This window comes from Acuticoccus sediminis, from assembly GCF_003258595.1.
Taxonomy (GTDB): domain Bacteria; phylum Pseudomonadota; class Alphaproteobacteria; order Rhizobiales; family Amorphaceae; genus Acuticoccus; species Acuticoccus sediminis.
In genome coordinates, this window is sequence record NZ_QHHQ01000001.1 from 230686 (window position 1) to 683637 (window position 452952).

Sequence of the window (452952 nt, forward strand, 5' to 3'; positions counted from 1 at the left end):
TACTACCCCGTGAACGCGTCCGGGACGCCCATCTACGTCCACGCCAAGATCATGTTCGCGGACGACCGGGCGCTGAAGGTCGGCTCGGCCAACATCAACAACCGGTCGATGGGCTACGACTCGGAGTGCGACCTCGTGATCGACGCCGAGCATCACCCCGAACGACGCGCCTCGGTGGTGCGGGTGCGCGACGGGCTTCTGGCGGAGCATCTCGGCTGCAGCCCGGCCGAGGTGGCGGACGCGCTGGAACGCTCCGGCGGCTCGCTGATGGGCGCGATCGACGAGCTGAACCGGCCCGACCGCAAGCATCTGGTGCCGCTGCGGGCGCGCGAGCTGACGCTGGCGGAGGAACTCTTCGCGGAGTCGGACGCTGCGGACCCGATCCGTCCCGTCGGCATCCGGCGGATCGTGTACAGCCTGATGCGCCGCGCGCCGGTCCGGCAGATCCGCCAGTTCCGTCGCCGCCGCATCGAGGCGCGCAACGCCAGGACGCGGACGATCGAGTAACGCGCCCCGCGCCGCCGCCCTGATCGAAGCGACCAGTCGATCGGGCCCGGCCGCCCCCTGCGACGACATCGGCGAAGCGCCGGCTCACGGGCCGGCGAGCGCATCGATCGATCCGCCCGGTGCTGGCGTGGCGCGGCAAGGCCCGTCGCGGACCGCCGCGCGGCGCCGACGGGGACCGCGCACCGTCGGCTGGGGCGCGGGGATCCGAGGTGGGCCGGCGAGGGATGCCTCGCCGGCAACCGCCGCTTACTGGGCGGCGCGGCTCGGGTTGACGATCTCGACGCGAGCGGGCTCGGCGTCGGTCACCGTCACGTGCGACTCCTCGGCGGCGGGCGCCGCCTCGGTGGTGGCCGGAGCCGCCTCAGCGGCCGGAGCCGCCTCGGTGGCGAGGGAGGCCGTCTGCTTCTCCTCGGCGGGGGCCGGCGCCGCGGTCTCGGCCGCGGCGGTGTCGGTCGTCGCCGGCTCGGTCGCGCTGTTGTCGGTGCGCTTCTCGTCGCCGGCCGGCTCCTCGGTCTGCGCGGGCTGCTCGGCTGGCGCAGGCTCCTCGGTCGCGGCCGGGGTCTCGGTCTCGGCCGGCGCGCTCTCGGACGGCGCCTCGGCTGCGGGCGTCTCGCCCTCGGCCGGAGCGGCTTCGCTCTGCGCCGGCGCCGCGGCGGCCGGAGCCTCCCCGGAGGTCTCGGTCGCAGCCGGCTCCTCGGCGGGAGCGGCGCTCTCCCCGGCCGGGGCCGCTTCGCCACCCTCGGCCGGCGCGGCGGCGGCATCACCGCCCTCGGCCGGAGCCGCTTCGCCGCCCTCGGCGGGTGCGGCGGCGGCATCACCGCCCTCGGCCGGGGCCGCTTCGCCACCCTCGGCAGGCGCGGCGGCGGCATCGCCGCCCTCGGCGGAAGCCTCCTCGGCGGGCGGCGCGGGGAAGTCCGGCGCGTCCGGCGACTGCGACTTCAGGTACGCCAGGACGTTGGCCCGGTCTTCCGGCTTGCGCAGGCCCGCGAAGCTCATGATCGTGCCCGGGACGGCGTCACGCGGGCCGGCGATGAAGTGGTCCAGCTTCTCGTAGGTCCACGGCTCGCCTGCGCCGTATTCCTTCAGCGCGCCGGAGTAGCTGAAGCCCTCGTGCGAGGCGATCACGCGGCCCACGACGCCGTGCAGGTTCGGGCCGATGCCGTTGGCACCGCCGTCGTCGAACGTGTGGCAGGACTGGCACTGGCGGGCGACCTTGGCGCCGGCGTCCACATCCGCGCTGGCGAGGAGCACCGCGAGCGGCACCTCCTCCTTGGCTTCGCCTGCACCGCTGCTCTCTTCGATGGCGATCTCGTAGCCGGGCTTTTCCGGCGCCTCTTCGTCGAAGATGATTTCGGACAGCACGCTGAGGCCCATGATGAACACCAGCGCGGCGAGCAAAGCGCCGATGTATTTGTTCAGTTCGAAAGAGTTCATTCGCGTTCCAGACCTTTGCTCGTTCGCCGCCTACTCATCATGCCGTTTCCCCGCTTCGTGCGCTCTCAGACCGTTCGTGACGCCCCGCCACGACGGTATGTAGAATCGGTCGAAGTCGCGCCAGCTATAGAGCGACCCGCACGCTGTATCAAATCGAAGGGGTTCCCGCATAGGTTGCTGCGGGGATCGCGACCGAAATGCCGCAAATTCGGGCATTCCGACCAATGAAAACAGGATACCTCACGCATCAGGCGAGCCGTATCGAGCACAAAACGCCTTCCCGACGGCAGCCTTGAATTGCAATCGGCGCCGAGCATAGTAACCGTTCCGCAACAATTCGACGCCGTTGGTTCATCGAACCCTCGTTGGATTCGCTCAAAGGTACCTTTACCGAGGCCGAATGTCAGACTGAAAACGGACTTCCGCCTTGACCTGGGTCCGATCGTCGGCAATCGAGCGACGGTCGGATGCAGGCTTCGGGCCGCCTGGACGCAACGCGTTGAGGGGCCGCGGATCTGCACCGGCGTTTCAATGCCCAAAGCCGCACTGGCCCACCACCGATGACCGAGACAAACACTGTCGTCTACCAGGGAGAACCTGGCGCCAACTCGCACATCGCGGCCCGCGATATGTTTCCGCAGATGGAGGCGGTGGCGATGCCGACCTTCGAGGACTGCTTCGCCGCCGTCGAGAGCGGAGCCGCCCGCTACGCCATGATCCCGATCGAGAACTCGACCGCGGGACGCGTCGCCGACATCCACTCCCTCCTGCCGGACTCGAAGGTGCATTTCGTCGGCGAGTACTTTCTGCCGATCCGGCACCAGCTGATGGTGCTGCCGGGGGCCGACATGGCGAAGGTCAACCGGGTGTACAGCCACGTCCAGGCGCTCGGCCAGTGCCGCAGCACCCTGCGCCGTCTCGGCCTCACGCCCGTGGTGGCGGCCGACACGGCCGGTTCGGCGCGTCAGGTCGCCGCAGACAAGGACCCGACCGCCGCCGCCATCGCCTCCCGCCTCGCCGCCGAGATCTACGGCCTCGACATTGTTCACAGCGACGTCGAGGACGAGGCGCACAACACCACCCGCTTCGTCGTGATGTCGGCCGAGCCGGAGCCGGCCCGCCGCGACGGTCCGGTGATGACCTCGTTCCTGTTCCGCGTACGCAACGTGCCCGCCGCGCTCTACAAGGCGCTCGGCGGCTTCGCGACGAACAGCGTCAACATGGTCAAGCTGGAGAGCTACCAGACCGGCGGGCAGTTCTTCGTGTCGATGTTCTACGCCGACATCGAGGGACACCCCGAGGACGAGCCGGTCGCGCTGGCGCTCGAGGAGCTGGAGTTCTTCTCCGCCAACGTGCGCATCCTCGGCACCTACGCCGCGTCGCCGTTCCGGGAGTCGATCCGCGAGCCGGCGGAGAACCGCTCGCTGCGCCCCGGCAAGGCCGTCGCCCCGGGCGAATAGGGACCAGGGTCGGGGCCGCGAGGCCCCGCCTCCCCGCCCTCAGCGTCCGTTCACGAGCACCTCGGAGCCGCGCTCGGCGTAGGTCTTGATGAGATAGTGGGCGATCGAATAGGCGCCCGGCACCGCGAGCGGCGGGTTGCGCCCCTCCAGCATGGAAGGGAGGTCCTTCCGGTCGAACCAGCGCACGTCCTCGAGCTCCTTGTCGCGCGGGTCGATCTCGAACGACGTCGCCTCGGCGAAGCAGCCGATCATCAGGTTGGCAGGGAAGGGCCAGGGCTGGCTCGCGTGGTAGACGACGCGCCCCGTGGCGACGCCCGCCTCCTCCCAGATCTCGCGCCGGACGGCCGCCTCGATCGTCTCGCCCGGCTCCATGAAGCCGGCGAGGCTCGAATAGAACGACATGTTGGCGCGGCGGCCGAGGACGCAGCGCTCCCCGTCGATCGCCAGCATGATGACGACCGGGTCGGTGCGGGGGAAATGCTGCGCGCCGCAGTTGGGGCATTCGCGCCGGTAGCCGGCCTCGCCAAGGGTCGTGCGGTGGCCGCAGCGGCCGCAGAACTCGTGCGTGCGGTGCCAGACGAGGAGCGCGGAAGCCTGCGCCGCGGGGCCGAGCAGGTCGAGCGGCAGCTCCGCCTCCAGCGCGACGCTACGCAGGCTCTTCGTCTCCAGCCCGTCGGCCTCCGGGATCGACGCGCCGAAGAGCGGGCCGTCCTCGCTCTGGCCGAGGAAGGTCGTCGTCGCCCAGTCGGCGCCGAGCGCCTCCGCCTCCGACTTGCTGAAGAGGAAGCCGCCGTCCTTCGTCACGATCTGCGCGCCGGCGTAGAGGAAGGCGCGCGCCTGCGGGTCGCGGCGGAGGGAGCTGAGGAGCAGGGCGTCGTCGCGCCGCTCGCTCATGCGGTCGAGCCGGTTCACGCCGAACGCCATCTGCGCGGATACATCGACGAGGGGATAGCTGAGGGTCATAAGGTCTCGGGTGTTGATGATCGGATGCAATACGGCAGGCGCGCCGGGAAAGACGGAAGCCCGGACCGGCGTCAGGACGGCGATGGGGAGGCCGCCCGGGGAACGCTGGCGCGGGGGCCGGCGAGCGTGTCGCGGCTCTCAGCGCCCGGCCTCTCGCGCTCCGGCGGCGGCGGCGCGGCGGCGGCAGGGACGGTGCCCGGCGTCTCCGCGGGCGGGGCGATCGCCGCCGGCTCCGGCGCCGGAGGCAGCACCCGCGTCAGCGCCGTGAGGTCGATCGACGGGCCGGCGGGCGTGTCCGCCCCGTCCGGAAGGCGCCAGGCGAAGGCGTCGAGCGTGCCGGTCACCGGGCTGATCGCGTCCCACTCCTCGTAGGCGACGCCGTCGGCGACCCAGGCCGGGTCGCGCGGCGCCCGCACGGCGCGGGCGAGCCACTCGCGCACGGTGCCCTCGCTGCCGTCAGCCGCCTCGATCTCGGCCATCGCGACGCACACCCGCTGAGGCGGGCGCTCGCTCAGGAACGGCGCCAGCATGCGGCGGGCTTCGCCGAACTCGCGCGCGGCGAGGGCGGCGGAGGCGACGCCGAGGGCGCTCTCGATATGCTCGGGCCGGAGCGCGGCGAGGGCCTGGGCCCGCTTCAGGCGCGCCGCCGCCCCTCGCGCGTCGCCGATGGCGAGCGCCGCCGCGAATAGCTCCGGATGCGGCGCCAGCCGGTAGGTGGACTGGACCACCGCCTGGGCGCGGCGCGCGTTCTGGGGCGCGAGGACGCGGGCCGCGAGGACGGCGGCCGGGACGAGGTCCTTGGCGAGGCCGTGCGCCTCCACGGCGCGGCGCCTCGCCTCCTTGTCGCCGTCCGCCCGGCCGGCGAGCGCCGTCAGGAGCACGGCCTTGCGCCGCTTCCAGGTGGACCTGTCGACGAGCCTGTGGCGCAGTGCCTCGTCGTTGAGGCGCAGGGCCTCGGCGAAGTCGCGCTCCGCGGTGGCGGCGTGGAACGCCGCGATCGCGGCCCAGGGGATGTCCGGCGCGGCGGCGTTGGCGGCGCGGGCATGGGCGTGCTCGACGGCGGTGTCCCCGGCCCGGGCGGCCTCCATCGCGAGCCCCCGAAGCCCGACGATGAGGGTCTCCGGCTGCTGGGCCATCGCCATGAAGCGAGCCTCGGCCCCGGCACGGTCGCCGCGCATCTGCGCCGCCTGCGCGGCGAGGAGCGAGGCGAGCGGCGCGCCGGGCGCGGCACGCTCGGCCTCCTGCGCGGCGCGGGTCGCGGCGGCGAGGTCGCCGGCCGCGACGGCGAGAAACCCGTCGCCGAGTGCCTGCAGCGCCCGGCCTGTGCGGCGTTCCTCGGCGCGGCGCGCCATCCGCCGCGGCGCCGAGACCAGCATCCGGCCGATCTCGATCACCACGTAGAGGACGACGAACCCGCCCCCCAGCAGCCCCAGCGCCTCCCCGGCGGAGAGGTAGAGGGCGTGGTCCATCCACTGGACCTCGACCCGGCCGGGCCGGTCGGTGATCCAGGCTGCGCCGGCGGCCGCGACGCCGAGGACGACGATGATGGCGAGGAGGCGGATCATGGCGCACCCCGCAGGGTCTCGGTGAGCGGCAGCGCGGCGGCGAGCGCCTCCAGCATGGCCGCCTCGGTCGGCGCCGCAGCGACGGTCGCGGCGCGCCCCGGGAGCGCCTCGGCGACGTTCTGCGACATCGCGATGCAGGCCGCCGCCGACCACGGCGGCGCCATCGCGCGCTCGGCGAAGAGCCGGGCCGTGCGGGGCGAATAGAGCAGCACCCCGTCGACCGCCGCCGTCGCCGGGAGTGCGCGCGGCTCCATCGCATAGACGATCCGCCGCTCCGCCGTGCGTCCGGCGGCCGCGAGCCGCTCGACGAGGTCGCCGGTATGCTCGCGCCCCGCCATGTGCACCACGGGACCGGGCACCGCCAGCAGCCGGGCGAAGAGGTCGTCGACCGTCCCCGCCGCGTCGGCGACCGCGGTGAAGCCGGCGCGGCGCGCCTCGCCGGCCGTCGCCGTGCCGACCGCATAGACCGGGATCGCGTGGAAGCGCGGATGCGCGGCGAGGACCAGCGCGGCGGTGCGGCTCGTCAGCGCCAGCGCGCCGATGCCGTCCGCCGCGCCCGGGTCCCCGGCGGGCACGGCCTCGAGGAGCGGAGCGAGCAGCGGCGTGTAGCCACGCTCGGCGAGGCGGGTTGCAGTGCCGGAGGCCTGCGGCTCGGGCCGTGTGACGGCGACGACCAGGGTCATGGCGCCGCCCATCCCGTCACGCCACCGGCTCGAAGAAGGCTTCGCCGACCCGCGCCCTGAGGCGCCGCCCGGCGTCGTAGCCCATCTCCGCCGCCTCCCCGACGGCGGCGCGGCCGGTGATCTCCTCGACCCGCGTCCCGTCCGGCGAGGCGACGAGGCCCGTCAGCTCGATGTCCTCCCCGACGATGGTCGCGAGCCCCGCGATCGGAGTGCGGCAGGAGCCGTCGAGTGCGGCGAGGAAGCCGCGCTCGGCCTGGACGGTACGCTCGGTCGCCCGGTCGTCCATCCCGGCGCAGGCGGCGATCATGCGGTCGTCGTTGCGGCGGATCTCCACGGCGATGGCGCCCTGCGCGCAGGCCGGGAGGAAGACCGCTGGGTCGAGGATCTCCGTCGCGACCTCGGCGATGCCGAGCCGGTTGAGCCCGGCGAGCGCGAGGAGCGTTCCGTCGCACTCCCCGGCCTCGAGCTTCCTGAGGCGCGTCTGCACGTTGCCGCGCAGCACCTCGCAGCGCAGGTCCGGCCGGGCGCGCCTCACGAGGGCCTGGCGGCGCAGCGACGCGGTGCCGACGACCGACCCCGGCGCGAGGTCCGCGAGGCGCATGCCGTCGCGACCGATGAAGACGTCCCGCACGTCCTCGCGCGGCAGGAACGCGCCGAGCGTGAGGTCCGCCGGGAGGATGGTCTCGAGGTCCTTTGCGGAGTGGACGGCGCAGTCGATCCGGCCCTCGGTGAGGGCGGCCTCGATCTCCTTGGTGAAGAGGCCCTTGCCGCCGATCTCCGACAGGGGACGGTCGAGCACCTTGTCACCGGTGGTCTTGATCACCACGATCTCGCTCGTCTCGCCCAGACTTGCTAGAGCAGCGGCGACCATTTCGGCTTGTGCGACCGCGAGGAGGCTCCCGCGGGTGCCGATGCGGATGGGCGAAGAGGATTCGAGCGTGGACATGTGTGCCAAGAATAGGGGACCGGCCGGGCCGGCGGAACCCCACGTCATAGGCATTGAGACGAGTTGTGACGAATGTGCCGTCGCGATCGTGGCCGGTCGGCCCGGAAAGGCGCGGATCCTGTCCAACGTGGTCCTCAGCCAGATCGACCTCCACCAGGCCTATGGCGGCGTCGTCCCGGAGATCGCCGCCCGCGCGCACGGCGAGACGATCGACCGCGTCACCCGCGAGGCGCTGGCCGGCGCCGGGGTCGATCTCGGCGCCGTCACCCATGTCGCGGCGACCGCCGGCCCGGGCCTCCTCGGCGGCCTGCTGGTGGGCGCGACGTTCGGCCGGGCGCTGGCGGCGGCGGCCGACCGGCCGTTCGTGCCGGTGAACCACCTCGAGGCTCACGTTCTCTCGCCGCGCCTGTCGGACGGCGTCGCCTTCCCCTACTGCGTGGCGCTCCTGTCGGGCGGCCACGCGCAGTTCGTGGCGGCGCTGGAGCCCGGGGTCTACCGCCGTCTCGGCGGAACGATCGACGACGCGGCGGGCGAGGCGTTCGACAAGACGGCCAAGCTCCTCGGCCTCGGCTACCCCGGCGGCCCCGCGGTGGAGGCGGCGGCCCGCGAGGGCGACCCGAAGCGCTACGCCTTCCCGACGCCGCTGGCGCGCCGGGAGGGTTGCGACCTCTCGTTCGCGGGGCTGAAGACCGCGGTGCGGCTCGCCGCCGAGGCCGCGGCGCCGCTCACCGACCGGGACGTCGCCGACATCTGCGCCTCGTTCCAGGACGCGGTCGCCCGCCTCCTGGTGCTGAAGTCCGCCCGCGCGCTGGAGGCCTTCCGGGCCATCGCCCCCGCCCCGACCGCCCTCGTCGCGGTCGGAGGCGTCGCCGCGAACGGCACCTTGCGCGCCGCGCTCGCCGAGGTCGCGGCGAGGGACGGCCTCCCGTTCGTCGCCCCGCCCCTGTCGCTGTGCGGGGACAACGGCGCGATGATCGCCTACACGGCGATCGAGCGCGTTGCGGCGGGCCTTCCGGCGGGGGACCCGCGGGTCCGTTCGCGCTGGCCGCTCGACGCCACGGCCGCGCCGATGATCGGTGCCGGCAAGCGCGGCGCGAAGGCCTGACCCCTCGTCGCGCAGTCCCGACAAAGCAGCCTACCGCCCGCACGCCCCGAATTCACGCTTGCAGCGGCCCCTCTCGCGCCCCCGGGCAAGGCCCCAGCCTGTTTTTCGGAGCCAGCCGTCGCTGAAGCCCGGCAGGAGCCGGGACGGAGCGGCGTGCAAGGCCGGAGAGCGAAGCGTGCCTTGCGCGCCGCTCCGTCCCGGCTCAGGGCTTCATCAGCGATGGCTGGCTCCGGAAAACAGGCGACCCGCCCTGTTTTTTGGTGAAGCCCGAGCGACGCGGCGCCGACCGCAGGGCCCGGGCGCCCGGATCCCCGAGGGCGCGGACGATCCGGCGCGGCGCGGCGCTAGCGGGTCCGCCGGCGGATGAGCCCTTCCTGCGCCGTCGAGGCGACCAGTGTCCCGTCGCGGGTGAAGAAGAACCCGCGGGTGAAGCCCCGCGCGCCGGAGGTGGACGGGGCGTCGGTCGCGTAGAGGAGCCAGTCGTCGGCGCGGAAGGGCCGGTGGAACCACATCGCGTGGTCGAGGCTCGCCGACATCACCTCGTCCGACAGCACCGACTGGCCGTGCGGGAAGAGCGAGGTGTCGAGCAGTGTCATGTCCGACATGTAGGCGAGGGCGGCCTGGTGGATCAGAACGTCGTCGGGGAGCTGGTCGGTCGCGCGGATCCAGAGGTACTGCTCGGGCGGCAGCTTGTCGTGGGTGAGGTAGTGGCGGAAGTCGGTCGGGCGCATCTCGATCGGGCGCGGCCGGTTGAAGTAGCGCTTGATCTCCTCCGGGGCGCGCTCGTCGACGAGCTTGCGCAGCTCCTCCTCGGCGGGGAGCTCGTCCGGGCCCGGAACGTCCGGCATCTCGAAGGCGTACTCGTAGCCCGTCTCCTCGACCTGGTAGGACGCCAGGAGGGTGAAGATCGCCTCGCCGTGCTGGATCGCGTTGACGAGGCGCGTCGTGAACGAACGCCCGTCGCGCAGCCGCTGGACCTGGTAGATGATCGGCACGGCCGGGTCGCCCGGCCGCATGAAATAGCCGTGCAGGGAGTGGCAGTAGCGCCCCTCCACCGTGCGGTTCGCGGCGACGAGGGACTGGCCGATCACCTGACCGCCGAACACGCGCTGCCACCCGATCTGGGGACTGCGACCGCGGAACAGGTTGTGCTCCAGCGGTTCGAGGTCGAGGAGGGTCAGGAGTTCTTCGATCGCGGCGCGCATCGTATCGGGTCCGGTGCGGTGGTCTGGGGGAGCGGAAGCTGTCACGAGGACCGGGGCGGCGCAATGCATTGCACCGTTGCGCTATTGTCGGACCTCGCCGGACATGGGACACCGCCCCTCCCGCATGGCGCCATCGGCGCCGTCCGGGACGCCGGCGGACCGGCAAACGGCGCGGCCGGAACGGAAAGACCGCTCCTTCGGGGGCTGGAGGCGGGAGACTGACATGGGACGCACGATCGCGATCGCGGGTGGTGGCATCGTGGGACGGACACTGGCGGTGGCGCTGGCGAGCCAGTCCCATCTCACCGTGCACCTCATCGCCGGCCCGGCTCCGGGACGGGACGAGCGTTCCAGCGCGATCGCCGCCTCGGCGCGGCGGATGCTGGCGCGGACCGGCGTCTGGCCGGCGGTGGCCGCCGACGCGGAGCCGATGCGCGGCATGGTGATCACCGACAGTGCCGACGGCGATCTGGTGCGCCCGGAAGTGCTCACCTTCGAGGGCGACACCGACGGCCATCCCTTCGCGCACATGGTGCCGAACGAGACGCTCTACCGCTCGCTCGTGGCGCGCTGCGCCGCGCTCGGCATCCGGGAGACGTCCGCCGTCGCCACCTTCTACGAGGAGGACGAGCGCAGTGTGACGGTGGAGCTCTCCGACGGCACCATGGTGACCGCGGACGTCCTCGTCGCCGCCGACGGGCGGAACTCGAAGATGCGGCAGATCACGGGGATCGAGGTGGTGCGCAAGGACTACCACCAGTCCGGCGTCACCGGCACGGTCAGCCACGAGCTGGACCACGGCGGGATCGCGACGCAGCATTTCCTGCCCGCCGGTCCGTTCGCGATGCTGCCGCTGACCGGTCGCCGCTCGTCGATCGTGTGGAGCGAGCGCCCCGCGTTCGCGGCCAGTCTCGCCGAGATGGACCCGCTGCTCGCCGCGCTCGAGATCGAACGCGTCTTCGGCCTCTCCCTCGGCCGCATCACGCTGGAGGGGCCGCTTCAGGCCTATCCGCTGGTGGCGCAGATGGCCCGCGACCTGGTGGCCGGGCGCGTCGTCCTCGCCGGCGACGCGGCGCACGTGATCCACCCGCTCGCCGGCCAGGGGCTGAACCTCGGCCTGCGCGACGCCGCGGTGCTCGCCGAGGAGCTGATCGATGCGGCGCGGATCGGCGCCGATCCGATGGAGGGCCTGCCGCGCTATTCCAAGCGCCGCCGGGCCGACACGGTGCAGATGGCACTGGTCACCGACGGCCTGAACGCCATCTTTTCGAGGAAGTCGGATCTATTGCGGGCGGCCCGGTCCGTGGCGCTCGGCGTCGTCGAAGAGCGGAACAAGCTCAAGTCGCTGTTCATGCGCGAGGCCGCCGGGCTCGAGGGCGAGCTGCCCCGCCTCATGCGCGGCGAAGCGATTTGACGCGGCCCTGCCGCCTGCCAGGCTGAAATGCGAGAACCGATATGCCTACCTTCGTCACCTTCCTCACAGTGGTCGCCGCCTGCGCAGTGGCGTTCGTCCTGCTGGCGGGCCTCTGGAACATGATGCGCGGCGGGTCGCCGAACCGGTCGCAGGCGTTGATGCGGATGCGCATCGTCTTACAGTTCATCGCGATCGTCATCGCGATGACGGCGCTCTACTTCACCTCCGGGTAATTTTTGCGGGCAGGCTTTGATGGTCACGCTGAACAAGATCTACACGCGCACCGGGGATGACGGCTCGACCGGGCTCGGCTCGGGCGAGCGGCGGTCGAAGTACGACCTTCGCGTCGCCGCCTACGGCACCGTGGACGAGACGAACGCCGTCATCGGCTGTGCCCGCGCGGCGTGTTCGGACAAGCTGCTCGGCGAGATCCTGATCCGGGTGCAGAACGATCTCTTCGACCTCGGTGCGGATCTCGCGACGCCGGCGGGCACGGACCTGCCGTACGATCCCCTGCGCATCGTCCCGGCCCAGGTGACGCGCCTCGAGCAGGAGATCGACCTCCTGAACGCGCGCCTCAAGCCCTTGAAATCGTTCGTCCTGCCGGGCGGATCGATGCTCGCGGCACAGCTTCATCTGGCGCGCACGGTCTGCCGCCGGGCGGAACGGCTGATCGTCGAGCTGGCGCAGACTGAAACTGTCGGCGATGCGGCATTGCGCTATATCAATCGCCTATCGGACCTATTGTTCGTCGCTGCACGCGTTGCCAACGACGACGGAAAAGCCGATGTGCTGTGGGTTCCCGGCCAGAGCCGGAACACTTAACCTGCTGTTTGACTTCACGCGAGGCCAGGACTAGCGTCCCGGCCCTGCCCTAAGAACGAGAAAGGCGAGCGGAGGCGATGAAGGTTCTTGTCCCCGTCAAACGGGTCGTCGACTACAACGTCAAGATCCGAGTGAAGCCCGATGGCTCCGGGGTCGATCTGGCCAATGTGAAAATGAGCATGAACCCGTTCGACGAAATTGCCGTCGAAGAGGCGCTTCGGCTCAGGGAAGCGGGTACCGCGACCGAGGTCGTGGCAGTGTCGGTCGGCCCGCAGAAGGCCCAGGAGACCCTGCGCACGGCGCTCGCGATGGGTGCGGATCGCGCAATCCTCATCGAGACGGACGAGATCGTCGAGCCGCTGGACGTCGCCAAGATCCTGAAGGGCGTGGTCGACGAGGAGGCTCCGGGCCTCGTCATCCTCGGCAAGCAGGCAATCGACGACGACTGCAACCAGACGGGCCAGATGCTGGCCGCGCTGCTGGGCTGGTCGCAGGGCACCTTCGCCTCGAAGGTCGAGATCGCCGGCGACAGCGTGAAGGTGACGCGCGAGATCGACGGCGGCCTGCAGACCATCGACCTCAAGGCGCCGACCATCGTGACGACGGACCTGCGCCTGAACGAGCCGCGCTACGCGTCGCTGCCGAACATCATGAAGGCGAAGAAGAAGCCGCTCGATTCCAAGAAGCCCGGCGACTACGGCGTCGAGGTGAAGGCCCGCCTGGTGGTGGAGAAGACCGAGCCGCCGGCGCAGCGCCAGGCCGGTGTGAAGGTCGGCTCCGTTGCCGAACTCGTCGACAAGCTGAAGAACGAGGCCGGGGTCATCTGACCCCCGCGGGAGAAGAAGAATGACGACGCTACTGATCGCCGAATCCGCCGGCGGCAAGCTCGATGATTCCGCCAGGAAGGCGCTGTCCGCGGCTGCCCAGCTCGGGGCCCCGGTCCATGTCCTCCTGGCCGGCTCCGATGTCTCCGCCGCGGCCGAGACGGCTGCCAAGCTCGACGGCGTGGAAACAGTCCTGACCGTCACGGGCGAGCCCTACGCCCACGGTCTCGCCGAGCCGCTGGCCGCCCTCGTGGTCTCGCTGGCGGGCGACTACGACGCCATCGTCGCGCCATCCACGACCTACGGCAAGAACGTCCTGCCGCGCATCGCCGCGCTGCTCGACGTGATGCAGATCTCGGACGTGATGGAAGTCGTGTCGGCCGACACCTTCAAGCGCCCGATCTACGCCGGCAACGCCATCCAGACCGTGAAGTCGCTCGACCCGACCAAGGTCATGACCATCCGCACCGCGTCCTTCCAGGCGGCGGGCGAGGGTGGCTCGGCCACGGTGAAGTCGCTCGACGCGGTCGCCGATCCGGGCCTGTCCAGCTTCGTCGGCGAGGAAGTCGCCGCGTCCGACCGTCCCGAGCTCGCCTCGGCGAAGCGGATCGTCTCGGGCGGCCGCGCGCTCGGCTCGGACGCGAAGTTCAAGGAAGTGATGGAGCCGCTCGCGGACGCGCTCGGCGCGGCCATCGGCGCCTCGCGCGCCGCGGTCGACGCGGGCTACGCGCCGAATGACTGGCAGGTCGGGCAGACCGGCAAGGTCGTGGCCCCCGAGCTGTACATCGCCTGCGGAATTTCAGGTGCCATTCAGCATTTGGCCGGTATGAAGGACTCCAAAGTCATTGTTGCGATCAACAAGGACGAGGAGGCTCCGATCTTCCAGGTGGCGGACTACGGCCTTGTGGGTGATCTCTTTACCATCGTGCCCGAGCTGAAAGCCGAGCTCGAGAAGAAGGCCTCTTGACTACGAGCCGCCGCGATCGGTCCCTGTCCGGCGCAAGGCGACTTGACGTGCCGGGCAAGTCCGGTTTCATCGACGATAGATACCGGCGGTCAGCGGCGGCTTTCATGAGCGACATCACCAGCATCGGCGTCATCGGCGCCGGGCAAATGGGAAACGGCATCGCCCACGTCGCGGCGCTGGCGGGTTACGACGTCTTCCTGCATGACGTCGCCAAGGACCGAATCCAGTCGGGCCTTGCCACGATCACCGGCAACATGTCGCGACAGGTCTCCTCGGGCCGGATCGACGATGCGGCCCGCAAGGCCGCGATCGAGCACATCCACGCCGCCGAGAACCTCGACGAGCTCGCGGACGTCGACCTCGTGATCGAGGCGGTGACGGAGAACGAGCAGGTCAAGCGCAAGATCTACGCGCAGGTCTGCCCGCTCCTGAAGCCGGAAGCGGTCCTCGCCACCAACACCTCCTCGATCTCGATCACCCGCCTCGCCGCCGCGACGGACCGTCCGGAGCGGTTCATCGGCATCCACTTCATGAACCCCGTCCCGGTGATGGAATTCGTGGAGCTGGTGCGCGGCATCGCGACCGCCGACGAGACGTTCAAGCTCGCCGCCCGCTTCGTGGAACGGCTCGGCAAGGTCTCGGCGACGGCGGAGGACTTCCCCGCCTTCATCGTCAACCGCATCCTGCTGCCGATGATCAACGAGGCGATCTACACCCTCTACGAGGGCGTCGGCACCGTCGAGGCGATCGACACCGCGATGCGGCTCGGCGCCAATCACAAGATGGGTCCGCTGCAGCTCGCCGACTTCATCGGCCTCGACACGTGCCTGTCGATCATGCAGGTCCTGCACGACGGCCTCGCCGACTCGAAGTACCGCCCCTGCCCGCTCCTCGTGAAGTACGTCGAGGCGGGGTGGCTCGGCCGCAAGGCCGGCCGGGGCTTCTACGACTACCGGGGCGAGATCCCCGTCCCCACCCGGTAGGGCGCGGGTGGCGTCGCGGTGCCCCACTGCGATGCTCCCCCGAAAGCCGGACCACACCGCGCTACTTAACTCCCGCATTGAGAAACTGAACCGTTTGTCACAGGACGGCCGCCGCATGCTGTCGCGGCAGCGGACCCGGGGCGTCGTCCTCTGGCTGGCGAGCGTCGCCCTCTTCATTCTCGCCGGCACCGCGAGCGCCGCGCGGGCGCAGACGGCGGACCCGTGCTTCGGCCCGGCCGAGCCCGTCACGATCGCCGGACCGGCCGGCCCGATGACGCTGGCCCTCGACGATGGCCGCCTCGTGCGCCTCGCCGACATCGCCGCCGCCGATCCGGCGGCCGATCGACGGCTCGAGGCGATGGCCGGACAGGCGGCTGGCCTGCGACGGGTCGCCGCGTTCGAGGGAGCCGACCGGCATGGCCGGATCGTCGGCGACGTTGTTCCGAAAGACACAACCGAAGGGCTTCGTATCGAACTGCTTTCAGGCGGCCTTGCGCTCGTCGATCCCGCTGTTATTTCGGAAGAGTGCCTTGAGACGTCGTTCGCCGCCGAGCGGCGTGCGGAGGGAGCTGCGAAGGGAGTTTGGTCGCAACACCATCCCGTCTTGTCAGCCAATGCGTCGAATCGGCTCGAGCGTGTTGGACAGAACGTCCTCGTCGAGGGGACGGTCATGGACGTCGGGCGGTCGAGGCGAACGATCTTTCTGAATTTCGGCGCGGACTGGCGGTCCGATTTCACCGCCATGGTCGCGCAGAGGACTGCGGGTAAGTGGGTCGATGCCCCTGTGACGCTGACCGGCGCGCGGGTGCGGATAAGGGGTGTGCTGGAAGCGTGGAACGGCGGCTTGATCAAGGTCGAGCATCCCGCGCAGATCGAGCGCTTGGACGCGTCGTCGCGGCCACGCTTGCGCTCGGACTCGCGCTGACTCTCGTCTCGTGCGGCGGGTCGATCAGCGAACAACCCCTCATCACCAGCCGGCAGTCCGCGCAACTGCCGGCCTCCCCGGCGCCGACCCAGTCGTCGCGGGCGAACGCGCCACGCACCCAGGAACACCTCAAGCTCATCGGTGCGTACGGCGGCATCTACCGCAACGAGGTCATCGAGCGGACGGTGGGCGACATCGTCGACCGGCTGCTGGCCGCCGGCAGCGGCGGCGGCCGCTCGGTCAACGTCACAATTCTCAACTCCCCTGCGGTCAACGCCTTCGCGCTGCCGACCGGCGACGTCTACGTCACACGCGGCCTCATCGCGCTGGCGACGGACGAGAGCGAGCTCGCCGCCGTCATCGCCCACGAGATCGCCCACGTCACCGCCGATCACGCCCGCGCCCGCGCCCGTCAGGCCGAGGCGGCCGCGCTCGCCCGGCGCGTCAGCGAGGTCGTGGTGGACCCGGGCATCGCCAAGGATTCGCGCGAGACGGCCGACGTCAGCCTCGCCACATTCAGCCAGCAGCAGGAGCTGGAAGCCGACAAGATCGGCGTCGAGACGCTCGCCAAGGCCGGCTTCGACCCGTTCGCGGCGGCGCGCTTCCTGCACTCCATGGCCCAGTTCGCCGCCCTCCCCTCGCTCAACGCCGCGACCGAGACGAAGCCCGGCTTCCTCTCCTCGCATCCGTCGACGCCGGCCCGCGTCGACCATGCCAAGCGCGTGGCGCGCCAGTTCGGGGCGCCGGGGATCGGCCAGCAGCAGCGCTCGCGCTACCTGCGCTCCCTCAACGGCATCCTCTACGGCGACGACCCGAGCGAGGGCTTCGTGCGCGGGCGCGAGTTCGCCCACGTCGACCTCGGCATCGCCTTCACCGTGCCCGAGGGCTACGTCCTCAAGAACACCTCGCAGGCGGTGCTGGCCACCGACGGCGAGCACACCGCGATCCGCTTCGACGCGGTCGGCCTCCCGGAGAGCACGTCGCTCGAGGAGTACCTGAAGTCGGGCTGGATCAAGGGTCTGGTGGACGATTCGGTGCGCTTCGACACGGTCGGCGGGCTCGAGGCGGCGACCGCCTCCGCGCTGGTGGAGGGATGGTCCTTCCGCATCGGCGTCGTGCGGGACCGCAACCGCGTGTTCCGGTTCATCTTCGCCTCCTCCAAGCCCGCCTCGGCCTACGAGGGCGCCTTCCGCAAGACGCTCGCCTCCTTCCGCCTGCTCTCGCCGTCGCAGCGGGCGGCGATGCGGCCGCTGCGGGTGCGCATCGTCGCGGTGCGGCCGAACGAGAGCGCGGCGACGCTGGCGCAGCGCATGACGGGCGTGGAAGCGGCGATGAAGCTGCCGCTCTTCAACGTGCTGAACGGGCTCGGCGAGCACGAGCTGGCGGCGGGCGACCTCGTCAAGCTGATCACCGAATAGCTGCCGTCCGGTGGCGCCGGGGAGCCGGAACGACCACATCTGGGGCCTATGGTTGAGTTGAACCCCGACGCCGCCGGCCCCTCCCGCCCCGGCGGTACCGCCGAAGCCCCCGCGGACCTTCCGACATCCGAGACGCTCCGCCGTCTGGTGGCGGAGATCGAGGGGGACGACGTCAGCGTCGACTGGCTGCTCGGCCGTCTGCGGCAGCGCGCGTTCGGCTACGCCCTCGTCCTCTTCGCATTGCCGAGCTGCCTGCCCATGCCGCCGGGGATCCCGACCGCGTGCGGCTTCGTCATCGCGCTCGTCAGCCTGCAGATGATCATCGGCACCGACGGGCTCTGGCTGCCGCAGTTTCTGGACCGGCGGCGCATCGGCAAGGCGACGCTGGAGCGGATGGTGGAGCGCGCGTCGCCGTGGCTGAAGCGGCTGGAGAGCGTCACGCGACCGCGCCTCAGGGTGATGACGGGGCCGGTCGGAAGCCGCCTCGTGGGGCTCCTGGCGCTGCTGCTGGCGATCATCGTGATGCTGCCGATCCCGTTCGTCGGCAACATTCCGCCGGCGATCGCGACGGTTGTGATCGGCATGGGGCTGACCGAGCGCGACGGGCTCGTCGTCCTCGTCGGCCTCGCGGTCTCGGCCATCGCGCTGGCTCTCTGCGCGACGTTCACGGTGGAGCTGGTGCAGCTCGCGTGGGCCTGGGCCTTCCGGTAGGTCCGGACGCGGGCGCCGCTGGAGCGCCCGCGCACCGGCGGCTTACTTGTCGCGGTCGGCGAGGATCCGCAGGCGCAGCCCGTTGAGGCGGATGAAGCCCGCCGCGTCCTTCTGGTCGTACGCGCCGGCGTCGTCCTCGAACGTGACGATCTTCTCCTGGTAGAGCGACTTGGGGCTCGACCGGCCGGAGACGATGACGTTGCCCTTGTAGAGCGTCAGCGTCACACGCCCCTCGACGTCCTTCTGGGACTGGTCGATGGCGGCCTGCAGCATCTGCCGCTCCGGCGAGAACCAGAAGCCGTTGTAGATGAGCTCCGCGTAGCGCGGCATGAGCTCGTCCTTGAGGTGCGCGGCGCCGCGGTCGAGCGTCAGGCTCTCCATCGCGCGGTGGGCGACGTGATAGATCGTGCCGCCGGGGGTCTCGTAGACGCCGCGCGACTTCATGCCGACGAAGCGGTTCTCGACGAGGTCCAGGCGGCCGATGCCGTTGTCGTGGCCGAGCTTGTTGAGCGCGGTGAGGAGGGTCGCCGGGCTCATCGCCTCGCCGTTCAGCGCGACGCCGTCGCCTTCCTTGAAGTCGATGGAGATCTCGGTCGCCTTGTCCGGCGCGTCCATCGGGCTGATGGTGCGCTGGTAGACGATGCTCGGCGGGGCGACCGCAGGATCCTCGAGCACCTTGCCCTCGGAGGAGGAGTGCAGGAGGTTGGCGTCGACGGAGAACGGCGCCTCGCCCTCCTTGTCCTTCGTCACCGGGATCTGGTTCAGCCGCGCGAACTCGATGAGGTCGGTGCGGGACTTGAACTCCCAGTCGCGCCAGGGGGCGATGACCTTGATCTTCGGGTCGAGCGCCGCGTAGCCGAGCTCGAAGCGGACCTGGTCGTTGCCCTTGCCGGTGGCGCCGTGGCAGACGGCGTCGGCGCCGGTCTCGTGCGCGATCTCGATCTGCCGCTTGGCGATCAGCGGGCGGGCGATGGAGGTGCCGAGGAGGTAGACGCCTTCGTAGAGCGCGTTGGCGCGCATCATCGGGAAGACGTAGTCCTTCACGAAGGTCTCGCGCAGGTCCTCGACGTAGATTTCCTTACAGCCGAGCATCTCCGCCTTTTTGCGGGCGGGCTCGAGCTCTTCGCCTTGGCCGAGGTCGGCGGTGAAGGTCACGACCTCCGCGCCATACGTGTTCTGCAGCCACTTCAGGATGATCGAGGTATCCAGTCCGCCCGAGTAGGCGAGGACGATCTTTTTCAGGTCGGTCATGGGTTTTGTCTGTCCGCGGGTGGCGGCGGTGTGCCACGGCAACGCCTGTGGGCGCAAGCCGTGCGGTCTGCAACCCGGCTTTGAGCGCAAGAGTCCGGACGCATTCCGGCCCCCTTCGGTGCTGTGCTGACGCCACAGCGGAGGGACGTCGATGCGGCAGGACGGCAAGGTCTTCATCATCACCGGCGCCAGCAGCGGGATCGGCGAGGCGGCCGCCCGGCTGGCGGCCGCCCGAGGCGCCCGCCTCGTGCTCGGCGCGCGGCGGGGCGGGCGGCTCGACGCGCTGGTGGCCGAGATCGAGGCGGCGGGCGGCGCGGCCGTCGCCGTCCCCGGCGATGTCGCCGAGGAGGATGTCGCGGCCGAGCTCGTCGCGGTCGCGGCCCGCACGTTCGGCGGACTCGACGGCGCGTTCAACAACGCCGGCACCCTCGGCGCGATGGGCCCTGTGCCGGAGATGGCGCCGGCCGACTGGCACGCGGTGATCGCCACCAACCTCACCGCGGCGTTCCACGCCGCCAGGCATCAGGTGCCGGCGATGGCGGCGCGCGGCGGCGGGTCGATCGTCTTCACATCGTCGTTCGTGGGTCACACCATCGGGCTGCCGGGGATGGGGGCGTACGCGGCGGCGAAGGCCGGGGTGATCGGCCTGATGCAGGTTCTGGCGGTGGAGCATGCGGCGCAGGGCATCCGCGTCAACGCGCTGCTGCCGGGCGGCACGCGCACCGGGATGATGAGCGACCCGGCCGCGCAGGCCTGGGCGGCCGGCCTCCACCCGGTCAAGCGCCTCGCCGAGCCGGAGGAGATCGCCGAGGCCGCGCTCTTCCTGCTGGGCGGCGCATCGAGCTTCGTCACCGGCTCGGCGATGCTCGTCGACGGCGGCAACTCGATCTTCAAGCCGTGAGACCGGCGTCAGAGCCAGCGGCGCCAGCGGAAGATCGATCCGGTCCGCCGAGCGCGCCACGACGCGCTCGAGGAGCTTCAGGACGAGCGCGAGCGGCGAGCGGGCGACGATGTCGGTGACGGAGCCGAAGCCGGTGTCGAAGGTCTCCCGCAGCGTCGCGACGTGCCGCTGGTCGAGGACGAAGGTCAGCGGGCTCAGCCGCTCGAAGTGACCGGTCGCCGGGACGCTGACCGTCAGCAGCAGCACCTCGTTCTCATGACGATGCCGCTTGGAGGGCTCGAGCTCCTGGCGCTCGAGATAGCCGGGAAGCTCGATTCCGAAGAGGCGCTCGAGGCGCCGCATGGTCGCCTCGTCCGGCGGGGCGAGGTCGAACCAAAGTGGCTGCTCCGGCGGGTGATCCTTCCCCGCCGTGGGCGTCAGTCCGCGTGGCGTGACCTCGTAGATGGCGTACATGCTCGCTCCGCGCCCCTGTCACCCGGAGGGTGCCAGATGCGCGCAACGTTCATGCGACGGTGCCGCCGTCCCGGCCGCCGGTCAGCGCTTCTGGAGCACGAAGCGGGCGAGCGAGTTCTTGCGGCGCGTGAACGCGAGGCGGCTGTAGCGCAGGTAGTCGTAGAAGAAGTTGTACTTCTCCTCGCCCCACTCGGCGATGATGTCGTCCTGCCGCGCCTTGATGTTGTTGATCCAGTGCTGAAGCGTCGTGGCGTAGTGCTTCGGATCGTTCTCGAGGTAGACGAGGCGGAAGGTCGGCGCCGAGGCCTCGACCACCTCCTCGATGTAGGGGATCGAGGATTCGGGGAAGACGGTCTCGGGCAGCGACGTGTTGGAATGCTCGAAGTCGACGTCTTCCCAGACGATCGTCTGCAGCGAGAAGCGGGCGCCGGTGGTGAGCGCGGCGGCCATCGTCTCGAAGAACCTGGCGTAGATCTCGATCTTCTCCGGCCGCGTCATGTTCGGCTTGGCGAAGTGCTCGAAGGCGCCGATCGAGATCGCGGCGGTGAAGGGCTCGTCGGTCGTGAACGTGTAGGCGTCCTGGAGCCGCGCCTCGACGTTCGGCCAGCCCTGCGACTCGATGTGCGAGAGCTGGTCGTTGGAAAGTGTGAGGCCGAGCGCGTAGGCGGCACCGCGGTCCTGCGACGCGCCGCGCAAGGTCGCCCCCCAGCCGCAGCCGATGTCGATGAGGCGCGTGCCGGCTTCGACCTTAGCCGCGTCGAGGTGGAAGCGGAGCTTCTCGTCCTGGGCGGCGGTGAGGTCGGCGGCGAGGTCGGCGCCGGTGATCGGGTCGAACCAGCGGCCCGAGGAGTAGGTCAGGGACGGGTCGAGCCACAGCGAGAAGAAGCGCGTGTCGTTGTCGTAGTGATGCTGTATGGCTTCGCTCTGGGTCATCGACCCGGCAGGACGATCCTCGGCCTTGAGCTTGAACTGCCGTGCTGGGGTCGTTGGTGTCGCCGTCGTCATAGGGGTCGCTTCTCCAGGGTCCGGTCGCGTTGGAGTCCGGCTGCGTCGTGCCACTCCGGTCACTCACACGAGCGTGCACGGTGATAGACTCGTGTCGCAAGAAAGAAAGAGGTGCACGATGAATGTGATCTCGTCCATCGAACAGCTAGAGACCCACTATGGCGAGGTTTCGGCACCGGCGCGGGTCAAGGTGGCAAAAACCATCACCCCCTACTACGCGAGGTGGATCACCGCGTCGCCGTTCTGCGCGCTGGCGAGCGTGGGGCCGGAGGGGCTCGACTGCTCGCCCCGCGGCGACAGGGGCACGGTGGTCGAGATCGTCGACGAGACCCGGCTCGCGATGCCGGACCGTCGCGGCAACAACCGGATCGACACGCTGCGCAACATCGTGCGCGACCCGCGCGTGGCGCTGATGTTCCTCATCCCCGGCTCGCCGACGGTCATGCGCGTCAACGGCCGCGCGTTCATCACCGCGGACCCGGACGTCCTCGAGACGTACGCGATGGAGGGCAAGCCGCCGCGCACGGTGACGTTCGTTGACGTGGACGAGGTCTACTTCCAGTGCGCCCGCGCCGTGAACCGGGCGGGGCTGTGGAGCGGCGCGCTTCCCGACCTCGACGCGCTCCCCACGGTCGGCCAGATGCTGGAGGCCGCCTCCTCGGAGATCGACGGCAAGTTCTACGACGAGGAGTGGCCCAAGCGCGCGAAGGAATCGCTCTGGTAGGCTGCCTCAGGGCCGGAGTGACGGGTCCCTCCCCGCCGGCCGGGCCGCTTGGACGTGGCGCGCCATCGGGCACGGAGCGGCCCGGACGCGGCCGTCGGGGCCCGGATCTGCCGGCCGCCGGGTGCGGCCGGGTCGTGGCGCGGGGCGGTGGCTCAGACCGGCACGTAGTAGACCGGCCACATCGGCCGGCGGCTCGAGGCCTTCATCATGCCGCGCACGGAGCGCCAGATCGTCCAGATCGCCAGGAAGAACAGGATCGGGAATCCGATCAGGATCCAGGTCAGAATTCCACCGATGAAGCCGAGAATCAGCGTGACCCAGAAGGTCGTGATCGCGGCGTCATAATGCGTACGCAAACCGGGGTCAGAGTTCCGCCGGTTGATGTATGCGAAGACCACGCCGATGAACGGCGTGATCGGCACGAAGAATCCCACGAGGAACGACGACCAGACCAACATCGCGTTGAAGGACGATGCGCCGAACAAATCGTCTGTCGCCTGATCCAGGGACGAGGTTTGTTTGGGTCGAGACGTGTGTGTTTCCATACGGCAGGAAATGGGTGCTTTGCCGCAGTTTGACAAGGATTTGAACGCGCAGAGCTGCCACCGTGCGCTCCGCAGCCCCGACGCTCGTGCAGGGCTGTGAGACGCGCAAAGTCAAGTCCTTGTTCGCTGATAGCCACCTCACCATAATCGGCGCCATGGACTTCTCGGGTAAAGAATACGACCGCATTCGCGCATCGCGCCGGAAGGGCTCCGGGCGCGGGAGCGGGCGCGATGGCGGCGGTGCGGCCGACGCGTCGGTCATCGGGCGCGAGTGCGCGGTCCCGGGCTGCACCGAGGAGGGCGCCTACCGCGCCCCCAAGGGTCGCGGCAAGGAAGGCCAGTACTTCTGGTTCTGCCTCGACCACGTGCGCGAGTACAACAAGACCTACAACTACTTTGACGGGATGACCGACGACGACGTCCTCGCCTACCAGCGGGACGCGATCACCGGCCACCGGCCGACGCAGCCGATCGGCGTGCGCGGCCGCAAGGCGCGTGCCGCCCGCAACACCTGGTCAGGGATGATCGACGACCCCTTCGGCCTCTTCGGCCAGGGGGATCCGCACGCTGCGCCGCAGCCCGAACAGGAGACCCGCCGGATCTCCGCCGCCGACCGCCATGCCTTCGAAGTGATGGGCCTGGAACCCGGCGCCTCCAGGGAAGCGATCAAGTCGCGATACAAAACGCTTGTAAAGCGTCACCATCCTGACGCAAACCAAGGGGATCGCAGCTCCGAGGATCGGCTGCGCAGTATCATCAATGCCTATAACGTTCTGAGACGCGCAGGGTATTGCTGATCGCGGCCGCAAGCCCTTAAGTTTTGTATACCGTTCGCGTGCACCGCGGACACCCCCGCGAGGATGACTATGTCAGAGACGCCCGCCGCGGCGACCAAAACGCCGGACATGACCGTGTCTGCGGCCCAGACGTTTGGGATCGACAGCAACATGGAGGTTCCGGCGTTCTCCGAACGCACCGAACACGTGCCCGATGTCGACCCGTCCTATGTGTTCGACCCGCCCACGACCAAGGCGATTCTCGCCGGCTTCAAGCACAATCGCCGCGTGATGATCGCCGGGTACCACGGCACGGGCAAGTCGACCCACATCGAGCAGGTGGCCGCACGCCTCAACTGGCCGTGCATCCGCGTGAACCTCGACAGCCACATCAGCCGTATCGACCTCGTCGGCAAGGACGCCATCGTGGTGCGGGACGGCGCCCAGGTGACCGAGTTCCGCGACGGCATCCTGCCCTGGGCGCTGCAGACCAACACCGCGCTCGTCTTCGACGAGTACGACGCCGGTCGTCCGGACGTGATGTTCGTGATCCAGCGCGTCCTCGAGGTCTCGGGCCGCCTGACGCTGCTCGACCAGAACCGCGTGATCCGCCCGCACCCGGCCTTCCGCCTGTTCGCGACGGCGAACACCATCGGCCTCGGCGACACGTCGGGCCTCTACCACGGCACGCAGCAGATCAACCAGGGCCAGATGGACCGCTGGTCGATCGTCACGACGCTGAACTACCTGCCGCACGACGTCGAGGTCGAGATCGTCCTCGCCAAGAGCCCGCACTACCAGGGCAACGGCGGGCAGAGCATCGTCTCGAAGATGGTGCGCGTCGCCGACATGACGCGCAACGCGTTCATCAACGGCGACCTGTCGACCGTGATGAGCCCGCGGACGGTGATCACCTGGGCCGAGAACTCCGAGATCTTCGGCGACATCGGCTTCGCGTTCGAGGTCTCGTTCCTCAACAAGTGCGACGAGACCGAGCGCGGCCTGGTCGCCGAGTTCTACCAGCGCTGCTTCGGCAAGGAGCTGTCGCAGGGCCACAACGTGGTGATGAACTAACGAGAACCGCACCGGGCGGCCGGAGCCGCCGGAGCGGGTCGCCGACGGGCGGCCGCTCCTCGGCCTGCGGCGCCGGGCCGTTCCTGACGGGAACGATCGGGTCCGGAAAGACGTCCGGCGTGTCCGGGACCGTCGCGGACGCCCTCTCCGGGGCGATCTCGGCGGAGGACCGGGCACTGAGGCTGCGGCAGGACCGGGCACGGGGGGCGCCGCGCCCCGCAAGGCGGCCGCGCAACGGGCGACGCGCCGCATCGGCCGGATGGCGGCCGGGAAGGGAGAGAGACGATGATCGATCAGGCGACCCTCCTCACCTACGTCGCCATCGTCCTCGGCTTCGTCTTCATCCCCGGTCCCGCGGTGCTGCTCGCCTCGGCGCGGGCGACCACCTCCGGCGTGAAGGTCGGCGTCGCCACGGCGGCGGGGATCGCGGTCGGCGACCTCGTCCATACGACGATGGCCATCGTCGGCATCTCGGCGATCATCGCGGCCTCGGCCATGCTTTTCACCGCGATCAAGATTTTGGGCGCGGTGTACCTTATCTATCTCGGTATCCAGGCGCTGCGGTCGGGGGGCGAGACCGGGACCGGCGCGGCGGTCATCCGCCTCACCGCCGGCCAGGCCTTCCGCCAGGCGATCCTCGCCGAGGTGCTGAACCCGAAGACGGCCATGTTCTTCCTGGCCTTCCTGCCGCAGTTCGTCCAGCCGGCGAACGGGGCGCCCGCGCTCCAGCTCATGGTGCTGGGGATCGTGTTCGTCGCCCTCGGCCTCATCGCGACCGTCGCCTTCGCCGTATGCGCCGGCCATGTGGGGTCGGTGATGCGCAAGAATCCCGCGATGGTGCGGTGGCAGCGCAGAATTGTCGGCTCGATCTATTGCGCCCTGGGAGCCCGGCTTGCTTTCATGGACCGTTAGGCGTCGCAAGGAGTTAGGTTATGGCCGGTCCCGGCGATAACGCAAAACGAAACAAACCCGGTGACACGCGTCACGACGCGTTCCGGACGGCGATCACCGGCACAATGCGGGCGATCGCCGCCAACCCGGACCTCGAAGTGAACTTCTCGTCCGACAAGCCCGCGCTCGTCGGCAACGTCGCACGCCTGCCCGAGCCGCCCCGCCGTCTCACCCAGAAGGAGATCTCGGTCACGCGCGGCCTCGGCGACTCCATGGCGCTGAAGCTCGCCGCGCACGACCAGAACGTCCACACCCGCTACGCCCCCGCCGGCCCCGACGCCCGCGCCATCTACGACGCGGTGGAGAGCGCGCGGTGCGACGCCCTCGGCGCCAAGGCCATGGACGGCGTCGCCCAGAACCTCTCGGCGATGCTCGAGGACAAGTATTTCCGCGGCAACTATCACGAGATCACCGATCAGGCCGACGCCCCGATCGAGGACGCCCTGGCGCTTCTCGTGCGCGAGAAGCTGACCGGCGCCAAGCCGCCGGAGAGCGCACAGAAGATCGTCGACCTGTGGCGGCCGTGGCTGGAGGAGAAGTGCGGCGAGAACCTCTCCGCGCTGCCCGACCAGATCACCGACCAGAAGGGGTTCGCCACCTCAATTCGCGACATCCTCGCCGCGCTCGACATGGCCGAGTCCATGTCCGAGGAGCAGGGCGAGGAGCAGGAGAGCGAGGAGGGTCAGGCCGAGGTCGACTCGCCCGACGAGGGCGACGGCGAGGTCGGCGACGACGAATCCGACGAGAACGCCGCCCCGCAGGACTCCGAGCGCTCCGGCGAGGAGGAGACGGCCGAGGACGTCGACGTCTCCGAGTTCACCGCCGACGACGTGCGCGACGACGAGATGGGCGACGCCGAGGAAACCACCGACGGCATGCGCGTCGACGAGCCGCAGTCGAGCGGGCCTCCGGGTTCGGACTACCGCGTCTACACGCGCCAGTTCGACGAGATCGTGCACGCCGAGGAGCTGTGCGACACCGCCGAGCTCGACCGTCTGCGCGGCTTCCTCGACCGGCAGCTCCAGCACCTGCAGGGCGCCGTGGCGCGGCTCGCCAACCGCCTGCAGCGGCGGCTGATGGCGCAGCAGAGCCGCTCCTGGGATTTCGACCAGGAGGAAGGCTTCCTCGACACCGCGCGGCTCAGCCGCGTCGTCATCGACCCGATGCAGCCTCTCGCCTTCAAGATCGAGCGCGAGAGCGACTTCCGCGACACGGTCGTGACGCTCCTCCTCGACAACTCCGGCTCGATGCGCGGGCGGCCGATCTCGGTCGCGGCGACATGCGCGGACATCCTCGCCCGCACGCTGGAGCGCTGCCACGTGAAGGTGGAGATCCTGGGCTTCACCACGAAGGCGTGGAAGGGCGGGCAGTCCCGCGATCACTGGGTGCAGCACGGCAAGAAGCCGTCCCCCGGGCGCCTGAACGACCTGCGGCACATCATCTACAAGGCGGCGGACGCACCCTGGCGGCGCGCCAGGCGCAACCTCGGCCTCATGATGCGCGAGGGGCTCCTCAAGGAGAACATCGACGGCGAGGCGCTGATGTGGGCGCACGAGCGCCTGCTCGCCCGCCCGGAGCAGCGGCGCATCCTGATGATGATCTCCGACGGGGCGCCGGTCGACGATTCGACCCTCTCGGTCAACGCCGGCAACTACCTCGAGAAGCACATGCGCGCGGTCATCGACGAGATCGAGAACCGCTCGCCGGTGGAGCTGATCGCGATCGGCATCGGCCACGACGTGACGCGCCACTATCGCCGCGCGGTCACCATTGTCGACGCGGAGGAACTGGCGGGCGCGATGGTCGACCAGCTCGCCGCGCTGTTCGACGACGAGACCGAGGCCTCGCCGCGGCGGCGGGGACGCCGTCCCGGCCGCCGGGCCGCGTGAGGCGACCTCCACTGGCGGTGGCCGCAATCTGCGTCGCGGCCGCCATCACCGCGGGCCCCGGCGCCCTCGCCGGGCCGATCGACGTGCGGACCCGTGTCATCGAGACGTTCGGCGGCAACGCCGAGGCGGACGGGCGCCTCGCCTTCCTCGGCGGGCTCGTCCTGTCCGGTCCTCGCGATTTCGGCGCCTGGTCGGGGATGCTGGTCGATGGCGACCGCTTTCTCGCGGTCAACGACACCGGCCTCTGGCTGACCGGGCGGATGCTGATCGAGGACGGCCGCCTCGCCGGCGTCGCCGACCTGGAGCTCTACCCGCGTCGCGACGAGCTCGGCCGGCCCATCACCTCCAAGCGGAACGGCGACGCGGAATCGCTCACCCGGGTCCCGGGCGGGGTGCTTGTCGCGGTGGAGACCAAGCCGCGCATCTATTTCTACCCGGCCGACGGCATCGACGTCGACTTCGAGGCGCGGGCGGAGCGGCGTGACCTCCTCGGTCAGGCCGCCATCGGCCAGCTCCGCCGCTTCGGCTTCGAGGCGCTGGCGACGACGGCCGACGGCACGGTCATCGCGATGGCCGAGGGCGGTCCGTCGCGGGCCAAGCTGCTCCCGGCCTATCGCCTGCCGGGCAAGGGATTTTCGCTGAAGCGGGAGGCGGACTGGTCCATCACCGGGGCCGACATGCTGCCGGGCGGCGACATGATCCTTCTGGAGCGGCGGTACGGCGGCGGCATCGACATCGGCATGCGCGTGCGCCGGATCGGGTCCGATGCGGTGGATAACGCGACGGGAACTGTGGATGGCCCGGTGCTGATCGAGGCCGGATTCGCCTCCGAGATCGACAACATGGAGGCGATCGCCGCCACCGTGGAGGACGGAAGGCTCGTCCTCACCATGATGTCTGACGACAATCACGCCTTCCTTCAGCGCACGGTCATGCTGCGCTTTGCGGTCCGCGACCCGTTGCCGCGCCCCAACCCGCTGAGAGACGGGTCGCAGAGCGGCTGACGGGGTCGTCCGGCGTTACTGGAAGGTGGTGCGGCGCGCGGTGATGGCGCGGTAGGGGCCGAGCGCGAAGCTCGCCACCATCACCTTCACGACGAAGTCGGCTATGGCCCAGGAGACCCAGCGCGGCGCGTCGGGTGCGCCGGCGATGCCGAACAGCGAGTCCACGGACGTCGCGAACGCGTCCTGGCCGAATGGGATGAAGGCGGCGAAGGCCAGCGAGAAGAAGACGACCGTGTCGAGCACCGACGCCGCGAACGAGGAGACGAGCGGCGCCCGCCACCACTTGCCGTAGCGCAGGCGGTTGAACATCGACACGTCGTACATCTGCGCCAGCAGGAAGGCCGTGCCGGACGCGAGCGCGATGCGCGGCGTCGCGAGCGCGATGGACATCACCACCGCGATACAGAAGCCGACGAACGCGACGATGCGGGCGTGCGACGGGCCGAAGGTGCGGTTGATGACATCCGTCACGAGGAACGCGAACGGGTAGGTGAACGCGCCCCAGGTCAGCACATCGGCGAGGTTGAGCCCGCCGATATGAGCCATGACCGGGTATTGCACCAGGATGTTCGACGTGACGACGACCGCGGTCATCGCCGCGACGCCGGCCGTGATTGCGATGCGGGACATCGTCAGCCGCGGGTAGGCGGCGTGGCCTTACGCGGCCGGGGTCTCGGGCGCCGAAGCGGCCGTGACCTCACGCTTCAGGCGCAGCATGCGCTCGGAGAGCTCGCCGTCCTTCGCAACCATGAGGAACTTGTCGAGACCGCCGCGGTGCTCGACGGTGCGCAGGGCAGCCGCCGCGCAACGGACACGCACGCCGCGGCCGAGGGCCTCCGACTGGAGCGTCACGTCCACGAGGTTCGGCAGGAACCGCCGCTTCGTCTTGTTGTTGGCGTGGCTGACGTTGTTGCCAACCAGCACGCCCTTGCCTGTCAGTTCGCAGCGCCGAGCCATGATCCATTCGCCGGCCAGAACCGGCGCCCTTAAAAACTCAATCCGAAGGTGAACGGGGTGAATAGGCATCCCGCAGGCCGACGTCAAGCGATTAGGCGACATTGCCGCCACGCACATTGACGTCGTCGCGCTCACCGCCTGCGGACCATGCCGCTGGCCGCTTGCGCGAGCCCATCTGTTCAGGTGCAATTCATTAGGTGAAGCGATTTGATCTTGCAACTGGCATCTCATACACCGTGTGTGATGGGCCGGATGCCGAGCGGGCTGGAGAGTGCCATGAACCGGGTTGGAACGTCGATTTTCGCGGCAACGCTCGCGGCCGTTCCGCTGGCGGCGACGCCCGCGGCCGCCGATATCAAGGTCGACGCCACCTACGAGATCTCCATCGCCGGCTGGGGCATCGCCCGCGCCAACATGAACTTCACGCTCGACAAGAGCGGCTACAAGGCCGACATCTTCATGCGGCCGAAGGGCGTCGCCACCATCGTGACCGCGGTGCGCACCTCCGTGAGCGTCGACGGTCAGGCCACCTCGCGGGGCGAGGTCTACCCCTCCAACTACAGCGTCAGCGCCGAGGAGATCGCCCGTCCGGTCCGCGTCACCATGAAGATGCGATCCGGCAACGTGACCTCGCTGCGCGCGCAGCCGCCGCTGAAGGACCGTCCGGGCCGCGTGCCGGTGACCGACGCCCACCGCCGCGGCGTCGTCGACCCGCTGTCGTCCGGCCTCATCCCGGCCAAGGCGCCGGACGCGCGGGACGCCTGCAACCACGTCATGAAGATCTTCGACGGCTGGACCCGCTACGACGTCAAGCTCTACTACAAGGGCCGCCGCAAGGTGGAGACGCAGGGCTATTCGGGGACCGGCACGGTCTGCGGCGCGCGCTGGGTGCCGGTCGCCGGCCACCGCCCCGCCAAGCCGGAGGTGCAGTACCTGGAGCGCAACAAGGCCCTCGAGGTCACGGTGGTGCCGCTGCCGGGCGCCGGCTACGCGATTCCGTACCAGGTGCGCATCGGCACACCCAACGGCGAGATCCTGATCGAGCCGAGCGCCTTCTCCATCAGCGGCACGGGCGTTTAATTTCGCGCCTTCCTCCTCTTCGCGGCGAGGCGTTGCTCGATTATATGACAACGCACAGTTGGCTACACACCGGCGCCTTGCGCGCCTGACGCTCACCGCGCCGGCGGGACCCTGCCTGCGCTCTCTCGGGAAGACCCCTCAAGTGACTGCCCCCAGCCCCCTCCTCCATCGTGCCGAGCGTTCGCGCAACGTCACGGCGGTGCTGGGCCCGACCAACACGGGCAAGACCCACCTCGCCATCGACAGGATGCTGGCGCGGCGCAGCGGGCTCATCGGCCTGCCGCTGCGGCTTCTGGCGCGCGAGGTGTACGGCCGCATCGTCGGCCGGATCGGCCCGGACGCCGTCTCGCTCATCACCGGCGAAGAGAAGATCATCCCGCCCGGCGCGCGCTATCACGTGGCGACCGTGGAGGCGATGCCGCTCGACCTCAATCCGGAGTTCGTCGCGATCGACGAGGTGCAGCTCGCCTCGGACCTCGAGCGCGGCCGCGTCTTCACCGACCGGATCCTGCGCGTGCGGGGCCAGTACGAGACGCTGCTGCTCGGTGCGCTGACCGCCCGCAACCTTCTCGAGAAGCTGCTCCCCGGCATCAGCGTCGTGACGCGCCCGCGCATGTCGATGCTGACCTATGCGGGCGAGAAGAAGCTCACCCGCCTGCCGCCGCGCTCGGCCGTCGTCGCCTTCTCCGCCAACGAGGTGTACGCGATCGCCGAGCTGATCCGCCGGCAGCGGGGCGGCGCGGCCATCGTCATGGGCGCTCTCTCGCCGCGCACCCGCAACGCCCAGGTCGAGCTCTTCCAGACGGGCGACGTCGACTTCCTGATCGCCACCGACGCCATCGGCATGGGGCTCAACCTCGACGTCGACCACGTCTCGTTCGCCTCGAACCGGAAATTCGACGGCTACCAGTACCGGACGCTGACGGCCGCCGAGCTCGGCCAGATCGCCGGTCGCGCCGGGCGCCACACCCGCGACGGCACGTTCGGCGTGACCGGCCGGGTCGCCCCGTTCGAGGACAGCCTCGTCGAGGCGCTGGAGACGCACGCCTTCCAGCCCGCCAAGGTCTTCCAGTGGCGCAATGCCGCGCTCGACTTCGCGTCGGTGCCGGCCCTGCGGGCCTCGCTGGACGAGCCGGCCCGGGAGGAAGGGCTCGCCAAGGCCCCGCCCGCGGACGACCAGAAGGCCCTCGAGCACGCAGCGAAAGTGCCGGATATCATGGACCTCGCCGACACGCCGGAACGCGTGGAACGGCTCTGGGAGGTCTGTCAGGTTCCGGACTACCGCAAAATCGCACCGGCGAACCATGCGGACCTCTTGCTGACGCTGTACAATTTCCTGATCGTCGAGGGGCGTATCCCCGATGACTGGATCGCGCGCCAGGTGCGCTACGCAGACAAGACGGACGGTGATATCGACACCCTGTCGAATCGGATCGCGCATATTCGGACTTGGACCTTCGTCGCCAATCGCAATGATTGGCTTGCTGATCCAGCCGAGTGGCGCGAAACGACACGAAATGTAGAGGATCGCTTGTCGGACGCTCTTCATGAGCGTTTGATGCAGCGGTTCGTCGATCGGCGCACCAGCGTCCTGATGAAGCGGTTACGAGAGAATGCGATGCTGGAATCCGAAGTAAACGACGCCGGCGACGTCATGGTCGAGGGCCAGCACGTCGGCTCGCTACACGGGTTCCGTTTCCAGGCCGACGCCTCGGCGGACGACCCGCGTGACGCGAAAGCGCTGCGGGCGGCTGCCAGCAAGGCGCTTGCCAAGGAGATGGAGCGCCGGGCTGACAAGGTGGCGGCAGCGCCCGACACCGCGCTGACCCTCGGGTCGGACGCTGCGATCCGGTGGCAGGGTGCCGTCATCGCCAGGATCACGGCGAGCGACGACACGCTGAAGCCGAACGCGGTGCTCCTCGCCGACGACAGCCTGCCGGCGCCGTCGCGCGACAAGGTGCAGGCCCGGTTGAGCCAGTGGCTCGCCGCGCACGTCACCGGCCTCTTGAAGCCGCTGTTCGACCTGCGCAACGCCGAAGGGCTGGACGGCGGCGCCCGCGGGCTCGCCTACCGCCTGTCCGAGCAGCTCGGCAGCGTCGAGCGGGCGAACGTCGCCGAGGAGGCGAAGGCGCTCGACCAGACGGCGCGTGCCGGTCTGCGGGCGCTGGGCGTCCGGTTCGGCGCCTACCACATCTTCGTGCCCGCGCTGCTCAAGCCCGCGCCGAGCCAGCTGATGGCCCTCCTCTGGGCGCTGAAGAACGCCGATCTGGACGTGCCGGGCCTCGCCGAAGTGCCGCAGCTCTCGGCGTCCGGCCGCACCTCGATCACCCTCGACCCCGAGGTCCCGAAACCGCTCTACCAGGTCGTCGGCTTCCGCCCGTGCGGCCCGCGCGCGGTGCGGATCGACATTCTGGAGCGCCTTGCCGACCAGATCCGCCCCCTCGTGGCCTGGCGGCCGGGACCGGACGCCGGTGATCCGCCTCCGGGCGCGGTCCCCCAGGGCGGCGGCTTCCTCGTCACGGTGGCGATGACGTCGCTGCTCGGCTGCTCGGGCGAGGACTTCGCCGCGATCCTGACGTCGCTCGGCTACCGGGTCGACCGCCACGAGGCGAGCCCCGCCGAGCGCGAGGCGCTGCGCGCGGCCAACGAGATCCGCTCCAAGGCCTCCCGCCAGGCCGAGCGCGGCGGCCGCGTCCCGGTTCCGGTGCGCGCGGCGCCGCAGCCCGCGGCGACCGAGGCTCCCGGCAGCGACGCCCTCCACGACGAGACGGCCGGCGACGCCGATGTCGGCGAGGACACGTCGGTCCTCAGCGACGAGGCGGCATTCGACACCTCCCCCGCGGAGGACACGCCGGAATACGCCGAGCCGACCGCCGACGCCGTCGAACCGGACGACGCCGCCGGACTGGCGCCGGCGGACGCGGAGGCCCAGACCGACTGGTCGCCGAGCGAGGCCGTGGCCGACGCGACGGACACCCCGAGCGGGGCCGAGGCCGAACCCGCGAGCGAGACCGGCGAGGCCGCCGAGGCCGCGCCCGAAGCCACGGAGCCTGCGGCCGAAGTCACCGAACCTGCGACTGAAGTGACCGAGCCTGCGACCGACATCACGGAGCCGGCGGCCGACGAGACGCCGGGCGAGGACACCGTCGCGGCAGCCGATACGGCGGTCACCCAGGACGCGCCCGCGGAGGATGCCGTCGCCGCCGAGGCGGACGACGCGAGCGCCGAGGCGGGCGAGCCGGAGGTCGTCACCGTCGAGGTGTGGCGCGTCCCGCGGCACCATCGCGGCGACCAGCCCCGCCGCCGCCGCAAGCCCTCGCAGCAGGACGGCCGGGGGCGTGGCGCACAGGGTGGCGACCGTCGCCGCGGTCCCGGCGAGGGCCGTGGCCAGGGCGATCGCGCACCGCACGAGCGCCCCGCGGCAGCGGGCGGGCCGGACGCTCCGGCAGTCGCGGGCGGCAGCGCTCCGGCGCCGTCGGCCGGCGGTGCGCCGCACGGCGGGTCCCATGAGGGCCGGCCGCGCGACGAGCATCGCGGCGGCAAGGGCAAGAAGCGCGGCGGCAAGCCGCAACAGCGCCCCGAGCCGCAAAAACCCCAGAAGCGCGAGCGCGAGGCGGACCCCGATTCGCCCTTCGCCAAGCTGGCCGCGCTGAAGGAGCAGATGGAGAAGCGCGATCGCTGAACAGGCGGTAGACGCTCAGCGACTGGACAAGTGGCTGTGCTACGCGCGGTTCGCCAAGACCCGCACCGTGGCACAGTCCCTCGTCGAAGGCGGCAAGGTGCGGATCAACCGCGAGACGGTCAAGTCGTCGAGCCGCATGGTCCGGGCCGACGACGTGCTCACCATACGCCTGTCCCGGGACGTGAAGGTGGTTCGCGTGATCGGGTTCGCCGATCGGCGGGTGTCGCCGCCGGAAACCGCCACTCTCTACGAGGCTGTCACAGGCTGAGCGGGAAGCTGGTGTCGTGCGGCAAGGCACGGTTGCTGTATTGCGCTTGTGCCGGACACACGAACGCCCTAATCCAGCCCCTGAAAAAGGAGTGTGTGAAGTGACTTACATCGTCGGCGACGCGTGCATCAAGTGCAAGTACACCGACTGCGTGGAAGTGTGCCCGGTGGACTGCTTCTACGAAGGTGAGAACATGCTGGTGATCCACCCCGACGAATGCATCGACTGCGGGGTGTGCGAACCGGAGTGCCCGGTGGACGCGATCAAGCCCGACACGGAGCCCGGCACGGAGAAGTGGGTCGAGCTCAATGGCAAATATGCAGCGGAGTGGCCCAACATCACCGTAAAGAAAGATCCGTATCCGGATCATGAGAAGTGGAGCGAGGTCCAGGACAAGCTGGAGACCCACTTCAACCCGGAGCCGGGTACCGGAGACTGAGACTCGGGGCCATGGGAATGCCGAGCGGGACAGTCAAGCCCTCGAGGGCCTAACAAACGGTTTCAATCCGTCGAGGTTTGGCGCGCGTCGGCGCGCCCTCTTCAATTTCGTCGCGAGCTGTGCTATATTGACATAATGCCGCGCACGTCATGATGCGCCGTATTCGCGCGAAGGTGTGGCTAGGTTGCAGCAACAACAGGAGCGGAGAGTCCGGCCCGGTCGACCCTTGGCGTCGTCGGGGCCCAGCACGTCGAGTTGTAAGCCGCATTTGGTGCCCATGGCAGCTGAGCCGGGCACGATCCACAAGAACTAGGCACGTCGGTCCGGCCGGGCCCGTGTTTCTCGAGGAGTACTCAGACCATATGGCAACGGTGAAGAAGAGCGCCGCTCCCAAGTCGGCGTTCAAGCCGAACGAGCACGTCGTGTATCCGGCGCATGGCGTCGGGCAGGTACAGGCCATCGAGAAGACCGAGTTCGCGGGTCACCCGCTGGAACTCATCGTGGTCACCTTCCCGAAGGATAAGATGACGCTGCGTGTTCCGGTTGGTAAAGCCAAAACGGTCGGCATGCGCAAGCTCGCCGACGGCGATACCATGAAAAAGGCGCTCGAGACCGTTGCCGGGCGCGCTCGCGTCAAACGCACCATGTGGAGCCGCCGCGCTCAGGAATACGAGGCGAAGATCAACTCGGGCGATCTCATCGCCATCTCGGAAGTCGTGCGCGACCTCTACCGCGCGGACAGCCAGCCCGAGCAGTCCTACTCCGAGCGCCAGCTCTACGAAGCCGCCCTTGACCGCATGGCCCGCGAGATCGCCGCCATCAACAAGAGCGAGGAAGACGAGGCGATCAAGCTGATCGAGACTCAGCTCGCCAAGAGCCCGAAGCGCGCCACCAAGGCGGAAGCCGAGGCCGACGCGGACGCCGACGAGACGGACGACGACGAACTGCACGACAAGGCAGCCTGATCTGTCGCGACCGCAGCGGGCCAGGGCCCGCTGCGCCCCTTGCACGACCCACTCGAGACGACCATGGAAAACCTCCCCGAGTTCCAACCCGCGGCCTACATCATCGCGGGGCTGGTTGTTTTGATATTCCCCCGTATTCTCAACTACATCGTTGCCGGGTACCTGATCTTCCTCGGTGCCTCGGAGCTGTGGCCGAACCTGCTGTCGTAACGCGGGCCGCGTCCGCGCGACCGGGCCACTGATTCTTCAGCCGACAGTGCCCGCGGTCTTCGCGGCTGCTGCAATTTCGTGCAGTATGAGACGTTTCGTGCAGACCACCATGTCATGCACAGGCGCATATCAGCCCTGCGACAAATAAATCGGCACTATATCGCGGCGGACCGCGACTATATCGCACTCCAGAAAACCTGTGCGGGCGCTCTCGGCGCGAAACCACTCCACGTAGTTCTCCGCCGGCCGGGCCTTCGGCCACCCCTTGTAGCGCAGCTCCCCCTTCGACGATTCCCGCCGCTCGACGATGTCCCAGACCTCCGGATCAGGCTCCGCCGCACCGCGCGGACTGATGACATATTGGCTATCGAACAGGTCGAAATGCTCGGCGAGCGCGGCCAGGACATCCTCCTCCCCGCCGAACTCGACGAACATCGCCGCAACCCGTCCTGCCGACAGCGCGCCGCTGAGCCCCCGCAGGACCTGAAGCTCCGCCCCCTGGACATCGATCTTCACGAACGTCACCTCGCGCTCGCCGAGGAGCGCGTCGAGGACGACCGTCTCCACCTCGTAGGTCTCGCCGGCCCTCGGAACGGGACCGGCCGAAGCGAGCCGGCCCACCGATGAGTAGCCGACGAATTTTCCCCAGTTCCCCGCCCGCCCAGGCTCGACCTTCGAGCCGACGTGAAACGCTTCGTGGCCCGCCCGGTCGCTCACGGCGGCCTTGAACAGACGGACACGGGGGTCGTCGCCGATCAGGTCCTCGAAGTGCGGCCAGTTGCCGGGATAGGGCTCGAACGCCCAGACCTCGCCCTTTGGGCAGGCGCGCAGCATCAGCTTGGTCCGGCGTCCGAGCGCCGCGCCGATGTCGAGCATGAGCCCGTCCCCCAGCCGGGCGATGCGGTCAAACACCGCAAAGTGGTCGGGAAAGGCCGAGCGGCCGTCACGCACGATCATCCTGTGCCTCCGAGGTCAGCGCCGGCCGACCCTTAGCACAGCGGGCCATCGGGCGGACCCGACCGGGGGCATCCCCGGCCGAACCGCCTCGCGGCTAGACCGAGACCGCCTTGAGGAGCTCGGCCTCCGTCAGCTCGGACTTGCGCCCCTCCAGGGCCACCGCGCCGCGCTCCATCACCACGAAGGTGTCCGCGAGGCGATAGGCGAACTGGAAATATTGCTCCACCAGGACGATCGCCATCGACTTCTGCTCGCGCAGATATTCGATCACGTCGCCGATCTGGTCGATGATGTTGGGCTGGATCCCCTCGGTCGGCTCGTCGAGCAGGAGGAGCTTCGGTTTGGTGATCAGCGCCCGCGCGATGGCGAGCTGCTGCTGCTGGCCGCCCGACAGGTCGCCGCCGCGCCGCCCGATCATCTGCTTCAGCACCGGGAAGAGCTCGAAGATCTCGTCCGGTACCTTGTGCTCCGCCTTCGGCAGGCACGCGTACCCGGTCTCGAGGTTCTCCTTCACGGTGAGGAGCGGAAAGATATCGCGCCCCTGCGGCACGACCCCGACGCCGCGCTTGGCGAGTGCGTGCGGCGGCGGCTTGGCGATGTCCTCCCCGTTCAGGCGATAGGCACCGCCCGAGCGGTGGTGGACGCCGGCAATCGCCTTCAGGAGGCTGGTCTTCCCGACGCCGTTGGTCCCCATCACGCAGGTCACCTCCCCCACGTTGGCGGCCATCGAGACGCCGTAGAGGATCTGCGACTGCCCGTAGTGGAGCGTGAGGTTCGACAGCTGCAGCATCAGCGCTCCCCCGAGCGGCCGAGGTAGACCTCGATCACGCGCTGGTCGTTGGTCACATGGTCGAGCGAGCCCTCGGCCAGCACCGAGCCCTCGTGCAGCACCGTCACGCGGCAGTTGAGCTGGCGCACGAACTCCATGTCGTGCTCGACGACGATGACGGAGCGGGTCTTGGCGACCTCGCGCAGGAGGCGCGTCGTGTGCTCGCGCTCGCCCACCGTCATCCCGGCGGCCGGCTCGTCGACCAGCAGCAGCTGCGGGTCCTGGGCGAGCAGCATGCCGATCTCGAGCCACTGCTTCTGCCCGTGCGAAAGTTCGCCCGAGCGGCGCCGCAGCTCGCTGATGAGGCCGATCTCGCGGGCGAGGCCCTCGACACGCTCGATGTCCGGCTCGGTGCGCTTGTAGAACAGGGTCGACCAGGTGTTGCGCGGGTTCTTCAGCGCCATGATGAGGTTCTCGAACACCGTCTGGTCCTCGAACACCGTCGGGCGCTGGAACTTGCGGCCGATGCCGAGGCGGGCGATCTCCGCCTCGCTCTTCCTGAGCAGCGAGATGTTGTGCTCGCCCCAAGTGACGCGGCCCTTGTCCGGCCGGGTCTTGCCGGTGACGATGTCCATGAACGTCGTCTTGCCGGCCCCGTTCGGGCCGATGATCGCCCGCAGCGAGGCGGGGTCGATCTCGAACGAGAGGTCGTTGATCGCCTTGAAACCGTCGAAGGAGACGGAAACGCCGGCGACTTCCAGGAGCGCGCTCACTTCACCTCCTTCGGCTCGCCCTTGTAGGGACGGACCGCCGTGGGGAGCCTCAGATAATCGAACAGCCCCGCGAGACCCTTCGGCGCGAACAGCGTGACCAGCACGAAGGAGACGCCGAGCAGGACCTGCCACCAGTCGACCCAGAGGATCTTGGTGAAGCCGAGGTCGATGTCGGGCACGCGCCCGCCGGTGAACCAGGTGGACAGCAGCGACACCGTCGCCGCGCCGAGGATCGCCCCGTAGAGCCGGCCCCGCCCGCCGATCGCCACCCAGACCGCGAGATAGATCGAGGCGATGGGCGCGATCTCGGCCGGGTTGATGATGCCGGCCTGCGGGTAGTAGAGCGCGCCGGCGATGGCGCAGATGATCGCCGTCAGCACGAAGACGAAGAGCTTGAAGTGCGTCACCTGGTAGCCGAGGAAGCGCACGCGGCTCTCGTCGTCGCGGATGCCGCGGATGACCGAGCCGAACTTGCCCGACACCACCCAGGCGCACACCAGGTAGCCGACGCCGAGCGCGACCGCCGATGCGACGAAGAACCAGATCGAGATGACGCTCTGCGGCGTATCGGAGAAGCCGGGGATGTTCTGGAGGCCGGACAGGCCGTTGTTGCCGCGCAGCCCCGAGTCGTTCTGGAAGAGATAGAGCGCCAGCGCGAGCGTCATCGCCTGCGTCAGGATCGACAGGTACACACCGGTGACCCGCGAGCGGAAGGCGAGCCAGCCGAACACCAGCGCGAGGACCCCCGGCACCAGCACCACCAGCGCGAGCTGGATGATCAGCGAGTGCGCGCCCGCCCAGATCAGCGGGATCTCCGACCCGCCGACCACGCCGAAGATCTGCGTGCCGATGGCGGACTTGATCTCCTCCGGCGTCGGCGGCAGGGCGGCCGACGCCTGGGCCGCGACCACGATCGCCTCGGTGCGGGCGTACATGATCCACATGCCGATGCAGTACCCGCCGATGCCGAAGAAGGCGAAGTGGCCGAGCGACAGGATACCCGTGTAGCCCCAGACGAGGTCCATCGCGACGGCGGCGAGGCACAGGCACAAGGTCATGCCAAGCACCTTGAGGAAGCTCGTCGAGATATCGCCGTTGCCGGCCATCACCACCACCGTGCCCGTGAAGACGGCGAGCAGCAGGAGCACGACGATGGTCGAGGGTTGAGCCAGGACCGAGCGTTGGTTCATCGCACCGCCTCCGGGGTTTCGAGGGTCTTGGTGTAGAAGATGCTGTGGGGGTCGAGCCGGTAGTCGCCGAACGGCTCGCAGACCGCGAAGCCGTAGCGCTCATAGAGCCGGCGGGCGGCGCCGAAGGCCTCGATCGTGCCGGTTTCGAGCCACAGCGAGTGGTAGCCGCGGCGCTCCGCCTCGGCGAGGATGGTCTCGAGGATCACCTTGCCGACGCCCTTGCCGCGCTGGGCGGCCGCGGTGTGCATCGACTTGATCTCGCCCGCCTCGTCCGGGAGCGCCTTGAGCGCGCCGACCCCGGCGAGCTCCGTTCCGTCCCACGCCGCCCAGACCGTGACCTCCGGAACGTCGAGCCCGTCGGCGGTGAGGAAGTGGCAGCTCTCCGGCGGACTGAGCGAGGAGCAGTGCGCGGCGTGCGCGGCGAGGAGCGTCAGCACCTCGGGCGCGGCAAGGTCGGCGCGTGTGACCGTCAGCGTCATCGTCACGCCTCCGCCGCGCGGCCCTTGAGGGCGAAGATGCCCCGCGGCCTGAACTGGATGAAGATGATGATGAAGATGATCATGTAGGTCTGCGCCGCCAGCGTGTTGGACGGGTTGAACCACTCGATCCCCTTCTGCAGGAAGCCGATGAGCGTGGCGCCCGTCAGCGTCCCCCAGACATTGCCGACACCGCCGACGACCACGGTCATGAACGACTGGACGATGTACTGCTGGCCGAGCTCGGAGGTGACCTGCGCGTAGAGGCCGATCGCGACGCCGGCGATCCCGGCGATGCCGGAGCCGAGACCGAACGTCAGCATGTTGATGCGCTCGGGGTTGATGCCCATCGAGGACGCCATGCGCCGGTTCTGGGTCACCGAGCGGACCTCGAGGCCGAGGCGCGTGCGGTTGAGCACCAGGAGCAGCGCCGCGAAGAAGATCAGCGCCAGCACGAAGATCGCGATGCGGATGTAGGAGATCGAGGCGATGGAGTTGATCTCCCACGACCCTGCCAGCCAGTCCGGCGAGGTGAGCGGGCGCGCCTGCGTGCCGAAGATGTTCTTGGCGAGCTGCTGCAGCGCGATCGACACGCCGAAGGTCGCGAGCAGCGTCTCCAGCGGCCGGTGGTAGAGCCAGCGGATGACCAGCCGCTCCAGGATGACGCCGGCGGCGAAGCCGACCGCGAAGGCGAGCGGCAGCGAGACGACGATCGACAGCGTCTTGTCCGGCACGTACTGCTGGACGACGTAGCCGGTGTAGGCGCCCATCATGATGAACTCGCCGTGCGCCATGTTGATGACGCCCATGACGCCGAACGTGATGGCGAGGCCGATGGCGGCGAGGAAGTAGATCGAGGCGAGCGACAGGGCGTCCATCGCCAGGTCGAGGAACTGGTAGAGGCTCACCTTCGTCTCGATCGAGCCGAGCGTGTCGAGCGCCGCGTCGGTGATGACCTTCGGCTGGACATAGGCCTCGTAGAAGGTGTGGCCGTCGACGAGGTCCTCGCGCTGCTCCTCGGTGAGCGTCGGGTCGACGACGCCCTCGGCGGCGAGCGCGGCGTAGGCGTCGTCACGTGCGTCCCGGGTGTCGAGCGATGCGACCTCGACACCGGCGACCTTGCCGTCGACGATATGACTGATCAGGGAGGCGTCGCGCTGCGCGGCGTCGATCACCTTCGGCGCCAGCCCCTTCTGGACCAGGAACTGGTAGGCCGCCTCGAAGGGGAAGGCTTCCGAACCCGGCGTCAGGGTCCGCGCGACGTTGACGTCATCGCCCGGCTCCTCGTCGCTGACCTCCATCTGGGTGGCCAGCAGCGGGTTCAGCGCGGCGCGGGCGGTGACGGACATGTCGCCGGCGAAACTCTCGATGGCGGCCACGCGCGCGGCGGCGTCCTCGTCGAATTTCAGCGTCAGCAGGCGCTCGGCGAGCCGCATCTCGCGAATGACCGTCGGCGTCTCCTCCTTCTCGAGCGCCTCGCGCAGCAGCGGGAGCTGCTCGGCGGAGGGGTCGGCGAGGATCGCGGCGACGGCGGTCTTGCGGACGTCCGGGTCCGGGTTGTTGAGCTGGAAGCGCACCAGGGCGGAGGCCATCACCACCTGGACGCCACGGTTGGGCCGGATCTGGTCCAGGTCCCGGCGACCGGCGGTGCCGAGCTCGTCACCCGTGACGATGTGGCGCAATGTGTAGTTGTCGCCGTCACGGTCGGCCAGGAAGAAGCGTCCGTCGTCCTTCCGCACGAAGAGTTCGCGGTCCATCCAGCGCTGCAGCACGACGTTGGCGCCTTCGAGGCCGCTGTTGGCCAGTGCGTCGATGGCCGGGCCGATGGTCTGGCGCGAGCTCTTCTGGATGACGTCGGTGTTGTCGAGCATGAGCTGCTCGATCGGCGTGGGGGCGGGCTGGGCCTTGGCGATCGCCGTCAGGGCGATCAGAGCGACGGCCAGGCTGCCCAATAAAAAGGCAAGCCGGATGAAGGCGGGGGCGAGGCCCCGAGCGGCGGCATTGATCGGCAAGAGATTGCCCCTCGGACGCGGATGGAGGGAGCCGTCGCCCGGGACTGGGCGACGGATCTTGGACTCGCGAGCGACCCGGCGGGCCGTCCATCGCGCAACGGCCGCGCAGCCCTGGTGGCGACGGCGCGGCGCGTGCGTCAGGCGAACTCTAGTAGTTCGACTTGATCTGCACGCAGGTCTCGGTCTGCGTGTTGTACATGCCGCACTTGAGGTCCTTCCAGTCGGACTTCAGCACCGCGGACTCGGGGAGGAAGTCGGTCCAGGCGTCGCCATCGACCTCTTCGGTCTGCGAGATGATGTCGAACTGGCCGTCCTCGGTGATCTCGCCGATGAGGACCGGCTTGGCGAGGTGGTGGTTCGGCAGCATGACCGCCGTGCCGCCCGTCAGGTTCGGGAACTCCTGGCCGATCATCGCCTGCTCGACGGCGTCGACGTCGGTGGTGCCGGCCTGCTCGACGGCGTTCACCCACATGTTGAAGCCGATGTAGTGGGCCTCCATCGGGTCGTTGGTGACGCGGTCGTCGCCCATGCGGGCCTTCCAGGTCGCGACGAACTCCTCGTTCTCCGGCGTGTCGGCGGACTGGAAGTAGTTCCAGGCGGCGAGGTGGCCGACGAGGTTGGAGGTGTCGAGGCCGGAGAGCTCCTCCTCGCCGACGGAGAAGGCGACGACGGGGATGTCGTCGGCGGTCACGCCCTGCGCGGCGAGCTCCTTGTAGAAGCCGACGTTGGCGTCACCGTTGATGGTGGAGATGACGCCGACCTTGGAGCCGTCCGAGGCGAGGTCGGTGACCTGCGACACGATCGTCGACCAGTCGGAGTGGCCGAAGGGGGTGTAGTTCACGAAGATGTTCTCTTCGGCGATCCCCTTGGACTTCAGGTAGGCCTCGAGGATCTTGTTGGTCGTGCGCGGGTACACGTAGTCGGTGCCCAGCAGCGCGAACTTCTCGACCCCGAGTTCCTCGAGGAAGTAGTCGACGGCCGGGATCGCCTGCTGGTTCGGCGCGGCGCCGGTGTAGAACACGTTCTTGGAGGATTCCTCGCCCTCGTACTGGACGGGGTAGAACAGGAGGCCGTTCAGCTCCTCGATGACCGGAAGCACGGATTTGCGCGACACGGACGTCCAGTTGCCGAAAATTACGTCAACCTTGTCGACGGTGAGCAACTGGCGGGCAAGTTCGGCGAAGCGGGGCCAATCCGACGCGGGATCGACGACGACGGCTTCGAGCTGGCATCCGAGGAGGCCACCCTTTTCGTTCTGCTGATCGACCAGCATCAGAATGGTGTCTTTGAGGGTGGTCTCAGAGATCGCCATCGTGCCGGAGAGGGAGTGCAGGACGCCAACCTTGATGGGGCACTCGACATCCTGCGCGGCGGCCGGCAGCACGCCTGCGGCCAGAACAGCGGCCGCGACGATTGTTCTTTTCATTCTCTTGCTCCTTCGACTGCGACTTGTGCGCGTCTAGGTCGAAGCAAGAGTCTTGCCACAATTTCGGCCCATAGGTTTTGCCTTCAGGCAATACCCATCTGCGTCGATCGCGGCAAGCGAACCGCCGAAAACCAAAAACGTTCGAGCGAGTCTATGACTTCACGATAGGCCCCCAGCTCGAGCGGCTTTTGCATATATGAGTTTGCGCCGAGCTCATACGTCTCATCCACGTCGGCGCTGGCACGGGAGCTGGAAAACACGACGACGGGGATGGTCCGCGTGCCGATGGAGGACTTCATCGTCGCCAGCACGTCCTTGCCGTTCATGTCCGGCAGGTTGAGGTCGAGAACGATCAGGTCGGGACGCTGCGCTCCCTCGAACGGTCGCTGCCCGTTCACGTAGGCGCAGGCGTCGACGCCGCCCTCCACCACGACGAGCTGGATGCCGCTGCCGGAGATGGCCTCTTCCATCAGAATTGCGTCGGCCGGATTGTCCTCGACCAGCAGCATCAGGGCGGACCGCTCTGTCATCGTACGTCTCCGCGCCCCGAACGAGGCGCCCAAGCCCGAGTCTGCACTGCCTCCATACTATGTCCGGGGTGGGCGAATTCGCCTCACCCCGCGGAAACACTGCCTCGGTCCCCATCGTACAGCAGATGGATACTCAACGCTTGCGCCATTACAACTTCATCGATTTTCAATTAGTAGCTGCGGCGGTGAAATTAAGTCGAGCTTCCTAAAGCACTGGTTTTGGGAGGGGAATTATACCAGAAGTTCAGGGGGGACTGGCCGCAACCTCAAATCAATTGTAAAACCTCAGATGGATTCGACACATGAGGTTCGAACGTGGACGCGGGAAACGGCAACGGACGGATCGACAGTGCCAGCGGCGCGACCCATCCGCTCGTGCTGGTGGTCGAGGACGAGATCCAGGTTCAGGAACTCGTCGCCCAGATCCTGAAGCGCGAGAAGTTCCGCGTCGCGACCGCCGACAGCGTCCGCGCCGCCGAAGCCGTGCTCGAAGACCAGGACGTCATGATCGCGCTCGTCGACCTCACCCTGCGGGACGGGAACGGCCTCGACCTGGTGCGCCGCCTCTCGCTGGACCCGATGGTCGGCACCATCATCATGTCCGGCGCGTCGGAGGACATGGACCGGATCATCGGCCTCGAAGTCGGCGCCGACGACTATGTCACCAAGCCGTTCAACAACCGCGAGCTGGCTGCACGCCTGCGCCGCCACGCCGCCCGCATCCAGTTCATCCGCGACCAGTCCGTCCCAACGCCACCGACGAGCGAGCCCGACGCAAGGCCCGGCCCCGCCCTCGGCGACTGGACCATCGACGAGCCGCGGCGCTCCGTCTACGACGGCGCCGGCCGTCGCGCCCTCCTCTCGGACGCCGAGTTCCGCACCCTCGTCTGCCTCTTCCGCAACCAGGGCCAGGTGCTGAGCCGCGACGGCCTCTACCGCGAGGTCGTCGGCCCCGGCAGCCGCGACCCGCTCGACCGCCGGATCGACGTCTACGTCTCCGGCCTGCGGAAGAAGCTCAAGCTGACCGACCCCCACCGCATCCGCACCGTCCACGGCGTCGGCTACATTCTCGACTGACCCCTCGGCGCCCACCGGCCGGCCGGCGCGCCAGCCCGGAGGCGTCCGCGAACCATGCCCCCGCGCTGGCCGGTTTTCACCGCGCCCCGTCGCGCACAAGCCACGGGCAATCTCCACAAGAGACAGTTCGCGTGTCGCCCCAGTCAGTAACCAAGGTGCTGAGAGCCTCCGATGCCAGACGCGTCTGATGAAGTGAACCGCGAGCGCGAAGGCGAACTCGAAGACCTGGCACGTGACGAAGTGTCACTGCTGTCCGTCCTGCTTGCCCCCAACCGCCAGGGCGAGGCCCTGCGTCAGAGCCTCATGCTGGCCCTGGGTCTGGACGAGAGGTCCGGCCCCGACACGGATGCGACCCCGCCGTCCGAACCGTCCCCCTGCCCCCCACCCGCCGAGGCCACCGTGACCGCGCCTGCCCCCCAGCCCGCCGATGGCGTACCGACATCCACCGCCGCAACGGCCGCCGCCCCGTTCGTGTCCACCGCCTCGAACGACGTGACGCGGACGGCGTGGCCCATGGCCCGCCTCGGCCTCGGTGCCGCCGCCAACAATCCGCACGCCCTCGTCGTCGACGACACCGTCATGGTGCGCGAGCACACCGTGAAGCTGCTGGAGCGGCTCGGCTACACCGTCACCGCGGCCGAGAACGGGCCGATGGCGCTCCGCCTGCTGAAAGGCATCCCGCGGCTCGACCTCCTCGTGACCGACGTCGTCATGCCGCTCGCGATGAACGGGCGCGAGCTCGCCGAGAAGGTGAAGGAACAGCACCCCGAAACCGCGATCGTCTTCGTCTCGGGATTTGCCGACCTCGGCGTGGAGGAGCGCGTCGGCCTGCCCGCCTCGGTGAACCTCCTCGCCAAGCCCTTCACCCGCGACGAGTTCAACGACGCGATCAACAGCGCGGTGCGCGAGGCGCAGGCCAGCCCGGATACCCCAGCGATCCACTGAGGCTTAGCGGGCGACCGCGCTATGACGCGCGGCCGAGCCCGTGGCCTCCGGCGTCGCGCCGCCGCCCGATCAGCAGCGAGAAGAGCCGGCCGATGTCCCGGCCGACGCCCAGCAGGCTCGGCACCAGCACCAGGACGAGCACCGTCGCCGAGGCCAGGCCGAACACGATCGTCACCGCCATCGGTTTCAGGAACTCCGCCGAGATCGACGTCTCGAACAGGAGCGGCACCAGCCCGCCGATCGTCGTCAGCGAGGTCAGGAGCACCGCCCGCAGCCGGTCCGCGCTCGCCCCCACCGCCGCGCCGTCGAATCCCGCGCCCTCCTCAAGCCGCTCGTCGAACCGCTTCACCAGGATGATGGAGTCGTTGACGAGGATGCCGGCGAGGCCGAGCAGGCCGACGAGCGAGACGATGGTGAGGTTCATCCCCATCACCCAGTGGCCGAGGATCGCCCCCACCGCGCCGAAGGGGATGATCAGCATGATCACCACCGGCCGCCAGTAGGACCCGAACACCAGGGCGAGCGTCACGTAGATCACGAAGAGCGCCAGGTAGGCACCGTTCTGCAGGTCCTCGAAGGACCGCCGCCGCTCCCGGTCGCGGCCGCCGAACTCGCCCCGCACCCCATGCCGCGCCTCGACGATCGGAAGGACCTCGGACGCGACGCGCTCGGTCACCGCCTGGGGCGTCGTCACGTCCGGGTCCACGTCCGCCGTCACGGCGATCGTCACGTCCCCGTCGCGCCGCAGGATCATCGCGAAGGTATTGCGCTCCTCGATCTCCACCACCTCGGACGCCGGGACGAACGTGCCCGTCGCCGAGCGCAGGAAGAGGTCGTCGATGGTCATCTCCCGGCCGGCGGTGCGCTGGCGCACGCGCACAGGCACCTCCTCGGCGTCCGGACCGAGCGTCAGGCGGCGCGCGATCTCGCCCTCGAAGGCACCGCGGACCTGTGTGCCGACCGACTCCAGCGTGAAGCCCAGCGCCTCGCCGCGCGGCGTCAGGCGCATCGCGATCTCGGGCTTGCCGTAGGGCAGGTCGTCCGCGACGCCCGACACCCCGTCCCACGGCTCGATCGCCGACATCACCTCCGTCGCCGCCGCCTTCAGCGCCGAGGGCGACGCCCCGGTGAGGCGCAGGTCGAGGTCGCGGCCCGGCGGTCCGCCCCGACGCTCGGCGATGGAGGCCGCCTTCACGCCGGCAAGGTCCGGCAGCGCCTCGCGCCAGGCGCGCACGAGATCGGGCGTCCTGACCTCGCGCCGCTCCGACGGGGTGAGCTGCACCGACAGCGTCGCGAGGTTGTCCCCCCGGTCGCGGCCGGCCCGGCCGATCAGCGCGTAGGCGTCGGCGACGAGGTCGCCCCTTTCGGCGAGGCGCGCCTCGGTCTCGAGCAGCGACGCCTCGATCGCCTCGATCCCGGCGATGGCGCGCTCGCGTGGGGTCCCGGGGTGGAACTCCACCCGCGCCGTGATGAACTCCGATTCCGGCGACGGGAAGAAGATGAACTTGATGTGCCCGCCGCCGATGTAGAGGCCGTAGACCACCACCATGACGCTGCCGACAGCGAAGGCGAGCGTGGCGTAGCGGAAGGTGTAGGCGGCACGCACGATCCGGGTGAACGCCCCGTCGCGCAGGCGGTTGAACGTCCGGTCGAACCCGGCCCGGAAGCGGGTCAGCGGATCGCGCGGCGCCCTGTGCCGGCGGCGGGCGAGGCGGCGCTCCACGAAGGCGGCGAAGGCGAGCCCGGCGAGGATCGCCACCACCGCGAGGAGCGCCGGCGGCAGCTCGATGAGCGGGCGCAGCACGGCCAGCCCCTGCGCTGCCGTGGTCCCGTTGGTCAGCAGCCAGGACGAGGCCTGGACCAGCCCGCCGATGAACGCCGCGCCGAGCCCCGCGAGGACCGTGAGGCGCAGGAGGCGGCCGAGCGCGAGCTGCGAGCCGCCCTGGTGCGCGAGGTGCCCCGGCAGCACGAGGAAGCACTCGATGAGCGACGCGACGATGATCGCGATGCCCACCAGCGGGATCGCCGACATCATCTGCCCCATCACGTCGCGCATCAGGAAGATCGGCGCGAACGAGGCGACCGTCGTCAGCGAGGAGGCGAGCACCGGCACCAGCATCTCGGTCGCGCCCCGGACGGCCGCGTCCGTCTGCGGCACTCCGCGCGCGGCGAGCGTGTCGGCGTGCTCGCCCACCACGATGGCGTCGTCGACGATGACGCCGAGCATCATGATGAGCGCGAACAGCGACACCATGTTGAGCGACTGACCGGTCGCCAGCATCACCGCCAGCGTGCCCGCGAACGCCACCGGAATGCCGAGCGCGACCCAGAAGGCGATGCGCGCGTTGAGGAAGATGAAGAGGACGACGAGAACGACCGCGAGCCCCTGCCAGCCGTTGGTGACGAGGAGCGAGATGCGCTCCCACAGCATCTCGGTGCGCACGTCGTAGAGCTTGACGTGCAGAGTCGGCGGCAACGTCGCGCGCAGCTCGTCGAGGTAGGCGCGCACGGTACGGTCGGCGGCGAGCGCGTCGGCGGTCGGCGCGCGCTCGATGGTGAGCTCGATCGCCGGATCGCCGTCACGAAGGCCGGACACCGAGGCGCGCTCGAACCCCTCCGCGACGTTGGCGACGTCGCGCACGGTCACGACCTCGCCCGTCGGCAGCGTCTTGACCGGGAAGGCAGCGATCTCCTCCGGCGTCTTCCCGGCGGCGAGGACGCGAACCTGCCGCTCCACCACGCCCTCGACCACGCCGGACGGGCGGTCCAGCGTGTTGTTGCGCACCGCCGTCGCGACGTCCTCCACCGTGAGGCCGAGGCGCAGCAGGTCGTGCTCGCGCGCATCCACCACGATCTCCCGGTCCCGCGCGCCGCCGAGGGACACCTGGTCCAGACCGCGCGCCATGAGGTCGTCGCGGATGCGGCGCGCGAACGTCTGCAGCGCCGGCTCGGAGAACGGGCCGGAGACGGAGACCTTGGCGACCGGGTCGCGCAACCGGTCGAAGCGCACCTTCGGGCGCTCGGCGTCGTCGGGAAGCGTGGTGATCGCGTCGACGGCCTGCTCCACGTCGGAGTAGGCCTTCTGCATGTCCGTCCCGGCCTCGAACTCGATCGAGGTGAAGGCCGAGCCCTCGCGGGCGATGGAGCGGATGCTGTCGACGCCGGTGAGGTAGCGCACCGCCGGCTCCACGGCGGTCAGGATGTTGTCGGACACGTCCTCCGCGCTGGCGCCCGGCCAGGGGATGCGCACCTCCACCTCGTTGAGGTTCGCAGGCGGCCAGAACCGGGTCGTCAGCCCGGTCAGGGCGTAGACGCCCACCGCGAGCATCAGCGCCATCAGGAGGTTGGCGGCGTTGGGGTGGCGGGCGAACCCCGCGATGAGCCGCATCAGGACGGCTCGCGCCGGGCTTCGCCGGTGTCGTCCAGATCGACGCGGCGCACCTTGAGGCCGTCGCCCGCCTCGGCGAGGCGCGTCGTCACGATCTGGTCGCCCGGTTTCAGCGGGCCGCGCACGATCGCCTCCGACCCGTCCCGGGCAAGGACGGTCACGGGGATGCGCTCCAGCCGGTCGTCGTCGCCGATGACGAAGACGTGGTCGCCGTAGAGGGCGGTCGTCGGCACGCGGGCGGACTGCGGGTGCGGCCGGTCCGGCACCGCGACCTCGACGAAGGCACCCGGACGCGGCAGCGCCCCCGGCGGCAGCTCCAGCCGGGCGTAGACGTCGACGCCGCCGGTGTCGCTCGCCACCTTGGCGCCGATGCGGTTGACGACGGCGGTGTAGGTCAGCGGCTCGTCGCCGATCAGCCAGGCGACGGCGATTTTCGCGCCGATCAGCGACTTGCCGGCGATGAGGCGGCCGTAGCGCTCGTCGGACAGCACGAACCGCACCTCCAGCCCGTCGGCGCGGACCAGCGTCACGGCGACGTCGTTGGCCTGGAAGATCCGGCCGAGCGCCGCCGTCTCGTTGAGGACGATGCCGCGAAAGGGGGCGGCGAGGACGGTATCCTCCAGCGCGCGCTCCGCCTCCTCGACGGTCCACTCCAGGCGGTCGATCTGGGCGCGCTGCTGGTCGAGGCGCGCCTCCTCCCCCTCGAGGCTGTAGCGCGCCTGATCGACCGACTGCTGCCGCTGGCTGACGAGGAGGCGCCGCTCGTCGACGGCGCGGTCGGTGATGGTGCCGCTGCGCAGCGTGGTCGCGCGGTCGAGGTCCCGGGTGGCGAGGGTGAGCTGCTCCTCGGCGCGGGCGAGGTCGCTGCGGCCCATGGCGATGCGGCTCTCCGCCTCGCGAGCGGCGGCCTCGGCTTCCTTCAGCTGGGCACGGGCCTCGCGCAGCGCGCCGGAGTAGGCGAACGGGTCGATGCGCACCAGCGTCGCCCCCTCGTCCACCATGCCGCCGACGGCAAGGTCCGGGTGAACCTCGACGACGCGGCCGGGCGAGGCGACGCGCAGCTCCGCGCTCTCGAGCGCCACCACCTCGCCGAAGGCGCGCAAGGTGGCGCGGTTGGTGGCGATCTCGGCGTCGACGGCGGTAACGGAATAGACGGTCTCTGCAGGCCGGGTGCGGGCCGCGTGGTCCGCCGCCCCCCCGTCGACGAGGCGGTCGGTCCAGGCCCAGGCCGCGAACAGGATGACGGCCGGCAGGATCGCCTGCGCGGCCAGACGCAACAGCCGGACGAGAGCGCGCCTCACAGCGCGGCCCTCGTCCGGCGGGGCGTCAGTGCGCTGCCCCGCGCTCGTCCAGTGTGTCCGGGTCGAACACGTACTGTGTGTTGCAGAACTCGCATGTCACCTTTATCGCGCCGTCCTCGACCATCGAGGTCCGATCGTCGTGGCTGAACTGGTCAAGCATCGTCTTGATCTTGTCAGTTGAGCAGCGACAGTCTGCACTCAAGCTGAACGGGTCGAACACCCGCACGTCCCGCTCGTTAAACAGACGCAGCAACAAACGCTCGGCCGAGATGTCCGGGTCGACCAGCTCGTAGTCCTGCGCGCTCTGGGTCCGGGCGGCAGCCTCGACCCAGGCGTCGTCCTCCTCCCGCTCGTCGCGGGCGGCACCGTCCGGCGCGTCGCCAGGCGCGATGTCGCGAACGACGATGCGGTCGGACGCGTCGGGCAGGAACTGCACCGTCACGCCGCCGCCGCGCCAGCTCCGGCGGGGCTCCTCGCCGGGGCGACGCTCCATCGTCTCGGCAACCGCCAGGCGCACCATGGTCGGGATCTGCTCGGACTGCGTGAAGTAGGTGTGCGCCACCTCCTCCAGGCTGTCGCCCGTCATCGCCACAATCCCCTGGTAACGGCGCACCGTATCCTTCGGGTCGATGGTGAGCGCCATCGTCCCTTCGCCGACGATGTCACGCAGGGTGTGGTCGTCGGCGAGCGCGGCGACGGCCTCGGGGTCGAAGCGGGCATAGCCGCGCAGCCCCTCGGGCGTGGTGAAGTCGGTGACGAGCAGCGACACGGGTCCGTCCGACTGGATCTGGAGGACGACGCGGCCCTCCATCTTCAGCGCGGTGGCGAAAAGGACGTTGAGGATCACGGCCTCGCCCAGCAGGCGGGACACGGCGGGCGGATAGTCGTGCCGGCGCAGAATCGAATCGAGCGACGACCCGAGCCGCGCGACGCGGCCACGCACGTCGAGCTCCTCGACGGAGAACGGTAGGACACAATCGTCGGCAGTGGCGGTCACAACAAGAACCTTATTTTCAGCGTGATGATACGGCCGCCGGCCCTGGTCGGGCGCGACGCGCGGACGTCTCCTGCGGTAAGGCAGGCCCACTATATAGGAATTTCAAACCAGCCCGCCACACGGCGGCCGATGCACTACTCGTGCCGGTCGTCCCGGTGCTTCTTGCCCGACAGGCCGAGCCCGCGCTCCAGCCGGGCGACGGCGATCAGCACGACGAGGCCCACCCCCGTGACCACCACGGCGAGGAGCCACTGCCCGACCCCGACGGCCAGCCCCACCGCCGCCGACAACCACACGCTGGCGCCCGTCGTCAGCCCCCGGACATGACCGCGCGTCAGGACGATGAGCCCGGCCGCGAGGAAGGCGACGCCCGACGTCACCGCCTCGATCAGGCGCAGCGGGTCGAAGCGCATGTCGTCGCCCTTGACGTCGGCAATGAGACCGAGGGCGATCACCGCGAACGTCGCCGAGGCGATGCCGACGAGCATGTTGGTCCGCAGTCCCGCCGGGTGGGCGCTGACCTCGCGCTCCATGCCGATTGCGCCGCACAGCACCGCGGCTCCGACGATGCGCAGCACGATCACGACCGCCCCCGGCCCGGGGACGTGGCCGAACTCGGTCGCGAGGATGTCGGAGAGCGCGTCCATACCGGGGAGAATGCATCCGTCGGCGGTCGGTTCGGAATTGCACCGATCGTCTCAGAGAGAGACCGGACCTACTTCCGGGTCGCCGCCCTGCCCGCCGGCCGGAGGTCCGTCCCGGCACGCGCCGCGGACGGGCCGAGCACCGGCGGCCGCGAGGGCCGCCGGCAGCCACCTCAGCCGAGGCGGTCGAACACGTAGGCGAGGATCGCCTTCTGCGCGTGGACGCGGTTCTCGGCCTCGTCGAACACCGCCGACTGCGGGCCGTCCATCACCGCGTTGGTCACCTCCTCGCCGCGGTGGGCGGGGAGGCAGTGCATGAAGATCGCGGACGGTCCCGCCACCTTCATCAGCTCCTCGTTCACCTGGTAGGGGCGGAAGACGTGGCGCCGCTCCTCCTCGTCCTCGTCCCCCATGGAGGCCCAGGAGTCGGTGATGACGACGTCGGCGCCGCGCACCGCGCCCTGCGGCTCGGTGCCGACCTCGATCTCGGCGCCGAGACGGCGCGCGGTGTCGATCAGCATCGGGCGCATGGCGAACTCCGGCGGCGTCGCGATCCTCATCCTGAAGCCGAGCTTGGGGGCGGCCTCCAGAAGCGTGGCGAGCACGTTGTTGCCGTCGCCCACCCAGGCGAGCGTCTGCTTCTCGAGGGCACCGACGCGCTCCTCGATGGTGATGAGGTCGGCGATGATCTGGCACGGATGCGACTTGCGCGTCAGGCCGTTGATCACCGGCACCTGCGCCGCCTCGGCGAAGGTGGTGAGGCCCCCGTGGTCGAGCATGCGGATCATCACCGCCGAGACGTAGCGCGACAGCACCGTCGCCGTGTCGGCCAGCGACTCGCCGCGGCCGAGCTGCATTTCGCTGCCGGAGGCGACGATGGTGTCGCCGCCCAGCTCACGCATGGCGAGGTCGAACGAGAAGCGCGTCCGCGTCGACGGCTTCTCGAACAGCATGGCGAGCGTCTTGCCGCGCAGGCGGTCGGTGCGGATGCGCCCCTCCGCCTTGACCCGGTGGCCTTCGTCCAAAATGGCGCGGAGCGCCTCAGGGGTCTGAGACGCGATGTCCAGAAAGTGCTTGGGGGTCATACGACCGCGGTATCCTTCTTCGCCTTTTCGACGGCCACGCCTGCCGCTTCGAGCCGCTGCGCCGCCTCGCGCAGATCCTCCTGCGTGGCCACGAGGCCGGGGAGGAAGCGCACCACATTGTCGCCCGCCGGAATGACGAGCAGGCCGGCATCGCGCGCCGCCGTCGCGACGTCGGCCGCCGCGACGCGGCATTTGACGCCGATCATCAGCCCTTCTCCGCGCACGCCCTCGAACACCTCGGGGTGCGAGTCGACGACGCTCGACAGCGACTGCATGAGGAAGGCCCCCTTGCGCTTCACCTCGTCGAGGAAGCCATCGGCGAGGATCACGTCGAGCACGCCGTTGGCGACGGCGCAGGCGAGCGGGGTGCCGCCGAAGGTGGTGCCGTGGGTGCCCGGCGTCATCGCATCGCCCACCGCGGCGGTGGCGAGGCACGCGCCGATCGGGAAACCGCCGCCGAGACCCTTGGCGGAGGTCAGGACGTCCGGCGTCACGCCCAGCGCCTCGTAGGCGAAGAGAGTGCCGAAGCGGCCGACGCCGGTCTGGATCTCGTCGAAGATCAGGACCAGTCCGTTGTCGTCGCAGATCTGCCGCAGCGCCTGCAGGAAGCCGCGGTCGACCATCTGGATCCCGCCCTCGCCCTGCACGGGCTCGACCATGATCGCGGCGGTCTCCGGGCCGACGGCGGCCTTCACCGCGTCGATGTCGCCGAGCGGCAGCTTGTCGAATCCGGGCGCGGGCTCGCCGAAGCCCTCCATGTACTTGGCGACGCCCGTGGCCGCGAGCGCGCCCAGCGTGCGGCCGTGGAAGGCGCCCGTGAAGGTGATGATGCGCGTCCGCTCGGGGTGCCCGCTCACATATTGATAGCGGCGCGCGGTCTTGATCGCGGCCTCGTTCGCCTCGGCGCCCGAGTTGCAGAAGAAGACGCGCTCGGCGAACGTCGCGGCGGTCAGCCGGTCGGCGAGGCGCTCCTGCTCGGGAATGCGGTAGAGGTTGGACGTGTGCCAGACCTTCGTGGCCGCCTCCTGCAGCACGGCGACGAGGTGCGGGTGCGCGTGGCCGACGCCCGTGACGGCGATGCCCGACCCCATGTCGAGGTATCGTCGCCCGTCGGAGCCCACGAGCCACACGCCCTCACCCTTCTCGAAGGAGATGTCAGCGCGGTTGTAGGTCGGGAACAGGCTGTTCGTCGTCATGGGTTCACTCGCGATGTATGCGAAGGTCGTTCCGAGCGCCCCCAACGGGCTACTGCGGAACAGGCGGGCTTTCTTTCCGATGGTTGGGGAAAAAGCAAGGTTTGAGTCGCCGTGGACTCGCCGACTCTAGACCGTGAATCCTCAAATCTCTTACGATTCCGCGGGTAAAGGCAAGACATCGCCCGACTCCATAGTGCCCCGCACCCACCGGTTTGGGCTGTGGACCGCGTGTGGATCGGCCGTGAGCAAAGGGATTCGCGATGAGCTGGACCGACGAGCGGATCGAGGTTTTGCGCAAGATGTGGGCAGAAGGCATGTCCGCCTCGCAAATCGCCAGTTCGCTGGGCGGCGTGACCCGTAACGCGGTGATCGGCAAAATCCACCGGCTCGGCCTCTCCGGCCGGGTCAAAGCCCCCCAGGCGCGGGCGACCCGCGCCCGCAGTGCGCCGCCGCCGGTGGCAAAGCCCGCCGCGGCGCCGCGTGTAATGGCCGCCGGCGCGGTGGCCGTCAAAGTGGTCGAGGAGCCGGAAATGGAGACCGCGCCCCGGCCGGTCGCAGAGGTCGTGCACCTGACCGACGGCATCACCCTCATGGAGCTCTCCTCCGCGCACTGCCGCTGGCCGGTGGGCGATCCGTCGAGCGCGGACTTCCGTTTCTGCGGCGCCCGCGTCGCGGTGGGCGAGACGTACTGCAGCGCGCACTGCGAGCAGGCCTTCCCGTCGCGCCGCTCGACCAAGTCGAACTGACGCGGCCGACACGGCCGGCCCGCCGATCGGGCGGGGCCGGCAGGCGCGCCGAGGCGCGCCCCACGCCGGATGCCGGCGACGCCCCTCCGCTCAGCGGATGTGGAACTGGTCGTTGAAGGCGTAGCCCGCGCCGCGCACGGTGCGGATCGGATCCTTGGCCTTGCCGCGATTGATCGCCTTGCGCAGTCGGCCGATGTGCACGTCCACCGTGCGCTCGTCCACGTAGACGTCCCGCCCCCACACCCCGTCGAGGAGCTGCTCGCGCGTGAAGACGCGGCCGGGGGACTGCATCAGGAACTCCAGCAGGCGGAACTCGGTCGGGCCGAGGTGCACCTCGCGCGTCGCGCGGCGCACGCGGTGGGTCGTGCGGTCGAGCTCGATGTCGCCGGCCTTCAGCAGCGTGGAGACCACCGCCGGCTTGGTGCGCCGCAGAATGGCGCGGACCCGGGCCATCAGCTCCGGCGTCGAGAAGGGCTTCACCACGTAGTCGTCCGCGCCCGTCGCGAGGCCGCGGATGCGCTCGGTCTCCTCGCCGCGCGCCGTCAGCATGATGATCGGCAGGTTCTCCGACTGCGGCCGCGAGCGCAGGCGCCGGCACAGCTCGATCCCGGACAGGCCCGGCAGCATCCAGTCGAGGATCAGAAGGTCCGGCAGGCCCTCCAGGAGCTTCAGCTCCGCCTCGTCGCCGCGGCTGGCGCTCTCGACGTCGTAGCCTTCCGCCTCGAGGTTGTAGCGCAGGACGAGGACCAGCGGCTCCTCGTCCTCGACGATCATGACCTGCGGCAAGTCAGTGGCCTCCGCGACCGTTCTCGGGCTCGGCCCAGTCGGCGGACAGGTACGACGAGGAGTCCCCCTTGGCCCGCGCCTCGACCGGCTGCTCGCCCGTGATGAGATAGTGGATGTTCTCGGCGATGTTGGTGGCGTGGTCGCCGATCCGCTCGATGTTCTTGGCGCAGAACAGGAGGTGCGTGCAGAACGTGATGTTGCGCGGATCCTCCATCATGTACGTCAGCAGCTCGCGGAAGATCGACGTGTAGATGGCGTCGATCTCGTCGTCGCGGCTGCGCACGTCGAGCGCCGCCGAGAGGTCCTGCGAGGTGAACGCGTCGAGCACCGACTTCATCTGCTCGAGCGCGATGTCGGACATGTGCTCGACGCCGAGCGCCACGCGCGGCGGGTAGGCCCGCCCCTCGATCGCGAGAACGCGCTTGGCGTTGTTCTTGGCGAGATCGCCGACGCGTTCGAGGTCGGAGGAGATGCGCATCGCCGCGACCAGCTCGCGCAGCGGCTTGCCTTGCGGACGGTGCGCCGCGATCAGGTCGACGGCATGGTTCTCGACGCTGCGCTGCATCGCGTCGAGGCGCTGGTCCGCCTCGATGACGGCGCGCGCACGCTGCGTGTCGATGCGCGTCAGCGCGGTCACCGAGTCCATCACCAAATGTTCAGCGAGGCCGCCCATCTCGGCGACCTCCGCCGCGAGACTGACAAGCTCGCGGTCCCGATCACGTGCCAGCACCAACGCGCTGCTCCTCACTCGAACCAAAGGCGGTTGCTTAAACTTATCCGAAAACGCCGGAGATGTAGTCGCGCGTACGCGGCTCCTGCGGGTCGTTGAAGATGCTCGACGTCGGGCCTTCCTCGATGAGGTCGCCGAGGTGGAAGTAGGCCGTCCGGTCGGAGACGCGCTGCGCCTGGCTCATCGAGTGCGTCACGATGATGATCGTGTAGTTCTCGCGCAGCTCCTTGATGAGGCCCTCGACGGTCGCGGTGGCGATCGGGTCGAGCGCCGAGCACGGCTCGTCCATCAGGATGACTTCCGGCTCCACCGCGATCGCACGGGCGATGCACAGGCGCTGCTGCTGGCCGCCGGAGAGGCCGGTGCCAGGCTCGTGCAGGCGGTCCTTCACCTCGTTCCAGAGACCGGCGCGGACCAGCGACCGTTCGACGATGACGTCGAGGTCCGCCTTCTTGTGCGCGAGGCCGTGGATGCGCGGGCCGTAGCAGATGTTCTCGTAGATCGACTTCGGGAACGGGTTCGGCTTCTGGAACACCATGCCGACACGCGCGCGCAGCAGCACCACGTCCAGCGAATGGTCGTTGAGGTCCTCGCCGTCCATCATGATCTCACCGAGCACGCGGCAGCCGGGGATCGTGTCGTTCATGCGGTTGAAGCAGCGCAGGAACGTCGACTTGCCGCAGCCGGACGGGCCGATGAACGCGGTCACCGCCTGGGCCGGAATGTCGATCGAGATGCCGTGCACGGCCTCCTTGGAGCCGTAGATCACCGAGACGTCCCGCGCCTCGATCTTCACCGGGCGCGGCGCGGGATCGGGAATGCGGATCGTCTGGAAGCGGTTGTGGGCGTGCGGATTGTTGGTCTTGGGCGCTTCGGCCATGACTTGAGCAGCGGTCATGTGATCGGTCCTTGATTACCAGCGGCGCTCGAAGCGGTGGCGCATGAAAATGGCGAACGCGTTCAGCGTGATCATCACGCCGAGCAGGACGAGGATGGCCGCGGACGTGCGCGACTCGAAGAAGTTGCGGTTCTCGTTGCCCTGCCAGAGATAGATCTGCACCGGAAGCGCGGAAGACTGGTCGAGCGGGGTCGACGGCACCGACGCGACGAAGGCGTTCATGCCGATGAGGAGCAGCGGCGCCGTCTCGCCCAGCGCCTGGGCGACGCCGATGATGGCGCCGGTCAGCATGCCGGGAACGGCGAGCGGCAGCGTGTGGTGGAACATCGCCTGCGTCGGCGAGGCGCCGATGCCGAGCGCGGCCTGGCGGATCGACGGCGGGACCGCACGCAGCGCGGCGCGCGAGGCGATGATCACCGTCGGCAGCGTCATCAGCGAGAGGACGAGGCCGCCCACCAGCGGCGCCGACAGCGGCAGACCGAAGAAGTTGATGAACACCGCCGCGCCGAGCAGGCCGAACACGATCGAGGGCACCGCCGCGAGGTTGTTGATGTTCACCTCGATGAGGTCGGTCACCCGGTTCTTGGGCGCGAACTCCTCGAGGTAGATCGCCGCCATCACGCCGACGGGCACCGCCACCACCATGACGATGAGCATCATCATGACAGAGCCGACGATGGCGCCCAGCAGACCCGCCGTCGCGCCCGAGGAACGCGAGTCGACGTTGGTGAACAGGGACGAGGCGAAGTCCATCCGGATGACGCCGTCCTTGTAGAGCTCGTCCGACCACTTCTGCTGCTCCTCCGAGAGCTGCTGGAAGCGCTGCGGCAGGTCGCGGTCGATGTTGCCCTTCAGCCAGACGTCGACGTTCTCCGACGCCACCAGCGCGACCGGGACGGTCTGGCCGATGATGCCGGGATCCTTCTCGACCATCTCCCAGAGCTTCACGCGCTCGTTGGAGGCGACGAGGCCGAACGCCGTGCGGCGCATGTCCGGCGCGCCGGCGGCCGGGACGTCCTTGGCGATCGCGGCCTGGATCAGGCTGTCCCACTTGGCCCGGCGAAGGGCGCGCTGCCAGGAGAGCAGCTCGTCGTGGAAGTCGGCCGCCGACTGGCCGGGCTGCTGCGTCGGCCGGGGGTCGATGTCGATGATCTCGGGATCGAAGGTGAGGTTCAGGTGAAGCGTCGCCTGCCAGAAGGCGGGGATGCCCTTGTAGAGGATCGACCCGAACAGGATTCCGACCAGCGATATGCCGATCAGGATCGCGCCCAGCCCCATCGACTTGAACATCGTTTCGGAACGATGCCGCTTGCCGAGCTTCGAGGCGACGAGCTCGCGGTTCGATTTGCTCTGCGGCATGGCGGGCAGAGCATCCGTCGTTGTCGTGGCCATCGGTTCTATTCGTATTGCTCGCGATATTTCCGGACGATGTAGATGGCCACCACGTTGAGGCACAGCGTGATGACGAAGAGCGTGAGACCCAGCGCGAAGGCAACCAGGGACTGCGGCGAGGCGAAGTCGGTGTCGCCGGTCAGCTGATTGACGATCGTGACGGTCACGGTCGAGACCGCGTCGAAGGGGTTGGCCGTCAGCACCGGCGAGTTGCCCGCCGCCAGCACCACGATCATCGTCTCGCCGATGGCGCGCGACACGGCCAGCAGGAAGGCGCCGACGATGCCCGGCAGCGCTGCCGGCAGGATGACCTTGCGGATGGTCTCGGACTGCGTCGCGCCGAGGCCGTAGGAGCCGTCCCGCATCGCCTGCGGCACCTGGCTGATGATGTCGTCCGACAGCGAGGAGACGAACGGGATGATCATGATGCCCATCACGATGCCCGCCGTGAACGCGGACGTGGCGTTGATGGACAACCCGACCATGCTGCCGAACTCGGACAGGAAGGGGCCGACCGTGAAGGCGGCGAAGATGCCGTAGACGATGGTCGGGATGCCGGCGAGGATCTCGAGCAGCGGCTTGGCGAAGAAGCGGAACTTCGGCCCGGCATATTCCGACAGGTAGACCGCCGCGAGGAGGCCGACCGGCACCGCGACGCACATCGCGATGATGGTGATCATCATCGTGCCCCACAGCAGCGGGAGCAGGCCGAACTCGCCCTGGCCGGACGAGCCGGTGGTCGAGAAGCGCGGGTTCCAGGTGGTGCCGAAGAAGAAGTCGACCGGGCTGACGTAGGTGAAGAAGCGCACGGCCTCGCCCAGCACCGACAGCACGATGCCGACCGTCGTCAGGATGGCGATGCCGGAGCAGACGATGAGGACCATCTCGATCGCCGTCTCGATCCGGTTGCGGGCCCGGAAGTGCGGGGAGATCCTGCGCCGCGCGACCAGCGTGCCGGCGAAGGCGGCGACCGCTGCGAGCGCGAGGAGCGCCAGACGGCCGATCCACTCGAACGAGCGCAGGGTCCGGACGGCCTCGAGCTGATAGGGCTCGGGCGTGCCGATGACGCTGACGCCGTTGAGGATGTTCTCGATCTGGCGGGTCTGGCTCGACAGCTCCGCCGGGTCGTTCAGCACGGCCTGCGGAAGGTACGAGTCGATGATGGCCGCCTGGAACTGCGGAAACAGCAGCGTATAGGCGATGAAGACGATGACCGCCGGGATGGCGCACCACAGAACGAGGTACAGCCCATAGTACGGCGGCCGGGAATGGAGGCGCTGCCCGGTCTTCGCGGCGATCCGGCGACTGGCGCTGGCCCCCCACGTGTAGACGAAGCTCAGAACGATCAGAATGATCGCTAGGGATATCATTGTGTTCACGTCTGGGCCAAACCTTCGCTCGGCGTTGCTACGGACACGGCCCCGAGAGGTAGCCGTCGTCGGCGTCGTGAGTGTGGCAAAGCGCGCCATGCAAACGCCGACCGCATCGTGCGGTCGGCGTCGGTAGTCATGCGGGGTTCCGTGACGGCCCCCCGCGACCGTCAGCCCTTAGAGCTCGACGTTGGTCTTGTTCTCGATCTTGTCGATCTGGGCGTCGCGCTCGTCGGCCGAGAGCGGGATCAGGCCCATGTCGGAGAGCGGCGAGCCGTCGCCCGAGATGTCCTCGGAGACGAAGAACAGGGCGTAGTCGGCGAGGCCCGGGATGGCGTCCATGTGCTGACCCTTGATGTAGAAGTACAGCGGACGGGACACGGGGTACTCGCCGGTGGCGATCGTCTCCATGGACGGCTCGACACCGTCGATGGTGGCAACCTGCAGGCGGTCACGGTTCTGGTCGTAGAAGGACAGACCGAAGACGCCGACGGCGTTCGGCTGGGCGTCGAGACGGCCGAGCGTCTCGGTGTAGTCGCCGGCGACCTCGATCACGCGACCGTCCTGACGCAGGGCCAGGCACTTCTCCTCGGCGGCGTCGCCAAGGGCCTCGATCGCCTCGAAGGACTCGCAGCCCGGCAGGACGACCTTCTCTTCGAACACTTCGCGGGTGCCGTGGTTGGTGCCCGGGATCACGAGGGTGATCTCCTGGTCCGGCAGCGCGGCGTCGATCTGGTTCCAGTTGGTGTACGGGTTGGCGGCGAGCTTGCCGTCGACCGGAACCTCGGCGGCGAGCGCCTGGTAGAGCTGCGCCGGGGTCAGCTGGAAGTGACCGGTGCTGATGTCGGACGCGAAGACGATGCCGTCGTAGCCGATCTTGATCTCGACGATCGAGTCGACGCCGGCTTCGTTGCACGCGTCCACTTCCTTCTGGCGGATGCGGCGCGACGCATTGGCGATGTCGATCGTGTTCTCACCAACGCCCTGGCAGAACTGGCGCAGACCGCCCGAGGAGCCACCCGAACCCACGACCGGGGTGTTGAACTCGGGATAGGCGTTGCCGAACTCTTCGGCGACCACCGACGCGAACGGCAGAACCGTGGAGGAGCCGGCAATCTGGATCGTGTCACGGGACTGGGCGGCCGCGCCGGTGGCGACGAGCGCGCCGGCCGCCGCGAGCGCGGCGATGCTGGTGAATTTCACAGGGATGCTCCCTCGAGTTGAACTCGTTTTTCCAAGGGCACGGCGCGCGAACCACGTGTGTTCGTCCCGCCCCGTGTCTGGGCCCCGAGGTAGAGAGCGGACAAAACGTTACTGTGTCAGTCCGGTGAAGTTTATATGACGGCGTAAGTTACTGAAATTAATATCAAACTCGGGGCTCAGCCGAACCTTATCCGAAGTTGTGTGACGATTGCTCACATCCTAGCGTCGCAATCCGCACGTTCGCAACCCTGCGGTTCGGCCCCAAACGGGTCGGCAAGGCGGGATCCGGGCGAGGAATGGCCTGCTGCTCCCGGTCGACTCCGGCCCGTCAGCGTTAACTTATTGGAGTGCGGGCCTTTATGGAAAAACCTTGTCTGCAGAGTATCCGCCGGGGCCCTGCGCGCGTCAGTCGGGCCGGGACACGGGCTCCGGCACCTCTGCCAGCGGGATGCGCACGGTGAAGGTCGAGCCGGCGCCGAGCTGGCTCCTCACCGTCAGCCGGCCGCGGTGGCGGTTGATGATGTGCTTCACGATCGCCAGCCCCAGCCCGGTCCCGCGCCGCGCCCGCGACTCCTCGATGTCGACGCGATAGAAGCGCTCGGTCAGCCGCGGAACATGCTCCGGCGGGACGCCCTTGCCGAAGTCCTGCACCGACATCGCCACCACCGGGCCGGACACGGTGTCCTCCCGCGCCGCACCGATCAGCACGCGCCCGCCCTCGCTGCCGTACTTCACCGCGTTCTCGATGAGGTTGTTCAGCACCTGCACCATCTCGTCGGAATCGCCGCGGATCGGCAGCGTCTCCTCCGCCACGGCGAGCTCCAGCGTGACGTTCGCCTCGTCGGCGATGCCGCGCGTCATCTCCACCGCGTAACGGGTGATCTCGGCGCAGTCGATGATCTCCGTCGGGCGCACGTGGCTGCGCATCTCGATCCGCGACAGCGACAGGAGCGAGTCGGTGAGGCGCTTCATGCGGTCCGCCTGCTCGCGCATCAGGGCGAGGAACTGGTCCCGCGTCTTGGCGTCCTCGCGCGCCGGGCCCTGCAGGGTCTCGATCATGCCGGTCAGCGAGGCGAGCGGGGTGCGCAGCTCGTGGCTGGCGTTGGCGACGAAGTCCTCGCGCATGCGCTCGAGACGCTGCTGCTCGGAGAGGTCGTGGACGTAGACGGCCATCGCCTGCACCGGCTCGCCCCCCTCCCCCGTCAGCTCCAGCGGCGAGATGAACGCCTCGTAGTAGCGCCGGGTCGGCACCTTCTCGGCCCAGCGGGCACGCTCGGACAGGCCGGAGCGGCCCGCCCGCTCCACGGCGCGCACCAGCTCGGGCACGCGCAGCGCAAAGGAGATGGGGCTGCCGATGCTGACGATGCCCATCTGCTCGCGCGCGGCGCGATTGACCCACAGGATGGTCGCGTCCTGCGAGATGACGATGCACGCATCGGGCGAAGTGTCGAGCAGCGCCTTGGCGTCGGAGGACAGCGGCGCGCCCGCCTCGTCCTCCACTTGCGCGACGATTCCGGCGTGCGCGGCGCGAGGTCGCAGCACGAACGCTCCCGCCACGAGCAGAATCACGAGACTGGCTGCGCTGGAAAGCACCGCACACACGATTATAGCGACCGCGGCCAGCAGCACCGCGAAAATCTTGGCTGTTCGACGCAACACGCCCGTATCATCCTTCAGGTCGACCCTCACGTAAGCTTCATTTGAGGGTTCACCACTCGACCCTAGTTTGAGCACACTTTGCGAAGCCAATGTGAAGGGGCGCAACATGCCGAATTTCATCAAGCCTAGATGGGCGCTCCCCGAGCGTGCGGCGACGCCTGAATCGATCTTCCTTGCTCGTCGCTCGCTCATCAAGTCGGCCGGCCTCGGCGTGATCGGCGCGGCGCTCGCCGCACCGTCCGCACACGCCGGACTGCTGGACAACCTGTTCGGCGCCAACACCCCGCCGACCGACACCGAGCCCGACCCGACCACCGACCTCTACCCCGTCCAGAGGAACGAGGCGTACACCGGCGGCCGGCCGCTGACCGACGAAGGTCTCGCCACAACCTACAACAATTTTTACGAGTTCGGGTCCCATAAACGCATCTACGACGGCGCCCAGAAGCTCCCCCTCCGTCCCTGGACCGTCATCCTCGACGGCATGGTCGAGGAGGAGCAGACGGTCGACATCGACACCCTGATCCGCCAGATGCCGCTCGAGGAGCGGATCTACCGCCACCGCTGCGTCGAGGCGTGGTCGATGGTGGTGCCGTGGTCGGGCTTCGCGATGGCCGAGCTCGTCAAGCTCGCCCGTCCGAAGGCCGGCGCCAAGTACGTCCTGATGCAGACGTTCGAGAACCCGCAGGTGGCGAGCGGCCAGCGTCAGTCCTGGTACCCCTGGCCCTACACCGAGGGCGTCACCATCGAGGAGGCGACCAACCCGCTCGCCTTCATGGTCACCGGCGTCTACGGCAAGCCGGTGCCGAAGCAGAACGGTGCTCCGCTCCGCCTGGCGCTGCCGTGGAAGTACGGCTTCAAGTCGATCAAGTCGCTGGTGCGCTTCACGTTCACCGACCAGCGCCCGGTCTCGTTCTGGGAGAAGCTCGCCGCCAACGAGTACGGCTTCTGGGCCAACGTGAACCCCGAGGTGCCGCACCCCCGCTGGAGCCAGGCGACGGAGATGCCCCTCGGCTCGGAGGAACGCATCCCCACCCAGCTCTTCAACGGCTACGCCGACGAGGTCGCCGGTCTCTACAAGGGCCTCGAGGGCGAACGGCTCTACACCTGAGCCGCCGGGCACGATCCGGCGCCGGCGCCAAGGGCGCCACCCGGGGCCGCTCGCGGCGACCTCGGCCGTTGCCTCAGGCGCCGAAGCCGCCCGAGGCCAGGTAGGCCTTCTCCGCCTCGGTCGTCTCGCGCCCGAGGACGGCGTTGCGATGCGGGAAGCGGCCGAACCGGCGGATCGCATCGGCGTGGACCAGCGCATAGTAGTAGATGTCCTGCGGCGCGCCGTGGCGGTAGAGGTCGAGCCCCTCCTCCTGCGCGGCCACGTCCTCCGCGTGCTGGAACGGCAGGTAGAAGAAGTTGCGCATCGGCCAGGTCTGCGTCCGGTCGTGGCCCTTCGCCACCGCCCGCCGCGCCACCGCCAGCGCCTTGCCGTCGGCCGCGAACTGGCGCGGGTCGCCACGGAACACGTTGCGCGGAATCTGGTCGAGCAGGATGATCAGCGCGAGGCTGCCCGCCGCCGTCGCTGTCCACGCGTCGAACGCACCCTCCCGCGCCTTTTCCCACATCGCGAGGTAGTCGCCGCACGACGTGTCGAACGGGTCGGAGCGGTCGAACCAGCGCTCCGGTCCTGCATCGATCCAAAAGCGCAACAGCCCCAGGGCGGCCTGATCCTCTGAATTTGTTGCCTCGATGCCACCCTCGAACGCCATGCCGTCCTCCGTCTTCGCAGAAAAGAAAACCTCTTTGACTCAGATGAAAAGCATGGAACGCTGGCCGGTGCCAAAGGGACGCGAAGCGAAAGCGGCGACCGTGGGCGGAGAGACAAAGGGAAGTGGCCGATGACGACCCACACCACATCACCCCATGCGCCGGGCGCGGCGACGTCCGGCGATGAACTCGTCGCATCGGTCGACACCGGCGCCCGCAACCCGGTGGGCTGGCAGGCCTGGCTGATCCCGGGGATCGCGTTCATCTGGTCGCTGTTCCAGCTCTACGTGATCTCGCCGCTGCCGTTCATCCTGCAGAAGGCCGTCCCCTTCCACGTCATCTTCAACAACACGGAAATCCGCGCCATCCACCTCGCCTTCGCGCTGGTGCTGGTGGCGATGGCCTTCCCCCTCTTCCCGAAGGCGCGGCTCGACCGCATTCCCTGGTACGACTTCCTCCTCGCCGCGCTCGGCGCCTTCGTCTGCCTCTACCTCGTCATCTTCGCCGACCAGATCGCCCGCCGCTCCGGACTTCCGACCACCACGGACCTCATCGTGTCGACAACGGGCATGGTGCTGGTCGGCGTCGCGGTCTACCGCGCGCTCGGCCTGCCGCTCCTCATCGTGGTGTCGGTCTTCCTCGCCTACGTCTTCTTCGGCTCGTCGGACATCTTCCCCGACGTGATGCGCTGGGCCGGCGCCTCCTACGGCAAGGCGATGTGGCACTTCTGGATGCAGACCGAAGGCGTCTTCGGCGTCGCGCTGGGCGTCTCGGCGACGCTCATCTTCCTCTTCGTGCTGTTCGGGGCGATCCTCGAGCGGGCGGGCGCGGGCAACTTCTTCATCCAGATCGCGTTCGGCCTCCTCGGCCACCTGCGCGGCGGTCCGGCGAAGGCCGCGGTGGTCGCCTCGGGCCTCTCCGGCATCTACTCCGGCTCGTCGATCGCCAACGTGGTGACGACCGGCACCTTCACGATCCCGCTGATGAAGAAGACCGGATTCCCGGCCGAGAAGGCGGGCGCGGTCGAGGTGGCCTCGTCCACCAACGGCCAGCTCACTCCGCCGGTGATGGGCGCGGCGGCCTTCCTGATCGCCGAGTTCACCGGCACGCCCTACACCGACCTCATCGTCTACGCCTTCCTGCCGGCGGTCGTCTCCTACATCGCCCTCCTCTACATCGTGCACCTCGAGGCCCTGAAGCTCGGCCTCAAGGGCCTGCCGCCCCATGCCGACACCAAGGCCCGGTCGACCGCGCGCAAGTTCGGCGGCTTCCTGGTCGGCTTCATCGCGATCGCGGCGCTGGGCTTCTTCGTGCACTACGCGCTCGGCTTCCTGCGGGCGCAGTTCCCCGGGGCGGGGCTGCTGACGGCCTCGCTGATGTTCCTCGCCTTCTACCTCTTGTGCCTGATCATCGCGGCCGCCCGTCCGGACCTCCACATCGACGATCCGGACGCCCCGCTGCACGAGATGCCGCGGGCCGGCGCGGTGGTTCTGACCGGGCTCCACTTCATCCTGCCGATCATCATCCTGCTCTACCTCGTGATGGTGGAGCGGCTGTCGCCGGGGCTCTCCGCCTTCTGGGCGACTGCCGCGATGATCTTCATCGCCCTCACGCAGCATCCGATCAAAGCCGTCCTGCGCGGCGGCAAGGGCATCGGCGCCGGCTTCATGCGCGGGCTCGACGAGTTCTTCCACGGCATGGTCGGCGGCGCGCGCAACATGATCCCGATCGCGGTCGCCACGGGCGCCGCCGGCATCATCGTCGGCACCATCTCGCTGACCGGCGCGCACCAGGTCGTCGGCGCGCTGATCGAGCAGCTCGCGGGCGGCTCGCTGATGGCGATGCTCGTCCTCGTCGCGATCATGAGCCTCGTCCTCGGCATGGGTCTGCCGACGACGGCGAACTACATCGTCGTGTCGTCCCTGATGGCGCCCGTGATCATCTCGCTGGCGGCGTCGGAAGGGCTGATCATCCCGGCCGTCGCGGCGCACCTCTTCGTCTTCTACTTCGGCATCCTGGCCGACGACACGCCACCCGTCGGCCTCGCGGCCTACGCCGCGGCGGGCATATCCGGCGGCGACCCGATCAAGACCGGCTTCCAGGGCTTCGGGTACGACATCCGCACCGCGCTCCTGCCGTTCCTGTTCATCTTCAACACCGAGCTGCTGCTGATGCACGTGGTGTTCGTCGACGGGAAGCCGGTCGCCCAGTTCGTCGACGTCTTCACCGGGATCAAGGCGTTCATCATCGCCACGGTCGCGATGCTCGCCTTCGCCGCCGCCACGCAGCGCTATTTCTTCACCAAGAACAACATCTTCGAGACGGTGCTGCTCCTCCTCGCCGCGGGGCTCCTGTTCCGGCCGGGCCTCGCGCTCGACATGGTCCAGCCGCCCTACGCGATCCATCCCGGCAGCGAGGTCTACAAGGTGGCCGAGCAGGTCGAGCCCGGGACCATCATGCGCCTCCAGCTCGAGGGGACGGACTTCAACAACCCGGACCAGCGGCCATCGATCTACCTCGTGGTGCGGCCGGGCGAAGGCGCGACCGGGCAGGACCGCCTCGCCGACATCGGCCTCGAGTTCATGGAGGACGGCGACCGGGTCACAGTGGAGGAGCCGTTCCCCGCCACCCCGTTCGCCTACCTGTCGCAGGACTTCGACTTCTATGCCGACGAGCCGGTGATCCTGGAGTCGGTGCAGACGCCGACCGAGCGGCTTCCGAAGGAGCTCTTCTACATCCCGGCCTTCCTGATCATCGCGCTGGTGATCGCGATGCAGAAGCGCCGCCAGACGGTGCCGGCCTTCTAGGCCCGGTTCCCGCAGGCGCCGCCGGGCTCCGGACCCGGCGGCGCCCGGCCGGACGCGGTCAGCCCGCGACGAGACGGGCCAGGCGCGCCCCCTTCGTCCAATGGATCGCCCTCCAGCCGGCCTCGCGCGCCGCATCGACGTTGCGGGCCGTATCGTCGACCAGGACGAGGTCGCCCGGGTCCGCACCGACGCGCACCGCCGCCGCATCGAAGAACGCACGGTCCGGCTTTCGCGCGCCGAGGGCGGCGGAATGGACCATGGCATCGACGTGCCGGCCGAGGCCGAGGCGGTCCATCAGGTAGGCGGCCCTCCTGTGGTCCTGGTTGGTGGCCAGCGCGATGCGCGTGCCGCCGGCGCGCAGGGCGTCGCAGTCGGCGAGGACAGCCTCGTCCACCGCCGAATCCCGGGCGAACCAGTAGTCGATGACGTCCACGGCGGTGACCGAGCGCGACAGCGCGGGCAGGCAGGCCTCCAGAACGTCGCCGAGGTCGGCACGGCCGGTCACGATCGCGTCCCAGTGCGCGGCGAAGAAGACGCTCTGGAGGGCGTCCGGCGAAATGCCGAGATCGCGTTCGATGTCCGTGGCCCACGACCCGCCGTCCCCGGGGCGCCCGTTCACGACGACCCCGTCGACGTCCAGCATCAACCACCGCGCCATCGCCCTCTCCACCGTCCCCGTCACCCTGTCCCTGGCCTGCGGCTCGCGTAGTGCGGAGCCGCCCCGGTCCCACCGGAATCCGGCCACTTCGCCTTTAAAATCAGACTGAAGGATATGCGCCGTCCCTCCGGCACACGCTCACCGTGCCGGACCCGATTTCCACACCCTGCGCCGGCTGCTTTAACATTCCGGCCAAATGAGCGGCGTTCGAACGCTCAAACGAAAACGACCTCGAATGTCGAAAACGGGAGGAAACACGATGCCCATCAAGCGGATGATGGCGTGCGCCACGATGGCGAGCGCCCTCGTTTTGGCCGCCACCGCGGCCGACGCGCGCCCCAAGACCGTCGACGGCCCCGGCTACATGCCCGAATGCTTCGCCCCGTGGGCGGAGGACACGGCCCACTTCCAGTGGCCGGCCAAGGAAGGCCCCTTCAAGGTCGCGGTCGTGAACGGCTTCGTCGGCAACATCTGGCGCATCCAGATGATCAAGACCGCCAAGGCCTTCGTCGAGCAGGAGGAGATCGCCCCGCTGGTCTCCGACCTCAAGGTCGTCTCGGTCGGGACGGACGCCGCGGCGCAGATGGGCGCCATCGAGGACTTCATCAATCAGGGCTACAACGCGATCATCACCATCGCCAACAGCCCGACCGGCTTCGAGCGCGTCATCCGCCTCGCCAACCGCAACGACGTCGTCCTCGTCCCCTTCGACGGCCTCCTCGACTCGAAGGACGTCATGCAGGTCAACGAGGACCAGTACGCCATGGGCGTGATGTCCGCGAACTGGCTGATCGACCACGTCGGCAAGTCGGGCAAGATCCTCGAGGTGCGCGGCGTCCCCGGCAACTCGGTCGACCGGGACCGACACGAGGGCTTCCGCTCCGTGATGGAGGCGGACGGCAACGACTTCGAGATCGTCGAGGTCGTCGGCAACTGGGCGCCGGGCGACTCCCAGCGCGTCACCGCCGACGCGATCGCCGTCCACGGCCACTTCGACGGCGTCTTCTCCCAGGGCGGCACCAACGGCACGGTGCAGGCGATGATGGCCGCCGGCCACCCGTTCGTGCCGATCGCCGGCGAGGCCGAGAACGGCTTCCGCAAGCAGATCGCCGAGCACTCGGGCGAGGGCCTGATCGGCCTGTCCTACGGCCAGTCGCCCGGCCTCGTCGCCATCTCCATCAAGGCCGCCCTCGAGGCGTTGCAGGGCAACGTCATGCCGCAGATGATCTCGGTGCCGATCCCCTCCGTCGATTTCGAGACGGTCGAGGACGGCGTGAACTACTGGTCCAACCTCCCCGACGACTTCTTCACGCCGAACGAGTTCCCGCCGTGCAACGTCAACATCACGGCGCCGGAGATCATGGCCGAGTCCGAGAAAGACAACTGAGACCGGCCCCGTCGATGAGCGAGCCTCAAACCCCGTTCCTTGAGATGCGCGGCATCTCCAAGGCCTACGGTGGCGTGAAAGCCCTCACGGACGTGGATTTCGTCGCCCGCCGCGGCGAGATCCATGCCGTGCTGGGCGAGAACGGCGCCGGCAAATCCACCCTCATCAAGATCGCCTCGGGGGTCGTGACGCCGGATACCGGCACGCTCGTCGTCGACGGCACGCCACGCGCCTTCGCCTCCCCGCAGGAGGCGACGGCCGCCGGCATCGTCTGCATGTTCCAGGAGCTGTCGCTGTTGCCGGACCTCACGGTGGCCGACAACATCTTCATCACCGACCCGCCCCGCACCCGGCTCGGCCTGATCGACCGGCGCGCCCAGCGCCGCGGCGCCGAGGCGCTCCTCGCGCGCGTCGGCTGCGAGGACATCAACCCGTCGACCCGCATCCGCGACCTGCCGCTGTCGCGCCGGCAGATGGTCGAGATCGCCAAGGCGCTGGGCCGCGACCCGACCCTCCTCATCCTCGACGAGGCGACCTCGGCGCTGACCGCGGCGGATGTCGAAAAGGTCTACGAGATCCTTCACAAGCTGCGGGCCGACGGGCTCGCCCTCCTCTACATCTCCCACCGCATGCACGAGATCGAGGAGCTGGCCGACACGCTGTCGGTCTTCCGCAACGGCCAGCGCGTCGACACCTTCGCCAAGGGCACGCACTCGGACGACGCGATCGTGCAGATGATGATCGGCCGCGAGTGGGCCAACGTCTACCCGGCGAAGCCCAGACGCATCGCCCCGCCGCCGCTGATCCTCGAGGCGGAGAACCTCACCTTCCCGCCCGCCCTCAACGGCGTGTCGCTGTCGGTCGGACGGGGCGAGATCGTCGGCATCGGCGGGCTCGACGGACAGGGCCAGCGCGAGCTGCTGCTGGCGCTCTTCGGCGTCCTCGCCTCGGTCGGCGGGACGGTGAAGATCGACGGCGCGCCGCAGCGCATCGGCTCGCCGTCCGCGGCCAAGCGCCCCGAGATCGGCATGGCGCTCATCCCCGAGGACCGCAAGACGGAGGGGTTGATGCTGCCGATGAGCGTCGGCGAGAACATCACCGCCGCCTCGCTGGGGAGCGTCACGAAGGGCGTCGTCATCGACCGCGCGGCGGAGGCCGAGAACATCCGCCGCATGGTGGCGGAGATGCAGATCAAGGTGGGCGACCTCGGCTCGCCCGTGGCGACGCTGTCCGGCGGCAACCAGCAGAAGGTCGTCATCGCCAAGTGGCTGCTGACGAACCCGCGCATCATCCTCCTCAACGACCCGACGCGCGGCATCGACGTCGGCACCAAGGAGGAGATCTACGCCCTCCTGCGCCGCCTCGCCGACCAGGGCGCGGCCGTCGTCCTCTACACCACCGACTATGCCGAGCTGATCGGCTGCTGCGACCGGGTGCTCGTCATGTACGAGGGCCGCGTCGTCAGCGAGCTCGCGGGTGACGACATCACCGAGACCAACATCGTCTCCGCCGCCCTCAACTTGTCGGGAGCGGCCGCATGAGCGCCCTCGACCGTTTCGTGCGCTACAACGCCGGCATCCTCCTCGCGATCGCGCTGTTCGGCGTCCTCTACGGCACATACGCGGTGCTGCACCCGAACTGGGGCATCAACGTCGTCCTGCAGAACGCCAACGAGACGCTGGCGCTTATCTTCGTCGGCATGGCGCAGACGATGGCCGTCCTCGTCGGCGGCCTCGACCTCTCGGTCGGCCCCCTCATGACCTTCACCAACTGTTTCGGCTCGGTGGTGATGGCAGAGAGCGGCGGGTCGGTCCTCGCCGGGGTCGTCGGCGCGCTGGCGCTCGGCGCGGCGTGCGGCTTCTTCAACGGCTGCGTCATCGTCTACGGCCGCATCCAGCCGATCATCGCGACGCTCGCCACCGGTGCGATCTACCTCGGCGCGGCGCTGATCCTGCGGCCGACGCCCGGCGGCAACGTCAACGCCGACATCGCCTGGGCGCTCACCAACGACATCAACGAGCTCGGCTACACCTTCGGCCTCTGGGAAGACGTCGGCCCCATCGGCCTCCTGCCGATGCAGGCGATCTTCCTCGCCCTCATCGTCTTCCTGGTGTGGCTGCCGTTCCGCGCCACCGTGCTCGGCCGCGGCTGCTACGCGGTCGGCTCCAACGAGCAGGCGGCGTACATGTCCGGCCTCAACGTCGACCGCTCCAAGATCGCCGCCTTCACGCTCGCCGGCTTCTTCGCCGGTTGCGCCGGAGTCTACCTGACGCTGCAGATGGGATCCGGCAACGCCGACGCGCCCCAGGCGGCGGAGTACACTCTCCGCTCCATCGCGGCGGTGGTGATCGGCGGAACGTCGCTCTACGGCGGGACCGGCGGGGTGATCGGCACCATCTTCGGGGCGCTGGTGCTGCGTTCGATCACGTTCATCTTCCGCGTGATCCCGGAAGGCGCCGCGATCGGCTTCGTCGCCGATCCGCTGCTCCAGCCCCTCTTCGAGGGTCTCATCCTCCTCCTTGCGGTCAGCCTCGGCGCGGCGCGCGTCCTGCGCGTCAAGAACCGCCTCTCGCTCTTTACCTGAGGTCCGGACCGATGAGCTCTCCGTCCATGCCGTCCCGCCGCCCGGGCTTCCGGCTCGACCTGCCGATCGTCATCGGCCTCGTCTTCATCGTGCTGATCCTGGCGGTCGGCACCGCCTACACGCTGAAGACGCAGGGCACCGCGACCTTCCTGTCGCCCAACTACCTCGTCCTGCAGCTCCACTCCGGCGCGTTCCTTGGGATCACCGCGGCCGGCATGATGATGGTCATCCTGCTCGGCCACATCGACCTCTCGGTGCCCTGGACGATGACCTCCGGGGCGATGATCGCCACCGCCATCGGCGGCGTGATGGGCGACCTCGCCGGGCTCGCGCTCGGCCTGGCGGTGGGGCTCGTCAACGGATTCGGCGTCGCGTTCCTGCGGGTGCCGTCGATGATCTTCACCCTCGGCATGAACACCGTGCTCCTCGGCCTGATGGTCATGCTGACGGGCGGGCACGCGCCGCAGAGCGCGGCGACGGACGTGATGGTCTTCCTCGGCGCCGACCGCACCCTCGGGGTGCCGCACTCGGTGGTCCTCTGGGCGCTGGTCTCGGCGGCGCTCGTCTTCGTGCTGACCCGCACAGCCCTCGGCCGGTACATGTACGCGATCGGCAACCAGGAGGCCGCCGCCTACCTGTCGGGCGTGAAGACGCGGCTCGTCATCATGGCGGCGTTCCTGATGTGCTCGCTGTGCGCGGTGATCGCGGGGATGTCCCTCGCCGGCTATTCGGCGCGCGCCTTCCAGGCGATGGGCGACCAATACTTATTGCCGTCCATCGCCGCGGTCGTCCTGGGCGGGACGACAATCCTCGGCGGGCAAGGACGCTATTCCGGCACCGTCATCGGCGTGATCCTGATCGTCCTCCTGCAGAGCGTTCTGAACGTGATGCAGATGGAAGAGGCGTACCGCCAGATCATCTACGGTACCGTCATCATCACGATGCTGCTCATCTACGGCCGCCAGCGCTCCGTCGCGCGCTGACCGCGGTTGGCCCGGCGCGCCGTCAGGGGCGCGCCGCCGCCGGGACGATGGCGGCAAGATGTTTCACCTCCGCGCACACTGAACGCAAAAACAATGTCGAGTTGGCGCGGCATGTTGCGCCGATCTAGAAATATACTTTAAGTTCACACCCTGCGCCCTACATACAGGATACGCTCAAATTCTATCCACAATCACTTATTCTTGATCTGTAAATTCTGCCATACTGCATTTAGGCCACCGAGTGCCTGTAACAGCCCTGGCCTGACCGAATGTTGCTCCGCAGCCTTCGTCACGGCAAAATTACGGTAACAATCGGGCAATATTCTTGCCGCGCCACGCGACAGTGAATGCATTCGTGCCGCGAACGGCGGCGCCCAGGGCGTTCCGACGCGGCGGCGGACCGGACTGCGAAGGGGCGGCGCGCCTCCCGCCGGCAACCACACGTTCGCCTCGCCCGAACCCGCCGACCTGCACCGGGACCGGCCGGTTCCGGCCCACCGATGCCCGCGGGACCGCCGCGAGCGGCCGGATGTTCCGACCCATCCGGGAATGGCCCGGCGGTCCGCCGTGGCCCTATCATCCGATCAATACTTTGATCCCGCCGGAGCTTTTTGCCCTCGCCGCAAGCACGGCCCGCCCGGCAGGGCGGCAACGCCGGGCGCCATGAAGGGCACCGCGGCGGCGTTTTCTGACGAAACAGGGCGGGAGGTGGCCATGCCGGCACGCCCTCCTGCGGCACCAACGATGCGGATGCGAGGAACCGGAAGGAGGGTTGCAGATCCGCCCGGATCGTCCCGAGCGGGCTCCCGAGACGGTAGCGCCGAGCCGTGCGCGACCGGCAGGAGGAGGTGTGTCGTCCCGGCGACAGCGCACTCGCGAAGTATGGCCGGATCGCCTCATTTCGAGGTCGTCTCCGCTCCCCACACGGTCGGTACAACCGTGTGTAGCGGCCCTCGCGACCGGGTCGGAACCACCGGGAACTGCCTAAAAGCACGACGGAATCGCGCCATTGCCGCAAATGTGACCCGGGCGCGCCGCCGGCGCAGCCTTCGATCACGGGAAGTTGTTCCAGAAGAATCAGTGGCTTGCCGGCATTAATCGGGCATCAACCAACGGCGTGGCGTGATGAACGGGGCATTGAGAAACTCGTGTGATTTCAAACACAGTTCCCCAAAAACTCCGGGACTATATCTGGCAAAGCTTTCCTAAGTGGCAAGGCTGTCGCATTCTAGGCGTGATAAGGGCAACCTTGAGGCGCCGGAAAGATAGGCTCGGCAGAGGCTGGGGAGAGGCTGGGTCACACCGCGCGGCCCTATGTGTGCGCAGTTTAAACGGGGCTGGATGACGATGAAGTTTCGTCCGTCGATCTGGGCGTCACGATTAACCGAAGGGCAAAGCGTCCTGGCTGCGGCCGGGACGGCGGCGATTATGGCGGTCGTACTCCACCTCCTCCTCGTCGATGCCCCCGGCGCGATGTTCTCCGGCCTCTCGTATCTCTCCACCTGGGCCGGCACGGCCATGGCGATCACGTGGGGCGTCGGCCTTTCGGTCCTGCCGCTCCTATACGCCTTCGGCCGGGCTCATCCGAAGCTGCGGCAGCCGCTGCGCCGTCCCGGCAAGACTCCGGTCTCCGGCATGCGCGGGTTCTGGGGCCTTCTGTCCGCCTACTGGACGTCCGAGCGCTGGGCCGAGGCCTGGTCGCTGACGATCGCCGTCTTCGCCATCACTACGCTGATCTCCAAGTCCAGCGTCTGGGCTGCCACGGCGAGCGCCGACTTCCTCAACTCCATCGTCTCGTTCCACACCCCGACCGAGGGGACGGACCCGGTCGCCGTGCTGATGATGGCGGTCGCCGCCTTCGGCGGCATCTACCTCGCCCGCTACGGCGCCATCGGCTTCCGCCACTTCGTCTCGGCATCGCTGCACCGCAAGGCGCGCGGCTGGACCCAGGCGCAGTTCTCCTCCGCGATGCTCGGCCGCAACCACATCGCGATGAACCTGATGTCGAACCGCGACGCGGCGCCGGGCGCGGTCGGCCGCATGCCTGACAACGTCGACCAGCGCGTCGACGAGTGCACGAACAACATGTTCGGCGGCATCATCGGCCTCGCCATGGGCGTCTGGGGCTCGGTCACGTCGATCTACTTCGTCTCCTCGGCGATCATCTCCCGCTCGGTCGAGGTGCCGTTCCTGGAGCGCTGGTTCGCCGCGGCCGGCGCCGCCGCCACCGACGCGTTCGGCGCGACCGTCGGCGCCGCGCTGACCTTCTCGCCCGGCGAGTACGGCTCGGCCCTGCTGGTCGCGGTCGTCATCGCCCTCTACGTCCCGCTGGGCACCTTCTGCGCCTGGCTCCTCGGCCGCGTCCTGGAGCGCCAGACGCTGGAGCGGCAGGCCCGCGACGGCACGTGGCGCGGCGAGCTGAACGAGATGCTGGGCCGCTCCGGCCAGCTCGCGATCTCGGGCGGCCAGCGCGTCCAGGAGCAGACCAACGGCAAGCTGTACCGCGGCATCGACGAGGTCTGGCACCGGATGAACATCACCCAGGCCGGGTTCATGATGTTCACCAACAGCTACAACTTCCTGTCGAAGCGGCTGGTCTCGTACCTGCCAGCGCTGCCGGGCTACCTCTCCGGCGCGCTGACCTTCCGCGCCTACTCGGCGACGTCCGAGCTGGCCGCGGAGCTGATCGAGGACTGCTCCTGGTTCATCCAGGTCATGCCCGCAATCGCCACCCTGAAGGCCAACGCCGTCCGCCTCTCGGAGGTCGCCGAGGCCATCGAGGTCGCGTCCGACCAGACCGAATTCTACAGCCAGACCGGCGTCCACAAGTTCCGCCACCTGTCGCAGGACCCCCACTTCGGCCTGACGCTGAAGAACGTCGCCCTGCACCACCGCGGCAAGGACAGCGCGCCGTTCCTGACCGTGCCGCAGATCAACATCCGTCCCGGTCACTGGGCCTACGTCCGTGGCCAGAACGGGTGCGGCAAATCGAGCCTGATGAAGGCGATCGCCGGCCTGTGGCCCTACGGCACGGGCGACATCGTCCTGCCGACCGGCGCGAAGATGTTCTTCGCCGGCCAGGACCCGGACCTGCCGACCCGCCTGACGCTGAAGGAGCTCGTCACCTACCCCGACTTCCCCTCGCGCTTCAGCGACATCCAGGTCGCGGCAGCGCTGGCGGAAGTCGGCCTCGGCAAGTTCATCGCCAACCTCGACGACGACCTGCACCACGGCAAGCCCTGGAACAACGTCTTTTCCGGCGGCCAGCGCCAGCGGCTCGTCCTGGCACGGATCATCCTGCAGAAGCCCGACGTGCTGCTGCTCGACGAGGCCTGTGCGGCGCTCGATCCGCTCGCCACCCTGGAGTTCCACCGGCTGCTGGCGGAGAACCTGCCGAAGGCCATCGTCATCTCGATCATGCACACCCCGGAGCCGCCCGTGGCCCCCGGCGGCAAGGCCTACTACGACAAGATTCTCTACATCGAGGATGGCATCGCGGACATTCACGCACTAGGTCACGCGGCACCAGCGGTCGATCAGATCGCAGCCGAATAGGGCTTAGCGAACCAACCCATGTCCGACCATGACTTTGTCGCTGCGCTGCTGCAGCGGATGACGCTGGCCGAGAAGATCGGCCAGCTCAACCTCCTGAGCGCCGGCGAGGGTCCGGAGACCGGAAGCCCCGCCGTCCGCAACGTTCAGGGCCGCCTCGAAGCCGGTCAGCTCGGCGGCCTCTTCGGCACGAAGTCGGTCCGGTCCGTCCGCGCCTGGCAGGAGATCGCCCTGGCCGGCTCCGCCCACGGGATCCCCCTCTTCTTCGCCGAGGACGTGATCCACGGCCACCGGACGATCTTCCCGCTGCCCATCGCGCTCGGCTGCGCGTTCAACCCGCAGCTCTGGCACGACGTCGCACGCGTCGCCGCCATCGAGGCCTCGGCAGAAGGCATCAACCACGTCTACGCGCCGATGATCGACATCGCGCGCGACCCGCGCTGGGGCCGCATCGCCGAAAGCCCCGGCGAGGACCCCTACCTCGCCTCCCGCTACGCCGAGGCGATGGTGAAGGGCTTCGAGGGCGACGACCCGACCGCGCTCGACACGGTCGTCTCCTGCCTGAAGCACTTCATCGCCTACGGCGCCGCCGTCGGCGGGCGCGACTACGACAACGCCAGCCTCTCCCCCGAGGACACCATCGGCGTCTACGCCGAGCCGTTCCGCGCCGGCATCGCGGCGGGCGCGGGCTCGGTGATGGGTTCGTTCAATGCGCTCAACAAGCGCCCCATGCATGCGCATCGCGAGATGATCCGCGGCTGGCTGCGCGGCAAGGCCGGCTTCGAGGGGCTCATGGTGGCCGACTATACCGGCATCATGGAGCTCTCCGCCCACGGCCTCGGCGACCGCGAGACGGTGTCGGGGCTCGCCCTGATCGCCGGCATCGACATGGACATGATGGGCGAGGACTACCTCAACCACCTCCCCAGACTGGCCAAAGAGGGCCTGTCGCGACCCGAAAGCGGGATCGAGATCTCCGCCGCGGAGATCTGTTCGGCCGTCGACGAGGCGTGCGGGCGCGTCCTCCTGCTGAAGAAGCGCATCGGCCTCTTCGACGATCCGTTCCGCTACTGCGACGACGATCGTGCCGCCAAGGCGACGCTCGCCCCGGCCCATCGCCGGCTGGCGCGCACGTCCATCACCGAGAGCTCCGTCCTCCTCAAGAACGACGGCGTGCTGCCGCTGGAGCCGGGCTCGCGCATCGCGATGGTCGGCGCCGCGGCCGACGACCGGACCAACCTCCTCGGCACCTGGTCCGTTTCCGGCGACCACCGCCAGGCGGTGACCCTGCTGGAAGGGCTGCACGCCGCGCACGACGGGCCGATCACCTGTGTGAAGGGGTCGGACATCGTCGAGGACCCGATCCTCGCCGACCGCCTCAACGTGCACGGCCAGACCGTCTTCCTCGACACCCGCAGCGCCACCATGATGATCGACGAGGCGGTCGCTGCCGCCCGGGCGGCGCATGTCACCGTGGCCGTGGTCGGCGAGGCGCGGGAGGCGTCGGGCGAGTGCTCGTCGTTGACCGACATCACCCTGCCGCATCCCCAGCGCGTCCTCATCGAGGCCCTGGCCGCCACCGGCACACCGCTCGTCCTGGTGGTGAAGGCCGGACGGCCGTTGGCGCTCGAACAGGAGATGAAGCTCGCCGACGCGGTGCTCTTCGTGTGGTTCACCGGAACCGAGGCGGGGCACGGCGTCGCCGACATCCTGACCGGAGAGGCGGACCCGTCCGGCCGGCTCGCCGCCTCCTTCCCCGCCCGCACCGGGCAGGTCCCGGTCCACTACCAGGCCGAATCCACGGGGCGGCCCTATCCCGGCCGGTTCGAGAAGTTCAAGACCGGCTATCTCGACCTGCCGGACACGATCCCGGCGGCGACCGGCCTCTTCCCCTTCGGCTTCGGCCTCTCCTACACCCGCTTCTCCTACAGCAAGCCCACCGTCGATGAGGCACGCCTCAAGGGGCCGGACGCGGTGGCCGTGCTGCGCGTGACCGTCACCAACGAGGGTGAGCGGACCGGCACCGAGGTCGTGCAGCTCTACATCTCCGACCCGATCGCGCGGATCACCCGGCCGATGATCGAGCTGCGGGGCTTCGAGAAGATCACCCTGCAGCCGGGGATGAGCCGGGAGGTGGTCTTCCACGTCACCCGGCGGGATCTCGCCTACGCCATGGGCGAGTCGCTGCTCGACGTCGAATGGGTCTGGGACCCGGGCGTCTTCGTCCTGCGCGTCGGCCGCAACTCGCGCGACCTGCAGGGCATCCCGATCCACTGGGACGCGTGAGCCGGACGTGAGCGAGCTTAACCCCGGCCGCCCCGAAAAGGGCCTCTCCGACGACGCGCTGCGCGACGCCACCGCCCGCGCCGCGCTCGGCTATTTCTGGGACTTCGCCCACCCGGCGAGCGGCATGGCGCGCGAGCGGAGCGCCGGCAGCTTCGGCTACGACACGAGCGCGATCGTCACCACCGGCGGCACCGGCTTCGGCATCATGGCGCTGATCGTCGGCGCCGCGCGGGAGTGGCTGCCGCGTGACGCCGTGGCGGACCGCATCGCCCGCATCGCCGCCTTCCTGGAGGGCGCCGAGGCGCACCACGGGATCTTCCCGCACTTCATGGACGGGGCGACGGGCGCCACCGTCCCCTTCACCCCCACCGACGACGGGGGCGACCTCGTCGAGACCGCGTTCCTGATGGCGGGCCTCCTCACCGCACGCCAGGCCTTCCCCGACCGTGACGACATCGTCGACCCGGTGAACCGGCTCTACCGTGCGGCGGACTGGGCGGCGCATGTCAGGGAGACCGACCACGGCCTGATGTGGCACCGCAGCGACCACCACCCGTGGACCCCGAAGAGCCTGCCGATCCGCGGCTGGAACGAATGCCTGATCACGTTCGTGCTCGCGGCGGGATCGCCCACCCACCCGATCGACCCGGCGATCTACCACGACTCCTGGGCGCGCGCGGAGCAGTTCCGCAACGGGCACAGCTACTACGGTGTCCGCCTGCCGCTCGGGCCGGAGCTGGGCGGCCCCCTCTTCATGGCCCAGTATTCGTTTCTGGGTCTCGACCCGAACGACCTGACGGACGAGTACGCCGACTATGGCGAGCAGGTGCGCGCGCACGCCCTGGTGAACCGCGCGCACTGCATCGCCAACCCCGGCGGCTTCGAGGGCTATGGCCCCAACTGCTGGGGTCTCACGGCGAGCGACAGCACCATCGGCTACTCGGCCCACTCGCCCACAAACGACATCGGCGTCATCACGCCCACCGCCGCCGTCGCCTCGATGCCCTACGTCCCGGCGGAATCGACGGCGGCACTGCGCCATTTCGTCGACGACCTCGGCGACCGCCTGTGGGGCCCCTACGGTCTCGTCGACGCCTTCGAGCCGGGCGGCGACTGGATCGCGCCCGGAACGCTCGCCATCGACCAGGCCCCGATCGTCGTCATGCTGGAGAACTATCGCAGCCGGCTGATCTGGGACCTCTTCATGTCAGCCCCGGAGGTGCAGACCGGTCTGGTCCGCCTCGGCTTCCACAGCCCGCGGCTCCCGGTCGCCTAGCACTCATCCGGGCCCCCTGCGCCTGCGGGCGCCGCCTCGGCCTCCGGCAGGCTCGGGACCCACCAACGATCAGGCTCCCGCCCCGATTGCGTGAGCGCCGGCAGGGGAACGCTGTGCCCGCTTCAGCCCGCTGCGCGGCGGGCGTGGGCGGCGGCGATCAGCGCGGCGTGGCTCCAGGTGAGGTTGCGGCAGGAGGCCGGGGCGCCGGTCGTCCCGTCCAACTGCTCCGGCAGCGCGCCCGGCTCCGGGAACGCGGCGCGGACGGCGTCCAGGATGAGGTCGCCGCGGGCCCGGCAGCGGTCGCGCTCCGCCTGCGGCAGCGCCGAAGCGGCGGCGCGGCGGTAGTAGAACTCCGCGAAGCCGAAGCTCGTCGGCAGCCACGGGTGCCCGCCGAAGTAGACGTCGCGCGGCCACCGGCCGACGAGCGGCGCGGTCTCGGTGGCGATCGGGAAGCGCATGCGCGACCAGGCTTCGACGTGATCGGCGGTCGCGATCATCCACGGGTCGCAGACGCCGAACGGGGCCGCGTCGTCCGCCTCCAGCAGGGCGCCGAGGACGATGTTGGCGTCGCTCTCCCCCCGCGGCGCGATGGACGAGGCCCGCATGTGTCCCGCCTCCCCGTCCCAAAGGTCGGAGAGCGCGGCGTCGATCCGGGCGATGGCCGCGTCGGCCGCACCGGTGTCCAGCCGGTCGCGGCCCGCCCGCAGGGCGGCACGCTGGGCGAGCAGGGTGAAGGCGTGGCGGGCGGGGGGCGGATCCTCCCACGGGCCGATCGCCGGCTCGGCCGCGTGGGCGAGGACGTGCGCGAGATCGAGGCCGAGGAGGACGTGCGCCTCCGCCGGCGGAACGCCAGGCCAGGCGAGGCAGGAGAGCACGCGGAGCGGCGGCCCGTCGAACTGCGGGCGGCTCCAGTCCTCGAAGTCCGGCGTGCCGTCGGCGTTCACGCGGGGCTCGCCCAGCAGCCGGTCGCCGGAGAGCGCGAGGTCGGCGTCGGCGCGCAGGAACCTCACGTGCGCCGCGTCGGTCGTCGGCCGCAGCGGGTTCGGCCCCGTCCATGGGCGCGTCGCGGTCCGGAGGCTGAAGGCGGCGTAGTCGGCGAAGCGGCGGTCCCAGGCGGTCGGGTCCGCGTCCCGCACCAGCGCGGCGGCCGTCATCACCACACCCGCGTCGCGCGTCCAATGGTAGAAGTAGTCCGGCTCCGGGTCCCAGTGGGCATCCTCGGGCGAGGCGAGGACGGAGCCGGCCGCCGGGACGACCGACTGGCCGAAGCCGGGCCGGCGATGCGTCAGCCCCGTTGCGGAGATCGCCGCGGCCATCGCCCCGGCGGAGGCGGTCTCCTGTGCGGCGAGCCAGTCGTCGAGCGCGCCCATCAGGCGGCCGCGAGCAGCCGGTCGAAGGCTGTCCCCATGCTGCGCATGTAGTCCGGGCCGACGGGGCAGTGGTGCTCGCCCGGCAGCACGTCGCGCCAGACGCAGCGGGGCAGCGCGTTGGCGAGCTTCGCCGCGTCGGCCGGCGGCGTCACCGTATCGTCGGCCCCGACGACCACGGCGGCCGGAATGCGCACGTTGCCGGCGCCGGGGATGACGTCGTGGGTGCGCCACTCGTCGAGCGCCCCGGGCAGCTCGCGCGAGAGGGCGGCGAGGGCGTCGCCGCCCTGCGCCTTGCGCGCCGCGATCAGCGCCGCACCGGAGATCACTGGCGAGACGGCGACGACGCCGGTCGGCTCCCACCGATGCCCCTCGGCGGCGATGCGCACGGCCGCGTAGGCGCCCATGGAATGGCCCACGAGGACGCGTGCCTGGCCGGGCTCGCCCGGCTCCTCCGCCGCGACGAAGTCGACCACGCGGCAGAGGTCGGCGTGATGGGCCGCCATGGTGAAGTCCCCGGCGTCGCCGGCGCTGGCATTGTGGGCGGAGCAGCAGAGATCCGGCGCGACGACGGTGAAGCCGCGCTTCAGCGCCGCGCCGATCATCGGCGTCATGTGCGGTGCCCCGGCCGCGCCGTTGCGGCCGTGAGCGATGACGGCGCACCCCACATGCGTCTCCGACGGGCGGTAGACGTGCACCCACATCGGACCGGCGCTGCCGTCCAGCGGAACGACCTCCGCCGGGCGCTCGGCGTGCAGGTGGGGCGCGACGGTCACTTCGTCGCCTTGGTGATCATCCGGCTGGGCAGGATCTGGCCGATCCAGGTTTCGCTGAGCGCCTTGCCGTCCTTGCGCATGAAGGCGCGGACCTCGGCCGGTTCGTTGCCCTCCAGCTCGAAGCCGAAGGAGAGGCGCCAGTACGGGGTCCCGACGACGGGCCACGCCTCCGCCTCGGAGACGATCTTGCCGCGCGCGATGGAGACGACCGCCTCCACGTCGCCGCGCCCGAGGCCGTCGAACTCGCCGCCCTCGAAGTCGATCACCATCTTGTCGGCGTTCGGGATGACGGGCTGCCCGGGCGCCCCGGCGAGACCCTGGCGCGTCGAGATCACCCGCGCCACCACCGCTTCCGGATCCTGGTCGACCCAGTGGAGGCGGTAGTCGAAGGTCATCTCGGCGCCCTCGCCGCCGTGGTTGGCGGGCGCCCAGTAGGCGACGATGTTGTCCTTCGTCTCGTCGTCCGCCGGCAGCTCGACGAGCTGGACCGCTCCCTCGCCCCAGTCGCCGATCGGCTCGACCCACACCGTCGGGCGGCGGTCGTAGAAGACGCCGTCGTCCTGGTAGTGCAGGAACTCGCGGTCGCGCTGCACGAGGCCGAAGCCGCGCGGGTTGTTGTCCGCGAACGAGGAGGTGCGTGGGATCAACGGGTTGTTCAGCGGGCGCCACAGCCGCTCGCCCGAACCGGTCGCGAGGGCGAGGCCATCGCTGTCGTGGATCTCCGGGCGCCAGTCGGTGCCGAAGCGCTCGTCGCGCTCGGAGTACCAGTACATGCTCGTCAGCGGCGCGATGCCGAGCCGCTCCACCGCACGGCGGAAGAAGAGGTGAGCCGAGACGCTGGTGGTGTGGCCGCCGTCAGGTGCGTCGCGGCGCAGGCCGAAACGGTAGGCGCCGGTGATTGAGCGGCTGTCGAGCAGGGCGTAGACGGTCAGGTCGTCCCCCTCCTCCTGCGGCGCGGCGAGGTAGAAGTGGCTGAACCGGGGGAACTCTTCGGGCCGGGACAGGCCGGTGTCGATGGCGAGGCCACGCGCGGAGAGGCCGTACTGGCCGAACGGTCCGTCGGTGCGGAAGTAGGACGCGCCGAGGAAGGACACCCAGTCGGGCTTCAGGCCGGGGCGCATGACGCGGAAGCCGGCGAAGCCGATGTTGCTGGGGAGCTCCTGCGCCGGGCTGTCGTCCGGCATGTCGAAGTAGGTCTTGCTGTAGAGGATCTCGCGGGCCTCGACGCCGTCGACGACGAAGAGGTGCACCGGCTCCTTGAAGTAGCGGCCCTGGTGGAAGAGCTGGACCTCGGCGTTCGTGCCCGGGGGGCTGAACGTCGCGTCGTCGCGATAGCGGATCTTCCAGTGGGCATCGTAGTCGATGCGCTCGAGCACGTCGCCGGCGATGATGTGCGGCGGCTCGTAGGGCCGTTGGGCGGCTTCGCGAGCACGCTGGATCAGGGTCTCGAACCGAAAGGTCTGCGGCTCACCCAGCTTGAGGTCGTGGCTGCCGTCTTGTGCCGAGACCCTCAAAGGGAACATGCCCAGGAGCGAGATCGATCCTGCAACCACCGTCCGCCGTGTCGGCATACTGTGACCTTCCGTGCTTCGATGCGACATTCGCCGGTCCAAGTAGGTCGTCTTTTCGATTCGGGAATTACCATCCGACTGAATGATTATGTCGCGGCAGCGAAGCGTCCCGATCCTGAGGTGTTCGCGTCCTCGTCACGGATCATCGGAAAGACGTGGCCCGGCAACCCCCTAGGCACCGTGTTTCTGCGTTATGGTGCATGTCGCTGATTATCCCGAGGCGCGGACGCGCGCAACGCCATCGCGCAAGGCCGCGCCGACGCGGTTAATTCCGGCCCGGAACCGCCCTGTCCGGCCGGGGCGCGCCGGGATCGGTGCCATGCGCCACAATCGCATCGAGGTGCGCGAGGGCGCTCCCGCCGGAGCGACGGATCATCGCACCGAAGCCGGGGCGGCGTCGCCCGTTGGTATCGAAGATCGAACCCGTCCCGGCGCTGGAAATGAAATCCCGGTATCGCCCTCTGCGATCAGGCCGGAACCGGACCCGGCGAGGCGACGTCCCCGTGCCGGAAGGCGAGGCTCGGCGGAACAGGCCGGCGGCCGGGCCGGAGGTGCCGCCTACGCGGCGGTTTCGCTGGCGAGGCAGTCCTCGAAGATGGCGCTCAGGGCGGCGGGGTCGATGGACTCGTGCCGGCCGATGGCGACGAGGGTGCTGACGGCGGGCGCCTCGTGCTCCTCGAATGCCATCTCGCGGCGCTTGCCGACGAGGTGGAAGACGAGGCGGCGGCTGTCCCCGTCCGTGCGCAGGACGCCCTTGGCACGCAGGAGCCCGGCCGGGAGCTGGTTGATAGCGCGCCGGAACTTGCGCATGTCGACCGGCCTGTCGGTCCGCCACTGCCAGGTGGCGAATTCCGCGGTGTGGTCGTGGTGGTCGTGGTCGTGGTGATCATGGCCATGTCCGGGATGTTCGTGGCCGGCGTGATCGTGTGTCGCCTCGCGTTCCGCCGGCTCACGCGGGCCGAACAGCACACCCGGCGGGACGTCCGCGTGGCTGGCGTGGACGGTGCGCACGCGCGGCATGGCACCGCGAAGGGTCTCCTCGATGGTGGCGATCCGCGCCGCGTCGACGAGGTCGACCTTGTTGAGGATGACGATGTCCGAGCCCGCGACCTGGTCGAGGGCGAGTTCGGTGGAGGCGAAGTCGAGGTCGGTGAAGCCGTCGGTGTCGACGAGGCAGAAGATCCCGTCGAGGACGACGCGCGGGGCGAGCGTGTCGGTCTCCAGGGCATCGGCGATGGCGAGGGGGCGGGAGACGCCGCTCGCCTCGATGATGAGCCGGTCGGGCGCGCCGTCGCCGGCGAGGAGCTCGCCGATCGCCTCGACGAGATCGTCGCGGATGGAACAGCAGACGCAGCCGTTCTCGAGCGAGACGCGGTCGGCGGTGCGCTCCACCACCAGTTCGGCGTCGATGTTGAGGGCGCCGAAGTCGTTGATGAGGACGGCGTAGCGCACGCCGCCGGCGTTGCCGAGGATGCGGCGCAGGAGCGTCGTCTTCCCGGCGCCGAGGAAGCCGGTGAGGATGGTGACGGGGATCCGCTCGTCGGAACTCGGGGTATCGGCCATCGGGCGCTCACTACTCGCGGTCTGGGGCGCGCTCGCGGCGCGCGGGGTCTGGGCGCACGGCCACGGGCTGGCCGACGCGCGGGCCGCCACCGGGCCGCCCATCCCGCTGTGGTAGCCAAAACCGCCCCCACAGCACAACGGTCGGTAAGTCCCGTGCCCGCCTCTCGGCCCCTCACCGCCTGCCCGGCGTGCCGAACACCTCTCCCGGCGGTCGCAGAACGCGGGAAGGCGGAGCCGCCGCCCCCCGGGCCGGACCCGGCCGGTGCGACAAGCCACACCTCAATCCAGCGCGCTCCCCTTCTCGGCGCGCACGCAATCCGGGGCGGGAGCCTGATCGTCGGAGCCGCCGTCGCGCCCCCTGAAAGGCGGCAGGCGGGCTCCGCTGCAAGGGGCCGAAGGCCGGCGAAGCCGCTTGCCCTTGCAGGGGAGCCCGCCTGCTGCCAGGGGGCAAGCGCGACGGCGGCTCCGGCGATCAGGCGGGACTGATCGTTGGTGGGACCCGAGCCCGCCGGAGGCTGCGGCCTCGCCGAGCTGCACCGTCGTCCCGGATCCTGACGGTCAGTGCATGCGGTAGGCGAGGTCGCTGAGGATCCAGATCGTTCCGCCGCCCATCAGGGCCAGGAGGAGGACGGTGAAGAGGATGAGCTGCAGGTCCTCCCGCTTCTGGCGCGACAGGTCGACGTGGAGGAAATAGCGCAGGTGGACGACGATCTGCACCAGTGCCGCGACGGCGATCACCCAGAGCGTCGTCCCGCGCGGGAGCACCCCGGTCCAGGCGAGGACGAACGGCGGCACGGTCAGCAGGACCGCAAGGGCGAAGCCGGTGAGATAGGCCCGGGTATCGCGGCCGCGCTCTCCGTTGGCGGCGGCGGCCGCCGCCTCCTCCCGGCTGAGGAAATCGTCGCTCATAGGGCCCCCGCGAGAAAGACGCCGGACATGATCCCGACCCAGACGATGTCGAGGAAGTGCCAGTAGAGGGCGAGGCGCAGGAGCCGCGACTTCACCCGGCTCGTCATGCCGAGCAGATAGATCTGCAGCACCATCACGCCGACGAAGACGATTCCCATCGAGACGTGGAGGCCGTGGAGCCCGACGAGGGACCAGAAGGCGGAGAGGTAGCCGGAGCGCTGCGGTACCGCGCCGATCTCCGCCATGTGGATGAAGTCCTTGACCTCGAGCGCGACGAAGCCGGCGCCGAGCAGGGCCGTCACGCCGAGCCACATGGCGATGCGGCCGGGCGCGTCGTGGTACTTCATCGCGATGCTGGCGAAGCCGAACGTCAACGTGCTCGCGAGAAGCAGCGTCGTCTGCCCGGCGATGCTGCCGAGGTTGACGATCTCGTCCGGTCCCGGGCCGCCCGCCGTCGAGCCCCACATCGTCGCGAAGGTCGCGAAGAAGAGGCCGAAGGTGACGAGGTCGCTCATCAGGAAGACCCAGAAGCCGAACGTGACGACCTCGGCCTCCTCGTGCGCCTCGCCGTGCGAGGGGCCGAGGTTGAGGCCCGGGTGGAGGTTGGTCGCGGCGTCGGTCATGCGGCTTCCTTGAGGTCGGTGCGCGCGAAGCCGCGGTTGGCGGACGTCAGCTCCTCGCCCCGGTCGACGCCGCTGGCGGCGTCGATGGCGCGCAGCCACGCCTCGGTGTCGCGGCGGACCTCGTCGGCGGGGATGGTGACCATCCGGTCGGGGAAGAAGCTCCGGACGACGAGGACGGTGGGAATGGCGACGAGCGAGATCGCCGCGAGCCACCAGATCCACCACGTCATCGCGAAGCCGAAGACGCCGGCGCAGACGCAAAGGACGAAGCCGACGCCGGACGGGGCCGGGAGGCGGATGTCCTCGTACTCGTCGGGCCGCACGTAGGGGCGCCCGGACGCCTTCTCGACCGCGAAGGGCTCGCGCGTCCCGATGACCGGGATGACGGCGAAGTTGTATTCCGGGACCGGGGCGGGCGTCGCCCATTCGAGCGTGCGGCCGTCCCAGGGATCGCCGAGCGGGACGGCGAGCGCCGCGCGGTTCCTCCACGACACCCAGAAGACCCAGGCGAAGGTGGCGAAGGCGGCGAGGATGAGCAGCGAGCCGAGTGCGGTGAAGATCATGTACGGCTCGAACACCGGGTCGGTGTAGCTCGCGGAGCGGCGCGGATAGCCGAGCAGGCCGACGACGTAGAGCGGCAGGAAGGTCGCCGAGAAGCCGACGATCCAGAGGATCGCGCTCAGCCTGGCCGGCCCCTCTTCCAGCCGGTAGCCGAAGGCCTTGGGGAACCACATGTGGATCCCGGCGAGGGTCGCGAAGACGACGCCCGGCAGGATCACGTTGTGGAAGTGCGCGACGATGAACTGCGTGTTGTGGACCTGATAGTTGATCGTCGGGTTGGCCAGGATGATCCCCGAGAGGCCGCCGAGGACGAAGAGGACCATGAAGCCGCCGAGGTAGATCATCGGCACCGTCATGCGGATGCGGCCGCGGTAGAGGGTGGCCAGCCAGACGTACATCTTCACGCCTGTCGGGATCGCGATCAGCATCGTGGCGATGCCGAAGGCGACGTTGACGGTGGCGCTGTTGCCCATCGTGAAGAAGTGGTGGACCCACACCGTGAAGGACATCACCGCGATGCACATCGTGGCGAGCACCAGCGAGGTGTAGCCGTAGAGGGTCTTGGCCGAATAGGTGGCCGTCAGCTCCGAATAGATGCCGTATGCGGGCAAGATGAGGATGTAGACCTCGGGATGGCCGAACATCCAGAAGAGGTTGGCGTAGTTCATCATGTTGCCGCCGAGGTCGTTCGTGAAGAAGTGGAAGTCGAGGTACCGGTCGAGCGCCTGCATCAGGGCGGCGACGGTCAGCGGCGGCATGGCGAAGGCGAGGAGGATGGCGGTGCAGAGCGCCGTCCAGCAGAAGACGGGCATGCGCATGTAGGTCATGCCGGGCGCCCGCATCTTGTAGATCGTGACGGCGAAGTTGATCCCCGACAGCATCGAGCCGAAGCCCGATACGACGATCGCCCAGATCCAGTAGTCCGGCCCGACGCCCGGCTGGAAGGCGGCACCGGTGAAGGGCGGATAGGCCGCCCATCCGCCGGTCTCGAACTGGCCGACGACAAGGGACACGAGGAGGAGCATCGCCCCGGCGGCCGTCATCCCGAGGCTGATCTGGTTCATCAGCGGGAAGGCCATGTCGCGCGAGCCGATCTGCAGCGGGATCAGGAAGTTCATGAACCCGGTGATGAACGGCATCGCCACGAAGAAGATCATGATGGTGCCGTGGGTCGAGAAGAGCTCGGCGAAGTGCTCCGGCGCGAGGATGCCCCCGTCCAGCGCGGTGGCAAGATGGCCGCGCATGATGACGCCCTCGGCGACGCCGCGGGCCATCATGACGAAGCCGAGCACCATGTACATGATGCCGATCTTCTTGTGGTCCTGGCTGGTCAGCCACTCGCGCCAGAGCGGGCCCCAGAGGCGGAAATAGGTGAGCGCGGCGACGACGCCGACCGCGGCGAACACCTCCAGCCAGCCGGCGCCGGAGGCTACCAGCTCGTTGAGGCTGAAGTTGCGGAAGACGGCGAGCGGGGCGATGTCGTCGAACGTCAACCGGCCGAAGATTGGGCTATCCATCATGCTTACCCGCGTGGTGGCTGGCGTGCGTGCCGGGATGGGGGATGCAGTGCTCCGCCTGCGGGGCGGAAGCGCCGGGCTCACCCGCGCGGAAGGCGGGGCTTCCGGGCTGGATGTCCGGCGTCACGGGAGTCCCGCGGTGGTAACGGGCCATCACGCAGTCGAAGAGATCGCCGATTTCGAGGGCGAAATGAATCGGCCCCGCGCCGGACAGGCCGAGGTCGGTGCGCAGGTCTGTGAGGATGCTGGGCCTGGAGAGCGTCGTGTAGGTCGCCTCGCCGAGCGGGGTGCCGGCGGTCTTGGCCGCCTCCACCCAGGCATCGAAGCCCTCCTGCGGGAGGGCGCGCACGGTGAAGCGCTGGTGCGGGAAGCCGTCACCGCTGTACTGCGAGTTCTGGCCGCGCGTCTCGCCCGGCTCGTCGGCGATGAGGTTGAGCTCGGTGCGCATGCCCGGCATGGCGTAGATCTGCCCGGCGAGGGCGGGGATGAAGAAGCTCTGCATCACCGTGTCGGTGGTGATGCGCAGCGCGATCGGCCGCCCGGCGGGGACGACGAATTCGCCGACGCTCGCCACCTCTTCGTCGGGGTAGACGAAGAGCCATTTCCAATCGAGGCCGATGACGTCGATCCTCAGCGGGTCGGGGCCGACGGGGTCGTAGGGATTGAGGCGCTGCGTCGCCACGATCAGCGCCCAGGCGAGGGCGATGACGACGAGGATCGGCACGCCCCACATCGCCATTTCCAGCCAGCGGTTGAACTCCCAGTCCGGGGAGTAGACCCGTCCCGAGGACTGCCGCCGGCGGTAGCGCCACATGATGACGGGCGTCAGCACGAGCACCGGCAGGATGGGCAGCAGGATGATGAGCGTCGCGATCGTGAAGTGGTGGCGCTGCCGCGCCGCGATCTCGCCCAGCGGGGACAGGAAGCTCTCGCTGGCGAGCGCGGGCCCGGCGATCAGCACACCCGCCGCGAGACCGGCGAGGGCGAGGACGGCTCCTGCGGGGATCGGCGGCTCGGCGGGCGCGCGGCTCATGGCGTCGCTGCGGGGGGAGCGGCGTCGGAAGCGTCGGAGCATCGTATCCCTCGGGCCGGACCGGGCGGGGTGCGACCCGGGGAACCGGGCTCCGCTCGGCCGGCCCCGGTCGACACGTGCCGCACCGCGTCAACGTGCCGTACCACAGGCTACATAAATGAATGGCGCAAGTTATAATTGGGATAAGCACCGCAATCGGCGTGCGGACCCCACATTGGTGCGACTTTATCGCCGCTCCGTCGCCAGGTAGGCGAGCGTCGCCGCCGGCATGGCCGCCCCGATGACGCAGATGCCGGGCCAGCCGAAGAGCTCCAGCACCGGGCTCGCCACCGCCGAGCCGATGGCGCCGCCGACGAAGAAGGTCGTCATGTAGACCGCATTGAGGCGGTTCCGGATCGAGGCGTCGAGGCGGAAGATCTCCCGCTGTCCGATCACCAGATTGAGCTGCACGCCGAGGTCGATGAGGATCGCCGCGGCGGTCAGCGCGATGAGGCTCGACGCGGCGACGCCCGCCAGGACGAACGAGAGCGCGACCAGCGCCATGGCGCCGGCCGTGCCGGCCCGGATCAGGCCGCGATCGGCGATCCGGCCGGAGATCGGCGCGCCGACGACGCCGAGGACGCCCGCGAGCGCGAAGATCGCGACCTCGCCGGGGCTGAGGCCGAAGGGCTGGCGCATCAGGACGATGGGCGCCGCGGTCCAGAAGAGCGAGAAGCCGCCGAACAACGCGGCGTGATAGAGCGCCCGGCGACGCAGCACCTGCTCATGGAGGAAGAGGCGGCCGAGCGAGGCGATCAGCGCGCCGTAGCGCGGCGGGTCCTGCGGTCGCCGCTCCGGGAAGGTCAGCAGGCCGAGGCCCGTGAGGACCGCGATGAGCCCGGCGGAGAACACGAACGGGGCGTGCCAGCCCGCGAACTCGGCGAGGAAGCTCGCGATCGGCCGGGCCAGCAGGATGCCGCCGAGAAGCCCGGTCATGACGTTGCCGACAACCTCGCCGCGCACGTCGGCGTGGGCGAGGGAGGCGGCGAGCGGGATGATCATCTGCGCCGCGCATGAGGTGAGGCCGACGAGGAGCATCGCCGCGAAGGCGGTGGTGGCGTTGGTCGAGACGGCCATGCCGATGAGCGCGACGACGTTGAGCGCCATCGTCGCGAGGATGACCTTTCGGTTCTCGAGGAGGTCGCCGAGCGGCACGAGGAAGAGGAGGCCGACCGCGTAGCCGAGCTGGGCGACGGTGACGAGCGAGCTCTCCGCCGCCGGGCTGAGGCCGATGTCGGCGCCGATCAGCGAGACGAGCGGCTGGTTGTAGTAGAGGTTGCCGGCCAGCGCGCCCGAAGCCAGGGCGAACATGAAGGTCCGCGCCGCACCGGGACGCCGCAGGTCGGTGGCCGCGTCGAGCGAGGCGATGTCGTCGAGGGCGAGGCGCTGTCCCATCCGGTGTCTCCGCCATGGATTGTTCGATGGCGAAGCTGGGTGGGCGCACCGTGCCGCTGTACCCGGGCGAGCGGGCACCAGAGCTGCGCCCGGCGCGCCTTCACGGCCGGGCCGGCCCGTCCCATCGCGCGCAGGCGCGGTCGGAACGGGGCCACCAACATACTGATTTTCATTGGCTTTACGGAGAGCGCCGAGGCAGGCGAACCGGCGCGTGACCGGGGATCCGGGTGCCCCGCCGCGATGCGCTTGCCGCGCTGCAGGGGCGCGCGACCGTGCGTTTGGGACACCAGCGGCCCCAGCCCGGCGGGCGCGGCCACGACGCGAAGACGGCCCGCCCCCGAAGGAGCGGGCCGGCTCGCGATGTTGGTCCGTCCGGGCCGGCGGGGCGGACGCCGTCCCCGCCCGGCGCGGGATTATTCGCCGAGGACGGTCTTGACGGCCTTCGCCATGCGGTCGGCGATGATGCCGGCCTCGGGCAGCGTCAGGCAGAGCGGCGGGGCGAAGCCGATGACGTCCGCTTCCGGCATGGCGCGGGCGATCACCCCCTCGGAGAGGAGCGCGGCGGCGACCTGCGCGCCGACCTTGCGGGCCGGGTCGTAGTAGCGCCGGCTGTCGCGGTCCTCGACGAACTCCACCGCGCACAGGAGACCCTCGCCGCGGATGTCGCCGACGTGCGGGTGGTTGCCGAGGCGGTCGATCAGCGCCTGCTTGAAGGCCGCACCGACGGTGCCGGCGTTCTGCACGAGGCCCATCTCGTCGATGAGCTGGAGGTTCGCCACGCCCGCGGCGGCGCAGATCGGGTGCGCGGAGTAGGTCCAGCCGTGGCCGATCGGGCCGAACTGGTCCGTCCCCTCCTCCAGCACCTTCCACACCTTGTCCGATACGATGGAGCCCGACAGCGGCGCGTAGGCCGAGGTGAGCCCCTTGGCGATCGTGATGATGTCCGGCTTGATGCCGTAGTGGTCGGACCCGAACATCGAGCCGAGCCGGCCGAACCCGGTCACCACCTCGTCGGCGATCAGGAGGATGTCGTACTTGCCGAGCACCTCCTGGATGGCCGCCCAGTAGCCGGCCGGCGGCGGGACGAGACCGCCGGTGCCGAGCGCCGGCTCGCCGATGAAGGCGGCGATGGTGTCCGGCCCCTCGCGCTTGATCAGCTCCTCGAGCTCAGCCGCGCAGTAGGCGACGAACTCCGCCTCGCTCATGCCGAGGTCCTTGCGGCGGTAGAAGTAGGGCGCCTCGGTGTGGACGACCTGCGGCAGCGGCAGGCCGAACTTGTTGTGGAACGTGGCGAGGCCCGTCAGCGAACCGGTGATGAGGCCCGACCCGTGGTAGCCGCGCCAGCGCGAGATGATCTTGCGCTTCTCCGGCATCCCGCGGACGTTGTTGTAGTACCAGACGAGCTTGACGTTGGTCTCGTTGGCGTCCGAGCCGGAGAGGCCGAAGTAGACCTTCGACATGTGCGCCGGCGCCCGCTCCATGATCATGTGGGCGAGCGTGATCGACGCCTCGGTCCCGTGGCCGACGTATGCGTGGTAGTAGGCGAGCTTGCCGGCCTGCTCGGCGATCGCGTCGGCGATCTGCTTGCGGCCGTAGCCGACGTTGACGCAGTAGAGGCCCGCGAAGGCGTCGATCAGGCGGTTGCCGTCGCGGTCCTCCACGTAGATGCCCTCGCCGCCGGTCATGATCCGGCTCATCGTCTCGCCGCGGGCGTGCTGCGCGAGGTGGGTCGAGGGGTGGAAGAACGCTTCGCGGTCCCAGGCGGCGAGCTGGTCATTGGTGAGCATGGTGGTCTCCTTTCTCGCGCCGGTTCAGGCCCAGTCGCGGCAGACGTACTTGATATCGGTGAAGGCTTCGAGGCCGAAGCGGGCGCCTTCGCGGCCGAGGCCGGACTGCTTCATGCCCCCGAAAGGGATCGGCGCCCCCGTCACCTTCGTCCGGTTCACCGCGACCATCCCGAACGACAACGCGCGGCTGACGCGGTAGATCCGGCGCGGGTCCTGGGTGTGGACGTATCCGACCAGGCCGAACTCAGTGTTGTTGGCGATCCGGACCGCCTCGTCCTCGCTGTCGAACGGGGCGATGGCGGCGACGGGGCCGAAAGTCTCCTCGTGGAAGACCGCGGCTTCCAGGGGCACGTCCGCCAGCACCGTCGCCTCGTAGAAGAGCGGGCCGAGCGGGGAGACCCTGCCGCCGGTCATCAGCCGCGCACCGCGCTTCACGGCGTCGGCGACGTGCGCCTCCTGCTTGGCGACGGCCTTGGCGTTCATCAGCGGGCCGAGGTCCGGGTCGTCCATGCCGTGGCCCAGCGTGAGCGCCCTGGTGGCGGCGGTGAACTTCTCGACGAACGCGTCGTACACGGGCCGCTCGACGAGGAAGCGGTTGGCGCCGAGGCAGTCCTGGCCGGTGGTCGCGAACTTCGCCTTGATCGCCTCCTCGACCGCCTGGTCGAGGTCGGCGTCGGCGAAGACGATGAACGGGGCGTGGCCGCCGAGCTCCAGCACGAGCCGCTTGATGGTGTCGGCGGAGCGGCGGTAGAGCAGCCGGCCGATCTCGGTCGAGCCGGTAAAGGAGAGCGCGCGGACGCGGGTGTCGGTCAGCCAGGGCTCGACGATCTCGGGCGCCTCGCCGGTCACCACGTTGACGACGCCGGCCGGGAAGCCGACCCGGTCGGCGAGCTCGGCAAGGGCCAGCGCCGACAGCGGCGTCTCGGCGGACGGGTGGATGACGATCGTGCAACCCGCCGCCAGCGCCGCGGCGGCCTTGCGGGTGATCATCGCGGACGGGAAGTTCCAGGGCGTGACGAGGGCGGCGACGCCGACCGGCTCGCGCCACAGCTCCACCTCGGCGTCGGGCAGGTGCGAGGTGACGCTCTCGATGTTCGGGCGCTTGGCCTCCTCGGCGTAGAACTCGACGAACGCGGCGCCGTAGGCGATCTCGCCACGCGCCTCGGAGAGCGGCTTGCCCTGTTCCGCGGTCATGATGCGGGCGAGGTCCTCGGCGTTGTCCTCGATGGCCTCGAACCAGCGGCGCAGGACGGCGCAGCGATCCTGCGGCAGCATCGCGGCCCAGGCCGGGAAGGCGGCGTGCGCGGCGTCGACGGCCGTGGCCGAGTCGGCGGCGGAGAGGCGCGCGACGGCGGCGACGCAGGACGCGTCGGCCGGGTTCTCGACGGCAAAGACCTCGCCGGTCTCGCCCGCGGTCCAGCGACCGTTGATGTAGGCGAAGGAGCGCAGGAGCCGGCGGTCGGCGAGCGGGAGGGAAGGAGCCTCGCTTTTCAGGGCGGCGGCGGTCGTCATCATGATCGCCTCGTTCGTTTGGGGTGGCGAGGCGTATGTAATCCCGGGGTGAACGACGGTTCTTCGGCAATCAGGACGGCGCGCAGACGATCCTTCTGTCTTCTCCGCCGCGCGCCATCAGATCGTTGGCCGGCCCGTGAGCAGGGCCGCGAGCGGCGGGGATCCGGCTTTCACTTCCTTGGTGACGATGTAGGTGAAGTAGCGCTTGAGGCCGATGTTGCACTCCAGCAGCTGGTCGATCAGCCGCTGGTAGCTGTCGATCGAGGCGGTGACGACGCTCATCAGGTAGTCGAACCCGCCGCCGAGCGCCCAGCAGCCGACGATCTCCTCGTGCCGGGCGACGGTGCGCTCGAAGACCTGGAAGCTTTCGGCGCGGTGGTGCTCCAGCTCGACCATGACGAAGACGGTGACGGACGGGGCGATCCTGGCGAGCGCGATCTCCGCCCGGTAGCGGCGGATCACGCCGGCCGCCTCCAGCCGGTTGAGCCGCTCCCAGCACGGCGCGGCCGACAGGTTCACGCGGCGCGCGAGCTCGGCTTTGGCGATCCGGCCTTCGGTCGACAGGATCGAGAGGATCTTGATGTCGCGGTCGTCGAGTGCGATCGCGGGCGGCTTCTCCGGCATGAGAGAGCGTTGTACGGCGCGAGAAGTGTTGTCAAATGGATCATGACGATCCAAGACTAAATCATGCCAATTTGGCCGCCTGCTCCCGGGTCGCTCAAGCGCCCGGCCTACCGCTCCCTGGCACAGACCGTGATCGACGCGGTCTCGGCGGGGGAGCTGTCGCCCGGCACGAAGCTGCCGCCGCACCGGACGCTCGCCTACGAACTCGGCGTCAGCGTCCAGACCGTGAGCCGCGCCTACGAGGAACTCGCGCGCCTCGGCGTGGTGTCGGGCGAAGTCGGCCGCGGCAGCTTCGTTCGCGCCGCGAGCGGTGATCCGCGCACCCCGTGGCACCGGATCGACGGATCCGAGCACGTCATCGACCTGTCGATGCTGTCCCCGTCGCTGAGCAAGACTCATGCCAGGCGCTTCGCCGCGACCCTCACCGAGATCGCCGGCGACATGCCCGATCCCGTCGCCTTCTCGTTCCGCCCGACGGCGACGCTGCAGACGCACATCCGCCACGCCGTGCGCTGGCTCGCCCACTGCGGGGTCGACGCCGAGCCCGACCGCGTCATCCCCACCAACGGCAACACCAGCGCGATGACGGTCGCGCTGATGGCGGCGGCCGCGCCCGGCGACCTCGTCGTCACCGAGGAGATGGGCCACCACACGCTGAAGGCGCTGACGGGTAGCCTCGGCATGCGCCTCATGGGCCTCGCGGTGGACGGCGAGGGCCTTCGGCCGGACGCGCTGGAGCGGGCCTGCCGGATCGGCCCGGTGAAGGCGGTGTTCCTGATGCCGGAGGGGCTGGGCCCCCTCGCGCTTCGCATGGGTGAGGAGCGGCGCCGGGCGATCGCCGCGGTCTGCCGGCGCTTCGACGTAACGATCATCGAGAGCGATGCCTGGGGCCCGCTGCAGGCGGACCGCGCGCCACCGCTCGCCTCATTCGCCCCGGAGCGGACCTTCTACCTGACCGGCCTCACCAAGTGCTGCCTCCCGGGGCTGCGGATCGGCTGGCTGGTGGCGCCGGAGCGGATGGCGACCGGCGCCCGCACGCGCCACCTCGTCACGAGCTGGATGGCGACCGCGCTGATGGCGGAGATCGCCTCGCGCTGGCTGGCCGACGGCACGGCGAGCGAGCTGGTGCGCTGGCAGCGCGCGGCCATGGGCGCCCGCAACCACGTCGCGCGGCAGATCCTCGGCCCCCACGGCATCAGCACGACGCCGAACGGGCTGCACGTCTGGCTGCCGCTGCGCGCGCCCTGGCAGGAGGACGCCTTCGTCGCCCTCGCCCGCCACCACGGCGTCGCCGTCGCCGGCGGCTCGGCCTTCGCAATCGACGAGACGACCCGCCATCGCGGCGTACGCATCTGCCTCGGCCCGTCGGACAGCAAGAGCCTGGAGCGGGGACTGCAGATCGTCGCCCGCCTCGCAATCAGCGAGCCCGAATTGGCTCACTTGGCGTACTAATGATTTCAGCACTATCGCGATTGTCATGGTTCAATAAAGCATTTGACATGAATTGGACTGTGTTAAACGCTCACGCCAATTCGATGTGACGGATTTGTCACGTCCTGCGGCGGCCCGCGTCTCGACGCCGGTGTCGCCGTCCGCGTGTGCGTAACCGCGAAGTTCAAAGAAGGATGACGACGATGACCAAGCTGTTCAGCCGAGCCATCGGCGGAGCGAGCGTGCTCGCCATCATGTTGGTGGCCCAGTCCGCCAACGCCGCCACCTGGCGCTACGCCTTCGAGGAGGCGCTCGAGGAGGTGCAGGGCAAGTTCGCCCAGAAGTTCAAGGAAGAGATCGAGGCGAACACCGATCACACGGTGCAGCTCTTCCCCTTCGGCACGCTCGGCGAATCCGACGACATCATGGAACAGGCGCAGTCCGGCATCCTGAACTTCGTCGACCAGTCGCCGGGCTTCACGGGCGCGCTCATCCCCGAGGCGCAGGTCTTCTTCGTCCCCTACCTCCTGCCGCAGGACCAGGACACGCTGAACGAGTTCTTCCGCTCGTCGGTCGCCATCAACGAGATGTTCCCCAAGCTCTACGCCGAGCAGGGCCTGCAGCTCCTGACGATGTTCCCGGAAGGCGAGGTCTGCATGACCACGCAGGACCCGGTCCACTCGCCGGACGACCTCAACGAGGTGAAGTTCCGCGTGATGACCAACCCGCTGCTGGTCGAGAGCTACAAGGCCTTCGGCGCGACGCCGACGCCGCTCCCCTGGGGCGAAGTCTACGGCGCGCTGCAGACCGGCATCATCCAGGGCCAGGAGAACCCGGGCTTCTTCCTCGAGTCCACGAAGATGTACGAGGTGACGGACGTCATCACCTGCATCGGCCACAACAACTTCACCACCGCGGTGATGGCCAACAAGGACTTCTACGACGGCCTCTCCGAGGATGACCAGAAGGCCATCGACGCCGCCATCGAGGCCTCCTTCGACTACATCCTCGACTACCAGCAGGGTCTTCAGGACGAGTCGCTCGAGAAGATCAAGGAAGCCAAGCCGGAGATGCAGATCAACATCCTCTCCGAAGACGAGCGCAAGCCCTTCATGGAGACCGCCGGCGACGTCGAGGACGCCTTCATCGAGATGACCGGCGACGGGGGCGAGGAGATCCTGAACCAGATGAAGAAGGACCTCGCGACCGCCGAACAGGCGACCCAGTAGCGCGAGCCGGCCGGGCACGTCATCCGCCCGGCCCCCCGCCACGGTGCGGTCCGGGGTCGGACCCGCCGCCCCGCCACCGCCAACCGATCTGGAGCGTTGCCTATGAGTGAGACGCCGGTAGCCACGGACAATGCGCCCGCGCCGAAGACGAAGGACCTGGGCGACGACGTCTCGGCCCTGCCCGGCGTCCTCGGCATCGTCGACCTCGCGATCGCCAGGATGGAGGCCGTATTCCTCGCCCTCGGCGTGCTGCTGATGGCGCTCAACACCGTGTCGAACGTCGTCAGCCGTTACGTCTTCAACGAGAGCCTCTACTTCTCCGAAGAGCTCAACCAGATCCTCATCATCCTGATCACCTTCGCCGGCATCTCCTACGCCGCGCGGCACGGTCGGCACATCCGCATGTCGGCGATCTACGACCAGCTTCCGCCGCCCGCGCGCAAGTGGCTGATGGTGCTGATCGCCAGCGTCACGGCCGTCTTCATGTTCGGCCTCTGCTATTTCGCCTTCAGCTACCTGCAGACGCAGATGAGCCGCGGCCGCGTGCTGCCCGCCCTGCAGATCCCGATCTGGTGGACCGTCGTCTGGCTCCCCCTCGGGTTCTTCATGACGGGCGTCCAATACCTGCTGACGGCCATCAAGAACATCATCGAACCCGACGTCTACCTCTCCACATCGGTGCTGGAAGGGTACGGCGACGACGAGCTGGAGATCTGAGCCATGGCCCTCACGATCTTTTCCGTCATGATCGGCCTCCTCCTCATCGGCTTCCCGATGATGATCCCGTTGATCTCCGGCGCCACGCTGGGTTTCGTGCTGATCTTCGGCGGCCTCGGGCAGATGGAGACGATGGTGCAGCAGATGCTCGCCGGCATCCGCCCGGCGTCGCTGATCGCGGTGCCGATGTTCATCTTCGCCGCCGACATCATGACGCGCGGGCGCTCCGCCAACCGGCTGATCGACATGGTGATGGCGTTCGTCGGCCACATCCGCGGCGGCCTCGCGGTCTCGACGGCGGCGGCGTGCACCATGTTCGGCGCCGTCTCCGGCTCGACACAGGCGACCGTCGTCGCCGTCGGCTCGCCGCTGCGGCCGCGGATGCTGGAGGCCGGCTACAAGGACTCGTTCGTCCTCGCCCTCATCGTCAACGCGTCGGACATCGCATTCCTGATCCCCCCGTCCATCGGCATGATCATCTACGGCGTGGTGTCGAACACCTCGATCGCCGAGCTCTTCATCGCCGGCGTCGGGCCGGGCCTCCTCATCCTGGTGCTCTTCTCGGCCTACTCCATCATCTACGCGAAGCTGCAGGACGTGCCGACGGAGCGGCCCGCCACGTGGGGCGAGCGGGCCCGCGCCGTGCAGGCGGCGCTCTGGCCGCTCGGCTTCCCGGTGATCATCATCGGGGGCATCTACGGCGGCGTCTTCTCGCCGACCGAGGCGGCGGCGGCCTGCGTCCTCTACGCGCTGATCCTGGAGCTGCTGATCTTCCGGTCCATCGACGTGGCCGAGGTGTGGGAGACGGCGAAGTCCACCGGGCTGATCACCGCCGTCGTCTTCATCCTCATCGGCGCGGGCGCGGCCTTCTCCTACGTGATCTCCTTCGCGCAGATCCCCCAGGCGATCCTCGGCTCGATCGGGATCGACGGGATGAGCGGGATCGGCGTCCTCTTCGTGATCTCGATCGCCTTCTTCATCGGCTGCATGTTCGTCGACCCGATCGTGGTGATCCTCATCCTGGTGCCGATCTTCGCGCCGGTGGTGAAGTCGGCCGGCCTCGACCCGGTGCTGGTCGGCACGATCGTGACGCTGCAGGTGGCGATCGGCTCGGCGACGCCACCGTTCGGATGCGACATCTTCACCGCCATCGCGGTCTTCAAGCGGCCGTACATGGAGGTGATCCGGGGGACGCCGCCGTTCATCATGATCCTGCTCGGCGTCTCCGTCGCGCTGATCTTCTTCCCGCAGATCGCGCTCTTCCTGCGTGACCTGGCGTTCGCGGACTGACAACGACAAGAAGCCGGAGGTCCCGTGTTCAAACGCATCCTGGTTCCGTGCGACGGATCCACCCACGCGAGCCAGGCCTTGGAGAAGGCCGTGGAGCTGCAAAAGCTGACGGGAAGCGAACTGCTGCTGCTCACCGTCTACCGCCACTACAGCTACCTCGAGAGCACCTTCTCGATGGTGCGTCCGAGCGAACCGGAATCGATGGACGACGTGATGCGCGAGTACGCCGAGGACATCGGCCGCAAGACCAAGGAGCGGGCGATCGCTCTCGGCGCCGACCGTCCGCGCGGGTTCGTCAAGAACGGCCCCGTCGCGCGGTCGATCGTCGCCTTCGCGGAGGAGCACGGCTGCGACCTCGTCGTGATCGGCAAGCGGGGCCTCGGCTCCATCGAGGAGTATCTGCTGGGCAGCGTCTCCCACAAGGTCACCGGCCTCGCCCGTTGCCCGGTTCTCGTGGTCTGACATGACCGCCGTCGCCCCCTCACCCGTTGCCGTGCGGCTCGACCCGGAGCCGGTGCGCCGCATCGGCCTCATCGCCCTCTCGACCGACCTCACCAGCGAGCGCGACGCCGCGCGCCTCCTGCCGCCCGGCGTCGCGATGCACACGACGCGGGTGCCGTTCGAGAACCCGACGACGCCGGCGACGCTGCGCCGCCTCGCCGATGGTCTGACCGACGCTGCGGACCTTCTCGTGCCGGGCCTCGCGCTGGAGGCGATCATCTTCAGCTGTACCGCCGCCTCGGCCACCATCGGCGACGGCGAGGTCGCCCGGCGCATCGGCGTCGCGCGGCCGGACGTCCCCGTGGTGACGCCGCCCGACGCGGCCGTCGACGCCTTCGCCGCGCTGGGCGTGTCGCGCATCGCCATGCTGACGCCCTACCTTCCCGAGACCACCGAGCCGATGGTCGCGTACTTCGAGGGGCGCGGCATCGCCGTCGCCACCGCCCACTGCCTCGGCCTCGCGGACGACCGGGAGATGGGCCGGGTCGACCACGCCACCATCCTCGCCGCGGGCGAGGCGGCCGACTGCGTCGGCGCCGAGGCGCTGTTCGTGTCCTGCACCGCGCTCCCGGCGATCGGTGTCATCGACCAGCTCGAGGCACGGCTCGGCAAGCCCGTCGTCTCCTCGAACCAGGCGAGCTTCTGGCGCGCGCTCGGCCACGCCGGCGTCACGGTGCGCGGTCCCGGCCGCCTCTTCGACACGCCGGTCGCGGTCCCGGCATGAGCATCACCGTCGACGACGTGCTGGCGGCGCGCGCGCGGATCGCCGGCACGATCCGCGCCACGCCGGTCGAGCCTTCGCCCAGCCTCACCGAGAGGGCCGGGCAGCCGGTGAACCTCAAGCTGGAGCACCATCAGCGCTCCGGCTCCTTCAAGCTGCGCGGTGCGGCGAACGCGATCCTGAAGCTGTCCGACGCGGAGAAGGCGCGCGGCGTCGTCGCCGTCTCCACCGGAAACCACGGACGCGGCGTCGCGCGGGCCGCGCGCGAGAACGGGGTGCGCGCGGTGGTCTGCATGTCGCGGCTGGTGCCGCGGAACAAGCTGGACGCGATCCGCGCAGAGGGCGCCGAGGTCGTCATCACCGGCCGCAGCCAGGACGAGGCGCAGGTCGAGGCCGACCGCCTCGCCGCCGGGGGCATGGTGATGATCCCGCCCTTCGACCACGCCGACATCATCGCCGGTCAGGCGACGCTGGGCCTCGAGATCGTGGAGGCGATGCCGGAGGTCGAGACGGTCCTGGTCCAGCTCTCCGGCGGCGGCCTCATCGCGGGCGTCGCGCTCGCCGCGAAGGCGCGGCGGCCCGGGGTTCGGGTCGTCGGCATCTCCATGGAGCGCGGCGCGGCGATGCACGCGAGCCTCGCCGCCGGCCATCCCGTCGAGGTGGAAGAAATGCCGACGCTCGCCGACAGCCTCGGCGGCGGCATCGGCCTCCGGAACCGCTACACGTTCCGGATGGTGCGCGACCTCGTCGACGAGGTGGTGCTCCTCACCGAGGACGAGATCGCCGCCGGCATCCGCCACGCCTATTTCGCCGAACGGCAGATCGTGGAGGGGTCCGGCGCGGTCGGCATCGCCGCCCTGCTGGCGGACAAGGTGCGGCTCGCCGGCCCGGCGATGGTGGTACTGTCCGGTGGCAACATCGACATGACGCTCCACCACCGCGTCGTCTCCGGCGAGACGGTGGACGTCGCCGCGGCCGCCGCCTGATGCCGACCGTCACCCTCCTCAGCCAGGCCGAACTGAAGTCGCTCGTCCCGCTGGACGCCGACGCGGTGACGTGCGTCGAGGAGGCCTTCGCGACGCTCGCCCGCGGCGGTGTCGCGATGCCGCCGATCCTCTCCATGGCGATCCCCGAGCATAACGGCGAGATCGACGTGAAGACCGCCTACGTGCCGGGCCTGCCCGCCTTCGCGGTGAAGATGTCGCCGGGCTTCTTCGACAATCCCGCCAGGGGACTGCCCTCGACGTCGGGCCTGATGGTGGTCTTCTCGTCCGAGACCGGCGAGGTCCGGGCCATGCTGCTCGACAACGGGTACCTCACGGATGTGCGCACCGCCGCCGCCGGGGCCGTCGCCGCACGCCACCTCGCGCGCGAGGACGCCTCGACGGCGGCCATCATCGGCACCGGCCTCCAGGCGGAGTTGCAGCTGCGGGCGCTGACCCTGGTCCGGCCGATCCGCACGGCCCGGATCTGGGGCCGCTCGGCGGAGAAGGCGGAGCGCCTCGCCGCGGCCGCCGCCGCGCTCGGCCTCGAGGCCGAAGCGGCGCCTTCCGCCGAGGCGGCGATCCGCGGGGCCGACATCGTCGTGACCACGACGCCCGCCACGGAACCGCTCGTCGCCGCGGCATGGCTGGAGCCGGGCCAGCACCTGACCGCGATGGGCTCGGACCAGCACCACAAGTGCGAGATCGAGCCGGCCTGCCTCGCCCGCGCGACCTACGTCCCCGACCGCCTCGCCCAGACCCGCATCCTCGGCGAGCTGCGCAGCGCCATCGCCGCCGGCGTGGTCGACGCCGACGCCACGTTCCCGGAACTCGGCGACGTCATCATCGGCCGCGCGCCCGGCCGGCGCCATGCCGGGGACATCACCATCGCGGACCTCACCGGAACCGGTGTACAGGACACCGCCATCGCGACCCTCGCCCTGGAGCGCGCGGCGCTCCACAAGACCGGTACCCGTCTTGCCACCTGAAGCCGAATCCATGACCAAGGACCCGACCACCATCGTCCCCCGGCTCCACTTCGAGCCCGCCGAATTCGAAGCGCGGATCGCCAAGACCCGCGCCGCGATGGAGCGGGCCGGCGTCGACGCCATCGTCGTTTCCGATCCCTCCAACATGGCCTGGCTGACCGGTTACGACGGCTGGTCCTTCTACGTGCACCAGTGCGTCGTCCTGGGCCTCGCCTTCGACCCCTTCTGGTTCGGCCGCGAGCAGGACGCGCAGGGCGCCTACCGCACCGTCTTCATGGGCGCCGACAACGTGATCGGCTACGCCGACCACTACGTGCAGTCCGAGGTGCGCCACCCGATGGAGGTGCTGGCCGCCGACCTCGCGACGCGCGGCCTCTCGGCCGGCACCGTCGGCGTCGAGATGGACAATTACTGGTTCTCCGCCCGCGCCTTCGCGACATTGCAGAAGGGCCTGCCCGACGCGACGTTCACGGACACGACCGGCCTCGTGAACTGGCAGCGCGCGGTGAAGAGCCCGCAGGAGCTCGCCTACATGCGCACCGCCGCGCGGATCGTCGAGCGGATGCACAAGCGCATCGCCGAGGTCATCGAGCCGGGGATGCGCAAGTGCGACCTCGTCGCCGACATCTACGACGCGGCGCTGCGCTACGACCCGGAGATCGGTGCCGGCGGCGACTACCCCGCCATCGTGCCGCTGCTGCCGTCCGGCTCGGACGCGGCGGCGCCGCACCTCACCTGGGACGACCGGCCCATGAAGTCCGGCGAGGCGACGTTCTTCGAGATCGCCGGCGTCTACAACCGGTACCACTGCCCGCTGAGCCGCACCGTGTCGCTGGGCGCGCCGAGCGAGGCGCTGAAGCGCACCGAGGAGGCGGTGCTGGAGGGCATGGAGAAGGGCCTCGCCGCCGCCAGGGCCGGCAACCTGTGCGAGGATGTCGCCAACGCCTTCTTCGCTGTCCTGCGAAAGTACGGGATCGAGAAGAACAACCGCACCGGCTACCCCATCGGGATCTCCTATCCCCCCGACTGGGGCGAGCGCACGATGAGCCTGCGCCCCGGCGACAAGACCGTCCTCGAGCCGAACATGACGTTCCACTTCATGACCGGCATCTGGGCCGGCGACTACGGCCTCGAGATCACCGAGAGCATCGTCATCGGCGAGGGCGGGCCGGAGTGCCTCGCCAACGTCGAGCGCGCGCTGGTGGTGAAATGAGCCTCGCGCACAATCCCATCGTGCCCAGCGTGCCGTTCGACGAGGACGGCAAGCACCACGGCTACCTGCGCCTGCCCTACAGCCGCAACGACTCGGCCTGGGGCTCGGTGATGATCCCGATCACCGTGATCAAGAACGGCCACGGCCCGACCGCCCTCCTCACCGGCGGCAACCACGGCGACGAGTACGAGGGGCCGATCGCCCTGCAGGCGCTGTGTCACGAGCTCGAGACCGAGGACGTGACGGGCCGCGTGATCATTGTCCCGTTCATGAACCACCCGGCCTTCCTGGCGGGGACGCGCGTGTCGCCGCTCGACAACGGCAATCTCAACCGCCTCTTCCCCGGCCGGCCGGACGGGACGCCGACGGAGAAGATCGCCGACTACTTCATCCGCACGCTCGTGCCGATGGCCGACATCGTCCTCGACTTCCACTCGGGCGGCAAGACGCTCGAGTTCGTGCCCTTCGCGGCCGCGCACGTGCTCGACGATGCCGAGCATCAGACCCGCTGCGTGGCCGCCATGATGGCCTTCAACGCCCCCTACTCGATGACGCTGCGCGAGATCGACGCCGTCGGCATGTTCGACACCTCTGTCGAGGGTCTCGGCAAGACGTTCATCTCGACCGAGATCTACGGCGGCGGCACCGCTTCGGCCCGGTCCGCGCGGATCGCCCGCAAGGGGACGGTCAACACGCTGAAGCACGCCGGCATCCTGAAGGGCGAGCCGGACATGGCGCCCTCGATGGCGATCGATACCACGCCGGCCGGCTGCTACCACTTCGCCGAACTGACCGGGATGATGGAGCCCCTCCTCGATCTCGGCGAGACAGTGAGCGAGGGGGACGCGCTGATGCGCATCTGGCTTACCACGATCACCGGCGAGCCGCCGCTCACCGTGCGTTCGAAGCGCGACGGCATCCTCGCCGGCCGGCACTTCCCGGGCCTCGTCAAGCTCGGCGACTGCCTCGCGGTCGTGGCGAGCCCGGTGGAGGCCTGACGCCCCGATCGCGGCAACCGCAGGGGCGACGAGTGGCTGCCCCTGCGACAACGCAGCTTTGATATTGCCGAAGGGGGGTGTGGAGCGATATTCCGTCCTGGCGCGCGTTTGCCGCGTCCAGTCGAGCCGTGAGGCTCCTGTGCAATCGATCGGTCGTTGGGCCGTTTCGCCGGCCCGTTTTCAGGACGATGCCATGAAGAAGACCCTTCCCGCCGCGCTGGTGGCGCTGGCGATGACGACACCCGCAGCCTTGGCGAGCGAGACGCCCTCCGTAGCCCCCGACGTCGCCGACATGCCGCAGGTGCTGCGCGACATCGGCCTCCAGGTCGAAGGCCGGCGCAACGACGATGACGGCATCGTCGAGGTCTGGGGCACGCTTCCCGACGGCACCCGCGTCGAGGTCCACTACAGCCAGCGCGGCGTGGAGGACATCGAGGTGCGTGGCCGCCACGCGACGCTCCCGCTGGAGATCATCGACAATTTCGTCACCGAGGCGGCGGAGATCTACCCGGTCCTGTCGCACATCACCCGGCTCACCCAGATCGACCAGGACGACGACGGCGAGGTCGAGATGGAGGGCTGGACCGTCGACGGGCGCAAGGTGAAGGCCGAGTTCGACCGCTCCGGCCGCCTCCTCGACTTCGAGCGCAACTGACACCCGGGCCGGACGGCCGCGTGCCGCATGCGAGGCGGCGCGCGCCCCTTCGCCCGCCCCACCGCCGGCGCCGCCTCGGCCCCGGCGGCCAACGAAGCCGCAAGCACTTGATCTTGCCCGCTGCAGGCCCACCTCTAGGGCGTCGGCGGTGCGTGGCACCGTCACCGTAAGCGTTAACGTGAACCAACGCACGGAACCGACAGCCCGAGGCTGGCCGGCCCCCGTGCGTCTGCATGCGTGCTTGCGTCCAGGGGCTGGTCGGCCGGAACAATACGGATGACCTCGATGGACAGCCCCACGCCCCTCCCCGCGACCGCCCCCACCATCCGCCGCGTGCGCCACGAGCTGGAACGCCGCGACCTCACCGTCAGCGCGGTCGAGCGAATCACGCCCGCGATGATCCGCGTGACGCTGGAGGGCGACGCGCTCGCGACCTTCGCCAGCGCCTCGCCCGACGACCACGTGAAGGTCTTCGTCCCCGGCGACGACGGCGCACCCGTCGGCCGCGACTACACCCCCCGCAGCTTCGACACCGAGGCGCGCTCGCTGGTGATCGACTTCGTGGATCACGACGCGGGTCCCGCCGCGCTCTGGGCGCGGCAGGCGAGGACGGGCGACGCCCTTCAGGTCGGCGGCCCACGCGGCTCCGGCGTCGTCGAAGGCGTCTCCTCCTGGCTCCTCATCGGCGACGAGACCGCGCTGCCGGCGATCGGCCGGCGCATCGAGGAGCTTCCGGCCGGGACGCCGGTGACGAGCCTCGTCGCGGTCGACGGCCCCGCGGAGGAGCAGACCTTCGCCACCGCCGCCGCGCTCGACGCGCGCTGGATCCACCGGCCCGCGGCCGAGGCGGCCGATCCCGCGCCCTATCTCGCCGCCCTGAAGGCGATCGACATCGCGCCCGGCACCTACGTCTGGGTCGCTGCGGAGGCGGGCGTCGCGCGCGCCATCCGCACCGTGCTGCTGGAGGAGCGGGGCCTTCCGAAGCCCTGGCTGAAGGCCGCGGGCTACTGGGCCGCCGGCCGCGCCGACGGATCCGTGAAGTCCATCGACGAGTGACGCGCAGGACGGGCGCCGGTCACGCGGCGCCGGACCGCCGTCCGATCCGCCTTTTGGGGCGGATCGGACGGGGCGTCATTCGCGGAAGCGCTGACGCGTCGCGATGCTCGCGGCGATCGTCAGGAGGAGCGTCGTGCCCATGAGGACGAACGCCACCGCCGCCGCGGAGGGCCAGTTGTTGAGCTGGAACTGGCTGTAGACCACGGGCGCCATCATCCGGAACTCCGGTCCGCCGAGGAGGACGGGCGTCGCGTACGCGTTCATGGCCAGGATGAACGTCAGGATGGAGCCCGCGGCGATGCCGGGGAGCGCCATCGGCCACAGCACGCGGCGGAACATCGTCACCGGCGCCGCACCGAGGCTGAACGCCGCCTCCTCGAGATTGCGGTTGATGCCTTCCAGCACGCTCTGCAGCGTCAGAACCATGTACGGCAGGTTCACCGCGATGATGCCGATGATCACCGCCGCCTCGGTGAACATGACCTCGGTCGGCTTGGTCGTGATCCCGAGGTCCATCAGCGTGATGGAGAGAAAGCCGCGGCTGCCGAACAGCGTCATCCAGCCGGCCGCACGCACCGCGTTGCCGACGAACAGCGGGATCACCACCGCAATCAGCAGGAGGTTCTTGTAGCGCGTCTGCGTGCGGGCGAGCACGTACGCGAGCGGGAAGCCGAGGACGAGGCAGATCACCGTCGTCAACAGCGCCACGCGGATCGTGACGAAGAAGACCGACAGGAAATATTTGTCCGTGAAGAACTCGATGTAGTTCTTCGGCGTGAGCGCATCGACCATCAGGAGGCGCGGGTCGAAGTCGTTCAGGCTGTAGCGGAACAGGATGAGCAGCGGCCCGACGACGCCGAGGGCGACGATGAACGTCGCCGGGCCGATCAGCGAGGACGCGCTGAGGACGAGACGTCCCCCGCGCGGCCCGGTATCGGAGAAGGTCGCGGCCACTTAAGCCGCTCCCCCGTCTGTGGCCGCAGCCAGGATCAAGCCTTGAACTCCCGGTCCCACCAGGTCTTCAGCTCGACGTCGTGCTCCAGGATCGCGCCGTAGTCCATGTTGTTCAGCTTCTCGACCTCTTCGGGCTTGAAGCCGATGCGCTCGTTGAGGTCGGGCGCGACGTTGGCGTTGGTGACGGTCGGGTTGTAGCCCATGTCGATGGCGAAGTTCTCCTGCGCGGCGGGCTCCAGCATCGCGTTGATGTAGGCCCACGCTCCCTCCGGGTGCGGCGCGTTCTTCGGCACCACGAAGCCGGAGACGTACGAGATGGCGCCCTCGCTCGGCCACGCGGCCTTCACCGGGATGCCGGCGTTCTGCCACTGCACGACGCGGGCCTTCCACATGATGCCGACGCCGATCTCGCCCGCCTTGAGGCCCTGCGCGAAGGCTTCGTTGGTCGGGTAGATGCGGCAGCCCGCCTCGCGGACCTTCATCAGCAGCTCTTCGCCTTCCTTGAAGCCCGTGACACCCGCGCCGGCCGCCAGCGCCGCGGCGACGATGGTGTACTGGTACTGGATGTCGATGATGCCGAGCTTGTCGCCCCACTTCGGGTCGAAGACGTCCTTGTAGCTCGTCGGCGCCTCGGCCTCGGGGATGACGTCCGGATTGTAGACCGGGACCATGGCCGAATAGATGTGGCCGACGCCGTACTCGTACTTCATCGACGGAAGCATGTTCTTGGCGTTCGGGATCTTGTCGTACTGGATCGGCTGGGTGAGGCCGAGCTCGTAGACCTGGTACATGTTGGGACCGTTGAGGCCCTGCACGTCCGTGGTGCCGGTGGGCAGGCGGCGCTCGGCCATCATCTTGGCGCGGCGCTCGGGATCGCCGGCCTGGTCCTGGATGACGTCCCAGCCCTTATCGATCAGGAACGGCTGCTCGATGTTCTTGTTGAGGAGGCGGGCATAGTCGCCGCCCCAGGTTCCCATGACCACGGTGCCGGCCGACTGGGCGCGCACGATGGAGGGCATGCCCAGCGTCGAGAGGCCCGCAGTCGCCGCCATGCCCTTGAGCACGCTGCGCCGGCCGATGCCCTTGTCAAACTTCGTCATTGCTCACTCTCCTCTCTTGTCGTGCCCGGCCCAACGGCTGGGCGCTCATTCTCGAAGATCCGCATCGGCGGGGAAGACGGCCGATGTCGCCGCCCAGCCGACGTGCACGGTGTCGCCCACCTCGGGGAGGGCGGTGTCATGGTTGGGCACCTGCGCGATGACGTGGTCGTCGGGCGACAGGCGCACGTGGATGTCGATCATGCCGCCGAGGTAGGAGACGAACTCCACCTCGCCCTGGAACGCGTTGTCCGTTCCGCCGATGGGCTCGGAGCCGACGAAGACACGCTCCGGACGGAGCGCGACCACCGCCGGGCCGCTGATCGACTTCGCACAGCGGATGGTGAGGCCGCCGGGCGTCTTCAGGTCCTCCCCGGTCATGGTGCCGGAGAGGAAGCTCGAGCGGCCCACGAAGTCCGCAACGAAGTGGTCGGCCGGGCGCTCGTAGAGGTCCTGCTGGGAGCCGATCTGCCGGATCCCGCCGTCGCGCATGACGACGAGGCGGTCGGCCATGGTGAGCGCCTCCTCCTGATCGTGCGTCACCATGACGGCGGTGATGCCGAGGCGCTGCTGCAGGCTGCGGATCTCGACCCGCACCTCGTTGCGGAGCTTTGCGTCGAGGTTGGACAGCGGCTCGTCCAGCAGCAGGACGTCCGGCCGGAAGGCGAGCGCGCGGGCGAGCGCGACGCGCTGCTGCTGGCCGCCGGAGAGCTGGCGCGGCAGACGGTCGATCAGGTGATCGAGGCGCACGAGCTTCAGCGCCTCGACGACCTTTTCGTCGATCTCGGCCTTGCCGACCTTTCGCATCTCGAGGCCGAAGGCGACATTCTGGCCGACCGTCAGGTGCGGGAACAGCGCGTAGTTCTGGAAGACGAGGCCGGTGTTGCGCTTCCACGGCGGGAGCATCGTGACGTCCCGGCCGCCGATCTTCACGGAACCGGCCGTCGGCTCCACGAAGCCGGCGATCATGCGCAGGGTCGTCGTCTTGCCGCAGCCCGAGGGGCCGAGCAGGACGAGGAATTCACCCTGCTCCACGTCGAGCGACACGTCGCGGGCCGCGTAGAATTCACCGTAGCGCTTGGTGAGCTTGTTCAGTTCAAGGCGCGCCATCAGACCACCCGGGACAGTTTGACGAAGCGGTCGGTGATCAGCATGGCGACCGCGATGATGAGGATTTGCAGCACGGAGATCGCCGCGATGGTCGGGTCGATCTTCCACTGCAGGTACTGCAGGATCGCGATGGGCAGCGTGGTGCGGCCCGGCCCGACGAGGAACAGCGAGAGCTCCAGGTTGCCGAACGAGGCGACGAAGCCGAACATCGAGCCTGCGACCACGCCGGGGAGGATGCCGGGCATCGTCACGCGGCGGAACGTGGTCAGGCGGTTAGCGCCGAGGTTCTGCGCCGCCTCCTCGAGCGTGCGGTCGAAGCCAGCGAGGCTCGCCATGATCAGGCGCACCATCCACGGAATGACGAGCAGCACGTGGCCGAGGACGAGGCCGGCGAAGGAGCCCAGCACCGGAAGCTGCGTGCGGATCGCGATCTCCACCAGGAAGACATAGATCGCGAAGCCGAGGACGATGCCCGGCACGATCAGCGGCATCAGCAGGAGATTGTTGGTGAATCCACGGCCCGGGAACTTGAGGCGCGAGAGGCCGATCGAGGCCGGCAGCGCGACCGCGAGGCCGATGATCGTCGCCAGCACACCCACCTCGGCGCTGATGATGAAGGCGTCGATGAAGCGCGCGTTGCGGATCGCCTCGCCGTACCATTTCAGCGAGTAGCCTTCCGGCGGGTAGGACGGGATCTCCTGGGAGTAGAACGAGAGCCACGTGATGAAGATCAGCGGCGTGAGGATATAGAGGAACGCGACGAGCGCTGCGGCCCTCAGGGCCCAGCGGCCCGGCCGTAGGCGAACCCACGGCCGGCGCATGGCGGAAGCGGAGGGCGCTGTGGCGCTCAAGCCGGCACTCCGAGGCGGTTCTTGTAGAACTGGCCGCCCTTGACGATGGCGGCGAGGTTCGCGCCCTGCCCTTCCAGGAGCGTGATGTCCTTCGTCGGATCGCCGTCGACGACGATGAGGTCGGCCCACGCCTCCGGCGCGACGGTGCCGAGACGGCCCGGACGGCGCACGACCTCGGCGGCGATGCTCGTCGCGGCGCGGATCACGGTGATGGGCTTCTGCACCTCGGCCCGGATCGAGAACTCGCGGCTCTGGTCCTCGGCGAGGGCGCCCAGGAGGTCGGAGCCGTAGGCGACCTTGACGCCCGCCTTCTCGCAGATCTCCAGCGACTTGTAGCCGCCTTCGAGCACCATGTCGTTCTTCTCGAGCATGTTGGCCGGCATGCCGAAGCTCGCCGCCCGCTCCTTCATCGCAACGTAGGCGACGAGGTTTGCGACGAGGTAGGCGCCCTTCTCGGCCATCAGCCTGGCGGCGTCCTCGTCGATGAGGTTGCCGTGCTCGATGGTCCGGACGCCGTGGCCGACCGCGCGGGTGATCGCCTCGGCCGAGTAGGCGTGGGCGCACACGTAGCGGCCGAAGGCCTCGGCCTCCTCCACCGCGGCCTCGATCTCCTCGATCGAGAACTGCAGCGATTCCAGCGGGTCGTTCGGGGAGGCGACGCCGCCCGAGGCCATGATCTTCACCTGGTCGCAGCCCTGGCGCATCTGCTCGCGCACCACCTTGCGGACCTCTTCCTCGCCGTCGCAGACGATGCGCAGGTACGCCGCGGTGTTGCAGCAGGGGCAGGCGAAGCCCGGATTGGTGCGGCCGCGGCCGTCCGAGTGGCCGCCCGTCGGGCCGATGGAGCGGCCGGCGATGAAGAGACGCGGTCCGGGGATGAGGCCCTTCTCGACGGCCGTCTTCATGCCCCAGTCGGTGCCGCCGGTGTCGCGCACGGTGGTGAAGCCGCGGTCGAGCATGGCCTTGATGCGCTTGGCGCCGCGCGCGGCGGCGAGCGTCAGCGGCACGTCCTCCATCCGGCGCATGTAGACTTCGTCGTGCATGCAGTGGACGTGGCAGTCGATGAGGCCGGGCATCAGCACCTTGCCGCCGCAGTCGACGACGGTGGCGGTGCCCGACGAGATCGGCGTGTCGGAGACTTCGCGGATCTTCTCGCCTTCGACGAGGACCTCGTAGCCCTCGCGCGGCTCGTCGAACGCGGGGTCGAGAAGCTTGAGGTTCTTGAACAGGTACATCGTCATGGCCGGTGCTCCACCGCGCTGGGCGTCAGGACGCGGGTCAATGGAGGGTCCTCTTGTGGAAGGCGCCGTCCTTCATGATGACGCTCATGTGCTGACCCTGGCCGCCGAAGAGGGACAGGTCCTTCAGGGGGTTGCCGTCGATCACCAGGAGGTCGGCGAAGGCGCCGGGCTCCAGGCAGCCGAGCTTGCCCTCCTGCCGGAGGACCCTGGCGGCGATCGTGGTCGCCGAGCGCACGATGTCGAGCGCGGGGACGACGTTGGAGCGCAGCTCGAACTCGCGGCTCTGGTCCACCTGGAGCTGGCCGAGGAGGTCCGAGCCGTAGGCCACCGGCACCCCGGCGCGCTTGCAGATCTCGAGCGACTTCAGGCCGCCCTCGATGACGACGTCGTTCTTCTCCAGCATTTCGCCGGACATGCCGTACTCGGCCGCCCGCTCCTTCATCGCGTAGTAGGCGACGAGGTTGGCGACGAGGAACATGTCCTTCCCGGCCATCAGCTGGGCGGACGCGTCATCGATGAGGTTGCCGTGCTCGATCGTGCGGACGCCGGCGTGGGCGGCGCGGGTGATCGCCTCCGGCGAGTAGGCGTGGGCGCAGGTGTAGCGGCCGAAGGCGTTCGCCTCCTCCACCGCCGCTGCGACCTCGCCGACCGAGAACTGCATCGAATCCAGCGGGTCGAACGGCGAGGCGACGCCGCCCGACATCATGATCTTCACGTGGTCGCAGCCCTGGCGCATCTCCTCGCGCACGGCCTTGCGGACCTCGGTCTTGCCGTCGGCGACGCCCATCACGAAGGCGAGCGCGTTGCAACACGGGCAGAGCGCGCCGGGGTCGGTGCGGCGGCGCATGTCCGAGTGGCCGCCCGTCGGCCCGAGGGCACGCCCGGCGATGAAGAGCCGCGGCCCGGGGCAGTAGCCCTGCTCGACCGCCTGCTTGATGCCCCAGTCGGCCCCGCCGGTGTCCCGCACGGTGGTGAAGCCGCGGTCCAGCATGCCGCGCAGCGCGGCCATTGCGTTCGCGGTCATGAGCGTCAGCGGCATCGTCTCGAGGCGGCTGATGAACACCTCCGCCAGCATGATGTGCACGTGGCAGTCGATCAGGCCCGGCATCAGTGTGCCACCGGCACAGTCGACGACGGCGGCGTCCGGGGCCGTGATCGGCTTGTCCGAGACTTCGCGGATGAGATTGCCTTCGACCAAGAGCTGGTGCCCGGGAAGGATTTCATCCTTCGTCGGGTCGAGCATGGCGAAGTTCTTAAAGAGGATCTGCCCCAAGGAGCGGTCTCCAATCAGAAGTGAGCGCCGGTATGGCCTGCCGCGGCCGGATCATGTGCCAGCGATGACGCGTGATCAAGACTTTGGCATGCCATTCTTTTGTGCGCGATTATGCCTCGTATCCGAACGGATCGTCGACTGTGTGACTAGGACCCGAAAACCAGCGAGGCCCATCTTCGGTGACGGTCGCGCAATCTTCCAATCGAATGCCAAACTCGCCGTAGATGCAAATCGTCGGTTCGATCGAGAAGCAGTTGCCGACCTTCAGCGGAGCAGTGTTGCCGCGCACGATGTAGCTGTCCTCGTGCACCTCGATTCCGATGCCGTGGCCAGTGCGATGCGGCAGTCCCGGCAAAGCATAATCCTTGCCAAAACCGGCCGATTCGATGACGCCGCGTGCGGCATCGTCGACCGCATGGTGCGGCGCGCCCTTCTGCGCGGCGTTGAAGCCCGCCTCCTGCGCCCTCTTCTCGATGTCCCAGACCTCGCGCTGGCGCGGGTTCGGCTCGCCGAAGACGTAGGTACGCGTCAGGTCCGAGCGGTAGCCGCCGACCCAGCCGCCGATGTCCATCAGCACCATGTCGCCGTCCTCGAGCGTCTGCGGGTAGTCGACGCCGTGCGGGTAGGCGGTCGCCTCGCCGAACAGGATCAGCGGCGGGTACGGCGTCGGCACCGCGCCCAGCCGGCGATGCGCCTCCTGCACGAACGCCTGCACCTCGGTGGTGGTGATGCCCTCGTGGAGGATCCGCGCCGAGGCCTTGTGGACCTCCTCGGTGACCTTGGCGGCGATGTCGAGGAGCGCCACCTCCGCCGCGGTCTTCTGCGAGCGCAGCGCGGCGGTGACCACCGCGCCGTTCTGGAAGTCGTAGCGGTTGCCGGCCTTCCTCATGCCGTCGAAGTTGAAGAAGGGCGTCGCCGGGTCGACCGCCACGACGCCGCTCTCGTAGCCGAGGGAGGCGATGGTGTCGGCCACCAGCGCCGTCGGGTCCTCGTGCTCCTGCCAGACGCGGATGTCGTCGCCGAACTTCAGCATGGAGCGCGTCTTCGGCTCCTCGAAGGCGGGGCTGAGGTAGGTGACGGGGCCCTCGGCCGGGATGATCGCCCCGTGCAGCCGCTCCGTCAGCTTCAGGCTGATGCCGGTGAAGTAGAAGAGGTTCGCCGACGTATCGAGGTAGAGGGCGGAGATCCCCTCCTTCTTCATCAGCGCCTGGGCCCGCTTCACGCGCTCCAAGTGCTCGTCGATGCCGATCGGGGTGATCCCGCCGGTCATCTTCGTCATCTTCTCCAGTTCGGCGGCCGCTGTCGAACCACCAACGCCGAGGGTCATTGCGCGTCCCCCGATGCGGTCTGGGCGGGTCTCATCTTAGGCTCCATTGCTGACGAAAGTTTCGGCACATAAGCGCCTGGATTCGGGTAAGGATTCGGATCGGCCCCGCCCCGGCGACCGAGGCTCGGCCGCCTGAGACGAGAGGACGATCCATGGATTTCGATGCCTTCACCCGCGCCGTCGCCGCGCCCGGCCAGCCGGCCGCCGCCTTCGGGGCGCTCGCCGAGATGGCCGCGGCCGGGCCGGGCGTGAAGCTCTTCACGGCGCTCACCATCGACCAGACGGCGGGGCTCCTGCGCCGCAGCTTCTCCAACATGCCGGACGCCTACCCCGCGAAGGGCACCAAGAAGATCGCCGACACGACGATCACCGGGCACCTCCTCGCCGACGCCGGGCCGGTGCTCAGCGACGGGCGCGAGGCGGTCGAGGCGAACTTCTACGACCACGAGCTGATCTTCTCGCTCGGGTGCGAGAGCTGCCTCAACGTTCCGATCACCGTCGCGGGCGAGGTGATCGGGTCGATCAACCTGCTGCATGCCGCCGGCCACTACACGCCCGAGCGCATCGAGGCGGCGAAGGCGCTGCGCCTGCCGGCGGTCGCGGCCTTCCTGATCGAGCGCCAGTGGGGCGACGCGCTCACGGTGTGAGGAGAGGCTCACGCGGCGGCCCCCGCGGGCGCCTGCGAGGCCATCAGCGCGGGCGTCGCGGGCAGGACCAGAACCTCGGCCCCCTCGACGCTCGCGACCACGCTGCGGCGCACCTGTTCGCACCGGGCGACGACGGTGCGCCACTCCCGGTTCATGGCGAAACCGAGCGCGATCTCGATGATCGGGACCCCGCCGGAGCGGCGGGTGCGGATGTCGAGGATGTCGTCGAACGCGTCGAAGCTGTCCGCCAGCCCGCGCAGGATGAGGAGCTGGACCTTCTCCTCCAGCGCCCGGTCGGCGAGCTCCCAGAAGGCGTTCCGGAAGGTCTGGTAGGCGGTGTAGAGCATCGCTGACGCGATCACGCAGCCGGCGATCGGATCGCCGATCGCGAACCGCGGATCGAACGCGGCCGCCGACACCAGGACGATGGTGAGGCCGAGGCCGCACACGTCGATGAGCTGGGCCCGCCGCCACGCCTTGACGACGCCGGACGGCTCCTTCGCCAGCGGCGCGGAGAGCGCATAGAGCGCGGCCGACTGGGCGAGCAGGATCGTCGTGATGACCAGCGGAGCGGCGACGCTCTCCGGCGGCGACGGCTCGAGGACGCGGTAGAGGCTCGCCGAGGCGATGCCGAGCCCCGAAAGCGTGAAGGAGACGGCGAGAATCGAGCTCGCGATCGCCTCCAGCTTGCCGGTCCCGTACGGGAAGACCAGCGCGCAGGAGTGGCGCGCCGCCCGCGTCGTCAGGAAGACGAGCAGCGAGAACAGGATGTAGATGACGGTGAAGACCGCGTCTCCGATCAGTCCGATGGACGTCGACCCGAGCGCCGCGACGAGCTGCGGTCCGGCGATCACCGTCGAAAGGGTGATCGAGACGAGCTGAAGCTGCTGGAAGTTCAGCCGGCGGGGGGCCCGGACCGCGTCCCTCAAGTTCGCCTCCGTGCCGAACCCGTCGTGCCCGGCTGGACCGGCATTCGCGGTGGCCGCTCGGCGAGAAGGCCCGACGGCTTCAGCCGCATGATGACGATGAGAAGGCTGCCGATCACCATTTCGCGCAGCGCCGCGCCCTGCGCGCCGGAGAGGCCGGGGATCACGCCCTCGAGGAAGCGGCTCCCCTCCAGGATCCCCATCACGATGACCGCGCCGACGACCGCGCCGGTGGCGTTGCCGGTGCCGCCCGCCGTGAGGGAGAGGAAGATGTAGATGGTCAGGAGCGGGCGGAAGATATCCGGCGCGATGTAGCTCGTGAAGTGCGCGTAGAGGACCCCGCCGAGGCCAAGGAGCGCCGCGCCCAGCGCGAACGCCTCAACCTTCATGCGGCGCACGGGCTTGCCGGCGACGGCCGCCGCGGTCTCGTCCTCCCGGAGTGCGCGGAGCGCGCGGCCGTAGGGGCTGATCCTGAGGCGCCGCGACAGGAACCAGGCGACCGCGACGCACACGACGGTGATCGCCGCGAAGAGGGCGTTGAACTCGAACGGCGTCAGCTCGGCGCGGAACGGGCCGGGAATCCCGGAGATGCCGTCCGACCCGTTGGTCAGCCAGATCTCGTTGGCCGCGATCAGCCGCACGAACTCGCCGAAGCCGAGGGTGACGATGGCGAGGTAGTCACCGCGCAGCTTGAGCGTCAGGCGCGACAGGAGCCCGCCGACGAGGGCCGCCGCCGCCATCGCGGCGATCGCGGCGAGCGGGATCGGCAGCCCCAGGATGGAGAGGAGCGCGGAGACGTAGGCGCCCACCGCGAAGAACCCCGCGAGGCCGAGGTTGATCATCCCCGTCATGCCCCAGATGACGTTCAGGCCCAGCGCCAGCATCGCGTAGATGCCGGCGAAGGTGAGCGTGGCGAGGAGGTAGCTCAGCATGCGCGAGCCTCCGGACGGCGGGTGAGACGGCGAGGACGGACCGGGGCCATCAGTATGCGCGCTCCCCGAGAAGGCCGCGGGGGCGGAAGGTCAGGACGATGACGATGGCAAGGAAGCCGACCGCGCTCCGGTAGGACGGCGACAGCACGATGAGCGACAGCTCCTCGCCGAGCCCCACCACCATGGCCCCCAGCACCGCGCCGGGGATCGAGCCCAGCCCGCCCACGACGGCCGCGGCGAAGATCGGCAGGATGAAGCGGAATCCGGTCAGGGGATCGATGGACGTCCCGACGCCGAGCAGCATGCCGCCCGCCCCGACGAGCCCCATGCCGAAGAACACCGTGAGGCGCCCGATCATGATCGGGTCGATGCCCTTCAGCTCGGCGAGCGCGGGGTTGTCGGCGACGGCGCGCATGGACTTGCCGATCCGCGTGTAGCGCAGCGCCAGGAAGACGGCGCTCATGAGGGCGAGCGCGAGGAGGAGGTTCTCCACCTGCTGCGGGCCGATCCGCACGCCCCAGATGCGCCAGTCGCGCACCAGCGGCAGGTCGTAGCCGCGCAGGTCGTTGCCGAAGATGAAGCGGACCGCGTTCTCCAGCACGATGGTGAGCGCGATGGAGGCGATCGCCGTCGTCAGTGCCCCGTGCGGACGGAGCGGACGCAGCGCGATCTCGTCGGACAGGACGCCGACGACGGCGGCGACGAGGAACGCCGCCACCAGCGAGACCTCCACCGGCAGCCCCAGGCCCACGTTGGCGGCGTAGCCCGCGAACGCGCCGATCGTGGCGTGCGAGGCGACCGCGAAGTTCGGGAAGCGCAGCACGGCGAAGATCGCCGTGAAGCCGATGGCGGGGATCGCGAGAAGCGTCCCCATCACGATCCCGTTGACGATGAGCTGGGGCAGAAGGTCGAGCATCAGGTCCGCGCGAACTCGACCGCTGCGCCGTCTTCGATCCGCTTGAAGAGGAACTGCGTGCCGGTGATGTCACCGATCTCGTTGAAGTCGCACGGCCCGCTGGCGCCGTCGTAGTTGACGCCATCGGCGATGATCGGCAGCCCCTCCACGGCGCTGGAAACGACCGTCCCCTCGCCCTGGCTGATGGTGCGAAGGCTGTCCCTGATGGTGGCGCCCGTCGCCTCGCCGCCGGCCGCGATCGACAGGATCGCGAGGTTGGCGTGGTCGTAGCACTGCGCCGAGTAGGGATCGACCGTCTCGACGCCGAGGATCTTCTGCACGTTGGCGTAGGCAGGCGAGCCGATGGCAGGCGCCGGTTCCCAGGTGAAGATGCCCTCGAGGACGTCCGCGGGCAGCGCGTCGAGGACCGTCTGGTTCACCGCGTAGGCGGGGCCGATCAGCTTGCCCTCGTAGCCGGCCTGCCAGAGGTCGCGCAGCAGGACGGTCGTGTCCGCCGTGTAGCCGCCGAGGAGGATGAAGTCCGGCCCGGCACGCATGATGGTGTCGACCTCGGAGCGGTAGGTGGACTTGTCCGCCTCGTAGATGAGGCTGTCCATCTCCATGCCGTTCTCGCCGGCGATGCGGGTCATGTTGTCGATGTTGCCCTGGGCGAACGGCGTTTGCGGGCCGATCCAGCCGAGGTGCGTCGCGCCCTGGTCGACCATGAAGGCGGTGGCGACGTCGTTCTGCAGCTTCGAGTTCGGCTGCGTGCGGGCGATGAAGCCCCGGTGCGGCAGCAGCGTGATCGAGTCGGCGCCCGACACGCAGAAGAGCATCGTCTGATTCTCCCAGCAGAGCGGCGCGACGGCGGTGGTCACCGAGGAGGCCCACGTGCCCATGATCGCCGCGACGCCGTCGACGTCGATCAGCTTGCGCGCGGCGCGCACCGCCGCTTCGGGCGAGGTCTGCGTGTCCTCCGAGACGAGGACGATCTCGCGGCCGAGGACGCCGCCCGCCTCGTTGACCGCGCCGATCACGCCGGCGATCGCGTCGCGCATGAAGGGGCCGTAGTTGCCGCCGACGCCGGTCAGCGGCGTCAGGGAGCCGAGCTTGATCGGCCCGCCCTGCGCGAAGGCGGCCTGTGCCCGCAGGACCGCCGGGGCGGCAAGGCTCGCCGTCATACCGGCGAGGACGCTGCGACGTGTGGGACGGAACGTGGCCATCTTGGGCTCCTTCAGTGCATTCCGAGGAAGGTGCGGCGAATGTCGGGATCGGCGGAGAGGGCGGCGCCCGTCCCCTCGGCGTGGTTGAGGCCGGCGGCGAGGATGTACGCGCGGTCGGCGATCTGCAGCGCGTCGAACGCGTTCTGCTCGACGAGGACGATGGCGACGCCCGACGCGGCGATCTCGCGGATAACCGCGAACATCTCGTGCGCCGCCTTCGGCGAGAGACCGGCGGACGGCTCGTCCAGCAGCATCACCTGCGGCTCCACCATCATGCCGATCGCCATCGCGAGGAGCTGGCGCTGGCCGCCCGACAGCGTGCGCGCCGCGTCGTGCCGCTTCTCGGCGAGGACGGGGAAGCGGGCGAACAGGCCGTCGATGCGCGGGCGCACGTTGGCGCGGTCGACGGTGCCGCCGATCTCGAGGTTCTCGCGCACGCTCATCGTGGCGAAAACGTTCGACTCCTGCGGCACGTAGGCGACGCCGTTGGCGACGACCTCGCGCGGCTTCATGCCGGTCAGTTCCCTGCCGGCGAGGGTGACGTGGCCCTCGCGGACGGCGATCTGCCCCGTCACGGCCTTCAGCATCGTCGACTTGCCGGCCCCGTTGGGGCCGAGGACGGCGACGATCTCGCCGGCGTCCGCCGTCATCGAGACGCCCTTCAGGATCATGTCCGCCCTGGTGTAGCCAGCGACCACGTTGTCGATCACGAGCGTCGTCATGCGCGCCGTCCGAGGTAGGCGTCCTGCACGCGCGCGTCGGAGGTCACCTCCTCGAAGGTGCCCTCCACCAGCGTCGTCCCGTCCGCCATCACGATGACCGTGTCGCAGAGCTCGGAGACGAGCGCCATGTCGTGCTCGACGATGAGGAAGGTGAGGCCGGTGGCGGCGAGTTCGCGGATGCGCTCGGCGATCTCCCGCCCCAGCGTGGGGTTCACGCCGGCGACCGGCTCGTCGAGCAGGATGAGCTTCGGCCCGCCCATCAGCGCGCGGCCGATCTCCAGCAGCTTCTTCTGTCCGCCGGAGAGATCGGCCGACATGTTCGCCAGGACGTGGTCGAGCCTGAGGCGCCGGGCGATCTCGAACGCACGCTCGGCGAGCTCGCTCTCGCGCTTCAGCCAGCGGGACGGATTGAAGAGCGCCGTGCCGAGCCGCTCGCCCGGCTGGTCGGCGCCATGAAGCAGCAGCGTCTCGAAGACGCTGAGCTTGGGAAAGCCGCGCGCGATCTGGAAGGTGCGCACCAGACCGCGCAGGCTGATCTCGTCCGGCCGCCACCCGGTGATGTCCGTCCCGTCGAAGGTGACGCGGCCGGACTGGGGCGGAATGACGCCGGAGATGCAGTTGAAGGCGGTCGTCTTGCCTGCCCCGTTGGGGCCGATGAGACCGGTGATGCTCCCGGTGGCGACGGTGAACCCCGCGCCGTTGAGGGCACGGACGCCGTAGAAGTTCCGTGTCAGCCCCTCGACCGAGAGCAGGTCCGCCATCCGTACACCTTCGCGCCCCCGCGGCTTAGGGCCGCGGTCATTTTATCTTTCGGCGAAGCAATCACCGTGCCACCGGACCGCAGGGCGGACAAGTGATCCGCGTGTTTTCAACGTGTGAAATTTCTGAAACCTGCCAAGGGCGGCTACTTTCCGAATGCGTCGTCGCGCAGGGTCGAGACGGCGTTGGCGTGGGCGTCGAAGCCCTCGTAACGGGCAAACCGCTCCGCATGCGGGGCGAGGCGCGCATAGCCGGCCTTCGTGACGTGGCCGATGGAGGTGAGCTTCAGGTAGTCGTGCACGCCGAGCGGCGAGCGCGTCAGGGCCGCCAGGTTGGTGGGCAGCACCGCGTTCGGGCCGAGCATGAAGTTGCCGATGGCGATGGGAGTGTGCTCGCCGAGCAGGATCTCGCCGGCGTTCCGGAGCGCGCCGAGATAGTCGAACGGTGCCTTGGAATGAACCTGCAGGTGCTCCGGCGCATAGTCGTTCACGAAGGCGATCGCCTCGTCCATCGTTTCGGTCAGGACGATGCCGCCGCGCGGGCCGCACAGCACCGCCTGGGAAAAGCCGACGCGCTCCTCACCCATCTGCGCCCAGTAGCCGGGGATCGCGGCGAGCGCCTCCTCGACGACACGCTTCGAGGGGGTGACGAGGTAGGCCGAGGAATCGGGGCCGTGCTCGGCCTCGTTGAGGAGATCGAGGGCGGCGACGCGGCCGTTCGCCGTCTCGTCGGCGATGACGATGGCCTCGGACGGGCCGGCCGGCGGCCCCGGATCGATCCTGTCCGCCAGGAGGCGCTTGGCGGCGACGATCCACGGGCTCCCGGGCCCGACCACCTTGACGCACTTCGGCACCGTCGCCGTCCCGTAGGCGACGGCCGCGATCCCCTGCGAGCCGCCGGCCTTGTAGACCTTCTCGACCCCGGCGAGGCGGGCGGCGACGAGAGTCGCGGCATCGACGCCGCCGTCCGGGCCCGGCGGGGTGATGATGACCAGCTGCGGCACGCCGGCGACGACCGCCGGCACCGCCGTCATCATCACCACCGACGGGAACGAGCCCTTGCCGCGCGGCACGTAGCAGGCGACCGACGGGATCGGCGTGACGCGCTCGCCAGCGAAGACGCCGGGCGACATCTCCTTCAGCCACATCTCCTCGGGCATCTGCGCCTCGTGGAAGCGGCGGACGTTGTCGATGGCGGTCTCGAGCGTCTCGATCATCTCCGGCTCGACGGCCTTGAAGGCGGCGTCGAAGTCCTCGGGCGTCGCGGCGATCGCGTCGGCGGTCACGGCGGCCCTGTCGAACTCGCGGCCGAACCGGGCGAGCGCCTCGTCGCCCTCCTCCCGGACGGCCGCGATGATCGGCGCGACCTTGTCGAGGAACGGGCCGAGGTCGCTCTCGGCTCGGCGCAACAGGGCGGCCCGCGCCTCGGCGGACAGTTCGGAGAGGGTGTGGACGCTGATCTGGGGCATCATTTGGACTTCAGGAAAATGTCGAGACCGACGAGCCAGTCCAGCAGCGCCACCGCGACGAGCGCGATGACGATGTAGACGACCGACACGGCCGCGAGGTCCGGTGTGATCACGCTGCGGATGGAGTTGTAGATCTCCACCGGCAGCGTGACGGTGCGCGAGTCCGTCAGGAAGAGGCTGACCAGGAACTCGTTGAAGGCGAGGATGAACATGAGGAGCGCGCCGGTGATGACGCCGGGCGTCACCGCGGGCAGCGTGACGGTGAAGAACGCCTGCACCGGCGGCGCGCCGCAGCTCGCGGCGGCGTTCTCCAGCTCCGGGTCCATCGCGTTCACGGACGCCGCGACGGACCAGATCATGAAGGGCAGGTTGATGACGCAGAGCGCGAGGCCCACCGGCCAGAGCTGGCCGAGGATGCGCACCTCGCCGAACATCATCATCATCGAGAGGCCGGAGACGACGAGCGGGATCGTGAACGGGAGCAGCAGGATCACCTGCAGTGCCGTGCGGGCGCGCAGTCGGTAGCGCGACAGGGCGATCGCCGCCAGCGTCCCCACCGGGATCGCGATGACGGTGCAGATGAGCGACACGTAGAGGCTGCGCCAGAACGCGGCCTTGAACGAGGCGAGCTGCCAGAGCTCGGAGTACCAGCGCAGCGAGAAGCCCTGCGGCGGGAAGGCGATGATGTCGCCCGACGTGAACGAGGCGCCCACCACGATGACGGTCGGCAGGCTCAGCATCAGCACGCAGAACCCCGTCACGCCCCAGAGGAAGACGCCCTTGCTGCCGGAGAGCTTCATCGCCGCCCCCCGCGGAAGCCGAGCGTTCCGGTGCCGGCCATCATGAAGACCGCGGCGACGATCACGCTGCCGATGAGCGTCAGCAGGATGGAGAGCGCCGCGCCGAGGCCCGCATTGGAGATCTGGAAGAACGAGTCGTAGATGGCGCTGGCGAAGAAGTCCTGCGTGCCGCCGCCCAGGATCTCCGGCATCGCGAAGTCCGTCAGCGTCAGCGTGAAGACCACCACCGACGCGCCGATGAGGCCCGGCGCGGCCATCGGCAGGACGACGTGGCGGAAGGTCGACGGCCAGCGGGCGCCCAGCGACTCGGAGGCGAGTTCCACCTCCTCGCCGATCGCCGAGAGAGCGGGGATGATGAGGAGCACCGCGAACGGCAGCATGTACTGGACGAGGCCGAAGAGCACCGTCGGGTACGCGAAGAGGAAGTCCTGCGCCGGCAGGCCCACCGCCTTCAGCGCCGAATTCAGGAGCCCCTCGCGCCCCAGGATGATGAGCCATCCGTAGGCGCGCACCACCTGGCCGATGAAGAACGGCAGGAACAGCGCCACCAGCAGGAACTTGCGCGCCCACGCCGAGCCGGTGCGCACCAGGAGGTACGCGTAGGGGAAGGCGAGCAGCAGCGTCACCAGCGTAACGATGCCCGCCCCGCCCAGGGTGCGGGCGAGCACCCGCCACGTCACCGGGCGCTCCAGCGCCGTGGCGTAGTTGGCGAGGGTGTACGCGTCGCCGAGGCGGTAGGTCGCGAGGTTCAGCTCGTGGAGACTCGTCTCCAGCATCTGGCCGAGGCCGATGACGAGGATTCCGACGAGGATCAGCGCCGGGGCGAGGAAGGCCCACCCCAGCGCGCCGCGCAGGGGCGCCGGCCACACGATGCGCGCCAGCATCTCGACGGCGTCGAGAAGCGCCCAGCGCGCCTTTTGGACGGCACCCGCCATCGAACCGTCAGCCCTGGAAGATCTCGTTGAACTTGGCGAACCAGATCGGCTGGTTCTCCACGAGCACCGGCGAGGGCACCGATACGAGCTTCTCGAAGTCCTCCGGCCTGGTCGGGTAGGACGGATCGCCGACGAGGTCGGCCGGCGGCTCGATCCCCGGACGCACCGGCGGCAGGCCGAGCGCGCCGCACCACGCCTTCTGCGCCTCCTCGGAGAGGGCGAAGTTGACGAAGTCCTTCGCGGCCTGCTCCTCGTTCGCGGGCAGGCCCTTGGGGACCCAGAGCCCGTCGGTGTCGACCTTGCAGCCCTCCTTCGGGACGGTCCAGGCGACGTCGATGCCGGACTGCTTGGCCGCGCGCGCGTTCACCGAGATGGTGCAGGCGAGGTCGATCTCGCTGTTCTGGAACCAGGAGGTGAAGTCCGGGTCCTCGCCGAGCAGCGGCTCGTTCGCCTTCAGCTTGCGGTAGAACTCGTAGCCCGGCTCCATGTTGTCCGGGATGTCCTCGAACGTGCCGCCGCCGGCGATCACCGCAATCGGGTTGAAGCCGATGCCGTCGTCGTAGAGCGCGACGCGGCCCTTGAACTTCGGGTCGAGCATGACCGTCCAGCTCTCCGGCGCACCGTCCGGGAACGCCTCGGGCCGGTACGCGCAGACGTAGACGTAGGCGTAGGTGTTGACGAGCGGCCAGCCCTCGAGCCCGACCGGCTTGGCGGACGGGAGCAGGCCCTCGAGGTTGGGAAGGTCCGAGAGGTCGACCGTCACGCCGCGCAGCGCCGAGATCGTGGCGTTGGTGGTCGTGTCCCAGTTGACGTGGATGGGCGGCACGCGGCCCTGGTCCACGGCGGCCCAGATCTTCGGCTTGATCTCGTTGTCCTCGGTGAAGTCGAGGCGCACCGGGATGCCGGTCTTCTCGGTGAAGGGGTCGGCGACGCCCGACTTCAGCGCATCGCCCCACGCACCGCCCCAGGCGCGCACGATGAGCTCCGACGGCTTGTCCTGCGCTCTGAGGATCGACGGCATCGCGAGGGTCGCGCCGAGCGCGGCACCTCCCTTGAGGGCAGTCCGGCGGGAGAAGGTCATGAAGGCAGCTCCTTGTGTCCGGTGGTGGTGGTGGTCTCGGCGTCCGGGAAGGTGAAGAGGTCGCGTGCGGCGAAGCCGAGGGTGACGGCCGCCCCCTCGGGTATCGACCGGTGCACGGCCGGGTCGTGGTCGAAGACGAAGATCGTCGCGCCGCCGAGCCCCTCGACAGTGACGGCGTAGACCATCCGGTCGCCCTCGAAGATCTGCTGCGCCACGGTGCCTGTCACGGTGTTCTCGTGCCCGAGCGGGCCTTCGGAGATCGCCACCTGCTCGGCGCGCAGGGTGCACTCGACGCGGTCGCCGGGCGACAGCGTGCCGGTGCCGCGCGCGGTGAGCCGCGTTCCCCCGGCCTCGACGGTCACCGCCGCCCCGTCCGCCTCGACGACGCGCGCGGGGAAGATCGAGGTCACCCCAACGAAGGTCGCGACGAACCGGTTCTGCGGCGCCCGGTAGATGGCCTGCGGCTCGTCCGCCTGCTGCACCACGCCGTGGTTCATGACGACGATCTGGTCGCTCATGACGAGCGCCTCGCGCTGGTCGTGGGTGACGTTGATGGTGGTGACGCCGAGGTCCTGCTGGATGCGGCGGAACTCGAGCTGCATCTCCTCGCGCAGCTTGCGGTCGAGCGCGGAGAGGGGCTCGTCGAGGAGCAGCAGATCCGGGTCGAACACCAGGGCGCGGGCGATGGCGACGCGCTGCTGCTGGCCGCCAGAGAGCTCGTGCGGGCGCCGGTCGCCGAGCCCGTCGAGCCGCACCAGCGACAGGAAGCGCTCCACCCGCTCGGGAATCGACGCCGGGTCGAAGCGGCGCATCTTGAGCGGATAGGCGACGTTCTGCGCCGCCGTCATGTGCGGGAAAAGGGCGAGCCGCTGGAACACCATGCCGATGGAGCGGCGGTAGGCGGGCATGCGCTTCACGTCCGCGCCGTTGATCCGGATGGCCCCGGCGGTCGGCCGCTCGAACCCGGCGATCATGCGCAACAGCGTGGTCTTGCCGCAGCCGGAGGGGCCGACGATCGTCAGGAAGGCGCCGCGCTCGACCGAGAAGGTCGCCTCGCGCACGGCGAGCGAGTCGCCGAAGGCCTTCGAGACGCCGTCGATCTCGACCATTCGCTCCATCACGTCCGCCATCGCCTACAGCGCCGCCAGGGTGCCGCCGTCGACGTAGACGATCTGACCCGTCATGTACGCCGACGCCTCGCTGGCGAGGAAGACGGACACGCCGACGAGGTCGTCGAGTTCGCCGAAGCGGCGCATCGGGATCTTGCCGAGCATCGCCGCCTGCCAGTTCCGGCTCTTGTAGAACCCCTCCGTCATCGCCGTGCGGAAGTAGCCGGGGCCGATGGCGTTGACGCGGATCGTCGGCGCCCACTCCGCCGCCAGCGCCCGCGTCATGCCGAGGATCCCGGACTTCGACGCGGTGTAGGGCGTCGCGGTCGGGATGCCGACCGCCGAGGTGAGGGAGCCGAGGTTGATGATGGCGCCGGGCCGCTCGTCCGCGAGCAGCGGCCGGGCAAATGCCTGCGCCACGAAGAACGCGGCCTTGAGGTTGGTGCCGACGATCTTCTCCCACAGCGCCTCGGAGACGTCCGTCGACGGCGCAACCTCCTCCACCCCGGCATTGTTGACGAGGATCGTCGGGACGATGCCGGTGACCGCGAGCGCCTCCAGATGGGCGGCGAACGCGTCCGGCCGGGTCACGTCGGCAGCGATCGCGTGGCAGGTGCGGTGGAGCTTTTCGATGCGCGCGCGGGTCTCGGCGAGACCGTCCGCCGAACGGGCGACCGCGACCACGTCGGCGCCCGCCTCGGCAAGGCCGATGGCGATCGCCTGTCCGATGCCGCGGCTGGCGCCGGTCACCAGCGCGGTGCGGCCCGCCAGACTGAATCGTTCTGTCCCTCTCATCGCGGCACGTTTGCATCCCATTCCGCAAAAAGGAAAGGGCGCGCGCGGTCTCCGCCCCTGCGGCGATCCGGTGCGATCGTCATGCATTGGCGCGAATGCGCGCCGGCCCGCCCCCTAAACCCTAAATTTGTAGCAAATGAATACCCGATTACTGTACTCCCCTCGCAAATAGGCGGGAGACTTCTGTGAGCCGGCTCAACGTTTTTCCCAATACACTGCCCCATCCGGTTCGCGATACGATGTCCATTGGCAGCATTCTGCCGACCGACATCGGAACAGCCGGCGCCGCCGCGTCCCAAACCTCGGCGCAGCCCATCGATGACACGACGGACGGGCCGGATCTCTTCGAGGACCTCTTCACGCGGATCGGTGATTTCCGCGACGGACCGCGCCTTCTGGATGCGATCCCGCCGCTCGGGATCTTCGGCGAAGGCGGCCTCGTGGACGACATCGCCAACGGCCTCGACGCCGCGCTCGACACGCTCCCGGTGGTCAGCCGCATCTTCGGCGACGGCGGCCCGCTGGGCGACCTTTCGCTGGGCGACATCGCCGAGACCGTCTCGAACGCGATCACCGACCGACCCCTCCTCGGCCCGCTGCTCGACGGCGGCGACGCCGGGGTCCTCGGCGGCGCCGCGGACGGCTTCGCCGAGCGGTTCGGCGCCCCGTCCGGCGCCGGCGACCACAGCCTCGCGAACCCTGACGAGAAGTACTCGGTCATCGTCTTCCCCGACACGCAGTACTACAGCAACGGCGCCCTTCTCAGCGCCTCGCCCGGCGGCTCGCCGACGATGTTCACGGCGATGACCCGGTGGGTCGTCGACAACGCGGCCGCGGAGAACATCGTCTTCGTGACCCACCTCGGCGACGTCGTCGACAACGGCACGTCCGAGGTGCAGTACGCCCGGGCCGACGCGGCGATGTCGCTCCTCGACGGCGAGGTCGCCTACTCGATCCTGCCGGGCAACCACGACTTCGTGGACGTCAACCAGTACGACGTGCTGGACGAGAAGCCCGGAAACCGCGGCGCGCAGCTCTACCTGGAGACGTTCGGCCCCGACCGCTTCCTCGCGGCGGATGCCGACTGGTACGGCGGCGCCTCCCCCAACGGCCTGTCGAGCTACCAGTACGTGACGATGGGCGACGTCACGATGCTGCACATCGCGCTCGAGTGGAACAACCTCAAGTACTCGCTGCCTTGGGCGAAGGAGGTGATCGAGCGGAATCCCGGCATGCCGACCTTCATCTCCACCCACGCCAACGTGGGCGACGAAGGCGGCGACATCGGCGTCCTCGACCCGACGCCGGACATCGGCGGCCGCGACCTCGAGAACGGCTCGTTCCTGTGGGACTATCTGGTCGAGGACAGCGACCAGGTCTTCATGGTCCTCAACGGCCACTTTTCGCGCTACGGCGCGCTCGACGAGGCTGGCGAGTACACCCAGGTCTCGACCAACGCGGCCGGCCACTCCGTCTACGAGATGCTGTACGACCCGCAGGCGCAGGCCTACGGCGGCGCCGCCTATTTCCGCCAGCTCGAGTTCGAGTTCCGCGACGGCAACGACCTCATCGGCGTGCGGACCCGCTCCGCGCTCGGCCTTGCAGAGGAGACCGACGCCAACAGCCGCTTCACCATCGAGGACATCGACTTCGCCGACCCCGCCCGCTTCGGCAGCACCGAGCGGGTCGAGACCAGCACCCTCACCCTGACCCGCTCGTTGAGCGCGACGCTCGCCAGCGACGGCTCGCTCCTCGAGGACGGCTCGGTCTTCCGCGACGTGACGGCGGGCGAGGAGCACCAGACGCTGCTGCGCTTCAAGGGCCTCGACGACCTGCCGGCGGGGGCGGAGATCGTCTCGGCCGTGCTGGTCCTATCCAACCTCGACGAGGGGGACGGCGCGCAGCTCTACCGGATGGATGCGCGGTGGACGCAGTTCGCCACGTGGGACAGCCTCGGCGACGGCGTCACCGTCGGGGAGGAGGCCGTCGCGCGTCAGCCGGACGTCCGCTTCTTCGACGGCCGGGCCGCGTTGGCTGACGGCGCGTTGCAGCAGCTCGACGGCGACCCGTTCGTCGGCGACTATCCCTATGGTTTCCTGAGCGAGTGGGACGCGACCATCCAGCCGCAGGCCGACGCCGACGGCAATGCCTACGCGGACGTCACCGAGAGCGTGCGCGCCTGGGTCGAGGACGGCGAGGACAACCTCGGCTGGGCGCTGATCGCGCCGCAATCGTCGGGCTACGGCGGACTGGAGCGGGAGCCCATCGCAAGGGAGGACGCGTGGTCCTTCGCCACCAGCGGCGCCGCCCGCCCCGAGCTGATCATCGAATACGTGGAGGACACCGCCCTGGTCGCCTGACGAGCGGCGCGCGGGCGAACCGTCCGCACGCCTCCGACGCGGCGGCACCCGGGACCGGCCGCGGGGCACGGCGCGGCCGAACCCCGCGGCGCGACCGTCAGACCGGCTCTTCGGCGGGCCGGCGGGTCCAGAGGGCGGTCAGACGCCGCACCATCACGTAGGCCGCCGGAACCATGAAGATGCCGATGAAGGTCGAGGCGATCATGCCGCCGATGACGCCGATGCCGATGGCGTTCTGCGCCGCCGCGCCCGCCCCGGTCGCCACCGCCAGCGGCGCGACGCCGAGGATGAAGGTCAGCGCCGTCATCATGATCGGCCGCAGGCGCAGCCGGGCCGCCCGGACGGCGGCGTCGAGAAGCTCCTCCCCCTCCGCCCTCAGGTGCTCGGCGAACTCCACGATCAGGATGGCGTTGCGCGCGGCGAGACCGATCGTCGTCAGCATGCCGACCTTGAAGTAGACGTCGTTGTTCTGGCCCATGAGCCAAGCCGCCGCGAGGGCGCCGAGGATGCCGACGGGCACGCCCAGCATCACCGCGAACGGGATGGACCAGCTCTCGTAGAGCGCGGCGAGGGACAGGAAGACGACCAGCGCCGACATCGCGTAGAGGAGCGGCGCCTGGCTGCCCGACTGGCGCTCCTGATAGGAGAGCCCGGTCCAGGCGGCGCCGTATCCGCCCGGCAGATCGGCGACGAGCTCCTCCATCGCCTCCATCGCCACGCCGGAGGATGCGCCCGGCCCCGCGTCGCCCTGGATCTCGATGGCGGACGACCCGTCGAAGCGGGTGAGGCTCGGCGCCACCGGTTCCCACTTCGTCGTCATGAAGGCGCTGAAGGGCACCATCTCGCCGTCCGCGTTCCGGGCGTACCACTCGTCGATGTCCTCCGGCTGCATCCGGAACCGCGCGGCGCCCTGGACGATCACGGGGCGCAGGCTCGCCCCGAGCAGGAAGTCGTTGACGTTGCTGCTGGCGAAGATCGTCGTCAGCATCGCGTTGATGTCCGACAGGGTGAGCCCGAAGCTCTCCGCCTTGCGCTGGTCGATGATGAGGCGCAGGGCGCTCTCCTCGTTGGTCCCGTCGGTGCGCACGTTCTGGAGCCGCTGATCGCCGCGTGCCGCCTCGACGAGGCTCTCGGCCGCCGCCGTCAGCGACTCGGACCCGGCGCCGGACTGGTCGACCAGGTACATCGAGAAGCCGCCCATGTTGCCGAGCCCGGGCACCGCCGGCGGCTGCATGACGAACACCTGCCCGGAGCGGATCCCGGCGAGCGCCTTGTTGGCGCGCAGCGCCACCGCGGACGCCGCCATGTCGGACCCGCTGCGCTCGTCGAAGTCCTTGAGGCTGACGAAGAGCATCGCCCTGTTCTGCCCGGAACCCCCGAAGGAGAAGCCGAGGGAGGCGAAGGCCGACTGCACCGCGTCGTCGGCGAGGAGCGTCTCCTCCACCTTGGAGACGACCGCCGCGGTCTGCTGCGTCGTCGCCCCCTCGGGGAGCGTCACCATCGCCATCAGCATGCCCTGGTCCTCGGTCGGCAGGAACGAGGACGTCATCCGCTCGAAGATCGTGTAGGCGCCGAGAAGGATGCCGGCGAGCACGAGGAGCGCGAGGAAGGGCCGCCCGGCGGTGCGGCGAACCAGCCCCGCGTAGCCCTCCGCCGCCGCGTCGAAGCCGCGGTTGAAGAGGCGCGCCGGCAGGATCTCGCGGCCGTTCTTTTTGCGCAGGATGCTCGCGCACATCGCCGGCGTCAGAATGATGGCGACGAGCAGCGACAGGACCATCGCCGTCACCATCGTCAGCGAGAACTGACGGTAGATGACGCCGGTGGAGCCGCCGAAGAACGCCATCGGCAGGAACACCGCCGAGAGCACCACCGCGATGCCGATCAGCGCCGAGGCGATCTCGCCCATCGACTGGCGCGTCGCCTCGACGGGCGACAGCCCCTTCTCGCGCATCAGCCGCTCGACGTTCTCCACGACGACGATCGCGTCGTCGACGAGGAGGCCGATGGCGAGAACCATCGCGAACATCGTCAGCGTGTTGATGGAGTAGCCCGCCACCGACAGCACCGCGAAGGTGCCGAGGAGGACGACGGGCACCGCGATCAGCGGGATCAGCGTCGCCCGCCAGGACTGCAGGAAGACGACCAGCACCAGCACCACCAGCACCACCGCCTCGATCAGCGTGTGGTAGACCTGATTGATCGACCGCTCGACGAAGGGCGAGGTGTCGTAGGCGACGCGGAACTCCACCCCGGTCGGCAGCGTCGACTCGAGCCGGTCCATCGTGGCGCGCACGCGGGCGGCCGTGTCGGTGGCGTTCGCCCCGGTCGCGAGGTTCACGCCGAAGCCCGCCGCCGGCAGCCCGTTGAAACGGGATGATCCGCCGTAGTCCTCCTGGCCGATCTCGATATCGGCGACGTCGGCGAGGTAGACGGCGCCGCCGCCCTCGTCGGACTTCAGGAGGATCGCCTCGAACTCGGCCACGCCGGTGAGCTGGCTCTGCGCCGTGACGGTCGCGGTGAACTGCTGGCCGCGGGTCGTCGGCTGGCTGCCGAGCGACCCCACCGAGACGGTGGTGTTCTGCGCCTGGACCGCCTGCACGACGTCGGTCGGCGTCAGCTGGTAGCGCGCGAGCGCCAGCGGCTTCAGCCAGATGCGCATCGCGTAGCCGGAACCGAAGACGTTGAGGTCGCCGACGCCTTCCGTGCGCAGGATCTCGTTCTCGACCGTGGTCTCGACGATGTTGCCGAGGGCGGCCGTCGTATAGTCCCCGTCGGTCGCGACCAGCGCGCCGACCATCAGGATCGACGAGGTGGAGCGGGAGACGTTGACGCCCTGCTGCTGCACCGCGTCCGGAAGCTGCGACTCGGCCTGCCGGACCAGGGTCTGGACGTCGTTCTCCGCCTCCGACCCGCTGACGCTGTCGTCGAAGGTGAGCGTGATGGAGGAGGAGCCCTCGCGCGAGTTGGACACCATGTACAGGAGCCCGTCGAGGCCGGTCAGCCGGTCCTCGATCTCACGCGTGACCGAGTTCTCCACCGCCGAGGCCGTCGCCCCCGGGTAGGTGGCACTGATGCGCACGGTGGTCGGCGCGATCTCCGGATATTGCGACACCGGGAGCGAGGTGAGCGCGAACGCCCCCGCCAGCATCGTGACGATGGCGATGACCCACGCGAAGACGGGCCGGCCGACGAAGAACTGGCCCATGCCTCAGCGCCCCGACCGCGTTGCCGACGCGCCGGCCGCGCCGGGCCCGGCCACGGGCGAGGACGCGCCCTCGCCCGTGGCCGGCAGCGCGTCGCTGACGACCCCGTCGTCCGAGATCGTCACGGGGACCGTCGTCACCTCGGCGCCGGGCAGCAGGTTGGTGAGCCCGTCGACGATCAGCTCGTCGCCGACCGCGATGCCGTCGGTCACGATCCAGGCGTTCTTGTAGGAGCCGGTGGTGGTCAGCGTGACGCGGGCAGCCTTGCCGTCGCGCGCCACGAAGGCGGTGAGCAGGCCCTCGGCGGTGCGCGACGTCGCGCCCTGCGGGACGAGGTTGGCCTCGGTGGTTCCGAGCACGGCGTCCACGCGCAGGAACTGGCCGGGCATGATCAGCCGGTCCGGATTGGGGAAGCGCACGCGGATGTCGGTCGTGCCGGTGGTGGTCGAGACGAGGACGCCGGGGGAGACGATCTCGCCGACCCGGTCGTAGGCCTCTCCGTTCTCCAGCGTGAGATGCAGGTCGAGGTGCTCGCCCATCGTCAGCGTGCCAGAATCGATGCTGGCGCGGACCCGGCCGATGCGGGCGCTCGACTCGGCGACGTCGACGTAGATCGGGTCGATCCGCGTCACCGTCGTCAGCGCGTCGCTCTGGTTCGCGGTGACGACCGCGCCGACGGAGACGTTGGGGACCGAGGGAACGCCCTCGATCGGGCTGGTGATCTCGGTGCGCTCGAGGTTGAGGCGCGACAGGCGCAGGTCCGCCCTGGCCGTGCCGAGGGTCGCCTCGGCCTCCGCGACCTCGACCTCGGCGGTCTGCACGTCCGCGCGCGTGACGCCGGTACCTTCGAGGCGGGTGTAACGCTCGACCTGCGCCTTCTTGGCCGAGAGCTGCGCCTCGGCGCTCTTCACGGCGGCCTCGTCCGCGGCGACCTCGGCGGCGTAGGTCTCGTCCTCGATGCGGAACAGGAGGTCGCCGACCTTCACCGGCCGGCCGGCGGTATAGACCACCTCCGAGACGATGCCGCCGACGCGCGGGCGGATGTCCACCTGCTCGTAGGCGACCGCGCGACCGGGGACGGTGACGACGTAGGGCACCTCCTCACGCTTCATCTCGATGACACCCACTTCGCGCGGCCCAGGCGCCCCCATGCCGCCAGGCGGCATCGGCTGGGCGCGGACGTCGCCGGGATCCATGGCGCATGGCAGAAGCGTAAGAAGTCCCACCGTCAGGGCGGTGAGCCGCTGGCGTCGACGCGTCGGAGTCATGCACCTCGATCCTTGTGACTGCGTGGCGCTCCGGTGAGGCAGCGGAGGAGAACCACGAACGGCCGGCACTTTCGCGCGAGGCGCGAAAGACGCACCGACCCAACACACCCCGCCCGCGACCGTTCCGTCGCGTGAGGCTTCACCACAGCTAGATCAAATTATCTGACTAGCAAGATAGTTTCGTGTGAAACGACGCCACGGTTGGGACGGCGGCGCGTCCCGCTGGCGGACCGCAACGTCATTCGTGGCGGGGACGCCGGTCCTCGGCGCAGGCGAGGAGGTTCGTGAGCGAGCCGACGAACCGGTCGAACTCGCCGTCACCGCCGAGGCCGTCCCGCAGAAGCCGCGCATCGGCGGCCTGAACGGCGCGCATCGCGGCCTCGACGGTGACGATTCCCTTCGCCGTCAGCTCCACCGGGCGGAGGCGCCCGTCGCCCTCGGCCAGCGGGCGGTGGATCAGCCCGCGGGTCTCGAGGCCTTTCAGGACCTTGGTGAGCCCGCCGGAAGTGATCAGCAGCGTGTCGTAGAGTGCGGACGGCATGACGCGGTGGGGCGCCGGGTGGCTGCGGAGCGCGGCCATGGCCTCGAATTCGGTCAGCGAGATGTCGAAGGGCTCGAGAGAGGCGCGCGCACTCTCGCGGATGAGGCGGGCGAGGCGTTGGATCATGATGGCGAGCGCCATGGCGGGCGTTCGCATTTCCGGCCAGTTCTGCTGAAATCGCTCGAACACCAAGGCGGTGGGGTTCTTCCGCTCGCCCCAAATGTCTTCCAACGGAAACGGCCTCCACTCACAAATAATTGACCACCATAATATATGGGCTGACATAACTGCCATAGCACGCGGATCGGCGTCCGCCCTTCCGCCCGCGCGGCGGCGGAGGACGGCGATACCGCTGCCATCGACTGGAACTGCCAGCGGTCCGCGACGCTCCCGGGTCGGATCGCCCGCGAGGCCCGACCATGACACGTCTGCCCGCCGTTGGCGCGAACCTCACCAGCGGATGCCCATCATCCCGCCTTGAAGCCCGTCCGGCGACGGCGTTCTGTATGCGAAACTCGTGAATCGCCCCATTGATCCCGCCCTCGCAGACGATCTCGCGCGCCGCCGCCGCGGGCACCGTGTCAAAGCGCCACACGCCGGCCCATGCCCGGCTCCCGTGGCGGCCCGACGGCCGGCGAACCGACGAATGAACCGCCCATGACCCTCTCCCAACGCCGGACGCTCGCCCTCGTGGTGACGGGGTTCGGCGCGATGCTGAACCTCTACGCGCCGCAGCCGGTGCTGCCGCTCCTGCGCGATGCGTTCGGGGTGAGCGCCGCCGTCGCCGCGACGACCGTCACCGCGACGGCGCTCGCGGTCGCACTGGTCGGCCCCTTCGCCGGCGCGGCATCCGACGCTTGGGGGCGGCGGCCGGTGATCCTGGTGGCGCTCGCCGGCGTCGCGCTGCCGACGCTCCTGTGCGCCTTCGCCGATTCCATCTCGATGCTGATCGTATTGCGGTTCGCACAGGGGCTCTTCATCCCGGCGGCGTTCGCCGCGGCCCTCGCCTACGCCTCGGAGGAGTGGCCGCCCGGCCAACGCGGCCGCGCGACGACCTACTACATCAGCTCCAACATCGTCGGCGGGTTCATCGGCCGGGTGATCGGCGGCGTCGCGGCCGAGTTCGGGGACTGGCACATGGCCTTCCTCGTGCTCGGCGCGGCGAACGTGGTCTGTGCCGTCGTCGTGGCGCTGACGCTGCCGGCCTCGCGCCAGAGCGCGACGGACACGCGCCTCGGCCGCGCCATCGCGCAGATGCCGCGCCACCTCGCCGACCCGATGCTGCTGTCGGCCTTCGTCGTCGGCTTCTGCATCCTCTTCGCGATGGTGACGGCGTTCACCTACGTCAACTTCCACCTCGCCGAACCGCCCTGGAGTCTCGGGCCGGGCGCGCTGTCCTGGCTGTTCTGCTCCTACCTCGTCGGCGTGATCCTGCTCGCGGTGTCGGGGCGGCTGATCGACACGCTGGGCCCGCGCATCGCGGTGATGATCGCGGCGGGGATCGCGGTGATCGGTGGGCTGTGCCTGCTGGCGACGCCGCTGTGGGTCATCGCGCTGGGGCTCGTGCTCCTGTGCCTCGGCACCTTCGTGTGCCAGTCGGCCACGACGCGGTTCGTCGGCGCGAACGCGGTCGAGGGTCGCTCCGCCGCTGCGGGCCTCTACCTTGCATTCTACTACGGCGGCGGTGCCCTCGGTGCCGTTCTGCCGGGCTTCGCGTTTCAGCGGTGGGGGTGGACCTCCAGCGTCGCCATCATGCTGTGCGCGGAGTTCCTGATCATCACGATCGCCGCCATCGCCTGGCGGCGCGCCGAGGGCAGACCCGCCGTCGCCACCTGAGCGGCGCAAGCCTGCCCGCCAGCCGGGGCGGGTATTGCGTCGGGCGGCGACAATTGTGAGAAGGACACGCGCTCGGCCGGCGACGGCCTGATACTGAGGGACGATCGACACGGCTTCGGGGCTTTTTTAACAAATCATGGAAACGTCTCCATGGCGGCGAACGCTCCGGCGGCCGCGGACGATCTGACAATGCAATTCGGTCGCGAACACTGGCGCCGCGCGAGCGGCATCGACTGTCGATGCCGCTCGAACGAGGCAGCCGGAGGACCGCGCCGGGCCAACATTTGAGGGAAGGGACTTGGTTAAAACGCTTTTGAAGTTCGCCCGCGACGAGGTGCTGCTTCCGCTCGTCAAGCGTCCCCGCCGCCTGCAGGTCGCGGCCCTCTGTCTGCGCAACGGTGATGGCGGGCGCGAGGTCCTGCTGATCACCAGCCGCGGCACCGGGCGCTGGATCCTGCCCAAGGGTTGGCCCGAGAAGGGGACCGACGCGGCGGGAACGGCGCTGCGCGAAGCCTGGGAAGAGGCGGGCGTGAAGCGCGCCACGACCCACCCGTCCCCCGTCGGCCAATATACCAGCGAGAAGCATAATGACGGCGGGCTGGTCCTGCCGTGCGACGTGCTGGTCTTCCGTGTCGACGTGCACGAGATGACCAGGGACTACCCCGAACGCGGCCAGCGCAAGCTGGTCTGGGTCGCGCCCGGCGATGCCGCCGACATGGTGGCGGAACACGGCCTCAAGACGATCCTGCGCGCCCAGAAACCAGCCTGACGCAGCCACGGGCCGCCAGCCTCGGGGCTGGCGCCCGCATCGGCCCCAGCTCCAGAACAAGACGAAAAGGTACCCCCGTGGCCCTCGAGGACAGCCGGACGCGTTGGAAGAATCTCGACAAAGACCTGAAGCGCATCGGGTCGGTCGAGTACGCGACGCAGTCGGTCGGTCGCCCCCTCCTGGCGCCGACCGTCGCGCTCGCCTTCATCGTGCTCGCCGCAACGGGCGCCGCCCTCTTCGTCCAGCTCGACCAGACGCCGATCATGATCGTCCTCGCCGCGGGGCTCGGCGCCTACATGGCGCTGAACATCGGGGCGAACGACGTCGCCAACAACATGGGCCCCGCGGTCGGCGCGCGCGTCCTCACCATGGGCGGAGCGCTCCTGGTGGCGGCGGTGTTCGAGAGCGCCGGCGCGCTGCTCGCGGGCGGCGACGTGATCGGCACCATCTCCAAGGGCATCGTCGACCCGTCCGCCGCCGCCTCGCCGCAGGTGTTCGTCTGGGCGATGATGGCCGCGCTGCTGTCGTCGGCGGTGTGGGTCAACATCGCGACGGTCATCGGCGCGCCGGTGTCGACCACCCACGCCGTCGTCGGCGGAGTCGTCGGGGCGGGGATCGTCGCGGCCGGCTTCTCGGCGGTCGACTGGCCGATGATGGGCACCATCGCCGCGAGCTGGGTCATCTCCCCCTTCCTCGGCGGGACGATCGCCGCGCTCTTCCTCGCCTTCATCGACTGGCGGATCGTCAAGCGGCGCGACCTCATCGGCGCGGCGAAGGTCTGGGTGCCGGTGCTGGTCGGGGTCATGGCCGGCACCTTCGCGGCCTACATCGCCCTCAAGGGACTGAAGCGCGTCGTCCACATCGACCTCGGCGGCGCCGTCCTGATCGGCCTCGCAGTCGGCCTCGCCTGTTACGCCATCAGCGTGCCGGTGATCCGCCGCCGCGCGGTCGGGCTGGAGAACCGCAAGCGATCGCTGAAGGCGCTGTTCGGCCTGCCGCTCGTCGTCTCCGCGGCGCTCCTGTCGTTCGCGCACGGTGCGAACGACGTCGCCAACGCGGTCGGGCCGCTCGCCGCGATCGTCCACGTGTCGCTCGCCGGCGACGTCGCCGACAAGGTGGCGATCCCGCCGTGGGTGATGGTGATCGGCGCGTTCGGCATCTCGCTCGGCCTCTTCCTGTTCGGGCCGAAGCTGATCCGGATGGTGGGCGACCAGATCACCAAGCTGAATCCGATGCGGGCCTACTGCGTTGCCCTGTCCGCTGCGATCACGGTGATCGTCGCCTCGTGGCTCGGGCTGCCGGTCAGTTCCACGCACATCGCCGTCGGCGGCGTCTTCGGCGTCGGCTTCTTCCGCGAGTGGGACGAGGGCCGCCGCACCCGCCGCGCCGACAAGCACAAGAGGTCCAAGGACCACGCCGCCGAGGAGCGGCGCCGCCGCAAGCTCGTCCGGCGCTCCCATTTCATGACCATCATCGCCGCCTGGGTGATCACCGTTCCGGCGACCGCGCTCCTCTCGGCGCTGGTGTTCGTCGTCCTCCGCGCCCTCCTCGGCTGACCTGCGCCGGGGCGGCCGCGGATCAGGGGACCTCGCGGAAGAGCGAACGGCGCCAGTCGCGCAGGAACCGCTCCTTCTTCAGCTTGTCGAGGAAGGTGAGGAGGCCGGGGCTCATCCTGATGGGCGACAGCGACGTGTTCGGCTCACCCGCGGCCCCGCCGCCCGACACCGCCGACAGCGGCAGGAGCTGGGAGCCCTCGGCGATCTTCCCCTGCCCGGCGGGCGAGATCAGGTAGTCGACGAAGCGGGTCGCCGCCTGCGGCGCCCCGGTCCAGTGCGGCACGAAGGCCGAGCGGGCGAAGACCAGCGTGTAGTCGGACAGGAAGTGCAGCGCGAGGCGCGGGTCGTCCTGGACCAGCGCCTGCGCATAGGAGCCGATCACGTTGTAGGCGAGCCGCGCCTGACCCGACGCGACGGCGGCGATCATCTCGCCGGTGCAGCAGAACGTCTGCGAGCGGGCCCGGCCCAGGGTCTCGACAAGGCGGGTGGACTGGTAGCCGCGCACTGCGTCCTGCGTCGCGAACATATAGCCGACGCCCGAGCGGGTGATGTCGTAGGTGGCGACGCGCCCGTCGAAGAAGGCAGGGTCGTCGCGGATCATGCTGGCAAGCTCGGAGCGGCTCTGCGGCAGCGCGCGCCCCTCGAACGCTGCGACGTTGTAGACCACGGCGACCGGCTCGGCGGTGAAGCCGAAGAGCTCGCCGCGCCAGTTCGCCCAGTCCGGCCCCTTGGTGGAGACGTCGATCGGCTCGGCGAGCCCGTGGTTCACGAGGTCGACCTGCAGGTCCATCGCAGAAGAGATGACGACGTCCGGGCGCGGCACGTCCGACCGTGCCTCCGCCGCCAGCACGGCCGCGTGCAGCTCGCTGGTGTTGAACTCGGTGTACTGGATCGTGATGTCCGGGTTCCGCCTGCCGAAGTCGTCGAGGAGGTCCTGCATCGCCACGGCGTCGGTGGCGCTCCAGATCTTCAGGATCCGGCGCTCCTCCCGGCATCCGGCGAGTCCGATCACCGCCGCGAGCACGGCAAGGACGAGAAGGCGCCCCATCGCTCAGGCCTTCGCCCGGGCCGTCGCGGGCGCGGTGCGCGGCACGACCAGCGCCGCCTCGAGCCCGCCGCCCCCGGCGTCGCGCAGGACGAGCCGCCCGCCATGGCTGCGCGCCACCGCCGCCACGATCGCGAGGCCCAGCCCGGACCCGCCCCGGTCGTCGCGCGTCACGAAGCGCTCGGTGACGACCGCCTTGTCGGCCTCCGGAATGCCCGGCCCCTGATCGGCGACGATGAGCTCCAGCGCCGGACGGCCGCCGATCTCGGCCGTCGCGAGGCGCAGGACGATGGTGTTGTCCGCCGGCCCGTGGCGCACGGCATTGTCGACGAGGTTGCGCAGCGCCTCGCGCAGCGCCACCGGATCCCCGGCGATGCACACGCCCTCGGTGCCCGGCTCGGTCTCGACGCCGAGCGTGATCGTGTCCGGAATGCCACCGCGCAGCGTGTCCTCAAGCACGCGGCGGAAGAGGGCCGCGACGTCCACCTCGGCCTCGACGGGGCTGTCGGCGCGGTGGATCACCATGGCGTGGGACAGGAGCTGGTTGGTGAGGTGGATCGTCCGGCGCACCCGCTCGCGTCCGCGCTCGAGCTGCTCGTCCGACGACACCGAACGCTGCAGCGCCAGCGCGCCCTCCACGCCGAAGAGCGCGGTGCGGAGCTGGTGGGCGACGTCGGCGATGAAGCTCTGCGCGTTGTCGCGGCTCGCGCCGAGGCGCCGCATGAAGTCGTTGATCGCGCCGACCAGAGCGTCCGACTCGCGCGGCGGCGCGATGGTGAGGGGCGAGAGGTCGTTGGGCGCCCGCGCGCGGATGTCCCGCTCGATGTCGACCAGCGGGCGGATGGCGAGCGAGACGCCCGTGCGCACCGCGAAAAGCCCGGCCGCCGCCACCGCCGCCAGCGGGATGAGCCCCTTCAGGAAGAGGTCGTTGCGCATCGCCCGCCGCGCCAGGGTCGTCTGGCCGACCGCGACGCCGATCAGCGTCCGCTCGGTGAGGCCCGGCAGCTCCAGCCAGCTCGTCGCGAGGCGGACCGGCTCGCCGTCGTAGCGGCCGTCGCTGAGCGCGATGGCGCCGCGCGTCCCGTCCTCCGGCGGCTGGTCGAGGCCCGGGAGGTCGGCGTCGCCCGTCAGCGTCACGCCGCCCTCGCCGACGATCCGGTAGAAGACGCGGTCGTTGGGCGCGAGCGCCAGGATCTCGAACGCGGAGGTCGGCAGGTCGATCTCCAGTCCTTCCGGCGTCAGCGCGATCCGCTCGCCGATGGAGATCGCCGCGCCGGAGAGGATGAGGTCGTAGGTCCGGTCGGCCGCGCTCTGCGAATAGCGCCACAGCCCGATCGACAGCACCGCGATGATGAGCGCGAAGAGGGTCGACGCCCCCACCGCGAGCCGGCGCTTCAGCGAATAGGGGCGCGGCTCTGGCGGGACCTGGGCGGGGCGGTCCGGCGCGGGAGCCGCGCTAGCCATCGGCGATGCTCGCGATATAGCCGAGGCCGCGGATGGTGCGGATCCTCACCGGCGTGTCGGTCAGCTTGCGGCGCAGGCGCGTCAGGGTCTGCTCGACCGCGTTGAGGCTCGGCGCCTCGTCGAAGGTGTAGATGCGGTCGGCCACCTCCTCCTTCGTCATCACTCGGTCGAGGTTGGCGAGGAAGAGCTCCAGCGCCTGGATCTCGCGCGGGCGGAGTTCCAGGTCGCGGTCCTCGATGCTGGCGCGGCGGGCCGAGCGGTCGAACACGAAGTTGCCGGCGCTGAAGCGGTTCGAGGCCGCGCCCGACCGCCGCCGCACGATCGCCCTGCAGCGCGCCGCCAGCTCGCGGAAGTCGACGGGCTTCACCATGTAGTCGTCGGCACCGACGTCGAGCCCGGTGACGCGGTCGTCCACCTCCGAGCGGGCGGTGAGGATGAGGACCGGCGTCGTGTTTCCCCGAACCCGCATCCGCGACAGCACGTCGAAGCCGGAGAGGCCCGGCAGGTGGACGTCGAGGATGACGAGGTCGAACACGGCGTGCGTCAGCAGCGAGTCGGCGCTGGAGCCGTCACCCTCCACGTCCACCGCGTGCCCCTCGGCGGTCAGCCGCTCGCGGATGCTCTCGGCGAGCTCGGCGGTGTCCTCGACCAGCAGGATACGCATCAGTCTCGCCCCCCGCCGGTGGGCGGCCGGGAGCCTACGCGTCTAACGTGTCGTATCGCGACTCTTCCTCCTGAGGGTGCTGAACGCTGTCAGCTTGGTGTCAGGCCCCGGTCAACGTCGTGTCAGCCCTGTGATATACGAATACCAGCGATGCATCGACAGCGGTCTCGGCATCCGCGCCGAGCCCCCGGCTGCTCGCTTCACAAGAAACGCGCCGGTTCCGTGGAACCACTGGAGGAAAACCTTACCATGCGCATGATAACACTGACATCCGCGGCCGTCGTGTCCCTGATGTTCGCCGGTTCCGGTTTCGCGCAAGAGATCGCGATCGATAAGCCCGAGTGCGTGGCGCCCGCCAAGCCCGGCGGCGGCTTCGACCTCACCTGCCGCATCGCCCAGTCCGGCCTCAAGGGCATCATCGAGCAGCCGGTGCAGGTGACCTTCATGCCCGGCGGCATCGGCGCCGTGGCGATCAACCAGTTCAACACCAACCGCACCGACGACCCGAACGCCATCGTCGCGTTCTCGTCCGGCTCGCTCCTCAACATGGCGATCGGCAAGTACGGCCAGTGGAACGAGGACGACGTGAAGTTCACGGCGACCGCCGGCCAGGACTACGGCGCGATCATCGTGAAGGCCGACAGCCCGTTCAAGTCCCTCGGCGACGTGCTCGCCGCCCTCAAGGAGAATCCGGCGGGCGTGGTGCTCGGCGCCGGCGGCTCGGTCGGCTCGCAGGACTGGATGAAGGCCGCCCTCCTCGTTCGCGCCGAAGGGATCGACCCGCGCAAGATGCGCTACGTCGCGTTCGACGGCGGCGGTGACGCCATGGCCGGCCTCCTCGGCGGCTCCATCCAGGTCTACACCGGCGACGTCGGCGAGATCGTCTCGATGATGGACGCCGGCACGATCCGAGTTCTCGCCGTGATGAACGACGAGCGTCTCCCCGCCCCCTTCGCCGACACGCCGACCACGGTCGAGCTCGGCTACAAGGAGGCCGTGTGGCCGATCATCCGCGGCTACTACATGGGCAAGAACGTCTCCGACGAGGCGTACAACGCCTGGGTCTCCGCCTTCGAGAAGGCCTACGGGACCGACGAGTGGAAGAAGACGGTGACGGGCCAGGGCCTGCAGCCGGTCGCCCTCGCCGGCGAGGAGATGAGCGCCGAGATGCTGAAGCGCGTGGAGCGGATGCGCAACATCGCGAAGGAGGCCGGGCTCATCAACTGACCGCCCGGTCCCGCCCTGGCGGCACCTGATAGAGCGCCGGCGGCCTGCCCGCCGGCGCTCTAGGCGTCGCCTCATCCGCCCCGGGGCCGCGCCGCGTCCGCCGCGTCCGCCCCGGCCCTCTCACGCGAAGGCATCACCGTTATGGTCGACAGGCTGTTCGCCGGCGTCCTCTTCCTGGTCGCGCTCGGTTACACCTACATCGCATTCACGGCCATCAAGGCCCCGTTCCAATACGATCCGCTCGGACCGGAGTCCTGGCCGCAGCTCCTCGGCATCGTGGCACTCCTGTGCTCCGGCTACCTGTTCGCGCGCCCCGAAGTCGCCAGCTTCGGCCTCAAGCTGCCGACCTGGGGCCGTCTCGCCATCCTCGTCGTGCTGCTGTTCGGCTATGCCGAGCTGTTCCGCCCCGCGGGGTTCATCGTCGCGACCTTCGCCTTCTGCAGCCTGCTCTCGCTGATGCTGGGCGCACGCATCCTCCCGGCGCTCGGCTTCGGCGCGGCGACCGGCGTCGTCGGCTTCTTCCTCTGCACGCGCGTGCTCGAGCTCAACCTGCCCGCCGGCGTCTTCGCCGCGTACCTGTAACGAGGCCGCATCCATGGACGCGATCATCACGGGCCTCGGCCAAGGCTTCGCCACCGCCCTCGCCCCGCTCAACCTCTTCCTCGTGCTGGCGGGCTGCTTCTGCGGCACGCTGATCGGCGCCTTGCCGGGCATCGGCCCGATCAACGGCGTCGCCATCCTGCTGCCGATCGCCTACGGCTTCGGCCTGCCGCCGGAGTCGGCGATCATCCTGCTCGCCGGCATCTACTACGGCGCCGAGTACGGCGGCCGCATCTCCTCGATCCTCCTCAACGTGCCGGGCGACGCGGGCGCCGTCATGACCACGCTCGACGGCAACCCGATGGCCAAGAAGGGCGAGGCGGGCCGCGCCCTCTCGCTCTCGGCCATCGCCTCGTTCGTCGGAGGAACATTCGCGGTGGTGCTGCTGACGGCCTTCGGTCCGGCGCTCGCCTCCTACGCGGTCACCTTCTCGCCGTCCGACTACGTCGCGCTGATGGTGTTCGCGTTCGCCTCGCTCGCCTCGCTGGTGGGCTCGAACCCGGTGAAGACGCTGTTCGGCGCCGTGATCGGCCTGATCCTCGCCTCCGTCGGCATCGACGCCAACACCGGCGTCGAGCGCTACACGTTCGGCGTCCCGGACATACTCGCCGGCATCGACTTCCTGGTCGTCGTCATCGGCCTCTTCGGCATGGCCGAGCTCATCACGCTGGTCGAGCATCAGGCCGCCGGCACGCTGAAGGCGCTGAAGATCGACAAGAGCTTCGTGTCGATGTCCGACCTCATGCGCGTGAAGTGGACGATCCTGCGCTCGGCCATCATCGGCTTCTTCATCGGCATCCTGCCGGGGACGGGCGCGTCCGTCGCGTCGGCCGTCGCCTACGGCACCGAGAAGCGCGTCGCGAAGGACGGGCACCTGCTCGGTACCGGCGACATCCGCGGCCTCGCCGCGCCGGAGGCGGCCAACAACGCGGCGGCCGGCGGCGCCATGGTGCCGATGCTGACGCTCGGCATCCCGGGCTCGGGCACGACGGCGATCCTGCTCGGCGCGCTGCTCCTCTTCAACGTGACGCCGGGCCCGCTGATGTTCACCCAGCGGCCGGAGATCGCGTGGGGCCTCATCGCCTCGATGTACATCGGCAACATCGCGCTGATCATCATCAACCTGCCGCTGGTGGGCCTCTTCGCCCGGATGCTGACCATCCCGCAGCAGTACCTGACCCCGCTGATCGGCGTGCTGGCGTTCATCGGCGTCTACTCGGTCGTGTCCAACCCGCACGATCTGTTCATGATCACGGCTCTGGGTGTATTCGGCTGGATCATGCGCAAACTGAACTACTCCCTTGCCCCGGTGATCCTGGGCTTCGTCCTCGGCTCGCTGTTCGAGGACAACCTGCGGCGGGCGCTGTCGATCTCCGGCGGCGACTGGCTGATCCTGGTGGAATCGTGGAACGCGGTCGTTCTCTACGTCCTCGCGATCCTGGTCGTGGTTCTGCCGATCCTCGCCTCGCGGCGCCGGGCCTCGGCCCTCGCCGAGGGGGATAGCCCCGCCACCCAGGCGTAGGGAATGCGGGGCATCCTCGTCGCGCTCGTGCCCGCTCTGGCGGGCGCGGCGCTCTGCCTGGTGCTCGGCGTCCCGGCCGGGGCGCTGATCGGCTCGACCCTGGCGGTGACGGCGGTCGCCCTCGCCAAGCTCGGCCCCCGTGTCCCGCAGACGCTGCGGGACACGGCCTTCGCGACCATCGGCGTGACGCTCGGGTCCGGCGTGACGCCGCATCTGCTGTCGGACCTCGCCCGCTTCCCCCTCAGCCTCGCGGCGCTCACGGTGACGATCGTCATCGTCATGACCGTGTCCGGATACATCCTGCGCCGCGGCTTCGGGATCGACCGGCCGACGGCGATCCTCGCCACCTCCCCGGGGGCCATGTCCTACGCGCTGTCGCTGTCGGTGAGCGGCGGCTCGGCCAGGCCCGACACGCAGACGGTGATGACGCTGCAGAGCCTGCGGCTCCTCCTCATCACCATCGTCCTGCCGCCCCTGATCGCCGAGATCGACGCCACCACCGGGATGCCTCACCCCGCGGTCGCCGCCATGCCGGTGCTGACGCTGCTGCCGAGCATCCTCCTGATCGCGCTGGCCTTCGGCGTCGGCATCCTGTTCGGCCGCATCAGGGTGCCGGCGGCGTTCCTGCTCGCGGGGGTCGTCACCAGCGGCATCGCGCACGGGGTCGGGCTGGTGGAGGGGCGCCCGTCGGCGATCCTCACCTTCATCGGCTTCTCGCTGGCGGGCGCCGTCATCGGCGAGCGGTTCGGGCGGCTGGACCGCCAGACGCTGCGGCACCTCCTGCTCGCCGGACTCATCTCGGCCGGCATCGCGGTCGGCCTGTCGGGGGTCGTCAGCATCGGCGTCGCGGAGGTGCTGGGGCTGCCGTTCGGGCAGGTCTGGGTCTCTTTCGCGCCCGGCGGTGTCGAGGGGATGGGCGCGATGGCCCTGGCGCTCGGCTACGACCCCGTCTACGTGGCGACGCACCACATCTTCCGCCTGCTGCTGCTGATCGCGGTCCTCCCGGTCATGCTGCGGCGGGCCTGACACGAAAAAGGGCGCCCCTACGGGCGCCCTTCCCTCCTTCTCTCCTTCCGGGCCGACGCGTCAGTCGGCGAAGCGGGCGGCGAGCCAGTCGCCCGCCTGTGCCACCGCGGCACGGACCGCGGGCGTCTGCGCGATCGGGTTCAGCAGCATGAAGTCGTGGATCGTGCCGTTGTAGCGCACCGCGCTGACGGTCACCCCGGCGGCGGCGAGATTGCGGGCGTAGGCCTCGCCCTCGTCCCGCAGGACGTCGTTCTCGTCGACGATCACCAGCGCCTGCGGCAGGCCCGAGAGCTCCTCCGACGTGGCGTTGAGGGGCGAGACGTGCCGGTCGGCGCGGGCGTCGACGTCGGGAAGGTACTGGTCCCAGAACCAGGCCATGGCGTTCTTCGTCAGCCACGGACCGTCGGCGAACTCGGTGTAGGACCCGGTCTGCATGGAGGCGTCGGTGACCGGGTAGAAGAGGGCCTGGGCGACGAGGTCCGGACCGCCGCGCTCCTTGGCGAGGAGGGCGAGGACGGCGGCCATGTTGCCGCCGACGCTGTCGCCCGCGACCGCGATGCGGCTGCCGTCGGCCCCGAATTCGCCCGGATGCTCGGCGACGTACCGGAGCACCGCGTAGCCCTGCTCGATCGCCACCGGGTAGCGCACCTCGGGCGAGCGCTCGTAGTCGACGAAGACGAAGACCGCGCCGGAGCCGAGGGCGAGTTCCCGGACGAGCCGTTCGTGGGTGTCGGCGTCGCCGAGGACCCAGCCGCCGCCGTGCATGTAGACGACGACCGGGAGCGTTCCCTCGGCCGCCTCGGGCCGGGTGACGCGGATCTTCGTCTCGCCCGTGGGGCCGAGGGCGAGGGTGCGGTCCTCGCTGATCGTGCCGGGGACGGCGATCGGCGTGCCGGACTGGGCGCCGGCGAGCACGGCGCGGGCGTCGTCGGGCGCGAGGGTGTAGATGCCGGGTGCGCCGGCGAGGCTGTCGATGAAGGCCTGCGTCTGGGGCTCCAGCGGACCGGCCACGGCCTGGGCCGTGCCGAGGGCGACGGCGGAGATGGCGGCGGCACGGGTGATCTTGGCGAAGGAGGTCGACATGGCTCTTGCCTTTCATTAGTGCGCGATTTGATCGTGCACGATATAATCGTGATGCGTAGAAAATCTTCCAGCCCTCATCACGCGTTCGTGAATGGCCGATGCGGGCGCTGACGACGTCCCGGCGTGCATGCGCGTGCCTCCGGGCGAGCGGCGGCGTCTGCCGGCCCGAAGGCCGCAACGAACGCCGCCAGCGCGGCCGTCCGGCCGGACGATCGGTGAGACGACAATCTATGGGATGAAGCGGATCGCGGGGAAACGGCCGACTTTGGCGCAGGCGGGATGCCTGCCGGCCGTGTTCGGCCCTCGCAGGGCGCCGGGATCAGCCGGCGGGCAAGAGCGGGATGCGCCGGCCATCCGGCGGGACGCCCGAAGCCGGTCGTACCGGGCCGGGGCGTCGGATACTCGGCGGCGGACGGTCGGCGGGCGTTACGCCCCTTCGTGGGCGGTGAGGTTCTCGCGCACGCGCTCCAGCGCCCTGGAGAGAGTGTCGATCTCCTCGGCGGAGAGGCCCATGGCCTTCAGCATCGTCTCCGGAACGCAGGCCGCCTCCCCGGCGCGCGCCCGGCCGATGTCGGTCAGCGCCACGCGCACCACGCGCTCGTCACCCGTGTCGCGGTGGCGCGTGACGAAGCCCGCGGCCTCGAGGCGCTTGACCAGCGGGGTGAGCGTGTTCGACTCCAGCGAGAGCGACTGGGCGAGCTGCCCCATCGTCTGCGGCCCGCCCTGGAGCAGCAGCATGACGAGATACTGCGGGTAGGTCAGCCCGAGCTTGTCAAGCAGCGGCTTGTAGGCTCGGTTCAGCGCGAGCCCCGTCGCGTAGACGGAGTAGCACAGCAGCCCCTCGAGCGCCGGCGGCACCGCCGGAGCGGAGGAGGTCGTGGGATGAGGGGTCGGCTTGGTCATGATCCCATATGTGATCGCGTGCGATTGAATCGCAAGCGGCCCGGAACACAAACTCTCGCGCAAGAATATTAGACGAAACGCTTAATTGTCTGCGATTTTGCCGCAATCTACTGCTTGCCTGTATGTCGGCACATGGCATGCCGTCGATACAGAACAATAAGTCTCCGCCACATAGAGCGGGACGGGAGGATAGTTGAGAATGGTTCGGTCGATTTTCACAACCGTTGCAGCAACTCTTTTCGCGACGACCGCCCTCGCCCAGGCGCCCGTGCCTGACAATTTGGAAAAACTGTCGAATTTCCAGAGCACTGGCGTGACCGACTTTACGGTCATCGAGCAGGGCGGCAAGAAAGCGGACAACCTGCGCGCGATTCTGGAGAACATCACCCTCCCCGAGGGCTTCAAGATCGAGCTCTACGCCATCGTCCCCGACGCGCGCCACATGACCGTCGGTCCGCAGGGCATCGTCACCTTCGTCGGCACCCGCAAGACCAAGGTCTGGGCGGTGACGGACCGTGACAAGGACCGCGTCGCCGACGAGGTGAAGGACTTCGCCCCGTCGCTCGCCTTCACGATCCCCAATGGCCCGTGCTTCTCGCCGGATGGGTTCCTCTACATCGCCGAGCAGAACCGCGTGCTGGTCTTCCCCGCGGCGGAGTTCTTCTATGAGAGCCCCGACGTCGCGGCGTTCAACGTCGTGAAGCAGGGCGACCTCATCCCCGCATCCGAGGAGAGCTTCAACCACACCGCCCGTGTCTGCAAGATCGGTCCGGACGGCAAGCTCTACATCACGCTCGGCCAGCCCTTCAACGTGCCGGCGGAGGACAAGCTCGACCTCTACAAGAAGTACGGGATCGGCGGGATCGTCCGCCTCAACACCGACGGCACCGGCCGCGAGGTCTACACCACCGGCGTGCGCAATTCCGTCGGCATGGACTTCGACCCCGACACCGGCGACCTCTGGTTCACCGACAACCAGGTCGACGGCATGGGCGACGACATCCCGCCGGGCGAGCTCAACCACCAGACGGCGGCGGGCCAGAACTTCGGCTTCCCGTGGTACGGGGGCGGGTCGATCCGCACCAACGAGTACAAGGGCGAGGAGCCGCCGGCGGACGCCGTGATGCCGGCCGTCGAGATGACCGCGCACGCGGCCGACCTCGGTATGGAGTTCTACAACGGCAGCATGTTCCCCAACGAGTACAAGGGCGCGATCTTCTCCGCGCAGCACGGCTCGTGGAACCGCACGACGCCGGTCGGCGCGCGCATCATGGTGACGACCATCGACGAGGAGGGCACGGCCGTCTCCAAGCCGTTCGCGGAGGGCTGGCTGACGAAGAGCGGCGAGTATCTCGGCCGTCCGGTCGACATCGCCGAGCTGCGTGACGGCTCGATCCTCGTCTCGGACGACCTCGCCGGCGCGATCTACCGCATCTCCTACGGCGAATAGGCGACGACGGCCGCGTCCGACCGGGCGCGGCCGCTCACAGAGGCGAACCCCATGAAACGTGTTGCAACCGCCGCGGCGATCGCCGCGGTGTCGATCTGGGCGGCGGGCGCGGCGTCGGCGGATCCGGCGGCCGGGCGGGAGAAGGCCGCGATGTGCCAGGTCTGTCACGGTCTCGACGGCATCGGGAAGAACCCGGAGGTGCCGCACATCGCCGGCGAGAGCGAGATCTACCTGATGGCGCAGCTTCGCGCCTTCCGCTCCGGCGAGCGGCAGCATCAGCAGATGTCGATCATCGCCCAGTCCCTCAGCGACGAGGACATCCGCGACCTCGCCGACTACTACGCCTCGATCAAGTTCGAGGTGACGGTGCCGGACTACTGAGCGTCAGGCCTCGACAAGCTTGCCGGCTGATACGAGCTGCGCCTCGATCTGGCCGGCGAGGTGGCGGCTGTCCTCCTCGATGCCGAGGAAGCGGCCGGAGCCCCAGGTGTTGAGCCAGCCGAGGCCCAGGAAGTGGATCCCCGGCACGTCCGTAACGCCACGGAAGTGCCGCGGCTTGCCCCGCTCGTCGAGGACGTCGACGTGGAGCCACGAATAGTCGGGGCGGAAGCCGATCGCCCAGAGGACGGAGGTGATGCCGGTCTCGGCGAGGTCGATCCCGGTGCGCTCCTCGCCCGGCTCCCACACCTTCGCGAACGGCGGTTCGACCGGCGCGTCGATCCCTTCCCGGGCGATGTAGGCGTCGATCTGGTCCCGGATGCCGACATAGCTGCGGTCGGCGTCGTCGAGGTTCTTCGCAAGGTCCGGCAGGAAGCTGACCGTGGTGCCGTCCATTCCGGCGAGGGAGCCGTAGAGCTCCACCCCGTGCTCCACGTGGAACCTGCGCAGGTCGATCTCCTTGCCCCCGTCGCGGCCGGACATGTAGTGGTTGGTCTGGCCGAGCGCCTTGGCGGGGTCGGGATGCCTGTCGATGGTGACCGCGTAGTGGCCGGCGTCGTAGAGCCAGTCGGTCGCGTCCCGGCCGCGGTACTTGCGCGGGCTCCGCGGCGCCGGGCCGACAGCGAGGTGGACCGGCCGCCCCGCCCGCACGAAGTCCTCCATGAGCTGCACGCCGGACTGGCCGGTGCCGACGATGAGGACGCCGCCGTCCGGGAACTGCTCCGGGTTGCGGTACTCGCGCGAGTGCATCTGCATGACCCTCGGGTCGAGCGCTCTGGCGTAGGCGGGCTCGATCGGCGTGTCGTAGCCGCCGGTGGCGACGACGACCTGGTCCGCCGTCCAGTCCCCGTCGGTCGTCTCGACGAGATAGCCGCCCTCGGTACGCGGGGTGACCCCGGTCACCTCGACGTGCTCGCGGATGTTCGGCGCGACGCGGGCGGCGAAGGCGTCGAGGTAGGCGACGATCTCGTCCCGCAGCATGAAGCCGTCCGGGTCCGTTCCGCCGTACTCGCCCGAGTAGGAGAACCCCGGCAGGCGGCACTGCCAGTTCGGCGTCACGAGGCAGAAGCTGTCCCAGCGGTTGACGCGCCAGGAGTGGAACTTCGCTTCCCGTTCGAGGACGACGTAGTCGATGCCCTTCTCGCTGAGGCAGGCGGCGAGGGAGAGGCCGGCCTGTCCGCCGCCGACGATCACGACGGGGACGTGGGGCGGCACCGGCTCGAGGGTGGGCGTCAGCTTCATTGCGTGATCTCCAGGCAAGTGACCGATGCCCCGTCCTGGCCGTCGAAGGCCTGGGCGCGGGTCTCGATCCGGTGGAGCTGGGCCATGGCGTTGGAGCAGGGGTGGCCGTACTTGGCCTTCACGCGGTCGGACGCGCGCTGCATGGCCGTGCGAGAACGGGCGAGGAAGTCCTCCAGCGGGTAGGTCACGCCGGGGGTGAAGATTTCGCAGACGACGCTGGAGGGCGAGTAGCACCGCTCCTTGGCGCCATCCGGCCAGCGGACGGTCCAGAAGGTCTCAGGCATGGGCTGGCTCCTTGGCGCGGAGGCCGAGGTAGGGTGTGTCGCGGTAGTCCCAGAAGAGCGCCGCATCCTCCCCGTCGACGAGGCGGACCGTCGAACCCTCGGTGACGCGGCCGATCACATCGGCGCGGATGTCGCGGACGGCGAAGCGCGCGAGCGTCGTCTCCACCATGTCGGGGGCCACCGAAAGCAGGAAGCCGAAGCTCGGAAAGGTGCGGAGCCAGCGCGCCGGCGCCGTGCCGGCCGGCGGGTCGAGGGCTGCGACGTCGATGTCGAGCCCGACGCCGGAGCATTCGGCGAGCATCAGGCCGGTGCCGACGATGCCGCCCTGGCTGATGTCCTTTCCGGCGGTGACGAGTTCCGCCTCCGCAAGCTCGGGCAGGATCTCGAGGTCGGCGCGCAGCCGCTCGGCCGGCGCGCCGAGGAAGGCGCCGAAGTTGTCGAACCCGCTGTACTCGCCGCGCCGGTCGATGGCGGCGACCAGCAGATCGCCGGGCAGCGCGTCGAAGCTCGTGATGAGCGCGTTCGCGCGGCCGAAGATGGAGGCCGCGAGCGACAGTTCGGACGCGGCGAAGTTGGTGTGGCCGCCGACGAGCGGCACGCCGTAGGCCTCGGCGGCGGCCCTCATGCCCTCCATCACCGGGCGGGCCGCCTCCGGATCGGGCGCCCAGATCTGGTCGACGACGGCGACCGCGCGCCCGCCCATCGCGGCGATATCCGAGACGTTCACCATCACGGCGCACCATCCGGCGAACCAGGGCGCGGAATTCACGAAGGCGGGGATGAAGCCCTCGCCGGCGAATAGGTCGTAGCCGCCGTCGCGCGGCAACACCGCGGCGTCGTCGCCCGGTCGCCCGTCGGAGTGCACCGACAGGCCGAGCGCCGCGGCCGCGCGTCCGATGGCGAGCTTGCCGCGGATGGAGGGGTGCCCGCGCAGTTCGGCGGCGATCGCCGCGAGGCCGGATGGTCCGGGGTCCGCGCTCATGCCGCTCTCCGCACGGGGCGGAACCAGCCTTCCTCCGGGTTGGCGCAGGCGGGGTAGCGGGAGAGGTCGACCTGCATCCTGGCGTGCGGGACGCCGTGAAGGTCGGCCTCCTCCAGGACGCGCCAGTGCATCCGCTCGAAGAGGGGGACGTTCTGCATCTGCACGTGCGCCAGGAAGGTATCGGCGCCACGCCCGTTCGCGGTCGAGACCGCGAGACGGATGAGCTCGGTACCGAGGCGGTGGACGTGGCGGAAATCGCGGTCGACGGCGAGCCGCGATCCCCACCAGAGGCCCGGCTCCTCCTCGTGGATGCGCACGGTGCCGACGATCTGGTCCGCCTCCCCCGCGTAGGTGGAGAGGGCGACGAGGTGGGTCGCGATGAGGTCGATCTCGTCGCGGTCGTGCTCGGCGAAGATCTTCTGCTCCTCCACGAACACGCGGTGGCGGAGGGCCGCCGCGCCCCGCGCCTCGAACGGCTGCGAGGCGGCGCGGATGTAGTAGCCGGGCGAGCGGAACTGGTAGTCGTCCTCCCGCATCGAGACGAGGTCGATGATCATGCCGGCACCTTCAGCTTCTCGAAGACGGAGAGCGCCGAGCACGCGCCGCACTTGCCGCAGCCGGCCTTGATGTCCTCCGAGCGCATCCCGGCATCGACGACCATCTCGCCGAGGGGGCGCAGGATCGACGCCATGAATTCCGCCGTCGGCGTCGGGTGGCTCTCGAGCGGCGTTCCTGAGATCGGCACGAACGGCACCACGAAGGGGTAGACGCCGATCGCGGTGAGGCGGGCGGACATGTCGAGGATCGCCTCGCGCGTGTCGCCGAGGCCGGCGAGGATGTAGGTCGAGACCTGCCCCCAGCCGAACACCTTCACCGCCGCCTCGAAGCTGGCGAAGTACTTCTCCAGCGGCACCGACGCCTTGCCGGGCATGATCCGCTGCCGCACCGCCGGGGTGACCACCTCGAGGTGCATGCCGAGCGTGTCGATGCCGGCGTCGGCCATGCGCTGGTGCCAGGCGTCGTCGTCCGGCGGCTCGCACTGGCCCTGGATGGGGATGTCGACGGCGGCCTTGATGGCGCGGGCCGACTCGGCGAGTACCCGGGCGCCGCGGTCCTTTCCGGGGGGCGTGCCGGTGGTGAGGACCATGTGCTTCACGCCGTCGAGCCGGACGGCGGCCTCGGCCACCTCGGCGAGCTGCCCGGGCGTCTTGTGCGCCACGGTGCGACCGGCTGCGAGCGACTGGCCGATGGCGCAGAACTGGCAGGTCTTCTTGCGGCTCTCGTATCGGATGCAGGTCTGCAGCACCGTCGTCGCCAGGACGTCGCGGCTGTGGAGCGTCGCGATGTGGCTGTAGGGGACGCCGTCGGCGGTGGCGAGCTCGTAGAAGCGCGGCCGCAGCGGAAAGCGGACCCTGGCGACCTCGACGCCGTCCCGGGTGACGACGGCATCCCCCGCCGCGTCCGGCCGCTCCACGAGGTACGGCGAGGCGAACGCCGGGGCGGTGTGCACCGGGACCATCACGGTCGTCCCGTTGATGGTGATCGCCTTGTGGTCCGAGGGACCGGCACCGCCGCGGCGCGCCTCGTGCCCGGCGCGCGGGTCGACCAGGCGCATCCCGTGGGTCTGCAACTCGTTGATCAGGTCGCCGTCACGCATGTTCGCCCTCCTCGCTGGGCTGGTGGGTCCGGGTCGGCTCGCTCGCCGGTTGCAGGGACGGGGCCATTTCGACCGCCTCGCGCGGGACCGCGGGACGCACGTCGTGGACGAGATGCAGGAGCTCGGGCCGGGCGTAGTGGCCGACCGAATCCATCATCCGCTTGCGCTTGGTGATGAGGCGCATGTCGAGGTCGGCAATCAGGATGCCTTCGCCCTCGGTCAGCGGCGGGGCGAGATGCCTGCCCTCCGGCGAGACGATGCAGGTCATGCAGCCGTCCCGGATCCCCTTCTGCAGCTTCGGGTCGGGGTGGATGGACCGGATCTGCTCTTCGGTCAGCCATCCGGTGGCGTTGACGACGAAGCAGCCCGATTCCAGCGCGTGGTGGCGCATCGTCACCTCGATCTGCTCGGCGAAGATCGGCCCGACCAGGCTGCCGGGGAAGTGCGAGGCGTGGATCTCCTCGTGCTGCGCCATGAGGGCGTAGCGGGCGAGCGGGTTGTAGTGCTCCCAGCAGGCGAGCGCGCCGACGCGGCCGACCCTCGTCTCGGCCACCTTGAGGCCGGCGCCGTCGCCCTGCCCCCAGATCATCCGCTCGTGGTAGGTCGGCGTGATCTTGCGCCGCTTGAGGGCGAGGGAGCCGTCCGCGTCGAAGACGAGCTGGGTGTTGTAGAGGGAGCCGTGGTCGCGCTCGTTGACGCCCAGCACAACGATGACGCCGCGCTTGCGGGCCGCCTCCGCCACCGCGTCCGTCTCCGGCGAGGGGACGACCACGGCCTCCTGGTAGAGCTCGAGATGCGGGGCACCCTGCTGCACCGGCGGCAGGATGAACGAGAAATAGGGGTAGTAGGGCACGAACGTCTCGGGAAAGACGATGAAGTCCGCACCCTTCTCCGCGGCTTCGGCGATGGCGTTGAGCACCCGCTCGATGGTGCCGGCGCGGCCCGAGAGGTCCGGCGCGATCTGTACGGCCGCAGCGCGGATGGTATCGGTTCGCATGGGGCGTCTCCCGTCCTGGTGCGCGGTGGTGGCTTCGGCACTCGTCGTGGTTGGGCTCGGGCGCCGGGCGCCCTTGCGGCGGCCGGAGCGGCCGCCGCGGCGGGGAGGCCGAGCCGCCCCGGGAAGTTGCAGGCCGCCCGCCTCAGACGGTCCAGGTGTCGAGGATGACGGCGTTGGCCTTCTTGTGGATCAGGACGCAGTCGAGCACGTCCTGCGGGGCGATCGGGACGATGCCGGGGAGCAGCGACGGCTCGCCGTGGCCGTAGAGGGCCTGGAGGGCGAAACGGCAGGCGTAGACCTTGCCCCCCTCGCCCATGAACTTCTTGAGGTTGGCGGCGAAGTTCTGGTGGCCGGGGAAGGCCTCGTCGCCGAGCGTCGGGAAGCCGCGCTGGATGCCGAGCGTGACACCCGGGCCGTAGAGGAGGATCGAGGTCTCGTAGCCCTTCCGGTTGAGGCGGATGGCGTTGAGGATGTTGACGAGCCCGATCGAGCCCTCGAACGCGACGGTGTGGAAGGTGACGAGCGCCTTCTCACCGGGATCGGCTTTGACGTCCTCGAAGACCTTCTGCTCGTAGTCGACGAAGTAGTCGCCGTCCTTGTGGGCTTCCTGGGTGACTGCGGGCATCTCGTGCTCCTTGCTGTGTCCGGACGGGAGGAGACGCCCTCCATTCAATCAAGTCAATCACCATTCAATGTACAGACAATAAATTCAGCACAGATCCACCTGTTTGCGGCAGATCTGGGCATGAAATCTCGCCATAAGCTTAACTTTTCAGCGTTGATTGGCGCATGAATGATCGGATTCCTGCGCCCGCAATGAGGGGCTTGCGCCAGATCCATACAATGTGCTTCAATGTCCCGGTCGGCAACGCGTCGGCGCGTGGCGGAGACCCTGATGATCGACTGGACCCCTGACCTCGGGACGAGCAGCCGCCCGCGCTACATCTCCATCGCCGAGGCGATCGAGCGGGACGTGCGCGCCGGCACCCTGTCCCCGGGGGACCGCCTGCCGCCGCAGCGCAAGCTGGCCCAGCGCCTCGGGATCGACTTCACGACGGTCTCCCGCGCCTATGCCGAGGCGCAGGCCCGGGGCCTCGTCGACAGCCACGTCGGCCGCGGCACGTTCGTGACGGCCGGCGCGCCCGGGCGCGGCAGTGCCGCCGGCGACGCGGCCGGCCCGGTCCCGGCCGGCATCCCGCTCAACGGCGCGAACGGCACAGCGGCCCCGCCGCCGGCGGCCCCCGTCCCCGGCGCGCCGGATCCCGCGCGCGTCGTCGCCACCGACCTCTCGATGAACATGCCGCCGGAGCCGGCCGACCCGGCGCTCCTGTCCCGCATGCAGGAGGGGCTGAGCGCAGTGTCGGCGAACCTCGTCCACCTGCTGCGGTACCAGTCCGCCACCGGTTCGGAGAAGGACCGCATCGCCGCGTCCACGTGGCTGTCGCTCCGCGGCATGGTCCCGCGGCTGGAGCGCATCGCGGTGACGCCCGGCGCGCACCCGACCATGACGGCGATCCTGTCGATCCTCACCCGCCCGGGCGACACGGTGCTGTGCGAGCGGATCACCTATCCCGGGTTCCGCAGCATCGCCGGACGCATGGGCCTCAACCTCGTCGGACTGGAGATGGACGGGGACGGCATCCTCCCCGACGCGCTGGAGAGGGCGATCGCGAGGGTTCGCCCGAAGGCGCTCTACCTGAACCCGACGCTGCAGAACCCGACCACGATCACGATGCCGGTCGAGCGGCGCCTTGCGGTATCTGAGGTCCTCAACCATCACGGCCTGCCGCTGATCGAGGACGACGCCTACGGCTTCATCCCGCCCAAGGCGCCCGCCCCGCTCGCGGTCTCGGCGCCGGACCTCACGTGGCACATCGGCGGGCTCGCCAAGTGCATCGGGGCGGGCCTGCGCCTCGCCTACACGGTGGCGCCGTCGGGCCGCGACGCGTTCGCGCTGGGCCAGGCCGTGCGGTCGTTCGCGGTGATGCCCTCCCCGCTGTCGATGGCGCTGGCGACGCAGTGGATCGAGGACGGGACGGCCGACCACATCCGCCGCTTCATCCGCTCGGAGTCGGCCGCGCGGCAGCGCATCGCCGCGGAGGCGCTCGACGGGTTCGAGTTCCGCGCGGCGGACAATGCCTTCAACATCTGGCTGAGCCTGCCGGAGGGGGTAGGCCGGTCCGACATCATGGCGCGGATGGCCGGCCGCGAGATCGGCATCATGCCGTCCGACGCCTTCACGGTGGACGGCCCGCCCGACGAGCGGCTGCGCGTCTGCCTCGGCGGCTCCATCACCCGCGAGGCCCTGCACACCGGCCTCTACCACCTCGCCGACGCGATGGTCCCCGCCCCCTACATGGGATGACCCCAGGCCCGCCGCGCACCACGGACCCAACCACCCGCGCGGACACGGCAAGGCCTCAGCCTGTTCCCCGGAGCCAACCATCGCTGAAGCCCGACAGGAACCGGAGCGGGGTGCAGGGCAAGGCCGAAGAACGAAGTGTGCCTTGCCCTGCACCCCGCTCCGGTTCAGGGCTTCATCAGCGATGGTTGGCTTCGGGGAACAGGCGACCGCCCCTGTTCCCTGGTGAATCCGGAGCGGCCCTGCGGTCCCGCACGCAGACGACCGTCGAGTCCGCCTACTCCTTCACGGCCCCGGTCATCGACGCGACGTAGTGCTCGACGAAGAACGAGTAGAGGATCGCGACGGGGAGCGAGCCCATCAGGGCGCCCGCCATCAGCGAGCCCCAGTGGTAGACGTCTCCCTCGACGAGCTCCGTGATCACGCCCACCGGCACGGTCTTGTTCTCCGACGAGGAGATGAACGTGAGCGCGTAGATGAACTCGTTCCACGACAGCGTGAAGGCGAAGATGCCGGCCGAGATGAGCCCCGGCACCGCGAGCGGCAGCAGGATCTTGACGAGGATCTGCAGCCGCGAGGCCCCGTCGATGAGGGCGCATTCCTCGAGTTCGTAGGGGATGGAGCGGAAGTAGCCCATCAGGAGCCAGGTGCAGAACGGGATGAGGAACGTCGGGTAGGTGAGGATCAGGGCCAACGGCGAATCGAACAGCCCGTACTGGAAGACGATGACGGCCAGCGGGATGAAGAGGATCGACGGCGGCACCAGGTAGGCGAGGAAGATCCCCATGCCGACGAGGCGCGAGCCCTGGAAGCGCAGCCGCTCGATCGCGTAGGCCGCGCACACCGCGCAGAACAGCGAGATGAACGTCGCGACGACCGACACCAGCATCGTGTTCCAGAGCCAGACCGGATAGCTCGTCTCGAAGAACAGCTTGTGGATGTTGGCGAAGGTCGGGTGAGCCACCCAGAACGGACTGTAGTCGGTGTAGTTGTAGAGCTCCTCGTTCGATTTGAACGTCGTGATCGCCATCCAGTAGAACGGGAAGAGCAGCACGAACAGGAAGATGACCATCGGGATGTAGACGGTCACCACCCGCCGCGGCAGCGACACGAGGTAGTCCGTGCTCGCGCCCTCGGGCTCGTCCTTCGGGTTCTGCCGGCCCCACTTCCAGAAGCGGGCGGACGTCTCGGTGAGCTTTTCCTCTTCGCTGACAGCCATGGTCGCCCCCTTAGTCCCCGCCGCCCTGCTGCCAGCGCCGGCGTTGCAGTCCGAAGTAGCTGAAGAGGATCGCGCCCAGGAGGAACGGGATCATCGACACCGCGATCGCCGCGCCCTCGCCGAGGTAGCCGCCGGGAATCGCGCGCTGGAAGGACAGCGTCGCCATGAGGTGCGTCGCGTTCAGCGGGCCGCCGCGGGTCAGCACGTAGATCAGCTGGAAGTCGGTGAACGTGAAGAGCACCGAGAAGGTCATCACCACCGCGATGATCGGCGTCAGCATCGGGAAGGTGACGTAGCGGAAGCGCTGCCAGGGCGACGCGCCGTCGATCAGCGCCGCCTCGTAGAGCGACTGCGGGATCGTCTGCAGGCCGGCGAGCAGCGTGATCGCCACGAACGGGATGCCGCGCCAGATGTTGGCCGCGATCACCGAGGCGCGCGCGTTGGCCGGGTCGCCCAGGAAGTCGATGTAGTGGTCGATGAGGCCGAGCTTCACCAGCGACCACGAGATGATCGAGAACTGCGCGTCGTAGATCCACCAGAAGGCGATGGCCGACAGAACCGTCGGCACGATCCACGGCAGCAGGACGATGGCGCGCAGCAGCGCCTTGAACGGCAGGTGGTGGTTGAGGAGCAGCGCCAGCCAGAGGCCGAGGCCGAATTTGATGATGCTCGCGACCACCGTGTAGAGGAACGTGTTGAATACCGCGAGCCAGAAGACCGGGTCTTCCATCAGCCATTCGTAGTTCTCGAGGCCGATGAAGGTGCCCGCCTGGCCGATGCGCGCGTCGGTGAAGCCGAGCCAGACGCCGAGCGCCAGCGGATAGGCGAGGAACAGCAGCAGCAGCGCCGCCGCGGGCAGCATGAACCAGAAGCTGAGGAAGCCCTTGCTCTGCCCGATGCGCGAGATCCTGCTCGGCGCATGCGCGGCGGCCCGTGCGCTGGGCTGTTGAACGTCTACGGCCATCAAGGCGCCCTTCGGTCAGATCGGCGGGCGGTGTCGCCCCGTCGGTCACGGTCCGCGAGCGTCAGTCCGCCCGCGCGTCCATCCGTGCGGACGGCCCGTAGGCCGCCAGCACCTCGAGCGTGACGGCGGCCGCACGGGCCGCCGGTGCCGCGCTTCGGGCGCCTCGGCGCCCGGAGCGTCGGCGGAGCGAGCGCGTCAGCGGTACGAGCGCTCGGCGCGGCGCGCGGCGTACTTGGCCGCGTCCTTCGGGGAGCGCTCGCCGGAGGCGGCCTGCGCGAACATGTCGACGATGATGTAGTCGGCCATCGTCGCGGCGGACGCGGGGCCGAGCTCGCCGGAATAGCCGTTCCAGAGCATGTTCTTGACGCAGTCGCGGTACGGCTCGGACTTCGGGATCTCGGTCCAGACCGAGTTCTCGGCGTAGGCCGCGAGCGGGTGCGAGATGTAGCCGTTGGCCGCGAGCTGCCAGGGCTCGTACTGCTCCTTCTCCCACATGAAGCGGAGGTACTCTTTCGCCGCATTGGGGTACTTCGTGTAGCCGAACACCATCGCCTGGGTGAACAGGTGCAGCTCGGTCGGCTTGCCGACGGGGCCGACGGGCATCTGCGCGTGGTAGATGTCCTTGGCCATCTCCTGCAGCGCCGGGTCGTCCGAATTCTTCGCGGCATACCAGATCGAGATGCCGTTGATGGTGGCGCCGAGCTCGCCGGCGAGGAACACCTTGTTATTGTTCGGATCGAGCCAGGAGAGCGTGCCGGGGATGAAGTACTGGTAGAGCTCCTTCACGTACTCCAGCGCCGCGACGGTCTCGGGGCTGTCGAGGACGACGGCGTTCTCCTCGTCGACCATCTTGCCGCCGAAGCCCCACAGGATGGTGTGCAGCCAGCCGTTGGCGTCGCCGACGCCGTGGCCGAGCGCCATGCCCATCGGATGGCCGTTCTCCTTGAGCTTCTTCGCGACGTCGAGGAAGCCCTGGGTGTCGGTCGGGAAGGTCTCGAAGCCGGCCTCCTGCACCCACTTCTGGCGGTAGACGACGCGCGCGCCGGAGGCGCCCAGCGGCAGGCCGATCCACTCGTCACCCTTCTTGCCGTAGCGCTGCGCGGCGTCGTACCAGCCGCCGTACTTGTTGCCGAGGTACTCGGCGAGGTCGGTCAGCGGGACGAGCTTGTCCGGGTACTGGTGCGGGTCGTCGAACCAGCCGAGGATGATGTCGGGTCCCGAGCCGACGTTCGCGGCGACGGCGGCCTTCGGGCGCACGTCCTCCCACGACTCGTTGTCGACGCGGACCGGCACGCCCGTCGCCTCGGTGAACTTCTTCGTGTTCTCCATCCAGAGGGTCTCGTCGCCCTGGACGAACTTCGACCACCTGAGGAGCCGCAGCTCCGCGCCGTCCTCCGGCTTGAAGTTCATCGTGTCCTGGGCGAAGGGTTGCCGGATGCCGAGAAGCTGGCTGCTGGCCGCCCCCGCGGCCACGGCGGAGGACGTCTGCAGGAAGCGGCGTCTCGTAAAGCTCATGGTCTTCCTCCCGATCTATGGCCGGTCTTCGCCGGCTCTCTCGTTGTTCCCGCCGCGCGGGCGGGACGTGATCAAAGCCGGCGCCCGCTCTCGGCGTCGAAGACGTGCACGAGCTCGGTGCGCGGGGCGAGGTCGATGCGCTGGCCCGGCTGGAAGGCGTGCCGCTCGTCGAACATCGCGCACACCTCAGCCCCGGCCATCTTGGCGAAGGCGAGCGTGTAGGCGCCGGTGGGCTCGATGACGTCGATCTCCGCGGGGACACCGCCGCCGCTCCCGTTGGCGAGCGAAATGTGCTCGGGGCGCACGCCGTAAATGACCTTGTGACCGTCGGCCGCCTGCAGGTTCGGCGGGGTCGGCAGGCGGATGTCGCCGCCCGCGACGACCGCCGGCACGCCACCCTCGCGCGATACGCGGCCTTCGATGAAATTCATGGCGGGAGAACCGATGAACCCGGCGACGAAGGTGTTGGCCGGGTTGTCGTAGAGGTCGAGCGGGGTGCCGATCTGCTCGACGATGCCGTCGTGCATCACGACGATCCGGTCGGCCATCGTCATCGCCTCGATCTGGTCGTGCGTGACATAGACGGACGTGGTCCTGAGGCGCTGGTGGAGCGCCTTGATCTCGGTGCGCATCGCCACGCGCAGCTTGGCGTCGAGGTTGGACAGCGGCTCGTCGAACAGGAAGACCTGAGGGTTGCGCACGATCGCCCGGCCCATGGCGACGCGCTGGCGCTGGCCGCCCGAGAGCTGGCGCGGGTAGCGGTCGAGCAGCGCGCCGAGACCCAGCACGTCCGCCGCGACGCCCACGCGCTCTTCGATCTCCGACTTCGGCGCGCCCTTCAGCTTCAGGCTGAAGGCCATGTTGTCGTAGACCTTCATGTGCGGGTACAGCGCGTAGTTCTGGAACACCATCGCGATGTCCCGCTCCTTCGGCGGGACCATGTTCACCACCCGGTCGCCGATCGCGATTTCGCCGCCGGTAATCTGCTCGAGGCCGGCGATCATCCGCAGCAGGGTCGACTTTCCGCAGCCCGACGGGCCGACGAGGACGACGAACTCGCCGTCGGAAATCGAGATATCGACTCCGTGGATGACCTCATGCGAGCCAAACGCCTTACGAACGGCTCGTACGTCGACGGACGCCATGCGCGCCCTCCCTCTATCGTTTTCGCCCGGATCTGACGCCCGTGGTCGTGATCATCCCAAGCGAGGCTGACCTCCGGATGGAATGCGAGCGCAGCATGCGGCCGCGCATAAGGAAAGGTCAAGCCTCTAAATAAGTTAGAGTTTAAGTAGCTGATTTTCGGGAGGAACGCCTGCGGCGGGTGCCCAAAGTGTCGAGATTTACTGAGAATTCGTCCAGTCCGGTGTCGCAGGACCTTGGTCGGGGTTTCCTTGCGCGAGCCTGGCCCCAGCGCCTCAGCTCACCGCCAGCAGCGCGGGGTCGAGGCGCGGCAGGCGCGCGGGCGCGAAGGCCGCGATGTCGACGTGGCGGGTGGACCCGGTCTCGATCAGCTCCGCCATCGCCTCGCCCGTCGCCGGGGCGTTGAGGATGCCCCAGACGCTGTGCCCGGTGGCGACGAAGGCGCCGGGGACACCCGGCACCGGGCCGATGACGGGCCAGCCGTCGGCCGTAACCGGACGGAAGCAGGCGCCCCGGGCGACGACGGGGCTGTCGGCGAGGACGGGGGAGAGACGCGCGCACATCGCCTCCAGCCGCGCGAAGGCCCCCTCGTCCGGACCGACCGCGGCAGGGTCGACCGGCAGCGGCGTCTGGCTTGAGATGGCGCAGACGTAGGTCGTGCCGTCACTGCGGGGAAAGACCTCCGGCGTCGCCGTGCCCGCCGCATCCTTGCATTCGAGGAATAGCGCCTCGGCCGGGAGGCGGTCGCCGGTGCGGTAGACGAGGCTGTGCCCCTTCATCCCGTAGACCGCCGGCAGCGGCAGCCACCGCGCCGCCAGGATCGACCACGGCCCCATCGCCACCACCACGGCCTCGGCCGGGTGGACCGCGCCGTCGACGACGAGGCCCGTCACGGCACTGTCTGGCCCCGTCTCGACGCCCTCCACCGCGCCGGCGAGGAGCCTCGCGCCCCGCGCGACTGCGGCGTCCATCAGCGCCCCGGTGTAGCGGGCGGGGTGGACCTGCGCGGTGGTGCGGGGTCCGCCGAGCTTCTGGGTGATCGCGACCCGGCCGACCCAGTCGACCGGACCGGTCTGGTCGCCCGTCGCCTCGTAGCCGGCGTAGGTGGTCATGCGGCGGTAGCACCAGTCGGCGCCGAGGCTGCCGGCGAGTTGCTCATGCAGGGCGAAGCTGCGCCGCGCGAGGCGCTCCACCGGCTGCCCGTCGCACCAGTCGAGGGCGAGGAAGCCGCCGGACTTGCCCGACGCCGCGCACGCGACGCCGGCCCGCTCCACGACGGTCACGTCCGCCCCCGCGCTGGCGAGGTAGTACGCGATCGACGCCCCGATGGCTCCCGCCCCGCACACCATGACCTGCATCGCGCATCCTCCGCTTGGCATCCTCGCCATATGAAGCGCCGGGCCGCCGGGGCCAGTGGCGTCAGCGGGCGAGGTTCTGGGTCACCTCCGCCCGCACGAAGGCGACGTGCATCCTGAGGCGGTAGAGGTCGTCCCGGAAGGCGAGCGGGACGCGGATGACGCTCACCTGCCGCTCGACCTCGTGGAGCCCGTCGAGGACCGTCTTCAGCTCCGTCTCGGTCGAGGCGTCGAGGGCGGCCCCCTCGAGGTCCTTCAGGTCGCGGTACCACCGGTAGATGCGCCGGCGGATGCTCCACTGCAGCGTCGTCGGGCCGAAACGCAGGATCGGGATGAGGAGGGTCGCGATCGGGATCATCAGCACCCAGAACCGCTCGAAGAGATTGGCGGCCCAGTACGGCAGGTACCGCCGCGCAGGCGTCGGCCCGTAACGGAAATAGCGCTCCGCCTCCGTGTCCAGCGGATATTCCACCAGGTCGGCGCTCGGGAACTGGCCGCGCGTGCCGAGCACGGGGTCGCCGCGGGCGAGCATCGTCGAGATCTGCAGCATGAGCTGCTTGACCGCCGGATGGAGGCTCTCGCGCACCAGAAGGACGGTGGCGACGCCGAGGATCGAAGTGTCCTCCGCCGGCACCTTGTCGACGATGTCGATCGCGCGGGCGGGGAGGTCCACCCGCGAGGCGAACGGCAGGCGGCGGGTCAGCGCGTCGGCATAGTCCATCTCGACGAGGCGGATCGCCGGGTCGCGCAGGAGGTCGTGCACCCAAAGCGTCTGCGGGCTGGTCACGAAGGCCGCGAGGTCCACCGTCCCGTCGCGCAGCGCCGCGGCCGCGGCCGCGCCGTCGAGTGCCTCCGTCGCCATCCCGCCGGCGAGGCCGGTCAGGGCGAGGACGTGCATCATGAGCTGGCGCGTGCCGCTGCCGCCAGAGCCGATGGCGATGCGCAGGTCCTCCCGCCCGTCCAGCCCGGACAGGGTGTCGACCCCGCGCGAAAAGATCCACAGCGGCTCGATCGCGAGCGCGGCGAGGGAGCGCAGATGCGTATCGCGCGGCGGCGGCGAGCCGACACCGCCCTGCACGAACGCCGCGTCCACGTCCGAGGCCCGCAGCAGGTCGATGTTCTCGGCCGATCCGGCGGTCGGGACGAGGTCGACCTCGACCCGCTCCTGGCGCAGACGCAGGGCGAAGCGGCGGCCGAGGCGGTCGTAGAAGCCGTCCTCGATGCCGGTCGCGATCTTGATCCGGGCCGGCGGGGCGGGATCGACGAGGAACCACGCCACCGCCGCAATGGCGAACCCGGTCAGCACGAGAGTCGACCAGAAAACGACACGAACCGACGTCACCGACGCCGGGATGCGCGGCCGGTCGGAGGCTTGCTTCACCACGCTCAGCCACGAGAATCGCCGGGCGGGGGGCGGGTCTATCGGCGCCTTTGAGTCCAATCGTCTAACCTAATTCCAGCAATTCGGCATTTACAAACCAGTTCTTCAATTGGCAAAACCATACAGTAGACGCCCTACCAGCGCCAAAATCCTTCGACACTTACGACTTCTTCTGGGTTTTCATCGCGTAGTTTCCCGGAAGGTTAATCAGAATTCGAGGCATTGTTCGCCGACATTCCGGGAGACGCCCATGCGCTTCATGGCCCTTGCGTTCGCCGTTGTCCTGTTCATCGTTCCCGCCGCCGCCCAGGAGAACGCGCCCCCGGCCGCCGAGGCGGCCGCGCCCGCAGGCGACGCCGCGCCGGAGACGCAGCTCCCCGCCGCCATCACCAACCCCGACATCCCGGACAGCGAGCTGAAGCTCCGACTCGTTCCATTGACCAAGCAGGAGCTCGCGGAAGCCGCCGCCGCCTGGCTCGGCATCGTGAAGAGCAAGACCGAGGCGGTCTCGGAGGCGATGATCGCCGTCGCCGCCGCCGACGGCAGCCCCACCGATGCCCAGCGCGAGCGGGTCACGACGCTGACCGCCGAGCGCAAGGCCCTCTTCGACAACTACGCCGACGTGATCCGCGCGTGGGAGCTGAAGGGCGGCGATCCGGATGCGGTCGCCGAGTACAAGGCATATCAGAGCGCGATCTTCATCGACGAGGTGCGCACGTCCGACTTCAAGACCCTCCTCAACCGCGCGCTGGAGTGGCTGACCTCGGCGGACGGCGGTGTCGAGCTCGGCCTCGACATCATCATCATCGTCATCGCGATCGCCGCGCTCCTCGTCGTGGCGCAGATGGTGCGCCGCACCGCGGGCCGGGCGATCGGGCGCGTGCCGAACCTGTCCAAGCTGCTACAGGCCTTCCTGCTGGTGGTGGTCTACTGGGCGACGATCGCCATCGGCCTGATGGTGGTGCTTTCCGCACTCGGGGTCGACATCTCGCCGCTCTTCGCCGTCGTCGGCGGCGCCTCCTTCATCCTCGCCTTCGCGCTGCAGGACACGCTCGGCAACCTCGCCGCGGGGCTGATGATCATGATCAACCGCCCGTTCGACGAGGGCGACTACGTCGACATCGGCGGCACCGCGGGCACCGTGCAGAAGATGAACATCGTCTCCACCACGGTCACGACGCCCGACAACCAGATCATCCTGGTCCCGAACGGGAAGGTGTGGGGCAACATCATCACCAACGTCACCGGCAGCACGACGCGGCGCGTCGACTTCGTGTTCGGCATCTCCTACTCGGACAGCGTGGAGAAAGCGCAGGCGTTGCTGGAGACGATCGTCGCCGAGCACCCGCTCATCCTTTCCGAGCCCGCCCCCGTGGTCCGGGTGAACGCGCTCAACGAATCCTCGGTCGACTTCATCGTCCGGCCCTGGACGCGGGGCGAGGACTACTGGACTGTCTACTGGGACATCACCCGCGCCGTGAAGGAACGCTTCGACGAGGCGGGGATCTCGATCCCCTTCCCGCAGCGGGACATCCACGTCCACCAGGCGAGCGCCTCCAACAGCCTCGCCGCGGAATAGCCCGGGGCTGACCACCTATTCCGGCACGGAACTTCTGATCCTCCGTGCCGGCGGCTAGAACTGCATCTGCCGAACGATTTGCGGGAGATGCTGGTGGAAGCGATCAAACAACTGGACCCGATTTCCCGCGCGGTGATCCAGCACCGGCTCTCCGCCATCGTCGAGGAGATGGGCGAGGCGATGCTGCGCACCGCCTTCTCGCAGATCCTCAACGCGAGCCGCGACTTCTCGATGGGCATCGTCGACCGGGACTGCCGGCTCGTCGCCCAGGCCGACCACATTCCCGTCCACGTCGGCGCCCTCCCCTGGGCCGTCCGCGCGCTGGAGGCGCGGTTCGGCGACGACGTGAACCCGGGCGACGTCTTCGTCCTCAACGACCCCTACGCGGGCGGGTCGCACCTGCCGGACGTCACGGTCTTCGCGCCGGTCTTCGCCGAGGGCGAGCGGCGGCTCTGGGCCGTGGTGCGCGCGCACATGGGCGAGATCGGCGGTGCCAGCCACGGCGGCTACAACCCGAGCGCCACGGAGATCTGGCAGGAGGGGCTGCGCATCCCGCCCATGCGCCTCGCCGAACGCGGCCGGATGCGCGAGGACGTCCTCGAGATGATGCTGATGAACGTGCGCCTGCCGCGCGAGGTCCGGGGCGACCTCGACGCGATGATCGGCGCCGCGCACCTCGGCGAACGCTCCCTCGACACGCTGTACGACGAGTTCGGCCGCGCCACGGTGGACGCCGCGATCGACGAGATCCTCGACGGCGCGGAGGCGCGCGCCCGCTCCATCGTCGCCGAGTGGCCGGACGGGACCTACCACGGCACCGCCTACCTCGACGACGACGGGCGCGAGCGCAGGGACCTCGCGATCCGCGCGGCGGTCACGATCCGCGGCAGCGACATCACCGTGGACCTCACCGGGACGGACGACGAGACGAACAGCTTCGTCAACTCCGCCTTCGCCAACACGCAGGCCGCCGTCGCCATGGCCCTCGCCTACCTGATCGACGCGGACATCCCGAAGAACGACGGCGTCTTCCGCCTGCTCGACGTTCGCCTGCGGCGCGGCTCGCTGGTCCACCCGCACGAGAACATGCCGGTGACGCTCTCCACCTCGCACCCCTCCAACGAGATCGTCGAGGCGATCATCCGCGCGCTGCAGCACGCCTGTCCGGAACGGTGCATGGGCGGCTGGTCACGGCGTTTCCGCATGTCGATCACCGGGCAGAACCCGCGCAACGGGCGCAAGTTCATCTGGCACCTGTTCCACGCGCGGCCGGGCGGTGGAGCCTCGCCGCAGGGCGACGGATGGCCGGGCGCGGGCGAGTGGCACTCCGTCGGCGGCATCAAGTTCGGCTCCGTCGAGGTCTCCGAGGCACGCTTCCCGCTGGTCTTCGAGCGGCATGAGTTCCGGCCCGGCTCGGGCGGGGACGGGCAGTATCGCGGCGGCGTCGGCTGCGACCTCGACCTGCGCGTCGAGGTTCCCGCCTACGCGCACACCGCGGGCGAGGGCATCCGCCACGGCTCGGCCGGCATCGCCGGCGGGCTGGACGGCGCGCCGCACGACTACCGCCTGGTGACGGACGCGGGCGTGCAGCACCTCGCGACCAAGCAGTTCGGCATCGAGATCGCGTCCGGGAGCCTCCTCGAGATCCACTCGGCGGGCGGCGGAGGCTGGGGCGACCCGGCGAACCGCACCCCGGAGGCGCGCGCCCGCGACACCGCCGAAGGCTTCACCGAGTAGCGGTCCCGCCCGCACCGAGACCGCCCCCGATTCCGAAGACCCCGAAGATTTCCGAAGACCCCATGACCGACACCTTCAAAATCGGCATCGACGTCGGTGGAACGTTCACCGACCTCGTCGCCATCGACGCGAGCGGCGCGACGGTCGCCTGCAAGACGCCCTCGACGCCGCAGGACCAGTCGGTGGGCGTGCTCACCGGGCTCGGCAACCTCGCCGGGCGCCTCGGCCTCCCGCTGGCCGACCTTCTGGCGCGGACCGAGCGGATCGTCCACGGCACCACCGTCGCGACCAACGCGCTGCTGGAGCGCAAGGGCGCCAAGGTCGGCCTCCTCACCACCGAGGGGCACCGCGACATCATCGAAATGCGCGAAGGGCTGAAGCCCGAGCGCTACAACCTGATGATGCCGCCGCCGGAGCCGCTTGTCCCGCGCAGCCGCCGGCGCGGCGTGCCGGAGCGCATCGCCTACGACGGCTCGGTGATGATCCCGCTCGACGAGGAGGCGCTGCGCCGCGAGGTCGCGGAACTCGCGGCCGAGGGCGTCACCTCCGTCGCGATCTGCTACCTCCACGCCTACCGCAACGGCGCGCACGAGGCGCGTACCGCCGAGATCGTCGCCGAGATGATGCCGGACGCCTACGTCTCGGTGTCCTCGCGCGTGCTGCCGCAGATCAAGGAGTACGAGCGGCTCTCGACGACGGTCGTCAACGCCTACATCGGCCCCGTCGTCCGGCGGTACATGGAGCGGCTGACCGGGCGGCTGGTCGAGGCGGGCTTCGCCGGACCGCTGTTCATCATCCTCTCCCACGGCGGCATCACGCTGGTGCAGGACGCCGTCGCGCTCGCGGCCGGCACCTGCCTCTCCGGTCCGGCCGGCGGCATCGCCGGGGCGGAGGCGTGCGCGGCGCTGCTGGGCGCGCAGAACGTCATCCCGTTCGACATGGGCGGCACCTCGACCGAGATCTCGCTCATCGCCGGCGGCCGCGTTGCGCTGACCTCCGAGCGCGGGCTCGCGGGCGAGCGGATCGCGCTGCGCAGCTACGACATCCTGTCGATCGGCGCGGGTGGCGGCTCGCTCGCGGTTCCGGACGCGACCGGGAGCTTCACCGTCGGCCCGCAGTCGGCCGGCGCGGTGCCGGGGCCGGCCTGCTACGGCCAGGGCGGCACGATCGCGACCGTCACGGACAGCAACCTCGTCCTCGGCCTCCTCGACGAGGGCGCGCTCGCGGGCCGCGCCGGGCGACTCGACAGGGCCGATGCGGAGGCGGCAGTCGACGCGCTCGCCGGGGAGATCGGCCTCTCCCGAATGGACGCCGCCGCCGGCATCCACCGGCTCATCAACGTCAAGATGGCCGACGGCATCCGCCTCATGACGCTGCGGCGCGGTGTCGATCCGCGGAACTTCACCCTCCTCTCGTTCGGCGGTGCGGCCGGACTGCACGCGGCCGAAGTGGCGCGCGAGATGGGAATCCCGCGGGTCGTCGTGCCGACGGTCGCCTCGGTGCTCTCCGCCTGGGGGATGCTGGCAAGCCACCTGCGCTACGAAGTCGCCCGCTCGCAGGTCGGCAACACCGCCGTCATGGACGACGAGCCGCTCCGGGCCCTCTACGCGGCGCTGGAGGCGGAGGCGCGGGAGCGTCTGCCCGAGCGCTTCGCCGAGCGGCGCCGCATCGAACGGTCGGCGGAGATGCGCTACGGCGAGCAGATCTTCGAGGTGAACGTGCCGCTCGACGGCATCGACTTCGACGCGCCGGGTCTCACGGCCGCCGTCGTCGACCGCTTCCACCGCCGGCACGAGGAGCTCTACACGTACGCCTCGCCCGGCCAGGAGGTGGACCTCGTCAACGCCCGCGTCGCCGTGATCGGCGAGGTCGAGCGGGGCGAGGTGGCGCGGGCGCTGCCGGACGCCACGGGACCGATCGCGCCCTCGGGCCGGCGGTCGATCTATCTCGACGGGGCATTCGCCGACGTCCCGGTCTATCCGCTCGATGCCCTCGCCCACGGCCACACGCTCGCCGGGCCCGCGCTGGTGGCCGGCGAGACGACCACCGTCGCACTGCACCCCGGCGACACGGCGGCGGTGACGCGGCAGGGCTGGCTCGACATCGCCGTCGCGCCGAAGCGGACACGGGCCTGACCCCCGCGTCGCCGCGCGGCGGACGCGGGTCACCGCCGGGCGAAGGCGGCACGGGCGCTCGGCGTATTGAGGGCGCGCGCCACCGTCGGCGAGGACGCGCTCCCGACCTCAACCGTCGCGTCGGGCCTCGCTTAAATAAATCTTGAATCGACAACAATTGCGGGGCACGACCATCGTCATCCGACGTTCGGAAAGGCCCCCATGGACACGCGAAAGACGCTGCACATCGGCCTCTCGCTCGCCCCCACGTGGCTGAGCGGCGCGGCCTGGCGCCGGCCGGACAGTGACGTCGAGGGGATCTACGGTCCCGCCTTCGCGATCGACGTCGCCAGGCGAGCGGAGGCGGCAAAGCTCGACTTCGTGTTCCGGCCCGACACGCTCTACCTCAACACCGAGATGCTCGGCACCGGGCCCGGTTTTTCGAGCCTCGACCCGACGATGCTGCTGGCCGCTGTCGCCGGGGCGACCGAGGCGATCGGCCTCCTGACGACGGTCTCGACCACCTTCTGGCCGCCCTACGTCGTCGCCCGGCAGCTCCTGTCGCTGGACTGGATCAGCAAGGGCCGGGCCGGCTGGAACATCGTGACCGCGCTCGACGGGCACGAGAACTTCGGCCTCTACGCGATGCCCTCCTCGGAAGCGCGGTACGACCGGGCGGCGGAGTTCACCGACGTCGTGCGCGGCCTGTGGGAGAGCTTCCCGAACCAGGCGCTGGTGCGCGACCGCCGCACGGGGCGCTACGCCGACACCACGCGCATCACCCCCATCGACCACGAGGGCCTGCATTTCCGCGTGAAGGGGCCCATGAGCCTGCCGTCGTTCGGGACCGGTCGCATCCCGCTGTTTCAGGCGGGGGCGTCCGAGGACGGGCGCAACTTCGCCGCGGACGTCGCCGACGCGATCTTCGCCTCGACGCCCGACAAGGCGGCGGCGATCGAGCTGCGCGGCGACCTCCGCCGCCGGGCCGAGCGCTACGGGCGCGTGGCGGGCGACATCCGTGTCCTGCCGGGCCTCAGCCTGACGCTGGCCGCGAGCCGCGCCGAGGCGGCCGAGCTCTTCGCCGCGACGCACCGCGGCGCGGACAGGTCGCGCGCGCTCGCATCGGTCAAGGCGATGACGGGGCTGGACCTGACGGGCTGGCCGTCCGACCGCCGCGTCCGGCCGGAGGACCTGCCCGAGGCGCCGGAGACCGTGCGAAGCCGCACCCACGCCGACCTCCTGCGCCGCCTCATCGCCATCGAAACGCCGACGGCGGGCGATCTGCTGACCCGGCCCGAAGTCGTCGGCTCGGCCCATTGGCGCATCATCGGCACACCGGACGACGCGGCCGACGAGATCGAGGACTGGGCGGCCGCCGGCGCGATCGACGGCTTCGTCGCGCTGCCGGCGGGGTCCACGACCTCGATGCACCTCTTTCTGGAGGAGGTGGTGCCGCGGCTCACCCAGCGCGGGCTGTTCCGCTCCGAGTACCGCGGCACGACGTTCGCCGACCACCTGCTGGATTGAGCCAGCGAGAACCCTCGCCGCAGTGAGGGTGCCACCGGTCGTTCCGGGGGCCGGAACGCCGGACGCGCGGGCCGGTGGGCGGGACGGCGCTCAGAAGGTCGCCGAAAGCTCGCCCCAGATGGCACGCGGCTGGCCGTAGAAGTTGAACGTGCCGGTCGTGCCGATCCGCTCGTAGTACTTCTCGTTGAAGATGTTGGTGACCGTCAGCGTGGCGCTGAACCGCTCGCGGAAGGTGTAGCCGACCTGCCCGTCGACGGTGACGTAGCCGTCCTCCTCGATCCGCACGCCGTTGTAGATGTTGTGGAAGGGACCGGTGACGTTGACGCCGCCCGCGACGTGCGCCCCGTCGAGCGGCCCTTGATGGACGGTGTACTTGGTCCACAGGTTGAACTGGTGCTGCGGCAGGTAATAGCGGTAGCTGAGGTCGGCCGAGTCCTCGACGTACTGCATGTCCTGGTAGGTGTAGGCGGCGAAGATGTCCCAGCCCGGCAGGGGTGAGCCGTTGACGCTCGCCTCGATGCCGTTGACCTCGATCGCGCCGCTCGCGGTGTAGGTGCCCGGCAGGTCCGGGTTGGCGATGGCGCGATTCCGGTCCTTCAGGTGATAGGCGGACAGCGAGGCGCCGAGCTTGTCGTCGAGCCACTGCGTCTTGATGCCGACCTCGTACTGCTCCGCCTCGCGCGGGCCGAGCGGGTCGCCGCCGGCGTCGAGTTCGGTCTGCGGCTGGAACGTCGTGGTGTAGCTCGCGTAGAGCGAGATGTTGTCGGTGACGTCGTATACCGCGCCGACGTAAGGGGAGGCGTGCGCCTCGCCGATGTGTGTCTTCGTGTCGGTGAGGAGGTTCTTCACGTCCGCGTCGTAGCCCGAAGCGCGCACGCCGGCGATGAGGGTCAGCGGCTCCCACGGCTTGATGCGCACCTGCCCGTAGGCGCCGACCTCGGTGCTGGTGGTGTCCGTGCGCGAGCGCCAGGCGATGTCCGGCCGAGCGAAGTCCGGGTCCGGATTGTAGATGTTGTTGTTCGGCAGCGCGGACGCGCCGGACCCGCGATAGAAGCGCTCGTTCAGGTACTTGAGGTCGGTGCCGACGAGGATGTTCTGCTCCAGCCCCATCACCTCGAACGCCTTGTCGATGTGGGCGTCCACGTGCAGCGCCTTGTCGTAGACGTCGATCGCCGCGGACGTCATCGACACGTCGCCGGTGACCGGGTCGGCGGGCCCCGAGGTGTAGGCGTAGAAGCCGTCGCCCTGCTGGTCGGTGTAGCGGGCGGAGAGGCGCATGTGGCCGCTGCCGTCCTCGAAACGGTGCTCCAGTTCGCCGATGACGCTGGTCTGCTGGGTGTCGAACTCGTTCCAGTCGGCGCCGAGGAAGGTGTCGCGCGAGACGTCGAGGAGCTCGCCGTCCGGATAGGTCGGCAGGGCGTTCGAGGGCGCATAGGACCGGCGCTGGTGCCACGCCCCGATCGACAGGGTCGTGTTGTCGGTGAGGTCCACGTCGACGGCCGCGTAACCGACCCCGCCGTCCCACTCGTTGTCGTCGACGAAGCCGTCGGACGACTCGCCCGCCAGTACGGCGCGGGCGCGGACGGTCTTGGCCGCGTTGAGCGGGCCGCCGGCGTCGATCATGCCGCGCCAGTGGTCCCAGGAGCCGTAGCCGGCCCTGCCCTCCACCCGGTACTCCTCGAGGCCGCGCTTGCGCACGAGGTTGACGATACCGCCGGGGTTGCCGGCGCCGGCGTAGAGCGCGCTCGGCCCCTTGAGGAACTCGACCGCCGAGAACGGGGCAAGGTCCGGGTTGGAGCCGGCGATGCTGGAGAGCGGCGACCAGAGACCGTCGACGAAGTAGGAGTCGAACTCGAACCCCCGGGAGAAGAGGGAGGAGCGGCCGGGGTCGTTGCGGAAGGCACGCAGGCCCGGCGTGACGGCGACGGCGTCGTCGAGGACGGTGATGTTCTGGTCGTTGAGCCGCTCCTCGGTGAGGACGGTGACGGTCTGCGGGATCTCGCGGACGGGCTGGTTGAGAAGTCCGCCGAAGCTCATGCCCCGGGGGTCGTAGCCGGTGCTGGCGACGGTCCCCGATCCGCTGTCCGACGCGGCGGCCTGCCCGTCGACGGTGATCGGGTCGAGGACGATGGAGGGGCCCTCCACCGTGGACTGCGCCCAGGCGGCGGCCGGCAGGCCGAGGGCCGTGCCCGAGAGGAGAGCTGACAGGACAGCAACCCGCATCGGCCGCACGCCGGGACGGTCATGACAAGGGTTGGTCTTCATTCCCCACTCCATCGCAAGAACAATTGATCACGCACGATGGTGGTAGGTTTTGTGCTCTTTTGAAGTCAAGTTTAGACACCATATGAGCATGAAATCTAACGTTACAGAATCGGCCTATATTTCATTCGTTCTAAACTTTGAGAGATTTAGACGAAATCAATACTGTGATCGACGCGCCGACCAAACGGCGGAGTATAGATCGAAGGCGATCGTTCAGCGATGCATCATTCTTTTTGAAACGATCGGCGGCCTTTGTCGGAGAGGCAATCGGGCCCGGCGACGGTCCTTTCGGCGGGCGCCGGGAAGGTTACAATCGTGGCAAATCCCGGCGGACTCTAGACCGGATACAGAGTGTTGCCGCCGCGCACCAAGGGGTCGAAAAGTGCCGGCGGCCCGCCCGGAGCGTCCGCACGGCGCTCCACGGCCCGCCGAATCAGCCCTTCGGCCGTTCCGATCCCACCTCGGACCACATTCCGCATGCTGATGTATCCGCAAGAATATACGTTGGCATGATCGCTCCGCCGGTCCGGGCGCGCCATCCTCAGCGCACCCAAGGGACCGGCGGCGACACCCGCTCCTCGGCGGAAACCCGCCGCATCCGGCCCGACCTTGCACCCCGACATGCTGGACCAGGAGCCAGAACCATGAGCACGTTCACCACCCGCGACGGCACCGAGATCTACTACAACGACTGGGGCACCGGGCAGCCCGTCGTCTTCAGCCACGGCTGGCCCCTCAGCGCCGACGCCTTCGAGGACCAGATGGTTTTCCTGGCCGAACGCGGCTACCGCTGCATCGCGCACGACCGGCGCGGGCATGGCCGCTCCAGCCAGCCCTGGACCGGTAACGACATGGACACCTACGCGTCCGACCTCGCCGAGCTGATGACCGCGCTCGACATCCGGGACGCGGTCCACGTCGGCCACTCCACCGGCGGCGGCGAGGCGGCGCGCTACGTGGCCCGGCACGGCAAGGGCCGCGTCGCCCGGCTGGTGCTGATCTCCTCCGTGCCGCCGATCATGCTGAAGACCGACGCCTACCCCGGCGGCCTGCCGATGTCGGTGTTCGACGAGATCCGCGCCGGCGTCGCGGCCGACCGCTCGCAGTTCTTCATGGACCTGTCGATGCCGTTCTACGGCTACAACCGCGAGGGCGCGAAGGTGTCCGAAGGGGTGCGCGCCTCGTTCCGCCGCCAGGGCATCCAGGCGGGCCTGCCGGCCGCATACTTCTGCATCAAGGCGTTCTCGGAGACCGACCAGACCGAGGACCTCAAGGCCATCGACGTGCCGACCCTGGTGCTCCAGGGCGACGACGACCAGATCGTGCCCTTCGCGCAGGCCGGCAAGCTCCAGGCGGAGATGATCGCGGGCGCGACGCTGAAGGTCTACGAGGGCGCCCCGCACGGCCTCTGCACCACGCTCAAGGACCGGGTGAATCAGGAATTGCTGGCGTTCCTGAAGGGATGACGCAATCTGACCCGACCGCGATCCCGGCCGCGCCGGACGGCACCGGCCAGGATCGGCGACCCGCGTCCACCGCCCTATCTGCGGATCTCGACCATGGGAGTGCGTCGATGACTGAGACCCTCTACCCCGCGTCGGACACACGATACGCCCAGCGGTGGCCGGTGCTCGGCGCCGAGGAGATCGCGCGGCTCGAACGCTTCGGCACGAAGGAGCGGTATGCCGAAGGGGCGATGCTCGTCGAAGGGGGAGGCCGGGCGCCCGGCCTCGCCGTCATCCTCTCCGGCGAGGTGAAGGTGACCCAGCCCGGCGCGCTCGAACCGCGCCTCATCACCGTCCACCGCGCCGGGCAGTTCATGGGCGAGCTCGGCCAGCTCTCCGGCCGGCCGTCGCTCTACAACGCGCAGGCGGCCGCCCCGGTCGAGGCGCTCGTCATCGCCCCGGAGCGGCTGCGCGCCGTCTTCGTCGCCGAGGCCGAGATCGGCGAGATCATCATGCGCGCGCTCATCCTGCGCCGTGTCGGCCTGATCGCCGGCGGCGTCGGCGGGCCCATCATCATCGGCCGCGCCGACAGCAGCGACGTGCTGCGGCTCGCCGGCTTCCTGCGCCGCAACGGCCACCCGCACCGCGAGCTCGACCCCGAGGCCGATCCGGAGGCGTCCTGCCTCATGACCCGCTTCGACATCGCCACCGGGGACCGCCCCATCGTCGTGTGCCCGGGCGGGCAGATCCTGCGCAATCCGAGCGAGTACGAGCTCGCGCGGTGCCTCGGCATGGTCGAGACCATCGACCCCGACCGCCAGTACGATGTCGCGATCATCGGCGCCGGCCCCGCCGGCCTCGCCGCCGCGGTCTACGCGGGGTCGGAGGGGCTGGCTGCGGTCGTCCTCGACTGCCGCTCGTTCGGCGGGCAGGCCGGCGCGTCGAGCCGCATCGAGAACTACCTCGGCTTCCCGACCGGGATCAGCGGCCTCGCCCTCATGGCCCGGGCCTTCAACCAGGCGACCAAGTTCGGCGTCGAGTTCGCGATTCCCGAGGAGGTCGTCGCGCTCGACGGCACGCAGGGGGAGCACCGCCTGACCCTCGCGAGCGGCGGGTCGGTGAAGGCCCGGGCCGTGGTCATCGCCAACGGCGTCGACTACCGCCACCTCGCCGCCGACGGGATGGAGGCGTTCGAGGGCGGCGGCTGCATCCACTACTGGGCCTCGCCGCTGGAGGCGAAGCTCTGCACCGGGAGCGACGTCGTCCTCGTCGGCGCGGGCAACTCCGCCGGGCAGGCGATCGTCTACCTCGCCAGCAGGGCCAGGCACATCGTCGTGCTGGTGCGCGGCGAGAGCCTCTCGGCCTCGATGTCGAGCTATCTCGTCGACCGCATCGAGGGTCTGCCGAACGTGACGATCGCGACCCGCTCGGAGGTGAGCGGCCTCGAGGGATCGGACGGAGTCCTTTCGGCGGTCCGCTGGCGCAGCCGCGGCGACGGCGAGGAGCATGTGACGCAGACGCGCCACCTCTTCCTCTTCATCGGCGCCGAGCCGCGCACGAGCTGGCTGGCCGGCACCGGAGTGGCGCTCGACCGCCACGGTTTCGTCCTCACCGGGACGAACGCCGGCGACGGCCGCGGCATACTGGAGACGAGCCGCCCGGGGATCTTCGCGATCGGCGACGTCAGGTCGGCGTCGGTGAAGCGCGTCGCGTCGGCCGTCGGCGAGGGGGCGCAGGTTGTGGCGGCGCTCCACCAGCACATCCAGCCCCTCAGGACCGCCGCCCCCGCGCCGGCTCTCTGACAGATCCACCACTCGAACCCTTCGACCACAAGGACGGCGCGCCACCCCCGGCGCGCCGTTCTTCCTTGCGGGCGCCTGCGACCGGCTCACCGCCGGCACGATCCGAAGCGGCCGGCAGCCGGTCGCCCGTCGGCAAAACGAGGAGGATTTCGAAGGGCGCGGGCGCTTCGGGCCGGCCGGCGGGTCGTCTGGACGGGGCGCGCCACGCCGCGTCGACGTGGTCAGGCGGCGGAGAACGTCGGGTGGGTCACATTCGACGTCAGGACGCGCCACGACGTCGCGACACGCCCGGGCCGTCGGCATCCGGCCCCGCCCGTGCGGGCGGCGCCGAGCGGCCTGCGCGTCAGGCGTCGCCCTGGTGGCTGGCCAACGCTTCTTCCAGGCAGCGGATGATCACACGGTCCTGGACCGGCTTCTCGAGCACGTAGAGCGCCCCGCCCCGCATCGCGCGGCGGCGAACGTTGTCGTCCCCGTAGGAGGTCACGAAGATGATCGGCGGGGCCGCGTTGGCCTCGACCAGCTGCGTCTGAAGGTCCAAGCCGTTGGTCCCCGGCATCTGCACGTCGAGGATCATGCAGCCGACGTCCACCTCGCCCTTCGAGCGCAGGTAGTCGTCCGCCGACGCGAAGGTTCGCGCACGATAGCCCAGTGAGTCGATCAGCGCTTCCAGCGCGTCGCGCATGGATTCGTCGTCGTCGACAACGGCTACGATTGGGGGGACTGACACGGCGGTACGCTTTCGGTTTTCATCGTTGGTCACAATGATGTGCGCCGATCCGTCGGCTCTCACCATCGACCTTGCGTATAGGGGGCGGTATCTCTGCGCGCCTTCTCGTCCTCGTGGGACTTCACCAGGTCGGCCTTGCGGACCAGCTCGGCGACGGACGTCGCCTCCATCTTCTGCATGACGTTGCGGCGGTGGATCTTCACCGTGATCTCGGCGATCCCGAGCTCGTAGGCGATCTGCTTGTTCATGAGCCCCTTCCAGACGAGGTTCATCACCTCCCGCTCACGCGGCGTCAGCGACTCGGCGAGCTTCACCACCGCGTCCGCCGCGCCGGTAGTGCGGCGCTGCTCCGCGTCCTTGCGCAGGGCCTCGTTGACGGCGTCGATGAGCTCCTGGTTGCGGAAGGGCTTCGTCAGGAAATCCACCGCGCCGCCCTTCATCGCGCGCACGCCCATCGGGACGTCGCCGAAGCCTGTCACGAAGATCACCGGAACGCGGCTTCCCATCTGATGCAGCCGCTCCTGCAGCTCGAGCCCGCTCTGCCCCGGCAGGCGCACGTCGAGGATCATGCAGTTCACCCCCTCGACGCCGACGGCGAAGAGTTCGTCGACCGAAGTGTAGCAGCGCACGTTCATCTCCACCGACTTCAGTAGGTCGGCGAGCGCCATCTGCATGCCCTCGTCGTCGTCGACGACGACCACGAGGGGACCGCTCGCTCCCTGAGGCGTCCTCATGCGTCTTCCCCTCCCGCTGCGGGAAGTACGAACTCGAACGTGGCGCCCTTCCCCTCGTTGTTCCTGGCCGACATGTCGCCCCCGAAGGACTGGATCGTCGCCCGGCAGATCTGGAGGCCCATGCCCATCCCCTCCGGCTTGGTCGTGAAGAACGGCTCGAAGAGGCGGTCGATGTGCTCCTGGTCGATACCGGTCCCGGTGTCGCTCACCCTGACGCGCACCTTGTCCTCCCCGTCCGCGTCGACGGTGATGTCGAGGATGCGCTGCCCGGCCGGCGACTGCCGCATGGCCTGAACGGCGTTCACGACGAGGTTCACCATCACCTGCTGCAGTTCGATCCGGTCCGCCTCGATGGGCGGCAGGCCGTCGGCGACGCGAAGGTGAACCCGCGTCCGGCCGACACGGATCTCGCGTTCCAGCAGCGACAGGGACGAGCTTACCACGTCCGCGACGTCCAGCGCGCCCACCACGCGGCGCCCCTTGATGAGCTGTTCGCGGGTCCGGCGCAGGATGCCGCTGGCGCGCTCGGCGTTGCCGGCGACACGGCTGAGCGCCCGGCGCGCCGACTCGAGGTCCGGCGGATCGCGCTCGAGCCAGCGCGCGGCCGTCTGCGCGTCCATCATCACCGCACCGATGGGCTGGTTCAGCTCGTGCGCGATGGAGGCGGACAGGGCCCCCAGAGTCGCCGCGCGGTTGGCGCGGGCGAGTTCCTCCTGCGCGGCCAGCAGCAGCTCCTGCGCCCGTTCGCGCTCGGTGACGTCGATCATGCCGACGAGGATGTGGAAGCGGTCGTCCGGCGCATCGATGCGCGAGGTGCCGAACAGGACTTTGACGATTTTCCCGTTCGACGCCATCACCTCCGACGCCCCCTCGACCCGCTGGTTGTGCTCCACCAGGGCGCAGTAGAGGTCGACGGTCTCGCGCGAGCGGTCGCGCATGAAGGTGCCTTCGTGGGCGATCAGCTCCTCCCGCCGCTCGGCGCCGAGGAGCCGCACGGCGGCGTCGTTCGCATCGAGGACGCGCACCGAGTGGAGGCACTCCTCCAGGATGTCCTGATGCTCGAAGAGGTAGGCCGCGGCGCTTTCGACCCCGGAGTCCTTCAGGCCGAAGATCCGGTCGCGGGCGTCGGAGATGTCCATCTCGAAGAGGGCGACGTGCGACTGCTCGAAGGCGGAACGGTAGCGCCGCTCGCTCCGGGCGAGCTCGGCCGTGCGCTCGGCGACGCGCTGCTCCAGCGTCTGGTTGAGGTCGCGGATGGTCAGCTGCGCGCGCATCTCCGCGTCGATGTCGGTGGAGACGCCGTACCAGCGCAGCACATGCCCGCTCTCCTCGGAGCGGATCGGCCGCGCGCTGATCTGCAGCCAGCGGTAGCTGCCGTCCTGGACCTTGAGGCGGCGATAGGATTCGAACGCGGCCTCGCCGGCGATCGCGGCGCCCCAGTCGTCGAGCAGCGGCCCGCGATCCTCCGGATGGAACCAGTCGAGCCAGCCGCGGCCATCCTTGGAGAGCCCCTCCTCCACGGACGCGCCGGTCATCTCGGTCCAGCGGTGGCTGAGGTAGGTGATGCGTCCGTACGGCAGCGCCTGCCACAGGATCTGCGGCACCGAGTCGGCGACCGCCCGCAGGTTCGCCTCGCTCTCCTGCAGCGCAAGGCGGGTCTTCTGCACCGTGAGGCGGCTCGACAGGAGGGCCGCCGTGAGCGCGATGGCAACGAGCGAGACCACCATGCGCCCGATGTTGCCGGTGTCGACGTCGCCGAGGTGGGTGGCGGAGAAGGAGATCACCACGAGGACCGAGCACACAGCCGAGACGCCGAGGATGACCGATCGCCCCTGCCCCTGGGCGCCGATCACCACGACCAGCGCGTAGAGCACCGCGATCGCGCTCTCGAACCCGCTCAGCGTGTCCGCGACGAAGACGGCTCCGCCGAGGATCCCGGCAGTGGCCATCCAGAAGAGGCGCCCGTCGACCCTGCGGGGCGCGGCGGCGGGCGCCGCATCGGCGGCGGTCTCCCGGGGGCGCGGGTCGACGGCGCGCTGCACTAGCGTCCCGCCTCGTGGCGCCACATGGCGCGGCGCCTCAGGTGCGCGGGATGCCCGCCCGCCGGAGACCGGGCCGCGGCCTCATGCAGGGACGCGCCGTCGTGCTGCAGCACAGGTGTTCTCCTTCGCGCTCGCCGCGGGAATTGTACGCGGCGGGGCCACGGCCCCGTATCCAGCCCGACAAGAAAACAACTCGGCGCCCGGCAAAACCATACATTCGTTTACCTTGCCCCCGCCCCGGAGGACCGATCCGTTCGCGCCAAGGGGGGCATACCCCCGTATGGGCCGACCACCCCGCTGGATGGCTATCGGGAAACCACCCTTCCGGGCGAGGCTCCGGGTGTCGGCGGAGAGGCCGGCCCAGAGAGAACGAGGTGGGTGATGAAGACGATGCCGCGCGAAGAGATCGCCAAGCTGAGCGTGACCATGCCGCGTCTGCGGTCCGACGAGCTGCTGCTCCAGAACCTCACGCGGGTGTTCAACGAGCCGTCGGCCGAGCGGCGCGAGGCGGCGATGGCCGAGCTCTACACCGACGACGCCGAACTGCTCGACGCCCGCCACACCTTCGTCGGCCGCGCGGCGATGTCGTTCGCCGTCGCCGGGTTGCGCGCCCGTATGCCGGAGGGTGGCGTGTTCGCCCCGGCGGGCCTGACGCTCGGACACCATGGCGCGACGCTGCTGCGCTGGACCGCCGGCGTCCCGCACCGCATGCCCCGCCTCACCGGCACGACGATGGCGATGACGCGCGAGGACCGGATCGAGCGCCTCTACATCTTCGTCGACGCCTGGTCCTGACGCCGTCGCCCGCCCGGGCGGGGGAGCGCGGCTCCGTCGCCGGCCTTCGCGACGTCCCCCGCGCAATGACATTCCAGCCCCGCATTTCCGGCTTTCCGGCCTTCCGGGCGGCCCGATGCATCGCTGGCCTGCGGTGGGGGCAAGGCGCCGATGCCTCGAAGCCCGGTCGGGGTCAGGCTCGTGTCAGTACCGTGTCAGAACAGCGTCAGTCGCCACGCAGCTCGCCGACCAGCCGCGTCACAAGATGCCGCATCCAGGTGTGGCCCGGATCGTGAGTCCGGGAGGCGTGCCACAGGAGCGAAACGGCGACGTCGTCGATCTCGATCGGCGGCGGGCTGAGGTCGAGCCGATACCGGTCGGCGAACAGCCGGGCGATGCGGGCGTGCATCGTCACGAGCACCGGCGCCTCGGCCACGAGCGACGGCACGCCCAGGAACCGGGGCGTCGTCAGCACCACCGTGCGCTTCAGCCCCAGCGCCTCCAGCGCGTCGTCCACCACCCCCCGCACCCCCTCGCCGTGGCGCAGGCTGGTGAGGATGTGCGGCACGCGGATATAGTCCTCCAGCGTGAGCGGCGCGGTCAGCCCCGTCTGCGCGGCGGAGAACATGCACACGTAGCTCTCCGAGCACAGGAGCCGCCATTTGTGGTGGGTACGGCCTTGAGGGAAATCGCCGAATCCGACCGCGAGCTCCATCCGGTCGGCGTCGAGATCCTCCAGCACCTCGGCCGAATCGATGTTGTAGAAGCGCAGCCGCACGCCCGGCGCGTGGGCCCGCAGATGCGTCAGCAGCGCCGGGCCGATGAGCATCTCCATGCTGTCCGGCAGCCCGAGGCGGAAGGTGCGCTCGGCGGTGCCGGGGTCGAACGGCTCCTCGCGCGCCAGGATGTTGCGCACCTCGGCCAGCGCGGTGTCGACCGGCCCGACCAGCGCCATGGCCCGGGGGGTCAGACGCATCCCCTCCGGCCCGCGCGTCAGCAGGTCGTCGTCGAGCAGCGTGCGCAGCCGGGCGAGGTTGTGGCTCATCGCCGACTGGCTGAGCCCGACGCGGGCCGCGGCACGGGTGACGCTTCGTTCCGAGAGCAGCGCTTCGAGATGCACCAGCAGGTTCAGATCGACCCGGGAGAGATCGACGCCATCGATACTCACAATGCACCCCATCCGATTGATGGATGAGGGTATCCATACGATCTCCTGGCTCAAGTCGAGCGGCCCCGCCCCTCGACAAAAGTATTAGGAGAGTTTCATGTCCATCCGCCGCCCCATTGTTGCAGCCACCCTCGCCCTTGCCACCCTCAGCGGCGCCGCCTACGCGGGCGATGCCGTGCCGAACGAGGCGCACTCGCTGGACCTCGGGACCGTCTCCGGCGTCGCCTACTACACGGTCGAGCCGGAGGGCTACCGGGTCGTCGCCACCCTCGCCGAGAACGCCGACGGTACGCCGCTGCGCGTGACCAGCGTCCTCGCCCCGGGCCAGAGCGTCACGTTCTCGACGCCGCGCGCCGCCGGCATCGATCCCGTCGAGGTCGAGATCACCCGCGAGGCCGACATCCTGCGCGTCCGCGACACCGCGACCCTCACCAACTGACCCCGTCGCCGGACCGTCCGGCGCCCGCCACGACACCAGACGCCCCGCATGGCCCGGCCGCCGTGCGGGGCGTTCGTCGTTCCGGCCCGCCCCCTCCCGGAGGCACGGCGCGCGGGCGGACCGACCGGCGCTTCCGTCGCCCGATTTCCTCGCCGGCCTTGACGGGCGGCGACGGCGCCACTACCCGCCTCGGCTCCAGGGGGCGCCACGCGTGTTCGCCTCGGGACGGGCACGAATTTCCGCGGCCTGTCATCGAAGCGTCAAGGACAGCCGCCATGAGGGGGAGTCGTTGTGGCGGCTATCAGGGTCGCCAGTGACCGCGACAGAAGGATGAATTCCATGCGTTTCGCTCTCGCCGTTGCTGCGACTCTCGTCGCCGGCTCCGCGCTCGCCGAGCCGTCCGGCACCCTCACCCTCTACACCTCGCAGCCGAACGCGGACGCACAGGCGACCGTCGACGCCTTCCAGAAGGCCTATCCGGGCGTGACCGTCGACTTCTTCCGCGACGGCACCACCAAGGTGATGGCCAAGCTCGAGGGCGAGTTCGCCGCAGGCCAGCCGCAGGCCGACGTGCTGCTGATCGCCGACACGGTCACCATGCAGGCCCTCAAGGAAGGTGGCCGCCTGATGGCCTACCCCGAGGCCGACACCGCCGCCTACCCGGACGGCCTGATGGACAAGGAGGGGTTCTATTTCTCCACCAAGCTCATCACGACCGGCATCGTCTACAACAAGAACGCGCCCCTGAAGCCGACCAGCTACGCCGACCTCCTCTCGGACGAGGCGGCCGGGAAGATCATGATCCCCTCGCCGCTCACCTCCGGCGCCGCCACGATCACGATGGAGACGCTGACCTCCGACCCGGCCCTCGGCTGGGACTTCTACGAGGGTCTCGCCGACCAGGACACGCTGGCGTCCGGTGGCAACGGCGGCGTCTACAAGGCGGTCGCGGGCGGTGAGAAGCTCTACGGCTTCCTCGTCGACTATCTCGCGATCCGCAGCCGAGAAGAGGGCGCCCCGATCGACTTCGTGTTCCCGACGGAGGGCGTCTCCTACGTGACCGAGCCGGTGGCAATCCTGTCGACCACCGACAACGCCGAGGCCGCCAGGGCCTTCGTCGACTTCCTCCTCTCGGAGGACGGCCAGACGCTCGCCGCCGACCAGGGCTATCTCCCGGCGGATCCCGCGGTGCAGGCGCCCGCCGGCTTCCCCGCCCGCGACGAGATCAAGCTGATGCAGTTCGACCCGGCGGCCGCGCTGAAGAACTCCGACGCCGACAAGATGCGCTTCTCGGAGCTCTTCGGCGGCTGATCGGCCGGTGTCGCTGTCCAACCCGCCGTTGCGCGTCGCGGACCGCCGAGGTCCGCGCTGGCGCCTGGCGTGGCGACCGCGCGGCGAGGGCCTCGCCCTCGCCGTCGCCATCCTCCTCGCGACGGTGCTGATCGCGCTGCCGCTCGGCCTGCTTCTGGTGAAGGGGCTGGCGGCCGGCGACGGCCTCTCCCTCGGCCCCGTCGCAGAGGCGCTCGGCAGCCGCTCGGTCCAGCGCGCCCTCCTCAACAGCCTCGATTCCTCGTTCTTCTCGGCGCTGGCGGCGACGGCGGTCGGCACGCTGCTCGCGCTCGTCCTCGGCCTGACCGACGTTCGCGCCAAGGGCCTCTTCGTCTTCCTCCTGCTGATCCCGATGATGATCCCGCCCCACGTGACGGCGATCTCGTGGATCCAGGCCGCCGGACCGTCGAGCCCGCTCCTGCGCACGCTGGGCCTCGCGCCGGAGCCCGGCACGACACACCCCCTCTATTCCCGCTGGGGCGTCATCCTGCTGCTCGCGGTCCAGCACACGCCGCTCGTCTTCCTCGTGGTGCGCGCCGCGCTCCGGGCGCAGCCGCGCGAGCTCGCAGACGCGGCGCGGACCGCCGGCGCCCCGCCCTCGCGGGTGCTGAGGCGCATCGTCCTGCCGCTGCTGGCGCCGGCGATCGTCGCGGGCTTCGGCCTCGCCTTCGTCTCCGCGCTGAAGAACTTCGGCATCCCCGCGCTACTCGGCATCCCCGCCCGCTACACCACGTTGCCGGTCCTGATGTGGCAGCGGATGGCGAGCTTCGGGGTCTCGATCCTGGAGAACGTCGCCGTCATCGCCACCATCATGGCCGGCGTCGCGGTGATGGCGGTCATCGTCGTGGCCCTGCTGCAGCGCTACGGACGCGCGGCGCTGACGGGACCGCCGCGCCCGCCGCTGTCCTTCAGGCTCGGCGCGAAACGGCCGCTGGTGGAAGGCGCGCTCCTCATCTTCGTGGCGCTTGTCGTGGTGTTGCCGCTGTCGGCGCTCCTCGCGACGGCGCTGGTGCGCACGTACGGTCTCCCCCTCAACGCGGCCACCGCCACGCTGGACAACTTCGCCGAGGTCCTCGTGCGCCAGGGCGTGACGGTGCGTGCCTTCCTCAACTCCTCGGTCGCGGCGGGCGGGGCGGCGCTGGCGCTCGCGGCCTTCGCCATCGTCGTCGCCCATCTCGGCACACGGCACGGCGCGGTCCGCCGGCTCGCCGGCGCGGTCGACGGGCTCGGCGACATCGCCTACGCGATCCCCGGCATCGTCATCTCCATCGCCTTCATCGTCGCGTTCATCGCGCCGCTGCCGGTGATCGGCGTTTCGCTCTACAACACGCTGTTGATCATCACGCTCGCCTACGGCGCCGCCTTCCTCACCATCGCCATCAAGCCGGTCGCAACGGCGTTCGCCCAGCTCGACCCGGCTCTGGAGGACGCCGCCCGGGTCGCCGGCGCGGGCTACGCGATGCGCATGCGCCGGATCTTCGCGCCGCTGGTGGCGCCGGCAGCCGCGTCCGCCGCGATCCTGGTCTTCCTGACGGCCTACAACGAGATCACCGTCTCGGCCCTCCTCTGGTCGTCGGGCAACGAGACCATCGGCACCACGATCTTCAACTACGAGGACGGCGGCTACACCACGCTCGCGGCGGCGATGAGCACCGTCACGGTCGGGGCGACGGTGGTGTTGATGCTGATCCTGGACCGCATGGGGCGGCATCTCCCCGCCGGCGCCGTCCCCTGGCGCTGAGCGCTCCGGTCAGGCCGGCAGCACCCAGCCGCCGTCGACGGCGAAGCGCACGGTCTCGCCCACCGCCGGTGCCGTGGCGGCGTGAAGCTGCACCTCCCCGAGCGCCTCGTGCGCGACGACCAGCTCGAACACGCCGCCGCGCCAGGTGACGCGGGTGACGCGACCCGACAGCGGTCCGTCACCGGCGAGGCGCACGTCCGCGGGACGCAGGAGGACCCGCACCGTGCCCGCTCGGGGCCGGTCGGCGGCGACGGCGATGTCCAGCGCGCCGCAGCGGACCAGCGCCCCGTCGCCGTCGTGGCGCATCATCGTGCCGTCCACGATCGCGCCGCGGCCGATGAAGCGCGCCACCGCCTCGTTGGCGGGGCGGCGGTAGAGCGTCACGGGGTCGGCCACCTGAAGGACGCGGCCGGCGTCCATCACGGCGATGCGGCTCGCCAGCGCCATCGCCTCGCGCTGGTCGTGGGTGATGTAGAGCGTCGTCGCGCCGGACGCGCGGTGAACGCGGGCGAGCTCGGTCTCCATCACGTCGCGCAGGTGCGGGTCGAGGTTGGCGAGCGGCTCGTCCATCAGCAGAACCCGCGCGTTGGACGCGAGGCAGCGCGCGAGCGCCACGCGCTGCTGCTGCCCGCCCGAGAGCGCAGCCGGCTTTCGCTCGGCGAAGGGGGTGAGGGCGACGGCCTCGAGCGCGGCGGCGGTGGCGGCCGCAGCGTCCTGCCGGGAGCGCCCGCCCGCCTCGGCAACGAAGGCGACGTTCTGGAAGACGCTCATGTGCGGCCAGAGTGCGTACGACTGGAACACCATCGCGACGCCGCGATGCTCCGGCGGGATCGAGCGGCCGCGCCCGGCCACCTCCTGCCCACCGATGGTGATCGCGCCCGCATCGGGCGTCTCGAGCCCGGCGACGAGGCGCAGCAACGTGCTCTTGCCGCAGCCGGACGGGCCGAGGACGCAGAAGAACTCGCCGGGCGCGACGCTGAGGTCGATATCGTCGACGGCGGCCTTTCCGGCGAAGCGCTTGGTGAGGCCGGCGACGCTGACGCCGTGGGTATGTCGCGCCTCGACGGAGGTTCCGTCCGCCGCACGCGCGGTGGCATTGGTCACAGCGGCGCCTCTCCTCTCGGCCCTACCGCCACCGGTCTAGGCAAGCGCCCCGCATGGCGCAAGGCGAGCCGTCCCTCCGCGGCGCGCAGCCGCTATGCCCTTGCGTGAACAGCGGCGACGGGCCGGCGTCGGGCCCCGCCGGCATCCCGTCGCCGCGCAGGGGCCGATGCACGCCGCGCAGGGGAACGACGTCGCGAGGGCGTGGCGGTGGAAGCAGAGCCCCGGCGGCGCGCTAGTCGTTCGCGCGCATCGCCAGGTGGATCGTCCGCCCCTCGAGGCGGACGTCGAAGGTGCAGGTGGCGCCGTCGTCGGCACCGGTCGCGCGGCCCGACTGCAGCGAGATCACCCAGTTGTGCAGCGGGCAGGTCACGCACCCGTCGTGCACGATCCCCTGCGACAGCGGGCCGCCACGGTGGGGACACCTGTCCTCCAGGGCGAAGATCCGGTCGTCCGCCGTGCGGAAGACGGCCACCCTCGTCTCCCCCATCGTGACGCAGCGCGCGCCCTGGGCGGGGATGTCGTCGATGGTGCCAACGATGGCGTAGGCGGCGCGGGTGTCGGTGTGCGCGGTCATCAGACGAGCTCCGGCTGAAGGGCGGCGAGCGGCTTGAACTCGTGCTTGTCCTTGCCGGACACACGCTCCGACCACGGGTCCGACTGAGCGAATGTCTGGGAGAGGACGAAGCGGTCGTAGTACTCGCGCCGCTTCCCGGCGTCCTCGAGGATCTGCTCGCGCACCACCTGGTAGCCGACGCGCCGGGCCCACTTGTAGATACGCTCGAGGTAGTAGCCCTGCTCGCGGTACATCTGGATCAGCGCGGCCGTCACCTCGATGGCCTCCTCCTCCGTCTTCACGAGGCCGAGGACCTCGGTGCCCTTGATGTCGAGGCCGGCGGCGCCGGCGTAGTGGATCTCGTAGCCGCTGTCGACGCACACGATACCGACGTCCTTGCAGGTCGCCTCGGCGCAGTTGCGCGGGCAGCCCGACACGGCGAGCTTCACCTTCGCCGGCGTCCAGGACCCCCACAGGAACCGCTCGAGCTTCACGCCGAGCCCGGTGGAATCCTGCGTGCCGAAGCGGCACCATTGCGAACCCACGCAGGTCTTCACCGTGCGCAGGCCCTTCGCATAGGCGTGGCCGGACACGAACCCCGCCTGGCCGAGGTCGGCCCAGACCGCCGGCAGGTCCTCCTTCTTCACGCCCAGCATGTCGATGCGCTGGCCACCGGTGACCTTCACGGTCGGAATGTCGAACTTCTCCACCACGTCGGCGATGGCGCGCAGCTCCTGCGCCGAGGTGAGCCCGCCCCACATCCGCGGCACCACGGAATAGGTGCCGTCCTTCTGGATGTTGGCGTGAACGCGCTCGTTGATAAAGCGCGACTGGCCGTCGTCCTCGTACTCGCCCGGCCAGTCGGCGACGAGGTAGTAGTTCAGCGCGGGACGGCACTTGGCGCAGCCGCCCGAGGTCGACCACTCCAGCTCCTGCATCACCGCCGGGATCGACTTCAGGCCCTTCGCCTTGATGAGGCGGCGCACCTCGCCATGGCCGAGCGGCGTGCAGCCGCACATCGACTTCACCGCGTTCGCGTTGAAGGCGTCGCCGAGGGTGGCGGACATCAGGTTCTCGACGAGGCCGGTGCAGGACCCGCAGGAAGCCGAGGCCTTCGTATGAGCGCGCACGTCGTCGAGGCTGGTGAGCCCCTTTTCCGTGATGGCGGCGACGACCCTGCCCTTGCAGACACCGTTGCAGCCGCAGATTTCCGTGTCGTCCGGCAGGGCCGCGACGGCGGCGACCGGATCCATCTGCCCGCCGCCCTGGAAGGCCTGACCGAAGATCAGCGTCTCGCGCATCCCGGAGACGTCGACGCCCTTCTTCAGGAGGTCGTTGAACCAGGCGCCGTCGGCGGTGTCGCCGTAGAGCACGGCGCCGATGATCCGGTTGTCCTTCAGGACGACGCGCCTGTAGGCGCCGCGGGCCGCGTCGCGCAGGACGATCTCCTCGCGGTCCGGCCCGTCGGCGAAGTCGCCCACCGAATAGAGGTCGCAGCCCGTGACCTTCAGCTTGGTGGGAACCTCGGAATGCCTGAACGCCGCGTCGCCGCCAGTCAGCCGGTCGGCCGCGACCCGCGCCATGTCGTAGAGCGGCGCGACGAGGCCGTAGACGCGCCCGCCCACCTCCGCGCACTCGCCCAGCGAGAGGATCGCGGGGTCGGAGGTCACCATGCCGTCGTCGACCACGATGCCGCGGTTCACCTCGAGCCCGGCGGCCCTGGCGAGGAGCGTGTTCGGGCGGATGCCGACCGCCATCACCACCAGCGAGGCGTCGATGACGGTGCCGTCCTTCAGCTCGACGCCCGTCACCCGTGTGTCGCCGAGGATCGCCTTCGTGTCGGCGCCGCAGCGGATCTCGATGCCACGCGCAGTGAGCGCCTTTTCGAGGAGGTAGCCGGCGGCCGGGTCGAGCTGGCGGTCCATCAGCGTCGGCGTCAGGTGCAGCACGGTGACGTCCATGCCGCGCGCTCTCAGCCCCGCCGCCGCCTCGAGGCCGAGGAGGCCGCCGCCGATGACCACGGCGCGGCCGCCCCTGTCGGCGGCGGCGAGCATCGCCTCCACGTCGTCGAGGTCGCGGTAGGCCCGCACGCCCGGCAGGTCGCGGCCCGGGACCGGGATGATGAAGGGGTCGGACCCGGTGGCGATGACGAGGGTGTCGTAGGCGGCGGACACCCCCGCGTCGGAGGTCACGGTCCGCGCGACGCGGTCGATCCCGGTCACGCGCTGGCCCTTGTGGAGGGTCACGCCGTGGCGGGCGTACCAGTCGTCGCCGTGGATGACGATGCTGTCGTATGTCTTCTCGCCCGACAGGACCGGAGAGAGCATGATGCGGTCGTAGTTGACCCGCGGCTCCGCATTGAAAATGGTGACGTCGAAGGCCTCGGGCGCCGCCTCGAAGAGGTGCTCCAGCATCCGGCCGGGGGCCATACCGTTACCAACGATGACAAGCCTGGTCTTCGCCATGGGCGCGCGCTCCTGGTTTCTCGGGGAAGAACCGGAACGCGAACAGGCGCCGCGCTCCGGAGGGCGATAAGCCGAAACGGAGTGAGGCAGCGCCTTTGCTGCACATGCCCTTCCACGACCGAAGGTCCCGGAAGGTCAGCTGTCTGGAAATGCCGCATCTTTGCGGTGGCGCCCGGGCGATGGTCTACGCAAGACCTTCAACACCGAACGTAACGTGTATCGCCGAACGTCCCGCGGCCTTCAAGCCACCATTTTTATGCAATCTGCTCAAATTTTCTGCAGGCTTCTGTTGACGGCGGCCGCGCCACCGGGGCGGTTTTTCCTCGGCTCAGGTCACATCCCGCCGACCCATCACCCTTCGCCGCAAAATCCGTCTACACTCCGCCGACCACGGGGCGCCCGGCGCGACATGACACAGACCCCCCATCCCTGTGCGACCGGCCTGCCGGTGCGGGACCGGCGGTCCCGCGGACCGCGGCCCGGGTGCTGCGGCCGTGCTCGCCCCGCGCGACCGGCCATCGGACGGGTCCTCCTCGCGGTCCTTTCGGTCTGGCTCGGCTGGGTGGCGGCGGCAACGGCCCACGAGGTGCGTCCCGCGTACCTGCAGATCGACCAGACGGCACCCCGGTCCTATAACGTCCTCTGGAAGGTGCCGAGGACGGGCGACACCTTCCCCGACATCGAACCGCAGTTCGATCCCGCCTTTACCCGGACGACGATCGGCGGCGATACGGTCCTCGACGGGTTCGCGGTCCGCCGCTTCCGCCTGACCGGCACGGCGGACCTCGCCGGGACCCGGATCGCGATCGGCAACCTCGCGCGCACCGCCATCGATGTCCTCGCCAACGTCACCCTGCTCGACGGCGCCCGGCACACGCTCCTCCTCCAGCCCGCGGCCCCCTCGGCGTCCGTGCCGCAGGCTCCCACGGGGTGGAGCGTTCTGTCCTCGTACGTCCGGCTCGGCGTCGAGCACATCCTGCTGGGGTTCGACCACCTTCTCTTCGTGCTCGCGCTGATCCTGCTGACGAAGGGGGTCGGCAGGCTGGTCAAGACGATCACCGCCTTCACCGTCGCCCACAGCATCACCCTGAGCCTCGCGGTGCTCGGCATCGTGCGGGTGCCCGGACCGCCGGTCGAGGCGGCCATCGCGCTCAGCATCATGTTCCTCGCGCTCGAGGTCCTGCGGACCCTCGACGGGGAGGCGACGCTCACCGCCCGCAAGCCGTGGCTCGTCGCCTTCACCTTCGGCCTCCTCCACGGGCTGGGGTTCGCCGGGGCGCTGTCGCGGATCGGTCTGCCGCCCTCCGACATTCCCCTCGCCCTCGCCGCATTCAACATCGGCGTCGAGCTCGGCCAGCTCCTCTTCGTGGCCGCCGCGCTTCTCGCGATCCGCGCGCTCGGGCTCTACCGGGCCTGGCCGCTCGCAGCACGCAGGGTGCCGCCGTACGCGATCGGCGCCGTGAGCGCGTTCTGGGTCATCGAACGGATCTGGGGCTTCGCCGCCTGACGTAACATGCGGCCCCGCCCGTCACCGCGGGCGGCGCACCGTGCGGATCGTCGCGCTGCGGGCCCCGCCGCAGAAGAATAGGTCCGCCCCGTCGGACTCCAGGCCCGACACGTTGACCCCTGCCGGCATCTCCAGCACCTCCAGCACCTCGCCGGTCCCGGCATCGATATGCCTGAGGTCGCAGGTGTCGTCCTCCCACGTCGCATGCCACAGCTCCCCGCCGGCCCAGGTCACGCCGGTGACGAAACGGTTCGAGGCGAGCGTGCGCAGGACGGCGCCGGTCTCCGGGTCCACCTGATGGATGCAGCGCGCACGGGCCTCGCCGACCCACAGCGATCCCTCGGCCCACGCCATCCCCGAATCGGCGCCGCCGCCGGGCGCCGGGATCGACGACAGGACATCGCCCGAGCCCGGATCGATCTTCTGGATGCGGTCTCCGGCGATCTGGTAGAGGTGAGTGCCGTCGAACGCGGTCCCGGCGCTCGCCGGAACGTCGAGCGCGCGCCGGAGTGCGCCGTCCGCCGGCGCGATGGCGTTCAGCCGTCCGTCGGACGCGAACCAGACCGACGTTCCGTCGTACGTCACCCCGTGCACGGCATCGACGCCGTCGAACGGTCCGAATTCCGCGATGATCTCCGCTGCCGCTCGTCGCATGCCGTCACTCCCTGTGTTCCGTCCCCCCTACCTGCCGAGCAGCAGGGCGGGGAGTAACAAGCTTGTCGGGAAACCGGGCGTCGGCGGCGTCATCCAGCGGCGCGCCCGGGCGCGCCCGACGGACTGAACCTTGCCCGCGGAGGCGAGCGTGTCGAGCGCGCGCTGCGCCGTGCGCTGGCTCACCCCGAGCGCCAGGGCCAGCGCCGAGCTCGACCACAGCTCCCCGTCCGCCAACAGGGCGAGAACCGCCGCGTGCTCGTCGTCGGCGGGTGGCGCCAGCACCACCACCTCGGCGGCGCCCGGCGCCGACAGCCGGAAGCCGCGCCTTGTCGCGGTAATGTCGGCGATCCCCTCCAGCGCCTTGCGCAGGCGGCCGATCTCGACCCGCAACCGCGCGCGATGCGACTCGTCGGCGTGCCGCGCATGGAAGGCCTCGGCGAGCAGCGCCTCGCGCGGGGCGTCGCCCGGCCACGCGGTCGCGAGCGACCGCGCCAGGGCGAACAGCACCGGGCGCGATGCGAGCACCACAGCGCGGCCCTCGTGGCGTACCGCATACCGCGAGGCGTCGACGATGACGGCGTCCGTCGCCATCACCCGCTCGACCTCGTCCAGCTTCAGAAGCCGCTCCCCGCCGCGCGCGACCAGCCGCGCGGCCGGTGTCTCGAGGACGAGCGCCGCGGCCTCCACCTCCGCGAGGAGCGCCGGGACCCCCGCCCGCCTCGCGTCGCGCTGGGCGAGCGCCAGCGCCGCGCGCGCCTCCCCCGCCCGCAGGCGCCGCACGGCGATGCCGGCGACCACCAGTCCGTGCGCCGCCCGGAACGCCGCGGGAAGCGCCGCGGCGTCGAGCACGCCGGCCGCGCGCGCCGCATCCTCGACCCGGCCGATCAGCAGCAGCCGCCGCGCGGCGAGATAGCGCGCGTACGCGGCGTTCAGCCGGTCGCCGCCGCGATCCAGTGCGTCCGCCGCCGTGTCGAGCGGCAGCGTCGGGTGGGTGAGGTCGCGCAGGGCGAGCGCGATTTCCGCCTCGGCGACCGCGCAGCGTGCCCGCTCCACCCCGGCCTCGGGGCCGAAGGCGCGGGCCGCCGCCCTGACGAGGCTCCGGGCGCGGGGGAGATCGCCGATCTGCGCCATGGCGATGCCCCGCAGCGCGAGCGCCGCCGCATCGTTGCGCAGGGCGACGCGGTTGAGCGCGCCGAGCGGATCGCCGGACGCCAGCGCGCCGGCCGCGGCGTCGATCACCGGGTCCATGAAAATCGCGCCACACTTGTCACTCACGCCGCTCCGGCACCGATCCCTACCTTCCCGCTGTGACCAGCAGACCGAGGCCGGAGACATTCCGGCCGCGACGTCGAACCGACGGGAGACCCCCGATGCTTCATCGCCCCCACCCCCCGGACGCCGCGCGCGACCGCCATTGCGCCCCCGCCGGCACGGTCGCGCAAGACATGGCCGACGGGCTCGGCCTCGTCGCCGCGCCCGCCTTCGCCGCGCTCGCGCTGCTGACGGCGGCATTCGACGCGCCCGGCGCCCTCTGCGGTCCGGGCCAGAGCGCCTCCCCCATCGGCGGCATGGTGACGATGTACCTCGCGATGAGCGCCGTCCACCTCGCGCCGTGGCTGCGGCTCGCGTCCGCCCGGTCGGGCCCCCGACGCGACTGACCGCCACTGCAACCGAATTCCGAGACACCTGAAGGAGCACACGATGGACATGCACCACCCCAAGGGGACACGCGAAGAATGGCTGACGGCACGCCTCGCGCTGCTCGACGCCGAGAAGGACCTCACGCGTCGCAGCGACCAGGTCGCCCTCCAGCGCCGGAGCCTGCCCTGGGTCCGGGTCGACAGGGACTACCGGTTCGAGACGGAGGACGGCAGTCTCTCGCTGCGCGACCTCTTCGGCGGGCGCTCGCAGCTCCTCGTCTACCATTTCATGTTCGGGCCGGACTACGCCGCGGGCTGCCCGTCCTGCTCGGCGATCGCGGACGGGTTCAACGGCATCGTCGTCCACCTCCAGCACCACGACGTCGCCTTCTGGGCGGTGTCGAGCGCACCGCTGGCGAAGCTGGAAGGCTTCAGGCGGCGGATGGGGTGGACCTTCCCGTGGGCGTCGTCCGGCGGAAGCGCCTTCAACACCGACTTCCAGGTGACGTTCACCGAGGAGGAGCAGCGGGACGGCATCCGCTACAACTACCGGGACGAGCCGCCCGTCGTGGCGTCTGCCCCGTCGATACCGACGCGCACGACACCGACCGTGCCGGCGACCAACGCCGAGATCAGCGGCACCGATCCGGCAACCTACGCCCGCGAACGGCCGGGCACGAGCGCCTTCGTCCTGGAGGACGGGGACGTCTACCACACCTATTCGACGTACGCGCGCGGCGTCGACAGCCTGTGGGCGGTGTACCAGTGGCTCGACCGGGCCCCGCTCGGCCGCAACGAGCCGGGCGGCTGGCTGCGCCACCGCGACGCCTACGGCGGCTGAGACGCCACCGGCGGACGCGCGTCGGATGTCAGCGGTCGGGCAGGGCGAACACGGCGCACGGGGTGGCGACACCGCGAAGCGGGTGCTCGCCGAGCGGGACGAGCGGCGCTGCGATCTCGGCCGCGACGGCGCCCGAGACCAGCACCGGCCGCCCCAGCACGCGGCAGAGCCCCTCGAGCCGGCTGACGAGGTTCACGGCGGGTCCGATGGCGGTGAAGTCGAGCCGGTTCGCCGCGCCGACGTTGCCCCAAAGCACCTCGCCGAGGTGGAGCGCCATGCCGTACCGCAGGGGCGGCGCGCCTTGGGCCCGCCGTGCCGCGTCGAGGTGGGCCATGCCGGCGCGGGCGGCCGCCGCTGCGCGCAGCGCCGCCTCGCACGCCTCGCCCGGAGTGCCGACGACCGGGAAGATCGCCAGCACCCCGTCGCCGATGAACTTCAGCACCTCGCCGCCAAAGGCATGCACCGCCCCGGCGACACGGTCGAACCAGGCGTCGAGCGCGGCGATCATCACCGCGGGCTCGGTCGCCTCGGACATGACCGTGAAGTCGCGAAGGTCGGCGTAGAGCAGGGCCGCCCGGATCGTCTCACCGGTGCCCCGGCCGTGCGCCCCGGCCTCGACACGGGCGGCGCTGCGCCGCCCGAGGTAGGCCTCGAGGAGGCCCGTCAGCGCCGCCCGCGCGGCAAGGGCCGCGAGCGGGGCGGCGGCAAACCGCGACGCCTCGTCCACCCGGCGCGTCTCGCCGGGGTCGAGCGGCCGCGCCGCCGCCCAGCCGAGGAGAGTGGCCCCGGGGGCCCGGCCCAGCACGGCCTCGTGGACCGGGCCGGACCCGGCGAGCCAGTCGCGCGCCGCCTGAAAGCCCGGGCCGGCGGAGAACCCGAACGCCTCGACCACGGCGCCGGTGTCCCCCCGCCAGAGGAAGGTGCGGTGGGAGATGATCGGGTGCGGCACAGCGATCGCCACCGCGCCGCGTGCGAGCGGTACACCGTCCCCCGTCAGCCGGGCGGCGAGATCGGCGAGGAAGCGGTCGGGGCCGCTGACGGCGCTCGCCTCGTCCACGAGCCAGGCGACGGTTGGTGGCAGGTCCATGCGGCGATCATGCCGCGACGGCACGACCCCTGTCATCCGCGCCGGTCATGGACGGCCCGGCGGAAGGACCTATTTTCGCCGTCTGGCCGTGGAACGGGCCACCCGCCGGATCCGGCGCGTGCCGCCGCGCCCCGACCGGCACGGGAACCCGGCACGAAAACATGGAGGAAACCCGATGCAGGACGGCTTCGTCGTTCGCCGCGAGCAGCACATCCCGGCGCCGCCCGCCGCCGTCTTCGCCCTCCTCACCGATCCGGAGAAGATCCTGAGCTGGATGGGGACGGAGGCGGACGTCGAGCCCCGTGTGGACGGCGCCTATATCGTCAACGTCACCGGGGCGCGGTGCGCCCGCGGCGCCTTCCGCGAGGTCGTCCCGGTGCACCGCCTCGCCTACAGCTTCGGCTGGGACGGCAGCGATGCCGTGCCGCCGGGGTCGAGCCTCGTCGAGATCGACCTGATCGAGCAGCCGGACGGCACCCTGCTGCGCCTCACCCATACCGGTCTGCCGAGCGAGGCCCAATGCGCCGGCCACGAGGAGGGCTGGACGCACTACCTCGGCCGCCTCGCCGTCGCCGCCGGCGGACGCGATCCTGGCCCCGACCCCTTCGAAGGCCGCACCGGCTAGGACGCCGCCGCCGGATCCGGCCCCGGCGCGGACCCTGCGTCCGTGGCGGCCCCGCAGGCGCCGGGGGCCTTACCGGGTCGTCCGGCGCGAGAGCAGGACGAAGAAGGTTTCGGCGTAGAGGTCGAGCGCCGCCGCGCTGCGCTCCAGCTTGGCGCGGAGCACGGCGCCCTCCCAGCCGATCCAGAAGACCTGCGCGAGGTGGCGGCAGTCCACGTCCGGGGCGATCTCCCCGGCGGCCTTCGCGGCTTCGAGACAGCGCGCGGTGCGAATCTCCCAGTCCTCGAACACCGCCGACAGGCGGGCGCGGAACGGCTCCGGCAGGGCGCCGATCTCCTGCCCGAGATTGCCGACGAGGCAACCCCTGGCAAAGTCGAAGCGCTCCATGCCGGCCCGGGCGTCCGCCACGAAGGCGCGCAGCCGGTCGAGCGGGGCGAGCCGCTCGTCCAGGAACCAGCGGTCGAGCTTGCGGGCGAAATAGGCGGCGTACGAGTCGATCAGCGCGAGGCCGAAGTCCGCCTTGGAGCCGAAGTAGTGGTAGAATGAGCCCTTCGGCACGCCCACCGTGCCGAGGATCTCGTCCAGCCCCACGGCGCCGAACCCCCGCTCGGTGAGCATCGCGACACCGGTGCGCAGGAGATTCTCGCGCGCCTCCACCAGGCGGGCCGCGTCGCGCGGCGGCCGCCCGCGGCGCCGCGGACGGGGCGCGTCGTCCGGCGACACGAAGACGGGGCCGACGGAGTCTTGGCTCAACGCTGGACCTCCTGCACGGCCATCCCGGCCGGACCCGCCGGGACGCACCGGCACGACGTTACCGGACAGGCCCGTCGACGGGTCAATAGGTTAACGACGCCATGAAATAGAACGGCATCCCGCCGCCTCAAGCCCCGGCGACGCGGGACGAAGGTCGGAGCCCGGCACGGCGGCGGGCCGATGGCGCATCCTCAGCCGCGGCCGAGGGTGTAGAACTCGGCGTTCGGGCGCATGCCGGTGACATTCGCCATTCGGTTCGACAGCGCGAAGAAGGCGGCGATCGCGGCGATGTCCCAGACGTCGTCCTCGTCGAACCCGTGCGCCTTCAGCGCCTCGATCTCGGCCTCGCCCACCGTCTCGGCCGACTGGCTGACCTTCACCGCGAAGTCGAGCATCGCCTTCTGGCGCGGCGTGATGTCGGCCTTGCGGTAGTTCACCGCCACCTGATCGGCGAGCAGCGGGTTCTTCGCCCGGATCCGCAGGATCGCGCCGTGGGCGATCACGCAGTACTGGCACTGGTTGAGGTTGGAGGTCGCGACCACGATCATCTCGCGCTCGGCCTTCGTCAGGTTGCCGGGCTTGTCCATCAGCGCGTCGTGGTAGGCGAAGAAGGCGCGGAACTCGTCCGGCCGGTGGGCGAGGACGAGGAAGACGTTCGGGATGAAGCCCGACTTCTCCTGCACCGCCTCGATGCGGGCGCGGATATCGTCCGGCATCTCGGCGAGCGGCGGGACGGGGAAGCGGCTGATCGGCAGATCGACGGCGGTCATGTGTCCACTCTTCGGCAGGGGAACCGGCTCCAGCGTCCGGTCCTGATGGGGTGCGCGACGGAAGCGCCGGCCCGGCGGCTGCGCCGCATCGCGGCACGCCGCGGGGCCGACGCCGTGACGGTTCAGGCGACGGACGGGTCGATCGGCACGACGATGCGGCCGCGCACCTTGCCGGCGATCAGGCGGTCCGCGGCGGGGATCGCCTCGGCGAGGGAGAGCCGCTGCACAATCCCGGCGAGCAGCTTCGGGTCGAGATCCTCCCCGAGGCGCCGCCAGGCCTCGATCCGATCCTCGCGCGGACACATGACGCTGTCGACGCCCGCGAGGGTCACGCCGCGCAGGATGAAGGGCGCCACGGTGGCCGGGAGGGACATGCCCCCGGCGAGGCCGCACGCCGCCACGGTCCCGCGATAGCGCATCTGCGCGCAGACGTTGGCGAGCACCTGTCCGCCGACGACGTCCACCGCGCCCGCCCAGCGCTCCTTGCCGAGAGGGCGGCCCGGCTCGGTGAAGTCCGCCCTGGGCAGGATCTCGGACGCGCCGAGCGCCGTCAGGTAGTCCGCCTCCTCGGCGCGGCCTGTCACCGCGTGGACCTCGTGCCCCAGTTTGGCGAGGAGGGCCACCGCGACGCTGCCGACGCCGCCGGCCGCACCCGTCACCAGCACCGGGCCGGCGGACCGCGTCACGCCGTTCCGCTCCAGCGCCATCACGCACAACATCGCCGTGTAGCCGGCGGTGCCGATCGCCATCGCCTCCTCCATGGAGAAGGCCGGGACGAGCGGGACCAGCCACTCCCCCTTCACGCGGGCCTTGCCGGCGAGACCGCCCCAGTGCCGCTCGCCGACGCCCCAGCCATTGAGCACAACCCGGTCGCCGGCCTTCCAGTCCGCGCTGGAGGACGCCTCCACCACGCCGGAAAAGTCGATGCCCGGCACCATGGGGAAGCTGCGCACCACCGGGCTCTTGCCGGTGATCGCCAGCGCATCCTTGTAGTTGAGCGTCGAGCACGCGACGCGGACGGTGACGTCGCCCTCGGGCAGCCGGTCGTCGTCCAGCTTGGTCACCGAGACGGTCTGCCCGGAATCGTCCTTGTCGATGAGGATGGCGTCGAACACTGCAGTCTCCTCCCCTGGCGGAGCGGCCCTCGCGATGTGGCGGCGCGCCCTGCGGGTCCTGTTCATCGTCACCACGGGAAATAGACCGAACGTCTATTTAAATCAACACGGCGTCCCCGGTCGTCGTCGTCCGGCCGAAATCGCGTTGCCATCCCTCTGATTTTTTTCAGGCGGCCCTCGCGGCCATAACAAAAGCCTGTTGAGTGGCGGACGCGAACATCATAGGCTCGCGAACAAAGAGCGGTGTTAACCGTCCATCATCAGGGGGGAAACGGATTCCATGATCATCCGTACGATTCTGGCGGCCTCCGCCGCCGCGCTGGCGCTCGCGCCTGTGGCCGCGTCGGCTCAGACGATGCTGAAGTTTGCGCACGTCTACGAGTCGAGCGAGCCGTACCACACCTGCGCCGTTGCAGCGTCCGACAAGCTCCTCGCCGCCACCGACAATCGCTACGGGATCGAGGTTTTCCCGGCCTCGTCGCTGGGCAAGGAAGTCGACATCAACGAGGGCCTCGGCCTCGGCACCGTCGACATCATCTACACCGGCCAGCTCTTCGCAGGCCGCGCTTATGGGCCGATCGCCATCGGCGGCGCGCCCTTCATGTTCCGCGACTACGCGCACTGGGACGCCTACCGGCACTCCGACCTCTTCAAGGAGCTCAGCGAGGGCTACGAGAAGGCGACCGGCAACCACATCGTCTCGCTCACCTACTACGGCAACCGGCACGTCACCTCGAACAAGCCGATCCTGAAGCCCGAGGACATGAAGGGCCTCAAGATCCGCGTGCCGAACGCGCCGCTCTACATGATGTTCCCCAAGGCCGTCGGCGCGAACCCGACGCCGATCGCTTTCGCCGAGGTGTACCTGGCGTTGCAGCAGGGCACGGTGGACGCGCAGGAGAACCCGCTCCCGACCATCCAGGCGAAGAAGTTCTACGAGGTCCAGAAGGACATCAACCTCACCGCCCACATCACCGACGCGCTCCTGACCATCCTCGGCGGTCCGACCTGGAACCAGCTGTCCGACGCCGACAAGGAGGCGCTGTCGACGGTCCTGCAGGAAACGGCCGAATGCGCCACCCAGCAGATCATCGACAAGGAGAAGGAACTCGCCGCCTGGTTCGAGGAGCAGGGCGTGACGGTCAACGAGGTGGACCGCGGCCCATTCATCGAAGCCACCAAGAAGATGCACAACGGCGACATGGCGACCTGGGACCAGGAGACCTACGACCGCCTGCAGGCGATCCAGTAGGTCGGAGGCCATGGCAGCGTGGCCTCCCCTTCCCTGGCTCGGCGGCTGCGCTTGCGATGCGGTGCGCTACATCGTGACCGGCGATCCGGTCGCGATCTACGCGTGCCACTGCCGGGACTGCCAGAAGCAGACCGGCTCCGCCTACGCGCTGGTGCTGCGCCTCGCCACCGACGACTTCTCCGTCGACTGGGAGACGCTTGCCGCATACGAGCGCACCGCCGCGTCCGGCGCGCGCATGATGTGCCACTTCTGCCCCGACTGCGGGACGCGCATCGTCCACACGCGGCCCGACCGCGGCGTCGTCAACCTGCGCGCCGGGACGCTGGACGACCCGTCCTTCATCGTTCCCACCGCCCACATCTGGACGTCACGGGCGCTGCCCGGCGTGGAGTTCCCCGCGTCGGTCTACACGCACCCCGGACAACCCGAGGATCCTGACGCCTTGGTCAAAGCCTTTCGCGACGCGGTCCCTGCATGACCGACAAATCCCCGGCTGAATCGACCCTCGATCTGGCCTCCGACGACGAGCACATCGACCTTTCCGACATCCAGTGGGACGACGCGCCCGTGCTGGTGGTCTTCTGGACGCTCGCGTTCGTCGTCTTCCTGCAGTTCTTCACCCGCTACGTGCTGAACAACTCGCTCGGCTGGACCGAGGAGATCGCCCGCTTTCTCCTGATCGCCGTGACCTTCATCGGCGCCATCATGGCGGTGCGCAAGGGCAGCCACATCGCGGTGGAGATCCTCTACCGCTGGTTCCCGCGGCCGCTGCGGCGCGTCCTGCAGACCGTCGTCGACGTGGCGGCCGTCGTCTTCTACGGCGCGCTGACCTGGTACACCTACCAGCTCGCCGGCCGCACCTTCCAGATGATGGTGTCGATCGATGTGCCGAAGTCCTGGCTCTACTACGGCATCGCCGTCTGCTTCGCGCTGATGACGGTCTACGCCGTGATCGTCGCCCTGCGCCACCTCGTCTCCGGGTCCAGCCGCCTCATCGACCCGGCGCTTCACGAAGCCACACCCTCGATGGAGTGAGCGATGACTATCGAAATCACGACCCCCGACGAAGAGACCGCCGACGTCTTCGCTCCCCCGCCGCTGATCCTGCTGGCCTCCCTCGGGATCGGCCTCAGCGCGGACCGGGTGATCGGCCTCACCTTCGAGGGATGGGTGCTGCCGCGCATCATTCTCGGCGGTGCGCTCGTCGCCGGCGCCATCGTGCTGGGCCTTGCCGGCCTGACCCGCTTCCGCCGCGCCGGAACCGCGGTCGAGCCGTGGCACCCCTCCACCCAGCTCGTGACCGACGGCGTCTTCGCCCGCACGCGCAATCCGATGTACGTCGCGCTGGTCATGCTGCAGCTCGGCATCGGCTTCGCGTTCGGCGGGCCGGTGACGCTCCTCCTGGTGATTCCCCTCGCGATGATCCTCCACTCGGGCGTGGTGCTCGCGGAGGAACGTTATCTCGACCGCAAGTTCGGCGCGCCCTACCGGGCCTACCGCGACCGCGTGCGCCGCTACCTCTGAGCGTATATGGACCTCGTACTTCTCTTCGGAATCCTCTTCGGGGCCATCGCGCTCGGCTTTCCCGTGGCCATCGCGCTCGCGGGCTCCTCGGCGATCTTCATCATCGTCACCGGGCAGGTGCCGCCGATGGTCGTCGCGCACCGGATGATCAACGGCGTGGACAGCTTCCCGCTGCTCGCCGTGCCGTTCTTCATCCTCGCCGGCAACCTGATGAACACCGCCGGCATCACCGAGCGGATCTTCGAGTTCGCCAAGGCCCTCGTCGGCTGGATGCGCGGCGGGCTCGGCCACGTGAACGTCGGCGCCTCGGTGATCTTCGCCGGGATGTCCGGCGCGGCGGTGGCGGATGCGGGCGGCCTCGGCGCCATCGAGATCAAGGCGATGCGGGACGCCGGCTACGACCCCGGCTTCTCGGTCGGCGTGACGGCGGCGTCGTCCACCATCGGGCCGATCATCCCGCCGTCGCTGCCGATGGTGATCTACGGCGTCGTGGCGGGCGCCTCCATCGGCCAGCTCTTCGCCGCGGGCTTCATCCCCGGGCTGATCATGGCCGTGTCGCTGATGATCATGGTCTTCTACTACGCCCGGGTGCGGAACTACCCGCGCGACGCCCGCTTCTCGATCCGCCGGCTGGGCTCGACGTCGCAGCGCGCCTTCCTCTCGCTGCTGACGCCGGTCATCATCGTCGGCGGCATCCTCACCGGCGCGTTCACGCCGACGGAGGCGGCGATCGCGGCGTGCGTCTGGGCGCTGTTCCTCGGCCTCATAGTCTACCGCACGCTGACCTGGCGGCGCTTCCTGCGGGTCTCCTACGACACCATCGAGACCACCGCCGTCGTGCTCTTCATCGTCGCCGCGGCCTCGATCTTCGCCTGGGTGCTGACCTCCAACCGCGTGCCGGAGCACTTCGCCGCGCTGCTTCTCTCGGCGTCGGACAACCCGATCGTCATTCTCATCCTGATCAACCTGATCCTCCTCATCGTCGGCTGCTTCCTGGAGACGGTGGCGGCGATCACCATTCTCGTCCCGGTGCTGCTGCCGATCGCGACGCAGGTGGGGATCGACCCGGTTCACTTCGGGGTGATCATGGTGCTCAACCTGATGATCGGGCTCCTGACACCGCCGATCGGCATGGTGCTCTACGTCCTCTCGCGGGTTTCGAACGTGCCGTTCGAGCGCTGCGTGGTGGCGACGGCACCGTTCCTCATCCCGCTCGGCATCGTGCTGGCGCTGATCACGTTCGTCCCCGCCCTCACCATGTGGCTGCCGACGCTGATCTACCGCTGATCTCGGTTGACTGTGCTGCCCGTCCGGTCCGAACCTAGAGGGCCGCACCGGACGGGATCGAAGGACCATGGCAGGAACGGGCGAGGCGTCGCTGGAGCGACTTCGCGACTTTGTCGCGAAGGGCCCCACCGTCGTGGCCGCAATCACCAGAAAGGCCGGCTCCACCCCGCGTGACCGCGGCGCGTGGCTGATCGTCTCGCCGGAGCGCTTCGTCGGCACCATCGGCGGCGGGGAGGCGGAGCGGCGGACCGTCGAGGCCGCCCGCCGGATGCTGCAGGACGGCGCCGCGACGCTGACGCTCGACCTGCCGCTCGGCCCCGCGCTCGACCAGTGCTGCGGCGGCCACCTCATCGTCGCGCTGAAGCGGATCGAGACGCCGCCCGAGGGTCCCTTCACCATCGAGGAGGACGGCCCCCTCCTCACCGACCCGCCCCGGCGCTCCATCAGCGTCTACGGCGCCGGCCACGTCGGCCAGGCGCTGGTGCGCGCCCTCGCCCCGCTCCCGTTCGACGTCACCTGGATCGACGCGCGCCACGAAAGCGCCTTCCCGGTCGACGGTCCCATCCCGTGCCGCCGCATCGCCCTGCCCGAGACGGTCGCCGTCGAGGCGCCGGACGACGCCTTTCACCTCGTCATGACCCACAGCCACGCCGTCGACCTCGAGATCGTCGCGGCGGTGCTGGGCCGTCCCTTCGGCTTCCTCGGGCTCATCGGCTCGGCCTCGAAGAAGGCCGCGTTCCTGCACCGCCTGCACGAGCGCGGCCTCGACACCTCGCGCCTCGTCTGCCCGATCGGGCTCGACATTCCCGGCAAGGAGCCCGCGGTGATCGCGGCCTCCGTCGCGGCGCAGCTCCTCAAGGTGGATCGCGGATGCTGATCAAGCGCGGGCGTCTCAGGCCGTTCAGCGGGGCGATCACCGGCGTCGACCCCTTCGCCATCATCAGGAACGGCGCACTGGTCGTCGACGACGGCGAGGTCCTCGACTACGGCACCGCGAGCGAGATGATCGCGGAGTACCCGGACGCGCCCATCGTCGACAGCCCGGGCCTGCTGACGCCGGGCCACTACGACGCGCACGTCCACTACAGCCAGACCCGCATCATGGGCACCTTCGGCGGCGGCCTTCTCGAGTGGCTGGAGTCGGTGACCTTCCCGGAGGAGGCGCGCTTCGACGACCCGGCCTACGCCCGCTCCGTCGCACGCGAGTTCTGCGACGCGCTGGAGGCCGTCGGCACCACCTCGGCGACGGTCTTTTGTGCCTCCAGCCCGGTCTCGGTCGATGCGCTGTTCGAAGAGGCGCGGCACCGCTCGCTGCGCATCTGCGCCGGCCTCGTGATGATGGACCGCAACGCGCCGTCCGCGCTGCTCACGCCGGCGATGGAGGCCTACGACCAGAGCCGCGCCCTGATCGAGCGCTGGCACGGCGCCGAGAACGGTCGCCTCACCTACGCGATCACGCCCCGCTTCGCGCCGACGTCCACGCCCGCGCTGCTGGAGGCGGCCGCCACGCTGTGGGAGGAGTTCCCGACCTGCACCCTGCAGACCCACCTCGCCGAAAGCACCGACGAGGTGGAATGGGTGCGCCGCCTCTTCCCCGACGCACCCGACTATCTCGGCGTCTACGAGTCGTTCGGCCTCGTCGGCCCTGGCGCGATCTTTGCTCACGCCATCCACCTGTCGGACCGCGAGGTGGGGCTGTTGGCCGAGTCGGGGGCAGTCGTCGCCCACTGCCCGACCGCCAACCGGTTCCTCGGGTCCGGACGCTGCAACGTCACGCGGCTGCTGAAGGCCGGGGTGACCGTTCAGCTCGGCAGTGACGTCGGCGCGGGAACGACGTTCGACATGTTGGAAGTCGCGGCGGAGGCCGAAGGCGTCCCGCAACGCAGGAGACCAGTTGATGAAAGTTGATCGTGATGCCTTCGTTGCATGCTATGGTGGCGTGTACGAGCACAGCCCCTGGGTCGCCGAGCGAGCCTGGGACGGAGGCATCGCGGAGGCGGGCGATCTGGCGCCGGTGTTCCGCCGCATCGTCGACCGCACGGGGCACGAGGCGCAGCTGGCACTCCTGCGCGCCCACCCCGACCTCGCCGGCCGCCTCGCCGTCGGCGGCCTGACGGCGGAGTCCGCAGCGGAGCAGGCCGGCGCCGGCCTCGACCAGTGTACCGAGGCGGAGTTCGCCGAGTTCAGCGCCCTCAACGCGCGCTACGTCGAGAAATTCGGGTTTCCCTTCATCGTCGCGGTGCGCGGTCTCGACCGAGCGGCCATCCTCGAGGCCTTCCGCAAACGCGTCGAGGGGACGCCGGAGGAGGAGTTCCGGACCGCGCTCGCCCAGGTCCACCGCATCGCCGCGCTGCGCATCTCGGAGAAGAACGTCCATCCCGAGGTGCCGCGCACCCCGGTCGAGCGGGACGACCTGCTGCGCCTCATCGGCACCGCGCTCGCCCGCAACGGCGCCAGCGCGGCCTGCGCGACCGCCGTCGCGGAGATGACCCTGGTGGCCGAGGGGGACGGCGCGCACTCGCATGGCGTCTTCCGCATCCCCGGCTACATCGCGGCGATGAAGGCCGGCGCCATCGACGGGCACGCCGCGCCGCGCTTCATCTCCCGCCAGGGCGCGGTGCTGCGCTACGACGCGATGCGGTGCGCGGCGCCCTACGCCTACGACGTCACCCTGCCCGAGCTCGCCAGACTGACGCAGGAGCTCGGCGTCGGCGTCCTGTCGCTCGCCAACGTCGCCCACTTCCAGGCGATGTGGCCGGAGACCGAGTGGCTCGCCGAGCAGGGCCTCGTCGGCTTCGCCTGCACCGCGAACCTTCCCTACCTCGCTCCCGCGGGCGGCACCCGGCCGGTCTTCGGCACCAACCCGCTCGCCTTCGCGGTACCCGGCAACCCACCCGTCGCCATCGACATGGCTTCCTCGACCATGGCGCGCGGCGACATCATGCTGGCCGCGCGCGAGGGCCGCTCGGTGGCGGACGGCGTCGGCCTCGGCCCGGACGGACTGCCGACCTCCGACCCGGCAGAGATCCTGAAGGGCGCGCAGCTCCCCTTCGGCGGGCACAAGGGCTCGGCCATCGCTCTCATGGTGGAGCTCCTCGCCGGCCTCTGCGGCGGCCCCTACAGTGACGTCGCCGAGGACACGTCGAAGGTCGGGCTGCCGGTGGGCGCCGTCTTCGTCATGGCGCTGTCGCCGGAGGCGCTCGGCGGCGAGGGCGCGCTGGCCGAGGCGCAGGCCTTCGTCGAGCGGCTGCGCAAGGTGCCGGGCGTGCGCCTCCCCGGCGCCCGGCGCCACATCAACCGCCGCAAGCCCGGCCCCCTCATGGTCGAGAACAAGATCCTCGCCGAAGTCCGCGCCCTCGCCGGCCTCGACTGAGCGGGAACCGACGCCACGACGCCCTCAGGCGGCGTCGTGGAAGATGACGCCGAGGGTGTAGCGCTCGCCCGAGCGCAGGCGGCTGACGCCGTGGCGCAGCATCACGCGGTGGTCGCCCTTGGTGCCGCGGCGGGGACGGATGGAGGTGGTGAAGAGCGCCCCCTCCCCCTGCCCGAGGGTCACCACCTCGGCGCGCGACTGCATGCGCGGCCGCTGCTCCGTCAGGACCAGTTCGCCCCCCTCGAACGATGCCGGGTCGCTCAAGAGCACCACGAGCTGCAGCGGGAAGGCGACGGCGCCATAAAGGTCCTGGTGGAGGCAGTTGTAGTCGCCGGGGCCGTACTTCAGCACCAGCGGCGTCGGCTTGGTCTGCCCCTCGGCGTGACAGCGCTCCAGCATCGCCTCCAGCGTGTCGGGGTAGGCCTCCATGCCGAGCCGCTCCGCCCAGCCGTTGGCGACCTTCGCGGCGTGGGGGTAGACCGCCGCGCGCAGCGCCGCCACTGGGTCCGGCAACGGGTTCGCGAAGTACTTGTACTCGCCCGAGCCGAAGCCGTGCCGCTTCATCACCACGCGGCTGCGGAAGCGGTCCTCGTCGTAGAGTCCGGTGATCGCGGCGCACGTCTCCGGCGCGATCACCGGCCCGGTCCGCGCGACGCCGTACTCGTCGAGCTCGGCGCCGATGCGGTCCCAGTCGAGATTGGCGACCGTGGTCGCGACGTCATCCGTCATAGGCTGCCTCCTTCGCCAGGAGTGTCTTCTTGCGCTCGACGCCCCAGCGGTATCCGGCGAGCGATCCGTCCGCCCGCACGACGCGGTGGCACGGCACCAGCACGGCGATCCTGTTGGCCCCGCACGCCCGCGCCACCGCACGGTGGGAGGTAGGCGCCCCGATGGCCGCGGCCACCTCGGCGTAGCTCGCGGTGGTGCCGATCGGGATGTCCCTGAGCGCCCCCCAGACCCGCTCCTCGAAAGCGGTGCCGCGGATGTCGACCGGCAGCTCCGCGGCGAGCGACGGCTCCTCGACCGCCGCCAGCACGTCCCCGAGCAGGGCCTCGAACGGCTCGCCGCCGTCGACCACGAGCGCGTCGCGGAAGATCCCGTCGATCTCCTGTCGCCCCTCCGCCTCGGTGTCGGTGAGGCGGACGGCCGCGATGCCCTGGCGCGAGAAGGCGACCGTGACGATCCCGAGCGCCGAGGCGCCCGAGGTGACGACGATGACCTCCCCCCGCCCGCCGCGGGCGAGCGCTGACGGGTGGACGGTGAAGCGCGCCGCCGCCTCGTCGTAGAAGCGCGACAGGCTGGCGAAACCTGCGGCGAAGGCCGCCCCCGCCGGACGATCCCCCGCGGCGAGCGCCTCGGCCGCCCGGCGGGCCCGGCATGCCCGGGCGAACTGCGCCGGGGTGGTGCCGGTGTGGGCCTTGAAGGTGCGGTGGAAGTGATGCGCGCTGACGCCCGCCGCCTCCGCAAGCTCGGCGAGCGGCACCGGACCGGCGGCGAGGGACCGGCAGGCCGCCTCCACCATCAGCGCGTTGCGCTGCGCCGGCGACATCTCCGTCGGCCGGCAGCGGCGGCAGGGTCGGTAGCCTGCAGCCTCCGCATCGCCGGTGAGCGCGAAGAAGCTGACGTTGCGGCGCAGCGGGCGGCGCGACGGGCAGCTCGGCCGGCAATAGACCCCGGTCGTCGCCACCGCGTAGACGAACGCGCCGTCCTGCTCCGCGTCGCGGTCGCACACGGCGATCCACCGCGGATCCTCGGGCACCGGGTCAACCTCATGGGTCATCTGGTCCAACATGGTCATCGTGCGACTCCGCGCATGGTGGTCGGGTTCTGCGGGCCGGTCATGACAGCCTCGGCCTTGCGGCACGGGCCCGGGAATCCGCCCTGCAACCTCTCGTGCCCCTCAGATGGCCCTTCCGCGCCGCGGCGTCGTCTCGACAGTTGATCGCAAACTCTTCCCCGCCGCCAACGCTCCGTCTACGGTCGCGACAAACAACAAAATGATCGGGAGGTTAAGTATGGCCGACAGCCAGCGCCTGAAGGGGAAAACCGCGCTCGTGACCGGAGCCGCGTCGGGCTTCGGCCGCGGCATCGCCGAGCGCTACGTCGCCGAAGGGGCGCGCGTTGCGGTTCTCGACATCAACGAGGAGGGTGCGAAGGCGGTCGCGAGCTCGCTCGGCAACGCCGCGACGCCCCTCATCTGCGACATCACCGACGGAGCCGCCGTGAATGGCGCGGTCGACGCGGCGATCTCCGCCTTCGGCGAGATCGACATCCTCGTGAACAACGCCGGCTGGTCGAACCGCAACACGCCGGTGATGGACACCGACGAGGAGACGTTCGACAAGCTGTTCGCGATCAACGTGAAATCGATCTTCCACTTCACCAAGGCGATCCTGCCGCACTGGCGCTCGATCGGCCGGGGCGTGATGATCAACGTCGGTTCGACCGCCGGTGTGCGGCCGCGTCCGGGCCTCGTCTGGTACAACGCGACCAAGGCGACGGTGAACAACATCACCAAGTCGCTGGCGATCGAGCTGGCGCCGGAGAAGATCCGCGTCTGCGGCATCGCCCCGGTGATGGGCGAGACGGGACTGCTGGAGACATTCATGGGCGTCCCCGACACGCCGGAGAACCGCGCGAAGTTCATCGCGACGATCCCGCTGGGCCGGCTGTCGAAGCCGTCGGACATCGCCGGCGCCGCGGTCTACCTCGCCTCGGACGATGCCGAGCTGGTGACGGGCGTGAACCTCGAGATCGACGGCGGGCGCTGCATCTAGCGGCCGGCCGGACCCGGATCGGGCGGGGCCCCTCGCCCCGCTCGAACGCCCACCCGCACGGGTGCGGTCCTCCCGGTCATCGCGGCGGCGCGGTCTCAGCCCTTTGGCAGGGGAAAGGGGACGTCGCCGAGGCTCGGCGGGATCACCAGCGGGGCCGTCAGGCTCAGGGCGACGCCGGGGCCGGACGTGTCGAACACGAGCTCGCCCGCGATCTGGTTCGCGGCGGCATCCATGATGCGCATGCCGATCCCCTGACTCTCCAGCGCCCCGTCGCAGCCGACGCCGTCGTCCGCCATCCGGACTTCTAGGACGCCGTCCCGGACCCGCCCGATCACGGTGATCCGCCCGGGCCGTCCGTCGGGAAAACCGTGCTTGAAGGCGTTGGTGACGAACTCGTTGACGATGGCCGCCACCGCCGACGCCTGTGTTGCGGAGACCCGGACGGGATCGATGGCGACGTCGACTGCCACGCCTTCCGGGCCGGATGCGGCGACGAGGCGGCCGAGCTTGTCGAGGTAGCGATCGAGCGCGATCTCGTCGCCGGTCGGCAGCGAGTGCATCTCCTCGTGGAGCAGCGCGGCGGCGGAGACGCGGTAGGACACGGCCTCGAGCGCGCGCCGGGTCGGCATGTCCCGCGCGCGGGTCGCCTTCAGCCGCACGAACGAGGCGACCGACTGGAGCTGGTTCTTGACCCGGTGGTCGATCTCGCGGCGCAGGGTGTCCTGCAGTCGCAGTGCGACGCGCAGCTCCAGCTCCCGCATGACCTGCCGGGCGAGGACCCTGAGGGTCTGGCGCTGCAGCTCCGTCAGCCTGCGGACCTCGTTGTCGAGGACGCACAGGGTGCCGATGGCGACGCCTTCCGCCGTACGCAGGACCGCCCCGGCGTAGAACCGCACGTGCGGCTCTCCCGCAACCAGAGGGTTAAAGCTGGAGCGGGGGTCGAGGCGGGTGTCCGGGATCTCCAGAATATCGTCCTCGGCCAGCGCGTAGGCACAGATGGACTGGTCGAGCGGCGTCTCGCGGCGGCCGAACCCGACCTCCGCCTTGAACCACTGGCGGTCGGAATCGACGAAGCTGACGAGCGCGACGGGCGCCTCGCAGATGGCCGCGGCGAGTTCGGCGATCTCGTCGAACTCGGACTCTCGCGGTGTGTCGAGGATCGCAAACTGGTCGAGCGCCTTGCGTCGGCACAGGGTCGCCAGATCGGACTGGGCTGTCACTTCGGATGTACTCGTGTTCACCGGGGGAACATCGCACCCCGCCGTCGCCAAAGCCAGCATGCGCCCTCGACCGCTCGATTGCCGCTCTCCGGCGGACCGCCGCAAAGGACTATCAACTCCAGGGAATGGCGACGGTTCCGTCCGCTCGACCCGCACCCGCGCGCCCTCCGCCGGGACGACGGCGCCTCGGGCATGGCACCGCTGTCCGGTCAGTCCCCGAAGGCCGGGGCCTCGTTGCACGCATGGGCCGCGCACTCGAGCTCCAGCGTCGACTGGTGGATCTCGAAGCGTTCCGCGAGGGCGGCCTTCACGCGCGCCTTGATGGCGTCCGCCTCGGTCCATGAGCCGCCGTCAATTACCACATGGGCGTCGAACGCGTAGGCCTCCTCGTGGACCTGCCAGAAGCGGGCGCGATGGACCTCGTTCACCCCGTCGACACCGCGCACCGCATCGAGCACGTCCTCGGTCGCGATGCCGGGAGGGCTGCCCAACATGAGGATCCGAATCACACCGCCGATCTCGTTGAACGACATCCAGAGGATGTAGCCGGAGATGAGGAGGGTGACGATCGGATCGACGATCCACCAGCCGAACAGGATGACGAAGATGCCGGCGATGATGACGCCGACGGAGCCGAGCGCGTCGGCGATATTGTGCAGGAAGGCGGCGCGGATGTTCATGCTCTCCTTGGAGAGCGCGAAGGTCAGGAACGCGGTGACGAGGTCGACCACGAGGGCGATCGTGGCGATCCAGACGACCATCCAGCCGTCGACGTGCTCCGGCTCGAAGAATCGCCCAACCGCTTCCGCCGCAAGGTAAAGTCCGAGAACGATGAGCGTCGTGTAGTTGACGAGGGCGGCGACGATCTCGATGCGCCGGTAGCCGAAGGTCATCACCGAATCCGACCCTCGCCGGCCGATCTTGCGCGCGGCGAAGGCGATGATCAGCGAGGCGGCGTCGGACAGATTGTGCAGGCCGTCGGCGATGAGGGCGAGGCTGCCCGAGGCGATCCCGCCGACGACCTGGACGATGGTCAGGAGGACGTTGACGGCGATGGCTCCCGTCATTCGCACGTCCCCATCGCCGGAACCGTGGGAATGGTGATGGTGGTGGTTGTGCGCCATGGGTCTGGGGATCTCGCGTGGCAGGGGCGGGCGGCCGAATTCGGAGCCTTGCACAGGCAGATGGCATTCACACGATGCGTGTGTCGATGCTGCGCCACCCCTGACTGCGTCAGAATGCCGCATTCGATTTTGGGATTATGCTGCGTGCGGATCCGCAAGCGCACCATGGAGATGAATGCCCCATTATAGTGTGGCTGCGGCGTCTCAGCCGTGCACTGGGACGGTTGCCGGGATGCAATATTCACTTCAGGATCCCGTTAAGCGAGGGGCAGCCATGCTATTCAGATCAAACGAGCCACATCTGCCCCTTGCGCATAGCTTGGCAGATATGCCACACAGCAAATCAACGGTCGTCAGAACCGCCTAGGGAGGAAGCCCCGTTCAAACGGACACGCCGGCGCAGCCAAAGGCGCGTAGGCGTAAATAGAAACGAAATGTACGTTTGGCGCGATCGGCCCCCCGGCCGGTCGCGCCTTTTTGAGCATTGGTCCAATGCTCGCATGCGCCACGCCCGCACTTTTCTTCCTGTACAGTGACCCCGCCGCCACACCCGCCCGACGGTGCGATCCGGCAATTTCGACACCCTCCGGACCGGCGGTTCATTGCCGAGATCGCGGTGGATAAAGTCGGGAGGGCCGGACCGGTCTTCCGCGCGCCGCTGAAAGTCTGAGCGCCCCCGGCCCAATTCTTCGTCACACGGTGACGCGCCCCGGCGGCCCGTGCGAAAAGCCCCTCATGCCCCTCCCGGACGACCTCGCCCCCGCCATCTGGCTCGCCGTCATCGCCGTCACGACCCTCGCCGGGTTCGTCAAAGGCACGGTCGGGTTCGCAATGCCGATGGTGATGGTCTCGGGCATCGGCTCCTTCCTCTCGCCCGAGCTTGCGCTCGCCGCGCTGATCCTGCCGACCCTCACCGCCAACCTGGCGCAGGCGTTCCGCAACGGGGTCGCCGCGGCGCTCGAGTCGGTGAAGGCGCACTGGCGCTACGTCGGGATCGTGTCGCTCTTCATCCTGATTTCGGCCCAGCTCGTCAGCGTTCTTCCGGCGGAGGCCCTGTACCTGACGATCGGCATCTGCGTCGCCGCCTTCGCCCTCTACCAGCTCACCGGGCGCCCGATCGTCTTCAGCGCGCGCCACCGCAACGCGATCAGCGTCGGGCTCGGCACCGTCGCCGGCCTCATCGGCGGCGTGTCCGGCATCTGGGGCCCGCCGACGGTGATCTACCTCGCCTCCCTCGACACGGAGAAGACCGAGCAGCTTCGCGTGCAGGGGATCGTCTACGGCATCGGCGCGGTAGTGCTCACGGCCGCGCACATCGGCTCCGGCGTCCTCGACGCCCGCACCGCGCCGCTGTCGGCGCTGCTCATAATTCCGGCAATGACCGGGCTTCTGCTCGGAATGCGTGTGTCGGCACGGATGGACCAGCGGCGCTTCCGGCTGGCGACGATGGCGGTGCTGGTGGTCGCGGGACTCAACCTCATCCGGCGCGGCGCGCTCGGTTGAGTATTTCACGCGCTATCAACTATGCGTATGGCGGGAATGCTCTGGTTGGATTGCACCCTGCAATCCGCTGGTATAGGCGTCAGGTCAAACTGGAAGCACCCATGACGTCACCCCTTTCAGGCCACGCCCTCGTGTCGATCGCGATCGAAGCCGGCGCGGCGATCATGCCGTTTTACGACCCCAACGGGCAGGATGCGCGCACCAAAGGCGACGGCTCGCCCGTCACCGCGGCCGACGAAGCGGCCGAGGCGATCATCCTGAAGCGCCTCGCGGAGCACGGCATCACCGCCGTCCTCGCCGAGGAGGCGGTAGCGGCAGGCCGCATCCCGGACGTCGGTCAGGAATTCTGGCTCGTCGACCCGCTCGACGGGACGAAGGATTTCATCTCCGGCAGCGGCGAGTTCACGGTGAACATCGCCCGCATCGTCGACGGCGTCCCGGTCGAAGGCGTCGTCCTCTGCCCCGCCCTCGACGAGGTGTACTGGTCCGACGAGACCGGCGCCTACCACGGCAGGATCGAGAACGGCGCGCTCGCGGGCGAGACGAAGATCGGCGTCGCCACCCCCGGCGGGGCGCTGAAGGTCGTCGCCTCCAAGTCGCACCTGACGGACGAGACCAAGGACTTCATCGCCCGCTTCGACGTCGACAGCTTCCTCTCCTTCGGATCGTCGCTGAAGTTCTGCCGCGTGGCCGACGGCACCGCCCACCTCTATCCCCGCATGGGCCGGACGATGGAGTGGGACACGGCGGCCGGTCACGCCGTCCTCAAGGCGGCCGGCGGCGAGGTCTACACCATGGACGGCAAGCCGCTCGCCTACGGCAAGGCCGACCACCCCTCCGGCGCCTACGCCAATCCTCACTTCGTGGCCGCCGGTGCCTTCGATCCTTTCGCTTTGGCGAAAGTGTCATAGTTCTTGCACAAGACCTCCCATAACTCTTGCTAGAGACCTCGGGGCCGTCCCCCGATTCGCTGAACGCAAGCTGAACGAAGATGGAGTAGCGTTATGGCCGTTGATCGCGGCTCGCACTTGAAGCGACTCGAGGACGAGTCGATCCATATCATCCGCGAGGTCGCGGCCGAGTTCCGCAATCCGGTGATGCTGTACTCGATCGGCAAGGATTCTGCAGTGATGCTGCACCTTGCCATGAAGGCCTTCTACCCCTCCACGCCGCCCTTCCCGCTGATGCACGTCGACACGACGTGGAAGTTCCGCGAGATGATCGAGTTCCGCGACCGCAAGGCGAAGGAACTCGGGCTGGACCTGATCGTGCACATCAACGAGGCGGGCGTTCGCGAGGGCGTCGGCCCGTTCACGCACGGGTCGTCCTACCACACGCAGGTCATGAAGACCGACGCGCTGAAAGAGGCGCTGACCAAGTACGGCTTCGACGCCGCATTCGGTGGCGCCCGCCGCGACGAGGAGAAGAGCCGCGCCAAGGAGCGCGTCTTCTCGTTCCGCACGGCCAACCACGGCTGGGACCCGAAGAACCAGCGCCCCGAGCTCTGGCACCTCTACAATTGCCGCGTCGCCAAGGGCGAGTCGATCCGCGTCTTCCCGCTGTCGAACTGGACCGAGCTCGACATCTGGCAGTACATCATGCTCGAGAACATCGAGATCGTGCCGCTCTACTACGCCAAGGAGCGCCCGGTCCTGGAACAGGACGGCCAGCTCCTGATGGTCGACGACGACCGCTTCCCGCTCGACGGCCGCACGCCCGAGATGAAGATGGTCCGCTTCCGCACGCTCGGCTGCTACCCGCTGACCGGCGCCGTCGAGAGCCCGGCCGCCACGCTGGAAGAGATCGTCGCCGAGATGCTGATCGCCCGCACGTCCGAACGGTCCGGCCGCCTCATCGACCGCGACGAGGAAGCGTCGATGGAGAAGAAGAAGCGCGAGGGGTACTTCTGATGTCCGTTGCCGAGAATCTCACCCCGGAAGCCTTCACCGAATACCTGGCGAGCCAGGAGCGGAAGTCCTTCCTGCGCTTCATCACCTGCGGCTCGGTGGACGACGGCAAGTCGACCCTCATCGGCCGCCTGCTGTTCGAGACGAAGCTGATCTTCGAGGACCAGCTCGCCGCCGTCGAGCGCGACTCCCGCCGCCACGGCACGACCGGTGAGGACATCGACCTCGCCCTCCTCGTCGACGGCCTCGAGGCCGAGCGGCAGCAGGGCATCACGATCGACGTCGCCTACCGCTTCTTCACGACGGACAAGCGCAAGTTCATCGTCGCCGACACGCCCGGCCACGAGCAGTACACGCGCAACATGGCGACCGGCGCCTCCACCGCCGACCTCGCCGTGCTGCTGGTGGACGCCCGCCACGGCATCCAGATCCAGACCAAGCGGCACGCCTTCCTCGTGTCGCTGCTCGGCATCCGGCACGTCGTCCTGGCGATCAACAAGATCGACCTCGTCGACTTCTCCGAAGACCGCTTCAAGGAGATCAAGGCCGAGTTCGAGAAGTTCGCCCACGGCTTCGACTTCGACACCATGACCGCCGTGCCGATCTCGGCCCGCTATGGTGACAACGTCGTCGCCCAGTCGGAGCGGATGCCCTGGTATACGGGCCCGACGCTGCTCGACTACCTGGAGTCGGTCGAGGTTCAGTCGAACCTCCAGGAACGCCCCTTCCGCATGTCGGTGCAGTGGGTGAACCGTCCGAACCTCAACTTCCGCGGCTTCTCCGGCACCATCGCCTCCGGCAAGCTGCGCCCGGGCGATCCGGTCGTGGTCGCGAGCTCCGGCCGCGACGCCGTCGTGCGCCGCATCGTCACCATGGACGGCGACCTGCCGGAGGCCGTCGCCTCCGAGGCCGTCACCGTCGTGCTCGACCGCGAGGTCGACATCTCGCGCGGCGACGTCCTGGTGCCGCCGTCGCACCGGCCGGAAGTCGCCGACCAGTTTGCCGCGCACATCGTCTGGATGGCCGAGGAGCCGCTCTACCCGGGCCGCCCCTACATCCTGAAGATCGGCAACAAGGTGATCTCGGCGACGATCACCGAGATCAAGCACCGGATCGACGTCAACACGTTCGACCATCTCGCCGCCAAGGAGCTCGGCCTCAACGAGGTCGGCTTCTGCAACGTCTCGCTGTCGGCCGACATCGCGTTCGACCCGTACGAGGCGAACCGCGAGACCGGCTCGTTCATCCTGATCGACCGCCTGACCAACGCGACGGTCGGCGCGGGCATGGTCTGGTTCGCGCTGCGCCGTGCGACCAACATCCACTGGCAGGCGACGGACGTCACCAAGGAAAGCCGCGCGGCCATGAAGGGCCAGAAGCCGGCGGTCCTGTGGTTCACCGGCCTCTCCGGTTCGGGCAAGTCGACGATCGGCAACCTCGTCGAGAAGAAGCTCTCGGCGATGGGCCGCCACACCTACATCCTGGACGGCGACAACGTCCGCCACGGCCTCAACCGCGACCTCGGCTTCACCGACGCCGATCGCGTCGAGAACATCCGCCGTGTCGCGGAGACCGCGAAGCTCTTCGTCGACGCGGGCCTCCTGGTCGTGGTGACCTTCATCTCGCCCTTCCGCTCCGAACGCCGCATGGCCCGCGAGCTGGTGGAGGACGGCGAGTTCCTGGAGGTCTACATCGACACACCGATCGAGGAGTGCCGCCGGCGCGACCCGAAGGGCCTCTACAAGAAGGCCGACTCCGGCCAGCTCAAGAACTTCACCGGCGTCGACTCGCCGTACGAGTCGCCGGAGAACGCCGAGATCGCCATCGACACGACCTCCGGCGAGCCCGAGGCTCACGCCGAGCGCATCGTGGCGCTTCTCAAGGAGCGCGGCATCATCGATTGATGCCGCAACCCCATCACGGACCGCAAAAAGGCAACCTTCGGGTTGCCTTTTTTGTTGGAGCGAGCTACCCAAACAGGCAACCAGGAGGTTGCCTGTGACAGACGCCATCGAAAAAACCATCCTGCTCGACGCGCCGGTCGAGAGGGTCTGGCGGGCGGTGACCGACGCGCGCGAATTCGGGACGTGGTTCCGTGTCGCGCTGGAGGGGCCGTTCGTGCCCGGCCGCTCGGTCGCCGGGCAGATCACCTATCCCGGCTACGAGCACCACCGCCTCGTCGCGACCGTCGAGACGATGGAGGAGCCCCGCTACTTCGCGTTCCGCTGGGAGCCGGAACCGGATACCGCCGGCGGCGGCGGCGGCGATCCGGCCACGCTAGTGGAGTTCACGCTGGCGCCCGAGGGCACCGGCACGCGCCTCACCCTGCGCGAGTCCGGGTTCAACGCCCTCCCCGCCCACAAGCGCGACGAAGCGCTCCGCCGCAACGACGGCGGTTGGGACATCCAGATGCAGAACATCGCCGATCACCTGAGCGGGTCCGCCGCCGCCCCCCGGGCCTGATGCCGGCCGCGACGACGCCCGAACTCTCCGGCCGCGCCGCGAAGTTCGCCGCCCTCGGCGATCCGACACGGCTGTCGCTCGTCGCCATGCTCTCGGACGGCGGCCCGCGCTCGATCGTCAGCCTGGCGGAGGGCGTCGGCCTCACCCGCCAGGGCACCACCAAGCATCTGAAGGTGATGCAGGACGCCGGCCTCGTCGCGAGCCGCCGCGAGGGCCGCGAGACGCGCTTCACGCTGCGGCGCGACGCGCTGGCCGAGCTGCGTGAGCACCTCGACCTCGTCTCGGCCCAGTGGGACGACGCGCTGGACCGCCTCAAGGCGTTCGTGGAGCGCCCCGGATAGGGCTCGTTCAGCCGTGGCGTCAGCCGAGGTCGGCCAGCGTCCCCGTCCGCTCCCACGAGAACGCGTCGCGGAGCTGCGCGTCGCCCCAGAAGCGGCTGCCGTCGCCGGTGATGAACGTCGGCGCGCCGAAGACACCCGCCGCCTTCGCCGCCTCGACGTTGGCGAACAGCGCGGCCTTGACCGCCTCGTTCCTGATCCCCTCGGCGATTCGCGCCGGGTCGATGCCGGCGGCCTCGGCAGCCTCCGACAAAGTCTCGGCCTGGGCGATGTCCATCCCCTTGCCGTACTCGCAGTGGAACACCGCCCGGCTGAAGGCGGCCCGTTCCGCGCCCTCCAGCGACAGCGCGGCACGCGCGGCCGACACGCTGCGCGACGGGAACACCTCCGGCATCACGAACGGGATGCCGCGATGGGCCGCGCGGCGGGAAAGATCCTCCCACATGAACGACGCCTTCGCCTCCGACGACAGGTTGGGCGTCGCCTTGAACCCCGCGTCGGCGAAGATCGGTCCGAGCAGGAAGGGCGTCCATTCCACCTCGATGCCTTCCGCGTCGGCGAGCGGCTCGATCCGCATCGCGGTGAGGTAGGAGTAGGTGGAGGAGAAGTCGAAGAAGAATCGGATGGCCATGGCGCTTCCCTTGGCGCCGCATTCGCGCGGCGCATTCTGGCTGGATGTGGACCGCGGGGCCGCAGTCGCGCGCACGTTCGGCGTTATGAACGAATCGATCAAGCATGCCGCGCCGGAGACATCCCGGGACCGGTGGTCACGGTTCGTTGATGCCGCGCCCGCCCGTCCTTGACGCGCCGAAGGCCGGACGGCATCGTCCGCCCGTGCAAAATCGCTTCGGAACACTCTGGCGGTCCGCATTCGGTGCGGCAGCCCTCGCTCTGGGCCTCGCCGCCCATGCCACTCCCAGCATGGCCGAGGATACCCGCGCCGCCATCATCGACGCCGCATGGGACACGCGGGACTACATTCCGCAGCTTCGCGCCAACGGCATCCAGGTCATCGGCCGCTATCTCGCGCGCTGCCCTCAGCCGGAACGGAATATCCCGTCCAAACGGCTGATCGACCAGGGCACGATCAAGGACCGCAACAGCGAGGTGCGCCGCATCCTCGACAACGGAATGGCGATCCTCTCGATCTACCAGTACAACAACGACTCGAAGAACAAGTTCTTCGGCCGCGACCGGAACGGCAATCCCCTGCCCGACGGCAACTGCCGCACCACCAGCCGGGAGCGCACCCCCAGCGACGAGGGCGAGCTCGACGCCAAGGCCGCCGTCGAGCAGGCCAAGGCACTCGGCCAGCCGCGCGGGTCGACGATCTTCTTCGGCGTCGACATCGCCTTCAGCAAGTCCGACGTCGCGACGCAGCGCGCGATGGTCCAGTACTTCGAGATGGTGAAACGCATCGTCGGGCGCGGCGGCTACGAACTCGGCGCCTACGGCAACGGCGACGCGCTCGACGTGCTGATGGACAAGCGGCTGATCCGCGTCGCCTGGCTGTCCGCCTCCCGCGCCTACCCGGGGACGACCGAGTTCCACAATTCCGGCCGCTGGCACCTCTTCCAGAGCGGCGTCAACCTGGAATGGTTCGGCGGCAAGCCCGGCCAGTGCACGCCCGGGCTGCCGCTCGACGTCAACGTCAAGAACGCCCGGTTCGCCGACCAGGCGCTCGGATTCTGGACCACGCGCGGCGTCGTGCGGCTCGACCCGTCCCGCACACGCTCGGTCTATGCCACGCGTCGGTTCGCCTGCGACGGCGACTCGCGCATCCGAAAGGACGCGAACTCCGGCGCGCGCGACCTCATCTCCTCGCAGTCGCGCTGCCGCGGCGGACGGACCGTCCGCCATCCGGACACCGTGGACTACGCCAACGCCACCCGCATCGGCCGCCAGAGCGGCGATGTGGTCGAGGTCGACTACGACGACGACGGCAACTTCGACGGCTGGACCGCGGCCTCGAACCTGACCTCGAGCTTCAACGTCAAGCCGCACTGGATCCACGGCAAGGGCCAGCGCCAGTCCGCCCGCTGCAACTGAGCGCGCCCACGCGTGTGCCTCGGCGGATGACCCGCGCGGCGCTGCGTTCCTGACATCCCGACGCGAGCAGGGGACGCTGCGAATGCGACCGGAGCACCGTGCCGACCGGCAAGACCGTCAGGGTCCTCGCGGCTAAGCCGGCAGGGCGTCCCGCCCTTTCCGGGCAACATGGCGCGGGCGATGCATCAGGGACGCCCGAAGGGAGCTTCACGATGCTGCAAACCTGGCAACTCTGGGCGGTCATGGCCGCCGTCTTCGCCGCGCTCACCGCGATCTTCGCCAAGGTCGGCGTCGAGGCGATCAACTCCGACCTCGCGACCATGGTCCGCACCGTGGTCATACTCGTCATCGTCGTGGGGATCGTGGCGGCGAGCGGCCAGTTCGGCGGGCTCGCGACGATCTCGACGCGCAGCTACGTCTTCCTGGCCCTCTCGGGCGCTGCGACCGGCGCGTCCTGGCTCTGCTACTTCCGCGCGCTCAAGATGGGCGACGCGGCGCGGGTCGCGCCGATCGACAAGCTGAGCGTGGTGCTGGTCGCCGTGTTCGGCGTCCTCTTCCTCGGCGAGCAGCTCTCGGCGCTGAACTGGGTCGGCGTGGCGCTGATCGGCGCCGGCGCGATCCTCGTCGCCTACAAGGGCTGAAACGCGAAAGGCGCCGGCCCGCGAACGGACCGGCGCCTCGTAACCGTGTGCTGGGGCGCCGCAGCGCCGGGATGGCCGCCTTACAGCGGGCAGCGACGGACCTCTCCGCCGTAGGTCACGTACGTATCCGTGCTCGGATCGTACGAACGGTAGTTGGCTGCGCAGCGCTGGACGTGGGAGCTGGTGGCCGGCACCGTGCCGACGACGGTCGTCCGCGAGCTCGACAGCGCGCTGCCGGCGATCACGCCCGCCGCGGCGCCGATCACACCGGCCGTGGCAGCCGCGGCACCCCAGTTGTCGTTGTCGTTGTCCCAGCCGCCGTAGCGGTGGCGGTAGTAACGATCACTGTGGCCGCGGTGATGGTTCCCGCGATGATTATAGTGCCGCTCGTGCTTCATTCGCCCAACACCCCGGTCACCGGGATCGGCCGAAGCAGTCGTCATGGTCGCAGCACTCGAGATGAGAAGCGTCGCGGCGGCGACGCCAGCCATAAGCTTACGCATAATACCTCACTTTCACTTCGTCCGATGGCCCATCAGGGGCGGGGGTCTGGCCCCTGCACGGCTCGAAGTCCTGTTTGGTACTATTCAATGCGTAGCGAACGACTTGGTTTCACTCTACCGCGTCAGAGCGGGCAGCGACGGACCTCGCCCGTCGCCGTCGTATAGCTGTCAGTCTGCGGATTATAGGTGGGATACCGGGCCTTGCAGAGCTGCATGTGCCCGCCCGTCGGCGTCCCGGGACCGTCGTAGCGCTGCGACGGAATCACGCTGCGGATGACGACACCCGCCGTCGCGCCCATGAGGTTGGCGCCGAGGGGGCCGAAGAGGGAGAAGTCGCCGTCCGTCGGCAGCTCCATCCCCTCCACCGAGCGGGTGCTGCCGCGTGGCGCGAGCTGCGGATCCGGCGCGGGATAGCCGGAGTAGTTCTGCCAGAACGGCCGGCCGCGGACCCAGGACTTGACCGACTGGTCCGAGTTCGCGGGATCCGCCGCCGCCGGGGCGACGTGCGCGGCAGCCGCGGTCAGGAGGGCCGCCGCGGCGACGGTCAGGGTGAGCGCTCGCATGCCGATCCTCCTTGGTGTCGACCTCTGGCGAATGCGTCGGGCGCCGCAGCGGCTGCGGCGCCCGGATATCGTGGCGGCGAGGCGGCGCGGAGCCGCCCTCCCACGTGGCGCGCCGGTGGCCCGGCGCCCGGTCTCAGTAGACGCGCTTCGCCGGCGCGATGTACTCGATCGCGTTCGACAGCGTGTAGGCGTGCACCGGACGGTCCTCGAGGCGGACCTTGTAGTTGTCGTCGAGGAAGGCGAGCGTGTGGATCATCCACTTCTCGTCGTCCCGCTCCGGGTAGTCCTCGCGGGCGTGGGCGCCGCGGCTCTCGGTGCGGTTCAGCGCCGAGTCCATGGTCACGACCGCCTGGCCGATGAGGTTGTCGAACTCCAGCGTCTCCAGGAGGTCCGTGTTCCAGACCATGGTCTTGTCCTTGACCTGGATGTCGCCGAGGCCGCCCGCCACGTCGTGGATGAGCGTGTGCCCTTCCTCGAGGACCTCGCCGGTGCGGAACACGGCGCAGTTGTTCTGCATCGTGCGCTGCATCTTGTCGCGAAGCTCGGCCGTCGGCGTGCCGCCGCTCGCGTGGCGGAAGTGGTCGAGGCGCGACAGCGCGGGCTCGGACGCGCGGTCCGGGCACGGCGGCAGCGACTCGCCCGCCTTCACCGTCTCGGCGCAGCGCAGCGCCGTGGCACGGCCGAAGACCACGAGGTCGATCAGCGAGTTGGAGCCGAGGCGGTTGGCGCCGTGAACCGACACGCAGGCCGCCTCGCCGATCGCCATCAGGCCCGGCACGACCCGGTCAGGATCGCCGTCGACCTTGGTCAGAACCTCGCCGTGGAAGTTCGTCGGGATGCCGCCCATGTTGTAGTGCACGGTCGGCAGAACCGGGATCGGCTCCTTGGTGACGTCGACGCCGGCGAAGATCTTCGCCGACTCGGAGATGCCCGGCAGGCGCTCGGCGAGGATCGCCGGGTCGAGATGCTCGAGGTGCAGGTGGATGTGGTCGGAATTCTTGCCGACGCCGCGGCCCTCGCGGATCTCCACCGTCATCGAGCGCGAGACGACGTCGCGCGAGGCGAGGTCCTTCGCGGACGGGGCGTAGCGCTCCATGAAGCGCTCGCCGTCGGAGTTGGTGAGGTAGCCGCCTTCGCCGCGCGAGCCTTCCGTGATGAGGCAGCCCGAGCCGTAGATGCCGGTCGGGTGGAACTGCACGAACTCCATGTCCTGCAGCGGCAGGCCGGCGCGCAGCACCATCGCGTTGCCGTCGCCCGTGCAGGTGTGCGCGGACGTGCAGGAGAAGTACGCGCGGCCGTAGCCGCCGGTCGCGAGGATGGTCTTGTGCGCGCGGAAGCGGTGAATGGTGCCGTCGTCCTGGCACATCGCCATCACGCCGCGGCACTCGCCCTCGTCCATGATGAGGTCGAGCGCGAAGTACTCGATGAAGAACTCGGCCGAGTGGCGCAGGGACTGGCCGTAGAGCGTGTGCAGGATGGCGTGGCCGGTGCGGTCCGCGGCGGCGCAGGTGCGCTGCGCGGTGCCCTTGCCGAAGTTCGTCGTCATGCCGCCGAACGGGCGCTGGTAGATCTTGCCCTCTTCGGTCCGCGAGAACGGAACGCCCCAGTGCTCCAGCTCGTAGACCGCCGCGGGGGCGTTGCGGACCATGTACTCGATCGCGTCCTGGTCGCCGAGCCAGTCCGACCCCTTCACGGTGTCGTACATGTGCCAGCGCCAGTCGTCCTGGCCCATGTTGCCGAGCGCGGCGGAGATGCCGCCCTGCGCCGCCACGGTGTGCGAGCGCGTCGGAAAGACCTTGGTGATGCAGGCGGTGCGCAGGCCGGCCTCGGCGCAGCCCACGACGGCGCGCAGGCCCGAACCGCCGGCTCCCACCACCACCACGTCGTATTCGTGATCGATGATCTTGTAGGCGGGACCCGTGGTCCCGTTGCCGTTCGTCGCCATACTCAGGCCCCCGTTCCGACGCTGCCGCCGGTGAGGACGGCGAGCATGATTTTCACGATCGCAAAGATGGCCGTCGCGGCGATCGCAACCGCGAAGAAGGTGTTCAGGAGGAGCAGCAGGATGCGCGCGCCTTCCGCGTGCACATAGTCCTCGATCACCACCTGGATGCCGAGTTTCATATGGACCGCGACGGAGACGATCGCGAGGGCGAGCGGCACCGCGACCCAGGGCGAGCCGACGAGCGACACCGCGTCCGCGTAGGAGCGGCCGGACAGCATGATGGCGACGACGGCGAGCACGATGACCAGGATCGCGTTGGCGAAGCCGGTGATGCGCTGCTGGATGAAGTGCTCGGTCCCGGACTTGGACGAGCCGAGATGGCGGATCGTCTTCAGCGGGGTGCGGTCGTTGCCGAAGGCATCGCCGGACTTGTGGAGCGGGCTGCGCATCAGATGTTCTCCAGAACGACGACGAAGGCCCACAGGGCGGTCGTGATCAGGATCGAACCCGTGACCGTCATCCAGGCGAGGTTGTAGCGCTCCTCGCCGAAGCCCTTGCCGGCGTCCCAGATGAAGTGGCGCAGGCCGCCGAGCAGGTGGTGAATCAGCGACCAGGTGAAGGCCACCAGGATGATCCGTCCGAGGAAGGACGAGTAGATGCCGTTGGCGGTCGCATACGCCTCGGGGCCTGCGGCCAATGCCAGCAGATAGGCCACGACGAGGACGAGGCCGGCGACGTTCATCATGCCCGTCACGCGGTGCATGATGGACATGACCATCGTCACGATGGGCCGATAGATCGAAAGGTGCGGCGAAAGTGGCCGTGGCCGACGGCTCACCTCGGTATCTGCGCTCGCCATGAAGGTCCCCCTGGAATTCCGCGACCTGAACTAGCCTCGAATGGTTCTAGGGTCAAAGCAAACCCTTGGCCCATTTCATCGAAGCGCTTGCCGCGGTCGTCGCGAGCCGCCACCTTTAGCACAACCCCCATCCAGCGAGGCAGCACGATGAGTGACAATTTGTTCGAGCGCCACGGCCTGGATCCAGCCCGCACGGAGGCGATCGTCGCCGACGCGCTGTCGGGTGCGGACGACGGCGAGCTCTTCCTCGAGCATCGCACCAGCGAGAGCCTGGTGTTCGACGACGGGCGCATGAAATCCGCCGCGTTCGACATCTCGGACGGCTTCGGCCTTCGCGCCGTCGCGGGCGAAGCGGTCGCGGTCGCCCACTCCTCGGACGTGTCGGAGGCCGCCCTGCGGCGCGCCGCGGCCACCGTCGGCACCGTCGGCCGCAACCACGCCGGGACGCTGGACGTCGCGCCGACGGGCACCAACCGCCGGCTCTACGCCGACCTCGACCCCATCGGCGCGCCGGACTTCGCCGAGAAGGCCGCCCTCCTCTCCACGATCGACGCCTATGCCCGCGGCCGCGATCCGCGCGTGCGGCAGGTCTCCATCTCGCTGGCGGCGGAGCGGCAGGTGGTCAACATCCTGCGCGCCGACGGCATGCAGCTTGCCGACCACCGCCCGCTGGTGCGGTTCTCCGTGACGGTGATGGTGGGCGACGGCAACCGCCTGGAGACCGGCAACTACGGCACCGGCGGGCGCGAGCCCTACGCGCGGTTCATCGCCGAGGGCTCCTGGCAGCGCGCCGTCGACGAGGCGCTGCGCCGCGCGCTCGTCAACCTCGACGCGGTGCCAGCCCCCGCCGGAACGTTCGACGTGGTGCTCGGCCCCGGCTGGCCCGGCATCCTGCTGCACGAGGCGGTGGGCCACGGCCTCGAGGGTGACTTCAACCGCCGCAGGACCAGCGCCTTCGCCGGGCTGATGGGCGAGAAGGTCGCCGCTCCGGGCGTCACGGTGGTCGACGACGGCACCCATCCGGACCGCCGCGGCTCGCTCACGATCGACGACGAGGGCACCCCCTCGTCCGAAACGGTTCTGATCGAGGACGGCCGCCTCGTCGGCTACATGCAGGACCGGCAGAACGCGCGGCTGATGGGCATGCTCCCCACCGGCAACGGGCGCCGCCAGTCCTACGCACACACCATCATGCCGCGCATGACGAACACGATCATGAAGGGCGGCGACACCGACCCCGAGGAGATCCGCGCCGGCGTCAGGGACGGGCTCTACATGGTCTCCTTCGGCGGCGGGCAGGTGGACATCACGTCCGGCAAGTTCGTCTTCTCCTGCACCGAGGGCTACCGCCTGCGGGACGGCAGGATCTGCGAGCCGGTGAAGGGCGCCATGCTGATCGGCAACGGGCCCGACGCGCTGACCCGCATCGCAGCCGTCGGCAACGACATGGCGCTCGACGACGGGATCGGCACCTGCGGCAAGGCCGGCCAGTGGGTCCCCGTCGGCGTCGGCCAGCCCTCGATCCGCATCAACGCCATGACGGTCGGCGGCACGGAGGCCTGACCGCCGCCCGCAAGCCGGAGCGAACGCGGACCGCCCGGGACCGGAGCCGCCCGCCGGCGCGGGGCAGCGCCCGGCCGCCGCCCCGAAGTCCCCTCCCGAGGCCGGGGCGCGGCGCGATGGCGCAATCGGGCCTCGCTTGACCGGCGCGGCGTCGATACCGACCTATCGGCGACCGCCACGCGTGTGTGCCGCGGACGGCCCTTGCTCCTGCACAATGGTCCCCACCATGGTCGATCCGTCGTCCATCCCGTCCGCCCTTCCGGAGCGGTCGCGGCGCTTCATCATCTGGTTCAACGCCCTCGTCGGCATCGTCTTCATCGCGGTGATGGTGCTGCCGCTCGAGGCGTCCGCCGCTTGGATCTCCGGCGCCTTCCTCCACTCGGCGACGATCGGCTGGATCGTCGCCGCCGTGACGCTGCTGCCGACGCTCTTCTGGCTCTTCGGCCGCGGCCTCAGCCAGGCCGTCTCCGCCGAGGCCGAGATCCTCGACGAGGTGCGCCGGCCGGACTGACAGGCGCCGCACGCCGCCCACAGGCCGACAGCGCAGATCAGGGACGCGCCGATCCGGCGCGCACGGCATTGCGCGACACGCGCGGCACGTGAAAAGTAAGGCCGCCGGCGCGGTTGCCGGCGGTCGACAAGAAACGAGGAGGGCGCCGTGATCGATGCGTTGCGCGAGGATCTGGCTACTGCATTTCGCGTTGCCGCGGCGATGGACCTGAACGAAGGCATCTGCAACCACTTCTCGGTCACGGTGCCGGGGAGCGAGGAGCGCTACCTCATCAACCCCTACGGCATCCACTGGTCCGAGATGCAGCCGGGCGACCTCCTCCTCATCGACGGCGACGGGCAGGTGATCGAGGGCGACGGCGAGGTCGAGGCGACGGCCCGCTACATCCACGTCGCCGCGCACCGCGCCAACCCGCGCCACGGCGCCGTCCTCCACACCCACATGCCGCACTGCACCGCGCTGACGATGGTGGATGGCGGCAAGCTGGAGATGGCGCACCAGACCGCCTGCCGGTTCCACGACCGCATCGTCTACGTCACCGAGTTCGGCGGCCTGGCGCTCGACGAGGGCGAGGGCGAGGCGATCGCCGGCTCGGCCCGCCACGACAGCGCGGCCGACGTCTTCTTCCTGGCCCACCACGGCGTGACCGTCTGTGGCGGATCCGTGGCGGAAGCGTTCGACGATCTCTATTATCTGGAGAGGGCGGCCCGGCAGCAGGTGCTGGCCATGTCCACCGGACTGCCGCTAAGGTTGATGTCGCACGAGATGGTGGTCCATACCGCCCGGCAGATGCGGCAGGTGATGAAGGTGCAGGCGGAAGAGCATTTTCGCGTCTTGAAGCGACTCTATCCGCCCTCTGGCACGGCGTGAGCGAATGAACAGGCATGAGATGATGGCGGGGCGTCCCGGCGCCGAAGCGAAGCTGAGATATCTGGACGGCGACTTTCAGGTCCTGTCGCCGGGCGCCTTCGTGCGCTGCGCGGTGACCGGCCGGCCGATCCCCCTCGCCGAGCTCCGCTACTGGAGCGTCGACGACCAGGAGGCCTACGCCGACGCATACGCGGCCAACCAGGCCTTCATGACGCGCCGGATGCGCTGACGCGGCGTCGGGACAGGCGACGCGGCCCGAAGGCCGGACGGGCCGCGCACCGGCTCGTTCAGCGGCGCAGCAGGTTGCCGAGCGCCCCGCGGGCGATGGACTTGCCGATCTTCGCCCCGGTCGCCCCGGCGACGGCGCGGCCGATCCGCTCGCCCGCCTCCGCCGCCGCGGTCCGCGCGGCACCGCGCGCCGCCTTCTGCGCCGACGTCAGCCGCCGGCGCGACGGCCCGCCGAAGAGGAACCACCAGAGCCTGCGGACCGCGCCGGGATCCTCCTCCGGCTCGCTCCGGGGGCCGGGCTTCGGCGCCTCCGGAGGGGCGGGATCGCCCGCCTCGGCGGCCTCGGCGGCCTCGGTCGCCCGCGCGGCGAGGATCTCGTAGGCGCTCTCCCGGTCGATCTCCGTGTCGTAGACGCCGGCGACCGGCGACCTTGCCATCAGCGCCGTCCGTTCCTCCGTCGTGATGGGCCCCATCCGCCCGGATGGCGGGCGGATCAGCGTCCGCTCCACGATCGACGGGACGCCCTTCGGCCCCAGGGTCGAGACCAGCGCCTCGCCCACGCCGAGCTCGGTGATGACGCGCTCGGTGTCGAGCGCCGGGTTGGGCCGGAACGTCGTCGCCGCCGCCCGCACCGCCTTCTGGTCGCGCGGCGTGTAAGCCCGCAGCGCGTGCTGCACGCGGTTGCCGAGCTGCCCCAGCACCACGTCCGGCACGTCGAGCGGGTTCTGCGTGACGAAGATGATCCCGACGCCCTTCGAGCGGATCAGCCGCGCCACCCGCTCGATCGTGTCGATCAGCGCCGGCGGGGCGTCGTCGAACAGCAGGTGCGCCTCGTCGAAGAAGAAGACGAGCTTCGGCTTCTCCGGATCGCCCACCTCCGGCAGCGTTTCGAATAGTTCGGACAAAAGCCAGAGGAGGAACGTCGCGTAGAGCTGCGGGCGCAGCATGAGCTGGTCGGCGGCGAGGATGTTGACCACCCCGCGCCCGTCCCGGACCTGCATCAGGTCGGTGATCTTCAGCGCCGGCTCGCCGAAGAAGCGGTTGCCGCCCTGCTGCTCCAGCGTCAGCAGCGCCCGCTGGATCGCGCCGATGGAGCGCTCCGAGACGAGCCCGTAGTCGCGCGACAGCGTCGACGCCTGGTCGGCGACGTGCACCATGAGCGCGCGCAGGTCCTTCAGATCGAGGATCGGCAGGCCCTGGTCGTCGGCGAGCTTGAAGGCGATGGCGAGGACGCCCTCCTGCACCTCCGTCAGCTCCAGGAGGCGGGCGAGCATGAGCGGCCCCATCTCCGTCACCGTGGTGCGGATCGGGTGCCCCGCCGCGCCGAAGAGGTCCCAGAAGACCGTCGGGCTGGCCTCGAACGCGTAGTCGTCGCCGAGCCCGATCGCCGCCGCCCGCTTGAGGAGGAAGTCCTTGGGATCGCCCTGCATGGAGAGCCCCGCGAGGTCGCCCTTCACGTCGGCGCAGAAGCACGGGACCCCGGCGCGGGAGAAGCCCTCGGCGAGGATCTGCAGCGTCACGGTCTTGCCGGTGCCGGTGGCGCCAGTGATCAGCCCGTGCCGGTTCGCCATGTCGAGCCGCAGATACTGCGGCGTCTCGGCCGTGCCGACATAAACCTCGGTATCGTTCAGGATGCTCATGCGCCTCGGCCCGCTCGCGGTGACGCAGCTTGAGGGGCGAACCGCGCCGGGTGCAACCCTTGTTACACCGCGACCGTAATCTGTGGCTGCGGGTCCTCCAGCTCGTGGAGCCGCCGCGCCGCCGTCTGCGCCACCCGGAGGTGGATCGCCCGGCGCACTGTCGCGGTGAGGCGTTGGGGGACCGCCTCTCGCACCAGAGCGGCGTCGAACCCGTCGGTCATGATGAGCCCCTCGTCGGCCGGGAAGATGTCCCCGACCTCGGGCAGCGAGGCGAAGAAGAAGCGGTCGCAGGCACGCTTGTAGCTCGGCCACTTGTCGTCGGCGCGATAGTCGGCGAGCGAGGACTTGATCTCGACGATGACCACCTCCCCGTCGACCCCGATGCCGACCAGATCGGCCCGGCGCCCGTCGGCGAGCGTCAGCTCCGGCACCACCGCGAAGCCGAGGTCGCGCAGGAGCCGTGCCGCGCCGCGACGCACCTTGATCGCGGACGGCGACTGGCGGCCGTCCACCATGGGCGCGACATCGAAGACGGAAAGTAGCGGCATACGACAGACCCGGGTGCAGCGATGTTCATGAAACACCCCCATCCTGCCGCATGCAACCCTACAGCAGGGCGCCCCCGACGGCCCCAGCGGCGGCGACGACCGCCCAGGGCGGCACGGCGAGGTGCCGCAGCGCGACGAACGCCGCCACCGCTAGCGCCAGCGCCGCATGCGTCGGGACGCCCTGGACGATCACCGGATCGTAGAACGCGGCCGCCAGCAGACCCACGACCGCCGCGTTGACCCCCGCGAGCGCGCGCCGCGCGACCGTCGCCCGCCGCACCCGGTCCCAGAACGGCATGATCCCCACGACGAGCAGCACCGACGGCAGGAAGATGCCGACGAGCGCCACGATGGCCCCCGCGACGCCCCCGAACGGCTCGGCCACCGCGCCGAGATAGGCGGCGAAGGTGAAGAGCGGCCCCGGCACCGCCTGCGCCGCCCCGTACCCGGCGAGGAAGGCGTCCGGCGGCACCAGGCCCGCCATCTCGCCCTGGAGCAGCGGCAGGACCACGTGTCCGCCCCCGAACACCAGCGCACCGGACCGGTACGTCCGGTCGAGCAGGTCGAGCGCCGGGCTCCACGCCGCGGCGAGGGGCAGGAGCAACAGCAACGCGAAAAACCCGGCGAGCGTCGCGATGCCGACCCGCCGCCCGACGGGTGCGCGCGGCGCGTGGTCGTCCGGCGCCGCATCCGGCACCGCGAGCCAGAGGCCCGCGATCGCCCCGACGGCGATCACCACGAGCTGCATCACCGCCGGATCAGGCGCCAGCAGCATCGCGACAGTCGCGGCCCCGGCGATGGCCGCCCGCGCCCGCGTCGCCGCGAGGCTCGCCGCCATCCCGAGGAGCGCATTGGCGACGACCGCCGCGGCCGACGCCTTCAGGCCGAGGATCCACCCCGCCCCGGCGCCGAAGCCGACCCCCGTGACGAGGAGCCCGAACGCCGCCAGCGCGATCGCGGAAGGCAGGGTAAACGCCGTCCATGCGGCGAGGAGGCCCGGGAATCCGGCGCGCTGCAGGCCGATCGCCATGCCCACCTGGCTCGACGCGGGACCCGGAAGGAACTGGCAGAGCGCGACGAGATCGGCGTATGCCGCATCGCTCATCCACCCCCGGCGCTCGACGAACGCGGTCCGGAAGAACCCCAGATGCGCGACGGGTCCGCCGAAGGAGGTGAATCCCAGCGGCAGGAACGCCGAGAAGACTTCGGCCGCGGTTCCAGGTCTGTCGCGATGGGTCATCCGGCTCCTCCCCCGCCTCCGCATCGCCATCTACGATGACAGGGCGATGACACGAGCCAACACGCCGGTGGCGCCGGACGCCGGTACTCCCCGCAATCCGTACGGCCCGTCGGCCGCCGAACCGCCGGTCGCATCCCCGGAGTCCCGGCGCATTTATGGTTCCGGTTCAGGGAGGCCAGTTCGCCCGGAGCACGCGGTATCGGGGCTGACCACGGGCCTGATACGACAACGCCCGCAGCATCGGGCGATGCGCGGGCGGAATGGGTGGGGGCCCCGGTCGTTCATGTGCGCCGCGCTAGGGATGCCCCCGGCGGCGCGGTCGACCCTGTCGTCCCGGCGGCGTGCGGGCCTGCCCCGTGTGGGGCGACCGGCCGGCCGGCTTGGTCAGCGCGGAGCGCGCTTGGCGAGGATCCGCTGCAGCGTGCGGCGGTGCATGTTGAGGCGGCGTGCCGTCTCGGAGACGTTCCGGTCGCACATCTCGTAGACGCGCTGGATGTGCTCCCAGCGGACGCGGTCCGCCGACATCGGGTTCTCCGGCGGCTCCGGCCGTTCGCCGACTTCGCGGGTCAGCGCCGAGAACACCTCGTCGGCATCGGCCGGCTTCGCGAGATAGTCGACGGCGCCGAGCTTCACCGCGGTCACGGCCGTGGCGATGTTGCCGTACCCGGTCAGGATCACCGCCCGCGCGTCGGGCTTGCGGCGGCGGATGCGCTCGACGACCTCGAGGCCGTTGCCGTCGCCCAGACGCATGTCCACCACGGCGTAGTCGGGCGGATTGCGCTCGGCCATGTGGCCCGCGTCCTGTGCGCTCTCGGCGACGTCGGTGACGAAGCCGCGCTTTTCCATGGCCCGTGCCAGGCGCTGGCCGAAAGCGGCATCGTCATCCACGATCAGGAGCCGGCTTCCATCGACGGCCTTGGCCGGAGCGGCCTGCGGCATGGCGTCCATGTTGATCCCCTCGGTTATATACTCTTACCTGCACAAATAGTGCGTTCGAGGGCTTTGCATTACAAAATGGCCAAAATTTAATGACCTGACGGCAGAGTCGGCCAAAGAGTGCGCCTCGGCCACGCGACCGTCACAGTCGCGCCGTCCCTCGCCTCGAACTTCACCGTCGCCCCCGTCCGCTCCAGCAGCGTCTTCGCGATGAAGATGCCGAGGCCCATGCCGCCGCCCCGCTGGTCCTCCCGCCGCCGTGAGACGTAGGGGTCGCCGATCCTGTCGAGCACGTCGTCGGCGAAGCCCGGTCCGTCGTCGGCGATGACGATGGTGAGCCGCTCGCTCGTCCACGTCGCGGTGATGCGGACCAGCGTCTCGGCGAAATCCACCGCGTTCTCCACAAGATTCCCGAGCCCGTAGTGAATGGCCGGGTTGCGCGCCACGAGCGGCTGATCGCTGAGGTCGCCGTTGAGCTCCACCTGGATCTCCACGCCCGCTCCGCGGTGCGGCTCGGCCACCTCCTCGATCAGCGTGCGCACGTTGAGGCGCACCAGCGGGCTGTCCGAGTCGTCACCCAGGTTCTTGAGACGGCCCAGGATTTCCCGGCACCGCTCGGTCTGGGAGCGCAGCAGCGCCACGTCTTCGGCGAGGGGGCTGTCCGGCGGAAGCTCCCGCTCCATCTCCTTGGAGACGACGAGGATGGTGGCGAGCGGGGTGCCCAGCTCATGCGCGGCGGCGGCGGCGAGACCGTCGAGCGCGTGCAGGTTCATTTCGCGCTGCAGGATCACCTCCGTTGCGCCAAGTGCATCCGCGAGCTGGCGATTTTCCTCCGACACGCGGAAGGCGTAGCTGCCCATGAAGATCAGGCTGCACACCAGTGACAGCCAGATACCGCCGATGAACAGGAACGGCGGGCTATAATGCTCGCCGCTGTACCAGGGGAGCGGCTCGTGCGCGACGACCAGCATGGTCGCCGACAGCAGGACGAAAGCTCCCAGGGTCATGGTGCGGCTGGCGGACAAGGTCGTCGCCGACACCATCACCGGCGCGATCAGCAACAGCGCGAAGGGATTGGTTAAGCCACCAGTTAATCCGAGCTGAAGGGCGAGCTGGGCGATGTCGAATGCCATGACACCCGCCGTCCAGCTCTCGGACATCTGGCGGTTATCGGCAAATTTGACGCGCAGGAACACGTTCGACCACGCCGAAAGCGCCACGAGCCCGAGGCAGGCGGACAACGGCATGTCGAAATCGAGAAAGACGCCGACGAAAAGGATCGCGGTAAGCTGACCCAAAATGGCGAGCCATCGCAAAAGCAGCAGCGTCCGAACGCGCACCACGCGTTCACGAACGCTCAGGACGGCAGTTCCTTCAGTCACTCTGCGGCTGACCTCCCGATTGAACGCAGCACACTTTGGTCAAACTTGCCAAAACGCCTCATGAGGGCGATATGTTGCGGTGCAGCATGCGCGGTGGCTGGTCGCGGCGCCACAACACGTTCGAGGTTCTATGTATTACCAACTCTATGAGCTGAACCACGCTATCCTCAGTCCCGCCCGCGCGCTCAACGACGCCGTTCGGCTCTACTACAAGAACCCGCTCAACCCCCTCACGTATACCCAGTTCGGCCGGCAGATTGCCGCGGCGACCGACGTGTTCGAGCGGATCACCCGCCGGTACGCCAAACCCGAATTCGGCCTTACCCACACCGACGTCAACGGGATGCGCTGCAGCGTCACCGAGGAGATCGTCTGGGAGCGGGCGTTCTGCAAGCTCATTCACTTCAGGCGCGAGCTCCCCGAGGGCACGCCGCAACAGCCCCACGTCGTCATCGTCGCGCCGATGTCGGGTCACTACGCCACGCTCCTGCGCGGCACCGTCGAGGCGCTGCTGCCGCACTTCGACGTCTACATCACCGACTGGGCCGACGCGCGCATGGTCCCCCTCTCGGCCGGCACCTTCGACTTCGCCGACTACGTCGACTACGTCTCCGAGATCACTCAGCATTTCGGCGGTAACGTGCACCTCGTCGCGGTCTGCCAGCCGACCGTGCCGGTGTTCGTCGCCGTCTCGCTGATGGAGCAGGACGGCAGTCCGAGCCCGAAGTCCGTCACCATGATGGGCGGCCCGCTCGACACGCGAGAGAGCCCGACCGAGGTCAACACCTACGCCGCCAACCACGATCTCGACTGGTTCCGCCGCAACGTCGTCATGACGGTGCCGCTGCCGCATCCGGGCTTCATGCGGCCGGTCTACCCGGGCTTCCTGCAGCTCACCGGGTTCATGACCATGAACCTCGACCGGCACCTCGCCGCCCACTACGACTATTTCGACCACCTCGTCGAAGGCGACGGCGACAGCGCCGACAAGCACCGCGACTTCTACGACGAGTACCTCTCCGTCATGGATCTCACCGCCGAGTTCTACCTCGAGACGGTGGACTACGTGTTCCTGCGCCAGCTCCTGCCGCGCGGCGAGATGGAGCACCGCGGCCGCAAGGTCGAGCCGAACGTGATCGCGAGGACCCCGCTCTTCACCGTCGAGGGCGAGAAGGACGACATCTCCGGCATCGGCCAGACCCGCGCCGCGCACCGGATGACGCCGAACCTCCCGGCCGAGCGCCACCAGCACCACGAGCAGCCGAGCGTCGGCCACTACGGCGTCTTCAACGGCTCGCGCTTCCGCAAGGATATCGCGCCCCGGATCGTCGAGTTCGTCTACCGCTGGAACGGCCCCGACGCGGGCGCCTTCCCGGCGTACAACGCCGGCATCACCCCGGATCTCGTCGAGGCGATGATCCAGGAGGCGAAGGTCGACGTGAGGCAGCCGGCGCGCCGCAAGGTAAAGCTGCCCGCGCACGCCCCGGTGGCCGCGCAGGCCGCCGCGCGCAGCTTCGGCGTCGGCTCGGACCACATGGAGGTCAACTCCGACCTCACCCATCTGCCGGCCACGATGGACAAGGCCACGCGGATGCTGCACCGCCCGTTCGAGCAGTCCGCCGGCGTCGCGGCCGATACCGCCGACGCGATGTCCGCCGCCGTCGAGGCGACGATCTCCAGCACCACCGCCGCATTTGAGGCGGCCGTGGACGCGACGGAGCGCGCCAGCAACGTCAGCCAGGGCATGGCCGAGACGCTCGCCGGTTCGATCATGCAGGCGACCGAGGCACTGGCCCGGTCCGCGCATGACATGACACGGCTGACCCCGTCCGACATCGCGAACGTCACCGAGTTCGCCGACATCGTCGCCGCCACAGCCGAGGAGGCCGCCGAGGCCCTCGAGGAATCGGCCGAGACGCTCGCCGAAACCGCCGCGGCGGTCACCGAGGCTCCGGCCGAGGCTGTCGCGGCTCCGGCGAGCGACACGATCGCGGCCCCGGCCGGCGAAACCGTCGTGGACGCGGCCGAGGTCGTCGCGGAGACGGAAGAAAAGGCCGCCGACGCTGCGGCGGACGTGACCGAGGCCACGGCCGAGACGGCCAAGGCCGCGGCGGACACCGCCGCCACGCCCGCCGAGGACCTCGTGGACGCCGCGCCGGAAACCGCCGAGGCAGTGGCCGCGCCCGGGACCGGGACCGGGACCGCGACCGGAGAAGCGACCGCTCCGGGCAGCGCCGAGAGCAAGGCGAAGCCCGCCGAGCCGGTGGCCCAGACCCCCGACGTTCCCGCCGAAGCCGCGAAGCCGGTCGAAGCGGCTCCGGAAGCGGCGCTGACCCCGAAGCCGGCCGCCCCCAAGGGACCCCGCGCGAAGGCCGCCCCGGCGGCAGCGGCGGTGTCGAAGTCGGTCCCCGCCCCGACGCCGGCCAAAAGCGCTCCGGCCAAGCCCGCTAACCAGAAGGCGGCCGCCAAGCCCGCAGCCGATAGCACCGCCGTGACGGCCGCCCCGGCCACGGCGCCGGCACCTGCGGCACCCGAGGCAGCAAAAGCCGAACCTGCGCCGGACGCGACGGCACCGGCGGCATCGCAGCCGCGGGCCGCCGAGCCGGCACCCACGCCGGCCCCCGAGGCCGAAGCGGCGACACCGGTTCCGGCGGTCGCGAAGGCCCCTCCCGCCAAGGCGAAGCCCGTGAAGGCGGCGGCACCCAAGCTCGCCCAACCCAAACCCGCTCAGGCCAAGCCCGGTCAGTCCAAACCCGTGCCCGCCAAGGCGCCCGCAGCCAGTGCGGCCCCGGCCAAGGCCCCTGCGCCGAAGGCGACGCCGGCGGCCCCTGCCGCCGCGGCACCGGCCCCGGCGAAGGCGGGAGTGGCGAAGCCCGCCCAGCCGAAGGCCGCGCCCGCAAAGCGCAACGCGAAGCCTGCGGCCGTGAAGCGCGCGCCGGCGAAGGGAACCGACACCGCGGGCCCGAAAACGCCGCCGCGCAAGGACAAGTAGCCGCGCCCCGCCGCGCCCCCGAACCGCACGACAACCCCGGCGCGCCCAAGCCCGCCGGGCACCCGGCATGGCGTGCCCCGCGCGCCGGGCTGACCGCGTGACGCTTCCCGATGAGCCGGATACCCGGCGTGGCGCGCCGATGGGAGCTGGTCTCCCGGCAAGGCGCGTCGGGTCAGCCGGAGCGGTCGGGGGTCAGGCTGTGCCGGCCAACTCGCTGCGGAACGCGCGGCGGATGACCTTGCCGGACGTCGTCAGCGGGATGTCGTCCACGAACATGATCTCGCGTGGGTAGAAGTGCGCCGAGAGGCGACCACGGACGAACGCCTTGAGCGCCTTCTCCTGCGCCGCGTCACGGGCTGCCCCCGGGCGCAGCTTCACGAATGCGACCACGATCTCCCCGCGCAGCGCGTCGGGCCGACCGACCACGGCCGAGAGCTCCACGTCGGGATGGCCGGCGAGGCAGTCCTCGATCTCGCCCGGGCCGATGCGGTAGCCGGCCGAGTTGATGAGGTCGTCGTCGCGGCCGACGAACGTCACGCCGTCGGGCCCCGCGATGCCCTGGTCCCCGGTCATCAGCCACTCCCCGCGGAACTTCGCCGCGGTCGCTTCCTCGTCGTTCCAGTAGCCGAGGAACATCACCGGATCGGGCGCGGCGACCGCGATGGTACCCTGCACGCCGTCGGGGAGCGGGATGCCGTCCTCGTCGACGATGGCCACCGTGTGCCCCGGGACCGGACGGCCGATCACGCCGGGCGCGGCGACGCCCCAGCCGGCGCAACTCGCCAGCACCAGATTGCACTCGGTCTGCCCGTAGGCCTCATTGATGGTGACGCCGAGATGCTCGCGCGCCCACAGGAAGGTCTCTGCGCCGAGCGGCTCGCCGGCCGACCCGGCGGAGCGAAGCGTGAGCCCGGGCCGCGTGTCGCGCATCATCCGGAGCGCCGTCGGCGGGATGAAGGCGTTTCGCACGCCGGCCGACGCCGCCCAGTCGAGCGACTCCTGCGGGTCGAACCGCGCCGCACGCTGCGCCACCACCGGCACGCCCATGGCGAGCGAGGGGAGGAGCACGTTGAGGAGCCCGCCGGCCCACGCCCAGTCCGCCGGCGTCCAGAAGCAGTCGCCGGGCCGGGGCAGGAGGTCCTGGTACATCTGCACCCCCGGCATGTGGCCGAGGAGCACGCGGTGCCCGTGGACCGCGCCCTTCGGCGGACCGGTCGTGCCCGAGGTGAAGATGATGAGGGCCGGATCGTCCGGCCCCGTCGCCGCGGGATCGCAGCGGTCGCTGGCGCGGGCCATCAGCGCGGCGAGGTCCGCTTCGCCCGATGGCCCGTCGACCGTCGCGACGACAGCCTGCGTCGGCGGCGCCTTCGCCGCGCCTTCTTCCGTCGTGACGAGCAGCCTGGCACCGGAGGCGGTCAATCGGTAGCCGAGCGCCTCGGTGCCGAACAGCATCGCCATCGGCACCGCGATCGCACCCAGCTTGTAGGCCGCGAGGTGCGCCGCCACCGTCTCGATCCGCTGGCCGAGCTGGATCGCGACCCGGTCGCCGCGCCCCACGCCGAGGTGGACGAACGCGTTCGCCATCCGGTTCACCGCGCGCGCCAGCTCCTTGTAGCTCACGGGGCTCGGGGCGCCGCGCGCGTCGGCAAAGACGAGCGCGGTGCGCTCGGGCGCGCTCCCGGCCCAGACGTCGCAGGCGACGGTCGCGATATTGTACCGGTCAGGCGTCGGCCACCGGAAGCCGGCACGCGCGGACGCATAGGTGTCGAAGCTGGTCAGGTTCGTCACGGATACTCTCCTACTCCGGTCCGGCGGAACAGTCCGCGTCGTCCCGTTTCCCGTTTGAACCGCGGGATTCGTATTAGATCTGAGCGTATTGCTCAATCGAATAACATCACCATCCGCTTTATCAATGAGAACTGGAAAATACATTGACACGGCATCGTGTTTCAAAGCTTGGACACATCGTACCGAAGATGGAATAAGTCTTTGAGATCAACGGCTCGGCGACGGGCGCGCACTTCGGGAGGTTATGGCCGGTGAGGCGGATGATTATGGCGCTGGCCGCGCTCGGCTTCGCCTGGAGCGCGGCGACGGCCCATGCGCAGGACACCTGCGGGACCGAGCAGTACGACCATAACGGCTCGGTCATGGACGTCACGGTGTGCCGCGGCGAGATGACGATCACCTACGCCGGGCCGAGGCCGGGACTGCGCCAGGCCGGCGTGGCGCCGGGGACGGTCCTGTTCCGTGGGCGCTTCCAGCCGGGCCGGCCGGGCGAGGAGGCGACCCCTCTGGCCGGCACCGCCTACGTCTTCCGCGGCGGCTGCCCGCCGGCCGGATACCCGGTGGAGGGCGAGCTCCACGCGGAGATCATCCTGTGGGGCAAGGCGCCGGTGCGCGACTCGGGCTGCCGCGTCACCGGCTACCGGGACGACACGCTCCGCTTCAACTGAGCCGCTTCGACCGAGCGGGCGCGGCGGCGGCCGAGGCGAAGCGAGGCGCCGGCGGTCAGCCTTCGAGCTTCTCCTTCTCGGGCAGCGTGCCCGCCTCGCCCACGGCGCGGCCGGCCGGCGTCGGCTCCCCGGTGTCGTTCGCGGGCTCCGCAGGCGACGGCGACTTCGGCGGCGTCAGGGCCGAGGACATCTCGCTCGGCGAGACGATGCCCATGAGCTTGCCCTCCTCGTCGACCACCGGGAGCGGGTAGACGGCCTCGAGGGCGGCCGGGAGCGCGGCCTCCAGCGCGTCGGCGGCGGACAGGGTCGGCCCCTCCTCGGCGATTTCGTAGAGGTTGCGGTTGTCCTGCGAGGACAGCGCGGCCTCCAGGCTCTCCTGCGTGGCGACGCCGCGGAACCGCTCGTCCTCGACGACGTAGCCGTACGTGACGCCGGTGCGCCGCATCTCCTCCAGCGCGTGGTCGATGTTCTCGCCGGTGAGGCGCATCTTCGGCGGCTTCATCACCGTCTCGACGGTGAGGACGCGGGCGCGGTTCACGTCGCGCACGAAGTCCGTCACGTAGTCGTCGGCCGGGCGCAGCAGGATCTCCGGCGGGGTCCCGACCTGGCTGAGGCGGCCGTCCTTGAGGATCGCGATGTGGTCGCCGATGCGGAGCGCCTCGTCGAGGTCGTGGGTGATGAAGACGATTGTCTTGCCGAGCTCGGACTGCAGCTCGATCAGCTGGTCCTGCATCTGGCTGCGGATCAGGGGGTCGAGGGCGGAGAACGCCTCGTCCATCAGCAGGATCTCGGCGTCGGTCGCGAGCGCGCGGGCGAGGCCGACGCGCTGCTGCATGCCGCCGGAGAGCTGCGTCGGGTACTGCGCCTCGTAGCCCGCGAGGCCGACGCGCTCGATCCACTCCATCGCCTTCTCCTCGCGCTCGGCGCGCGAGACGCCGCGGACGCGCAGGCCGTAGGCAACGTTCTGCAGGACGGTGCGGTGCGGCATCAGGCCGAAGCGCTGGAAGACCATCGACATCTTGGTGCGGCGGAACTGCTCGAGCTCGCGCCCGGACATCGTGACGACGTCCTCGCCGTTCACGAGGATATGCCCGTCCGTCGGGTCGATGAGGCGGTTGAAATGGCGGATCAGGGTGGACTTGCCGGACCCCGACAGGCCCATGATGACGAAGATCTCGCCCTTCTCGATGGTGAGCGACACGTCCGAGAGGCCGAGCGTGTGCCCGGTCTGCGCCAGCAGCTCCTCCTTGGACAGGCCGGCGCGGTACTGCTCCAGCGCCTCCTTGGGGTGCGGGCCGAAGATCTTGGTGACGTTCTTGACTTCGATCAGAGACATTCGGTGATCCTCAGCGCGCGGGGGCGCACCGCACCGCCGGGGCGGGTCGCGGCGGGGTGGGCGTCGTGCGGCGGGCGCATCGCGGTCTCAGTGCGCAACGGTGCGGTGCTTCTGGGCGCGCGCGCCGGCCGCCTGGCTGATGCGGTCGAACACGATGGCGAGCATCACGATGGCGATGCCACCGATCAGTCCCTGCCCGGCGTCGTTGCGCTGCAGGCCGACGAGGACGGTCTGGCCGACGCCGCGCGCGCCGATCATCGAGCCGATCACCACCATGGCAAGGGCCATCATGACGGTCTGGTTGATACCCTGCATGATGGAGGGCATGGCGAGCGGGATCTGCACGCCCGTCAGCATCTGCCAGCGGGTGGCACCGAAGGCGCGGCTCGCCTCCACCACCTCGCGGTCCACGTAACGGATGCCGAGGTCGGTCAGGCGGATCAGCGGCGGCGTCGCGTAGATCACGGTGGCGAGCACCGCGGAGACGTTGCCGAGGCCGAACAGCATCAGCGCCGGGATCAGGTAGACGAAGCTCGGGATCGTCTGCATCAGGTCGAGCACCGGGTTGATGAACGACCGTGCGGTGTCCGACCGGGCGTTGAGGACGCCGACGGGGATGCCGATGATGATCGCGATCGCGACGGAGACGAGCATGATCGCGACCGTCTGCATCGCCTGCTCCCAGAGGCCGAGCATGCCGACGAACCACAGCGCCACCGCCATGCCGACGGCGAGGGTGAGGCGGTGCGAGGCGACGTAGCCGAGGATGCCGACGACGAAGAGGACCACGGGAACCGGCGCGTCGCGGAGCAGGTGCTCGAGCCAGACGAGGGCCTTGAGCACCGGGTCGGAGATGGCCTCGAACACGTTGCCGTAGTTGATGACGAGCCACTCGATGAAGTCGTTCGTGGCACCGCGGATGCTGCGGCCGACGTCGCCGTCGAAGAAGAGGGTGTCGAGCGACAGCGAGCCGAGGAGCTGGATGACGATGAACGTGCCGGCACCGGCGGCGACGGCCGTGGCGCGGTTGGCCGTCGCCCGGTCCACGAAGACGCCGACGACGACCGCGATGAGGAGGATCAGAATTTCTGTCGGCCAGCCCAGCCAGAGATCAGACATGCGGTTCCGTCATGTTGTGGCAGCTTGTGCGTCGGAACCGCCCGGTGGCCGGCGCGGGGCCAGGCTCCGGGCGGACGAGGCGGACGGGGGAGACGACCCGTCCGCCGCCGGACGTCAGGAGCTCAGCGAGGACTCGACCTTGGCGGCGATTTCCTCGGGAACCCAGGCCTTCCAGGTCTCGACGTTGTTCTTCATCCACCACTCGGCCGCCTCGTCGGCGGTCGCGGACTCGTCCTGCATGTAGGCGAGGCCCTTGGAGATGGTCTGCGCGTCGAGCTCGTACTTGCTGAGGAAGTCGACCAGCGACGGCGCGGCCTCCTGGAAGTCGGTGTTGACGGCGATCGAGACGGAGATGGTCGGGTAGGCGGTCGCCGGGGTGTCGGCGGTCACGTCCTCGACGGCGAGGTCGCCGAGCGCGGTCCACTCGGCCTCGTCGTAGGCCGGCTCGTCCAGCTGGACGACCTGATCGCCCACCTTGCCGAGCACCCAGGTCGGGCCCCAGTAGTAGAACAGGATCGGCTTCTTGCGCAGGACCGCCGACTCGATGGCGCTCGCGAGGGCGCCGCCCGTGCCGGGACGGAAGTTGGTGTAGTCCTCGGTCAGGCCGTAGGCGCGCAGCTTCTTGGTGTTGAGCACCTCGCAGCCCCAGCCGAGGATGCAGTTGTAGAAGCGGCCCTTGCCCGGCTCCTCGGGATCCTCGAACTCGTCCTTGAACTTCGGCAGGTCGGCGACCGACTTGAGGCCGGCGGCGGGGGCGTCGTCACCCTCGACCATGAACTTCGGCACGTACCAGGCCTGGGTGGCGTCCGGGTAGCTGGTGCCGACCTCGGCGACAGCGCCGTCGGCGGCGGCCTTGTCCCACGCGTCCTTCACGTTGGGGATCCACATCTCCATCGTGACGTCGATGTCGCCGCGGATCATGCCGTTGAGCAACGGGATCGTCGACCCGGGGATCGACTCGGTGTCGCAGCCGTACCCGTTCTCCAGGATGTAGGCGGCGATGCCGTTGTTGAAGGAGTTGGAGTCCCAGTCGAGGCCGGCGAAGACCACCGGACGGCCGAGCCCGTCGCAGTCGTCCTGCGCCATGGCCGCGGTGGGTGTCACCAGCGCGAGCGCAGGCGCCGCCAGAAGGCCCGCCGCGAGCACAAAATTCTTCAAAGCCGTTGTCTCCCTCGTTTGGCGTCCGTCATCCGGACGGCCCGAGCCGACCTCGAGCCTGCGCCATCCTCCCGGCGCCCAAACTCACTCCGAACAGACGGACATATTCCATGCGTCAACACGACCCCGGCGGATCAAAACGCGGGGTCGGTGCAAGCTCTGTTGCTCAAACTATAGGGTGGGCGTCAGTTCTGTAAAGTCGCAATTCCGCCAAATTCGTTCACGGGCGGATAATGCCGGCGATACATGGCTATAGCCGTGAGGCTGAAGATTGCGAAAAGGGGATCAAATCGTTCCCAATGCACGCCGCATGAGGTCCCGCCGCAAGCAATAGAAACCATCTCCGCATCGGACTGGCTTAATTCTACAGAAATACAAGGATTAGGTGAAACGGGATCTCTGGAGGACGCCGCACGGCGCCGCGGCGGCAGACTTCGGACCGATCGGCCAAGAACTGAGGTCCGGCCGGCGGACGACCCTGCGCGCGCTCACGGGAGCGGCCGCCCGCACACGGCGAGCGCCGGCCCCGGTGGCATGCCAGATCAGGGGAGGAATCGGGAGCTTCGGCCGAGTGCGGCCGTCACGGCTCGGCGAGCGGCGGCCCGGCCGACGTCGGGCCGACCGGCGCGAAGGCCGGGCGATTGTGCCGGGCGCGGTCGGCCCGACGGCCGCGATCAGTGCCCGTAGAGGTGGCCGTAATTGTCGAAGTCGACCTTGTAGGTGTCGCGGATGATCGGCTGCGTGCGCTCGTTGATGAACACCTTCGACGACGGGAACTTGCCGTTGGCGAACGCGCCGCGCTCGATCGGGATCGTCTCGGCGTTCTCGGCGAACATCTTCGTGCGCCGCTCCGTCACCTGGTGGTGGTGGCGGGACTCGCCGAGGGCGTTCATGTCCACGTCCTTGATGCCGTCGGTCCCGGCGATCCCGGTCGCCCAGTCGGCGAACCGCTCGATCGGGATGACCTCGTTCAGGAACTCCTCCTCCCCGGCGACATACTGCGGCGAGATGTGCTGGTTGATGGAGTGCGCCTCCTTCGCCTCGAACTCCCTCACCATCTCCAGATGGTCGAGGAAGGTGAGTCCGGGCTCGACCGGTCTGCCGCGCTCGGCGAGCCAGTCGTTGACGAGGGTCCAGTGGTCCTGGGCCCAGTGGTGCCGCCGCTCGAGGATGGCGCCGCGCTCGGCGAGGACGAGGAACGAGCTCGGCGCCCGGGCCATCGGATCGCGCACGACCTTGACGGCCTTGTGCGTGCCGGACCTCAGCGCTTCCGCCACCTCCCGCTTGTAGAACTTGCGCTTCTTGAAAACCTGACCTTCGTAGTCATGAATCCAGTTGGAATAGGCCAGGGCCTCGTCCAGGAGGCCGAGCTGGGCGAAGAACCACTTTACGACGGTGGTACAGCCCGACTTCTGGCTCCAGAAAACGATATACGGAAACGAAGGGTCGTAGAGCGGCGGACGGATACGAACACTGTCCGGCAGTTTGGATGGCCTGAAGAGCATGAACCCACTGACTTTGACGCGCTGACTTGTGTAGTGCGATGGCAGACGCACATTGTCCATGCTCGGCCCCTCCCGCAAGCCCGCATCAGGTTTGCCGCGGATTCGCCTTGACGATCAAACGAGGCTGCCTCGCACGTGAACTTCTTCGACCCCTTCATCGCCCTGGCCCGGGTGGATTCCCTCGTCGGCCTGCCGTTCGCCATAGCGATCGCCTCGATCGCGCTGTGGCGGCGCCGCCGCCCGCTCACGTTCAACCGGATCGTCGAGGTGGGCCTGCCGGCGCTGCTGCTGGTGATGATGGCGATCCGCTACGCCTTGCTGGCGCCCTTCGTCGCAGCCTTCCCGGGGCCGATCCTCGGCGCGGGGGCGGGCGGCGGCGTCGGACTGGCGGGCGTCTTCGTCGCGACCTCCGTGGTCGGGTTCATGTCGTGGGACGCCGGCGTGCTGCGCAAGCTGGTGGCGTCGCTCCTCCTCCTCGCACTGGCGATCGGGGAAATGGTGCTGAACGAGTCGCTGTTCGACCCGCGCTGGATCACCGAGTTCGACACCTATGTCGGCATCGGCGTCGCGGCGATCGCGGTCATCTTCGCGGTGTTCAACTGGGCTCACCGTTCGGCGACGCCGAGCCCCCTCGGCGGAGCCCACGAGCCACCGCTCGACTACTGAGGCTCCCCCGCTCGACGACTGCGGCGCATGCGGCTCCCGGCCCGGGCCACCGGGCCGGCCGGCGGTCGCGCCGCCGGTTTGCGGGAGGTCGTCGTCATAGCGCCCGCCGGGCGGGCCGTCTGGTCGAGGGCCGGCGGCGTCCTTCGGCACCTGGACGGCACCGCCATCCAGGTTCGGTCGTCGGCCGCCGGTCCTTCGCTTCGCGCCGCCTCGGCGCTTAGTGGAGGCTCACCGTGGTGAGGTTGTTCTCGACCGCGTTGGCGATCACCGCCTGGGCGGTGTCCGCGAGGACGATCGGGGTGCCGTCCGCCGACAGAAGCGCCCACAGCCTCTGACCCGGCGCCATGGACGGCGCTTGAGGGAAGATCTCGTTCACTTCCTCCGACAGGAAGCTCCGAACGTAGGCCACGTGGCCTGTACCGAGCGACGCCAGCGTTTGCGGGCTGATGTTGCGCGCCTGGTTCTCATGGGTGTCACGCATCGTACTCAACTCCTGGGTTCAAGCGCTTGCTCGCTAGCGCTGATCTCGATGGTCCGAACGGTCCGCTCCGGTTCCGGCCGTACGAGGTCGATGGCGAGGAGGCCATCGGCCAACGCGGCGCTGAGGATTTCGATCCCCTCCGCAAGCACGAACGCCCGTTGGAATTGCCGGGCCGCTATGCCGCGGTGAAGGAAGTGCCGGTCCCGATCCGCCTCGGGCGACTGCGCCCCGCGGATCACCAGCTGGTTGTCCTCCACCGTCACCGAGAGCTGATCGCGCGTAAACCCGGCCACAGCCAGCGTGATCCGCAGAAGATCGCCCTTATTGCTTTTGATTCGCTCGATATTGTACGGCGGGTAGCCATCGCTCCCGCTCTTCGTCACGCGATCCAAGACGCGCTCGATATCTTCAAACCCGAGCAACAACGGGCTCGACAGCGGTGTCATACGTGTCATCCATCAGTCCTTGCGACAAGCGACCGGCGAAGGAACCCGTGCGGCGTTCCTTCAGTGTGGATATTTGGCGTTAAAACGTGCATACGCAAGGAGGCGGGAGGCTTGCGCGCCGCGACATCGCGGCGTCTTGAAGCGGCTTCGCGTCAGCCCCGGACATCCGGAACGCACCCCGCGCCGCGTTTTTGGATGACGGTTGATTGCAATCATCCCTCGACAAAGCCATTTGGAGTCACTATTGACGCCCTCTGGCAATCCTTCGGGCGATATGAATTTCAGCGCGCCGCCTCCGCGGCGCGACGGGAACACGACGACATGAACATCATCGACGAGCTCAATCGCGAGCAGATGGCCGCCATCGAGGAGAAGCGCAAGCTTCCCCCGTTCCAGGCCGGCGACACCGTCCGCGTCAACGTGCGCGTGACTGAGGGCACCCGCACCCGCGTGCAGGCTTACGAAGGCGTGTGCATCGCGCGTTCCGGCGCGGGCCTCAACGAGAGCTTCACCGTGCGCAAGCTGTCCTACGGTGAGGGCGTGGAGCGTGTCTTCCCGATCTTCTCGCCGATGCTGGAGTCGGTCGAGGTCGTGCGCCGCGGCAAGGTCCGCCGCGCGAAGCTCTACTACCTGCGTGGCCGCACGGGTAAGGCTGCCCGTATCGCCGAGCGCAAAGAGAAGCGCGCCGCGAACGCCTGAAGCCCGGCTCCGAGGTGCGACGGGATTTCCCACCGCCCCCGGCTCCGCGCTACAGGTCCCGCCGCAGCCAGCGCAGTGCCCGCTCCACCCGCGGGCTCATCCTGCCCCTCGGCGTTTTTGTCGCCGCCGTACTGATGTGCGGCGGCTTTTGGCTGTTCGCGATGGAATCGCTGGAGGATCTCCCCGGCCGCGCCTCCATCCGCGAGGCGACGTCGGCGGCTGCGGACTCGGCTGACCGGCGGGGCGAGGACGGCCCGATCGTCGTCGCCCCGCGCGTCACCGTGCCCGACGCCCCGGTCGACAGGTCGACGGCGCCCGCAGCGCCGACGGCGGAGGCCGCCGCACGCAACGCCGGCGGCGGCGTGAGGTACGTGGAGGGCGCAGGCATAGCCGCGCCCCGCCCGACCGGCCCACTGGTGCGCGAGGAGCGGCCGGACGTGATGCCGCCGCAGGCCAAGCGCGGCCCCGGCCCCGAGCGCTTCAAGCTCGTCGTCATCGAGAGCGCGGGCGTGGTCGACGCGCGCACCCACAAGATCACCCTCCCCTACGTCGATGCCCCGTCCGCCGACGCGACGTGCCAGAGTGCGAGCGGCGGGACCTGGCCGTGCGGCGCCCGGGCGCGTACCGCGATGCGCCGCCTCGTGCAGCGCCGCGCGCTGGACTGCGTCCCGCTGGACCGGAACTCGGACGAGCCGGTCCGGGCCGCCGACTGCGAGGTCGCCGGCATCAACCTGTCGCAATGGCTGATCGAGCAGGGCTGGGCCGCCCCGACGCCGGAGGCGCCGGAAGCCTACGTCGCGCTCCACAAGGCCGCCGTCGAGGCGCAGCGCGGCCTCTACCGCGCCGACGGACGCTGACGCCGCGTCCGCGGCGCACGCCTTCCCTCGATTTTCCGGAATATCGCCCGGCAGCCGTGAGGGGCCGGGCCTGCGCGGTCAGCCGTTGATCGGCTCCGGGTCGCGCGTGTAGACGCCGTCGCCGAGCATCCCGGTCCAGTCGACCTCGTAGGGGCCCGTCATGACGATGCGGCCGCCCTCCAGGCCGATGGTGAGCGGCCCGCCGGGAAGCTCCACCGTCACCTCCCCGGCGAGGCGGCCCATGTGGTGGCCGACCGCGGCGATGGCGCAGGCGGCCGTGCCGCAGGCCCGCGTCGGCCCCACCCCGCGCTCGTGCACCACCGCCCGCACGTGTCCCGGCGACAGCACCTCCACGAAGGAGATGTTGGCGCGGGCCGGGAAGACGGGATGATGCTCCAGCATCGGCCCGACCGTGGCGAGGTCGACCGCCGCGATCGACGGCACGAAGAAGACCGCGTGCGGGTTGCCGACGTTGGCGCACGCCGCCGGGCCGAGGCCGGCGAGCTCCGGCTCGGAAAAGGCGAGCGCCTGCGGGTCGCCAGCACCTTCGGCGAGCGGAATGTCGGCCGCGCCGAAGCGGGGCGTTCCCATGTCGACCGAGATGCGGCCGCCGCCGGCGCGCCACGCGCGCATCGGACCCCCGGCGGAGGCGATGGTCACTTCCGGCTCGGAGCGCTCGTCGAGCAGGATCGCCGCGACGCAGCGGGCCGCGTTGCCGCAGGACTCCACCTCTCCACCGTCGGCGTTGATGATGCGCATCAGCGCCGTCTCGCCCGCCGGCGGCTCGGCGATGATGATGAACTGGTCGAAGCCGATGCCGGTCGCGCGGTCCCCCAGCGCCTTCACCTCCTCGGAGGTGGGCGTGAAGGGCTCGGTCCGGGCGTCGACGACGGCAAAGTCATTGCCGAGGCCGTTCATCTTGCGAAATGGGATCATCGGCGTGGTCTCGGTTCGATGCCGATGAGATAGGGTCCCAGCGGCACGATTGCCCGTTGCCACGCGGCCCGGGGGAATGCAAGGCACCCCTCCGTCGGCGTCATGGCCGGCCGGGCCATGTGGACGAAGATCGCCGACCCCAGCCGGCGCACGCGCGGCCGCTGGTTGTCGTCCGTCGCGACGACCACGTCATAGAGCCCGTCCTCCCGCAGCAGCGCCTCGTGCGAGCCGGCATAGGGCCGGCGGACGTAGGCGTTGTACCGGCCGCTCCCGGCGTCGTCGCACCAGCCGTCGGCCGGCCGCACCCCCCGGTGGGGCACCGGCAACGCGGCGTAGCCGGTCACAACCCGTCCGCGCGTCAGCGCCGCCAGCGGCGTCATCCGGCCACGCGGCGTCGCCCCGTCGCCTTCCCGCTTCAGCGTGCCGATCCCCGAGCGCCCCATGGCCGCCCGCATCACCCGCCCCTCGACGTTGACGAGCACCTCCGTCGGGTGCCCCGGACGCGGCCGGACGAGCGCCGGCCGGCGGGGCCAGGCGGTGCGCCGGCCGGGCCGGCGACAGGTGCGCGTTCCGGGGATAACCGGAAAGGTATTACTGTTCACGATAATTCACGCCACGGATGTATAGCGACTTGGGGCGGACTCGGGCAAAAATCGTGATCGTCAACACAAGCGGTTCTCGCCCGTTCACTTATCTTAGGGGTCGCGACACCACTCTGGGAGGGCCAGTTGAACAAGAGGACAATCCTCATCATCGACGACGACGAGGACCTTCGCGAAGGTCTGAGCGAACAGATCGGCTTCTACGACGAGTTCGCCGTCATCACCGCCGATACCGCACAGAAGGGCGTGGCCGCCGTCAAGTCCGAGGACGTGGCGCTCGCGATCGTCGACGTCGGGCTGCCCGATCTCGACGGCCGTGAGGCGGTCCGGCTGATGCGCAACGCCGGCTTCAAGGCGCCGGTCGTGATGCTGACCGGGCACACCACCGATGCCGACACCATCGTGGGGCTCGAGGCCGGGGCGAACGACTACGTCACCAAGCCGTTCCGCTTCGCGGTGCTGCTGGCGCGGATCCGGGCACACCTGCGGCAGTTCGACCAGAGCGAGGACGCCACCTTCGCAATCGGTCCGTACTCCTTTAAACCGTCCGCCAAAATTCTGCTCGAGCCGGACGGTCGGCGGATCAGGTTGACGGAGAAGGAAACCTCGATCCTCAAGTACCTCTATCGTGCCGGCGAAAAACCGGTCACTCGGGATGTTCTCTTGCACGAGGTGTGGGGCTACAACTCCGGGGTCACGACCCACACGCTGGAGACGCATATCTATCGCCTTCGCCAAAAGATCGAGAAGAACCCCGCCTCCGCCGAGCTGCTGGTGACCGAGGCCGGTGGTTACAAGCTCATGCCGCGGGCGGTGACCGCCTAACGTGAGTCTCGCCCGTCACATGGCGGTGATGCGGAACGCGCCCATGCTGAAGCCTCTCGGCGACGAGGCGCTGAAGCTCCTCGCGTTCGGCAGCTTGCCGCGGTCGTTCAAGCCGAGGCAGGCCCTCTTCGACGCGGGGGACGATGCCGAAGGTGCCGTCCTGATCCTTGGCGGCCAGGTCAGGCTCGTTCCGGGATCCCACGCCGGGCCGCCGAAGGTGGTCGGGGTCGGCTATCTGCTCGACGAGTTGGCGCTCATCATTCCGATGCAGCGGAGCGTGAGCGCCGTCGCGCAGACGAGTTGCGAGATTCTCGCCCTGCCGCGTGAGCAGATGCTGCGGATTCTGGAGGAGTATCCGGACGCCGCCCAGCACCTGCGCGCGCAGCTGGTGCGCCGGACCATGTCGCTGATCGACGACGTCAACGCGCTTCGCGACCGTTTCGGTAACCCGCCCTCGCGGGACTGACCGGCCGCGCCCGCCCTGCCCGTCCGGCCGGATGTCTCGTGCCGGGCCGCGTCCTCCCCTCCAGGCGCCGTGAGCGCGTGTCGCCACGGTCCGCCAGCCCTGTGCCAGCGCGGTCGGTCACCATGGCGCTGCGCACCCCTTCCGTCCGGCGCGACGAGACCCTCGCGAGTACCGCAGGACGGTGCGTTTTCATCGGTGGCGTAAGCGCAGATGCGCGCCGATGACGCGGCTCACACGAGTGTCCCGCAAGATCGATGGCTGGGTTTACTTGTCTTCAAAGCGTCATAAAGCAATGCTTTGTCGAATTGGAAATCTTCGAATCGACGGTGACTGCGTCGCACCGGGTTGCCTATGTCTGCCTGCTGTGCTCTGGAGCACAGCATCTTGGGCCCGCGAAGTTAACTCACTCTCGCGGCCTTGCCGTGGTCCTTCGATCGTGACGATGTCCGAGCCATGACCGTCATCCCGGTTCAACGTCGCCGTGGTAACAACGGCGTGCGATGGGCGGCCTAGCGTCTCGGAACCTCGCGGGGTAGGGTCGAGGGATCGTTCCCAATTATCAATGCACGGAACTGCGAGGGGCTGCCGCCCAATGTCGTCGAATATTCTTGCCAACGCCATAGCGTCGACCCGGCGCACCTTCATGTCGGTTGCTGCATTCAGTTGCGTGGTCAACATCCTGATGCTGACCGGTCCGCTGTTTATGCTGCAGATCTACGACCGGGTGCTGACCAGTCGCTCCGTGCCGACCTTGATCGCGCTGACCGGCCTCGTCGTGGGCCTCTATTTCTTCATGGGCATCATCGACCTGGTGCGCTACCGGATCCTGACGCGCATCGGCCACCGCTTCGACGAGGCCGTCGGCCGGTCGGCCTTCCTCGCCCAGGTCTCCGCGCCGGTGCAGGCCGGCCCCCTCGCCGCCAAGTCCGAGCCGGTGCGCGACGTCGACCAGCTCCGCCAGTTCTTCTCCTCGCCCGGCGTGACCGCGCTCTTCGACATGCCGTGGATGCCGATCTACATCGCGATCGTCTTCGCGATCCACCCGATGCTCGGCATGCTCGCGCTCCTCGGCGCCGTGATCCTCTTCACCATCGCCTTCGTGACCGACCGCGTCGCCCGCCCGGCGATGAAGGTGTCGGGCGAGTTCTCGACGCAGCGCAACGCGGTGGTGAACTCCGGCCGCCGCAACGCCGAGGTCCTGCACGGCATGGGCATGCTCGGCGCGGTCGGAACGGTCTGGGACAACGTCAACGAGAAGTTCCTCGCCGCCAACGCCAAGGCCGCCGACGTCGTCGGCCTGTCGTCGGTGATGTCGAAGATCTTCCGCCTGTTCCTGCAGTCGGCCGTCCTCGCCCTCGGCGCCTACCTCGCGATCGAGCAGTATATCACCCCCGGCGCGATGATCGCCTCGTCGATCATCATGGCGCGCGGCCTGCAGCCGGTGGAGATGGCCGTGCAGAACTGGCGCGGCATGCTCGCCGCGCAGCAGGCCTACCGCCGCCTGAAGACGCTGTTCGACCGCCCGACGCCGGTGCAGGCGATCGACCTGCCCGCGCCGCACCGCGACCTCACGCTGGACGCCGTGACGGTGCTGCCCCCCGGCTCGCGCACCCCGACCCTCCTCGACATCCGCTTCCAGGTGAAGGCGGGCACCGCGCTCGGCATCATCGGCCAGTCCGGCTCCGGCAAGTCGACCCTCGCCCGCGCCCTCGTCGGGGTGTGGCCGGCGGCCCGCGGCACGATCGCCCTCGACGGCGCGCCGCTGCCGCAGTGGAAGCCCGAGACGCTCGGCCGCCACGTCGGCTACCTGCCGCAGGACGTCGAGCTGTTCGAGGGCACCATCGCCCAGAACATCGCCCGCTTCGACCCCGAGGCGCAGGACGAGAAGATCATCGCCGCCGCCAAGATCGCCGGCTGCCACGACCTCGTCCTGTCCTTCAAGGACGGCTACTCCACCGCCATCGGCGACCAGGGCGCCACCCTGTCGGCCGGCCAGCGCCAGCGCATCGCGCTCGCCCGCGCCCTCTACGGCGACCCGTTCCTGATCGTCCTCGACGAGCCGAACTCCAACCTCGACGGCTACGGCGACAGCGCCCTCAACCGGGCCATCACCATCTGCAAGCAGCGCGGGGCGATCATCGTGGTCGTCGCGCACCGGCCCTCGGCCCTGTCGGCGACGGACAAGCTCTGCCTGATCGAGAACGGCCGCATGGCCGACTTCGGCGACCGCGACGAAGTCCTCAAGAAGGTCATGCGCCGGGAGAAGGTCGACAACGTCCGTCCGACGCCGCAGCTCCAGGGACGCCGCCCGGCGGCCTCGGACGGCGCGGACGATCCGCAGCAGGCTGAGGCGGCCACCGCCCAGGCCTCGACCAGTTCAAGCAACGCGTAACACGCTGACGGACGAGAGATTATGGCCCTCCCAGTGAAACCAGGCGCGGCTCCGCCCAAGCCGAAGTTCTCCTCCTCGATCCGCGGCTACGTGATCGGCGGGACGGTGGCGTGCTTCGCGCTCCTGTTCGGCTTCGGCGGCTGGGCCGCCACTGCCAAGCTCGCCTCGGCGGTGGTCGCGACCGGCAAGATCGTCGTCGCCTCCAACGTGAAGCAGATCCAGCACCCGGACGGCGGCATCGTCGGCGAGATCATGGTGCAGGACGGCGACCAGGTGGACGCCGGCGACCTCCTGATCCGCCTCGACGAGACCCTCGTCGCCGCCAACCGCGCCCTCGTCGACGGCCAGATCGTCGCCATGGAGGCGCGCCTCGCCCGGCTCGAGGCCGAGCGCGAGGACGCCGAGGACATCACCCCTTCGCCCGAGCTCGCCCATCGCCTCGACGACGACACCGTCAAGCGCGCCATGGCCTCCGAGGAGAAGGTCTTCAGCGCCCGCAAGGAGACGATGTCCGGCCAGGTCGACCGCCTCAACGAGCGCATCGGCCAGCTCGAGCAGCAGATCGAGGGCCTCAAGGCGCAGCAGAAGGCGAAGGAAGACGAGATCTCGCTGATCGACGAGGAGCTCAGCGTCCTCGGCGACCTCTATGATCGCGGCCGCACCACGCGCGACAAGATCGTCAACCTGCGCCGCAACCGCACGCGCCTCGAGGGTGAGCGCGGCGACCTGATCGCCCAGATCGCCGTCGCCCAGGGCAAGATCAGCGAGACGCAGCTCGAGGTGCTGTCGATCAAGACCGACCAGCGCGAGAAGACCTTCTCGGAGATCACCGAGATCGAGCCCGAGCTCGCGAACCTGAAGGAAAAGCGCATCGCCGCCGACTTCCAGCTGAAGCGCATGGACATCCGCTCGCCGACCGACGGCACGGTGTTCGAGCTCGAGGTCCACACGGTGGGCGGCGTGGTCCAGCCGGCGCAGACGATCATGCAGATCGTCCCCGAGGCGGACAAGCTGATCATCGAGACGCGCATCTCGCCGACCGACGTCGACCAGGTCGCGATCGGCCAGGAGGCGACCATCGTCCTCTCGGCGTTCAGCTACAAGACGACGCCGCAGCTCCAGGGCGAAGTGAAGTTCGTGGCCGCCGAGGCGAGCTTCGACGAGAAGCTCGGCACCAGCTACTACGTCGTGCGCGTCGCGCTGAAGGAGGGCGAGCTCGACCGGCTGCCCGAGGATCTCGTGCTGATGCCCGGCATGCCCGCGGAGGTCTACATCTCCACCGGCGGCCAGACCGTGGTGCAGTACCTGACCAAGCCGCTGACCCAGCAGATCCGCCGCGCCTGGCGCGAGTCCTGACCGGCGCGGCGCCCGCGAGCCCGGGCGCCCACCCCGCGAAAGGCCCCGGACCGCACGCGGCGCGTCAGGGGCCGCCAAACCGTAGGAAGCGGCCGGGTCCCTACTCGGCCGCTTCCTTCTTGTTCGGGTCCGGCAGTGCGGGCGCGTCGCCGTCGTCGCCGGGGGCGAGGTTCGTGAAGGGCTCCGGCGTCACCTGCGCCCACTTGCGGTGCCCTTCCACCAGCCCTTCCAGGCGCTGGAAGTCGAGCCGCTCGCTGTCGCGCTTGCGCACCAGCTCCTCGGTCTCGCTGGCGAGGCTGGGCTCGAGGCCGAGCTCGACCAGCGCGTCGCGCCCGAAGCGGATCGCCGAGTCGATCGTCTCGCGGCGCTGGTAGTCGACCCCCGTGCCGAGCAGCGTCAGCGCATGGCGGCGGTCGAAGGCACGGGCGAACACCTTCACCCCCGGGAACTGCTCCTTGATGAGCCCGACGATGGCGTTGGTGTGATCGGCCGGCGACGTGCAGACCGCGATCAGCCGGCACCGGTGCGCCCCGACGGACCGCAACACGTCGAGCCGTGCTCCTTCGCCGTAATAGACGCGGCTGCCGAACCGGCGCGCCTCCGTCACGCGCTCCGCGTCGTTGTCGAGGATGATCGGCCGGTAGCCGCCGGCGAGGAACATCTGCGACACGAGCTGGCCGAAGCGGCCGAAGCCGATGATCAGGATGTCCCCGTCGGCGTCGTCGTAGTTCTCCGTCATGGTCGGGGCGGGCTTCTTCGGGATGAGCCGCGGGGCGAGGAAGCGGATGAGGAAGGGCGTCGTGACCATCGAGATGGTCACCACAGCGATGAGGAGGCTCGCGTTGTCCGCCGAGATGAGCCCGCGCCGCTCCGCCGCGGTGTAGAGCACGAAGCCGAATTCGCCGCCCTGGGAGAGCAGCAGGCCGGTCTTGGTCGCGGTCGCGTGGTCTCCGCCGAAGAGGCGGACCAGGCCGTAGATCATCAGCGACTTGAAGATGATCATCGTGATCAGGCCGCCGACGATGGTCGGCCAGTGGTCCCAGATCAGGCCGAGGTCGATGGTCATCCCCACGGCGAGGAAGAAGAGGCCTAGGAGAAGACCGCGGAACGGCTCGATGTCCGCCTCCAGCTCGTGCCGGTAGTTGCTCTCGGCCAGCATGACGCCGGCGAGGAAGGCGCCCATCGCCATCGAGAGACCGACTGCCATCATCGCCGTCGCCGAGGCGAGGACCACGAGGAGCGTCGCGGCCGTCATGATCTCGGTGCCGCCGAAGCGGGCGAGAACCCGGAACATCGGCGACAGCAGGTAGTGCCCGATCACCACCACGCCGCCGACCGCGGCCAGCGCCGTGACGATGCTGAAGGCGACGTCGTCCCCGTCCATCGACTCGCCGGGCGCGAGCAGCGCCACGATGAGGAGCAGCGGAACGATGGCGAGGTCCTGCATGAGGAGGATCGCGAAGGACTTCTGCCCGTACGGCAGCCGCATCGACCCGCGCTCCTCGATGAGCTGCATGACCAGCGCGGTCGAGGAGAGGGCGAGGCCGAGGCCGGCGACCACGGCGGTATGCCAGTTCTCCCCGATGAGCAGCGGGTACGTCATGATGAGGCCCGCGCACAGCACGACCTGCAGCAGGCCGAGGCCGAAGATGTCCCGCCGCATCGCCCAGAGCCGGTGCGGATTGAGCTCCAGTCCGATCAGGAAGAGCAGGAACACGACGCCGAGCTCGGCGAACTCGACGATCTCCTCCGGCTCGCGGGTGATGCCGATGAGCGACGGGCCGAGGAGGACACCGGCGATCAGGTACCCCAGGACCGCGCCGAGGCCGAGGCGCTTGGCGATCGGCACGAAGACGACCGCGGCGGCCAGGAAGGCGAGCGCGGTCAGATAGGCTGGCGTGTGGTCGCCGTTCATGTGTGTCCCTCTTCAGCGGCCGCCAAGCGTCGGTTGTGTCGTCGAGTGCCGGCGGAGATCAGGACGCGATTTCTTCCGCCAGGTCGATACTGTCGCGCACGCCGATGTCCTCGTAATGGGCATCGAGCCACTCGCGGGCCGCTCGTTGGCCGATATCGTTGAGGTGGCGCAGGAACGACCACTCGCCGTTCAGCTTCGAGGAGGCCGACAGCGGTACGAGCTCCGGACTCGCGATCCGATGCACGAGCACGCGCATGTAGTCGTCCTTGTTGAGCTTACCCTCTTCGATCAGACGCGTCACGAAGCGCACGGCGCGCAGCTCCTTCAGGAGCGAGGCGTTGAATGTGATCTCGTTCACGCGGTTGACGATCTCGCGCGCGGTGACGGGCGTGTCGCTGCGCTCGATCGGGTTGATCTGGACGATCACGGTGTCGGGCACGTCGGTGTTGTAGAACAGCGGGTAGAGGGGCGGATTGCCCATGAAGCCGCCGTCCCAGTACGGCACGCCGTCGATGAACACCGGCGAGAACAGCTCCGGCACGCACGCGGAGGCCAGCAGCGCGTCGACCGACAGCTCGTTCTGGCCGAAGATGCGCGCCTTGCCGGTCCGCACGTTGGTCGCGGCGACGAACAGCTTGATCGACTCGCAGCTCGCCACCGCCTCGAGGTCCACGTAGGCCTCGACGATGGGCCGCAGCGGGTTGATGTCGAGCGGGTTGGCGAGCGCCGGGGAGATGAACCGCGAGGCGAGGTCGAAGGCGAGGTAGGTGGGCGAGGAATCGAGACTCCAGTTGCCGAGCGCGCGGTCGAGGATGGTCCGCTGGAACGGGGAGAAGCGCGCCGCCTCGGAGACGTCGCGCCAGAAGCTGTCGAGCGCGGTGACCGCGCCGTCCTTGCCGTTCTTGACGAAGCCCGAGACCATGACGGCCGCGTTCATCGCCCCGGCCGACGTGCCGGTCACCCCATAGACGTCGACCTTCTCGCTCTCCATGAGAGCGGTCAGGACGCCCCAGGTGAAGGCCCCGTGGGCGCCTCCGCCTTGCAGGGCCAGGTTGATCTTCTTGCGTTCCATCGACGGTCCCCAGGGCCAGGGCCGGCCCGTGGTCAGGCCGGCTCTCCTAGTAGTCTTCGAAGGCGAAGCGCATCAGAACGGGCATATGGTCCGACCCCTTGCGGTCGAAGCGCTGGACCTGAGCGATGGCGACGCCGGATGTTAGAATATTATCGATCGGCAACCCAACGTAGGGCCGCAGCGAAAGATCCGTACCGCTTAGCAGCCATGTCGGGCCGATACCCTTGGTCGGCGCGGTACGCGTCAGCGATGCATAACGCTTGACGGTGACGCTCCAGGGCGCCGCGTTGAAGTCCCCCGCGAGTATGGCTGCCCCGCTGATCGTCCGCAGCGCCGCGACGTCCTCGGCAAGCGCCTCCTTCTGCCCGTAGGGCCACGGCCACTGGAGGTGCTGCGTGACGAGCGTCAGGGCGTGGTCGCCCAGCAGGATCGTCGCGCGCACCACGTTGGAGCCGGGCTGGCACACCGGCTCGCCCTCGAACGGGTACTTCGACAGGAGGATGGTGCCCTGCGCGCGCAGCGAACCGTTGTCGCAGCTCGCGCGGTAGGGGTAGAGCGCCATCAGCTCCTTGTTCATCTCGAGCTTCGTGACGGTCACTTCCTGCAGCGTTGCGAAGTCCGGCTGCTTGTCCAGCATGACGTTCGACACGGCGACCTCGTTGTGCCGCGCGTTGTACTGCAGCAGCGAGTAGGTCTCCCCCGGGTCGAGGCGCACCGACGAGTCGGGGATCATGTAGCGCGCGGTCGGAATGCCGGCGACGAAGGCGAGCAGCAGGATCAGCATCGAGAGCCCGCGGCCGAAGCCGCTGCCGGAGACGATGCGCATGAACGCCGCGATCGCCGTGATGGCGGCGAGGTGGGCGCGGAAATGAGAAAGGCTGTCCAGCGCGGGGTGCGCCGAACCGAAAAATCCCAGGAGGATCGCAATCCCGCCGGCAATGGCGATGAGGTCCCAGCCCCATCGCCACAGGCGCAGTATGACCTTCATTCCGGGGAAACGGATCGGATCAGGCGGTCCAGCCCCCGTCCATGGAGAGGAGCGTGCCGGTGATCGAGGCGGCACCGTCGGTGCAGAGATAGACCGCGAGGGAGGCGACCTGCTCGACCGTCACGAACTCCTTGGTCGGCTGCGCGGCGAGGAGGACGTCGTGCTTGACCTGCTCCTCGGTGATGCCGCGGGTCCTGGCGGTATCCGGGATCTGCTTCTCGACGAGCGGGGTCCAGACGTAGCCGGGGCAGATGGCGTTGACGGTGATCTTGTCCTCGGCGGTCTCGAGGGCGACGGTCTTGGTGAGGCCGGCGATGCCGTGCTTGGCGGCGACGTAGGCGACCTTGCCGGGCGAGGCGACCTTGGCGTGCGCCGAGGCGGTGTTGATGATGCGGCCCCAGCCCGCCTCGCGCATCAGCGGCACCGCGTGCTTGCAGGTGTGGAAGGCGGAGGAGAGGTTGATCGCGATGATCGCGTCCCACTTCTCGTCCGGAAACTCGGCGATCCCGGCGACATGCTGGATGCCGGCGTTGTTGATCAGGATGTCCACCGAGCCGAGCTCCGCCTTGGCGGTGGCGATCATGTCGGCGATCTCGGCGGGCTTGGTCATGTCGGCCGCGTTGTAGATGGCCTTGACGCCGCGTGCTTCCAGGCCCTTGCGCTCGGTCTCGATCTCGTCGGCCGGGCCGAAGCCGTTGATCATGACGTTGACGCCTTCGTCCGCGAGCGCCTTCGCGTAGGCGAGGCCGATGCCGGAGGTGGAGCCGGTGATGACGGCGGACTTACCCTTAAGCATGGAAGATCTCCCTGCGCCGCATGGCGCTGTCTGGATCGAGGCGGTGTCCGGAGCCGCGGCTCATCCGTCGCCCCTGTCTCCGCCATCCCGTTGCCCTCAGAATTAACGCCTTCGTTGCACTGCACAAGTCAAAAAACGGCCAGATTCTGCGCATGGATAAAGCTTCACAATCCTTTGTATGGGCACGCACATCGCCGCCCGGCGGTGGTCCGGACGGCCCGCAGGCGGCGGCGTCGTCGCGTAGGGCGGGGGTGCGCGGCGGCGCCGGCAATCTTGCCGCAACGGTTTGCTCCGCGCCGGGCAACGCCGTATATCCCGCACCAGCGCACGGAGAGGCCCCATGAACATCGTCAGCCCCATCGTCGCATCGGGCCCCAAAGAGCGGCGACGCTCCATTCCGGTGGACGTCGGCGGGGTGATCGTGGGCGGGGACGCACCCATCGTCGTCCAGTCCATGACCAACACCGATACGGCCGATATCGCGGCCACCGTCGACCAGGTGGCGGCGCTGGCGGCCGCCGGCTCCGAGCTCGTGCGCATTACCGTGGACCGGGACGAGTCGGCCGCCGCTGTCCCCAGGATCCGCGACCTTCTCGCCGCGCGCGGGGTGACGGTCCCGCTGGTGGGCGACTTCCACTACATCGGCCACAAGCTCCTCGCCGACCATCCGGGCTGCGCCGAGGCGCTGGCGAAGTACCGGATCAACCCCGGCAACGTCGGCTTCAAGGCCAAGCGCGACACGCAGTTCGCCTCGATCATCGAGATGGCCTGCCGGTACGACAAGCCGGTGCGCATCGGCGTCAACTGGGGCTCGCTCGACCAGGACCTCCTCACCCACCTGATGGACCAGAACAACGCGTCGGCGACGCCGGTGTCGGCGGCGGCGGTGCTGCGCGAGGCGATGGTGCAGTCCGGCGTCTCCTCGGCCGACCGCGCGGTGGAGCTGGGGCTGCCGGCGGACAAGATCCTGATCTCGGCCAAGGTCTCGGACGTTCAGGAACTGATCGCGGTCTACCGCGACCTCGCCGCACGGTGCGAGTACGCGCTGCATCTCGGCCTCACCGAGGCCGGCATGGGCTCGAAGGGCATCGTCGCCTCGTCGGCGGCGCTCGGCATCCTCCTGCAGGAGGGCATCGGCGACACCATCCGCATCTCGCTGACGCCGGAGCCCGGCGGCGACCGGACGCTTGAGGTGAAGGTCGCGCAGGAGCTGCTGCAGACCATGGGTTTCCGCGCCTTCCTGCCGGTGGTCTCGGCCTGCCCCGGCTGCGGGCGCACCACGTCGACGGTCTTCCAGGAGCTCGCCCAGGACATCCAGGGCTACATCGGCCGCCAGATGCAGGTCTGGAAGCAGGACTATCCGGGCGTGGAGCGGCTCAAGGTCGCGGTGATGGGCTGCATCGTCAACGGCCCCGGCGAGTCCAAGCACGCAGACATCGGCATCTCGCTGCCCGGCACCGGAGAGATGCCGGCAGCGCCCGTCTTCATCGACGGCGAGAAGGCGATGACCCTGCGCGGCGCCAACATCGCCGGCGAGTTCAAGGCGATCGTCGAGGACTACGTCGCCCGGCGCTACTCTAAGGTTTAGCCGGGAGGCCCATCCCTCGTCCCCGCGGCTGTCTCTGCGGCGCCGATGTGGCGAGAATCGGCAGGGATCCTGCGGGTGTGACCTGGCTCACAGATTGTCTTGTGCGTGGCAAGCGGTGGTTGAAGAGGGGCCTCCGCATGGACAGCTTTGGCGCATCGTTTTTCGCCAAAGGATACTGACAATGCTTCGCACCCTGACCGCTGCCACCCTCATTCTCGCCGCCGTCTCCGGCCCCGCCCTCGCCGATCCGGACAACCGGATGCTGGGCTCCTCCTGGATCAACCATCCGGACGGCTCGCGCACCCACGTGATCACCAACGCGCAGTTCTCGACCGCGCTCGATTTCAACTCCTACAACCAGCGCATCGGCAGCCGCCGCTTCTCCGGCTACAACAACCGCCACGAGCACAAGGAGCTCGTGAACCGCCTGCGTCGCCCGGGCGACCGCGTGATCTTCGGCTTCTGATCGCGCCGGGGCCGCGCGCGGCCCCTTCGAAGGTCCGGCTCTTATCAGCGGGCGCATTCACCCTATGTCTCTTCGTCGGCATTCGTGGCCAATCGGAGGGCGAAGGGTGAGCATGGAGACAGAGGCAGTCGACGTGTCCGGCCTCAACGACTGGGAGGTCGAGGCGGGCGGTGCGGCCATTCTCCGGACGCTGAAGTTCAAGACCTTCAACGAGGCATTCGGGTTCATGACCCAGGTCGCGCTGACGGCCGAGAAAATGAACCACCACCCGGAGTGGTCGAACGTCTATAATCGCGTGTCGATCCGCCTGACGACGCACGATACCGGCGGACTGACCGAGAAGGATTTCGCGCTGGCGCGGGAGATCGACCGCGCCGCCGGGGGGCGGACATGAACGACGAAGTACGCATCGGAGAGATCCTCGGCCCCGACGGGGCCGAACGGCTCGAGGAGGACGAGGCGAAGGTTCGCCGCAGGTTCTGGCCGACGCTGCGCATGGCCGCCCGGCACATCCCGTTCTCGCAGGACCTCGTGGCCGCCTACTTCTGCGCGCTCGACCCGAAGGTGCCGTTCCGTGTGCGCGCCACGATGCTGGGCGCGCTGGTCTATTTCGTGACGCCGATCGACGCGATCCCGGACATGCTCCTGGGAATCGGCTTCAGCGACGACGTGACGGTGCTCCTCGGCGCGATGGCGCTGATGGCGAGCCACATCACCGACCGCCACCGCGAACGCGCCGCGAAGGCCCTCGCCGACTGAACCGCGGGGCGAAACGGCAGGCGGCGACCGGAGCGCCGGGCCGATGGAATGTCGGGAAAATCGGATGTCGGGCGCCCCGTCCGGCGCCGCGCGCCGTCGGGCCCGTCACTGGCGACCCGGCACCCCAACCGCAGCCCCGGCGGAGAGAGCGGCCGAGGCTGCGGCAGGACCCGATAGGCTCCGCTTATGGCGGGGCCGGCTGGATCCTTCGGGGGTAAAGGGGTATGAGGTTACGCGGGGAGCGGCCGGCCCCTGGGGCGGCCACTCGTTTGCGTGTCTCGCCGGGGCGTTACCAGCCGAAGCGGTCGCGCGGCAGATCCCAGGCCGGACGCTGGCTCTCGGTTCGCGCCTCCACGTCCGTCAGCCCAATATCTGCGAGCATGCGCTCGTCCAGGCGCTCGAGGTGACGTCGCTCGGTCCATACGTCGAGCCAGTGGCCGACGATGCGGGCGCGTTTGATCCAACCTGCCTTGGGTAGGGTGATATGAGACAGAACGTGTTCCACAGGCCGTCCTCCTTATGCCAGCCGTTGCACCGTTGATTTGGGCGCCCAAAGATCATAAGTAAAACGAAACGTCCTGATCCCTTTGATCACTGGATTTGATGTTATGGTTCGGACCCTGGATCTCGCAGCTCTCAGAAGCTTTCTCGCCATCGTCGAGCACGGCGGCGTGACGCGCGCCGCCAAGCGACTGAACCTGACCCAGTCCGCCGTCTCCATGCAGCTGAAGCGCCTGGAGGAGGGCCTCGGCCACACCCTCCTCGACCGCGCGCGCAAGGGGATGACGCCGACCGCGGCGGGCGAGCAGCTCGCCTCCTACGCCCGACGCATGCTGGAGCTGAACGACGAGGCGCTCGCCCGGCTGACGGAGCCGTCCTTCCAGGGCGACCTGACCCTCGGCGCGCCTCACGATGTCGTGTACCCGCACATTCCGGAGGTGCTGCGCCTCTTCGCGCGCACCTACCCGCGCGTACGCGTGCAGCTCCAGTCGTCCTACACCAGCGTCCTCAAGGACCAGTTCGCGCGGGGCGAGGTGGACGTCATCCTGACGACCGAGCTGATGCCGGATCCGGGCGCGGAGGTGCTGCAGGCCGGCCCGCTGGTCTGGATCGGCGCGCCGGCCGGGCAGGCCTACCGCAACCGCCCGCTGCCGCTGGCGTTCGAGAACGGCTGCATTTTCCGCCCCTGGGTGCAGCGGGCGCTCGACGATGCGGGCATTCCCTGGGTGATGGCGGTCGAGTCGCTGTCGATACGCACTGTCGAGGCGACGGTCGCGGCGGATCTCGCGGTTCATGCCGGCATCGAGGACACGCTGCCGCCGCAGCTCGCGCAGATCGAGCACGGCGGTTCCTTGCCGCCGCTGCCGACCACTTACATCGCCATGTACGTGGCCGACGGGCCGAATGCCGGCCTCGCCCAGAAGCTCGCGGACGTCCTCCGCGACATGTGGCGCGCCGCTCCGACCCTAGACCTTCCCCTCGCCGCGGAGTAAGGGCCCGAGGCACAAGGTTCGAACGAGCCGGTGACAGCGTCGATGCGGCGTGGGGGGAGCCCCGCGCCAGCTTCGCGCAAGCCGGCCGCCGTACCCCCAGAGCACAACGCCGACGCGGATCATGACGGACCGTTGTTCACGGTCTTTTCAATGCCTGCCGGTCATAGTGCTTGAGTGTGCCCCCCGTCCCACGGTCAAGATCGCTGAATCATGGCGAATCATGGCCAACCGGTAATGGAGCGGGGCTTGACCCCGGCGCGCCTCACCTGAAAAGGGTGGAGTGTGCCTCGACGGACCAAGGACAAGGACTATCCCGAATGCGGTCGATCGCAGCCCTCATCCTCATCCTTTTCCCCTTATCCGCCAGCGCGCAGGTGCCCCAACTCTTGCAGCAGTATGGCGACTGGGAAGCTTATCGTTACGAGGCGAACGGCAAGACCACCTGTTACGTCTTGACGAAGCCGAAGACCCTCGCGCCACCCAATCGCAATCATGGCGACGTGTTCTTCTTCCTGACCACGCGCCCGGGCGATGATGTCACCAATGAGGCAAGCGTCCTCGTCGGCTACCCCTTCGCGCCGGACTCCACGGTGACGGTCGACATCGACGGCCGCGAGTTCACGATGTTCACCAAGGATGACGGGGCCTGGGTTGAATCTCCGGCCGACGAAGCCCAGTTGGTTGCTGCAATGCGCGCCGGCAGCCGGATGACCGTCAAAGGCAAATCCGCCCGCGGTACCGAGACCACCTATACCTTCTCGCTGTCCGGCGTGACGGCGGGCTCCGACCGGATTTCATCGGGTTGTAAGAACTGATGGCGAACCTCGCTCTCCTGAAACGACGCTCCGCCCCCGAGGCCATCACGCCCGAGGTGCGCGCGCTCGACGTGGAGGGCGAACCGCAGCTCATCGGCGCCTCGCGCGCCGAGCTCGCCGGCCATCTCGCGGCCATCGGCGTCCCGCCGGGGCAGATCGCGATGCGAACCGCCCAGCTCTGGCACTGGCTCTACGTCCGCGGGGTCGAGGACCTCTCGACGATGACCAACGTCGCCGCCCCGGTCCGCCAGGCCCTCGCCGACCGGCTGCCCGTCGGCAGCGCGGAAATGGTCGAGGAGCAGATCTCCTCGGACGGCACGCGCAAGTGGCTCCTGCGCTTCCCGGCCAAGGGCGCCGGCCGCCCGGTCGAGGTCGAGACCGTCTACATCCCCGAGGAGACCCGCGGGACACTCTGCGTCTCCTCCCAGGTCGGCTGCACGCTGAACTGCACCTTCTGCCACACCGGCACTCAGCGCATGGTGCGCAACCTGACCGCCGGCGAGATCGTCGAGCAGGTCGTCTTCGCGCGCCGCCGCCTGGGTGACTTCGTGGGCGCCGAGCGCGCAGCCAAGGGTCCCGTCGAGGGCCGCATGGTCTCGAACGTCGTCCTCATGGGCATGGGCGAGCCGCTCTACAATTTCGACAACGTGAAGGCCGCGATGGCGGTGGTGTCGGACGGCGACGGGCTGTCCCTCTCCAAGCGCCGCATCACGCTGTCGACCTCGGGCGTCGTCCCGACCATCGAGCGCGTCGGCGCGGAGATGGGCGTCCTCCTCGCGATCTCCCTCCACGCCGTGCGGGACGAGCTGCGCGACGTGCTGGTGCCGATCAACCGCAAGTACCCGATCGCCCAGCTGATGGACGCGTGCCGGAACTATCCGGGCCTCTCCAACGCGCGGCGCATCACGTTCGAGTACGTGATGCTGAAGGGCGTGAACGACAGCCTCGCCGACGCGCGGGCGCTGGTCGAGCTGATCCGCGGCATCCCGGCCAAGATCAACCTGATCCCGTTCAACTCCTGGCCCGGCGCGCCGTACGAGTGCTCGGACTGGGACCAGATCGAGGCGTTCGCCGACATCGTGAACCGCGCGGGCTACGCGTCGCCGGTCCGCACCCCGCGCGGGCAGGACATTCTGGCCGCCTGCGGGCAGCTGAAGTCCGCCTCGCAGAAGGTGTCCGCGCGCGAGCGACGGGCCGAGGCGGTCTAGCGATGTTCGCGATCTGGGGCCTCACCGCACAGATCATCATGATTTCCATCGCCTTCCCGACCGCATGCCTCGCGGCATCGGCGGTGGCGACGCTCGTCATCTTCGGCATCGACCCGGCGACGCTCGGCGCGTCGACGTGGCCGCAGATCGTGCACCTGTCGTTCGTCATCCTGTCGATGACGCTGGGCGCCGTCGTCACGTCCTTCTGGCCGGCAATGATCGCGGCGACGGTGACCGAGGGCTTCAAGCTGCGGAGCCTCCTCGCCTACCTCATCACCGGCGCCGTCGTCGGGCTGGTGCGGGTGATGCCCGTCACTGCAGCGGTGTCCGGGGAGGCGATGCCGCTCGACACCGCGGCCGCGCAGCTCTCCATCGCCTGCGGGGCGATCGGCGGGCTCGTCTACTGGGCCATCGCCGGACGCAGCGCCGGGCGATGGCTGGAACTGCCGTGGTTCGAGGAGCGCCGCTGGCGCTGACCGGCGCCGCCCGACGGCCCGGGGCCTCCCGCGCGAGAGGCTGTTGCGATTCCCGGCACGAACGTTTATATCGCGCGCTCTACCCGAAAAGGTCGCCCGGCCACGCTCGGCTTGTCTGCTGAGCTGACGTTCTCGTTGAGCGTCGTGGGGCATGCCGCGGCGGCCGCCACACGGAGTTTGAAATGCCCAAGTTGAAGACGAAGTCGGGCGCCAAAAAGCGCTTCAAGATCACGGGGACCGGCAAGGTCATGGTCGCCCAGGCCGGCAAGCGGCACGGGATGATCAAGCGGTCCACCAAGTTTATCCGCCAGGCCCGCGGCACGACGGCGCTGTCGAAGCCCGACGCCAAGGTCGTGAAGAAGTCCTTCATGCCGTACGCGAGGGGTTGAGTTAGATGGCACACGTCAAACGCGGCGTCACCGCGCACGCCAAGCACAAGAAGGTCCTGAAGCAGGCCAAGGGCTACTACGGTCGTCGCAAGAACACGATCCGCGTCGCCAAGCAGGCCGTCGAGAAGGCGAACCAGTACGCCTATCGCGACCGCAAGGTCCGCAAGCGGAACTTCCGTGCGCTCTGGATCCAGCGCATCAACGCGGCGGTCCGTCCGCTCGGCCTCACCTATGCCCGCCTTATCGACGGGCTGAACAAGGCCAACATCGACATCGACCGCAAGGTCCTCGCCGACCTCGCCATGAACGAGCCGGCGGCGTTCACCGCCATCGTGGAGCAGGCCCGCGCCGCGCTCCCGGCCGAGCTGCAGGGCAACACGGCCGCCTGAGCCGCTGCCCGGCACCTTCTCGTGCCGCTATGAATTGAAAGCCGGTCCCTCGCGGGGCCGGCTTTTTTCGTGGCCGTGAGGCGCACCGTTCAGGTCAGAGGCAGGCAGGAATGGCGCAGACGGCGGTTCATCGTCGCCCGGGGCCCATGCCGCGGCGCTCACGTTCGGAACGGCTCCGACGGGAGCCCGACGCGGGGGGGGGGGGGGGGGGGCGGTCCGGAGGCGCTCAGGCCGCCGACGCGCGACGCCCCTTCCAGGTGGTGCGGAACAGCCGATCCCAGATCGACGTGGTGACGCCGAAGTTCACCGTCTCGTCGCGGTGATGGTGGATGGCGTGGTGGCGCTTCAGGTGCGCCGCATAGTTCCACTTCATCGGCATGAAGTGGCAGGCCGAGTGCGTGAACTCGTACAGCAGGTAGCCGATCTGGATGCCGGCGGTGAAGGTCAGGCTCATCGGCAGCGAGCCGAACACCGGCCAGAAGAACAGCACCCCGAAGAGCGACGGCCAGGTGAAGAACTTCAGCATGTGCAGGCCGTCCTCGCGGAAGCGCGACGGCTTGTTGTGGTGCGCCCGGTGGCCGGGGAAGACCTTCCGGATCGCCTTCAGGACCGGCTGCTCCGGCTCCCAGTGCAGCACGAACCGATGAAGCAGGTATTCCAGGAACGTCCAGTAGAACACGCCGACGAGGAACAGGCCGACCAGCGTCAGCGGCGCGATCCCGAGCATCAGCGCGACCGCGAGATAGACGACCGTGAGGCCCGCCACGCCGCAGAAGACAGCCGTCAGCCCCTCGCAGCGGATCATCGCCACCGGCGACATCTGCCCGACGAAAGGCTTTGTTGCGCTGTCCGCCGCGTCGTTGTGCACTGCGTCGGTCATGTCGACTCCCGAAAATGGATCCGAACGGTCGTCTTTTGCCTGCGTTGCACGGCAGGTGCAACCGTGATGGGACAAGTCCGAGGCTTGCCCTATCGCCATGTTTGTGAAAATCGTGATGCAGTTCGGCAACGATTACAAGACAATCATGCCGAACGCCATCCCATAGCAGTACACGCCCGTTAACGTTTGCTAGTCTCGCTGCAACCTGAGGATCGCCTAACCGATGAATGCCGTCATCAGCCCCGACAATCTGGACGAAATGGAAGCCGCCATCGCGGCGGAGATTGCCGCGGCGAATGACGAGGCATCATTGGAGCAGGTCCGCATCTCCGCGCTCGGCAAGAAGGGCAGCGTGTCGGAGCGGATGAAGACGCTCGGCAGCATGAGCCCGGACGAGCGCAAGGTCATGGGCCCGGCGCTGAACGGCCTCAAGGCCCGCGTGACGGACGCAATCGCCGCCCGCCGCGAGGCGCTGAAGACCGTCGCGCTCGAGCGCCAGCTCGTCGAGGAGCGTCTCGACGTCTCGCTCGACCCCCGCGCCAACGGCCTCACGCGCGGCCGGATCCATCCGATCAGCCAGGTCTGGGAAGAGCTTTCGGCGATCTTCGCCGACCTCGGCTTCCGCGTCGCCGAAGGCCCGGACATCGAGACCGACGACCTCAACTTCACCAAGCTGAACTTCCCCGAGGGTCACCCCGCGCGGGACATGCACGACACCTTCTTCCTGCCGGAGCGGCCGGACGGGACGCGGCGCCTTCTGCGCACTCACACCAGCCCGGTGCAGATCCGCACCATGCTGAAGCAGAAGCCGCCCATCCGCATCATCGCTCCGGGCCGCACGTACCGCTGCGACAGCGACCAGACCCACACCCCGATGTTCCACCAGGTCGAGGGTCTCGTCGTCGACAAGGAGAGCCACGTCGGCCACCTGAAGTGGGTGCTGACCGAGTTCTGCCGCGCCTTCTTCGAGGTGGAGGACGCGGCGATGCGCTTCCGCCCGTCCTACTTCCCCTTCACCGAGCCGTCATATGAAGTCGATATTCGTTGCCGGCGTTCGGCGGACGGTATCGAGCTCGGCGTCGGCGACGACTGGCTGGAGATTCTCGGCTCCGGCATGGTGCATCCGAACGTGCTCGCCAACTGTGGGCTGGACCCGGACGTGTACCAGGGCTTTGCCTGGGGCATGGGGATCGATCGGATTGCGATGCTGAAGTATGGCATGCCCGACCTACGCGACCTATTTGAGGGCGACGCTCGCTGGCTCACCCACTACGGGTTCCAGCCACTCGACCGTCCGTCCCTTGCAGGAGGCCTCAGCAGGTGAAGCGAATCGCGGCCGTTGTAGCCCTTGCATCGGCCGTCGCACTCGCCGGCTGCTCCACACCCCCGACGGACGTCAAGATCTCCACCTACAAGGTGACCGGCAGCACGCTGTCGTCGCTCGAACGGTCGCTCCGCGTGCACGGACCGACGGTGCCGGGCAGCGACGGGCGCGCCTTCGCCGCGGTGGAGACCACGTTCCTTCACAACTTCGAGCCGGTGGAAAAGAACGGCCGCTGCCGCTACAGCCGCAATGGCCGCGTCGGACTCCGGTCCGAGGTCATCCTGCCGGAATGGCGACAGAGGGACCGGGCCTCCCCGGACCTTCAGGCCAAGTGGGACGTGATCTCGCAATACGCGGTGATTCACGAAACCGGCCACATCAAGATCAGCCAGAAATATGCCCGTATTTTAGAGACTGCTTATAAGAATGCCTCCGCGCCTACTTGTGAGGCATTGGAAGCACAAATGGTAGCCACTATAAGGCCCATTGCAGCCGCGCACGTTGCGGAGCAGGAAGAGTTCGATAGAACGGACGCTCCCCGCTTCCAGCGCTACCTGCGTCGGTACGGGTATACGGCCGAAAGCTAGTCACTCGCTTAGGAAAGTCGCGAGATCCGCGATCCATGAAGTTCACATTGTCCTGGTTGAAGGACCATCTGGAAACGGATGCGTCCCTCGACACCATCGTCGACCAATTGACTGCGATCGGCCTCGAGGTCGAAGGCGTAGAGGACCGCGCGGCGGCCCTCGCACCCTTCCGGATCGCACGTATCGTAACGGCGACGCAGCACCCGAACGCCGACCGGCTCCGTGTCCTCACCGTGGACCCGGGTGACGGCTCGTCGATTCAGGTCGTCTGCGGCGCGCCGAACGCGCGCGCCGGCCTCGTCGGCGTGTTCGCGGCTCCGGGGACCCACATCCCCGGGACCGGCGTCGACCTGTCGATCGGCTCCATCCGCGGCGTCGAGAGCCGGGGCATGATGCTGTCCGAGCGCGAGATGGGGCTGTCCAACGAGCACGACGGCATCGTCGACCTGCCCGAGGACGCTCCCGTCGGCACCGCCTACGTGGAGTGGGCCGACGTCGGCGATCCGGTGATCGAGATCGGCGTCACGCCGAACCGGGCCGACTGCCTCGGCATCCGCGGCATCGCGCGCGACCTCGCGGCGGCCGGCGTCGGCCGGCTGAAGCCGCTCGAGGTGGCGCCCTTCGACACCGACGGAACGCCGGCACCGAAGGTCACCATCGAGGCGGACGACCTCTGCCCGGCGTTCGCGCTGCGGCTCATCGAGGGCGTGACGAACGGTCCGTCGCCGGAGTGGATGCAGCGCCGCCTGACGTCCATCGGCCTGCGCCCGATCAACGCGCTCGTCGACGTGACCAACTACCTGACCTACGACGTCGGCCGCCCGCTCCACGTGTTCGACGCGGACAAGGTCGCCGGCGACCTCGTCGTGCGCCATGCCCGGGACGGCGAATCGTTCGAGGCGCTCGACCAGCGCACCTACACGCTGAACGACGGCATGGTCGTCATCGCCGACGACAACGGCGTCGAGTCGCTGGGCGGCATCATGGGCGGCGAGGCGTCGGGCTCCTCCGAGACGACGACGCGCGTCCTCGTCGAGTCGGCGCTCTGGGAGCCGATCAACATCGCCCGCACGGGCCGCACGCTCGGCATCCACTCCGACGCGCGCCACCGCTTCGAGCGCGGCGTCGACCCGGCCTTCAACGCGCCGGGGCTCGAGTACGCCACCCGCATGATCCTCGACCTGTGCGGCGGCACCGCCGGGCCGCTGCAGCTCGCGGGGACGGTCCCCGACGCGTCGCGGACCATCGAGTTCCCGCCGTCGGAAGTAGCCCGCCTCTCGGGCCTCACGGTGCCGGAGGACACGCAGGAGAGCGTCCTCGCGCGCCTCGGCTTCACCGTCGACCGTGCCGGCACGCCGTGGCGGGTGACGACGCCGTCCTGGCGCGCCGACGTCGAGGGCAAGGCCGACCTGGTGGAAGAGATCGTGCGCATCGTCGGCATCGACGATGTGGCGCCGACGCCGCTCGTGCGCGTCGACCCCGTCGCGCCGAAGGTGCTGACGACGCTGCAGCAGCGGATCGCCACGGTGCGCCGCGCGCTCGCCTCCCTCGGCATGACCGAGGCCGTGACGTGGTCGTTCGTCAGTCATGACGACGCGGTCGCGTTCGGTGGCGGTCAGGCCGAGCTGCAGCTCGCGAACCCCATCGCCGAGGCGCTGTCGGACATGCGGCCGAGCCTCCTCGCCGGCCTCGTCCGGGCGGTCACCCGCAACGTCAACCGCGGCCATCCGGACCTCGCGCTGTTCGAGGTGGGACAGGTGTTCGCCGGCGACGAGCCGGACGACCAGACAACCCAGGCCGCCGGCGTGCGCCAGGGCCGCAACACCGCGGCCGGCGTCGGCCGCCACTGGGACGGCGACGACAGCGCCGACGTGTTCGACGCGAAGGCCGACATCATGGCCGCGCTCGCCGCGATCGGCGGTCCGGCGGACCGTGTCGACATCACCCGCGACGCGCCGGCGCACTACCACCCCGGCCGGTCGGGCACGCTGCGGCTCGGCCCCAACGTCCTCGGCCACTTCGGCGAGCTTCACCCCGCGGTGTTGACCGCGATGGACGCGCCCGAGCGCCTCGTCGCCTTCGAGCTCACGCTGGAGAAGGTGCCCGAGTCGCGCCGGAAGGCGACGAAGAAGCCCGCCTTCTCGGCCTCCGACCTGATGCCGGTGCGGCGCGACTTCGCCTTCGTCGTCCCGGAGGACATCGACGCGCGTGCCATCACCCGTGCCGCGCGCGGGGCCCGCAAGGACCTCGTCGCGGACGTGACGGTGTTCGACGTCTACCGCGGGACCGGCGTTCCCGAGGGGCAGAAGTCGGTCGCGGTCGAGGCTACGCTGCAACCGAAGGGACGTACCCTGACCGACGACGACATCGACAAGGTGTCGTCCGACATCGTGGCAGCGGTGACGAAAGCGACGGGCGCGACACTCCGCGCCTGACCTGAACATGTAGGCGGGGCCATCGGCCGGCCCCCCTTCGCTTGCGATGGACGCCCTGGACCTTTACCTGTTCCGCGGACGATAGACAAAGGCGGACAATGGCCTCCATCCTCGAGCTCCTCCTCACGATCATCGGGATCTACAAGTGGATCATCATCGCGTCGGCCATTTTCTCGTGGCTGTACGCGTTCAACGTCGTGAACCCGCGCAATCAGGTGATCGACATGGTGGGCCGCACGCTCTACCGCCTGACCGAGCCTGCGCTGCGTCCGATCCGCCGCGTCATGCCGGATCTCGGCGGCATCGACATTTCGCCGATCGTCCTGCTTCTCGCGCTCTTCTTCCTCGAGCGGATCATCATCAACAACTTCTCCGCCATCGCCTACTGAGGCGCGGACCGCCCGGCGCGGTCTGGCGAACGGGGGCTGCCGTCCGCGGCGGCCCCGGACGCGAAACCGGCCGCACTCGGCGGCCGGTCGCGGGTGCACCGGGCCACATCGGGCGGCCGGGCGCGTCGGTTCTTCTCCGAAGCGGGGCGCAGGGCGCCCCGGCGCGCTACTCGGTGCTGCGCGCCTCGTCCGGGATCATGATCGGGATGCCGTCGCGGATCGGGTAGGCGAGCTTCGCCTGATCCGAGATCAGCTCGTTGGCCGCCGCGTCGTAACGCAGCGTCGACTTCGTGACCGGACAGACCAGAAGCTCCAGGAGCTTCGGATCGATCTTGTGTTCCTCAACCATCGTTCACCTCAAGGACGAGGCGCCGGACGCGCCTCACAATTCGCCGTGCCGCAAGCGCACGCGGGGGTTCTCGTTAAGCCGCGCCCGGCCCGGCCGGAACCGGCGGGCGCGGGCGGGGATCAGTTCAGGACGGGCTCGTCGCCGATCTGGCGGGCGACTTCCATCTCGGTGATGGCGACCAGCGTCGCGGCCCGCGCGGCGAGGTCCGGCGCCTCGAGAAGCGCCTGCTTCTCGGCCGGTCCGTAGGGGCTCATCATCGCCAGCGTGTTCACCAGCGCCTCGTTGGAGGCGGACCGCACGCTCTTCCAGTCCGCCTCGAGGTCGTTGGCGTCGAGGTAGGACTGGAACGCGCGGATCAGCCCTTCCCTGTCGATCTCGGAATCGCCGAGGTCCGCCGCGAGGTCGCAGGCGAACCGCTCGGCCGAGATGCGGCAGCGCCGGTAGGGAAGTTCGGTGTCGAGCTCCTCCAGCACGGTGAAGCGGCAAACGCCGCCGAGCTGGATGAGATACCGCCCGTCCCCCGTCTCCTGGTAGGAGACGACGCGTCCCAGGGAGCCGACCTGGCAGAGACCCGGCCGCTCGTCGTTCTCGTTGTCCGCCTCCTCGCCGAAGCGGGGCTGCACCATGCCGATCAGGCGGTCGCCCGCCATCACGTCGTCGATCAGCTTCACGTACCGCGGCTCGAAGATGTTGAGCGGCAGGTGCGCGCGTGGAAGGAGCAGCGCGCCGGACAGAGGGAACACCGGCACGGTGGACGGGATATCGTCGACGGTCTCGTAGAGCGCATTACCGATGCGCATGATCGTCCTCCTCGCGTTCGCGTTGGTTAAGCGAACAGGATCGAAGCCATCTTCCGACGGCCCGCCACTGTGGCGGGGTCCTTCGGTCCCCAGGCCTCGAAGAAATCCATGAGCTCCTTGCGGGCCGCGCCCTCGTTCCACTCCCGGTCACGGCGCAGAATCTCGATCAGCGCAGCGACCGCCGCGGCCTTGTCGCCCTTGCCGGCGAGCGCCACGGCGAGATCCAGACGCGCCTGATGATCGTTCGGGTCCGCGTCGACCTTCGCCTGGAGGTCGGCCGTGCCGCCGAGCGCCGCGGCCTGATCGGCGAGCCCGATCGCCTTGCCGAGACTTTCGATGGCCGGGTCGGACCGCATCTCGTCCGGGATCTGGCTGAAGAGGTCCTTCGCCGCCTCGATGTCGCCGGACATGACGCTGACCATCCCGAGGCCCGCGATCGCCGGGGCGTTTTCCGGATCACGCTGCAGCACCTCGGAGTAGAGCATCGTCGCCTGCTCGAACTGGCCGGCCTCGAGGGCGGCCGCGGCCTCCTCCATCAGCTCGGCCACGCCGTCGGTCGCGGGACCGGCGATGCGCTCAAGGAAGGTACGGATCTGGCCCTCGGTCTGCGCGCCGACGAAGCCGTCCATCGGCTGGCCGTTGCGGAACGCGATCACCGCCGGAATCGAGCGGATGCCGAGCTGGCCGGCGATCTCCGGATGCTCGTCGATGTTCATCTTCACGAGCTTCACGGCGCCCTTGAAGGCCTTCACGGCCTTCTCGAGGATCGGGGCGAGCTGCTTGCAGGGGCCGCACCACGGGGCCCAGAAGTCGACGAGCACCGGAACCTCGCGCGACGCCTCCACGACATCCTTCATGAAGGTCTGCGTGGTGGTGTCGACAACGTCGCCGCCCGAGGTCGCCGCCGGCTGCCCCGGGGTGGAGGAAATTTCTAGTCCGCTGGGACCCAGGAGGGTGCTCATACGTTGTCCCATTCGCCTTCTGTTTAAGGAAACATGGGCTCGCGCCCGTACAAGACAATCGGTCTTCGGGGGAAACTATTACGCCGCTTGGTCCGGCGCCGGAAGCGCGAGGACGGCGGGTTCGTGCCCCGAGCGGCGCAGGATCTCGAACAGATCGTCTCGCGCCAGCGTGACGGTCGCCGTGTTGCGCAGCGGATGGACGTTGATCAGGTCCGCCGCGTCCAGCGCCTCGTGAAAAACGCAGGCGACCTCACCCGCGTCGTCGTTGATCAGCGCCAGCGGCGTCACCGATCCGGGCGTGACACCCAGCATCGCGACCATCGCTTCCGCCGAGCCGAAGCTGACGCGACCTTTCGCCCCAAGCACCGTATGGATGCGCTTGAGGTCGATCGACGCGTCCTCGGGGGCGGTGACCAGGAAGTATTTCCCCTTCTTGTCCTTCAGGAAGAGGTTCTTGGTGTGGAGGCCGTCGATGGTGCCGCGCAGCTCCACCGCGTCTCCCACGGTGAAGGCGGCCTCGTGCTCCACGGTCGGCGGGTCGATGCCGAGCGCGGAGAAGGCTTCGGCCAGGCGGTCGAAGCCCCTCGGTGCCGCCGGCGCGTCTCCTGCGCTCAACCGGCCTTCGCGACCGCGCGGGCCGCCAGCACCGTGACGAGATGCGCGCGGTACTCCGCCGAGCCGTGGATGTCGGCGAGCATCATGTCGGGGTCGACCTTGATGCCGGACACCGCGTCGGGCGACCAGTTGGCCTTCAGCGCCTCTTCCATCTCGGTGACGCGGAAGACGCCGTCGTTGCCCGAACCGGTGACCGCGACGCGCGGCCCGTCGGCGGTGAGCGCCACGAACACGGAGCACAACGAGTAGCGCGAGGCCGGGTTGCGGAACTTCTCGTAGGCCGCCTTCTGCGGGACCGGGAAGGCGATCCGGACGATGATCTCGTCCTCGTCGAGCGCCGTCTCGAACATGCCCTTGAAGAACTCGTCCGCGGTGTAGGTGCCCTTGGAGGTGGTCACCGTGGCGCCGAGGCCGAGGAGCGCGGCCGGGTAGTCCGCCGCCGGGTCGTTGTTGGCGACCGAGCCGCCCATCGTGCCCATGTTGCGCACCGCCGGATCGCCGATGGTCGCGGCGAGGCCCGACAGGACCGGCAGGACGCGGTTGATGTCGGCCGACGTCGCGACCTCGGAGTGGGTCGAGGCGGCGCCGACGACGACGGTGTCGCCCTCGACGGAGATGCCCTTCAGCTCCGGGATCCTGGTCACGTCGATGACGTCGGTCGGCGCGGCGAGGCGCTGCTTCATGGTGGCGATCAGGGTCTGACCGCCGCCCAGGAACTTGCCGTCCTCGGAGGCCGCGAGCCTCGCGACCGCGTCGTCGAGCGACGTCGCCTTGGCGTACTTCGTCTGGTACATCGCTTACTCCGCCGCCATCGGGGTGGCCTTCATCTCGGAGGCCGCCGCGTCGATCGCCTTGACGATGTTGTGGTAGCCCGTGCAGCGGCAGATGTTGCCCTCGAGCTCCTTGCGGATCGTCTCCTCGTCGAGCCCCTCGGGGTGACGCTTCACGATGTCGACCGCCATCATGATCATGCCCGGCGTGCAGAAACCGCACTGCAGGCCGTGATGGGTGCGGAAGGCCTCCTGCATCGGGTGCAGCGTATCGCCCTTCGCGAGGCCTTCGATCGTGGTGATCTCGGCACCGTCCACCTGCGCCGCGAACACGGTGCAGGACTTCACCGCCTTGCCGTCGATGTGGACGGTGCAGGCTCCGCACTGCGACGTGTCGCAGCCGACGTGGGTGCCGGTGAGGCCGAGATGCTCGCGAATGAACTCGACCAGAAGCGTCCGGTCTTCCACCTCGCGCGAGACCGCACGGCCGTTCACCGTCAGTTTGACTTCGCTCATCGCTCCCCTCGCTCTCAGGCGCCCGACGCCTTTAGCGTTATTCCAACTTAGCTCAGGACTACCAGAACTAAGATGACGGCCGCAAACGCTAGTACGCCCCAAAAGAAGGCACCGCCCCAGAAGCGATTGGCGGACGCAGCCTCGAGTTGCGTCTCGATGCTGTCCTCGGGGTGAAGCGCCTCGATCGCTGCCACGCCGCCGTCCTCGAATTCCTCACGGGCCATTTCCACCCGCTCGGCCGACGGTTCGACGCGTCCCGCCGTCGCCGCCATCACGGCCGGGTCGACCGGCGCGTCCGCCCCGGCGGCGACCGGGCCCGCCGTGCCGGCCGCGGGCCCGCTGAGCATGGCGGAGAGCTGCTCGAAGAAGTCCGCGGCGTATTTCTTCGCGGTCGTGTCGACGAGGCGCGATCCGAGCTGGGCGAGCTTGCCGCCCACCTTGGCGTCGACCGCGTAGGCGAGGATCGTGGCGTCGCCGTCCTCGGTCAGCGTGACGTCGGCCTTGCCCTTGGCAAAGCCCGCGACGCCGCCCTTGCCCTCGCCCTGAATCGTGTAGCGTTCCGGCGCGACGGGATTCACGATCTCGACGTCGGCGTCGAACGTCGCCTTGACGGGCCCCACCTTGGCCTGAACCCTCGCGACCATCTTGTGGTCGTCCACCTTCTCGAGGGTCTGGCAGCCCTTGATGCAGTTCTTCAGGATTTCGGGGTCGTGCAGCGCGTCCCACACCACCTTGCGCGGGGCCGGGATGCGGTGTTCGCCGGTGAGTTCCATAGCTCGGTCTCCAGTGACAGCGGCCGCCGAACGGCGCCGCGCGGGCCACGCCCCCGGCGAGGCGCGTGGGCGGGCGTTTGCGGCGACATTGCCCGGTTCGGGGCGACCTCTCAACCATTCCTGCATGATGCGGTTCATCGGCCGCGGCGGGCACCACCACCGGCGATCCGCCCCGGCGCCCGATTCGCGCTGCCGGAACCGGTCATGGCGGTCGCGCGCGGGCGGTTTTCCTCGCGTCGGCGCATCGTCTCGCCGCTCAGACCGATTCAATCGGAGCGGATGATGCGCTAGGGAAGGCGGATGACACTCTCTGTCCTCATCGCCGACCCCTGGGACGGCTACGCGCTCCTCGACTCCGGCGGCGGCCGCAAGCTGGAGCAGTACGGCGACGTGCGCCTCGTGCGTCCGGAGCCGCAGGCCATGTGGCATCCCTCGGAGCCCGACCTGTGGGATACCGCCGACACCCGCTTCGAGGGCACCGACGAGGACGACGGCCCCGGACGCTGGAGCGACCCGGTGGGCGACTTCACCGTACCCATCGGCCCGGCGCGGATGATCTGCCGGCTCGGCAGCAACCACCACCCCGGCCTCTTCCCCGAGCAGCGCCCCCACTGGGACAACGCCGTCGCGGCGCTCAGGGGCTACGAGGGCGCCGAGGTCCTCAACCTCTTCGGCTATACCGGCGCGGCCTCCCTCCTCCTCGCCGCGGCGGGGGCGAAGGTGACGCACATCGACGCCTCCAAGAAGGCGATCGCCTGGGCGCGGGAAAACCAGGAGGCCTCCGGACTTCAGGATGCGCAGGTCCGCTGGATCTGCGAGGATGCCTCCAAGTTCGTCGCCCGCGAGGTGCGGCGCGGCCGGCACTATCAGGGCATCCTGCTCGACCCGCCCAAGTTCGGCCGCGGCCCCAAGAACGAAGTCTGGAACCTGTTCGATGACCTGCCGCCCCTCATGGCCGACGTCAGTGCGATCACCGCGCCGGACGCACGCTTCGTGATCCTGACCGCCTACGCGATCCGCGCCTCCGCGCTCGCCGTCGGCCGGCTCATGGAGGAGGTGATGGCCCCGCACGGGGGCTCGGTCGAGGCCGGCGAGCTGGCGTTGCGCGAGCGCACCGGCCGGCTGCTGCCCACGTCCATGTTCGCGGTGTGGCGCCCGTGAGCGGCCCGCGGTCCGGCAGCGTCAAGCACGTCACGTCGACGGCGAACCCGCTGATGAAGGCCGTGCGGGCGCTGCATCAGCGCAAGGCGCGGGTGGAGAGCGGCCTGTTCCTCGCCGAGGGCCACAAGCTCGTCATCGACGCGCTCGCGGCGGGCTGGACGCCCACCATGATCGTCGCGATGGAACCGGCGACGGCCGCCGTGTCCGAGCTGGCCGCCCGCGTCCGGGCGCTGGGGGCCGATGTCGTCTTCGCCAACGCGGCGGTGATGGAGAAGGTCGCCCGGCGGGAGAACCCGCAGACCGTCATCGGCGTCTTCGAGCAGCACCTCGCCGACCCGGCCAAGATGGCGGAGGGCACGATCATCGCCCTCGAGGAGCCGCGCGATCCCGGCAATGTCGGCACCATCATCCGCACCGCGGATGCGCTCGGCGCCGCCGGCGTCATCCTCATCGGATCGAGCGCGGACCCGTTCGGCGTCGAGGCGGTACGCGCCACGATGGGGTCGATCTTCCACGTCCCCCTCGCCCGCGTGGAGCGCGAGGACTTCGTGCGCTTCGCCGCCCGGCGCGCGGGTCCGCTGATCGGCACCCACCTCGCCGGAAGCGTCGACATCCGCACCGTCGAGCCGTCCGGATCGCAGATCCTCCTCATGGGCACCGAGCAGTCGGGCCTCACCGAAGAACTCGCCGCCCGCTGCGACGTGCTGGTGCGCATTCCGATGGCGGGCAAGGCCGATTCCTTCAATCTTGCCATCGCGACGGCGATCGGGCTCTATGAACTCAGGCGCCCAACACTTTGATGCCGGCCGCCATCACAGAGATTTCAATCCATTTTCTGCCATTTTTAAGAGACATCGAGTCCGGATAGCGCATAGTCCCGCCCGACCCGCCGATGCCAATTCATGTGATTGACTCATGGCCCCTGCCCTTACGTTCGACACGATCTACTTCTTCGGCGGAAGTCTGACCGACTCCGGCAACTTCTACGCCGCCACCGAAGCGGTCTCACGCAAGGCTGTGCCTCTTACGTCGGCCGGCTACGCGGAGCAGTTCTCCAACGGACCGGTCTACGCCGACCTGGTACCGGGCCTCCTCGGCGTCGCCGGGGGCGAGGAGACGAACTACGCCGTCGGCGGCGCCCGCATCCTCGCCGACCGCACGATCGAGGACGTGATCGGCCGCTTCGCCGTCCGCCCCGACGCGACGGAGGAGGATCTCGCCTACGGGGTGGACTATCCGAGCGAGATCGAGCGCTTCGTCGCCGACCACGGGGGCGAGGACCTCTCCAACGTCGCCATCTCGATCTTCGTCGGCTCCAACGACCTGCGCGAGTTCCGGCCGCCGCGCGGCACCCTCGAGGCGAAGCTCGCCGCCGCGCACGACTTCGGCGTCGCCCTCGCCGACGCGATGCTGGAGGAGACCGCGCCGGCGATCGACCTCGGCGTCGGCACGGTGATCTTCAACACGCTGCCCGATTCCGGCGTCTTCCCCGTCACCCGCTACGAGCGGCCCAACGACAGCCTCATCAGCGACGCCGTGGTCGCCGCCTACAACGAGACGCTCGCCTCGATCGCCGAAGACCTCGAGGACATGGGCACCACCGCCGTGGTCGTCCACCTCGACGTCCTGTTCGAGGAGGTGACCGGCGACGCGGCGTCCTTCAACTTCCGCGACCCCGGCATCTCGGTCTATCTCGGCGGCGGCAAGGCCCCGATTCCGAATTTCGGCGCGCGCAACATCCCGCAGGACCAGCTCATCTTCTTCGACCTGGTCCACCCGACGACGGAGATGCACGAGATCATCGCGGCCTTCGAGGCGGCGAGCCTCACGGCCAACGTCGTCATCGGCGACGCGCTCGCCAGCGACGTCACCGGCACCATGCAGTCGGACCTCTTCCTGGGCCGCGACGGCGACGACACGGCCGAACTCGGCCTCGGCGACGACATCGCGATCGGCGGCCTCGGCAACGATTCGCTGGTCGGCGGGCCGGGCGATAACCTCCTGATGGGCGGCGCCGGCGACGACACGGTGACCGGCGGAGGCGACGACGACATCCTCGCCGACGGGACCGGCGACGACGGGCTTGCGGGCGGCGGCGGCAACGACCTCCTGATCGTCGGCGCGGGGTCGGACACCGCGCGCGGCGGCGCCGGGGACGACGTCGTCGTCTGGACCGAGCCCTCGCTCGTCGGCGGAGACCGGCGGGGCGGCGACCAGACGGTGCTGTGCGGCGGCGAGGGGACCGATACTTTGGTCCTGCGTGTCGCCGACGCCGGCGACGCGACATTCGACGACCCGACCGCCGTCAACGTCTTCGAGGCGCTCGGCGTCACGGCGGGGCAGTTCGAGGAGATCATCGTCGTCGAAGGCTTTGAGGAGCTTCCGATTTCCTCCGACCAGATCGCGACGGCGGACCTCTGGCACCTCATCTGACCGGCGGCCGGGCGGCCATGCCCGGAACGCCTGCCCGCGGGCCGGAAAGTCCTCCCGGCTAACGGCGGCGCGAAAATCCGGACTGCCGCGGATGAGACCAATCCGCGGTCTCGCGCGTTGAGGCTCTGCAGCCGGCAGACGTTCCATCCCCCATCGCATCGCGTCGGCCGCCAGAACAATAATGGAGCCGCCCCGTCATGCGTACCCCGCTCACATTCGACGAGATCGTCTATTTCGGCGCCAGCTATACCGATAGCGGCGCCTTTTTCGAGGCGTCCGAGAAGGTCGCCATCGTACCGATCCCATTCGAAGCCGCCGGCTACGACCACCAGTTCTCGAACGGTCCGGTCTATGCCGACCTGGTGCCGGGCCTCATCGGCGTGACGGGTGGCGAGGACCTGAACTATGCCGTCGGCGGCGCGCGGATCTCCGACAACCGGAACATCGAGGACCTCATCGGCGGCACCGTCGACCTGAACCCCTTCGCCGACGAGGACGACCTCAATTTCGGCGTCGACTACCGTCACGAGGTGGCGCGCTACCTCAACTCCGGCAATGCGGACGGCGATCTGTCGAACGTGGCCGCCTCGATCTACATCGGCAACAACGACACGCGCGAGTTCGAGATCCCTGACGGCACCCACGCCGAGATCTTCGCGGCGGCGGAGGACTACGGCCGGCAGCTCGCCAACTCGCTCCTGGTCCAGACCCGCCCGCTGCTCCGGGCCGGGGTCGAGACGCTGATCTTCAACAATCTCTCCAACGTCGAGGTATTCCCCGCCTCGAACGCCAGCAGCGACTTTATCGTCAATGTCGGCGACCACATCGTCGAGGCGTTCAACACCGCCCTCGAGACCATCGCCGACCGCATCGAGACGCGCGGCTTCGCGACCACCGAGCTCATCGATCTCGGCCTGATCCTCGAGGAGGTGACACGGGACGCCTCCAGCTTCCGGTTCCGGGACGCCGACCTCGCGGTGAACTTCGGCGAAGGCTCGACGCCGGTGCCGAACCCGGCCGCCCGGGACATCCCGGTGGATCAGATCGCCTTCTTCGACCAGGTCCACCCGACCACCGAGTTCCACCAGATCATCGCCGCCTACCAGGCCGAGAGCCTGACCTCCAACGTGATCGTCGGCACCGACGACAACGACCCCGACCTCATGGGCACGCGCGGCGACGACTTCGTCATCGGCCTCGACGGGCGCGACACCATCATCCTGGACGGCGGCAACGATGTCGCGATGGGCGGCCGCGGCGACGACGTCATCGACGGCGGTGCCGGTTCCGACCTCATCATCGGCGGCTCCGGCAACGACCAGCTCGTCGGCGGCGGGCGGATCGACATCATCGCCGATGGTGACGGCGACGACGCGGTGCAGGGCGGTGACGGCGGCGACCTCATCCTCGCCGGTGCGGGCAACGACACGATCCGCGGCGGCGACGGGCGCGACTTCTTCGTCTTCACCGACCCGGAGCTTCTGGGCCGCAACCGCGGCGACGACCATACGGTGATCGTCGGCAACGGCGGCGTCGACACGCTCTTCCTCGCGGTCGAGGACGCGTCGGAGTTCGACGTCGACCCGAACGCCACCGTCCACGATTTCGGCGATCTCGGCCTCACCGTCGGTCAGGTCGAGAACATCGTCGTCGTCGAGGGGCTCGACTTCGAGATCAACGCCCGCTCGGCCCAGTTCGCCGAGGCCGATCTCTGGCACCTCGTCTGAGGTGCCGGCGGCGCCGCGGCCGATGGCCGGCGGCGCCCCGTCGCCCTGACGCGGTCTAGAGCTTGGACTCGACCGCGTCCCAGTACATCGCCGCGACATTCGGGCCGCCGAGGCGCTCGACCGCGCGGATGCCGGTGGGCGAGGTCACGTTGATCTCGGTCAGCATCCCGTCGATCACGTCGAGGCCGGTGAACAGCAGCCCCATCTCGCGCAGGCGCGGCCCGACCCGCTCGCAGATCTCGCGCTCGCGGGGCGACAGGTCCGTCGCCGCCGCCGCGCCGCCGCGGACCATGTTGGAGCGGATCTCGCCCTTCTGCGGCACCCGGTTCACCGCCCCAGCGAACTCGCCATCGATGAGGATGATGCGCTTGTCGCCCTCGGTCACCCGGGGCAGGAAGCGCTGGATGACGTAGGGCTCGCGGTACGTCGCCTCGAACATGTCGAGGAGCGAGCCGCGGTTGGGATCGCTCGGCCCCAGCTTGAACACCGCCCCGCCGCCGTGACCGTAGAGCGGCTTCACCACGATCTCGCCGAACTCCTTGTGGAACGCCGCGATCTCGTCGCGCGAGCGCGTGATCAGCGTGTCCGGCATGAGGTCGGTGAACTCCAGAACGAACACTTTCTCGGGCGCGTTGCGCACGCCGGCCGGGTCGTTCACCACCAGTGCGTTGGCGCGCTCCAGGAGGTGGGTGGAGGTGATGTAGGCGAGGTCGAACGGCGGATCCTGGCGCAGCAGGACGACGTCCATCTCGTCGATCGGTGTCGGGACGCGTTCGCCCAGGGTGTAGTGGTTCCCCTTCTCGTCACGAACCTCGAGAGGCTCGATCGCGGCCGAGATGACGCCGTTTCGGTACGTCAGCCGGTCCGGGGTGGTGTGAAAGAGGGTGTGTCCTCGACGTGTCGCCTCCAACAAGAGTGCGAAGGTGGAATCGCCGGCGATGTTGATGCCTGCGATGGGGTCCATCTGGACCGCGACCTTGACCATGGTGCGCCTCCCGCTCGTCCGTTCACATGCGTTGCAAATGAGCGAAAGGCAATGGCTCAGGATTTCATGGCGAGCGCGCGCTTGTAGAGGTCGCGGCGCTTGAGGCCGGTCGCGCGGGCGACGTCCGCCGCCGCCGCGCTGGCCGGCAGCTTGTCGAGCGCGGCGGCGAGCAGCGCGTCCACCTCCGCCTCGTCGATCTCCCCCCGCTCCGCCGGCGGCCCCACGAGGAGGACGATCTCGCCTTTGGTCTCGGTGCCGGCGTATCGCTCGGCGAGCTCCCCCAGAGGGGCGCGGTCGACCGTCTCGAACCGCTTCGTCAGCTCGCGGGCGACGGCGGCCTCGCGGGGGCCAAGCGTCCCGGCGAGGTCGGCCAGCGTCTCGGCGAGGCGGTGCGGCGCCTCGAAGAAGACGAGCGTCGCCGGGACCGCCATCAGCTCGCGGATCCGCTCGACGCGCGCCGCGTGCCGGGGCGGCAGGAATCCCACGAAGAGGAGCGAATCGGTCGGCAGCCCCGCGACCGACGCCGCCGCCATCGGCGCCGCCGGACCCGGCACGGCGTGGACCGCGATTCCGGCGTCCCGCGCCTCGCGCACGAGGCGGTAGCCGGGGTCGGAGATGAGCGGCGTGCCGGCGTCGCTGACCAGCGCCACCGAGCGGCCCTCGGCGAGGTCGGCGAGGAGGCGCGGGCGCTGGGCCGCCGCCCCGTGCTCGTCGTAGCGCACGAGGTGGGCGTCGATGCCGAAGTGCTGCAGGAGGCGGCCGGTGTGGCGCGTGTCCTCGGCGGCGACCATGTCCGCGCCGGCCAGCGTCTTCAGCGCGCGCAGCGTGATGTCGCCGAGATTGCCGATCGGCGTCGCTACAATGTGAAGACCTGGGGGTGCGGGGTCGGCGTTTAAGGAAACGCCGTCGACCACGAAGGTTCTGCGTGCCACGGTGTATCCCTGCTTGAATGGTCGACGATGAATGGTAGAGGTTAGCGCCGTGTTCAAGACGACGATAAAACCTGCCGCGCGAGCCGGCCTCCTCGCGGCATTGACCGTCCTCGGCGGCTGCTTCGGCTTCGGCGGTGGCGACGCACCGACTCCCGATGCTCTCGTCACGCAACGGGATCTTTCCACTCAGCCGGACAACGTCAAGATCATCGGCGAGGGGTCCGTCACCGTCACCATGCTGCTGCCGCTCAGCGCCGGCGGCAGCGCCTCGGGCCTCGCCCAGTCGTTCGAGAACGCCGCGGACCTCGCCCTGAAGGACGTGGCGACCGACAATATCCGCGTCGAGATCCGCGACACCGGGGGCGAGACGGACGTCGCCAAGGCCGCCGCCGAGCAGGCCATCGGCAACGGCTCGCGGCTGATCCTCGGCCCGGTGTTCGCCGAAGCGGTGCGCGGCGCAGCCGAACCGGCACGCTCCGCCGGCGTCCCGGTCATCGCCTTCTCCACCGATTCGAGCGTCGCCGGCCGCGGCGTCTACCTGCTCTCGTTCCTGCCGCGACAGGACGCGACGCGCATCGTCGCCTACGCCGCGAGCCAGGGCATGAACAGCTTCGCCGCGCTGGTGCCCAACAACAACTACGGCCTCGTGATGGAAGCCGCCTTCCGCGAGGCCGTATCCTCAGCGGGCGGGCGCGCCATCGCGATCGAGCGCTACAATCAGGGCGAGATCGAAGCCTCCGCGCAGTCGCTGACGAGCCGCGGCGCGTTCCAGGCCCTCTTCGTCCCGAACGGCGGCGACGATCCGTCCAACGCGGCGAAGATCTTCGCCAACGCCGGCCTCTCGCCCAAGCTGCTGGGCAGCGGGCAGTGGGCCAACAAGGCGATCATTTCCTCCCCCGCGCTGGTCGGCGCATGGTACCCCGGCCCCGCGCCCGGGGGGTTCGCCAACTTCTCGAAAAAGTACGCCGCCGCCTACGGATCCAACCCGCCGCGGACCGCCTCGCTCGTCTATGACGCGACGCTGCTCGCCAACGGCCTTGTCGGCGCGCGGGGAGACGGCGCCTTCCGCGCCAACTCGCTGCAGACGAGCGACGGCTTCCTCGGCGTCGACGGCGTCTTCCGCCTGACCCGCGACGGACTGTCGGAGCGCGGCCTCGCGGTGTACGAGGTCATTGCGGGCGGCGAATCGAAGGTCATCTCCGAGGCGCCGACGAAGTTCGGCCGCTGACATGACGACCCGACCGGACGACCGCATCCGCCCGGGTTCAATCCGGATTCGCTGATGGCGCGCATTCTCATCGTGATCTCCGGCGGCATCGCGGCCTACAAGGTCCTCGACCTGATCCGCCGCCTGCGCGAGCGTGGCCACGAGACGCCGGTCGTCATGACCGAGGCAGCGACGCGCTTCGTCACGCCGCTCTCCGTCGGCGCGCTCTCCAACGCCCCGGTCCTGACCGACCTCTTCGACCTCGACTGCGAGCGGGAGATCGGCCACATCCGCCTCGCGCGCTCCGCCGACCTCGTCCTCGTCGCCCCCGCGACGGCGGATATCCTCGCCCGCATGGCGGCCGGCCGCGCCGACGATCTGGCCGCGGCGACGCTGCTGGCGACCGGCGCACCGGTCCTCGTCGCCCCCGCGATGAACCCCTTCATGTGGTCCCACCCGGCGACGCGGCGGAACGTCGCCCGGCTCGAGGCGGACGGGGTGCGCTTCGTCGGCCCCGAGGCGGGCGAGATGGCCGAGCGTAACGAGGCCGGCGTCGGCCGCCTCGCCGCGCCCGAGGCGCTGCTCGCGGCGGTCGATGCGATCCTGTCGCCCGCACCGCGCCCCCTCGCCGGCCGGCACGTGATCGTGACCTCCGGGCCGACTCACGAACCCATCGACCCGGTGCGCTACATCGCCAACCGCTCGTCCGGCCGTCAGGGCCACGCCATCGCCGGCGCGCTCGCCGCCGCCGGCGCACGGGTGACGCTGGTCTCCGGCCCGGTGACGATCCCGACGCCGCCGGGCGTCGACCTCCGCGCCGTCGAATCCGCCCGCGACATGCTGGAGGCGGTGACCGCCGCCCTCCCCGCCGACGCGGCGGTGATGGCCGCCGCCGTCGCCGACTTCCGGGTCGACGCGGCGACGCAGAAGATCAAGAAGACCGGCGCCCCGCCGGTGCTGAACCTGACCGAGAACCCGGACATCCTCGCCACCGTCGCCAAGGGCGCGGAGCGGCCCCGCCTCGTCGTCGGCTTCGCGGCGGAGACCCAGAACGTCATCGAGTACGCGCGCGACAAGCTGAAGCGGAAGGGTTGCGACTGGATCGTCGCCAACGACGTCTCCAGGGACGTCTTCGGCAGCGGCGACAACACCGTGCATCTCGTGACGCCGGACAGCGTCGAGGACTGGCCGCGCCTCTCCAAGGCCGAGGTCGGCGAGCGTCTGGTCGCGCGGATCGCCGCTGCGCTCGGACCCGCCCCGCGCTGATCGCGGCTGCCGCCACGCCACCCAGGGTGCTAGACAATCGCCATGATCGACGTCCCGTACATTCTCCTCCCCCACGGTGAGGGCCTCGGCCTCGGCTACGCCAGCGCGGCGGCCGCCGGGCTCGACCTTCCCGCCGCCGTCCCGGCGGACGAGCCGCTGACGCTCGCGCCCTGGAGCCGGGCGATGGTGCCGACCGGCATAGCCATCGCCCTGCCGCCGGGGACGGAGGCGCAGGTCCGCCCCCGCTCGGGGCTCGCCGCGCGCCACGGCGTGACCGTCCTCAACTCCCCCGGCACGGTGGACGCGGACTACCGGGGCGAACTGAAGGTCATCCTCGTCAACCTCTCCGACGAGCCGTTCGTGATCCGGCGCGGCGAGCGGATCGCCCAGCTCGTCGTCGCCCCCGTGGCGACGGTGACGCCCGTCCCCGTCGCCAGCCTCGACGCGACGGAGCGGGGCGAGGGCGGCTTCGGATCCACTGGCCGATGACCTTCTCCCCCGCCGAGATCGAGCGGTACGCGCGTCACCTCGTGCTCGCGGACGTCGGCGGGCCGGGCCAGCAGAAGCTGAAAGACGCGCGGGTGGCGGTGATCGGCGCCGGCGGCCTCGGCTCGCCGATGATCGCCTACCTCGCCGCGGCGGGGGTCGGGACGATCCGCGTGATCGACGACGACGCGGTCTCGCTGTCGAACCTGCAGCGGCAGATCCTGCACGGCACGCCCGACATCGGCCGGCCGAAGGTGGAGAGCGCCGCCGACGCCGTCGCGCGCCTCAACCCGGAGGTGACGCTCGAGACCCACGCGGTCCGCTTCACCGAGGAGACGGCGGCGCTGCTCGACGGGTGCGACGTGATCGCCGACGGGTCCGACAACGCGGCGACGCGCTACGCCGTGTCCGACGCCGCGTGCCGGGCGGGGATCGCGCTGGTGACGGCCGCCGTCAACGGCTACGACGGTTCGGTCACCACGCTGACGCCGCACGAGATCCGGCCCGACGGCACGCCGTGGCCGACCTACCGCTGCCTCTTCCCCGACCCGCCGCCGGACGCGCTGATCGACACGTGCTCGGCCACGGGGATCCTCGGTGTGGTGACGGGCGTGGTCGGCACGATCCAGGCGACCGAGGTGCTGAAACTCATCCTCGGCGTGGGCGAGCCGCTGCGGGGCCGGCTGCTCCTCTTCGACGCGCGGGACATGCGCTTCGACACGATCTCGTACGACTGGGACCCCGCGAACCCGCTGACCGGCCGCAACCGCTAGACGCCGCCCCGCTCGACCCCGCCCAAGCCCGCGTTCTCAGGGTCGGGGCCGGGTCAATGGGCCGCCCGGAGCCACGCGCAGCGCAGCGAGCATGGCGAGGACGGGCGAAGCGAACCCATTGACGCGGTGCCGACCCGGCCCAGGCTGGTCGAGGGGATCGGGAGGACCGGAGCGGAGCCGCAGGCGAGCACCGGATCGTCCCGAACCCCTGCCCGTCGGCGAGACGGAGGGAGCGCGAGGGGGGAACCCCCCTCGCCCCTTCGAAAGGATGCCGGCGCGGAGCGCCGCCCGCAGCCGGGCCTCGACGGCGCCGCTACTCGAGCGGCAGCCAGTCCCCGGTCGGGTCGTAGGCGTCGATGGCCGACGCCTTGTCGAGCGTCTCGTCGCCGAGGTCGGCCTCGTAGACGACCCCGTTCTCGCCGACCAGGAAGGACATGATGCCGGTCTCGCCGTAGGCGGACGGGAATGCGACCAGCGCGTGGCCGCCGACCATGTTCCCGCCGAGGACGTAGTCGTACGCGCCGCCGGGCGCCCCGGGTCCCTGCTTGTCGAGGATGCGGAAGTAGTACCCGAGATAGGGCTCCGGCTCGTTGGTCTCGCCGTCGACGGTGTAGCCCTCGGCCGAGGCCCGGGCGACGAAGTCGCCGATCGGGCTCTCCGGCAGGCCGGGCTCGGGCGGCCAGTAGAGGCCGTTGCGCTCGCCCGGGTCGCTGAGGATGGCGCTGGCGAACTCCATGACGCCGTCGCCGTCGTAGTCGATCTGCCGGTACGCGGCCTGGACGCGGACGTAGGCACGGACGAGGTCGATGACGTCGAGCTCGTTCTCGCCGATGCGCCGGGCCTCGATCTCCTCGCGGCCCGCTTCGGCGTCGAGGCGCCAGGAGCCGTCCTCGCCCTTCACGATCGGAATCGGCGCCGGCCACTGGTCGTCGCCGATGTAGAGGACGGCGGTGTCACCATCCACGACGATGCGGTGCATCGTGTTGTAGTTGGCGAGGAAGTCGCTCCAGTCCTGACGATCCCGCTCGGCGTCGTCGGAGAAGAGGACGTCGGAGTTCTCCGGGCCGAAGGCCTTGAGGAGCGCGTCGCGGTCCTTGGCGTTGAGCGCGTCGATCACCGCTGCGACGGCGGCGTCCGGAGAGTCGTAGGTGGCCGGCTCCGCGAGGGCCGCTCCGAGCGGCAGGATGCTGGCCGCGATGGTCACAAGTACGCGGTTCATTGTCGTGCCCCTTCTTTCTACCGCCGTCGTCCGCCGCCGCGGTGTCCACCGCCGCCCCGGCTCGCCTTGCCCCGGTGGCCGGCCGCTTTCGCCCGGTGGCCGCCGGAGGACTTGTGCATGGCCGTGCGCTTGGGCCCGGCCCGCGAGGGTGACGCGCGCTTCGGCGCGGACCGTGCCCCACCCTTGGGCCGCGAGACCTGGCGGGTCTGCGGCCGGCGCGGCGCGCTCGAGGCCCGCTTGGCGCTGCTCGCCTTGCCGCGGGCGGCCGCCTTGTGTGTCTTCGTGCCGGACGTGCGCGCCGGTTTCGACAGGGCCTTGTTCGAGGGGCCCGCCTTGCGCGGCGCGCTCGCGCCCGGCCGGCCCGGCCCCTTGCTCACCTTGCCGCCGCCGCCGGAGCCTGCCTTGAGGCGCTGCTCGACGTTGGCGCGGTCCGGCCGCCCGCCGCCGCCCGGCCGGTTGCCGCCGGCCTGCGGGCGCTGGCCGCCGGGGCGCTGGCCGCCGGGGCGGTTGCCCGCGTCGCCGCGCTTGCGGTTCTCGATGTCGCGGCGGGCCTGCTGGCGCTTGCGGTCGTCCGGCTTCCAGGCGCCGGTGCCGTCGCCCGGCCGGTTGGCGCCGGGACGGTTGCCGCCGGGACGGTTGCCCGGGCGGTTGCCGCCGGGACGATCCCCGCCGGGCCGGTCGAACCCGGGCCGGTTGGGCCGGTCCCCGGGACGGCCCGGGCGGTCGCCCGGACGCAGGGGCCGGTCGATATTGACGTCGCCGCCGATGTTGATGTCGCCGCCGGGCCGTCCCGGACGGCCCGGACGCCCGTCCCAGCCCGGTCGCGGCGGAGGCCGGTAGCCCGGACGCGGGTAGACGTAGTGGTCGTCCCAGTGGACCCGCGGCGGGCCGTACCAGTAGTCCCGGTTGTAGTTGTTGTTGAAGAGCGAGTTGATCGCGAGGCCGGTGCCGAACGCGATGGCGCCGGTCGCCAGCACGGCGCCGGTGTCCCAGTTGTTGCTCGTCGTGTCCACGTAGACCGGCTGCTGCACCACGGGCGTGGTGTAGGTCGTCACCGGATTGTAGCTCGGGACGTAGACCTTGTCCGGCTGCGACGGCTCGATGACGATGGTGTTGTTGACGGTCTCGACCGTCTGGGCCTCGTTGCTCTGCAGGTTGCCCACCGCCTGGGCGCGGGCGCGCTGGCGCTGGACGGCGTCGAGGACGTCGTCGCTCTGCGCGAGCATCGCGTCGCCGAGGTCCTCGGTCCAGTCGAGGTCCTTGGCCATCATCTCGATCACGGTCGGGAAGCCGGTGGCGAGGATGGCGATGCTCTCGTCCCAGCCCTGCGCGTTGGCCTGCGTCTCGCGCTGATCGGCGGGGAGGTCCTTGTTGGCATCGACCCAGCGGCCCGCCTTGACGATGTCCAAGGGGTAGGTCGCCGCGACGAGAACCTGCGCGATCAGGTTGTCGGGATAGAGCGCGATCGGCGCGACGAGGGTGTCGAGATCGCTTTCGGAGAGCTCCGAGCCCTGGTCGCCGACGGGGTCGCCCGTCGCCTCGACCAGATCGGTTCCCGGCGGAGCCTCGACCGGCAGGTCGACCTCCTGAAGGTAGTTGCCGCTGACGAACCCGTCGGTTCCGTTGGCGTTGACGGCGCACCAGCTCCCCGCAGCGTCGCAATCGCCGATATCGACGGAGGTTCCGCCGGGAAGTACTCCCAGCGACTCGTAATTTGTACCAGGACCCGCCCTGAAATTCACATTTGACGTCGTAACGCCAGGCACGGCATGGGCGGCCATGGCGATTAAGGACGCAGAGAGAGCCGTCATAAATCGAAGAGATCGCATCTCGCTGCCCTCCCACGAGATCGTTTATTGCGTTTATAAACGCCGACTTACTGAGAAACGTATGTCCAAATAAGAACAGGCGCAAGACAGCCGATATAGGTACAATTATATCAATCCGTTCGCGCCTGACTTGATCTATCGCATGTCCCGCCCTAGCGCTCGGGCAGGGAGCGGGCCCGGCTCTGCCAGTCCAGCGGGCCGAGCGCCTCGCGGAAGGCGAAGCGGACGAGGTGGCCCTCCACCACCTCCTCCGTCTCCACCCGCTGCACCGCGTCGGGGCTGTCGACCTCGATGTCGAGCCGTTCGCTCCGCGCGGTGAGGGTCGCTGTGCCGCATTCGAAGCGGAAGACGGCGATGCCGTCGCCGGTCTCGACGTCGATCTTGTGCGCGAAATGCCTGGCGAGCTGGGTGACGTAGCGCTGCGCGTGGCTCGTCGGGACGTGTGCCGCCGAACGGCCCGCGGCGGTGGGGTCGATGATCGCCATCAGAAACGCGCCGTCGCCTTGAGGAGGAAGGAGCGCCCCGGCTCGTAGAGCGGGACAACGGAGCCGTACTCGGTGCCGTAGGTGCCGCGCGCGACGTACGCCTCGTCGAAGACGTTGTTGACCTCGCCGCGCAGGGTGAGGTTCGGGAACTGGACCGGGGTCCACTCCGCGAAGGCGTTGACCACCTCGTAGCCCGGCAGCGGCTCGCCGGCGCCCGCGATGTCGGCGTCGTAGGTGTCGTCGTACTCGAACGCGACCTCGATGTTGGCGCCGACCCTGACCCCCCACGGCGCGTAGAGGTAGGAGGCCGAGCCGGTCACGATGTGGCCCACCGGCGTGGTGAGGTACTGGCCGACGTCCGTGTCGGCCGGCCGGCCGTCGATCTCGGCGTCGACGTAGGCGTAGGCGACGCGGCCGCTGAAGCCGTTGTTGGCGTAGCCGGCCGAGAGCTCGTAGCCCCGGGTGCGCACGTCCCGCTGGACGACCGGGCCCTCGTTGTAGCTCGGCGTGCGCGCGTTGTAGATGCGGGTCTGGAAGACCTTCGCGCCGGCGGAGAAGCCGTTGTACTCGCCCTTGAGGCCGGCGACGACGTTGTCGGAGGTCGTCGGCTTCAGGTCGCCGTCGTAGACCCAGGTCGGGTTGATGATGAAGTTCTCCGCCAGCGGAATCCCGCCCCAGACGTGGGAGACGCCCGCGTAGGCGGTCAGGAAGCTGGTCAGGTCCACCTCGCCCGACAGGTTGAGTGAGGGACCGGCGTTCCACTCGCCCTCACCGTCGATGCCCTCGAAGTGCTGCACGTCGACGCGCGCGCCGCCGGACGCCCGGACACGCTCGGTGAGATCGAGCCGCGCCTGCGAGTAGAAGCCGATGTTCTGCGCCCGCTCGGTGCCCGATTCGTCCCAGGCCCGGTCCGGGAGGTAGCGGTAGTCGAGCTCCGCCTCGTCGACGTAGAAGTCGGTGCCGAAGACCAGCGAGCCGTACTCGCCGCTGAAGGTGTTCTGCGCGCGGCCGTTGAGGGACTGGGTGCGCCCGTAGCTCTCCTGGTCAGGCTCCTCGATGTCGAGGTTGGTCTTGCTGAAGCCGATCTGCACCTTGGGGTCCCAGTAGGGCAGCGGCGTCTCGTCGGTGTAGGTCACCGTGTAGTTCTGCCGGGTGATGTCGTAGGGGCGCGTCAGCGGGAACGGGCGGCCGCCGATGACCTGCCCGATGTTGGCGCGGTAGGGCCGGTCCTCGTCGTCGTTGACGATCTCGAACGCCGCCTCGATGCGGTCGCCGGTCGGCGCCTGATAGGCCACCTTGCCGAGTCCCGACAGGAGGTGCGTCCCGGAGCCGATGATCTCGTTGCCGTTCCCGTCCTCGCGCAGGCCGCCGTCGGCGAACTTGCCGAAGAGCAACGCCTCGAAGCCCTGATAGCGTCCGGCGAGGGTCCCGCTGGTAGACCAGATGTCGCCGTTCGTCTGGTACTCGCCGGTGACCTGGCCGCCGAACATCTTGCCCGGCTCGAGGATGTCGCCGACGTCCTTGGTCTCGAAGGCGATCGCGCCGCCGAGCGCGCCGGGGCCCGCGTCGGCCGGTGCCACGCCGGGATCGACGCGGACGGCCTTCAGGAGGTCGGTGTCGATGTAGGTCGTGCCGCTGTGGTGGAAGACCTTGTTGTTCTGCCGCGTGCCGTCGATCGTGATGGCGAGGTTCGTCTCCTCGACGCCCTGCACGTAGATCTTCTGCGACGCGGGGATGGACGACCCGACCGTCACCGACGGCTCGTCGATGAAGAGCTCCTGCAGGTCGGACGGGTTGGTCCGGGCGATTTCCTCCGGCGTGATGGCGAAGCTGCCGGGCGCGCCCGTGTCGCCGGTGCCGGCGATCGCGCCGCCCTGCCCGGCCGCCGCGGCAGCGCCATCGTCTCCCGCGCCCTCGCCGGTCTGGTCGCCGGCGACGACCACCGGGTCGAGCACGATCACCCCGGTCTGCGCGAGCGCCTCCAAGGGAAAAACACTGGCGGAGGCGGCCAGCAGGACGAGGGAGTGGCGCATTGGTCGAACCCTTTCGCAGCCCGATAATCTGACGTGGACGGTCAACTTTTACGGACGCGATTTTTATATGACTATCTGAGTCCAATATCCTTTTCTGGATTATTGCAGGCGTGCCAAGATCACTGTGACCGGCCTGCAACGCTTTTGCTTCTCAATTTATAGCTGTTCCATTTCGATAGTGGTTCAGGTGCCCGGTTCATCCTACAAAATTGTTGACTCTTTAAGTTCAGTTTCCTTGTTATCGCCACGGACGGGCGCTATGTCGCCTCGAACATACTGACGATTCGGGCGCTTGGTCGCACCCTGGCGGGTTTCGGCATCGCGCCGAGCCCTGGAGATACCGTGAGCACGACGGCCATAAGTGCGGAGGACGCCTTCGACATCGCGGTCCGGGCGACGTTCGAGACGTTTGCCAATTGCTACCTCCGCGAGATCGACCGGGGCCGCGATTTTTCGCAGGCTGACAAGAACGGGATCGAGTGGCAGCTCACCGGCGAGGGCGGCGCCCTTCGCGCGGAAATAGAAGTCCGCTCGCGCTGCGGTCCGCATCGCTTCGGCATGTTGTGGCACCGCTGGGCCGACGCGACCCGCCCGCGATGGACCGCGACCGAGCCGCTCGACGCCGTCGCCCGTCTCCTGCGCGAGGCCTACTGCCGCGTCGGCAACGGATCGCCCGCCGCGCGCGCCCGCGAGGTCGAGCTCTACCTGCGCGTCCTGCTGAGCTGCCAGGCGATCGCCGCCAACGTCGCCGGCAGCGCGGGCCGCCCGGCCCGGATGGACTTCATCGCCGCTGAGCAGTCCATCGTCTTCGGCCACAGCTTCCATCCGACGCCCAAGAGCATGCAGGGCGTCACCGAGTGGCAGCGCGGCGTCTACGGTCCGGAGAGCGGCGGCGCCTTCCAGCTCGTCGGCTTCGCCGCCCGCGCCGAGATCGTCGAGGAACGCACTGCCGGCCGGTGCCCGGCGACGCGCTGCATGGAGCGGATCGCGCGGCCGGACCTCGCGCCCGGCGAGAGGCTCATCCTGATGCACCCCCTCCAGGCGCAGGCGCTGATGCTCGACGGCGAGGTGGAGGCCCTGATGACGGACGGTGCGCTGCGCCCGCTCGGCGCCATCGGCCCGGAGTTCAAGGCGACGTCGTCCATGCGGACCGTCTACTGCGAGGACGCTCCGTTCATGCTGAAGTTCAGCCTGCCGGTGCGGATCACCAACTCCATCCGCCGCAGCCGCCGCAACGAGCTCTATGCCGGCGTCGCCATCGCGCGCTACTTCCGCCGCACCCGCGTGCTCGACGGCTTCCCGGCGTTCTCGATCCTCCTCGACACGGCGTTCGCGACCGTCACCCTCCCAGGCCGCGCCGAGAGCGGGTTCGAGACCATCCTGCGGCAGAACCCGTTCCGCGGCCCGCGCGCGGCGGGAGCGATCACCGTCGCCGCGCTCACCGGCGAGCCGCTGCCGGGCGAGGCCTCGCTGCTCGCCCGCCTCGTCGCCCTCTCGCCCGGCGACGCGCGGGCCTGGTTCGCGGCCTACCTCGACGTCGCCTTCGTCCCGCTGGTGCTGCTCTACGACGCGACCGGGATCGCCCTCGAGGCGCACCAGCAGAACGCGCTCGTGAAGCTGGAGGGCGGGCGCCCGACAGCCTCGTTCTACCGCGACAACCAGGGCTACTACCTCGCCGACACCTACCGCCACCGGCTGCTCGAGGTGATCCCCGAGGCGGACGAGATCGACGACCTCTTCTTCGACGAGGCCGAGATCAACGACCGCTTCGCCTACTACCTCGTCGTCAACCACATCTTCGCGGTGATCGCCCGGCTGGGCCGCGACGGGCTCGCCGACGAGGGCGCGCTCATCGCCCTCCTGCGCGCGCGCATCGAGCGGCTGGCGATCGAGACGGAGGCCGCCGGTCGCCGCTTCTGCCGCCGCCTCCTCGACGAACCGACCATCACCATGAAGGGCAACCTCGCCGCGCGCCTGTTCGACATCGACGAGCTGGGCGGCGGCGACGGCTGGCCGCTCTACGCACGCGGCCCCAACGTCCTCTTCGACGCCCCGCTCGGCGGAACCCAGGCCGATCGCCATGCCCTTACCCTTTGAGGACGTCGCCCGCCCGCAGGACCGCGTCCTGCGCCAGCTCGCCGCCGCGCTGATCTACGAGGGGAGGATCGACGTGCGGACCAGCGGCGACGCCTTCGGCACCGTCTTCACCTGGACGGCGACCGGCCGGCGTTGGCGCGCCTTCGGGCGGATCGGCCCGTTCGGGCGGCCGCGCCTCGCGCCCGGCGGCGTCGAGATGAACGCCGGCGGGCGCTGGACCACCGGGACCGTCGCCCAGCTCATCCACGACGTCGCCGCCGCCTCCCCGGCCGCGCCCCGCTTCGAGGCCGAGCTGGCGGCCACCATCGACGCCGGCGGCCGCGTCGGCACCCGCCTCCGCGAGCGGCGGGACGCGTCCTTCGCGGCCCTCGAATCGGCGCTCGACGAGGGGCACCCGTATCATCCGTCGTTCCGGTCCCGCACCGGCTTCACCGCCGCCGATCAGGCCCGCTACGGCCAGGGCGCCCCGCCGTTCCGCCTCATCTGGCTGATGGTGCGGCGCGAGCGGCTTTCGCTGTCGGGCGCGGCGACCCGGCCCGACTTCTGGGCCGAGGCGATCGGCCCGGCGGGCGCGGAGGAGGCCGCCGTCGTCGCCGAGCGCGCGGGCTGGTCGCTCGAGGCCACGGGCCTCCTGCCGGTCCACCCCTTCCAGCTCGCGCAGCTCGACGGGACGTTCGCAGCGGCCATCTCCGCCGGCGCGGTGATCCCGCTGGGCGCCACCGGAGACCGCTACCTCGCCGGCCAGTCGCTGCGCACGCTCTTCAACGTCGACCGCCCGGCGGCGGCCTGCATCAAGCTCCCGATCGACGTCACCAACACGTCGATCCGCCGCGTCCTGCCGCCGCACAGCGTCGTGGCCGCGCCGCACCTGTCGGCGTGGCTGGCGGGGATCATCGCCGGCGACCCGGCCTTCCGGCGCATGCCCGTGACGCTCCTGGAGGAGTACGCCGGCGTCGTCCTCGACCGCGACGACCCGCTCTCCGACCGCACCTCGGCGCTCTGGCGCGACAGCGTCGAGGCGAGGCTCGGCCACGGCGAGCGCGCGGTCCCCTTCACCGCACTGATGGCGGTGGAGGACGACGGCCGGCCGTTCATCGACCCGTTCATCGCCAGGCACGGGCTGGAGCCGTGGGTGGAGCGCCTCATCGAGGTGGCGGTGCTCCCCGTCTGGCACCTCATGGTGGCGCACGGCATCGCGCTCGAGGCGCACGGGCAGAACATGATCCTCGTCCTCAGGGACGGCTGGCCGGTCCGCATCGCCCTCCGCGACTTCCACGACAGCGTCGAGTACGTCGAGGAGCTGCTGCCGCCCGGCCATCCGCCGCCCAGCTTCCGTGCCCTCGACGATGCCTACCGCGACCCGACGCCGGACCTCTTCTTCTGGATGCGCGACATCGAGGAGCTGCGCTGGACGGTCATGGACACGCTCTTCGTCTTCAACCTGACCGAGGTCTCGGCTCTCCTCGGCGCCGCCTACGCCTACCCCGAGCGCGCCTTCTGGGAGCGCGTGCGCGAACGCATCCGCCGGCACGCCCGGGAGGAGGGGCTGGAGGAGCGCCTCGCCCGGTTCGGCCACGAAACCGCACGGATCAAGGTGGAGTCGCTCGTCTCCCAGAAGCTGGCGCCGGTCGACCCGCACGATCCGGACGCCCTGCCCGGCCATGCCGTCCCCAACCCCCTTCATCCGAACACAGAGTGCCAAGGCATGATCGAGATCGACGGCCATCGCTACGACCGCGACGCCCTCACCGCCCGCCTCGCCGAGCTCGCGGGGGGCGCCGCCCTGCCGCTGCGGCCGGACCGCAGCTACGCCGTGTGCCACGAGGACCCGGCCGTCTGGCTCGCCGCCTTCTTCGCCCTGCGCGAGGCGGGGGCGAGCGTGGTGCCGGTCCATCCGGCGAGCCCGCCGGCCGCCGCGCGACGGATCGCCATCGCCGCCGGCTGCAGCCACCTCATCTACGGCAATGCGCCGCCCGAACCGCTGCCCGAGAGCGCCGCGACGCTCGCCCCGGGCCAGCTCGTGCAGATGACGTCCGGCACCACCGGCGCGCCGAAGCCCATCGCCCGCACCTTCGGCGAGATCGAGGACGAGCTCGCCTCCTACGTGGCCGCGTTCACCGCCCCGGAGGGGATGACCCCGGTCGTCGCCGCGCCGACGTCCCACTCCTACGGCCTCATCTGCGGCCTGCTCGCAGGGCTGAAGCGGGGGGCGATGCCGGTGGTGGTGCGGCCGGACAACCCGCGCCACCTCCTGCGCCGCCTCGCCGAGGTGGAGCGGCCGGTGCTCTACACCTCGCCAGCGGTCCTCCACACGCTGGCGCGGATGCTGTCGGGGGACGAGCGCATCCACGCGGCGATGACCTCCGGCACGCTGCTGCCGGAGCCGTGGTTCGAGGCGATCCGCGGCCGCATCACGAACCTCTTCCAGCAGTACGGCACGTCCGAGTCCGGCGTCATCGCGGTGAACCCGCAGACCGAGCGCTCGGCGGACATGGGCGCGGTCCTGCCGCACCACCGCCTCCTCGAGGACGGCAGCCGCGACGCCCCGGTGGAGATCCGCCTCGCGACCCCGTGGCGCACGGTGGCGACGCGGGACCTCGGCTACCGGGCGGACGGGACGCTCGTCTTCCTCTCCCGGCTCGACGACACCATCAACGTCGCCGGCCTCAACGTCTTCCCCAAGGAGGTGGAGGACGCGGTGATGGCGATGCCGGGCGTCACCGACGCCGTCGCCTTCCGCGTCGCCGACCCGTTCGCGGGGGAGCGCGTCGCGCTGGTCTATTCCGGCGACGCGAGGGTCGACGAGGCCGCGCTGCGGGCCTGGTGCGGCGAACGGCTCGCCGGACACCAGCTCCCGGCCGTCTCCGCGAAGGTGCCTGCCGTGCCGCGCCAGGCCAACGGCAAGATCAACCGCCGCGAGATCGCCGCCGCCTTCGCCGCGGGCGACCTGGAGCACGCGTGAGACCATGACGACGACCCGCAACGACATCATCGCCGCCATCGAGACGGTGCTGCGCGAGCGCCTCGCCAACCGCCACATGGCAGCGTTCGGCCCCGACGCGCGCCTCGGCCCGGACCTCGCGCTCGACTCGCTGATGACGATGAACCTCCTGCTGCACCTCGAGACCGACCACGGCCTCGTCGCGCCGGAGGAGGCCATCGCCACCCGCGCCGCCGAAACGGTGGGCGATTTTGCCGACCTCTACCTCGCCGCACCGGCCGCCACGGGCGAGACCGCCGCGACGCCGATCACCGCCAGCGAGGCCTTCGACGAGGCGGCGCGCCGCGAGGGCGTCCACGGCGAGGACTACATCGACATCAAGGTGCACTGCTTCGTGAGCTGCGTCGCGGACGCCATGAAGCGGGCGCCCGGCGTCGACCACCGCCCGCTCTACTTCGGCGTCTGGGACGCGCCGTTCGTCACCGGCGACGGCTCGTTCATGAAGTACCACGAGGCGGGGATGGACCAGGAGTTCTTCCGCACCTGGGCCGAGCGGCTCTACGGCTGCACCGTGCGCCCCTGGTACGACGCCCGCCGGACCAAGGCCGAGAACCTGACGCGGATGAACCACCTCCTCGCCCGGCGCACCCCGCACGAGGACATCATGGTCATGCTCGACATGTTCCATCTGCAGGGCCGGGAGAACATCTTCAACAAGAACCCGTTCCCCCACTACCTCCTGCTGGAGCGCACCGAGGACGCGGCGACGTGGCTGGTGCGCGACGTCGACTACCGCTGGGAGGGGCGGATGCCGGTGGTCGATGTCGCCGCGGCGATCTCGCAGCCCACGGTGGAGGGCGGCTACGTGATCGACCGCGCCGGAGCCCATCCGCCGCACCGCGAAGACCTCGCGGCCTATTTCGAGGAGAGCCTGAAGCGCCGGAATCCGCTGATGGATTCGCTGCGCGAGATCGTGGCGATCCATGCCGGGCCGGGCCGGACGCTCGCCGGCATCGAGGCGGCGGTCGCCGAGTTCCCCATCCTCCTCGTGCGCAAGTACGCGTACGAGCACGGCTTCGCCTTCTTCTGGCGCGCCCTGCGGCACGACACGGAGAGCTTCGAGGCCTGGTGCGAGGAGATCGAGGCGCTGATCCAGGGTCTCAGGGCGCTGAACTACGACCTCCTGAAGCTCGCGCGCACCGGCGAGCGGACGCAGATCCCGGGGGTCCTCGCCGCGATCGACCGGGTCGACCAACGCGAAACGCGGATCAAGCGCGCCCTCGTCGCCGCCTACGAGGAATGGCTGGCCCGGACCGAACCGAGGCTCGAGGCGGCCGTAGCGGTCTAGCACCCGCTTTCCGCAACCCGCTCCCGCCCCTGGCACCGAGCCTTCCCCGCCAGCGCTCACGCAATCCGGGGCGGGAGCCTGATCGCCGGAGCCGCCGCCAGGGGGAAAGCGCGACGGTGGCTCCGGCGGTCAGGCGGGACTGATCGTTGGTGGGACCCGAGCCCGCCGGCGGCAGCGGCCTTTCCGTACCGGAATGGCTGCGCCGCAGTCTCACTTGAGGTATGTGGCGACCCGCTTGAGGACGACCGGGGCGAGGTAGATCGGGAACTGGCCGAGGGCGACGTAGAGCCAGACGGTGCCCGGCAGGGCCGACCCGGCGACGGCCAGCATCAGCCCCATGTTGCGCTGCGAGGCGGTCACGGCCATGGCCAGCGCCGTCCGCCCCCCGGCGGGCCGCAGGACCAGCCAGGACACCATCATCAGCCCGACGTTCGCGGCGAAGGCGACGAGCGTCAGGCCGGCCGCGTACCACGGATCGGCGAGGAAGGACGGTATGACGTCGCCCATCACCGCGACTGCGAAGACGAACATGCACATGACGTTCATGCCGTCGATCGCCTCGCGGTTGCGCTGGATGCGCGCCGCGCCGACGACCCGCCTCACCAGGAGGCCGAGCGCGGCCGATCCCGCGAGCGTCCCGGCGAGGAGGATCGCGAGCTGCGTCGGCTCGAGCTCGATGGGAACGCCCGCGACGCCGAGGATCGCCGGGGCGAGGACCGGCATCGTCAGGCCGGCGAGGACGATGCCGACCAGCGCGATCGTCCCGTCGAGGCCGATCATCATGACGATGCTCGGCGTCGCCATCATCGGCATCGTGACCGACTGGAGCATCAGCGACAGGTAGAGGTCGGGCGCGCTCTCGTCGACGCCGAGCGCGGTGAGGCCCACGTAGGCGCAGAGCGGAACGGCAAGCATCGTCCAGCCCAGGCTGAGCAGCGCCGTGCCGGGCCGGCGCACCGTCGCCTTCAGCCGCTCCGGGTCGATCCGCATGAAGGCGAGCACGAGGAGGGCGAACACCCCCTCGCCGACATAGGGCCGCAGGATCGCGCCGAGCGGCGGCAGGGCCATGCCGACCAGCATCAGCACGACCAGCGCGGCCGGACCCCGCCGGCCGAGCCAGGAGAGGCCCGCGACGAGGCGGGTCAGCACGGCGTCGGCACGGGGGAACCGGCACGCCGGGGGCCGGGTCGATGGCTGCCGATGATGGCGGAAGTCACGTCGGGGGTTCGCTTCGGTGGACGGGTCGGGACGGCAAGGCGACCGGCGCAGGATACCGGAACCGTCTTGGACGCGCTGGCTGTCTAGAGCACGCGCCGCCCCGGTGGAAACACCCGGGCGGAAATTTCATGCCCGCTCGCGAAAGCCCGGCACCTCGCCCCCCGTCGGCGGAGCGCCGCGCGGGACCGGGTCGGCGCGCGTCCGGTGCGGTTCGCGGCGCGCAGCGTGGCCCGGCGGGTGGACGGCCGGAGGTCCCGGCCGGCCGGCCGCGTTACGGCTTGAAGGCGCCGGCGTGCTTTTCGCGCAGGACGTTCTTCTGCACCTTGCCCATGGTGTTGCGGGGCAGGGAGTCGACGAACTCGATCAGCTTGGGCTGCTTGAAGCGGGCGAGCTTGTCCTTGAGCGCCGCCTCGATCGTCGCGGCGTCGAGCGTCTCGCCCGCGCGCGGCACCACGACGGCGATGACGCCCTCGCCGAAGTCGGGATGCGGCACGCCGATGACCGCGGACTCGTCGACCCCCGGCAGCTCGTCGATCACGCTCTCCACCTCCTTCGGATAGACGTTGAAGCCTCCCGAGATGATCAGGTCCTTGCCGCGCCCGACGATGTGCACGTACTCGCGCTCGTCGACCTTGCCGAGGTCGCCGGTGGTGAACCAGCCGTCGGCGGCGAGTTCCTCCGCGGTCTTCTCCGGCATCCGCCAGTAGCCCTTGAAGACGTTGGGGCCGCGGACCTGGATCATGCCGATCTCGCCCTGCGGCAGGATCTTCAGCTCCGACGCCTCCGGATCGACGATGCGCAGCTCCACACCCGGCAGCGGGAAGCCGACCGTCCCCGCGCGGCGGTCGCCGTCGTAGGGGTTGGAGGTGTTCATGTTGGTCTCGGTCATGCCGTACCGTTCGAGGATCGCCATGCCGGTGATCTCGCGGAAGCGGTCGTGCGTCTCGGCGAGCAGCGGCGCCGAACCCGACACGAAGAGGCGCATCGACTTCGACGCCTCGCCCAGCTCCGGCTCGGCGATGAGGCGCACGTAGAAGGTCGGAACGCCCATCAGCGCGGTCGCGCGCGGCATCAGCGAGATCACCTCCTTCGCGTCGAACTTCGGCAGGAAGATAATCGACGCGCCGGAGATCATCACCGTGTTCGTGGCCACGAAGAGGCCGTGCGTGTGGTAGATCGGCAGGGCGTGGATGAGGACGTCGGACGGCGTGAAGCGCCAGTGCCCGACCAGCGTCGCCGAGTTGGAGGCGAGGTTGTCGTGCGAGAGCATCGCCCCCTTGGAACGGCCGGTGGTGCCGGAGGTGTAGAGGATCGCGGCGAGATCGTCCGGACCGCGCGGCACGTCCGCCCCCAGCGAGAGGCCGTCCGAGAGACCGGCGAGGAAGCTGCCGGCCGTGTCGCCGGGGCCGGTGGAGACGCCCAGCGTCTCGATCCGCGCGCCGTTCTCTTCGGCGATGGGGCGGATGGCGGCCTCGTCCTTCGGGTCGCAGAACACGAGCACCGGCTCCGCGTCGCCGACGAAGTACGACACCTCCGACGGGGTGTAGGCGGTGTTGAGCGGCAGGAAGACGCCGCCGGCACGCACCACCGCGAGGTAGAGCATCAGCGCCTCGATGGACTTCGGCACCTGGACGGCGACGCGGTCCCCCGGCTTCACGCCGAGCTCGATGAGGCGGGCCGCGTACCGGCCGGAGATCTCGGCGGCGTCGCCGTAGGTGTAGAATCGCGTCGGATTGCCGGGGACCTCGGCGAACGGGGCGGCGGCATCCTTGCCGGTCAGGAGTTGATCGATGAGGTGGTTCATAGGGCAGGTCCCATCACGAGGGTCGGCAGACCGGTCGCGAGCCATGGAAAGATCGACAGGATCACGATCGCTGCGATCATGCATAGGACGTAAGGCAGCGATCCGAGAAGGATCGTTTTGAGCGGAATGTCCGGCGCGATCCCGTTGATGACATAAAGGTTGAGGCCGACCGGGGGCGAAATCAGCCCGATCTCCATGTTGATGGTGAGGATCACGGCGAACCAGTAGGGGTCGAACCCCGCCGCCGTGACGATCGGCAGGAGGATCGGCGCCGTCATCAGGATCACCGCCACGGGCGGCAGGAAGAAGCCGGCCACCAGCAGGAAGACGTTGATCACCGCCATCAGCACCCAGCGGTTGACCTCGAGCTCCTTGATCCACTCGGCGATCGACTGGGTGACGAAGAGGTTCGACATCATGAACGCGAAGACGCCCGCGGCGGCGATGATGAAGAGGATCATCACGCTCTCGCGGGTCGAGTCGCGCAGGACCACCCAGAGCGCGCGCGGGTCGTAGAGGCGGTAGATCACCATCGCGACGAGGACGCACAGGAGCGCGCCCACCGCGGCGGTCTCGGACGGCGTCGCGACGCCGCCGTAGAGCGCGTAGAGGACGCCGACGATGATGGCGAGGAACGGCAGCACGCGCGGCAGCATCTCGGCCCGCTCGCGCCAGGTGTAGCGCGTCGCCGACAGCACCTCCCCGGCGCCCTGCCGCCAGGTGGAGTAGATCGACCAGGCCATGAAGAGCGCCACCAGCAGCAGCCCCGGCACGACGCCGGCGAGGAAGAGGCGCCCGATCGAGGTCTCGGTGGAGATGCCGTAGACGATCATGGTGACGGACGGCGGGATGAGGATGCCGAGCGTGCCGCCGGCCGCGATGGAGCCCGCGGCGACGGTCGCCGGGTAGCCGCGCTTCCTCATCTCAGGGATGCCCATCTTGCCGATGGCCGCGCAGGTCGCCGGCGAGGAGCCGGACATCGCCGCGAACAGGGCGCATGCGCCGAGGTTGGAGACGACGAGTCCGCCCGGCACCCGCGTCAGCCACCGCTCCAGCGCCTCGTAGAGGTCGGCGCCGGCCCGTGTCGAGGCGATCGACGCGCCCATGATGATGAACATCGGCAGCGACAGCAGGGCGAAGTCGTCGAGGTTGGCGAAGAAGACCTCCGGCAGCAGCTCCAGCGAGCCCGGTCCGTCGAACACCAGCAGGAAGCCTGTCGACACGACGAGGAGACCCACCGCGACGGAGATGCCGGAGAAGAGGACGACAACTGTGGCGACGCCGATGAGGGCGCCGAGAGTCAACGGATCCATCGGCTCACTCCGAGGCGGGGCGGGAGAGGGCGGCCTTCTCGCCGGCGTCCGGCCGCTCCGGCGCGACGGGGTCGACGACGCCGGTGAGCGTCGGCTCCTCCAGCGGCGGCGGCGCGGGCGAGACGATGTCGGCGAGGAGCTGCAGCGAGTAGAGCGCGAAGCCGACCGGCAGGGCGATGTACGGGATCCAGAGCTTCACGCCCCAGACCGTGTCGGACCGCCAGTTGCGCTGCCAGGCGAAGCTGAACAGCTCGTATCCGTAGAAGAGCATCAAGAGCGCGATCAGCAGCGTCAGCAGCGTCGTTATGCCGATCAGGATGCGCCGGTACCGGGGCGCCAGCAGCAGCGGCACCAGCTCGACGTTCACATGGCCGCGCAGGAGCTGGACGTAGGGCAGGCCGATCAGCGTGGCGCCGATCATCAGGTAGGTCACCGCCTCGGTCTGCCAGATCGTCGACTGGTTCAGCACGAAACGCACGAAGATGAGCTGGCAGGTGATGATGACCGAGGCGACGATCATCGTCGCCGACAGCACGCCACAGACGCGCGATATACCGCGCACCACCTGCCCAAAGAATGTCACCGGCCCCCGCGGGGGCCGGTGTGTCGCCGTCATGGTCATGCGGTCATCCGGTGGGGGTTGTCACTGGACCGCCAGCGCCGCGTCGAGGAGCTCCTGCCCGTTCGGCGTCTCGGCGATGAACTCCTTGTATGAGGAAGCCTTCGCCACCTCGCGCCAGGCGTTGAATTCCTCCTCGGTCATCTCGGCGATCTCGACGCCCGCCTCGCGGAACTTCTCGGTGGCGGCGTCGTCCTCCTTCTTGGCCTCTTCCAGGTAGAAGGCCTGCGCCTTCTTGCCGGCTTCGAGGAGGGCCTTCTGCTGGTCCTCGGTGAGGCTCTCGAAGGTGGACTTGTTCATCAGCAGCGGCTGATACATGAACCAGAGGGAATAATCCGACACCGGCGTGAAGCACTTCACCTGCTCGTAGAGGCGGTAGGACACGAAGCTCGACGAGGAGGTGTTCGCGGCGTCCACCACGCCCGACTGCATCGCCGAGTAGAGCTCGGAGGACGGCAGCGAGGTGATCGAGGCGCCGGCCTCGGCGAGCATCTGCTCGAACGCCTTGCCGGCGGCGCGCATCTGCTTGCCCTTCACGGTCTCCGGGCCGGTGATGCATTCCTCGGTGCCGGCGAAGCCGCCCGCGAGGTAGCCGTGGACGAGGACCATCACGTCGTCCTCGGCCATGATCTCCTCGAGCATGTCCATGAACGGCGACTCGACGAGGCGCGCGGCGTGGTCGTGGCTCTTCACCAGGCCCGGCATCAGGGTGAGGTTGTAGGCGGGGCGCTGGCCACCGGCGTAGGAGAGCGGCAGCACCGTCATGTCGAGACGGCCGCGCGACAGCGGGTTGTACTGCTCGTTCGCCTTGAACAGCGACGCGGACGGGTAGATCTGGATGTTGATCCCGTCGTCGGCGACCTCGTCGGCCACCATCTGCGCGACCTTGTGGCGCACGTCGTTGGTGGACCACTGATGGCTCAGCTTCAGATCGACCGCGAACGCGAGATTGGGGACGAGAACGAGCGCGGCGACGGACGCCGTCAGGCGAAAGAACATATGGACCTCCCAAATGAGCGGTCATCTGTCGGACCGCTTCAGATGGGCCGCAGCCTGCGGCTTATCGCCCATATAATCAAGGCAGTATTCAGCGGCTCACAGCAGCGCCAGCCGATTTCGGAACAAAATCCTACAGGTATCCATTGCCCCCCGAAAAGGGAGAACCTCATGCCTGACCATGAGAATGGTTACCCAGCGACGAAGGCGCGGCAGGGCGAAATCATCCTGAAGCACCGCCGCTCGCGTCTCATCGTCATCGCATCGCTCGGCGGGGCCGCGGCCCTCGCGCTTCTGTCCGCGCTCTGGGCCTGACGGGCCTGTCGCTCCCGCCCTGCCGGGTCAGATCCACCCCATCAGTTCGCGACGCACCACCTGCTCGATGACGGTCATGCCGGCTTCGCTGTCGTTGAGGCACGGCACGGCGGTGAACTTCTCGCCGCCGGCCTCGTGGAAGTACTCGGCGTTCTCGCCGGCGATCTCCTCCAGCGTCTCCAGGCAGTCGGTCACGAAGCCCGGCATCATCACCGCGATCTTCCTGACGCCCTGGCCGGGCAGCGCCTTCACGGTCTCGTCCGTGTAGGGCTTGATCCACTCCGCCTTGCCGAAGCGGGACTGGAAGGTGACCTTCAGCCTGCCGTCCGGCCAGCCGAGCCGCTCCTGCAGGAGCCGCGTCGTCTTGTGGCACTGGCAGTGGTAGGGGTCGCCCTTGTCGAGATACTCCTGCGGGATCCCGTGATAGGAGGTGAGGACGAGGTCCGGTTCCCAGTCGAGCGTGGCGAGATGCTCCTCGAGCGAGCGGGCCAGCGCGTCGATGTAGACCGGGTCGTCGCAGTATTGCGGGACCGTGCGCAGGGCCGGCTGCCAGCGCATCGTCATCAGCGCCTCGAACGCCTTGTCGTTCACCGTGGCCGTCGTCGCGGCGGCGTACTGCGGGTAGAGCGGGAAGAGGAGGATCCGCTCGCATCCCTTCGCCGCCAGCCCCTCCAGCTTCTCCTTGATGGGCGGCAGGCCGTAGCGCATCGCCCAGTCCACCTCGATGCGCGGGTCGGCCGACAGCGCGGCGGCGAGCTTCTCGGCCTGGCTGCGCGTCACGGTCTTGAGCGGCGACTCGTCGAGCTCGCGGTTCCAGACCTCGTCGTACGCCTTGCCGGAGCGGCCGGGGCGCGTCGTCAGGATGACGAGGTTGAGGAGCGGCCACCAGATGTAGCGCGGCACCTCGATCACGCGGCGGTCGGACAGGAACTCCTTGAGGTAGCGGCGCATCGGCCAGTAGCTCGTCCCCTCGGGCGTGCCGAGGTTCACGAGGAGCACGCCGATGCGGCCGGATCGCACGGCGGGGTGTCCCTCCGGCAAGCGGCTCGGCAGTCCCGCGTGCGGCGTTGCCGCCGTCTTCGGCATGTCCATCGTCTGTCTTCCTTCCACCCCGTTCGGGCCCTCGGTCGGTCGGCACGGCAGGCGACCGGTGTGCGCGACGCGACCCGGGGGCATGGTCTCCCGCTATAGCATCGCCGGCGCGCCGCGCGACTCCGGCGGGAATGGTGTATTGGAGCCGGCCACGCAACCGTCGAGGAGGGGCGACCATGGACCGCACGGAACGACGGGCCGCCATCGCAGCCTACAAGGAGCGCAAGACCCCGGCCGGAATCTATGCCGTACGCTGCACGACGACGGGCGAGTGCTGGGTCGGCAGCACCCCCAACCTCGAGGCGATCGAGAACCGGATGCGCTTCACCCTCGGCCAGGGCATCAACCTCAACCGCCGGATGCAGGCGGCGTGGAAGGAGGAGGGCGAGGCGGCCTTCACCTTCGAGCGCGTGGAGACGCTCGACGAGGAGCTGACCGGCCGCGACCGCGACCGGGCGCTGAAGGAATCCCTCGCGCTCTGGGCCGAGGAGCTGGACGCGGCGCCCGCCTGAGGCGCGGGCGGCGCCGTCAGGCCGGGGCGACCGGCGGGCGGGAGCCGAAGATCGCGGAACCGACGCGCACCCAGCGCGCACCGTGGGCGATCGCCTCCTCGTAGTCGCCGGACATGCCCATCGAGGTGGGAAGGCCCATCCCGTCGGCCATCGCCTTCAGCGCGGCGAAGTGCGGTCCCGGCGCCTCGTCGACCGGCGGGATCGCCATCAGGCCGATCACCGCCAGGCCCAGCGCCTTGCAGCGCTCGACCAGCGCGGCGGCCTCCTCCGGCTCGGCGCCCGCCTTCTGCGGCTCGCGGCCGATGTTGACCTGCACCATGCAGCGCGGCATCCGCCCCACCGCCTCGGCCGCCTTCGCGATCGCCTCGGCGATCCTCTCGCGGTCGACGCTCTCGATCACGTCGAACAGCGCCACCGCGTCCCTGGCCTTGTTGGACTGGAGCGGACCGAGGAGGTGCAGCTCGATGTCGGGGAACTCTTCGCGCAGGGCGGGCCACTTGGCCTTCGCCTCCTGCACGCGGTTCTCGCCGACGATCCGCTGGCCGGCGACGAGCGCGGGGCGGACATGCGCGGCCTCGAAGGTCTTGGTGACGGCGACGAGGTCCACCACATCTGTCCTGCCGGCCCGTTTCATCGCCTCGGCGATCGACCTTTGCACCACAGTCAATCGCTCGGCGACGCCGGCTTCGCTCACTTCACCTGTCATGGCGGTTGACCCTTCGCGCTTGCTAACCCATGGTCCGCCGACATCTCCCACGCCGGTTCCGAACACGAATGAGTACCCACGAGCGTTACAACGCGCCCGCCACCGAAGCCAAGTGGCGCGCCACCTGGGACGAGGCGGACATCTACCGCACGGACAACGACGATCCGCGCCCAAAGTACTACGTGCTGGAGATGTTCCCCTACCCCTCCGGCCGCATCCACATGGGCCACGTCCGAAACTACACGATGGGCGACGTGGTCGCGCGGTACCGCCGCGCCAAGGGCTTCAACGTCCTGCACCCGATGGGGTGGGACGCGTTCGGCATGCCGGCCGAGAACGCGGCGATGCAGAACAACACGCATCCCGCCAAGTGGACCTACGCCAACATCGAGGCGATGAAGAAGCAGCTCAAGTCGATGGGCCTGTCCCTCGACTGGAGCCGCGAGTTCGCGACGTGCGACGTCGCGTACTACCACCAGCAGCAGCGCCTGTTCCTGGCCTTCCTGGAGAAGGGCCTCGTCACGCGCCAGACCCGCAAGGTGAACTGGGACCCCGTCGACAAGACGGTGCTCGCCAACGAGCAGGTGATCGACGGCAAGGGCTGGCGCTCCGGCGCGCCGGTGGAGCAGCGCGAGCTGCCGGAGTGGTGTTTCAAGATCACCGAATACGCCCAGGATCTCCTGGAGGCGCTGGACGGTCTCGACCGCTGGCCCGACAAGGTGCGCCTGATGCAGCGCAACTGGATCGGCCGTTCCGAGGGCCTGATGATGCGTTTCCCGCTGACGGTGAAGGAACCGTCCGGCATCACCGACATAGAGGTTTTCACGACCCGGCCCGACACGATCTTCGGCGCGTCCTTCGTGGCGGTCGCGCCCGGGCACCCGATCGCCAGGGCGGTCGCCGAACATAACCCCGACGTCGCGGCGTTCATCGCCGAGACGCAGAAGATGGGCACCAGCCTCGTCGAGATCGAGAAGGCCGAGAAGCGCGGCATCTTCACCAACCTGCGCGTCGCCCACCCGTTCGACCCCGACGTCACGCTGCCGGTCTACGTCGCCAACTTCATCCTGATGGAGTACGGCACGGGCGCCATCTTCGGCTGCCCGGCGCACGACCAGCGCGACCTCGACTTCGCCCGCAAGTACTCGCTGCCGGTCCAGCCCGTGGTCCGCCCGCGCGACGCCGACGACACCTTCCACGTCGGCGCCGACGCCTTCACCGACGACGGCGTGATCTTCAACTCCGACTTCCTCGACGGCCTGACCATCGCCGAGGCGAAGGAGGCGGTCGCCGGCCGGCTCGAGACCACCATGCTCGACGGCGCGCCGCAGGGCACGCGCAAGGTGAACTTCCGCCTGCGCGACTGGGGCATCTCGCGCCAGCGCTACTGGGGCTGCCCGATCCCGGTCATCAAGTGCGAGGCCTGCGGCATCGTCCCGGTGCCGGACGACCAGCTGCCGGTGAAGCTGCCCGACGACGTCACGTTCGACGTCCCCGGCAACCCGCTGGACCGCCACCCGACCTGGAAGCACGTCACCTGCCCGTCCTGCGGCGCCGAAGCCGAGCGCGAGACGGACACGATGGACACCTTCGTCGACTCGTCCTGGTACTTCGCGCGCTTCACCGCGCCGGACGCCGCCGCGCCGATCGAGAAGGACGTGATGGAGGCGTGGCTCCCCGTCGACCAGTACATCGGCGGCATCGAGCACGCGATCCTGCACCTCCTCTACTCGCGCTTCTTCATGCGCGCGGTGGCGAAGGCGGGCTTCGGCGAGTGCCCCGAGCCGTTCCGCGGCCTCTTCACCCAGGGCATGGTCACGCACGAGACCTTCGGCGGCCTCTTCCGCGACTGGCTGGCGCCGGAGGAGACCCGCCCGGCGACGCCGGAGGAGGCGGCCCGCCTCGCCGCGCACTATGCCCGGCACATCGAGGTGTCGCGCCGGCTGGACAACGATCCGCGCATCGACAGGCAGCTCCTGCACCACTTCCTCGACCCGGCCGTCGAGACCAGCGCCTGCGCGGCCTACGACGCCTTCTTCGCCGAAAGCCGCAGCGAGCCGCTGTTCGAGAAGCGCGTCTGGTTCTCGCCGGAGCACCCGCTGCGGGCGCAGCCGGCGGAGGCGTGGCTCGTCAACGTCACCAAGAACGACCTCACCCCCGCGTTCACCTACGGCGTCGAGAAGATGTCGAAGTCGAAGCGGAACGTGGTCGACCCGGACTCGGTGCTGTCGACCTACGGCGCAGACACCGCCCGCTGGTTCATGCTGTCCGACACCCCGCCCGAGCGTGACATCGAGTGGACCGACGCCGGCTTCGACGCCTCGCATCGCTTCGTGCAGCGCATCTGGCGCCTGGTGCAGGAGTCGGTGCCGCTGATGGACCGTCCGGGCACCGGCGACGGCCTCGCCCTGCGCAAGGCCAGCCACGTCGCCGTCCGCGCCATCGAGGAGGCGATCGAGGGTCTCGGCTTCAACCGCGCCGTCGCCCGCATCTACGAGTGGACCAACGCGCTGCAGAAGGCGCTCGGCGACGACGCGACCCCCGGCCCCGTCCTGCGCGAGAGCGTCGAGGCGCTGATCCGCTGCTTCGCGCCGATGATGCCGCACCTCGCCGAGGAATGCTGGATCGCGATGGGCAACGAGGGCTTCGTCTCCTCGGCCGCGTGGCCGACGGTGGACGAGAGCCTCCTGGTCGAGGACGCCATCACCCTCCCGGTTCAGGTGAACGGCAAGAAGCGCGCCGAGATCACGGTGGCCAAGGACGCGGCCGCCGGGGACATCGAGGCCGCTGTCCTCGAACTGGAAGACGTGAAACGCTTCCTCAACGGTCCACCCCGCAAGGTGATCGTCGTGCCTCAACGGATCGTCAATGTCGTGGCGTAGCGCCATCATCGCCCTCGCGGCGGCTCTCGCCGTCGCAGGCTGCCAGGTCAGGCCGCTCTACCTGGACGCGGCCTCCGGTGGCGTGCGCTCGCCGCAGCCGGACCTGATGGCGATCGCCGTCGATCCGCCGCGCGACCGCACCGAGCAGGTGCTCACCAACGAGCTGAAGTTCCTGTTCCGCGGTGACGGCAGCTCACCCGATGCGCCGCTTTACCGCCTCCGCTTCGTGGTCGACGTCAGCGACGACCGCCTCGCGGTGGAGCTGGAGCAGGACCTGCCGGCGGCGATCCTGGTGACGCTCAACGCGACCTTCATCCTGTCGGAGATCGCGACGCAGCGCACCCTTCTGACCGGCGCCTCGACGGCGACCTCGTCGTACGACTTCTCCTCGCAGCGCTTCGCCAACGAGCGTGCCGAGAAGGACGCGCGCGAGCGGGCGGCACGGTCGATGGCGGAAAACATCTCCGGCCGCATCGCCGCCTACTTCGCGGCCAAGCGCTCCGATTCGTGACCGCAGCGAAGGCCTCCGAGGTCGGGCGGCGCTTCACCCATCGCGATAAGCTGCCGCCGGTGATCCTGGTGTTCGGGCCCGACCGCGGGCTCGTCACCGAGGTCTCCGACGCGATCCTCGCCCTCTTCGCCGACAGCGACGACCCCTTCGCCATCGTCAAGCTCGACGCGGCGGCCGTCGCGTCGGACCCCGCCCGCCTGATCGACGAGGCGGGCACCATCTCGATGTTCGGCGGAAAGCGGCTGATCCTGGTGCGGGATGCGGCGGGGCGGAACATGTCGCCCTCGGTGCAGCCGCTGCTCGACCACCCCCCCACCGATGCGGTGGTCGTGGTCGAGGCGGGGGACCTGAAGCGCGGCACGGGCCTTCGCAAGGACGTCGAGGGTCACGCGCGCGCCGTCGCCGTCTACTGTCCCGCCGATACCGGGCGCGATCTCGACCTGATGATCGAGGAGGAGGCATCCAAGTTCGGCCTCACCATCGACGCTGACGCCCGCGCGGTGCTGCGCGAGCGGCTGGGCGCCGACCGGGCCGCCTCGCGCAACGAGGTGGTGAAGGCCTGCCTCCACGCCGCGGGCGGCGAGGCGGTGACCATCGCCGACATCGACGCCGTGGTCGGCGACGTCGCCGCCAGCGAGATCGGCGAGGCGGTGGACGCGGCCTTCCTCGGCAACCGCCGCGCGCTCGACGCCGTACTGGCGCGGGTCCTGCGCCAGGACAGCGCCGCGGTGCAGATCCTGATGATGGCGCAGCGCGTCTCGCATGCGCTGGAGCTCGCCTCCGTCGCGGTCGCCGCCGGCGCCAGCCCGACGCGGGCGGTGGAGGACGTGCGCCCGCCCCTCTTCGGCTCCCATCGCACGATGGCCCCGCGCGCGCTCGACATCTGGCCGCCCGGCAAGCTGCGCGCCGCCTCCGAGGCGATCGCCGAGGCGACGTTCCGGACGCGGATCATGCCGCACCTCGCCGCCGCGACGACGCGCGACGTGCTGATGCGCATCGCCTCGCAGGTCTCCAGGCGATAGGCGGGCCGCACCGCCGCTTCAATTGTTCGAACAATAGACCAATGCCGGCTCCCGGCATCGGCCCGGCGTGAGTATGCGGCCGCGGAGGCCGCACCGGTTCAGCCGACCTTGCAGCGCTTCAGCTTGGCGAGGGCCTCGGACGCCTGAACCTCGATCTCGCGGAGCTCGGTCATGGTCAGCGCCAGCGCCGCGCTCTGCTCCTCGAGCTGGCTGATCCGGCTGCGGACGCCGTCGAGGAGCGTGGTGAGCTGCTCCTGGTCGCTCTGGTCCGCCTCGTAGAGCTCGAGATAGTCCTTGATGTCCTGCAGCGAGAAGCCGAGACGCTTGCCGCGCTGGACGAGGACGAGGCGCGTCCGCTCGCGCTCGGTATAGATCCGCGTGCTGCCGGCGCGCTTCGGCGAGATGAGTCCCTTCGACTCGTAGAACCGTACGGCGCGCGGCGTCATCCCGAGTTCGTCCGCAAGTTGCGTCACTGTGTAGAACGTTTCGGTCACGGCACGGCGATTCCATACCAGCCGCGGCTGTCCCGCGACCTCGCTCGAGGCTTCCATCCGCATCTCCATCCATGCTGGGTCCCGAGCGAACGCAGCGGCCCGGCCCGGCGGTCAGAATGATCGTCGAAAATGGTATCTCTCTTCCGATTCGTCATGACACTTCAGACGCAGCGGTACGTCCCACGTCCGCGCCCATGCGATAAAGCGCCTATACTGCTGTGAGCTGTCGATCGTCTTGCCCAGCAGCGTCTCTCGCCAGACGAGAGGTTTAGCGAACGCTTTGCTCGGGCGAGTCACAACTTTCGATTGTTGAGATTTTGCATTCCATTGCGTCTGTCATTACACGTTTTTATACACTGATCGGTTTATGTTATGCAAGACAACATAGGCTGAGCTTAGTCGCTACACCCGGTAAAATGTTCTTCAACTCCAATATGGGAGACGAACATTGTCGGTCGACCGTGTGACCTCGCACTATGCCCCGGAAGGCTTCGAGCAGCGGATCGACGACGCCATCCGCGCCGCCGGTCTGAATCCTCAGCATTTCAGTGCATTAGACATTGCACCGATGGACGAATTCCATCTCGGCGGGCTCGACGCGACCCATAGGGTGGCCCAATGGCTCGCAATCGGGCCCGGCGACCGCGTCCTCGATGTCGGCGCGGGGCTGGGCGGACCGGCCCGCGCGGTGGCATCTCAAATGGAATGCCAAGTAACGGGGATGGACCTCACGCCTCAATACGTAGCGCTCGGCAATAAACTGTCCGCCCGCTGCGGCCTCGCCGCCCGCGTGACGCTGATCGAGGGCGACGTCACGAAAGACCTGCCGGATCAGGCGTTTGACGCAGCGATGATGCTCCACGTCGGCATGAACATCGCCGACAAGACGGCGGTCTTCCGGGCGGTGCGCCGGGCGCTGGTCCCCGGCGCCCGCTTCGTCGTCTACGACGTCATGTCGTCGACCGGGCGGCCGCTGGAGTACCCCGTCCCCTGGTCCGCCACCGAGGACACCAGTTTCGTGGAGTCGCCGGAGCAATATATCGAGAAACTTGAAGTTACCGACTTCACTATTGAAACCCAAGGTTCACTTCTGGAGCTCGCGATGGGCGTGCTCGCCGCCGCGCGGGCACGCGCGGAGGCCCACGGCCCGCCCCCGCTCGGCCTCCACGTCCTCTTCGAGGACAAGTACAAGGCGCGCTTCGCTAACCTCATCGCTGCGCTGAACGCCGGGGACATCGCCCCGATCATGATCGTCGCGCGCGCCGCCTGAACGGTCAGGGCGCGGTGAACTCGCCGAGCATCTCGTCCGTGGTCCTCACGCGGGCGTAATGGCCGTCCAGCATCTTGATGGAGGCGTGGTGCCGGTCTTCCTCGTGGGTGGCGCAGCAGTCCGGCAGCAGCGTCACCAGGAAGCCGCGGTCGCACGCGTCGCGCACCGTCGTCTCCACGCACTGGTCGGTGCATACGCCGTAGATCACGAGATACTCGACGCCGAGGTTGCGCAGCACGTACTCGATGTTGGTGCAGTTGAAGATGCCCGACGCGGTTTTCGGGATGATGATCTCGTCGCCCGCCGGCCCGACCTCCGGGATCACCCCCGCCTCCCACGCACCCTTGGGGATGAAGAGGCCGGAGATCATGTGGTCGAGGCTGATGTCCCGACCGTCCTGGGTCAGCGCCTCGATGACGGTGAAGATCACCTCCACCCCCGCCGCACGCGCGGCGCCCTGAAGGCGCTGCTGGTTCGGGATCACGGTGTCGGTCAGGCGGGTCAGGAAGTGCGCGTCGCCCTCCTCGCCGCGGCGGGCCCGCTCGGCGCGCTCGGCGGTCCATTCCATGTTCTGCATGTCGATGGACAGCAGCGCCGTCTTGCCCTTCTCGATGGGACGCTCGCGGTCGGCCGTGGTGGCGGTGGCAACGGTCAGCTTGGGCACGTCTCTCTCTCTCTAGGACCGATCGACCTTGGCGGCGGGGACGAGCCCGTCCGGCCGCACGAGGAGGACCGCGATGACGGTGGTGAGCACGATGGCGTCGCGATAGGGCGACAGGCTATCGGGCAAAAAGGCCTGACTGAAAACCTCCACCGCGCCGACGAAGAAGCCGCCGAGGATCGCGCCCGACAGGCTCCCGAGCCCGCCGAGCACCGTGGCGATGAACGCCTTCAGCACGGGGTAGAAGCCCATCAGCGGATCCACAGAGCCGCGCTGCGCCGTCCACACCACCGCGGCGATGCCGGCGAGGAGGCCGGAGAGCGCGAAGGCGGCGGCGACGACGCGGTCGGCGCGAACGCCGAGGAGCCGCAGCATTTCGAAGTCTTCCGCGGCGGCCCGCATCGCCATCCCCGTCTCAGTGCGCCGCAGGAAGTGCGACAGGCCGAGGAGGGCGAGGAGCGTGGTCCCAACGGAGATCGTCGGGATGACCCCCACCGTGATCTCGCCGATCTGGTACGTGCCGGAGAGCGACGCCGGCAGGGCGATGGGCTTGGGCCGCGCCGAGATCCCGTTCTGGAACAGGACCTTGAGGATCTCGGAGATGGCGAAGCTGGTGATCAGCAGCGAGACCACGCTCGCCCCGCGCATCGCCCGGAAGGCGACGCGCTCCATGGCGACGGCCGCGAAGACCGCCGCGAAGATCCCCGTCGCGACGGCGAGCGGAATCGGCAGGCCGAAGACCGTTGCGGCGAACACCCCGTAGCCGCCCACCGTCATGATCTCGCCGTGGGCGAAGTTGATGAGGCGCACGATGGAGAAGACGATGGCGAGCCCCAGCGCCAGCATCGCGTAGATGCCGCCGAGGGAGAGCGCGTTGACGGCCTGCTGGATGACGTAGTCCATCGCCACCCCCTCAGGCCGCCAGGTAGGCGCCGCGGATGAGGTCGCTGCCGGCGAGCTCCTCCGCCGTGCCCGCGACCGAGACGCGGCCGTTGGCGAGGACCACGACGCGGTCGGCGATCTCGAGGGACAGCGGCACGTTCTGCTCCACCAGGAGCATCGCCAGACCCTCCGCCTTCAGCTCGGCGATGAGGTCGAAGACGCGGTCCACCATCTGCGGCGCGAGGCCCAGCGAGGGCTCGTCGAGCAGGAGGAGGCGCGGGGCGGACATCAGCGCGCGGGCGATCGCCAGCATCTGCTGCTCGCCGCCCGACAGGAGACCCGCCCGCTGGGTGCGGCGCTCGGCGAGGATCGGGAAACGCTCCATCATCGCGCCGCGCAGCCGCTCGGCCTCGGCCCTGTCGGTGTGGAGGCTGCCGGCGACCCTGAGGTTCTCCTCGACCGTGAGCGAGGCGAAGACCCGTCGCCCCTCCGGCACCACGCCGATCCCGGAGCGGATGATCGCCTCGGGCCGCATGCCGATGAGCGCCCGCCCCTCGAACTCGATCGCGCCGCCGGATGCGCGGCGGGCGCCGGCGACGGCCATGAGCGTCGACGTCTTGCCCGCCCCGTTGGCGCCGAGAAGTGCCGTGACGGTGCCGCGCGCGACCTCGAGGTCCACGCCCTTCAGGGCATGGACCGAGCCGTAGTGAACGTCGAGGCCGCGAACGGTGAGCATCGGATCGGTCCCGTCCGCTCAGGGCGCCGGGAGCTTTTCGGGATCCGCCTCGGCACGCGCGACGAATTCCTTCGTGCCGTCGCCATGGATCCTGGCGATCACGACAGGGCGCAGCGGCATCCGGTCCGTCCCCTTGAACGTGAAGTTCGACATGACGCCTTCGCCGTTCTCGATATTCGCAAGCGCGTCGCGCACCGCCTCGGGGTCGGTGCTGCCGGCCGCCTCGACGGCCTGCTCGATCATGTGTGCGATGTCGCAGCCGTTGACGTAGTAGTTGTTGTCCGGCTCGGAGCCCGTCGCCTCGGTGTACTCCTTCACCCAGTCGCCGTAGGGCGAGCCCTCCTCCGGGAAGCCGCCGGAGGTGTGGTAGGTGCCGTCCACCACGTCGCCCAGGCCGCGGATCGTCGGGGTGTCGAGCACGTCGCCGCCCATCACCTGGGTGTCGAGGCCGGCGCCGCGCAGCGCCTTGATGAAGGCCGGGAAGTCCGGCTCCCAGGCCCACGTCACGATGAGGTCCGGCGCCGGCTCGGTCGCCTTGATGTTGGTGACGATGGCCGAGAAGTCGGGCTGGTTGAGCGAATAGAGCGACTCGCCGACCACCTCGCCGCCGTTGCCCTTGAACACCTCCGCGAAGTACTCCGGCCCGCCCATCGTGTAGGCGCTGTCGGGGGACTTCACGATGTAGACCTTCTTGAAGCCCTGCTCCGCCGCGAAGTCGGCGAGGACGGTGCCCTGCTGGTTGTCGGCGGGGTAGGAGCCGAAGATGTAGTCGCCCACCTGGGTGAGCACCGGCGCGGTGCCCGCGAACGTCATCGTCGGGATCCCGGCGGGCTGGGTGATCTGGCCGGCGGCGATGGTGGGGTCGGCGTCGGCGGAGGCGACGATGAACTGCGCGCCGTTGTCCACCATCTCCTGCGCGACCTTGACGGTCTCCGCCATGTCGGAGCGGGTGTCGCGGACGTCGAGGACGACCTGGTACTTGCCGGCGAGGCCGCCCGCCTCGTTCATCTTGTCGACGCAGTACTTGAAGCCGGCGTAGCTCGGCTGGTCGTAGGGGGTGAGGTAGCCGGACTGGGCGCTCATCACGCCGATCCTGTACTCCTCCTGGGCCGATGCCGGGGTGGCGAGGCCGGCTGCGACAAGGATCGCAAGGGCCGAGACGGACGTTCTCATGCGGGTGCTCCTTCCCTGGTGTCTCTGGTGCGGGCTCTGCCGCGGCCGATGTAGGCCTCGATGACCGCGGGATCCCGGCGGATCGCTTCGGGTGTGCCGGATGCAATCACCTTGCCGCGGTTCATCACGACGATGGACGAGGAGAGGCGGTTCACGAACTCGAGGTCGTGGTCGATGAGGAGGAGGCCGATGCCACGCTCCTCGGTCAGCCGGAGGAGGCGGTCGGCGAGGTCGCTCGTCTCGTCCGGGTTCATGCCGGCGGCCGGCTCGTCGAGGAGGATGAGGCTTGGCTCCTGCGCGAGGCAGCGGGAGATCTCGAGGCGCTTGCGCGCGCCGTAGGGGAGCGAGCCGGCGACCATGTCGGCGACCTCGCCTAGCTCCAGCGCCGCGATCTCCCGCAGCGCCAGCGCGCTCGCGGCGTGCGGGGAGTGGCCGGCGGCGAGCGCGGCGACGAGGACGTTCTCGTAGACCGTCAGCGTGCCGAAGAGGCGCAGGTTCTGGAACGTGCGGGCGAGGCCCAGCGGCGCGATCCGGTGCGCCGGCAGCCCCTTCAGCTCGGTCTCGCCGAAGCGCATCGATCCTTCGTCGGCTAAGAACTGTGCCGTGAGAAGGTTCACGACGGTGGATTTGCCGGCCCCGTTCGGTCCGATGAGGCCCGTGACGGTCCCGGGAGGGACCGAGAAATCCGCGTGATCCACGGCCTTTAAGCCGGCAAAGCTTTTCGTTAGCCGGCTCACGGTAAGCGGTTGCGTGGCGTGGACGGGCGCGGCCGGGGCGATCTCGCGTCGCGGAAGGACAACGGCGATCAAACGGCCCAGACCGGGGAAGGTTGCCTCGCGGGTGCCGATCAGCCCTTCCGGCCGGAGCCAGATGATGAGCAGGATCGCCACCGACAGAGCCACGGTCGTGAGGCCGAAGACGGCCGGGAGCTCCACCCCGCCGAGGGTAAAGCCCCCCTCGAGCCGGCGCACCCCGTCCTGCAGCAATGTCACCAGGACGACGCCCGTGACTGCGCCCGAGACGGTGGCCATGCCCCCGATGATGAGCATCGCCACAAGCGAGAAGATGAGGCCGAAGTAGAAGGTCGTCGGCGAGAAGGCGCCCAGCATGAAGCCGTAGAGGGCGCCGGCGATGGCGGCCATCGCGCCCGAGCCGATCCACGCGAGGTAGCGCATCCGCCGCGCGTCGATGCCGAGCGCGGTGGCGGCGGCCTCGTCGTCCCGCACGGCCCGCAGCATCAGACCCCAGCGGCTCTCCCGGTAGAGGCGGGCCAGAACGACGAAGGCGACGGCCGCGCCGAGGGCGACCCAGAAGGTCGTGACCCGCGGAACGCCGAAGAAGGTCTGGCTGCCGCGGGTGATCTCGCGCGCACCGATCAGCACCGAGTGGACGATGATGAGGAGGCCGAGCGTCGCGATGGTGGCGGACGCCCCCCTCAGCCGCGCGATGGCGAGCCCGCTCGCGGCCGCCGCGAGGAGCCCGGCGAGCGCCGCCGGCACCAGCGCCACCCATGGCGAGAGCTCCCACCCCGCGAGCGCGGCGGGAAGCTGCGGCAGGGCGGTGCGCTGCATCAGCGCCGGAAGCGCCAGGATCCCCGCCGTGTACGCCCCGAGCGCCATGAAGGCGGAGTGGCCGAAGGAGACGATCCCCGAGTTGCCGGTGAAGACGCCGAGCGCGACCACCGCGGTCACGAACACGCACATCTGGATGGCGATCCGCTCGCCCGAGCGGCCGAGGACGGCCCACAGCCCGACCGCGACGGCAGTCAGGGCGACGACGATCAGGACCGTCTGCCCGATCTCGCGGGCGAGACGACGGCGCGGCAGGTCAGCAAGGGCGGTCGCAGCCATGATCCCCCGACATCGTTTCAAATGGAAGGAAAGCCTGCACCTTGTTTGTTGTCAAACGAAACGATCTTTCAGGGGGATGGCATTTGCCAGCCCCCGCGCAGTGTGCCACCGGTATAAGATGACCTTGTCCGGCACGACACTTCCCTCGCCGCTCGACCCGGGCGGGCCCCGATGGGAGGGCGGCTGCCTGGGACCCGAGGACCCGCCGCCGGTCATGCGGCTGCGCGAAGGCGCCGCGACGCGCATTCTCCTCACGTGCGATCATGCCGGCCACCGGGTCCCCTCGAACGTCGCGCTGGGGGTCGGAGAGCAAGATCTCTGCCGGCACATCGGTTACGACATCGGCGCCCTCGCGGTGGCGGAGCGGCTGAGCGGCGCGCTGGACGCCGAGCTGATCGCCCAGCGCTACAGCCGCCTCGTCATCGACTGCAACCGTCCGCCGCACGCGCCGGACGCGATGCCGCGCCGCGTCGACGGCACGACCGTCCCCGGCAATGCCGCGATCACGCCGTCCGGGGCAGCCGCCCGGGTGGCCGAGATCTTCATGCCGTACCACGCCGCGATCGAGGCCAGCCTCGACCGGCGGGCCGCGCGGGGCGAGGCGACGGTGCTCGTCGCCGTCCACTCCTTCACGCCGCAGCATCGCGACTATCCGGGCGCGCGACCGTGGCCGATCACCTTCCTCTACAACCGGCAGCCGGCGCTCTCCCTGGCGCTCGCCGCGATCCTCGCCGAACGGGGCGTCAACGCGGGGCTCAACGTGCCCTACGAGGTCGACGACGCCAGCGACTACGCCATCCCAGTGCATGCGGAGCGGCGCGGCATTGTCTCCACGCTCGTCGAGGTGCGCCAGGACACCATCGGCGATGCGGAGGGCGTCGCCGCGGCCGCCGCCCTCCTCGCCGGGATCATCCCCCTCGCCCTCGACCGGATTGCGACCCCATGAGCTCCCCCCGCTTCGCCTTCATCGGAAACCTGGAACTGTCGGCCATCTTCCGCGGGCGGTCGGTTCCCGTCGAGCTTCTCGACCGGGTGCTGAAGTCGGGCATGCCGTGGGTGCCGACCAACGTCTGCCTGTCGGCCTCCAACACGATCCCGCCGGACAACCCCTTCGGCCCGATGGGCGAGACGCGGCTCATCGCCGATCCGAAGCGCAAGATCGTGCTCCCGGCACGCGAGAGCCGCCCGGCGATGGAGGTCTATCTCGCCGACATCACCGAGCCCGACGGTTCGTTCTGGGAGGCATGCGCCCGCAGCCAGCTGAAGCGCGCCCTCGCGGACCTAGAGGACGCCGGCTACAAGCTGAAGGTCGGCTTCGAGCACGAGCTCTACATCCACGGCCTGACCGAGATTTCGGCACCCGCCTACTCGCTGCCCGGCAGCCGCGCAGTGTCGGAGCTGGCGGCTGAGGTGTTCGAGACGCTCGCCACCGCCGGCACCCGCCTCGACCAGTTCATGTCCGAGTTCGGCCACCACCAGTTCGAGATCTCGAGCCCCGTACGCGGCGCGCTGAGGGCGGCGGACGAGGCGGTGTTCGCGCGCGAGACGATCCGCGACGCGGCGCTCGCACGCGGCCTCAGGGCGACGTTCGCGCCCAAGCCGGACCTCACCGAGGCCGGCAGCGGCGTCCACGTCCACATGAGCCTTTGGGACCGGGACGGCACGCCGGTCACGGGGCACAACGGCCAGCCGACGGCGGTCGCGGGGAGCTTCGCGGCCGGGATCCTGCGCCAGATCGATGCGGTGATGGCCTACACCGCGCCGACGCCGAATTCCTACGACCGCATCGCCCCGTCGTCCTGGGTCGGCGCCTTCAACTGCGTCGGGATCAAGAACCGCGAGGCGGCCATCCGCTTCGTCCCGCGCCAGCCGGACAAGGACGGCTCGAATCCCGGCGCGTCGATGGAGTACCGCGTGACGGACGGTTCGGCGAACCCATACCTGACGCTGGCGGCACTCGTCCGCGCCGGCCTCGCCGGGATTCGCGACGAGCTGCCGGTGCCGGTGAGCGTCGACCAGGACCCCGCGACGCTCTCGGAGGAGGAGCGCTCCGCCCGCGGCATCCGCCGGGTCGCCGCCTCGCTGCCGGAGGTGCTCGCCGCCGCCGAGCCGTTCGCGGCGGAGTGGTTCGGCGAGACGTTCTGGCGGGCCTACGGCTCGGTCCGCCGCAACGAGATCAACGATGCGGCGAAGTCGTCGAACTACGGCGCCCAGCTCGCCCGGGTGCTCTGAAGCCTACCCGTCGCGCAGCCAGCGCCCGATCGCGTCCCGCTCGTCGGCCGTCATCCCGGTGACGTTGCCGGGGGGCATGGCGTGGGAGAGGACGGCCTGGCGGGCGATGCGCGAGGCTTCCCTGGCAATGTCGTAGTCGGTCTCGAGGACGACGCCGAGCGGGGGGTGCACCATGCCCTCCCAGAGCGGCTGGCGCGAATGGCACATGGAGCAGCGCGCCAGGATCACGTTCTGCGCCTCCGGGAAGGCGTCCGACGCGACCAGCGCGGTCATGCCCGCGTCCATCGGGTCGAAGGGGATGCCGGCGGCCTCCTCCTGCGGCATCGACCGCACCAGCGGGTAGGTGGAGAGCGCCACCATCGCCAGGAACAGCATCACCGTCACGACCCAGGTCCAGACGAGGTGCCGCCCGGTCGCGTGCTTGGTGTTGAAGTAGTGGCGGATCACGGCGCCCATCACCAGGACGATGGCGATGATCACCCAGGAGAAGCGCGTCGACGTCGCCAGCGGGTAGTGGTTGGCGAGGAAGAAGAAGATGACCGGCAGCGTCAGGTAGTTGTTGTGCAGCGAGCGCTGCTTGGCGATCTTCCCGTACTTCGGGTCCGGCCGCCGCCCGGCGATGAGGTCCGCCACCACCACGCGCTGGTTGGGGATGATCACCATGGCGACGTTGGCGGCCATGATCGTCGCCGTCATCGCCCCCACGTGGATGAATGCGCCGCGCCCGGAGAAGACGTGGGTGAGGAGGAAGCCCACGACCACCATGAACAGGAACAGGATGATGAAGACGGTGGTGTCGCCGGCCTCCATCAGCCGCTTGCAGAGCTGGTCGTAGACGATCCAGCCGGCCACCAGGACGATCAGCGAGATGACGATCGCCCCGCCGGTCGAGAGCGGCATGACGGTGGGGTCGATGAGGTAGAGGTGCGCGCCGGCGTAGTACATCAGGCAGAGCAGCGCGAAGCCGGAGAGCCAGGTGGTGTAGGCCTCCCACTTGAACCAGACGAGGTCGTCCGGCATGTGCTCCGGCGCGACGCCGTATTTCTGGATGTGGTAGAAGCCGCCGCCGTGGACCTGCCACTCCTCGCCGAGCACGCCGGCGGGGGCGGACTTCGCCTTCTTCAGGCCGAGGTCGAGGGCGATGAAGTAGAACGACGAGCCGATCCAGGCGATCGCTGCCACGATGTGGAGCCACCTGAGGGCGAACATCGACCACTCCCACAGGTATTCCAGGACCATCGCCACCTCCCGTCATGCCCGCGCCCGCGGGGATCGGGGTGGGTCATGCGAGAACGATGCCGCCGCGCGAACGGGGCGACAACCACGGATCGCGCTGTCTCCCCAGAGCCCTCCCCCGGTCCTGCGATTGCCGGTGCCGCCGCGCCCTCCCCTGCCGGCGTCGCGCCACGGCGGCGAAGGCCCGGCGACTGGCACCCGTCCTGCAGGACTTCAGCCGCGCCGCCGGGGGCACCAATGCGGCCGCACCTGCTCCGCGATGCGTCGCGGCGGGCGGCGCCGGGTTCCTCGCGGCAGGGCCCTCGCCACGGGGGCGGACGGACGCATGGAGGGGAGAACGACCATGGCGATGAAGGGCCTCGGGACACCGGAGCAGCTCAGGGATCCGAACTACATGCCGCCGCTCGCCAAGGCGGTGCCGCTGGGCATCCAGCACATCCTCGCGATGTTCATCTCGAACGTTACGCCGGCCATCATCGTCGCCGGCGCCGCGGGATTCGGGTTCGGGACGCCGGGCGTCGGCGATCTCGTCTACATGATCCAGGTGTCGATGACCTTTGCAGGCATCGCGACGCTGTTCCAGACGATCGGTTTCGGCGTCGTCGGTGCGCGGCTGCCGATCGTGCAGGGCACCAGCTTCGCCTTCATCCCGATCATGATCCCGCTCGTCGCCGGCCAGGGCGTCGAGGCGATGGCGACGATCACCGGCGGCGTCATCTGCGGCGGCCTGTTCCACGCCTCGCTGGCGCCGTTCGTCGGCCGGATCCGCTTCGCGCTGCCGCCGCTGGTGACCGGCCTCGTGGTGCTGATGATCGGCCTCGCGCTCGTGCGGGTCGGAATCCAGTACGCGGCGGGCGGCGTCCCGGCGATCGGCACGCCCGAGTTCGGTTCGGCGAAGAACTGGTTCGTCGCCGGCGTGGTGATCCTCGTGACGCTCGGACTGAAGTTCTTCGCCCGCGGGCTGTGGTCGATCTCGGCGATCCTCGTCGGCCTCGTCGCCGGCTACCTGGTTTCGCTGGTCCTCGGCATGGTGTCCTTCGGCAACGTCGCCCGCGCGTCCTGGCTGCTGGTACCCGAGCCCTTCCACTTCGGTGTCGAGTTCTCGTTCGCGGCGATCATCGGCTTCTGCCTCATGGGTGTGATCTCGGCGATCGAGACGGTGGGCGACGTGTCGGGCATCACCAAGGGCGGCGCCGGGCGCGAGGCGACGGACGTCGAGATTCGCGGGGCGACCTTCGCGGACGGCCTCGGCTCGGCCATCGCCGGCGTCTTCGGCGCGCTGCCCAACACCTCGTTCTCGCAGAACGTCGGGTTGATCGCGATCACAGGCGTGATGAGCCGGCACGTCGTCACGATCGGCGCGATCTTCCTCATCGTCTGCGGCTTCGTACCGAAGATCGGCGCGGTGATCGCGACGATACCGATCGAGGTGCTGGGCGGCGGCGTCATCGTGATGTTCGGGATGATCGTCTCGGCCGGGGTGAGCATGCTGGCGGAGGTCGACTGGGACCGGCGCAACATGGTGATCTTCGGCGTCGCGCTGTCGGTCGGGCTGGGACTGCAGCTGGAGCCGGACGCGCTGCAGCACGCGGACCCGACGGTGAAGGTGCTGCTGTCCTCCGGACTGCTGCCGGCGGCCTCCATCGCCATCCTCCTGAACCTCCTGCTGCCGCAGACGCTCCCGGACGACCAGACGGTCGAGGAGCCGGAGGGCGTGCGCCACGACGCCTACCTGCGGTCGACGCCGTCCCACTGACCGGGGCCGTGGGCTAGCCGGAGGTGCCGGCGACTGGTTCGGATGCGCCGAGGCGGTGGAGCGCCTCCGCCGTCGGCGGCGCGTTGCGAAGGAGGGTGTCGAGCGCGTCCGGCTCGTGCCGGCGCGCCACTTCGAGGTCGTGGCGCACCCCGTCTCTCGTCCCGGCGTCCGCGGCTTGCAGCTCGATATCGGCGAGCACGAGACGCTGCATCGCGACACGCGCGGTGTTGGGCGCGAGGACGCGGGATCGGGCCGCTGCCGTGCGCGCGAAGTCGTCGAACCCCGCGGATGCGGCGGCGATCGCGGCGACGCTCCAGGCGTAGGCGTTGGCCGGGGCCGCCTCGATCCCCGCGAGCGCCAGCTTCAGGGACAGCCGTTCCTCCTGCCAGCGGAGGGATGCGGTGCTGGCCCGGTCCAGCATGTAGAGCGAGCGGTTGTAGAGCGCGGCGGACGACTGCGGGTACCAGCTGTCGAGTCCGACGGCGACGCGGCTCTTCGCCGAGAGCCCGGGCGCGTCTGCGACGATCGCGCCGAAGGCGGCAAGGCCCATGGCGAGGAGCGCGGCGCACGACAGGCGCACGGCCCACCGACCGAACGGCCGGGTATTGCGGTTGCCGGTAGACTGCATTCTTGTCCCAACCCTATCTTTCCTCGAAGGTGAACGACTTCCGCCGAAAACGGCGCCGGCGCTCGCCTTCGTTCCGGCCGTGGATCGAGGAGGCTCCCGTTGCTCCGTTTCTTGCGCCGCACCCGGCACGCGGGAACCTCACCCGTCGTTGCATCCTATGATAGAATTTACGCCGTGGGAGACGTCCACGGTCAAGCCCATTGTCTCGATGCGCTGATGGATCGCATCGAGGCCGACCGGTTGACGCACGACGACGAGCGCCGGTCGCGGATCGTATTGCTGGGGGACTACATCGACCGCGGGGCGGACAGCCGGGCGGTGCTGGACCGTGTCGCGGCGCTGCTCGACGAGGGCGCGGTGGCGCTGGCGGGCAATCACGAGGACGCGCTGCTCACGTTCCTGCGCAGCCCGGTGGCAGGAGCAAGCTGGCTGACCTTCGGCGGCGTCCAGACCCTCGCCTCCTACGGGATCGCCCCGCCCCGGCATGAGGCGGCGGAGGAGCTGTCGGACATCGCCGCCGCGCTCGCCGAGGCGATGGGCGACCACGTCGCGCTGCTGCGCCAACGCCTGATGCGCTACCTCGTGAGCGGGGACGTGGTGTTCGTGCACGCCGACCTGGAGCCGCGGGTCGACCTCGATGCGCAGGACGAGCGGGTGATGCTGTGGGGCCATCCGACCGACCCCGGCGCGCCGTGGCGGCCGGGCAAGCTCGTTGTCCACGGTCATTATGCCGAGCCGAAGCCGGTGCGGAGCGAGGGCCGCATCGGCGTCGACACGGGCGCCTACTTCACCAACACCCTCACAGCCGTTCGCCTCGACGAGAGTGTCGGGTTCATCCGGAGCAGCGACCCGGCGCCGTAGGCACGGCGGCGGGCCACACGAAAAAAGGCCCCGCCCGATGGACGGAGCCTTCGTCGGTTACGCGGCGAGGGCAAGCGCCGGGCGGGCCGCCGGACGCTCCGGGCGGAGCTCGGCGGCGACGCTGTCGGCCACCATCTCGGCGGTCGCGGCGGAGAGGGTCCAGCCGAGGTGGCCGTGGCCGGTGTTGTAGAAGACGCCCGCGTGCTTGCCGCGGCCGACGCGGGGCAGCATGGAAGGCATCATCGGCCGCAGGCCCGCCCACGGCACGGCGTGCTCGGTGGAGAGCGCCGGGAAGTACTTCTCGCACCAGGACACCAGCGGGCGGATGCGGTCGGCGCGGATGTCGAGGTTGTCGCCGTTGAACTCGGCGGTGCCGGCGATGCGCAGGCGGTCCTCGCCGAGCCGGCTCGCCACGATCTTGGCGCGGTCGTCGAGGAGGCTCACCCACGGCGCGGCCGCACGGCTCAGCTCGTCCTTCAGCTCCACGGTGATGGAGTAGCCCTTCACCGGGTAGATGTTGACCGTATCGCCGAGGGAGCGGGCGATGTCGCGGCTCTTGATGCCTGCGGCGACGACGACGCCATCGAACATCTCCTCCACGCCGTCCGCGCGGACCCGCGCGCCGCCATCGACGGCGGCCACGTCCTCGACGATCACACCGAAGCGCAGGCTGGCACCGCGGCGCACGCAGGCGCGGGCGAGGCCCATGGTGAACTTGTGGATGTCACCCGACGCGTCGCTCTCGGTGAAGAAGCCACCGACGAAGTCGCCCTTGAGCGCCGGCTCGATCTCGCGGATCTCGGAGGCCGACAGCTCGCGGCGGTCGAGGCCGCCCTCGGCGAGGAGGACGTTCACGTCGCGGGCGTGCGCCATGTCCTTCGGGGTCGAATAGAAGTGCAGGATGCCGCGCTTCTCGAGGTCGAAGTCGATGCCCTCGCGCTCGGCCATGTCGAACAGCACCGAACGGGCGGCGATGGCGAGACGGACGGTCTCCACCGTGTTGGCGCGGTAGTTCGGGATGTTGGCCAGGAACTCGGCCATCCAGCGCATCTTGTGGAGCGACGGGCGCGGGTTGACGAGGAGCGGAGCGTCCGCCTGGAGCATCCACTTGAGGCCCTTCAGCACGGTGCCCCACTGGGTCCAGGTCTCGGCGTTGGAGGCGGAGAGCTGGCCGCCGTTGGCGAAGCTCGTCTCCATCGCGGCATAGCGGTTGCGCTCGTAGACGGTGACGTCGAAGCCACGGTCGAGGAGGGCATAGGCGGTCGTGAGGCCGGTCACGCCGGCACCGATGACGGCAATATGGGTCACAGAGGGCTCCTGCAGCACGGGCGGCGTCGATGGTTGCCGCGTTGCCCCCTCCGTGCTGGAACCTGAGAGCTTCGCCCCGAGGGGCTTTCTCCTTCGGTGGGCCGTCCGATGGCGGACGACCGCTTTCCGGAGTGTGGAGACGACACCGGTCCTGGGACCTGAGAGTTTCCGGGGCGGTTGCTCCTTCGGCGGTGGGGCGGACCCCACCTTCTCCCGGTGCCGTCTTAATACTGCGCACATAAGATATCGGCCCGAAATCCGCAAGATCTCGACGGTGATATTCTTGCCGTCCGAACGGGGCCACGGCGCGCCCCGCGCGGCGAGGTTCGATCCGGTCCAGCCACCACGCTCCGATCGGACATCGACGAAAGTTCCATGGGTCATGTCTGGCATGACCCTTGGCATGGCGGTAAAAAACGCCGCGGATCCCGGGCGGTTTTCGCCGGAAGGACCAAAGTCCTCCTATATCATGGGATAGTGAACCATTGGCCGCCTCACGCGTTGGCCTAGCACACATTCACGGTGATCGAGTTCCGCGGGGCCTGAGCCAGAGCCCGACCTTGTGCGGACCCGACGCCGTCCGAAACCATCCGAAGTGAGGGATTATCGTGGCGTACGCATCCGAGCCGCACTCGCGGCCTCGCGGCCACTGGGCAACGACCATACTTGCCGTGGTCGTCGCCCTTCTGGGCCTCCCGCTGCTGGGCCTTGGCGCCTGGCTCATCGTCCTCGGCGGCAGCTGGTACTACGGCCTCGCCGGCCTCGGCCTGATCATCGTCGCCGTGCTTCTCGCGCAGCGCAGCATGGCCGCCATCTGGCTCTACCTGCTCGTCTGGCTCGGCACGCTGGGATGGGCCTACTGGGAGGTGGGCACCGACTGGTGGGCGCAGGTCCCGCGCGTCGTCGCGCCGACGGTGCTCTTCGTCATCATCCTCCTCTTCACCCCCCTCCTCGGCCGTCGCACACGCGAAGGTGCACTGTGATCCGTACCACTCCGCTCCATTCGAAGCTCGCCGCCGCGCTCATCGTCACGAGCGCGCTCACCGCCCCCGCCCTCGCGCAGGACACGCAACCCGCGCCCGCCGCGACCGAGGCACCCGCCTCCCCCGCCACCACGGACACCGCCCCGGACGCGACCGCCGCCCCGGACGCTCCAGCGGCCGCCGAGGCCACCCCGGACGCTCCGGCCGCTCCGGCCGCCGCCGAGGCCGAAGCGCCCGCCGCCGCGCCCGATGCGGCTGCCACCGGTGCCACCGCCGCAACGTCCCCGGAGGACGGTGCCACGGATGCCGGCGCGACCGATCAGGCTGCAACCGGCGAGGCCGGCACCGCCGCGACCGAGGGTGCCGAAGCGGCCCCGGCGGCCGAAACGCCGGGCGCCACGACGCAGGTCGCCGCCGAGAGTGATGAGCGCGCCCCGCAGCCGCAGCCCGAGGTCGGCCAGGACTGGCCGTTCTGGGGCGGCGACGCGAACGCGCAGCGCTACTCCCCGCTCGACCAGATCACGCCGGAGAACGTCGGCAACCTCGAGCGCGCCTGGACCTTCCATACCGGCGACCTCCCCGAGGGCGCGGCCATCGGCAAGTACTCGCCGGAGAACACCCCGGTGAAGGTCGGCGATGCGCTGCTCATGTGCTCGGCGATGAACATCCTCATCTCCATCGACGCCGCCACCGGCGAGGAGAACTGGCGCTACGACCCGAAGGTCTCGCCCGACGCGATCCCCTACGGCGCCACCTGCCGCGGCGTCTCCGTCTACACCGCGCCGGAGCTGCCGGAGGACGCGCCCTGCAAGACGCGCGTGATCGAGGGCACCGTCGACGCGCGCCTGATCGCCGCCGACACCCGGACGGGCGAGCTCTGCCAGGACTTCGGCGACAGCGGCCAGATCGACCTCTGGGACGGCATCGGCGAGAAGGTGCCGGGCTGGTACGCCGTGACGGCCCCGCCCGCCATCGTGCGCGGCATCGCGGTCACCGGCGCGCAGGTCAAGGACGGACAGGCCGAGGACGCGCCGTCCGGCGTCATCCGCGGCTATGATGCCGTGACGGGCAAGCTCGCCTGGGCCTGGGACCTCGGCGCCCCCGAGGCGATGAAGAACGGCCCGCCGGAAGGCGAGACCTACACCCGCGGCACGCCCAACATGTGGACCACCGCGACGGCGGACGAGGAGCTCGGCCTCGTCTACCTGCCACTCGGCAACTCGTCGGTCGACTACTGGGCGTCCAACCGCTCCGAGGCGGAGAACGACTGGTCGACGTCACTCGTCGCCATCGACGTTCTGACCGGCGAGCCGAAGTGGTCCTTCCAGACCGTGCACAAGGACGTCTGGGACTACGACCTCGGCAGCCAGGTGACGCTGATCGACTACCCGAACGGCGACGGCGGGACGGTGCCGGCGGTCATTCTGCCGTCGAAGCAGGGCGACATCTACATCCTCAACCGCGAGACGGGCGAGGCGCTGACCCCGGTCGGCGAGGTCGACGTGCCGACCACCGGCGAGCTGGAGCCGGACACGCTGTCCAAGACGCAGCCGGTGTCCGAGTGGCACACACTGCGCAAGGATCCGCTCCAGGAAAAGGACATGTGGGGCTTCACCCCCATCGACCAGCTCTGGTGCCGCATCCAGTTCCGCCTGTCGAGCTATGACGGCTTCTACACGCCGCCGACCGCCGACAAGTTCTGGATCCAGTACCCCGGCTATAACGGCGGCAACGACTGGGGCTCGATCGCCTACGATGCGGACGCCGGTCTCATCATCGCCAACTACAACGACATCCCGAACCACAACCGCCTGATCCCGCGGGAAGAGGCCGACGAACTCGGCATCAAGCCGATCTACGAGCAGGGCAACCAGGGCGCCAACGCGGAAGGCGCAGGCGATGCGCAGGCCGGCTCGCCGTACGCGATCAACGTCAACGCCGGCTGGCGCAACGACGTGACGGGCGTTCCCTGCACCGCGCCGCCCTACGGCGGGATCCGCGCGATCGACATCAAGACCGGCGAGACCGTGTGGGACCGTCCGCTGGGCACCGCGCGCCGCAACGGGCCGTTCGGGATCCCCTCGCACCTCCCGTTCACCATCGGCCTGCCCAACAACGGCGGCTCGGTCGTGACGAAGGGCGGGCTCATCTTCATCGGCGCCGCGACGGACAACCTCTTCCGCGCCATCGACGTGAAGACCGGCGAGACGGTGTGGAGCGACGTGCTCGACCAGGGCGGCCAGGCCAACCCGATCACCTACGAGGTGAACGGCGAGCAGTTCGTCCTCATCGGCCCGGGCGGCCACCACTTCATGGAGACGCCGATTGGCGACGAAGTGATCGCCTACAAGCTGCCGAAGGGCTGACGCGGCCGGGCCGGTCCCCCGGGGACGCCAGCTCCCCTGCCCTTTCGGCCCGGTCGGGCCTCGACGCCGCCCCTTCGCGGGGCGGCGTTTTGCCTTGTCCGGCTCCTCCCGGCCGGTCCGATGACGCTCTGCGGGTTGCCGTGGCGGCCCCCGGGCGATAAAGGGCGGCATCATTTCCGAATACCGATCCCATGCCCTTCACTCCCCGCGTCTTCTCGGGCGTCCAGCCCACCGGCAACCTGCACCTCGGCAACTACCTCGGCGCCGTGCGCCGGTTCGTGGCCATGCAGGACGAATATCCGTGCATCTACTGCGTGGTCGACCTCCACGCGATCACGGTCTGGCAGGATCCGGTGGAGCTGACGCAGGCGACACACAACGTCACCGCCGCCTACCTCGCCGCCGGCATCGACCCCAAGCGCTCGATCGTCTTCAACCAGAGCCGCGTCACGGCGCATGCCGAGCTCGCCTGGATCTTCAACTGCGTCGCGCGCATGGGCTGGCTCAACCGCATGACGCAGTTCAAGGAGAAGGCCGGCAAGGACCGCGAGAACGCCTCGGCGGGCCTGTTCGTCTACCCGAACCTCATGGCGGCGGACATTCTCGCCTACCAGGCGACGCACGTGCCCGTGGGCGAGGACCAGAAGCAGCACCTCGAGCTGACGCGCGACATCGCGCAGAAGTTCAACCACGACTACTCGGAGCGCCTCGCCTCGCTGGGCTACGGCGAGGATGGCATGTTCCCGATGACGGAGCCGATCATCCAGGGTCCGGCCACCCGCGTGATGAGCCTGCGCGACGGGTCGAAGAAGATGTCGAAGTCGGAAGCCTCCGACGCCTCGCGCATCAACCTGACCGACGACGCCGACATGATCGCGCAGAAGATCCGCAAGGCGAAGACCGACCCCGAGCCGCTTCCGTCCGAGTTGAAGGGGCTGGAAGGCCGCGCCGAGGCGGACAACCTCGTCGGCATCTACGCCGCGCTTGCCAACACCACCAAGGACGCCGTGCTGGCGCAGTATGGCGGCCAGGGCTTCTCGGCCTTCAAGCCGGCCCTTGCCGAGCTCGCGGTCGAGGTGCTGGCGCCGATGAACGACGAGATGCGCCGCCTCGTCGCCGATCCCGGCCACCTCGACGCCGTCCTCGCCGACGGTGCCGCGCGGGCCAACGAGATCGCCGCGCCGATCCTGCACGACGTCAAGCGCGTGGTCGGCTTCGTCACGTGAGCGTCCCGGCATGACCGGCATGCCGCTTGGCCTGTTCGACCGCGGTCCCATCGACGATGAGGTCGCGGTCCTTCGGGCCCGCTACCCGCGCGAGATCTGGCCGACTCACCACAATCTCGGCGAGACCGCGCAGTTCTGGCTGCAGCGTCACGACATGTTCCGGGAGCTGGGGGAAATGCTGCGCGCCGGCTCCGTGGAGTTCGCGGAAGGGCGCGTCGAGGCGGGTCCGTTCATGGGCTGGCTGGCGCCGCGGCTCAACGTCTTCCTCCAGCAGCTCCACTCGCACCACCACGTCGAGGACGAGCATTACTTCCCGATCTTCCGCGCGGCCGATGCGCGGCTCGGAGCCGGGTTCGACCTGCTCGACGCCGACCACCACGTCATCGACGCCCTCCTCCACGAGCTGGCCGACGCCGGCAACGCGCTCCAGCTCGGCCTGAAGGGGCGCGGCGACGTCCCCGGCGCCTCGGCACACCTCGCGGACCGGCTGGCCCGCGCGTCCACCGGACTGATGCGCCATCTCGACGACGAGGAGGACATCGTCGTCCCGCTGATCCTCGATCGGAGCGAACCCGGCCTCGGCCTCTAGGACTTCGCGACGCGCGCCCCGCAGGCGATGCCTCAGGTCTTCGGGCCGCGCAGGCGGACGTAGAGGGCGCCGTCGCCGCCATGGGCCGCGTGCGCCGGGCCGAACGTGACGACGTGACGGGCGAGGTCGCGGCTCGCCAGCCAGTGGGGCACGTTGCGGCGCAGCACCCCCCGGCCCTCGCCCTCCCCCATTCCCTTGCCGGTGATCACCAGCACCACCCGCCGGCGCATCCCGGCCGACGAGGTGATGAACCTGATGAGCGCGCCGTGCGCCTCCTCCTGGGTCATGCCGTGAAGGTCGATGCGCGCGTCGATGCTGAGGACGCCGCGCGCCAGCTTCCGACGCATCTTGCGGTCGATGTCGGCTGCGGGGCGGACCTGCGGACCGACCTTCTTCGGCTTGGGCTGCGGCTGCGGCGCTTCCGCCGCAACGCGAGGCGGCTTGCCGGGCTTCTCGGCTTCCGGCGTGGGCGTGGCCGCCTCGATGGCGGGGACCGACGTCTCCGGGCGCAGCGGCACGACCGTGCGGGCGATCTTCTCCCACAACGCCTTTTCGGTCGAACTGAGCTGGCGTTTGCGCGTCACGGCGCGATGCCCCTGGGCAAGAACATGGTCCACGTCGCGGCGGCCTTCACCCGTCCCGCGATGTCTCCCGCCGCGTCCCCGGTGCCGATGAAGAGATCGCCGCGTGCCGGGCCGACGATGGCCGACCCCGCATCCTCGGCGATAGTGGCGGCCGCGAACGATCCGATGTCCGGCAGGTCCGTCTCGACATATATGGGCGTTCCGAGCCCGATGCGCGTGCGGTCCACGGCAAGGCTGCGTCGCGGCACCAGGGGGACTCCGCCCGCCGCGACCGGGCCCAGCGCCGGATCGCCCAGCGGGCGCTCGCGGAAGAAGACGAACGAGCGGTTGGCGTTCAGCGTCTCGTCGACGATCCCGGGGTTCGCGGCGAGGACGGCGCGGATAGACTGCATGGTGGCTCCGCCCTCGGGGAGCCAGCCGCGGTCGATCAGGACTCGGCCGATGGCCGTGTAGGGGTGGCCCGTCTTGCCGTGGTAGCCGATCCGCATCTCGCCGCCGTCGGTCAGGCTGAGCCGCGCCGATCCCTGGACCTGGGCGAAGAAGGCGTCGACCGGATCCGCCACGTAGGCAAGCTCCAGGCCGCGCCCGGCGAGCGCGCCGCCACGGATGGCCGCGCGGTCGGGATAGGGCTCGAGGCGTCCGTCGCCGGCCCGACGCGCCCAGGTGCCGTCGCCGGGGAGACCGGCACGGGCGGGGACCCGCACCAGGTCTTGCGGGCGGCGGTATATCGGGGTCTGGAACGGGCCGGTGCGGTGGCGCGACGCGGCGATGACGGGCTCGTAGTAGGCCGTCAGCAGGCCCGTCTCGGGAAGGCGCCAGACGGTGAAGGCGTCCGCCACGGTCTCGGTGTGAGATCGGCCCCGGCGGGCGAGCGCGGGGCCGATGGTCCTGAGCCAGGGGGCCTGGGCGGGTCGCTCGAGGACGCGCGGGTCGAGGTGACGCGCTACGCCCGATAAAAGCGCTTCGGCTTCCGCCTCGGACCAGCCGGGAAGTCCGGCGATGGGAACTGTGACCGCCGGGCCGCCCATTCCTGGAACGCCGTCTCAGGCCGATTCGGTAGCGACCAGCGTCCAGTTCGGATTGTCGACGTCCACCCGGCGCTCGAAGGTCCAGACGTCGACCACGTCGGCGACCTTGTTGGGGTCTCCGTCGACGAGGTTGCCGTCCCGGTCGTAGGTGGCGGAAATCATCTGGCTGTCGATCCGCGTCGTCACGCGGGCGACCTTGGCCTTCAGCGACGCGTCGGTGATCGACATCTTGTCGATCCCGATGAGGGTCGTGGACATCGACTGGCCGTGCGCCTCGCGGTCGGAGATGGCGGCGGAGAAGCCCTCCATCACCTCTTCCGAGAGAAGCGGACGCAGCGTGTCGCGATCGCCACCGGCGAAGGCGGTGACGATCATCTCGTACGCCATCTGCGCGCCGTTCAGGAACTGCTTCGGCTCGAACGACGGATCGGCGACGACGATCTCCTTCAACGCGTTGTAAAGCGGGGTGTCCTTGGTCGCGACGGGCTTGAGACGCTCCTCGACCACGCTCGGCTCGGGGCCGCCGGCCTGGGCGTTGGCGCCCTGGCGCGGCAGCGAGACGACATTGTCGTTCCCGCGCGACTCGTTGCCGCTGCGTGCGGTGTACGGATCATAAGGAGGACGCTCATTCCCGGTGCGACGGCCCAACACGCTCCGCAGGCGCAGGAAGATCGCGATGGCGAGCGCCAGGATCATCAAATTGTAGATGTCGAAGAATTCACTCATCCACTGCTAACCTGTCAGCCCGGTTTGGGAACTCCGCCGCGGCCCATGCCGCTCCGGTCGCTCCATTTAACACATAAGACGCCTTCCAGCGTCTTACAGGTCTTGATCGCGGAACGGCATGCGGCGGACCGTATCGGACTGAGACAAGCCGGTCTACGTCTGCCGGTCGAAATCACAATCGCGCGTTCCCATATTTAACCGACGAAAAGGGAAATGCTTGTGATCCGAACCGTCCTATTCGCAATTTTGCTCATCATCCCGATCGCGGAGATCGCCGTCTTTTTGACGGTCGGTAGCATCATCGGCGTCCTGCCGACGCTGCTGATCATCGTTCTGACAGCAATCCTCGGTGCCGCACTATTGAAGCGGCAGGGTCTTTCGGCCTTCGCAAAACTGCAGGAGGACGTGCGCGCCGGCCGCGTTCCGACGGCCGCCATCGGTGAAACCATCACCGTCGCCATTGCAGGCATGCTGCTTCTGACCCCGGGGTTCATCACCGACACCATCGGCTTCCTGCTCTTCGTGCCCTCGGTCCGAAGCTGGCTCTGGAAGCAGATCTCCGGCTCGGTGCAGATCCATAGCGCCGGCGGCACGACCGGCGGGATGGGACCGGGCGGCGGGCCGCGCCGCACCGGCGGACCGCCGCCGGTCATCGACCTCGAGTCGAGCGAGGTGCGCCCCGACCCGACGACACCCTGGCGCGAAGAGCAGCGCTGACCGGCAAGCGCCGCGTTCCGGCCCGTGCCGGGGCGCGCCGCGCCGTTGCCACCCCGCGTCATATTCGCGCTCCCGTCATGGCATTGGGCCTAGGATTGTCCTGGCCAAAATGTTAGCCCGCGCCAGAACTCAAACACGTTCACGAACGGACTCACCATGACTGACGCCACCACCGGCGCGCCAGAAGGACAGGTTCAACCCTCGGTTCGCGTTCTCGCGCAGTACGTCAAAGACCTGTCGTTCGAGAATCCCCGGGCGCCTGCCTCGCTCCAGACCCGCGATGCCAACCCGAAGATCAACATCGCCGTCAACGTCGCCGCCAAGCCGCTCGCCGAGAACGACTTTGAAGTGACGCTGACCCTCGACGCCAAGGCGGGCGAAGAGAACGATATCGCCTTCCAGACCGAGCTGCAGTACGCGGGCGTCATCCGCGTCGCCGGCATGAAGCCGGAGCACGTCCAGCCGTTCCTGCTGATCGAGGGTCCGCGTCTGCTCTTCCCGTTCGCGCGGCAGATCGTGGCCGAGGCGGTCCGCAACGGCGGCTTCCCGCCGCTGATGATCGACCCGATCGACTTCGTGGCGCTCTACCGCCGCAACCTTGAGCGGGCGCAGCAGCAGCACAACGCGACGCCGGTCACCAACTGACCCCTACTCCGCCGCAATCGGCGCGGCACCGTCGGTCTGGGCCGTCAGCTTGGCCCAGATCGAATCCGAGAAGGTCGCCATGAACTCGGCATGGGCGACGCGCTCCGCCTCGGTGAGGCGCGGCGCGAGCGGCACCGGCCGCGGCTTGTGGCGGACCGGGCCGGACGACTGGTCCGCGCCGCTACCCGACCCGGCGAGGACGAAGGTCGCCTGCCGGCCGCCGGTGAGCTCCAGGTAGACCTCGGCGAGAAGCTCGGCGTCGAGGAGCGCGCCGTGCTTGGTCCGGCGCGAGGAATCGATGCCGTAGCGCGAGCAGAGCGCGTCCAGCGAGTTGGCGCCGCCGTGCTTGCGGCGGGCGATCGACAGCGTGTCGACCACCTGATGCGGTGCGATCTCGACCTTGCCGCAGCGCCGCAGCTCGTGGTTGAGGAAGTTGACGTCGAACGAGGCGTTGTGGGCGACCAGCTTGTCGCTGCCGAGGAAGGCGCAGAAGTCGTCGACGATGTGCGCGAACACCGGTTTGTCGGCCAGGAAAGCGCTTGAGATCCCGTGGACGCGGAACGCCTCCTCCGGCATGTCGCGTTCGGGGTTGATGTAGACGTGGAAGACGTTGCCGGTCGGGATCGCGTTCAGCACCTCGACCGCGCCGATCTCGACGACGCGGTCGCCGGTGGCAGGGTCGAGCCCCGTGGTTTCCGTGTCGAGAACGATCTCGCGCAACGCTGGCCTCCTGGAGTATGTCGCGGAGAATGCCACAGCCGGCCGCGGATTTCACCGCCGGCGGGGCGATTTCCAGAGGCGGCTCAGCCGAGCGCCATCAGCGCCTTGCGTGCCGCGGCGACCTGCCGGGCCGCATCCTCGACGCAGCTCCCCGTGTCGATGACGAAGTGGGCGCCGGCGCGCTTCTCGGCATCCGGGGTCTGCTTGGCGAGGATCGCCTTGAAGGCGGCCTCGGTCATGCCGGGCCGGGCGAGGACGCGCGTGCGCTGCACGTCGGCCGGCGCGCTGACCACGACGACGGCGTCGACGCTCCTGTTCCGGCCGGTCTCGAAGAGTAGCGGTACGTCGAGGACCGCGAGGCGCGCGCGGCCCTCGCGCGCCGCCGCGAGGAACGCGTCCTGCTCCGCCCGCACGAGCGGGTGGACGATGGCCTCCAGGCGCGCCATCGCGTGCGGGTCGCCGAGCACCATCTCGCGCAGCACCGCGCGGTCGATGGCGCCGTCGAAGATGGTGCCGGGAAACGCCGCGCCCACCGGCTCCACCGCAGCGCCGCCGGCCGCGTAGAGGCGGTGGACGGCGGCATCGGAATCGTAGACCGGGTCGCCGGCGGCCCGGAACAGGGCAGCCGTGGTGGACTTGCCCATGCCGATCGAGCCGGTGAGGCCGACCGTCCTCATCGCTCCGGACTCATAATGTGGCGATCACCTTGGACCGGAGCGCCTCGTCGACCTCCGGCGTTTGTCCGAACCATTTCTCAAATCCCACGGTCGCCTGATGGAGCAGCATGCCGAGGCCGTCGACCGTCGCAAGCCCCCTCGCCTCCGCCTGCTTCAGCAGCGGCGTATTGAGAGGGTTGTAGACGATGTCGGAGACGACCGCGTGCGCCGGGAGCGGCGAAAGGTCGATCTCGAGCGGCGACGAGCCTTCCATGCCGAGCGAGGTCGTGTTCACCAGGAGGTCGACGTGCGGCAGTTCCCGGGGGATCGCGGACCACAGGACCGCCTCGCCGCCGACGCGCGCGGCCAGCGTCTCCGCCCGCTGCGCCCGCCGGTTGGCGATCCTGATGGAGACGCCCGCGGTCGCCAGCGCGTCGGTCACGGCGATGGCAGCGCCGCCGGCACCGATGACGAGCGCGGTCTTCGCACTGCGCCAGGACGGGGCCTGCTCGTCGAGGCTGGCGATGAACCCTGCCCCGTCGCTCGACGTCGCCCGAAGCTTGCCGTCCTCGCGCCAGATCGTGTTGATCGAGCCGAGGCGCTGGCCGACCGGGTCGAGATCGACGAACTGCGCCGCCGAGATCTTGTGCGGCACGGTCACGTTGAGGCCGACGAAACCCATCGTGTCGAAGTCCGCGAAGAACTGCTTGAGGCCGTGATCCTGGACCGGCAGCAGCTCGTAGCGCGCGTTGATCCCGTAGCGCTGGAACCAGTGGGCGAAGATCACGGGCGAGCGGGAATGGGCCACGGGCCAGCCGAGAAGCCCCACACGGCGGGTCATCAGAAGTCCTCTGCAAGTCCGCCGGAGCCGTACCGGCGGTCGGATAGGAGCGCGACGATCGCCGCCGCGGTCTCCTCGATGGAGCGGCGCGTCACGTCGATCAGCGGCCAGCCGTTCTCGGCGCACAGCTTGCGTGCGTAGGTCACCTCCTTGGCGACCGCCTGGCGGTTCACATAGGAGGAGCCCTTGCGCTCCGCGTTCATCGAGATCAGGCGGTTCTCGCGCAGCGCGACGATGCGCTCCGGGCTCGCGGTCAGGCCGACGATCAGCGCGCGGCGCGCCTCGAACAGGTTGGACGGCAGCGGCAGGTCGGTGACGATCGGCAGGTTCGTCGCCCGCACGCCGCGATGGGCGAGATAGATGGACGTCGGCGTCTTCGAGGTGCGCGAAACGCCGATGAGGACGACGTCGGCCTCGTCGATATCGTCCGGCAGGGCGCCGTCGTCGTGGCGCATGGCGAAGTTCAGCGCCTCGATGCGGCGGAAGTAGCCGGCGTCGAGCTCGTGCTGCGCGCCGATGCGCGAGGCCTTCTGCACATTGAGATAGGACTGGAACACCGCGACGAGCGGGTCGAGCACGTCGATGCAGGGCAGGCCGAGCTCGTTGCAGGTCGCCTGAAGGCGCGTGAGAATGTCCGGGTCCACCAGCGTGAACATGACGATGCCGGGGGCATCCTCGATCTCGGCGAGCACGCGGTCGAGCTGACGGTCCGAACGCACGAGCGGATAGACGTGCTCGATCGCCTCGACATCCTCGTAACGGGCGACGGCGGCGCGAGAGGCCGTCATCAGGGTCTCACCGGTCGAGTCCGACACGAGATGCACGTGGACAAATGTGCGTTTTCGGTTCACGGACGCCATCTCAATCTGAGGATCACTGTGGAGAACGTCGTGACGGGTGAGAGGCCCGGGCGCAAGCCTGTGGATTCACCTGTCGGTCATCCACCGATCGATCCCCCGACGGCGGGGCGTGGATAGGGACGGAATATTTAACAGCGGGTTAATCGACGGATCACATCTTTGCCACGGTGATCCACACCCGGCCGGGTGCGCCCGCAGTGCCAAAAGGCGAGCGAAACTGCCGTGTCCAGCGGTACTTGCGGAGCGATGCTCCAACGTGTGAACAGTGGCCGCTCGGCAACTGAGGGACGGGACCAGAAACGCGCAAGGCGGTGAAAAGTTCCGTCGTCCCCGCGATCAGACGCCCAACAGAATCATCAGGTCTTCTAGAATAAAGATTGAAAGATTGATGGACGGTAAATTCGACGGCATACCGATGCTCGTTCAGGTTCTGCGGGGCGAGCGGGTCGGGCCGGCTCCGGTGTGGTTCATGCGTCAGGCGGGGCGCTACCTCCCGGAGTACCGCGAGCTGCGGAAGAAGGCCTCGTCCTTCCTCGAGTTCTGCTACACCCCCGACCTCGCCGTCGAAGCGACCCTGCAGCCGATGCGGCGCTACGCGTTCGACGCCTCCATCGTGTTCTCCGACATCCTCGTCGTTCCCCACGCGCTGGGCCAGGACACTTGGTTCGTCGAGGGCGAGGGTCCGCGACTGGAGCCGCTGAGCGACCCGAGCGGGCTGTCGATGAAGGGGTTCGACGCCCACCTCACGCCGGTCTACGAGACGATCTCGCGGCTGCGGGAGGCGCTGCCCCCCGAGAAGGCGCTGCTGGGCTTCTGCGGGGCGCCCTGGACGCTGGCGACCTACATGGTGGCGGGGAAGGGCGGCGGAGAGCAGTTCCCCGCCCGCAAGGCCGCCGCCCGCGACCCCGAGGCCTTCCAGGCGATCATCGACCTCCTCGTGGAGGCGTGCTCGCGCCACCTCGTCGCGCAGGCCCGGGCCGGGGCGGACGCGCTGCAGATCTTCGATTCCTGGGCGAGCGCCCTCGACGAGGACGGGTTTTCCCGATGGTCCATCCAGGCCATCGGGGAAATCGTGAACAAGGTCCGCGCCGAGACGAATGTGCCCATCATCGGCTTCCCGCGGGGGGCCGGGGCGGGCTACTCCCGGTTCGTGGCGGAGACGGGTGTCGACGCCGTGTCGCTGGATTGGTCGGTGCCGATGGACTTCGCCAGGGAGCTGCAGCAGCGGGTGTGCGTGCAGGGCAACCTCGACCCGGCGCGGCTGGTGGCGGGCGGGCCGCAGCTCGACGCGGCCGTCGACCGGATCTGCGACGGGCTGGGGGAAGGACCGTTCGTGTTCAACCTCGGCCACGGCATCTCGCTCGAGACCCCGCCCGAGCACGTGACCCGCGTGATCCGGCGTGTGAAGGAAAGGACCGCGCGATGACCGAGTACTACACCTGGATCAAGGCGGCGCACCTCGTCTCGGTGATCTCGTGGATGGCGGCGCTCCTCTACCTGCCGCGGCTGATGGTGTACCATGTGGCCGCCGAGAAGGGCTCGGTGCAGTCCGAGACGTTCAAGGTGATGGAGCGGCGGCTGCTGCGCGGCATCGCCAATCCGGCGATGGTCGCGACGTGGGTGTTCGGCCTGATGCTCGCCTACGTGCTGGACGCCTGGTCGATGGGCTGGTTCCACGCCAAGCTGGCGCTCGTGGTGGCGCTGACGGTCATCCATCACATGATGGTGAGGTGGATGAAGGCGTTCCGCCGCGACGAGAATACCAAATCGGCGAAATACTTCCGCATAGCGAACGAGATACCCGCGGTACTGATGATCGGGATCGTCATCCTCGTGACGGTCAAACCGTTCTGACGCGATTCTGGGCGAATTTTGCCCAACATGCCCTTGCGAATGTGGCGCGGCGACTGTAAGTTAGGCGTATCCAGCGGTCGTTGGTTATGAACGGGGCGATTTCTCCCTCCGCCCCCGAAACGACCGCCCGGACCCTTCCTTCCTTTTTGCCCCTTGTTAGCGGCTGATGTCCGTCATCCAGGACAACCAAATGCAAATGAAACTTCACGAGCTCAAGGCCAAGAGCCCCGGCGACCTTATTGCGTTCGCCGAGGAACACGAGGTCGAGAATGCGTCCACGCTCCGTAAACAGGAGTTGATGTTCGGCATTCTAAAGCAGCTCGCGAACAAAGACGTTGAGATCATCGGCGAAGGCGTCGTCGAAGTCCTCCAAGACGGCTTCGGATTCTTGCGCTCTCCCGATGCCAACTATCTCCCGGGCCCGGACGACATCTACGTCTCGCCCTCCCAGATCCGGCGCTTCTCGCTGCGGACCGGCGACACGGTCGAAGGTCAGATCCGCAGTCCCAAAGAAGGCGAACGCTATTTCGCCCTCCTTAAGGTTAACACAATTAACTTTGAGGATCCCGAGGCGGCCCGCCACAAAATCCACTTCGACAACCTGACGCCGCTCTACCCGGACGACCGCTTCATCATGGAAGTGGAGAACGGTGCGTCGAAGGACTTCTCCGGCCGCGTCATCGACCTGGTCGTGCCGCTCGGCAAGGGCCAGCGCGGGCTGATCGTCGCCCCGCCGCGCACCGGTAAGACGGTGCTGCTCCAGAACATCGCCAAGTCCATCACCGCGAACCACCCGGACTGCTACCTCATCGTCCTGCTCATCGACGAGCGGCCGGAGGAAGTGACCGACATGCAGCGCTCGGTGCGCGGCGAGGTGGTGTCCTCGACCTTCGACGAACCGGCGCAGCGACACGTCGCGGTGGCCGAGATGGTCATCGAGAAGGCCAAGCGGCTCGTCGAGCATGGCCGCGACGTCGTCATCCTGCTCGACTCCATCACGCGCCTCGGCCGTGCGTACAACACCACCGTCCCCTCGTCGGGCAAGGTGCTGACCGGCGGTGTCGACGCCAACGCCCTGCAGCGCCCGAAGCGCTTCTTCGGTGCGGCCCGCAACATCGAGGAAGGCGGCTCGCTGACGATCATCGCGACCGCCCTGATCGACACCGGCAGCCGCATGGACGAAGTGATCTTCGAGGAGTTCAAGGGCACGGGTAACTCCGAAATCATCCTCGACCGCAAGGTCTCCGACCGCCGCGTGTGGCCGGCCATCGACATCCAGCGCTCCGGCACCCGCAAGGAGGAGCTGCTGGTCAAGAAGGAAGACCTCAAGAAGGTCTACGTCCTGCGCCGCATCCTCAACCCGATGGGCTCCGTGGACGCGATCGAGTTCCTCATCGACAAGCTGCGCCAGACGAAGAACAACGCCGAGTTCTTCGACTCCATGAACACCTGACGCACTGTATCGTGACGCGATCCTTTGGCCGGGCCGCTCACTCCGCCGGAGTGGGCTGGCCGGTCAGATGGCCGCGCCACACCACGGCGATGGCGCAGAGCGCCGTGACACCGACGATCGACGCGAATACGAACGGCCCGGAATCGGCCTCCGTCCCGAACAGCCCGCCCGCGAGCGAGGCTACCGCGGAGGCCAGCGTGAACAACGCGATCGAAACCCCCATCACCCAACCCTGGTCCTCCGCGCTCGCCGACTGCGAGTAGAGCCCGAAGAAAATCGGCAGCAGCACCGCGTGCAGGGCGCCCATCAGCGCGATCACGATGAACGCGACTGCCACGTTGTCGACCGTCGCGAATACGCCAACGATCGCCACTTCCAGGACAATGCCACGCACGATCAGCCCCGACGGGCTGGCGAGGCGATTGAAGAATGGCAGCAGGAAGAGGCTCGTCAGGGCGAGCGTCGCTCCCATCACAAGCATTCCCACGCTCTGGCCCTCGGTTGAATAGCCGAACCGCTCCTCCAGAGACGTGTCGAAGAAGATGTAGAACGTCACGAAGCTCAGCATGTAGAGCGTGTAGACGATCGAGATGCGCATCGTCATGGGATGGCGCGTAATGGCCCAGAGAAGCGACAGGATGGCCTGCGGCCGGATGTCGAGGGGCACACGGGTGTTTGACGTCTCGTGGAAGACCAGGGCCACGAAAACCAGCGTGGCGAGGACGACCGCTGCCCCGGCGACGAATGGCGGCACCATGGACAGCTGCACGGTTGCCGCGAATGGACCCCCGGAGAACAGGCCACCCAGTATGGGTCCGCTGACAAGCCCCAGACTCGCGCCAAGGACAGCCAGTCCGAGATTGCGTTGCTTCTCGTCATCGTCCTGCGCGAGATCGATGAGGGCGGCCTGTGCGATGGGTTGGTTGCCGGCGGTGAACCCGGTGATCACACGGCTCACGACGAGCAGCCAGAAGCTCGACAGGATGATCGCGAGGATCGTCAGCGCATATCCCGCCAGCGCGCCGGTGAGGCAGAGGAGGATACCGCGACGGCGGCCGACGCTGTCGGAGATGCGGGCGATATAGATCGACCCGAAAAACCAGGCAATGAAGAAGACGGCGATGACGAGCCCGTAGAGCAGTTGCCGGGTCGAGGCGCTGGTACCGCTCGCCACCATGGATGATGTCTCGCTCAGCATCAGCGCGCTGAAGATCGGGAAGGCAAGTCCCTGACCCATGACGTCGATCAGGATGACGAGCACAAGGGCGATCTTGGTGGCGAGCATCACGGCCTCCGCGTGGCAAGCGGGCAGCATCGGCGCAATAATCGCATCGGATCGGGGTAATTCTGGGACCACCGGCAACGCGTGCCGCAACGCACGCCGCCACACGGCTGGTCAATGAGTTACCCGGCAAGCTCGCGGCCGTGTGGCGTATGCTCGGATGCGTTGAACTGGGTTAGCCCGTCTTTAACCATATTTCATCCCGCAGCGCGGCAGCGTCTCTCAGGGCCAGCCCGCAGGTCATGTGACGGCAAACGACTGCGGCGCCGACGGGCGGTGAGGAGGTGCGGAGCGGGTGTCCCTCGGGAGGGGTGTCGACCAGCACCGCAGCCGGATGGGCGGCGACGACGGCACGTAGGGCCGGAGCGTCGTTGATGGTCACCGTCGGTGCGGAGAGCTGGTCGAGGCCGTTCACCATGCTCGCGCAGCCGAACACGTTGGCGGCGATGGCGCGGGCATGGACCCTGAGGGCCGACCGGGCGCGGACCTCGTAGCTGTCGTCCCCGGTGAGGGCCCAGAGCGTCGCAAGGTTCTGGACCATGAGGCCGTTTGCGTTGGGGACGGCTTCGTCGAGCGGACTGTCGGGGCGCATGATCAGCGCGTCGGCATCGTCGGCGGTCCAGTAGTAGCCGCCGTCGGGCGCGGCGTAGTGCAGCTCGAGCGTCTCGCACCAGGCCCTGGCGTCGTCGAGGCAGCGCCCCGGGCGTCCTGCGGCGACGAGGGCGAGGGCGGCGTGGATCATCGCCGCATAGTCGAGCGCGAACCCCTGTTCGAGGCGCACCTTGCCGCGCACCGCGTGGATGAGCCGTCCGCCGTGGCCAAAGGTGGACCGCGCTGCAGCGTACGTGGTCTCGGCGAGATCGACCCAGTCCGTCCGGCCGAGCGCGGCGCCGGCGCGGGCGAGGCCGGCGATCATGAGGCCGTTCCAGTCGGCGAGGGCCTTGTCGTCCCGGGCGGGCCGGGGTCGACGTTCGCGCGCCTCGAGGAGCCGTTCGCGGCAGGCGGCGAGGAAGGCCTCTGTCCCGGCGTCGGCGAGGTCGGCCTCGGCGAATCGGTGGAGGACGTTGGTGCCTTCCCAGTTGCCCTCGGCGGTGGCGCCGTAGTGCCGGGCGAAGCGCGCCGCATCGGTGCCCAGGACGTCCGTGAGGGCCGCCATGGACCAGACGTAGAACCGGCCTTCCTCGCCCTCGGAGTCGGCGTCGAGGCTCGCGGCGAAGAGCCCGCCCACGTCCATCTCGCGGATCAGCCAGTTGACCGTCTCCTCGCAACGCACGGCGAGGAGGCTCGAGCCCGTCGCCGCTCCGACTTCGCCCATCAGCGCGAGGATCTGGGCGTTGTCGTAGAGCATCTTCTCGAAGTGCGGCACGTGCCAGCGGGAGTCGACGGAATAGCGCGCCAGACCGCCGCCGACGTGGTCGTAGATGCCGCCCATGGCGATGCGGTTGAGGGCCGTGGTCACGGCCTTGAGGTACGCCTCGTCGCCGGTACGGGCGTAGGCGCGCCACAGGACGCCGAACAGGGAGGCGTTGGGGAACTTCGGAGCGCCGCGGGTTCCACCGTTCTCCGGGTCCATCAGCGACAGGAGCTGGCGGGCGGCCTTGTCGGGCGTGTCCGCCGGAAGCTCGCCGGGCTCGGCGGTCGCGCCGATGCGCTGGCGCAGGGCCGCGACGTTGCCTTCGACGACCTCGGCCCTGTCGCGATAGGCGTCGGCGACGGCGTTGAGGACGTCGACGAACCGGGCCCGTCCGAAGCGGGCGTCCTTCGGGAAATAGGTCCCGCCGAAGAACGGTTCGCCCCCGGAGGTGAGGAACATGGTGAGGGGCCAGCCGCCTTGCTCGCCCGTGGCGTGGAGGGCGGCCATGTAGATCTGGTCGATGTCCGGGCGCTCCTCGCGATCGACCTTGATATTGATGTAGCGGGCGTTCATGACGGCGGCGGTGTCGTCATCCTCGAAGCTTTCGTGGGCCATGACGTGGCACCAGTGGCATGCGGCGTATCCGACGGACAGGAGGATGGGCTTGCCGGTCCGTTCCGCTTCGGCGAGCGCATCGGCGGACCAGGGCCACCAGTCGACGGGATTGTCCGCATGCTGCAGCAGGTAGGGGCTGGCTTCTTGCGCCAGTCGATTGGCCATCGAGTGTCTCCATGCAGGTATCGGGAACAATTGTGGCGCTGTCCTCAGGTCGGCCACCTAGCGCGATCGCGATTATTCGCGCCAGTGGGCCAGCGTCGCTGTCCCTTGCGCAAGCGTTCGGCGTAACGGCGCTCCAGCCACGCCGCGCCAGCCTTCGCGGGCTGGTGTCTCCGGTGGACGGTGCGCTGATCGACCGCGCGCTCTGCCTCTACTTTCCCGCACCTCTCACGGCGACGGGAGAGGCGGTGGTGGAGTTCCACTGCCACGGCGGCCCTGCGGTCGTGGAGCGTGTCCTGGCGGACGCGGTGACGGTTCCCGGCGTGCGCATGGCGGAGCCGGGGGAGTTCACCCTGCGCGCGGTCCTCAACGGGCGGATGGGCATCTCCGACGCCGAGGCGCTGGCGGACGTGATCGAAGCCCGCACCGAGGCGGAGCGGCGGCGCGCGGTGCGGCTCGCGGAGGGGGCGCTGTCGCGTCTCGTCGCGGGTTGGCGGAGCGAGGTCATCGCGCTGCTCGCCGACGCAGAGGCGCGCCTCGACTTCGCCGACGAGGGGGACGTGCCGGACGACCTCGCCGATCTCGCCCGCCGTTGCGCGGCCCTGGCGGATGCCGTCGAACAGGTCCTCGCCGGGAGCGTGGAGGCGGACAAGCTGACGGACGGGTACCATGTCGTCCTCGTCGGTCCGCCCAATGCGGGGAAATCGAGCCTCCTGAACGCCCTCACGGCGAGCGAGGCGGCGATCGTGACGCCGGAAGCGGGGACGACGCGCGACGTGGTCTCCGTGACGATCGATCTCGGCGGATATCGCGTCACGCTGTCCGACACGGCGGGACTGCGGGATGGGGCAAGCGGTGTCGAGGCGATCGGCATCGAGCGGACGCGCCGATGGATCGAGGACGCAGATCTGGTGATTGCGGTCCGCAGTCCGGACACCGAGGCGGCCGACGTCCCGGCGGATCTGGTGATCCACCACAAGGCCGACATCTCGGGCGGGGAGGGGCTGGCGACATCCGTCCACGACCCGGCGTCCATCGGGCGCCTGCGCGACCGGCTGGCGGAGATCGTGGCGGAGGCGATGCGCCCGTCCGAGGCGGCGCTGGTGACCCGGGCCCGGCAGCGTTCCGCGCTCGGCGCATTCGCGGCGCGCGTGCGGGATGCTGCGGACGAGGGTGCGTTGGAGCTCCAGGCCGAGGCATTGCGCTTGGCCTGCCACGAAATGGCGCGTATGACGGGAGAAATCGGGATCGAGGACGTCCTCGACGACGTCTTCGGCCGCTTCTGCATCGGCAAGTAGGGTCAATGTTTCACGTGAAACACGACGTAGTCGTCGTCGGCGCAGGGCACGCCGGCTGCGAAGCCGCCGCCGCGTCGGCGCGTCTGGGTGCCCGCACGGCACTCGTCACGCTGTCCGCCGAGGCGATCGGGCGGCTGTCCTGCAATCCGGCGATGGGCGGGATCGGCAAGGGTCACCTCGTGCGCGAGGTCGACGCGATGGACGGCATCATCGGCCGCATTTCGGACCTCTCCGGCATCCAGTTCCGGCTGCTCAACCGGAGCCGCGGCCCGGCCGTGCGCGGGCCAAGGGCGCAGATCGACCGCGCCGCGTATGCCTCGGCGATGCAGGCCGAGCTTGCTGGCAGCCCCGGTCTCGACATCGTCGAGGGTGAGGTGGAGGACCTGATCGTCGATGCGGGCCGGGTGCGGGGCGTGGTGCTGCGCGATGGCCGGCGGATCGACGCGGGAGCCGTCGTCCTTACCACCGGCACCTTCCTGGGCGGCGTGATCCACCTGGGGGACAGGACGTGGCCCGCGGGGCGCATGGGGGAGGCGGCGGCGACCGCCTTGTCCACACGCCTCGGCGCTCTCGGACTGCCGCTGAAGCGCCTCAAGACCGGAACGCCGCCGCGGCTGGCGGCAAGGTCCATCGACTGGGCGGCCCTGCCCGGGCAGCCGGGCGACGACGACCCGGTGATGCTGAGCGCGATGAGCGATTCTCCCGCTCTGGAGCAGCGCCCGTGCCACATCTCCGGCACGAACGCGGCGACGCATGAGATCATCCGCGCAAACCTCGGCCGTTCGGCCCTCTTCGGCGGCGGGATCACCGGCGTCGGACCGCGTTACTGCCCGTCCATCGAGGACAAGGTGGTCCGGTTCGCGGATCGCGACGGCCATCAGGTGTTCCTGGAGCCGGAGGGGCTGACGAGCGACCTCATCTATCCCAACGGCATCTCCACCTCGCTCCCCGAGGACGTGCAGGTCGCCTTCGTGCGAACGATGGCGGGCTGCGCCCGCGCCGAAATCGTCCAGCCGGGCTATGCCATCGAGTATGACGCCGTCGACGCGCGCGCTCTCTCGCCGAGCCTCGAGCTGCGGGCGCTGCCGGGGCTTTTCCTGGCAGGGCAGATCAACGGGACGACAGGGTACGAGGAGGCTGCAGGGCAGGGGCTTCTCGCGGGGCTCAACGCCGCACGCCTCGCGGGCGATGGCGAGCCGGTCACGATGGACCGGTCGACGTCCTACATCGGCGTGATGGTGGACGACCTCGTCACCAACGGTGCGGACGAGCCCTATCGCATGTTCACCTCGCGGGCCGAGAACCGCCTCGCCCTCCGGGCCGACAACGCGACCGAGCGCCTTACTCCGTGGGCGGATGCCGTCGGCCTCGTCGGACCGGCCCGCCGGGCGCATCATCGCACCGCGGTGGAGGCGAAGGCCGGCGCGGATGCCACCCTTCGCGCGCTCGCCGTGTCCCCGACGGAGGCGAGCGAGGCCGGCATCAGCGTCAACCGTGATGGACGACGACGGGACGGCTACGCCCTGCTTGCCCATCCGGACGGCGGCTGGCACGTGCTCGACCGCTTACGCCCCGAGCTTCGGGCGCTGCCCCGGGACGTGCGCGACAGCATCGAGGCGGACGCTCTCTATCGCACCTACACCGACCGCCAGCGCTCCGTCGCGGAGGAGACGCGGGCGGCCGACTCCCTCCCCATCCCCTCGAGCCTTGCGGAGACCCCCATCCCCGGCCTTTCCAACGAACTGAGGCAGAAGCTTCAGGCCCGGCGACCCGCCACCATCGGCGAGGCGCGACGCATCTCCGGCATGACCCCGGCCGGCCTCGCCCTCATCGCCGCACACGCCAGACGCGCCATTGCTTGACGAAGCTGAGGAAAACGCACGCGAGACCGTCCGTTCCCGCGTGACGCCGAGCGTCTTTGACGCGATTGAAAGGTTTGTGGGGGCTTGCTCGCGTTGGGGGCGCGTCTCGAACCTCGTCAGTGCGGCGGACCGAGCCCGGCTGTGGGAGCGCCATGTTCTGGACAGCCTGCAACTCGTCCCGCTCGCCGAGGGCGCCGGCCCGGTGTGGGTGGACCTTGGATCGGGGGGTGGCTTCCCCGGCATCGTCGTCGCCATCGCGCGCGAAGGAACGGACATGACCTTGATCGAGGCCAACAGGAAGAAGTCCGCATTCCTGCTTCAGGCCGCCGCCGAGGCGGGGGTGAAGGTGCGCGTGCGGCCGCAGCGGATCGAGGCCGTCGAGCCCTTCGTCGCCGACGTGGTCTCCGCCCGCGCCCTGGCCTCGCTCGACACGCTGATCCGGCTCGCCGCGCCCTTCTTCGGACCGGACACGATCGGCCTCTTCCCGAAGGGCAAGGACGCGCCGCTGGAGACCGACACGGCGCACCTGCGACACGATTTCACCGCGAGTCTGATCCCGAGTCTCACGGAAGATTCATCGATTGTTAGGGTTACCGGTCTGAGGACAGTGTCATGACGCTCCCTGTACGTCCGCGGGTCATCGCGGTTGCCAATCAGAAGGGCGGTGTCGGCAAGACGACGACCGCCATCAATCTCGCCACCGCGCTGGCCGCCACCGGCCAGACGACCCTGCTCGTCGACCTCGACCCTCAGGGAAACGCCTCGACCGGCCTCGGCGTCGACCCGGACGCCCGCCGGGTGACGACGTACGACGTGCTCACGCGGGTGAACACGCTGCAGGAGGCCATGCACGAGACGGGCATCCCCGGCCTGTCGCTCGCGCCGGCGACGATGGACCTCCTCTCCATCGACATCGAGCTTTCGGCCCAGTCCGACCGCGCGCGGCGGCTGGCCGACGCCATCCTCGCGATGTCGCAGACGGACGCCTGTCCGAGCTACGTGGTCATCGACTGCCCGCCATCGCTGACGATGCTGACGGTCAACGCGCTGACGGCGGCGCACGCGGTCCTGGCGCCGCTGCAGTGCGAGTTCTTCGCCATGGAGGGCCTGTCGCAGCTGCTGCGGACGATTTCCGAGGTGCGCGACAGCGTGAACCCCGAGCTCGCCATCCACGGCATCGTCCTGACGATGGTGGACGGGCGCAACAACCTCTCGAATCAGGTGGAGGCGGACGTGCGCTCGACCATGGGCGATCTCGTCTACGCGACGACGATCCCGCGCAATGTCCGCCTGTCCGAGGCGCCGTCGTACGGCAAGCCGGCTCTTTTGTATGACATTAAGTGCGCGGGCAGTCAGGCGTACCTGCGCCTGGTGTCGGAGCTGATGGATCGTGAACAACGGATGATGGGAGCGGCCTGATGGAGCAGGACACCAAGAAGCGCCTCGGCCGCGGCCTGTCCGCGCTGCTGGGCGACACCGGGCTGCCACCGGCGGCTGGGAACGGCGGCGTCGAGCGCACGCCGACCCGCGTTCCGATCGACCGCCTGGTCCGCAGTGACAAGAACCCTCGTTTTACCTTCAGCGACGAGTCGCTGGAGGAGCTCGCTGACTCGATCAAGTCGCGGGGCATCATGCAGCCGCTGCTGGTCCGCCCGACCGAGGACGGACGCTACATGATCATCGCCGGCGAGCGGCGCTGGCGTGCGGCGCAGAAGGCGGGCCTGCACGAGGTGCCGGTCGTCGTGCGCGAGGCGACCGAGGGCGAGGCGCTCGAGCTCGCCATCATCGAGAACGTGCAGCGCACCGACCTCAACCCGATCGAAGAGGGGATGGGCTACCAGAAGCTCATCGAGGAGTTCCAGCACCGGCAGGAAGACCTCGCGAAGATCATCGGCAAGAGCCGCAGCCACGTCGCCAACACGCTGCGTCTTCTGAACCTGCCGGCGTCGATCCGGGCGAGCGTTGCCGAGGGGGCGCTGACGGCGGGCCATGCCCGCGCGCTGATCGGCACGGCGAACCCGGACGCGGTGGCCGACGAGGTGATCCGTCTCGGCCTCTCCGTGCGGGCGACCGAGGCGCTGGTGGCAAAGCTCGCCCGAGAGGCCGACGCACCGAGGCCGGAGCGACGGGAGCAGGAGAACGCGGACACGCGCGCGCTGGTGAACCGCCTTTCCTCCCGCCTCGGCCTCGCCGTCAATCTGAAGCACAAGGACAACGAGAGCGGCGTGCTGACGATCAAGTACACGTCGCTCGACCAGCTCGACGCCGTCTGCCGGATGCTCGGCGAAAGCTGAGCCGTCTCGGTGCGCGGCGCGCCTCTAGCCCTTGAAGGCCGGGGCTGCGTAGAGCGCCAGCATCATCATGGCGATCGCGAGGGTCCATGCGCCGAGGACGCGCCGCGCGATCGCCCCGATCATCGCTCCCAGCAATCGCTGCACGAGGGCGAGGAGGGCCGCCAGCAGGCCCATCCCGAGGAGCGCTCCGCCGAGGGTCCCGGCGATCGAGGCGATGACGGCGCCCGTTGAGCCGTGCTCGGGCGCCGTCGCGATGCCCATGGCCCAGCCGAGCACAAGCGCCAGACCCTCCGCCAGCGGCCGCGGCATGCGCGCCGTCGCGACGAGCACCGCGCCGACGGCCCCGGCGGTGCCGAGGAGCGCCGGCATCATCCACAGCATGTACTGGAGCGGCGGTGTCGCGAGGCCCGCCACGAAGCCGGCGACGAGGCAGACGGCGGCGGTCGTCGCGACGCGTCGCTCCATGGCGCTGGCGGCGATCGCCCCGGCGGCCAGTGCGAACGTCAGGTTCGAATAGAGGACGAGCTGGGTCGCTCCGGCGGTGACGCCCGCGAGGCCCTCTGGCGGCACGTGGGCGCTCGCACAGGCGGGGAGGAGTGCCGCCGGGGTCAGGATTGCGGTGCAGAGGCGACGCCGCCACAGGGGCCTGTCAGGGCCACGCACGGGGTGCCGTCCGCCGGGCGTGCTCAGAGTTCCGGAAGCTGGATGCGATCGTCGACGCCGAACAGCATCGTCAGCACCGCCGCGCGGACCCACATGCCGTTGCGCTCCTGCCGCCAGTACTTGGCGCGCGGGTCGTGGTCGATCTCCGGGTCCAGCTCGTCGCGGCGGGGCAGCGGGTGCATGATCACGCAGTCGTCCCGCAGGCTCGGCAGGTGCTCGGCGCGCAGGTGGTACTTCGAGTAGTCGAGCGCGCCGGACTCGTCGCCGACGTCGTACTCGTCCTGGATCCGCGTCATGTAGACGGCATCCGCCTCGGCGATCGCCGGGAGGAAGGCGTCGGTCTCCTCGAACGCGACACCCGCGGCGGCAAGGTCGGTGCGCAGGTCCTGGGCGATCCGGAAGGCGGGCGGGGAGGAGAAGATGATCCGCACACCCTCGTAGTTCGCGAGCAGCCGGGCGAGGGAGCGGACCGTGCGGCCGCGGCGCAGGTCGCCGACCATGCAGATCGTCTTGCCGTCGATCCCGCCGCGCATCCGCAGCGATCGGGTGAGGGTGTAGATGTCGAGGAGGGCCTGCGTCGGATGCTCGTCGGGGCCCGAGCCGGCGTTGATGATCGGCACCGGGCGCGGCGTCGCGTCGAGAAGCTGGGCCGTCCGGTCGCACAGGCCCGGGATGGGCGAGCGCATGATGATGAGGTCGACGTAGGACGAGAAGGTCCGCAGCGAGTCCTCGACGCTCTCGCCCTTGCGCTCCGACGAGGTTGCCGAGTCGCGGATCTCCGAGGCGGTGATGCCGAGGATGTGGCAGGCGGAGTGGAACGAGAGGAAGGTGCGCGTCGAGGGCTGCGTGAAGTACAGCATCGCGCGTTTGTGCGAGAGCAGCGACCCGAGGTAGGCGAGGCCCTCCCGGCTCTTGTCGAACCGGCGGATCGTGTTCGTCAATTGGCAGAGGTAATTGAGGAACCGCCTGTCGAACTGACTGGATGTCAGCACATGTCGCAGAGGTGTCTCGGGTGGCTCGGCGATGGTGAAGGCGTCCATGGCAGCCCCTCGGTAGCTCCGGGCTCTCTTATCCCTTCCGTGAAAGGTACGCTAGGGCGGAAAGGCCGTGGATGGCGGCATTGCACCGATGGGTGCCGTGACCGCCTATGTGCTCACGCCCATCGCCTCGCGGGCCATGAGGTGGAGGATCGCGTGGCGGCGGGCCAGCGTCTCCACGTCGGTCATGTAGCCGCCGCCGAGGACGCCGACGAACGGCAGCCCGCGCCGCTGCACCGCGGCGATGACGCGGCGGTCGCGCTCGGCGAGGCCGCGGTCCGTCAGCGCGAGGCGGCCGAGGCGGTCGTCGCGGTGCGGGTCGACGCCGGCGTTGTAGAAGACGATGTCGGCCGGCATGGCGAGCGCGGCTTCCAAGGTCTCGTCGAGCACGGCGAGGTAGGCCTCGTCCTCCGTCCCGTCGGGAAGCGGGACGTCGAGCGTCGAAGGCGCCTTGCGGACGGGGTAGTTGTGCTCGCCATGGATCGAGACCGTGGAGACGGCCGGGTCGCGCTCGAAGATCCAGGCGGTTCCGTCGCCCTGGTGGACGTCGCAGTCGAACACCAGCGCGCGGCCGATGGCGCGGTCCGCCTGCAGGACGCGGATCGCCACGGCAACGTCGTTGAAGACGCAGAAGCCCGCGCCCTGCTCGCGCCGTGCGTGATGGCTGCCGCCGGCAGTGTTGCAGGCGATGCCGTGCTCGAGGGCGAGGCGGGCGGTGAGCGTGGTCCCGGCGGACGCGGTGCGGGCACGAAGGGCGACGCTGTCGGTCATGGGAAAGCCGATCTCGCGGGCGACCTTCGCCGGCACGTCGGCGGAAAGGACCTGGTCGACGTAGGCGCGGTCGTGGGCGAGGGCGATCCACTCGGCCGGCGCGGGGGCCGGTTCGTAGAACGGGCCGAAGCCGAGGTCGGCGAGGACGCGCGCCACGGCGCCGTACTTGCCCATCGGGAAGCGGTGTCCCGGGGGGAAGACGGCCTGGTAGCGGGGATTGTGGACGACGGGAAGCAAGGGCCGCTCGCTGGTTCGCTGCAACAAGCTAGGGCGAAGTGGCGGCCGTGAAAAGGCGGCGGGAGGCGGCCGGGTGGCCGCCTCCCGAGTTGGGCTAGACGAGGACGGCGGGCGCTGCCGCGACGGCCGCGAGTGCGGCGGGGGCGGCGACGGCCGCACCGCCCACCAGCATGAGGATCAGGAAGATCACCGCGATGACCACGAAGATGAAGAAGAGGATACGCGCGACGGTCGCCGCGCCCGCTGCGATCCCGGTGAAGCCGAACACGCCGGCGATGACCGCGATCACCGCGAAGATGATAGCCCAGGTCAGGAAGTCCATGTGACACCGTTCAGGTAGTGAAATCGTATTGCTCGATTAACTAACGGACTTCCTTCTGGGTTCCCTGCGACGTGCGAACTCCGCCGGGTACTCGCCATTTTGCCCCGTCCTGAACTATCGTCACCCCAACGATGCGGCCTAGCCGTTGCGAAAGGGACACCTCGATGACGAAGACACTGACGGGCGCCGCGTTGATGGCGCTCATGACCCTCCTGGCGACCACGGCGGTACAGGCACAGACGTCGAGCGACACGACCGTGCCGACCGTCGCGTCGGACGGGACGCCGACCAATCCGGCGGACGAGTCGACGGTGACGACGACGATCCCCACCGTGGACGATCCCGGCACGCCGCCGGCCGAGGGGCCGAAGCTGACGCTGGAAGGGCGGATCGGTCCGGGCGACGAGTGCCCGGTGATCCACACCAAGGAGGGGAAGGTCTACGCGCTCGAGGGCAACATCGACGCGACCGACGACGGCGCCTACGTGCGCCTGACCGGCACCATCGACCCGTCGGCCAACTTCTGCCTCGAGAGCAAGGAAGTCATCCTTGTCGAGACGCTCGAGCACATCAAGAAATAAGGCCCGGGCCTTTCGCGCGGCGCCGGGGTCACCGGTGCCGCGCGGCTCCGGCTCGCGTCAGCTCGCGAGCTCCTTCGCGCGCTGACGTAGCGCGAACTTCTGGATCTTGCCGGTGGACGTCTTCGGCATCGGCTCGAACACGACCTTCTTCGGCGCCTTGTAGTGGGCGATGCGCTCGCGCACCCAGGCGATCAGCTCGGCCTCGTCGGCCTGCGCGCCCTCCACCAGCTCCACGAAGGCGCAGGGCGTCTCGCCCCACCGCTCGCTCGGCATCGCCACCACCGCGGCCGAGGCGACCGCCGGGTGCGCGTAGAGCGCGTCCTCCACCTCGATGGAGGAGATGTTCTCGCCGCCGGAGATGATGATGTCCTTGGCGCGGTCCTTGATCTCGACGTAGCCGTCCGGGTGGCGCACGGCGAGGTCGCCGGAGTGGAACATGCCGCCGGCGAAGGCCTTCTGGGTCGCCTCCTCGTCCTTCAGGTAGCCCTTCATGACGATGTTGCCGTACATCATGATCTCGCCGACCGCCTCGCCGTTGGAGGGGACGTCCTCCATCGTCTCCGGGTCGCGCACGCTGAGACCCTCCTGGAGCGTGTAGTTGACGCCCTGGCGGGCCTTGATGCGGGCGCGCTCCTCGACCGGCTTCTCGTCCCACTCCGGCTTCCAGGCCGACACGACGCACGGGCCGTAGACCTCGGTGAGGCCGTAGACGTGGGTGACGTCGATGCCGACCTCCTCCATGCGCTGGATCACGACGGCGGGCGGCGGGGCGGCGGCGGTCATCATGCGGATGGTGTGCGGGGACTTGAAGCCGCGCTTCTGGCATCCCTCGACCGCCATCTGCATGACGATGGGCGCGCCGCAGAAGTGGGTTACGCCGTACTTCTCGAATGCCTCGACGATGGCGTCGGCGGAGACCTGGCGGCAGCACACGTTGACGCCGGCCTTCATCGCGATGGTGAATGGGAAGCACCAGCCGTGGCAGTGGAACATCGGCAGCGTCCACAGGTACACGGGGAAGTGCGGCATCGCCCAGTCGAGGGCGTTGGAGATCGCGCCCATGGCGACGCCGCGGTGCGAGTAGACCACGCCCTTGGGCCGGCCGGTCGTGCCCGAGGTGTAGGAGAGGGTGAACGAGGTCCACTCGTCCTTCGGCGGCACGTAGGCCATCGGCTCGTCGGCGAAGAGCTCTTCGTAGGTGAGATCGTACGGGCCCTCGGTCGGCTTGGCGAGGATGTCCTCGATGCGCACGATGAGGGGGCGGCTCTCCATCTCCTCGACGGCCTCGCCGAGGCGCGACGCGAGTTCGGAATCGACCAGCACCATCTTCGTCTCGGAATGCTCCAGGCAGTAGCGGAGCGTTCCGGCGTCGAGGCGCGTGTTGAGCGTCAGGATGACGGCGCCGGCGATCGGCACGGCGAAGCTGGCCTCGACGAAGGCCGGGGTGTTGGGGGCCAGGATCGCGACCACGTCGCCCGGCTCGATCCCGCGTGCGCGGAGGCCGGCGGCGAGGCGGCGGGCGCGCACGTCGGTCTCGCCCCAGGTCTGCGAGAAGTCGCCGTGGACGATGGCGGTCTTCTCGGGAAATACGGCGGCGGTCCTGGCAAGGAAATTCAGCGGTGTGATCGCACGGAAGTTGGCGTCACACTTCTCAAGGCCGCGTTCATCCATGGTCGTTGCGTCTCCTCATCGCGTCTCGGCGGCGCTGGCGATGGCGGCCGCGCGTCGGGCCGAAAGCAGAGTTGCGCCGAACTCGCCCCGACCAACAAGCCCCGGTCCATCGTCCTGGTGAAGGTTGGGCCAGCACCGAGGGATCATTATCAGAATTTGGATGAAATTATGCTCCTGAATCGGCTCTCCATTGCCGCGAAACTTTGGGGTCTGACCGGGATCAGCGTTCTGACGCTGGCCGGCCTGGCCCTTGCGATCATTCCCCAGGCGCATCGGTACGCGGTGGAGCTCGAGGCCGACAAGGCCCGGGCCATCGCCGAGGTCGCCCGCAATCTCGGCCTGCAGCTCGCCGGGGAGGCAGAGGCCGGCCGGATGACCGAGGAGGCGGCGAAGGACGAGTACAAGCGGGCGATCCGGGCCATGTGGTACGACGACCACAAGGAGTATCTGTTCGTCTTCGACGAGCAGGGGATCAACGTCGTCCACCCCGCGAAGCCGGAGCTCGAGTCGCGCAACCTGTGGGGCCTGACCGACCCGAAGGGCAACAAGGTGGTGCAGCGCCTCGCCGCGGCGGCAAGCGACGGCGGCGGGCGGGCCGACTACTGGTGGGAGCCGGCAGGCTCGAAGACGCCGGAGCACAAGCTCTCCTACGCCTACCCGATCAAGCCGTGGGGCTACTTCGTCGGCACCGGCATCTATACCATCCGCGTCGACGCGAAATTCGCGCACCTGACATGGGTCGCGACGGGCATCACCCTCGGCGCCATGCTGATCGTCGCGTTCGCCTCCTGGCTGGTCGCCCGCGACCTGTCGCGTCCCGCCTCGAGGATCGCCGACACGGTGGAGCGCATCGCCAACAACGAGGTGGTCGAGGACACCGGTTACCAGGACCGCGCCGACGACATCGGCAAGATCGCACGGGCGGTCGGCTCGCTGCGCGACGGCGTGATCGAGCGGATGGAGATGCAGAGGGCCCGGGAGCGGCAGGAGGGCGAGCGGGCCGCCGAGCGGGCGCGGGAGATGAACGCGATGGCCGACGCGCTCGACGCGAAGGTCTCGTCCGAAGTCGGCGGCATGGACAGCGAGGTCGGCTCGATGGTCGAGCGCGCCGAGCTGCTCCGCACGCTGTCGGAGAAGATGCGGCGCATGGCCAACGACACCTTCCTCGTCTGCGAGGAGGGGATGGCGAGCGTGGAGACGGTCGCGACGGCCGCCGAGGAGCTCTCCTCCAGCGCTCAGGAGATCAGCCGGCAGGTCGACGGCACCGCCACGACGACGCGGCAGGCCGTCACGATGGCGGAAGGGGCGACCACCTCGGTCAACGCGCTGATGGAGAAGAGCCGCAGCATCGGGGAAGTCACCCAGCTGATCAACTCGATCGCGGAGCAGACGAACCTCCTCGCCCTCAACGCCACCATCGAGGCGGCACGGGCCGGCGAGGCGGGCAAGGGCTTCACCATCGTCGCGCAGGAGGTGAAGGGCCTCGCCGAGCAGACGGCGAAGGCGACAGCGGAGATCGAGGGCCAGATCCGCGCCATCCAGGCCGAGACCGACCAGAGCGTCAATGCGATCCACGGAATCGTCGAGATCATCAACCAGGTCTCGACGAACACCGACGCGATGGCGAGCGCGCTCGACCAGCAGGTCGAGGCGATCCAGGAGATCGCCAAGAGCATCTCTGACGCGTCGACCTCGTCCAAGACCATCGGCGACAACATGAGCCACCTGCGGATGAGCGCGGAGGAGACGGGCGAGGCGATCGACGTCCTGTGGTCCGCGTCGTCATCGCTGCGCGGGCGCAGCACCGGTGTCGCCGGGGCCGTGCACGGCTTCCTGGACAGCCTGCGCCACTCCAACGACGACCACGCGGGGCGGATGGCGGGCTGACGCCTCGCCGGCCTGCCCCGTCGCGTCGGCCGGAGCAGGGTGCGGCGGTCGGCCGGGATCAGGAGAGGCGGTCGATGGGGCCGCCGATGCGTCTCGCGAGGGCCGGCGGCAGACCGATCGACGGCTTGGCCGGCGGGCGCGCGTAGGCCCCCTTCAGCGGCGCCGAGAGTCCGAGGCGGACCAGCATTTCGGCATAGAGCACGCCGGCGACAACGGGGTCGATGACGGGGACCGCGACGCGGTCCTCCACCGTGGCGGCGAAGCCCGCCAGCGGGGCGCCGCCGATGATCACGACGTCCGCCTTGTCGGTGGTGACGGCGGTGTCGACCAGCTCCACCAGCTGATCGCCGAGCGTCTCCTGCACGGTGTCGATCCCGCTCGGGGGCGCGGGCTGCGAGGGGACGCGCACGCCGGTGAAACGGGCGTCGAGCCGGGCCCGCGAGACCGAGTCGAGGTACCAGGTCGACATCACCTGCGAGAAGGTCACGATGCCGAACCGGTCGCCGACGGCGCAGGCGGTCAGGATCGCCGCCTCCGCGACACCGACGATGGGGATGTCGTAGAGCTCGCGCGCCGAATAGAGGCCGGGGTCGCCGAACGCGGCGACGACGACGGCGTCCACGTCGCCCTCATGCTCGGCGATCATCTCCAAGACTATGGAGGCGGAGACGTCCGCCTCCGCCCGCGAGGAAATGTAGGGAAACCCCCGCGCCGCGGTCGCGGGGACGAGCTCGGTCGTGGGCGCGAGGTAGGGGCGCACGGCGCTCGCCATGCGGTCCGTGAGGCTGGTGGACGTATTGGGATTGAGGAAGAGCAGCCGCACGGGAACCTATCGCATCATGGTCTGCGGCAGGATCGTCACGATCTGCGGCACCAGGGTGATGATGACGAGGCCGAGCATCATCAGGAAGAAGAACGGCATCGCGGCCTTGGTGATGTGAAGGATATCCCGTCCGCTCATCCCTTGCAGCACGAAGAGGTTGAAACCCACCGGTGGCGTGATCTGCGCCGCCTCCACGACGATCACCGCGAAGATGCCGAACCACAGGAGGTCGATCCCGGCGGCCTTGACCATCGGCAGCACCACCGTTGCCGTCAGCACCAGCATCGACACGCCGTCCAGGAAGCAGCCGAGGATGATGTAGAAGATGCCGAGCACGAAGAGCAGCGCGTAGGGCGAAAGGTGCAGTGAATCGACCCAGGTCGCGAGGTGCCGCGGGATGCCGGTGAAGCCCATCGCCATCGACAGGAACGCGGCCGTCACCAGGATGAAGGTGATCATGCACGAGGTGCGGACGGCGCCGAGCAGAGTGTCCATGAAGGTCTTCGGCGTCAGGCTGCGCGAGAAGCCCGCGAGGATCAGCGAGCCGATCACGCCGACGGTCGCCGCCTCGGTCGGCGTCGCGAACCCGCCGTAGATCGAGCCCAGCACGGCGATGATGAGGAGCATCACCGGGATCAGGTAGCGCGAGCGCCAGAGCTTCTCCTTCAGCGACAGCTTCTCGGTGTCGGCCGGGGTCAGCTCGGGGCGGAGCCAGGACCAGATCATCACGTAGCCCATGAAGAGGGCGATGATGAGGATGCCCGGAAGCACGCCGGCCATGAAGAGGCGCGAGATCGACTGCTGCGAGATGACGCCGTAGACGATCAGCATGATCGACGGCGGGATGAGGAGCCCGAGGGTGCCGGAGCCGGCGAGGGTGCCGAGGATCATCCGCTCGTCGTAGCCGCGGGCCTTCAGCTCGGGCAGCGAGATGCGGCCGACCGTGGCGCAGGTGACCGCCGACGAGCCGGCCACCGCCGCCATGATCCCGCAGCCGACGATGTTGACGTGGACGAGGCGCCCCGGCAACCACGACAGCCATGCCGAGAGGCCGAGGAACATGTCCTGCGAGAGCCGGGTCCGGAAGAGGATCTCGCCCATCCACACGAACAGCGGCAGCGCGGTAAGCGCCCAGTTCCAGGACGAATCCCAGACGGTGGAGGCGAGCAGCGAACCGGCCGGAGCCGGGGTGAAGAATTCGAGGGCGACCCACCCGACGATCCCGAGCGAGACGGCGATCCACACGCCTCCCGCGAGCAGGATCAGCATGACGGTGAAGAGAATGGTCGCGAGTACGCCGGCAGCCATCAGATGGAACGCTCCACGTCGGCCGGCATTCCGGCATCGGGGTTGGTCGAGTCGATCGGCTTGCCGGCGAGGACGCCTTCCTCGGTCTGGTAGCCGGGCATCTCCCCCTTCAGCACCAGGATCAGCTCGTCGACGAAGGCGATGACGAGGAGGCCGCCGCCGATGGCCATGCCGGTCTGCGGGATCCAGAACGGGGCCGCGATCAGTCCGGGCGAGACGTCGCCGAACTGGTAGGACTGCATGGCAAGGCGGATCGAGAAGTAGGTGAAGTAGGCGGAGGCGGCGAGGCCGATGAGGCAGCACAGCACCTCGACGACCTGCTTGATCCCCGCGGGCAGCCCACGCGTCGCGAGGTTGACGCGCACGTGGGTGCCGCTTTTCAGCGTGTAGGCGAGGCCCAGGAAGGTGGAGGCGGCCATGCAGAAGCCGGCCAGCTCCGTTCCGTCAATGGTCACGCCGACAAAGCGGCCGATGATCTGCGCGATGATGCTGAGCGCGATCCCCATGAGAAACAACCCGGCGAGAACGCCACTCACGAGATAGACCCCGTCGAGCGTGTGACGAAGGGGTCCGGTTCGGCCGCTTTGGGTCATCAGATTACTCGAGGCCCTTCGACTTGAAGAACGGGGTGACGGCTTCGACCGCCTCGGGGCTGGCCGACTCCTTCCAGGTCACGAGCATCTTGCCGCCGATCTCGGTCATCTTCTCGACGAGCGACTCGGGAGCTTCGGTGACGGTCATGCCGTGCTCCTTGAGGATGCCCTTCTGCTCGGTGGTGGTCGCCTCGGACATTTCCCAGGCGCGCTTCTCGGCCGTCTTGGCGGCCTCGAGGATGACCGTCTGGGTCGCCTCGTCGAGCGCGTCGAAGGCGGCCTTGGAGACGATCACGGCATTCTTGGAGTAGAGGGCGCCGACGTCGGTGTAGTAGTCGGTGTTGTCCCACGCCTGGATGTCGATGCCGGTCTGCGGGCTTGTGAACAGCGCCTCGATCAGGCCGGTGGAGAACGCCTGCGGGATCTCGGCGAACGGCAGGATGGTCGCCTGGAAGCCGAGGAGCTCACCCATCTCCTGGGTCGAGGTCGAGTAGATGCGCAGCTTCACGCCCGCGAAGTCGTCCGGACCGTTGACCGGAAACTTGGTGTAGAAGCCCTGGCCCGGCCACGGCGAGTAGAAGAGGACCTTCATGCCCGCTTCGTCGAACAGCTTGTCGAAGTAGGGCTTCTGGGCGTCCTTCAGCTCCCATGCGGCCTCATAGGTCGGGGCGATGAAGGGCAGGCCCGCGAGGATGTACATCGGGTCTTCGTTGCCATAGACGCCGAGGCGGATCTCGCCGATCGGGATCTGGCCGGACTGCACCGCACGCTTGATCGAGTCGAGCTTGATGAGCGAGTCGTTCGGCTGGAGGTCGATGGTGAGCTCGCCGCCGGACTTGTCCTCCACCTCGTCGATGAACATGCGGATGTTCTTCGTGTGGAAGTTCTCTTCCGGATAGCCCGACGCCATCAGCCAGGTGGTGGCTGCACTCGCCGGGACGGCCGCTGCCAGGACGGCAACACCCAGCGCGGCTGCGATGGTGCGCGTTCCGCTCAGTTTCATCATGCACTCCTCGTTCTGTTGATATCGGCCCGGGGGCACGGATCGCTCCGCCTTGGTGCATTTGGCATGCCACAATGGTGGGGACGCGGATTGCGATCCACGCTCCGGTCGGAAAGGTGGCCGACGCATCGGGGGTCCGTCCAGTCAAAGCGTGCGGGGACGTGAGATTTTTCCGGCTCCGGCGCGGATTGGTCCGCCCGCTCACGGACATGGCCAAGTGCAGAAAACGCAACGACGCAGTTGACCCGTGGCCAAAGCGCGGCAGATTCGGAACGAAATGGCGTGAGATCATAAGAACAGGCCATAACGACCCGGGAGACAACGCGATGGCGGGACGGCGAGCGGCAGCTCTTGGCGGCGTGTTGTCGATCGCGTGGGTGCTGTTGCCGCTGCCTCCGGCCCGGGCTGCGACGATCTCTCTCGCCTGCAGCGCGCTCGGCATCGAACTCACCCTCTGCACCGAAGCTGCCCGACAATGGGGCAGTGATACCGGAAACGACGTCAAGATCGTGTCGACGCCGAATTCGGCGACCGAGCGGCTGGCCCTCTATCAGCAGATCCTGTCCGCCCGCGGCAGCGACATCGACGTCTACCAGATCGACGTCATCTGGCCCGGTCTCCTCGGCGACCACCTGGTCGATCTCGCGCCGCTGATGGGCGGCGCCGAGGCGCAGAACTTCCCCTCGCTGATCGAGGCTGCGACGGTGGACGGGGAGCTGAAGGCGATGCCCTGGTTCGCGGACGCGGGGCTGCTCTACTACCGCGCCGACCTGCTTGCCGCCTACGGCGCCGAGCCGCCCGCGACCTGGGACGAGCTGACCGAGACGGCGCGCACCGTGATGGACGGCGAGCGGGCCGCCGGCAACCGCGACATGTGGGGCTTCGTCTTCCAGGGCCGCGCCTACGAGGGCCTCTTCTGCAACGCGCTCGAATGGATCGACAGCTATGGCGGCGGCACGGTGGTGGACGAGACGGGCGCGGTGACCGTCGACAACCCGGAGGCCGCGGCGGCGCTCACCACCGCGGCGGGCTGGGTGGACACCATCACGCCGAAGGGCGTCCTCAACTACGCCGAGGAGGAGTCGCGCGGCGTCTTCCAGTCCGGCCAGGCCGTCTTCATGCGCAACTGGCCGTATGCCTACGCGCTCGCCAATGCCCCGGAGAGCCAGGTGGCCGGCAAGGTTGAGGTCGTGCCGCTGCCGCACGGGCCGGAGGGGCATCCGACGGGCACCCTGGGCGGCCAGCTCCTCGCGGTGTCGCGCTACTCGAACCATCCGGAGCTCGCGGCCGACCTCGTCAGGTATCTGACGTCGCAGGAGGTTCAGAAGCGCAGGGCGCTGGAGGGCGGCTTCAACCCGACGATCGAGGCCCTCTATGACGACCCCGACCTGAAGGCGAAGCTTCCCTACCTCGAGGCGATGGCCGAGACCTTCGCGCACGCGGTGGCGCGGCCGTCGGCGGTGACGAAGGACAAGTACAATCGCGTCTCGAACGCGGTCTTCAACGCGGTCCACGACGTGCTGTCGGTCGGGGCCGAGCCGGAGGCGGCGCTGGGGCGCCTCGCGGGCGAGCTGAACCGCATCAAGCGGCGCGGCTGGTAGGGGCGGTGGCTGGCGGCGGTCCCACGGTCGTCAGGCAGACGGGCGAGCTGACCCGCGCAAAGGTGCGCTCCGCCGCGCTTCTTCTGGCGCCGATGCTGGTGGTGCTGGCGGCGGTGGCGGCCTGGCCGCTCGCCCGGACGATCATGTTCGCCTTCACCGACGCGACGCTGAACTCACTGGACAGCTACAGTTTCGTCGGCTTCGAGAACTTCGCCAACGGCACCTGGGGCGGCCTGATGGCGGACCCGGTCTGGTGGACCGCCGTTTGGAATACCATCCGCTTCACCCTCGTCTCGGTCAGCCTCGAGCTGGCATTCGGCCTCGTCGTTGCGCTGACGCTGAACGTGCCGTTCCCGGGGCGCGGGCTGGTGCGGGCGGTCGTGCTCATTCCGTGGGCGGTGCCGACCATCGTGTCGGCGCAGATGTGGGCCTGGATGCTCAACGACCAGTTCGGGGTCATCAACGCGATGCTCCTCGGCCTCGGGATCATCGCCGCGCCGATCGCCTGGACGGCGGACCCCAATACAGCGATGGCCGCCGTCATCATGGTGGACGTGTGGAAGGCGACGCCGTTCATGGCGCTCCTCATCCTCGCCGCGCTGCAGCTCCTGCCGGGCGACTGCTACGAGGCCGCCCGGATCGACGGCGTCCACCCGACGACGGTGTTCTTCCGCGTGACGCTGCCGCTGATCTACCCCGCGATCGCGGTGGCGGTGATCTTCCGCGCGCTCGACGCGCTGCGCGTCTTCGACCTCATCTACGTGCTCACCTCGAACGCGGAGGACACGATGTCGATGTCGGTCTATGCGCGCCAGCAGCTCGTCGACTTCCAGGACGTCGGCTACGGATCGGCCGCCGCGACGCTGCTCTTCCTGATCATCGCGCTGCTGACGATCGCCTACATCGTGCTCGGCCGCGTCGACCTCGCGGGGGAGCGGTCGTGACGGGGTGGAGCCTGCCGGCACGGGTGGCGTTCGCGGCGCTGGTCACGCTGATCGCCGTCGTGGCGCTGTTCCCGTTCTACTACGCCGTCGTGTCGAGCTTCACGCCGCCGTCGGAGCTCTTCGCGGTGCACCTCCTGCCGCAGCCCACGCTGGAGAACTACCGCGCCGTCTTCCGCGACCAGCCGTTCGCGCGGAACATCCTCAACTCGGTCGTCGTCGCGTTCGCGGTGGTCGCGATCGCGCTGGCGCTCGGCGTGACGGCGGCCTTCGCGCTCGCCCGCGTGGCCTTCCGGGGCCGGACGCTTCTGCTGATGACGATCCTCGCGGTGTCGATGTTCCCGCAGGTGGCGGTGCTGTCGGGCATGTTCGAGCTGGTGCGCTGGCTCGGCATCTACAACACGCTGTCGAGCCTCGTGCTCGCCAATCTCATCCTGACGCTGCCGTTCACGGTGTGGGTGCTGACGACCTTCATGCGCCAGCTTCCGAGGGAGCTGGAGGACGCCGCCTACGTCGACGGGGCCAGCCCCATCGAGGTGATCGTGCGGGTGTTCCTGCCGCTCCTGTGGCCGGCGATGGTCACGACCGGGCTCCTCTCCTTCATCGTCGCGTGGAACGAGTTCCTGTTCGCGCTGACGTTCACGCTGTCGAACGAGGTGCGCACGGTCCCGGTGGCGATCGCGCTGCTGTCAGGCAGCAGCGGCTACGAGCTGCCATGGGGGAGCATCATGGCGGCGTCGGTGGTGGTGACGGTACCGCTGATCGTCCTCGTTCTGGTGTTCCAGGGGAAGATCGTCGGCGGTCTCGCGGCAGGGGCGGTGAAGGGATGAGCGGGCGGGGGGCGGCACCGTGGCCAGCGTGACGTTGAAGGGCATCGCCAAGGCCTACCGCGAGGTGGAGGTGCTGACGGACATCGATCTCACCATCGCGGACCGGGAGTTCGTGGTGTTCGTGGGCCCGTCGGGCTGCGGCAAGTCCACCCTGCTGCGCCTGATCGCCGGGCTGGAAGACGCGAGCCGCGGCGACATCCTGATCGACGGCGAGCGCGTCAACGCGAGGCCGCCGGCCGAGCGCGGGATCGCGATGGTCTTCCAGAGCTACGCGCTCTACCCGCACATGACGGTGTTCCAGAACATGGCCTTCGGGCTCCGCCGGTCCCGGCTCGGCCGGGCCGGGGTCCGCGCCCGGGTGGAGGCGGCGGCCGACGCTCTCGAGCTGACCGCCCTGCTGGACCGGCTGCCGCGGCAGCTCTCCGGCGGGCAGCGCCAGCGCGTCGCCATCGGCCGGGCCATCGTGCGCGATCCGAAGGTGTTCCTGTTCGACGAGCCGCTCTCCAACCTCGACGCCGGCCTGCGGGCGGCGACGCGCCTCGAGATCCAGCGCCTGCACCGCAGGCTCGACGCGACGATGATCTACGTCACCCACGACCAGGTCGAGGCGATGACGCTGGCGGACCGGATCGTCGTCCTGAACGCGGGGCGGGTCGAGCAGGTCGGCACCCCGCTCGAGCTTTACCACCGCCCGGCGAACCTCTTCGTCGCCACCTTCCTCGGGTCGCCGACCATGAACCTGCGGCCGATGGAGGTCGTCGGGGTGACCGTCGACGCGGTCCGGTTGCGGGACGGTTCGACCGTGTTGAGCGTGCCGCGCGGCGCTGGGGCGATCACGGCCGGTGAGACAGTCACCGTGGGGATCCGCGCCGAGGATTTCGCGCTCGCCGGGCGGGGCGAGGGGACGGTCGACGGGTCCGTCGAGCTCGTCGAGGCGCTGGGCGAGAGCCACCTCGTCCACGTTCGGGAGGCGGGCGGCGGAATGACCGTCGCCCGCCTCCCCGGCGATCCGACGGTGAGCGAAGGTCAATTCGTGAGTCTTCGCGCGAATATGTCAAAAGTACATATTTTCAAGCCCTGCGGTTTCGCCGCATTTTCTGACCGATCAGGCTAGAAAAGTTATAGTTATATTTGCGCCATTGCCCAAAATTTGGACACGAAATGTACCATTTGTGCGATATGTTTGCATAAATCGCTCACGATGAGTGTTCGATACCCAGCCCAAAGCGGCTATGACACCTGCGATCCACACACGCTGTTTCATTCCTAATCTTGGAGTCGTGGATCCTCTTTGTGTCCTATCCAACGGGGAGCTTATGTCTTTCAAAACCATGCTGGCCGCCCTCGGCGTCGCCGTCGGCCTGGCGGTGACGCCCGTCGCCGCCCAGGAAAGCGGCGGCACCATGGTCATGCTCGTGCAGCCCAAGCCGCCGAACCTCGCGCCGTACCTGTCGACCTCCGGGCCGATCGGGCAGATCACCAGCAAGATCTACGAGGGTCTGATCACGGTCGGCGAGGATTACGCGATCGAGCCCAGCCTCGCCAAATCCTGGGAGGTCAGCGACGACGGCCTCACCATCACCTTCCACCTCCAGGACGGCGTCACCTGGCACGACGGTGAGCCGTTCACCTCCGCCGACGTGCAGTATTCCATCATGGACGTCCTGCGGGAGGTGCACCCGCGCGGCGCGCTGACGCTCAGCGTCGTCGACTCGGTCGACACGCCCGACGACATGACGGCGGTGTTCCATCTCTCCGAGCCGGCGCCGTACCTGATGGTCGCGCTGAACGGCTACGAGAGCCCGATCGTCGCCAGGCACCTCTTCGAGGGGACCGATCCGCGCCAGAACGAGACGGCCAACAAGCCGGTCGGCACGGGTCCGTTCAAGTTCGTCGAATGGAAGAAGGGCCAGTACGTCCGCCTCGACAAGAACGAGGACTACTGGCAGGAGGGCAAGCCCTACCTCGACCGGATCGTCGCCCGGTTCATCTCCGACGCCGCCACCCGCACCGCGGCGATGGAGAGCGAGGAGGTGCACTACGGCGCCTTCGGCGCGATCCCGAACTTCGACGTCGAGCGCCTCGCGGAGCTGCCGTACATCGAGACCACGACGAAGGGCTACGGCTACATCGCGCCTCTGATGCAGATCCAGTTCAACACCGCGAACAAGCCGTTCGACGACAAGCGCGTGCGTCAGGCGGTGTCCTATGCGCTGGACCGGCAGTTCGTGATCGACAACATCTGGTTCGGCTTCGGCAAGCCCGCGACCGGACCGATCGCGTCCCTGTTCGAGGCGACGGACCTCTACTCGGACGACGTGATGGACTACGGGGTCGAGGACCGTGTCGAGCGGGCCGAGGCGCTCCTCGACGAGGCCGGCTATCCGCGCGGTGACGACGGCGTGCGCTTCCGCGTGACGCACGACATCATGCCCTACAACGAGGAGTTCGTCCGGCTCGGCGAGTACGTCAAGCAGGCCCTCGGCGAGGTCGGCATCGAGGTCGAGCTGCGCCACGAGGACGTGCCCACCTGGCTCAAGCGCCTCTACACGGACTACGACTACGAGTTCAGCTCGAACTACCTCTACACGCTGCCCGACCCGGTGCTGGGCGTGCACCGCCAGTTCCACTCCGACCAGATCCGCCCGGGCACGGTGTTCGTGAACGCCATGAACTGGTCCTCGCCGGAGACAGACGAGCTGATGGACAAGGCCCGCACCGAGATCGACCCCGCCAAGCGGGCCGCCCTCTACGCCGAGTTCCAGAAGAAGGTCGTCGAGGCGGCGCCCATCGCGTTCATGCACGAGATGGAGTTCGCGACCGTCTACAACGCGTCGCTGAAGAACGTGGAGTCGAACGGCCCGCTGGGCGTCTACTCGAACTTCGCCGATCTCTGGCTGGAACAGTAGGCGACCTGCCCCGGCCGTCCGTTCCGGCGGGCGGCCGATTGCGTTGGCGGTCAATCAGGGTACATCTTAAACGGCATGCCATCGCGCGTTCGCGCGGTGGCGGCGGGCGTTTAAGTACACGTTATGACCGTGGCAGACTGCGAGGTCCGCCCGAACGGATGTGACGACCTGAAAAGCAGTTACGCCTTCAGGCTGTTCAATGTTTGGACGGATTGCCTAGCGTTTTTGGTAAAATTTGTGCAGTTCCGGCCAGGGGCGCCCGTTCGTGATCAATATGAAAGCGGATAAGAATCGCGTGATCGCCCGCTGATGTCTCACAACACCGATGAGATCGGGCGGGCATTCGCGACGTTTTTCGAAATGGGGAGCCTATGTCGTCTTTGAAGACTCTGCTGGCCGCCGTCGGCGTTGCCGTCGGCCTGGCGGTGACGCCCGTCGCCGCTCAGGAAAGCGGCGGCACTTTGGTGATGGTCGTGCAGCCGGAGCCGCCCAACCTCGCGCCGTACCTGTCGACCTCCGGCCCCATCGGTCAGGTCGCCAGCAAGGTGTACGAAGGTCTCATCACGGTCGGTCCCGACTTCAAGATCATGCCGGGCCTCGCCAAGTCCTGGGAGGTCAGCGACGACGGCCTCACCATCACCTTCCACCTCCAGGAAGGCGTGAAGTGGCACGACGGCGAGCCGTTCACCTCCGCCGACGTGCAGTACGGCATCATGGACGTCCTGCGTGAGATCCACCCGCGCGGCGGCTCCACGCTGAAGGTCATCGAGTCGGTCGACACGCCCGACGACATGACGGCGGTGTTCCATCTCGCCGAGCCGGCGCCGTACCTGATGGTCGCGCTCAACGGCTACGAGAGCCCGATCGTCGCCAAGCACCTCTTCGAGGGCGGCAACCCGCGCGAGAACGAGACGGCCAACAAGCCCATCGGCACCGGCCCGTTCAAGTTCGTCGAGTGGAAGAAGGGCCAGTACGTCCGCTTCGACAAGAACGAGGACTACTGGCAGGACGGCAAGCCGTACCTCGACCGGATCGTCGTTCGCTTCATCGCCGACGCGGCCACCCGCACCGCGGCGGTGGAGAGCGAGGAGGTCCAGTACGGTGCCTTCGGCGCGGTCCCCTACTTCGACGTCGAGCGCCTCTCGCAGCTGCCGTACATCGACGTGACGACCGAGGGCTATGGCTACATCGCCCCGATCATGCAGGTCCAGTTCAACACCGAGGTGAAGCCCTTCGACGATCCGAAGGTGCGGCAGGCGATCGCCTATGCGCTCGACCGGCAGTTCGTGATCGACAACATCTGGTTCGGCTTCGGCAAGCCCGCGACCGGACCGATCTCCTCGCTGTTCAAGCCGACCGGCCTCTACACCGACGAGGTCATCGACTTCACCGTCGACGACCGGATGGAGAAGGCCGCCGCGCTCCTCGACGAGGCCGGCTACCCGGTCGGGTCGGACGGCGTGCGCTTCACCGTGACCCACGACATCACGCCCTACGGCGAGGAGTGGAGCCGTCTCGGCGAGTACGTGAAGCAGGCTCTCGGCCAGCTCGATATCGCGGTGGACCTGCGCTACGAGGACGTCGCGACCTGGCTGAAGCGCGTCTACACGGACTACGACTACCAGTTCAGCTCCAACTTCCTGTACGGTCTGCCCGACCCGGTGCTCGGCGTTCACCGCCAGTTCCATTCGAACCAGATCCGTCCGGGCACCGTGTTCGTGAACGGCATGAAGTGGTCGTCCCCGCGCACGGACGAGCTGATGGACGCTGCGACGACGGAGACCGATCCCGAGAAGCGGGCGGCGCTCTATAAAGAATTCCAGCAGCTGGTCGTCGAGGCCTCGCCGATCGTCTTCATGCATGAGATGGAGTTCGTCACCGTCTACAACGACATGGTGAAGAATCTGGAATCCACAGGTCCGCTCGGCGTTTACACCAACTTCGCCGATGTCTGGATGGAGCAGTAAGCTCCAATAGCCTAAACGTTGGCCGCCCGATCCGTCGGGCGGTCAATTCTGTCGGGCCCTACGGGCCGCACATCACCAAATCGGAGGGCTGATGCCCAACGCACGACTGCGCTACGTCGCGCGCCGGATCGTTCAAGCGATCCCGATCCTCCTGGCGATCATCATTCTGAATTTCTGCCTGTTGAAGCTCGCCCCCGGCGATGCCGTCGACGTGCTGGCCGGCGAGGCCGGTTCGGCGACGCCGGAGTACATGGAGCAGCTTCGCGCCAAGTTCGGACTCGACCAGCCGCTGCCGATCCAGCTGGCCAACTATGTCGGCCGCATCGCCGTCGGTGACTTCGGCTACTCCTTCCGGCACGAGATGCCCGTCTGGGACCTCATCGTCGACCGCCTCGGCCCCACCATGATCCTCATGGTGACGACGATCGTGCTCGCCGTCGGTCTCGGGATCCTCTTGGGCCTGCTCGCCGCCGTGAACCTCAACACCTGGCGCGACAGCCTCATCTCGGTGCTCGCCCTCGTCTCCTACGCGACGCCGCTCTTCTGGGTCGGGCTGATGCTGATCGTCGTCTTCTCGATCAACCTCGGCTGGTTCCCGACATCGGGGATGGAGAACGTCGCCGCCTTCAACGAAGGCTGGGACCGCGTCTGGGACATCGCGCACCACCTGGTGCTTCCGGCAATCACGCTCTCGCTCTTCTACCTCGCGCTCTACACGCGCCTGATGCGCGCCTCGATGCTGGAGCAGGCGGGCATGGACTACGTGACGACGGCCCGCGCCAAGGGCGTCACCGAGGGCCGCATCACCTTCAAGCACGTGCTGCGCAACGCGCTCCTGCCCGTGGTGACGATGGCCGGCGTCCAGGTCTCCGCCATGATCGGCGGGTCGGTGATCGTCGAAACCGTGTTCGGCTGGCCGGGCCTCGGTCAGCTCGCCTTCGAGTCGCTCTTCGCGCGCGACCTCAACCTCCTGCTCGGCATCTTCTTCCTGTCTGCCGTGCTCGTTCTTGTGGTGAACCTTTTGGTCGACATCCTCTACACGTTCCTCGATCCCCGGATTGAGCTGTCGTGACGGACGCCGCAGTGTCCACCGTTCCCGCGCCGCCGAAGCGCCTCGGCTTCTGGCGCCGCTTCGCCCGGAACAAGTCCGCGCTCGTCGGTCTCGGCTTCCTCCTGCTCGTGGTGCTGATGGCGGCGCTCGCGCCGATCATCTACCCGCAGGATCCCTTCGCGCTCGCCGGCCGGCCGATGCTGCCGCCGCTGTCGGAAGGCTTCCCGCTCGGCACCGACACGCTCGGCCGTGACATCGCCGCCGGCATCGCGCACGGCGCCCGCACGTCGCTGATGATCGGCCTCGTGGCGACGCTCGTCGCCGTCGCCGTCGGCACCATCATGGGTGGCCTCGCCGGCTACTATGGCGGCTGGATCGACGACATCCTGATGCGCGTGACGGAAGTCTTCCAGACGATCCCGTCCTTCATCTTCGCTATCCTGCTCGTCGCGATCCTGACGCCGTCGATCGAGAACGTCGTGATCGCCATCGCGGTCGTCTCCTGGCCACCGCTGGCGAGGCTGGTGCGCGGCGAGTTCATCTCGCTGCGCAACCGCGAGTTCGTGCAGGCCAACGTGCTGATGGGGATGCCGGACTGGAAGATCATCGTCGTCCAGATCCTGCCCAACGCCATATCGCCGATCATCGTCGCCGGCTCGCTGCTGGTCGCGACGGCGATCCTGATCGAGAGCGCGCTCGCCTTCCTCGGCCTCGGTGACCCCAACATCATGAGCTGGGGCTTCCAGGTCGGCGCCGGCCGTACCGTGCTGCGCCGCGCGTGGTGGATCTGCACCTTCCCGGGCATCGCGATCCTCCTGACGGTGCTCGCCATCAACCTCTTCGGCGAGGGGCTCAACGATGCCCTGAACCCGCGGCTCCGGGAGCGCTCGTCATGACCGCGCCGCTTCTCGATGTCCGCAATCTCTCGATCGCGCTGCCGAAGGGCGCGGACCGCGCCTACGCCGTCGAGGGCCTCAACATCACCGTCAACCCGGGTGAGATCACCTGCGTCGTCGGCGAGTCCGGATCCGGCAAGTCGCTGACCGCGCGCGCCGCGATGGGCCTGCTGCCGCCGAAGGTGGAGATCGCCGGGGGCGAGATCCTCTTCGAGGGCCGCGATCTCCTCACGCTGCCGGCCAACGAGCGCCGCCTCATGCGCGGCGAGAAGCTCTCGATGATCTTCCAGGAGCCGATGACGGCCCTGAACCCGCTGATGACGGTGGGCAAGCAGATCGACGAGGTGCTGACGATCCACACCAGGCTCGGCGGCCGGGCACGGCGGGAGAAGATCCTCGACCTCTTCAACGAGGTGAGCCTTCCGAACCCCAAGCGCATCGCCGCGGCCTATCCGCACCAGCTCTCGGGCGGGCAGCGTCAGCGCGCGATGATCGCGATGGCGCTGATCCTCGACCCGAAGATCCTGGTGGCGGACGAGCCGACGACCGCGCTCGACGTGACCACCCAGGCCCAGATCCTGCGCCTCATCCGCGAGCTGCAGGAGAAGCACGGCACCGGCGTCATGTTCATCACGCACGACTTCGGCGTGGTGGCGGAGATCGCCGACCAGATCGTGGTGATGCAGCACGGCAAGCTGGTCGAGGCGGGCAAGGCCGACCAGATCCTCAACGACCCGCAGGCCGAGTACACCAAGGCGCTGATCGGCGCCGTGCCGAGCCTGACGCCCCGCCCGCCGCGCACCAAGTTCGGCCGGCGCATGCTGACGGTCGACAAGCTGAACAAGGTCTACCGCTCCGGCGGCGGCCTCTTCGGCAAGGGCACGGCCTTCCACGCCGCCAAGGACGTCTCCTTCACGCTCGACCGTGGCGAGACGCTGGGCGTCGTCGGCGAGTCGGGGTCGGGCAAGACGACCGTGGCGCGCTGCCTGGTCCGTCTCCTGCAGCCCGATACCGGCAGGATCGACCTCGACGGGATCGACCTCGCGCCGATGTCGAAGGGGCAGCTCAAGCCGTACCGCAACCGCGTGCAGATGGTCTTCCAGGACCCCTACGCCTCGCTGAACCCGCGCCGGCGCGTGGCGGACATTCTGGTCGAGGGGCCGATCACCCAGGGCAAGTCCGCGAAGGCCGCGCACGAGCGGGCGCGCGAGCTGCTCGACCTCGTCGGCCTCGACCCGAAGGTGGCCGAGCGCTACCCGCACGAGTTCTCCGGCGGCCAGCGCCAGCGCATCGGCCTCGCCCGCGCGCTCGCGCTGGAACCGGAGGTGCTGGTCGCGGACGAGCCGGTCTCCGCGCTCGACGTGTCGGTCCAGGCGCAGGTGCTGAAACTGATGGACGAGATCCGCGAGCGCTTCGGCCTCTCGGTGGTCTTCATCACCCACGACCTGCGGGTCGCGGCGCAGGTGTGCGACAAGATCATCGTCATGCAGCGCGGCGAGGTCGTGGAGGCGGGCCTGACGGCGGAGGTCTTCGCCGCGCCCCGGCACGCCTACACGAAGGAGCTCTTCGCCTCGATCCCGGGGCGGGAGTGGTCCTCGCGCGGCGACGGGCCGGCAGCCGCGGCGGCCGGCGCATGAGCGGGCCGGACTGGCGCGCGGTGCTGACGGCGCAGGGCGTCGACGCGGCCGTCGTGGATCAGGCGGAACAGACGGCGGGCGCGATGGCGGCGGTTGCCGCCGCCATCCCCCACGACCCGACGGTGGCGACCATGCCGGCCGACATCGTCCGACTGCTCCTTGAACGGCGGGACGACACGTGAGCAAAACCTGCGGGGCCTCGCTGGAGGCCATCGTGACCGCCGTCGCCGGGCGCAAGGTGACGGCGCTGGAGCTGGCGGACACGCACCTCGCGGCGCTCGCCCGGGTCAACGGCGAGCTCAACGCGGTGGCGCGGCTCGAGCCGGACGCGGCGCGCGCCCGGGCCGAGGCGCTGGACCGGCGGATCGCAGCGGGGGAGGCGGTCGGTCCTCTCGCCGGCGCGCCGCTCGCCCACAAGGACCTCTACGACCGCCAGGGCTGGCTCTCCGAGGCCGGATCGAAGATCGCCAGGGGCCGCGTCGCGGAGACCACCGCGACGACCATCGCGATGCTCGACGCGGCCGACGCGCTCGACCTCGGGCGCCTCAACACGGTGGAGTTCGCGCTCGGCGCCGAGGGGCGCAACGTCCATACCGGCCCGCCGCGCAACCCGTGGAACACGGCGCACGCGACCGGCGGCTCCTCCAGCGGGTCAGGTTCGGCGGTCGCCTCCGGAGCGATCCCGGCGGCGATGGGCTCGGACACCGGCGGCTCGATCCGCCTTCCTGCCGCCGCGTGCGGCATCGTCGGGCTGAAGCCGACAGCCGGGCGGGTCGGACGGTCGGGGATCTTCCCGCTGTCCGGCAGCCTCGACACCGCGGGGCCGCTCTGCCGCACGGTGCGCGACACCGCGCTGATGCTGGCCGCCCTCGCCGGTCCGGACGCGGGCGACCCGCAGTCCGTCGACATGCCCTTCACCGACCCCCTCGCCGGGATCGAGGACGGGTTCGGCGACCTCAGGATCGGCATCGCCCGAACCTACTTCTTCGACCCGGTGACCGCGACCGTCGGCGCGCGGCTCGAGGCGGCGATCGCCGCGATGATCGGCGAGGGGGCGCAGGTCTCGGACGTCGCCCTGCCGGGGATCGAGATCGCCAACCGCCTCAACATGATGATCATCGCGGTCGAGGCCTGCGGCCAGCACCGCGCGTGGCTGGAAGAGCGTGCCGCCGACTACGGGCCGGAGACGCTCGCCCGCCTGCTCGGCGGCTTCTTCGTGCCGGCGCAGGCGTACCTGACCGGGCTGATGGAGCGCACCCGGCTCCTCGCCGCCGCGCTCGACGGACCGTTCGCCGAGGTCGACGTCATCGCGACGCCGGCGTGGCCGATGGAGGTGCCGCCCGTCGCACCTGACAACGCACCGGGTTTCGCCGCGAAGGTGGAGGATATCGGCCACTGCTCCCGGCCGTTCAACTTCCTCGGCCTGCCGGCGATCGTCCTGCCGGTCGGCCTCGACGGGAACGGCGTCCCGGTGGCGATCCAGCTCGTCGCCCGGCCCTATGCCGAGCGGACGCTGCTGCGGGTGGCGCGCGCGCTGGAGCGGACGCTGGCGTTCGCCGAAAGCCACAAGCCCGCCGTCACGACCTGAAACGCAAACGGCCCGGCGGGTGCCGGGCCGTGCGGGTTGATATGCGAGGGCGGTGCCGGGACCGGCGCCGCCCTCGACCTGGTTCAGGGCATCGCGAACGGCGCCGGGTCGATGAACCGGCGGATGACGTTGGCGAGCATCCGCGCCGTCCCCGGTTCGCCGCCCTCGTCCGGCAGGCTGCCGCAGAAGGTGATGGAGCCGGTGGAGAAGACGGCGCCGCCCTTCGGCGTCTCGAAGAACACGATTTCGGCTCGAACCAGGTCGTGCGCGGGCTCCTGCGGCACCGTGGTGAGGTGCGTCAGCATCTCCTCGTGGACGACGATGAAGGCGTCCGAGTGGCCGAAAGAGCGGGCGAGGATCACCGTGTGTTCGGGCGTGCCGAGGCGGACGTCCGCGCGGTCGAGCTCGAAGCCCGCCGCTCCGCCGCCCGAAAGGCCCGCGTCGCCGATCACCTCCTGCTCCACGCCCTCGAAGATCCAGGAGACGCGCGGGTCCCTGGCCGCCGGCAGGATCCGGTAAGGCGCGCCGTCGAGCGGCCCCTGCGAGGAGAAGCCGACACCCGCCAGCGCCTGCGGCGGCCGGCCGGAGCGGCGCCAGAGGCCGCCGTACGCGCCGTCGAACGCGTTGTGGTACTCGCCGGGTTCGGCCGCCCAGGCACGGATGCCGCCTTCGCCGCGCCGGATCTCGATCGCCTCCGGCACCTCCGGATGCCGCGCGACGCGCCAGTAGAACCCGTTGCCGCCGAGGTAGATGAAGCGGCCGCCCTCGTTGCGGTACTCGAGCAGGGCGTCGAGCGTCGTCTCGGTGTGGTACTCGGGATGGCTCGTCGTCGTCACGCAGGGGTAGTCCGCGATCAGCGCGAGGCCCTCCTCGTCGAGGTCGTGGTCGGTGACGATGTCGTACTCGATCCCCTCCGCCTCCAGGAAGTACAGGAGATGGGTGTCGGCCGAATAGTGCCGGAGGCCCGAGCCGCGATAGTCGAGGTAGGACAGGTGCCCCGGCCGCATCGTCAGGAACGGCCGCAGGTGGCTCGAGTGGCAGACGCCGCTTCCGTCAGAATGCAGGTTGTAGGTGGAGAAGGCGTACTCGGGGTGGTCCGCCGGGAAGGACGGCGTGCCGCCGAGCTGGGCGACCCGCTCGCGGTAGGCGGGGCCGAAGTCCGGCCGGGCGAAGTTCTGGTAGACCACGTAGGTCAGCGTCGGGATCAGGACGCAGAGGTCCGCCGTGCGCGTGCCGCGCGGGGGCACGACGTAGAAGGGGATGGAGTCCTCCTCGGCGCCGCAGGTCAGGCGCATCGCGTAGGCGCCGCTCCTGAGCCCCTCGGGCACGGTGAAGGTGAAGTCGGTCTCCCAGCCGCAGTCGGAGAGGTCGGTGTCGTGGAAGTGGATCGCGCCGTAGTCCGCCGGCGCATTGGTCCAGGCCATCTCCTTCGCGGCCCAGAGCGAACCGGTCATGCCGCGGGCGGGGAGATTGACGATCGACCCGTGGCAGGCGTGCGGTCCGGTGTCCTCCAGCATGGTCGAGGAGATCTGGCGCGAGAAGTCCCACGCGGCGATCGCCTCGCCCTCGGGCGGCACGTCGTAGGCGCCGGCGATGATCGCGGGGGCCTCGATCTTGCCGTTGTAGAGCCCGGAGACGGGGGCGCCCGAGCGGGCCGCGAAGGTGACGACCTCGGGCCATTCGATCGCGCCGACGGTGCCGGTGGTGGAGGCGCCGACCGGCGGTTCGGCGCCGAAGGGCGGGTGGATGGCGTGCTGGCCGACCGTCAGCTTGCCCGCCGAGGGGTCCCAGCTCGCCCACACGCGGTACCAGTTGTGCGCCGAAAGCGGCGCGCCGGTGGACACCGAGAGCGTGCCTTCGCCGGTGACGACGGCGTTGGTGCAGCCGTCCGCGCCGACGGTCAGGGCGAAGCCTGTCGGGCCGAGGGCGCAGACGATGCCCTGCTCGCCCTTCTTCGGCGAGGTCGGCCAGATGGTGGCGCTGAGCGTGACCGGGCCCTCAGGCATCGGCGGCAGCGGCGCGGTGCCCCAGGAGCCGACGGTGTGCGTCTGGACGCGCGAGGGCACGGAGGTGGTGAACACCTCCGACAGGTCGTGCTCGATGATGCCGGGACCGGCGGGGTTCGGGTCGGCGCTGACGACACGCACGAGGCGCACGCTGACCGGATCCGTACCCGTGCTGGAAAGCTTGAAGGCGATGTCCTCGCCGGGGCGGGCGGACAGTCGGTCGATATAGCCGGTCAAGGCAAGCATTCAGACACTCCTCAAAGTCCAGGCCCAGACCTAGCGCATCGGCGGCGGCGATTGAATTGACCGAACCCGGGGATGCGCGACGGATCGCGGGCGCGACCGCCGTGAGCGGCGGGCGTATCGTTCCCGAAGGCAGGACCGGGGCCACCCGGGGTGCCGCCCGCGCATTGCTCCCGCGCTGGCGGCCTCCGGTGCGGCCGGCTCAGGTCTGCGCGCCCTCGAGCATGGCGGTGAATTCCTTGAAGGGCAGCGGGAAGGAATAGAGGTAGCCCTGCACGTAGCGGCAGCCGATCTCGCGAAGCGCCTCCTGCTGCTCCACCGTCTCGACCCCCTCGGCGATCACATGCAGGCCCATCGACCGCGCGATCTGGATGATCCCCTTCACGATCGCTCGCTTGCGCCGGTCGGTCTCGATGCCGAACACGAACTGCTTGTCGATCTTGATTTCCTTGATCGGGAAGCTCGTGATGTGGATCAGCGAGGCGTACCCGGTGCCGAAGTCGTCGAGCGAGAACTCCACGCCCGAGGAGGCGAGGTAGGAGATCTTGTCATGCAGGGTCTGGTCGTCGACGCCGATGATGACGTCCTCGGTGATCTCGATGATGAAGTCGTTCGGCTGAAGGTTCTCGTTGCGCGCCTTCTCGAGGAATGTGTCCAGGAAGTCGTTGCGCAGCACCTCGGTGCGCGAGGCGTTGACGGAAATGCGGAAGGGCCGCTGCGTCATCGCCCGCAGCTTGCCGATGTCGGCGATCACCCCGTCGAGCACGGCATGGCCGACCTCGCCGCCGACCTCATGGTCGTCGAGGACGTAGGCGAAGTCCTTGGCGTCGAGCAGGACGTCCGCCGTCTGCCAGCGCACCAGCGCCTCCGCGCCGACGATCTGGTTGGTCTCGATGTCGATCTGCGGCTGGTAGTAGGGGACGAACTCGCCCTTCTTCAGGCTTTCGCGGGCGCGGGCGAGGATCGTCTGGCGGCGCTTGGCGATATCGTTGGCGATCTGGTGGTCGAAGATGCGCACCGGGTCGTTGGGCGTGCGGCGGGACTGCGCGAGCGCCATCTCGGCGGCACGGGTCAGCTCCTCCGCGCCGGTCGCGTGCTCGGGGTAGAAGGCGACGCCGACATTGGCGACGACGTCGATCCCCGGATCCTCCCGCCGCATCGCGCTGACCTGGGCCTGCAGGCGCGACAGGGCCGGCTTCAGCGATTCCCGGTCCTTCACGTCCGACAGGATGAGAGCGAACTCGTTCAGTGACAGACGCGCGATCGTGTCCGACCCGCGCGTCACGCCGGAGAGGCGCGCCGACACGTCGAGCATCAGCTTGTCCGGCAGGGTGAAGCCGGACATCGTGGTGGTGTGGTTGCGGTTGGCAAGCTCGATGATGAGGAGGGCGAAGGTCCGGTCGTCGCGCCGTGCCCGCTGCACCGCCGTCTCGATCCGGTCCTCGAACAGGAGGCGGTTGGGGAGCTTGGTGACGGTGTCGTGGTTTGCCGCCCACCACTGCCGCCGCTCGGCCGACATCTGCGATGTGACGTCCTGCGTGATGCCGTAGAGGATCGGCCCGTTCGGCCCCATCTCGGCCCGGCCGACGGTGCGCACGATGCGCTGGTCGCCCGACGCGGTGCGGATCGGCATGGTGACGTCGAAGCCCGAGCGCTCGGCGGCGGCCCGTTCCAGCTCCATGGTCAGCCGCTCGCGCGCTGGCGAGGGGTAGAGCGCCAGCATCCGGTCGAGCGTGATGCTGCCGTCCTTCTCGAGCCCGTGCATCCGGTACACTTCGTCGGACCACAGCATGCGTCCGGAGGCGAGCGTCTGCTCCCAGCCGCCGACCTTGGCGAGCTCCTCGACGTGGTGGAGGAGGTTGGCGGACTGGAGCAGCTTGTGCCGCTCCGCCCGCAGGTCCTCGAGGCGGTAGAGGATCGGCAGGGCCGAGACGGCGGCGCGGCGGAAGCGCGTGGTGTCGATCTCGCGGCCGGCGGGCGCGAGGTGGAAGACGGTGACCTCGGTCTCGGGAAAGAAGAGCGCGCCGATGGTGCCGCCGAGGTCCGGCTCTTCGAGCGTGATGAGCTGGCTCGAGAGGGTGACGTAGGCGTCGTACTCGGCGGTCAGGACGGCGTCGGACAGCGCGTTGACGATCCGCCGCTTCACGTCCTCGGGCAGGTACCAGAATTCGCTGGAGGAGGCGCGCAGGCTCGCGTCGTCGGCGTTGACGACCCCGCAGTAGCGAACACCAAGGCTGTCAGCGAGAAGATTGCAGGCAGAGGACGCCAGCTCCTCGAAAGGATCGTCGTCGCCGAAGTCCGGTCTGTTCAGCATCCCCACGATCCGTGACACCACCGCGTAGAGACCTAGCATATAGGGACGACCGGGCCATCACAGAATCGGAACCCGCTCGTCTGGTCGCTTTCAGATCATTTCAATCGTCATACCTTAATGGCGACCAAAGATCCGGCCGCGGTCCGGCGACGACCGGGGCGAGGCCCGCGGTCAGCTGTTGCCGAGGGCGTAGACGCGGTTGCGGCCCATCAGGTGAAGCTCGGGCCGGGTGGTGGGCCAGAGGCTGGCGAAGACCGGGTCGCTTACCGGCAGCCCGCCGGTGAGGCAGCCCATGGCGGGCATGACGAGGCGCCGCGCGCAGCCGACGAAGCAGCGCCGCTTCAGCGTGCGGCCCTTGAGCGAGATCCGCGCCGCCGGGTGCAGGTGGCCCGCGACTTCCCGCTCCTCCGCCGGCTCCGCTGAGGGGATGTGGCGGAAGGTGGTCCCGGCGATGGTGATCGCCTCGTGGACGCTGCCGCCGAGGGCCGCCGCGCCGTCCTTTTCATGGTTGCCGGTGATCCAGATGAACTCGGCGATGTCCATCAGGGAGGCGAGCATGTCCCGCGCGGGTCCGGCGAGGCGCTCGGCCCCGAAGGGGTCGTGGAAGGTGTCGCCCAGGGACAGGACACGCGACGGGCGGTGACGCCGGACCGCCTCGGCGAGGGCGGCAAGGGTGATCGCGGTGTCGTAGGGCGGCAGCATCTGCCCCGTCCGGGCGTAGGACGAGCCGGTCTCGAGGTGAAGGTCGGAGACCACGAGGAGGTCCTCGGCGGGCCAGTAGAGCGCGCCGGTCGGGTCGAGCAGGACGTCCATCCCGGCGAGCGTCGCGCGGCCGAGCGCGACGGGGGCGCCTTCAGCGGGGCGCGGCAGCTTCGGGCCGGGGAAGGTGAAGGCAGACATGGCGGCCATGCCGAATGGTGTATCCATTTCGTTCCCCTCCGCAACCCGTCGCCATGTGCGGCGAATTGGTTGACAGGGGGTTAACGGAGCTGTCCACCGCGCGCGGCGTCGCATCGCGGGGGCCGTGGCACGTTGCCCCCGTTGTCCACCGCCCGGGTTCGCCGTGGGTGCATCGCCGGCAGGGCATTGCGCCGTGGCAGGCGGCCGATGCGGCGGTGCCGGAGCGGCCGGCGAAAGGAGTGTGGGCCGAGCGGCCGGGAGCGGCGGGGCGGGCTCGCCAAGGTGCGAGCCGAGGGACTAAAGTCGGGCTGACCGCCGCGCCCCGGCCCCGACGGGGCGGAGAGAAACCCCCGAGGACCCCGCATGCCGGTCCTCGCCGACGCTAGGCAAAGACCCCCGCTATGATGAGCGTACCCTTCTTCACGGCCACCCTCGCCATGGTGCTGGGCTGGTGCGGCCTGCGCATGGCGGCCGCGTGGCTCACCATCCTGACGGTCGTCGTCACCTTGGCGCTGTTCGCCGCCCACGCGACCAGCTCGCTCAACATCGAGCTCTGAGGCACGCCATGTCCCAACGACTCGCCCAGCAGCTCAACGTCCTCGGACTCTTCGCCCTTTCGGCGGTGCTCGGGGTCGCGTTCTACGACCAGTTCGTCAACGGCTCGCTGCCGTGCCCGCTCTGCATCCTGCAGCGCGCCGGGTTCGCGGCGGTCGGCGCTGGCCTCGCGCTCAACGTCCTTCGCGGGCCGACGCCGCGGGGCTACGGCATCATGATCATCGGCGCGATCGCGGGTGGGGCGGTGGCGCTCCGGCAGATCGCGCTCCACGTGGTGCCGGGGACCGGCGCCTACGGGCCGCCCTTCCTGGGGCTGCACTTTTATACGTGGGCGTTCATCGTGTTCGCGGTGATCGTCCTTGGCTGCGGTCTCATGCTGTTCCTGCAGCGCGAGTACGGGATCGCCGGGCGGCCGGGCATCTTCGGCACGCTGGCGGTGCTTCTTTTCGTGCTCTTGGTGCTCGGCAACGGCGTGTCGACGCTCGCCGAGTGCAGCACGGGCCTCTGCCCCGACGATCCCGTCTCCTACGAGGGATACGAGGCCTTCAGGGCCTGGCTCGGCAGGTAGCCGGCGCCACGCCGCACGGTCAGCCCATGGCCTCGCGGACGAGCTCCTCGGCGGCGTCGGCGAGGAGCTGCTCGGTGCCCTCGCCCTGCACCGGCTCGCGGCCGATCTCCAGCATGATCGGCACCGCGAGCGGGGAGATGCGCGGCAGGCGCACGTGGACGATGTCGTGCTTCACGCGCGCCAGCATCTGGCCGAGGCGGCGGATGTCGAGGAGGCCGGTCGCCGCGTCCTGCCAGGTGGCCCGCAGGAGGATGTGGTCCGGCTCGTGCGAGCGCAGGACGTCGTAGATGAGGTCCGTGGAGAGAGTGATCTGCCGGCCCGTCTTCTCCTGTCCGGGGTGGCGGCGCTCCACCAGGTGGGCGATCTGCGCGACGGCCCGGAAGGTGCGCTTCATCAGCATGGAATCGGCGAGCCACTCGTCGAGATCGTCGCCCAGCATGTCCTCGCTGAAGAGGTCGGACATGGTGTTGGGCGCATCGTCGAAGTGGGCCGACAGGTCGGAGAGCGCCCAGACGGCGAGGGCGTAGTCCGACGCGACGAAGCCCATCGGGTGGAGGCCGGCGCGTTCCATGCGGCGCGTGAGGAGCATGCCGAGCGTCTGGTGGGCGAGGCGCCCCTCGAAGGGGTAGGCGACCAGATAGTGGCGCTGGCCGCGCGGGAAGGTCTCGACCAGGAGCTCGTCCGCCTTCGGCAGCCGCGAGCGGGCACCCTGAAGTTCGAGCCAGTCACGGACCTGCTCCGGCAGCGCGGTGCGGTTGTCGGGGTCGGCGAGCATCTGGCGCACGACCGAGGCGAGGTAGGTCGTCAGCGGGAACTTCGACCCGCCGTAGTAGGGGATCTTGGGCTCGGACTGGGCCGTCTTCGTGACGAGCACCTCGTTGTCCCGCACCGCCTCGAGCTTCAGCACCTGGCCGGAGAAGAGGAACGTGTCCCCCGGCGCGAGCGACGACAGGAAATACTCTTCGAGCTGCCCCAGGATCGGCCCGCGCTTCGACAGGATCCCGCGGCGCCATGAGACGAGGCGCACCGGCAGCATCGCGAGCTCGACGATGGTGCCGACGTTGAGCCGGTACTGCTTGGCGACGTCCGGGTGGGTGATGCGCCAGAGGCCGTCCTTGCGGCGGCGGATCTTGGCGTAGCGCTCGTAGGCCCGGAGCGCATAGCCACCGGTGGCGGCGAAGTCGACCACGCGCTCGAACGTCTCCCAGTCGAGCGTGCGGTAGGGATAGGCCGAGCGGATCTCCTCGTAGAGGTCGATGGCGTCGAAGGCGTCGGCGACGGCCATGCCGACGACGTGCTGGGCGAGCACGTCGAGCGCCCCGTCCTTGATCGGCGGCGTGTCCTGATGGCCCAGGTAGGAGGCGTCGAGGGCCGCCTGGCACTCCATCACCTCGAACCGGTTGGACGGGACGAGGATCGCCTTGGATGGCTCGTCCATCCGGTGGTTGGCGCGGCCGATGCGCTGGGCGAGGCGCGAGGCCCCCTTCGGCGCGCCGACGTGGATCACGAGGTCGACGTCGCCCCAGTCGATGCCGAGGTCCAGCGTCGAGGTGCAGACCACCGCGCGCAGCGCGTTGCGGGCCATCGCCGCCTCGACCTTGCGGCGCTGCTCGCGCTCCAGCGAGCCGTGATGGAGGGCGATCGGCAGCGTGTCCTCGTTGATGCGCCACAGCTCGTAGAACAGCGTCTCGGCCTGGGAGCGCGTATTGACGAACACCAGCGTGGTGCCGTGCTCCTTGATGAGGCGGTAGACGTCGCCGACCGCCCAGCGCGTCATGTGGCCCGACCAGGGGACACGCTGGTCGGTCTTGAGGATCGAGAGGTCCGGTTTCGCGCCGCCTTCGACGACGATGAGATCGGCGAGGCCCGACGCGGGCGCGGCGGGCCGGCGCTTCGGGACGCCGCGGCCGTCGTCCTCGCGTGACGACGGGTCGGCCGGCACGAAGGGGACGAGCCAGCCGCGCAGGTCGTCCGGCTCGGCGACGGTGGCGGAGAGGCCGATCGTTCGCACCTCCGGCGCATGCCGGCGCAGACGCGCAATGCCGAGCGAGAGAAGGTCGCCGCGCTTCGACGTCACCAGCGAATGCAGCTCGTCGACGATGATGACCTTCAGCTCGGAGAAGAAGCGGGCGGCGTCCGGCTGACTGACCAGGAGGGCGATCTGCTCGGCGGTCGTGAGGAGGATGTCGGGCGGGACCTCCTTCTGTCGCCGCCGCCGGTTCTGCGGCGTGTCGCCGGTGCGCGTCTCGTGGGCGATGGGAAGGCCCATCTCGGTGATCGGGCGCTCGAGGTTGCGCGCGATGTCGACCGCGAGCGCCTTCAGTGGCGAGATGTAGAGGGTGTGAGGGCCTTCCCGCAGCGGGGCGTTGCGGCGACGGTTCTCGTCGGTGATCTCGATCAGGCTCGGCAGGAAGCCGGCGAGCGTCTTGCCCGCACCGGTCGGGGCGATGAGGAGGGTGGACCTACCCTCCTCGGCCTTCTCGATCAGTGCGAGCTGGTGGGGGCGCGGAGTCCATCCCTGAGCGGAGAACCATTCGGCGAACGGTTCCGGCAGGGCGCCCTCGGCGCGGATGGTGTCGGGCGAAGTGAGCACACGCGTAACATAAGTGCCCCGCAGCGCTCCGACACCACCGCGGCCGACGGCCGGCCGTCAGCGGCCGATACGCCACCAGGGGCGTTTCTGGGTGATGGCGGTCGTGCGGGCGTGACTGCGGATGAGGTCGTGCACGAAGCCGAGCTTCTCCTCGACCGGCTTGTTGAGGACGAACGGGTAGAGGTCCGGCTGCCCCATGGAGCGGTTGATCGCGTTCATCGCCACCGTGACGGGCACCCAGGCGTGCAGGAGGTCGCTGATCGCGCCCTGGGTGTAGGGGTCGAAGTCGACGTGGTGGCTGCCGTTGTTGCCGAGCCCGGTCGTGCGCAGGCCGAACGCGGCCGCCGTCTCCAGCGCGTCGACGATATGGATGTAGTGGGCGAACGTCTCGGCCCAGTCCTCCCACGGGTGCGCGGTGGCGTAGGAGGAGATGTAGGCGTTCGCCCAGTCCACCGGCGGCCCGCTGGCGTAGTGGTTCTGCAGCGCGGCGGCGTAGTCGGCCCGCTCGTCGCCGAACACGGCGCGGTAGGCGTCCTCCTTGCCTGCGTCGCGCACCAGGCGGTCCCAGTAGTAGTGCCCCACCTCGTGGCGGAAGTGGCCGACGAGGGTGCGGTAGGGCTCGCCCATCTCCGTGCGGCGCCGCTCGCGCTCGGCATCGTCGCCCTCGGCGATGTTGATGGTGACGAGCCCGTCGGCATGGCCGGTCAGCACCGGCGTGACGGTACCGTCGCCATTCTGCTGGTCGGCGAGGAAGTCGAAGGCGAGGCCCCGGTCGGGATCCTCGGCCACCGTCGGCTGCGGCAGGTTCCAGCGGATGATGGAATAGAAGAGGTAGCGCTTGGCCTGCTCGAGGTTGCGCCACAGCTCGACCGCCTCGGGGTCGGAGAGGTCCGGTATGGTCCGGTTGTGCGAGCAGGCCTGGCACAGCGTGTTGCCGCTGGAGGCCGGGACCAGCCAGTTGCAGGCGAGGTGCGCGGCGTTGGCGCACGCGTTGTACGTGGTTTGCCCGTTGGACCACGGCGAGCCCTGCGGGGTGGACAGCATGTTGCCGGTGACGGCGTCGAACCCGAGCGCATTCCCGCAGCGAACGCACTGCGTGGACTCAAAGTGAACCTCGTTGCCGCAGTTCCGGCACGAAAACCGCTTCATAGATCGGGTATCCGTTGTGGTGCGCCCGGCCTGGCGGGGGGATGGGCGCCTGTTCGCCCACCAACGCGCGGCACCGGAAATAGGTTGCGGAAGGGCCCCGCTGCAATCGCGCTGCGATGATTGGCGCGATCATTCAGGACGAGACGGCGTCGCCGCGAGTCGTAGGGCCGTCGCATTTGCGGATTCGCGTGCCCATCTGGGGTCCGGGGAGGCAAGGTTCTCGCCACGGGCGGATGGACACATGGTGTCATCTCCGCCATTACACGCGCCAGTCTCTAGGAGTTAGGCAGATGGGCTACACGGTAGCAGTCGTCGGCGCGACGGGGAACGTCGGCCGCGAAATTCTCGATATCATGGCCGAGCGCGGCTTCCCGGCCGACAAGGTCGTCGCGGTCGCGTCGCGTCGCAGCCAGGGGACCGAGGTCTCCTTCGGCGACAAGACCCTGAAATGCGAGGCGCTGGAGACTACCGACTTTTCGAACGTGGACATCTGCCTGATGTCCGCGGGCGGTGACGTGTCGCGCGAGTGGGGCCCGAAGATCGCCAAGCAGGGCGCGGTGGTGATCGACAACTCGTCCGCCTTCCGGACCGACCCGGACGTGCCGCTGATCGTTCCCGAGGTGAATGCCGACGCGGTCGCGGGCTTCACGAAGAAGAATATCATCGCCAACCCGAACTGCTCGACGGCGCAGCTCGTCGTGGCGCTGAAGCCGATCCACGAGCGCGCGAAGATCAAGCGCGTCGTGGTGTCGACCTATCAGTCGGTTTCGGGCGCCGGCAAGGAGGCGATGGACGACCTCTTCGCGCAGACGCGGGCCGTCTTCGTCTCGGACGAGGTGCAGTCCAAGAAGTTCCCGAAGCGCATGGCCTTCAACGTCATTCCTCACATCGACGTCTTCATGGACGACGGTTCGACGAAGGAGGAGTGGAAGATGGTGGTCGAGACCAAGAAGATCCTCGACCCGAAGATCAAGCTGCATGCGACCTGCGTGCGCGTGCCGGTCTTCATCTCCCACTCCGAGGCCGTGAACATCGAGCTCGAGGAGCCGCTGTCGGCGGACGAGGCACGGGACATCCTGCGCGAGGCGCCGGGTTGCCTGGTGATCGATAAGCGGGAGCCAGGCGGTTACATGACGCCGTACGAGGCGGCCGGCGAGGACGCCACGTACATCAGCCGCATCCGCGAGGACCCGACGGTCGAGAACGGCCTGGCGATGTGGGTGGTGAGCGACAACCTGCGCAAGGGTGCCGCGCTGAACGCGGTGCAGATCGCTGAACTTCTCGTGAACCGGAAATTGCTGACGGCCCGCGCCGAGGCCGCATAACGTCGCATCAGGGTGCGGCGGAGCGTCGCACCCTGTCTTGCCGATTTGCAGGACTGCAGTCCTTAGATTGCAACCGGCCAGATTTTTCCGGGCAACGGAATGATGGCGCGGACGTCGCTCATCTGCAGCGGGCGATAGAGGTGCGGGAACAATTGCCCGCCGCGCGACGGCTCCCAGACCAATTTCGCAGTCCCGATTAAAAGGCTGCAATCCAGCGCAAAAATGTTCGAATCTCGGGAAAAGTGTTTCTCGAGAGTGCCGGACATCTGACCTTCGGTCGACAGGTGGATGAAGCCGTCGCGGACGTCATCCTCCGATCCTTCAAAAGTCCATTTTGTGACGAATGTCGCAAGCTCTGTAGGGCGCAGGAGCTTGTAGATCGTTCCGGATTCTTCCACGGGGATCCTAAGGGTCTGGAGAGGGCGTGGTTTGCGGCGGTCGAGCGGCAAACCCAGGTTCCTCGCACGCGTTACATATGCTACATCAATCCAGAACAAACTGAATTTTCGACGGGCGCTTTTACGTCGAGGAACCTTCTCGAGGTTACTCCAAGTGGTGTTCGCCTGTGAGCAGGAGGGGGCAATGCTCGCTCATAACGACGTGTGGAACGCGATCGACGAGCTTGCGGCGAAGCACGGGATGTCCCCCTCAGGACTTGCCCGCCGTAGTGGACTTGATCCTACAACTTTTAATAAGAGCAAGCGCTTCGCGTCGGATGGCCGGCCGCGCTGGCCCTCGACCGAATCGATCGCCAAGATCCTGAAGGCGACGAATACTTCGATCTCCCAGCTGTTCGGCTTCGCGGACACCGGCCGTCAGGCGCCGCACGTGTCGATCCCGCTGATCGGCGAGGCCCACGCCGGGTTCGAAAGCTCGCTCCCCGCCGGGACGGACAGTGTCGCCGTTCCCAGCCCGCCGCGCATCATCTCCTTCCCCGACCGCCGGCACGAGCCGCTCTACGCCCTGTCCGTCGTCGGCGATTCGATGCAGCCCCTCTACCGTGATGGCGACGTGCTCTTCATCTCGCCGAACGCGGCGGCCAACGCCGGCGATCGCGTCGTGGTCAAGCTGACCAACAACGAGGTCGCGGTGAAGGTGCTGAAGGAGATCCGCGACGACGGGTACGAGTTCCACGCCGTCAATCCGGACCATTCCGACGTGTCGCTGCGCACCTCCGACGTCGACTGGATCGCACGGATCGTCTACGCGACCCAGTAATCCGGCCTCCCAGCCACCCGTCGTCCGCACCGGCCTCAGGGCGCCGGCGCGTTGTCCTGCGTCAGCGTCTCCTCCGGGCCGTCGTCGCCGTCGCCGTAGCCGAGGAGGTGCAGCGGGCGGCAGTCGATGCCCTTGGTGCGCGCCCAGTGACACAGCGCATCCTCCTGACCGTGCGTGACCCAGACCTGCTCGGCCCCGGTCTCCACGATCGTGGTGCAGAGGTCTTCCCAGTCCGCATGGTCGGAGATGACCAGCGGCAGCTCGACGCCGCGCTGCCGTGCCCTCGCCCGCACGCGCATCCAGCCCGATGCGAAGGCGGTCACCGCGTCGCCGAAGCGCTGCGCCCAGCGGTCGTTGAGCGAGCCGGGCGGGCACAGGACGATCTCTCCCGCGAGAGACTTGCGGTCGACGTCGCGCACCGGCAGCAGCGTGCCGAAGTCCTGCCCCTCGGACTCGTAGTGCGCCGTCAGCCGCTCCAGCGCGCCGTGCAGGTAGACGGGACGGTCGTAGCCGGCGGCCCGGATCAGCGCGAGGACGCGCTGCGCCTTCCCGAGCGCGTAGGCGCCGACGAGGTGCGGCCGGTCCGGGAACAGGCCGACGGACTGGAGCAGCGTCGCCACCTCGTCCGCCGCGTCGGGATGGCGGAACACCGGCAGCGCGAACGTCGCCTCCGTGACGAAGTGATCGCACGGGACGAGCTCGAACGGCGCGCACGTCGGATCCGTCTGCCGCTTGTAGTCGCCGGAGACGACCGCGCGACGCCCTCCCGCCTCGAGCGAGATCTGCGCCGAGCCGAGCACGTGGCCGGCAGGGTGGAAGCGCACGGTGACGTCGCCGATCCGGACAGCCTCGCCGTAGCCGATCCCCTGGCGCGTGCCGGCGAAGGCCTCGCCGTAGCGAACGGCCATGATGCCCAGTGTCTCGGGCGTGGCGAGCACGGCGGCGTGGCCCGGTCGGGCGTGGTCGGCGTGACCGTGCGTGATCGCCGCGCGCGGCACGGGCCGGATGGGGTCGATGTGGAAGCCGCCGGCGGGGCAGTAGAGCCCCTCGGGCGTCAGGGCGAGAAGCGTTTCGGACATCGCGTGCGATATAGGGCGTCCCCCGGCCGCCAATAAGGCTCGGACGGTCATCGGTCCTTGGGCGGCGCTCCGATCGGGGCCGCCGCGCTCAGGGTAAGCGCTTCACGTGAAACATTGTCCCGTCATGCGCCGCCGTCGCTTGCGGAAAAGGGGCGGGTCGAGGCCGAGGCGGCCGGGTGCCCGCGCCCGACCAGCGTCTCGCGCCACAGGGTATAGAGACCGGCGGCGACGACCAGACCGGCGCCGATGAAGGTCGGGCCGTCCGGCACCTCGTCGAACACGAAGTACCCCAGCAGCATCGCCCAGAGGAGGCCGGTATAGCGGAACGGCGAGACGGCGGAGATGTCGCCCACCCGCATCGCCGTGATGCTGAGGATGTAGCCCACGAGGATGATCGTCGACGCGACGAGGATGACGATCGCCGTCGCCTGGTCCAGCCCGACGGTCCCCTGGGCGGGCATCAGCGCGCCGGCGAAGATGGTGACGGCGACGATGGTGACGACGCTCGCGAAGACCGACGGGGTGTCCGGGTCGAGCGAGCGGGTGAGCATGTCGCGCACGGTGATGAAGGCGACCGTGCCGAGGGGGTAGAGGATGTTGGTGTCGAACGCCTCGCCGCCCGGACGGATCATCACCATCACGCCGACGAAGCCGACCGCGATCGCCGACCAGCGCCGCCAGCCCACGGGCTCCCTGAACAGGAGCGCCGCGACCATCGTGACCGCCAGCGGGACGAACTGCAGCACGCTGCTGGCGGTGGCGAGCGGCATCACCGCGAGCGCCTGCAGGAATGTGATGGTGGAGCCGAGCTCGCATGCGCTGCGCAGCGCGATGACCACGGTGCCACGCCGGGTCGGGCGGTAGCCGAGGGCGCCGGTGCGCCACGCGAGAAGCAGGATCAGGACGCCGCTCATCACGCCGCGTGCGAAGATCCCCTGGGCGACCGGGACGTTCTCGAACGCGAGCTTCATCGCCGCGTCGTTACAGGTGAACCCCGCCATGGCGGCGGTCATGATGAGCGCGCCACGGGCATTGTCGTTGAGGGGCATTTTAGCCTCTAGTTATCGAGGCCCCGCCTTACACCCGAATGCCGGCAGGCGCATCGGGCGGACGCGGCGGTCAGAGGCGCACGGCATCCCGCAAGGCGCCTCCATAGGCGCGGTCAATGGCGGCGTCCCGCGCGGGACGCCGCCACCGATGGCTGGCTTAGGAGCGCTTCTCGAGCTGGGCGATGATCGCGTCTGTCATGCCCTCGGTGTCGATCGACGGGGCGCCGGCGGCGATGTCCGCCGTGCGCAGGCCGTCGGCGAGGGCGCCGGCGATGGCGTCATCCAGCGCGTTGGCCTCGTCGAGCATGCCGAAGGAGTACTTCAGCGCCATGCCGAAGGACGCGATCATCGCGATCGGGTTGGCGATCCCCTGGCCGGCGATGTCCGGCGCCGAGCCGTGGACCGGCTCGTAGAGCGCGCGGCGGCGGCCGGTCTTCTCGTCGACCGCGCCCAGCGACGCGCTGGGCAGCATGCCGAGCGAGCCGGTGAGCTGGGCGGCGATGTCCGACAGCATGTCGCCGAAGAGGTTGTCGGTGACCACGACGTCGAACTGCTTCGGATCACGAACGAGCTGCATGGCGCCGGCGTCGGCCAGCATGTGCTGCAGCTCGACGTCCTCGTAGCCCTGCTTGTGCGTGGCCTCGACGACCTCGCGCCACAGGAGGCCCGACTTCATGACGTTGCGCTTCTCCATCGACGTCACCTTGCGCCGGCGGGCGCGGGCGAGGTCGAAGGCCGCGCGGGCGATGCGTTCGATCTCGTAGGTGTCGTAGATCTGGGTGTCGATGGCGCGCTTCTGGCCGTTGCCGATGTCCTCGATCGTCTTCGGCTCGCCGAAGTACACGCCGCCGGTCAGCTCGCGCACGATGATGATGTCGAGGCCTTCGACCACCTCTCGCTTGAGCGAGGAGGAGTCGGCGAGTGCCGGATAGCTGATCGCGGGGCGCAGGTTGGCGAAGAGCTCGAAGTGCTTGCGAAGCCCCAGGAGCCCCGCCTCCGGCCGCAGGTCGTACGCGAGGTTGTCCCACTTCGGACCACCGACCGCGCCGAACAGCATGGCGTCGGCCGCCTCGGCCTTCTCCAGCGTGGCCGGCGGCAAGGGCGTGCCGTCGGCGTCGTAGCCGGCCCCGCCGACGAGACCTTCGGTGAGCTCGAAGCCGGCGCCCTTGGCGTTGAAGTACTCGATCACCCGCTTCGTCGCGGCCATGATCTCGGGGCCGATTCCGTCACCGGGCAGGAGGAGAAGGGAGGGCATGGGCGTCCTTTCGAATTTTTCGTCTTGCTAGACCCTTTCCGCCTGACGCGAAAGAACCATCGCGGCCTTCGTCGTCATCCGTCGGTCGCCACCATGACCATCCAGTGCGTGCCGAAGCGGTCCTTGAGCATGCCGAATCCCTGCGACCAGTAGGTCGGGCCGTAGTCGACGATGACGGTTCCACCCTCGGACAGCTGGCCGAAGACGTCCCGGCCCTCGGGCTCGGTGTCGACGATCCGGCTGATTGTGACCGCCGCCTGGGGCGCGCCCTCCATCCCCTCGGGGAAGTCGCTCGCCATCAGCAGCGATCCCGTTTCGGTGAGGATGTCGGAGTGCATCACCCGGTCGGACCGGGGCACCGTCTGTCCCTCGGGGGCGTCGTTGTAGGTGATGATGTTGAGTTTCGCGCCGAAGATCTCGGCGTAGCGGGTCATCGCCTCGCGGCAATTGCCCTGGAAGTGGATGTAGGGCGTGAAGCTCATGGGCACCTCCCGTTTTGGGAGAACCCTATCACCCCTCCTCGAGGACGTCTGCGAAGGTCGCGGGGTCGGTATTGGCGCCGCAGACGAGGACGCCGACGCGCTCGCCGTCCGCCGGCCGGTAGGCTCCGGAGAGGAGCGCGGCGTAGGCGGCGGCGCCGCCCGGCTCCGTGACGATGCGGGCCTGGCGCCAGAGGGTGCGCTGCGCGTCGCGGATCGCCGCGTCGGTGACGAGCGCGACGTGGTCGACGTAGGCCTGTGCGAGCGCGAGGTTGAGCGCGCCGACGCTGCGCGAGCCCAGCGAGTCCGCCGCGACCGACTCGACGTCGACGTCCACCGGCCGGCCCGCCTCCAGCGCGGCGGCGAGCGCCCTCGAGCCCTCCGGCTCGACGCCGACCACCTTCACGCGCCCGCCGAACCAGGCGGCGACGCCGGAGATGAGCCCGCCCCCGCCGACCGCGACCAGCACGGTGTCGAGCCCAGCGGTGTCCGCCTCCCACTCCGCGCCGACCGTGCCCTGGCCGGCCACCGTGAGCGGCGCGTCGTAGGCGTGGACGCCGATGGCGCCGGTCTCCGCGCGGTAGGCCTCGCAGGCCTCGAGCGCCTCGGCATAGCGGGCGCCGCCGATGGTGAGGTCCGCGCCGGCCTCGCGGATCACGCTGACCTTCGCGGGGCTGGAGATCGTCGGCACGAAGATCGCGGCCTTGTGGCCGAGGGTATGCGCCGCATAGGCGACGGCCGCGCCGTGGTTGCCGCCGGAGGCCGCCGCGACCCCGCCGTCCGGTACGTCGACCGACAGGAGCGTGTTGAAGGCGCCGCGCACCTTGAAGGAGCCCGTCGCCTGCAGCTGCTCGAGCTTCAGTTCGCACGGTACCGGCGCATCGAGCCGAAGGAGGGGCGTGCGCCGGACGTAGGGGGCGATGCGCTCGGCGGCGGCGGCGATGTCCGCCTGGGTGACGAGGTCCGTCATGGCCTATCCTCCGGTGGCTGGGATGGTACCGGCGCGGGTCAGATCAGCTCCGACAGCGCGCGCAGGATGAGTTGGATGGCGATCAGCGTCAGGACGATGTTGAGCGCCTTCTTCAGCGTCGCCTCGGGCAGCTTGTGCAGGAGGCGCGCGCCGACGAGCGTGCCCGCGAACCCCGAGGCGATCATGGCGATCATCAACGGCGCCCAGTCGGCGAAGGCGAAGCCGAGAGCGGTGAAGGCCACCACCTTGAGCCCGTGCTGGATGACCATCGCCATGGCGTGGGTCGCCACCAGCCGCGTGTGCGGCAGGCCCGACTGGCGCAGGATCATCATGACGAACGGTCCCGTGGCGCCGACGAACATGGTGAGGAACGTCGCGACCAGTCCGCCGCCCGCCAGCACGCCGGTCTCGCCCTTGCCGAGCGGCGGCATCTTCATCCACGTGGTGACGAGGATGGTGACGCCGATGGCGAGCAGGATCACCTCGCCGGGCAGCTCCACGACCAGCATGCCGCCGAGGATGGCGCCGACGATGGCGCCCAGCGCGTAGGGGACGATCAGCCGGAGCGCCACGTTGCGGGCGAGCACGATGGCGCGGCCGGTGTTGGAGCCGAGCTGGACCACGCCGTGGACCGGGACGAGCGCTGCCGGAGGCGCGACGAACGTCAACGCGGCGAGCAGCACGACGCCGCCGCCGATGCCGACGGCCGCCGTCAGCGCGCTCGTGAAGAAGCTGAGGATGATGAGGAAGAGCGCGCCCAGCGGCGCGACGGCGTCGGGAAGCAGCATGCTCATGGTGCGACGTTGCCCCGCGAGCGATGCAGCGTGTCGATGGCCTCGAGGAGGTCGGCCGGGAGATTCACCTCAACGCTGCCGAGGACGGCTTCGAGCTGGCTCATCCGCGTGGCGCCCATGATCACGCTCGTCATGAAGGGGCGCGACATGGCGAATGCGAGGGCCATCTGCGCCGGATCGAGCCCGGCCTCCTCGGCCATCGCGACGTACATGTCGTTGACCTCCTCGGCGCCGGGACCCTCGTAGCGCTGGAGGCGGTCGAAGAGGGTCTTGCGCGCCCCCTCCGGCAGCGCGCCGTTGCGGTACTTGCCGGTGAGGTAGCCCTGCGCCAGCGCCGAGTAGCAGAGAAGGCCGATGTCCTCCCGCATGCACGCCTCGGCGAGGTTCACCTCGAACGTGCGGTTCAGCAGGCTGTAGGCATTCTGGATCGAGGCGATGCGCGGCAGGCCTTTCGTCTCGGATGCCCGCAGGTATTGCATCACGCCCCAGGTGGACTCGTTGGAGACGCCGATGTGGCGCACCTTGCCGGCGTCGACCAGCTTGCCGAGCGTGTCGAGCGTTTCCTCGATGGGCGTCTCGTCCTCGGCCTTCTTCGGCACGTTGAAGACGGTCGGGTTGCTGCCGAACTGCGGCACGACCCGGTCCGGCCAGTGCACCTGGTAGAGGTCGATGTAGTCGGTCTTTAGCCGCTTCAGCGAGCCGTCGACCGCCTCGTTGATGTCGGCCGCCTTGAGGCGCGGCTCGTGCCGGTCGGAGCGCATCCAGGTCATCGGCGAGCGACCGGCGACCTTCGTGGCGATCAGGACCTTCTGCCGCGCGCCGGGGCGGGCGGCGAACCAGTCGCCCATGATCTCCTCGCAGCGGAACCTGGTCTCCTCCGCCGGCGGGATCGGGTACATCTCGGCGTTGTCGAAGAGGTTGACGCCCGCGTCGAGCGAGCGGTCCATGATCTCGAAGGCTTCTTCGGGCGTGTTCTGGCGGCCGAAGGTCATCGTGCCGAGGGAGAGCACCGACACGGTGAGATCCGTGCGGCCGAGTTTGCGGTAGTCCATGAATGTCTCGCGTCAGGCGGGCGCCGGGAGGGTCGGGACGAGCGCGCCGTCGGATGCGACGCATCTACGCACCGTGCTCTATCCCGAGGATGGGTGCTGTGCCAAGCGTCCGAGCCCCCTGTCGGCCAGGACGACGAGCAGTCCCATCGCCGCGAAGGCGAACGCGAGACCTGCGGCGTTGCGCGCGTAGAGGGCGGGACCGAGCGTCGCGAGGTCGAGGAACCAGTACGGCTCGAACCCGCCCAGGGTGGAGCGGAAGAGCACGTAGACGAGGTAGACGCCCGGCAGGACGATGGCCCAGAGCGCATCGCGCAGGGCGAGCCTGCCGTGGCGACCGGCGATCCAGGCGACGGTGAAGAGCGGCGGCACGACGTCGTGCAGCAGGTGGCTCGCGAAGCGCTGCAGGCCGTGGGACTGCTGGAGCTGGTAGCGCAGCAGCACGGCGTAGACGAGGCCGACGATGATGATGGCCGACAGCGTCGCGAGCCGCACCCGCGCGTCCGCGAACCAGCGTGCGGGCCGCAGCGCAACGGTGCCGCCGACCAGCGCGACCGCGATGTTGCCCCAGATCGTGAAGAAGCCGGCGAGGCGCCACAGCGCGTCGAGCGCGGTCTTGCCCTCTGCCGCGAAGTTCCAGGTCGTCGCGACGAACTGGAGGATTACGGCCGTGGCGGCGACGGCGGCAGCCAGACCGGCGAGCAGACGACCGGGCATTGGAACCTCACGGGCGCTGGGAGGCCTTCGTGATGAGGGCCTCCACCTTGGGCAGGATGTTCTGCACGATCACCGCGACGCCCTCGGCCGTCGGGTGCATGCCGTCCGCGAGGTTCAGCGACGGGTTCGCCGCGACGCCGTCGAGGAAGAAGGGATAGTAGATGACGTCCCGCTTGGAGAGGTCGTCGTAGACCGCCTCGAACTCGGCGCCGTACTCCTCGCCGAGGTTGGGTGGGGCGAGCATCCCGGCGAGCAGCACCGGGAGGCCCCGCTCGTCGAGCCGGTCGAGAATGGCGGTGAGGTTCTTGCGCGTCGTCTCGGGGTCGAGGCCGCGCAGCGCGTCGTTGGCGCCGAGCTCGACGATGACGGCGCCGGCCTCCGGTCCGACCGACCAGTCGAGCCGGGCGAGGCCGCCGGATGTCGTGTCGCCGGAGACGCCGGCGTCGACCACCGTCACGTCGTGGCCCTTCTCCCGCAGCGCGGCCTGAAGCTGGGGCACGAAGCCCTTGCCGGGGTCGAGCTGGTAGCCCGCCGTGAGGCTGTCGCCCAGCGCCACGATGGCGAGCGGGTCGGCCTTCGCCGTCACGGCGCCGATGACGGTGAGGGCGGAAAGGAAGAGGGCGAGGCGCATCGGCGGAAGCTCTCCAGAACGCGGGGTACGGTATCCTTCGACGGGAGCGTCCTACCCGGTCCGGGACGAAGCGCCAACCGCCCGCCGGCCCCGCGATCAGATCCGTCGCAGGGCCACCTCGGTGATGCGGTGGTCGGCGCCTTTGCGCAGGATGAGGTCGGCGCGCATCTTCGTGGGGCCGACATTCTCCCGCAGGTTCTTGAGGTTGATCTTCTCCCACAGGTTCCGTGCGAAGGCGTCCGTCTCCTCGGCGGAGCGGCTCGCATAGCGGTGGAAGTAGGAGCGCGGATCGGTGAACCGCGTCTCCTTCAGCCGGTTGAAGCGGGTGAGGTACCACTCCTGGAGGAGGTCCTCGTCCGCGTCGAGGTAGATCGAGAAGTCGAAGAAGTCGGACACGAAGGGCACGCGCGGGCGGTCGCCGGAGAGGCGCTGCGTCTGCAGGACGTTGAGCCCCTCGACGATGAGGATGTCCGGCCGGTCCACCTCGATCGTCTCGCCCGGCACGCGGTCGTAGGTGAGGTGGGAGTAGACCGGCGCCTCGACGTGCCGCGCGCCCGACTTCACGTCGGACAGGAAGGCGATGAGGAGGCCGACGTCGTAGCTCTCCGGAAATCCCTTCCGCTCCATCAGCCCATGCTCCAGCAGGTGGGCGTTGGGGTAGAGGAAGCCGTCGGTGGTCACGAGGTCCACCGTGGGGTGCCCCGGCCAGCGGGACATCAGCGTCTGCAGGAGCTGTGCGGTGGTGGTCTTGCCCACGGCCACGGAGCCGGCGATGCCGATGATGTACGTCGTTCGCTGCCCGTTGCGGCCGAGGAAGGCCTGTGTGGCACGGTGCAGCCCCTCCGTCGCCTCGACGTAGAGGGAGAGGAGACGGGAGAGCGGCAGGTAGATCGTCTCCACCTGGGCCGGCTCGACGCGGTCGTTGAAGCCCTGCAGCTGGACGATTTCCTCGGCCGACAGGGTCATCGGCATACCGGCGCGGAGCTTCGCCCAGTCGTGCTCGCTGAACACGTCGAAGGGCGCGAATTCGTCGTGCGGGCGCCGCCCCGACGTCTCAACCAAATCGGGCATCGCATCCATGATCAGCACTGTTGCAGGACCCCGAGACCAAAAACAAGACGTTCACTTCACGCTGAAGCAAGCGGAATTCATTGCGGTGCCTTTCGGCTGGCCTTCTCTTCGAGGCCGGATTGTGACGTCCGCCGCTCCAGCTCCGCCATGACGTCGGCCCAGGCCACGCCCTGCAGGGAGAGGAGCACGGTGAGGTGGAAGATGACGTCCGCCGTCTCCGAGATCAGCTCGTCGGAGGCGCGGCGGACGGCGGCGATGATCGTCTCGATCGCCTCCTCGCCGAACTTCTCGGCGACCTTGTCGAGGCCCTTGTCCGCGAGGGTCTTGGTGTAGGAGGTCTCGTCGCCGTTGGCGAGGCGCGCGCGGACGACGCCTTCCAGGTCCTCGATGGTGAAGTCAGACACTGGTGTCTCCCAACGCGTGGTCATGGGCCGGCGTGAGCCGCACCGGGATCCCGGCGGCGGCCATGTGCGCCTTGGCCTCGGCGATCGAATAGGTGCCGAAGTGGAAGATGGAGGCGGCGAGCACCGCTTCCGCGTGACCCTCGGTCACCGCCTCGACCATGTGGTCGAGCGTGCCCGCGCCGCCGGAGGCGACGACCGGGATCGGCACGGCATCGGCGACGGCGCGGGTCAGGGCGGTGTCGAACCCGGCCTTGGTGCCGTCCGCGTCCATCGAGGTCAGAAGGATCTCGCCGGCACCGAGCGCGCACATCTTCTCCGCGAACTCGACGGCGTCCACGCCGGTGGCCCGGCGGCCGCCATGGGTGAAGATCTCCCAGTGGTCGTCGACGCGCTTGGCGTCGATCGCGACGACGATGCACTGGGCGCCGAACTTCTCGGCCGCGCGGCCGACGAAGGCCGGGTCGCGGACCGCCGCCGTGTTGATCGACACCTTGTCGGCGCCCGCCAGCAGCAGCGAGCGGATGTCGGAGATTGTGCGCACGCCGCCGCCCACGGTGAGCGGCATGAAGCACTGCTCGGCCGTGCGGTTGACGACGTCGAACAGGATGGAGCGCTCGTCCGAGGATGCGGTGATGTCGAGGAAGGTGAGCTCGTCGGCGCCGGCGGCGTCGTACGCCTTGGCCGCCTCCACGGGGTCGCCGGCGTCGCGCAGCTCCTGGAACTTCACGCCCTTGACGACACGTCCGCCGTGCACGTCGAGGCAGGGGATGATGCGTTTCTTCAGCATGGGTCAGGCCGCCTGCGGAAGCGCGGCGAGGGCCGCTTCGGGGTCGAGCCGGCCGTCGTAGAGGGCGCGGCCGATGATGGCGCCGTCGAGCTTGCCCGCTTCGGGGGCGGCGAGACGGGCGATGTCGTCCATCCCCGAGAAACCGCCGGAGGCGATGACCGGCGTCGTCACCGCGTTGGCGATCTCGATGGTCTCGGGAAGGTTGAGGCCGGTCAGCATGCCGTCGCGGCCGATGTCGGTGTGGACGATGGCGGCGACGCCCGCGTCCTCGAACGCCATGGCGAGGTCGCGGGCCCGCATGTTCGTCTCGTCGGCCCAGCCGGCGACGGCGACCATGCCGTCGCGCGCGTCGATGCCGACGACGATGCGGCCCGGGAAGGCGCGGCACGCCTCGCGCACGAGGTCCGGATCCTTCGCGGCGGCGGTGCCGAGGATCACGCGGGCGATGCCCCGCTCGAGCCACCGGCCGATCGCCTCCATGGTGCGGATGCCGCCGCCGAGCTGGACCGGCACGTCGGTGCTGGCGAGGATCGCGTCGACCGCGTCCGCGTTGCGGCTCTCACCGGCGAAGGCGCCGTTGAGGTCGACCACGTGGAGCCGCTTGAAGCCGAGGCGTCTGAAGCGGGCGGCCATGTCACCCGGATCGTCGGAGAAGACGGTGGCCCGCTCCATCTCGCCCTGCTGCAGGCGGACGCACTGCCCGTCCTTCAGGTCGATGGCGGGGTAGAGGATCATGTTCGCCATTAGGGGCGCCATTTCAGAAAGTTCGCGATCAGGGCGAGGCCGAGTTCCTGGCTCTTCTCGGGGTGGAACTGGGTGCCGACGATGTTGTCACGGCCGACGATGGCGGCGAACCGCCCGCCGTGGTCGGTCGTCGCGATGAGGTGGTCCTCGTTCTTCGGCGCGATGGCGTAGGAGTGCACGAAGTAGGCGTGCTGGCCCTTGTCGCCGAAGGGGATGCCCTCCAGCACGGGGTGGGGCCGGTTGAGCTCCATCGTGTTCCAGCCCATGTGCGGCACCTTCAGCGCCGGGTCGGACGGGTGGATGACGGCGACGTCGCCGGGGATCAGGTCGAGCCCGCCGGTCACGGTATATTCGAGGCCGCGCGTGGCCATCAGCTGCATGCCGACGCACACGCCGAGCAGCGGCACGCCCCGCTCCACCGCGTCGAGGATCGCCTCGACCATGCCGTGGGTGGAGGACAGGCCCATCATGCAGTCGGCGAAGGCGCCCACGCCGGGCAGGAAGATCCGCTCGGCCTTGGCGACGCGCGCCGGGTCGGACGAGACGACCACCGCGTCAGAGAGCCCGGCCTCGGTGGCCGCGCGGGCGACCGCCTTCTGCGCCGAGCGCAGGTTGCCGGAGCCGTAGTCCACTATGACGACACTCATCGCACACCTTCCGGCATCACGCCGATGATCGGAGCGCCCCAGGGCCCGGCGGCGGGGTCGGTGCCCGGGCCGGACGGTGCCGGCGGCAGCGGGGCGGAGGGAGTTGTGGGGCCCGACGGCAGGATGTCGGGCGGGATATCGTCGCGGCCGGCGAAGTAGCGCCGCTCGGCCTGCTCCAGCCGCTTCGCCTTGACGACGGCGGTCATCGTCCAGCCGCGCCGGGCCAGCGCCCAGCGCTTCAGCGCCCGCGCCTCGAAACCGAACCAGATGGAGAAGAGGAGCCAGGCCCACATGGCTGCCTCCTCGCCGAGCGTGACTTGGGCGAGGCCGATCAGTCCCATCTCCAGAATGGTGAAGGCGACGAAGACGAGCGGCATGCCCTGCAGCAGTGCCCAGAGCGGGCCGAGGATTGAGGCCCACCACGAAAAGGCGTCGCGCACGAAATGCGCCTTGAAAGCCGGGTCGTCGAACTTCTCGTGTTCCCAGACGGTCCAAACAGCCATAAGCCTCTCGCTACAACGCGCCCTTGGTCGACGGGATCGCACCGCCGGGCGCCGTTATAGCAACGGCCGCACCCAGCGCTCGCGCCACGCCCTTGAAGCAGGACTCGGCAATATGGTGGTCGTTATCGCCATATAGGGTTTCAACGTGCAGGGTGAGCCTGCCGTTCATGGCGAGCGCGGTAAAAAACTCGCGTACGAGCTGGGTGTCGAACGTGCCGATCTTCGGCGTCGCGAACTCCGTCCGGAACACCAGGAAGGGCCGGCCGGAGATGTCGAGCGCGACGCGGGTCAGCGTTCCGTCCATCGGCAGCAGGCAGTCGGCGTAGCGGGTGATGCCGGCCTTGTTGCCCAGCGCTTCCAGCAGCGCCTGACCGAGCGCGATGCCGACGTCCTCCACGGTGTGGTGGTCGTCGATGTGCAGGTCGCCCCTGGCCTCGATCTCCATCGCGATGCCGGAGTGGCGCGCGAGCTGGTCGAGCATGTGGTCGAAGAAACCGATCCCGGTGGCGATACGACGCTCTCCCGCTCCGTCGAGGTCGACGGAGACGGTGATCGCCGTCTCGTTCGTGGTTCTCACGATGCGGGCGTTTCGCGGAGGGAACGAATGTGTCATCTGGGTGTCTTCTAGAGCAAGGCCGCGCACGCTGTACACTGTCGGCCGCGGCCGCGTTGCTCGTCGATGGTCAAGACGAGGCGTTTTCCTTGGGGCGGCGGACCGTCCCGGCACGAAACGGCTCTAGCAAAACAGAGAGAATGCGCAAATGAAGTTTAGAGCTGCGGAAGACCGGCTCATCCTGGCGCTCGACGTGCAGGACCGGGCTGCGGCCGAGCGGCTGGTCGAGGCGACCGACGGGATCGTCGGCGTCTACAAGGTCGGCCTGGAGTTCGCCATGGCCGGCGGACTGGCCTTCGCCGGCGAGATGGCGCGGGCGGGACGAAGCATTTTCCTCGACATGAAGCTCCTCGATATTCCCAACACGGTGGCCGGAGCGACGCGCAGCGCCGGTGCGCTGGGCGTCGACTTCCTGACCGTCCACGCCTACCCGCAGGCGCTGCGCGCGGCCGTCTCCGCCCGACCGGAGGGACTGGCGGTCGTGGCGGTCACGGTGCTGACCTCGCTCGCGGACGCCGACCTCAAGGAAGCCGGCTACGCCACCAAGGTGGACCGCCTGGTGTCCGAGCGGATCGCCAGCGCGGCGGCGGCGGGGGCGGACGCCATCGTCTGCGCCCCGTTTGAAGCGACGGCGGCCAAGCGCAGCGGCCTCACCGTGATCACCCCGGGCGTGCGCCTCGCCGACGATCCGAGCGGCGATCAGAAGCGGGTCTCGACGCCGCAGGCCGCGATCATGGCCGGCGCCGACGCGATCGTCGTCGGCCGCCCGATCAACGCCGCGCCGGACCCGCGCGAGGCTGCGATCCGCTACCGCGACGCGATCACCGAGGCGCTCGGCGCCCTCTGAGGCCGGCACACCACCGACCGGACTTCGACGCCCCGCCGACCGGTTCGGCGGGGCGTTTTTTCGTTCAGCCTCGCCCGCCGCCCAAATCGTTCAACCAAATGGTTGACAATCTCCGGCGCGATGGCCACGTTCAACCACATGGTTGAATGTGAAGCGCCCCAGCTCGATACCGTCTTTCATGCCCTCGGCGACGCCACGCGGCGGCGCATGCTCGCCGACCTCGTCGGCGGCGAGCGCTCCGTCGGCGAGCTCGCCGAGCCGTTCGCGATGTCGCTGGCGGCCGCCTCCAAGCACATCAAGGTGCTGGAGAAGGCCGGTCTGATCCGGCGCGAGGTGCGCGGGCGAACGCACATCTGCCATCTCGACCCCGGACCGCTGGCCAGCGCGCACGACTGGCTCTCTGTTTACGAGCGCTTCTGGACCGGGCGCCTCGACGTGCTCGAGCGGCTCCTCGTCGCGGACGATGCCGCCGGGAGCGCTCCCAAAACCTCAGCAGAACCCCCCGAAGGAGACGACCCATGAGCGATACGACCACAATCGGCGCCTACGGCGTGGTGACTGAGCCCGCCACCTTCACGATCGAGCGGCTCCTGCCCGGCCCGATCGAGCGCGTCTGGGACTACCTGACGAAGAGCGAGCTGCGCCGCCAGTGGCTCGCGGCCGGCGACATGACCCTCGCCGAAGGGGCGCCGTTCGAGTTCGTCTGGCGCAACGACACGCTGACGGAGCAGCCCGGCCGACGCCCGGCGGGGGCCGACGAGGAGCACCGCCTCGAGAGCCGGATCCTGGAGGTCGACCCGCCGTGCAAGCTGGTGTTCACGTGGATGCAGGGCGACGTCACCTTTGCGCTGGAGCCGAAGGGCGAGCGGGTCCTCCTGACGGTGATCCATCGCCGGGTCAGCGACCGGGAGAACCTCACCAAGGTGGGTGCCGGCTGGCACACGCACCTCGACATCCTGGTGGCCAAGCTCACCGGCGAGACGCCGGCGCCGTTCTGGGACACCTGGCCGGGCCTGCGCGACGAGTACGAGAAGCGCATCCCGGCCTGACCAGCGATCCAGTGCGGGCGTGCCGTCAGCTTCGGCGGAACGCCCGCAGGATGTCCCTCACGCCCATCGCTCCCGACGCCTCGCACACCATCGCGAACACGGCGGCGGAGCCCCCCACCAGGATGAGAAGGGCGAGGGCCGCCGACATCGTGTCGGAGGCGAAGAACCAGGCATCCAGCCCCTTGGCGATGATGGTCGCGACGATCATCAGGGCGAACGCGGCGGCGAGGAAGCCGAGCGTGCGCCAGGCGAGCGTTGCGTCCGCCCGGAAGTCGCCCCGCCGCACCAGTCCGACGAAGAGCAGCACCGCGTTGATCCATCCCGCGAGGCTCGTCGCCGCGGCGATGCCCACATGCGGCAGACCCTGCGGCGCGAGCAGCATCGCGAAGCCGATCGAGCCGGCGACGTTCACGACCATCGAGATGCCGGCGAAGATCATCGGCGTCACGGTGTCCTCCCGGGCGAAGTAGCTCGGCGAGAACACCTTGATGAGCACGAACGCGGGAAGGCCGAAGCCGTACGCGGAAAGGGCGGCCGCCGTCATCGCCGCGTCGTCGCGTCCGTAGGCGCCACGCTCGAACAGCGTGACCACGATCTCGAACGGGACGACGATCAGCGCGGCCGCGGCGGGGAGGGTCAGCATCAGCGCGAACTCGAGCGCGCGGTTCTGCGTCCAGAGCGCCCCGCCGACGTCGCCCTTGGAGAGGCGGCGCGACAGGTCCGGCAGCAACGCCACGCCGATCGCGACGCCGACGATGCCGAGGGGAAGCTGGTACAGCCGGTCGGCGTAGTAGAGGTGCGAGACCGCGCCCGGCCAGAACGAGGCGACGATGGTACCCGCGACGATGTTGATCTGAGTGATGCCGCCCGCAGCGACGCCGGGGATGCCGAGCTTCACGAGGCGCTTGATGCGCGGCGATGCCCTGGGGCGGGAGAGGCGTAGACGCATCCCCGTCCGCCGCACCGCGACGTAGAGGGCGAGCGCCTGGACGATGCCCGCGACGAACACGCCGCCCGACAGCACCAGCGCGGACGTCTCCGGGTCGAGGCCGAGGTAGAGCGCGGCCGTCAGCGTCGCGATGAGGACCACGTTGAGGAGGACCGGCGCGAAGGCGGCCATCGCGAAGTGGTTCAGCGTGTTCAGGATGCCGGAGAAGAACGCCACCAGCGACATCATCGCGAGGTAGGGCAGGCAGATCCGCGTGTAGAGCGTCGTGATCTGTATGCCGTCGTCCTGCGCGAAGCCCGGCGCGAGCGCCCAGATCAGGATCGGCGTGAAGATCTCCGCGGCGGCGGTGAACGCCAGGAGCGTCACCAGCAGCCAGGACAGGACGGAGGAGGCGAAGGCCTCGCCCCCTTCCGGGCCGTCCTCGTTGCGCGTTCGGGCGAACAGCGGCACGAACGCGGAGTTGAACGCCCCTTCCGCGAACAGGCGGCGGAAGAGGTTCGGCAGCTTGAACGCCACGAAGAAGGCGTCGGCGATCGGGCCGGCACCGAGCGCTGCCGCGATGAGAATATCGCGGCCAAACCCCAGAAGGCGCGACGCGAGGGTGTAGCCACCGACGGTCGCGAAATTTCTGAGGAGCTGCATAGAGGGTATCCTCCTTCAGGCCGCGGTGAGTGCGGCGGAGAACGGCGAGTTGTCGTAAGCCTGGCGCACGTCCTCGACGATCCGTGCGCGCAGTTCCGGGTCGGTGACCTGGCCGCCTTCCGGGCCGGTCACGTAGAAGACGTCGACGACGCGCTCGCCGAAGGTGGCGAGCTGGGCCGAGCGGACGTTGAGGTTCAGCGCCAGGAGAGCGTCGGCGAGGTCGCGGAAGAGGCCCGGCCGGTCGAGGCCGGAGACCTCGATTGCGGTATAGCCCTTCGACCAGTCGTTGGCGACGATGACGTCCGTCGGGTGGTGGAACGCCTTCTGCCGGACCTGGCGCAGCGGACGGTCGCTCGGGCGCGGCACCGGTGCGCGGCCCGACAGCGCGTCGCGCACGAGCTGGCTGATACGGTCCGCACGCGCCGTCTCGTCGGAGGGATCGTCCGACATCGGGCGGATGTGGAAGACGTCGAGCGCCATCGCGTCGTTGGTGGTGAAGATCTCCGCCGACCGGACCGACGCCTGGACCGCCGCGCAGGCGGAGGCGACCACCGTGAGGAGGTTCGGGTAGTCCGGCGACAGCAGCGTGAGCTCGGTCGTCGTCGAGTCGATGACGCGGCAGCCGATGGTGACGTCGTCCGGCTTGGTCTTGGCCCAGAGCCTGGCGTGGTAGAGCGCGTCGTCCGCGCTGACCCGGATCCAGTAGGGGCCGGCGTGCATCTGCAGCCACTCGTCGCGCTGCGCCGGGGTGAGGATGCCGGCGGCCTTCTCGGCGAAGGCGTCCTTGGAGGCGGCGATCTTCGCCTCCCGCGGGCGGCGGGTGTGGCGCGCGGCGATCACCGACTCGGTCTCGTCGAACAGCGTGTGCAGCAGCGTCGACTTCCACCCGTTCCACACGTTCGGCCCGACGGCGGCGATGTCCGCCTCGGTCAGCACCTCGAGCAGCTTCAGCCGCTCGAAGCTCTGCACCTTGGCGGCGAAGTCCTCGATCGTCTTGGAGTCGGAGAGGTCGCGCGACTGGCCGGTGATCGACATCGTCAGATGCTCCTCGATCAGCCAGGCGACGAGCTCGGTCTCGGCCGCGCTGAGGCCGAAGCGGGGGCCGAGGCGGCGGGCGATGCGGGCGCCCTCGACGGAGTGGTCCTTCGGCCGCCCCTTGGCGATGTCGTGCAGGAACACGGCGATGTAGAGGGCGCGGCGGTTGTGCACGGTCGAGATCAGGTGGGAGGCGAGCGGGTGGTCCTGCTCCATCCGGCCGCGCTCGATCCGCGACAGCAGGCCGACCGTGCGGATGAGATGCTCGTCCACCGTGTACGAGTGGTACATGTTGAACTGCATCATCGCGACGACCTTGCCGAAGTCCGGCACGAAGGCGCCGAGGACGCCGGTCTCGTTCATGAGGCGCAGCAGGGTCTCGGGGTCCTGCGAGTCGCACAGGAGGTCGACGAAGATGCGGTTCGCCTCCTCGTTCATCCGCACGTCCGCGTTGATGAGCTTCAGCGAGCGGCGCATCTGGAACAGCAGGTCCGGATGGAGGCGCAGGTTGTGCGCGTCGGCGATCGCGAAGACGCGCAGCATGTTGACCGGGTCCTGCGTGAACGCGTTCGGGTTCGAGAGGACGACGCGGTCGTGCTCGGCCGCGAAGTTCTCGTCGAGGATGCGGGTGGAGGCACCCGTCAGCGAGCGCATCATCCGCGACAGGCCCATCGGCTGCACGGCATGCTGCGCCTCGAGGCCCGCACACAGGATGCGCGTCAGGTCGCCGACGTCCTTCGCGACGAGGAAGTAGTGCTTCATGAAGCGCTCGACGTCCGAGAGGCCCGGGCGCGGCGAGTAGCCGAGGCGCTGGGCGATCTCGCGCTGCAGGTCGAACGTCAGCCGCTCCTCGGCGCGGCCGGTGAGGAAGTGCAGGTGGCAGCGGACCGACCACAGGAAGTCGTCGCACTTGCGGAAAAGGCGGTAGTCCTTGGCCGAGAAGACGCCCTTGCCGACGAGCTCGGCCTCGGAGCGCACGCGGTAGAAGTACTTTGCGATCCAGAAGAGGGTCTGGAGGTCGCGCAGCCCGCCCTTGCCCTCCTTCACGTTGGGCTCGACGAGGTAGCGCGTCTGCCCCTGCCGGCGGTGCCGCTCGTCCCGCTCGGCGAGCTTGGCGGCGATGAACTTCTTGCCGGTGCCGCGCACGACGGCCTGATCGAACCGCTGGTAGAGCTGCTCGGCGAGGTTCTCGTCACCCTCGATGAGGCGGCACTCGAGGAGCGCGGTGCGGATCGTCACGTCGCCTCGCGCGAGCTTGATGCACTCGTCGATGGAGCGGGCCGCGTGCCCGACCTTCAGGCCGAGGTCCCACATCATGTAGAGCATCGTCTCGACCATGGACTCGGTCCACGGCGTCGGCCGGTAGGGGTAGAGGAACAGGAGGTCGATGTCCGACCCCGGCGCGAGCAGTCCGCGCCCGTAGCCGCCCGTCGCGATGACGGCCAGCTTCTCGGCGACCGACCGGTTGGCGGTCGGGTACACATGCTCGGCGGTGAAGCGGTAGAACGCCTGGATGACCGCGTCCTGGCCGTTGGCGAGAACCTTGGCGGCCTTCACGCCCGACTTCGTCGTCTCCAGCGCGTCCGAGCACGCCTTCAGCGCCTCGGCCCGTGCCTCCTTGAGGCGGGACAGGATCCCCGGGCGGGCGCGGCTGAAGTTTTCCCCGCTGTCGAGAAAGATGCGTTCGAGATCGGCGGCCAACGCTTCGGGTGTGGGGGGCACGGCTGCGATCATTGGGCAAGCTCCCGGACGACGGCGTTGGTGAGGAGGCGCGCGGTATCCGGTACGATGATGCGCCGGCCCTGGCGCGCGAGAAAGCCGCCCGCCACCAGCGCGTCGACGCGCTCCTCCGGCAGCGGTGCGCCGGAGCGGCGGGCGTAGGCGTCGAGATCCATCCCCTCGGAAAGGCGCAGCGCCATGAGCAGGTATTCGTCCGCCCGCGCGTCGGCGTCCAGGCCCTCCCGCTCGGCGAGGCCGTGGCCGTCCGCCTCGACGGCGGCGAGCCAGGTCTCCGGATGGCGGTGGGTGGAGGTGGCGGTGCGGGTGCCGGCGATGTCGATCCGGCCGTGCGCGCCGGGGCCGATCCCGACGTAGGTTCCGCCGCGCCAGTAGACCAGGTTGTGCTTCGCCTCGCCGCCGGGACGGGCGTGGTTGGAGATCTCGTAGCGGGTGAAGCCGGCGGCCCGCGTCATCTCGCCGGTCAGCTCGAAGAGGTCGGCGGCGGCGTCGTCCTCCGGAACGATCAGCTTGCCGGCCTCGGCGAGGTCGAAGAAGCGCGTGCCGGGCTCGATGGTGAGCTGGTAGAGCGAGAGGTGGTCGCCGGCGAGGTCCAGCATCTCGGAGAGCTCGTCCGCCCAGGCCGCCGTCGTCTGCTTCGGACGGGCGTAGATGAGGTCGGCCGAGACGTGCGGGAAGATCCGCTTCGCGAGGGCGAGCGCGGCGCGTGCGGTGGCGGCGTCGTGCAGGCGGCCGAGCGACGCAAGCTCCGCGTCAGACAGCGACTGTACCCCGAGCGAGACGCGGTTGACGCCGGCGGCCCGGTACTCCTCGAAGCGCGCCTGCTCGACCGAGGTGGGGTTGGCTTCCAGCGTGATCTCGGCGTCGGACGGGAGGCCGAGGCTCGTGTCGATGGCACAGAGGACGGCCTCGACGGTGGACGGCTCCATCAGCGACGGGGTGCCGCCGCCGAAGAAGACGGACAGCGGGCGCCGCGCGCCGGTCCAGGCGGCGAACGTCTCGATTTCCCGCGCCATCGCGGCGGCGAAGCGGGACTGGTCCACCGGCTTGTGTCGCACGTGGCTGTTGAAGTCGCAGTAAGGGCACTTGGCCTGGCAGAACGGCCAATGCACATAGACCGCGAAGCCGCCATCGACCGTGGTACGGTCGTCGTCGCGCACTGGTGACTCAACGTGTGCGGCATTCATCGGGCACATGTTCCTTCCTACGGCGTGTCGTGGTTCGAAAGAAGCACGCTGCGCTGGACCGAGGCGGACGAGGCTCTCGGTTGTCGGTCAGTGTGACCGGAACGCCGCTGTTCTTCCCGTACGTATCGCTTGCAGTCGCGGAACCGGACCGTCGCCGCATGGCCGGGTGTCCGCGCCAAGCCGGCATCGTACCAGCCACTTAGGGATTTCGGCACCCCGCCCACAGGTCGCGCCGCGCGCGCCGCGGCACCCGGCCGCACGCATCCGGCGCGGCCGCCCGGCCGAGGCCGGGCATCCGCGCCGTCATGCGCAGGGGTCGGTGGTCAGGAGGGGTCCGCCACTCCGAGCTTGCCCATGAATGTGGCGACGGCACGGGCCCGATGCGAGAGGGGCGACGGCCCGCCGTGCTTTTCCTCGGCGTCCATCTCGCCGAAGGTGCGCCCGTCCCCGTCGTCGGGCACGAACAGGGGGTCGTAGCCGAAGCCGTTGGCACCGCGCGGCGCGGCGGCGAGGATCCCCTCGCAGCGCCCCTCGACGAAGGTCGTCGGGCGGTCGGGGAGCGACAGCGCCAGGACCGCGACGAACGCGCCGCGACGCCGCTCCGCCGCCGTGGCGCCGGCGGCCTCGAGGCCGTCCAGCACGCGCTGCATGGCGTGGCCGAAGTCCTTGCCGGGACCGGCCCAGCGGGCCGAGTAGATCCCCGGGTCGCCGCCGAGCGCGTCGACGGTGAGGCCGGAGTCGTCGGCGAGGGCGGGAAGCCCCGTCGCCGCCGTCGCCGCTTCCGCCTTCAGCGCGGCGTTGGCCTCGAAGGTGGTCCCGGTCTCGTCCGGCTCCGGCAGGCCGAGCGCGCCGGCGGACACCACCTCGATGCCGAGCGGCGCCAGCAGCGTGTTGAACTCGGCGAGCTTGCCCTTGTTGTGGCTCGCGAGGACGAGGCGGGGGCCGATGTCGTCCAGCAGGCTCATGCCACGGTGAGCTTCTGCAGGTCGACGAGGCGCGAGATGCCGCCCGAGGCGAGGTCGAGGAGCGCGGTCAGCTCGTCCCGCGAGAAGGGGGCGCCCTCGGCGGTGCCCTGCACCTCGACGATGCCGCCGGACCCGGTCATCACGAAGTTCGCGTCCGTATGCGCCGAGGAATCCTCGATGTAGTCGAGGTCGAGCACCGGTGCGCCGTCGACGATGCCGCAGGAGATCGCCGCGACGTGGTCGGTCAGCGGGTTGGCCGTGATCATCCCGGCGGACATCATGTACGTCATGCAGTCCGACAGGGCGACCCAGGCGCCCGTGATCGCCGCGGTGCGGGTGCCGCCGTCGGCCTGGATGACGTCGCAGTCGACGGAGATCTGCCGCTCACCGAGCGCGGCCCGATCGACCACGGCGCGCAGCGAGCGGCCGATCAGGCGCTGAATCTCCTGCGTGCGGCCGGACTGCTTGCCAGCCGAGGCTTCGCGACGCATCCTCTCTTTCGTGGCGCGGGGGAGCATCCCATATTCGGCGGTGACCCAGCCCTCGCCGCCACCCCGCAGCCAGGGCGGAACCCGCTCCTCGAGCGAGGCCGTGCAGAGGACGTGAGTGTCGCCGAATTTCACGAGGCACGAGCCTTCAGCGTGCCGCGAGACCGCACGCTCCATGGAAATGGCGCGCATCTCGTCGCTTCGGCGGCCATCGTGTCGCATATCATATCCTTTGTCCCATGTCGGGGCTTCCGTTGGCATATTAAATGCGACCGCGATAGTCCCGAGGCAGGAGGCCGACTCGCGATGAACTTGGTGGACGTGACAGGCGAAGCAATCGAGCTCGACGAGCGCTCGCGCGACATCTTTCGCCAGATCGTCGAAGCCTATCTCGCCACCGGCGAGCCGATCGGCTCGCGCTCGATCTCCCGCAACCTGCCGCACAAGCTGTCGCCGGCGTCCGTGCGCAACGTGATGAGCGACCTCGAACACCTCGGCCTGATCTTCGCGCCGCACACCTCCGCGGGGCGCCTCCCGACCGACCGTGGCCTGCGCTTCTTCGTCGATGCGCTTCTGTCGGTGGGCGAGCTGTCGGCCGAGGAACGTTCGGGAATCGAGGCCGTCGCGCAGGGCGCCGACGCGGTGGACACGGCGCTGACCCGCGCCTCGCAGGTCCTCTCCGGCCTGTCGAGCGGGGCGGGCGTCGTCCTGACCGCCACCCACGACCTGCGGCTGAAGCACATCGAGTTCGTGTCCCTCGACCCGGGCAAGGCGCTGGTGGTGCTCGTCTCCGACGACGGGTCGGTCGAAAACCGCATCATGGACCTGCCGCCCGGCCTGCCGCCCTCGGCCCTCCAGGAGGCGTCGAACTACCTCAACGCCCACATCCGCGGCGCCACGGTCAGCGAGGCGCGGTCGATCATCGCACTGCGGGCGGAGGAGGAACGCGAGCAGCTCGACCGGCTGACGTCGAAGCTGATCGAGCAGGGCATCGCGTCATGGTCGGACGCGTCGGCGAAGGACACCGGCTCGCTCATCGTCCACGGCCGGGCGAACCTCCTGCAGAACGTCGGCGTGCGCGAGGACCTCGACCGCGTGCGGCAGCTCCTGGACGATCTGGAGACCAAGCGCGAGCTTATGCAGCTCCTCTCGCTGACGGAGGACGGCGAAGGCGTGCGGATCTTCATCGGCTCCGAGAACAAGCTGTTTTCACTCTCGGGGTCGTCCCTGATCATGTCGCCATACCGCGATCCGAACCACCGGACGGTCGGAGTCCTTGGAATCATTGGCCCGACGCGTCTCAACTACGCCAAGATCATCCCCGCGGTGGACTACACGGCGCAGGTGGTTTCGCGATTAATCAAGTGACAAGCAACCCATGGGCAGGCTTGCGAGTTTATTCGCTTTGATGCGCCATCTGGGTTATGGGTATTGCGTGTCAGTATGGCGTCGGAGGCCCGGCGGGGCATCGCGCTAGGTTTGCGCCGGTGGGCGGCCATGGACGAAAAGCAGGCGGATGAGCCGCCGGAGGACGGAACGATGAGAACCATTCTGGCAGCGCTTCTGGTCTTGGGAGCCGTTGGCACGGCATCGGCGCAGACCTCGATCACGGTGCGACCCTATGGGGACGGCGCCGGCGGGTCGGGCTACGTCGGTCCCTATGGGCCTAACCTGCCGGGTGTGGCGATGTTCCGCGGCCGGGCGGTCCCCGTCTCGCCCAGCTTTGCCGCAGGTGGTGTCAAGGTTCCGTCGTACCAGAAGATCGAGAACGAGCAGACCTACTCGCAGTCCCAGCTCCCGATCCTCGACGCCTGGCACGCCACGCTCTCCCCCGGTCTGCCCTTCTAGGACCGGTCTCCATCCTGACAGTTCCGACGACGCTGGCGCTTCGTGCGCCGGCGCGTGATCGCATGTCTGCACGGCCGCTTGCAGAGCGCCCGGCGCGCCGGAGGACGGACCGCGCTAGCTGCGGGCGGCCTTGCGCGAGACGCGCGTGCCGCTCGGCAGCGTGCCGATGAGGTCGAGCTCCGGACGGTTCGCCGGCGGGCGCTCCCAGGACGGCTCCCAGGTCGCGTACGTCTCGTCCTGCGGCTCGCGGCGGATGACGCCGGCGGCGATATCCTTCACCGTCCGCTCCAGAAGCGTCAGCCCCAGCGGAAAGAGCTTCTCCCGCCAGAGACTGTCGACCGTCTCGCCGGGGGCGACGAAGACGTAGTCCTGCGCGGCGATGTCCCCACCGTCCATCCGCTCCGACAGCCAGTAGACCGTCCCGCCGGCGAGGGGATCCTTCATGTGGATCGTCCAGCGCACCGCGTCGCGCCCGCGGTGGCGCGGCAGGAGCGAGGGGTGGTAGCCGATGGCGCCGTACGTCGTCGCCATGCGCGTGCGCCGGCCCACGAAATCGTGACTGTGCGCCGCGAGGATGAGGTCGGTCCCCGCCGGCACGGTCTCAGGTCGCAGGGTGCCGGGGTGGATCCAGGGGACGCCGGCCCGCTCGGCGGCCGCGCGCAGGCGGTCCTCGCGCACGCCGTCCTCGCGCAGAGCCGGCGCGGACACCGCACAGACGGTGCATCCCATGCGCTGGAGCATCTCGAACACCGCGGCGCCGAACGCCTTCTGTCCGGTGAGGAGGACGTTCATCCGCCCACTTCCAATTCTTGTTCGGGCCACGCCTTAGCACTGGCGCGGCACACGTAGCACCCGTCGGCTCGACCCAAAATGGCAAAGCTGCAATCTTGGTGAAACGTATCGTGTTCCATCGGCCCTTGCAGGGGCCGCCGGATGCGCAGATAACGGCCGCATAACCGACCGACGGACTTAACGATGGCTTTCCTGTCTGACACGCTCGCGCGCGTCAAACCCTCTCCCACGATCGCGGTGACGCAGAAGGCGGCCGAGCTGAAGCGTGCCGGCCAGGACGTGATCGGCCTTGGCGCCGGCGAACCCGACTTCGACACCCCCGAAAACGTCAAAGAGGCCGCGATCAGGGCGATCCGCGAGGGGAAGACCAAGTATACCGCCGTCGACGGTATCCCCGAGCTGAAGGAAGCGATCGTCGCGAAGTTCGCGCGGGAGAACAATCTCTCCTACACGCCCGCGGAGATCTCGGTCGGCACCGGCGGCAAGCAGGTCCTCTACAACGCGCTGATCGCGACGCTGAACCCGGGCGACGAGGTAATCATCCCGGCGCCGTACTGGGTCAGCTATCCGGACATGGTGCTGCTCGGCGGCGGGACGCCCGTCCCGGCCGACGCCTCCGCCGCGACCGGCTTCAAGCTGACGGCCGAGGAGCTGGAGTCGAAGATTACCCCGAAGACGAAGTGGGTCATCCTCAACTCGCCCTCCAACCCGTCCGGCGCGGCCTACTCGCACGCCGAGCTGAAGGCGCTCACCGACGTCCTCATGAAGTACCCGGACGTCTGGGTGATGACGGACGACATGTACGAGCACCTCGTCTACGACGACTTCGCGTTCCACACCGTGGCCGAGGTCGAGCCGGGGCTGAAGGAGCGCACGCTCACCGTCAACGGCGTCTCCAAGGCGTACGCGATGACGGGCTGGCGCATCGGCTACGCCGGCGGCCCGACGCAGCTCATCAAGGCGATGGCGAAGGTGCAGTCGCAGTCGACGTCGAACCCGTCGTCGATTTCCCAGTGGGCCGCGGTCGAGGCGCTGAACGGGACGCAGGAGTACATCGCCGAGAGCAACGTGGTGTTCAAGGAGCGCCGCGACCTCGTGGTGTCGATGCTGAACCAGGCGAAGGGCATCAAGTGCATGACGCCGGAGGGCGCGTTCTACGTCTACCCGTCCTGCGCCGGCCTGATCGGGCGCAAGGCCCCCTCGGGCACGGTGATCGCCGACGACGAGACGTTCGTGACGGAACTCCTCACCACCGAAGGCGTTGCGGTTGTTCAGGGATCCGCGTTCGGCCTCGCCCCGCATTTCCGCATTTCCTATGCCACTGCGACGGACGCGCTGGAGGAAGCGTGCCGTCGTATCCAGAGGTTCTGCGGTAATCTCAGCTGAGGCTGAACAGCGTTTCTCGGTCGTCTGAACGGAGAACTACCATGCGGAAATACCTAGTTGGCGTCCTCGCAATGCTGGGCCTTGCGATGACCGCGCCGTCGGCGAACGCGTATTTCGGCGTTCGCGTCGGGGTGCTGACCTGCGACGTGGCCGGCGGTGCCGGGCTGCTCGTCGGCTCGCGCAAGCCGCTGGCCTGCTACTTCAACCGGCTCGGCGGGCAGGACGAGGCCTACGACGGCGCGATTACCAAGATCGGCCTCGACGCCGGCATCACCACCGGGAGCAAGATCGCCTGGGTGGTGTTCGCCCCGACGACCCAGATCGACCCGGGCGCGCTCGAAGGGCGCTACTACGGTATTTCCGCGGAGGCGACCTGGGCACTGGGCCTCGGCGCGAACGTCTTGGTCGGCGGCTTCGACCGCTCGATCAACCTGCAGCCGCTGTCGGTGCAGGGTCAGGCGGGCGCGAACATCGCGGGCGGCATCGGCTACCTGCGCCTGAAGAGCCCGCCGCCGGTCCAGATCTACTACAAGAAGTAGTCTTCGGACGGACAGGCCGGGCGTCGACGGGACGTCAGCGCGAAGACGATCGAACGGGCGGGACAACTCCGGTTGTCGCGCCCGTTGTCGTTTGCGGCGGTGCCACGGGCGCCATCGCGGGCGCTATGCCCGGCGGGAGCGGGGTTCGGCGGCGGACGGGGTCATGGCGTCGTAGGTGGCGGCGGACTCGGCGGCGATCGCCTGCTGGCGCAGCAGCGCGTCGTATCTCGCCCGGTCGCTCTTGTGCATCCGGTAGAGCGAGGGCAGCGCCCAGATGATCTTCACGTAGCGCGGGCCGAGGCGGCGCGGCTCCGTGAAGGCGCGCCACAGCCACTCGGTGCCGGTGCGGCGCATGAACGGCGGGGCCCGGCGGATCTCGCCCGACAGGAAGTCCAGTGCTCCGCCGATGCACACGAAGACGCCATGGCGCACCGCATGGGACATGGCGCGCGACCACACCTCCTGCTTGGGCGCGCCGAGCGCGACGAGGACGATGTCCGGCCGGGCGGTGCGCAGGATCTCCAGCACCTCGGCGTGGAGGTCCGGGTCGCGCTCGAAGCCGAAGGGGGGCGCGTAGGCGCCGCGGAACTCGAGCTGCGGATAGCGCTCCTTGAGGATCTTCGCCGCGCCGTGCAGGCGGTCCATCGTCGAGCCGAAGAGGAAGACGGAGCGTCCCTCGCGCGCGGCCGCGGCCACCAGCGGCTCGACGAGGTCCGACCCCGTGACGCGCTCTTTCAGCGGTTCTCCCTCGTGCTTCGCGAGCCAGACGAAGGGCATCCCGTCGGCGGTGACGAGGTCGGCCTCCTCGTAGCATAGGCGGAACAGCGGATCGCTCCGCAGCTTCATCACGTGATCGAGGTTGGTGGTGACGACCGTGCGGGCGGGCGTGGTGCGCGACCAGGCGATGATGCGCTCGATGGCCTGGTTGAAGGTGATGGCGGCGACGCTGACGCCGAAGAGCCGCTGCTTCGGGAACGGGGGGAGGCCGGTGTCGGCCGCGTCGGGGGCGGGCGGGGGTGTCATCGGCTCGTCCATCTCTCGGGCGGTCGGTTCGTCGTTGCGGCGCGGGGCCGGGTCGCCGGTTACAGCGGCCGGGCCGGTCCGCTCCGACAGACTGCGCGCGATGAGATACCCGGCGTAGGCCCGCCTCAGAGTTGGGTGTCCCATGCTTGTCCTCGCCTGTCGTCGACCGGGTCGAGGTGCACATAGAGTTCCCACGAAAAAAGGCCCGGGAATACCCGAGCCTTAATCGCGGACCGCATTTGGGAACTGAGCGCGCCGGGGGCCACACCCTGGTTGGCTCAGCCTCCTCGGGGCGCGCTCTCGGACAAGCCTCGAGCCACCCCGGTGAGGTGCGGGCCGGACCGGTGTCCGGACCGCCCTCGAAGGTTAGACGCGGCCGGACCCGAATTCGGGGTAGGCGAGCACGCCCACCTCGCTGGAGTCGAGGCCGACGGCTTCTTCCTCCGGCGTGGCGCGCAGGCCGATGACCGCAGCCAGGATCAGCCAGACGATCAGGCTCGAGAAGAACGCCAGGGCACCGATCGAGACCACGCCGATGAACTGGACGTAGTAGGTCGGGTCGCCCTCAGCGCCGGTGTAGGAGAACGGCACGATCATCGTGCCCCAGATGCCGGCGCACAGGTGCACCGGGATCGCGCCGACCACGTCGTCGATGCGCATCTTGTCGAGCAGCGGGACGAAGACCACGACGATCAGACCGCCGATACCGCCGATGAAGCAGGCCGTCGCGACGGAGGGCATCAGCGGCTCGGCCGTGATGGACACGAGACCGGCGAGGGCGCCGTTCATGGCCATCGTGACGTCCACCTTGCGGTAGAAGATCTGCGTCAGGAAGACGGTGACGATCACACCGGCCGCGGCAGCCGCGTTGGTGTTCACGAAGATCTTGGCGACCGAGGAGGCGTCGACCATCGAGCCCAGGGCGAGCTGCGAGCCGCCGTTGAAGCCGAACCAGCCGAGCCACAGGATGAACGTGCCGAGCGTGGCGAGCGGGATCGAGGAGCCCGGCATCGGGTGGATCACGCCGTTCGCGCCGAACTTGCCGGCACGCGCACCGACGACGAGAGCGCCGGCGAGAGCGGCCCAGCCACCGACCGAGTGCACCAGCGTCGAACCGGCGAAGTCGGAGAAGCCCATCTGGTCGAGCCAGCCCGTGCCCCACTCCCAGGACCCCGTGATCGGGTACAGGATGCCGGTCAGGAAGACGCAGAAGATCAGGAACGGCCAGAGGCGCATGCGCTCGGCGATCGTACCGGAGACGATCGAGCAGGTCGTGGCGCAGAACACCATCTGGAAGAACCAGTCGGAGTAGGCCGAGTAGTTACCCGTGTCGGCATCCGTCGCCGGGAACGCCTTCACCGAGAAGGTGCCCATGTAGTTGGCGAGGGCCTGGATGTTGTTCGCCGTATCGACGTTCTCGTACATCAGGTTGTAGCCGACGAGCCAGAACATGATGCCAGCGATGGCGTAGAGGGCGAGGTTCTTCAGGCACTGCATCGCCGCGTTCTTGGAACGGACGAGACCGGCCTCGAGCATGGCGAAGCCGGCGGCCATGAACATGACCAGGAAGCCTGCCATCAGGAAGAGCAGGGTGTTGAAGATGTAGGCGACGTCGGAGGAGACCGCGGGCGTCGGCGCGGCGGCTTCCTGGCTGGCGGCGGTCGGCTCTTTCGGGCTGCCCTCTGCGCCATCGGTCGGGATGGCCTGAGCGACGGCGTCGACGGCCTTCTCCGCCTCGGCGGCGACGCCTTCAGCGGCGCTCTTCACCTCGTCGGTCACCGACGGGGTGGTGGTGGTCGTCGTCGTGTCGGTCGTGGTCGTCGTTGTCGTGGAGTCGGCCTGCGCAAGCTGGATGAGCGCTGGCTCCGCCATGGGCTGGGTCGACGTGTCGGCCTTCGCCCACACGGTCGTCGCCGAGAGGGCGAGCGCAAGGCCCGCTCCGGCGAGCTTCAGGAGCATTGAGTTCTTCATGTGGCTGTGCTGTCCGCGATGGTTGGGAACTTTTTAAAGGGCTTCTGCATCCACTTCGCCCGTACGCACGCGCACCGCGCTGTCGAGCGTGTAGACGAAGATCTTGCCGTCGCCGATCTGGCCGGTCTTGGCGCTGGTCTGAATCGCCTCGATGACGCGCGGTGTCATCTCCGAAGGGACGGCGACTTCGATCTTGAGCTTGGGCAGGAAGCTCACGGCGTACTCGGTACCACGGTAGACCTCGGTGTGACCCTTCTGCCTCCCGTAGCCCTTTACTTCAGTCACCGTCAGCCCGGCGACGCCGATGGACGAAAGCGCGTCACGCACCTCATCCAACTTGAACGGCTTGATGATCGCCATCACAATTTTCATTGGCATTCCCTATATCTCCCCCGTGGGCTGATGGGTGCCCGACGGCGGTCAACACCGGTGCCCTTCAAAAGCCGTGCCAACCGCTGGGCTCCCTTTTGCTCGCTTGGTGTACAACGGGCATGCCTAAAGAAAAAGCAAATGCTTTTTGTGACAGCGGCCTTATCCCAAGGCCGAAACGAGAGGACCGCGATGCGCTATTGGCTGTTCAAGTCCGAGCCGGGGACTTGGAGTTGGGACGATCAGGTGAATGCAGGAAAAACCGGCACGGAATGGGACGGCGTGCGCAATTATATGGCACGCAACCAGATGCGTGAGATGAAGAAGGGCGACAAGGGCTTCTTCTACCACTCCGTCAACGCGAAGGAGATCGTCGGAACGGTGAAGGTGGTGAAGACCGCCCACCCGGATTCCACCGACGATTCCGGCACATGGGAGTGCGTCGACATCGCGGCCGACAAGCCGCTCGCACGCCCCGTGACACTCGCCGAGGTGAAGGAGGAGCCGGCGCTTGCCGAGATGGCGCTGATCAAGAACTCCCGCCTTTCGGTGCAGCCCGTCACCGAGGAGGAGTGGACGACGATCATGGCGATGGCCAAGCGCTGACAGGCACCCATCCGATGGATCGCGCTGCGTTCATCAAGGCCAACACACTCCTCACCGCACCCTCGCACGTCCCCGAGATCGTGCTGCATCTCGCCGACGAGGCGCTGCCCCTGTGGCAGAAGACCGAGGAGGAACTCGGGGAGGCGGGACTGCCGCCTCCTTTTTGGGCATTTGCCTGGGCAGGTGGGCAGGCGCTCGCCCGCTACATCCTCGACGACCCGTCGCTGGTGGCGGGGCGGCGGGTGCTCGACGTCGGCGCCGGCGGCGGGATCGCGGCGATCGCCGCGGCGCGTTCCGGCGCGTCCTCGGTGCGGGCGAACGAGATCGACGCGTTCGCCCTCGAGGCGATCGCGCTCAACGTCGCTGCCAACGGGGTGAGCGTCGACGTGGTGAGCGGCGACCTGCTCGGCGGGGAGGCGGATGCCGACGTCGTCCTGGCGGGTGACATCTTCTACGAGCGTTCCCTCGCCGACCGGGCGTTCGCGTTCCTGCGCCGGGCCCAGGCGGCGGGCGCGACCGTTCTCATCGGCGACCCGAAGCGGACCTACCTGCCGGCGGATTCGCTCATCGTTGTGGCGACCTACGAGGTGCCGGTGCCGCTCGCCCTCGAGGACGCGGACGTCAAGCGGACCCGCGTCTGGCGCCTCGCCTGAGCGAACCGGCCCTGTGTGGCGCGCCGCTAGAAGCGCTCCACCCAGGGCCGCACCTCGGTCTCCCACGACCACGCGCTACGCGGCAGGTCGAGCGCGGCGAGGGCGGCGTCGGCGATGGCGTCCGGATCGAGGTGGGCGTCGGGCGAGGCGGGCGTGCGGGCCGGGCTCGCGATGGCGCCGTCGATGACGACGTGCAGCGTGTGGATTCCTTGCGGCTGGAGCTCGCGCGCCATCGATTGCGCCAGTCCCCTGAGCGCAAACTTGCCCATTGCGAAGGCAGCCGACTGCGGCATGCCCTTCACGCTGGCAGTGGCGCCGGTCAGCAGGATGCGCCCGCCGCCAAGGGGGAGCATGCGCTTCACCGCCTCCTGCGCCACCAGGAAGCCACCGAACGCCGTGACGCGGATCGCCCGCTCCACCTCGTCGGGCACGAGGTCCACCAGCGGCGCGCGGACACGGGCGGAGGGGTTGTACATGACGAAGCTCGGCGGCCCGAGGTCGCGCTCGACCTCGGCGAATAGCCGGGCGGTCGCGGCCGCGTCCCCGGCGTCGAAGGCGTAGCTCCGGGCGGCGATCGCCTCGGCCTCCTGCGGCTTCGGCTTGCGGGAGGCGAGTGCGATGGACATCCCGCGTGCCGCGAGCTTGCGCGCGACGGAGCCCGAGAACCCTGGACCCGCCCCCACGATCAGCGCCACGCCCGGATCCGCCGCGCCCCGATCCACCGCGTTCCGTTCCGAATCGTCCCGTTCCGGCATGGCTCACCTCCGCGTGTTCCGCCCGGGGAGATGCGTGCCGCGAGCGGCTGTGACAAGTCCACGGCAGCGCTCACCAATTCGCGGCGATGACGGGGACGTGACCTGCCCTGGCGAGCGGCAGCGTGCTACGCAGGGGTCCCAGGGAGGAACGCCGCATGTTCAATCGTCTCTTCGCGCCCCTGGTCCTCACCATGCTTCTGAGCGTTTTCGCCGATGCCGGCCCAGCGCTCGCCTGTGGCGCGGACAGCGACTGCACGGTCAGCGGCCGCACCTACCGGATCGCCCTGCCGAAGGGCGAAGGCCCCTTTCCGGCGATCCTCTACTTTCATGGCTACGGCGGCTCCGCCGAGGGCGTGATGGACTTCACGGCGCTTCGCGAGACGGCGGACCGGCTCGGCGCCGCGCTGATCGCGATGGACAGCGCCGGCAAGGGGTGGCTCATCCGCAACGCTCCGCGCCGCGGCCTCGAGGACAGCGACATCGAGCTCGATGCCGTCGACGCCGTCCTGGCGGACGTGACGAAGCGGTTCGAGATCGACCCGAAGCGCATCATGGCGGCCGGCTTCTCCGGCGGTGCGATGATGACGTGGACACTGGCGTGCCGGCGTGGCGCTGACTTTGTCGGGTTCGTGCCAATCGCAGGGACGTTCTGGGCGCCAATCCCGACGGATTGCGACAATCCACCGGTCGACATCCTGCACTTCCACGGAACTTCCGACACCGTGGTGCCGCTGGCCGGGCGGGCGATCGGCGACACGCGGCAGGGAAACGTTGAGGAAGCGGTGGCGGCCTTCCGCAAGGCGGCCCACCACGGCGCACCGGAGACCGTCGACGCGCCGGAGGGGCTGGCGCTGACGTGCGACGGGTCGTCCGGCGACGACGGCACGCGCATCATCGTCTGCCTTCACGACGGGGGCCACGAGGTGCGTCCCGGCTGGATCGCCTGGGGCTGGCACCTCTTCATGGACGACTGAGCGATGCGTCCCCACGACGCGGCCGCCGCCCTTGTGCTTCTGGTCACGCTCGCCGTAGCGCCGGCCGCCCGATCGGCAGATGCGTCGGCGGCGACCGGCACGCCGAGGACAGGCGAGGGGATCGTCGTCGCTGACAGCCGGGCGAAGGTGAAGCCCGTGGCGCGGACGACGGCGCGCAAGGCCGATCCCGACCCGTCACTGGCGAAGGTCCGCTTCGCCGCCGTCACCGGGCCCACCGCGCCTCCCGCCGAGCCGCTCGGGCGCTACGGCAAGGGTTGCATCGCCGGCGCGGTTCAACTCGCGGCGGAGGGGGCGCATCATTCGGCGATGCGTCTGTCACGCGGGCGGCGCTGGGGGCACCCGGCGACGATCGCCTTCGTGGAGGACCTCGCCGCGGCGGCGGCCGGCGGCGGCCTCAACGGCATCCTGGTCGGCGACATCAGCCAGGCGCGCGGGGGGCCGATGCTGTTCGGCCATTCGAGCCATCAGGTGGGGCTCGACGTCGACATCTGGTACGCCCGCCGACCCGAGACGCCGCTCACCGACGAGGAGCGCGAGACAAGGCCATTCGAGTCGGTCCTCAACGCGGACGGCACGACCGTGGACCCGGCGAAGTTCACGCCGGAGATTGCGGCCCTCGTGCGCGAGGCGGCCAGCGACCGCCGGGTGGCGCGCGTCTTCGTCCACCCGCACATCAAGAAGGCCATGTGCGCGATGAGCCGGCCGCACCGCCGGTTCCTGCGCCGGATCCGCCCCTGGTACGGCCACGACGAGCATTTCCATGTGCGGCTGAAGTGCCCCAGGGGCGCGCGCGGGTGTGATCCGCAGCCCGACCCGCCGAAGGGCGACGGATGCGGGGCGGACCTCGACTACTGGTATACGCCCGCCCCGTGGACGCCCGACCCCAAGGCCCGGCCCGGTGAGCCGCTCACCGTCGAGCGGATGCCGCCGGCGTGCCAGCGGCTCCTCGACGAGCCGGACTACGCCGCGGCGCCGGTGCCGACGGGACAACTGACGCCGGTACCGCCCAGTCCGCAGTAGCCGTTCGGCACCTTGTGCAGGTACTGCTGGTGCTCGGTCTCGGCGTAGTAGAACGGCGCGGATCCGCGGATTTCGGTGGTGATCGGCCCGTAGCCTCTGGCCTTCAGCGACGCGTCGTAGCGCGCCTTGACCGCCTCGGCGGTGGCGCGCTCCTCGTCCGACCCGACGAAGATCGCCGAACGGTACTGCGTGCCGACGTCGTTGCCCTGGCGCATGCCCTGCGTGGGATCGTGCGACTCGAAGAACGTCTTCACCAGTGTCTCGAACGAGACGACCTTCGGGTCGTAGACGATGAGGACCCCCTCGGTATGGCCGGTGCGGCCGGTGCAGACTTCGCGGTAGGTCGCGTTCGGCGTGTGTCCGCCGACGTAGCCGACGGCCGTCACCTTGACGCCCTTGGTCCTCCAGAAGATCCGCTCGGCGCCCCAGAAGCAGCCGAGCGCGAAGACGACGGTCCGCAACCCCGTCCAGTCGCCCTTGAGGGGCTCGCCGCTGACGGCGTGGACCGCGGCGGTAGCGATCGGTTCCGGGCGCCCGGGCAGTGCGTCCTCGGCCGTCGGGATCTCGAGAGATTTTCCGAAAAGCTGCATGAGGTTCATAGCGCCACTCCTTGGTTACCGGACCCTATAGATGAGTTGTCCGATGAGCAGGCACAATGCGGCGAGGATGATCAGGCCGAGCCAGCTCGGCAGGAGCAGGAAGGTGAGGATGCCCGGATCCCAGATGGCGGGGTGGAGGTAGCGCTGCACTGCCGGCTGGGCGAGCTGCAGCGTTTCGGGCGAGAGGCGGAACCAGAGGTCGCCGAGCTGCATGCCGGCCGCGTTTTCGTCCTGGATCATTCGCCAGATGCTCAGGGAGCCGGTGACGAGGGCGCCGAGGAAGAAGACGTAGCCGAGGATCTGGAACGGCAGCGAGATCAGCCACCGGAGTGTACGGAACATGGGAAAAAGCCTCCAGGCGCGCATCGGCCTTGTGTCATCGTGTGTGATCCACACATCCCCTCTTAACGCGGCCGAAGTCTTCTGCTAAGCGGGGTCCGTCCGGAGGGGTGGCCGAGTGGTCGAAGGCGCACGCCTGGAAAGTGTGTAGGCGGGAAACCGTCTCGAGGGTTCGAATCCCTCTCCCTCCGCCATACTCAAGCGAGAGGATCTGGGGTCGAACTGTTCTCCGCTGCAGTCAGGCGCGCTGTCCAACGCGTTGAAGTTGTCCCCGGCCGTTGATTTGCCCCGCATGCTTTGCTCAGTGGAATGGCGCGGCGGCGGGCTGATGCGGTACGATGAGACTGCGAGTTGAGATTGCGGTCGTTCGCATCGAGTTCGCGCTCGTCAGGGCTTTCTGGCTTGAAGTTAAGCTCCAAGCTGCGACCGAAGTCGACCACTCTGCATTTGAGGGTCGTTTCAAGAGCGCGACTCGGTCCAGCGAGGATATGCTGCTCACGCATCTCGGCACGCTGGGCCGCGCCAGGGCATTCTTCCGAGCATCGACGTCGCGTCACAGGAGACGCTGGCTGAGTGGGATCGCGATGTTGCCGACTGCCGCCTGGGCGCTAACGCCCCTGCTTGTCCTCTACCTAGCTGAGGAGTTCGGCCGGCAGCATCGTCGGCGGCCCATTTAGCGGCATTGCCATGGTCGCCGGCGGGGTCGAGCAGACCGTCGCCCATCCGCCGTGCCGCCTCAATTGATCCGAGGGAGGTCATCGAGGGGCAGGTCAGCGCAACAGGCGGCGAGCCGGACGCGCCCCATGAACCGGCTGTCAACGCCATGCGCGCTCTCGTACCAAGCGGCAACGACAAATGCCGGCCGGGTGCGTCGCGAGGCCATTGAAGCGCTGGCGAGCGCGTGCGGTATCCCGGTCGAACAGGCGAGGGCGCAAGTCGCCGAACTCGAAGCCAGCTACGAGTGCACCGTCAACCGAGTCGCGGCCGCAGCCGCGCGGGCTGCGAATGCGGCGGCGACCTGGTGTTGACCGGGCCACTACTCGCGTTCGCGGGGCTCGTCCTCAGCGTCATCGCCGGTTGGCTCAGCGGTCTGTCGGGCGTCACGCAAGTTAGCATCCTCACCGCACGCGGAGCACGGCGACCTCCACTTCCATCGACGTCTGTGCTGCGCCGTCGAGGGAAAGGTAGGTGCCGCTGACGGGCACCGCCTGCGCAGGCGTACGGGTCGTCGCCACGCGCACGAGGCTTCGGCTCGCGACGATCCGGTTGGTCGGATCGAACTCGACCCACCCGGCCCCCGGCAGGAACACGTCAGCCCAGGCGTGCGTCGCGCCGCCGCCGGTCATAGTATCGGCGTCCGCGGTGTCCACAGCCGGGTCGTAAAGGTATCCGGTGACGAACCGCGCCGCATAGCCGAGGGATCGCGCCGCTTCCATGAAGAGGAAAGCGAAATCTCGACAGGAGCCGCTTCCCGCGGCGATGGTCTCGGCCGGAGACTGCACGCCCATCTCGTCTCGGCGCCGGTACAGGAAACTGCGGTTGACCGCCGTCGACAGGGCCTCCAGCACCTCGGCGCTCCCTTCCGGCAGTTTCGGCAGAACCGACGACACCCAAGTCTTCACGACCTCGGTATCGCGAGGCCGGTCGATCGCGACGAGGGGGGCGAGATCAAACGCCTCGTCCGGTTCATACCGCGGCGGATAGGCGCCCGCGCGGCGGCCGATGCGCGGCAGCGGATCGTCGAGAGCGTATCGCCGCAGTCGCAGTTGGCTGGCAATAACGAGTTCCTGTGCCCGATCGTGGAACGTCAGCCGCGCCACGGAGTTTCCGAATGCGTCGTAGGCCCATCCGACATCCGCCGGTGGCGAGACGGTCAGGCTCGATGCCAGGATTCGCATGTCGTGTCCGTCACGGGGCCTGAGCATCAGGTCGTGTGGGCCAAATTCCACGGGTCGGTCGTATGAGTACACCGTCTTGTGAGATACCATCAGCGCACTCACGATCGTAATTCCACGTAGTTCGTCCTTTTATTTTATTTAATCGACGCTATATTTGCACTGTTCATTGATATAACAATGCCCAAGAGCGCAGAATTATTTGTTCAGTTTGCGGGTGTAGAAAGGTGCGAATGTATATCCGCTTCGGATTTGAAATCGCGTTGAATTGCAAGACGCCCACGACGCTCATTCTCGGGTTGTCGCCTCACTCCACCCATTCCGATCGCATTATCGGCTCCGACCGTCTGGAGGTTGAGCCCGAGCTCGCGATGGACGATATCCTCGATCCGTTCGGCAACCGGCTCATACGGCTGAGGGCCCCCACCGGTCGTCTTACACTGAATTCGGACTGCGTCGTGGAGGTCGAGGGGGAGCCCGACCCGTTCAACTGGAACGCGCAGCAGCGGGAGGTCGCGGACCTGCCGCCCGAAACGCTGCCCTTCCTGATGGCGAGCCGCTATTGCGAGTCGGACATCCTGCGCGATGACGCGTGGCGCCTTTTCGGTGGGACGCCGATGGGCTGGGCGCGCGTGCAGGCGATCTGCAACTTCGTGCATAATCACCTGACGTTCGGCTACGGTTTCGGCCGTCCGACGAAGACGGCGGCGGACGCGTTCAAGGAGCGCACCGGCGTCTGCCGGGACTTCGCGCATCTTACGACCGCGCTTTGCCGCGCCATGAGCATCCCGGCCCGGTACGCGAGTGGCTATCTCGGCGACATCGGCGTTCCCCCGTCGGGCCCCGGCGACTTCAGCGCGTGGACGGAGGTTTACGTCGGCGATCGCTGGTACACCTTTGATGCGCGCCACAACATCCCTCGCATCGGACGCATCCTGATGGTCCGTGGACGGGACGCGGCGGACGGCGCTATGATGACCACGTTCGGGGCATACGACCTGGAGCTGTTCAAGGTGTGGACCGAAGAGGTGCAGGGCCGCGGCGACGACGACCTGAAGGCGCTGTTGAGCCGCCATCCGGACGCCGAGGCGTTGACGCTCAAGCCCGTGGAATCGGCGCTACCGGCGCAGGTCGGGATCGGATAGCGACAGCAATTGCGGTGTCCCGCGCAGGAGACGTCGCAGCGATGGAACGCCCGTTCCCGACCTTTGTTGCGCACCGGGATCCGTGCGCGTTTTTTCAATGACGGCGCTGAATGTGATCTGTCAGTTGGTCTCGGGCTTAGCGGGACTGGGCTCGTCCCTGGCCGAGGGCGAACCTGAGCGGATGTAGGCCCACCGCTTCGACTATAATATTGAAAGGATAACTTCGTGACCGAACGACGTGAGCTGTACCGAAGTCCCAACGGCGACGCCTGGTTTCTGGGCCGCGAGCCCCGCGACGGGCAGGCTTTCGTCATCCATCAGCCGAACGCGCCGTCTGGCGGTCGGTTGTCACACATTGATCTCCGGAGCTTCCTCAAGGAAGGGGCGGACGGCCCTGAGCATCGCGCTCTGCTGAGGCTGATCGCAACACTCGTCGACGTACCGCCGTATGCGCAGCGCGCCGATGAGAGCGCCCCGCGGGATCTTGCCGATCGTCGCCCGGCCAACCCCCGGGGCCTGTAAAGGACTAAGTCGGTCCGTCCGCGGCGAGGAAGAAGCGGATCATTGCGGCCGAAGCATCGGGGCCGACCGGGTCGGTGTAGGAACCGGCCTCCGATCCCCCCGCCCACGCGTGACCCATCCCCTCCACAATTCGCATCTCGGCGACGACGACGCCGTCCCGCTCGAGCCGATGCACGGTCTCCGGTCGCCCGTTCGGCGAGCCAGCGATCCGCTCGACGCTGCGTCGACCCACGGGCAACAGGTCCTCCATCGCGTCGAAGATCGACGCGGCGTTGCTGGGGACCACGGTCGTGTCGGCAGTGCCGTGGACGATGATCAGCCGCGGCTGCGCGTCCGTCGCCGGCCCGGCTCGGAGCGGGCCGCCGCTGCCATTCATTGCCGAGAACGCCGACATCACGTCGGATGCGGCACCGTAGCCGAGCCCGGAGTGGATCCCGATCGCATCGTAAATCTCCGGATAGGTCGCCGCCACCACCGCCGCCATCGCACCGCCGGCTGACAGCCCGGCGACGAAGACCCGTCCGGAAGGGATGCCGAACTCGTCCCGCAGCGCCGTCGTGAGATCCGCGAGAATGGCGGGCTCGCCACCGCCGCGGCGTTGATGGTTCGGGTCGAACCAGTTCCAGCACCCGGACATATTGGCCCGCCGCGACTGGCCCGGGTACGCGACGAGGAGCCCATGTGCCGCCGCAAGGCGGTTCATATCCGTTCCGGCGGCAAAGTCGTCCGGATCCTGGTTGCAGCCGTGCAGCATGACGACGAGGCCGTTTGGCACGCCCGACGTCGTTGCGGGGACGTAGAGGCGGTAGTCACGGCTCCCCGCGCGCCCTTGGAACGTGCGCGAGATGAACCGCGCGTCGGCGGGGGATGTCCGTGGCGCAGCGGGGGCGTGGGGGGCAGGGCTTCGGGCACGTCGCGCCTTGAGCATCTCGACGACCTTGCCGAGCGGGTAGGTCGGCCGCCCGGATGACTGGGGCTCGCCGCGCGGGACCCGCGCCGTCGCAAGCTGCGTGTGACGCGGCGCGACGATGCCGGGCGGCACTGGTGCCGCCTCTGCGTCGGGCGTGAACGCACTTGTGCCGCCGAGGTTGAGGGCGGAACGGATGATCGCCGTCGCCTGTTGAGGCTGTCCGTCGCGCACGGCGGCAGTCGCCTGACGCATGGCCGAGGCCAGGTGTTTGTTCATGGAGGTCCTTCGCCGACGATGGCCGGCAGTACGAGTGTCCCGTCAGGCAATGCGGTCGGCGATCGCCGCCTTCACGTCCCGGCTCGCGTGGAGCGTCCCGAGAACGGTGATCGAAGCGATTGTGGCCGCGGCGAGATCCGGCGTGACGTCGGCTGCGATCCGCATCAGCCCGACGACCTTGATGTGAAGCCGTTCGCCTGCCGCCAGCGCCGCTTCCAGTTCTCGCCTCGTGACGTCGCGCAGGCCGAGATCGAGCATGTGGCGATCGATCGCTCTCGAGACCTCACCAGCGTGCCCCGTGATCTGGTTGCGGATCGCTGTGCGAATGAAATCGGTCCGGTTCTGGTAGAACCCTTCCTGGACGAGCAGATCGATCCGGCCAAGGTCGACCGGCCCGAGGTTGATCGTGATCTTTTCCGTCTCCATCCGCGCTCGACCAAAGGTCGCCTCTCGCCATCCATATGGATGGTTTATGGATGGCGAATGGAAGGTCGGCAAGAGCAGTGCGAGGCGCGCAAAGTTGGGACAGCCAACCCCTACCGGTGGTCAAGCCATAGGCACGAGTTCGCTCGTCGGCACGAAGGTGAGAGCGGGCGCGATAGGGCGGGTCCACAGCAGGCTCCGCGTCTCCAGCTCCGACAATCCGCTCGCGTGCTCGTCGCGACGGTCACGGGTGGCGCGACGCACGCTTGGGCGGATATTGTCGTCCCGGGGTGCCGGCTGGATCGAGGTTGACCGGACGAGCAACACGCTCGCGAGCCGCAATCGCATTTGCCTCGCGGCGGCGTGTTCGCCCGCACACGCTGTTCCGCTTAACGGCTTCTTCCAGCCGAGCGACCAGCGTCTCCTCGGGGTGTTCGTGAACGTTCCCGTCGCGCGTCCAGGCGACGGAAGTGCATCGCCGGCATCTATCGGGTCATGTGAAAAAGGAGAGCCCTGGGACTCTCCTTTCGCGTCGTCAGTTGGTGCTCGCTCAGTCGACGAGCTGGAGGTTCGCGGCCGACTCGCGGCCGTCGCGACCGCGTTCGACATCGAAGGTCACCTTCTGGCCTTCACCGACGCCGCCGCGCTCGACGGCGGAGATGTGAAGGAAGACATCCCGCGAACCCGTCTCCGGCTGGATGAAGCCGAAGCCCTTTTGAGAGTTGAACCACTTCACGGTGCCATTGGTCATCGTGTTTCTCCATAGAAAGATGCTGCCCGCCGGATGCGGCAGCCTGGCTGCAGTCTGAGCAAAAATCGCGAACTGAAGCCGCTTGGAGACAGTGTTCGATTATTGTAACTTAGCCAAACGCAGATGTACCTCCCGCTATGCAATTGCAAGCAAAAGATTTTCTGCCATAGAGCCGCCGCCACCACATCGGTGGGCGGTCGAATTTGGCCTGCGAGAACGGGAGGTAATCCCGATCCAAAGATTGGTCATTGCGCTTTGTCCTTTTCGCCCTGGCTATAGAACTAGGTAGGAGCCGATCTGGCTTGCCGATCTTCTTCGTTTAATCTTCATCGTTCGGAACGGCAGCCTTCGGTCGCGCCTGACGGGCTGCGTTCTTCGCATGCCTACGCAAAGGAATTCGTGTGGCGAAAAACCAGAAACGAGCAGAATCGATGCCGAAGACCGCAGACCCAGCCGCCAAGAAGGCGAAGAAGGCTGCCGGCCCGAAGTACCTCCGTGACTCCATGACCTCCGTCCCCACCGCGACCAACATGATCGGCAAGGGCAAGACACCGCGCGGGGGCAGCAAGGCATGACCGGCTCTCGCCCCACCGACGCCATGGAGACCATGAGCGGGGCCGACCATCAATTGCCGGCAGAACTCTTCGTCGCCCGGCGTATGAATTCCAAGTGCGGCGGGCTTCACCACCACCGCTTCGTGACCGCCGTCGAAGCGATCGAAGTCGCGGGCGCGAATTACTCCTCTCTGCGGCCTGACGACCTCGTCATGTCGGTCGGCAACAAGCGCTTCGACGTTTCTGCGGTGAAGTTGATGCGCCATCGCGCGAACGAGCAGCTGAACGCTGCGGAACCGGACCTGTGAACGACAGAACGATCGGCGCCGGCGGCTCCCCGGCCGAGCCAGGATGGCAGGCGGCACCGGCGATGGTAGCCCCGCGCCGGCCTCCCGCACTCGATCGTTCGGAGGCACGGGATCCGCGCGCGCTCAGCCGGGCGCTGAAAGCCTATGCCGCGCCCGACGTGGGCCGAAGCCTCTTCGAGGTCGCAATCTCGGTCGCGCCGTTCGTCGGGCTATGGTTCGCCATGTGGCTGGCTCTGAGCGCCGTCGGCTACGCCCTGACGCTAGTGCTGGCTGTGCCGGCGGCCGGCTTCCTCGTGCGCATCTTCCTCATCCAGCATGACTGCGGCCATGGCGCCGTGTTCAACCGGCAATCTGTCAACAACTGGCTCGGCCGGGTGCTCGGTGTGGTGACGCCGACACCATACGACCACTGGCGCCGCACGCACGCGCTCCATCACGCCGGTTCCGGCAACCTCGATCGCCGCGGCATCGGTGACGTCGAGACGCTGACCGTGCACGAATATCTTGCACTGGGCCGGTGGGGCAGGCTCCGGTACCGCCTTTATCGGCATCCGCTCATTCTGTTCGGCGGCGGGCCGTTCTTCGTCTTCTTGCTGCATCATCGGCTGCCGATCGGCTTCATGCGCGCCGGCCGCATTCACTGGGTGAGCACGATGGGCACCAACCTCGCCATCGCCGGTGCGGTCGGCGGGATGGCGTGGGCCATCGGCATCGTGCCGTTCCTGATGATCCACCTGCCGATCGTCCTCCTCGCCTCCGCGGCCGGTGTCTGGCTGTTCTACGTCCAGCATCAGTTCGAAGAGACCCAATGGGACACGTCGGACCGCTGGACGCATCCGACGGCTGCACTGGGGGGAAGCTCGCACTACGATCTGCCCACAGTCCTGCGATGGGTCACGGCGAATATCGGAATCCATCACGTCCACCACCTGTCGAGCCGGATCCCGCACTATCGACTGCCTGAGGTACTGCGTGACTTTCCCGAGCTTCGCGAGATCAACCGCCTGACATTCGCGGACAGCCTGAAATGTGTCCGCCTGATGCTGTGGGACGAAGGCCATCGGCGCTTGGTGTCGCTGCGATCCATCCGCCAGGGCCCGGCGAAGCCGTAAGATTTGGCGACGTCATCTGGCCGGCGGTCCCTGTCACGCAAGCGTTCCGACGCACGAAAACGTAAGGGATTCTCATGACAAGCCTGTTCAGACTGAGGTGGGGTTTCGCCTGGCCGACCGCAGTCGCAGTTTCGCTTGCGTGTTTTGCCGTCGCCATCGCCTCCGACGCTTGGGCGCAGGACGGCAGTCAGCGAAGGTCGGTCACGCATTCGGATGGAACCGGCGCGCCGTGCGATGCCGGATACCGGGCCGATCCCCAAGGTGGTGCGTGCGCCCCGATCGTTCTCCCCGAAAACGCCTTTGCAACGGGCCTGGCGTATGGTGAGGGGCGGGCGTGCAAACACGGCTACCTTCCGTCGAATGGCGGCGATGAGTGCGTTGCAGTAAATCTACCGGACAACGCCTATCTGACCGAACGCGGCGATCGGTGGGAGTGCGATCGCGGGTTCGCCCGTCGAGAGGGCAATTGCCTGCCGATTGCGATCCCGGAGAACGGGTACCTTACGACCAACACCTACGATGGTGGATGGGACTGCGAGCGCGGATTTCGCAAGGAGTCCAGCGCGTGTGTCGCGATCGCAGTGCCGGAGTTCGGGTACCCCACGAACACCGACTATGGCAGAGGCTGGGAATGCGACCGCGGTTATCGGGAGGTCGACGGCGCATGCGTCGCGGTTCGGGTGCCCGAGAACGCATATCTCTCCGATCGCTCGTACGGACGGGGCTGGATGTGTGAGCGCGGCTACAGCGAGACGACCGACTCGTGCAGCGCCATCGTTCTGCCGGAGAACGCGCATCTCGACCACAACGGCAACCGTTGGACCTGCGATCGCGGATTTGAGCGACGTGGCGACGCCTGCGTCCTGCGCGACTGATGTGAAGGACGCGCGTGTATGAAGCGGACACGTGCGTTTCGGCCTTTGTCCTCGGTTAGTGTTTGTAGCAAGAAAGATGCCTGCGGTCCGCACTGGGGACCTGGTGCCGCCCCAACTGGCACAGCCCGGCGTCGAGATGGCGGAAGACATTCAAGACGTTGATGCCTAAGAGATCGACGCGGCTCTTCGCGAGGGGCTGCCGATCCTCACCGAGAATCTCGTTGTCGAATGTGAGGGCCGTTGGCTCCTGCGCACCTGTGTGGTGGACCGTGCCGAGACCCTCGGACGCACCTCGGTGATCTCGCAATCGCCCTCCGCACCCCGATCAAGGCCAGCCGCGCCGCCGGAAAGCACCGAAACACTGGCGCTTTTGTCGCGGGATGAAGTGGAGAATATTCGCTCCCAGACCCTCTCCCTCCGCCATACCCAAGCGAGAGGATCTGCGGTCGAAATGTTCTCCGCTGGCAGCATTGACGCCGTGAGCCGCCCGGAAGTTGTCCCCGCTCATTGAATTGGCCGCATGCTTTGCTCCGACGAATGGAGCAGCGGCGGAACGATGAGGCATGACGAAGCAGAACTCGCAAGATTGCGGGCGGACATGGCGTTCACCCGCTTCGAGTTCGCGCTCGTCAAGGCATCGTGGCTCGAAACAAAGCGCCAGTCTGCCGCTGCGGCCGAGCACGTCGCGCGGCGCGCCAGCTTCGAAGCGCGCCTTCAAGCGGCGATCGAGGCGAACAGCGCGATGCTGCTTGAGCGGCTCGGAGTCATATCGCTGCGCCCCGCCGACATTCCGAGCGCCAAGGGCGCGCAACAGGAGACAATGGCAGAATGGGACCGCCGAGGGCCGACCCTAACCGAGGAGTGGTCCGACGATCCCGCTCGCGCTGCCGCCGCACTTCAGATCACGGAAGAGGTACACGCGCGACGCTTCGCGGGTCGCATCAACGCCGAGCGGCAACAAGCGCTCGGTGTCGACCGATACATCTGGCGCAGTCGCGACGACGCCGTCGTTCGGGATCTCCACGCCGATCACGATGACAAGGTCTTCTTCTGGGGTGAGCCGCCGGAGGGTGGGCATCCCGGCGAAGCCTGGAATTGCCGCTGCTTTGCCGAGCCGTTCGTCGCCGACGGAGCGGAGTGGCGTCCGACGATCGATGCCGGCTTCGACCGGGCCATTTTCGATGCCAATCTCGAGGGCGCGCGTGTCGGCGCCGTGGACTTTCTGTCCGATCTCGTCCCGTCACTCGATGACCTGTGGGCGCTGCTGGACGCGATCGGCGCCCTGGCCGAGACGGGGAGCGCCGCGGCGGAGCTCGCTTATCTCGTCGTCAAGGAACAGGCGCTCGGGCTCGACGACCGGGAACGCGCCCGGCGCGATGCGCTCCGCGGCGATGCGCAGTCATGGGTGGACGGCCTCGCCGCCTCGCTCGGCGACGCGCCTGATCTGGCGCGCGCGCTGTTCGAATATGTGCGCGGGGTCGAGGCACGGCCCGAGGCGCTGGAAGGGGCCCACCGCAACGGTCTCGCCACTCAGGCCGATGTCGAGGCCGCGTACCGCGAGCGGGCCCGCATGCGGACCCTCGTCGCGCTCTACGGCCTGTCGGCCGTCCTCTCGGGTGGCGCGGCGGCGCGCGGTCTGGTCAAGCGGCTGCTGCGCAGGCCCGATGGTCTTTCCGACGACGCGGCAGCGGACGATCTCGCCGCACTCGCGAGCCGCGCGCGCAAGCTGTCCCCGGACGGCGAGTGGAACCGCATCCCCAATCCCGGCATCGTCTGGGGAAGGGGTATCAAGGCACAGGGCGATCCATGGGAGCGCCACCTTGCCGAGCAAGGTGTTCTCGGCGACTGGCTCGGGGAGCGCGCGCCGAACTTAAAGACGTTCGACTTCTTTAGCCGAAACTCGCGCGTCGCAATCATTGGCAAGACACTCAACACCGCTGCCCCCGGCTACACCCGTCGGCCGCGTAGTATCTTCAGCCGCATCAAGGGCTACCTCGACGAGATCGCTGAGTTCGAGGGGGATGATCGGAAGGGCTACCGGATCCGGCAAGGCGAAATCGAGCTCCGGCGCATGGAGCTTGCCATTCCGTCCAGGACGACGGCAGAGCAGATGGACGAGATCAACCGCGCAAGGACCTATGCCGAAAGCCTCGGGATCGAGTTGGAGGTGACGATCATCGAATGACGAGGAAACCGTTCAATCCACCGCCCCCGAAGGAGCGGAAAGAAGCGACCGTGGTTGCGTTCCGGGCTTTCTACTGGATCCACTCCTGGGCCGTCTATGGCGCATCGCTGCTCGACCCCGATGGCATCGATGCTGACTATCCGCCCGACCTTGGCGATTCAGAACTCGGCGCTGCCGCGCGCGAAGCGCTTCTTGCAAGCCGCTTCATCGGACCGGACCATCCGGACTGGGACCGCGTCGGTGCGTATTTCACTCGCGAGAAGGACAAGGAGCTTTCGGCACGCTTTCTCGCGCGCGCCGGGGTGAAGACCGAAGCGACCCTCTACAAGGGCGCCGCGAACGTCGCTCTCACGCTCCGCGACGGGACGATCAGCCTCGAGCCCTGGAAATACGAGGGACGGGGAGGCTTCGGCGGCATCAGGGGCGTGGAGCCCACCGAGCTTCCCGAAACGATATCCGACGAGGAACTCGGCGCCGCCATCCGCGCCGCTATCGAGGTGAGCCGCGCCGTCGGAAAGCGCTGAAACGCTGGCGTTTTCAGCGAGAGGCGGAGCGGAGAACGTTGGCCCCCAGACCCTCTACCTCCGCCATCACATGAGTTCGAACGATTCTCCCCGGTTCCAGCGAGGGTCTGGAGTTCCCCCGGTTTCGTGGACACACTTGCCCTAAGAGGAGAGTGCCGCGATGCCGAGAACGAGAAGTCCCTACCCGCCGGAGTTTCGAGAACAGATGGTTGCGTTGGCGCGTGCCGGTCGCAGCGTCGAGGATCTGGCGCGCGAGTTCGAGCCGTGTGCCCACACGATCCACGGCTGGGTTCGTCAGGCCGATCGTGACGGCGGCAGCCGCAGCGACGGGCTGACGGGCGAGGAGCGCGAGGAGCTTCGGCGCCTTCGCCGCGAGAACCGCCAGCTGAGGCAGGAGAGAGATATCCTCTCAAAGGCCGCAGCCTGGTTCGCACAGGAGAGCGGCGCGATGCGCTCTCGGTCTTCCGATTCATGACTGCGAACCAGGCCGTGTACCCGATCCAGACGATGTGCCGTGCGTTCGGCGTGTCCCGTGCCGGCTTCTACGCCTGGCGGGATCGAGAGCCCAGCCGGCGGGCGCGCAGCGATGCCGCCCTCGCGGCCCGCATCCGCACGATCCACAAGGCGTCGAGGGAGAGTTATGGCGCCCCGCGCATCCACGCCGAGCTCAAGGAGGCCGGCGTCGGTGTCGGCCGCAAGCGCATCGCACGGCTGATGAAGGAGGAGGGCCTTGCCGGCGTCAGCCGCCGAAGAGGAACGCGGACGACGTTCCGCGACGAACGGGTGCGGCCAGCCGCGGACCTCGTCGACCGGAACTTCCGCGCCGAGGCGCCCGACCGGCTGTGGGTGGCCGACATCACCTACGTCCCGACCTGGGCCGGCTTCCTCTATCTCGCCGTCGTTCTCGACGCCTTCTCGCGCCGGATCGTCGGCTGGTCCATGGGGCTCGACCTGAAGACCCAGCTCGTCCTCGACGCGTTGAACATGGCGCTGACGCAGAGGCGGCCCACCGGCGTCATCCATCACTCCGACCAGGGGTCGCAACTTGGTCTCAAACGGTCGTTGCAACGCTCTGCTGAACGAGGTTGCAATGGCAGGAAGGCGGCGCTCGGAGCGATCGACACGGAAGGCTCTTCGTTCGCCGGGGCGGCCACCGGTTGCGCGGCGGGAGCATCGGCAGGCGTTCTGGTCGGCGATCGCAGGTGGACGTTCGAGCGAGGACGCCGCCACCGATGCAGGCGTATCCGTTCCGGTGGGAGCCAGGTGGTTCCGGGAGGCCGGCGGCATGCCACCATCGCACTTCGCTTCGTCGGCAAGACCGCCGTCTGAGCGGTACCTGTCCTTCGCTGAGCGTGAGGAGATCGCGGTGCTGCGCGCAAAGGGGCACGGCGTGCGCGAGATCGCACGGCGCCTCGGGCGGGCGGCCTCCACGCTCTCGCGCGAGCTGCGGCGTAATTCGGCCACGCGCAGCGGCGGTTTCGAGTATCGGGCGACAACCGCACAGTGGCACGCCGACCGCGCAGCGCTTCGTCCCAAGCCGGCGAAGCTAGCCACGAACGTGAAGCTGAGGGATTATGTGCAGGAGCGGCTTGCCGGCCGGATCGCCACGCCAGACGGTAAGAAGGTCGCCGGCCCGAACGTGGCTTGGAAGGGTCGCCGGACCGGGCCGCGGCAGGATCGGCGTTGGGCCCGCGCCTGGAGCCCGGAGCAGATCGCGCGCCGTCTGAGGCTCGACTTCCCGCAGGATGAGAGCATGCGCATCAGCCACGAAGCCATCTATCAGTCGCTCTACATCCAAGGGCGGGGCGCGCTGAAGCGAGAGCTGACCGCCTGCCTTCGAACGGGGCGGGCTCTGCGCATGCCGCGCTCGCGTGTGAGCGGCCGAGGCAAGTCCTTCGTCACGCCCGAGATCAGGATCAGCGAGCGCCCGGCCGAAGTTGCCGACCGTGCGGTTCCGGGCCATTGGGAAGGCGATCTGATCATTGGGCTCAACCGTTCAGCGATCGGCACGCTCGTCGAGCGCACCACGCGCTTTACGATGTTGCTGCACCTGCCGCCTCTTCCCGGGCACCGGGACACGCCGCGAGCAAAGAACGGACCCGCTCTCGCCGGCCATGGTGCAGAGGCGGTACGCGATGCGATCGCAAGCGCGATGACCACGCTGCCCGAGCAGCTGCGTCGGTCGCTGACTTGGGATCAGGGTGCGGAAATGGCGAAACATGCGGAGCTACGCGTGGAGGTCGGACTCGAGGTTTACTTCTGCGATCCTCAAAGCCCTTGGCAACGCGGCAGCAACGAGAACACTAACGGTCTTCTGCGACAGTATTTCCCAAAGGGCACCGATCTCAGTGTCCATGGCATAGATGAACTCGCAGCAGTCGCCTGCGCCCTCAACAGTCGGCCCCGCAAAACCCTCGACTGGAGAACACCCGCTGAGGTCCTCGACCAGCTCCTTCGAGCCGGTCATATTGAAACTGTTGCGACGACCGATTGAGTCCACCCAATACACGTCCGTGGCCTTCGGCCTCAGATGCAAGGAGGCCGGCGTGCGCCCGTCCATGGGGTCGGTCGGCGACGCCTACGACAACGCGATGTGCGAGAGCTTCTTCGCCACCCTCGAGTGCGAGCTCCTCGACCGGCGCAAGTTCCGCACCAAGGCCGAGGCCAAGATGGCCGTCTTCCAGTTCATCGAGGGCTGGTACAACCCCGGCCGCCGCCACTCCGCGCTCGCCTACCTGTCGCCCGTCAACTACGAACGTGCCGCAAAGCAGCGGCTACAATCTGTAAGCCCTTAACTGTCCGCCCAACCGGGGCAACTCCAGTCAACAAACACCAAGAGCCGCGCGCCGCCGCGCGAGAGCTGTTGACCGCGGAGGTGCCGGACATGCGCGAGTTCGTTCTCCCAACGGCTTCATTCTCTGAAGCTGTTGACTACAAGAGCTTAGTCAACAGCATCAAACTGTCCAGAATGTCTGAGGTTTTCGGCGATTGATCCGCGGCGGTTCTGTGTGCTCGAGCGATAAGCGTTCGACGCCCACATCGAATTCAAGGCCGAGCTGCGGTCCAAAATGACCCACTCCGAGGGTGGGTCAGATTTGGAGCGGTGTTGGCAACTCCGACAACACTCGAGCTTGACTGACCTGCCACTGAACGTTCATCCAGCGACGACTGGAGCCTCGATTGTTGATGCGCCATTTGGCTCGGCGTGAGCAATCGGCGCCGCCGCGGAGCTTTCATCCGGCGGAGCGTCGGTGCCGATTGCGGTGATGGTGGTCGCGAACTGGGCCGGAGTGGCGTAGCCCAAGGCGGAGTGAGGCCTCTCGGTGTTGTAATCGCTAACCCACTCGGAGATGGCATTGCGGGCGTGATCGAGGCCGAAGAACAGGCTCTCGTTGAGCAGCTCGTCGCGCATCCTGCCGTTGAAGCTCTCTATGAAGCCATTCTGCATCGGCTTGCCCGGCGCGATGTAGTGCCAGTCGACCTTGTGATCCTTTGACCATGCTAGGATGGCGTTCGAGGTGAACTCGGTGCCGTGGTCGGAGACGATGACGCCAGGCTTGCCGCGGCTGGAGATCAGATCCGTGAGCTCGCGCGAGACGCGCCGGCCGGAGATCGAGGTGTCCGGGGTCGCCGCCAGGCACTCCCGCGTCACGTCGTCGACGATGTTGAGCACGCGGAAGCGCCGGCCGCAGGCAAACTGGTCGTGGACGAAGTCGAGCGACCATCGCGCGTTGCGCTTGGCCTCGACCAGGATCGGCGCCCTTGTTCCGACAGCGCGACGCCGGGCGCGGCGCTTGCGGACGGTGAGGCCTTCCTCGCGATAGACGCGGTAGATTCGGTTGATGCCCGAGGGCTCGCCCTCCCGCCGCAGCAGAATGAACAGCCTTCGGTAGCCGAAGCGACGCCGCTCGTTGGCGATCTCGCGTAGCCGGCCGCGGAGCTCGGCTTCGTCGGGCCGACGCGACCGGTAGCGGATCATCTTGCGGTCGGCGCCGACGATGAGGCAGGCCCGACGCTCCGACAGGTTCATCGCGGCCTGCAGGTGAGCGACGGCTTCGCGCTTGGCGGCGGGCCCTACCATTTTTTTGACAGAAGCTCTCGGAGCGCGGCCGCATCGAGCATCTGCTCGGCGAGGAGCTTCTTCAGCTTCGTGTTCTCCTCCTCTAGCGCCTTCAGTCGCTTTGCGTCGGACACGTCCATCCCGCCGTACTTCGACTTCCAATTATACAGCGTCGCCTCGGAGACCCCGTGCTTGCGGGCGAGATCCCCTGTCTTCGCTCCCGCCTCATGCTCGCGCAGAACCGTAATGATCTGCTCTTCCGTGAACCGCTTCCGCTTCATCCGTCCGTCCTTCCCTCGGGTCGGACTCTAATCGCTCCTGGAGGAAAAACTCAGTAGCAGGTCATGACGCTTCTACCGCTATCGCGACGGTTTTGATGTGACCGAGAGCGGTATGCCCTCCACCGTCTTGAGATGGGCAACAAGCGCGAACAGATTATCGGCCCGCGGATTGCCTGACGAGGCCAGGATGGGCCGAGGACAACAACAAAATCTATCCCATTCATCGCTCAGAACGCGCTCCGCGCGGGAGTTCATCGGAGCTCAGGCTCAATAGCCGGCCTGTCCGGTGAAACGGGGATCATTCCACGCGTTGGCGTGGGCGGCACTGCCGCCCTCATGTCGGCCACCGCACCGTCGCCTAAAATATGGGCTCGCCTAACTTGACGGCAGAAATTTAATTGCTTTACAAAAGCAATTAACGGAGCACTGCCGGACTTGCTTATGCGTGCCATGTCCCCCACCACCACGGTGCTGCAGGTTCTGTTCACGCAGGGGCCCCTGTCGCGGTCGCAGATCGCTGCCGCCACGGGGCTGAACCCCGCCACTGTGACGCGTCTCACCCAGGCGCTGATCGACGAGGGGATGGTCGAGGAAGGGCGGACCCGCGTCGAGGCTCGCCAGCCCGGTCGGCGCGCCATCGAGCTGCATCTGCGCACGGATCGGACCTTCGTCGCCGGCCTCGTCGTGAACGCCTACGCCCAGACCGTCGCCATCGCCGATATCGTCGGCCGCACCGTCGCAGAGTGCGACGTGCCGCGCCTCGCTGGTGCGTCCGCCCGTGAGACCTTGATGGCGCTCGCCGCCGCTGCGGTCGACCTTGCCGCCGCCAACGCCGTTCCACGCGAACGTATCGTCGGCACGGGGGTCCTCGCTGCCGGCCTCGTCACCCAGGACCCCAATGTGGTGCTGAAATCACCCGACATCGGCTGGTTCGACGTCGCCGTCGACGACCCGGTGCGCGCCGTGCTCGACGTGCCGGTGGTGCTGGAGACGATGCAGAACGGCCTCAACCTTGCCGAATGCGCTTACGGCCGGGCTGCGGGCACCGCGCACGCGATGCTGGTTTCCGTGGCGCTTGGTATCGGCAGCAGCCTCATCGTCGATGATCGCCTGATCCGCGGTGCCGGCCAGGCCGCATCCGGCTTCGGCCATATGCCCGTCGCAGGCGCGGAGAGACCGTGCAACTGCGGCCGGCGCGGCTGCCTCACCACACTGGCCGCCGGGTACGCTGTGCTGTGCAGCCTCGGCCTTGTCGAACCCTACCGCACGGCGCGCGACCACGATCCGGCTTACGCTCCGCTACTCGCCGATGTCCTCGCGCGTGCCGAGACCGGTGACCCCGACGCCAGCGAAGCACTCGGCGCCGCCGGCGAGGCGCTCGGCGAGGCGCTGAAGGCCGCGAGCGCGGTCGCCGCGCCCGAAGTCATCATCCTGTCCGGCCCCGTGCCGCGCGCCGCCAGCTATCGCGAGGGCGTCGAGCGCGGCCTCGCCCCGTCACCTCGCGACCCGTTCGGCTGGGGCGGCCGCCTACTCGTCAGCGACACGCCCCTGGCCTCGGCCGCGGCCCGTCTGGCGCTGGAGCGCTTCGTCTACGGCCGCATTCCCGAGCTGCCGCCGGCTGCGTCCCGCCACCTCCCCCGCTCTGTCCCGGGCGACCGATCCGCGTCCGGCCCGAGACGCCCCCCTCGCCCCCTCCGAGAAGGACCGTCCCTATGATCGTGACAATGCACCATACGGCCGCCCGTCCCCGCCGGCGCCGCAGCGCCCTGGCCGCAGCCGCGTTCGGTCTCGCGGCCTCAGTGCTCAGCCTCGCGCCCGCAGAGGCGCAGGACTATCCGAATAAGCCTATCCGCCTGATCGTCCCCTACGGACCCGGTGGGGCCACCGACCTCGCCGGCCGCGCCCTCGCCGGCGTGCTGCCGGAATTCCTCGGCCAGGCGGTCGTGGTAGTGAACGTGCCGGGAGCGGGTGGCGCGGTCGGCGCCAACCAGGTGAAGGAGGCCACGCCCGACGGCTACACCATGCTGATGACGGCGATCGGCGCCAACGCCCTGCGCCCGGCGCTCACCAGCGATCTCCCCTACGAGCCTGGCGACTTCGACTACATCGCCCGCACCCAGATCAACCCAAACGTCCTCGTGGTCCCGGCGAACGCGCCCTACCAGACCTACGAGGACTTCGCCGCAGCACTGACGTCGGGCGACAACGACCTCAAGTACGGCACCGCCGGGCCCGGCAACGTCACCCACCTCGGCCCGATCATGCTGATGAGCGAGCTCGGCCTGCCGAGCGACGCCGCCACACCCGTGCACTACGATTCCGACGGCGCGGCGCTGCTCGCCATGCTCCAGGGCGAGGTGGATTTCGCCCAGGGCAACCTCGCCTCGTTCGCCTCCGCGCTGCAGAACGGGGCCATCAAGGGCCTCGCGATGACCACGCCCGAGCCGGTCGAGGGGTTCGAGGACATCCCGACCTACACCTCGCTCGGCCTGCCCGAGGTCTCGATCGTCGGCTGGCGCGGGGTCGCCGGTCCCCCGGGGCTGCCCGAGGAGGTCGAGACGGCCTGGGGCGATGCGGTCGCCAAGGCGGTGGAGTCGCCGTCCTGGATCGGCCTCATCCGAAAGCTGGGTGACGAGCCGGGCTACCTCGCCAAGGCCGACTACGACGCCTTCGTCGAGAAGGACGCCTCGCGCTACCGTGCGATGGCCGAGGACCTCGGCCTGCGCAAGTAGCGCCCAACGCGCCGCGCGGTGCCGGAGCCAGTCAGGGCTTCGGCATCATCGGCGAACCCGCCGACCGCGATCCCACCTCCGGCGCGCCGTGTCCAATACGACCCGACGCCCGGGATGACGCGCACCCGATCAACCCTGCGGATCCCCCGAGACGACCATGCCACTCGACGCTCCGTCCCCCGCATCACCATCTGCCACGCGTCCCGCCAAGGCCCTGCTGCGTGGGCTGGCGCTGCCGATCGCCGTTCTGGCCTTCGCTGCGCTCCTCGTCCTGTGGCTGATCCCGGCCGAGGTGCCGGCGGCCGATCCCGGCGGTCGTGGTCTCGGAGGTCGCTTCTTCCCCACGCTGATCGCTGCCGTCCTCGCCGCCCTCGCCCTTGCTCAGATCGGTCTCGTCCTCAGCGGCGGCCAGAGCACGGCACCCGCCACGGCTGCTGGCGATGACAATCCCGCAAGCGATGAGGGCGCGGACGAGGACACTCCGCTCGACCCGCGCACCCTCCTCGCCGCCGCAGGGCTGTTCGTCTACGCCGCGCTCGTCCCGGTCGTCGGCATGCTGCCGGCGACCTTCCTCGCGGTCGTCGCCTACATGCGCGCGCTGCACGTCGGGGCGTGGTGGAAGGCGGCGCTGTTTGCGCTGGCATTCGTTGCCGTCGTCGCCGGCTTCTTCGAAGGGGTCGCCGCCGTCCCCCTGCCGCGCGGCCTCCTCGGTGCCGCGCTCGGCTGAGCCGCCCCCTGCGCCTTTCCGCAACCCGCTCCATGAGGACTGTCCCATGCAGACCGTGATCGCGTTCTTCGTGGCGATGCCGGACTATTTCGGCGCCATCGCCTCCGGCCTCGCGGGCGGAGCGACGCTGTTCTTTACGCTAGATAATATCGTCGCCGTGTTCGCCGGGGTCGCGGTCGGCTGCCTGTTCGGCGCGCTGCCGGGTCTCAGCATCACCCTGTCGGTGGCTCTCGTCATGCCCTTCACTTTCGGCATGGATCCCCTGACCGGCCTCTCCCTCCTCGTCGCCGTCTACGTCGGCGCGATCTACGGCGGCTCGATCTCGGCGATCCTGTTCAACACACCCGGGACCCCGGCCGCCGCCTGCACCACGATCGACGGTCACGCCCTCGCCCGCCAGGGCAAGGCAGGTAAGGCGTTGCACCTTGCCAACTGGGCTTCCATGGTGGGCGACCTCACGAGCACCGTCCTCGTCATCCTCCTCTTCCCGCTGCTCGCCCAGCTGGCGATCATGTTCCGCTCACCGGAATACTTCGCGCTCATCGTCTTCGCGGTGACCGTGGTCGGCGGCGTCGCCGGCAAGTCGCTGGTGCTGGGGCTGATCTCCGGCGCGCTAGGCTTCTTGTTTGCCACCGTCGGCATGGATCCGGTCGAGGGCACCGGCCGGTTCGACTTCGGCTCGCTGGAGCTCCTGAAGGGGCTCGCATTCGTGCCGCTCCTCATCGGCCTGTTCGCGATCCCGGAGTTCCTGCGCCAGATCGACCGCGCCGGCCGCGCCGCGCGTCCGGTGCGCATCTCCCAGGTGGACGCCGTGCCGGATGGCGACCGCCTCACCTTCGCCGAGTTCCGCTACTGCTTCCGCCACATGGTCCGCGGCGGCATCATCGGCCTTGTCATGGGGGTGATTCCGGGCCTCGGCGCCACGCCCGCCGCCTTCGTCTCCTACGACCGGGCCCGGCGCACCGCGAGGAAGCCGCACCTGTTCGGCCGCGGCTCGCTGGAGGGGATCGCCGCCGCGGAGGCCGGCAACAACGGCGTCAACGGCGCCACCCTCGCGCCGCTTCTCACCCTCGGCATCCCTGGCGACGTGGTGACGGCAGTGATGCTCGGGGCGCTGATGATCTTCAACCTTCAGCCGGGACCGATGCTGTTCATCACCCACGCCGACATCGTTTACGGCCTGTTCTGCGCGCTCCTGTTCTGCGACGTGGCGCTGCGCGTCGTCGGCGTCGCCTTCATCCATGTCGGCAAGCACGTCACGCGGGTTCCGACGGGTTACGTGTTTCCGGCGATCCTCGGCCTGTGCGTGGTCGGCGCCTACAGCATCAACAATTCGATGTTCGACGTGTGGGTGATGATGGCGTTCGGCGTCGGCGGCCTGCTGATGCAGAAGGTGGGCCTGCCGACGGTGCCCTTCCTCATCGCCTTCGTGCTGGGGCCGATGCTCGAGAAGGGGCTGCGCCGGTCCCTCGTCATCTCCGACGGGGATCCAATGATCCTCGTTCAAAGCCCGATCGCGCTGGTCTTCTACGCCCTCACAGTCATTGCCGTGATCGCCATCGTGCGCGGCCGCCTCACCCCGCCGGTCGCCCCCCCGCCGGCCGGCGAGCCGCCGCTCCCCGCGCGCTGACGTCGCCCTGCGCCACCGCCCACACTCTCCGGCCGCCCGCGCCGACTTTACGAAAGGACCGACCCATGAACGCTGAGGACGGCGCGCTGTTTCGCTTCGCCATCGTCTCCGACACCCACATCCGCCCGAAGGAGAGCGACCAGTCCTCGCCCTGGATCGTCAACACCTACGCCAACGGGCGCGCCCGGCGGCTGGTGTCGCTCCTGCGTGCGCAAGCGCCCGAGTTCGTCATCCACCTCGGCGACATGGTCCACCCGCTGCCCTCGCTGCCCTCCTACGGTGACGCCGTCGCCGAGGCGAAGCGGATCTTCTCGCCGCTCGAGGCGCCGATGTACCTGATCCCCGGTAATCACGACGTCGGCGACAAGCCGATGCCGGGGATGCCCGCCGCCCCCGCCACCGCCGAGGACGTCGCCAAATACCGCGAGGCGTTCGGGCCCGACTGGCAGGTGTTCGAGCACGGCGGCTGCCGCTTCGTGCTGCTCGACGCGGCGGTCATCAACACCGGCCTCGAAGCCGAGGCCGAGCAGCGCGCCTTCGCCGAGGCAACGCTTTCGGCCCCGTTCGACGGACGCACGCTCGTGTTCATCCACTACCCGCCCTTCATCCTCGCCCCAGACGAGCCGTCCAACTACGACAACCTCGACGAACCGGGCCGCAGCTGGCTCGTCGATCTCCTGAAGCGCACCGGAGTCAGCGCGGTGTTCTCCGGTCACGTCCACAACTTCTTCTACAATCGGCTCGAGGGGATGGAGCTTTACGTACTGCCCGCCCTTTCGTTCGTGCGGCAGGACTATTCCGAACTCTTCCGTGGCGGCCCGGGCCCCGAGTTCGGCCGCGACGACGCCGACAAGCTCGGCTTCGTGGTTGTCGACGTCTACCCCGACCGGATCGTGCCGCGCCTGGTGCGCACCTTCGGGGACCAGGACGAGGAGGGCGCGCCTGTCCCGGCCCTGCCGCCGCTGCCGGCGACGCCGACCCCCTCCGCCCCGCTCGGCCTCCACCTCAGGGACGATTGGCGGGAGGTCGTGACGATGCCCTACCAAGGCTCGATGGACGAGTTCCTTCGCAAGGAGGCGCGCAACGACTATCACCTCCTCGCCCTGATGGAGCTCGGCACGCGTCATCTCAGGATCCCGCTGCGCGACCTGACCCTGCCGTCCTTCCGCGACCGCGCGGCCGACTTCGCTCACCTCGGCTTCACCTTCACGGTGTTCCACTTCGGCCTGCCGGGGGCGGCGGAGCTCGCCGCGGTGGAGGCCAACGCGGCGCTGATCGAGACCTTCGAGGTGGTGATCCCCTGGGCCGAGCGGGACGCCTTCGCCACCGCCGCGCCGGGATGGCGGCTCCCCGTGCCGGTATCGCTGACGCGGGTCGCGAGTTCGGCCGACCGCAAGGCCGCCGGCAGCACCTTCCATCACTACGTCAGCTACGGCTTCGCGCCCGAGGCATGGGACGAGGTGGCGTCCTTCGCGCGAGGGCTCGGCGGCGCCGTCGCCTCGCTCGCCTTCACGCTGGGCTGGGAGGTCGCGCTGGCCGAAACGGTCCCCGATCTTGCCGCCAAGGCCGAGGCGCTTGGCTTGTCGCTGGTGGCGAACGTGCGCCTGCAGTCGGAAAACCCTGCCGAAGCGGCGGACGACCAAGCGGCGATCGCCGCACGCGTCGCGGAAGCGATGGTGGTCGCACACGCGGTCCCGTCGGCGCAGCTCTTCCTCGACACGTTCATCGACCACGACCGTGGCTACTTCCCACGCGGCGGGCTCTACGATCGCCGGCTCAACCCCAACCCGGCCGCCAAGGTCTATCGTCACCTCGACGCGACGCTTGCCGGGCATGCCGTCGCACTCGCCGCGCCTGCGATCGCCAAGGGGCTCGCCTTCACCCTGGATGGCCGTCCGGCCAGCCTTGCCACCGCGCCCTGCACGGCGGCGGCAACCGGCCGCGTGATCGATCTCGTCACGGGCTTGACCCCGGAGAGGGCAACGTCGGCAGGGCCGCTGCTCGTTCTTCCATAGGGGCGCCGAGACTGCACGCGCGGTCCGCGGCGCGTGCGCTTAAGCAGCGCGAGGCGCGATAACACCTTAAGAGATCACCCACGAGAGCTCACTATGGGTCGTTTTCGCGAATGCCGAACGTCCGCTTCGAACGACCCTGACCTGCGCCACCTGCGGCCGGAACTGGCACGGTTTGGATCGGCATAACGGAGCCAGACCGTCACGGGCCGGTCAGCTGCGAGCGTAACGGATGGTGTCGACTCGGAGGACCGCCGGGTCCCGATTGTGGAGGCCGGTCAACGCAACGGCATCTCGCCAGGATCCACCCGGTCCGGGCGAGAGGACGTTCCTCACGCAATCGCACGGACCCCCACACTCTGCGCTGATGCTCTCTCGCGGTGCGCCCGCGTAGTGGAACGGGGGGACGTCAGCGTGCATCCTCTTGCCGCGCAAGGGTATCGGCGACGATGGAAGGGAGCACACCGCCGCGGCGCAGGAGCTCGGCCTCCTGAAGGGTCTCGACGGCGGCGCGGCAGCGGATCTGTGCGTGCGTGCCGTCAGGGCAGCGTCGCTCGACGGTGATCTCGATTCGCGGTGAGAGCACATCGGCCGGGGCCGCGATATGGAAGCGATCGCCGGGGCCGATGCCGGCGGCATTCGGCACGAAGCCGTCCGCGATGACTATGGGCAGCACGCCCATGCCGATGAGATTGGTCCGATGGATGCGCTCGAAGCTCCGCGCGATCACCGCGCGCACGCCGAGGAGGGCCACGCCCTTGGCGGCCCAGTCGCGGCTTGACCCCATGCCGTAGCGCTCACCGGCGAGCAGGACGACGGCGCGACCGGCCACCGCGAGCCGTTCGGCGGCCTCGAAGTGCGGGAGCTGACTGCCGTCTTCGAGCACGGTGAACGACGGCGGCAGGTCGTCCGCCAGGTAGTTCTTCGCCAGACGATTGGTGAATAGGCCACGCAGCATGACCTCCCAGTTGCCGCGGTAGGCGGCATAGACGTTGAGATCGCGCGGATCGCCGCCGCGCTCGATGAGCCAGCGACCGGCCCGGCTCTTCGGATCGATCCAGCCTGCCGGTGAAATGTGGTCGGTCGTCATGTCGTCGCCGAGCACCATCAGCGCCTGCGCGTCGTAGCGGCCGAGGCGCGTCTCGCTGGGGCCGGCGAATTTCGGCCGGCGCAGGTTGCGCGAGGCGGGGTCCCACGGAAAGCGCGGCGATCGCGGGGCGGGGATCGCCTGCCACGGGGCGCTTGCGGCCGCGGCGGCGAAATCGGCCGGCACGTCGGCGGCGCGAAAGCCGGCCGCCATCGCGGCGTCGATCTCGCCCGGCGTCGGCCAGAGGTCGCGCAGACGCACGGGGGCGCCCGATGGGTCTTGCCCGAGCGGGTCGTCGAGGATGTCGCCGTGGATCGTGCCCCGGATGGCGTAGGCGATCACGAGCGGCGGCGATGCGAGGAAGCCGAGGTCGAGCTTCGGGTGGACGCGGCCGGGAAAATTGCGGTTGCCGGAGAGGACCGCGGCGACGGCGCGCCCGTTCGCGAGCGCCTCCTCGATGATGTCCGGCAGCGGACCGGAGTTGCCGATGCAGGTGGTGCAGCCGAAGCCGACGATCTCGAAGCCGAGCGCGGCGAGGTCGTCAGCGAGGTCGGCCCGGTCGAGCAGGCTGCGGGCCGAGGGCGAGCCCGGCGCGAGGGATGTCTTCACCCAGGGCGCCGCGGAAAGGCCCCGCGCCCGCGCGTTTCGGGCCAGAAGGCCGGCGGCGATCAGCAGGCGCGGGTCCGAGGTGTTGGTGCAACTCGTGATCGCGGCAATGCCGACCGCGCCGTCGGGCACCTCTCCCGCCGCGGCAGGCGCGAGGGGGCGGCCGATGGCGGCCTCGACCGATGCGGCCGCCTCGGCGGGCACGATGCGGTCCTGCGGCCGCCGCGGGCCGGCGAGGAGCGGGCCGAGGGCGGACAGGTCGATCGTGATCTCGCGGTCGAAGCGCGGGTGGGCGTCCGGCTCGAACCATAGCCCCATCGCGCGAAGGACCGGTTCGACCGCATCGGTCAAGGCCGGCGGCCGGCCGGTGCGGACGAGGTAGGCGACGGTTTCGCCGTCGACCGGGAAGAAGCCGGTGGAGGCGCCGTATTCCGGCGCCATGTTGGCGACGACCGCCCGTTCGTCGGCCGACAATGTCGCGACGCCAGGGCCGAAGAATTCGACGAAGTCGCCGGTCACACCGAGAACGCGAAGGCGGTGCGTGACCTCGAGCGCGAGGTCGGTGGCGAGCGCGCCCGGCCGGAGCGCGCCCGTCAGGCGGACGCCGACGACTGACGGCATCGCGAGTGAGGCGGGTTGGCCGAACATCACGCTCTCCGCCTCCAGCCCGCCGACTCCCCAGGCGAGGACGCCGATGCCGTTCACCATCGGCGTATGGCTGTCGGTTCCGAGCAACATGTCGGGATGGGCCGTGCCGTCGGGGGTGAGCACGACGACGGTCGCCAGCTGCTCGAGGTTGAGGGTGTGCATGATCCCGGTGCCGGGCGGGTTCACGTGGACGCCGGAGAGACTTTGGGAGGCCCACTTCATGAACGCATACCGCTCGGTGTTGCGGGCGATTTCGTTGTCCATATTGGTCGCGGCCGCGCCCGGCACGGCGTGGCGGTCGACGGCGACGGAGTGGTCCACCGACACCTCCACCGGCAGCTGCGGGGCCAGCGTTGCCGGGTCGCCGCCGGCCTCGGCGACCGTGTCCCTGAGGCCGGCGATGTCGGCAAGGGCCGGGGTGCAGGTGGTATCGTGCATCAAGAGGCGGTTGGGGCGGAAGACGAGCTCGAAGTCGTCCTTGTGCCCCGCGAGCCAGGCATCCAGCGCGGCCAGCAGCGGGTCGGCGTCACGGGTGCTGCGGACATGGTTCTCGGCAAGGAGACGCACGACATGCGGCAGGCGCTGCAGCCGCGCGCCGAGGAGGACGCGCAGGTCAATCGCCCGGACGGACGAGGGACCGAACTGGACAGTGGTCTCCGACATCATGATCTGCGGTGGTGCTCCTCGATGCGGTGGCGGGACGCTGCGCCCCGGTCGTTGTCAATCAGTCGCCCGTGGCGACCTCATCGGCTGGTCGGTTGGCCTCGATGCGCGCCCTCATGCGCCGGCCGAGGACGATCGGCAGCACGAAGCCGGTGATCGCGATGATCCACAGGATGATCGCAAGGGGGCTGCCGACGAGGATCGACCAGTCGCCGTCCGAGATCTGGAGCGCGCGGCGAAGGTTCACCTCCATCTCGTTGCCGAGCAGGATGCCGAGGATCACCGGCACGAGCGGCACTTCGAGCTTCCTCAATACCCAGCCGAGGATGCCGAAGCCGACCATCAGCATCACGTCGAAGGTCGATCCGGTGATGCCGTAGATGCCGACGAAGGAGATCATCGCGACGACCGGCATCAGGATCCGCGTCGGCACGAGAAGAACGCGCGTGAAGAGGCCGACGAGGGGAATATTCAGCGTCAACAGCATGAGGTTGCCGATGAACAGCGCCGCGATGAGCCCCCACACGACGTCCGGATTGCGCTGGAACAACAGCGGCCCGGGCGTGATGTTGAGCTGCAGCAGCACGGCGAGGAGCACTGCGGTGGTGCCCGACCCCGGCACGCCGAGCGACAGCATCGGCACCAGCGCGCCGCCGGCGGCGGCATTGTTGCCGACCTCGGGCGCGACAACGCCGCGCGGATCGCCTTTGCCGAAGCTATCGCCGGCCCGGTCGACCGTCGCCTTCTCAAGCGAGTAGGACAGGAACGACCCGAGCGAGGCGCCCGCCCCCGGCAGCACCCCGGCGAGGAAGCCGATGACGGTCGAGCGCCCCATGGTTGGGATGCACCGCTTCAGGACGTTCCAGCTCGGCAGCAGGCGGCCGATCTTCGCGCCCGAGTGGCCGGCGGCGCCGCCGCGGTGATGCTCGAGGAAGACGAACACCTCCGACAGCGCGAACAGCCCGACGATCGCGATCAGGAAGTCGATCCCGTCGTAGAGGTGGATCTCGCCGAAGGTGAAGCGTTCCGATCCGGTCTGCGAGTCGGAGCCGATCATCGCGACGCCAAGCCCCAGTGCCGCGGCAAAGGCGGACTTCGCCTGGTTGGACGAGGAGATCCCGCCGAGCGTCGCGAAGGCGAGTGTGAAGAGGACGAAGTATTCCGCCGGTCCGAACAGGAGCGCGATCTTGACGAGCTGCGGTGCCAGGAGGACGAGCCCGCAGGTGGCAAAGAAGGAGCCGACGAACGAGGCAATCCCCGACAGCGCGAGCGCCTCGCCGGCCCGCCCCTGCCGTGCCATCGGGTAGCCGTCGAGGCAGGTCATCATCGCCGGCTCGTCGCCGGGGATGTTGAGGAGGATCGAGGAGATCCGCCCGCCATACATGCAGCCGTAGTAGACGCTCGTCAGCAAGATGAGCGCGGGCGTTGGACCGAGCCCCAGCGAGAAGGCGATCGGAATGAGGACGGCCACACCATTGGCGGGACCGAGCCCCGGCAATGCGCCCATCATCGTGCCGAGGAAGCAGCCGAGGAAAGCGAGCAGGAGGTTCTGGGCGGAGAGGGCGACGGCGAACCCGTCGGCGAGCGACGACAAGGTTTCCATGGGTCAATAGCCGAATGGGCCGCGCGCCAGCGACAGGCCTAGAATGAGATGAAAGACGACGTAGATGCCACCCGAGGTCAGAACGCCGGTCGTGAGCGCGCCAAGGGGGCGCGAGCCGAGCCGCCACGTCAGGTAGGCGGTCGCGAACACCGTGCCGATCAGGAAGCCGACCTTCGGCAGCGTCCATGCGTAGAGGAACATCACGGCGGCCGCGAAGGCGAGCTCGACGAGGTCGCGCAGGCCGGGCCATTTCGGTTCCGGGTCGGGCCGCAGGATGAATACGGCCGACGTGATCGCGAGCACCGCCCCGACGATGTACGGGAAGGTGCGCGGGCCGACGACGTCGACCATGAAGCTGTCGGGAATGATCCACGCCGCCCAGAGATAGAACGCGGCGAGCAGCAGGCCGATGCAGCCGAAGATCCGGTCACTCATGCGATGTCCTCGCGCAAGCGCGGCGGGAGGCTGCCCGGCGTCGGGCAGCCTCGCAACCGTCACT

418 protein-coding genes, 1 tRNA gene, 5 pseudogenes and 1 riboswitch (2 of these 425 cut by a window edge) are annotated in these 452952 nt (G+C 69.2%); of the genes and pseudogenes, 204 read left to right on the top strand and 220 right to left on the bottom strand.

What is annotated here, in order from left to right:
* Nucleotides 1–507, top strand: the 3' end of a protein-coding gene (locus DLJ53_RS00900) for a phospholipase D-like domain-containing protein (protein ID WP_111341532.1). Its footprint begins 999 nt before the window's first position; only the last 507 of its 1506 coding nucleotides appear in the window; the start codon falls outside the window, past its left edge; it ends in the stop codon at nt 505–507.
* A 681-nt stretch (nt 508–1188) separates the two neighbouring features.
* Here DLJ53_RS00900 and DLJ53_RS36750 read toward each other — a convergent pair.
* Nucleotides 1189–1941: pseudogene (locus DLJ53_RS36750) on the bottom strand (c-type cytochrome); the annotation flags it as partial.
* A gap of 560 nt (nt 1942–2501) precedes the next feature.
* Between DLJ53_RS36750 and DLJ53_RS00910 the strand changes: the two are divergent.
* The gene (locus DLJ53_RS00910; RefSeq protein WP_111341534.1) at nt 2502–3401 is read left to right on the top strand and encodes a prephenate dehydratase; all 900 of its coding nucleotides are present in this window, start codon (nt 2502–2504) and stop codon (nt 3399–3401) included.
* 39 nt (nt 3402–3440) lie between these two features.
* On the opposite strand, the gene nudC is transcribed toward DLJ53_RS00910, so the two are convergent.
* The 4 genes from nudC to hemC form a co-directional block, all read right to left on the bottom strand.
* Entirely contained in the window at nt 3441–4364 is a 924-nt protein-coding gene (gene nudC, locus DLJ53_RS00915) for an NAD(+) diphosphatase (protein ID WP_111341536.1), read from the bottom strand.
* A gap of 71 nt (nt 4365–4435) precedes the next feature.
* Entirely contained in the window at nt 4436–5929 is a 1494-nt protein-coding gene (locus DLJ53_RS00920; RefSeq protein WP_111341538.1) for a heme biosynthesis HemY N-terminal domain-containing protein, read from the bottom strand.
* Nucleotides 5926–6612 (bottom strand): uroporphyrinogen-III synthase, encoded by a 687-nt coding sequence (locus tag DLJ53_RS00925; RefSeq protein ID WP_162408751.1) that lies wholly within the window; start codon nt 6610–6612, stop codon nt 5926–5928. Before DLJ53_RS00925 ends, DLJ53_RS00920 begins: the two co-directional genes overlap by 4 nt.
* A 16-nt stretch (nt 6613–6628) precedes the next feature.
* A complete protein-coding gene (hemC, locus tag DLJ53_RS00930) occupies nt 6629–7558 on the bottom strand; it encodes a hydroxymethylbilane synthase (protein ID WP_111341542.1) in 930 nt (309 codons plus the stop codon).
* Between hemC and tsaD the strand changes: the two genes are divergently transcribed.
* A complete protein-coding gene (gene tsaD / locus DLJ53_RS00935; protein WP_111341544.1) occupies nt 7557–8663 on the top strand; it encodes a tRNA (adenosine(37)-N6)-threonylcarbamoyltransferase complex transferase subunit TsaD in 1107 nt (368 codons plus the stop codon). The two genes, hemC and tsaD, sit on opposite strands and share 2 nt — an antisense overlap.
* Nucleotides 8664–9007: 344 nt before the next feature.
* Here the strand turns inward: tsaD and tesB are convergent, their stop codons facing one another.
* The gene (gene tesB, locus DLJ53_RS00940) at nt 9008–9868 is read right to left on the bottom strand and encodes an acyl-CoA thioesterase II (RefSeq protein ID WP_111341546.1); all 861 of its coding nucleotides are present in this window, start codon (nt 9866–9868) and stop codon (nt 9008–9010) included.
* Nucleotides 9869–10091: 223 nt separating this feature from the next.
* On the opposite strand from tesB, the gene DLJ53_RS00945 reads away from it, so the two are divergent.
* From DLJ53_RS00945 to DLJ53_RS00985, 9 genes are all read left to right on the top strand, one after another.
* Nucleotides 10092–11282 (top strand): FAD-dependent monooxygenase, encoded by a 1191-nt coding sequence (locus DLJ53_RS00945; protein WP_111341548.1) that lies wholly within the window; start codon nt 10092–10094, stop codon nt 11280–11282.
* 41 nt (nt 11283–11323) lie between these two features.
* On the top strand, nt 11324–11515 hold the full coding sequence (locus DLJ53_RS00950) for a twin transmembrane helix small protein (protein WP_111341550.1): 192 nt from the start codon (nt 11324–11326) through the stop codon (nt 11513–11515).
* 19 nt (nt 11516–11534) lie between these two features.
* Nucleotides 11535–12107, top strand: a complete 573-nt coding sequence (locus DLJ53_RS00955; protein ID WP_111341552.1) for a cob(I)yrinic acid a,c-diamide adenosyltransferase — start codon at nt 11535–11537, stop codon at nt 12105–12107.
* Between the two features lie 77 nt (nt 12108–12184).
* Nucleotides 12185–12934, top strand: a complete 750-nt coding sequence (locus DLJ53_RS00960) for an electron transfer flavoprotein subunit beta/FixA family protein (RefSeq protein WP_111341554.1) — start codon at nt 12185–12187, stop codon at nt 12932–12934.
* 19 nt (nt 12935–12953) lie between these two features.
* On the top strand, nt 12954–13898 hold the full coding sequence (locus tag DLJ53_RS00965; protein WP_111341556.1) for an electron transfer flavoprotein subunit alpha/FixB family protein: 945 nt from the start codon (nt 12954–12956) through the stop codon (nt 13896–13898).
* Nucleotides 13899–14002: 104 nt separating this feature from the next.
* Nucleotides 14003–14881 carry a 3-hydroxybutyryl-CoA dehydrogenase gene (locus tag DLJ53_RS00970; protein WP_111341558.1) on the top strand — a complete coding sequence of 293 codons (879 nt, stop codon included), beginning with the start codon at nt 14003–14005 and terminating at the stop codon, nt 14879–14881.
* Nucleotides 14882–14996: 115 nt separating this feature from the next.
* Nucleotides 14997–15806 carry an OB-fold nucleic acid binding domain-containing protein gene (locus tag DLJ53_RS00975; RefSeq protein ID WP_111341560.1) on the top strand — a complete coding sequence of 270 codons (810 nt, stop codon included), beginning with the start codon at nt 14997–14999 and terminating at the stop codon, nt 15804–15806.
* A gap of 185 nt (nt 15807–15991) precedes the next feature.
* Nucleotides 15992–17224, top strand: coding sequence for a M48 family metalloprotease (locus tag DLJ53_RS00980; protein WP_202912943.1), 1233 nt, complete (start codon nt 15992–15994; stop codon nt 17222–17224).
* Between the two features lie 48 nt (nt 17225–17272).
* On the top strand, nt 17273–17935 hold the full coding sequence (locus DLJ53_RS00985) for an exopolysaccharide biosynthesis protein (protein ID WP_111341564.1): 663 nt from the start codon (nt 17273–17275) through the stop codon (nt 17933–17935).
* Between the two features lie 42 nt (nt 17936–17977).
* Here the strand turns inward: DLJ53_RS00985 and DLJ53_RS00990 are convergent, their stop codons facing one another.
* A complete protein-coding gene (locus DLJ53_RS00990) occupies nt 17978–19186 on the bottom strand; it encodes an argininosuccinate synthase (RefSeq protein ID WP_111341566.1) in 1209 nt (402 codons plus the stop codon).
* Between the two features lie 151 nt (nt 19187–19337).
* Here DLJ53_RS00990 and DLJ53_RS00995 point away from each other — a divergent pair, with 151 nt between their 5' ends.
* Nucleotides 19338–20087, top strand: coding sequence for an SDR family oxidoreductase (locus DLJ53_RS00995; protein WP_111341568.1), 750 nt, complete (start codon nt 19338–19340; stop codon nt 20085–20087).
* Nucleotides 20088–20621: 534 nt separating this feature from the next.
* Here DLJ53_RS00995 and DLJ53_RS01000 read toward each other — a convergent pair.
* Nucleotides 20622–21545 (bottom strand): class I SAM-dependent methyltransferase, encoded by a 924-nt coding sequence (locus DLJ53_RS01000; protein WP_111341570.1) that lies wholly within the window; start codon nt 21543–21545, stop codon nt 20622–20624.
* A gap of 118 nt (nt 21546–21663) precedes the next feature.
* On the opposite strand from DLJ53_RS01000, the gene DLJ53_RS01005 reads away from it, so the two are divergent.
* Nucleotides 21664–22269 carry a pyridoxamine 5'-phosphate oxidase family protein gene (locus DLJ53_RS01005; RefSeq protein WP_111341572.1) on the top strand — a complete coding sequence of 202 codons (606 nt, stop codon included), beginning with the start codon at nt 21664–21666 and terminating at the stop codon, nt 22267–22269.
* A 152-nt stretch (nt 22270–22421) separates the two neighbouring features.
* Here the strand turns inward: DLJ53_RS01005 and DLJ53_RS01010 are convergent, their stop codons facing one another.
* A complete protein-coding gene (locus DLJ53_RS01010) occupies nt 22422–22814 on the bottom strand; it encodes a DUF4870 family protein (RefSeq protein ID WP_111341574.1) in 393 nt (130 codons plus the stop codon).
* A gap of 155 nt (nt 22815–22969) precedes the next feature.
* On the opposite strand from DLJ53_RS01010, the gene DLJ53_RS01015 reads away from it, so the two are divergent.
* From DLJ53_RS01015 to DLJ53_RS01035, 5 genes are all read left to right on the top strand, one after another.
* Nucleotides 22970–23611 carry a J domain-containing protein gene (locus DLJ53_RS01015; protein WP_111341575.1) on the top strand — a complete coding sequence of 214 codons (642 nt, stop codon included), beginning with the start codon at nt 22970–22972 and terminating at the stop codon, nt 23609–23611.
* 69 nt (nt 23612–23680) lie between these two features.
* Nucleotides 23681–24664 carry a cobaltochelatase subunit CobS gene (gene cobS, locus DLJ53_RS01020; protein ID WP_202912945.1) on the top strand — a complete coding sequence of 328 codons (984 nt, stop codon included), beginning with the start codon at nt 23681–23683 and terminating at the stop codon, nt 24662–24664.
* Between the two features lie 285 nt (nt 24665–24949).
* The gene (locus DLJ53_RS01025) at nt 24950–25576 is read left to right on the top strand and encodes a LysE family translocator (RefSeq protein ID WP_111341578.1); all 627 of its coding nucleotides are present in this window, start codon (nt 24950–24952) and stop codon (nt 25574–25576) included.
* 20 nt (nt 25577–25596) lie between these two features.
* On the top strand, nt 25597–27504 hold the full coding sequence (gene cobT, locus DLJ53_RS01030) for a cobaltochelatase subunit CobT (protein ID WP_111341580.1): 1908 nt from the start codon (nt 25597–25599) through the stop codon (nt 27502–27504).
* Complete coding sequence (locus DLJ53_RS01035; protein ID WP_146619852.1) at nt 27501–28508, top strand: esterase-like activity of phytase family protein; 1008 nt, start codon at nt 27501–27503, stop codon at nt 28506–28508. The genes cobT and DLJ53_RS01035 overlap by 4 nt, the downstream gene beginning before the upstream one ends.
* A 15-nt stretch (nt 28509–28523) precedes the next feature.
* On the opposite strand, the gene DLJ53_RS01040 is transcribed toward DLJ53_RS01035, so the two are convergent.
* Together DLJ53_RS01040 and rpmB are read right to left on the bottom strand one after the other, a co-directional pair.
* Nucleotides 28524–29138 carry a VUT family protein gene (locus tag DLJ53_RS01040; protein ID WP_111341584.1) on the bottom strand — a complete coding sequence of 205 codons (615 nt, stop codon included), beginning with the start codon at nt 29136–29138 and terminating at the stop codon, nt 28524–28526.
* Between the two features lie 27 nt (nt 29139–29165).
* Nucleotides 29166–29465, bottom strand: a complete 300-nt coding sequence (gene rpmB, locus DLJ53_RS01045; RefSeq protein ID WP_111341585.1) for a 50S ribosomal protein L28 — start codon at nt 29463–29465, stop codon at nt 29166–29168.
* A gap of 276 nt (nt 29466–29741) precedes the next feature.
* Here rpmB and DLJ53_RS01050 point away from each other — a divergent pair, with 276 nt between their 5' ends.
* From DLJ53_RS01050 to DLJ53_RS01075, 6 genes are all read left to right on the top strand, one after another.
* Nucleotides 29742–30545 (top strand): DUF3108 domain-containing protein, encoded by an 804-nt coding sequence (locus tag DLJ53_RS01050; RefSeq protein ID WP_162408753.1) that lies wholly within the window; start codon nt 29742–29744, stop codon nt 30543–30545.
* Nucleotides 30546–30687: 142 nt separating this feature from the next.
* Nucleotides 30688–34227: a helicase-related protein gene (locus DLJ53_RS01055; protein ID WP_425320949.1), complete on the top strand. Its 3540-nt coding sequence runs from the start codon at nt 30688–30690 to the stop codon at nt 34225–34227.
* A 22-nt stretch (nt 34228–34249) separates the two neighbouring features.
* Nucleotides 34250–34495: an RNA-binding S4 domain-containing protein gene (locus DLJ53_RS01060; protein WP_226575195.1), complete on the top strand. Its 246-nt coding sequence runs from the start codon at nt 34250–34252 to the stop codon at nt 34493–34495.
* A gap of 100 nt (nt 34496–34595) precedes the next feature.
* Entirely contained in the window at nt 34596–34934 is a 339-nt protein-coding gene (fdxA, locus tag DLJ53_RS01065; RefSeq protein ID WP_111341590.1) for a ferredoxin FdxA, read from the top strand.
* Nucleotides 34935–35296: 362 nt separating this feature from the next.
* A complete protein-coding gene (locus DLJ53_RS01070) occupies nt 35297–35899 on the top strand; it encodes a CarD family transcriptional regulator (RefSeq protein ID WP_111341592.1) in 603 nt (200 codons plus the stop codon).
* 63 nt (nt 35900–35962) lie between these two features.
* Complete coding sequence (locus DLJ53_RS01075) at nt 35963–36109, top strand: DUF3096 domain-containing protein (protein ID WP_111341594.1); 147 nt, start codon at nt 35963–35965, stop codon at nt 36107–36109.
* A gap of 129 nt (nt 36110–36238) precedes the next feature.
* On the opposite strand, the gene DLJ53_RS01080 is transcribed toward DLJ53_RS01075, so the two are convergent.
* The 8 genes from DLJ53_RS01080 to DLJ53_RS01115 form a co-directional block, all read right to left on the bottom strand.
* Nucleotides 36239–37066 carry an FkbM family methyltransferase gene (locus DLJ53_RS01080; RefSeq protein WP_111341595.1) on the bottom strand — a complete coding sequence of 276 codons (828 nt, stop codon included), beginning with the start codon at nt 37064–37066 and terminating at the stop codon, nt 36239–36241.
* Between the two features lie 94 nt (nt 37067–37160).
* A complete protein-coding gene (gene urtE, locus DLJ53_RS01085) occupies nt 37161–37856 on the bottom strand; it encodes an urea ABC transporter ATP-binding subunit UrtE (RefSeq protein ID WP_111341597.1) in 696 nt (231 codons plus the stop codon).
* On the bottom strand, nt 37856–38608 hold the full coding sequence (gene urtD / locus DLJ53_RS01090; protein WP_111341598.1) for an urea ABC transporter ATP-binding protein UrtD: 753 nt from the start codon (nt 38606–38608) through the stop codon (nt 37856–37858). Before urtD ends, urtE begins: the two co-directional genes overlap by 1 nt.
* Nucleotides 38605–39798, bottom strand: a complete 1194-nt coding sequence (urtC, locus tag DLJ53_RS01095) for an urea ABC transporter permease subunit UrtC (protein WP_111341600.1) — start codon at nt 39796–39798, stop codon at nt 38605–38607. The genes urtD and urtC overlap by 4 nt, the downstream gene beginning before the upstream one ends.
* Complete coding sequence (locus DLJ53_RS01100; RefSeq protein ID WP_111341601.1) at nt 39795–40277, bottom strand: GNAT family N-acetyltransferase; 483 nt, start codon at nt 40275–40277, stop codon at nt 39795–39797. The genes urtC and DLJ53_RS01100 overlap by 4 nt, the downstream gene beginning before the upstream one ends.
* 2 nt (nt 40278–40279) lie before the next feature.
* Complete coding sequence (gene urtB / locus DLJ53_RS01105; protein ID WP_244934976.1) at nt 40280–42286, bottom strand: urea ABC transporter permease subunit UrtB; 2007 nt, start codon at nt 42284–42286, stop codon at nt 40280–40282.
* Between the two features lie 148 nt (nt 42287–42434).
* Nucleotides 42435–43712, bottom strand: a complete 1278-nt coding sequence (gene urtA / locus DLJ53_RS01110; protein ID WP_111341603.1) for an urea ABC transporter substrate-binding protein — start codon at nt 43710–43712, stop codon at nt 42435–42437.
* Between the two features lie 83 nt (nt 43713–43795).
* Nucleotides 43796–44242, bottom strand: coding sequence for a response regulator (locus DLJ53_RS01115; RefSeq protein WP_111341604.1), 447 nt, complete (start codon nt 44240–44242; stop codon nt 43796–43798).
* A 315-nt stretch (nt 44243–44557) separates the two neighbouring features.
* On the opposite strand from DLJ53_RS01115, the gene DLJ53_RS01120 reads away from it, so the two are divergent.
* Together DLJ53_RS01120 and DLJ53_RS36325 are read left to right on the top strand one after the other, a co-directional pair.
* Entirely contained in the window at nt 44558–45319 is a 762-nt protein-coding gene (locus tag DLJ53_RS01120; RefSeq protein WP_111341606.1) for a response regulator transcription factor, read from the top strand.
* A gap of 171 nt (nt 45320–45490) precedes the next feature.
* Nucleotides 45491–46264: a response regulator gene (locus DLJ53_RS36325; RefSeq protein ID WP_146619853.1), complete on the top strand. Its 774-nt coding sequence runs from the start codon at nt 45491–45493 to the stop codon at nt 46262–46264.
* 19 nt (nt 46265–46283) lie between these two features.
* Here DLJ53_RS36325 and DLJ53_RS01135 read toward each other — a convergent pair whose 3' ends face one another.
* The 6 genes from DLJ53_RS01135 to DLJ53_RS01160 form a co-directional block, all read right to left on the bottom strand.
* Nucleotides 46284–49652, bottom strand: a complete 3369-nt coding sequence (locus DLJ53_RS01135) for an efflux RND transporter permease subunit (protein WP_111341611.1) — start codon at nt 49650–49652, stop codon at nt 46284–46286.
* A complete protein-coding gene (locus DLJ53_RS01140; protein WP_146619854.1) occupies nt 49652–50953 on the bottom strand; it encodes an efflux RND transporter periplasmic adaptor subunit in 1302 nt (433 codons plus the stop codon). The genes DLJ53_RS01135 and DLJ53_RS01140 overlap by 1 nt, the downstream gene beginning before the upstream one ends.
* A gap of 25 nt (nt 50954–50978) precedes the next feature.
* On the bottom strand, nt 50979–52040 hold the full coding sequence (locus DLJ53_RS01145) for an Hsp33 family molecular chaperone (protein WP_280525492.1): 1062 nt from the start codon (nt 52038–52040) through the stop codon (nt 50979–50981).
* Nucleotides 52041–52084: 44 nt separating this feature from the next.
* The gene (locus tag DLJ53_RS01150) at nt 52085–52597 is read right to left on the bottom strand and encodes an MgtC/SapB family protein (protein WP_111341615.1); all 513 of its coding nucleotides are present in this window, start codon (nt 52595–52597) and stop codon (nt 52085–52087) included.
* Nucleotides 52598–52767: 170 nt separating this feature from the next.
* Entirely contained in the window at nt 52768–53679 is a 912-nt protein-coding gene (argF, locus tag DLJ53_RS01155; RefSeq protein WP_111341616.1) for an ornithine carbamoyltransferase, read from the bottom strand.
* Nucleotides 53676–54875: an aspartate aminotransferase family protein gene (locus DLJ53_RS01160; RefSeq protein WP_111343932.1), complete on the bottom strand. Its 1200-nt coding sequence runs from the start codon at nt 54873–54875 to the stop codon at nt 53676–53678. Before DLJ53_RS01160 ends, argF begins: the two co-directional genes overlap by 4 nt.
* A 260-nt stretch (nt 54876–55135) precedes the next feature.
* On the opposite strand from DLJ53_RS01160, the gene DLJ53_RS01165 reads away from it, so the two are divergent.
* Nucleotides 55136–55621: a GcrA family cell cycle regulator gene (locus DLJ53_RS01165; RefSeq protein ID WP_111341618.1), complete on the top strand. Its 486-nt coding sequence runs from the start codon at nt 55136–55138 to the stop codon at nt 55619–55621.
* 90 nt (nt 55622–55711) lie between these two features.
* Here DLJ53_RS01165 and phoB read toward each other — a convergent pair whose 3' ends face one another.
* The 7 genes from phoB to DLJ53_RS01200 form a co-directional block, all read right to left on the bottom strand.
* The gene (gene phoB, locus DLJ53_RS01170; RefSeq protein ID WP_111341619.1) at nt 55712–56407 is read right to left on the bottom strand and encodes a phosphate regulon transcriptional regulator PhoB; all 696 of its coding nucleotides are present in this window, start codon (nt 56405–56407) and stop codon (nt 55712–55714) included.
* A gap of 1 nt (nt 56408) precedes the next feature.
* Nucleotides 56409–57137 carry a phosphate signaling complex protein PhoU gene (gene phoU / locus DLJ53_RS01175; RefSeq protein ID WP_226573330.1) on the bottom strand — a complete coding sequence of 243 codons (729 nt, stop codon included), beginning with the start codon at nt 57135–57137 and terminating at the stop codon, nt 56409–56411.
* A gap of 43 nt (nt 57138–57180) precedes the next feature.
* Nucleotides 57181–58017, bottom strand: a complete 837-nt coding sequence (gene pstB / locus DLJ53_RS01180) for a phosphate ABC transporter ATP-binding protein PstB (protein WP_111341621.1) — start codon at nt 58015–58017, stop codon at nt 57181–57183.
* Nucleotides 58018–58050: 33 nt separating this feature from the next.
* A complete protein-coding gene (gene pstA / locus DLJ53_RS01185) occupies nt 58051–59394 on the bottom strand; it encodes a phosphate ABC transporter permease PstA (protein WP_202912946.1) in 1344 nt (447 codons plus the stop codon).
* Nucleotides 59395–59432: 38 nt separating this feature from the next.
* A complete protein-coding gene (gene pstC / locus DLJ53_RS01190; RefSeq protein WP_226573333.1) occupies nt 59433–60806 on the bottom strand; it encodes a phosphate ABC transporter permease subunit PstC in 1374 nt (457 codons plus the stop codon).
* Nucleotides 60807–60974: 168 nt separating this feature from the next.
* Complete coding sequence (locus DLJ53_RS01195) at nt 60975–62006, bottom strand: substrate-binding domain-containing protein (protein ID WP_425320957.1); 1032 nt, start codon at nt 62004–62006, stop codon at nt 60975–60977.
* Nucleotides 62007–62405: 399 nt separating this feature from the next.
* The gene (locus tag DLJ53_RS01200; RefSeq protein WP_146619855.1) at nt 62406–63542 is read right to left on the bottom strand and encodes an ATP-binding protein; all 1137 of its coding nucleotides are present in this window, start codon (nt 63540–63542) and stop codon (nt 62406–62408) included.
* A 223-nt stretch (nt 63543–63765) separates the two neighbouring features.
* Between DLJ53_RS01200 and msrP the strand changes: the two genes are divergently transcribed.
* Nucleotides 63766–64770, top strand: coding sequence for a protein-methionine-sulfoxide reductase catalytic subunit MsrP (gene msrP, locus DLJ53_RS01205; RefSeq protein WP_111343935.1), 1005 nt, complete (start codon nt 63766–63768; stop codon nt 64768–64770).
* 73 nt (nt 64771–64843) lie between these two features.
* Here msrP and DLJ53_RS01210 read toward each other — a convergent pair whose 3' ends face one another.
* On the bottom strand, nt 64844–65419 hold the full coding sequence (locus DLJ53_RS01210; RefSeq protein ID WP_111341629.1) for a DUF924 family protein: 576 nt from the start codon (nt 65417–65419) through the stop codon (nt 64844–64846).
* Between the two features lie 129 nt (nt 65420–65548).
* Between DLJ53_RS01210 and DLJ53_RS01215 the strand changes: the two genes are divergently transcribed.
* Complete coding sequence (locus DLJ53_RS01215) at nt 65549–68224, top strand: TRAP transporter permease (protein ID WP_111341631.1); 2676 nt, start codon at nt 65549–65551, stop codon at nt 68222–68224.
* A gap of 58 nt (nt 68225–68282) precedes the next feature.
* On the opposite strand, the gene DLJ53_RS01220 is transcribed toward DLJ53_RS01215, so the two are convergent.
* On the bottom strand, nt 68283–68882 hold the full coding sequence (locus tag DLJ53_RS01220) for an HAD family hydrolase (protein WP_111341633.1): 600 nt from the start codon (nt 68880–68882) through the stop codon (nt 68283–68285).
* A gap of 259 nt (nt 68883–69141) precedes the next feature.
* Between DLJ53_RS01220 and DLJ53_RS01225 the strand changes: the two genes are divergently transcribed.
* The 7 genes from DLJ53_RS01225 (at nt 69142) to DLJ53_RS01255 (ending at nt 80950) form a co-directional block, all read left to right on the top strand.
* A complete protein-coding gene (locus DLJ53_RS01225; RefSeq protein WP_111341634.1) occupies nt 69142–70269 on the top strand; it encodes a sugar ABC transporter substrate-binding protein in 1128 nt (375 codons plus the stop codon).
* Nucleotides 70270–70283: 14 nt separating this feature from the next.
* Nucleotides 70284–71810, top strand: a complete 1527-nt coding sequence (locus tag DLJ53_RS01230; protein ID WP_111341636.1) for a sugar ABC transporter ATP-binding protein — start codon at nt 70284–70286, stop codon at nt 71808–71810.
* A complete protein-coding gene (locus DLJ53_RS01235) occupies nt 71807–72853 on the top strand; it encodes an ABC transporter permease (RefSeq protein ID WP_111341637.1) in 1047 nt (348 codons plus the stop codon). The genes DLJ53_RS01230 and DLJ53_RS01235 overlap by 4 nt, the downstream gene beginning before the upstream one ends.
* Before the next feature lie 11 nt (nt 72854–72864).
* Nucleotides 72865–73836: an ABC transporter permease gene (locus tag DLJ53_RS01240; RefSeq protein WP_202912947.1), complete on the top strand. Its 972-nt coding sequence runs from the start codon at nt 72865–72867 to the stop codon at nt 73834–73836.
* Nucleotides 73837–75264: 1428 nt separating this feature from the next.
* A complete protein-coding gene (locus DLJ53_RS01245) occupies nt 75265–77391 on the top strand; it encodes an ATP-binding cassette domain-containing protein (protein ID WP_162408755.1) in 2127 nt (708 codons plus the stop codon).
* An 18-nt stretch (nt 77392–77409) separates the two neighbouring features.
* On the top strand, nt 77410–79674 hold the full coding sequence (gene bglX, locus DLJ53_RS01250; RefSeq protein WP_111341642.1) for a beta-glucosidase BglX: 2265 nt from the start codon (nt 77410–77412) through the stop codon (nt 79672–79674).
* 7 nt (nt 79675–79681) lie between these two features.
* The gene (locus tag DLJ53_RS01255) at nt 79682–80950 is read left to right on the top strand and encodes a glucoamylase family protein (protein WP_202912948.1); all 1269 of its coding nucleotides are present in this window, start codon (nt 79682–79684) and stop codon (nt 80948–80950) included.
* 122 nt (nt 80951–81072) lie between these two features.
* Here DLJ53_RS01255 and DLJ53_RS01260 read toward each other — a convergent pair whose 3' ends face one another.
* From DLJ53_RS01260 to DLJ53_RS01315, 12 genes are all read right to left on the bottom strand, one after another.
* Complete coding sequence (locus DLJ53_RS01260) at nt 81073–82320, bottom strand: glycoside hydrolase family 15 protein (protein WP_111341643.1); 1248 nt, start codon at nt 82318–82320, stop codon at nt 81073–81075.
* Nucleotides 82320–83093: an alpha/beta hydrolase gene (locus DLJ53_RS01265; RefSeq protein WP_111341645.1), complete on the bottom strand. Its 774-nt coding sequence runs from the start codon at nt 83091–83093 to the stop codon at nt 82320–82322. The genes DLJ53_RS01260 and DLJ53_RS01265 overlap by 1 nt, the downstream gene beginning before the upstream one ends.
* Complete coding sequence (locus tag DLJ53_RS01270; RefSeq protein WP_111341646.1) at nt 83090–84664, bottom strand: OpgD/OpgG family glucan biosynthesis protein; 1575 nt, start codon at nt 84662–84664, stop codon at nt 83090–83092. The genes DLJ53_RS01265 and DLJ53_RS01270 overlap by 4 nt, the downstream gene beginning before the upstream one ends.
* Before the next feature lie 558 nt (nt 84665–85222).
* Nucleotides 85223–86227: a CobW family GTP-binding protein gene (locus tag DLJ53_RS01275; protein ID WP_162408757.1), complete on the bottom strand. Its 1005-nt coding sequence runs from the start codon at nt 86225–86227 to the stop codon at nt 85223–85225.
* Between the two features lie 558 nt (nt 86228–86785).
* Nucleotides 86786–87136 carry a cytochrome o ubiquinol oxidase subunit IV gene (gene cyoD / locus DLJ53_RS01280; RefSeq protein WP_111341650.1) on the bottom strand — a complete coding sequence of 117 codons (351 nt, stop codon included), beginning with the start codon at nt 87134–87136 and terminating at the stop codon, nt 86786–86788.
* A complete protein-coding gene (locus tag DLJ53_RS01285; protein WP_111341652.1) occupies nt 87133–87759 on the bottom strand; it encodes a cytochrome c oxidase subunit 3 in 627 nt (208 codons plus the stop codon). Before DLJ53_RS01285 ends, cyoD begins: the two co-directional genes overlap by 4 nt.
* Entirely contained in the window at nt 87756–89840 is a 2085-nt protein-coding gene (locus DLJ53_RS01290; RefSeq protein WP_211100530.1) for a cbb3-type cytochrome c oxidase subunit I, read from the bottom strand. The genes DLJ53_RS01285 and DLJ53_RS01290 overlap by 4 nt, the downstream gene beginning before the upstream one ends.
* Nucleotides 89830–90912: a cytochrome c oxidase subunit II gene (locus tag DLJ53_RS01295; RefSeq protein WP_211100531.1), complete on the bottom strand. Its 1083-nt coding sequence runs from the start codon at nt 90910–90912 to the stop codon at nt 89830–89832. The genes DLJ53_RS01290 and DLJ53_RS01295 overlap by 11 nt, the downstream gene beginning before the upstream one ends.
* A 183-nt stretch (nt 90913–91095) precedes the next feature.
* Complete coding sequence (locus DLJ53_RS01300; RefSeq protein ID WP_111341654.1) at nt 91096–92304, bottom strand: MFS transporter; 1209 nt, start codon at nt 92302–92304, stop codon at nt 91096–91098.
* Nucleotides 92305–92717: 413 nt separating this feature from the next.
* Nucleotides 92718–94091: an aspartate aminotransferase family protein gene (locus tag DLJ53_RS01305; RefSeq protein WP_111341656.1), complete on the bottom strand. Its 1374-nt coding sequence runs from the start codon at nt 94089–94091 to the stop codon at nt 92718–92720.
* 24 nt (nt 94092–94115) lie between these two features.
* The gene (locus tag DLJ53_RS01310) at nt 94116–95603 is read right to left on the bottom strand and encodes an NAD-dependent succinate-semialdehyde dehydrogenase (RefSeq protein WP_211100554.1); all 1488 of its coding nucleotides are present in this window, start codon (nt 95601–95603) and stop codon (nt 94116–94118) included.
* A 117-nt stretch (nt 95604–95720) separates the two neighbouring features.
* Nucleotides 95721–96227 (bottom strand): Lrp/AsnC family transcriptional regulator, encoded by a 507-nt coding sequence (locus DLJ53_RS01315; protein ID WP_111341660.1) that lies wholly within the window; start codon nt 96225–96227, stop codon nt 95721–95723.
* A 63-nt stretch (nt 96228–96290) separates the two neighbouring features.
* Between DLJ53_RS01315 and ehuR the strand changes: the two genes are divergently transcribed.
* The 12 genes from ehuR (at nt 96291) to DLJ53_RS01375 (ending at nt 108010) form a co-directional block, all read left to right on the top strand.
* On the top strand, nt 96291–97679 hold the full coding sequence (gene ehuR / locus DLJ53_RS01320) for a MocR-like ectoine utilization transcription factor EhuR (RefSeq protein ID WP_202912949.1): 1389 nt from the start codon (nt 96291–96293) through the stop codon (nt 97677–97679).
* A gap of 182 nt (nt 97680–97861) precedes the next feature.
* Nucleotides 97862–98887, top strand: a complete 1026-nt coding sequence (locus DLJ53_RS01325) for a TRAP transporter substrate-binding protein (RefSeq protein WP_111343945.1) — start codon at nt 97862–97864, stop codon at nt 98885–98887.
* A gap of 102 nt (nt 98888–98989) precedes the next feature.
* Complete coding sequence (locus DLJ53_RS01330; RefSeq protein WP_111341662.1) at nt 98990–99604, top strand: TRAP transporter small permease; 615 nt, start codon at nt 98990–98992, stop codon at nt 99602–99604.
* 3 nt (nt 99605–99607) lie between these two features.
* Nucleotides 99608–100894: a TRAP transporter large permease gene (locus DLJ53_RS01335; RefSeq protein ID WP_111341664.1), complete on the top strand. Its 1287-nt coding sequence runs from the start codon at nt 99608–99610 to the stop codon at nt 100892–100894.
* A gap of 24 nt (nt 100895–100918) precedes the next feature.
* The gene (locus DLJ53_RS01340; protein WP_111341666.1) at nt 100919–101356 is read left to right on the top strand and encodes a universal stress protein; all 438 of its coding nucleotides are present in this window, start codon (nt 100919–100921) and stop codon (nt 101354–101356) included.
* Between the two features lies 1 nt (nt 101357).
* Nucleotides 101358–102119, top strand: coding sequence for an aspartate racemase/maleate isomerase family protein (locus DLJ53_RS01345; RefSeq protein ID WP_111341668.1), 762 nt, complete (start codon nt 101358–101360; stop codon nt 102117–102119).
* Nucleotides 102116–103102 (top strand): hydroxyectoine utilization dehydratase EutB, encoded by a 987-nt coding sequence (eutB, locus tag DLJ53_RS01350; protein ID WP_111341669.1) that lies wholly within the window; start codon nt 102116–102118, stop codon nt 103100–103102. Before DLJ53_RS01345 ends, eutB begins: the two co-directional genes overlap by 4 nt.
* A complete protein-coding gene (gene eutC / locus DLJ53_RS01355; protein WP_111341671.1) occupies nt 103102–104088 on the top strand; it encodes an ectoine utilization protein EutC in 987 nt (328 codons plus the stop codon). The genes eutB and eutC overlap by 1 nt, the downstream gene beginning before the upstream one ends.
* A 10-nt stretch (nt 104089–104098) precedes the next feature.
* Nucleotides 104099–105301: an ectoine hydrolase DoeA gene (gene doeA / locus DLJ53_RS01360; protein ID WP_111341673.1), complete on the top strand. Its 1203-nt coding sequence runs from the start codon at nt 104099–104101 to the stop codon at nt 105299–105301.
* Complete coding sequence (gene doeB, locus DLJ53_RS01365) at nt 105298–106299, top strand: N(2)-acetyl-L-2,4-diaminobutanoate deacetylase DoeB (protein ID WP_111341675.1); 1002 nt, start codon at nt 105298–105300, stop codon at nt 106297–106299. Before doeA ends, doeB begins: the two co-directional genes overlap by 4 nt.
* A 193-nt stretch (nt 106300–106492) precedes the next feature.
* On the top strand, nt 106493–106954 hold the full coding sequence (locus tag DLJ53_RS01370; protein WP_111341677.1) for a PepSY domain-containing protein: 462 nt from the start codon (nt 106493–106495) through the stop codon (nt 106952–106954).
* Nucleotides 106955–107239: 285 nt separating this feature from the next.
* A complete protein-coding gene (locus DLJ53_RS01375; RefSeq protein ID WP_111343946.1) occupies nt 107240–108010 on the top strand; it encodes a siderophore-interacting protein in 771 nt (256 codons plus the stop codon).
* A gap of 75 nt (nt 108011–108085) precedes the next feature.
* On the opposite strand, the gene DLJ53_RS01380 is transcribed toward DLJ53_RS01375, so the two are convergent.
* The 7 genes from DLJ53_RS01380 to DLJ53_RS01410 all read right to left on the bottom strand — a co-directional run bounded on the left by DLJ53_RS01380 (nt 108086) and on the right by DLJ53_RS01410 (nt 115863).
* Nucleotides 108086–108964: an ABC transporter permease gene (locus DLJ53_RS01380; RefSeq protein WP_111341678.1), complete on the bottom strand. Its 879-nt coding sequence runs from the start codon at nt 108962–108964 to the stop codon at nt 108086–108088.
* A 35-nt stretch (nt 108965–108999) separates the two neighbouring features.
* Entirely contained in the window at nt 109000–110064 is a 1065-nt protein-coding gene (locus tag DLJ53_RS01385; RefSeq protein WP_111341680.1) for an ABC transporter substrate-binding protein, read from the bottom strand.
* A 45-nt stretch (nt 110065–110109) separates the two neighbouring features.
* A complete protein-coding gene (locus DLJ53_RS01390) occupies nt 110110–111171 on the bottom strand; it encodes an ABC transporter ATP-binding protein (protein ID WP_111341681.1) in 1062 nt (353 codons plus the stop codon).
* Nucleotides 111171–112022, bottom strand: coding sequence for an ABC transporter permease (locus tag DLJ53_RS01395; protein ID WP_202912951.1), 852 nt, complete (start codon nt 112020–112022; stop codon nt 111171–111173). Before DLJ53_RS01395 ends, DLJ53_RS01390 begins: the two co-directional genes overlap by 1 nt.
* A complete protein-coding gene (locus DLJ53_RS01400) occupies nt 112019–113263 on the bottom strand; it encodes a metal-dependent hydrolase family protein (protein ID WP_111341684.1) in 1245 nt (414 codons plus the stop codon). Before DLJ53_RS01400 ends, DLJ53_RS01395 begins: the two co-directional genes overlap by 4 nt.
* Before the next feature lie 37 nt (nt 113264–113300).
* Nucleotides 113301–114536, bottom strand: a complete 1236-nt coding sequence (locus DLJ53_RS01405; protein WP_111341686.1) for a metal-dependent hydrolase family protein — start codon at nt 114534–114536, stop codon at nt 113301–113303.
* Nucleotides 114537–114645: 109 nt separating this feature from the next.
* Nucleotides 114646–115863 (bottom strand): M24 family metallopeptidase, encoded by a 1218-nt coding sequence (locus DLJ53_RS01410; RefSeq protein WP_111341688.1) that lies wholly within the window; start codon nt 115861–115863, stop codon nt 114646–114648.
* 152 nt (nt 115864–116015) lie between these two features.
* Here DLJ53_RS01410 and DLJ53_RS01415 point away from each other — a divergent pair, with 152 nt between their 5' ends.
* Nucleotides 116016–116510 (top strand): GAF domain-containing protein, encoded by a 495-nt coding sequence (locus DLJ53_RS01415; RefSeq protein ID WP_211100532.1) that lies wholly within the window; start codon nt 116016–116018, stop codon nt 116508–116510.
* Between the two features lie 8 nt (nt 116511–116518).
* Here the strand turns inward: DLJ53_RS01415 and DLJ53_RS01420 are convergent, their stop codons facing one another.
* From DLJ53_RS01420 to DLJ53_RS01475, 12 genes are all read right to left on the bottom strand, one after another.
* Entirely contained in the window at nt 116519–117439 is a 921-nt protein-coding gene (locus DLJ53_RS01420; protein ID WP_111341690.1) for a cation diffusion facilitator family transporter, read from the bottom strand.
* Nucleotides 117436–118368 carry a branched-chain amino acid ABC transporter permease gene (locus tag DLJ53_RS01425; protein WP_111341691.1) on the bottom strand — a complete coding sequence of 311 codons (933 nt, stop codon included), beginning with the start codon at nt 118366–118368 and terminating at the stop codon, nt 117436–117438. The genes DLJ53_RS01420 and DLJ53_RS01425 overlap by 4 nt, the downstream gene beginning before the upstream one ends.
* 49 nt (nt 118369–118417) lie before the next feature.
* Complete coding sequence (locus tag DLJ53_RS01430) at nt 118418–119284, bottom strand: branched-chain amino acid ABC transporter permease (RefSeq protein WP_111341693.1); 867 nt, start codon at nt 119282–119284, stop codon at nt 118418–118420.
* Nucleotides 119284–120486: an ABC transporter substrate-binding protein gene (locus DLJ53_RS01435; protein ID WP_111341694.1), complete on the bottom strand. Its 1203-nt coding sequence runs from the start codon at nt 120484–120486 to the stop codon at nt 119284–119286. The genes DLJ53_RS01430 and DLJ53_RS01435 overlap by 1 nt, the downstream gene beginning before the upstream one ends.
* 11 nt (nt 120487–120497) lie before the next feature.
* Nucleotides 120498–121208 (bottom strand): ABC transporter ATP-binding protein, encoded by a 711-nt coding sequence (locus tag DLJ53_RS01440; protein WP_111341696.1) that lies wholly within the window; start codon nt 121206–121208, stop codon nt 120498–120500.
* On the bottom strand, nt 121205–121969 hold the full coding sequence (locus DLJ53_RS01445; RefSeq protein ID WP_111341697.1) for an ABC transporter ATP-binding protein: 765 nt from the start codon (nt 121967–121969) through the stop codon (nt 121205–121207). The genes DLJ53_RS01440 and DLJ53_RS01445 overlap by 4 nt, the downstream gene beginning before the upstream one ends.
* 143 nt (nt 121970–122112) lie before the next feature.
* Nucleotides 122113–123435 carry a histidinol dehydrogenase gene (hisD, locus tag DLJ53_RS01450; protein ID WP_111343950.1) on the bottom strand — a complete coding sequence of 441 codons (1323 nt, stop codon included), beginning with the start codon at nt 123433–123435 and terminating at the stop codon, nt 122113–122115.
* Nucleotides 123435–124235 carry an ABC transporter permease gene (locus DLJ53_RS01455; protein ID WP_111341699.1) on the bottom strand — a complete coding sequence of 267 codons (801 nt, stop codon included), beginning with the start codon at nt 124233–124235 and terminating at the stop codon, nt 123435–123437. The genes hisD and DLJ53_RS01455 overlap by 1 nt, the downstream gene beginning before the upstream one ends.
* On the bottom strand, nt 124232–125170 hold the full coding sequence (locus tag DLJ53_RS01460) for an ABC transporter permease (RefSeq protein WP_111341700.1): 939 nt from the start codon (nt 125168–125170) through the stop codon (nt 124232–124234). The genes DLJ53_RS01455 and DLJ53_RS01460 overlap by 4 nt, the downstream gene beginning before the upstream one ends.
* Before the next feature lie 7 nt (nt 125171–125177).
* Nucleotides 125178–126251, bottom strand: coding sequence for an ABC transporter substrate-binding protein (locus DLJ53_RS01465; RefSeq protein ID WP_111341702.1), 1074 nt, complete (start codon nt 126249–126251; stop codon nt 125178–125180).
* The gene (locus DLJ53_RS01470) at nt 126248–127360 is read right to left on the bottom strand and encodes an ABC transporter ATP-binding protein (RefSeq protein WP_425320950.1); all 1113 of its coding nucleotides are present in this window, start codon (nt 127358–127360) and stop codon (nt 126248–126250) included. Before DLJ53_RS01470 ends, DLJ53_RS01465 begins: the two co-directional genes overlap by 4 nt.
* A gap of 24 nt (nt 127361–127384) precedes the next feature.
* Nucleotides 127385–128155 (bottom strand): SDR family oxidoreductase, encoded by a 771-nt coding sequence (locus DLJ53_RS01475; protein WP_111341705.1) that lies wholly within the window; start codon nt 128153–128155, stop codon nt 127385–127387.
* Nucleotides 128156–128394: 239 nt separating this feature from the next.
* Here DLJ53_RS01475 and DLJ53_RS01480 point away from each other — a divergent pair, with 239 nt between their 5' ends.
* Complete coding sequence (locus tag DLJ53_RS01480; RefSeq protein ID WP_111341707.1) at nt 128395–130515, top strand: metallophosphoesterase; 2121 nt, start codon at nt 128395–128397, stop codon at nt 130513–130515.
* Between the two features lie 97 nt (nt 130516–130612).
* Here DLJ53_RS01480 and DLJ53_RS01485 read toward each other — a convergent pair whose 3' ends face one another.
* The 3 genes from DLJ53_RS01485 to DLJ53_RS01495 form a co-directional block, all read right to left on the bottom strand.
* Nucleotides 130613–133720 (bottom strand): efflux RND transporter permease subunit, encoded by a 3108-nt coding sequence (locus tag DLJ53_RS01485; protein WP_111341708.1) that lies wholly within the window; start codon nt 133718–133720, stop codon nt 130613–130615.
* Between the two features lie 3 nt (nt 133721–133723).
* A complete protein-coding gene (locus tag DLJ53_RS01490; protein WP_211100533.1) occupies nt 133724–134986 on the bottom strand; it encodes an efflux RND transporter periplasmic adaptor subunit in 1263 nt (420 codons plus the stop codon).
* A 238-nt stretch (nt 134987–135224) separates the two neighbouring features.
* Nucleotides 135225–135758, bottom strand: a complete 534-nt coding sequence (locus tag DLJ53_RS01495; protein ID WP_146619856.1) for a MarR family winged helix-turn-helix transcriptional regulator — start codon at nt 135756–135758, stop codon at nt 135225–135227.
* 426 nt (nt 135759–136184) lie between these two features.
* On the opposite strand from DLJ53_RS01495, the gene DLJ53_RS01500 reads away from it, so the two are divergent.
* The 3 genes from DLJ53_RS01500 to DLJ53_RS01510 all read left to right on the top strand — a co-directional run bounded on the left by DLJ53_RS01500 (nt 136185) and on the right by DLJ53_RS01510 (nt 139688).
* Nucleotides 136185–137363 carry an MFS transporter gene (locus DLJ53_RS01500; RefSeq protein ID WP_162408759.1) on the top strand — a complete coding sequence of 393 codons (1179 nt, stop codon included), beginning with the start codon at nt 136185–136187 and terminating at the stop codon, nt 137361–137363.
* Between the two features lie 298 nt (nt 137364–137661).
* Complete coding sequence (locus tag DLJ53_RS01505) at nt 137662–138132, top strand: NUDIX hydrolase (RefSeq protein WP_111341713.1); 471 nt, start codon at nt 137662–137664, stop codon at nt 138130–138132.
* Between the two features lie 77 nt (nt 138133–138209).
* Nucleotides 138210–139688, top strand: coding sequence for an inorganic phosphate transporter (locus DLJ53_RS01510; RefSeq protein WP_111341715.1), 1479 nt, complete (start codon nt 138210–138212; stop codon nt 139686–139688).
* A gap of 22 nt (nt 139689–139710) precedes the next feature.
* Here the strand turns inward: DLJ53_RS01510 and DLJ53_RS01515 are convergent, their stop codons facing one another.
* The 3 genes from DLJ53_RS01515 to DLJ53_RS01525 are packed head-to-tail and all read right to left on the bottom strand — an operon-like array spanning nt 139711 to nt 142861.
* The gene (locus DLJ53_RS01515) at nt 139711–140736 is read right to left on the bottom strand and encodes an ABC transporter substrate-binding protein (protein ID WP_111341716.1); all 1026 of its coding nucleotides are present in this window, start codon (nt 140734–140736) and stop codon (nt 139711–139713) included.
* A gap of 3 nt (nt 140737–140739) precedes the next feature.
* Entirely contained in the window at nt 140740–142197 is a 1458-nt protein-coding gene (locus DLJ53_RS01520) for a sensor histidine kinase (RefSeq protein ID WP_111341718.1), read from the bottom strand.
* Nucleotides 142190–142861, bottom strand: coding sequence for a response regulator transcription factor (locus DLJ53_RS01525; RefSeq protein WP_111341720.1), 672 nt, complete (start codon nt 142859–142861; stop codon nt 142190–142192). The genes DLJ53_RS01520 and DLJ53_RS01525 overlap by 8 nt, the downstream gene beginning before the upstream one ends.
* A 255-nt stretch (nt 142862–143116) precedes the next feature.
* On the opposite strand from DLJ53_RS01525, the gene DLJ53_RS01530 reads away from it, so the two are divergent.
* The 4 genes from DLJ53_RS01530 (at nt 143117) to DLJ53_RS01545 (ending at nt 147236) form a co-directional block, all read left to right on the top strand.
* Entirely contained in the window at nt 143117–144088 is a 972-nt protein-coding gene (locus tag DLJ53_RS01530) for a Bug family tripartite tricarboxylate transporter substrate binding protein (protein WP_244934977.1), read from the top strand.
* 141 nt (nt 144089–144229) lie between these two features.
* Nucleotides 144230–144670, top strand: a complete 441-nt coding sequence (locus tag DLJ53_RS01535) for a tripartite tricarboxylate transporter TctB family protein (RefSeq protein ID WP_111341723.1) — start codon at nt 144230–144232, stop codon at nt 144668–144670.
* Between the two features lie 13 nt (nt 144671–144683).
* The gene (locus tag DLJ53_RS01540; protein WP_111341725.1) at nt 144684–146210 is read left to right on the top strand and encodes a tripartite tricarboxylate transporter permease; all 1527 of its coding nucleotides are present in this window, start codon (nt 144684–144686) and stop codon (nt 146208–146210) included.
* Nucleotides 146211–146213: 3 nt separating this feature from the next.
* Complete coding sequence (locus tag DLJ53_RS01545) at nt 146214–147236, top strand: AbrB family transcriptional regulator (protein ID WP_111341726.1); 1023 nt, start codon at nt 146214–146216, stop codon at nt 147234–147236.
* A 60-nt stretch (nt 147237–147296) separates the two neighbouring features.
* On the opposite strand, the gene DLJ53_RS01550 is transcribed toward DLJ53_RS01545, so the two are convergent.
* Both DLJ53_RS01550 and DLJ53_RS01555 read right to left on the bottom strand, forming a co-directional pair.
* Nucleotides 147297–148319, bottom strand: a complete 1023-nt coding sequence (locus DLJ53_RS01550; protein ID WP_111341727.1) for an alpha/beta hydrolase — start codon at nt 148317–148319, stop codon at nt 147297–147299.
* A 426-nt stretch (nt 148320–148745) separates the two neighbouring features.
* Nucleotides 148746–149222 carry a MarR family winged helix-turn-helix transcriptional regulator gene (locus DLJ53_RS01555; protein ID WP_111341729.1) on the bottom strand — a complete coding sequence of 159 codons (477 nt, stop codon included), beginning with the start codon at nt 149220–149222 and terminating at the stop codon, nt 148746–148748.
* A gap of 199 nt (nt 149223–149421) precedes the next feature.
* Between DLJ53_RS01555 and DLJ53_RS01560 the strand changes: the two genes are divergently transcribed.
* The gene (locus DLJ53_RS01560; RefSeq protein WP_111341731.1) at nt 149422–150672 is read left to right on the top strand and encodes a PQQ-dependent sugar dehydrogenase; all 1251 of its coding nucleotides are present in this window, start codon (nt 149422–149424) and stop codon (nt 150670–150672) included.
* A gap of 51 nt (nt 150673–150723) precedes the next feature.
* Nucleotides 150724–151053, top strand: a complete 330-nt coding sequence (locus DLJ53_RS01565) for a c-type cytochrome (RefSeq protein ID WP_111341732.1) — start codon at nt 150724–150726, stop codon at nt 151051–151053.
* Between the two features lie 3 nt (nt 151054–151056).
* Here DLJ53_RS01565 and DLJ53_RS01570 read toward each other — a convergent pair whose 3' ends face one another.
* The 7 genes from DLJ53_RS01570 to DLJ53_RS01600 form a co-directional block, all read right to left on the bottom strand.
* Entirely contained in the window at nt 151057–152352 is a 1296-nt protein-coding gene (locus tag DLJ53_RS01570; RefSeq protein ID WP_111341734.1) for an MSMEG_0569 family flavin-dependent oxidoreductase, read from the bottom strand.
* Entirely contained in the window at nt 152349–152636 is a 288-nt protein-coding gene (locus DLJ53_RS01575; protein WP_111341736.1) for an MSMEG_0570 family nitrogen starvation response protein, read from the bottom strand. Before DLJ53_RS01575 ends, DLJ53_RS01570 begins: the two co-directional genes overlap by 4 nt.
* Entirely contained in the window at nt 152629–153618 is a 990-nt protein-coding gene (locus DLJ53_RS01580; protein ID WP_111341737.1) for a sll0787 family AIR synthase-like protein, read from the bottom strand. Before DLJ53_RS01580 ends, DLJ53_RS01575 begins: the two co-directional genes overlap by 8 nt.
* A complete protein-coding gene (locus DLJ53_RS01585) occupies nt 153615–154175 on the bottom strand; it encodes an MSMEG_0567/Sll0786 family nitrogen starvation N-acetyltransferase (RefSeq protein ID WP_226573463.1) in 561 nt (186 codons plus the stop codon). The genes DLJ53_RS01580 and DLJ53_RS01585 overlap by 4 nt, the downstream gene beginning before the upstream one ends.
* Nucleotides 154172–155275, bottom strand: a complete 1104-nt coding sequence (locus DLJ53_RS01590) for an MSMEG_0568 family radical SAM protein (protein WP_111341739.1) — start codon at nt 155273–155275, stop codon at nt 154172–154174. The genes DLJ53_RS01585 and DLJ53_RS01590 overlap by 4 nt, the downstream gene beginning before the upstream one ends.
* Nucleotides 155268–156272, bottom strand: a complete 1005-nt coding sequence (locus DLJ53_RS01595) for a Nit6803 family nitrilase (protein ID WP_111341741.1) — start codon at nt 156270–156272, stop codon at nt 155268–155270. The genes DLJ53_RS01590 and DLJ53_RS01595 overlap by 8 nt, the downstream gene beginning before the upstream one ends.
* Nucleotides 156273–156414: 142 nt before the next feature.
* The gene (locus DLJ53_RS01600) at nt 156415–156897 is read right to left on the bottom strand and encodes an MSMEG_0572/Sll0783 family nitrogen starvation response protein (protein ID WP_111341742.1); all 483 of its coding nucleotides are present in this window, start codon (nt 156895–156897) and stop codon (nt 156415–156417) included.
* A 270-nt stretch (nt 156898–157167) separates the two neighbouring features.
* Here DLJ53_RS01600 and DLJ53_RS01605 point away from each other — a divergent pair, with 270 nt between their 5' ends.
* A complete protein-coding gene (locus tag DLJ53_RS01605) occupies nt 157168–158637 on the top strand; it encodes an aminotransferase-like domain-containing protein (protein ID WP_111341744.1) in 1470 nt (489 codons plus the stop codon).
* Between the two features lie 274 nt (nt 158638–158911).
* Here the strand turns inward: DLJ53_RS01605 and DLJ53_RS01610 are convergent, their stop codons facing one another.
* From DLJ53_RS01610 to DLJ53_RS01635, 6 genes are all read right to left on the bottom strand, one after another.
* Nucleotides 158912–159853, bottom strand: coding sequence for a carbohydrate ABC transporter permease (locus tag DLJ53_RS01610; protein WP_111341745.1), 942 nt, complete (start codon nt 159851–159853; stop codon nt 158912–158914).
* Nucleotides 159854–159863: 10 nt separating this feature from the next.
* Nucleotides 159864–160817, bottom strand: coding sequence for a carbohydrate ABC transporter permease (locus DLJ53_RS01615; protein ID WP_111341747.1), 954 nt, complete (start codon nt 160815–160817; stop codon nt 159864–159866).
* A 195-nt stretch (nt 160818–161012) separates the two neighbouring features.
* On the bottom strand, nt 161013–162332 hold the full coding sequence (locus DLJ53_RS01620; RefSeq protein WP_111341749.1) for an ABC transporter substrate-binding protein: 1320 nt from the start codon (nt 162330–162332) through the stop codon (nt 161013–161015).
* A 71-nt stretch (nt 162333–162403) separates the two neighbouring features.
* Nucleotides 162404–163477, bottom strand: coding sequence for an ABC transporter ATP-binding protein (locus tag DLJ53_RS01625; RefSeq protein ID WP_111341750.1), 1074 nt, complete (start codon nt 163475–163477; stop codon nt 162404–162406).
* 273 nt (nt 163478–163750) lie between these two features.
* Entirely contained in the window at nt 163751–164833 is a 1083-nt protein-coding gene (locus DLJ53_RS01630) for an NAD(P)/FAD-dependent oxidoreductase (RefSeq protein WP_111341752.1), read from the bottom strand.
* 61 nt (nt 164834–164894) lie between these two features.
* Nucleotides 164895–166211 carry a TAXI family TRAP transporter solute-binding subunit gene (locus DLJ53_RS01635; protein ID WP_162408761.1) on the bottom strand — a complete coding sequence of 439 codons (1317 nt, stop codon included), beginning with the start codon at nt 166209–166211 and terminating at the stop codon, nt 164895–164897.
* A 250-nt stretch (nt 166212–166461) separates the two neighbouring features.
* Between DLJ53_RS01635 and DLJ53_RS01640 the strand changes: the two genes are divergently transcribed.
* From DLJ53_RS01640 to DLJ53_RS01655, 4 genes are all read left to right on the top strand, one after another.
* Nucleotides 166462–167790, top strand: coding sequence for a mechanosensitive ion channel family protein (locus tag DLJ53_RS01640; protein WP_111341756.1), 1329 nt, complete (start codon nt 166462–166464; stop codon nt 167788–167790).
* A gap of 93 nt (nt 167791–167883) precedes the next feature.
* Entirely contained in the window at nt 167884–169527 is a 1644-nt protein-coding gene (locus DLJ53_RS01645; RefSeq protein WP_244934978.1) for a hydantoinase B/oxoprolinase family protein, read from the top strand.
* Between the two features lie 62 nt (nt 169528–169589).
* The gene (locus tag DLJ53_RS01650) at nt 169590–171662 is read left to right on the top strand and encodes a hydantoinase/oxoprolinase family protein (RefSeq protein WP_111341760.1); all 2073 of its coding nucleotides are present in this window, start codon (nt 169590–169592) and stop codon (nt 171660–171662) included.
* 201 nt (nt 171663–171863) lie between these two features.
* Entirely contained in the window at nt 171864–173168 is a 1305-nt protein-coding gene (locus DLJ53_RS01655) for an NtaA/DmoA family FMN-dependent monooxygenase (protein WP_111341762.1), read from the top strand.
* A gap of 90 nt (nt 173169–173258) precedes the next feature.
* On the opposite strand, the gene DLJ53_RS01660 is transcribed toward DLJ53_RS01655, so the two are convergent.
* Nucleotides 173259–175433 (bottom strand): TonB-dependent siderophore receptor, encoded by a 2175-nt coding sequence (locus DLJ53_RS01660; protein ID WP_162408763.1) that lies wholly within the window; start codon nt 175431–175433, stop codon nt 173259–173261.
* A gap of 644 nt (nt 175434–176077) precedes the next feature.
* Between DLJ53_RS01660 and DLJ53_RS01665 the strand changes: the two genes are divergently transcribed.
* Nucleotides 176078–176899 carry an alpha/beta fold hydrolase gene (locus DLJ53_RS01665; protein WP_111341766.1) on the top strand — a complete coding sequence of 274 codons (822 nt, stop codon included), beginning with the start codon at nt 176078–176080 and terminating at the stop codon, nt 176897–176899.
* 107 nt (nt 176900–177006) lie between these two features.
* Entirely contained in the window at nt 177007–178680 is a 1674-nt protein-coding gene (locus DLJ53_RS01670; RefSeq protein ID WP_111341768.1) for an FAD-dependent oxidoreductase, read from the top strand.
* A 343-nt stretch (nt 178681–179023) separates the two neighbouring features.
* Here DLJ53_RS01670 and DLJ53_RS01675 read toward each other — a convergent pair whose 3' ends face one another.
* The 3 genes from DLJ53_RS01675 to DLJ53_RS01685 are packed head-to-tail and all read right to left on the bottom strand — an operon-like array spanning nt 179024 to nt 182183.
* A complete protein-coding gene (locus DLJ53_RS01675) occupies nt 179024–179473 on the bottom strand; it encodes a response regulator transcription factor (protein WP_111341769.1) in 450 nt (149 codons plus the stop codon).
* The gene (locus tag DLJ53_RS01680; protein ID WP_111341771.1) at nt 179467–180141 is read right to left on the bottom strand and encodes a response regulator transcription factor; all 675 of its coding nucleotides are present in this window, start codon (nt 180139–180141) and stop codon (nt 179467–179469) included. Before DLJ53_RS01680 ends, DLJ53_RS01675 begins: the two co-directional genes overlap by 7 nt.
* Entirely contained in the window at nt 180138–182183 is a 2046-nt protein-coding gene (locus DLJ53_RS01685; RefSeq protein ID WP_111341773.1) for a PAS domain-containing sensor histidine kinase, read from the bottom strand. Before DLJ53_RS01685 ends, DLJ53_RS01680 begins: the two co-directional genes overlap by 4 nt.
* Nucleotides 182184–182564: 381 nt before the next feature.
* Here DLJ53_RS01685 and DLJ53_RS01690 point away from each other — a divergent pair, with 381 nt between their 5' ends.
* A complete protein-coding gene (locus DLJ53_RS01690) occupies nt 182565–182978 on the top strand; it encodes a nuclear transport factor 2 family protein (RefSeq protein ID WP_111341774.1) in 414 nt (137 codons plus the stop codon).
* Between the two features lie 205 nt (nt 182979–183183).
* On the opposite strand, the gene DLJ53_RS01695 is transcribed toward DLJ53_RS01690, so the two are convergent.
* The gene (locus DLJ53_RS01695) at nt 183184–184125 is read right to left on the bottom strand and encodes a LysR family transcriptional regulator (protein WP_111341776.1); all 942 of its coding nucleotides are present in this window, start codon (nt 184123–184125) and stop codon (nt 183184–183186) included.
* Nucleotides 184126–184222: 97 nt separating this feature from the next.
* Between DLJ53_RS01695 and DLJ53_RS01700 the strand changes: the two genes are divergently transcribed.
* The 3 genes from DLJ53_RS01700 to DLJ53_RS01710 all read left to right on the top strand — a co-directional run bounded on the left by DLJ53_RS01700 (nt 184223) and on the right by DLJ53_RS01710 (nt 187634).
* The gene (locus DLJ53_RS01700; RefSeq protein ID WP_111341778.1) at nt 184223–184564 is read left to right on the top strand and encodes a hypothetical protein; all 342 of its coding nucleotides are present in this window, start codon (nt 184223–184225) and stop codon (nt 184562–184564) included.
* Nucleotides 184565–184903: 339 nt separating this feature from the next.
* A complete protein-coding gene (locus tag DLJ53_RS01705; RefSeq protein WP_111341779.1) occupies nt 184904–185875 on the top strand; it encodes an ABC transporter substrate-binding protein in 972 nt (323 codons plus the stop codon).
* A 7-nt stretch (nt 185876–185882) separates the two neighbouring features.
* Nucleotides 185883–187634, top strand: coding sequence for an ABC transporter permease (locus DLJ53_RS01710; protein ID WP_244934979.1), 1752 nt, complete (start codon nt 185883–185885; stop codon nt 187632–187634).
* Nucleotides 187635–187643: 9 nt separating this feature from the next.
* Here the strand turns inward: DLJ53_RS01710 and DLJ53_RS01715 are convergent, their stop codons facing one another.
* The 3 genes from DLJ53_RS01715 to nirB all read right to left on the bottom strand — a co-directional run bounded on the left by DLJ53_RS01715 (nt 187644) and on the right by nirB (nt 191756).
* Nucleotides 187644–188738, bottom strand: coding sequence for an ABC transporter ATP-binding protein (locus tag DLJ53_RS01715; RefSeq protein ID WP_111341781.1), 1095 nt, complete (start codon nt 188736–188738; stop codon nt 187644–187646).
* Between the two features lie 232 nt (nt 188739–188970).
* Nucleotides 188971–189312: a nitrite reductase small subunit NirD gene (gene nirD, locus DLJ53_RS01720; protein WP_111341783.1), complete on the bottom strand. Its 342-nt coding sequence runs from the start codon at nt 189310–189312 to the stop codon at nt 188971–188973.
* On the bottom strand, nt 189312–191756 hold the full coding sequence (gene nirB / locus DLJ53_RS01725; RefSeq protein WP_111341785.1) for a nitrite reductase large subunit NirB: 2445 nt from the start codon (nt 191754–191756) through the stop codon (nt 189312–189314). Before nirB ends, nirD begins: the two co-directional genes overlap by 1 nt.
* Before the next feature lie 562 nt (nt 191757–192318).
* On the opposite strand from nirB, the gene DLJ53_RS01730 reads away from it, so the two are divergent.
* A complete protein-coding gene (locus DLJ53_RS01730) occupies nt 192319–193263 on the top strand; it encodes a HupE/UreJ family protein (protein ID WP_202912953.1) in 945 nt (314 codons plus the stop codon).
* Between the two features lie 21 nt (nt 193264–193284).
* On the opposite strand, the gene DLJ53_RS01735 is transcribed toward DLJ53_RS01730, so the two are convergent.
* Entirely contained in the window at nt 193285–193917 is a 633-nt protein-coding gene (locus DLJ53_RS01735; protein ID WP_111341788.1) for an NHL repeat-containing protein, read from the bottom strand.
* A gap of 27 nt (nt 193918–193944) precedes the next feature.
* A complete protein-coding gene (locus DLJ53_RS01740; RefSeq protein WP_111341789.1) occupies nt 193945–195165 on the bottom strand; it encodes an HTH domain-containing protein in 1221 nt (406 codons plus the stop codon).
* A 122-nt stretch (nt 195166–195287) separates the two neighbouring features.
* On the opposite strand from DLJ53_RS01740, the gene DLJ53_RS01745 reads away from it, so the two are divergent.
* Entirely contained in the window at nt 195288–195575 is a 288-nt protein-coding gene (locus DLJ53_RS01745) for a hypothetical protein (RefSeq protein ID WP_111341791.1), read from the top strand.
* A gap of 49 nt (nt 195576–195624) precedes the next feature.
* Entirely contained in the window at nt 195625–196398 is a 774-nt protein-coding gene (locus DLJ53_RS01750) for a DUF899 domain-containing protein (protein ID WP_111343958.1), read from the top strand.
* 28 nt (nt 196399–196426) lie between these two features.
* Here DLJ53_RS01750 and DLJ53_RS01755 read toward each other — a convergent pair whose 3' ends face one another.
* Nucleotides 196427–197485: an adenylate/guanylate cyclase domain-containing protein gene (locus tag DLJ53_RS01755; protein ID WP_111341792.1), complete on the bottom strand. Its 1059-nt coding sequence runs from the start codon at nt 197483–197485 to the stop codon at nt 196427–196429.
* A 175-nt stretch (nt 197486–197660) separates the two neighbouring features.
* Between DLJ53_RS01755 and DLJ53_RS01760 the strand changes: the two genes are divergently transcribed.
* A complete protein-coding gene (locus tag DLJ53_RS01760) occupies nt 197661–198110 on the top strand; it encodes an SRPBCC family protein (RefSeq protein ID WP_111341794.1) in 450 nt (149 codons plus the stop codon).
* Nucleotides 198111–198179: 69 nt separating this feature from the next.
* Here the strand turns inward: DLJ53_RS01760 and acuR are convergent, their stop codons facing one another.
* The 3 genes from acuR to acuI form a co-directional block, all read right to left on the bottom strand.
* Entirely contained in the window at nt 198180–198860 is a 681-nt protein-coding gene (gene acuR / locus DLJ53_RS01765) for an acrylate utilization transcriptional regulator AcuR (RefSeq protein WP_244934980.1), read from the bottom strand.
* 191 nt (nt 198861–199051) lie between these two features.
* Nucleotides 199052–199630 (bottom strand): peroxidase-related enzyme, encoded by a 579-nt coding sequence (locus DLJ53_RS01770; RefSeq protein ID WP_111341795.1) that lies wholly within the window; start codon nt 199628–199630, stop codon nt 199052–199054.
* Nucleotides 199631–199752: 122 nt separating this feature from the next.
* Complete coding sequence (gene acuI, locus DLJ53_RS01775) at nt 199753–200745, bottom strand: acrylyl-CoA reductase (NADPH) (RefSeq protein ID WP_111341797.1); 993 nt, start codon at nt 200743–200745, stop codon at nt 199753–199755.
* Between the two features lie 280 nt (nt 200746–201025).
* Between acuI and DLJ53_RS01780 the strand changes: the two genes are divergently transcribed.
* The 8 genes from DLJ53_RS01780 (at nt 201026) to uraD (ending at nt 208181) form a co-directional block, all read left to right on the top strand.
* The gene (locus DLJ53_RS01780; protein ID WP_111341799.1) at nt 201026–201997 is read left to right on the top strand and encodes a sialic acid TRAP transporter substrate-binding protein SiaP; all 972 of its coding nucleotides are present in this window, start codon (nt 201026–201028) and stop codon (nt 201995–201997) included.
* A gap of 10 nt (nt 201998–202007) precedes the next feature.
* The gene (locus DLJ53_RS01785; RefSeq protein ID WP_111341801.1) at nt 202008–202475 is read left to right on the top strand and encodes a GFA family protein; all 468 of its coding nucleotides are present in this window, start codon (nt 202008–202010) and stop codon (nt 202473–202475) included.
* Nucleotides 202472–203032 (top strand): TRAP transporter small permease, encoded by a 561-nt coding sequence (locus DLJ53_RS01790; RefSeq protein WP_111341803.1) that lies wholly within the window; start codon nt 202472–202474, stop codon nt 203030–203032. Before DLJ53_RS01785 ends, DLJ53_RS01790 begins: the two co-directional genes overlap by 4 nt.
* A 3-nt stretch (nt 203033–203035) precedes the next feature.
* The gene (locus DLJ53_RS01795) at nt 203036–203521 is read left to right on the top strand and encodes a methyltransferase family protein (protein WP_111341805.1); all 486 of its coding nucleotides are present in this window, start codon (nt 203036–203038) and stop codon (nt 203519–203521) included.
* A gap of 6 nt (nt 203522–203527) precedes the next feature.
* Nucleotides 203528–204808, top strand: coding sequence for a TRAP transporter large permease (locus DLJ53_RS01800; protein ID WP_111341807.1), 1281 nt, complete (start codon nt 203528–203530; stop codon nt 204806–204808).
* 67 nt (nt 204809–204875) lie between these two features.
* On the top strand, nt 204876–205685 hold the full coding sequence (gene xdhC, locus DLJ53_RS01805; RefSeq protein WP_111341808.1) for a xanthine dehydrogenase accessory protein XdhC: 810 nt from the start codon (nt 204876–204878) through the stop codon (nt 205683–205685).
* Nucleotides 205679–206716, top strand: coding sequence for a guanine deaminase (locus DLJ53_RS01810; protein WP_111341810.1), 1038 nt, complete (start codon nt 205679–205681; stop codon nt 206714–206716). Before xdhC ends, DLJ53_RS01810 begins: the two co-directional genes overlap by 7 nt.
* Nucleotides 206706–208181 (top strand): 2-oxo-4-hydroxy-4-carboxy-5-ureidoimidazoline decarboxylase, encoded by a 1476-nt coding sequence (gene uraD, locus DLJ53_RS01815; RefSeq protein WP_111341812.1) that lies wholly within the window; start codon nt 206706–206708, stop codon nt 208179–208181. Before DLJ53_RS01810 ends, uraD begins: the two co-directional genes overlap by 11 nt.
* A gap of 24 nt (nt 208182–208205) precedes the next feature.
* Here the strand turns inward: uraD and DLJ53_RS01820 are convergent, their stop codons facing one another.
* Together DLJ53_RS01820 and ada are read right to left on the bottom strand one after the other, a co-directional pair.
* Nucleotides 208206–208910, bottom strand: coding sequence for a 2OG-Fe(II) oxygenase (locus DLJ53_RS01820; protein ID WP_111341814.1), 705 nt, complete (start codon nt 208908–208910; stop codon nt 208206–208208).
* Nucleotides 208900–209979, bottom strand: a complete 1080-nt coding sequence (gene ada, locus DLJ53_RS01825; protein WP_226573542.1) for a bifunctional DNA-binding transcriptional regulator/O6-methylguanine-DNA methyltransferase Ada — start codon at nt 209977–209979, stop codon at nt 208900–208902. Before ada ends, DLJ53_RS01820 begins: the two co-directional genes overlap by 11 nt.
* Nucleotides 209980–210196: 217 nt before the next feature.
* On the opposite strand from ada, the gene DLJ53_RS01830 reads away from it, so the two are divergent.
* Nucleotides 210197–210958: an SDR family oxidoreductase gene (locus DLJ53_RS01830; protein ID WP_111341816.1), complete on the top strand. Its 762-nt coding sequence runs from the start codon at nt 210197–210199 to the stop codon at nt 210956–210958.
* A 95-nt stretch (nt 210959–211053) separates the two neighbouring features.
* Here DLJ53_RS01830 and DLJ53_RS01835 read toward each other — a convergent pair whose 3' ends face one another.
* Complete coding sequence (locus DLJ53_RS01835) at nt 211054–212178, bottom strand: sensor histidine kinase (RefSeq protein WP_162408767.1); 1125 nt, start codon at nt 212176–212178, stop codon at nt 211054–211056.
* Between the two features lie 209 nt (nt 212179–212387).
* The gene (locus tag DLJ53_RS01840) at nt 212388–213245 is read right to left on the bottom strand and encodes a cation diffusion facilitator family transporter (protein ID WP_226573546.1); all 858 of its coding nucleotides are present in this window, start codon (nt 213243–213245) and stop codon (nt 212388–212390) included.
* A 792-nt stretch (nt 213246–214037) separates the two neighbouring features.
* Between DLJ53_RS01840 and DLJ53_RS01845 the strand changes: the two genes are divergently transcribed.
* From DLJ53_RS01845 to DLJ53_RS01870, 6 genes are all read left to right on the top strand, one after another.
* Complete coding sequence (locus DLJ53_RS01845; protein ID WP_111341822.1) at nt 214038–214805, top strand: sulfite exporter TauE/SafE family protein; 768 nt, start codon at nt 214038–214040, stop codon at nt 214803–214805.
* Between the two features lie 101 nt (nt 214806–214906).
* Complete coding sequence (cysQ, locus tag DLJ53_RS01850; protein WP_111341824.1) at nt 214907–215716, top strand: 3'(2'),5'-bisphosphate nucleotidase CysQ; 810 nt, start codon at nt 214907–214909, stop codon at nt 215714–215716.
* A 93-nt stretch (nt 215717–215809) separates the two neighbouring features.
* Nucleotides 215810–216715: a sulfate adenylyltransferase subunit CysD gene (gene cysD / locus DLJ53_RS01855; RefSeq protein ID WP_111341826.1), complete on the top strand. Its 906-nt coding sequence runs from the start codon at nt 215810–215812 to the stop codon at nt 216713–216715.
* Complete coding sequence (cysN, locus tag DLJ53_RS01860; protein ID WP_111341828.1) at nt 216715–218616, top strand: sulfate adenylyltransferase subunit CysN; 1902 nt, start codon at nt 216715–216717, stop codon at nt 218614–218616. Before cysD ends, cysN begins: the two co-directional genes overlap by 1 nt.
* Before the next feature lie 94 nt (nt 218617–218710).
* A complete protein-coding gene (locus DLJ53_RS01865) occupies nt 218711–219175 on the top strand; it encodes an SRPBCC family protein (protein ID WP_111341830.1) in 465 nt (154 codons plus the stop codon).
* A complete protein-coding gene (locus DLJ53_RS01870; protein ID WP_111341832.1) occupies nt 219175–219516 on the top strand; it encodes an ArsR/SmtB family transcription factor in 342 nt (113 codons plus the stop codon). Before DLJ53_RS01865 ends, DLJ53_RS01870 begins: the two co-directional genes overlap by 1 nt.
* A 19-nt stretch (nt 219517–219535) precedes the next feature.
* Here DLJ53_RS01870 and DLJ53_RS01875 read toward each other — a convergent pair whose 3' ends face one another.
* Nucleotides 219536–220144, bottom strand: coding sequence for a 2-hydroxychromene-2-carboxylate isomerase (locus DLJ53_RS01875; protein WP_162408769.1), 609 nt, complete (start codon nt 220142–220144; stop codon nt 219536–219538).
* Between DLJ53_RS01875 and DLJ53_RS35045 the strand changes: the two genes are divergently transcribed.
* From DLJ53_RS35045 to DLJ53_RS01885, 3 genes are all read left to right on the top strand, one after another.
* Complete coding sequence (locus DLJ53_RS35045) at nt 220137–220316, top strand: hypothetical protein (RefSeq protein WP_162408771.1); 180 nt, start codon at nt 220137–220139, stop codon at nt 220314–220316. The genes DLJ53_RS01875 and DLJ53_RS35045 overlap by 8 nt on opposite strands.
* A gap of 118 nt (nt 220317–220434) precedes the next feature.
* Complete coding sequence (locus DLJ53_RS01880; protein ID WP_162408773.1) at nt 220435–221562, top strand: DUF1906 domain-containing protein; 1128 nt, start codon at nt 220435–220437, stop codon at nt 221560–221562.
* Between the two features lie 212 nt (nt 221563–221774).
* Entirely contained in the window at nt 221775–222203 is a 429-nt protein-coding gene (locus DLJ53_RS01885; RefSeq protein WP_111341836.1) for an EamA family transporter, read from the top strand.
* Nucleotides 222204–222283: 80 nt separating this feature from the next.
* Here the strand turns inward: DLJ53_RS01885 and DLJ53_RS01890 are convergent, their stop codons facing one another.
* From DLJ53_RS01890 to sdhC, 5 genes are all read right to left on the bottom strand, one after another.
* Entirely contained in the window at nt 222284–222706 is a 423-nt protein-coding gene (locus DLJ53_RS01890) for a BA14K family protein (protein WP_111341838.1), read from the bottom strand.
* 122 nt (nt 222707–222828) lie between these two features.
* Nucleotides 222829–223269 (bottom strand): BA14K family protein, encoded by a 441-nt coding sequence (locus DLJ53_RS01895; RefSeq protein WP_111341839.1) that lies wholly within the window; start codon nt 223267–223269, stop codon nt 222829–222831.
* A 133-nt stretch (nt 223270–223402) separates the two neighbouring features.
* On the bottom strand, nt 223403–225214 hold the full coding sequence (gene sdhA, locus DLJ53_RS01900) for a succinate dehydrogenase flavoprotein subunit (RefSeq protein ID WP_111341841.1): 1812 nt from the start codon (nt 225212–225214) through the stop codon (nt 223403–223405).
* Nucleotides 225215–225216: 2 nt separating this feature from the next.
* Nucleotides 225217–225663 (bottom strand): succinate dehydrogenase, hydrophobic membrane anchor protein, encoded by a 447-nt coding sequence (gene sdhD, locus DLJ53_RS01905; RefSeq protein ID WP_111341843.1) that lies wholly within the window; start codon nt 225661–225663, stop codon nt 225217–225219.
* Nucleotides 225663–226073, bottom strand: a complete 411-nt coding sequence (gene sdhC, locus DLJ53_RS01910) for a succinate dehydrogenase, cytochrome b556 subunit (RefSeq protein ID WP_111341845.1) — start codon at nt 226071–226073, stop codon at nt 225663–225665. The genes sdhD and sdhC overlap by 1 nt, the downstream gene beginning before the upstream one ends.
* Nucleotides 226074–226220: 147 nt before the next feature.
* Between sdhC and DLJ53_RS01915 the strand changes: the two genes are divergently transcribed.
* The 4 genes from DLJ53_RS01915 to DLJ53_RS01930 all read left to right on the top strand — a co-directional run bounded on the left by DLJ53_RS01915 (nt 226221) and on the right by DLJ53_RS01930 (nt 229246).
* Nucleotides 226221–227636: a TldD/PmbA family protein gene (locus tag DLJ53_RS01915; RefSeq protein ID WP_111341847.1), complete on the top strand. Its 1416-nt coding sequence runs from the start codon at nt 226221–226223 to the stop codon at nt 227634–227636.
* Between the two features lie 226 nt (nt 227637–227862).
* Nucleotides 227863–228147 carry a hypothetical protein gene (locus DLJ53_RS01920; RefSeq protein ID WP_146619858.1) on the top strand — a complete coding sequence of 95 codons (285 nt, stop codon included), beginning with the start codon at nt 227863–227865 and terminating at the stop codon, nt 228145–228147.
* Between the two features lie 147 nt (nt 228148–228294).
* Nucleotides 228295–229017 (top strand): aldolase, encoded by a 723-nt coding sequence (locus DLJ53_RS01925; protein ID WP_111341851.1) that lies wholly within the window; start codon nt 228295–228297, stop codon nt 229015–229017.
* A 4-nt stretch (nt 229018–229021) separates the two neighbouring features.
* A complete protein-coding gene (locus DLJ53_RS01930) occupies nt 229022–229246 on the top strand; it encodes a DUF2093 domain-containing protein (RefSeq protein ID WP_111341853.1) in 225 nt (74 codons plus the stop codon).
* A 58-nt stretch (nt 229247–229304) separates the two neighbouring features.
* Here the strand turns inward: DLJ53_RS01930 and DLJ53_RS01935 are convergent, their stop codons facing one another.
* The 5 genes from DLJ53_RS01935 to DLJ53_RS01955 all read right to left on the bottom strand — a co-directional run bounded on the left by DLJ53_RS01935 (nt 229305) and on the right by DLJ53_RS01955 (nt 234991).
* Complete coding sequence (locus tag DLJ53_RS01935; protein WP_111341855.1) at nt 229305–230885, bottom strand: helicase HerA-like domain-containing protein; 1581 nt, start codon at nt 230883–230885, stop codon at nt 229305–229307.
* A 62-nt stretch (nt 230886–230947) separates the two neighbouring features.
* Nucleotides 230948–231433 (bottom strand): MmcB family DNA repair protein, encoded by a 486-nt coding sequence (locus DLJ53_RS01940; RefSeq protein ID WP_111341857.1) that lies wholly within the window; start codon nt 231431–231433, stop codon nt 230948–230950.
* 58 nt (nt 231434–231491) lie between these two features.
* Nucleotides 231492–232673 carry a chromate efflux transporter gene (gene chrA, locus DLJ53_RS01945; protein WP_111341859.1) on the bottom strand — a complete coding sequence of 394 codons (1182 nt, stop codon included), beginning with the start codon at nt 232671–232673 and terminating at the stop codon, nt 231492–231494.
* Between the two features lie 384 nt (nt 232674–233057).
* Nucleotides 233058–233621, bottom strand: coding sequence for an ActR/PrrA/RegA family redox response regulator transcription factor (locus DLJ53_RS01950; protein ID WP_111341861.1), 564 nt, complete (start codon nt 233619–233621; stop codon nt 233058–233060).
* A 77-nt stretch (nt 233622–233698) separates the two neighbouring features.
* Nucleotides 233699–234991 carry an ActS/PrrB/RegB family redox-sensitive histidine kinase gene (locus tag DLJ53_RS01955; RefSeq protein WP_111341863.1) on the bottom strand — a complete coding sequence of 431 codons (1293 nt, stop codon included), beginning with the start codon at nt 234989–234991 and terminating at the stop codon, nt 233699–233701.
* 130 nt (nt 234992–235121) lie between these two features.
* Here DLJ53_RS01955 and DLJ53_RS36330 point away from each other — a divergent pair, with 130 nt between their 5' ends.
* Nucleotides 235122–237983 (top strand): polyhydroxyalkanoate depolymerase, encoded by a 2862-nt coding sequence (locus DLJ53_RS36330; protein WP_202912956.1) that lies wholly within the window; start codon nt 235122–235124, stop codon nt 237981–237983.
* A 192-nt stretch (nt 237984–238175) separates the two neighbouring features.
* Here the strand turns inward: DLJ53_RS36330 and DLJ53_RS01970 are convergent, their stop codons facing one another.
* Entirely contained in the window at nt 238176–239771 is a 1596-nt protein-coding gene (locus DLJ53_RS01970; RefSeq protein WP_244934981.1) for an AMP-binding protein, read from the bottom strand.
* Nucleotides 239772–240022: 251 nt separating this feature from the next.
* On the opposite strand from DLJ53_RS01970, the gene DLJ53_RS01975 reads away from it, so the two are divergent.
* Complete coding sequence (locus tag DLJ53_RS01975; RefSeq protein ID WP_146619859.1) at nt 240023–240439, top strand: hypothetical protein; 417 nt, start codon at nt 240023–240025, stop codon at nt 240437–240439.
* Between the two features lie 55 nt (nt 240440–240494).
* Here DLJ53_RS01975 and DLJ53_RS01980 read toward each other — a convergent pair whose 3' ends face one another.
* The 4 genes from DLJ53_RS01980 to DLJ53_RS01995 form a co-directional block, all read right to left on the bottom strand.
* On the bottom strand, nt 240495–241775 hold the full coding sequence (locus DLJ53_RS01980) for a quaternary amine ABC transporter ATP-binding protein (protein WP_111341869.1): 1281 nt from the start codon (nt 241773–241775) through the stop codon (nt 240495–240497).
* An 87-nt stretch (nt 241776–241862) separates the two neighbouring features.
* Nucleotides 241863–242894 (bottom strand): ABC transporter permease, encoded by a 1032-nt coding sequence (locus DLJ53_RS01985; protein WP_111341871.1) that lies wholly within the window; start codon nt 242892–242894, stop codon nt 241863–241865.
* A 114-nt stretch (nt 242895–243008) separates the two neighbouring features.
* Nucleotides 243009–244052, bottom strand: a complete 1044-nt coding sequence (locus tag DLJ53_RS01990) for an ABC transporter substrate-binding protein (protein ID WP_244934982.1) — start codon at nt 244050–244052, stop codon at nt 243009–243011.
* Between the two features lie 674 nt (nt 244053–244726).
* Nucleotides 244727–245557: a sulfotransferase family 2 domain-containing protein gene (locus DLJ53_RS01995; protein ID WP_162408775.1), complete on the bottom strand. Its 831-nt coding sequence runs from the start codon at nt 245555–245557 to the stop codon at nt 244727–244729.
* A gap of 135 nt (nt 245558–245692) precedes the next feature.
* Between DLJ53_RS01995 and DLJ53_RS02000 the strand changes: the two genes are divergently transcribed.
* Nucleotides 245693–246223 carry a hypothetical protein gene (locus tag DLJ53_RS02000; protein WP_111341875.1) on the top strand — a complete coding sequence of 177 codons (531 nt, stop codon included), beginning with the start codon at nt 245693–245695 and terminating at the stop codon, nt 246221–246223.
* A gap of 217 nt (nt 246224–246440) precedes the next feature.
* Here the strand turns inward: DLJ53_RS02000 and DLJ53_RS02005 are convergent, their stop codons facing one another.
* Together DLJ53_RS02005 and DLJ53_RS02010 are read right to left on the bottom strand one after the other, a co-directional pair.
* Entirely contained in the window at nt 246441–246704 is a 264-nt protein-coding gene (locus tag DLJ53_RS02005) for a BQ00720 family protein (RefSeq protein ID WP_111341877.1), read from the bottom strand.
* A 5-nt stretch (nt 246705–246709) separates the two neighbouring features.
* Entirely contained in the window at nt 246710–247159 is a 450-nt protein-coding gene (locus DLJ53_RS02010; protein ID WP_111341879.1) for an Hsp20 family protein, read from the bottom strand.
* 312 nt (nt 247160–247471) lie between these two features.
* On the opposite strand from DLJ53_RS02010, the gene rplS reads away from it, so the two are divergent.
* Both rplS and DLJ53_RS02020 read left to right on the top strand, forming a co-directional pair.
* Nucleotides 247472–247849 (top strand): 50S ribosomal protein L19, encoded by a 378-nt coding sequence (rplS, locus tag DLJ53_RS02015; protein ID WP_111341881.1) that lies wholly within the window; start codon nt 247472–247474, stop codon nt 247847–247849.
* 14 nt (nt 247850–247863) lie between these two features.
* Nucleotides 247864–248706, top strand: coding sequence for a thermonuclease family protein (locus DLJ53_RS02020; RefSeq protein WP_146619860.1), 843 nt, complete (start codon nt 247864–247866; stop codon nt 248704–248706).
* 78 nt (nt 248707–248784) lie between these two features.
* On the opposite strand, the gene dapF is transcribed toward DLJ53_RS02020, so the two are convergent.
* The gene (gene dapF / locus DLJ53_RS02025; RefSeq protein WP_111341885.1) at nt 248785–249642 is read right to left on the bottom strand and encodes a diaminopimelate epimerase; all 858 of its coding nucleotides are present in this window, start codon (nt 249640–249642) and stop codon (nt 248785–248787) included.
* A complete protein-coding gene (locus tag DLJ53_RS02030; RefSeq protein WP_202912957.1) occupies nt 249639–250124 on the bottom strand; it encodes a L,D-transpeptidase family protein in 486 nt (161 codons plus the stop codon). The genes dapF and DLJ53_RS02030 overlap by 4 nt, the downstream gene beginning before the upstream one ends.
* A gap of 246 nt (nt 250125–250370) precedes the next feature.
* Between DLJ53_RS02030 and DLJ53_RS02035 the strand changes: the two genes are divergently transcribed.
* The 4 genes from DLJ53_RS02035 to DLJ53_RS02050 all read left to right on the top strand — a co-directional run bounded on the left by DLJ53_RS02035 (nt 250371) and on the right by DLJ53_RS02050 (nt 255283).
* Nucleotides 250371–251069, top strand: coding sequence for a response regulator transcription factor (locus tag DLJ53_RS02035; RefSeq protein WP_111341887.1), 699 nt, complete (start codon nt 250371–250373; stop codon nt 251067–251069).
* 43 nt (nt 251070–251112) lie between these two features.
* Nucleotides 251113–251535, top strand: a complete 423-nt coding sequence (locus DLJ53_RS02040; RefSeq protein ID WP_162408777.1) for a Crp/Fnr family transcriptional regulator — start codon at nt 251113–251115, stop codon at nt 251533–251535.
* Between the two features lie 592 nt (nt 251536–252127).
* Nucleotides 252128–253927, top strand: a complete 1800-nt coding sequence (locus tag DLJ53_RS02045; protein WP_111341891.1) for a type I secretion system permease/ATPase — start codon at nt 252128–252130, stop codon at nt 253925–253927.
* Nucleotides 253928–253948: 21 nt separating this feature from the next.
* Nucleotides 253949–255283 carry an HlyD family type I secretion periplasmic adaptor subunit gene (locus tag DLJ53_RS02050; protein ID WP_111341893.1) on the top strand — a complete coding sequence of 445 codons (1335 nt, stop codon included), beginning with the start codon at nt 253949–253951 and terminating at the stop codon, nt 255281–255283.
* 100 nt (nt 255284–255383) lie between these two features.
* Here DLJ53_RS02050 and DLJ53_RS02055 read toward each other — a convergent pair whose 3' ends face one another.
* The 4 genes from DLJ53_RS02055 to DLJ53_RS02070 are packed head-to-tail and all read right to left on the bottom strand — an operon-like array spanning nt 255384 to nt 260054.
* Nucleotides 255384–257198: a monovalent cation:proton antiporter-2 (CPA2) family protein gene (locus tag DLJ53_RS02055; RefSeq protein WP_111341895.1), complete on the bottom strand. Its 1815-nt coding sequence runs from the start codon at nt 257196–257198 to the stop codon at nt 255384–255386.
* A gap of 58 nt (nt 257199–257256) precedes the next feature.
* Complete coding sequence (locus tag DLJ53_RS02060) at nt 257257–258270, bottom strand: patatin-like phospholipase family protein (RefSeq protein ID WP_111341897.1); 1014 nt, start codon at nt 258268–258270, stop codon at nt 257257–257259.
* Between the two features lie 46 nt (nt 258271–258316).
* Nucleotides 258317–259258: an endonuclease/exonuclease/phosphatase family protein gene (locus DLJ53_RS02065; protein WP_111341899.1), complete on the bottom strand. Its 942-nt coding sequence runs from the start codon at nt 259256–259258 to the stop codon at nt 258317–258319.
* Between the two features lie 19 nt (nt 259259–259277).
* Nucleotides 259278–260054, bottom strand: a complete 777-nt coding sequence (locus DLJ53_RS02070; RefSeq protein ID WP_111341901.1) for a 3-hydroxybutyrate dehydrogenase — start codon at nt 260052–260054, stop codon at nt 259278–259280.
* Between the two features lie 340 nt (nt 260055–260394).
* On the opposite strand from DLJ53_RS02070, the gene ispG reads away from it, so the two are divergent.
* The 4 genes from ispG to DLJ53_RS02090 all read left to right on the top strand — a co-directional run bounded on the left by ispG (nt 260395) and on the right by DLJ53_RS02090 (nt 262867).
* Nucleotides 260395–261642 (top strand): flavodoxin-dependent (E)-4-hydroxy-3-methylbut-2-enyl-diphosphate synthase, encoded by a 1248-nt coding sequence (gene ispG, locus DLJ53_RS02075; RefSeq protein WP_111341903.1) that lies wholly within the window; start codon nt 260395–260397, stop codon nt 261640–261642.
* A gap of 181 nt (nt 261643–261823) precedes the next feature.
* On the top strand, nt 261824–262108 hold the full coding sequence (locus DLJ53_RS02080) for a hypothetical protein (RefSeq protein WP_111341905.1): 285 nt from the start codon (nt 261824–261826) through the stop codon (nt 262106–262108).
* A 112-nt stretch (nt 262109–262220) separates the two neighbouring features.
* Nucleotides 262221–262502 carry a 4a-hydroxytetrahydrobiopterin dehydratase gene (locus DLJ53_RS02085; protein WP_111341907.1) on the top strand — a complete coding sequence of 94 codons (282 nt, stop codon included), beginning with the start codon at nt 262221–262223 and terminating at the stop codon, nt 262500–262502.
* Nucleotides 262499–262867 (top strand): YkvA family protein, encoded by a 369-nt coding sequence (locus tag DLJ53_RS02090; protein ID WP_111341909.1) that lies wholly within the window; start codon nt 262499–262501, stop codon nt 262865–262867. Before DLJ53_RS02085 ends, DLJ53_RS02090 begins: the two co-directional genes overlap by 4 nt.
* A gap of 289 nt (nt 262868–263156) precedes the next feature.
* Here the strand turns inward: DLJ53_RS02090 and DLJ53_RS02095 are convergent, their stop codons facing one another.
* Entirely contained in the window at nt 263157–263372 is a 216-nt protein-coding gene (locus DLJ53_RS02095; protein WP_202912959.1) for a DUF1127 domain-containing protein, read from the bottom strand.
* Between the two features lie 103 nt (nt 263373–263475).
* Here DLJ53_RS02095 and DLJ53_RS02100 point away from each other — a divergent pair, with 103 nt between their 5' ends.
* From DLJ53_RS02100 to rplT, 6 genes are all read left to right on the top strand, one after another.
* Complete coding sequence (locus tag DLJ53_RS02100) at nt 263476–264360, top strand: LysR family transcriptional regulator (protein WP_111341911.1); 885 nt, start codon at nt 263476–263478, stop codon at nt 264358–264360.
* 317 nt (nt 264361–264677) lie between these two features.
* Nucleotides 264678–265175 carry an invasion associated locus B family protein gene (locus DLJ53_RS02105; RefSeq protein WP_111341913.1) on the top strand — a complete coding sequence of 166 codons (498 nt, stop codon included), beginning with the start codon at nt 264678–264680 and terminating at the stop codon, nt 265173–265175.
* On the top strand, nt 265175–266383 hold the full coding sequence (gene rlmN, locus DLJ53_RS02110; protein WP_111341915.1) for a dual-specificity RNA methyltransferase RlmN: 1209 nt from the start codon (nt 265175–265177) through the stop codon (nt 266381–266383). The genes DLJ53_RS02105 and rlmN overlap by 1 nt, the downstream gene beginning before the upstream one ends.
* A gap of 2 nt (nt 266384–266385) precedes the next feature.
* Entirely contained in the window at nt 266386–266859 is a 474-nt protein-coding gene (locus tag DLJ53_RS02115) for a hypothetical protein (protein WP_111341917.1), read from the top strand.
* 182 nt (nt 266860–267041) lie between these two features.
* Nucleotides 267042–267248, top strand: coding sequence for a 50S ribosomal protein L35 (gene rpmI, locus DLJ53_RS02120; RefSeq protein ID WP_111341919.1), 207 nt, complete (start codon nt 267042–267044; stop codon nt 267246–267248).
* A 5-nt stretch (nt 267249–267253) separates the two neighbouring features.
* On the top strand, nt 267254–267637 hold the full coding sequence (gene rplT / locus DLJ53_RS02125) for a 50S ribosomal protein L20 (protein WP_111341921.1): 384 nt from the start codon (nt 267254–267256) through the stop codon (nt 267635–267637).
* Between the two features lie 226 nt (nt 267638–267863).
* Here the strand turns inward: rplT and DLJ53_RS02130 are convergent, their stop codons facing one another.
* Nucleotides 267864–268517, bottom strand: coding sequence for a sterol desaturase family protein (locus DLJ53_RS02130; RefSeq protein WP_162408779.1), 654 nt, complete (start codon nt 268515–268517; stop codon nt 267864–267866).
* A 223-nt stretch (nt 268518–268740) separates the two neighbouring features.
* Between DLJ53_RS02130 and pheS the strand changes: the two genes are divergently transcribed.
* The 4 genes from pheS (at nt 268741) to DLJ53_RS02150 (ending at nt 273252) form a co-directional block, all read left to right on the top strand.
* Nucleotides 268741–269841: a phenylalanine--tRNA ligase subunit alpha gene (pheS, locus tag DLJ53_RS02135; RefSeq protein ID WP_111341925.1), complete on the top strand. Its 1101-nt coding sequence runs from the start codon at nt 268741–268743 to the stop codon at nt 269839–269841.
* The gene (locus tag DLJ53_RS02140; protein WP_162408781.1) at nt 269838–270428 is read left to right on the top strand and encodes a DUF922 domain-containing protein; all 591 of its coding nucleotides are present in this window, start codon (nt 269838–269840) and stop codon (nt 270426–270428) included. Before pheS ends, DLJ53_RS02140 begins: the two co-directional genes overlap by 4 nt.
* Nucleotides 270429–270463: 35 nt before the next feature.
* On the top strand, nt 270464–272863 hold the full coding sequence (gene pheT, locus DLJ53_RS02145; protein WP_111341929.1) for a phenylalanine--tRNA ligase subunit beta: 2400 nt from the start codon (nt 270464–270466) through the stop codon (nt 272861–272863).
* A gap of 98 nt (nt 272864–272961) precedes the next feature.
* Nucleotides 272962–273252, top strand: coding sequence for a YggT family protein (locus tag DLJ53_RS02150; RefSeq protein ID WP_111341931.1), 291 nt, complete (start codon nt 272962–272964; stop codon nt 273250–273252).
* 166 nt (nt 273253–273418) lie between these two features.
* On the opposite strand, the gene DLJ53_RS02155 is transcribed toward DLJ53_RS02150, so the two are convergent.
* The 7 genes from DLJ53_RS02155 to DLJ53_RS02185 form a co-directional block, all read right to left on the bottom strand.
* Complete coding sequence (locus tag DLJ53_RS02155) at nt 273419–273601, bottom strand: Trm112 family protein (RefSeq protein ID WP_111341933.1); 183 nt, start codon at nt 273599–273601, stop codon at nt 273419–273421.
* 119 nt (nt 273602–273720) lie between these two features.
* A complete protein-coding gene (locus DLJ53_RS02160) occupies nt 273721–274401 on the bottom strand; it encodes an LON peptidase substrate-binding domain-containing protein (RefSeq protein WP_111341935.1) in 681 nt (226 codons plus the stop codon).
* A gap of 26 nt (nt 274402–274427) precedes the next feature.
* Nucleotides 274428–275363 (bottom strand): thioredoxin, encoded by a 936-nt coding sequence (gene trxA / locus DLJ53_RS02165; protein WP_111341937.1) that lies wholly within the window; start codon nt 275361–275363, stop codon nt 274428–274430.
* 78 nt (nt 275364–275441) lie between these two features.
* Nucleotides 275442–275978: a prolyl-tRNA synthetase associated domain-containing protein gene (locus DLJ53_RS02170; RefSeq protein ID WP_111341939.1), complete on the bottom strand. Its 537-nt coding sequence runs from the start codon at nt 275976–275978 to the stop codon at nt 275442–275444.
* Nucleotides 275975–276772 (bottom strand): FAD binding domain-containing protein, encoded by a 798-nt coding sequence (locus DLJ53_RS02175; protein ID WP_111341941.1) that lies wholly within the window; start codon nt 276770–276772, stop codon nt 275975–275977. The genes DLJ53_RS02170 and DLJ53_RS02175 overlap by 4 nt, the downstream gene beginning before the upstream one ends.
* A 3-nt stretch (nt 276773–276775) precedes the next feature.
* Nucleotides 276776–277264 (bottom strand): (2Fe-2S)-binding protein, encoded by a 489-nt coding sequence (locus DLJ53_RS02180; RefSeq protein ID WP_111341943.1) that lies wholly within the window; start codon nt 277262–277264, stop codon nt 276776–276778.
* A gap of 47 nt (nt 277265–277311) precedes the next feature.
* Nucleotides 277312–278037, bottom strand: a complete 726-nt coding sequence (locus DLJ53_RS02185) for an SRPBCC family protein (protein WP_111341945.1) — start codon at nt 278035–278037, stop codon at nt 277312–277314.
* A gap of 300 nt (nt 278038–278337) precedes the next feature.
* Between DLJ53_RS02185 and DLJ53_RS02190 the strand changes: the two genes are divergently transcribed.
* The 4 genes from DLJ53_RS02190 to DLJ53_RS35450 all read left to right on the top strand — a co-directional run bounded on the left by DLJ53_RS02190 (nt 278338) and on the right by DLJ53_RS35450 (nt 283358).
* Nucleotides 278338–279198, top strand: a complete 861-nt coding sequence (locus tag DLJ53_RS02190) for an RsmD family RNA methyltransferase (RefSeq protein ID WP_111341947.1) — start codon at nt 278338–278340, stop codon at nt 279196–279198.
* Nucleotides 279195–279998, top strand: a complete 804-nt coding sequence (locus DLJ53_RS02195; protein WP_111343970.1) for a TrmH family RNA methyltransferase — start codon at nt 279195–279197, stop codon at nt 279996–279998. The genes DLJ53_RS02190 and DLJ53_RS02195 overlap by 4 nt, the downstream gene beginning before the upstream one ends.
* 115 nt (nt 279999–280113) lie before the next feature.
* Nucleotides 280114–281631: an SGNH/GDSL hydrolase family protein gene (locus tag DLJ53_RS02200; protein WP_111341949.1), complete on the top strand. Its 1518-nt coding sequence runs from the start codon at nt 280114–280116 to the stop codon at nt 281629–281631.
* A 197-nt stretch (nt 281632–281828) separates the two neighbouring features.
* The gene (locus DLJ53_RS35450) at nt 281829–283358 is read left to right on the top strand and encodes an SGNH/GDSL hydrolase family protein (RefSeq protein ID WP_111341951.1); all 1530 of its coding nucleotides are present in this window, start codon (nt 281829–281831) and stop codon (nt 283356–283358) included.
* A 55-nt stretch (nt 283359–283413) separates the two neighbouring features.
* Here the strand turns inward: DLJ53_RS35450 and gshB are convergent, their stop codons facing one another.
* Nucleotides 283414–284343 (bottom strand): glutathione synthase, encoded by a 930-nt coding sequence (gshB, locus tag DLJ53_RS02210; protein ID WP_111341953.1) that lies wholly within the window; start codon nt 284341–284343, stop codon nt 283414–283416.
* Nucleotides 284344–284399: 56 nt separating this feature from the next.
* Nucleotides 284400–285275, bottom strand: a complete 876-nt coding sequence (gene rsmI / locus DLJ53_RS02215) for a 16S rRNA (cytidine(1402)-2'-O)-methyltransferase (RefSeq protein WP_111341955.1) — start codon at nt 285273–285275, stop codon at nt 284400–284402.
* Between the two features lie 31 nt (nt 285276–285306).
* Here rsmI and DLJ53_RS02220 point away from each other — a divergent pair, with 31 nt between their 5' ends.
* The 4 genes from DLJ53_RS02220 to DLJ53_RS02235 are packed head-to-tail and all read left to right on the top strand — an operon-like array spanning nt 285307 to nt 289007.
* Nucleotides 285307–286503: a penicillin-binding protein activator gene (locus tag DLJ53_RS02220; RefSeq protein WP_111341957.1), complete on the top strand. Its 1197-nt coding sequence runs from the start codon at nt 285307–285309 to the stop codon at nt 286501–286503.
* A 54-nt stretch (nt 286504–286557) separates the two neighbouring features.
* Nucleotides 286558–287748, top strand: coding sequence for a bifunctional phosphopantothenoylcysteine decarboxylase/phosphopantothenate--cysteine ligase CoaBC (gene coaBC / locus DLJ53_RS02225; RefSeq protein WP_111341959.1), 1191 nt, complete (start codon nt 286558–286560; stop codon nt 287746–287748).
* Between the two features lie 42 nt (nt 287749–287790).
* Complete coding sequence (dut, locus tag DLJ53_RS02230; RefSeq protein ID WP_111341961.1) at nt 287791–288237, top strand: dUTP diphosphatase; 447 nt, start codon at nt 287791–287793, stop codon at nt 288235–288237.
* Nucleotides 288234–289007: a HesA/MoeB/ThiF family protein gene (locus tag DLJ53_RS02235; protein WP_111341963.1), complete on the top strand. Its 774-nt coding sequence runs from the start codon at nt 288234–288236 to the stop codon at nt 289005–289007. The genes dut and DLJ53_RS02235 overlap by 4 nt, the downstream gene beginning before the upstream one ends.
* Nucleotides 289008–289320: 313 nt before the next feature.
* Here DLJ53_RS02235 and DLJ53_RS02240 read toward each other — a convergent pair whose 3' ends face one another.
* The 4 genes from DLJ53_RS02240 to DLJ53_RS02255 all read right to left on the bottom strand — a co-directional run bounded on the left by DLJ53_RS02240 (nt 289321) and on the right by DLJ53_RS02255 (nt 294573).
* Nucleotides 289321–290226: a DUF2950 family protein gene (locus tag DLJ53_RS02240; protein WP_111341965.1), complete on the bottom strand. Its 906-nt coding sequence runs from the start codon at nt 290224–290226 to the stop codon at nt 289321–289323.
* Between the two features lie 17 nt (nt 290227–290243).
* Nucleotides 290244–291968 carry a DUF3300 domain-containing protein gene (locus DLJ53_RS02245; RefSeq protein ID WP_162408783.1) on the bottom strand — a complete coding sequence of 575 codons (1725 nt, stop codon included), beginning with the start codon at nt 291966–291968 and terminating at the stop codon, nt 290244–290246.
* A gap of 239 nt (nt 291969–292207) precedes the next feature.
* On the bottom strand, nt 292208–292540 hold the full coding sequence (locus DLJ53_RS02250; RefSeq protein ID WP_111341969.1) for a DUF2218 domain-containing protein: 333 nt from the start codon (nt 292538–292540) through the stop codon (nt 292208–292210).
* Nucleotides 292540–294573 carry a TonB-dependent receptor domain-containing protein gene (locus DLJ53_RS02255; protein ID WP_111341971.1) on the bottom strand — a complete coding sequence of 678 codons (2034 nt, stop codon included), beginning with the start codon at nt 294571–294573 and terminating at the stop codon, nt 292540–292542. Before DLJ53_RS02255 ends, DLJ53_RS02250 begins: the two co-directional genes overlap by 1 nt.
* Nucleotides 294574–294915: 342 nt before the next feature.
* On the opposite strand from DLJ53_RS02255, the gene DLJ53_RS02260 reads away from it, so the two are divergent.
* The 3 genes from DLJ53_RS02260 to DLJ53_RS02270 are packed head-to-tail and all read left to right on the top strand — an operon-like array spanning nt 294916 to nt 300959.
* Nucleotides 294916–296670, top strand: coding sequence for an IucA/IucC family protein (locus tag DLJ53_RS02260; protein ID WP_202912960.1), 1755 nt, complete (start codon nt 294916–294918; stop codon nt 296668–296670).
* Nucleotides 296654–299632, top strand: a complete 2979-nt coding sequence (locus DLJ53_RS02265) for an IucA/IucC family protein (protein ID WP_111341973.1) — start codon at nt 296654–296656, stop codon at nt 299630–299632. The genes DLJ53_RS02260 and DLJ53_RS02265 overlap by 17 nt, the downstream gene beginning before the upstream one ends.
* A 4-nt stretch (nt 299633–299636) precedes the next feature.
* Nucleotides 299637–300959: a DUF6005 family protein gene (locus DLJ53_RS02270; protein WP_111341975.1), complete on the top strand. Its 1323-nt coding sequence runs from the start codon at nt 299637–299639 to the stop codon at nt 300957–300959.
* Nucleotides 300960–301169: 210 nt separating this feature from the next.
* Here DLJ53_RS02270 and DLJ53_RS02275 read toward each other — a convergent pair whose 3' ends face one another.
* From DLJ53_RS02275 to dctP, 5 genes are all read right to left on the bottom strand, one after another.
* Nucleotides 301170–302108, bottom strand: coding sequence for a bile acid:sodium symporter family protein (locus DLJ53_RS02275; RefSeq protein ID WP_111341977.1), 939 nt, complete (start codon nt 302106–302108; stop codon nt 301170–301172).
* Between the two features lie 340 nt (nt 302109–302448).
* On the bottom strand, nt 302449–303981 hold the full coding sequence (locus DLJ53_RS02280; protein ID WP_111341978.1) for a malonate--CoA ligase: 1533 nt from the start codon (nt 303979–303981) through the stop codon (nt 302449–302451).
* Entirely contained in the window at nt 303978–305294 is a 1317-nt protein-coding gene (locus tag DLJ53_RS02285) for a TRAP transporter large permease (protein WP_111341980.1), read from the bottom strand. Before DLJ53_RS02285 ends, DLJ53_RS02280 begins: the two co-directional genes overlap by 4 nt.
* A 4-nt stretch (nt 305295–305298) precedes the next feature.
* Entirely contained in the window at nt 305299–305877 is a 579-nt protein-coding gene (locus DLJ53_RS02290; protein ID WP_244934983.1) for a TRAP transporter small permease, read from the bottom strand.
* A 60-nt stretch (nt 305878–305937) separates the two neighbouring features.
* Nucleotides 305938–306912, bottom strand: coding sequence for a TRAP transporter substrate-binding protein DctP (dctP, locus tag DLJ53_RS02295; RefSeq protein WP_111341984.1), 975 nt, complete (start codon nt 306910–306912; stop codon nt 305938–305940).
* 168 nt (nt 306913–307080) lie between these two features.
* Between dctP and DLJ53_RS35455 the strand changes: the two genes are divergently transcribed.
* Entirely contained in the window at nt 307081–307224 is a 144-nt protein-coding gene (locus DLJ53_RS35455) for a hypothetical protein (protein WP_202912961.1), read from the top strand.
* Nucleotides 307225–307251: 27 nt separating this feature from the next.
* On the opposite strand, the gene hemH is transcribed toward DLJ53_RS35455, so the two are convergent.
* Entirely contained in the window at nt 307252–308316 is a 1065-nt protein-coding gene (gene hemH, locus DLJ53_RS02300) for a ferrochelatase (RefSeq protein ID WP_111341986.1), read from the bottom strand.
* A 176-nt stretch (nt 308317–308492) separates the two neighbouring features.
* Between hemH and DLJ53_RS02305 the strand changes: the two genes are divergently transcribed.
* On the top strand, nt 308493–308828 hold the full coding sequence (locus tag DLJ53_RS02305) for a GIY-YIG nuclease family protein (RefSeq protein WP_111341988.1): 336 nt from the start codon (nt 308493–308495) through the stop codon (nt 308826–308828).
* A gap of 16 nt (nt 308829–308844) precedes the next feature.
* Here DLJ53_RS02305 and DLJ53_RS02310 read toward each other — a convergent pair whose 3' ends face one another.
* Nucleotides 308845–309534, bottom strand: a complete 690-nt coding sequence (locus DLJ53_RS02310; RefSeq protein WP_111341990.1) for a YggS family pyridoxal phosphate-dependent enzyme — start codon at nt 309532–309534, stop codon at nt 308845–308847.
* 68 nt (nt 309535–309602) lie between these two features.
* Between DLJ53_RS02310 and leuS the strand changes: the two are divergent.
* From leuS to holA, 5 genes and pseudogenes are all read left to right on the top strand, one after another.
* Nucleotides 309603–311408, top strand: a pseudogene (gene leuS / locus DLJ53_RS36510) (leucine--tRNA ligase); the annotation flags it as partial.
* 300 nt (nt 311409–311708) lie between these two features.
* Nucleotides 311709–311846, top strand: a pseudogene (locus tag DLJ53_RS36590) (class I tRNA ligase family protein); the annotation flags it as partial.
* Nucleotides 311847–311900: 54 nt separating this feature from the next.
* Complete coding sequence (locus DLJ53_RS36595) at nt 311901–312416, top strand: class I tRNA ligase family protein (protein WP_404801137.1); 516 nt, start codon at nt 311901–311903, stop codon at nt 312414–312416.
* Nucleotides 312403–312927 (top strand): LPS assembly lipoprotein LptE, encoded by a 525-nt coding sequence (gene lptE / locus DLJ53_RS02320; RefSeq protein WP_111341994.1) that lies wholly within the window; start codon nt 312403–312405, stop codon nt 312925–312927. The genes DLJ53_RS36595 and lptE overlap by 14 nt, the downstream gene beginning before the upstream one ends.
* Nucleotides 312924–313949: a DNA polymerase III subunit delta gene (gene holA, locus DLJ53_RS02325; RefSeq protein ID WP_111341996.1), complete on the top strand. Its 1026-nt coding sequence runs from the start codon at nt 312924–312926 to the stop codon at nt 313947–313949. The genes lptE and holA overlap by 4 nt, the downstream gene beginning before the upstream one ends.
* 98 nt (nt 313950–314047) lie before the next feature.
* Here holA and DLJ53_RS02330 read toward each other — a convergent pair whose 3' ends face one another.
* Complete coding sequence (locus tag DLJ53_RS02330) at nt 314048–314500, bottom strand: MerR family transcriptional regulator (protein ID WP_111341998.1); 453 nt, start codon at nt 314498–314500, stop codon at nt 314048–314050.
* 391 nt (nt 314501–314891) lie between these two features.
* Between DLJ53_RS02330 and DLJ53_RS02335 the strand changes: the two genes are divergently transcribed.
* The gene (locus tag DLJ53_RS02335) at nt 314892–315713 is read left to right on the top strand and encodes an SAM-dependent methyltransferase (protein ID WP_111342000.1); all 822 of its coding nucleotides are present in this window, start codon (nt 314892–314894) and stop codon (nt 315711–315713) included.
* 4 nt (nt 315714–315717) lie between these two features.
* Here DLJ53_RS02335 and DLJ53_RS02340 read toward each other — a convergent pair whose 3' ends face one another.
* The 5 genes from DLJ53_RS02340 to DLJ53_RS02360 are packed head-to-tail and all read right to left on the bottom strand — an operon-like array spanning nt 315718 to nt 321015.
* Nucleotides 315718–316377 carry a cysteine hydrolase family protein gene (locus tag DLJ53_RS02340; protein WP_202912962.1) on the bottom strand — a complete coding sequence of 220 codons (660 nt, stop codon included), beginning with the start codon at nt 316375–316377 and terminating at the stop codon, nt 315718–315720.
* A gap of 12 nt (nt 316378–316389) precedes the next feature.
* Complete coding sequence (locus DLJ53_RS02345; RefSeq protein WP_111342002.1) at nt 316390–317277, bottom strand: branched-chain amino acid ABC transporter permease; 888 nt, start codon at nt 317275–317277, stop codon at nt 316390–316392.
* A 10-nt stretch (nt 317278–317287) separates the two neighbouring features.
* The gene (locus DLJ53_RS02350) at nt 317288–317992 is read right to left on the bottom strand and encodes an ABC transporter ATP-binding protein (RefSeq protein WP_111342004.1); all 705 of its coding nucleotides are present in this window, start codon (nt 317990–317992) and stop codon (nt 317288–317290) included.
* Nucleotides 317993–318010: 18 nt separating this feature from the next.
* Nucleotides 318011–319165 (bottom strand): ABC transporter substrate-binding protein, encoded by a 1155-nt coding sequence (locus tag DLJ53_RS02355; RefSeq protein ID WP_111342006.1) that lies wholly within the window; start codon nt 319163–319165, stop codon nt 318011–318013.
* Entirely contained in the window at nt 319162–321015 is a 1854-nt protein-coding gene (locus DLJ53_RS02360) for a branched-chain amino acid ABC transporter ATP-binding protein/permease (RefSeq protein ID WP_111342008.1), read from the bottom strand. Before DLJ53_RS02360 ends, DLJ53_RS02355 begins: the two co-directional genes overlap by 4 nt.
* Before the next feature lie 124 nt (nt 321016–321139).
* Here DLJ53_RS02360 and DLJ53_RS02365 point away from each other — a divergent pair, with 124 nt between their 5' ends.
* Both DLJ53_RS02365 and DLJ53_RS02370 read left to right on the top strand, forming a co-directional pair.
* Nucleotides 321140–321961 (top strand): N-formylglutamate amidohydrolase, encoded by an 822-nt coding sequence (locus DLJ53_RS02365; RefSeq protein ID WP_162408785.1) that lies wholly within the window; start codon nt 321140–321142, stop codon nt 321959–321961.
* Nucleotides 321958–323247, top strand: coding sequence for a type I glutamate--ammonia ligase (locus DLJ53_RS02370; protein ID WP_111342010.1), 1290 nt, complete (start codon nt 321958–321960; stop codon nt 323245–323247). Before DLJ53_RS02365 ends, DLJ53_RS02370 begins: the two co-directional genes overlap by 4 nt.
* Before the next feature lie 3 nt (nt 323248–323250).
* Here the strand turns inward: DLJ53_RS02370 and DLJ53_RS02375 are convergent, their stop codons facing one another.
* Nucleotides 323251–324486 (bottom strand): urate hydroxylase PuuD, encoded by a 1236-nt coding sequence (locus tag DLJ53_RS02375; protein ID WP_111342012.1) that lies wholly within the window; start codon nt 324484–324486, stop codon nt 323251–323253.
* Nucleotides 324487–324826: 340 nt separating this feature from the next.
* Between DLJ53_RS02375 and DLJ53_RS02380 the strand changes: the two genes are divergently transcribed.
* Nucleotides 324827–326239, top strand: a complete 1413-nt coding sequence (locus tag DLJ53_RS02380) for a uracil-xanthine permease family protein (protein WP_111342014.1) — start codon at nt 324827–324829, stop codon at nt 326237–326239.
* 13 nt (nt 326240–326252) lie between these two features.
* Here the strand turns inward: DLJ53_RS02380 and DLJ53_RS02385 are convergent, their stop codons facing one another.
* Nucleotides 326253–326867 carry a hypothetical protein gene (locus tag DLJ53_RS02385; RefSeq protein WP_111342016.1) on the bottom strand — a complete coding sequence of 205 codons (615 nt, stop codon included), beginning with the start codon at nt 326865–326867 and terminating at the stop codon, nt 326253–326255.
* A 174-nt stretch (nt 326868–327041) separates the two neighbouring features.
* On the opposite strand from DLJ53_RS02385, the gene DLJ53_RS02390 reads away from it, so the two are divergent.
* Nucleotides 327042–327728, top strand: a complete 687-nt coding sequence (locus tag DLJ53_RS02390) for a metallophosphoesterase (RefSeq protein ID WP_162408787.1) — start codon at nt 327042–327044, stop codon at nt 327726–327728.
* A gap of 57 nt (nt 327729–327785) precedes the next feature.
* On the opposite strand, the gene DLJ53_RS02395 is transcribed toward DLJ53_RS02390, so the two are convergent.
* The gene (locus tag DLJ53_RS02395) at nt 327786–329036 is read right to left on the bottom strand and encodes a D-amino acid dehydrogenase (protein ID WP_111342020.1); all 1251 of its coding nucleotides are present in this window, start codon (nt 329034–329036) and stop codon (nt 327786–327788) included.
* 136 nt (nt 329037–329172) lie between these two features.
* Nucleotides 329173–329262, bottom strand: a riboswitch (glycine riboswitch).
* A gap of 382 nt (nt 329263–329644) precedes the next feature.
* On the opposite strand from DLJ53_RS02395, the gene DLJ53_RS35895 reads away from it, so the two are divergent.
* From DLJ53_RS35895 to DLJ53_RS02415, 4 genes are all read left to right on the top strand, one after another.
* Entirely contained in the window at nt 329645–330019 is a 375-nt protein-coding gene (locus DLJ53_RS35895) for a glucose dehydrogenase (protein WP_111342022.1), read from the top strand.
* On the top strand, nt 330016–332385 hold the full coding sequence (locus tag DLJ53_RS02405; protein WP_202913072.1) for a pyrroloquinoline quinone-dependent dehydrogenase: 2370 nt from the start codon (nt 330016–330018) through the stop codon (nt 332383–332385). The genes DLJ53_RS35895 and DLJ53_RS02405 overlap by 4 nt, the downstream gene beginning before the upstream one ends.
* Before the next feature lie 191 nt (nt 332386–332576).
* On the top strand, nt 332577–333611 hold the full coding sequence (gene trpS, locus DLJ53_RS02410; RefSeq protein ID WP_111342024.1) for a tryptophan--tRNA ligase: 1035 nt from the start codon (nt 332577–332579) through the stop codon (nt 333609–333611).
* Between the two features lie 10 nt (nt 333612–333621).
* Complete coding sequence (locus tag DLJ53_RS02415) at nt 333622–334200, top strand: hemerythrin domain-containing protein (protein WP_202912963.1); 579 nt, start codon at nt 333622–333624, stop codon at nt 334198–334200.
* Nucleotides 334201–334232: 32 nt separating this feature from the next.
* On the opposite strand, the gene DLJ53_RS02420 is transcribed toward DLJ53_RS02415, so the two are convergent.
* The 3 genes from DLJ53_RS02420 to DLJ53_RS02430 are packed head-to-tail and all read right to left on the bottom strand — an operon-like array spanning nt 334233 to nt 336538.
* Nucleotides 334233–334784 (bottom strand): Smr/MutS family protein, encoded by a 552-nt coding sequence (locus tag DLJ53_RS02420; protein ID WP_111342026.1) that lies wholly within the window; start codon nt 334782–334784, stop codon nt 334233–334235.
* Nucleotides 334781–335812: a murein transglycosylase A gene (gene mltA, locus DLJ53_RS02425; RefSeq protein WP_111342028.1), complete on the bottom strand. Its 1032-nt coding sequence runs from the start codon at nt 335810–335812 to the stop codon at nt 334781–334783. Before mltA ends, DLJ53_RS02420 begins: the two co-directional genes overlap by 4 nt.
* A 15-nt stretch (nt 335813–335827) precedes the next feature.
* Nucleotides 335828–336538, bottom strand: a complete 711-nt coding sequence (locus DLJ53_RS02430) for a Tim44/TimA family putative adaptor protein (RefSeq protein WP_111342030.1) — start codon at nt 336536–336538, stop codon at nt 335828–335830.
* A gap of 213 nt (nt 336539–336751) precedes the next feature.
* On the opposite strand from DLJ53_RS02430, the gene DLJ53_RS02435 reads away from it, so the two are divergent.
* Both DLJ53_RS02435 and secB read left to right on the top strand, forming a co-directional pair.
* Complete coding sequence (locus tag DLJ53_RS02435; RefSeq protein WP_111342032.1) at nt 336752–337255, top strand: FxsA family protein; 504 nt, start codon at nt 336752–336754, stop codon at nt 337253–337255.
* A 156-nt stretch (nt 337256–337411) separates the two neighbouring features.
* Nucleotides 337412–337900, top strand: coding sequence for a protein-export chaperone SecB (secB, locus tag DLJ53_RS02440; RefSeq protein WP_111342034.1), 489 nt, complete (start codon nt 337412–337414; stop codon nt 337898–337900).
* Nucleotides 337901–337903: 3 nt separating this feature from the next.
* Here secB and dnaQ read toward each other — a convergent pair whose 3' ends face one another.
* The 4 genes from dnaQ to DLJ53_RS02460 form a co-directional block, all read right to left on the bottom strand.
* The gene (gene dnaQ / locus DLJ53_RS02445) at nt 337904–338620 is read right to left on the bottom strand and encodes a DNA polymerase III subunit epsilon (RefSeq protein WP_111342036.1); all 717 of its coding nucleotides are present in this window, start codon (nt 338618–338620) and stop codon (nt 337904–337906) included.
* Nucleotides 338621–338703: 83 nt separating this feature from the next.
* A complete protein-coding gene (coaE, locus tag DLJ53_RS02450; RefSeq protein ID WP_111342038.1) occupies nt 338704–339297 on the bottom strand; it encodes a dephospho-CoA kinase in 594 nt (197 codons plus the stop codon).
* A 10-nt stretch (nt 339298–339307) separates the two neighbouring features.
* Nucleotides 339308–340117 (bottom strand): shikimate dehydrogenase, encoded by an 810-nt coding sequence (locus DLJ53_RS02455; RefSeq protein WP_111342040.1) that lies wholly within the window; start codon nt 340115–340117, stop codon nt 339308–339310.
* Complete coding sequence (locus DLJ53_RS02460) at nt 340117–340977, bottom strand: pyruvate, water dikinase regulatory protein (RefSeq protein WP_111342042.1); 861 nt, start codon at nt 340975–340977, stop codon at nt 340117–340119. The genes DLJ53_RS02455 and DLJ53_RS02460 overlap by 1 nt, the downstream gene beginning before the upstream one ends.
* A 388-nt stretch (nt 340978–341365) precedes the next feature.
* Between DLJ53_RS02460 and hemE the strand changes: the two genes are divergently transcribed.
* From hemE to rho, 3 genes are all read left to right on the top strand, one after another.
* Nucleotides 341366–342403: a uroporphyrinogen decarboxylase gene (gene hemE / locus DLJ53_RS02465; RefSeq protein ID WP_244934987.1), complete on the top strand. Its 1038-nt coding sequence runs from the start codon at nt 341366–341368 to the stop codon at nt 342401–342403.
* On the top strand, nt 342400–342831 hold the full coding sequence (gene hemJ / locus DLJ53_RS02470; protein ID WP_111342044.1) for a protoporphyrinogen oxidase HemJ: 432 nt from the start codon (nt 342400–342402) through the stop codon (nt 342829–342831). The genes hemE and hemJ overlap by 4 nt, the downstream gene beginning before the upstream one ends.
* A 196-nt stretch (nt 342832–343027) precedes the next feature.
* A complete protein-coding gene (gene rho, locus DLJ53_RS02475; RefSeq protein ID WP_111342046.1) occupies nt 343028–344284 on the top strand; it encodes a transcription termination factor Rho in 1257 nt (418 codons plus the stop codon).
* A 37-nt stretch (nt 344285–344321) separates the two neighbouring features.
* On the opposite strand, the gene DLJ53_RS02480 is transcribed toward rho, so the two are convergent.
* Nucleotides 344322–345569, bottom strand: coding sequence for an MFS transporter (locus DLJ53_RS02480; RefSeq protein ID WP_162408789.1), 1248 nt, complete (start codon nt 345567–345569; stop codon nt 344322–344324).
* Between the two features lie 172 nt (nt 345570–345741).
* A complete protein-coding gene (locus tag DLJ53_RS02485; protein WP_111342050.1) occupies nt 345742–347700 on the bottom strand; it encodes a thioredoxin domain-containing protein in 1959 nt (652 codons plus the stop codon).
* 11 nt (nt 347701–347711) lie between these two features.
* Here DLJ53_RS02485 and mnmE point away from each other — a divergent pair, with 11 nt between their 5' ends.
* The 5 genes from mnmE to DLJ53_RS02510 are packed head-to-tail and all read left to right on the top strand — an operon-like array spanning nt 347712 to nt 353151.
* The gene (mnmE, locus tag DLJ53_RS02490; protein WP_111342052.1) at nt 347712–348995 is read left to right on the top strand and encodes a tRNA uridine-5-carboxymethylaminomethyl(34) synthesis GTPase MnmE; all 1284 of its coding nucleotides are present in this window, start codon (nt 347712–347714) and stop codon (nt 348993–348995) included.
* A gap of 5 nt (nt 348996–349000) precedes the next feature.
* Entirely contained in the window at nt 349001–350857 is a 1857-nt protein-coding gene (gene mnmG / locus DLJ53_RS02495) for a tRNA uridine-5-carboxymethylaminomethyl(34) synthesis enzyme MnmG (RefSeq protein WP_111342054.1), read from the top strand.
* Complete coding sequence (gene rsmG, locus DLJ53_RS02500; RefSeq protein ID WP_111342056.1) at nt 350850–351473, top strand: 16S rRNA (guanine(527)-N(7))-methyltransferase RsmG; 624 nt, start codon at nt 350850–350852, stop codon at nt 351471–351473. The genes mnmG and rsmG overlap by 8 nt, the downstream gene beginning before the upstream one ends.
* Nucleotides 351470–352276 carry a ParA family protein gene (locus DLJ53_RS02505; RefSeq protein ID WP_111342058.1) on the top strand — a complete coding sequence of 269 codons (807 nt, stop codon included), beginning with the start codon at nt 351470–351472 and terminating at the stop codon, nt 352274–352276. Before rsmG ends, DLJ53_RS02505 begins: the two co-directional genes overlap by 4 nt.
* Complete coding sequence (locus tag DLJ53_RS02510) at nt 352276–353151, top strand: ParB/RepB/Spo0J family partition protein (protein ID WP_111342060.1); 876 nt, start codon at nt 352276–352278, stop codon at nt 353149–353151. Before DLJ53_RS02505 ends, DLJ53_RS02510 begins: the two co-directional genes overlap by 1 nt.
* 24 nt (nt 353152–353175) lie before the next feature.
* On the opposite strand, the gene DLJ53_RS02515 is transcribed toward DLJ53_RS02510, so the two are convergent.
* From DLJ53_RS02515 to DLJ53_RS02530, 4 genes are all read right to left on the bottom strand, one after another.
* Complete coding sequence (locus DLJ53_RS02515; RefSeq protein WP_111342062.1) at nt 353176–353721, bottom strand: hypothetical protein; 546 nt, start codon at nt 353719–353721, stop codon at nt 353176–353178.
* Between the two features lie 116 nt (nt 353722–353837).
* A complete protein-coding gene (gene pyrB, locus DLJ53_RS02520; protein WP_111342064.1) occupies nt 353838–354854 on the bottom strand; it encodes an aspartate carbamoyltransferase in 1017 nt (338 codons plus the stop codon).
* A gap of 105 nt (nt 354855–354959) precedes the next feature.
* Nucleotides 354960–355859 (bottom strand): histone deacetylase family protein, encoded by a 900-nt coding sequence (locus DLJ53_RS02525; protein WP_244934989.1) that lies wholly within the window; start codon nt 355857–355859, stop codon nt 354960–354962.
* A 94-nt stretch (nt 355860–355953) separates the two neighbouring features.
* Nucleotides 355954–356181, bottom strand: coding sequence for a DUF1328 domain-containing protein (locus DLJ53_RS02530; RefSeq protein WP_111342066.1), 228 nt, complete (start codon nt 356179–356181; stop codon nt 355954–355956).
* Nucleotides 356182–356345: 164 nt separating this feature from the next.
* Here DLJ53_RS02530 and DLJ53_RS02535 point away from each other — a divergent pair, with 164 nt between their 5' ends.
* Nucleotides 356346–356762, top strand: a complete 417-nt coding sequence (locus DLJ53_RS02535; protein ID WP_111342068.1) for a DUF5818 domain-containing protein — start codon at nt 356346–356348, stop codon at nt 356760–356762.
* 57 nt (nt 356763–356819) lie between these two features.
* On the opposite strand, the gene DLJ53_RS02540 is transcribed toward DLJ53_RS02535, so the two are convergent.
* Nucleotides 356820–358433: an AMP-binding protein gene (locus DLJ53_RS02540; RefSeq protein WP_111342070.1), complete on the bottom strand. Its 1614-nt coding sequence runs from the start codon at nt 358431–358433 to the stop codon at nt 356820–356822.
* A gap of 168 nt (nt 358434–358601) precedes the next feature.
* Here DLJ53_RS02540 and DLJ53_RS02545 point away from each other — a divergent pair, with 168 nt between their 5' ends.
* Nucleotides 358602–360320, top strand: coding sequence for a methyl-accepting chemotaxis protein (locus DLJ53_RS02545; RefSeq protein ID WP_111342072.1), 1719 nt, complete (start codon nt 358602–358604; stop codon nt 360318–360320).
* A 58-nt stretch (nt 360321–360378) separates the two neighbouring features.
* On the opposite strand, the gene DLJ53_RS02550 is transcribed toward DLJ53_RS02545, so the two are convergent.
* Genes DLJ53_RS02550 through DLJ53_RS02565 form a run of 4 tightly spaced genes read right to left on the bottom strand, consistent with a single transcriptional unit; the run spans nt 360379 to nt 364050 of the window.
* Entirely contained in the window at nt 360379–361143 is a 765-nt protein-coding gene (locus DLJ53_RS02550; RefSeq protein ID WP_111342074.1) for an aspartate/glutamate racemase family protein, read from the bottom strand.
* A 6-nt stretch (nt 361144–361149) separates the two neighbouring features.
* Complete coding sequence (locus DLJ53_RS02555) at nt 361150–362451, bottom strand: TRAP transporter large permease (protein ID WP_111342076.1); 1302 nt, start codon at nt 362449–362451, stop codon at nt 361150–361152.
* Entirely contained in the window at nt 362451–363044 is a 594-nt protein-coding gene (locus DLJ53_RS02560; RefSeq protein ID WP_111342078.1) for a TRAP transporter small permease, read from the bottom strand. The genes DLJ53_RS02555 and DLJ53_RS02560 overlap by 1 nt, the downstream gene beginning before the upstream one ends.
* 4 nt (nt 363045–363048) lie before the next feature.
* On the bottom strand, nt 363049–364050 hold the full coding sequence (locus DLJ53_RS02565; protein ID WP_211100535.1) for a TRAP transporter substrate-binding protein: 1002 nt from the start codon (nt 364048–364050) through the stop codon (nt 363049–363051).
* A gap of 323 nt (nt 364051–364373) precedes the next feature.
* Here DLJ53_RS02565 and DLJ53_RS02570 point away from each other — a divergent pair, with 323 nt between their 5' ends.
* The 11 genes from DLJ53_RS02570 to DLJ53_RS02620 all read left to right on the top strand — a co-directional run bounded on the left by DLJ53_RS02570 (nt 364374) and on the right by DLJ53_RS02620 (nt 377467).
* Nucleotides 364374–365648: an ABC transporter substrate-binding protein gene (locus DLJ53_RS02570; protein WP_111342080.1), complete on the top strand. Its 1275-nt coding sequence runs from the start codon at nt 364374–364376 to the stop codon at nt 365646–365648.
* A gap of 92 nt (nt 365649–365740) precedes the next feature.
* Nucleotides 365741–366592: a carbohydrate ABC transporter permease gene (locus tag DLJ53_RS02575; protein ID WP_111343988.1), complete on the top strand. Its 852-nt coding sequence runs from the start codon at nt 365741–365743 to the stop codon at nt 366590–366592.
* On the top strand, nt 366589–367419 hold the full coding sequence (locus DLJ53_RS02580; RefSeq protein ID WP_244934990.1) for a carbohydrate ABC transporter permease: 831 nt from the start codon (nt 366589–366591) through the stop codon (nt 367417–367419). Before DLJ53_RS02575 ends, DLJ53_RS02580 begins: the two co-directional genes overlap by 4 nt.
* Nucleotides 367420–367438: 19 nt before the next feature.
* Nucleotides 367439–368533 carry an ABC transporter ATP-binding protein gene (locus tag DLJ53_RS02585; RefSeq protein WP_111342082.1) on the top strand — a complete coding sequence of 365 codons (1095 nt, stop codon included), beginning with the start codon at nt 367439–367441 and terminating at the stop codon, nt 368531–368533.
* Between the two features lie 202 nt (nt 368534–368735).
* On the top strand, nt 368736–370328 hold the full coding sequence (locus DLJ53_RS02590; protein ID WP_162408793.1) for an ABC transporter substrate-binding protein: 1593 nt from the start codon (nt 368736–368738) through the stop codon (nt 370326–370328).
* A gap of 380 nt (nt 370329–370708) precedes the next feature.
* Nucleotides 370709–372295 (top strand): ABC transporter substrate-binding protein, encoded by a 1587-nt coding sequence (locus DLJ53_RS02595; protein ID WP_162408795.1) that lies wholly within the window; start codon nt 370709–370711, stop codon nt 372293–372295.
* 91 nt (nt 372296–372386) lie between these two features.
* Nucleotides 372387–373367, top strand: coding sequence for an ABC transporter permease (locus tag DLJ53_RS02600; RefSeq protein WP_111342088.1), 981 nt, complete (start codon nt 372387–372389; stop codon nt 373365–373367).
* On the top strand, nt 373364–374242 hold the full coding sequence (locus DLJ53_RS02605) for an ABC transporter permease (RefSeq protein ID WP_111342090.1): 879 nt from the start codon (nt 373364–373366) through the stop codon (nt 374240–374242). The genes DLJ53_RS02600 and DLJ53_RS02605 overlap by 4 nt, the downstream gene beginning before the upstream one ends.
* Nucleotides 374239–375879 (top strand): ABC transporter ATP-binding protein, encoded by a 1641-nt coding sequence (locus tag DLJ53_RS02610; RefSeq protein WP_111342092.1) that lies wholly within the window; start codon nt 374239–374241, stop codon nt 375877–375879. Before DLJ53_RS02605 ends, DLJ53_RS02610 begins: the two co-directional genes overlap by 4 nt.
* Complete coding sequence (locus DLJ53_RS02615; RefSeq protein ID WP_146619863.1) at nt 375876–376061, top strand: hypothetical protein; 186 nt, start codon at nt 375876–375878, stop codon at nt 376059–376061. Before DLJ53_RS02610 ends, DLJ53_RS02615 begins: the two co-directional genes overlap by 4 nt.
* Complete coding sequence (locus tag DLJ53_RS02620) at nt 376058–377467, top strand: amidase (RefSeq protein WP_111342096.1); 1410 nt, start codon at nt 376058–376060, stop codon at nt 377465–377467. The genes DLJ53_RS02615 and DLJ53_RS02620 overlap by 4 nt, the downstream gene beginning before the upstream one ends.
* An 83-nt stretch (nt 377468–377550) precedes the next feature.
* Here DLJ53_RS02620 and DLJ53_RS02625 read toward each other — a convergent pair whose 3' ends face one another.
* The 3 genes from DLJ53_RS02625 to pdeM form a co-directional block, all read right to left on the bottom strand.
* Entirely contained in the window at nt 377551–379719 is a 2169-nt protein-coding gene (locus tag DLJ53_RS02625) for a N,N-dimethylformamidase beta subunit family domain-containing protein (RefSeq protein ID WP_111342098.1), read from the bottom strand.
* Nucleotides 379720–379918: 199 nt separating this feature from the next.
* Nucleotides 379919–382030 carry a putative bifunctional diguanylate cyclase/phosphodiesterase gene (locus DLJ53_RS02630; protein ID WP_162408797.1) on the bottom strand — a complete coding sequence of 704 codons (2112 nt, stop codon included), beginning with the start codon at nt 382028–382030 and terminating at the stop codon, nt 379919–379921.
* 171 nt (nt 382031–382201) lie between these two features.
* Complete coding sequence (gene pdeM, locus DLJ53_RS02635) at nt 382202–382957, bottom strand: ligase-associated DNA damage response endonuclease PdeM (RefSeq protein ID WP_162408799.1); 756 nt, start codon at nt 382955–382957, stop codon at nt 382202–382204.
* Nucleotides 382958–383331: 374 nt separating this feature from the next.
* On the opposite strand from pdeM, the gene DLJ53_RS35055 reads away from it, so the two are divergent.
* Together DLJ53_RS35055 and DLJ53_RS02640 are read left to right on the top strand one after the other, a co-directional pair.
* Complete coding sequence (locus DLJ53_RS35055; protein WP_162408801.1) at nt 383332–383487, top strand: DUF5993 family protein; 156 nt, start codon at nt 383332–383334, stop codon at nt 383485–383487.
* Between the two features lie 8 nt (nt 383488–383495).
* Nucleotides 383496–384053 (top strand): disulfide bond formation protein B, encoded by a 558-nt coding sequence (locus tag DLJ53_RS02640; protein WP_111342104.1) that lies wholly within the window; start codon nt 383496–383498, stop codon nt 384051–384053.
* 19 nt (nt 384054–384072) lie between these two features.
* Here DLJ53_RS02640 and DLJ53_RS02645 read toward each other — a convergent pair whose 3' ends face one another.
* Both DLJ53_RS02645 and DLJ53_RS02650 read right to left on the bottom strand, forming a co-directional pair.
* On the bottom strand, nt 384073–386646 hold the full coding sequence (locus tag DLJ53_RS02645) for a ligase-associated DNA damage response DEXH box helicase (protein ID WP_111342106.1): 2574 nt from the start codon (nt 386644–386646) through the stop codon (nt 384073–384075).
* Nucleotides 386647–386703: 57 nt separating this feature from the next.
* On the bottom strand, nt 386704–387795 hold the full coding sequence (locus tag DLJ53_RS02650; protein ID WP_111342108.1) for a zinc-binding metallopeptidase family protein: 1092 nt from the start codon (nt 387793–387795) through the stop codon (nt 386704–386706).
* A 290-nt stretch (nt 387796–388085) separates the two neighbouring features.
* Here DLJ53_RS02650 and DLJ53_RS02655 point away from each other — a divergent pair, with 290 nt between their 5' ends.
* The gene (locus tag DLJ53_RS02655; RefSeq protein WP_111342110.1) at nt 388086–389120 is read left to right on the top strand and encodes an aspartate-semialdehyde dehydrogenase; all 1035 of its coding nucleotides are present in this window, start codon (nt 388086–388088) and stop codon (nt 389118–389120) included.
* 62 nt (nt 389121–389182) lie between these two features.
* Here the strand turns inward: DLJ53_RS02655 and DLJ53_RS02660 are convergent, their stop codons facing one another.
* On the bottom strand, nt 389183–389569 hold the full coding sequence (locus DLJ53_RS02660; RefSeq protein WP_202912964.1) for a DUF952 domain-containing protein: 387 nt from the start codon (nt 389567–389569) through the stop codon (nt 389183–389185).
* 133 nt (nt 389570–389702) lie between these two features.
* Between DLJ53_RS02660 and DLJ53_RS02665 the strand changes: the two genes are divergently transcribed.
* Nucleotides 389703–390338, top strand: coding sequence for a S24 family peptidase (locus tag DLJ53_RS02665; RefSeq protein WP_111342112.1), 636 nt, complete (start codon nt 389703–389705; stop codon nt 390336–390338).
* Between the two features lie 35 nt (nt 390339–390373).
* Here DLJ53_RS02665 and DLJ53_RS02670 read toward each other — a convergent pair whose 3' ends face one another.
* From DLJ53_RS02670 to hisB, 16 genes are all read right to left on the bottom strand, one after another.
* Complete coding sequence (locus DLJ53_RS02670) at nt 390374–391417, bottom strand: ligase-associated DNA damage response exonuclease (RefSeq protein WP_202912965.1); 1044 nt, start codon at nt 391415–391417, stop codon at nt 390374–390376.
* A 122-nt stretch (nt 391418–391539) separates the two neighbouring features.
* Nucleotides 391540–392466 (bottom strand): DMT family transporter, encoded by a 927-nt coding sequence (locus tag DLJ53_RS02675; RefSeq protein WP_111342114.1) that lies wholly within the window; start codon nt 392464–392466, stop codon nt 391540–391542.
* 157 nt (nt 392467–392623) lie between these two features.
* Nucleotides 392624–393721, bottom strand: coding sequence for a 3-isopropylmalate dehydrogenase (leuB, locus tag DLJ53_RS02680; RefSeq protein WP_111342116.1), 1098 nt, complete (start codon nt 393719–393721; stop codon nt 392624–392626).
* Between the two features lie 74 nt (nt 393722–393795).
* Nucleotides 393796–394203: a VOC family protein gene (locus tag DLJ53_RS02685; RefSeq protein WP_111342118.1), complete on the bottom strand. Its 408-nt coding sequence runs from the start codon at nt 394201–394203 to the stop codon at nt 393796–393798.
* Nucleotides 394204–394231: 28 nt separating this feature from the next.
* Nucleotides 394232–395170 (bottom strand): threonine/serine dehydratase, encoded by a 939-nt coding sequence (locus tag DLJ53_RS02690; protein WP_111342120.1) that lies wholly within the window; start codon nt 395168–395170, stop codon nt 394232–394234.
* 38 nt (nt 395171–395208) lie between these two features.
* Nucleotides 395209–395964 (bottom strand): sulfite exporter TauE/SafE family protein, encoded by a 756-nt coding sequence (locus tag DLJ53_RS02695; RefSeq protein ID WP_111342122.1) that lies wholly within the window; start codon nt 395962–395964, stop codon nt 395209–395211.
* Nucleotides 395961–397016 carry an aldo/keto reductase gene (locus DLJ53_RS02700; protein ID WP_111342124.1) on the bottom strand — a complete coding sequence of 352 codons (1056 nt, stop codon included), beginning with the start codon at nt 397014–397016 and terminating at the stop codon, nt 395961–395963. Before DLJ53_RS02700 ends, DLJ53_RS02695 begins: the two co-directional genes overlap by 4 nt.
* Nucleotides 397017–397094: 78 nt before the next feature.
* Nucleotides 397095–397730, bottom strand: coding sequence for a Pr6Pr family membrane protein (locus DLJ53_RS02705; RefSeq protein WP_111342126.1), 636 nt, complete (start codon nt 397728–397730; stop codon nt 397095–397097).
* Between the two features lie 7 nt (nt 397731–397737).
* A complete protein-coding gene (locus tag DLJ53_RS02710) occupies nt 397738–398361 on the bottom strand; it encodes an arylesterase (RefSeq protein ID WP_111342128.1) in 624 nt (207 codons plus the stop codon).
* 96 nt (nt 398362–398457) lie between these two features.
* Entirely contained in the window at nt 398458–399432 is a 975-nt protein-coding gene (coaA, locus tag DLJ53_RS02715) for a type I pantothenate kinase (RefSeq protein WP_202912966.1), read from the bottom strand.
* Between the two features lie 77 nt (nt 399433–399509).
* On the bottom strand, nt 399510–399836 hold the full coding sequence (locus DLJ53_RS02720) for a phosphoribosyl-ATP diphosphatase (protein ID WP_111342130.1): 327 nt from the start codon (nt 399834–399836) through the stop codon (nt 399510–399512).
* Nucleotides 399829–400623, bottom strand: a complete 795-nt coding sequence (hisF, locus tag DLJ53_RS02725; protein ID WP_111342132.1) for an imidazole glycerol phosphate synthase subunit HisF — start codon at nt 400621–400623, stop codon at nt 399829–399831. Before hisF ends, DLJ53_RS02720 begins: the two co-directional genes overlap by 8 nt.
* Nucleotides 400624–400626: 3 nt before the next feature.
* Nucleotides 400627–401358, bottom strand: a complete 732-nt coding sequence (hisA, locus tag DLJ53_RS02730) for a 1-(5-phosphoribosyl)-5-[(5-phosphoribosylamino)methylideneamino]imidazole-4-carboxamide isomerase (protein ID WP_111343997.1) — start codon at nt 401356–401358, stop codon at nt 400627–400629.
* An 8-nt stretch (nt 401359–401366) separates the two neighbouring features.
* Nucleotides 401367–402014, bottom strand: a complete 648-nt coding sequence (gene hisH / locus DLJ53_RS02735) for an imidazole glycerol phosphate synthase subunit HisH (protein ID WP_111342134.1) — start codon at nt 402012–402014, stop codon at nt 401367–401369.
* On the bottom strand, nt 402011–402517 hold the full coding sequence (locus DLJ53_RS02740) for a DUF2628 domain-containing protein (RefSeq protein ID WP_111342136.1): 507 nt from the start codon (nt 402515–402517) through the stop codon (nt 402011–402013). Before DLJ53_RS02740 ends, hisH begins: the two co-directional genes overlap by 4 nt.
* Before the next feature lie 10 nt (nt 402518–402527).
* Nucleotides 402528–403130, bottom strand: coding sequence for an imidazoleglycerol-phosphate dehydratase HisB (gene hisB, locus DLJ53_RS02745; protein ID WP_111342138.1), 603 nt, complete (start codon nt 403128–403130; stop codon nt 402528–402530).
* Between the two features lie 148 nt (nt 403131–403278).
* On the opposite strand from hisB, the gene pyrF reads away from it, so the two are divergent.
* The 3 genes from pyrF (at nt 403279) to DLJ53_RS02760 (ending at nt 405026) form a co-directional block, all read left to right on the top strand.
* A complete protein-coding gene (gene pyrF / locus DLJ53_RS02750; protein ID WP_111342140.1) occupies nt 403279–403977 on the top strand; it encodes an orotidine-5'-phosphate decarboxylase in 699 nt (232 codons plus the stop codon).
* A gap of 138 nt (nt 403978–404115) precedes the next feature.
* Complete coding sequence (locus DLJ53_RS02755) at nt 404116–404499, top strand: ArsR/SmtB family transcription factor (RefSeq protein WP_111343999.1); 384 nt, start codon at nt 404116–404118, stop codon at nt 404497–404499.
* Complete coding sequence (locus tag DLJ53_RS02760; RefSeq protein WP_111342142.1) at nt 404496–405026, top strand: SRPBCC family protein; 531 nt, start codon at nt 404496–404498, stop codon at nt 405024–405026. Before DLJ53_RS02755 ends, DLJ53_RS02760 begins: the two co-directional genes overlap by 4 nt.
* 25 nt (nt 405027–405051) lie before the next feature.
* On the opposite strand, the gene murJ is transcribed toward DLJ53_RS02760, so the two are convergent.
* The 5 genes from murJ to rph form a co-directional block, all read right to left on the bottom strand.
* Nucleotides 405052–406617: a murein biosynthesis integral membrane protein MurJ gene (gene murJ / locus DLJ53_RS02765; RefSeq protein WP_111342144.1), complete on the bottom strand. Its 1566-nt coding sequence runs from the start codon at nt 406615–406617 to the stop codon at nt 405052–405054.
* A 15-nt stretch (nt 406618–406632) separates the two neighbouring features.
* The gene (locus DLJ53_RS02770; RefSeq protein ID WP_111342146.1) at nt 406633–409386 is read right to left on the bottom strand and encodes a [protein-PII] uridylyltransferase; all 2754 of its coding nucleotides are present in this window, start codon (nt 409384–409386) and stop codon (nt 406633–406635) included.
* Nucleotides 409383–410585, bottom strand: a complete 1203-nt coding sequence (gene hemW / locus DLJ53_RS02775; protein WP_425320951.1) for a radical SAM family heme chaperone HemW — start codon at nt 410583–410585, stop codon at nt 409383–409385. The genes DLJ53_RS02770 and hemW overlap by 4 nt, the downstream gene beginning before the upstream one ends.
* Nucleotides 410586–410899: 314 nt before the next feature.
* The gene (rdgB, locus tag DLJ53_RS02780) at nt 410900–411541 is read right to left on the bottom strand and encodes an RdgB/HAM1 family non-canonical purine NTP pyrophosphatase (protein WP_111342148.1); all 642 of its coding nucleotides are present in this window, start codon (nt 411539–411541) and stop codon (nt 410900–410902) included.
* Complete coding sequence (gene rph, locus DLJ53_RS02785; RefSeq protein ID WP_111342150.1) at nt 411538–412251, bottom strand: ribonuclease PH; 714 nt, start codon at nt 412249–412251, stop codon at nt 411538–411540. Before rph ends, rdgB begins: the two co-directional genes overlap by 4 nt.
* Before the next feature lie 84 nt (nt 412252–412335).
* Here rph and hrcA point away from each other — a divergent pair, with 84 nt between their 5' ends.
* Both hrcA and DLJ53_RS02795 read left to right on the top strand, forming a co-directional pair.
* Nucleotides 412336–413397, top strand: coding sequence for a heat-inducible transcriptional repressor HrcA (gene hrcA / locus DLJ53_RS02790; protein ID WP_111342151.1), 1062 nt, complete (start codon nt 412336–412338; stop codon nt 413395–413397).
* A 171-nt stretch (nt 413398–413568) separates the two neighbouring features.
* The gene (locus tag DLJ53_RS02795; protein ID WP_146619864.1) at nt 413569–413877 is read left to right on the top strand and encodes a hypothetical protein; all 309 of its coding nucleotides are present in this window, start codon (nt 413569–413571) and stop codon (nt 413875–413877) included.
* A 114-nt stretch (nt 413878–413991) separates the two neighbouring features.
* Here DLJ53_RS02795 and DLJ53_RS02800 read toward each other — a convergent pair whose 3' ends face one another.
* Nucleotides 413992–414669 carry a formyltransferase family protein gene (locus tag DLJ53_RS02800; protein WP_111342155.1) on the bottom strand — a complete coding sequence of 226 codons (678 nt, stop codon included), beginning with the start codon at nt 414667–414669 and terminating at the stop codon, nt 413992–413994.
* 183 nt (nt 414670–414852) lie between these two features.
* On the opposite strand from DLJ53_RS02800, the gene DLJ53_RS02805 reads away from it, so the two are divergent.
* The gene (locus DLJ53_RS02805) at nt 414853–416055 is read left to right on the top strand and encodes a pyridoxal phosphate-dependent aminotransferase (RefSeq protein WP_111342157.1); all 1203 of its coding nucleotides are present in this window, start codon (nt 414853–414855) and stop codon (nt 416053–416055) included.
* 41 nt (nt 416056–416096) lie between these two features.
* Complete coding sequence (locus DLJ53_RS02810) at nt 416097–416594, top strand: DUF992 domain-containing protein (protein ID WP_111342158.1); 498 nt, start codon at nt 416097–416099, stop codon at nt 416592–416594.
* A gap of 123 nt (nt 416595–416717) precedes the next feature.
* Here DLJ53_RS02810 and DLJ53_RS02815 read toward each other — a convergent pair whose 3' ends face one another.
* The 3 genes from DLJ53_RS02815 to DLJ53_RS02825 form a co-directional block, all read right to left on the bottom strand.
* Nucleotides 416718–417761, bottom strand: coding sequence for a WecB/TagA/CpsF family glycosyltransferase (locus DLJ53_RS02815; RefSeq protein WP_111342160.1), 1044 nt, complete (start codon nt 417759–417761; stop codon nt 416718–416720).
* Nucleotides 417762–417983: 222 nt separating this feature from the next.
* Nucleotides 417984–419588, bottom strand: a complete 1605-nt coding sequence (locus tag DLJ53_RS02820) for an ammonium transporter family protein (RefSeq protein WP_244934992.1) — start codon at nt 419586–419588, stop codon at nt 417984–417986.
* Between the two features lie 33 nt (nt 419589–419621).
* A complete protein-coding gene (locus DLJ53_RS02825; protein ID WP_111342162.1) occupies nt 419622–419960 on the bottom strand; it encodes a P-II family nitrogen regulator in 339 nt (112 codons plus the stop codon).
* A gap of 189 nt (nt 419961–420149) precedes the next feature.
* On the opposite strand from DLJ53_RS02825, the gene DLJ53_RS02830 reads away from it, so the two are divergent.
* Both DLJ53_RS02830 and DLJ53_RS02835 read left to right on the top strand, forming a co-directional pair.
* A complete protein-coding gene (locus DLJ53_RS02830) occupies nt 420150–420563 on the top strand; it encodes an EVE domain-containing protein (RefSeq protein WP_111342164.1) in 414 nt (137 codons plus the stop codon).
* 14 nt (nt 420564–420577) lie between these two features.
* Complete coding sequence (locus DLJ53_RS02835; RefSeq protein ID WP_111342166.1) at nt 420578–421216, top strand: class I SAM-dependent methyltransferase; 639 nt, start codon at nt 420578–420580, stop codon at nt 421214–421216.
* 26 nt (nt 421217–421242) lie between these two features.
* On the opposite strand, the gene DLJ53_RS02840 is transcribed toward DLJ53_RS02835, so the two are convergent.
* Nucleotides 421243–421971 (bottom strand): SDR family NAD(P)-dependent oxidoreductase, encoded by a 729-nt coding sequence (locus tag DLJ53_RS02840; RefSeq protein WP_111342168.1) that lies wholly within the window; start codon nt 421969–421971, stop codon nt 421243–421245.
* 155 nt (nt 421972–422126) lie between these two features.
* On the opposite strand from DLJ53_RS02840, the gene DLJ53_RS02845 reads away from it, so the two are divergent.
* Both DLJ53_RS02845 and mepA read left to right on the top strand, forming a co-directional pair.
* The gene (locus DLJ53_RS02845; protein WP_111342170.1) at nt 422127–422945 is read left to right on the top strand and encodes a CE1 family esterase; all 819 of its coding nucleotides are present in this window, start codon (nt 422127–422129) and stop codon (nt 422943–422945) included.
* A 3-nt stretch (nt 422946–422948) separates the two neighbouring features.
* The gene (gene mepA, locus DLJ53_RS02850; protein WP_111342172.1) at nt 422949–423986 is read left to right on the top strand and encodes a penicillin-insensitive murein endopeptidase; all 1038 of its coding nucleotides are present in this window, start codon (nt 422949–422951) and stop codon (nt 423984–423986) included.
* Here the strand turns inward: mepA and msrA are convergent.
* Nucleotides 423926–424576, bottom strand: a complete 651-nt coding sequence (gene msrA, locus DLJ53_RS02855) for a peptide-methionine (S)-S-oxide reductase MsrA (protein WP_111344005.1) — start codon at nt 424574–424576, stop codon at nt 423926–423928. The two genes, mepA and msrA, sit on opposite strands and share 61 nt — an antisense overlap.
* A gap of 24 nt (nt 424577–424600) precedes the next feature.
* Entirely contained in the window at nt 424601–424927 is a 327-nt protein-coding gene (locus DLJ53_RS02860) for a hypothetical protein (protein WP_111342173.1), read from the bottom strand.
* Between the two features lie 101 nt (nt 424928–425028).
* Here DLJ53_RS02860 and DLJ53_RS02865 point away from each other — a divergent pair.
* Nucleotides 425029–425118, top strand: a tRNA-Ser gene (locus tag DLJ53_RS02865).
* A gap of 609 nt (nt 425119–425727) precedes the next feature.
* Nucleotides 425728–425952, top strand: coding sequence for a hypothetical protein (locus DLJ53_RS34615; RefSeq protein WP_146619865.1), 225 nt, complete (start codon nt 425728–425730; stop codon nt 425950–425952).
* Nucleotides 425953–426042: 90 nt separating this feature from the next.
* On the opposite strand, the gene DLJ53_RS02875 is transcribed toward DLJ53_RS34615, so the two are convergent.
* Nucleotides 426043–426912 (bottom strand): transglutaminase family protein, encoded by an 870-nt coding sequence (locus DLJ53_RS02875; protein WP_111342176.1) that lies wholly within the window; start codon nt 426910–426912, stop codon nt 426043–426045.
* Nucleotides 426913–427052: 140 nt separating this feature from the next.
* Between DLJ53_RS02875 and DLJ53_RS02880 the strand changes: the two genes are divergently transcribed.
* Nucleotides 427053–427964, top strand: coding sequence for a transglutaminase domain-containing protein (locus DLJ53_RS02880; protein WP_111342178.1), 912 nt, complete (start codon nt 427053–427055; stop codon nt 427962–427964).
* 225 nt (nt 427965–428189) lie between these two features.
* Nucleotides 428190–428486 carry a hypothetical protein gene (locus DLJ53_RS02885; protein ID WP_202912968.1) on the top strand — a complete coding sequence of 99 codons (297 nt, stop codon included), beginning with the start codon at nt 428190–428192 and terminating at the stop codon, nt 428484–428486.
* Nucleotides 428487–428490: 4 nt separating this feature from the next.
* On the opposite strand, the gene DLJ53_RS02890 is transcribed toward DLJ53_RS02885, so the two are convergent.
* From DLJ53_RS02890 to DLJ53_RS02905, 3 genes are all read right to left on the bottom strand, one after another.
* Nucleotides 428491–429528, bottom strand: coding sequence for an extracellular catalytic domain type 1 short-chain-length polyhydroxyalkanoate depolymerase (locus tag DLJ53_RS02890; RefSeq protein ID WP_202912969.1), 1038 nt, complete (start codon nt 429526–429528; stop codon nt 428491–428493).
* A 186-nt stretch (nt 429529–429714) separates the two neighbouring features.
* Nucleotides 429715–430098 (bottom strand): CopG family transcriptional regulator, encoded by a 384-nt coding sequence (locus DLJ53_RS02895; protein ID WP_111342182.1) that lies wholly within the window; start codon nt 430096–430098, stop codon nt 429715–429717.
* Nucleotides 430099–430645: 547 nt separating this feature from the next.
* The gene (locus DLJ53_RS02905; RefSeq protein ID WP_111342186.1) at nt 430646–430846 is read right to left on the bottom strand and encodes a cold-shock protein; all 201 of its coding nucleotides are present in this window, start codon (nt 430844–430846) and stop codon (nt 430646–430648) included.
* Between the two features lie 431 nt (nt 430847–431277).
* Here DLJ53_RS02905 and DLJ53_RS35060 point away from each other — a divergent pair, with 431 nt between their 5' ends.
* The 10 genes and pseudogenes from DLJ53_RS35060 to DLJ53_RS02955 form a co-directional block, all read left to right on the top strand.
* Complete coding sequence (locus DLJ53_RS35060) at nt 431278–431421, top strand: hypothetical protein (RefSeq protein ID WP_162408803.1); 144 nt, start codon at nt 431278–431280, stop codon at nt 431419–431421.
* Nucleotides 431418–431708 (top strand): hypothetical protein, encoded by a 291-nt coding sequence (locus DLJ53_RS02910; protein WP_146619867.1) that lies wholly within the window; start codon nt 431418–431420, stop codon nt 431706–431708. Before DLJ53_RS35060 ends, DLJ53_RS02910 begins: the two co-directional genes overlap by 4 nt.
* Nucleotides 431709–431770: 62 nt before the next feature.
* Nucleotides 431771–432820, top strand: a complete 1050-nt coding sequence (locus tag DLJ53_RS02915) for a fatty acid desaturase (RefSeq protein ID WP_111344007.1) — start codon at nt 431771–431773, stop codon at nt 432818–432820.
* Between the two features lie 74 nt (nt 432821–432894).
* The gene (locus DLJ53_RS34620) at nt 432895–433695 is read left to right on the top strand and encodes a hypothetical protein (protein ID WP_146619868.1); all 801 of its coding nucleotides are present in this window, start codon (nt 432895–432897) and stop codon (nt 433693–433695) included.
* Nucleotides 433696–434215: 520 nt separating this feature from the next.
* Nucleotides 434216–435880, top strand: a complete 1665-nt coding sequence (locus DLJ53_RS02930; protein ID WP_111342194.1) for an endonuclease toxin domain-containing protein — start codon at nt 434216–434218, stop codon at nt 435878–435880.
* A complete protein-coding gene (locus DLJ53_RS02935; protein WP_111342196.1) occupies nt 435877–436404 on the top strand; it encodes a contact-dependent growth inhibition system immunity protein in 528 nt (175 codons plus the stop codon). Before DLJ53_RS02930 ends, DLJ53_RS02935 begins: the two co-directional genes overlap by 4 nt.
* Nucleotides 436405–436564: 160 nt before the next feature.
* Nucleotides 436565–436879 (top strand): transposase, encoded by a 315-nt coding sequence (locus tag DLJ53_RS36600; protein WP_111342198.1) that lies wholly within the window; start codon nt 436565–436567, stop codon nt 436877–436879.
* A pseudogene (locus DLJ53_RS36605) lies at nt 436876–437430 on the top strand (IS3 family transposase); the annotation flags it as partial. The gene DLJ53_RS36600 and the pseudogene DLJ53_RS36605, both read left to right, overlap by 4 nt.
* Before the next feature lie 64 nt (nt 437431–437494).
* A complete protein-coding gene (locus DLJ53_RS02950; protein ID WP_111342201.1) occupies nt 437495–438898 on the top strand; it encodes an IS30 family transposase in 1404 nt (467 codons plus the stop codon).
* Nucleotides 438897–439199, top strand: a pseudogene (locus DLJ53_RS02955) (transposase); the annotation flags it as partial. The gene DLJ53_RS02950 and the pseudogene DLJ53_RS02955, both read left to right, overlap by 2 nt.
* A 359-nt stretch (nt 439200–439558) precedes the next feature.
* Here DLJ53_RS02955 and DLJ53_RS02960 read toward each other — a convergent pair.
* Nucleotides 439559–440745 (bottom strand): IS3 family transposase gene (locus DLJ53_RS02960; RefSeq protein WP_111342203.1). Its coding sequence is split into 2 segments (ribosomal slippage): nt 439559–440493 and nt 440493–440745, totalling 1188 coding nucleotides; the frame shifts between segments, so codons are not numbered across the junction.
* A 441-nt stretch (nt 440746–441186) separates the two neighbouring features.
* On the opposite strand from DLJ53_RS02960, the gene DLJ53_RS02965 reads away from it, so the two are divergent.
* From DLJ53_RS02965 to DLJ53_RS02985, 5 genes are all read left to right on the top strand, one after another.
* Nucleotides 441187–442461 carry an ROK family transcriptional regulator gene (locus tag DLJ53_RS02965; RefSeq protein WP_111342205.1) on the top strand — a complete coding sequence of 425 codons (1275 nt, stop codon included), beginning with the start codon at nt 441187–441189 and terminating at the stop codon, nt 442459–442461.
* Entirely contained in the window at nt 442458–443477 is a 1020-nt protein-coding gene (locus DLJ53_RS02970; protein ID WP_111342206.1) for a Bug family tripartite tricarboxylate transporter substrate binding protein, read from the top strand. Before DLJ53_RS02965 ends, DLJ53_RS02970 begins: the two co-directional genes overlap by 4 nt.
* 157 nt (nt 443478–443634) lie before the next feature.
* Nucleotides 443635–444204, top strand: coding sequence for a tripartite tricarboxylate transporter TctB family protein (locus tag DLJ53_RS02975; protein WP_111342208.1), 570 nt, complete (start codon nt 443635–443637; stop codon nt 444202–444204).
* 46 nt (nt 444205–444250) lie between these two features.
* Entirely contained in the window at nt 444251–445834 is a 1584-nt protein-coding gene (locus DLJ53_RS02980) for a tripartite tricarboxylate transporter permease (protein ID WP_202912970.1), read from the top strand.
* A gap of 65 nt (nt 445835–445899) precedes the next feature.
* Nucleotides 445900–447849 carry a metallophosphoesterase family protein gene (locus tag DLJ53_RS02985; RefSeq protein ID WP_111342210.1) on the top strand — a complete coding sequence of 650 codons (1950 nt, stop codon included), beginning with the start codon at nt 445900–445902 and terminating at the stop codon, nt 447847–447849.
* A gap of 406 nt (nt 447850–448255) precedes the next feature.
* Here DLJ53_RS02985 and acnA read toward each other — a convergent pair whose 3' ends face one another.
* From acnA to DLJ53_RS03005, 4 genes are all read right to left on the bottom strand, one after another.
* The gene (gene acnA / locus DLJ53_RS02990; RefSeq protein ID WP_111344011.1) at nt 448256–450850 is read right to left on the bottom strand and encodes an aconitate hydratase AcnA; all 2595 of its coding nucleotides are present in this window, start codon (nt 450848–450850) and stop codon (nt 448256–448258) included.
* Nucleotides 450851–450911: 61 nt separating this feature from the next.
* Complete coding sequence (locus DLJ53_RS02995) at nt 450912–452453, bottom strand: tripartite tricarboxylate transporter permease (protein ID WP_111342212.1); 1542 nt, start codon at nt 452451–452453, stop codon at nt 450912–450914.
* Nucleotides 452454–452456: 3 nt separating this feature from the next.
* Complete coding sequence (locus DLJ53_RS03000) at nt 452457–452888, bottom strand: tripartite tricarboxylate transporter TctB family protein (RefSeq protein WP_111342214.1); 432 nt, start codon at nt 452886–452888, stop codon at nt 452457–452459.
* A 59-nt stretch (nt 452889–452947) separates the two neighbouring features.
* A protein-coding gene (locus DLJ53_RS03005) for a Bug family tripartite tricarboxylate transporter substrate binding protein (protein WP_111342216.1) crosses the window boundary here: on the bottom strand, nt 452948–452952 show its 3' portion. The gene runs 982 nt beyond the window's last position; only the last 5 of its 987 coding nucleotides appear in the window; the start codon falls outside the window, past its right edge; it ends in the stop codon at nt 452948–452950.

Coding starts and splice junctions, on each gene's coding strand:
- DLJ53_RS00910 (WP_111341534.1), top strand. CDS start 2,502: ATGACCGAGACAAACACTGTCGTCTACCAGGGAGAACCTGGCGCCAAC.
- nudC (WP_111341536.1), bottom strand. CDS start 4,364: ATGACCCTCAGCTATCCCCTCGTCGATGTATCCGCGCAGATGGCGTTC.
- DLJ53_RS00920 (WP_111341538.1), bottom strand. CDS start 5,929: ATGATCCGCCTCCTCGCCATCATCGTCGTCCTCGGCGTCGCGGCCGCC.
- DLJ53_RS00925 (WP_162408751.1), bottom strand. CDS start 6,612: ATGACCCTGGTCGTCGCCGTCACACGGCCCGAGCCGCAGGCCTCCGGC.
- tsaD (WP_111341544.1), top strand. CDS start 7,557: ATGTGTGCCAAGAATAGGGGACCGGCCGGGCCGGCGGAACCCCACGTC.
- hemC (WP_111341542.1), bottom strand. CDS start 7,558: ATGTCCACGCTCGAATCCTCTTCGCCCATCCGCATCGGCACCCGCGGG.
- tesB (WP_111341546.1), bottom strand. CDS start 9,868: ATGCGCGCCGCGATCGAAGAACTCCTGACCCTCCTCGACCTCGAACCG.
- DLJ53_RS00945 (WP_111341548.1), top strand. CDS start 10,092: ATGGGACGCACGATCGCGATCGCGGGTGGTGGCATCGTGGGACGGACA.
- DLJ53_RS00950 (WP_111341550.1), top strand. CDS start 11,324: ATGCCTACCTTCGTCACCTTCCTCACAGTGGTCGCCGCCTGCGCAGTG.
- DLJ53_RS00955 (WP_111341552.1), top strand. CDS start 11,535: ATGGTCACGCTGAACAAGATCTACACGCGCACCGGGGATGACGGCTCG.
- DLJ53_RS00960 (WP_111341554.1), top strand. CDS start 12,185: ATGAAGGTTCTTGTCCCCGTCAAACGGGTCGTCGACTACAACGTCAAG.
- DLJ53_RS00965 (WP_111341556.1), top strand. CDS start 12,954: ATGACGACGCTACTGATCGCCGAATCCGCCGGCGGCAAGCTCGATGAT.
- DLJ53_RS00970 (WP_111341558.1), top strand. CDS start 14,003: ATGAGCGACATCACCAGCATCGGCGTCATCGGCGCCGGGCAAATGGGA.
- DLJ53_RS00975 (WP_111341560.1), top strand. CDS start 14,997: ATGCTGTCGCGGCAGCGGACCCGGGGCGTCGTCCTCTGGCTGGCGAGC.
- DLJ53_RS00985 (WP_111341564.1), top strand. CDS start 17,273: ATGGTTGAGTTGAACCCCGACGCCGCCGGCCCCTCCCGCCCCGGCGGT.
- DLJ53_RS00990 (WP_111341566.1), bottom strand. CDS start 19,186: ATGACCGACCTGAAAAAGATCGTCCTCGCCTACTCGGGCGGACTGGAT.
- DLJ53_RS00995 (WP_111341568.1), top strand. CDS start 19,338: ATGCGGCAGGACGGCAAGGTCTTCATCATCACCGGCGCCAGCAGCGGG.
- DLJ53_RS01000 (WP_111341570.1), bottom strand. CDS start 21,545: ATGACGACGGCGACACCAACGACCCCAGCACGGCAGTTCAAGCTCAAG.
- DLJ53_RS01005 (WP_111341572.1), top strand. CDS start 21,664: ATGAATGTGATCTCGTCCATCGAACAGCTAGAGACCCACTATGGCGAG.
- DLJ53_RS01010 (WP_111341574.1), bottom strand. CDS start 22,814: ATGGAAACACACACGTCTCGACCCAAACAAACCTCGTCCCTGGATCAG.
- DLJ53_RS01015 (WP_111341575.1), top strand. CDS start 22,970: ATGGACTTCTCGGGTAAAGAATACGACCGCATTCGCGCATCGCGCCGG.
- cobS (WP_202912945.1), top strand. CDS start 23,681: ATGTCAGAGACGCCCGCCGCGGCGACCAAAACGCCGGACATGACCGTG.
- DLJ53_RS01025 (WP_111341578.1), top strand. CDS start 24,950: ATGATCGATCAGGCGACCCTCCTCACCTACGTCGCCATCGTCCTCGGC.
- cobT (WP_111341580.1), top strand. CDS start 25,597: ATGGCCGGTCCCGGCGATAACGCAAAACGAAACAAACCCGGTGACACG.
- DLJ53_RS01040 (WP_111341584.1), bottom strand. CDS start 29,138: ATGTCCCGCATCGCAATCACGGCCGGCGTCGCGGCGATGACCGCGGTC.
- rpmB (WP_111341585.1), bottom strand. CDS start 29,465: ATGGCTCGGCGCTGCGAACTGACAGGCAAGGGCGTGCTGGTTGGCAAC.
- DLJ53_RS01050 (WP_162408753.1), top strand. CDS start 29,742: ATGAACCGGGTTGGAACGTCGATTTTCGCGGCAACGCTCGCGGCCGTT.
- DLJ53_RS01070 (WP_111341592.1), top strand. CDS start 35,297: ATGGCAACGGTGAAGAAGAGCGCCGCTCCCAAGTCGGCGTTCAAGCCG.
- DLJ53_RS01075 (WP_111341594.1), top strand. CDS start 35,963: ATGGAAAACCTCCCCGAGTTCCAACCCGCGGCCTACATCATCGCGGGG.
- DLJ53_RS01080 (WP_111341595.1), bottom strand. CDS start 37,066: ATGATCGTGCGTGACGGCCGCTCGGCCTTTCCCGACCACTTTGCGGTG.
- urtE (WP_111341597.1), bottom strand. CDS start 37,856: ATGCTGCAGCTGTCGAACCTCACGCTCCACTACGGGCAGTCGCAGATC.
- urtC (WP_111341600.1), bottom strand. CDS start 39,798: ATGAACCAACGCTCGGTCCTGGCTCAACCCTCGACCATCGTCGTGCTC.
- DLJ53_RS01100 (WP_111341601.1), bottom strand. CDS start 40,277: ATGACGCTGACGGTCACACGCGCCGACCTTGCCGCGCCCGAGGTGCTG.
- urtA (WP_111341603.1), bottom strand. CDS start 43,712: ATGAAAAGAACAATCGTCGCGGCCGCTGTTCTGGCCGCAGGCGTGCTG.
- DLJ53_RS01115 (WP_111341604.1), bottom strand. CDS start 44,242: ATGACAGAGCGGTCCGCCCTGATGCTGCTGGTCGAGGACAATCCGGCC.
- DLJ53_RS36325 (WP_146619853.1), top strand. CDS start 45,491: ATGCCAGACGCGTCTGATGAAGTGAACCGCGAGCGCGAAGGCGAACTC.
- DLJ53_RS01135 (WP_111341611.1), bottom strand. CDS start 49,652: ATGCGGCTCATCGCGGGGTTCGCCCGCCACCCCAACGCCGCCAACCTC.
- DLJ53_RS01150 (WP_111341615.1), bottom strand. CDS start 52,597: ATGGACGCGCTCTCCGACATCCTCGCGACCGAGTTCGGCCACGTCCCC.
- argF (WP_111341616.1), bottom strand. CDS start 53,679: ATGACCCCCAAGCACTTTCTGGACATCGCGTCTCAGACCCCTGAGGCG.
- DLJ53_RS01160 (WP_111343932.1), bottom strand. CDS start 54,875: ATGACGACGAACAGCCTGTTCCCGACCTACAACCGCGCTGACATCTCC.
- DLJ53_RS01165 (WP_111341618.1), top strand. CDS start 55,136: ATGAGCTGGACCGACGAGCGGATCGAGGTTTTGCGCAAGATGTGGGCA.
- pstB (WP_111341621.1), bottom strand. CDS start 58,017: ATGGCCGAAGCGCCCAAGACCAACAATCCGCACGCCCACAACCGCTTC.
- pstA (WP_202912946.1), bottom strand. CDS start 59,394: ATGCCGCAGAGCAAATCGAACCGCGAGCTCGTCGCCTCGAAGCTCGGC.
- msrP (WP_111343935.1), top strand. CDS start 63,766: ATGCCGAATTTCATCAAGCCTAGATGGGCGCTCCCCGAGCGTGCGGCG.
- DLJ53_RS01210 (WP_111341629.1), bottom strand. CDS start 65,419: ATGGCGTTCGAGGGTGGCATCGAGGCAACAAATTCAGAGGATCAGGCC.
- DLJ53_RS01215 (WP_111341631.1), top strand. CDS start 65,549: ATGACGACCCACACCACATCACCCCATGCGCCGGGCGCGGCGACGTCC.
- DLJ53_RS01220 (WP_111341633.1), bottom strand. CDS start 68,882: ATGGCGCGGTGGTTGATGCTGGACGTCGACGGGGTCGTCGTGAACGGG.
- DLJ53_RS01225 (WP_111341634.1), top strand. CDS start 69,142: ATGCCCATCAAGCGGATGATGGCGTGCGCCACGATGGCGAGCGCCCTC.
- DLJ53_RS01230 (WP_111341636.1), top strand. CDS start 70,284: ATGAGCGAGCCTCAAACCCCGTTCCTTGAGATGCGCGGCATCTCCAAG.
- DLJ53_RS01235 (WP_111341637.1), top strand. CDS start 71,807: ATGAGCGCCCTCGACCGTTTCGTGCGCTACAACGCCGGCATCCTCCTC.
- DLJ53_RS01240 (WP_202912947.1), top strand. CDS start 72,865: ATGAGCTCTCCGTCCATGCCGTCCCGCCGCCCGGGCTTCCGGCTCGAC.
- DLJ53_RS01245 (WP_162408755.1), top strand. CDS start 75,265: ATGGCGGTCGTACTCCACCTCCTCCTCGTCGATGCCCCCGGCGCGATG.
- bglX (WP_111341642.1), top strand. CDS start 77,410: ATGTCCGACCATGACTTTGTCGCTGCGCTGCTGCAGCGGATGACGCTG.
- DLJ53_RS01260 (WP_111341643.1), bottom strand. CDS start 82,320: ATGGGCGCGCTCGACGACTGGCTCGCCGCACAGGAGACCGCCTCCGCC.
- DLJ53_RS01270 (WP_111341646.1), bottom strand. CDS start 84,664: ATGCCGACACGGCGGACGGTGGTTGCAGGATCGATCTCGCTCCTGGGC.
- DLJ53_RS01275 (WP_162408757.1), bottom strand. CDS start 86,227: ATGGCCGATACCCCGAGTTCCGACGAGCGGATCCCCGTCACCATCCTC.
- cyoD (WP_111341650.1), bottom strand. CDS start 87,136: ATGAGCGACGATTTCCTCAGCCGGGAGGAGGCGGCGGCCGCCGCCGCC.
- DLJ53_RS01285 (WP_111341652.1), bottom strand. CDS start 87,759: ATGACCGACGCCGCGACCAACCTCCACCCGGGCCTCAACCTCGGCCCC.
- DLJ53_RS01290 (WP_211100530.1), bottom strand. CDS start 89,840: ATGATGGATAGCCCAATCTTCGGCCGGTTGACGTTCGACGACATCGCC.
- DLJ53_RS01295 (WP_211100531.1), bottom strand. CDS start 90,912: ATGCTCCGACGCTTCCGACGCCGCTCCCCCCGCAGCGACGCCATGAGC.
- DLJ53_RS01300 (WP_111341654.1), bottom strand. CDS start 92,304: ATGGGACAGCGCCTCGCCCTCGACGACATCGCCTCGCTCGACGCGGCC.
- DLJ53_RS01305 (WP_111341656.1), bottom strand. CDS start 94,091: ATGCTCACCAATGACCAGCTCGCCGCCTGGGACCGCGAAGCGTTCTTC.
- DLJ53_RS01310 (WP_211100554.1), bottom strand. CDS start 95,603: ATGACGACCGCCGCCGCCCTGAAAAGCGAGGCTCCTTCCCTCCCGCTC.
- DLJ53_RS01315 (WP_111341660.1), bottom strand. CDS start 96,227: ATGCCGGAGAAGCCGCCCGCGATCGCACTCGACGACCGCGACATCAAG.
- ehuR (WP_202912949.1), top strand. CDS start 96,291: ATGCCAATTTGGCCGCCTGCTCCCGGGTCGCTCAAGCGCCCGGCCTAC.
- DLJ53_RS01325 (WP_111343945.1), top strand. CDS start 97,862: ATGACCAAGCTGTTCAGCCGAGCCATCGGCGGAGCGAGCGTGCTCGCC.
- DLJ53_RS01330 (WP_111341662.1), top strand. CDS start 98,990: ATGAGTGAGACGCCGGTAGCCACGGACAATGCGCCCGCGCCGAAGACG.
- DLJ53_RS01335 (WP_111341664.1), top strand. CDS start 99,608: ATGGCCCTCACGATCTTTTCCGTCATGATCGGCCTCCTCCTCATCGGC.
- DLJ53_RS01345 (WP_111341668.1), top strand. CDS start 101,358: ATGACCGCCGTCGCCCCCTCACCCGTTGCCGTGCGGCTCGACCCGGAG.
- eutB (WP_111341669.1), top strand. CDS start 102,116: ATGAGCATCACCGTCGACGACGTGCTGGCGGCGCGCGCGCGGATCGCC.
- eutC (WP_111341671.1), top strand. CDS start 103,102: ATGCCGACCGTCACCCTCCTCAGCCAGGCCGAACTGAAGTCGCTCGTC.
- doeA (WP_111341673.1), top strand. CDS start 104,099: ATGACCAAGGACCCGACCACCATCGTCCCCCGGCTCCACTTCGAGCCC.
- doeB (WP_111341675.1), top strand. CDS start 105,298: ATGAGCCTCGCGCACAATCCCATCGTGCCCAGCGTGCCGTTCGACGAG.
- DLJ53_RS01370 (WP_111341677.1), top strand. CDS start 106,493: ATGAAGAAGACCCTTCCCGCCGCGCTGGTGGCGCTGGCGATGACGACA.
- DLJ53_RS01375 (WP_111343946.1), top strand. CDS start 107,240: ATGGACAGCCCCACGCCCCTCCCCGCGACCGCCCCCACCATCCGCCGC.
- DLJ53_RS01385 (WP_111341680.1), bottom strand. CDS start 110,064: ATGACGAAGTTTGACAAGGGCATCGGCCGGCGCAGCGTGCTCAAGGGC.
- DLJ53_RS01390 (WP_111341681.1), bottom strand. CDS start 111,171: ATGGCGCGCCTTGAACTGAACAAGCTCACCAAGCGCTACGGTGAATTC.
- DLJ53_RS01400 (WP_111341684.1), bottom strand. CDS start 113,263: ATGACGATGTACCTGTTCAAGAACCTCAAGCTTCTCGACCCCGCGTTC.
- DLJ53_RS01410 (WP_111341688.1), bottom strand. CDS start 115,863: ATGACCCTCGGCGTTGGTGGTTCGACAGCGGCCGCCGAACTGGAGAAG.
- DLJ53_RS01415 (WP_211100532.1), top strand. CDS start 116,016: ATGGATTTCGATGCCTTCACCCGCGCCGTCGCCGCGCCCGGCCAGCCG.
- DLJ53_RS01425 (WP_111341691.1), bottom strand. CDS start 118,368: ATGCTGAGCTACCTCCTCGCCACGCTCACCTTCGCCGGCATCTACGCG.
- DLJ53_RS01430 (WP_111341693.1), bottom strand. CDS start 119,284: ATGCTCGACCTTCTGCCCCAGCTCATCGTCAACGGGATCGTGATGGGG.
- DLJ53_RS01435 (WP_111341694.1), bottom strand. CDS start 120,486: ATGGCCACGTTCCGTCCCACACGTCGCAGCGTCCTCGCCGGTATGACG.
- DLJ53_RS01440 (WP_111341696.1), bottom strand. CDS start 121,208: ATGACGACGCTCGTGATCGACAACGTGGTCGCTGGCTACACCAGGGCG.
- DLJ53_RS01445 (WP_111341697.1), bottom strand. CDS start 121,969: ATGGCGGACCTGCTCTCGGTCGAGGGGCTGACACGGAACTTCTACGGC.
- hisD (WP_111343950.1), bottom strand. CDS start 123,435: ATGCCCCAGATCAGCGTCCACACCCTCTCCGAACTGTCCGCCGAGGCG.
- DLJ53_RS01455 (WP_111341699.1), bottom strand. CDS start 124,235: ATGAAGCTCTCCGGCAGCAAGGGCGTCTTCCTCTGGGGCGTGACGGGG.
- DLJ53_RS01460 (WP_111341700.1), bottom strand. CDS start 125,170: ATGGCGGGTGCCGTCCAAAAGGCGCGCTGGGCGCTTCTCGACGCCGTC.
- DLJ53_RS01465 (WP_111341702.1), bottom strand. CDS start 126,251: ATGACCTTCTCCCGCCGGACTGCCCTCAAGGGAGGTGCCGCGCTCGGC.
- DLJ53_RS01470 (WP_425320950.1), bottom strand. CDS start 127,360: ATGGTCGAGATCGACGGCGTCTCGAAGGCCTTCGGCGACTCGCTCGCC.
- DLJ53_RS01475 (WP_111341705.1), bottom strand. CDS start 128,155: ATGAGAGGGACAGAACGATTCAGTCTGGCGGGCCGCACCGCGCTGGTG.
- DLJ53_RS01480 (WP_111341707.1), top strand. CDS start 128,395: ATGTCCATTGGCAGCATTCTGCCGACCGACATCGGAACAGCCGGCGCC.
- DLJ53_RS01485 (WP_111341708.1), bottom strand. CDS start 133,720: ATGGGCCAGTTCTTCGTCGGCCGGCCCGTCTTCGCGTGGGTCATCGCC.
- DLJ53_RS01490 (WP_211100533.1), bottom strand. CDS start 134,986: ATGACTCCGACGCGTCGACGCCAGCGGCTCACCGCCCTGACGGTGGGA.
- DLJ53_RS01500 (WP_162408759.1), top strand. CDS start 136,185: ATGACCCTCTCCCAACGCCGGACGCTCGCCCTCGTGGTGACGGGGTTC.
- DLJ53_RS01515 (WP_111341716.1), bottom strand. CDS start 140,736: ATGGGGCGCCTTCTCGTCCTTGCCGTGCTCGCGGCGGTGATCGGACTC.
- DLJ53_RS01520 (WP_111341718.1), bottom strand. CDS start 142,197: ATGGCTAGCGCGGCTCCCGCGCCGGACCGCCCCGCCCAGGTCCCGCCA.
- DLJ53_RS01525 (WP_111341720.1), bottom strand. CDS start 142,861: ATGCGTATCCTGCTGGTCGAGGACACCGCCGAGCTCGCCGAGAGCATC.
- DLJ53_RS01530 (WP_244934977.1), top strand. CDS start 143,117: ATGATAACACTGACATCCGCGGCCGTCGTGTCCCTGATGTTCGCCGGT.
- DLJ53_RS01535 (WP_111341723.1), top strand. CDS start 144,230: ATGGTCGACAGGCTGTTCGCCGGCGTCCTCTTCCTGGTCGCGCTCGGT.
- DLJ53_RS01540 (WP_111341725.1), top strand. CDS start 144,684: ATGGACGCGATCATCACGGGCCTCGGCCAAGGCTTCGCCACCGCCCTC.
- DLJ53_RS01545 (WP_111341726.1), top strand. CDS start 146,214: ATGCGGGGCATCCTCGTCGCGCTCGTGCCCGCTCTGGCGGGCGCGGCG.
- DLJ53_RS01550 (WP_111341727.1), bottom strand. CDS start 148,319: ATGTCGACCTCCTTCGCCAAGATCACCCGTGCCGCCGCCATCTCCGCC.
- DLJ53_RS01555 (WP_111341729.1), bottom strand. CDS start 149,222: ATGACCAAGCCGACCCCTCATCCCACGACCTCCTCCGCTCCGGCGGTG.
- DLJ53_RS01560 (WP_111341731.1), top strand. CDS start 149,422: ATGGTTCGGTCGATTTTCACAACCGTTGCAGCAACTCTTTTCGCGACG.
- DLJ53_RS01565 (WP_111341732.1), top strand. CDS start 150,724: ATGAAACGTGTTGCAACCGCCGCGGCGATCGCCGCGGTGTCGATCTGG.
- DLJ53_RS01570 (WP_111341734.1), bottom strand. CDS start 152,352: ATGAAGCTGACGCCCACCCTCGAGCCGGTGCCGCCCCACGTCCCCGTC.
- DLJ53_RS01575 (WP_111341736.1), bottom strand. CDS start 152,636: ATGCCTGAGACCTTCTGGACCGTCCGCTGGCCGGATGGCGCCAAGGAG.
- DLJ53_RS01580 (WP_111341737.1), bottom strand. CDS start 153,618: ATGAGCGCGGACCCCGGACCATCCGGCCTCGCGGCGATCGCCGCCGAA.
- DLJ53_RS01585 (WP_226573463.1), bottom strand. CDS start 154,175: ATGATCATCGACCTCGTCTCGATGCGGGAGGACGACTACCAGTTCCGC.
- DLJ53_RS01590 (WP_111341739.1), bottom strand. CDS start 155,275: ATGCGTGACGGCGACCTGATCAACGAGTTGCAGACCCACGGGATGCGC.
- DLJ53_RS01595 (WP_111341741.1), bottom strand. CDS start 156,272: ATGCGAACCGATACCATCCGCGCTGCGGCCGTACAGATCGCGCCGGAC.
- DLJ53_RS01600 (WP_111341742.1), bottom strand. CDS start 156,897: ATGCCCGCAGTCACCCAGGAAGCCCACAAGGACGGCGACTACTTCGTC.
- DLJ53_RS01605 (WP_111341744.1), top strand. CDS start 157,168: ATGATCGACTGGACCCCTGACCTCGGGACGAGCAGCCGCCCGCGCTAC.
- DLJ53_RS01610 (WP_111341745.1), bottom strand. CDS start 159,853: ATGGCTGTCAGCGAAGAGGAAAAGCTCACCGAGACGTCCGCCCGCTTC.
- DLJ53_RS01615 (WP_111341747.1), bottom strand. CDS start 160,817: ATGGCCGTAGACGTTCAACAGCCCAGCGCACGGGCCGCCGCGCATGCG.
- DLJ53_RS01620 (WP_111341749.1), bottom strand. CDS start 162,332: ATGAGCTTTACGAGACGCCGCTTCCTGCAGACGTCCTCCGCCGTGGCC.
- DLJ53_RS01625 (WP_111341750.1), bottom strand. CDS start 163,477: ATGGCGTCCGTCGACGTACGAGCCGTTCGTAAGGCGTTTGGCTCGCAT.
- DLJ53_RS01630 (WP_111341752.1), bottom strand. CDS start 164,833: ATGCAGGTCATGGTGTGCGGGGCGGGAGCCATCGGGGCGTCGATCGCG.
- DLJ53_RS01640 (WP_111341756.1), top strand. CDS start 166,462: ATGCGCTTCATGGCCCTTGCGTTCGCCGTTGTCCTGTTCATCGTTCCC.
- DLJ53_RS01650 (WP_111341760.1), top strand. CDS start 169,590: ATGACCGACACCTTCAAAATCGGCATCGACGTCGGTGGAACGTTCACC.
- DLJ53_RS01655 (WP_111341762.1), top strand. CDS start 171,864: ATGGACACGCGAAAGACGCTGCACATCGGCCTCTCGCTCGCCCCCACG.
- DLJ53_RS01660 (WP_162408763.1), bottom strand. CDS start 175,433: ATGAAGACCAACCCTTGTCATGACCGTCCCGGCGTGCGGCCGATGCGG.
- DLJ53_RS01665 (WP_111341766.1), top strand. CDS start 176,078: ATGAGCACGTTCACCACCCGCGACGGCACCGAGATCTACTACAACGAC.
- DLJ53_RS01670 (WP_111341768.1), top strand. CDS start 177,007: ATGACTGAGACCCTCTACCCCGCGTCGGACACACGATACGCCCAGCGG.
- DLJ53_RS01675 (WP_111341769.1), bottom strand. CDS start 179,473: ATGGTGAGAGCCGACGGATCGGCGCACATCATTGTGACCAACGATGAA.
- DLJ53_RS01680 (WP_111341771.1), bottom strand. CDS start 180,141: ATGAGGACGCCTCAGGGAGCGAGCGGTCCCCTCGTGGTCGTCGTCGAC.
- DLJ53_RS01690 (WP_111341774.1), top strand. CDS start 182,565: ATGAAGACGATGCCGCGCGAAGAGATCGCCAAGCTGAGCGTGACCATG.
- DLJ53_RS01700 (WP_111341778.1), top strand. CDS start 184,223: ATGTCCATCCGCCGCCCCATTGTTGCAGCCACCCTCGCCCTTGCCACC.
- DLJ53_RS01705 (WP_111341779.1), top strand. CDS start 184,904: ATGCGTTTCGCTCTCGCCGTTGCTGCGACTCTCGTCGCCGGCTCCGCG.
- nirD (WP_111341783.1), bottom strand. CDS start 189,312: ATGACCGCGCACACCGACACCCGCGCCGCCTACGCCATCGTTGGCACC.
- nirB (WP_111341785.1), bottom strand. CDS start 191,756: ATGGCGAAGACCAGGCTTGTCATCGTTGGTAACGGTATGGCCCCCGGC.
- DLJ53_RS01735 (WP_111341788.1), bottom strand. CDS start 193,917: ATGCGACGAGCGGCAGCGGAGATCATCGCGGAATTCGGACCGTTCGAC.
- DLJ53_RS01740 (WP_111341789.1), bottom strand. CDS start 195,165: ATGGACCCGGTGATCGACGCCGCGGCCGGCGCGCTGGCGTCCGGCGAT.
- DLJ53_RS01745 (WP_111341791.1), top strand. CDS start 195,288: ATGCTTCATCGCCCCCACCCCCCGGACGCCGCGCGCGACCGCCATTGC.
- DLJ53_RS01750 (WP_111343958.1), top strand. CDS start 195,625: ATGCACCACCCCAAGGGGACACGCGAAGAATGGCTGACGGCACGCCTC.
- DLJ53_RS01755 (WP_111341792.1), bottom strand. CDS start 197,485: ATGGACCTGCCACCAACCGTCGCCTGGCTCGTGGACGAGGCGAGCGCC.
- DLJ53_RS01760 (WP_111341794.1), top strand. CDS start 197,661: ATGCAGGACGGCTTCGTCGTTCGCCGCGAGCAGCACATCCCGGCGCCG.
- DLJ53_RS01770 (WP_111341795.1), bottom strand. CDS start 199,630: ATGACCGCCGTCGATCTGCCGATCAGCCGCTTCCCCGTCCCGCCGCTC.
- DLJ53_RS01780 (WP_111341799.1), top strand. CDS start 201,026: ATGATCATCCGTACGATTCTGGCGGCCTCCGCCGCCGCGCTGGCGCTC.
- DLJ53_RS01785 (WP_111341801.1), top strand. CDS start 202,008: ATGGCAGCGTGGCCTCCCCTTCCCTGGCTCGGCGGCTGCGCTTGCGAT.
- DLJ53_RS01790 (WP_111341803.1), top strand. CDS start 202,472: ATGACCGACAAATCCCCGGCTGAATCGACCCTCGATCTGGCCTCCGAC.
- DLJ53_RS01795 (WP_111341805.1), top strand. CDS start 203,036: ATGACTATCGAAATCACGACCCCCGACGAAGAGACCGCCGACGTCTTC.
- DLJ53_RS01800 (WP_111341807.1), top strand. CDS start 203,528: ATGGACCTCGTACTTCTCTTCGGAATCCTCTTCGGGGCCATCGCGCTC.
- xdhC (WP_111341808.1), top strand. CDS start 204,876: ATGGCAGGAACGGGCGAGGCGTCGCTGGAGCGACTTCGCGACTTTGTC.
- DLJ53_RS01810 (WP_111341810.1), top strand. CDS start 205,679: ATGCTGATCAAGCGCGGGCGTCTCAGGCCGTTCAGCGGGGCGATCACC.
- uraD (WP_111341812.1), top strand. CDS start 206,706: ATGAAAGTTGATCGTGATGCCTTCGTTGCATGCTATGGTGGCGTGTAC.
- DLJ53_RS01820 (WP_111341814.1), bottom strand. CDS start 208,910: ATGACGGATGACGTCGCGACCACGGTCGCCAATCTCGACTGGGACCGC.
- ada (WP_226573542.1), bottom strand. CDS start 209,979: ATGACCATGTTGGACCAGATGACCCATGAGGTTGACCCGGTGCCCGAG.
- DLJ53_RS01830 (WP_111341816.1), top strand. CDS start 210,197: ATGGCCGACAGCCAGCGCCTGAAGGGGAAAACCGCGCTCGTGACCGGA.
- DLJ53_RS01840 (WP_226573546.1), bottom strand. CDS start 213,245: ATGACGGGAGCCATCGCCGTCAACGTCCTCCTGACCATCGTCCAGGTC.
- DLJ53_RS01845 (WP_111341822.1), top strand. CDS start 214,038: ATGCCCCTCCCGGACGACCTCGCCCCCGCCATCTGGCTCGCCGTCATC.
- cysQ (WP_111341824.1), top strand. CDS start 214,907: ATGACGTCACCCCTTTCAGGCCACGCCCTCGTGTCGATCGCGATCGAA.
- cysD (WP_111341826.1), top strand. CDS start 215,810: ATGGCCGTTGATCGCGGCTCGCACTTGAAGCGACTCGAGGACGAGTCG.
- cysN (WP_111341828.1), top strand. CDS start 216,715: ATGTCCGTTGCCGAGAATCTCACCCCGGAAGCCTTCACCGAATACCTG.
- DLJ53_RS01870 (WP_111341832.1), top strand. CDS start 219,175: ATGCCGGCCGCGACGACGCCCGAACTCTCCGGCCGCGCCGCGAAGTTC.
- DLJ53_RS35045 (WP_162408771.1), top strand. CDS start 220,137: ATGGCCATGGCGCTTCCCTTGGCGCCGCATTCGCGCGGCGCATTCTGG.
- DLJ53_RS01875 (WP_162408769.1), bottom strand. CDS start 220,144: ATGGCCATCCGATTCTTCTTCGACTTCTCCTCCACCTACTCCTACCTC.
- DLJ53_RS01880 (WP_162408773.1), top strand. CDS start 220,435: ATGGCCGAGGATACCCGCGCCGCCATCATCGACGCCGCATGGGACACG.
- DLJ53_RS01885 (WP_111341836.1), top strand. CDS start 221,775: ATGCTGCAAACCTGGCAACTCTGGGCGGTCATGGCCGCCGTCTTCGCC.
- DLJ53_RS01890 (WP_111341838.1), bottom strand. CDS start 222,706: ATGCGTAAGCTTATGGCTGGCGTCGCCGCCGCGACGCTTCTCATCTCG.
- DLJ53_RS01895 (WP_111341839.1), bottom strand. CDS start 223,269: ATGCGAGCGCTCACCCTGACCGTCGCCGCGGCGGCCCTCCTGACCGCG.
- sdhA (WP_111341841.1), bottom strand. CDS start 225,214: ATGGCGACGAACGGCAACGGGACCACGGGTCCCGCCTACAAGATCATC.
- sdhD (WP_111341843.1), bottom strand. CDS start 225,663: ATGCGCAGCCCGCTCCACAAGTCCGGCGATGCCTTCGGCAACGACCGC.
- sdhC (WP_111341845.1), bottom strand. CDS start 226,073: ATGGCGAGCGCAGATACCGAGGTGAGCCGTCGGCCACGGCCACTTTCG.
- DLJ53_RS01915 (WP_111341847.1), top strand. CDS start 226,221: ATGAGTGACAATTTGTTCGAGCGCCACGGCCTGGATCCAGCCCGCACG.
- DLJ53_RS01920 (WP_146619858.1), top strand. CDS start 227,863: ATGGTCGATCCGTCGTCCATCCCGTCCGCCCTTCCGGAGCGGTCGCGG.
- DLJ53_RS01930 (WP_111341853.1), top strand. CDS start 229,022: ATGAACAGGCATGAGATGATGGCGGGGCGTCCCGGCGCCGAAGCGAAG.
- DLJ53_RS01935 (WP_111341855.1), bottom strand. CDS start 230,885: ATGAGCATCCTGAACGATACCGAGGTTTATGTCGGCACGGCCGAGACG.
- DLJ53_RS01940 (WP_111341857.1), bottom strand. CDS start 231,433: ATGCCGCTACTTTCCGTCTTCGATGTCGCGCCCATGGTGGACGGCCGC.
- chrA (WP_111341859.1), bottom strand. CDS start 232,673: ATGACCCATCGCGACAGACCTGGAACCGCGGCCGAAGTCTTCTCGGCG.
- DLJ53_RS01950 (WP_111341861.1), bottom strand. CDS start 233,621: ATGGACGCCATGCCGCAGGCCGCTCCGGCCAAGGCCGTCGATGGAAGC.
- DLJ53_RS36330 (WP_202912956.1), top strand. CDS start 235,122: ATGTATTACCAACTCTATGAGCTGAACCACGCTATCCTCAGTCCCGCC.
- DLJ53_RS01980 (WP_111341869.1), bottom strand. CDS start 241,775: ATGTCTCTGATCGAAGTCAAGAACGTCACCAAGATCTTCGGCCCGCAC.
- DLJ53_RS01985 (WP_111341871.1), bottom strand. CDS start 242,894: ATGTCTGATCTCTGGCTGGGCTGGCCGACAGAAATTCTGATCCTCCTC.
- DLJ53_RS01995 (WP_162408775.1), bottom strand. CDS start 245,557: ATGCTCTTCAGGCCATCCAAACTGCCGGACAGTGTTCGTATCCGTCCG.
- DLJ53_RS02005 (WP_111341877.1), bottom strand. CDS start 246,704: ATGCGTGACACCCATGAGAACCAGGCGCGCAACATCAGCCCGCAAACG.
- DLJ53_RS02010 (WP_111341879.1), bottom strand. CDS start 247,159: ATGACACGTATGACACCGCTGTCGAGCCCGTTGTTGCTCGGGTTTGAA.
- rplS (WP_111341881.1), top strand. CDS start 247,472: ATGAACATCATCGACGAGCTCAATCGCGAGCAGATGGCCGCCATCGAG.
- dapF (WP_111341885.1), bottom strand. CDS start 249,642: ATGATCCCATTTCGCAAGATGAACGGCCTCGGCAATGACTTTGCCGTC.
- DLJ53_RS02040 (WP_162408777.1), top strand. CDS start 251,113: ATGCTGAAGCCTCTCGGCGACGAGGCGCTGAAGCTCCTCGCGTTCGGC.
- DLJ53_RS02045 (WP_111341891.1), top strand. CDS start 252,128: ATGTCGTCGAATATTCTTGCCAACGCCATAGCGTCGACCCGGCGCACC.
- DLJ53_RS02050 (WP_111341893.1), top strand. CDS start 253,949: ATGGCCCTCCCAGTGAAACCAGGCGCGGCTCCGCCCAAGCCGAAGTTC.
- DLJ53_RS02055 (WP_111341895.1), bottom strand. CDS start 257,198: ATGAACGGCGACCACACGCCAGCCTATCTGACCGCGCTCGCCTTCCTG.
- DLJ53_RS02060 (WP_111341897.1), bottom strand. CDS start 258,270: ATGGAACGCAAGAAGATCAACCTGGCCCTGCAAGGCGGAGGCGCCCAC.
- DLJ53_RS02065 (WP_111341899.1), bottom strand. CDS start 259,258: ATGAAGGTCATACTGCGCCTGTGGCGATGGGGCTGGGACCTCATCGCC.
- DLJ53_RS02070 (WP_111341901.1), bottom strand. CDS start 260,054: ATGCTTAAGGGTAAGTCCGCCGTCATCACCGGCTCCACCTCCGGCATC.
- ispG (WP_111341903.1), top strand. CDS start 260,395: ATGAACATCGTCAGCCCCATCGTCGCATCGGGCCCCAAAGAGCGGCGA.
- DLJ53_RS02080 (WP_111341905.1), top strand. CDS start 261,824: ATGCTTCGCACCCTGACCGCTGCCACCCTCATTCTCGCCGCCGTCTCC.
- DLJ53_RS02085 (WP_111341907.1), top strand. CDS start 262,221: ATGGAGACAGAGGCAGTCGACGTGTCCGGCCTCAACGACTGGGAGGTC.
- DLJ53_RS02090 (WP_111341909.1), top strand. CDS start 262,499: ATGAACGACGAAGTACGCATCGGAGAGATCCTCGGCCCCGACGGGGCC.
- DLJ53_RS02100 (WP_111341911.1), top strand. CDS start 263,476: ATGGTTCGGACCCTGGATCTCGCAGCTCTCAGAAGCTTTCTCGCCATC.
- DLJ53_RS02105 (WP_111341913.1), top strand. CDS start 264,678: ATGCGGTCGATCGCAGCCCTCATCCTCATCCTTTTCCCCTTATCCGCC.
- rlmN (WP_111341915.1), top strand. CDS start 265,175: ATGGCGAACCTCGCTCTCCTGAAACGACGCTCCGCCCCCGAGGCCATC.
- DLJ53_RS02115 (WP_111341917.1), top strand. CDS start 266,386: ATGTTCGCGATCTGGGGCCTCACCGCACAGATCATCATGATTTCCATC.
- rpmI (WP_111341919.1), top strand. CDS start 267,042: ATGCCCAAGTTGAAGACGAAGTCGGGCGCCAAAAAGCGCTTCAAGATC.
- rplT (WP_111341921.1), top strand. CDS start 267,254: ATGGCACACGTCAAACGCGGCGTCACCGCGCACGCCAAGCACAAGAAG.
- DLJ53_RS02130 (WP_162408779.1), bottom strand. CDS start 268,517: ATGACCGACGCAGTGCACAACGACGCGGCGGACAGCGCAACAAAGCCT.
- pheS (WP_111341925.1), top strand. CDS start 268,741: ATGAATGCCGTCATCAGCCCCGACAATCTGGACGAAATGGAAGCCGCC.
- pheT (WP_111341929.1), top strand. CDS start 270,464: ATGAAGTTCACATTGTCCTGGTTGAAGGACCATCTGGAAACGGATGCG.
- DLJ53_RS02150 (WP_111341931.1), top strand. CDS start 272,962: ATGGCCTCCATCCTCGAGCTCCTCCTCACGATCATCGGGATCTACAAG.
- DLJ53_RS02155 (WP_111341933.1), bottom strand. CDS start 273,601: ATGGTTGAGGAACACAAGATCGATCCGAAGCTCCTGGAGCTTCTGGTC.
- DLJ53_RS02160 (WP_111341935.1), bottom strand. CDS start 274,401: ATGCGCATCGGTAATGCGCTCTACGAGACCGTCGACGATATCCCGTCC.
- trxA (WP_111341937.1), bottom strand. CDS start 275,363: ATGAGCACCCTCCTGGGTCCCAGCGGACTAGAAATTTCCTCCACCCCG.
- DLJ53_RS02175 (WP_111341941.1), bottom strand. CDS start 276,772: ATGTACCAGACGAAGTACGCCAAGGCGACGTCGCTCGACGACGCGGTC.
- DLJ53_RS02180 (WP_111341943.1), bottom strand. CDS start 277,264: ATGAGCGAAGTCAAACTGACGGTGAACGGCCGTGCGGTCTCGCGCGAG.
- DLJ53_RS02185 (WP_111341945.1), bottom strand. CDS start 278,037: ATGGAACTCACCGGCGAACACCGCATCCCGGCCCCGCGCAAGGTGGTG.
- DLJ53_RS02190 (WP_111341947.1), top strand. CDS start 278,338: ATGACACTCTCTGTCCTCATCGCCGACCCCTGGGACGGCTACGCGCTC.
- DLJ53_RS02200 (WP_111341949.1), top strand. CDS start 280,114: ATGGCCCCTGCCCTTACGTTCGACACGATCTACTTCTTCGGCGGAAGT.
- DLJ53_RS35450 (WP_111341951.1), top strand. CDS start 281,829: ATGCGTACCCCGCTCACATTCGACGAGATCGTCTATTTCGGCGCCAGC.
- gshB (WP_111341953.1), bottom strand. CDS start 284,343: ATGGTCAAGGTCGCGGTCCAGATGGACCCCATCGCAGGCATCAACATC.
- DLJ53_RS02220 (WP_111341957.1), top strand. CDS start 285,307: ATGGTAGAGGTTAGCGCCGTGTTCAAGACGACGATAAAACCTGCCGCG.
- coaBC (WP_111341959.1), top strand. CDS start 286,558: ATGGCGCGCATTCTCATCGTGATCTCCGGCGGCATCGCGGCCTACAAG.
- dut (WP_111341961.1), top strand. CDS start 287,791: ATGATCGACGTCCCGTACATTCTCCTCCCCCACGGTGAGGGCCTCGGC.
- DLJ53_RS02235 (WP_111341963.1), top strand. CDS start 288,234: ATGACCTTCTCCCCCGCCGAGATCGAGCGGTACGCGCGTCACCTCGTG.
- DLJ53_RS02240 (WP_111341965.1), bottom strand. CDS start 290,226: ATGAACCGCGTACTTGTGACCATCGCGGCCAGCATCCTGCCGCTCGGA.
- DLJ53_RS02250 (WP_111341969.1), bottom strand. CDS start 292,540: ATGGCGATCATCGACCCCACCGCCGCGGGCCGTTCGGCGGCACACGTC.
- DLJ53_RS02255 (WP_111341971.1), bottom strand. CDS start 294,573: ATGCGCCACTCCCTCGTCCTGCTGGCCGCCTCCGCCAGTGTTTTTCCC.
- DLJ53_RS02265 (WP_111341973.1), top strand. CDS start 296,654: ATGCCCTTACCCTTTGAGGACGTCGCCCGCCCGCAGGACCGCGTCCTG.
- DLJ53_RS02270 (WP_111341975.1), top strand. CDS start 299,637: ATGACGACGACCCGCAACGACATCATCGCCGCCATCGAGACGGTGCTG.
- DLJ53_RS02280 (WP_111341978.1), bottom strand. CDS start 303,981: ATGAACCACCTCATCGATCAACTCCTGACCGGCAAGGATGCCGCCGCC.
- DLJ53_RS02285 (WP_111341980.1), bottom strand. CDS start 305,294: ATGGATCCGTTGACTCTCGGCGCCCTCATCGGCGTCGCCACAGTTGTC.
- dctP (WP_111341984.1), bottom strand. CDS start 306,912: ATGTTCTTTCGCCTGACGGCGTCCGTCGCCGCGCTCGTTCTCGTCCCC.
- DLJ53_RS35455 (WP_202912961.1), top strand. CDS start 307,081: ATGCCTGACCATGAGAATGGTTACCCAGCGACGAAGGCGCGGCAGGGC.
- hemH (WP_111341986.1), bottom strand. CDS start 308,316: ATGGACATGCCGAAGACGGCGGCAACGCCGCACGCGGGACTGCCGAGC.
- DLJ53_RS02305 (WP_111341988.1), top strand. CDS start 308,493: ATGGACCGCACGGAACGACGGGCCGCCATCGCAGCCTACAAGGAGCGC.
- DLJ53_RS02310 (WP_111341990.1), bottom strand. CDS start 309,534: ATGACAGGTGAAGTGAGCGAAGCCGGCGTCGCCGAGCGATTGACTGTG.
- lptE (WP_111341994.1), top strand. CDS start 312,403: ATGTCGTGGCGTAGCGCCATCATCGCCCTCGCGGCGGCTCTCGCCGTC.
- DLJ53_RS02330 (WP_111341998.1), bottom strand. CDS start 314,500: ATGGAAGCCTCGAGCGAGGTCGCGGGACAGCCGCGGCTGGTATGGAAT.
- DLJ53_RS02345 (WP_111342002.1), bottom strand. CDS start 317,277: ATGGACTACGTCATCCAGCAGGCCGTCAACGCGCTCTCCCTCGGCGGC.
- DLJ53_RS02350 (WP_111342004.1), bottom strand. CDS start 317,992: ATGCTCACCGTTCGCGGCCTCGACGTTCACTACGGCTCGGTCCATGCC.
- DLJ53_RS02355 (WP_111342006.1), bottom strand. CDS start 319,165: ATGAGAACGTCCGTCTCGGCCCTTGCGATCCTTGTCGCAGCCGGCCTC.
- DLJ53_RS02360 (WP_111342008.1), bottom strand. CDS start 321,015: ATGGCTGCGACCGCCCTTGCTGACCTGCCGCGCCGTCGTCTCGCCCGC.
- DLJ53_RS02370 (WP_111342010.1), top strand. CDS start 321,958: ATGAGCTCCCCCCGCTTCGCCTTCATCGGAAACCTGGAACTGTCGGCC.
- DLJ53_RS02375 (WP_111342012.1), bottom strand. CDS start 324,486: ATGGTCCTGGAATACCTGTGGGAGTGGTCGATGTTCGCCCTCAGGTGG.
- DLJ53_RS02380 (WP_111342014.1), top strand. CDS start 324,827: ATGGCGATGAAGGGCCTCGGGACACCGGAGCAGCTCAGGGATCCGAAC.
- DLJ53_RS02385 (WP_111342016.1), bottom strand. CDS start 326,867: ATGCAGTCTACCGGCAACCGCAATACCCGGCCGTTCGGTCGGTGGGCC.
- trpS (WP_111342024.1), top strand. CDS start 332,577: ATGCCCTTCACTCCCCGCGTCTTCTCGGGCGTCCAGCCCACCGGCAAC.
- DLJ53_RS02415 (WP_202912963.1), top strand. CDS start 333,622: ATGACCGGCATGCCGCTTGGCCTGTTCGACCGCGGTCCCATCGACGAT.
- mltA (WP_111342028.1), bottom strand. CDS start 335,812: ATGGGCGGCCCGGCGGTCACAGTTCCCATCGCCGGACTTCCCGGCTGG.
- DLJ53_RS02430 (WP_111342030.1), bottom strand. CDS start 336,538: ATGAGTGAATTCTTCGACATCTACAATTTGATGATCCTGGCGCTCGCC.
- DLJ53_RS02435 (WP_111342032.1), top strand. CDS start 336,752: ATGCTTGTGATCCGAACCGTCCTATTCGCAATTTTGCTCATCATCCCG.
- secB (WP_111342034.1), top strand. CDS start 337,412: ATGACTGACGCCACCACCGGCGCGCCAGAAGGACAGGTTCAACCCTCG.
- coaE (WP_111342038.1), bottom strand. CDS start 339,297: ATGAGGACGGTCGGCCTCACCGGCTCGATCGGCATGGGCAAGTCCACC.
- DLJ53_RS02455 (WP_111342040.1), bottom strand. CDS start 340,117: ATGACCCGCCGTGTGGGGCTTCTCGGCTGGCCCGTGGCCCATTCCCGC.
- DLJ53_RS02460 (WP_111342042.1), bottom strand. CDS start 340,977: ATGGCGTCCGTGAACCGAAAACGCACATTTGTCCACGTGCATCTCGTG.
- hemE (WP_244934987.1), top strand. CDS start 341,366: ATGGACGGTAAATTCGACGGCATACCGATGCTCGTTCAGGTTCTGCGG.
- hemJ (WP_111342044.1), top strand. CDS start 342,400: ATGACCGAGTACTACACCTGGATCAAGGCGGCGCACCTCGTCTCGGTG.
- rho (WP_111342046.1), top strand. CDS start 343,028: ATGAAACTTCACGAGCTCAAGGCCAAGAGCCCCGGCGACCTTATTGCG.
- DLJ53_RS02480 (WP_162408789.1), bottom strand. CDS start 345,569: ATGCTCGCCACCAAGATCGCCCTTGTGCTCGTCATCCTGATCGACGTC.
- DLJ53_RS02485 (WP_111342050.1), bottom strand. CDS start 347,700: ATGGCCAATCGACTGGCGCAAGAAGCCAGCCCCTACCTGCTGCAGCAT.
- mnmE (WP_111342052.1), top strand. CDS start 347,712: ATGCAGGTATCGGGAACAATTGTGGCGCTGTCCTCAGGTCGGCCACCT.
- mnmG (WP_111342054.1), top strand. CDS start 349,001: ATGTTTCACGTGAAACACGACGTAGTCGTCGTCGGCGCAGGGCACGCC.
- DLJ53_RS02505 (WP_111342058.1), top strand. CDS start 351,470: ATGACGCTCCCTGTACGTCCGCGGGTCATCGCGGTTGCCAATCAGAAG.
- DLJ53_RS02510 (WP_111342060.1), top strand. CDS start 352,276: ATGGAGCAGGACACCAAGAAGCGCCTCGGCCGCGGCCTGTCCGCGCTG.
- pyrB (WP_111342064.1), bottom strand. CDS start 354,854: ATGGACGCCTTCACCATCGCCGAGCCACCCGAGACACCTCTGCGACAT.
- DLJ53_RS02530 (WP_111342066.1), bottom strand. CDS start 356,181: ATGGACTTCCTGACCTGGGCTATCATCTTCGCGGTGATCGCGGTCATC.
- DLJ53_RS02535 (WP_111342068.1), top strand. CDS start 356,346: ATGACGAAGACACTGACGGGCGCCGCGTTGATGGCGCTCATGACCCTC.
- DLJ53_RS02540 (WP_111342070.1), bottom strand. CDS start 358,433: ATGGATGAACGCGGCCTTGAGAAGTGTGACGCCAACTTCCGTGCGATC.
- DLJ53_RS02545 (WP_111342072.1), top strand. CDS start 358,602: ATGCTCCTGAATCGGCTCTCCATTGCCGCGAAACTTTGGGGTCTGACC.
- DLJ53_RS02555 (WP_111342076.1), bottom strand. CDS start 362,451: ATGGCTGCCGGCGTACTCGCGACCATTCTCTTCACCGTCATGCTGATC.
- DLJ53_RS02560 (WP_111342078.1), bottom strand. CDS start 363,044: ATGACCCAAAGCGGCCGAACCGGACCCCTTCGTCACACGCTCGACGGG.
- DLJ53_RS02565 (WP_211100535.1), bottom strand. CDS start 364,050: ATGATGAAACTGAGCGGAACGCGCACCATCGCAGCCGCGCTGGGTGTT.
- DLJ53_RS02570 (WP_111342080.1), top strand. CDS start 364,374: ATGGCGGGACGGCGAGCGGCAGCTCTTGGCGGCGTGTTGTCGATCGCG.
- DLJ53_RS02575 (WP_111343988.1), top strand. CDS start 365,741: ATGCTGGTGGTGCTGGCGGCGGTGGCGGCCTGGCCGCTCGCCCGGACG.
- DLJ53_RS02590 (WP_162408793.1), top strand. CDS start 368,736: ATGTCTTTCAAAACCATGCTGGCCGCCCTCGGCGTCGCCGTCGGCCTG.
- DLJ53_RS02600 (WP_111342088.1), top strand. CDS start 372,387: ATGCCCAACGCACGACTGCGCTACGTCGCGCGCCGGATCGTTCAAGCG.
- DLJ53_RS02610 (WP_111342092.1), top strand. CDS start 374,239: ATGACCGCGCCGCTTCTCGATGTCCGCAATCTCTCGATCGCGCTGCCG.
- DLJ53_RS02615 (WP_146619863.1), top strand. CDS start 375,876: ATGAGCGGGCCGGACTGGCGCGCGGTGCTGACGGCGCAGGGCGTCGAC.
- DLJ53_RS02625 (WP_111342098.1), bottom strand. CDS start 379,719: ATGCTTGCCTTGACCGGCTATATCGACCGACTGTCCGCCCGCCCCGGC.
- DLJ53_RS02630 (WP_162408797.1), bottom strand. CDS start 382,030: ATGCTGAACAGACCGGACTTCGGCGACGACGATCCTTTCGAGGAGCTG.
- pdeM (WP_162408799.1), bottom strand. CDS start 382,957: ATGGATACACCATTCGGCATGGCCGCCATGTCTGCCTTCACCTTCCCC.
- DLJ53_RS35055 (WP_162408801.1), top strand. CDS start 383,332: ATGATGAGCGTACCCTTCTTCACGGCCACCCTCGCCATGGTGCTGGGC.
- DLJ53_RS02640 (WP_111342104.1), top strand. CDS start 383,496: ATGTCCCAACGACTCGCCCAGCAGCTCAACGTCCTCGGACTCTTCGCC.
- DLJ53_RS02650 (WP_111342108.1), bottom strand. CDS start 387,795: ATGAAGCGGTTTTCGTGCCGGAACTGCGGCAACGAGGTTCACTTTGAG.
- DLJ53_RS02655 (WP_111342110.1), top strand. CDS start 388,086: ATGGGCTACACGGTAGCAGTCGTCGGCGCGACGGGGAACGTCGGCCGC.
- DLJ53_RS02665 (WP_111342112.1), top strand. CDS start 389,703: ATGCTCGCTCATAACGACGTGTGGAACGCGATCGACGAGCTTGCGGCG.
- DLJ53_RS02670 (WP_202912965.1), bottom strand. CDS start 391,417: ATGTCCGAAACGCTTCTCGCCCTGACGCCCGAGGGGCTCTACTGCCCC.
- DLJ53_RS02675 (WP_111342114.1), bottom strand. CDS start 392,466: ATGCCCCTCAACGACAATGCCCGTGGCGCGCTCATCATGACCGCCGCC.
- leuB (WP_111342116.1), bottom strand. CDS start 393,721: ATGCCCTCCCTTCTCCTCCTGCCCGGTGACGGAATCGGCCCCGAGATC.
- DLJ53_RS02685 (WP_111342118.1), bottom strand. CDS start 394,203: ATGAGCTTCACGCCCTACATCCACTTCCAGGGCAATTGCCGCGAGGCG.
- DLJ53_RS02690 (WP_111342120.1), bottom strand. CDS start 395,170: ATGACGGACCTCGTCACCCAGGCGGACATCGCCGCCGCCGCCGAGCGC.
- DLJ53_RS02695 (WP_111342122.1), bottom strand. CDS start 395,964: ATGAGCATGCTGCTTCCCGACGCCGTCGCGCCGCTGGGCGCGCTCTTC.
- DLJ53_RS02700 (WP_111342124.1), bottom strand. CDS start 397,016: ATGGACTACCGCAAACTCGGCCGCACGGATCTCACCGTGTCGGTGCTC.
- DLJ53_RS02705 (WP_111342126.1), bottom strand. CDS start 397,730: ATGCCCGGTCGTCTGCTCGCCGGTCTGGCTGCCGCCGTCGCCGCCACG.
- DLJ53_RS02710 (WP_111342128.1), bottom strand. CDS start 398,361: ATGCGCCTCGCCCTCTTCCTTTCCGCCCTCACCGTCATCGGCGCCGTG.
- coaA (WP_202912966.1), bottom strand. CDS start 399,432: ATGCCCGATTTGGTTGAGACGTCGGGGCGGCGCCCGCACGACGAATTC.
- hisF (WP_111342132.1), bottom strand. CDS start 400,623: ATGCTGAAGAAACGCATCATCCCCTGCCTCGACGTGCACGGCGGACGT.
- hisA (WP_111343997.1), bottom strand. CDS start 401,358: ATGATCCTCTACCCCGCCATCGACCTGAAGGACGGGCAGTGCGTCCGC.
- hisH (WP_111342134.1), bottom strand. CDS start 402,014: ATGAGTGTCGTCATAGTGGACTACGGCTCCGGCAACCTGCGCTCGGCG.
- DLJ53_RS02740 (WP_111342136.1), bottom strand. CDS start 402,517: ATGGCTGTTTGGACCGTCTGGGAACACGAGAAGTTCGACGACCCGGCT.
- hisB (WP_111342138.1), bottom strand. CDS start 403,130: ATGACACATTCGTTCCCTCCGCGAAACGCCCGCATCGTGAGAACCACG.
- pyrF (WP_111342140.1), top strand. CDS start 403,279: ATGAAGTTTAGAGCTGCGGAAGACCGGCTCATCCTGGCGCTCGACGTG.
- DLJ53_RS02755 (WP_111343999.1), top strand. CDS start 404,116: ATGGTTGAATGTGAAGCGCCCCAGCTCGATACCGTCTTTCATGCCCTC.
- DLJ53_RS02760 (WP_111342142.1), top strand. CDS start 404,496: ATGAGCGATACGACCACAATCGGCGCCTACGGCGTGGTGACTGAGCCC.
- murJ (WP_111342144.1), bottom strand. CDS start 406,617: ATGCAGCTCCTCAGAAATTTCGCGACCGTCGGTGGCTACACCCTCGCG.
- DLJ53_RS02770 (WP_111342146.1), bottom strand. CDS start 409,386: ATGATCGCAGCCGTGCCCCCCACACCCGAAGCGTTGGCCGCCGATCTC.
- hemW (WP_425320951.1), bottom strand. CDS start 410,585: ATGTGCCCGATGAATGCCGCACACGTTGAGTCACCAGTGCGCGACGAC.
- rdgB (WP_111342148.1), bottom strand. CDS start 411,541: ATGAGCCTGCTGGACGACATCGGCCCCCGCCTCGTCCTCGCGAGCCAC.
- rph (WP_111342150.1), bottom strand. CDS start 412,251: ATGCGACACGATGGCCGCCGAAGCGACGAGATGCGCGCCATTTCCATG.
- hrcA (WP_111342151.1), top strand. CDS start 412,336: ATGAACTTGGTGGACGTGACAGGCGAAGCAATCGAGCTCGACGAGCGC.
- DLJ53_RS02795 (WP_146619864.1), top strand. CDS start 413,569: ATGAGAACCATTCTGGCAGCGCTTCTGGTCTTGGGAGCCGTTGGCACG.
- DLJ53_RS02800 (WP_111342155.1), bottom strand. CDS start 414,669: ATGAACGTCCTCCTCACCGGACAGAAGGCGTTCGGCGCCGCGGTGTTC.
- DLJ53_RS02805 (WP_111342157.1), top strand. CDS start 414,853: ATGGCTTTCCTGTCTGACACGCTCGCGCGCGTCAAACCCTCTCCCACG.
- DLJ53_RS02810 (WP_111342158.1), top strand. CDS start 416,097: ATGCGGAAATACCTAGTTGGCGTCCTCGCAATGCTGGGCCTTGCGATG.
- DLJ53_RS02815 (WP_111342160.1), bottom strand. CDS start 417,761: ATGGGACACCCAACTCTGAGGCGGGCCTACGCCGGGTATCTCATCGCG.
- DLJ53_RS02820 (WP_244934992.1), bottom strand. CDS start 419,588: ATGAAGAACTCAATGCTCCTGAAGCTCGCCGGAGCGGGCCTTGCGCTC.
- DLJ53_RS02825 (WP_111342162.1), bottom strand. CDS start 419,960: ATGAAAATTGTGATGGCGATCATCAAGCCGTTCAAGTTGGATGAGGTG.
- DLJ53_RS02830 (WP_111342164.1), top strand. CDS start 420,150: ATGCGCTATTGGCTGTTCAAGTCCGAGCCGGGGACTTGGAGTTGGGAC.
- DLJ53_RS02835 (WP_111342166.1), top strand. CDS start 420,578: ATGGATCGCGCTGCGTTCATCAAGGCCAACACACTCCTCACCGCACCC.
- DLJ53_RS02840 (WP_111342168.1), bottom strand. CDS start 421,971: ATGCCGGAACGGGACGATTCGGAACGGAACGCGGTGGATCGGGGCGCG.
- DLJ53_RS02845 (WP_111342170.1), top strand. CDS start 422,127: ATGTTCAATCGTCTCTTCGCGCCCCTGGTCCTCACCATGCTTCTGAGC.
- mepA (WP_111342172.1), top strand. CDS start 422,949: ATGCGTCCCCACGACGCGGCCGCCGCCCTTGTGCTTCTGGTCACGCTC.
- msrA (WP_111344005.1), bottom strand. CDS start 424,576: ATGCAGCTTTTCGGAAAATCTCTCGAGATCCCGACGGCCGAGGACGCA.
- DLJ53_RS02860 (WP_111342173.1), bottom strand. CDS start 424,927: ATGTTCCGTACACTCCGGTGGCTGATCTCGCTGCCGTTCCAGATCCTC.
- DLJ53_RS34615 (WP_146619865.1), top strand. CDS start 425,728: ATGAACCGGCTGTCAACGCCATGCGCGCTCTCGTACCAAGCGGCAACG.
- DLJ53_RS02875 (WP_111342176.1), bottom strand. CDS start 426,912: ATGGTATCTCACAAGACGGTGTACTCATACGACCGACCCGTGGAATTT.
- DLJ53_RS02880 (WP_111342178.1), top strand. CDS start 427,053: ATGTATATCCGCTTCGGATTTGAAATCGCGTTGAATTGCAAGACGCCC.
- DLJ53_RS02895 (WP_111342182.1), bottom strand. CDS start 430,098: ATGGAGACGGAAAAGATCACGATCAACCTCGGGCCGGTCGACCTTGGC.
- DLJ53_RS02905 (WP_111342186.1), bottom strand. CDS start 430,846: ATGACCAATGGCACCGTGAAGTGGTTCAACTCTCAAAAGGGCTTCGGC.
- DLJ53_RS35060 (WP_162408803.1), top strand. CDS start 431,278: ATGCCGAAGACCGCAGACCCAGCCGCCAAGAAGGCGAAGAAGGCTGCC.
- DLJ53_RS02910 (WP_146619867.1), top strand. CDS start 431,418: ATGACCGGCTCTCGCCCCACCGACGCCATGGAGACCATGAGCGGGGCC.
- DLJ53_RS02915 (WP_111344007.1), top strand. CDS start 431,771: ATGGTAGCCCCGCGCCGGCCTCCCGCACTCGATCGTTCGGAGGCACGG.
- DLJ53_RS34620 (WP_146619868.1), top strand. CDS start 432,895: ATGACAAGCCTGTTCAGACTGAGGTGGGGTTTCGCCTGGCCGACCGCA.
- DLJ53_RS02930 (WP_111342194.1), top strand. CDS start 434,216: ATGCTTTGCTCCGACGAATGGAGCAGCGGCGGAACGATGAGGCATGAC.
- DLJ53_RS02935 (WP_111342196.1), top strand. CDS start 435,877: ATGACGAGGAAACCGTTCAATCCACCGCCCCCGAAGGAGCGGAAAGAA.
- DLJ53_RS36600 (WP_111342198.1), top strand. CDS start 436,565: ATGCCGAGAACGAGAAGTCCCTACCCGCCGGAGTTTCGAGAACAGATG.
- DLJ53_RS02950 (WP_111342201.1), top strand. CDS start 437,495: ATGGCAGGAAGGCGGCGCTCGGAGCGATCGACACGGAAGGCTCTTCGT.
- DLJ53_RS02965 (WP_111342205.1), top strand. CDS start 441,187: ATGCGTGCCATGTCCCCCACCACCACGGTGCTGCAGGTTCTGTTCACG.
- DLJ53_RS02970 (WP_111342206.1), top strand. CDS start 442,458: ATGATCGTGACAATGCACCATACGGCCGCCCGTCCCCGCCGGCGCCGC.
- DLJ53_RS02975 (WP_111342208.1), top strand. CDS start 443,635: ATGCCACTCGACGCTCCGTCCCCCGCATCACCATCTGCCACGCGTCCC.
- DLJ53_RS02980 (WP_202912970.1), top strand. CDS start 444,251: ATGCAGACCGTGATCGCGTTCTTCGTGGCGATGCCGGACTATTTCGGC.
- DLJ53_RS02985 (WP_111342210.1), top strand. CDS start 445,900: ATGAACGCTGAGGACGGCGCGCTGTTTCGCTTCGCCATCGTCTCCGAC.
- acnA (WP_111344011.1), bottom strand. CDS start 450,850: ATGTCGGAGACCACTGTCCAGTTCGGTCCCTCGTCCGTCCGGGCGATT.
- DLJ53_RS02995 (WP_111342212.1), bottom strand. CDS start 452,453: ATGGAAACCTTGTCGTCGCTCGCCGACGGGTTCGCCGTCGCCCTCTCC.
- DLJ53_RS03000 (WP_111342214.1), bottom strand. CDS start 452,888: ATGAGTGACCGGATCTTCGGCTGCATCGGCCTGCTGCTCGCCGCGTTC.